At 50.6% G+C, this 339,759-nt stretch carries 304 protein-coding genes, 6 tRNA genes, 1 other RNA gene, 4 pseudogenes, 1 riboswitch and 2 other annotated features (1 of these 318 only partly in view); of the genes and pseudogenes, 248 read left to right on the forward strand and 67 right to left on the reverse strand.

The window, feature by feature from the left end:
- Positions 1–153: the end of a Uma2 family endonuclease gene (locus tag H8S44_RS03335; protein ID WP_186873257.1), read on the forward strand. 387 nt of this gene lie to the left of the window's left edge; 153 of the gene's 540 nt are visible here — the last part of the coding sequence; the start codon falls outside the window, past its left edge; the stop codon is at positions 151–153.
- A gap of 66 nt (positions 154–219) precedes the next feature.
- On the opposite strand, the gene H8S44_RS03340 is transcribed toward H8S44_RS03335, so the two are convergent.
- Positions 220–1,377 (reverse strand): CDP-glycerol glycerophosphotransferase family protein, encoded by a 1,158-nt coding sequence (locus H8S44_RS03340; protein WP_186873256.1) that lies wholly within the window; start codon positions 1,375–1,377, stop codon positions 220–222.
- 261 nt (positions 1,378–1,638) lie between these two features.
- Between H8S44_RS03340 and rho the strand changes: the two genes are divergently transcribed.
- The 6 genes from rho to H8S44_RS03370 all read left to right on the forward strand — a co-directional run bounded on the left by rho (position 1,639) and on the right by H8S44_RS03370 (position 9,830).
- Positions 1,639–3,126 carry a transcription termination factor Rho gene (gene rho, locus H8S44_RS03345; RefSeq protein ID WP_186873255.1) on the forward strand — a complete coding sequence of 496 codons (1,488 nt, stop codon included), beginning with the start codon at positions 1,639–1,641 and terminating at the stop codon, positions 3,124–3,126.
- Between the two features lie 94 nt (positions 3,127–3,220).
- Positions 3,221–3,514 (forward strand) — a binding site (T-box leader).
- A gap of 140 nt (positions 3,515–3,654) precedes the next feature.
- Positions 3,655–5,355: a carbon starvation CstA family protein gene (locus H8S44_RS03350; RefSeq protein ID WP_186873254.1), complete on the forward strand. Its 1,701-nt coding sequence runs from the start codon at positions 3,655–3,657 to the stop codon at positions 5,353–5,355.
- 223 nt (positions 5,356–5,578) lie between these two features.
- The gene (gene glnA / locus H8S44_RS03355) at positions 5,579–6,925 is read left to right on the forward strand and encodes a type I glutamate--ammonia ligase (protein WP_186873253.1); all 1,347 of its coding nucleotides are present in this window, start codon (positions 5,579–5,581) and stop codon (positions 6,923–6,925) included.
- A 41-nt stretch (positions 6,926–6,966) separates the two neighbouring features.
- Entirely contained in the window at positions 6,967–7,515 is a 549-nt protein-coding gene (locus H8S44_RS03360) for an ANTAR domain-containing response regulator (protein WP_186873252.1), read from the forward strand.
- 188 nt (positions 7,516–7,703) lie between these two features.
- On the forward strand, positions 7,704–8,567 hold the full coding sequence (gene dapF, locus H8S44_RS03365) for a diaminopimelate epimerase (RefSeq protein ID WP_186873251.1): 864 nt from the start codon (positions 7,704–7,706) through the stop codon (positions 8,565–8,567).
- 48 nt (positions 8,568–8,615) lie between these two features.
- On the forward strand, positions 8,616–9,830 hold the full coding sequence (locus H8S44_RS03370; RefSeq protein ID WP_186873250.1) for an LL-diaminopimelate aminotransferase: 1,215 nt from the start codon (positions 8,616–8,618) through the stop codon (positions 9,828–9,830).
- A gap of 118 nt (positions 9,831–9,948) precedes the next feature.
- On the opposite strand, the gene asnA is transcribed toward H8S44_RS03370, so the two are convergent.
- Positions 9,949–10,959 carry an aspartate--ammonia ligase gene (gene asnA, locus H8S44_RS03375; RefSeq protein WP_186873249.1) on the reverse strand — a complete coding sequence of 337 codons (1,011 nt, stop codon included), beginning with the start codon at positions 10,957–10,959 and terminating at the stop codon, positions 9,949–9,951.
- A gap of 734 nt (positions 10,960–11,693) precedes the next feature.
- Between asnA and aspS (H8S44_RS03380) the strand changes: the two genes are divergently transcribed.
- From aspS (H8S44_RS03380) to gatB, 4 genes are all read left to right on the forward strand, one after another.
- Positions 11,694–13,025 (forward strand): aspartate--tRNA(Asn) ligase, encoded by a 1,332-nt coding sequence (gene aspS / locus H8S44_RS03380; protein ID WP_186873406.1) that lies wholly within the window; start codon positions 11,694–11,696, stop codon positions 13,023–13,025.
- Between the two features lie 152 nt (positions 13,026–13,177).
- Positions 13,178–13,471 (forward strand): Asp-tRNA(Asn)/Glu-tRNA(Gln) amidotransferase subunit GatC, encoded by a 294-nt coding sequence (gatC, locus tag H8S44_RS03385; protein ID WP_186873248.1) that lies wholly within the window; start codon positions 13,178–13,180, stop codon positions 13,469–13,471.
- Between the two features lie 13 nt (positions 13,472–13,484).
- Positions 13,485–14,948, forward strand: coding sequence for an Asp-tRNA(Asn)/Glu-tRNA(Gln) amidotransferase subunit GatA (gatA, locus tag H8S44_RS03390; RefSeq protein ID WP_186873247.1), 1,464 nt, complete (start codon positions 13,485–13,487; stop codon positions 14,946–14,948).
- A gap of 15 nt (positions 14,949–14,963) precedes the next feature.
- Positions 14,964–16,397, forward strand: coding sequence for an Asp-tRNA(Asn)/Glu-tRNA(Gln) amidotransferase subunit GatB (gene gatB, locus H8S44_RS03395; protein WP_186873246.1), 1,434 nt, complete (start codon positions 14,964–14,966; stop codon positions 16,395–16,397).
- A 219-nt stretch (positions 16,398–16,616) separates the two neighbouring features.
- Here gatB and H8S44_RS03400 read toward each other — a convergent pair whose 3' ends face one another.
- Positions 16,617–16,817, reverse strand: coding sequence for a cold-shock protein (locus H8S44_RS03400; RefSeq protein WP_158364594.1), 201 nt, complete (start codon positions 16,815–16,817; stop codon positions 16,617–16,619).
- 222 nt (positions 16,818–17,039) lie between these two features.
- On the opposite strand from H8S44_RS03400, the gene H8S44_RS03405 reads away from it, so the two are divergent.
- Positions 17,040–17,918, forward strand: coding sequence for an amidohydrolase family protein (locus H8S44_RS03405; protein ID WP_186873245.1), 879 nt, complete (start codon positions 17,040–17,042; stop codon positions 17,916–17,918).
- Between the two features lie 76 nt (positions 17,919–17,994).
- Here the strand turns inward: H8S44_RS03405 and H8S44_RS03410 are convergent, their stop codons facing one another.
- A complete protein-coding gene (locus H8S44_RS03410; RefSeq protein ID WP_186873244.1) occupies positions 17,995–18,465 on the reverse strand; it encodes a hypothetical protein in 471 nt (156 codons plus the stop codon).
- Positions 18,466–18,614: 149 nt separating this feature from the next.
- On the opposite strand from H8S44_RS03410, the gene truA reads away from it, so the two are divergent.
- Complete coding sequence (gene truA / locus H8S44_RS03415) at positions 18,615–19,352, forward strand: tRNA pseudouridine(38-40) synthase TruA (RefSeq protein WP_186873243.1); 738 nt, start codon at positions 18,615–18,617, stop codon at positions 19,350–19,352.
- Between the two features lie 97 nt (positions 19,353–19,449).
- Positions 19,450–20,460 (forward strand): ABC transporter substrate-binding protein, encoded by a 1,011-nt coding sequence (locus H8S44_RS03420; protein WP_186873242.1) that lies wholly within the window; start codon positions 19,450–19,452, stop codon positions 20,458–20,460.
- Positions 20,461–20,564: 104 nt separating this feature from the next.
- Here the strand turns inward: H8S44_RS03420 and H8S44_RS03425 are convergent, their stop codons facing one another.
- Positions 20,565–22,049, reverse strand: a complete 1,485-nt coding sequence (locus H8S44_RS03425; RefSeq protein ID WP_186873241.1) for a purple acid phosphatase family protein — start codon at positions 22,047–22,049, stop codon at positions 20,565–20,567.
- A 118-nt stretch (positions 22,050–22,167) separates the two neighbouring features.
- Between H8S44_RS03425 and H8S44_RS03430 the strand changes: the two genes are divergently transcribed.
- The 3 genes from H8S44_RS03430 (at position 22,168) to H8S44_RS03440 (ending at position 23,720) form a co-directional block, all read left to right on the forward strand.
- A complete protein-coding gene (locus tag H8S44_RS03430) occupies positions 22,168–22,896 on the forward strand; it encodes a phosphatase (protein WP_207724140.1) in 729 nt (242 codons plus the stop codon).
- 75 nt (positions 22,897–22,971) lie between these two features.
- Complete coding sequence (locus H8S44_RS03435; RefSeq protein WP_186873240.1) at positions 22,972–23,268, forward strand: YerC/YecD family TrpR-related protein; 297 nt, start codon at positions 22,972–22,974, stop codon at positions 23,266–23,268.
- A gap of 14 nt (positions 23,269–23,282) precedes the next feature.
- Positions 23,283–23,720, forward strand: coding sequence for an RrF2 family transcriptional regulator (locus tag H8S44_RS03440; RefSeq protein WP_186873239.1), 438 nt, complete (start codon positions 23,283–23,285; stop codon positions 23,718–23,720).
- A gap of 57 nt (positions 23,721–23,777) precedes the next feature.
- On the opposite strand, the gene H8S44_RS03445 is transcribed toward H8S44_RS03440, so the two are convergent.
- The gene (locus H8S44_RS03445) at positions 23,778–24,653 is read right to left on the reverse strand and encodes a homocysteine S-methyltransferase family protein (protein WP_186873238.1); all 876 of its coding nucleotides are present in this window, start codon (positions 24,651–24,653) and stop codon (positions 23,778–23,780) included.
- A gap of 157 nt (positions 24,654–24,810) precedes the next feature.
- Here H8S44_RS03445 and rnpB point away from each other — a divergent pair.
- Positions 24,811–25,210: RNase P RNA component class A (gene rnpB / locus H8S44_RS03450), an RNA gene on the forward strand.
- A gap of 23 nt (positions 25,211–25,233) precedes the next feature.
- Here rnpB and H8S44_RS03455 read toward each other — a convergent pair.
- The gene (locus H8S44_RS03455) at positions 25,234–25,638 is read right to left on the reverse strand and encodes a PH domain-containing protein (protein ID WP_186873237.1); all 405 of its coding nucleotides are present in this window, start codon (positions 25,636–25,638) and stop codon (positions 25,234–25,236) included.
- 217 nt (positions 25,639–25,855) lie between these two features.
- Here H8S44_RS03455 and pyrB point away from each other — a divergent pair, with 217 nt between their 5' ends.
- Both pyrB and H8S44_RS03465 read left to right on the forward strand, forming a co-directional pair.
- Positions 25,856–26,773: an aspartate carbamoyltransferase gene (gene pyrB, locus H8S44_RS03460; RefSeq protein WP_186873236.1), complete on the forward strand. Its 918-nt coding sequence runs from the start codon at positions 25,856–25,858 to the stop codon at positions 26,771–26,773.
- The gene (locus H8S44_RS03465) at positions 26,773–27,204 is read left to right on the forward strand and encodes an aspartate carbamoyltransferase regulatory subunit (RefSeq protein ID WP_186873235.1); all 432 of its coding nucleotides are present in this window, start codon (positions 26,773–26,775) and stop codon (positions 27,202–27,204) included. The genes pyrB and H8S44_RS03465 overlap by 1 nt, the downstream gene beginning before the upstream one ends.
- Before the next feature lie 303 nt (positions 27,205–27,507).
- Here H8S44_RS03465 and H8S44_RS03470 read toward each other — a convergent pair whose 3' ends face one another.
- The 3 genes from H8S44_RS03470 to H8S44_RS03480 all read right to left on the reverse strand — a co-directional run bounded on the left by H8S44_RS03470 (position 27,508) and on the right by H8S44_RS03480 (position 29,889).
- Complete coding sequence (locus H8S44_RS03470) at positions 27,508–28,590, reverse strand: sensor histidine kinase (protein WP_186873404.1); 1,083 nt, start codon at positions 28,588–28,590, stop codon at positions 27,508–27,510.
- A 46-nt stretch (positions 28,591–28,636) separates the two neighbouring features.
- Entirely contained in the window at positions 28,637–29,335 is a 699-nt protein-coding gene (vanR, locus tag H8S44_RS03475) for a VanR-ABDEGLN family response regulator transcription factor (RefSeq protein WP_186873234.1), read from the reverse strand.
- 149 nt (positions 29,336–29,484) lie between these two features.
- Positions 29,485–29,889, reverse strand: coding sequence for a putative ABC transporter permease (locus H8S44_RS03480; RefSeq protein WP_330593539.1), 405 nt, complete (start codon positions 29,887–29,889; stop codon positions 29,485–29,487).
- Between the two features lie 124 nt (positions 29,890–30,013).
- Here H8S44_RS03480 and H8S44_RS03485 point away from each other — a divergent pair, with 124 nt between their 5' ends.
- The 3 genes from H8S44_RS03485 to H8S44_RS03495 are packed head-to-tail and all read left to right on the forward strand — an operon-like array spanning position 30,014 to position 33,357.
- Positions 30,014–31,321: a bifunctional folylpolyglutamate synthase/dihydrofolate synthase gene (locus H8S44_RS03485; protein ID WP_186873233.1), complete on the forward strand. Its 1,308-nt coding sequence runs from the start codon at positions 30,014–30,016 to the stop codon at positions 31,319–31,321.
- Position 31,322: 1 nt separating this feature from the next.
- Positions 31,323–32,450 carry a prephenate dehydratase gene (gene pheA / locus H8S44_RS03490; RefSeq protein ID WP_186873232.1) on the forward strand — a complete coding sequence of 376 codons (1,128 nt, stop codon included), beginning with the start codon at positions 31,323–31,325 and terminating at the stop codon, positions 32,448–32,450.
- A gap of 31 nt (positions 32,451–32,481) precedes the next feature.
- Positions 32,482–33,357, forward strand: a complete 876-nt coding sequence (locus tag H8S44_RS03495) for a DegV family protein (protein ID WP_186873231.1) — start codon at positions 32,482–32,484, stop codon at positions 33,355–33,357.
- A gap of 132 nt (positions 33,358–33,489) precedes the next feature.
- Here the strand turns inward: H8S44_RS03495 and H8S44_RS03500 are convergent, their stop codons facing one another.
- Positions 33,490–34,506 (reverse strand): alpha-hydroxy-acid oxidizing protein, encoded by a 1,017-nt coding sequence (locus H8S44_RS03500; protein ID WP_186873230.1) that lies wholly within the window; start codon positions 34,504–34,506, stop codon positions 33,490–33,492.
- Between the two features lie 5 nt (positions 34,507–34,511).
- Complete coding sequence (locus H8S44_RS03505) at positions 34,512–35,378, reverse strand: PHP domain-containing protein (RefSeq protein ID WP_186873229.1); 867 nt, start codon at positions 35,376–35,378, stop codon at positions 34,512–34,514.
- A 185-nt stretch (positions 35,379–35,563) separates the two neighbouring features.
- Here H8S44_RS03505 and H8S44_RS03510 point away from each other — a divergent pair, with 185 nt between their 5' ends.
- Genes H8S44_RS03510 through H8S44_RS03530 form a run of 6 tightly spaced genes read left to right on the forward strand, consistent with a single transcriptional unit; the run spans position 35,564 to position 42,906 of the window.
- Positions 35,564–35,947, forward strand: coding sequence for a BlaI/MecI/CopY family transcriptional regulator (locus tag H8S44_RS03510; protein WP_186873228.1), 384 nt, complete (start codon positions 35,564–35,566; stop codon positions 35,945–35,947).
- Between the two features lies 1 nt (position 35,948).
- Positions 35,949–38,111, forward strand: a complete 2,163-nt coding sequence (locus H8S44_RS03515; protein ID WP_186873227.1) for a M56 family metallopeptidase — start codon at positions 35,949–35,951, stop codon at positions 38,109–38,111.
- Positions 38,112–38,116: 5 nt separating this feature from the next.
- Complete coding sequence (locus H8S44_RS16300) at positions 38,117–39,325, forward strand: hypothetical protein (protein ID WP_243167466.1); 1,209 nt, start codon at positions 38,117–38,119, stop codon at positions 39,323–39,325.
- A 16-nt stretch (positions 39,326–39,341) separates the two neighbouring features.
- Positions 39,342–40,850, forward strand: coding sequence for a penicillin-binding transpeptidase domain-containing protein (locus H8S44_RS03520; RefSeq protein ID WP_243167477.1), 1,509 nt, complete (start codon positions 39,342–39,344; stop codon positions 40,848–40,850).
- Positions 40,847–42,145 carry an AI-2E family transporter gene (locus H8S44_RS03525; RefSeq protein WP_186873225.1) on the forward strand — a complete coding sequence of 433 codons (1,299 nt, stop codon included), beginning with the start codon at positions 40,847–40,849 and terminating at the stop codon, positions 42,143–42,145. Before H8S44_RS03520 ends, H8S44_RS03525 begins: the two co-directional genes overlap by 4 nt.
- On the forward strand, positions 42,142–42,906 hold the full coding sequence (locus H8S44_RS03530) for a type III pantothenate kinase (RefSeq protein WP_186873224.1): 765 nt from the start codon (positions 42,142–42,144) through the stop codon (positions 42,904–42,906). The genes H8S44_RS03525 and H8S44_RS03530 overlap by 4 nt, the downstream gene beginning before the upstream one ends.
- Here H8S44_RS03530 and H8S44_RS03535 read toward each other — a convergent pair.
- A complete protein-coding gene (locus H8S44_RS03535) occupies positions 42,884–44,173 on the reverse strand; it encodes a DNA polymerase Y family protein (protein WP_186873223.1) in 1,290 nt (429 codons plus the stop codon). The genes H8S44_RS03530 and H8S44_RS03535 overlap by 23 nt on opposite strands.
- Positions 44,174–44,383: 210 nt before the next feature.
- Here H8S44_RS03535 and H8S44_RS03540 point away from each other — a divergent pair, with 210 nt between their 5' ends.
- The gene (locus H8S44_RS03540) at positions 44,384–44,590 is read left to right on the forward strand and encodes a hypothetical protein (protein WP_186873222.1); all 207 of its coding nucleotides are present in this window, start codon (positions 44,384–44,386) and stop codon (positions 44,588–44,590) included.
- Between the two features lie 70 nt (positions 44,591–44,660).
- Complete coding sequence (arcC, locus tag H8S44_RS03545; protein WP_186873221.1) at positions 44,661–45,599, forward strand: carbamate kinase; 939 nt, start codon at positions 44,661–44,663, stop codon at positions 45,597–45,599.
- A gap of 75 nt (positions 45,600–45,674) precedes the next feature.
- Here the strand turns inward: arcC and H8S44_RS03550 are convergent.
- A tRNA-Gly gene (locus H8S44_RS03550) sits at positions 45,675–45,745 on the reverse strand.
- Between the two features lie 383 nt (positions 45,746–46,128).
- Here H8S44_RS03550 and H8S44_RS03555 point away from each other — a divergent pair.
- The 15 genes from H8S44_RS03555 (at position 46,129) to H8S44_RS03625 (ending at position 63,946) form a co-directional block, all read left to right on the forward strand.
- The gene (locus H8S44_RS03555) at positions 46,129–47,007 is read left to right on the forward strand and encodes an aldose 1-epimerase family protein (protein WP_186873220.1); all 879 of its coding nucleotides are present in this window, start codon (positions 46,129–46,131) and stop codon (positions 47,005–47,007) included.
- Positions 47,008–47,073: 66 nt separating this feature from the next.
- The gene (locus H8S44_RS03560; protein ID WP_186873219.1) at positions 47,074–48,543 is read left to right on the forward strand and encodes a UDP-N-acetylmuramoyl-L-alanyl-D-glutamate--2,6-diaminopimelate ligase; all 1,470 of its coding nucleotides are present in this window, start codon (positions 47,074–47,076) and stop codon (positions 48,541–48,543) included.
- Positions 48,540–50,795, forward strand: a complete 2,256-nt coding sequence (gene priA / locus H8S44_RS03565; protein WP_186873218.1) for a replication restart helicase PriA — start codon at positions 48,540–48,542, stop codon at positions 50,793–50,795. Before H8S44_RS03560 ends, priA begins: the two co-directional genes overlap by 4 nt.
- A gap of 68 nt (positions 50,796–50,863) precedes the next feature.
- Positions 50,864–51,343, forward strand: coding sequence for a peptide deformylase (gene def / locus H8S44_RS03570; protein WP_186873217.1), 480 nt, complete (start codon positions 50,864–50,866; stop codon positions 51,341–51,343).
- Between the two features lie 6 nt (positions 51,344–51,349).
- Positions 51,350–52,282 carry a methionyl-tRNA formyltransferase gene (gene fmt / locus H8S44_RS03575; protein WP_186873216.1) on the forward strand — a complete coding sequence of 311 codons (933 nt, stop codon included), beginning with the start codon at positions 51,350–51,352 and terminating at the stop codon, positions 52,280–52,282.
- 68 nt (positions 52,283–52,350) lie between these two features.
- On the forward strand, positions 52,351–53,061 hold the full coding sequence (locus tag H8S44_RS03580; protein WP_334297558.1) for a zinc metallopeptidase: 711 nt from the start codon (positions 52,351–52,353) through the stop codon (positions 53,059–53,061).
- Positions 53,054–54,406 carry a 16S rRNA (cytosine(967)-C(5))-methyltransferase RsmB gene (gene rsmB, locus H8S44_RS03585; protein ID WP_330593538.1) on the forward strand — a complete coding sequence of 451 codons (1,353 nt, stop codon included), beginning with the start codon at positions 53,054–53,056 and terminating at the stop codon, positions 54,404–54,406. Before H8S44_RS03580 ends, rsmB begins: the two co-directional genes overlap by 8 nt.
- A gap of 9 nt (positions 54,407–54,415) precedes the next feature.
- Positions 54,416–55,480 (forward strand): 23S rRNA (adenine(2503)-C(2))-methyltransferase RlmN, encoded by a 1,065-nt coding sequence (gene rlmN / locus H8S44_RS03590; RefSeq protein ID WP_186873215.1) that lies wholly within the window; start codon positions 54,416–54,418, stop codon positions 55,478–55,480.
- Positions 55,473–56,198 (forward strand): Stp1/IreP family PP2C-type Ser/Thr phosphatase, encoded by a 726-nt coding sequence (locus H8S44_RS03595; RefSeq protein ID WP_186873214.1) that lies wholly within the window; start codon positions 55,473–55,475, stop codon positions 56,196–56,198. The genes rlmN and H8S44_RS03595 overlap by 8 nt, the downstream gene beginning before the upstream one ends.
- A 13-nt stretch (positions 56,199–56,211) precedes the next feature.
- Complete coding sequence (gene pknB, locus H8S44_RS03600; RefSeq protein WP_186873213.1) at positions 56,212–58,665, forward strand: Stk1 family PASTA domain-containing Ser/Thr kinase; 2,454 nt, start codon at positions 56,212–56,214, stop codon at positions 58,663–58,665.
- Between the two features lie 20 nt (positions 58,666–58,685).
- Positions 58,686–59,564 carry a ribosome small subunit-dependent GTPase A gene (gene rsgA, locus H8S44_RS03605; protein ID WP_186873212.1) on the forward strand — a complete coding sequence of 293 codons (879 nt, stop codon included), beginning with the start codon at positions 58,686–58,688 and terminating at the stop codon, positions 59,562–59,564.
- A gap of 1 nt (position 59,565) precedes the next feature.
- Complete coding sequence (rpe, locus tag H8S44_RS03610) at positions 59,566–60,222, forward strand: ribulose-phosphate 3-epimerase (protein WP_186873211.1); 657 nt, start codon at positions 59,566–59,568, stop codon at positions 60,220–60,222.
- Positions 60,219–60,887, forward strand: a complete 669-nt coding sequence (locus H8S44_RS03615) for a thiamine diphosphokinase (RefSeq protein ID WP_186873210.1) — start codon at positions 60,219–60,221, stop codon at positions 60,885–60,887. Before rpe ends, H8S44_RS03615 begins: the two co-directional genes overlap by 4 nt.
- 274 nt (positions 60,888–61,161) lie before the next feature.
- Positions 61,162–61,389, forward strand: coding sequence for an HPr family phosphocarrier protein (locus H8S44_RS03620; RefSeq protein ID WP_186873209.1), 228 nt, complete (start codon positions 61,162–61,164; stop codon positions 61,387–61,389).
- A gap of 151 nt (positions 61,390–61,540) precedes the next feature.
- Positions 61,541–63,946 (forward strand): ATP-dependent DNA helicase, encoded by a 2,406-nt coding sequence (locus H8S44_RS03625; protein ID WP_186873208.1) that lies wholly within the window; start codon positions 61,541–61,543, stop codon positions 63,944–63,946.
- Here H8S44_RS03625 and H8S44_RS03630 read toward each other — a convergent pair.
- Complete coding sequence (locus H8S44_RS03630) at positions 63,906–64,784, reverse strand: LysR family transcriptional regulator (RefSeq protein ID WP_186873207.1); 879 nt, start codon at positions 64,782–64,784, stop codon at positions 63,906–63,908. The two genes, H8S44_RS03625 and H8S44_RS03630, sit on opposite strands and share 41 nt — an antisense overlap.
- Positions 64,784–67,063, reverse strand: coding sequence for a glycosyltransferase family protein (locus H8S44_RS03635; RefSeq protein WP_186873206.1), 2,280 nt, complete (start codon positions 67,061–67,063; stop codon positions 64,784–64,786). Before H8S44_RS03635 ends, H8S44_RS03630 begins: the two co-directional genes overlap by 1 nt.
- Before the next feature lie 320 nt (positions 67,064–67,383).
- On the opposite strand from H8S44_RS03635, the gene H8S44_RS03640 reads away from it, so the two are divergent.
- The 4 genes from H8S44_RS03640 (at position 67,384) to H8S44_RS03655 (ending at position 75,460) form a co-directional block, all read left to right on the forward strand.
- The gene (locus H8S44_RS03640) at positions 67,384–71,133 is read left to right on the forward strand and encodes a phosphoribosylformylglycinamidine synthase (RefSeq protein ID WP_186873205.1); all 3,750 of its coding nucleotides are present in this window, start codon (positions 67,384–67,386) and stop codon (positions 71,131–71,133) included.
- Positions 71,134–71,146: 13 nt separating this feature from the next.
- Positions 71,147–72,712: a glycosyltransferase family 39 protein gene (locus tag H8S44_RS03645; protein ID WP_186873204.1), complete on the forward strand. Its 1,566-nt coding sequence runs from the start codon at positions 71,147–71,149 to the stop codon at positions 72,710–72,712.
- A 3-nt stretch (positions 72,713–72,715) separates the two neighbouring features.
- Positions 72,716–75,019: a glycosyltransferase family protein gene (locus H8S44_RS03650; RefSeq protein ID WP_186873203.1), complete on the forward strand. Its 2,304-nt coding sequence runs from the start codon at positions 72,716–72,718 to the stop codon at positions 75,017–75,019.
- A 120-nt stretch (positions 75,020–75,139) separates the two neighbouring features.
- Complete coding sequence (locus tag H8S44_RS03655) at positions 75,140–75,460, forward strand: DUF1540 domain-containing protein (protein WP_186873202.1); 321 nt, start codon at positions 75,140–75,142, stop codon at positions 75,458–75,460.
- A 122-nt stretch (positions 75,461–75,582) separates the two neighbouring features.
- On the opposite strand, the gene H8S44_RS03660 is transcribed toward H8S44_RS03655, so the two are convergent.
- Positions 75,583–75,957: a TIGR04086 family membrane protein gene (locus H8S44_RS03660; RefSeq protein ID WP_186873201.1), complete on the reverse strand. Its 375-nt coding sequence runs from the start codon at positions 75,955–75,957 to the stop codon at positions 75,583–75,585.
- Between the two features lie 188 nt (positions 75,958–76,145).
- Between H8S44_RS03660 and scfA the strand changes: the two genes are divergently transcribed.
- The 22 genes from scfA (at position 76,146) to aspS (H8S44_RS03770) (ending at position 105,934) form a co-directional block, all read left to right on the forward strand.
- The gene (scfA, locus tag H8S44_RS03665) at positions 76,146–76,289 is read left to right on the forward strand and encodes a six-cysteine ranthipeptide SCIFF (protein ID WP_158362647.1); all 144 of its coding nucleotides are present in this window, start codon (positions 76,146–76,148) and stop codon (positions 76,287–76,289) included.
- 79 nt (positions 76,290–76,368) lie between these two features.
- A complete protein-coding gene (scfB, locus tag H8S44_RS03670; RefSeq protein ID WP_186873200.1) occupies positions 76,369–77,733 on the forward strand; it encodes a thioether cross-link-forming SCIFF peptide maturase in 1,365 nt (454 codons plus the stop codon).
- A gap of 4 nt (positions 77,734–77,737) precedes the next feature.
- Complete coding sequence (secD, locus tag H8S44_RS03675) at positions 77,738–79,879, forward strand: protein translocase subunit SecD (protein WP_186873199.1); 2,142 nt, start codon at positions 77,738–77,740, stop codon at positions 79,877–79,879.
- 349 nt (positions 79,880–80,228) lie between these two features.
- Entirely contained in the window at positions 80,229–80,465 is a 237-nt protein-coding gene (locus tag H8S44_RS03680) for a helix-turn-helix domain-containing protein (protein ID WP_186873198.1), read from the forward strand.
- Between the two features lie 32 nt (positions 80,466–80,497).
- Positions 80,498–83,728, forward strand: a complete 3,231-nt coding sequence (locus tag H8S44_RS03685) for a helicase-related protein (protein WP_186873197.1) — start codon at positions 80,498–80,500, stop codon at positions 83,726–83,728.
- A gap of 23 nt (positions 83,729–83,751) precedes the next feature.
- Positions 83,752–84,399, forward strand: coding sequence for a DUF4391 domain-containing protein (locus H8S44_RS03690; RefSeq protein ID WP_186873196.1), 648 nt, complete (start codon positions 83,752–83,754; stop codon positions 84,397–84,399).
- 6 nt (positions 84,400–84,405) lie between these two features.
- Positions 84,406–85,290 (forward strand): hypothetical protein, encoded by an 885-nt coding sequence (locus H8S44_RS03695; protein WP_186873195.1) that lies wholly within the window; start codon positions 84,406–84,408, stop codon positions 85,288–85,290.
- A 14-nt stretch (positions 85,291–85,304) separates the two neighbouring features.
- A complete protein-coding gene (locus H8S44_RS03700; protein ID WP_330593537.1) occupies positions 85,305–87,281 on the forward strand; it encodes a site-specific DNA-methyltransferase in 1,977 nt (658 codons plus the stop codon).
- 13 nt (positions 87,282–87,294) lie between these two features.
- Complete coding sequence (locus H8S44_RS03705) at positions 87,295–88,386, forward strand: PDDEXK nuclease domain-containing protein (RefSeq protein ID WP_186873193.1); 1,092 nt, start codon at positions 87,295–87,297, stop codon at positions 88,384–88,386.
- On the forward strand, positions 88,370–91,417 hold the full coding sequence (locus H8S44_RS03710) for a type III restriction-modification system endonuclease (RefSeq protein ID WP_186873192.1): 3,048 nt from the start codon (positions 88,370–88,372) through the stop codon (positions 91,415–91,417). The genes H8S44_RS03705 and H8S44_RS03710 overlap by 17 nt, the downstream gene beginning before the upstream one ends.
- 117 nt (positions 91,418–91,534) lie before the next feature.
- Complete coding sequence (locus H8S44_RS03715; protein WP_186873400.1) at positions 91,535–92,182, forward strand: IS607 family transposase; 648 nt, start codon at positions 91,535–91,537, stop codon at positions 92,180–92,182.
- Complete coding sequence (locus tag H8S44_RS03720; RefSeq protein ID WP_186873191.1) at positions 92,121–93,284, forward strand: RNA-guided endonuclease InsQ/TnpB family protein; 1,164 nt, start codon at positions 92,121–92,123, stop codon at positions 93,282–93,284. The genes H8S44_RS03715 and H8S44_RS03720 overlap by 62 nt, the downstream gene beginning before the upstream one ends.
- Positions 93,285–93,480: 196 nt before the next feature.
- Positions 93,481–95,199, forward strand: coding sequence for a single-stranded-DNA-specific exonuclease RecJ (recJ, locus tag H8S44_RS03725; protein WP_186873190.1), 1,719 nt, complete (start codon positions 93,481–93,483; stop codon positions 95,197–95,199).
- Positions 95,200–95,383: 184 nt separating this feature from the next.
- On the forward strand, positions 95,384–96,334 hold the full coding sequence (locus H8S44_RS03730; RefSeq protein ID WP_186873189.1) for a hypothetical protein: 951 nt from the start codon (positions 95,384–95,386) through the stop codon (positions 96,332–96,334).
- Positions 96,335–96,551: 217 nt separating this feature from the next.
- On the forward strand, positions 96,552–97,076 hold the full coding sequence (locus H8S44_RS03735) for an adenine phosphoribosyltransferase (RefSeq protein WP_186873188.1): 525 nt from the start codon (positions 96,552–96,554) through the stop codon (positions 97,074–97,076).
- Between the two features lie 24 nt (positions 97,077–97,100).
- Positions 97,101–97,526, forward strand: coding sequence for a large conductance mechanosensitive channel protein MscL (gene mscL / locus H8S44_RS03740; RefSeq protein WP_186873187.1), 426 nt, complete (start codon positions 97,101–97,103; stop codon positions 97,524–97,526).
- A gap of 63 nt (positions 97,527–97,589) precedes the next feature.
- Positions 97,590–99,896, forward strand: coding sequence for a RelA/SpoT family protein (locus H8S44_RS03745; RefSeq protein ID WP_186873186.1), 2,307 nt, complete (start codon positions 97,590–97,592; stop codon positions 99,894–99,896).
- 28 nt (positions 99,897–99,924) lie between these two features.
- Entirely contained in the window at positions 99,925–100,554 is a 630-nt protein-coding gene (locus H8S44_RS03750) for an MBL fold metallo-hydrolase (protein ID WP_186873185.1), read from the forward strand.
- Positions 100,555–100,599: 45 nt separating this feature from the next.
- On the forward strand, positions 100,600–102,063 hold the full coding sequence (gene hemZ / locus H8S44_RS03755) for a coproporphyrinogen dehydrogenase HemZ (RefSeq protein ID WP_186873184.1): 1,464 nt from the start codon (positions 100,600–100,602) through the stop codon (positions 102,061–102,063).
- Between the two features lie 162 nt (positions 102,064–102,225).
- On the forward strand, positions 102,226–102,834 hold the full coding sequence (locus tag H8S44_RS03760; protein WP_186873183.1) for an HD-GYP domain-containing protein: 609 nt from the start codon (positions 102,226–102,228) through the stop codon (positions 102,832–102,834).
- Positions 102,831–104,072, forward strand: coding sequence for a histidine--tRNA ligase (gene hisS / locus H8S44_RS03765; RefSeq protein ID WP_186873182.1), 1,242 nt, complete (start codon positions 102,831–102,833; stop codon positions 104,070–104,072). The genes H8S44_RS03760 and hisS overlap by 4 nt, the downstream gene beginning before the upstream one ends.
- An 83-nt stretch (positions 104,073–104,155) precedes the next feature.
- Positions 104,156–105,934: an aspartate--tRNA ligase gene (gene aspS / locus H8S44_RS03770; protein ID WP_186873181.1), complete on the forward strand. Its 1,779-nt coding sequence runs from the start codon at positions 104,156–104,158 to the stop codon at positions 105,932–105,934.
- A gap of 35 nt (positions 105,935–105,969) precedes the next feature.
- On the opposite strand, the gene H8S44_RS03775 is transcribed toward aspS (H8S44_RS03770), so the two are convergent.
- Positions 105,970–106,236: a DUF1294 domain-containing protein gene (locus tag H8S44_RS03775; RefSeq protein WP_186873180.1), complete on the reverse strand. Its 267-nt coding sequence runs from the start codon at positions 106,234–106,236 to the stop codon at positions 105,970–105,972.
- Positions 106,237–106,477: 241 nt separating this feature from the next.
- On the opposite strand from H8S44_RS03775, the gene glyA reads away from it, so the two are divergent.
- The 5 genes from glyA to H8S44_RS03800 all read left to right on the forward strand — a co-directional run bounded on the left by glyA (position 106,478) and on the right by H8S44_RS03800 (position 113,131).
- Positions 106,478–107,719, forward strand: coding sequence for a serine hydroxymethyltransferase (gene glyA / locus H8S44_RS03780; RefSeq protein WP_186873179.1), 1,242 nt, complete (start codon positions 106,478–106,480; stop codon positions 107,717–107,719).
- Positions 107,720–107,919: 200 nt separating this feature from the next.
- The gene (locus tag H8S44_RS03785; protein WP_186873178.1) at positions 107,920–108,648 is read left to right on the forward strand and encodes an ABC transporter ATP-binding protein; all 729 of its coding nucleotides are present in this window, start codon (positions 107,920–107,922) and stop codon (positions 108,646–108,648) included.
- Positions 108,649–108,653: 5 nt separating this feature from the next.
- Positions 108,654–110,423 (forward strand): COG1361 S-layer family protein, encoded by a 1,770-nt coding sequence (locus tag H8S44_RS03790; RefSeq protein WP_186873177.1) that lies wholly within the window; start codon positions 108,654–108,656, stop codon positions 110,421–110,423.
- Positions 110,424–110,426: 3 nt separating this feature from the next.
- A complete protein-coding gene (locus tag H8S44_RS03795) occupies positions 110,427–111,824 on the forward strand; it encodes an ABC transporter permease (RefSeq protein WP_186873176.1) in 1,398 nt (465 codons plus the stop codon).
- Between the two features lie 20 nt (positions 111,825–111,844).
- A complete protein-coding gene (locus tag H8S44_RS03800; RefSeq protein WP_186873175.1) occupies positions 111,845–113,131 on the forward strand; it encodes an N-acetylmuramoyl-L-alanine amidase family protein in 1,287 nt (428 codons plus the stop codon).
- A 36-nt stretch (positions 113,132–113,167) separates the two neighbouring features.
- Here the strand turns inward: H8S44_RS03800 and H8S44_RS03805 are convergent, their stop codons facing one another.
- Together H8S44_RS03805 and H8S44_RS03810 are read right to left on the reverse strand one after the other, a co-directional pair.
- The gene (locus tag H8S44_RS03805) at positions 113,168–114,004 is read right to left on the reverse strand and encodes an amidohydrolase family protein (RefSeq protein ID WP_186873174.1); all 837 of its coding nucleotides are present in this window, start codon (positions 114,002–114,004) and stop codon (positions 113,168–113,170) included.
- A gap of 233 nt (positions 114,005–114,237) precedes the next feature.
- A tRNA-Gly gene (locus H8S44_RS03810) sits at positions 114,238–114,310 on the reverse strand.
- Between the two features lie 179 nt (positions 114,311–114,489).
- On the opposite strand from H8S44_RS03810, the gene thyA reads away from it, so the two are divergent.
- From thyA to H8S44_RS03875, 13 genes are all read left to right on the forward strand, one after another.
- A complete protein-coding gene (gene thyA / locus H8S44_RS03815) occupies positions 114,490–115,338 on the forward strand; it encodes a thymidylate synthase (RefSeq protein ID WP_186873173.1) in 849 nt (282 codons plus the stop codon).
- A gap of 18 nt (positions 115,339–115,356) precedes the next feature.
- A complete protein-coding gene (locus tag H8S44_RS03820) occupies positions 115,357–115,848 on the forward strand; it encodes a dihydrofolate reductase (RefSeq protein ID WP_186873172.1) in 492 nt (163 codons plus the stop codon).
- A 186-nt stretch (positions 115,849–116,034) separates the two neighbouring features.
- Positions 116,035–117,060, forward strand: a complete 1,026-nt coding sequence (locus H8S44_RS03825; RefSeq protein WP_186873171.1) for a branched-chain amino acid aminotransferase — start codon at positions 116,035–116,037, stop codon at positions 117,058–117,060.
- A 179-nt stretch (positions 117,061–117,239) separates the two neighbouring features.
- A complete protein-coding gene (locus H8S44_RS03830; protein ID WP_186873170.1) occupies positions 117,240–118,457 on the forward strand; it encodes an FtsW/RodA/SpoVE family cell cycle protein in 1,218 nt (405 codons plus the stop codon).
- Positions 118,454–119,527, forward strand: a complete 1,074-nt coding sequence (gene ispG / locus H8S44_RS03835) for a flavodoxin-dependent (E)-4-hydroxy-3-methylbut-2-enyl-diphosphate synthase (protein WP_243167467.1) — start codon at positions 118,454–118,456, stop codon at positions 119,525–119,527. The genes H8S44_RS03830 and ispG overlap by 4 nt, the downstream gene beginning before the upstream one ends.
- Before the next feature lie 11 nt (positions 119,528–119,538).
- Complete coding sequence (locus tag H8S44_RS03840) at positions 119,539–124,065, forward strand: PolC-type DNA polymerase III (protein WP_186873169.1); 4,527 nt, start codon at positions 119,539–119,541, stop codon at positions 124,063–124,065.
- A gap of 223 nt (positions 124,066–124,288) precedes the next feature.
- Positions 124,289–125,500 carry an ABC transporter substrate-binding protein gene (locus H8S44_RS03845; protein WP_186873168.1) on the forward strand — a complete coding sequence of 404 codons (1,212 nt, stop codon included), beginning with the start codon at positions 124,289–124,291 and terminating at the stop codon, positions 125,498–125,500.
- A 95-nt stretch (positions 125,501–125,595) separates the two neighbouring features.
- Positions 125,596–126,480, forward strand: coding sequence for a branched-chain amino acid ABC transporter permease (locus H8S44_RS03850; protein ID WP_186873167.1), 885 nt, complete (start codon positions 125,596–125,598; stop codon positions 126,478–126,480).
- A gap of 15 nt (positions 126,481–126,495) precedes the next feature.
- Positions 126,496–127,581: a branched-chain amino acid ABC transporter permease gene (locus H8S44_RS03855; RefSeq protein ID WP_186873166.1), complete on the forward strand. Its 1,086-nt coding sequence runs from the start codon at positions 126,496–126,498 to the stop codon at positions 127,579–127,581.
- Positions 127,578–128,429 carry an ABC transporter ATP-binding protein gene (locus H8S44_RS03860; protein WP_186873165.1) on the forward strand — a complete coding sequence of 284 codons (852 nt, stop codon included), beginning with the start codon at positions 127,578–127,580 and terminating at the stop codon, positions 128,427–128,429. Before H8S44_RS03855 ends, H8S44_RS03860 begins: the two co-directional genes overlap by 4 nt.
- 1 nt (position 128,430) lies before the next feature.
- Entirely contained in the window at positions 128,431–129,138 is a 708-nt protein-coding gene (locus H8S44_RS03865; RefSeq protein ID WP_186873398.1) for an ABC transporter ATP-binding protein, read from the forward strand.
- Between the two features lie 160 nt (positions 129,139–129,298).
- Complete coding sequence (locus H8S44_RS03870) at positions 129,299–130,582, forward strand: adenylosuccinate synthase (protein WP_186873164.1); 1,284 nt, start codon at positions 129,299–129,301, stop codon at positions 130,580–130,582.
- Positions 130,583–130,591: 9 nt separating this feature from the next.
- Positions 130,592–131,188, forward strand: coding sequence for an HAD family hydrolase (locus H8S44_RS03875; RefSeq protein WP_186873163.1), 597 nt, complete (start codon positions 130,592–130,594; stop codon positions 131,186–131,188).
- A 49-nt stretch (positions 131,189–131,237) separates the two neighbouring features.
- Here H8S44_RS03875 and H8S44_RS03880 read toward each other — a convergent pair whose 3' ends face one another.
- Positions 131,238–131,438, reverse strand: coding sequence for a hypothetical protein (locus tag H8S44_RS03880; protein WP_186873162.1), 201 nt, complete (start codon positions 131,436–131,438; stop codon positions 131,238–131,240).
- A 355-nt stretch (positions 131,439–131,793) separates the two neighbouring features.
- Here H8S44_RS03880 and H8S44_RS03885 point away from each other — a divergent pair, with 355 nt between their 5' ends.
- The 19 genes from H8S44_RS03885 (at position 131,794) to H8S44_RS03975 (ending at position 148,082) form a co-directional block, all read left to right on the forward strand.
- Positions 131,794–132,300, forward strand: a complete 507-nt coding sequence (locus tag H8S44_RS03885; RefSeq protein WP_186873161.1) for an SEC-C metal-binding domain-containing protein — start codon at positions 131,794–131,796, stop codon at positions 132,298–132,300.
- A gap of 8 nt (positions 132,301–132,308) precedes the next feature.
- Positions 132,309–133,067, forward strand: coding sequence for a YdcF family protein (locus tag H8S44_RS03890; RefSeq protein ID WP_186873160.1), 759 nt, complete (start codon positions 132,309–132,311; stop codon positions 133,065–133,067).
- 506 nt (positions 133,068–133,573) lie between these two features.
- On the forward strand, positions 133,574–135,481 hold the full coding sequence (gene thrS, locus H8S44_RS03895; RefSeq protein ID WP_186873159.1) for a threonine--tRNA ligase: 1,908 nt from the start codon (positions 133,574–133,576) through the stop codon (positions 135,479–135,481).
- Between the two features lie 3 nt (positions 135,482–135,484).
- Positions 135,485–135,898, forward strand: a complete 414-nt coding sequence (locus tag H8S44_RS03900) for a VOC family protein (protein ID WP_186873158.1) — start codon at positions 135,485–135,487, stop codon at positions 135,896–135,898.
- 126 nt (positions 135,899–136,024) lie between these two features.
- Entirely contained in the window at positions 136,025–136,864 is an 840-nt protein-coding gene (gene nudC / locus H8S44_RS03905) for an NAD(+) diphosphatase (RefSeq protein ID WP_186873157.1), read from the forward strand.
- A 108-nt stretch (positions 136,865–136,972) separates the two neighbouring features.
- Positions 136,973–137,045, forward strand: a tRNA-Val gene (locus H8S44_RS03910).
- A gap of 5 nt (positions 137,046–137,050) precedes the next feature.
- Positions 137,051–137,124, forward strand: a tRNA-Met gene (locus tag H8S44_RS03915).
- A gap of 162 nt (positions 137,125–137,286) precedes the next feature.
- Positions 137,287–137,775 carry a DNA-deoxyinosine glycosylase gene (locus H8S44_RS03920; protein WP_186873156.1) on the forward strand — a complete coding sequence of 163 codons (489 nt, stop codon included), beginning with the start codon at positions 137,287–137,289 and terminating at the stop codon, positions 137,773–137,775.
- Between the two features lie 34 nt (positions 137,776–137,809).
- Positions 137,810–138,349 (forward strand): 2-C-methyl-D-erythritol 2,4-cyclodiphosphate synthase, encoded by a 540-nt coding sequence (gene ispF / locus H8S44_RS03925; protein ID WP_186873155.1) that lies wholly within the window; start codon positions 137,810–137,812, stop codon positions 138,347–138,349.
- A 51-nt stretch (positions 138,350–138,400) separates the two neighbouring features.
- Positions 138,401–139,255 carry a GNAT family N-acetyltransferase gene (locus H8S44_RS03930; protein WP_186873154.1) on the forward strand — a complete coding sequence of 285 codons (855 nt, stop codon included), beginning with the start codon at positions 138,401–138,403 and terminating at the stop codon, positions 139,253–139,255.
- A 97-nt stretch (positions 139,256–139,352) separates the two neighbouring features.
- Positions 139,353–139,597 (forward strand) — a binding site (T-box leader).
- A gap of 45 nt (positions 139,598–139,642) precedes the next feature.
- Entirely contained in the window at positions 139,643–140,368 is a 726-nt protein-coding gene (gene epsC / locus H8S44_RS03935) for a serine O-acetyltransferase EpsC (protein WP_186873153.1), read from the forward strand.
- Positions 140,355–141,761: a cysteine--tRNA ligase gene (cysS, locus tag H8S44_RS03940; RefSeq protein WP_186873152.1), complete on the forward strand. Its 1,407-nt coding sequence runs from the start codon at positions 140,355–140,357 to the stop codon at positions 141,759–141,761. The genes epsC and cysS overlap by 14 nt, the downstream gene beginning before the upstream one ends.
- Positions 141,746–142,177, forward strand: coding sequence for a Mini-ribonuclease 3 (locus H8S44_RS03945; RefSeq protein WP_186873151.1), 432 nt, complete (start codon positions 141,746–141,748; stop codon positions 142,175–142,177). Before cysS ends, H8S44_RS03945 begins: the two co-directional genes overlap by 16 nt.
- Before the next feature lie 10 nt (positions 142,178–142,187).
- Positions 142,188–142,931, forward strand: coding sequence for a 23S rRNA (guanosine(2251)-2'-O)-methyltransferase RlmB (rlmB, locus tag H8S44_RS03950; RefSeq protein WP_186873150.1), 744 nt, complete (start codon positions 142,188–142,190; stop codon positions 142,929–142,931).
- Between the two features lie 3 nt (positions 142,932–142,934).
- Positions 142,935–143,522, forward strand: a complete 588-nt coding sequence (locus H8S44_RS03955) for a sigma-70 family RNA polymerase sigma factor (RefSeq protein WP_186873149.1) — start codon at positions 142,935–142,937, stop codon at positions 143,520–143,522.
- A gap of 49 nt (positions 143,523–143,571) precedes the next feature.
- Positions 143,572–145,089 carry a serine hydrolase gene (locus H8S44_RS03960; RefSeq protein ID WP_186873148.1) on the forward strand — a complete coding sequence of 506 codons (1,518 nt, stop codon included), beginning with the start codon at positions 143,572–143,574 and terminating at the stop codon, positions 145,087–145,089.
- Positions 145,090–145,282: 193 nt separating this feature from the next.
- Positions 145,283–146,461, forward strand: a complete 1,179-nt coding sequence (locus H8S44_RS03965) for a S1C family serine protease (RefSeq protein WP_186873147.1) — start codon at positions 145,283–145,285, stop codon at positions 146,459–146,461.
- A gap of 147 nt (positions 146,462–146,608) precedes the next feature.
- Positions 146,609–146,681 (forward strand) — tRNA-Thr (locus H8S44_RS03970).
- Between the two features lie 315 nt (positions 146,682–146,996).
- Positions 146,997–148,082, forward strand: coding sequence for a PucR family transcriptional regulator (locus tag H8S44_RS03975; protein ID WP_186873146.1), 1,086 nt, complete (start codon positions 146,997–146,999; stop codon positions 148,080–148,082).
- Positions 148,083–148,285: 203 nt separating this feature from the next.
- Here H8S44_RS03975 and H8S44_RS03980 read toward each other — a convergent pair whose 3' ends face one another.
- Complete coding sequence (locus H8S44_RS03980; protein WP_186873145.1) at positions 148,286–148,918, reverse strand: DUF1836 domain-containing protein; 633 nt, start codon at positions 148,916–148,918, stop codon at positions 148,286–148,288.
- Between the two features lie 180 nt (positions 148,919–149,098).
- Here H8S44_RS03980 and H8S44_RS03985 point away from each other — a divergent pair, with 180 nt between their 5' ends.
- The 16 genes and pseudogenes from H8S44_RS03985 to H8S44_RS04060 all read left to right on the forward strand — a co-directional run bounded on the left by H8S44_RS03985 (position 149,099) and on the right by H8S44_RS04060 (position 162,551).
- Positions 149,099–149,779, forward strand: a complete 681-nt coding sequence (locus H8S44_RS03985; protein ID WP_186873144.1) for a PspA/IM30 family protein — start codon at positions 149,099–149,101, stop codon at positions 149,777–149,779.
- A gap of 37 nt (positions 149,780–149,816) precedes the next feature.
- Complete coding sequence (locus tag H8S44_RS03990) at positions 149,817–151,022, forward strand: hypothetical protein (protein ID WP_186873143.1); 1,206 nt, start codon at positions 149,817–149,819, stop codon at positions 151,020–151,022.
- The gene (locus tag H8S44_RS03995; protein ID WP_186873142.1) at positions 150,989–151,972 is read left to right on the forward strand and encodes an SPFH domain-containing protein; all 984 of its coding nucleotides are present in this window, start codon (positions 150,989–150,991) and stop codon (positions 151,970–151,972) included. The genes H8S44_RS03990 and H8S44_RS03995 overlap by 34 nt, the downstream gene beginning before the upstream one ends.
- 64 nt (positions 151,973–152,036) lie before the next feature.
- Positions 152,037–154,268, forward strand: coding sequence for a DNA helicase PcrA (pcrA, locus tag H8S44_RS04000; protein WP_186873141.1), 2,232 nt, complete (start codon positions 152,037–152,039; stop codon positions 154,266–154,268).
- A gap of 113 nt (positions 154,269–154,381) precedes the next feature.
- Positions 154,382–154,642 (forward strand): DUF4366 domain-containing protein, encoded by a 261-nt coding sequence (locus H8S44_RS04005; RefSeq protein WP_186873140.1) that lies wholly within the window; start codon positions 154,382–154,384, stop codon positions 154,640–154,642.
- 232 nt (positions 154,643–154,874) lie between these two features.
- Entirely contained in the window at positions 154,875–155,273 is a 399-nt protein-coding gene (locus H8S44_RS04010; protein ID WP_186873139.1) for a hypothetical protein, read from the forward strand.
- 36 nt (positions 155,274–155,309) lie between these two features.
- Positions 155,310–156,971, forward strand: a complete 1,662-nt coding sequence (gene rlmD / locus H8S44_RS04015; RefSeq protein WP_186873138.1) for a 23S rRNA (uracil(1939)-C(5))-methyltransferase RlmD — start codon at positions 155,310–155,312, stop codon at positions 156,969–156,971.
- Between the two features lie 31 nt (positions 156,972–157,002).
- Positions 157,003–157,374 (forward strand): TnpV protein, encoded by a 372-nt coding sequence (locus tag H8S44_RS04020; protein ID WP_117688326.1) that lies wholly within the window; start codon positions 157,003–157,005, stop codon positions 157,372–157,374.
- 301 nt (positions 157,375–157,675) lie between these two features.
- Positions 157,676–157,834, forward strand: a pseudogene (locus tag H8S44_RS04025) (helix-turn-helix domain-containing protein); the annotation flags it as partial.
- A 210-nt stretch (positions 157,835–158,044) separates the two neighbouring features.
- Complete coding sequence (locus H8S44_RS04030; protein WP_004611555.1) at positions 158,045–158,416, forward strand: GntR family transcriptional regulator; 372 nt, start codon at positions 158,045–158,047, stop codon at positions 158,414–158,416.
- Positions 158,417–158,419: 3 nt separating this feature from the next.
- Entirely contained in the window at positions 158,420–159,271 is an 852-nt protein-coding gene (locus H8S44_RS04035) for an ATP-binding cassette domain-containing protein (RefSeq protein ID WP_004611556.1), read from the forward strand.
- Positions 159,268–159,924, forward strand: coding sequence for an ABC-2 transporter permease (locus tag H8S44_RS04040; protein ID WP_186873136.1), 657 nt, complete (start codon positions 159,268–159,270; stop codon positions 159,922–159,924). The genes H8S44_RS04035 and H8S44_RS04040 overlap by 4 nt, the downstream gene beginning before the upstream one ends.
- A gap of 239 nt (positions 159,925–160,163) precedes the next feature.
- Positions 160,164–160,385: a hypothetical protein gene (locus H8S44_RS04045; protein WP_009320125.1), complete on the forward strand. Its 222-nt coding sequence runs from the start codon at positions 160,164–160,166 to the stop codon at positions 160,383–160,385.
- 22 nt (positions 160,386–160,407) lie between these two features.
- Positions 160,408–160,593, forward strand: coding sequence for a DUF4177 domain-containing protein (locus H8S44_RS04050; RefSeq protein ID WP_044929481.1), 186 nt, complete (start codon positions 160,408–160,410; stop codon positions 160,591–160,593).
- Between the two features lie 196 nt (positions 160,594–160,789).
- Entirely contained in the window at positions 160,790–161,059 is a 270-nt protein-coding gene (locus H8S44_RS16305) for a winged helix-turn-helix domain-containing protein (protein WP_330601882.1), read from the forward strand.
- A gap of 325 nt (positions 161,060–161,384) precedes the next feature.
- A complete protein-coding gene (locus H8S44_RS04060) occupies positions 161,385–162,551 on the forward strand; it encodes an XRE family transcriptional regulator (RefSeq protein ID WP_009320127.1) in 1,167 nt (388 codons plus the stop codon).
- 330 nt (positions 162,552–162,881) lie between these two features.
- Here H8S44_RS04060 and H8S44_RS04065 read toward each other — a convergent pair whose 3' ends face one another.
- Positions 162,882–163,082 (reverse strand): hypothetical protein, encoded by a 201-nt coding sequence (locus H8S44_RS04065; RefSeq protein ID WP_154266806.1) that lies wholly within the window; start codon positions 163,080–163,082, stop codon positions 162,882–162,884.
- A 123-nt stretch (positions 163,083–163,205) separates the two neighbouring features.
- On the opposite strand from H8S44_RS04065, the gene H8S44_RS04070 reads away from it, so the two are divergent.
- The 5 genes from H8S44_RS04070 (at position 163,206) to H8S44_RS04090 (ending at position 167,113) form a co-directional block, all read left to right on the forward strand.
- Entirely contained in the window at positions 163,206–163,427 is a 222-nt protein-coding gene (locus tag H8S44_RS04070) for a tRNA wybutosine-synthesizing protein 3-like protein (protein WP_432053349.1), read from the forward strand.
- Positions 163,428–163,538: 111 nt separating this feature from the next.
- Positions 163,539–165,152, forward strand: a complete 1,614-nt coding sequence (locus H8S44_RS04075) for a recombinase family protein (protein WP_117801670.1) — start codon at positions 163,539–163,541, stop codon at positions 165,150–165,152.
- Positions 165,153–165,195: 43 nt separating this feature from the next.
- Positions 165,196–165,819, forward strand: coding sequence for an XRE family transcriptional regulator (locus H8S44_RS16310; protein ID WP_227087311.1), 624 nt, complete (start codon positions 165,196–165,198; stop codon positions 165,817–165,819).
- Positions 165,820–166,254: 435 nt separating this feature from the next.
- A complete protein-coding gene (locus H8S44_RS04085) occupies positions 166,255–166,671 on the forward strand; it encodes a YjdF family protein (protein WP_005335528.1) in 417 nt (138 codons plus the stop codon).
- Between the two features lie 61 nt (positions 166,672–166,732).
- Positions 166,733–167,113 (forward strand): DUF4825 domain-containing protein, encoded by a 381-nt coding sequence (locus H8S44_RS04090; protein WP_117688327.1) that lies wholly within the window; start codon positions 166,733–166,735, stop codon positions 167,111–167,113.
- 141 nt (positions 167,114–167,254) lie between these two features.
- Here H8S44_RS04090 and mobQ read toward each other — a convergent pair whose 3' ends face one another.
- From mobQ to H8S44_RS04120, 6 genes are all read right to left on the reverse strand, one after another.
- Complete coding sequence (gene mobQ, locus H8S44_RS04095; protein ID WP_117688328.1) at positions 167,255–168,964, reverse strand: MobQ family relaxase; 1,710 nt, start codon at positions 168,962–168,964, stop codon at positions 167,255–167,257.
- Positions 168,965–169,100: 136 nt separating this feature from the next.
- Positions 169,101–169,322: a DUF3847 domain-containing protein gene (locus tag H8S44_RS04100; RefSeq protein ID WP_005348485.1), complete on the reverse strand. Its 222-nt coding sequence runs from the start codon at positions 169,320–169,322 to the stop codon at positions 169,101–169,103.
- Positions 169,323–169,492: 170 nt separating this feature from the next.
- On the reverse strand, positions 169,493–170,350 hold the full coding sequence (locus H8S44_RS04105; RefSeq protein ID WP_055214936.1) for an ATP-binding protein: 858 nt from the start codon (positions 170,348–170,350) through the stop codon (positions 169,493–169,495).
- A complete protein-coding gene (locus tag H8S44_RS04110; protein WP_005348487.1) occupies positions 170,347–171,063 on the reverse strand; it encodes a replication initiator protein A in 717 nt (238 codons plus the stop codon). Before H8S44_RS04110 ends, H8S44_RS04105 begins: the two co-directional genes overlap by 4 nt.
- A gap of 24 nt (positions 171,064–171,087) precedes the next feature.
- Positions 171,088–171,471: a hypothetical protein gene (locus H8S44_RS04115; protein WP_005348488.1), complete on the reverse strand. Its 384-nt coding sequence runs from the start codon at positions 171,469–171,471 to the stop codon at positions 171,088–171,090.
- A gap of 3 nt (positions 171,472–171,474) precedes the next feature.
- Entirely contained in the window at positions 171,475–172,392 is a 918-nt protein-coding gene (locus tag H8S44_RS04120) for a ParM/StbA family protein (RefSeq protein WP_117688329.1), read from the reverse strand.
- A gap of 220 nt (positions 172,393–172,612) precedes the next feature.
- Here H8S44_RS04120 and H8S44_RS04125 point away from each other — a divergent pair, with 220 nt between their 5' ends.
- From H8S44_RS04125 to H8S44_RS04145, 5 genes are all read left to right on the forward strand, one after another.
- Entirely contained in the window at positions 172,613–173,287 is a 675-nt protein-coding gene (locus H8S44_RS04125; protein ID WP_014080778.1) for a response regulator transcription factor, read from the forward strand.
- Entirely contained in the window at positions 173,275–174,453 is a 1,179-nt protein-coding gene (locus H8S44_RS04130) for a sensor histidine kinase (protein ID WP_186873135.1), read from the forward strand. Before H8S44_RS04125 ends, H8S44_RS04130 begins: the two co-directional genes overlap by 13 nt.
- A 116-nt stretch (positions 174,454–174,569) precedes the next feature.
- On the forward strand, positions 174,570–175,640 hold the full coding sequence (locus H8S44_RS04135; RefSeq protein ID WP_117688332.1) for an ABC transporter permease family protein: 1,071 nt from the start codon (positions 174,570–174,572) through the stop codon (positions 175,638–175,640).
- The gene (locus H8S44_RS04140) at positions 175,637–176,293 is read left to right on the forward strand and encodes a hypothetical protein (RefSeq protein WP_008705633.1); all 657 of its coding nucleotides are present in this window, start codon (positions 175,637–175,639) and stop codon (positions 176,291–176,293) included. The genes H8S44_RS04135 and H8S44_RS04140 overlap by 4 nt, the downstream gene beginning before the upstream one ends.
- A gap of 3 nt (positions 176,294–176,296) precedes the next feature.
- A complete protein-coding gene (locus tag H8S44_RS04145; protein WP_005348496.1) occupies positions 176,297–177,169 on the forward strand; it encodes an ATP-binding cassette domain-containing protein in 873 nt (290 codons plus the stop codon).
- Between the two features lie 37 nt (positions 177,170–177,206).
- On the opposite strand, the gene H8S44_RS04150 is transcribed toward H8S44_RS04145, so the two are convergent.
- Positions 177,207–179,453 carry a tetratricopeptide repeat protein gene (locus H8S44_RS04150; protein WP_005348498.1) on the reverse strand — a complete coding sequence of 749 codons (2,247 nt, stop codon included), beginning with the start codon at positions 179,451–179,453 and terminating at the stop codon, positions 177,207–177,209.
- A gap of 250 nt (positions 179,454–179,703) precedes the next feature.
- Between H8S44_RS04150 and H8S44_RS16575 the strand changes: the two genes are divergently transcribed.
- Positions 179,704–179,838, forward strand: a complete 135-nt coding sequence (locus H8S44_RS16575) for a hypothetical protein (RefSeq protein ID WP_005348500.1) — start codon at positions 179,704–179,706, stop codon at positions 179,836–179,838.
- Positions 179,839–179,885: 47 nt separating this feature from the next.
- Here the strand turns inward: H8S44_RS16575 and H8S44_RS04155 are convergent, their stop codons facing one another.
- Positions 179,886–180,494, reverse strand: coding sequence for a hypothetical protein (locus H8S44_RS04155; protein ID WP_005348504.1), 609 nt, complete (start codon positions 180,492–180,494; stop codon positions 179,886–179,888).
- Positions 180,487–180,672, reverse strand: a complete 186-nt coding sequence (locus H8S44_RS16315) for a hypothetical protein (RefSeq protein ID WP_014080774.1) — start codon at positions 180,670–180,672, stop codon at positions 180,487–180,489. Before H8S44_RS16315 ends, H8S44_RS04155 begins: the two co-directional genes overlap by 8 nt.
- Positions 180,673–181,009: 337 nt before the next feature.
- Here H8S44_RS16315 and H8S44_RS04165 point away from each other — a divergent pair, with 337 nt between their 5' ends.
- From H8S44_RS04165 to H8S44_RS04230, 14 genes and pseudogenes are all read left to right on the forward strand, one after another.
- Positions 181,010–183,004: a recombinase family protein gene (locus H8S44_RS04165; protein WP_186873134.1), complete on the forward strand. Its 1,995-nt coding sequence runs from the start codon at positions 181,010–181,012 to the stop codon at positions 183,002–183,004.
- A 57-nt stretch (positions 183,005–183,061) separates the two neighbouring features.
- Entirely contained in the window at positions 183,062–185,080 is a 2,019-nt protein-coding gene (locus H8S44_RS04170; RefSeq protein ID WP_049946826.1) for an ATP-binding protein, read from the forward strand.
- Between the two features lie 69 nt (positions 185,081–185,149).
- A complete protein-coding gene (locus H8S44_RS04175; protein ID WP_021739269.1) occupies positions 185,150–186,175 on the forward strand; it encodes a PDDEXK nuclease domain-containing protein in 1,026 nt (341 codons plus the stop codon).
- A gap of 135 nt (positions 186,176–186,310) precedes the next feature.
- Positions 186,311–186,661 (forward strand): annotated as a pseudogene (locus H8S44_RS16805) (hypothetical protein); the annotation flags it as partial.
- 98 nt (positions 186,662–186,759) lie between these two features.
- Positions 186,760–187,644: a DUF2971 domain-containing protein gene (locus H8S44_RS04185; protein WP_025580485.1), complete on the forward strand. Its 885-nt coding sequence runs from the start codon at positions 186,760–186,762 to the stop codon at positions 187,642–187,644.
- A gap of 65 nt (positions 187,645–187,709) precedes the next feature.
- Positions 187,710–189,389 (forward strand): ATP-dependent nuclease, encoded by a 1,680-nt coding sequence (locus tag H8S44_RS04190; protein WP_117687756.1) that lies wholly within the window; start codon positions 187,710–187,712, stop codon positions 189,387–189,389.
- Complete coding sequence (locus tag H8S44_RS04195) at positions 189,386–190,885, forward strand: UvrD-helicase domain-containing protein (protein ID WP_117628620.1); 1,500 nt, start codon at positions 189,386–189,388, stop codon at positions 190,883–190,885. Before H8S44_RS04190 ends, H8S44_RS04195 begins: the two co-directional genes overlap by 4 nt.
- Before the next feature lie 305 nt (positions 190,886–191,190).
- The gene (locus H8S44_RS04200) at positions 191,191–191,370 is read left to right on the forward strand and encodes a hypothetical protein (protein WP_186873133.1); all 180 of its coding nucleotides are present in this window, start codon (positions 191,191–191,193) and stop codon (positions 191,368–191,370) included.
- Positions 191,371–191,495: 125 nt separating this feature from the next.
- Positions 191,496–191,915 (forward strand): annotated as a pseudogene (locus H8S44_RS04205) (ParA family protein); the annotation flags it as partial.
- Between the two features lie 146 nt (positions 191,916–192,061).
- The gene (locus tag H8S44_RS04210) at positions 192,062–192,280 is read left to right on the forward strand and encodes a plasmid mobilization protein (RefSeq protein WP_243167469.1); all 219 of its coding nucleotides are present in this window, start codon (positions 192,062–192,064) and stop codon (positions 192,278–192,280) included.
- A 71-nt stretch (positions 192,281–192,351) separates the two neighbouring features.
- A complete protein-coding gene (locus H8S44_RS04215; RefSeq protein ID WP_186873131.1) occupies positions 192,352–192,717 on the forward strand; it encodes a helix-turn-helix domain-containing protein in 366 nt (121 codons plus the stop codon).
- Between the two features lie 2 nt (positions 192,718–192,719).
- Positions 192,720–193,322 (forward strand): annotated as a pseudogene (locus tag H8S44_RS04220) (KilA-N domain-containing protein); the annotation flags it as partial.
- 51 nt (positions 193,323–193,373) lie between these two features.
- Complete coding sequence (locus H8S44_RS04225) at positions 193,374–193,886, forward strand: nitroreductase family protein (RefSeq protein WP_186873129.1); 513 nt, start codon at positions 193,374–193,376, stop codon at positions 193,884–193,886.
- Between the two features lie 336 nt (positions 193,887–194,222).
- A complete protein-coding gene (locus H8S44_RS04230; RefSeq protein WP_207724137.1) occupies positions 194,223–195,161 on the forward strand; it encodes a toll/interleukin-1 receptor domain-containing protein in 939 nt (312 codons plus the stop codon).
- Positions 195,162–195,417: 256 nt separating this feature from the next.
- Here the strand turns inward: H8S44_RS04230 and H8S44_RS16325 are convergent, their stop codons facing one another.
- Both H8S44_RS16325 and H8S44_RS04240 read right to left on the reverse strand, forming a co-directional pair.
- Positions 195,418–196,047 carry a type II secretion system protein gene (locus H8S44_RS16325; protein ID WP_243167470.1) on the reverse strand — a complete coding sequence of 210 codons (630 nt, stop codon included), beginning with the start codon at positions 196,045–196,047 and terminating at the stop codon, positions 195,418–195,420.
- 56 nt (positions 196,048–196,103) lie between these two features.
- A complete protein-coding gene (locus H8S44_RS04240; protein ID WP_186873127.1) occupies positions 196,104–196,811 on the reverse strand; it encodes a FadR/GntR family transcriptional regulator in 708 nt (235 codons plus the stop codon).
- A 233-nt stretch (positions 196,812–197,044) separates the two neighbouring features.
- Here H8S44_RS04240 and hypB point away from each other — a divergent pair, with 233 nt between their 5' ends.
- From hypB to xerD, 20 genes are all read left to right on the forward strand, one after another.
- Positions 197,045–197,716, forward strand: coding sequence for a hydrogenase nickel incorporation protein HypB (gene hypB / locus H8S44_RS04245; protein ID WP_186873126.1), 672 nt, complete (start codon positions 197,045–197,047; stop codon positions 197,714–197,716).
- Positions 197,717–197,736: 20 nt separating this feature from the next.
- Positions 197,737–198,528: an ATP-binding protein gene (locus tag H8S44_RS04250; RefSeq protein ID WP_186873125.1), complete on the forward strand. Its 792-nt coding sequence runs from the start codon at positions 197,737–197,739 to the stop codon at positions 198,526–198,528.
- A gap of 64 nt (positions 198,529–198,592) precedes the next feature.
- Positions 198,593–199,780, forward strand: coding sequence for a 2-hydroxyacyl-CoA dehydratase family protein (locus H8S44_RS04255; RefSeq protein WP_186873124.1), 1,188 nt, complete (start codon positions 198,593–198,595; stop codon positions 199,778–199,780).
- The gene (locus H8S44_RS04260) at positions 199,780–201,330 is read left to right on the forward strand and encodes a 2-hydroxyacyl-CoA dehydratase family protein (RefSeq protein WP_186873123.1); all 1,551 of its coding nucleotides are present in this window, start codon (positions 199,780–199,782) and stop codon (positions 201,328–201,330) included. Before H8S44_RS04255 ends, H8S44_RS04260 begins: the two co-directional genes overlap by 1 nt.
- A gap of 38 nt (positions 201,331–201,368) precedes the next feature.
- Positions 201,369–202,169, forward strand: a complete 801-nt coding sequence (locus H8S44_RS04265) for an acyl-CoA dehydratase activase (protein WP_186873122.1) — start codon at positions 201,369–201,371, stop codon at positions 202,167–202,169.
- Between the two features lie 3 nt (positions 202,170–202,172).
- Positions 202,173–202,340: a hypothetical protein gene (locus H8S44_RS04270; protein ID WP_178038792.1), complete on the forward strand. Its 168-nt coding sequence runs from the start codon at positions 202,173–202,175 to the stop codon at positions 202,338–202,340.
- A complete protein-coding gene (locus H8S44_RS04275) occupies positions 202,340–203,065 on the forward strand; it encodes a carbon monoxide dehydrogenase (RefSeq protein ID WP_186873121.1) in 726 nt (241 codons plus the stop codon). Before H8S44_RS04270 ends, H8S44_RS04275 begins: the two co-directional genes overlap by 1 nt.
- Before the next feature lie 78 nt (positions 203,066–203,143).
- Positions 203,144–205,942 carry an FAD-dependent oxidoreductase gene (locus tag H8S44_RS04280; protein ID WP_186873395.1) on the forward strand — a complete coding sequence of 933 codons (2,799 nt, stop codon included), beginning with the start codon at positions 203,144–203,146 and terminating at the stop codon, positions 205,940–205,942.
- 24 nt (positions 205,943–205,966) lie between these two features.
- Complete coding sequence (locus H8S44_RS04285) at positions 205,967–206,317, forward strand: hydrogenase maturation nickel metallochaperone HypA (protein ID WP_186873120.1); 351 nt, start codon at positions 205,967–205,969, stop codon at positions 206,315–206,317.
- Between the two features lie 232 nt (positions 206,318–206,549).
- Entirely contained in the window at positions 206,550–207,797 is a 1,248-nt protein-coding gene (locus tag H8S44_RS04290) for a BMP family ABC transporter substrate-binding protein (protein WP_186873119.1), read from the forward strand.
- A gap of 141 nt (positions 207,798–207,938) precedes the next feature.
- Entirely contained in the window at positions 207,939–209,471 is a 1,533-nt protein-coding gene (locus tag H8S44_RS04295) for an ABC transporter ATP-binding protein (protein ID WP_186873118.1), read from the forward strand.
- The gene (locus H8S44_RS04300) at positions 209,464–210,561 is read left to right on the forward strand and encodes an ABC transporter permease (RefSeq protein ID WP_186873117.1); all 1,098 of its coding nucleotides are present in this window, start codon (positions 209,464–209,466) and stop codon (positions 210,559–210,561) included. Before H8S44_RS04295 ends, H8S44_RS04300 begins: the two co-directional genes overlap by 8 nt.
- 2 nt (positions 210,562–210,563) lie before the next feature.
- Positions 210,564–211,556 (forward strand): ABC transporter permease, encoded by a 993-nt coding sequence (locus H8S44_RS04305; RefSeq protein WP_186873116.1) that lies wholly within the window; start codon positions 210,564–210,566, stop codon positions 211,554–211,556.
- Positions 211,557–211,693: 137 nt separating this feature from the next.
- Positions 211,694–212,680, forward strand: a complete 987-nt coding sequence (locus H8S44_RS04310) for a nucleotidyltransferase family protein (RefSeq protein WP_186873115.1) — start codon at positions 211,694–211,696, stop codon at positions 212,678–212,680.
- A 263-nt stretch (positions 212,681–212,943) separates the two neighbouring features.
- The gene (gene recA, locus H8S44_RS04315) at positions 212,944–214,008 is read left to right on the forward strand and encodes a recombinase RecA (protein WP_186873114.1); all 1,065 of its coding nucleotides are present in this window, start codon (positions 212,944–212,946) and stop codon (positions 214,006–214,008) included.
- Positions 213,983–214,501, forward strand: coding sequence for a regulatory protein RecX (locus H8S44_RS04320; protein WP_186873113.1), 519 nt, complete (start codon positions 213,983–213,985; stop codon positions 214,499–214,501). Before recA ends, H8S44_RS04320 begins: the two co-directional genes overlap by 26 nt.
- A 125-nt stretch (positions 214,502–214,626) precedes the next feature.
- A complete protein-coding gene (gene rny / locus H8S44_RS04325) occupies positions 214,627–216,168 on the forward strand; it encodes a ribonuclease Y (RefSeq protein WP_186873112.1) in 1,542 nt (513 codons plus the stop codon).
- Between the two features lie 110 nt (positions 216,169–216,278).
- Positions 216,279–217,076, forward strand: coding sequence for a pyrroline-5-carboxylate reductase (gene proC / locus H8S44_RS04330; protein ID WP_186873111.1), 798 nt, complete (start codon positions 216,279–216,281; stop codon positions 217,074–217,076).
- A 61-nt stretch (positions 217,077–217,137) separates the two neighbouring features.
- Complete coding sequence (locus tag H8S44_RS04335) at positions 217,138–217,734, forward strand: stage II sporulation protein M (protein WP_186873110.1); 597 nt, start codon at positions 217,138–217,140, stop codon at positions 217,732–217,734.
- Between the two features lie 157 nt (positions 217,735–217,891).
- On the forward strand, positions 217,892–218,764 hold the full coding sequence (gene xerD, locus H8S44_RS04340; RefSeq protein WP_186873109.1) for a site-specific tyrosine recombinase XerD: 873 nt from the start codon (positions 217,892–217,894) through the stop codon (positions 218,762–218,764).
- Positions 218,765–218,850: 86 nt separating this feature from the next.
- Here the strand turns inward: xerD and H8S44_RS04345 are convergent, their stop codons facing one another.
- Positions 218,851–219,879, reverse strand: a complete 1,029-nt coding sequence (locus H8S44_RS04345) for a 3-deoxy-7-phosphoheptulonate synthase (RefSeq protein ID WP_186873108.1) — start codon at positions 219,877–219,879, stop codon at positions 218,851–218,853.
- A gap of 122 nt (positions 219,880–220,001) precedes the next feature.
- Positions 220,002–221,348, reverse strand: coding sequence for a polysaccharide biosynthesis protein (locus tag H8S44_RS04350; RefSeq protein WP_186873107.1), 1,347 nt, complete (start codon positions 221,346–221,348; stop codon positions 220,002–220,004).
- A gap of 142 nt (positions 221,349–221,490) precedes the next feature.
- Here H8S44_RS04350 and H8S44_RS04355 point away from each other — a divergent pair, with 142 nt between their 5' ends.
- The 4 genes from H8S44_RS04355 to mnmA are packed head-to-tail and all read left to right on the forward strand — an operon-like array spanning position 221,491 to position 224,772.
- On the forward strand, positions 221,491–221,952 hold the full coding sequence (locus tag H8S44_RS04355) for an RrF2 family transcriptional regulator (RefSeq protein ID WP_186873106.1): 462 nt from the start codon (positions 221,491–221,493) through the stop codon (positions 221,950–221,952).
- Positions 221,953–221,971: 19 nt separating this feature from the next.
- Positions 221,972–223,153 (forward strand): cysteine desulfurase NifS, encoded by a 1,182-nt coding sequence (gene nifS, locus H8S44_RS04360; RefSeq protein ID WP_186873105.1) that lies wholly within the window; start codon positions 221,972–221,974, stop codon positions 223,151–223,153.
- Positions 223,154–223,180: 27 nt separating this feature from the next.
- Entirely contained in the window at positions 223,181–223,624 is a 444-nt protein-coding gene (gene nifU / locus H8S44_RS04365) for a Fe-S cluster assembly scaffold protein NifU (protein ID WP_158363365.1), read from the forward strand.
- A gap of 26 nt (positions 223,625–223,650) precedes the next feature.
- Positions 223,651–224,772, forward strand: coding sequence for a tRNA 2-thiouridine(34) synthase MnmA (gene mnmA / locus H8S44_RS04370; RefSeq protein ID WP_186873104.1), 1,122 nt, complete (start codon positions 223,651–223,653; stop codon positions 224,770–224,772).
- A gap of 59 nt (positions 224,773–224,831) precedes the next feature.
- Here the strand turns inward: mnmA and H8S44_RS04375 are convergent, their stop codons facing one another.
- Positions 224,832–225,632 (reverse strand): histidinol-phosphatase HisJ family protein, encoded by an 801-nt coding sequence (locus tag H8S44_RS04375; RefSeq protein WP_186873103.1) that lies wholly within the window; start codon positions 225,630–225,632, stop codon positions 224,832–224,834.
- A 240-nt stretch (positions 225,633–225,872) separates the two neighbouring features.
- Between H8S44_RS04375 and gap the strand changes: the two genes are divergently transcribed.
- The 4 genes from gap (at position 225,873) to H8S44_RS04395 (ending at position 229,895) form a co-directional block, all read left to right on the forward strand.
- Positions 225,873–226,886 (forward strand): type I glyceraldehyde-3-phosphate dehydrogenase, encoded by a 1,014-nt coding sequence (gene gap, locus H8S44_RS04380; protein WP_186873102.1) that lies wholly within the window; start codon positions 225,873–225,875, stop codon positions 226,884–226,886.
- 356 nt (positions 226,887–227,242) lie between these two features.
- Entirely contained in the window at positions 227,243–228,448 is a 1,206-nt protein-coding gene (locus H8S44_RS04385; protein ID WP_186997528.1) for a phosphoglycerate kinase, read from the forward strand.
- A gap of 96 nt (positions 228,449–228,544) precedes the next feature.
- Entirely contained in the window at positions 228,545–229,294 is a 750-nt protein-coding gene (gene tpiA / locus H8S44_RS04390; protein ID WP_186997529.1) for a triose-phosphate isomerase, read from the forward strand.
- A 292-nt stretch (positions 229,295–229,586) separates the two neighbouring features.
- Positions 229,587–229,895, forward strand: coding sequence for a type II toxin-antitoxin system RelB/DinJ family antitoxin (locus H8S44_RS04395; RefSeq protein WP_178038033.1), 309 nt, complete (start codon positions 229,587–229,589; stop codon positions 229,893–229,895).
- 407 nt (positions 229,896–230,302) lie between these two features.
- Here H8S44_RS04395 and H8S44_RS04400 read toward each other — a convergent pair whose 3' ends face one another.
- The 10 genes from H8S44_RS04400 to H8S44_RS04445 all read right to left on the reverse strand — a co-directional run bounded on the left by H8S44_RS04400 (position 230,303) and on the right by H8S44_RS04445 (position 238,180).
- A complete protein-coding gene (locus tag H8S44_RS04400; protein WP_002594230.1) occupies positions 230,303–231,928 on the reverse strand; it encodes a recombinase family protein in 1,626 nt (541 codons plus the stop codon).
- Between the two features lie 127 nt (positions 231,929–232,055).
- Positions 232,056–232,250, reverse strand: coding sequence for a transposon-encoded TnpW family protein (locus H8S44_RS04405; protein ID WP_002594231.1), 195 nt, complete (start codon positions 232,248–232,250; stop codon positions 232,056–232,058).
- Entirely contained in the window at positions 232,247–233,101 is an 855-nt protein-coding gene (locus H8S44_RS04410) for an ATP-binding protein (protein WP_002594232.1), read from the reverse strand. Before H8S44_RS04410 ends, H8S44_RS04405 begins: the two co-directional genes overlap by 4 nt.
- On the reverse strand, positions 233,098–233,838 hold the full coding sequence (locus tag H8S44_RS04415) for a replication initiator protein A (RefSeq protein WP_002594233.1): 741 nt from the start codon (positions 233,836–233,838) through the stop codon (positions 233,098–233,100). Before H8S44_RS04415 ends, H8S44_RS04410 begins: the two co-directional genes overlap by 4 nt.
- Before the next feature lie 130 nt (positions 233,839–233,968).
- Entirely contained in the window at positions 233,969–234,355 is a 387-nt protein-coding gene (locus H8S44_RS04420) for a cysteine-rich VLP domain-containing protein (RefSeq protein WP_002594234.1), read from the reverse strand.
- The gene (locus H8S44_RS04425; protein ID WP_002594235.1) at positions 234,345–235,970 is read right to left on the reverse strand and encodes a relaxase/mobilization nuclease domain-containing protein; all 1,626 of its coding nucleotides are present in this window, start codon (positions 235,968–235,970) and stop codon (positions 234,345–234,347) included. Before H8S44_RS04425 ends, H8S44_RS04420 begins: the two co-directional genes overlap by 11 nt.
- Positions 235,942–236,337, reverse strand: coding sequence for a plasmid mobilization protein (locus tag H8S44_RS04430; RefSeq protein WP_002594236.1), 396 nt, complete (start codon positions 236,335–236,337; stop codon positions 235,942–235,944). The genes H8S44_RS04425 and H8S44_RS04430 overlap by 29 nt, the downstream gene beginning before the upstream one ends.
- Before the next feature lie 627 nt (positions 236,338–236,964).
- Positions 236,965–237,453: a hypothetical protein gene (locus tag H8S44_RS04435; protein WP_002569239.1), complete on the reverse strand. Its 489-nt coding sequence runs from the start codon at positions 237,451–237,453 to the stop codon at positions 236,965–236,967.
- 87 nt (positions 237,454–237,540) lie between these two features.
- Entirely contained in the window at positions 237,541–237,909 is a 369-nt protein-coding gene (locus H8S44_RS04440; protein WP_117659805.1) for a hypothetical protein, read from the reverse strand.
- Positions 237,910–237,979: 70 nt separating this feature from the next.
- Positions 237,980–238,180 (reverse strand): DUF6199 family natural product biosynthesis protein, encoded by a 201-nt coding sequence (locus H8S44_RS04445; RefSeq protein ID WP_117659859.1) that lies wholly within the window; start codon positions 238,178–238,180, stop codon positions 237,980–237,982.
- Positions 238,181–238,465: 285 nt separating this feature from the next.
- Between H8S44_RS04445 and H8S44_RS04450 the strand changes: the two genes are divergently transcribed.
- From H8S44_RS04450 to H8S44_RS04495, 10 genes are all read left to right on the forward strand, one after another.
- On the forward strand, positions 238,466–239,614 hold the full coding sequence (locus tag H8S44_RS04450; RefSeq protein WP_186873101.1) for a tyrosine-type recombinase/integrase: 1,149 nt from the start codon (positions 238,466–238,468) through the stop codon (positions 239,612–239,614).
- Positions 239,615–239,722: 108 nt separating this feature from the next.
- A riboswitch (cobalamin riboswitch) is annotated at positions 239,723–239,912 on the forward strand.
- 280 nt (positions 239,913–240,192) lie between these two features.
- Positions 240,193–241,143 (forward strand): hypothetical protein, encoded by a 951-nt coding sequence (locus H8S44_RS04455; RefSeq protein ID WP_186873100.1) that lies wholly within the window; start codon positions 240,193–240,195, stop codon positions 241,141–241,143.
- Positions 241,144–241,635: 492 nt separating this feature from the next.
- Complete coding sequence (locus tag H8S44_RS16670; protein WP_186873099.1) at positions 241,636–247,428, forward strand: DUF4430 domain-containing protein; 5,793 nt, start codon at positions 241,636–241,638, stop codon at positions 247,426–247,428.
- Positions 247,429–250,929: a prenyltransferase/squalene oxidase repeat-containing protein gene (locus tag H8S44_RS04465; protein ID WP_186873098.1), complete on the forward strand. Its 3,501-nt coding sequence runs from the start codon at positions 247,429–247,431 to the stop codon at positions 250,927–250,929.
- A complete protein-coding gene (locus tag H8S44_RS04470) occupies positions 250,926–251,765 on the forward strand; it encodes a DUF4430 domain-containing protein (protein WP_186873097.1) in 840 nt (279 codons plus the stop codon). Before H8S44_RS04465 ends, H8S44_RS04470 begins: the two co-directional genes overlap by 4 nt.
- Positions 251,766–251,837: 72 nt before the next feature.
- On the forward strand, positions 251,838–252,725 hold the full coding sequence (locus H8S44_RS04475; RefSeq protein ID WP_186873096.1) for an energy-coupling factor transporter transmembrane component T: 888 nt from the start codon (positions 251,838–251,840) through the stop codon (positions 252,723–252,725).
- Complete coding sequence (locus tag H8S44_RS04480) at positions 252,698–254,350, forward strand: ABC transporter ATP-binding protein (RefSeq protein WP_186873095.1); 1,653 nt, start codon at positions 252,698–252,700, stop codon at positions 254,348–254,350. Before H8S44_RS04475 ends, H8S44_RS04480 begins: the two co-directional genes overlap by 28 nt.
- A complete protein-coding gene (locus H8S44_RS04485; RefSeq protein ID WP_207724136.1) occupies positions 254,335–255,663 on the forward strand; it encodes an ECF transporter S component in 1,329 nt (442 codons plus the stop codon). Before H8S44_RS04480 ends, H8S44_RS04485 begins: the two co-directional genes overlap by 16 nt.
- Before the next feature lie 32 nt (positions 255,664–255,695).
- The gene (locus H8S44_RS04490; protein WP_186873094.1) at positions 255,696–256,559 is read left to right on the forward strand and encodes a leucine-rich repeat domain-containing protein; all 864 of its coding nucleotides are present in this window, start codon (positions 255,696–255,698) and stop codon (positions 256,557–256,559) included.
- Positions 256,546–257,409, forward strand: a complete 864-nt coding sequence (locus H8S44_RS04495) for a leucine-rich repeat domain-containing protein (RefSeq protein ID WP_186873093.1) — start codon at positions 256,546–256,548, stop codon at positions 257,407–257,409. The genes H8S44_RS04490 and H8S44_RS04495 overlap by 14 nt, the downstream gene beginning before the upstream one ends.
- A gap of 78 nt (positions 257,410–257,487) precedes the next feature.
- Here H8S44_RS04495 and H8S44_RS04500 read toward each other — a convergent pair whose 3' ends face one another.
- Positions 257,488–257,892: a putative toxin-antitoxin system toxin component, PIN family gene (locus H8S44_RS04500; RefSeq protein ID WP_158363393.1), complete on the reverse strand. Its 405-nt coding sequence runs from the start codon at positions 257,890–257,892 to the stop codon at positions 257,488–257,490.
- Complete coding sequence (locus tag H8S44_RS04505; protein WP_158363394.1) at positions 257,892–258,164, reverse strand: AbrB/MazE/SpoVT family DNA-binding domain-containing protein; 273 nt, start codon at positions 258,162–258,164, stop codon at positions 257,892–257,894. Before H8S44_RS04505 ends, H8S44_RS04500 begins: the two co-directional genes overlap by 1 nt.
- Positions 258,165–258,325: 161 nt before the next feature.
- On the opposite strand from H8S44_RS04505, the gene H8S44_RS04510 reads away from it, so the two are divergent.
- Positions 258,326–259,243: a TIM barrel protein gene (locus H8S44_RS04510; RefSeq protein WP_186873092.1), complete on the forward strand. Its 918-nt coding sequence runs from the start codon at positions 258,326–258,328 to the stop codon at positions 259,241–259,243.
- A 57-nt stretch (positions 259,244–259,300) separates the two neighbouring features.
- On the opposite strand, the gene H8S44_RS16810 is transcribed toward H8S44_RS04510, so the two are convergent.
- Together H8S44_RS16810 and H8S44_RS04520 are read right to left on the reverse strand one after the other, a co-directional pair.
- The gene (locus H8S44_RS16810; protein WP_334297559.1) at positions 259,301–259,651 is read right to left on the reverse strand and encodes a type II toxin-antitoxin system RelE/ParE family toxin; all 351 of its coding nucleotides are present in this window, start codon (positions 259,649–259,651) and stop codon (positions 259,301–259,303) included.
- Positions 259,605–259,865: a type II toxin-antitoxin system Phd/YefM family antitoxin gene (locus H8S44_RS04520; RefSeq protein WP_186873090.1), complete on the reverse strand. Its 261-nt coding sequence runs from the start codon at positions 259,863–259,865 to the stop codon at positions 259,605–259,607. The genes H8S44_RS16810 and H8S44_RS04520 overlap by 47 nt, the downstream gene beginning before the upstream one ends.
- Positions 259,866–260,199: 334 nt before the next feature.
- Between H8S44_RS04520 and H8S44_RS04525 the strand changes: the two genes are divergently transcribed.
- From H8S44_RS04525 to H8S44_RS04545, 5 genes are all read left to right on the forward strand, one after another.
- Complete coding sequence (locus H8S44_RS04525) at positions 260,200–260,394, forward strand: hypothetical protein (protein WP_186873089.1); 195 nt, start codon at positions 260,200–260,202, stop codon at positions 260,392–260,394.
- A gap of 5 nt (positions 260,395–260,399) precedes the next feature.
- Positions 260,400–260,924, forward strand: coding sequence for a helix-turn-helix domain-containing protein (locus H8S44_RS04530; protein ID WP_186997530.1), 525 nt, complete (start codon positions 260,400–260,402; stop codon positions 260,922–260,924).
- Between the two features lie 166 nt (positions 260,925–261,090).
- Entirely contained in the window at positions 261,091–261,324 is a 234-nt protein-coding gene (locus H8S44_RS04535) for a helix-turn-helix domain-containing protein (protein WP_186873087.1), read from the forward strand.
- Positions 261,314–261,739 carry a recombinase family protein gene (locus tag H8S44_RS04540; protein WP_186873086.1) on the forward strand — a complete coding sequence of 142 codons (426 nt, stop codon included), beginning with the start codon at positions 261,314–261,316 and terminating at the stop codon, positions 261,737–261,739. The genes H8S44_RS04535 and H8S44_RS04540 overlap by 11 nt, the downstream gene beginning before the upstream one ends.
- The gene (locus H8S44_RS04545; protein ID WP_186873085.1) at positions 261,740–262,105 is read left to right on the forward strand and encodes a type II toxin-antitoxin system PemK/MazF family toxin; all 366 of its coding nucleotides are present in this window, start codon (positions 261,740–261,742) and stop codon (positions 262,103–262,105) included.
- Positions 262,106–262,972: 867 nt separating this feature from the next.
- On the opposite strand, the gene H8S44_RS04550 is transcribed toward H8S44_RS04545, so the two are convergent.
- From H8S44_RS04550 to H8S44_RS16335, 3 genes are read right to left on the reverse strand one after another with little or no spacing between them, the layout of a single operon-like run.
- Complete coding sequence (locus H8S44_RS04550) at positions 262,973–263,908, reverse strand: TlpA disulfide reductase family protein (protein ID WP_186873084.1); 936 nt, start codon at positions 263,906–263,908, stop codon at positions 262,973–262,975.
- A gap of 42 nt (positions 263,909–263,950) precedes the next feature.
- Entirely contained in the window at positions 263,951–264,838 is an 888-nt protein-coding gene (locus H8S44_RS04555) for a 4Fe-4S binding protein (RefSeq protein WP_186873083.1), read from the reverse strand.
- Positions 264,831–264,971, reverse strand: coding sequence for a CD1871A family CXXC motif-containing protein (locus tag H8S44_RS16335; RefSeq protein ID WP_243167471.1), 141 nt, complete (start codon positions 264,969–264,971; stop codon positions 264,831–264,833). Before H8S44_RS16335 ends, H8S44_RS04555 begins: the two co-directional genes overlap by 8 nt.
- Positions 264,972–265,048: 77 nt before the next feature.
- Here H8S44_RS16335 and H8S44_RS04560 point away from each other — a divergent pair, with 77 nt between their 5' ends.
- Together H8S44_RS04560 and H8S44_RS04565 are read left to right on the forward strand one after the other, a co-directional pair.
- The gene (locus H8S44_RS04560; RefSeq protein ID WP_186873082.1) at positions 265,049–265,789 is read left to right on the forward strand and encodes a response regulator transcription factor; all 741 of its coding nucleotides are present in this window, start codon (positions 265,049–265,051) and stop codon (positions 265,787–265,789) included.
- A complete protein-coding gene (locus H8S44_RS04565) occupies positions 265,786–266,982 on the forward strand; it encodes a sensor histidine kinase (protein WP_186873081.1) in 1,197 nt (398 codons plus the stop codon). The genes H8S44_RS04560 and H8S44_RS04565 overlap by 4 nt, the downstream gene beginning before the upstream one ends.
- A gap of 30 nt (positions 266,983–267,012) precedes the next feature.
- Here the strand turns inward: H8S44_RS04565 and H8S44_RS04570 are convergent, their stop codons facing one another.
- Positions 267,013–267,288, reverse strand: coding sequence for a metal-sensing transcriptional repressor (locus H8S44_RS04570; RefSeq protein WP_186873080.1), 276 nt, complete (start codon positions 267,286–267,288; stop codon positions 267,013–267,015).
- 132 nt (positions 267,289–267,420) lie between these two features.
- Between H8S44_RS04570 and H8S44_RS04575 the strand changes: the two genes are divergently transcribed.
- Together H8S44_RS04575 and H8S44_RS04580 are read left to right on the forward strand one after the other, a co-directional pair.
- Entirely contained in the window at positions 267,421–268,731 is a 1,311-nt protein-coding gene (locus H8S44_RS04575) for an ATP-binding protein (RefSeq protein ID WP_186873079.1), read from the forward strand.
- A 223-nt stretch (positions 268,732–268,954) separates the two neighbouring features.
- On the forward strand, positions 268,955–273,172 hold the full coding sequence (locus H8S44_RS04580; RefSeq protein ID WP_186873078.1) for a SpaA isopeptide-forming pilin-related protein: 4,218 nt from the start codon (positions 268,955–268,957) through the stop codon (positions 273,170–273,172).
- On the opposite strand, the gene H8S44_RS04585 is transcribed toward H8S44_RS04580, so the two are convergent.
- The gene (locus H8S44_RS04585) at positions 273,127–273,939 is read right to left on the reverse strand and encodes an ABC transporter permease (protein ID WP_186873077.1); all 813 of its coding nucleotides are present in this window, start codon (positions 273,937–273,939) and stop codon (positions 273,127–273,129) included. The two genes, H8S44_RS04580 and H8S44_RS04585, sit on opposite strands and share 46 nt — an antisense overlap.
- Positions 273,929–274,696: an ABC transporter ATP-binding protein gene (locus tag H8S44_RS04590; RefSeq protein ID WP_186873076.1), complete on the reverse strand. Its 768-nt coding sequence runs from the start codon at positions 274,694–274,696 to the stop codon at positions 273,929–273,931. The genes H8S44_RS04585 and H8S44_RS04590 overlap by 11 nt, the downstream gene beginning before the upstream one ends.
- Positions 274,697–274,924: 228 nt before the next feature.
- Here H8S44_RS04590 and H8S44_RS04595 point away from each other — a divergent pair, with 228 nt between their 5' ends.
- From H8S44_RS04595 to H8S44_RS04685, 19 genes are all read left to right on the forward strand, one after another.
- Positions 274,925–275,587 carry a response regulator transcription factor gene (locus H8S44_RS04595; protein ID WP_186873075.1) on the forward strand — a complete coding sequence of 221 codons (663 nt, stop codon included), beginning with the start codon at positions 274,925–274,927 and terminating at the stop codon, positions 275,585–275,587.
- A complete protein-coding gene (locus tag H8S44_RS04600; protein WP_186873074.1) occupies positions 275,584–277,035 on the forward strand; it encodes a sensor histidine kinase in 1,452 nt (483 codons plus the stop codon). The genes H8S44_RS04595 and H8S44_RS04600 overlap by 4 nt, the downstream gene beginning before the upstream one ends.
- Positions 277,032–278,021: a hypothetical protein gene (locus tag H8S44_RS04605; RefSeq protein WP_186873073.1), complete on the forward strand. Its 990-nt coding sequence runs from the start codon at positions 277,032–277,034 to the stop codon at positions 278,019–278,021. Before H8S44_RS04600 ends, H8S44_RS04605 begins: the two co-directional genes overlap by 4 nt.
- Positions 278,022–278,117: 96 nt before the next feature.
- Positions 278,118–279,173, forward strand: a complete 1,056-nt coding sequence (gene selD / locus H8S44_RS04610) for a selenide, water dikinase SelD (RefSeq protein WP_186873072.1) — start codon at positions 278,118–278,120, stop codon at positions 279,171–279,173.
- A 61-nt stretch (positions 279,174–279,234) separates the two neighbouring features.
- Positions 279,235–279,867 carry a sulfurtransferase-like selenium metabolism protein YedF gene (gene yedF, locus H8S44_RS04615; protein ID WP_186873071.1) on the forward strand — a complete coding sequence of 211 codons (633 nt, stop codon included), beginning with the start codon at positions 279,235–279,237 and terminating at the stop codon, positions 279,865–279,867.
- Entirely contained in the window at positions 279,864–281,042 is a 1,179-nt protein-coding gene (locus H8S44_RS04620) for an aminotransferase class V-fold PLP-dependent enzyme (RefSeq protein ID WP_186873070.1), read from the forward strand. Before yedF ends, H8S44_RS04620 begins: the two co-directional genes overlap by 4 nt.
- Before the next feature lie 4 nt (positions 281,043–281,046).
- A complete protein-coding gene (locus H8S44_RS04625; RefSeq protein WP_186873069.1) occupies positions 281,047–281,283 on the forward strand; it encodes a DUF3343 domain-containing protein in 237 nt (78 codons plus the stop codon).
- Between the two features lie 44 nt (positions 281,284–281,327).
- Positions 281,328–282,719 carry a uracil-xanthine permease family protein gene (locus H8S44_RS04630; RefSeq protein ID WP_186873068.1) on the forward strand — a complete coding sequence of 464 codons (1,392 nt, stop codon included), beginning with the start codon at positions 281,328–281,330 and terminating at the stop codon, positions 282,717–282,719.
- A 1-nt stretch (position 282,720) separates the two neighbouring features.
- Positions 282,721–283,482 carry an FAD binding domain-containing protein gene (locus tag H8S44_RS04635; protein WP_186873067.1) on the forward strand — a complete coding sequence of 254 codons (762 nt, stop codon included), beginning with the start codon at positions 282,721–282,723 and terminating at the stop codon, positions 283,480–283,482.
- 7 nt (positions 283,483–283,489) lie between these two features.
- Complete coding sequence (locus H8S44_RS04640; RefSeq protein ID WP_186873066.1) at positions 283,490–283,966, forward strand: (2Fe-2S)-binding protein; 477 nt, start codon at positions 283,490–283,492, stop codon at positions 283,964–283,966.
- Positions 283,954–286,227, forward strand: coding sequence for a xanthine dehydrogenase family protein molybdopterin-binding subunit (locus tag H8S44_RS04645; RefSeq protein WP_186873065.1), 2,274 nt, complete (start codon positions 283,954–283,956; stop codon positions 286,225–286,227). The genes H8S44_RS04640 and H8S44_RS04645 overlap by 13 nt, the downstream gene beginning before the upstream one ends.
- A gap of 12 nt (positions 286,228–286,239) precedes the next feature.
- Positions 286,240–287,043, forward strand: coding sequence for a selenium cofactor biosynthesis protein YqeC (gene yqeC / locus H8S44_RS04650; RefSeq protein WP_186873064.1), 804 nt, complete (start codon positions 286,240–286,242; stop codon positions 287,041–287,043).
- The gene (gene yqeB, locus H8S44_RS04655; RefSeq protein WP_186873063.1) at positions 287,040–288,383 is read left to right on the forward strand and encodes a selenium-dependent molybdenum cofactor biosynthesis protein YqeB; all 1,344 of its coding nucleotides are present in this window, start codon (positions 287,040–287,042) and stop codon (positions 288,381–288,383) included. The genes yqeC and yqeB overlap by 4 nt, the downstream gene beginning before the upstream one ends.
- Positions 288,384–288,396: 13 nt before the next feature.
- Positions 288,397–289,431: an XdhC family protein gene (locus H8S44_RS04660; protein WP_408609365.1), complete on the forward strand. Its 1,035-nt coding sequence runs from the start codon at positions 288,397–288,399 to the stop codon at positions 289,429–289,431.
- A 67-nt stretch (positions 289,432–289,498) separates the two neighbouring features.
- Positions 289,499–290,329 carry a M15 family metallopeptidase gene (locus tag H8S44_RS04665; protein WP_186873061.1) on the forward strand — a complete coding sequence of 277 codons (831 nt, stop codon included), beginning with the start codon at positions 289,499–289,501 and terminating at the stop codon, positions 290,327–290,329.
- A 15-nt stretch (positions 290,330–290,344) separates the two neighbouring features.
- Positions 290,345–290,992, forward strand: coding sequence for an epoxyqueuosine reductase QueH (locus H8S44_RS04670; protein WP_186873060.1), 648 nt, complete (start codon positions 290,345–290,347; stop codon positions 290,990–290,992).
- Between the two features lie 132 nt (positions 290,993–291,124).
- Positions 291,125–291,197, forward strand: a tRNA-Gly gene (locus H8S44_RS04675).
- A 361-nt stretch (positions 291,198–291,558) separates the two neighbouring features.
- On the forward strand, positions 291,559–292,254 hold the full coding sequence (locus H8S44_RS04680) for a TetR/AcrR family transcriptional regulator (RefSeq protein WP_186873059.1): 696 nt from the start codon (positions 291,559–291,561) through the stop codon (positions 292,252–292,254).
- Positions 292,255–292,267: 13 nt separating this feature from the next.
- Positions 292,268–293,287 carry a zinc-dependent alcohol dehydrogenase gene (locus tag H8S44_RS04685; protein ID WP_186873058.1) on the forward strand — a complete coding sequence of 340 codons (1,020 nt, stop codon included), beginning with the start codon at positions 292,268–292,270 and terminating at the stop codon, positions 293,285–293,287.
- 94 nt (positions 293,288–293,381) lie between these two features.
- Here H8S44_RS04685 and H8S44_RS04690 read toward each other — a convergent pair whose 3' ends face one another.
- The 5 genes from H8S44_RS04690 to H8S44_RS04710 form a co-directional block, all read right to left on the reverse strand.
- Positions 293,382–294,464, reverse strand: a complete 1,083-nt coding sequence (locus H8S44_RS04690; protein WP_186873057.1) for a DUF917 domain-containing protein — start codon at positions 294,462–294,464, stop codon at positions 293,382–293,384.
- Positions 294,465–294,491: 27 nt separating this feature from the next.
- Positions 294,492–295,148 carry an aspartate/glutamate racemase family protein gene (locus tag H8S44_RS04695; RefSeq protein ID WP_186873056.1) on the reverse strand — a complete coding sequence of 219 codons (657 nt, stop codon included), beginning with the start codon at positions 295,146–295,148 and terminating at the stop codon, positions 294,492–294,494.
- 22 nt (positions 295,149–295,170) lie between these two features.
- Positions 295,171–296,112, reverse strand: a complete 942-nt coding sequence (locus H8S44_RS04700) for an aminopeptidase (protein ID WP_158363348.1) — start codon at positions 296,110–296,112, stop codon at positions 295,171–295,173.
- A gap of 59 nt (positions 296,113–296,171) precedes the next feature.
- Positions 296,172–296,846, reverse strand: coding sequence for an AroM family protein (locus tag H8S44_RS04705; protein WP_158363349.1), 675 nt, complete (start codon positions 296,844–296,846; stop codon positions 296,172–296,174).
- 266 nt (positions 296,847–297,112) lie between these two features.
- Positions 297,113–298,051, reverse strand: a complete 939-nt coding sequence (locus H8S44_RS04710) for a DUF1177 domain-containing protein (RefSeq protein ID WP_178039769.1) — start codon at positions 298,049–298,051, stop codon at positions 297,113–297,115.
- A gap of 251 nt (positions 298,052–298,302) precedes the next feature.
- On the opposite strand from H8S44_RS04710, the gene H8S44_RS04715 reads away from it, so the two are divergent.
- From H8S44_RS04715 to H8S44_RS04835, 25 genes are all read left to right on the forward strand, one after another.
- Positions 298,303–299,985, forward strand: coding sequence for an OPT/YSL family transporter (locus tag H8S44_RS04715; protein WP_186873055.1), 1,683 nt, complete (start codon positions 298,303–298,305; stop codon positions 299,983–299,985).
- A gap of 123 nt (positions 299,986–300,108) precedes the next feature.
- The gene (locus tag H8S44_RS04720) at positions 300,109–301,059 is read left to right on the forward strand and encodes an AEC family transporter (RefSeq protein WP_186873054.1); all 951 of its coding nucleotides are present in this window, start codon (positions 300,109–300,111) and stop codon (positions 301,057–301,059) included.
- Positions 301,060–301,093: 34 nt separating this feature from the next.
- Positions 301,094–302,023 carry a DUF6092 family protein gene (locus H8S44_RS04725; protein ID WP_186873053.1) on the forward strand — a complete coding sequence of 310 codons (930 nt, stop codon included), beginning with the start codon at positions 301,094–301,096 and terminating at the stop codon, positions 302,021–302,023.
- A gap of 140 nt (positions 302,024–302,163) precedes the next feature.
- On the forward strand, positions 302,164–302,352 hold the full coding sequence (locus H8S44_RS04730; RefSeq protein WP_186873052.1) for a hypothetical protein: 189 nt from the start codon (positions 302,164–302,166) through the stop codon (positions 302,350–302,352).
- Positions 302,353–302,427: 75 nt separating this feature from the next.
- The gene (gene asd / locus H8S44_RS04735; RefSeq protein WP_186873051.1) at positions 302,428–303,513 is read left to right on the forward strand and encodes an aspartate-semialdehyde dehydrogenase; all 1,086 of its coding nucleotides are present in this window, start codon (positions 302,428–302,430) and stop codon (positions 303,511–303,513) included.
- A gap of 3 nt (positions 303,514–303,516) precedes the next feature.
- Positions 303,517–305,130 carry a M15 family metallopeptidase gene (locus H8S44_RS16675; protein ID WP_330593531.1) on the forward strand — a complete coding sequence of 538 codons (1,614 nt, stop codon included), beginning with the start codon at positions 303,517–303,519 and terminating at the stop codon, positions 305,128–305,130.
- A 217-nt stretch (positions 305,131–305,347) separates the two neighbouring features.
- Positions 305,348–306,334: a beta-ketoacyl-ACP synthase III gene (locus tag H8S44_RS04745; RefSeq protein ID WP_243167472.1), complete on the forward strand. Its 987-nt coding sequence runs from the start codon at positions 305,348–305,350 to the stop codon at positions 306,332–306,334.
- A gap of 34 nt (positions 306,335–306,368) precedes the next feature.
- Complete coding sequence (acpP, locus tag H8S44_RS04750; protein ID WP_186873050.1) at positions 306,369–306,596, forward strand: acyl carrier protein; 228 nt, start codon at positions 306,369–306,371, stop codon at positions 306,594–306,596.
- A 25-nt stretch (positions 306,597–306,621) separates the two neighbouring features.
- The gene (gene fabK / locus H8S44_RS04755; RefSeq protein ID WP_186873049.1) at positions 306,622–307,560 is read left to right on the forward strand and encodes an enoyl-[acyl-carrier-protein] reductase FabK; all 939 of its coding nucleotides are present in this window, start codon (positions 306,622–306,624) and stop codon (positions 307,558–307,560) included.
- Positions 307,553–308,473: an ACP S-malonyltransferase gene (fabD, locus tag H8S44_RS04760; protein WP_186873048.1), complete on the forward strand. Its 921-nt coding sequence runs from the start codon at positions 307,553–307,555 to the stop codon at positions 308,471–308,473. The genes fabK and fabD overlap by 8 nt, the downstream gene beginning before the upstream one ends.
- A 124-nt stretch (positions 308,474–308,597) precedes the next feature.
- Complete coding sequence (gene fabG / locus H8S44_RS04765) at positions 308,598–309,281, forward strand: 3-oxoacyl-[acyl-carrier-protein] reductase (RefSeq protein WP_408609366.1); 684 nt, start codon at positions 308,598–308,600, stop codon at positions 309,279–309,281.
- A gap of 28 nt (positions 309,282–309,309) precedes the next feature.
- Positions 309,310–310,557, forward strand: coding sequence for a beta-ketoacyl-ACP synthase II (fabF, locus tag H8S44_RS04770; RefSeq protein WP_186873046.1), 1,248 nt, complete (start codon positions 309,310–309,312; stop codon positions 310,555–310,557).
- Between the two features lie 51 nt (positions 310,558–310,608).
- Positions 310,609–311,073, forward strand: coding sequence for an acetyl-CoA carboxylase biotin carboxyl carrier protein (accB, locus tag H8S44_RS04775; RefSeq protein WP_186873045.1), 465 nt, complete (start codon positions 310,609–310,611; stop codon positions 311,071–311,073).
- A 3-nt stretch (positions 311,074–311,076) separates the two neighbouring features.
- A complete protein-coding gene (gene fabZ / locus H8S44_RS04780) occupies positions 311,077–311,505 on the forward strand; it encodes a 3-hydroxyacyl-ACP dehydratase FabZ (protein WP_186873044.1) in 429 nt (142 codons plus the stop codon).
- A gap of 10 nt (positions 311,506–311,515) precedes the next feature.
- A complete protein-coding gene (locus tag H8S44_RS04785) occupies positions 311,516–312,880 on the forward strand; it encodes an acetyl-CoA carboxylase biotin carboxylase subunit (RefSeq protein ID WP_186873391.1) in 1,365 nt (454 codons plus the stop codon).
- Between the two features lie 22 nt (positions 312,881–312,902).
- Complete coding sequence (gene accD / locus H8S44_RS04790) at positions 312,903–314,609, forward strand: acetyl-CoA carboxylase, carboxyltransferase subunit beta (RefSeq protein WP_186873043.1); 1,707 nt, start codon at positions 312,903–312,905, stop codon at positions 314,607–314,609.
- Positions 314,606–315,664, forward strand: a complete 1,059-nt coding sequence (locus H8S44_RS04795) for an NAD(P)H-dependent flavin oxidoreductase (RefSeq protein WP_186873042.1) — start codon at positions 314,606–314,608, stop codon at positions 315,662–315,664. The genes accD and H8S44_RS04795 overlap by 4 nt, the downstream gene beginning before the upstream one ends.
- 105 nt (positions 315,665–315,769) lie before the next feature.
- The gene (locus H8S44_RS04800) at positions 315,770–316,294 is read left to right on the forward strand and encodes a TetR/AcrR family transcriptional regulator (RefSeq protein ID WP_186873041.1); all 525 of its coding nucleotides are present in this window, start codon (positions 315,770–315,772) and stop codon (positions 316,292–316,294) included.
- Positions 316,295–316,306: 12 nt separating this feature from the next.
- Entirely contained in the window at positions 316,307–317,671 is a 1,365-nt protein-coding gene (locus H8S44_RS04805) for a Wadjet anti-phage system protein JetA family protein (protein WP_186873040.1), read from the forward strand.
- Between the two features lie 20 nt (positions 317,672–317,691).
- Complete coding sequence (locus tag H8S44_RS04810) at positions 317,692–318,321, forward strand: DUF4194 domain-containing protein (protein ID WP_186873039.1); 630 nt, start codon at positions 317,692–317,694, stop codon at positions 318,319–318,321.
- Positions 318,296–321,655 carry an ATP-binding protein gene (locus H8S44_RS04815; RefSeq protein ID WP_186873038.1) on the forward strand — a complete coding sequence of 1,120 codons (3,360 nt, stop codon included), beginning with the start codon at positions 318,296–318,298 and terminating at the stop codon, positions 321,653–321,655. Before H8S44_RS04810 ends, H8S44_RS04815 begins: the two co-directional genes overlap by 26 nt.
- 12 nt (positions 321,656–321,667) lie before the next feature.
- Entirely contained in the window at positions 321,668–322,936 is a 1,269-nt protein-coding gene (locus H8S44_RS04820) for a Wadjet anti-phage system protein JetD domain-containing protein (RefSeq protein ID WP_186873037.1), read from the forward strand.
- Between the two features lie 12 nt (positions 322,937–322,948).
- The gene (locus H8S44_RS04825; protein WP_186873036.1) at positions 322,949–323,572 is read left to right on the forward strand and encodes a DUF4230 domain-containing protein; all 624 of its coding nucleotides are present in this window, start codon (positions 322,949–322,951) and stop codon (positions 323,570–323,572) included.
- Between the two features lie 122 nt (positions 323,573–323,694).
- Complete coding sequence (locus H8S44_RS04830) at positions 323,695–324,948, forward strand: HlyC/CorC family transporter (protein WP_186873035.1); 1,254 nt, start codon at positions 323,695–323,697, stop codon at positions 324,946–324,948.
- 12 nt (positions 324,949–324,960) lie between these two features.
- Positions 324,961–325,860, forward strand: coding sequence for a radical SAM protein (locus H8S44_RS04835; protein WP_186873034.1), 900 nt, complete (start codon positions 324,961–324,963; stop codon positions 325,858–325,860).
- 224 nt (positions 325,861–326,084) lie between these two features.
- Here H8S44_RS04835 and nrdG read toward each other — a convergent pair whose 3' ends face one another.
- Together nrdG and nrdD are read right to left on the reverse strand one after the other, a co-directional pair.
- Positions 326,085–326,648 carry an anaerobic ribonucleoside-triphosphate reductase activating protein gene (nrdG, locus tag H8S44_RS04840; protein ID WP_186873033.1) on the reverse strand — a complete coding sequence of 188 codons (564 nt, stop codon included), beginning with the start codon at positions 326,646–326,648 and terminating at the stop codon, positions 326,085–326,087.
- Between the two features lie 12 nt (positions 326,649–326,660).
- Positions 326,661–328,838 carry an anaerobic ribonucleoside-triphosphate reductase gene (gene nrdD / locus H8S44_RS04845; protein WP_186873032.1) on the reverse strand — a complete coding sequence of 726 codons (2,178 nt, stop codon included), beginning with the start codon at positions 328,836–328,838 and terminating at the stop codon, positions 326,661–326,663.
- Positions 328,839–329,080: 242 nt separating this feature from the next.
- Here nrdD and H8S44_RS04850 point away from each other — a divergent pair, with 242 nt between their 5' ends.
- The 3 genes from H8S44_RS04850 to H8S44_RS04860 are packed head-to-tail and all read left to right on the forward strand — an operon-like array spanning position 329,081 to position 332,955.
- Complete coding sequence (locus tag H8S44_RS04850; protein ID WP_186873031.1) at positions 329,081–330,076, forward strand: leucine-rich repeat protein; 996 nt, start codon at positions 329,081–329,083, stop codon at positions 330,074–330,076.
- Between the two features lie 9 nt (positions 330,077–330,085).
- Positions 330,086–331,432 (forward strand): vWA domain-containing protein, encoded by a 1,347-nt coding sequence (locus tag H8S44_RS04855; protein WP_186873030.1) that lies wholly within the window; start codon positions 330,086–330,088, stop codon positions 331,430–331,432.
- Positions 331,432–332,955: an ATP-binding protein gene (locus tag H8S44_RS04860; RefSeq protein ID WP_186873029.1), complete on the forward strand. Its 1,524-nt coding sequence runs from the start codon at positions 331,432–331,434 to the stop codon at positions 332,953–332,955. The genes H8S44_RS04855 and H8S44_RS04860 overlap by 1 nt, the downstream gene beginning before the upstream one ends.
- A gap of 110 nt (positions 332,956–333,065) precedes the next feature.
- Here H8S44_RS04860 and H8S44_RS04865 read toward each other — a convergent pair whose 3' ends face one another.
- Complete coding sequence (locus H8S44_RS04865; protein WP_186873028.1) at positions 333,066–333,707, reverse strand: hypothetical protein; 642 nt, start codon at positions 333,705–333,707, stop codon at positions 333,066–333,068.
- Positions 333,708–333,729: 22 nt separating this feature from the next.
- Positions 333,730–334,890, reverse strand: coding sequence for an alanyl-tRNA editing protein (locus tag H8S44_RS04870; protein ID WP_186873027.1), 1,161 nt, complete (start codon positions 334,888–334,890; stop codon positions 333,730–333,732).
- A 149-nt stretch (positions 334,891–335,039) separates the two neighbouring features.
- On the opposite strand from H8S44_RS04870, the gene H8S44_RS04875 reads away from it, so the two are divergent.
- Complete coding sequence (locus H8S44_RS04875) at positions 335,040–335,336, forward strand: GNAT family acetyltransferase (RefSeq protein WP_186873026.1); 297 nt, start codon at positions 335,040–335,042, stop codon at positions 335,334–335,336.
- A 211-nt stretch (positions 335,337–335,547) separates the two neighbouring features.
- Here the strand turns inward: H8S44_RS04875 and H8S44_RS04880 are convergent, their stop codons facing one another.
- Positions 335,548–337,188 (reverse strand): ABC-F family ATP-binding cassette domain-containing protein, encoded by a 1,641-nt coding sequence (locus tag H8S44_RS04880; RefSeq protein WP_186873025.1) that lies wholly within the window; start codon positions 337,186–337,188, stop codon positions 335,548–335,550.
- A gap of 286 nt (positions 337,189–337,474) precedes the next feature.
- Here H8S44_RS04880 and H8S44_RS04885 point away from each other — a divergent pair, with 286 nt between their 5' ends.
- Both H8S44_RS04885 and H8S44_RS04890 read left to right on the forward strand, forming a co-directional pair.
- Positions 337,475–338,212: a GntR family transcriptional regulator gene (locus H8S44_RS04885; protein ID WP_243167473.1), complete on the forward strand. Its 738-nt coding sequence runs from the start codon at positions 337,475–337,477 to the stop codon at positions 338,210–338,212.
- 75 nt (positions 338,213–338,287) lie between these two features.
- Positions 338,288–339,361 (forward strand): Ldh family oxidoreductase, encoded by a 1,074-nt coding sequence (locus tag H8S44_RS04890; protein ID WP_186873024.1) that lies wholly within the window; start codon positions 338,288–338,290, stop codon positions 339,359–339,361.
- Positions 339,362–339,759: the final 398 nt, after the last annotated feature.

Consider the following 339,759-nt stretch of genomic DNA (forward strand, 5'->3'; position numbering starts at 1 on the left):
ATGGCGGGAGTCCGGGAATATTGGATCGTGGATCCCATCCGGAAATCTGTCATTGTATACCGGCAGGATGATGACGGAGTGCCGGTACTTCATAAGTTCGGAGAAAGAATCCAGGTCGGGATTTACGAAGATCTGGATATGGTGATAGAATAAAACCAGGGGCTGGTGCCAGATGGCACAGCCCCTGATTTTGATATAACCTGCTTTTACCCAGGCAGGTTAAACATCCATTTTCTGCATAATCAGATCCACCACGGCCTCCGACGCGTGTCCGTTGTCATAAAAGCCCAGCATATGGCAGAATTCCTGACACTTTTTCTGATAATCATTTTCATCAAAATGTTTGATCTGCTCCATGAGCTGTTCATTGGTAAGGGCCAGTGTGAAAGGCAGGTCCTCCAGCCGGAAATAGTAGTCCTTGGTGCGCTTCATTTCCTCGTAATCCTCGGCGTAGAGGAAGCCGGGCTTTCCGATCATGGGAAAATCGAAGGCGCAGCCGGAGTAGTCGCTGATGATGATATCCGAGGCCACCAGGAGCTCCTGCATATTCTCGTAGGGACTGGCGTTCAGAATGCGGTCCGTGTAGGTCAGCGGGTAGTCCTTGTAGCTGACATTGGGGTGCATCCGTACCAGAACGGCCCAGCTTCCGCCAAAACGCTTTTCCAGCGTGGCAAGGAGCTGGCTGTAGTCCAGATTGTACATGTCAGTCTTACGGCTGTCCCGGTAGGTGGGAGCGTAGAGGGCCAGTTTCGTGCCTTCCGGCAGGCCGAAATGTTGATGTACCTTCCGGATATAAGGCGCAGGATCCTCAAAATAGATATCATTTTTGGGAATGCCCTTTTCCAGAATGGGGCCGTCATACCAGAAAGCTTCCCGGTAGGATTCACTTTCCCAGCGGCAGCAGGCCAGCAGAAGGTCCATATTCCGGGAATCGATTTTGGCGTAGGCCACATACTCTTTGGAAAGGGCTTCTTCGCAGTCCTTTTCCACTTTTTTCAGGCCCAGCCCCCCGTGCCAGGTCTGGATATAGTACTGTCCGGGCCGCTTTTTAAAGTAATAGAGCTTCCGGGTATCGTCCACCCAGGTTCCCGCCGTGGCCATGTGCCAGGCAAAGGCGATGGTATTGGGCCGGACCGGCGTAAGGCCTTCCGGCAGGTCATAATCCGAAGCGGATACCCAGTAGAGCTTCCAGCCGCAGTTCCGCCGCAGGAACTCCTGAGCGATGAACTTGGGATTGTCGCCGTAGCCGCCGCCGTTAAAATTACTGAAAACCACCTTGTGGCGGTCCAGGGGGAAATGAATGAATAGATTCCAGCAGACCTTCATCATCAGTCGATGGGCCCACAGATACAGAGGGAGAATCCATTTTTTTATCAAAGGTAACACCGTCCTGTCTGTAATTTTGTTCTGTAATATGTCCATTTTAGCATTAGTTCTGACAGAAGTGAAGCAAATTTACGTTTGCACATTGGAAAAAAATGAGTTATAATCTATCTGAAAAGATCATCCCGTCGAACCAATCTGGCGGAAATTCCCTAAAGAAAAAACGATACCTACCAAAATGGATCGGAATTTAATAAAAATACGGAGTTGCAATGTTGCGAACCATTGCGCACAAACAGAGCAGGAGGATAGGAAATGACAAAGGAACAGTATGAATCACTTCCGCTGGCAGAACTGAAAGCGATAGCAAAGGCCAGAGGCATGAAAGGTACTTCCGCCATGAAAAAAGGCGATCTGATTGCACTGATGCTGGAGAAAGACGAGGAGGCAGCGCAGCAGCCGGCGTATCCGGAACGTACCGAGCAGAAGCAAGAGCGCCCGGTGCGGCAGGAGCACTATGAGAAAGCAGAGCGCTCGGTGCGGCAGGAGCACTATGAGAAAACGGAACGTCCGGCACGGCAGGAACGTTACGAAAGAACAGAACGTTACGAAAGAGGCGGTCAGGCCTCCCAGCCTCAGACTGCCCAGACGCCTCAGGAGCAGCCTGTGAATCTGGACAGCGGCCAGGTAGCCAACGGTATCCTGGAGGTGCTGGCAGACGGTTACGGATTCATCCGAAGCGACAACTATCTGCCTGGAGAGAACGACATTTACATTAATCCGGCCATGATTCGCAGATACAACCTGAAGACCGGAGATATCCTCTGTGGCAATATCAAGGTGCGTACCCAGACGGAGAAGTTTGCGGCTCTGTTGTATCTGAAGACTGTGAACGGTATGCGCCCCGAGGAGGCAGCCAGAAGAAGAAATTTCGAAGATCTGACTCCCATTTTCCCAAATCAGAGAATTCATCTGGAGCGGCCGGGCGGAAGCACCGCCATGCGGATCGTGGATCTGATTTCCCCCATCGGAAAGGGGCAGCGAGGCATGATCGTGTCACCGCCAAAGGCAGGTAAGACCACCCTTTTGAAGGATGTGGCAAAGTCCGTGACCCGGAACCATCCTGATATGCGGCTGTTGATTCTGCTGATCGATGAGCGTCCCGAGGAGGTTACGGATATCAAGGAAGCCATCGAGGGACCCAATGTGGAAGTCATCCACTCCACCTTCGATGAACTGCCGGAGCATCATAAGCGGGTGGCGGAGATGGTGATCGAGCGCGCAAAGCGTCTGGTGGAGAGCGGCAAGGATGTAATTATTCTGCTGGACAGCATTACCCGTCTGGCCCGGGCTTATAATTTGACGGTTCCGCCCAGCGGACGTACTCTGTCCGGCGGTCTTGATCCGGCAGCTCTGCATATGCCCAAGCGATTTTTCGGCGCAGCCCGGAATATGCGGGAGGGAGGAAGCCTGACTATTTTGGCCACAGCCCTGGTAGATACCGGAAGCAAAATGGACGATGTCATTTACGAGGAGTTCAAGGGAACCGGCAATATGGAACTGGTATTGAACAGGAAGCTTCAGGAAAAGCGTGTATTCCCGGCTATCGACATCCCGAAATCCGGTACCAGACGGGAGGATCTGCTGCTGACTCCGGAAGAGCTGGAAGCCATCGAGATCATCCGAAAGGGACTGAACGGTCTGAAACCGGAGGATGCGGTGGAGAACGTGCTGAACATGTTTGATCGGACCCGGAACAACGCAGAATTTGTGCAGACAGTGAAAAAGACCAAGTTTATTTAAAAACTTTGTACCGAAAAAAATACATGGATTTTTCGGATCCTTCTCTTGACTTTTGAAAAAAGAGGACTATAATGCAAGCATACTGTTTCATACGTCAAATGCAGTGAACAGGACAAGGATTTTTTTTCAGTATGCTTTTCAGAGAGTTCCCGGTTGGTGTGAGGGGACAGGCAGGAAAAAGATTCATCCCCTGCAAGCAGTCCAGATGAAATACCACAGAAAGTAGTTTGGACCGGAAGCCCACCGTTATCGAGGCACATGTTCAATCGGGAAGCAGCCGGGATACAGAAGAGACCGGACAGAGCCGAGGATATGACTGAGAGGCTGACAGCGATCGAGTCAGCAAGAGAAGTGGTAACGCGGAGGATTTAAAGCCTTCGTCTTCTTCAGAGAAATCTGAGAAGACGAAGGCTTTTTGTATAACAGGAAATTCCGATAGAATTCCCTGCGATACAAAAAGATGATTTGATAATGAGGCAGGCGAAACCAAAGACGTAAAATCGAAAGACATCGAGGAGGAGTAACATTATGAATACGCTTGTTATCGTAGTAATCGCAGCAGTATGTCTGCTGGCCGGCTATACCTTGTATGGCCGCTGGCTGGCGAAGAAATGGGGCATCGACCCCAAGGCCAAGACACCGGCTGTAACCAAAGAGGACGGACAGGACTATGTCCCCACCAACGGCTGGGTGGTATTCGCCCATCAGTTTTCATCCATTGCGGGCGCAGGCCCTGTGACCGGAGCCATTCAGGCAGCGGCCTTCGGCTGGCTTCCGGTACTGCTCTGGATTCTCATCGGCGGCATTTTCTTCGGAGCTGTGACGGACTTCGGAGCTCTGTATGCCAGTGTTAAGAATGAAGGAAAGTCCATGGGACTGCTGATCGAGAAATATATCGGCAAGACCGGCCGGAAGCTGTTCCTGCTGTTCTGCTGGCTGTTCACCCTGATTGTTATCGCAGCCTTTGCCGATATGGTAGCGGGAACCTTCAATGCTTACACAGTCACCGAAGAGGGCGCTACGGTACTGGCTGAACTGGCAAATGTAAACGGCGCAGCCGGAAGCATTTCCCTGTTCTTCATGGGCTTTGCGGTCATCTTCGGAGTACTTCAGAAGAAGTTTAACCTGGACGGCTGGAAGGAAGTGGTGCTGGGCCTGCTTTTCACCTTGGCTTCCCTAGCTCTCGGCATGAACCTGCCGCTGGTAGCAGGCAAGAGCGCATGGTTGTATGTGACCTTTGCTTATATTTTCCTGGCGTCTGTATTACCCATGTGGCTGATGAAGCAGCCCCGTGACTATATGACCACCTTCATGTTCGTGGGCATGATTCTCGGCGCGGTAGCCGGACTTCTGGTAGCACATCCGAACATGAACCTTCCGGTTTATACCGGATTCCAGAATGAGAAGCTTGGCAACCTGTTCCCGATTCTGTTCGTCACCGTGGCCTGCGGCGCGGTATCCGGCTTCCACAGCCTGGTATCTTCGGGTACTTCATCTAAGACCATTGAAAATGAGAAGGATATGGTAAAGGTCGGCTACGGCGCCATGGTTCTGGAGAGCCTTCTGGCAGTCTTGGCTCTCTGTGTGGCAGGTGCTGCGGCATCCGCAGACGGAACTGCAGCAGTGGGAACTCCGTTCCAGATCTTCTCCAACGGCGTAGCAGGATTCCTGGAAATGTTCGGCCTGCCGGTCTATGTGGCCCAGTGCTTCATGACCATGTGCGTATCCGCCCTGGCTCTCACCAGCCTGGATGCCGTAGCCCGTATCGGACGTATGTCCTTCCAGGAACTGTTCAGTGTGGATGATATGGAACATGCGGAAGGCTGGAGAAAGCTGCTCTGCAATAAGTATTTTTCCACTGTTGTTACCCTGCTGATTGGTTATATCCTGACCCAGATCGGCTATGCTAATATCTGGCCGCTGTTTGGAAGCGCAAACCAGCTTTTAAGCGCTCTGGTTCTGATTACCCTCTGCGTATTCCTGAAGGTAACCGGCCGTGAAAACCGTACCCTGTTCCCGCCTCTGATTGTGATGCTCTGTGTCACCTTCACTGCACTGGTACAGAGAGCTATCGCCATGGTAAAGGCTTTCTCCGCCGGAACTGGCGTATTCATGGTAGAGGGCCTGCAGTTGGTGCTGGCCATCCTGCTGATGCTGCTTGGTGTGATTATTGTGTACACATCCGGTAAGGAGCTGTTCCGGAAGAAGAAAGGAACAGAGACAGCGTAAAGGCTGAAAAAGTTCATTATTGACAAACATACCGCAGACTGTTATATTTTGAATCAGAACAATGACGTTCTCCAAGGGGGAAGTCTGCGACAGGGGAGTCCCGGAAGGGGCTCCTCTGTTTTTGTTACAAAGTATCCGTAAGGATCTGCAGGGGCAGATCCTGCAGGTGAATATTTTTATCAGAAAAGCCATGGCGGGGAACCGCGGGAAGAGGAGAGAGAAAATGGGCCATTATACAAAAAGAGATATTATGCGTCTGGTGGAAGAGGAAGATGTGGAGTTTATCCGTCTGCAGTTTACGGATCTGTTTGGAAACCTGAAGAATGCGGCGGTGACGGCCAGCCAGCTGGAAAAGGCGCTGGATAACCGGTATGTGTTTGACGGTTCCTGCGTGGAGGGTTTCCTCCATGACAACGATATGGATATGTTTCTGTGTCCGGATTTGGATACACTGGCCATCTTTCCCTGGCGGCCACAGCAGGGAAAGGTGGCGAGACTCATCTGCGATATCCAGAAGCCGGATGGAACGCCTTATGAGGGGGATTCCAGGTATATTCTGAAAAAGGTGCTGAAGGAAGCGGAAGCTCTGGGCTACCGTTTTGATGTGGGACCCGAGTGCGAGTTCTTTCTGTTCCACACGGATGACGACGGCAATCCCACCGTGTTCAGTCATGAAAAGGCGGGCTATTTCGATGTGAGTCCCATTGACCAGGGAGAAAATGTCCGCAGGGATATTATTCTGACCCTGGAGGAAATGGGCTTCGAGGTGGAGTCTTCCTATCATGAGGTGGCTTCCGCCCAGCATGAGATTGATTTTCGTTATGACGAGGCCCTGCTTTCCGCAGATAATATCATGACCTTCAAGCTGGCGGTGAAGACCATTGCCAAGAGGTTCGGTATGCACGCCACCTTTATGCCGAAGCCCCAGGCGGGCGTAAACGGCTCCAGCATGCACACAAATATTTCCCTGATCCGGGACGGTAAAAATATCTTTGCGGATGAGAATGATCCTTATGGCCTGAGTAAGGAGGCTTACTGGTTTATTGGCGGACTTCTGAAGCACGCGAAGGGACTGTCTGCCATTACGAATCCATTGGTGAACTCTTATAAACGGATCTTCCCGGCTCAGACAGGAGCAGGATTTACGGCTCCGTCTTACATTTCCTGGTCCCCCGTGAACCGTAGCCAGATGATAAGAATTCCGGCTCAGAAAAGTGAGAGTACCCGTATCGAGCTTCGGAGTCCCGATCCCTCCTGCAATCCCTATCTGGCGCTGGCGGTCAGTCTGGCAGCGGGGCTGGACGGTATCCGGAATCAGATCGAGCCGCCCAAGCCGGTAAATCAGGATGTGCGGAAGATGACTGATGAGGAGCGCAAATGTCTGGGCATCGAGCCGCTGCCCCGGAATCTTGCGGAGGCTATCCTGGGACTGGAACAGGATAAGCTGGTGAAAGAGGTGCTGGGAGAAGAACTCTGCAAGGGATATATTGCGGCCAAAAAGAAGGAATGGGAGGATTATTGTTCCCAGGTTTCCCAGTGGGAGATCGCTCAGTATCTGTATCGTTTCTAACGGACACCTCAGGATAAAGAAATTTCCGGGAGGTGTAATGTGTGACGAATGTAATTGTATTATTTCCGAAAATAGAAGATGCGAAGAACATCCGGAATCTGCTGGTTCGTCATGGATTCCGGGTTTCTGCGGTCTGTACCACGGGCGCCCAGGCTCTGGCCAGCGCCAATGGCCTGGGCGACGGAATTCTGGTCTGCAGCTACAAATACCCCGATATGGTATATGCGGAGCTGGCAGCTTGTCTTCCTGCCCATTTTGAAATGCTGCTGCTGGCGTCCCAAAGGGTCTTGAGCGAGTGTGCGGGATCTGGTATCATGTGTGTAGCGATGCCGCTGAAGGTTCAGGATCTTTTGAATACGCTGGAAATGATGGTGGCGGGTGTGGAGCGCCGCAGAAAGAAGCGGAAGTCCATGCCGAAGGTGCGTTCCGAGGAAGAACGAAAGGTGTTGGACGAGGCCAAGACCCTTCTCATGGAGCGAAACGGCATGACCGAGGAGGAGGCCCACCGCTACATACAAAAGTGCAGCATGGACAGCGGAACAAACCTGATCGAGACAGCGGAGATGGTGCTCAGCATGATGCGTTACTAGTTCAGCCATGGTTCTGCATGGGCAGATTTTATGCTTGCATAAGAATCTGCCTGTGCAGAACCATGAGATGAGCGCCATGTCATGAGCAAAAATGAGCTGCGGAGCAGCGGGGAGCTCCGCAGGAGCGGTTTTGCGAATGGCGCGGCTGAACGTCCGCCGCATCAGAATGAAGGGAGGAAATAATAAAAATGAAATTTACGAAAATGCACGGAATCGGCAACGATTATGTATACATGGACTGCACGAAAGAGCGTCTGGAGAATCCGGGGGAGATCGCGCGTCTGGTCAGCGACCGTCACAAGGGTATCGGATCCGATGGCCTGATTTTGATCCAGTCTTCCGAGGAGGCAGACTTCGAGATGGCCATGTACAATGCGGACGGTTCCTACGGAAAAATGTGCGGTAACGGCATCCGCTGCGTGGCAAAATATGTCTATGATAACGGCCTGACGGATCAGACCGAGATCAGCGTCATTTCCGGAGGGGCAGTTAAGTACCTGAAACTGACGGTAGAGGACGGCAAGGTACAGAAGGTTCGCGTCAACATGGGCGAACCTATTCTGAAGCCGGATGAGATTCCGGTGGTGGGCGAAGGCGACAAGCTGGTGGCCGCACCCATCGTGGTGGACAATCAGGTCTACGAAATGACCTGCGTCTCCATGGGGAATCCCCACGCAGTGGTATTTATGAATGGCGTAGACGATCTGAAGATAGAAGAAATCGGCCCGAAGTTCGAGCGGCATGAGCGCTTCCCGGATCGGGTGAATACGGAGTTTGTGGAACGTATGGACCATAAAAATCTGAAAATGCGTGTCTGGGAGCGTGGTTCCGGCGAGACCATGGCCTGCGGAACGGGAGCCTGCGCCACTGCGGTGGCGGCCATTCTGAACGGCTATGCGGAGCGGGAAGTGACCGTGCATCTTTTGGGCGGCGACCTGGAGATTTGCTGGGATGAGACGGACAACTGTGTCTATATGACCGGCCCGGCGGCAACGGCATTTACCGGAGAGTTTGATCCGGAGGAATTGAGGAAGAGCGTCCAGGGACGCTAGAAGCGTGAAAAAATTCATGTGCCGGCGGCACAAAGAGGAGTGAATATTATGTATCAAGTAAATGAAAATTATCTGAAACTTCCGGGAAGTTATCTCTTTTCCACCATCGGAAAGAAGGTAGCCGCTTACTCTGCGGAACATCCGGAAAAGACTATCATTCGTCTGGGTATCGGCGATGTGACCCAGCCCCTGGCTCCGGCCATCATTGAGGCTATGCACAAGGCGGTGGATGAGATGGGTCATGCGGAGACCTTCCACGGCTATGCGCCGGATCTGGGCTATGAATTTCTGCGCAATGCCATTGCCAAAAATGATTATCAGGATAGGGGGGCGGACATTCAGCCGGATGAGATCTTCGTCAGTGATGGCGCGAAATGCGATTCCGGCAATATCCAGGAGATCTTCAGCCTGGACAATAAGATCGCAGTCTGCGACCCGGTATATCCGGTTTATGTGGATACCAATGTAATGGCGGGCCGTACCGGTACTTACGATCCGAAGACCGAGAGGTGGAGTGATGTGATCTATATGCCCTGCACCGCAGATAATGGTTTTGCGCCGGAGCTTCCCAAGGAGACACCGGATCTGATTTATCTGTGCTTTCCGAACAACCCGACCGGTTCCACGATCACAAAGGATCAGCTGCAGGTATGGGTGGATTATGCCAATAAGGTAGGAGCGGTCATCATCTACGATGCGGCTTACGAGGCTTATATTTCTGAAGAGAATGTGCCCCACACCATTTATGAGTGCGAGGGCGCGAAGACCTGCGCCATCGAACTGAAGAGTTTTTCCAAGAACGCAGGCTTTACAGGCGTACGTCTGGGCTACACGGTTATTCCCAAGGAACTGAAATGCGGCGATGTGTCCCTCCATGCCCTGTGGGCAAGACGTCACGGAACCAAGTATAACGGAGCGCCCTATATCGTACAGCGGGCAGGCGAAGCGGTTTATTCTGAGGCAGGCAAGGCTCAGCTGAAGGAACAGGTGGGCTATTATATGAACAATGCGAAGACCATCCTGACAGGTCTGAAGGATGCGGGCTATACCGTATCCGGCGGCGTAAACGCCCCGTACATCTGGCTGAAGACGCCGGATAAGATGAATTCCTGGGAGTTCTTCGATTACCTGCTGGAGAACGCAGGCGTGGTAGGAACACCGGGATCCGGATTCGGACCCAGCGGAGAAGGATACTTCCGGCTGACAGCCTTTGGATCCTATGAGAATACGGTGAAGGCGCTGGAGAGAATTAAAGCTTTATAAAGCGGATGAGGTAATTGACGGTTCAAACTGTATCAAAATGGAGCATTCCCCGGAAATCGTGAGTTTCCGGGGAATGCTCCATTTAATTATAAAAGCATCAGTTGTATCAGATAGGGCTTTACAGCAAATTAATTCCATACCGTGCGCATTTCTCCCGCACCTCGTCGGGCCAGATGGATACCTGGACCTCGCCGATGTGAGCCTTGCGGAGATAGAACATACAGATACGGGACTGTCCGATGCCGCCGCCGACGGTGTAGGGCAGTTTCTTTTCCAGAATGTTTTTCTGGAAGGGCAGCTTGGCCCGATCCTCGCAGCCGGACAGCTTCAGCTGGCGGGCAAGGGAGTTCTCGTCCACGCGGATACCCATGGAGGACAGCTCCAGAGAGTGACCCAGAACCGGATACCATACGAGGATATCACCGTTCAGGTGCCAGTCGTCGTAGTCCGGGGCACGGCCGTCGTGGGGCTCGCCGTTTGCCAGCTTGTCGCCGATCTCCATGAGGAAGACAGCGCCCTTTTCCTTGGTAATGGCGTCCTCCCGCTCCTTGGGAGTCTTATCCGGATACAGGTCGGCCAGTTCCTGGGTGGTGATGAAGAAAATCTCCTTGGGAAGAATCTCTTCGATGTAATCATAGCGGATGGCCATGTATTTTTCAGTCTTTTTCAGGGCCTTGTAGACCTTGCGGACAGTTTCTTTCAGATACTCCACATTGCGGTCCTCTTTCAGAATGATTTTCTCCCAGTCCCACTGATCCACGTAGATGGAGTGGATATTGTCGGTGTCCTCGTCCCGGCGGATGGCGCTCATGTCGGTGTAGAGCCCCTCGCCGATGTGGAAGCCGTACTGCTTCAGGGCGTTGCGTTTCCATTTGGCCAGAGAATGTACAATTTCGGCCGGGCGCTCATTCTGCTCTCTGATGCCGAAAGTGACAGGACGCTCCACGCCGTTCAGGTTGTCGTTTAGGCCGGATTCCGGGGTGACGAACAGGGGCGCGGACACGCGCAGCAGGTAAAGCTGCTCCGCCAGGGACTGCTGGAAGAAGTCTTTGACGGTCTTGATGGCCACCTGGGTGTCATAAAGACCCAGGGCAGAGGAATAATCAGGGGGTATGTACAGATGTTCCATAATCAGTTACTCCTTATTCTTAAGATTTTAATACGTTAATACGAAAAATATTTCGGAGAAAGAAACCTGACACGGAAAAAATTTGAAACCGCAAAGAAGTCTGAAAAAAAGACTTGCAATCGAAAATCAGGTGTGCTATATTTCTCGCATAAAAAGTTTGTAACAGCTACAAACGATTATACTATAACGAAATGCAAAGAACAAGACTCGGATTTTCAGAGGCCGACAGGAATATGGCGTCACCGACTGAGAGCGCTATTTGGATTAGGAAATCTTGATGTTACTTTTCACATTCATTATCCCGCGAGGTATTGTGAATGAAGTGAACAGTACCATCGTGGGAACACTTGGGAGCAGATCGGTCGAATTCCGAACACATTTATCAGATTCGGATGTAGGCCGGTACGGAACTGTCCACGTTAAGGGCATAAAAGAGGAAATGTGAGCCTGACGAAAGAGCGGACGCATTTCAATGCGGGTGGTACCGCGGGATTTCATTTGAATACGAAACCCCGTCCCGGAATAAGAATATTCCGGGACGGGGTTCTTTTTGTATAGCAGGAAATTCCGGCTATGCAAAAGCCCTCCGGGGGATCGCACTGCGGCGGAGTGGATGTTGTCGCTTAGGCGACCCACCGCAGGCGGAGAATCCTGCAAAGCAGGATTCTATCTGATACCTGCCCGGAAGAGCTTTAAGCCTGAAAAGGCAAATATTCGAAAGGTAGGTAAAAATGATGGAATTCATGACAGGAGTGAAAGAAAAGGAAACCGTAGATCTGGCGGCAGTGACCGCAGAGGGCATGGAAGGCAGGACCGTAAAAATCGAGGGAACCGTTCATACCATTCGCGACATGGGCGAGGTAGCCTTCGTGATTTTGAGACGGCGGGACGGACTCTTACAGTGTGTCTTTGAAGAAGGCGTGACAGCTTTCGACCTGAAGACACTGAAAGAGGCTTCCAGCATCGTGGCAGAGGGAACGATTCACAAAGAAGCGCGCGCGCCCCAAGGCGTGGAGCTTCGTCTGACCGGCATCACCGTATTATCCGAGCCGGCCGCGCCCATGCCCTTGCCCATAGCCAAATGGAAGCTGAACACCTCTCTGGACGCCAAGCTGAACCGCAGATCCATTTCCCTCCGGAATGTGAGAGAGCGTGCCAAGTTCCGGATTCAGGAGGGCGTGGTAAGAGCCTTCCGGGATTTTCTTTACAGCCAGGGCTTTACCGAGATTCACACCCCGAAGATCGGAGCCAAGGGAGCCGAGGGCGGCTCGAACCTGTTCCGTCTGGATTATTTCCATCGCCCGGCCGTGCTGGCACAGAGCCCCCAGTTCTATAAGCAGATGATGGTGGGCGTATTTGACCGGGTTTTTGAGACCGGTCCGGTATTCCGTGCGGAGAAGCACAACACCAAGCGCCATCTGAACGAGTACACCAGCCTGGATTTCGAGATGGGCTACATCGACAGCTTTGAGGATATCATGGCCATGGAGACCGGCTTTATCCAGTATATGCTGAAAATGCTGGAGACCGACTATGCGCCGGAGCTTCAGATTCTTGGCATTACCTTACCGAAGGCTGACAAGATTCCGGCGGTCCGCTTTGACGAGGCGAAGCAGCTGGCTTCCGAGAAATACGGCCATAAGATCCGCAACCCCTACGACCTGGAGCCGGAGGAAGAAGTGCTGATCGGACGTTATTTCAAAGAGGAGTATGGTTCCGATTTTGTATTTGTCACCCATTATCCGTCCAAGAAGCGTCCCTTCTACGCCATGGACGACCCGGCAGACCCGAAGTTTACGTTAAGCTTTGACCTGCTGTTCGACGGCCTGGAGATCACTACCGGCGGCCAGCGTATCCATGATTATCAGATGCTGCTGGACAAAATCGCGGCCAGAGGTATGACCGAGGAGGGCATGGAGCAGTACCTGGATACCTTCAAATACGGTATGCCGCCCCACGGCGGACTGGGTATCGGTCTGGAGCGCCTGACCATGAAGCTGGTAGGCGAAGACAATGTACGTGAAACAACATTATTCCCGCGCGACTTAAGTCGTCTGGAGCCTTAGCGTTGGCAATGAGCAGTGCAGCCTGCCGTAAAAAGGCAGTGCGCCTGCTTGCAGGAAGCAATGACTTTTTATGGCAGGCTATAGGGCGAAGCCCATAAAGCGAGGTTTTGCGAAGCAAAATCGAGCGTGCACTGCGGAGTAAAGGAGAAAACATGGCAAATATAATTTCTGATGAAACAATTGAATATGTAGGCATTCTGGCGAAGCTGGAGCTGTCCGACGAGGAGAAAGAGGCGGCCAAGAAGGATATGGGCCGGATGCTGGATTACATTGATAAACTGAACGAGCTGGACACCGCAGGCGTGGAACCCATGTCCCACGTATTTCCCGTGAGCAACGTATTCCGGGAGGACCAGGTGGAAAATGGCGACGACCGCGAGGAGATGCTGGCCAATGCGCCCAAGGTCAAAGACGGTATGTATATGGTACCGAAGACCGTAGAGTAGGAGGTGACAGAGAATGGAATTTCGTGAAATGACAGCGGCAGAGATCGGACAGAAGATCAAAGCCGGAGAAATGACAGCCGTGGACGCCGTGAAAGCAGCCCTGGCTGAGATCAAAAAACAGGATGAGGTTCTGAATAGCTTTGTCACCGTGGATGAGGAAGGAGCCCTGAAAAGAGCGGAAGAGGTGCAGAAGAGCATCGACAGCGGGGAGCTCACCGGTCCGCTGGCAGGCGTTCCCATTGCCATCAAGGACAATATGTGTACAAAAGGTCTTAAGACCACCTGTTCTTCCAAAATCCTTTACAACTTTGAGCCAACCTATTCCGCAGAGGCGGTTTTGAATCTGGAAAAAGCCGGAATGGTCGTGATTGGCAAGACCAACATGGACGAGTTCGCCATGGGAAGCACCACTGAGACTTCCGCCTTTGGAGTGACCCGAAATCCCTGGAACACTGAACATGTACCGGGCGGTTCCTCCGGCGGCTCCTGCGCAGCAGTGGCTTCCGGTGAAACGCCCTGCGCCCTGGGTTCCGATACAGGCGGATCCATTCGTCAGCCCAGCTCTTTCTGCGGCATCACCGGCATTAAGCCTACCTACGGAACTGTATCCCGTTACGGTCTGATTGCCTATGGCTCTTCTCTTGACCAGATTGGACCGGTGGCAAAGGATGTGACGGACTGCGCGCTGCTTTTGGAGGCCATCGCTTCCTATGATAAGAAAGACAGCACTTCCGTGAAGCGTGAATCCTATGATTTTACATCTGCTTTAAAAGATGATGTGAAAGGTCTGCGTATCGGTATTCCGCGGGACTATTTCGGCGAAGGCCTGAATCCGGAGGTGGCTGCGGCAGTGAAGACGGCCGCGAAGGTTCTGGAGGAGAAGGGCGCTGTGGTGGAAGAGTTTGATTTAAGCCTGGTGGATTACGCCATCCCCGCTTACTACGTCATCGCTTCCGCCGAGGCCAGCTCGAACCTGGCCCGTTTCGACGGCGTGAAATACGGCTACCGTACCGAGGAGTACGAAGGTCTTCACAACATGTACAAGAAGACCCGTTCCGAGGGCTTCGGCCCGGAGGTGAAGCGCCGGATTATGCTGGGATCCTTCGTGTTAAGCTCCGGTTACTACGATGCTTATTATCTGAAAGCCCTGCGCACCAAGGCTCTGATTCGTCAGGCCTTCGACCGTGCCTTTGAAAAATATGACGTGATTTTGGGACCGGCGGCTCCGACTACTGCGCCGAAGCTTGGCGAATCCCTGTCTGATCCGCTTCAGATGTATCTGGGCGATGTCTACACCATTTCCGCGAACCTGGCCGGACTTCCCGGTATCTGCCTGCCCTGCGGCATGGATACAAAAGGACTGCCCATCGGTCTGCAGCTTCTGGGCGACTGTTTTAAAGAGGAGCACATCATCCGGGCAGCTTATGCCTACGAGTGCAGCCGGGGCCGGGCGGCCTTTGAGGGTAAGAGAGATTAGGAAGGAGTGGAGAAAATGAGTAAACAGTATGAGACCGTCATCGGTCTGGAGGTTCATGTAGAGCTGGCCACCAAGACCAAGATTTTCTGCTCCTGCAGCACCGCATTTGGAGGAGCGCCCAACACTCACACCTGTCCGGTATGTACCGGTATGCCCGGTTCCCTGCCGGTGTTGAACAAGAAGGTGGTAGAGTACGCCATGGCTGTAGGTCTGGCCACCAACTGTACCATCACCCGTCACAGTAAATTCGACCGGAAGAACTATTTCTATCCGGATAACCCTCAGAACTATCAGATTTCTCAGCTGTATGCACCCATCTGCCGGGACGGCTATGTGGAAATCGAGACGGAGACCGGTTCCAAGAAAATCGGCATCCATGAGATTCACATGGAGGAGGACGCCGGCAAGCTCATTCATGACGAGTGGGAAGACTGTTCGTTAGTGGATTATAACCGAAGCGGCGTGCCGCTGATCGAGATTGTATCCGAGCCGGATATGCGAAGCGCGGAAGAAGTCATTGCCTATCTGGATAAGCTGCGTCTGATCATCCAGTATCTGGGCGCGTCCGACTGCAAGCTCCAGGAGGGCTCCATGCGTGCGGACGTGAACCTGTCTGTCCGTGAGGTAGGCGCGAAGGAATTCGGCACCCGTACCGAGATGAAGAACCTGAACTCCTTCAAGGCCATCGGCCGCGCTATTGAGGGCGAGCGCCAGCGCCAGATTGAGCTTCTGAAGGAAGGCAGGCAGGTGATCCAGGAGACCCGTCGCTGGGATGATAACAAGGAAAGCTCCCACGCCATGCGTTCCAAGGAGGACGCCCAGGACTACCGTTATTTCCCGGAGCCTGATCTGGTTCCCATCGACATCAGCGAGGAATGGCTGGAGGAAATCAAGGCCTGTCAGCCGGAGCTGCGGACCGAGAAGCTGAAGCGCTATAAAGAGGAGTTTGAGATCCCGGAATACGACGCGCAGATTCTGACCGGATCCAAGCAGATGGCGGATATGTTCGAGGCGGCCACAGCCATCTGTAAGAAGCCCAAGAAGGTGTCCAACTGGCTGATGGTGGAGACCATGCGTCTCTTAAAGGAGGCCGGACAGGAGCCGGAGGATATGAGATTCTCCCCGGAGCACCTGGCAAAGCTTATCGAGCTTGCGGACGCCGGAACCATCAACAGCAGTGTAGCCAAAGAGGTCTTTGAGCATATCTTCCATGAGGATGTGGATCCGGAGAAGTATGTGGAGGAGAAGGGGCTGAAGACAGTCAACGACGAGGGCGCCCTGCGTGAAACCATCGAGCGCATCGTGGCGGCCAATCCCCAGTCCGTAGCTGATTACAAGGGCGGCAAGGAGAAGGCTCTGGGCTTCCTGGTGGGCCAGACCATGAAAGAGATGAAAGGAAAGGCGAACCCGGGTAAAGTCAATGAGATTTTGAAGGAATTATTGAAATAATGTAACTGCTCAATACCTGACCAGTTACACTGAACTGACCAGTTGCGAAATAATTGCGAAAATTCAGATGAAGTTCTGCAAAGAAAAAAGGGGAGCTGCTTTGTGAGTTATCACAGAAGCGGCTCCTCTTTTCTAATCTGCTTTTAATTACGATGCTTTCTTTCTAGTCAGAAACTGTTCAGTCTGTATATTAGAAAAAGGCACATGATTTACGGCTGATTATAACTTGGTTACGTTGGTAGCCTGCGGTCCCTTTGCTCCGTCAACAACGTCAAACTCTACTGCCTGACCCTCTTCCAGAGACTTGAATCCATCAGAATTGATACCGGAGAAGTGTACGAAAATGTCATTTCCCTGCTCGTCAGAGATGAAACCGTAACCCTTCTGATTGTTGAACCACTTAACTGTACCCTTGTTCATTGTGATACCTCCAAAAATGATTAAAATAGATTGGAAACCCGTCCGCAGACGGTACTCTGCCGCTTTACTGCGGCTGGGTTTAGAGTATCACAAACGGGAATCGGTGTCAATCACAAACAGGGCGAAAGATTGACTTTTTTCGGGCATTTGGGTACACTTGACAGAGAAGAAAAAAGTGAAGAAATCCTACAGGGTAAATCAGAAAACGGAGGCGTATTTTCGATGTTTGGAGAGTGTCATGCCCATGTGATCATGGATGGAAAAAATTATAAGGCGGCGGTGGCGCTGCATAAGGAGAGGCCAAATGAGGCGGTTATCCGGGAGCATCTGTCGGCCTGGCAGCAGGCAGGTATTACCTTCGTGCGGGATGGTGGAGACGCTTACGGTGTGTCGGAGCGGGCCAGGGAGCTGGCCGGGGAATATGGCATTGATTATCGGTCGCCGATTTTCGCCATTCACAGGAGAGGGCATTACGGCGGGATCGTGGGCCTGCCCTTTGATGACAAAGCAGGCTATCGGGAGCTGGTGAAAAGAGCGAAGGAGCGGGGAGCGGATTTTATCAAGATTATGATCAGTGGGATTATGGAGTTTGACACTTTCGGAAAGCTGACGGAGAAAGGAATCGACGGTTCTGATATTTCTTATATGATCGGGACAGCCCACGATGCCGGGCTTCGGGTCATGGCCCACGGAAATGGAGATGCTGCCGTACGGGCTGCCCTGGATGCAGGTGTGGATACCCTGGAGCACGGAAATTATATGGAAAAGGATACGCTGTGTCAGCTTGCGGAATCACATACCATTTGGGTACCTACTTTTGCGCCTACTGGAAATTTGATTGGCTGCGGCCGTTTTCCGGATGAGCAGGTAAAAGCCATTCTGGGGCGGCAGAGGAGTGCAGTGCGGTTCGCCTTTGAACAGGGTGCGCATATGGGTCTTGGCAGTGATTCCGGGGCATATCTGGTTCCCCATGGACAGGGGTTGATGGATGAGTACGCATTTATGAAGGAGGCCGTGGGGCGGGAACATGCGGAGGAACTGGACCGGAGGCTGGCGGAGTCGGAAGAGTGGATTCAGAAGAATATGAAGCGCGTCTCATAAGACGGGGCCGATTCAGAAAGTGAAATAATATAAAAGAGATGAAGCAAGGCGGAACAGTTTGCTTCATCTCTCAAATTTACAGTTCTTCTCTGCAGAAATAGCAGGTATAATTTCCGGGATCCGCGCCTTTGGGAATCAAATTGTCCGCGGCGCAGTAGCCGCAGCGGCAGACTTTTTTCCCTTCCGGAACAGGCATCCATTCTTCATAGCGCTCACCTGCATTGTGGGGCGCGCGATAACGCTTGGTGGGCTCGATGAAGGTGCGGGCGGAAGCCTCAGCGGGTGACGCTTCTTTCGCCGGATTCGGCCGGTTCGGAACCACGGTTTTTGTCTTCTCGGGTTTGGGCGTCCAGCCGGTTTTCTGTTTTTTGGAAGCCGGTTTATTGGGCACCGGCGGCTTATAAGGCGTAGCCGCAGGCCGGTTTGCCACAGGGGGCGGAGTGGAACCCTGAGAATTCTGCTGTCTCCGCTGCCGGTTCTTTTTTGAATCCAGGACAGCCCTGATAATGACAATAAATACGATAAGTTCAAAAATCAGACCAAACATAACGATTCACCTCAGTATAAAATAAAGATAGCAAAGTTTTTCACGGAGCGGGATTCCATGATGCTTTTAAAGTATCTGTTCAGAAAACATGGAATCTACATTTCAGATATTATGATACACGAAAAAAACAGAAAGGGAAAGTATATTTTATGAGAAATATAAAAATCGTAGTGCAATATGACGGCACCCGTTACAGCGGCTGGCAGAGCCAGGAACACGATGAAAATACCATACAGGGCAAACTGACAGCCGTGCTGAGCCGATTGCTGGGCGAAAAAATTGAACTGGCCGGCTCCGGTCGCACAGACGCAGGCGTCCACGCCCTGGGGCAGGTGGCAAACTTTAAAACCCGGTCACAGATGCCATGCGGCGAACTGCTGGAAAAGCTGAATCATTACCTGCCCGAAGATATCGGCGTTATTTCTGCCGAAGAAGTGGACGGTCGCTTTCACAGCCGCCTGAACGCAGTGCGGAAGACCTACAGCTACCATATCTGGAACAGCCCCGTCCATAATGTATTCGACCGTCGTTACACCTGGGCTATCGATCAGCCCCTGGACGTGCCCGCCATGCGCCGTGCCGCTGCAGAACTCACCGGAATCCACGACTACAAGGCTTTCAGTTCCATTAAACGCGGCAAAAAGTCCACAGTCCGCACCATTGAAGCCATCGAGATCGAGCAGACTGGTGCGGATATTACCCTTTCTTTCACCGGTAACGGCTTCCTTTATCACATGGTCCGAATTCTCACCGGAACTTTGGTGGAAGTGGGACTGCACAGGAAAACCCCGGAAGACATGGCTATGATCCTGGAATCCCTGGACCGGGAGCAGGCCGGCGTGATGGCCCCGGGGCAGGGGCTGTTTTTGGTGAGAGTGGAGTACTAAGAAACCGATAGGAAATGTTTGTATGTAGATAGGCAGAATTCACCTTTTTCCAACGTCCGTATACTATATAGTATTCGGAAAAAGGAGGATTCCCATTATGAAAAAGAAATATTCCACCCTGCTGGCAGGTGTGCTTCTGATTGGCAGCCTGGCCGCCGCAGGCTGCGGCGGTTCGGACAGTACAGCGCCCGACGGCCTGACCAAGGTTACACTGAACGAGGTAGCCCATTCCATCTTCTACGCGCCCCAGTACGTAGCCATTGAGAAAGGCTACTTTGCGGAAGAGGGTATCGACCTCGATCTGGTAACCGGCTTTGGGGCCGATAAAGTCATGACCGCCGTCCTTTCCGGCGAAGCCGACATCGGCTTTATGGGCTCAGAAGCCTCCATCTATGTCTACAATCAGAATCCAGACGATTACATCGTGAACTTCGCCCAGCTCACCCAGCGGGCCGGAAACTTCCTGGTAGCCAGAGAGGCCATGCCGGATTTTGAGTGGGCAGATTTGAAGGGGAAGGATGTTCTGGGAGGACGGAAGGGTGGTATGCCACAAATGGTTTTCGAATATATTTTGAAAAAACACAATCTTGATCCAACCACCGACATGAATATCGACCAAAGCATCGACTTCGGCTCCACTGCCGCAGCCTTCTCCGGTGGACAGGGAGATTTTACCGTAGAATTCGAGCCGGGTGCTTCGACTTTGGAAAAAGAAGGAAAAGGCTATGTGGTGGCGTCGCTTGGGGTGGATTCCGGATATGTGCCCTATACGGCCTACAGCGCGAAGCAGAGTTATCTGAAAGCCCATCCGGAAGTCATTCAGGGCTTTACTAACGGACTTCAGAAAGGAATGGATTATGTGCGGAACCATACGCCGGAGGAGATCGCGAAGGTCATCGCGCCCCAGTTTGCGGAGACGGATCTCGCGGATATCACCACGATTGTGACCCGTTATTATGAGCAGGATACCTGGAAGGATAATCTGATTTTTGAGAAGAAGAGCTTTGAGCTTCTGCAGGATATCCTGGCGGAAGCGGGAGAACTGGAGACCAGAGTGCCCTATGAGGAGCTGGTGACCACAGAATTCGCGGAGCAGGCGAAGAAATAAAAGAATACAAAATACAGAACAGCGCGGAACCGGAAGCTATGAAAGAAACCGGTTCCGCGCTGCTTTTAATATGGGATTTTTTATCATAAAACTGGGACAGAGAATTAGTCCTTCTGAATGGTGTATTCGTCGTAAACCGTCCAGGTATCCATCAGGTAGGCACGCAGGTGCAACTCACTGTCAGTCACGTCGAAGCGGATAGCCATGGGCGTGTCAGGCTGGCCGCTGTAGACGATACGCATTTCCTCCTCAGGAAAATGGTACAGGCAGCCGCTGGAGGTACCGCAGGTCACATACATGGTGCCTTCGGGATTCGATACCACGGCGCCGGGCTCATAGTCGTAGTCATTGTAGGTCTCGCAGTCCCGGTTTACAAAGGCGGTTCGGGAGTAGACGTGGTCGTGAGCGCCCAGCACCAGGTCGATGTCATTGTCGATGGCGATGCGGGCCAGGTATTCCTTGGCACCGGTATGGGAGTCCTCGGCGGCCGGATAGGCCGGGTAATGCTGGGCCAGGATCCGCCATTTGACCTGGGGATGTTCAGCCACCACCTGAGCCACATACTGCTCCTGGACAGCTTCGCCCTGGCTGGTACTGCTGTTCAGTACGATGAAGAGTACATTGCTGCGGATAAAGTAATAGTTACCGTCCTTGTCGTACTGGCTCTGTCCCATGGAAGAGCGGTTGGGCACATTGAAGTGCTCGTAGAAATACAGGCCGCCCGGATGGCCGTTTTCCTCCATGCTGTAGGCATTGGGCACATCGTGGTTGCCCACGGCGGGAGCCAGGGCGATCCGGTAGAGGGGCAGGTGTTCCAGATACATTTCATAATGCTCTTCACTTCCGTAGTCTGCCACCTGGTCGCCCACATGGAACAGGAAGGAAGCCTCCGGCACGTAGTCGGTGAGACGGTTCAGGACACTGTCCCAGCGCTCGGTGGTTACAGAGGCGTCCTCCACCTCAGACTGGCCGATCTGGGCGTCCGCAGTGACCAGGAAGGTCAGGTTACTGTCGGAGACCTGGGGAGCATGGTAGGAATATTCCGGGGACCAACCGTCGTCGTTCCCTACCTGGTAGGTGTAATCGGTGTCCGCCGCAAAGCCGGTAACGGAGGCTTTATTGACATAGTAACCGGGTACTGTGGTGGAAGGGCTGCACTGGGCGTCGAAGGTCTGTGTTTCCCCGGAACTCTGATTCGTCCAGCGGACCTGTCCTTTTGAAGCACTGGGGGAAAGCCAGTTAAAGCGCAGTTCGTCCGCAGTGGCACCTACCTCCAGGGAAAGACAGCGGATGGGGGTGGTGTTAAGAAGCGGGGCGCTGGTATAGTCAGGGAGAAAAGAAGCCTGCTGCTCGGCGGCTGTAAGCTCCGTCGAGGTATCAGTTTCGGGTTTCTGTGTATGTTCAGAAGCAGAGGCGTCCTCCTCTGGCTTTGGAAGGGTTTCTTCAGCAGGGCCGGGATCTTCTTCCCGGGCTATGCGTCCGGCTGTAAGCTTCCATCCGGCAAGGGCCAGGAGTATCAGCAGAACAACAGCGGTGATTTTGATGCCGATTCGGTTGGATGAACGGCGGGATTTTTTTGTTTGTTTCATGATGGTTCCTCCTTTAGGCGTCCAGTATAACATAAAAAGGCCCAAGAGAAAACATGTTCTTGTATTTCTTTCGGGTAGAGCCTATAATAGCAGTATAAACGGAGAGGGAGAGCTTATCATGATTCATGACAGAATGGACACGCACACACATACGATAGCCAGCGGACACGCCTTCAGCACGATTCGGGAAAATGCGGCGGCCGCGGCGGCAAAGGGGCTGGAATTATTGGCGATTACCGAGCATGCGCCCTGCATGGCAGGTAGCTGCCAGGGGATCTATTTCCGGAATCTGAAAGTGGTAGACCGGCATGCCTATGATGTGGAGCTGATGATGGGAGTGGAGCTGAATATTCTGGACGAGCAGGGAAGAGTAGATCTGGATCCGGCTACATTGCGTCAGTTGGATATTCGCATTGCCAGCCTGCATATTCCCTGTATCAATCCGGGCAGCAGGGAGTTCAATACGGAGGCCTGTGTCAATGCCATGAAGAATCCTTATGTGAATATTCTGGGACATCCGGACGACCCCAGATATCCGGTGGATTTCACAGCTTTGGTGCAGGCGGCAAAAGAGTACCATGTAATGCTGGAGCTCAATGATAATTCCCTGCGGCCGGGCGGCTCCAGAAAAGGAACGAAGCCCCAGGACGTGGAAATGCTGAAGCTCTGCATGCAGTATCAGGTTCCGGTGGTCATGGGCAGCGACGCCCATGTGGATACGGATGTGGGACGGCATGATCTGGCCATTGGCCTGCTGGAGGAGCTGAATTTCCCGGAGGAACTGGTGGTAAACCATTCCGTCAAAATGCTGAAAGATCAGATATCACAGAAAGCTTCTGGACTTTAAAATTTTACTGTGTTAAAATAGAGATATTGTTTAATATCATACTTTTAATATAGTATCAGGATAAAGGAGAATGTTGTGAATAAGAAGATTAGAACGGAAGCTGTAGATTTCCTGTTTGACGCGATTCTGAGTCTGCAGAATAAAGAAGAATGTTATACCTTCTTTGAGGATGTGTGTACCATCAATGAGCTGCTTTCCCTGTCGCAGCGGTTTGAAGTAGCCAAGATGCTCCGGGAGCAGAAGACCTATCTGGAGATAGCCGAGAAGACGGGAGCTTCTACGGCGACCATCAGCCGGGTGAACCGTTCACTGAATTACGGAGAGGACGGATACGATATGGTATTCGAACGCCTGGAGAAAAATAAGCAGTAAATGAGGAAGTAAATATGAAGATTTCTACAAAAGGACGATATGCCCTCCGCTTTATGCTGGAGCTGGCTGCGCACGGAGATAGAAAGTATGTGCCGCTGAAGGAGATTTCGGCGAAACAGGAGGTATCTCTGAAGTATCTGGAGCAGATTGTATCCCAGTTTGGGAAGCTGGGACTGCTGGAGAGTGTGCGGGGGCCACAGGGAGGTTATCGTCTGGCGAAAGCGCCGAAGGATTACACCGTGGGAGAGATTCTGCGTTATGCGGAAGGTGACCTGGCGCCGGTGGCCTGCCTGGCACAGGATGTGAATACCTGTCCGCGTCAGGTGGAATGTGCGACGCTGCCTTTCTGGCAGGGACTCTATCAGGTGATTACGGATTATGTGGACAGTGTGACGCTGGAAGATCTGCTGGAGCAGCAGAGAGCGCGCAGCGGAAGTGAGTTTTATATTTAAGAGAGAAGCGAACGAAAGAAAACCCGGCATGTGCCGGGTTTTCCTTATAGGCTCCTGTTAAATAAGCGCCTTCTTCAGTTCACGGATAAATTCCGGTGTGGTTCCACAGCAGCCGCCCAGAATCGATGCGCCGGCAGCTCTAAGCTTCAGCATGCTTTTGGAAAAATCCTCCGGTGCCATGCTGTAAACAGCCTCACCGGTCTCGGGAGAGATGGAAGGCATACCTGCGTTTGGCTTGGCAATGACCGGGATGGATATCCGGTTCCGGATACCGGCAATCACAGACTCCAGCTGATCCGGGCCTGTGGAGCAGTTACAGCCCACGGCAAAGGCGCCCATGGCTTCCAGCTCTTCCACTGCGTCGAATATATTGCCGCCGAAGAACAGGCTTCCGTCGGCCTCCATGGTCAGCGTACAGAATACCGGCAGGTCGCAGACCGCCTGGGCCGCGTCCAGGATGACCAGCGTTTCATTGGAAGCCAGCATGGTCTCTGCCACCAGAAGATCCACGCCTGCTTCTGCCAGGCAGGAAATCTGTTTTTTATAGGATTCATACAGATCTTCATATTTCATGGGTCCCAGGGGTTCCATAAGCTTCCCGGTGGTAGTCAGGTCTCCGGCCACCAGAACCTGATTGCCCACTGCTTTTCGGGACAGACCTACCAGAGTGTGGTTCAGACGCTCGGTTTCAGCAGCCAGACCGTGGGTTCCCAGACTGATGGGATTTGCCATAAAAGTGGGGGCGTAGACAATGTCTGAGCCTGCCTCCGCATAAGCTTTCTGCAGCTGGATAATGGCATCCGGATGTTCGGCTACCCATTGCTCGGTGCAGATTCCTTTGGGCATACCGGCTTTCATCAGATTAGAGCCGGTGGCTCCGTCCAGAATCAGAGTTCCGTTTCCAAGGCGTTTCGTCAGTTCTTCTTTTGTCATAATGTGCCTCCTCTTATCCAGATACTGCCTGAAGCAGCATAATTAATTTCATGATAGTAGAAATCTCTTGGTCCGTCAAGAAACTTTGAAGAAAAATAGCGGAATGACGGAAATCTGTACTTGCATGGGAAAAATCCCCGTGCTATACTGAAACACGCAGGTAAAGCAGATGTTCGCGGCTGGCAGGCCGAAAGGTGCCAGGTGAGGAAAGTCCGGGCTCCACAGGGCAGGACGCCGGATAACGTCCGGCGGAGGCAACTCCAGGGACAGTGCAACAGAAAGATACCGCGTCAGCAATGAGCCGAGGATACCCGGCAGTGCGTAGCAATTTCAGGTATACTGGGCTCATTGCTGACGTAAGGGTGGAAAGGCAGTGTAAGAGACTACCGTCCGTCTGGTAACAGGCGGAGCCATGTAAACCCCGTCCGGAGCAAGACCGAAACGAGACATAACCCGGCCCGGGTGTCTCAGGTGGGTCGCTTGAGCCTGCCGGCGACGGCAGGACTAGATAGATGAACATCCAATGACATAACCCGGCTTACCGCTTTGCCTGAAAAGAGCCCCCGTACGGGGGCTCTTTTTAGTGCATATGCGGCATCCCACAATCATCGTGGATGTCATGTATGCTGTCCGGATCCGGCATAGCGCCGATATTCTGAGTGTTCAGGGTACGACGCTTCATCCGCTGATCTTCCGACTGCTGCAGAATGAAATCCTTGATGGCCCGGGCGTTCTTGATATGGGTAAGCTCGAGACGGGGATGGGTTACGTCGCCTGTATTGCAGATGATGGTGCCCAATCCCATGATACGTTCGAAGAGACTGGTGGTCAGGGTCACATCCTGAATCTTATACATATAACAGTCGTCCTCTTTCCGGTTCAGGAATCCCTGTTCGATGGTGACGATCTCCTCGGTAATGGTATAAGTGGTAAAGCTAAGGGGAAGTCCTAAGAAGACCCAGCGCTTTTTTTCTCTGAATTCCATAAGAGTGCCTCACTTTCCGGCAAACCGGGAAATGAATATCCGGATGCCTTGAATTGAAATACCTGCGTCTGTTTCACAGGTAAAGTTATAAAACTTACGTTACTTAAAAGTATACTTGAAAAAGTATGATTTTGCAAAAGATATTTGTTGAAATTCGGAAAAGTTTGATGTAATATATTACGAGATAAAAATTAACAAAGCCAAATGGGAGGTTATTATGAGACATCTTATGAGCCCGTTGGATTTTTCTGTGGAAGAAGTAGCGAAGGTCCTGGATCTGGCCAGTGACATCGAGAAGAATCCTGCAAAATACGCACACGCCTGTGACGGTAAGGTACTGGCGACATTATTTTATGAACCGAGTACAAGAACAAGACTTAGTTTTGAATCTGCAATGATCCACTTAGGTGGTCAGGTCTTAGGCTTTTCCAGCGCGGCATCCAGTTCCGCATCTAAAGGAGAAAGTGTTTCCGATACGATTCGTATGATTTCCTGTTATGCTGATATATGTGCAATGCGGCACCCGAAAGAGGGAGCTCCGATGGTTGCGTCCGCAGTTTCCGGGATCCCGGTCATTAACGCAGGCGATGGCGGCCATCAGCATCCCACCCAGACCCTGACAGATCTGATGACCATCCGTTCCCTGAAAGGTCGTCTCGACCATATTACCATCGGTCTCTGCGGCGATCTGAAGTTCGGCCGTACCGTGCATTCTCTGGTGAAGGCTCTGGTTCGTTACGAGAACGTGCGCTTTGTATTCATTTCCCCGGAGGAGCTGCGGATTCCCAGTTACATCCGTGAGGAAGTACTGGATGCCAATGGTCAGGAATATAAGGAAGTGGAGCGCCTGGAAGATGTCATCGGTGAGTTGGATCTGCTGTACATGACCCGCGTCCAGAAAGAGCGTTTTTTCAACGAAGAGGACTATGTACGTCTGAAAGACTTCTATATTTTAAATAAAGAAAAAATGGATCTGGCTAAGCCGGATATGTTGGTACTCCATCCGCTGCCCAGAGTCAATGAAATCTCTGTAGAGGTGGACAATGACCCGAGGGCTGTTTATTTCAAGCAGGTACAGTATGGCGTCTACGTTAGAATGGCGCTGATTCTCACACTTCTGGAGGTGAATGTATAATGTCAATGTTAAGCGTAGGACGGATCTCTGAGGGCTTCGTACTGGATCACATCCAGGCCGGCAAGAGCATGGAGATTTACAAATATTTGAACCTGGATAAGCTGGACTGCACCGTGGCTATCATCAAGAATGCCCGCAGTGACAAGATGGGAAAGAAGGACCTGATGAAGATCGAGTGTCCCATTGATTATATCGATATGGATGTACTGGGCTTCATCGACCATAATATTACAGTGAATATTGTAAAGGACGAGAAGGTAACGGAGAAAAAGACGCTGACTCTTCCAAAGGAGATTCGCAATATTGTAAAATGTAAGAACCCCCGCTGTATTACCTCCATTGAACAGGAGCTGGATCAGGTCTTTGTTCTGACGGATCCGCGCAAAGAGGTGTACCGCTGCAAGTACTGCGAGGAAAAGTACAAGAGATAATAAAGAAATTTTATACAGAGTCAGAAAAACTTGGTGTTGGGTGTTATGTCCAGCACCATTTTTCTTTTATAAAATGTTGAAGTGACATTTTAACGTGTGAGAATATAATGAAATTGTGTTGGATTATGAAAGAAAATATTAGATTGTGTTAACGATACAGAATTCATCGCGGAAGCCCCATTTCTGTCTCCTATCGGGCGCGTAAAGGAATCCTGGAGTATATAGTGATAGAATGTGAAAAATTGGATGGGGAGAAGGCTCACAGAGCAAACAGGGGACTGCCTACGGTGGTCTGTCTGCAGTTCAGACTGCAGGCAGAACCACGGAAAAGACAGTCCCCTGTTTGGTACTTTCCGCAAAGATAGTTCCGTGATGAGCCGTGACAATTTCTTTGGCGATAGCCAGTCCCAGTCCTGCACCGCCTTTTTCGGAAGAGCGGGCGTCATCCAGCCGATAGAACTTTTCAAAGATGGCTGATAGCTGCTCTGCGGGAATCTGCGGCCCCTGATTGGTGAAGGTAATATGAATGGTTTTTTCTTTTTCATCCTTCCGGGTACGGATTTCAATGGCTGTGTCCGGAAAACTATAGGCAGCCGCATTTTTCAGAATGTTGTTGAAAACCCGGGCCAGCTTGTCCGGGTCGCCCGGCAGGATCAGATCCTCCGGAACTTCCATATGAATGGACTTTCCGCCGGGGGCCAGAATGGGATAGAATTCTTCCGCAAGCTGCATCAGCAGAAAAGAAAGGGGAATATTTTCCCGGGTCAGTGTAATGTTGTGCAGGTTAAAACGGGTGATATCGAAAAACTCATTGATGAGCTGCTCCAGCCGGTAGGCCTTGTCCAGGGTAATAGACAGATATTTGGCCCGCTGCTCCGGGGGCAGATCCGGCGCTTCTTTCATCAGATCCAGATAGCCGATGACAGAGGTCAGGGGCGTGCGGATATCGTGGGCCAGGTAGACGACCAGGTCGTTTTTGCGTTCCTCAGCCTGCCGGGCGTCCCGTTCCCGCTTTTCCAGGATGGTCTTGCACTCATTCAGCTTCAGCTCCAGCGCCGCCATTTCCGGGGAAAGAGTAATGAGCTCCTCCTTTTCGTCCAGCAGGGCATCGCAGCCTGCCAGAATCTCGTCGAAGTACTCGGTCACCCAGCGGATGGAATAGCGGAATACAACAATGATGGCGATGATGATGGCGGCCGCAATGATGAAATCCAGATTGTTCCGGAAGGTGACTTCGTAGATATAGAGGGCGTCATCGTAGTCCAGGTGGAACAGTCCGGTGAGAAAGCCCACGACTGTGTTGCCGAAGCGGCCCCGGATCAACTCCCGAAGCAGGAAGACAGCTCCGATGGCAGCCAGCACCAGGGACAGGATCTTCCGCATCATTTTCCGCTCAAAGAGCACATAATGATTTTTGCTTTTTCTCGAATCCTTAGTCAATTTTGTACCCCACTCCCCATACGGTCTTGATATACCTGGGCTTCTCGCTGGAGTCGTTCATCTTTTCCCGGAGATGCCGGATATGCACCATGATGGTATTGTTATTGGTACTGTAGTACTTTTCGCCCCACACGTCGTAGAAGAGACGGTCGGAGCTGACCACTTCGCCCCGGTTTTTACAGAGACTCCAGAGGATGGAAAACTCGGTGGGAGTCAGAGCCAGCGGTTTTTCATTCAGAGTACAGGTATGGTCCCGCTTATTGATGGTCAGTCCCGAGACAGTGATGGAATCCGGATCCTCCTGGGCAGGGGCCGCATTGTACTGGGTAAAGCGGCGCAGCTGGGCTTTCACCCGGGCGATGAGCTCCAGTGGCCGGAAGGGTTTGGTCATATAATCATCCGCGCCCAGAGACAGTCCGGTGATTTTGTCGATCTCTTCATCCCGGGCGGTCAGCATGATGATGGGAAAGTTGTGGGACTCCCGGATTTTCTGACAGATGGTAAAGCCGCTGATATCCGGGAGCATCACATCCAGGATGGCCAGATCCGGAGTCTCCTGCTCCAGATAGGCCAGGACCTCCGTTCCATTGTAAAATTTGTGTACCTCGTAGGATTCATTTTTCAGATATAATTCAAGCAGGTCTGCGATTTCTCTCTCATCGTCTGCGACCAGAATTTTTGTCTCAGCCATTTCAGACACTCCATTTCTGTATTACACACGTTGTGCAGGATCCGGTATGGAATCTCTCATAGATAATCGATCACGGATCGGTTTCAGTATAGCAGAAATGGGACAAAAATGATCCTGTAGTTTGGAAAATTAAGATTCTTTTCACATTTTCATAAGGTTTTCCGGCGGTCAGTGCGGGTTAGAAACCTTTCGTATAAAAGTCCGGTCAGAAACCATACGGGGGCGTAGTCCAGACGAATGACCCCGTGGATGTTCAGTTTTGCATGGCTGTAGTCCCAGGGGCAGCAGTTCCGCTTTTTTAAGATGGTTCCGCTCACGTATTCCATCAAGAAAATCAGGCACATGTAGACGCTTCCCCGGAACCAGGCACTCCTTCTGCGTAGGAGCTTTGACAGGGGAGCGAAAAGAAAGGCCATACCGTAGATGGGGAACATCCAGATGGAGGACTGACCCATCAGTTTCATTTTCCGCTGCCGGAGGGACTTGAGGCCGGTCCAGAAGATCTCCAGACACCAGCCCAGAAGGCCGCATTGGATAAATTTATTTTTCATCATGGAAGAAGTATGTTCTGGAATCGGGAAAATTATGCGGACGGACGGAAGAGCGGCTTCGGTCTTGCAATCGACAGGTGGGTAAAGTATAATGGAAAAGAAATTCAGAGAAATCGAGGAAAACATAATGACATATGAAGAAGCGAGAGCTTTTATAGATGATACGGCGAAATACGGCTATGTGCTGGGGTTGGATACCATCACCGAGCTCATGAAGTGGCTTGGAAATCCCCAGGACGATCTGAAGTTTATTCACATCGCGGGCACCAATGGCAAGGGCTCCACCCTTGCTTATCTGTCCACCGTTTTAAAAGAAGCGGGCTACCGGACAGGACGTTATCTGTCCCCGGTAATTTTCGATTACCGGGAGCGGATCCAGGTGAATGGGGAATATATTACTGAGGAGGCAGTGGCACGGCTGGCAGAGCAGGTGCGGCAGGCGGGACAGGAGATGCTGCGGGATGGTTTCGCCCACCCCACCACGTTCGAGACGGAGACGGCTATGGCCTTTCTGTATTTCCGGGAAATGCAGTGCGACGTGGTGGTGCTGGAGTGTGGTATGGGCGGCATGACGGACGCCACCAATGTGATAAAGAGCACTCTGGCCTCCGTATTCGTGGAGATCGGCATGGATCACATGGGCTTCCTGGGCAATACGGTGGAGGAGATTGCAGCGGTGAAAGCCGGGATCATCAAGCCGGGCAGCCAGGTGGTCAGTGCGGCCCAGCGGCCGGAGGTGGAAGCAGTCCTGAAACGGGTGGCAGAGGAAAAACAGGCAGGATTCCATATGGTGGAACGGGACGCGATCCGGGATGTACGCTATGTTTTCGAGGATCAGACCTTTACTTATCGGGAGTATAAGGGGCTGCGGCCGGGACTCACCGGAAGCTGGCAGGTGGACAATGCCTCTCTGGCGGTGGAGACGGTGCTGGTGCTGCGGGAACTGGGATATGACATATCTGACGAAGCCCTGCGGAAAGGACTGACGGAGACCGTGTGGCCGGGAAGATTTACGGTTATTGACCGTGAGCCTCTGTTCCTGGTGGACGGAGCCCATAACCGGGACGCGGCGGACCGCCTCAGGGAGACCCTGGAGCTCTACTTTCCGGAGAAACGGAAGGTACTGATCGCAGGCGTACTGGCAGATAAGGAATACGATTACGTTATGAGTCAGCTGACGCCCCTGGCAGATCAGGTGATTACCGTCATGACACCGGACAATCCCCGGGCCCTGCCTGCGGAAAAGCTTATGGAGACTGTAAGAAAGTATAATTCAAAGGTGGAGGCTGCGGACAGCCTCGGAGACGCAGTAGAGCGTGCCTGGAGCTATGCGGGAAAGGGTGATATGATTCTGGCCTTCGGTTCTCTGTCCTATCTGGGGGAGCTGACCCGGACAGTACAGGCGAAGGCCCGGAAGAAAGAGCAGGAGAGTTAAGATGAGAGATTTGAAGGAACTGCGCGTAGAGATCGACCGGATTGACCGGCAGATGGTGGCGCTTTTTGAAGAACGGATGGGAATTTCCCGGGAAGTGGCGGAGTACAAAGTGGCCACCGGAAAGAAGATTCTGGATAAGGAGCGGGAGCAGCAGAAGCTGGAGGCTGTCAAGGCTCTGACTCATAATGATTTTAACAGCCATGGAGTGGAGGAGCTTTTTAAGCAGATCATGGCCATGAGCCGGAAGCTCCAGTACCGTATGATGGAGGAGAAAGCCCTGGGCCGCCTGCCCTTTGTAATGGTGGATAAGCTGGAGAAGGAAAAGGTCCGGGTGGTGTATCAGGGCGTGGAGGGTGCGTACACCCAGCAGGCCATGTTCGCCTTTTTCGGCGAGCAGGTGGATCATTTCCATGTGGAACGGTGGCGGGACGCCATGGACGCCATCGCGGAGGGCATGGCGGATTATGCGGTGCTTCCCATCGAGAATTCCACGGCGGGTATAGTCAATGATAATTATGACCTCCTGGGAGAATATGACAATTACATCGTAGGCGAGCAGATTCTTTCGATTCAGCATGCCCTGCTGGGCACGCCGGATGCGGAGATTTCTGATATCCGGACGGTATACTCCCATGTACAGGGGCTGATGCAGTGCGCCGCATATTTGGATGAACACAGAGACTGGACGAAGAAAGAGGCGCTGAACACGGCAGTGGCGGCCCGGAAGGTGGCGGAAGAGGGCGATAAGACCCAGGCGGCCATCGCAAGCCCCCTGGCGGCGAAGCAGTACGGGCTGAAGGTTCTGGAGGAGGGTATCAACCGCAGCGGCAATAACTCCACCCGGTTCCTGATTGTCACCAACCAGCCTATTTTCTCGAAGGATGCAAAAAAGGTCAGCATCTGCTTTGAGGTCACCCATGAAAGCGGCTGTCTGTACAATGTGCTCTCCCATTTTATCTACAATAATCTGAATCTGTGCCGGATTGAGTCCCGTCCCATACCGGATCGGAACTGGGAGTACCACTTTTTTGTGGACTTTGAAGGCAACTTAAATGACAGCGCGGTGAAAAATGCCCTGCGGGGTATCCGTGAGGAAGCGCTGAATCTGAAGATCCTTGGAAATTACTAGAAGAAGTTACATGATAAAAGGAGGAACGGAAATGAATCCCTATGTAATTATGACTGATACTACAGCTGATTTGCCGGAGAGTTATATCCGGGAGCATAAGCTCCAGATTCTTTCTCTGAGCTATATGATGGAGGGAACCACCTATGACCGGGAGCATCCCTTGGATGTAAAAGAGTTCTATAGAAAAATGCGGGATGGATCCATGCCCACCACATCCCAGGTGAATCCGGAACAGGCAAAGGAGGCCATGACAGCCTGCCTGGAACAGGGAAAAGACGTGTTGTACATCGCTTTTTCCTCAGGCCTGAGCGGTACCTATAACAGCAGCCGTATGGCGGCCGAGGAGATCCGTGAGGAAGGAAAATATCCGGACAGAACGGTGCGGGTGATCGATTCTCTGAGCGCTTCCTTAGGTGAGGGCCTGCTGGTGCATAGAGCGGTACAGCTTTGGGAAGCAGGAAAATCACTGGATGAGACGGCGGCATGGGTAGAAGCCCATAAACTGGAATTCTGCCATGATTTTACGGTAGATGATCTGTTCCATCTGCATCGGGGCGGCCGGGTGTCCAAAGCCACGGCTATTCTGGGAACGATGATCAATATTAAGCCCATTCTTCACGTGGATGATGAGGGGCATCTGACCGCCATCGGAAAGGTACGGGGACGAAAGAAGTCCATCGCGGCCCTGGTGGATCGGATGGCGGAGCAGATGAAAGGCTTCGAGGCGGAGAATGATGTGGTATTTATCAGCCACGGAGACTGTCAGGAGGATGCGGAATACCTGAAGAAGCTCATTGAAGAGCGATTTGGTATCCGGGAGTTTGTGATCAACTATGTGGGACCCACCATCGGAGCCCATTCGGGTCCCGGTACTCTGGCGCTGTTTTTTATGGGACGGCCGCGATAGGGAAAAAGAAAGTTTCGGAACGGAAAAGAGAATCAAAAAAGACAGCCCGGAAGAAAGGGGAGCCCTGGGGCCCGTCCTTTCTTCCGGGCTGTCTTATGATCATAGGCTGCGGTCAGGCTGCTGCCTGTCGGATTAGATTCTCACGCAGTCGCGGGTAATTTCGTCCAGAGAAGCTACGCCGCACATGGCCATGGTGTCCTTCAGCTCTCCGCCGATTTTATTCACATAGGACTCCACGCCTTCCCGGCCTCCGCCGTAAACGGCAGTCACAAAGGGTCTGGCGATGATGACCGCGTCTGCGCCCAGGGCCAGAGCCTTGAACACGTCCGCGCCGCTGCGGATGCCGCCGTCCACCAGAATCTTCATGGAGCCGTCCACAGCCTGGGCGATCTCCTCCAGCACCTCGGCGGTGGACGGGCACTGATCCAGTACACGGCCGCCGTGGTTGGAGACTACGATGGCTGCCGCGCCTGCTTCCTTTGCCTTCAGAGCGCCTTTGACAGTCATGATACCCTTTACAATGAAAGGAACGCCTGCTTCCTCCGCGATGGCCCGAAGCTCATCCACGGACTTGCTTCCGGCGGGAGGGGTCAGGTTCTGCAGGAAGGGAAGTCCTGCGGCATCAATGTCCATGGCTACGGCGAAGGGATTCGCATCGTGAACCAGAGCCATCTTCTCCCGGATGGTTTCCAGGTTCCAGGGCTTTACGGTGGGAATACCGAAGCCGCCTGCGTTTTTGATGGCCTTGGTGGCCGCCACCATCACGTTGGCGTCGGTGCCGTCTCCGGTGAAGGCCGCGATGCCGAACTCAGCGCAGGCGGACACCAGAATATCATTGTAGGAGACGTCGTTTAAAGAGTCTCCGTAATGAAGATTCACAGCGCCCACGGGGCCTGCGAAGAAGGGGTATTTGAAGGTCTTTCCGAAGAGGGAGAGAGAGGTGTCGATGGGGCGGTTCTCCACCAAAGTGTCCATCTGTACCCGGATCTCTTTCCATTTGTCATAGTTGCGGATAGCGGTGTCGCCGATGCCTTTGGAGCCGGGACCGGGCATCTGGTTGCGGCAGGCCTTTCCGTTGCACTCGGGACAGGCCTTGCAGTATGCGCCTACCTTTCCTTTTGCCAGTTCGATACATTCCTTATAATTCATTTGTATTACCTTCTTTCCAGAGTATTTTTTCGGAGCTGTTCCAGAATCTCATAGGGAATCTTCAGGTTCCCGCGGCCGCTGCCCAGATCGATGAAGGGCTTGTTCTTTCCGTGAAAGTCCGAACCGCCGGAGATCTGAAGGCCTGTCTGTCTGGCCAGACGGCGCATTTGGTTTTCATCCCGGGCGGTGTAGGTGGAATACAGGGCTTCCAGGGCTTTCAGTCCCGCGTTTTTCAGCTTCAGGGTCAGTTCTGTGAGCCGGTCGGCGCCCATACCGTACAGCAGGGGATGGGCCAGGACCGGGATGCCGCCTGCAGCGAGAATGAGGCCGACGGCCTCCTCGGGAGCCGTCTTTTTCCGGGGTACGAAGCAGGGGCAGCGATCGCCCAGATAGCGGTCGAAGGCTTCGCTGATGGAGGAGACATAGCCCTTTTCAAAGAGCATGCGTCCGAAATGGGCCCGGGTTAGTACCGTGTCCTGCCCGTAGGCGGCCCGCAGCTCTTCTTCCGTAAGGTCGAAGCCGCCGATGGTGCGGAGCCGTTCCAGCATTTCCGCATTCCGTTCATCCCGGCTTTTCTGAAAGTCCAGAAGCTTCCGGGAAAAATCTGCCTGTTCCGGGTGAATATCCAATCCTACGATATGGATGTCCCGACTCTGATATTCTGTAGAAAATTCGATACCCGGCACAAACTCCAGGCCGCAGGCTGAAGCAGCCATGGCAGCCTCAGAAAGTCCGTCCACCGTATCGTGATCGGTCAGGGCAAAGGCAGCCAGTCCCTTTTCAGCGGCATAGCGGGCCAGTTCCGTGGGAGTGAAAGTTCCGTCGGAACAGGAGGAATGGGTATGAAGATCGATGAAACCGGATTCGTTCATGAAAGTTCCGTCCTTTTTATACAATAGATTCCAGGGATTATTTTATAGAGTTTTGCCGGAAAATTCAACAAAATTCTTGACATAGATCTTTGGCAAATGTAGAATAAAAGAAAATGACTTCGGCAAATGCAGAAGATAAAACATGTCATACTATCTATATGAAATAAAAACAGGAGGAAATGAACATGGCAGGAAAACGACTTCCGGATTCTGAGCTGGAACTGATGATGATTATCTGGGACGCGGAAGGTTCCGTAACCCGGTCGGAGATCGAGGACCGGCTTCCGGCAGAGCGGAAGCTGTCGGCTACCACGGTGCTGTCCTTCCTTTCCCGGCTTCAGGAAAAGGGCTTTCTGGAAGTGGAACGGGACGGAAAGACGAATCGTTATCGCCCGCTGGTGGAGAAGGAGACCTATCTCCGGGAGGAGAGCCGCAGTATCTGGAAACGGCTCTACCAGAATTCCGTGGGGAACTTTATGACGGCTCTGGGCAGCGGAGAGGAGCTGTCCGATCGGGATCTGGACGAGCTGCAGGAGTTCCTGGACAGACAGAGAAGGGGGCGGAGCTGAGATGAGACAGGCAAAATATCGGAAGATTCTCTGGGTTCTTTTGCTGACGGAGCTGATACTTCTCCACGGACTGGTACTGCTGCGGCTCTATGTGCTTCGGTGGGATTATCCTTTCCTGTGGCGGCCGGGCCTGATAGCCGGGATCTGGCTGGGGGTCAGTTCCCTTCTGGGGCTGTGGCAGATCTTTTCTTATCAGAACTTCCGGCGGGAAGCGGTGAGGGCTATGGTTCCCCTGGAGGAATCCTGGATACGGAGCGCCTGCTCCCAGGCGGCCGCAGAGGTGGAGTGTGAAAAGATACCGCCTCTGTACCGGAGCAGCGCCGTCACCACGCCGCTGGTGCTGGGTTTTGCGGATCCGGTGATGCTGATTCCGGATCGGGAATACAGCTTTGCGGAGCTTCGGATGGTCTTCCTTCACGAATGTACCCATGTGAAGCAGCGGGATCTCTGGTATAAACTGCTTTTTACAGCTGGCCAGTGCCTGTTCTGGTTTCAGCCCGCAGTCTGGCTTTTAAAGAACGCGGCTTACCGGGACGTGGAGATCGCCTGTGATCAGCGGGTAACGGAGGGAAAAGGCGAGAGTGAGCGGGGCGCCTATGCCCAGTTTCTTATCGATTCCCTGCGAAGAGGCCGGGATCGGTCCCAAGCCTATTCCGCTTACTTTTATAACAGCAGCTCTATTATGAAGGCCAGACTTCAGGTGGTGACCCGGGAGAGGGAGCCGGGCTGGAGCGCAGGTGCGGCGGCATTCCTGCTTCTGACCGGAGAAGCGGTTCTCTGCGCGCTTCTCTCAGGCGGACAGATTCGCCGGGATGTGCAGGAGAACGCTTACCGGCAGGAGGCATCGGTGAATCTCTATCTGGGCTATGAGGCACCGGAGGGCTTCACGGAGACTGCAGTGGCGGCCATGGCCGATCTGGAGCCTGCAGGGGCAGATTCCTATTCCGACTGGGCGCAGCAGAAGAGCGACGCATACCCGGATACGGCCTATGAGGATATGACAGATACGGCGGAGGGCCCCTGGCAGCTGCGAATCACAAGCAAAGCCAGATATCTGGACAGCCGGGATTTCGCCTGGCGGTATCTGATGTATTTCGAGGACCAGGAGCAGGGAAGCACTTACGATCCGGAGACCGGAATGGGTTATAATGGCCTGGAGGTGACGGACGAGACCCTGCTGGCAGGAGATGCGGAGGAATATGTGTGCCGGGTGCTGTTCCGGGAGATCGCCGATGGAGGGGAGCAGGAGACATCGGGAGTGCTGCCGGAAGGAACGGTGATCCGAGTTAAGGGGACGGACTATCGATATTACGACTGGGCGCTTCATGTGAAAGCCCTGAGCGACCATGTTTATGAGCTGGTGGGCGTGGCAGACACAGGAGCGGCACTGGAGGCTCTTAAGACAGCGCATCCGGAAGAGGACTATTCCTTTGTGGTGCTGGCGGATTTGAAGAGCGAAGAAAGCGAACCTGCAGAACTGCCGCCGGTTCCCATGGAGGAGCTGACAGCCCGGGGAGATGAGATGGACGGAGCTCTGAGCGGTCCCCAGGAGAAAAGCTATGTGAGTTCCGATGAAATACAGGCATATGCCTACGGAGGATCCCTGACGGTCCCGGTGAAGGTGACCTGCAGTACGGATCAGGGAAAGCATTGGTATACTACCGTAGTTTCAGGAGATGATACGGCAGTGCGGCGGCTGTTCTTAAGCTTCCCGGACGGGCAGCAGGGCTTCTTGTTTGCCACAGGATGGAGAACCATGTGGCAGGAGGGCAGCCTTTTGTACCACACGGAGGACGGAGGGGCCAGCTGGACCCGGGTGGAGCCGGAGACCTGGTACGGAACGGATGGGGCCCATTCTCTGATGACGGGCGGAGCCTTTGTGACGGATCAGGTGGGTTTTGTGACCATCCGAAGCTCCCAGTGGCCGGAGCTGTATCGGACCGTGGATGGCGGCAGAAACTGGAGCCTGGTGGAACTGCCCATTCCGGATACGGAGGAGGCCTCCTGGTATACCATGGCCTACCCACCGGAGCAGCGGGACGGAAAGCTGTATCTCTATCTGGGTATGGAGGAATACTCGGAGCTGGGCGGAACGAAGCTTCGCTTTGAGTCTGAGGATCTGGGTGAGAGCTGGAGCTATACAGGGATGGTTTATCGGAGGTAGGAGCCATGGAGAAGGCTTTGAAAAAGGAACAGAAAAAATGGAAGCGGGAGCTGCGCCGGGATCTGCGGCAGAGACGGCTGTACCATCCGGTGCTGCTGGCAGTGTACGCCTTTGCCTGGCGGACTTTGTACCGGTTCTGCATGTACGGCGGGGTGCGAAGAAGAGTTCCGGTGCTGGGAGCCTGCGGGCTGCTGTTCCTGATATACTGGCTCTGGGTTCAGGCGGAACTTCTTTTCTATCAGAAACGGAGCAGAAAGCAGCTATATACGGAGCTGGAGATCGAGAAAAATGAGTTTCGTCTGCCGGACGGAGGCAGGTACAGCTTCGGGGAAGTGCAGTGGTACCGCCGGGAAAAGGAGCGGATTGCCCTCTTCCTGAAGGGACACAGGTTCCTGTGGCTGGATATGGAGAAGCTGACGGGGAAGAACCGGGAGCTCCTCATCATGAAGCTGACCCAGCGGGGACTGTTTGCCCGTCAGTTCTGGAAAGTACCCGTGGCTCTGGCTCTGGTCCTGGTGACAGTGGCCGGATGCGGAGGCGTGGCCTGGAGCGGTATGAAGTATAACGGTAAGCTGTCCTGGAAGATCGATGAATGGCGGAACAGCCGTCAGGTGATATTGACCCATAATAACCTGTACCGGGACGGCGTTCTGGGAATTTTCCTGGATTTGGCAGAAAAGACGAAGCTTCCGGAGCATCTGTGCCTGGTGAATGCGGTTCAGATCGATTTTCAGCCGGATGGGACCATTCAGGAACTCTATCTGTTTCTGGCCGGGTATGACAGCGAGTATCGGTATACGGGCAGTTACCTGGTGGACTACAGGGACTCCCGATCCGGGAAAATGACTCTGTGGCTGGACGGAGCCGTGTCGGATGAAACCTATCAGGAGGAGAGAGATATACAGACCCTTGTGGAAGGGCTGAACGGAGATCTGCTGCGGACAGAACTGGAGACGGAGCGGGCTATGACCTACAGACTGAGCTACCGGGGCGGAGGCAGCTTCACAGTGACCTGCCGGGAGAAGCAGGCGGAAGAAGGAGGAAGCTATGAAGAGGACAATACATGGAAACGGGAATACAGAATCGGGAAGAGCGGTATGGCGGAGCGTACTTCTGATGGGGATTTTACTTATGGGACTGCTGGTTTCCGGCTGTGGGAAAAAGCAGACACAGCCGGAGGAGCTTCTGACGGAGTATCTGCAGCTTTTAAATGAAAAGAACTATGAAGAAATGTATACCTACCTGTCTGAGGAAGCCCGGAGTACCACAGACAAAGAAACTTATGTAAACCGATATAAAAATATCTACGGAGGAATCCAGGCCTCGGATATCCGGGCGGAGATTCAGGAGCCGGAGGACAAAAAAGCGGGAAAAAAGGGAGAGACACGACGGGTGGCCTATACCCTGACCATGGATACAGTGGCTGGGGAGCTGTCCTTCGATACGGTGGCCCTGTTCACGGAGAATGAAGAGGGCGTCTACAAAATGAGCTGGGACAGTCAGGATATTTTCCCGAATCTGTACAATACGGATAAGGTGCGGGTGAAGGTCACCCGGGCAAAGAGAGGGGTCATCTATGACCGGAATCAGGTGGAACTGGCCAGGGAAGGCGTGGCTTCCTCCGTGGGGCTGGTGCCCGGCAAGCTGCCGGAGGATCGGGACAGCGCCGTCACTCAGCTTTCGGAGCTTCTGGAGATGAGCACGGAGAAGATTGAAAAGGCTTTAAGCGCGGGCTGGGTGCGGGAGGATACCTTTGTACCCCTGCGGACCGTGGCCAAGGATGCTTCGGAGCTGAAGAAGCAGCTTCTGGAGATTCCGGGGGTCATGATCACCGATACCATGGTGCGTTATTATCCCTATGGAGAGAAAACAGCACATCTTTTGGGGTATGTGCAGAATATTACGGCGGAAGAACTGGAAAAAAGGAGCGGACAGGGGTATAATCAGAATAGCATCATCGGAAAGGCGGGCGTGGAGCGTACCTATGAGGATCAGCTCCGTCCCCGAGACGGCTACAGTATCCAGATTCTGGATGAGAACGGGGATGTGAAGGACACCGTTCTGGAAAAGCCTGCGGAGGATGGACAGAATGTGAGACTGTCCATCGATATTACCTTGCAGCAGTATCTCTTCCAGGAACTGGAGGAGGACAGAGCCTGCGCGGTAGCCATGGATCCTACCACCGGAGAACTGCTGGCTCTGGTCAGTACACCGGCTTATGATTCCAACGATTTCGTCATGGGATATACCTCCAGCGCATGGAAGGCCCTGAACGAGGACGAGGCCCGTCCCCTGGAAAACCGGTATCAGTCCACCTGGGAGCAGGGAAAGACGCCTCTGGAGCTGTGTACCCGCTATACGGCTCTGTTGAACGGCGGCGACTGCCTGGAGCCCCAGCTGCTTCTGGGAGCGGAAAAGAAGGTTCAGAAGGAGCAGGTCTTTTCCCCGGAGGAAGCGGAACAGCTTCTGACGGAAATGTACCAGAATGTGGAGAAACCAGATGGTTCAGCCCATGAGGCCCAGCGGAAGGACTGGAGGATGGCCGGGCTCACGGGCAGCGCTTCCATGAGCGGAGGAAAGGATCTGGGCTGGTTTGTGGGACTGTCCGCGGAAGACAATGACCGGCCGCTTCTCCTTACGGTGATGATAGAAGACGTAAAGGAACGCGGCGGAAGCACCTATGTGATTTCCAGAGGAATGAAGGGCTTCGACGTGTACAGAAATGAGGATGGACAATGAAAGAAGACCAATTCAAAAAATACGTGTACATCAGTCTGGCGGGAGCACTGGGCGTGATTCTTTGTATTCTTTTCTTTTTTATGCTGTTTCGTTTTGACCAGATCCTGGCGGCCTGGGCGGTGATGAAGGGGATCCTGATGCCCTTTATCTATGGAGCGGTGATAGCCTATCTCCTGACGCCTGTGTGCAACTTTATCGAGCGGCATCTACAGCTGTTCCTGCGTGGAAAGTTGAAAAAAGAAAAAACCGTGAAAAGCATTTCGGGGGCGGCCGGAATCGCTTTGAGTATGCTGTTTGGAATACTGGTGATTTACCTGTTATTGGCCATGGTACTGCCCCAGGTATTTGAGAGTATCCGCAGTATCGTACTGGCATTTCCCTCCATCGTAGAGAGGGGAAGCGCCTGGATTCAACAGCTTCTGGAGGATAACGAACTGGTGAGTAATTATGTAAATCAGTTCATCAACACGGTATACAATAATGTGGAAACCTGGCTGGAGACCAAGCTTCTGCCCAATATGCAGACCATTGTCAGCGGCGTATCCGCAGGCCTCTGGAGCGCCATCGTGGTGGTAAAGAACCTGCTCATCGGTCTCATCGCGGCCATCTATATGATGGGAAACCGGCGGAAGTTTGCGGCCCAGGCAAAAAAGCTTATTTACAGCTTCTTTAAGGTGCCGATGGCCAATGCCATTCTGGATGAGTGCCGTCTCATTGACCGGATGTTCGGCGGATTTATCAGCGGAAAGCTCATCGATTCCCTGATCATCGGCTGTCTGTGCTTTTTCTTCATGAGCCTGTTGAAGCTGCCCTACACCATGCTGATCAGTGTGGTGGTGGGCGTGACCAATATCATTCCTTTCTTCGGCCCCTACATCGGCGCCATTCCCAGCGCCCTCCTGGTGCTGACTGTGAGCCCCATCCAGTGTCTGTGGTTCCTGATTCTGATTCTGGTGCTGCAGCAGTTTGACGGCAATTTCCTGGGGCCGAAGATCCTGGGTAATTCCACGGGACTTTCCAGCTTCTGGGTGCTGTTTGCCATTCTGGTATTCGGCGGCCTGCTGGGCTTTGTGGGCATGATCATCGGAGTGCCTGCTTTTGCGGTGATTTACGATCTGGTGAAAAAGTGCTCGAATCTGCTTCTGAAAAAGAGAAATCTCACTACCAGCACGGAGGTCTATCAGGAGCTGATGGCGGTGGAAGAGAAGGACGGCCGGGTGCGCTACGTGCAGAACTATGATCTGGAGCATCCGGAAAAAGAAAAAGACGGGGAACAGAAGGAGGAACAGGTATGATTCTGGCAGTGGATATCGGCAATACTTATATCGTCATCGGCTGTATCCGGGGAGACGAGATCATCTTCGTGGAACGGCTGCATACAGATCCAAAGAAGTCTGAGCTGGAGTACGCCATCAGCATGAAGACTGTACTGGAGATGTATGGAATCAACCGGAAGGAGCTGGATGGCGGCATTCTGTCCTCGGTGGTTCCGCCCCTGACCGGAGTCATGGAGCGGGCGGCGGCCAAGGTCATCGGAAGAGAGGTGCTGGTGGTGGGGCCGGGTGTAAAGACAGGACTGGATATCCGCATTGACAATCCGGCCCAACTGGGCCCGGATCTGGTGGTGGGCGCAGTGGCGGCCACGGAAGAATATCCATGTCCGCTGGTGGTGGTGGATCTGGGGACAGCTACCACATTTACGGTAGTCAACGGGAAAAAGCAGGTTATGGGGGGGATGATTATGCCCGGTGTGGGCGTGGCCCTGGATTCCCTTATCAGCCGGACCTCCCAGCTGCCGAAGATCAGTCTGGATCCGCCCCGGAAGTTTATCGGAAGCAACACAGTGGACTGCATGAAGAGCGGCGTGCTGTACGGAAACGCGGCCTGTGTGGACGGGATGATCGCCCGCATTGAAGAAGAACTGGGGGCTTCTGTGACGGTGGTAGCCACAGGAGGGATGGCCAGATATCTGGTTCCCTACTGCAGATGTAAGATTCAGATGGATGACGCCCTGCTTCTGAAGGGACTGAAGCTTATCTATCGGAGAAATCAGTGAGTTCGCCCTTGTGAATGGCATTTTGTCCATACTTTTTGCGGATGACGTCCATGGCGGCGTCCAGTTTCTTCAGTTTTTCCGGAGAAGGGGAATGAACGTGTTCCCCTTCTTTTTTTGCGCCCCCTGATCCGGAAAAAGCAGTTTCGGCGGCCATTGGCTTTGCAGGTGTGGCATGCAGGGGCAGATCAAAAATCGAGAGCTGTATCGGTTCTCCTTCAGCGGTGAGCCTTGAGGAGCGGATCCCCAGAAGTCGGATGGGTTCGCCGTTCCAGACCTGGTCGAAGAGGGAGCAGGACAGGCGGTAGATGGCGTCCGTGTCATTACAGGGGGAAAGGGTGGAAGACTGGTGGGAGGCTTTGGTGAAGTCGGCGTATTTCAGTTCCACAGCCACAGTTCCGGCCAGCTGCCCGGCCTTTCGCAGGCGGGCGGCCACGCTCTCCGCCAGGGACAGGAGTACCTTTTTTGCCGCCTCCGCCGTGGTCGCGTCCGAAGCCAGAGTGATGGAATTCCCCACGCCCTTGGCCTCCTGTCTGATGGACACTACGGGAGAGGGATCGATGCCGTTGGCAAACTCCCACATGAGCTTTCCATGGCTTTTGAAATGGGAGGTCAGAAAAGAAGGATCCGTGTGGGCCAGGTCACCGATGGTGCGAATGCCGTAGGTCTTCAGGCGCTCGGCGCTGCGGTGCCCCACCATGAAAAGGTCGGAGACCGGCAGGGGCCACATTTTCACAGGAATCTCCTCCGGATACAGGGTATGGACTTTCCCGGGCTTCTCGAAGTCGCTGGCCATCTTTGCCAGCACCTTCACATGGGAGATCCCCACATTGACCGTGAAGCCGAAGGTCTCAAAGATCTGGTCGCGGATCTGTGCCGCCGCCTTCTCCGGGGACGGATAGAGGTGGGCGATGGGCGTGAAGTCCAGATAACATTCATCGATGGACACCTGCTCCAGATCCGGCGTATACCCGGAAAGCAGCTCCATCATGGCCCGGCTGTAGCGGCGGTACATGGTGTGGTCGGGCTTCTCCACCACCAGGCCCGGGCACTTTCGCAGGGCGGAGGCCACCGGTTCCGCAGTCTGAATCCCGTACTTTTTCGCCGGAATGGACTTGGCCAGCACGATGCCGTGCCGGCTCTTCTCGTCACCGCCGATGATGGAGGGAATCTCCCGCAGATCTGTAGAGCTTCCTTCCTTCAGCCGTTCCAGGGCGGTCCAGCTTAAGTAGGCGGAATTTACATCAATATGAAAGATAACGGGCTTCATGCAGGGGAGTCCTCCTTTCAGCTTTGCCAGAACTTGGTCGGTTTTTCTGTCATTCGATACTATCAGTATAATGGAAAGAACGTATGTTTGCAACTGAAAACGAAAAAATGGCATGCAGTTTATATAGAGAAAATGGATTACAAATTGATTCATCCCAAAGAACGTGATACACTGGAACCCAGAGGGATTTGTCAGAAAAGGAGACCAGCTATGACAGAAAACAGAAAGGAACATGCCCGGGAAGAGGACCGGAGATATACGGAGAAGTTTGAGAGCATCTGCCCGACGGATTCATCCAAGGTGATTCATACGGTGACCTTTATCGCGGCCAGTTGCAGCCGAGTGGATGATCTGGTGGAGGATTTTCATTGCAGCCGGAACAGCAGCTGCGTGAAATGCCAGATGAATTATGTGTAGAGTTTATTGATTTTTGGGGATAAAGACATTATAATAGCCTTAATAGCTTTAGAACAGTGAGGATACGGATATGGAAAAGAAAAAAGTAGTAGTTGCTTTGGGACATAAAGCTCTGGGAACGACCCTTCCGGAGCAGATGACAGCTGTAAAGAACGCGGCGAAGGCCGTGGCTGATCTGGTAGAGGAAGGCTGTCAGGTGGCCATCTGCCACAGCAATGCGCCCCAGGTGGGTATGATTCATACGGCGCTGAATGAGTTCGGAAAGGTGCATGAGAACTATACTTTCGCGCCCATGTCAGTCTGCTCGGCCATGAGCCAGGGCTATATCGGATATGACCTTCAGAATGCCATCCGGGAGGAGCTTTTAAGCCGGGGTATCCTGAAGACCGTCAGCACCATCATTACCCAGGTGGTGGTGGATCCTTATGATGAAGCCTTTGCGGAGCCCATCAAGGTCATCGGACGTTATATGACAAAGGAAGAGGCAGAGGCTGAGGAAGAAAAGGGCAACTTTGTAATCGAAGAGGAAGGAAAAGGCTTCCGCCGTGTGATCGCGGCTCCGAAGCCCACGGATATTGTGGAAATCGACGCCATCCGCACTCTTCTGAACGCGGATCAGGTAGTCATCGCCTGCGGTGGCGGCGGAATCCCGGTTCTGAAGCAGCGGGGGCATTTAAAGGGAGCCAGCGCAGTCATCGAGAAGGACTATGCCAGCGGAAAGATGGCAGAGCTTCTGGACGCGGACATGCTGATGATTCTGACCGGTGAGAACAAGATCTGTATCAACTACGGAACCGATCGGGAGAAGCAGCTGGATCTGGTAAGCCCCGAAGAGGTGCAGGAGTATGCGGCAGCAGGCCAGTTCCCCAAGGGATCCGTTCTTCCGAAGATGGCGGCAGGAGCCTCCTTCGTATCCGGCCGTCCCGGCCGTGTGGCAGTCATTGCGGAGCTGTCTAAGGCAAAGGAAGCGCTGCATGAGCAGGCAGGTACGGTTATTAAAGAAAAATAAGAAAATAAAAAATGAGTTATAGGACAAAAGAGCCTGTCGAATGTGAAATCCGGCAGGCTCTTTTACTCGATTGGAAGCAGATAACGGGAATCGAACCCGCCTCCCCAGCTTGGGAAGCTGGTGTTCTACCGATGAACTATATCTGCATGGCTATTAAAATTCTATGTTTAATATAGCACTTTCATACCCGGAATGCAAACATTATTCTTCTGAAGGAAAAGAAAAACCGCCCAACTACCCGGACGGTTTCTCTTTTTCTTATGAGGGGGGAGATAGTGATGTCTTAATCAACTATCTGACGTTTATTATAAGGACAAAATGTGTTCAAAGTATGTCCAGTTTCTAAAAGAATGATAAAAAAAGGACGGATTTCCTTAACGAATGCTTAAGAGAAACGAAAATCGCGGTAAGGATTGGAAATGGAGGGGAGAATATGATATAATGTCGCCAGATATGATATCCTGCCGCAAAGCGAGGCGGTGGGTGAAAGAGAAGAAAACCGGCAGCAGGCCGGGCAGGAGGAAAAGAGATGGCAGAAATGCGGACACTGGAAAATGAATATCTTATAGTAGAAGTGAACGACGCGGGCGCGGAGCTCTCCAGAGTATATGATAAGAAGAAAGAGAGGGAGGTACTGTGGAACGCGGACGCGAAATACTGGGGCCGTCATGCGCCGATTCTGTTTCCTTTTGTGGGAAAGCTGAACGGAGGCGTTTATCGTTATGATGGAGCAGAATACGCCATGGGCGCCCATGGCTTTGCCCGGGACAGCGAGTTCGAGTGCGTGGAGCTAAGCGCTGCGGCCGTGACCCACCGGCTGGTGTCCACCGAGGCCACGAAGAAAAATTATCCCTTTGACTTCGAGCTTCTGGTAACCCACCGAATCGTGGAAAATCACATCAGCGTAGAGTGGACGGTCAGGAATACCGGCGTGAAGACCCTGTATTACTCCATCGGCGGCCACCCGGCCTTCAACGTGGATTCTGTCATGGGCTGCCGTCTGGTGTTCGAGGGCATGGACAGTCTGTCCTGTACCGGTATCGACCTGCCCACTGGAACCGCAGACGCGGAACATCCGGTGACGCTGGCGTTGCCGGATCAGGTATATACGGTAAATGAGCATACCTTTGATGCAGATACCATGGTTTTCGATGAGGGACAGGTAAAGAAAGTAAGTCTGGAAGAAGCGGACGGCACGAGGCGCGTCACCCTGATTTGTCCGGATGCCCGGCACGTAGGTATCTGGTCTCCGGTACAGAAACACGCTCCGTTTATCTGCCTGGAGCCCTGGCTGGGCCGCTGCGATAACAAGGGCTTTACCGGTGAACTGAAGGATAAATACGGCGAGCAGAGCCTGGAGGCAGGCGAGATCTTCCGGACGGCTTATAAAATCGTGGTAGAGGAATAAGGCAAGAAACAAAATCATTGGCACAGACGATTTGAAAAGCTTTTGAATAATATGAGGAGGCAGTATATGAGAGCAGCACGGGAATTACTAAAAGATTTGAGATACAAAGTGGTAAGCGGCAGCATTGATCTCAATGTGAGCGAGCTTGTATACAATACGAAGAAAATCAGGAAGGAGTGCATGTTCGTCTGCATCAAGGGAGCCACCTTCGACAGCCACGACGTGGCAGGGGAGGCGGCGGAAAATGGCGCGTCAGTCATCGTGGCCGAGCGCCCGGTGGACGTACCGGAGGGAACCACCGTGGTGCTGGTGGAGGACACCCGCTATGCCCTGGCACAGATTTCCGCAGCTTACTTTGGATATCCGGCGAAAAAGCTGAAGGTCATCGGCATCACCGGAACCAAGGGAAAGACCACCACGACCTTTATGATCCGCTCCATCCTGGAGCATGCGGGTATCCCTACCGGCCTCATCGGCACCATCGAGGTCATCATCGGCGACAAGCACATCCCGGCCCACAATACCACGCCGGAGTCCTATGAGGTGCAGGAGTATTTCGCCCAGATGGTGGAGGCAGGCTGTAAGGTGGCCGTGATGGAGGTTTCTTCCCAGGGACTGAAACTGCACCGCACCGCAGGTATCCAGTTTGACATCGGCATTTTCACGAACCTGGCCCCCGACCACATCGGGGAAAATGAGCACGCCAGCTTTGAGGAATATATGGAGTGTAAGAGCCGCCTGTTCCGCCAGTGCGATCTGGGCATCGTCAATGCGGACGATTCGCACTGCAGCGATATCCTGAAGGGCCACACCTGCCGGGTGGAGACCTACGGCTTCTCCGAGAAAGCTGATTTCCGGGCCACCGATCTGAAGCTGGTGAATCGTCCGGGCTTCCTGGGCGTAGATTATCACGTATCCGGTCTCATGGATTTCGATGTGGAAATCGATATGCCGGGCCGTTTCAGTGTATACAATTCCCTGGTAGCCATAGCGGTCTGCCATCAGTTCGATATCCCGAAAGAGGATATGCTGGCAGCTCTCGAGGTGGTACAGACTAAGGGTCGTATCGAGAAGGTTAAAGTCTCCGACGATTTCACTCTGATGATCGACTATGCCCACAATGCCATGAGCCTGGAAAGTCTGCTGACCACCTTAAAGGAATACAATCCCAAGCGTCTGGTCTGCCTCTTCGGCTGCGGCGGCAACCGTTCCAAGCTGCGCCGGTACGAGATGGGCGAGGTGTCCGGTAACCTGGCGGATCTGACCGTCATCACCTCCGATAATCCCCGCTTTGAGGAGCCCCAGGCCATCATCGACGATATCAGGACCGGTATTGCCAAGACGGATGGAAAATACGTGGAGATCATTGACCGGAAAGAAGCCATCCGCTACGTCATCGAGCATGGCCGGCCCGGCGACGTGATTGTACTGGCCGGAAAGGGCCACGAAGACTATCAGGAAATCTGCGGTGTCAAGCATCCCATGGATGAACGGGTACTCATCGCGGAGGTTCTGGAGGAGTTAGGTAGAAAGTGAAATTTGCCAATATCATCGTAGATATTTCCCTGGAGAAGCTGGATCGGACCTTTCAGTACCGGATTCCGGAAGAACTGCAGGGCGTCTTAAAAGAGGGTATGCAGGTCCGGGTTCCTTTCGGAAATGGGGGACGGACCCTGACAGGTTACGTGCTGGAGCTGACAGATACCTGCCAATGGGACGAGGGGAAACTGAAGCCCATCCTGGGACTGGCGGAAAAGGGCATCCGGCTGGAGGGTCAGCTGATCGCCCTGGCAGCCTGGATGCGCCGTACCTACGGTTCCACCATGAACCAGGCCCTGAAAACAGTGCTTCCGGTGAAAAAGAGTGTGCAGGAAAAAATCTCCAGAAAAGTGCGGCTGGCAGTGTCACGGGAAGAGGCCGAAGCAGCCCTCGCGGAGATGGAACGAAAGCATCAGACTGCCAGGGCCCGGATCTTAAAAGCTCTGCTGGATCAGGCCGGGCAGGACAGACAGAGCGGACAGGGAGAGCTGGATTACGGCACAGCCCAGAAAGAGCTGGGCCTGACCGCCGCCACAGCCCGGAAGCTCACAGAACTGGGCCTCATCCGTATGGAATCCGATACCATTTTCCGGAACCCCATTCGACCTTCGGAGGTACAGGCCCATCCTTTCACTCTCTATCCGGCCCAGCAGGCCATCGTGGATGATGTGGTGGCGCGCACGGCAGCAGGGGATTTGCGGCCGGCCCTGATTCATGGCGTCACTGGCAGCGGCAAGACCGAGGTTTATATGGAACTGATCGCGGCGGTGCTGGAGCAGGGAAAAGAAGCCATCGTACTGATTCCTGAAATTGCATTGACATTTCAGACCGTGCTGCGGTTTTACCGGCGGTTTGGCGATCAGGTATCAATTATTCATTCGAAGCTGTCTGCCGGGGAGCGTTACGACCAGTTCGAGCGGGCCAGGCGGGGCGAGGTGAAGGTCATGATAGGCCCCCGTTCTGCCTTGTTTACGCCATTTTCCCATCTGGGAATCATCGTCATCGACGAGGAACATGAGGGCAGCTATAAGAGTGAAAATGCCCCCCGTTACCATGCCAGGGAGGCAGCCATCGAGCGGGCGCGCATATGCGGCGCTTATGTGGTACTCGGTTCGGCTACGCCGTCGGTGGATTCCTATGAGCGATCCAGAGAAGGTATTTATCAACTCTATGAACTGCCGTTTCGTGTTGAGAACCGGGCCATGCCCGGGACCGAGGTGGTGGATCTGAGAGAAGAGCTCCGCATGGGAAACCGCTCCATCTTCAGCGCCCGGTTAAAAGAACTGATGGAAGACCGTCTGGGAAAGGGCCAGCAGATCATGCTCTTCCTGAATCGCAGAGGCTATGCGGGCTTTGTTTCTTGCAGAGCCTGCGGACATGTGATAAAATGTCCACATTGTGATGTGTCATTATCGCTGCATGGCGGCGGCCGGATGGTCTGTCACTATTGCGGTTACCAGACCCGGGCGGCGAAGAAATGCCCCTCCTGCGGTTCAGCCTATATCGGAGCTTTCCGGGCGGGCACCCAGCAGGTGGCGGAAGCGGCCGCGAAGGCATTTCCGGGAGCAAGAATCCTCCGAATGGATTTCGATACCACCCGGCAAAAGGGCGGCCATGAGCGGATCCTGGAAGCATTTTCAAAGAAGCAGGCCGATATTCTGGTGGGTACCCAGATGATTGTGAAGGGACACGACTTTCCGGGGGTAACTCTGGTGGGCGTGCTGGCGGCGGACCTGTCTCTCTATGCGGGAGATTACCGGTCGGCGGAGCGCACCTTTCAGCTGCTTGTGCAGGCGGCGGGCCGGGCAGGCAGAGGCACTACGCCGGGAACGGCGGTGATTCAGACCTACAGCCCCGATCACTACAGCATCGTGGCCGCGGCGGCCCAGGATTACAAAGCATTTTTTGAGCAGGAAATGAACTTTCGGCGGATGATGAATTATCCTCCGGCGGCCCATCTGATGGCGCTGTACCTGATGTCCGGGGATGAGGAAGCGCTGAACGAGGGTGCCGGGCGTCTGAAAGAGCTGGCCATGTCCCACACCCGGCCGGAGATTCAGCTGATTGGCCCGTCAGATCCGGGACTGTCCAAGCTGAAGGACATATACCGGAAGGTTCTGTATCTGAAATGTACGGAAATGGCATACTTAACAGAATGGAAGGAATGGATGGAGGCAGAGCTTCCTGGAGAGAAGCTGCTTTCCACCTTCAATATACAGTTTGATATGGATCCTGTGAATCCCTTTTAAGGAAAAACCACTGTTCACGGTTACTGTGAACGAAGGGGACGGTAACGGGAGAGAAAGGAAGGAAAAAATTGGCAATCAGAAATATCAGAGAGCTGGGAGACGACATTCTCCGGAAACACTGCCGGGAGGTCAAGGAGGTGACTCCGAAGATTCAGGAGCTCATCGACGACATGTACGATACCATGTACGAGGCCATGGGCGTGGGTCTGGCGGCTCCCCAGGTGGGTATCCTGAAGCGCATCGTGGTCATCGACACTGACGGACATCCCTACACCATGATCAACCCGCGGATTCTGGAGACCGCAGGGGAGCAGGAGGGCAGCGAGGGGTGCTTAAGCGTCCCGGGCAAGGCCGGCAATGTGAAGCGTCCAAACTATGTAAAGGCAGAAGCCTATGACGAGAATATGGAGCGCTACGAGGTGGAGGCGGAAGGCCTGCTGGCCCGGGCCATCTGTCATGAACTGGATCATCTGGACGGCAGGCTGTACGTGGATCTGGTGGACGGCGAGCTCTACGACGTAGAGACTGGCGATGATGACGAGGAGTAAAGACGTATGAAAATCATATTTATGGGAACCCCGGATTTTTCCGTGGGAACACTGGAAGCGCTGATTGCGGCAGGCCATGAGATTACTTTGGTGGTGTCCCAGCCGGATAAGCCAAAGGGCAGAGGTCATGAGCTTCAGCCCACCCCGGTGAAGGAGGCAGCCTTAAAACATGGCCTGACCGTGTACCAGCCGAAGAAGGTGCGGGATCCGGAAGTGCTGGAGAAGCTTCGGGAGACCGAGGCAGATGTGATCGTAGTCATCGCATTTGGTCAGATCATTCCGAAATCCATTCTGGAAATGAAGCAGTACGGCTGCATCAATGTCCATGCTTCCCTGCTCCCGAAGTATCGCGGCGCGGCCCCCATTCAGTGGGCGGTCATCGACGGCGAGAAAGAGAGCGGCGTGACCATCATGCAGATGGATGAGGGACTGGATACCGGCGATATGCTTCTGAAGGGAAGCCTGGAGCTGGCGGAGGACGAGACCGGCGGAAGCCTCTTTGACCGTCTGAGTACACTTGGCGCAAATCTCTGCGTGGAAGCGCTGAAGAAGCTGCAAAAGGGCGAATTAAAGCCCGAAAAACAGGGCGAAAGCCCAACGGAATACGCGCGGATGCTGACCAAGGATATGGGAGACCTGGACTGGAATGAGAGTGCAGTGAAGCTGGAACGGCTGATCCGGGGTCTGAATCCATGGCCCAGCGCCTACACAAAGCTTGGAGACAGGACTTTGAAAATCTGGTCTGCGCGGGTCTGTGAGAAGACGGATGAAACTGCCGTCTGTGGGGAGATTATAAGAGTGACGAAGGATACTATCTGTGTGGCCTGCGGCGAAGGAGCGCTGGAAATTACAGAGCTTCAGCTTCAGGGTAAGAAACGGATGGATACGGGAGCCTTTTTACGGGGGTATCATCTGGAACCGGGCACAAAGCTCGGCTAGGCGAAGCAGCCCCTCATTGGTATTCCGGTCTGCCCTGTGCGAGGACAGATAAATGAAAGGAGTGTTACATGATGCCTTATGGCTATGGTTATTATTTTGACCCCACTTATGTTTTAGTACTGATTGGCGTGATCATTTCCCTGTGGGCTTCGGCCAAGGTGAAAACCACCTATTCCAAATACAGCCGGGTGCGCAGCATGTCCGGTCTTACCGGAGCCCAGGTGGCAGATCAGATTCTGCGGGCCAATGGGATTTACGACGTGCGTATCGAGCATGTGAGCGGCGAGCTGACCGATCATTATGACCCGAAAAACCGGGTTTTACGTCTGTCGAACGTGGTCTATAATTCCACCTCCGTGGCAGCTCTCGGCGTGGCGGCCCATGAATGCGGCCATGCGGTGCAGGATGATAAGGATTATTTCCCTCTCCGCTTCCGCAATGCTCTGGTGCCGGTGGCGAACTTCGGAACCCAGGCGGCCTGGCCGATTATCATCCTCGGACTGATTTTCGGAAGTAGCAATTTCCTGATTAATCTGGGAATCCTGCTGTTCTCTCTGGGGGTGCTGTTCCAGCTGGTGACTCTGCCGGTGGAGTTTGATGCGTCCCACCGCGCGATCCGGATTCTGGGAAATATGGGGATCCTGTACGGAGATGAGATTCGGGGAACGAAGAAGGTCTTAAGCGCGGCGGCCATGACTTACGTGGCAGCGGCAGCGGCCTCCATTCTGTCTCTGTTACGTCTCCTGATACTCTTTGGAGGAAGAAGAAATCGTGACTAAAGGAATGGATATGCGTGAGCTGGCTTTGGGTGTCCTGTTGGAGGTCTCCGCAGGCGAAGAGTACAGCCACATCGCGCTTCGGAATGTGCTGGATAAATACCAGTATCTGGAAAAGCAGGAGCGCGCCTTTCTGACCCGTCTGGTGGAGGGCACCCTCGAGCGGCGGATCGAGCTGGACTACATCATCGATCAGTTTTCCAGCGTGAAAGTAAAAAAACAGAAGCCGGTCATCCGGGAAATCCTGCGGATGTCGGTCTATCAGCTGAAATACATGGACAGTGTGCCGGATTCCGCGGTCTGCAACGAGGCCGTGAAGCTGGCCCAGAAAAAGGGCTTCCGGCAGCTGAAGGGCTTTGTGAACGGCGTACTCCGGAACATTGCCCGGAATCTGGGAGAGATCAAGCTGCCGCCGGAGAAAGAGCCGGTGCGCTATCTGTCCGTGCGCTACTCCATGCCGGAGTGGATGGTGAGGGAGTGGCTCACGCTTTATGGACGGGAGCAGACGGAAACGATGCTCTCAGCCTTTTATGAGAAAGCGCCGCTGACCATCCGGGTAAATAAAAACCGGATCAGTCCGGCAGAGCTGAAAGCCAGACTGGAGGCGCAGGACATCCGCGTCCAGGCAGCACCCTATCTGGACGGAGCCTTGCAGATCGACGGCTTCGACTATCTGGGCGGCCTCAATGAATTCCGGGAAGGCCTGTTCCAGGTTCAGGATGTCAGCTCCATGCTGGCAGTAGAGATTGCGGGCGTGAAAGCGGGTGACCACTGCATTGACGTGTGCGCGGCCCCCGGTGGCAAAAGCCTGTATCTGGCGGAGAAGACAGGAGAGACAGGCAGTGTGGATGCGCGGGATCTGACCGAATACAAGGCAGGCCTGATTCGTGATAATGCGGAGCGTTTGGGAGTGACAAATGTAAGAGTATCCGTGAAGGACGCCGGCATTTATGATGAAGCATCAAAGGAAAAAGCAGACGTATTACTGGCAGATTTACCCTGTTCCGGCCTGGGTGTCCTGTCCAAAAAGACGGACATCAAGTACCGCATGAGTAAGGAACAGCAGCAGGAATTACAGGAGCTTCAGCGAAGAATCCTGAGTACCGTGGAGGCTTATGTGAAGCCTGGCGGAACCCTTGTATACAGCACCTGTACCATCAACCGGGGTGAGAATGAGGAAAACGTCCGCTGGTTTCTGTCCCATTTTCCATATCAGGCGGTGTCCCTGGACGACTGTCTGCCGGAGAAGCTTCGGAGCGAAACCACGAAGCAGGGATACTTACAGCTGCTTCCGGGCGTCCATCCGTGCGACGGCTTTTTCATTGCGAAATTCAGAAAGAAAAATTAGGAAACTGCTATGGAACAGACAGACATCAAATCCCTGACCCTGGAGGAACTTAAGAAGGAGCTTCAGGCCCATGGGGAAAAGGCTTTCCGGGCGGGCCAGCTCTACAGCTGGATGCACGTGAAGCTGGCTTCCGGCTTCGATGAGATGAGTAATCTCTCCAAAAGCTTACGGGAGCTTCTGAAAAACGAATACGAATATACGAATCTGGAGATCGTAGAGGTACAGCGGTCGAAGCTGGACGGAACCTGCAAATACCTGTTTCGTCTGGCGGACGGCAATGTGATTGAGAGCGTGCTGATGCGTTATCATCACGGTAACTCCGTGTGTATCTCTTCCCAGGTGGGCTGCCGTATGGGCTGTCGCTTCTGTGCTTCCACCATCGGCGGCGTGGTGCGTTCTTTAAAGCCCTCGGAGATGCTGGATCAGATTTACCGGATCCAGAAGGACAGCGGAGAGCGCGTCTCCAATGTGGTGGTCATGGGAACCGGCGAACCACTGGATAATTACGATAACCTGCTTCGGTTTATCCGGCTCTTGACGGATGAGAACGGGTTGAACATCAGCCAGCGGAATCTGACGGTGTCCACCTGTGGTATCGTGCCGCGGATCCGGCAGCTGGCGGATGAGAATCTGGCCATTACACTGGCTTTGTCCCTCCATGCAGTGACACAGGAAAAGCGTGCGGAACTGATGCCCATTGCCAATAAGTATCCCCTGTCGGAGGTGCTGGACGCCTGCGCGTATTATCATCAGAAAACCGGGCGGCGGATGACATTCGAGTACAGTCTGGTGGGCGGCGTGAACGATCATCCGGAGGACGCCAGGAGACTGGCGGCTCTGGCGAAACCCATTCACAGTCATATAAACCTGATTCCCGTAAATCCGGTAACCGAGCGGAGCTTCGTGCAGCCGAAAAAAGAGGTCATCGGCAATTTCAAAAAGGAACTTGAAAAATACGGGATAAATGTTACTATTAGAAGAGAAATGGGCCGTGATATCGACGGTGCCTGCGGACAGCTCCGTAGACGCTATCTGAAGAGCGGGGAACCCGGAGAGGAGGAATCAGATGCTTAAAGCCTGGGGCATGAAGGATATCGGGAAATGCCGCGAGATCAATCAGGATTACATCTTTGTATCGGAAGAGCCCATCGGAAATCTCCCGAACCTGTTTCTGGTGGCGGACGGCATGGGCGGCCACAAAGCGGGCGATCTGGCCTCTGAATATACGGTGGCGAAGGTACAGGAGGCCGTGTCCAAGAGTATGCAGACCATTCCCCATCAGATTTTGAAGGGCGCGTTCCAGTACGCCAACCAGAAGCTGATCGAGAAAGCGCGGGAGTCGGAAAGCTATACAGGAATGGGAACTACCCTGGTGGCGGCCACGGTGAAGCAGGATCTGGTCTACGTCGTCAATGTGGGAGACAGCCGTCTCTACAGGATCGGCGACCGGATCGAACAGATCACAGAGGATCATTCCCTGGTGGAGGAGATGGTCCGTATGGGAGAGATTTCAAAGGAACAGGCACGAAATCATCCCGAGAAGAATATTATTACGAAAGCAATCGGCGTGTCGGATACGGTGGAACCGGATTATTTCGACACGGAGCTCCGGAAAGGCGAATGCCTTCTGATGTGCTCGGATGGACTGAGTAATATGGTAACGGATCAGCAGATTCGGGAGATTGTGGAGATGCGTACGGATCTGGAATCCTGCGCAAAGGAGTTGATTCGTGCAGCCAATCACAACGGCGGAAGAGATAATATTGCTGTCGTATTAATAGAGCGTATCTAAACGAGGTGAAATTATGGTAAGAATCGGGATGTTTTTAGGAGACCGTTATGAGATTCTGGAGAAAATCGGATCCGGCGGTATGGCGGAAGTCTTCAAGGGAAAAGACCACAAGCTGAATCGCTTTGTGGCAGTAAAGGTGCTGAAGGATGAGTTTGTGGAAGATAAGAATTTCGTCCGCAAGTTCAAGGAGGAGGCCCAGGCCGCGGCGGCGCTGGCCCATCCGAATATTGTAAATGTGTATGACGTGGGAGATGAGCAGAATATCTTCTATATCGTCATGGAGCTGGTGGAGGGCATCACGCTCAAAACCTATATCGAGAAGAAAGGACGTCTGACGGTCAAGGAGGCGACCAGTATCGCCATTCAGGTGGCGTCCGGCCTGGAGATTGCCCATAACAATCAGATCGTACACCGGGATATTAAACCTCAGAATATCATCATTTCCCGGGAGGGTAAGGTGAAGGTGACTGATTTCGGTATCGCCAAGTCCGTATCATCGAATACGAATACGGCGGATGCCATGGGATCCGTACACTACACCTCCCCGGAGCAGGCCAGAGGCGGCTACAGTGACGCCAAGAGCGACATCTATTCCCTGGGTATTGTCATGTATGAGATGGTGACCGGACGGGTTCCCTTCGATGGCGAGACCACGGTGGTGGTGGCTGTGAAGCATCTTCAGGAGGATATTGTATCTCCGCGGGTATACGCGTCGGATGTACCGGTGAGTCTGGAACATATTATTCTGAAATGTACGGAAAAAAGCCCGGATCGCCGTTATGCCAATGTGGCGGAGCTTATCGCGGATCTGAAACAGTCCCTGCTGACTCCCGATGTGAATTTTGTCAAGGAGATCGTGCCGGACGGAGCCAAGACTGTAGCTATCACCCGGGATGAGATTTCAAAAATCAAACGGGAGACCGGACGGATTCCGACGGCCGCAGCCGATGAGGCAGAAGCAAAATACGCCTATCTGGATCACCTGAACGCCGGGGATGACGGCTTCGAGGATGATGAGGATTACGAAGACGACGAAGAGTACGATGACGATTACGAGGATGAAGAGTACGACGAGGACATTACCGAACGTCGGGGCCGCAAGGCAGAAAAGAAAGGCGGTATCTTCGGTTTTCTGAAGGGCAGCGATAAGAAAAAGCAGGATCCGGAGGGGGAAGAAGAGGACGACGATGAGGATGGAGGCATTCTTGATCCGAAGCTGGAAAAGATCATGACCATCGGCGGCATCGTAGCGGCTGTAATCATTGTAATCATTTTTATTGTGATTATCAGTAAGGTACTGGGCTTCGGCGGTTCCTCCAAGAAGGACAACAATGAGCCCCAGATTGAGGACGTCCTGGATGAAAACGTAGAAGTGCCGAATCTGCTTGGTATGAGCTACACCGAGGCCAAGGAAGAACTGAATAAGCTGGGGCTGGGCATCAAGCTGGGCGAGACCCGTTCCTCCGATGAGTACGAGGCAGGCCAGATCATCAGCCAGAGCGAGGAAAGCGGCACAGAAGTGGATAAGAATACCACCATCGTGGTAGATATCTGTGGAGATGGCGAGAAGGTAACCGTTCCGGATGTGACCGGTTATACCCAGGCAAAGGCAGAGAGCGCTCTGAAGGAGCTGGGTCTAACCGCAGATGTGTCCGAGGTCTACAGCGACGATGTGGCCGCAGGTAAGGTCATTTCCACTTCTCCGGCTTTCGGTAAGAAGATCGACAAGAGCAGCGTGGTGAAGGTTATCGTCAGCAAGGGCAAGGAAGAGGAGGATGAGAAAGAGATTGAGGTTCCGACTCTGACCGGTAAGACAGAAGCCAAGGCAAAAGAGCTTTTAAAGGCAGCAGGCTTAAGCGCCGGCGCTTCCCAGGATTACAGCGATACGGTGGAAGAGGGCAGCATCATTTCCCAGAGCCCTGAGGCAGGCAAAAAGGTGACCAAGGATACCGTGGTAAAATATGTGGTCAGCAAGGGTAAAAAGAATACGGATGTCTATATCGGCAACTACAGCGGCATGAGCGAGTCTGAGGCCACCAGCAAGGCACAGGGCAAGGGCCTGAAGGTGGTAGTAGACTATGAGTACAGCTCTTCCGTATCCAGCGGACTGGTGACCCGTACAGAACCGGGCAATGGAAGCACGGTATCTTCGGGCAGCACCCTGAAGATCTGGGTGAGCAAAGGAGTGGAGAAGGTCAATGTACCGGATCTGTCCGGCATGACGGCTTCCCAGGCACAGAGCGCCCTGTCCTCCGCGGGACTGACCCTGGGCGGAACCACCGTGGGAAATGCGGCCTCCAGCGCTGGAGATTCCAACCGGATCTATGACTGGAGTTCCAAGGGATCATCCGTAGCCAAGGGAACCGCCATCAATATTACCGTATACGGCGCCTATGTGGAGCCCACTCCCACTCCGACTCCGGATCCGGGAACCGGCGGAGAGGGCGGCAGTACCCAGGCAAACTAGGATGCAGGAAACAAAAGTACATGCAAGGTAAGATCATAAAAGGGATTGCCGGATTCTACTACGTTCACGTGGCAGAATCCGGCATCTATGAATGCAAAGCAAAAGGAAGCTTCCGGAACCAGAAGGTAAAGCCTCTGGTGGGAGACGATGTTCGGCTGGAAGTGCTGAACGAAGAAGAAAAAAAGGGGAATATCGAAGAGATTCTGCCCCGGAAAAACCAGCTGATCCGCCCGGCTGTGGCCAATGTGGATCAGGCGCTGATGATTTTTTCAGCGGCGAAGCCCAGACCAAACTTCAATCTGCTGGATCGGTTCCTGATACTGATGGAGTATCAGCAGGTTCCGGTGGTGGTCTGCTTTAACAAGCAGGATCTGGCGGCGGAGGAAGAACTGGCAGTTCTGGAGCAGACCTATCGGAGCGCCGGATACGAGGTGCGTTTTACCAGTGCGGCCAGAGAAGAGGGGCTCGGAGAGATTCGAGCTCTTCTGAAGGGAAAAACCAGCACGGTGGCAGGCCCCTCCGGCGTGGGAAAGTCTTCGTTGATTAACCTGCTGGTGCCCGAGGCAGAGATGGAGACCGGAAATATCAGCCGGAAGATCGAAAGAGGAAAGCATACCACCCGCCATTCGGAGCTCTTTGCCCTGGAGGAGGGCGGCTTTATCTTCGATACGCCGGGCTTCAGCTCCATCTATCTGCCGGATATGGAGAAGGAGGAGCTGGGAACCTATTTTCCGGAGTTTGCTCGATACGAGCCCAAATGCAGATTTCAGGGCTGCGCCCATATCCATGAGCCGGGCTGCGGCGTAAAGGAGGCTCTGGAGGCCGGGGAGATCAGCCCCATTCGTTACGAGAATTATAAATTATTATATGAAGAACTGAAAGAAAAGAGGAGGTATTGACATGAACAAGCTGGCACCGTCAATTCTTGCCGCAAATTTTGCGGCACTGGGAGAGGATATCAGAAAAGCGGAGGAGGCAGGCGCAGAGTATCTGCACATTGATGTGATGGATGGACATTTCGTTCCCAGTCTGTCCTTCGGCATGCCCATTATGGAGTCTATTCGTAAGAATTCTGTCATGGTATTCGACGTACATCTGATGATCGACAATCCGGATCAGTATATCAAAGCCTTTGCAGAGGCAGGCGCAGACATCATCACCGTTCACGCGGAGGCCTGCACCCATCTGAACCGTACCGTGGCGGCCATCAAGGAGGCCGGAGCAAAGGCCTGCGTGGCGCTGAATCCGGCCACACCGCTGACCGAGCTGGAGTATATCCTGGAGGATCTGGACATGGTACTTCTGATGACGGTCAATCCGGGATTCGGCGGACAGAAGTATATTGAGAGCTGTACCCGGAAGATTCAGGAGCTTCGGAAGATGATCACCGACCGGGGACTGGAGACTGATATCGAGGTAGACGGCGGAATTAAGCTGAATAACCTGCAGAAGGTTCTGGACGCGGGCGCCAATATCATCGTGGCAGGCTCCGCTGTATTCGCAGGCGACATATCCAAAAATGTCAGAGACTTCATGAAGGTGCTGACAGAGGCATGAAAACAGTCATTGTGAGCGGAGGCAGACTCGATCGTGAGTTTGTCCTCTCCCAGTTAAAAAAGGAAGTCTGGGATCAGCTGATTGCTGTGGATAATGGTCTTCGGTTTCTCTATGAGAATCAGATCCGCCCCACCTGGATCGTGGGAGATTTTGACACGGCGGCCCCGGAGTTGGTGGATTACTACCGAAAGCAGACCGATATTCCCATCCGCACCTATAATCCGGTAAAGGATTCCACGGACACCCAGATCGCCATTGAACTGGCTCTGGAGCTGAAAAGTACAGAGATTACGATTCTGGGCGGCACGGGGACCCGTCTCGACCATGTGCTGGGCAATATCCAGAGTCTGATGCTGGCGAAAAAGGCCGGTGTGGACTGCCGGATTCTGGATGCCTACAATCGGATCCGGATCATCGACGGGGAAACGATTCTGAAAAAGAAAGAGCAGTACGGAACCTATGTGTCCCTGATTCCCCTGACCACAGAGGTCGCCGGTGTGGAGCTGACAGGCTTCAAGTACCCCCTGACCAATTATACCTTTACCAGCACGGGCAGCGCAAGTCTTGGGGTCAGCAATGAAATAACCGAAAATATTGCGGAAATCTGCATGAAATCAGGGACTTTTGTACTGATCGAGTCCCGGGACGAACCACTGAAAGCATAGAAAATGTGTGGGGAATAAAAATACCTTCTGACGTTTTTTTGCGGGGATATGGAAAATTGTGGAAAGAGAGAACAAAAAGTGAGAGAAGAACTCTGCTTTTGCGTTCTCTTTTTTGTGTAAAAGTTCTAAAAAGCACAAAAATCCCAGTGAAAAGGACAGGAAAAAGCAGGGATTGACAAATAAAAAGGTTGCTGTCATAATACGTCCATCAAAACAACATCGCCTGTTCAAAACAAATAAGAATAGGTATTTAATCCCTGAGGAGTGTATGAAAATGCAGGAAACAAAGATTAAACTGAACGCTACGGAGGACGTCAAGGAGTTTGTACAGGAAGCAGGCAAATGCGATTTTGACGTGGACATTTATTATAATCGAATTCTGATTGACGCCAAATCCATTCTGGGAGTCTTGAGCATGGATCTGAACCAGGTACTGACTGTGAAATGTCACGGGGAGAACGGAGAGTTCAACCGGGTACTTTCGAAGTTTGCGACTGCGTAAAACAGAAATAGAAAAGTGAAAAAAGGTAATAAAAAGAACCTGGCCGGGAACGAACGCGTGATCGCACAACCCTGCCGGGGTCTTTTTATATAACCGTTTACAGGATTCTGTTTTGCTTGGCAGAAAGCGGGTTTGATGCTAAGATAGGAGCATGGACGAGAACAGAAATACGGTACGGATCTCTGTGCGGAATCTGGTGGAATTCATCCTTCGCTCCGGGGATCTGGATAATCGAACAGGCGGAAAAGCAGAACTGCAGGCCATGCAGGCAGGAAGCAGACTGCACAGAAAAATACAGAAACAAATGGGCGCAGGCTACCGGGCTGAGGTGGCCTTAAAGGAACAGGTTCCCATGGAGGGGTTCGACTGTATCCTGGAGGGCCGGGCCGACGGAATCTTCACAGAAGAGGACCTGACCTGGATCGATGAGATCAAGGGCGTCTACCGGGAGTTGGAGCGGATCGGGGAACCGGAGCAGGTACACCTGGCCCAGGCTCTCTGCTATGGCTGCATCTATGCCAGACAGCAGGAGTTACAGGAGATCGGCATCCAGATGACCTACGGCAATCTGGAAACAGAGGAACTGAAGTACTTTCGGTTCCGGTGGACCAGGGCGAATTTGGAGGACTGGTTCGGGAAGCTCATGAAAGAATATGAAAAATGGGCCCGGTTTCAGCTGGACTGGAAAGAAACCTGTCGGGACAGCATCCGATCCCTGGAGTTCCCTTTTCCCTACCGGGAGGGGCAGCGGGAGCTGGCAGCCGGAGTCTATCGGACGATCCTGCGGAAAAAGCGGCTGTTTATCCAGGCGCCCACCGGCGTGGGAAAGACCATTTCCACGGTATTTCCGGCAGTAAAGGCTGTGGGCGAAGGGCTGGGGGATCGGATCTTCTATCTGACGGCCAAGACCGTGGCACGGACAGTGGCGGAGGAAGCCTTTCGCATCCTGAGAAAAGATGGGCTTCGGATGAAGAATGTGACGTTGACGGCCAAAGAAAAGCTTTGTGTCTGTGAAGAGGTGGAGTGCAATCCCGACGCCTGCCCCTGTGCGGCAGGTCATTTTGACCGGATTAATGATGCGGTTTATGAGCTTCTGACAGAAGGGCCAGACGAGATCAGCCGGGATGTGATTCTGGAACAGGCGGGAAAGCATCAGGTCTGTCCCTTTGAGCTGAGCCTGGATACAGCTTCCTGGACTGACGTAATTATCTGCGATTATAACTATGTGTTTGATCCCAATGTGCGGTTGAAGCGGTTCTTTGGCGAGGGAGTAAGGGGGGATTATCTCTGCCTCATCGACGAGGCCCACAATCTGGTGGAGCGGAGCCGGGAGATGTTCAGCGCCGCTGTCTGCAAAGAGGATTTTCTGGAGCTGAAGCGGAAGCTGAAAGGAAGGGATAAAAAGACAGAACGGGCCCTGGAGCGCTGTAACCGTTATCTGCTGGGTTTGAAGCGGGAATGTGAGACATGGCAGCTTCATGAGAATGTGGATCCCTTTCTGCTTCAGCTGTTATCCCTGTCCTCGGAGCTGGAGCGCCTGCGGGAAGAGGAACTGGAGCCGGAGCTTCAGAAGGAGGTGCTGGAGTTTTGGTTTACCGTTCGGGACTTTCTGAATGTGGCGGATCGACTGAGCGACAATTATGTGATCTACAGCGAGCTGGACGGGGACGGTTCCTTCCGGCTGAAGCTGTACTGTGTGGAAACAGCGGAAAATCTGCGGGAATGTCTGGACAAGGGCCGGGCCGCCATCTTCTTTTCCGCCACCCTGCTTCCGGTAACTTATTATAAACATCTGTTAGGGGATGGGGAGGATTACGCCATCTATGTGCCGTCGCCCTTTAACCGGGAGAACCGGCTTCTTCTGCTGGGGCAGGATGTGAGCAGCCGCTATACCAGGCGAAATCGGACGGAGTATGAAAAAATCGCCGGCTATCTGAATGGAATGGTGAAGGGAAAACAGGGTAATTATCTGGCTTTTTTCCCTTCTTATCGGATGATGCAGGATGTATATGAAAGCTATCGGGAGCTTTACGGGGAAGAGACGGAGCTTCTGATACAGAAGACGGGAATGCAGGAGACGGAGCGGGAAGTCTTTCTGGACGCCTTTCGACAGGGAGGGGAAGCGGCCCGGGAGGAGAAAAAGAGCCTGCTGGGTTTCTGTGTGCTGGGAGGTATCTTTTCGGAGGGAATCGATCTGAAGGGAGAAGCCCTGATCGGGGCCGCGGTGATCGGAACGGGCCTGCCCCAGATCTGCAATGAACGGGAGATTCTGCGGCAGTATTATGAGAAAAAAGAGATGGACGGCTTTGCCTACGCCTATCGCTATCCGGGCATGAATAAAGTCCTGCAGGCTGCAGGACGTGTGATTCGGACCGACCGGGACGCCGGAGTGATTCTGCTTCTGGATGAGCGGTTCCGGGAGCCGGATTACAGGCGGATGTTTCCCGTGGAATGGGAGGATATCCGGTTCTGCAGGATCCCGGAGGCCGGGACTGTCCTGAAGGACTTCTGGAACACTAGGAAAAGTATTCCAGAAACTGCTTCGCAGCCGGACTGAGGGGAATCTGGTCGCTGTGTACCAGCATCAGCTGACGGCTGGGAAGCTCCTCAGCCAGAGTCAGCGGAAAGAGATCGGAAGGGTGTTGGGGCAGACAGTAGTCCGGCACAAAGGCGATCCCCAGACCGATGGAGGCCAGATCCAGCAGCAGGTCGTTGCTGGAAAGCTCGATCTCAGGAACCAGATCCAGCTGATGCTGCTGAAACAGGTTGTGCAGATATTCACTGGTGGTGCTTTTCCGATCCAGCATCAGGATGGGATAATTCAGCAGCTCCTGAAAGGTCAGCCGTTGATTTTCCAGATTAAAATAATTCCGGTTGGCGATGAAGATGTCCTGGAAGCTCCGCACCTTGGTGAGATGTCCGGCGTTTCCCAGCCGGGAATTGGGATAGTTGGTGAAAATCAGATCCACCTGGCCGCTCTCCAGCAGATCTACGCAGCCGATGGAGGTATTGTTGGTCACCTTGATATGGATGCCCGGGAATTCCTTGTGGAACCGGCTTAAGTAAGGAACCAGAAAGTAGCGGCAGATGGTGTCGCTGGCGCCGATGCGCAGCTGGCCGCCGCCCAGGGAGTTGGATTCCATGATCTGGTTCTCACCCCGCTGAATCAGGTGGATGGCCGGTTCGATATGGCGCAGGAGAATCTCGCCCTCCGGCGTCAGCTGCACCTTTTTCGTACTGCGGATAAAGAGGTTCTGGTTCAGCTTTTTTTCCAGTACCTTGATGGACTGGCTGACTGCGGACTGGGAGATAAACAGCTGCTTGGAGGCCTCCGAGAAGCTTAAGGTCACGGCCACATGGTAAAAGACTTTGTACAGTTCATAATTGATATCCATCAATGTCCGTTCTCCTCCTTTTTCTTGACATTCTTTCCATGGACATTCCGGACGAAGACAAATCCACCCATAAGAGATAACAATGTAAGCAGGGAAATGAGATCGCCCACCCGGTAGAAGGACGGCATTTCCATCCGAATGGTCACTGCGCCGTCGGAAGAGGCGGGCAGGGCCACCCGCAGCCGGAGCAGCTCTCCGTGGCTGGTGGTCAGCTGATTGCCGTTTTCATCGTAGGCATGCAGGTAGGGATAGAAGTTAAAGGGCACGTCCACATAGGAATCGCTGCTGCCCTCCGTCTTATGGTAGGTAAATCCGGCGTCGGTACCGTCCCGGTAGCAGCCGGACAGCTCCACATCCCCGGAGCTCTGAAAGTTCGTATCCTGAACCAGCATCCGGCGGACGCTCACGTATGCGTGGTTATCGCTGATAAGATACAGGGTGTCTGTATCCTGGGAGTGCTCCATCTGGGTATCCCAACCCACGAAGTTCTCGGCGCTGTTGCTGTAGTCGCTCATGTATTTTCCCGAGGTATAGACCAGGAAGATGCCGCAGATCAGGAACAGCAGCTGCTTCTGCTCTCTGGACCGGAAGAAGTAATAGATGGCCAGAGAAGAGGTGATGCCCAGAAACAGGGAAGCAAAGGGCAGAAACCGGGAGGCAAACTGGATCTTCTCGGCGAAGAGGTTCAGGATGGCCACCCGTTGGATGGCTTCCCAGGGGAAGTACACGGAAGAAGCGTACAGGGAGAGAATGCCCAGGCCCAGGCACCATTTTCCCAGATTCATGTGGAAACGATCCGGTTGTTCCTTACGGAAGCACAGCAGCAGGAACAGAAGGCTTCCCGCCAGCAGGATCAGTCCTACCGAGAAGGGCATGGAGTTTGCGAAGCTGGTGCGTCCCAGGGAATCCATGGCCGGATTGTTCAGGGACATGTCAAAGAACTGGGCCGGGTACACGGAGTAGGCGTAGAGATTCCGCTCATCGCCCAGGACGAACATGGCATAGCGCATATGATCCAGGAAGGGAAGGATGAACCACAGATTCAGAAGAATCGTGGACGCGCCTGCCATCAGAATCCGGGGCAGGCGTCCCTTTTCTTTCAGCTTTCTGATGTTCCAGAGGGCGAAAAGCACACAGAAGCCCAGGGCGATCTCTGTGGAAATCACATGGGACTGGAACATGCCGGTAAAGGCCAGGACAGCGATCCACCACTTTTTCGTATTACCCAGAAACAGGTGGTACATGCCGATGACCAGAAGGGGCAGGAAGATGGTGGCCAGCACCTCGCCCAGAGCTGCCCGGGTGTACAGATTGATAAGGCGGTACATGGACATGGTATACAGGAAGGACGCAATGAGGCCGATCCGCCGGGAACGGCACAGGTGGGAAAAGGCGTAGTAGGATACCGCGGCCGTGGCCAGATTCACCGTTAAAATCATCAGATGCCAGCAGCCGATGGGTGAGAGTCCCATGCGGCACAGCAGGGCGAAGGGGTACAGGAAAAACTCGGAATACAGCATGGGAGCCCCGTAGCCGAAGCCCCGGAACATCCGGGCATGGTAGCGGATGGGAAGCAGGGTTTCACCCAGGCCCTCGGACAGGTTAAAGAGCCGCCCGTAGTGGAAGTACATATCGTGTCCGGAGGGAAGCCAGGGGAAGCACATGGGAAGGGTGGTCCAGAGGGCTGCGAACAGAAGCAGAAGCAGCGGCTCGGGGCGTACCTTGTGTTTCCGGCGGTACACCAGAAACAGAACCGACGCCAGCAGAAGAAGACCGGCATAGATATAGGGATCCTTATAAAGTCCCCGCTGGGATAGCAGATAGATGCTGTCGAAGGTCAGGGGAGCCACAGAGTTTACCCGGAACTGGACGGCCTCCACATAGTCTTCCACAGTGAAGGTCACATGGATATTTTCTCCGTCAGTGGAGATAGGGGCGGAGGCCAGCACCTTTCCACAGGTATTGTCCTCATTCACATAGTAGGGATCGAAGACATCCACAGAGCTGCCTTCGGTGTCGGAGGTCACATTAAAGGTAACCTCGTAGGTTCCGTGCTTCAGATAGTGGCTGTCCGTGTTCAGGGTAAAGGTTCCCAGACCTGCGGGAATGTCCAGAACGCCGCCGTCCGCGTGGAAAGTGCCGGCCAGATCATCCGGGTATTCCAGGGTGTCGCTGAGAAAGGTCTGCTCCGTATAATCCTGAAAGGGCATAATGAGAAGAATCAGAACCAGAAGGGCGGTGATGAGACACTGTCCTTTTATTTTGCTGAAGTATTTCATAAGCGTTTCTCCTGATGATTTAGATTTCTGTTAAAATATCTTATAAAAAATATTATAGCATAGGTTTTTCGGAAAAGCTATTAGTTAAAGTTATAAATGATTTTAAATCTATTAATTATACTTATGGAGACATTTATGGTATCATGGAGACAGGAATTGTTACATGAGGGATAATATGGTATAATGTCGCCAGACATTATACCTTGCCGAATGGCATCCTTAGCGGAGCGTACATATCCGCAGGATATGGTATAATGTCGCCAGACATTATACGGAAACATTATACCGTGCTGAGAATACTATTTTTTAGGAGGTCGGTTATGAGCAACGTAAGAAGAATCTATGTGGAGAAGAAAGAAGCCTTTGCAGTCAAGGCGAAGGAACTTCAGGAGGAGATCCAGAGCTTTCTGGGAATCGAGGATGTGAAGGGCGTTCGGGTGCTGATCCGCTACGACGTGGAGAACATCTCGGATGAAGTCTTTGCCCGTGCCTGCAGGACGGTATTTTCCGAGCCGCCTGTAGATATCTTATATGAAGAGAAGTTTGAGACTGCGCCGGACGCCCATGTGTTCAGTGTGGAGTTTCTGCCGGGACAGTTCGATCAGAGAGCGGATTCCGCCGTACAGTGCGTCCGTTTCCTGAAGGAGGACGAGCAGCCGGTGATCCGTACCGCCACCACCTATGTCATCGAGGGCACTATCTCTGACGAGGAGCTGGCTTCCATCAAGAGCTACTGCATCAACCCGGTAGATTCCCGGGAGGCAGCCGTAGAAAAGCCGGATACCCTGGTGACCGTATTTTCCGAGCCGGCGGATGTGAAGATTTTCGACGGCTTCTGCGATATGGATGAGGCCCTTTTAAAAGAGCTTTACAGCTCCCTGAATCTGGCCATGACCTTCCGTGACTTCCAGCATATCCAGAATTATTTTAAGGACGAGGAGAAGCGGAATCCGTCCATGACTGAGATTCGCGTGCTGGACACCTACTGGTCCGACCACTGCCGCCATACCACCTTCTCCACAGAGCTGACAAATGTAAGCTTTGAAGAAGGTTATTATAAGAAACCCATTGAAGAGACCTATCGGCAGTATCTGGCTGACCGTGCCGAGATTTTTAAAGGAAGAAAGGACAAGTTTGTCTGCCTGATGGATCTGGCACTGATGGCCATGCGGAAGCTGAAGGCCGAGGGCAAGCTTCAGGATCAGGAAGAATCCGATGAAATCAATGCCTGCTCCATCGTAGTTCCCGTGGAAATCGACGGAACAGTAGAGGAGTGGCTGGTAAATTTTAAAAATGAGACCCATAACCATCCGACGGAGATCGAGCCCTTCGGCGGCGCTGCCACTTGTCTGGGCGGAGCCATCCGTGATCCGCTGTCAGGACGTACCTATGTATATCAGGCCATGCGTGTAACCGGAGCGGCAGATCCCACCGTATCGGTAAAGGAGACTCTGAAGGGTAAGCTGCCCCAGAAAAAGCTGGTGCGCGGCGCAGCCCACGGCTACAGCTCCTACGGCAACCAGATCGGTCTGGCTACCGGTTATGTAAAAGAGATTTATCATCCGAACTACGTGGCGAAGCGTATGGAAATCGGCGCTGTCATGGGCGCGGCTCCCAGAAAGGACGTCATTCGTGAGACCTCCGATCCGGGTGATCTGATCATCCTGCTGGGCGGCGAAACCGGACGCGATGGCTGTGGCGGAGCTACCGGATCCTCCAAGGTCCACACGGAGAAGTCCATCGAGACCTGCGGCGCTGAGGTGCAGAAGGGTAACGCTCCCACCGAGCGTAAGATTCAGAGACTATTCCGCCGTCCCGAGGTAACCCGTCTGATTAAGAAGTGTAACGATTTCGGCGCAGGCGGCGTATCCGTAGCCATCGGCGAGCTGGCAGACGGCCTGAAGGTGAATCTGGATCTGGTACCGAAAAAATACGCCGGCCTGGACGGCACCGAGATCGCCATTTCCGAGTCCCAGGAGCGTATGGCTGTGGTCGTGGACAAGAAGGACGAGGCAGAGTTCCTGAAATATGCCGCAGAGGAGAATCTGGAGGCCACCACCGTGGCGGTGGTCACTGAGGATCCGAGACTGGTTCTCTCCTGGAGAGGCAAGGAGATCGTGAATATCTCCAGAGCATTCCTGGATACCAACGGCGCCCATCAGGAGACGACTGTAGCGGTAGACCTGCCCGCCGAGCAGGATAAATATTTTGTAAGAAACGACGTCGAGGATGTCCGCGCCAAGTGGCTGGATACCCTGAAAGACTTAAACGTATGCTCCCAGAAGGGCCTGGTGGAGATGTTCGACAGCTCCATCGGCGCAGGCAGCGTCCTGATGCCTTACGGCGGCAAATATCAGCTGACCGAGACCCAGGCCATGGTGGCGAAGCTTCCGGTGCTGAAAGGCAAGACCGACGTGGTAACCATGATGAGTTACGGCTTTGACCCCTATCTGTCCAGTTGGAGCCCCTATCATGGCGCTGTTTACGCAGTCATTGAGTCCGTGGCGAGAATCGTGGCGGCAGGCGGCGATTACAGCAAAATCCGTTTCACCTTCCAGGAGTACTTCCGCAGAATGACCGAGGATCCTCATCGCTGGAGCCAGCCCTTTGCAGCGCTCCTTGGCGCGTACAGCGCGCAGCTGGGCTTCGGACTGCCCTCCATCGGAGGAAAGGACAGTATGTCCGGTACCTTCAATGAGATCGACGTACCGCCCACACTGGTATCCTTTGCAGTGGATGTGGCCAGTGATAAGACCATCATTACGCCGGAGCTGAAAAAAGCAGGCAATAAGCTGGTTCTGGTTCAGATTCACAGAGACGCTTACGATCTGCCGGATTATGAGGAGATCAAGAGCCTGTATGGCCGCTTCTTCGAGGACGTAAAGGCAGGACGGATTGTTTCCGCTTACGCTCTGGACGGTTCCGGTCTGGCAGCCGCTGTCAGCAAGATGTCCTTTGGTAATAAGCTGGGCGTTCAGATTGAGCACAGCGTAGATAAGAGAGACCTGTTTACCGCAGGCTTCGGCGATATCGTAGCGGAGGTTCCCGCAGACAAGGTGGCTGAGCTTGGCGTAACCTATACCGTAATCGGTGAGGTAACCGAAAGCGGCTTCGCTTACGGCGATATGAAGATCGATACAGAGGAAGCGCTGAAGACCTGGGAAGAGCCGCTGGAGAAGGTATTCCCAACCACCGCAGTGGCAGGAGCCGAGAAGGTGGAAAGTCCGCTTTACAAGGCAGACAGCGTCTATGTATGCAAGCATAAGGTGGCGCGTCCCACCGTATTTATTCCGGTATTCCCGGGAACCAACTGCGAGTATGACAGCGCAAAGGCCTTTGAGCGCGCAGGCGCGGACGTGATTACCAGAGTATTCCGCAACCTGTCCGCCAAAGATATCCGCGAGTCTGTAGAGGAGTTTGAAAAGGCCATCAGCCAGGCGCAGATTATCATGTTCCCCGGCGGCTTTTCCGCAGGCGACGAGCCGGACGGCTCCGCCAAGTTTTTCGCGACAGCTTTCCAGAATGCCCGGATGAAAGAGGCAGTTATGAAGCTGTTGAACGAGCGGGACGGTCTGGCACTGGGAATCTGCAACGGCTTCCAGGCCCTGATCAAGCTGGGACTGGTGCCCTACGGCGAGATTGTGGGGCAGACGGAGGATTCCCCGACCCTGACCTTCAACACCATCAACCGCCACGTATCCAAGATGGTCTACACGAAGGTGGTTACCAACAAGTCCCCGTGGCTTGCAGGCGCAGAACTGGGCAAGACTTATGTAAACCCGGCGTCCCACGGCGAAGGCCGCTTCGTGGCAGACAAAGAGTGGATTGACAAGCTCTTTGCCAATGGCCAGGTAGCAACCCAGTATGTAAATCCGGAGGGCGAGGCCAGCATGGACGAGTACTGGAATGTGAACGGTTCCTATGCAAGCATCGAGGGAATCACAAGCCCGGACGGACGTGTTCTGGGTAAGATGGCGCACTCCGAGCGCCGGGGCGACGCTGTTGCCATCAATATTTACGGGGAGCAGGACATGAAGATCTTCGAGTCCGGCGTGGCATATTTTAAGTAAAAGAGGACAAAGGATGAAACTGCAAAAAGCTGCAGATAGAGTAATTGCTGTTCTGGGTCTGGCACTCTTCGGAGTGCTGACCGGGTTCAGCCTGTTTTTTACATCATATTTTGCGTTGACCTATGAGGAGATCCCGTACCAGATGACGGATCTCCTCCCTCTGGTTCTGGCGCTTTCGGGAATCGCGGTGTGGATTCTGCATCTGATTACGGGCTGGATGCTGAATGGAGAAGAGAGAAGGCAGGAGCGCAGGATTCGGATTCTGCTGGGTCTGGTGTTGGTCTGTGCCCTGGCCTTCGGTGTCTGGTGGGTTCGGGCGGCCAAATGTATTCCACTGGGGGATCAGGCTTCCGTCTGCACGGCGGCGGAGCAGTTTCGAAACGGAGACTTTTCCATGTTGACGGACAAGTCCTATGAACGGTATCTGTATATTCATCCCCACCAGCTGGGGCTGACAGCCCTGACAGAACTGATTTTCCTGGTATTTGGAAATGGCAATTATATGGCCTTTGAGTACCTGAATTGTCTGGGGGTCTGTGTAATTCTGTATACAGGCTACCGGATTCTGGGACTTCTGACGGAGGACAGACGGGCCCGGGTCTTTTATCTGTTCCTGGGGGCAGCCTGCTTTCCGCTGCTGTTCTATGTGGCCTTCGTATATGGGGAGATTCCCTCCATGACCTTTTCCGGTCTGGCCCTCTGGTGCTTTCTGGAGTATCGGATGCAGCGGGAAGAAAAGGGAAAAAAGTGGATTTGGCTGCTGCTGTGCGCGGCGACCTGCGCCCTGGCCTGCCTGATTCGGAATAACTGTATGATTCTTCTGATGGCCATGGGGCTGATTCTGGCAGCCACGGCTCTGAGTGAAAGGAGGCTGCAGCCACTTCTGGCCGCGGTACTTCTGGTGGTGGTCTTTGCGGGAGCCCGCACGGGGCTTCGGATCTTTTATGAGCAGCGTTCCGGCGTGGAGATCAACGACGGCGCGCCCATGATTCTTTATGTGGCCATGGGAATGCAAAAAGGCGAGGGCGCGCCGGGCTGGTCCAACGGCTACATCCTTCATAACTACTGGGGGGCATCAGATTTCGACGCGGAGGCTTCCACAGCCATGGCGGTACAGGATATCCGCACTTCGGCAAAAGAATTTGTGGATAATCCCGGCTATGCGTTCCGATTCTATGTGGAAAAGTTCACCAGCCAGTGGAACGATCCCACCTACGAGTGCTTTGCCATGACCCACATCAACGGGGAAGCCAGAGGACCGGTGGCCAACAGTATGTTTGACGGCAAGCTCCACGCACTGATGTGCTGGTTTATGAATGTGTATCAGACCCTGATTTATGGCGGCGTGTTCCTGTGGGTTCTGCAGGGGTTCTGGAAAAAGAAGGATTTGTCCGTTTATATTCTTCTGGTGTCGGTATTCGGCGGCTTCCTGTTCCATATGCTGTGGGAGGCCAAGGGACGCTATATTCTGCCTTATTTTATCCTGATGCTGCCTATGGCCGCGGCGGGTCTTTCGGAAACGGCAAGGCGGGCGCAGGTCTGGATAGAGAGAAAAGGCGTATTACGGAAAAAGGAGTAGGGCATGGCAGAGAAGCAAAACTGGGTAAAAAAATACAAAGGACAGCTGATTCTGACGGTTCTGCTGGTGCTTTTGGTACTCGTCGCGCCCTTTGATACTTATTATCAGAGAGAGGTAGGCGCAGAGGAGCTGGAGGTTCCTTCGGAGGCCGAAGAAACGGCTGTAGTAACGGAGGATGAGGAACCGGCGCTGGTGATCGAGGGCGGCACAGGTTATACGGGCTCTGTGGCGCAGACGGAAGAGATTACCCTGCAGAAGGGAAGCTACCGCCTGCAGGTGGTGGGGCTTTCCGAGAGCGGAGAGAATCGGATCGAGGTCTGGAGTACCCGCTGTCTGAACGGGGATAATTCCGAGGGCAGGCTTCTGGCAGACGCGTCTCTGGAGCCCGGAGGCGAGATGACGGAGCTTGCGTTCCAGGCAGAGGCTTCTCTGGAGGAGGTACAGTTCCGCATCGTGTACGGCGGAACGGGCAGCATGAATGTGAGCAGCCTGTACCTGGTCAGTCAACAGAGGATGTATCGGGATCCGGTGATTCTGGCAGGATTGGTCGTGCTGGCTTCCTTGCTGATTTTCCTGTATCGGATCCGGAAAGGCGACCCGGATGGGACGGGAAAGACGGCTTTTCTGGTGCTGGGAGCGGCAGTGATCATAAGTTCTCTGCCACTGACTTTTCAGTATGTGCTGGACGGCAATGACCTCTACTATCAGTTTAACCGGATTCAGGGAATCCAGGAGGCGCTGAAGGCCGGACAGTTCCCAGTGAAGCTTCACAGCACCTTCCTCCATGGTTATGGCTATGGGTCCTCCATTTTTTATCCGGAGCTGTTTTTATATTTTCCGGCATTCCTGGGCTGCCTTGGCATGTCCCTGGTGGGCTGCTACCGGCTGCTGCTCCTGGGCGTGCACGCGGCGACAGCCTTTGTGAGCTACCGCTCTTTTTCGGCGGTTATGGAGTCCCGGGAGAAGGGCATGCTGGCGGCGGTATTCTATACCCTGTCGGTGTACCGGCTGCTCGATCTGTATACCCGGGCGGCTCTGGGCGAGGGTATGGCCATGATATTCCTGCCGCTGGTTCTGTGGGGCATGTACGAGCTGTTTCTGGGAAATGAGAAAAAGTGGTATCTGGCGGCCCTGGGCTTTACGGGCGTGATGCAGTGCCATATTTTGTCCACGGAACTGGCTCTGGGCTTTTCAGCCCTCTTTGGACTGATTTATATCCGGAGATTAAAGGAAAAGGGGAGGATTCCGGCGCTTGCTCTGGGGACAGTGAGTACGGCTCTGATGAATGTGGGGCTGGTACTGCCTATTCTTCAGCATACGGCCTACCCATTTAAGGTGTTCTCGGTGGAGAGTACTCTGAGCTGGTGGACGGTGACACTGCCAAAGCTTTTTGACCTTCTCATGTTCAATCCCACAGAGCGGATGTACGCGGGATTGGAGAACAGCGGGGAAATGCCCTGTACCATCGGTTTTGTGCTGTTTCTGGGGATTCTGGCCTTCCTGTATGTGTGGCTGACCCGGCCAGAAAAACGGAAGGCTGATCCGGGACTTCGGCGCTGCATGACGGCGCTGGTTCTGGCGGGCATCGGGCTCTATGTGTCCACCTGCTATTTCCCCTGGGACAGGGTGCAGAGCATCGGGCTCCTGAACCGGCTGGTGAGCACAGTCCAGTTCCCCTGGCGGTGTCTGGCCATTTCCACGGCACTCCTCTGCCCAGTCTGCGCCGAAGGTGTCTGGCATCTCAGTGAGAACCGGGAGCTTCGGAAAGGACTGTGCGTGGGCGCGGGTGTGCTGGCAGTGCTGTGTAGCCTGATTTATGTAAACCGGTACTGCGAGGAGGCCATGCCGCGGTATACGTCTCTGAATCAGTATCAGCGGGAGAAGGCCCAGGTGGATGTGATGTATTTTGTGGACGTGGAGCATTCCAACAGCTTCCGGATGTGGAACCGGGACGATACCTTTGTGGCATCTGACGGGGTGGAGCTGGCGGACTGCGCGCGGACGGAGAAGCCTGCAGCCGGATTTTCCTTTGAAAAGGCAGAGGGAGCAGGGGCTTATGTGGATGTGTCCCTGACCTGGTATCCGGATTATGGTGCGCGGCTGTCTGACGGCACAGAGCTTACGACGGGCATCGGGGACGGCGGCGTGCTCAGGGTGTATCTGCCGGAGGAGGCGAAAGGGAGCGTGAAGGTCTTTTACCGGGAGCCCGGGTATATTCATCTGGGAAGATGGATTTCGCTGGTAAGCTTTCTTGGAGTGTGCCTGGTTTGGGTTCGGAAAAGTGCTTCGAAAAAGAAAAAAGAATGAGAGATAGATTCCGTATAGAATCGGATGAACGGCGCATACTACTTTTACAGACAAGTACGCGGATGGCTGGAGGCTGTCTGCGTACTTTTATTTTAAAGTTTTATAAGGAGGTAAGATGCGATGACGAGACTGGACTGTACGGTGAACAGCTGCCTATATAACAAGGAGCGGTGCTGCTGCAAGGACAATATTGAGGTGGAAGGTCAGGACGCGAGACATTCCAGGGAGACCTGCTGTAAGAGCTTTCGGGAACGGGGCGAGGGACAGGCGCTGAGTGTGGTGGATATTCCGACGCGGAATACGGAGGTGGCCTGCGGAGCCTGTGACTGTACCTTCAATGAGAACTGTAGATGTACGGCGAAGCATATCGGGATCGCGGGCGGGGCGGCCTGCGAGTGTGGGGAGACGGAATGCGCTACGTTCCGGTGCCGGTGTGAGTAGAATGTAAGTGGTGCTCAGCCAGGACAATTGGGTGCCTGCTCTGGATTGTCCTGGCCGGGATTAAGTTCCACGCATGAAAAACGGACGCCGAGCGTGCCATCGGCTGGGGTGAAGCGTTTGTATTAAGACAGCATGCCGCCCAGGGTGCCTCCGGCGGTGCAGAGCAGCAGGGTGGTGACGAAGTGGGAGCTGGTGCCGGAGAAGCCCTGACCGGCGGCCAGGGAGATGAGGGTCAGCAGGGTAAAGTACAGGAGGCCGAAGACGGTGCCCCAGAGATACTTGCGGGTTTTCATCATTTTGCCTTCAAGGAAACCACCCAGGAAGCAGGACAGCAGATAGACGGCGGTAATTCCGATGTTCACGGCGGCCTCGGAGAGGCGGAGTCTGTAAAGGAGCAGGGCCAGCAGCAAGAGCGACAGGCCGGTAAGGATGTAGGAGGCCAGGAGGGCCTTCAGCATGGGGAGGGCAGCGCCCCGACAGGGTTTCGTTTTTTCCATGGTTTGTTCCTCCTTCAGGGGCGGTCCTGGAATGTCCGCCTTTTCTGATTCAGTATATGAGAAGAAAGTCGGTGAAATTACAGGAAAAAGTACTTTTAAAATCCGTGTGGATATGCTATACTATTCTGTAACTACAGGGCATTATATCTATAAGCCCTGGAAGATAGAGAGACAGGAGGGAAACCAAGATGAAGCATATTCAGACACTGAACACACAGATTCTGCAGAATACCGTGAAAAAAGGTGGCTGCGGAGAGTGCCAGACATCCTGCCAGTCAGCATGTAAGACATCCTGCACCGTAGGAAACCAGACATGCGAGCAGCATAAATAAGGCATTAAAAAAAGCGTTTAGAATACCCCGCCGCTGACGGCGGGGTATTTGATCGATCAAAGATATTTAAGGAGAAAACATGATACATCGTTACTATAATAATGGATATTACATTGTCCTGGACGTGAACAGCGGAGCGGTTCATGTGGTGGACGAGCTGGCATATGAGGTCATTGGTCTGGCGGACGAGGCATATCAGCCGGAGGAGATTGTCACAAAGTTAAAGGACCGCTGGCCCGAGAGCGACATCCGCGAGGTACTGGAAGATGTGGAGGAGCTGAAGAACCAGGGCGTCCTCTTTACGGAAGATACATATAAGGACAAGATCATTGATTTCAAAAAGCGTTCCACGGTAGTGAAGGCTCTGTGCCTGCACATCGCCCACGACTGTAACCTGGCCTGCCGCTACTGCTTTGCGGAGGAGGGCGAGTACCATGGCCGCAGAGCGCTGATGAGCTATGAGGTGGGCAAGCAGGCCCTGGACTTCCTGATTGCCAACTCCGGCAGCCGCCGGAATCTGGAGGTGGACTTCTTCGGAGGCGAGCCCCTGATGAACTGGCAGGTGGTCAAAGATCTGGTGGCCTATGGCCGGAAGCAGGAGAAGCTTCACGACAAGAAGTTCCGTTTCACTCTGACCACTAACGGCATCCTGCTGAACGACGAGGTTCAGGAGTTTGTCAATAAAGAGATGAGCAACGTGGTGTTAAGTATCGACGGCCGGAAGGAAGTCAACGACAAGATGCGTCCTTTCCGGAACGGACACGGAAGCTACGACATCATTGTCCCCAAGTTCCAGAAGCTGGCAGACAGCCGGAACCAGACCAACTACTATGTGCGCGGCACCTTCACCCGGAACAATCTGGACTTCTGCGAGGACGTACTGCACATGGCAGACCTGGGTTTCAAGCAGGTATCTGTGGAGCCTGTGGTGGCAGCGCCCGAGGAACCCTACGCCATCCGGGAAGAAGACATCCCCTTTATTTGCGAGCAGTATGACAAACTGGCAGCGGAGATGGTGAAGCGTCATGGCAAGGAGAACGACTTTAACTTCTTCCACTTTATGATCGACCTGACCGGAGGCCCCTGTGTATACAAGCGCCTGTCCGGCTGCGGTTCGGGAACCGAATATCTGGCTGTGACCCCCTGGGGAGATCTGTACCCCTGCCATCAGTTCGTGGGAAATGAGAAGTTCCTCATGGGAAATGTCTGGGACGGCGTGAAGAATGGAGAACTTCGGGACGAGTTCAAGTGCTGCAATGTCTACGCAAAGGAAAAATGCCAGAAGTGCTTCGCCAAGTTCTACTGCAGCGGCGGCTGCGCGGCCAACTCCTATAACTTCCACGGCAATATCAACGATGCCTATGACATAGGCTGCGAGCTTCAGAGAAAGCGCGTGGAATGTGCAATTATGATAAAAGCAGCTACGGCTGAGCAAGGAGAATAAAACCATGAAAAAAAGTACAGGAATCATCAGCCTGATCCTGACCGTGGCGGTGACGGCAGGTCTGCTGGCACTGGCTGCCGTAGGAGTGGGCGAAAACAAGACAGGAGCGGCAAAGAACATTCCGCTGGGTCTCGACCTGGCCGGCGGCGTGAGCATCACCTATCAGGCAAAGGGAGGCACCCCCAGCGCCGAGGAGATGAACGACACCATCTACAAGCTGCAGAAGCGTGTGGAGGGCTACAGTACCGAGGCACAGGTTTACCCGCAGGGCGACGACCGGATCAACATTGAGATTCCGGGTGTGACCGACGCCAACGCCATTCTGGAAGAGCTTGGAAAGCCCGGTTCTCTTTCCTTTCAGGATATGTCCGGCAATGAGCTTCTGTCCGGAACGGACATCAAGACCGCAGAGGCAAAGACCTACAAGGACAACCTGAACAACAATGATTATGAGGTGGCTCTGACTTTGACGGACGAGGGCACCGAGAAGTTTGCGGAGGCTACCGCGGCTAATATCGGTTCCCGCATTGCCATCGTATACGACGGCGAGACCATCAGCGCGCCCACCGTACAGACTGCTATCACCAACGGTAATGCAGCCATCACCAATATGGAGTCCTATGAGGCGGCTGAGCAGCTGGCTTCCACCATCCGGATCGGTTCCCTGAAGGTGGAGCTGGAGGAGATCCAGTCCAAGGTAGTAGGCGCGCAGCTTGGCGCTGACGCCATCCGTACCAGCCTGCTGGCCGGAATCATCGGCTTTGCGCTGGTTGTAATTTTTATGATTGTGATGTACCGTCTGCCGGGTGTGGCTGCCGGTATCGCGCTGACCTCTTATGTGGGCATTACCTTAGGCCTGCTGAACGCATTTGAAATCACTCTGACCCTGCCGGGTATCGCAGGTATTATCCTGGGTATCGGTATGGCCGTGGACGCCAACGTTATTATCTTTGCCCGTATCCGGGAGGAGATTGGTGCAGGCAAGTCAGTAAAGGGCTCCATTAAGACAGGCTTCCAGAAAGCGCTGTCCGCTATCCTGGACGGCAATATTACTACGCTGATTGCGGCGATTATCCTGAGCCTGAAGGGCTCCGGATCGGTCAAGGGCTTTGCCCATACGCTGGCTTTAAGTATCGTGGTTTCCATGTTTACGGCTCTGGTGATAACCAGACTGGTTATGAACGCGTTTTACGCATTGGGTCTTCAGGACGCAAAGCTTTACGGTATCCAGAAGGAGCGTAAGACCATAAACTTCCTCAGCAAGAAAAATATCTGCTTTGTGATTTCCGCAGTGCTGATTCTGGGCGGACTGGCAGTGATGGGCGTAAACGGATCCAAGGGTAAGGGCGCGCTGAATTACAGCCTGGAGTTCCAGGGCGGTACCAGCATTACCATTCCGATGAACGAGGCTCTGTCCATTCAGGAGATCGACGAGACTGTGAAGCCGGTGGTAAGCGATGTTATCGGAAGCAATGAGATTCAGGCCCAGAAGGTAGACGGCAGCAACGATGTCATCGTGAAGACTAGAGCCCTGGATCTGGAGACCCGCGAGGCCCTGTGCCAGGAGCTGGTGGAGAAGTTTGGCGTAGATGAGAATCAGATTGCTATTGAGAACATCGGCGCGGCTATCAGCAGCGAGATGCGTTCCGACGCCATCACCGCTGTATTGCTGGCAGCTCTGTTCATGCTACTGTATATCTGGTTCCGGTTCAAGGATATCCGGTTCGCGACCAGCGCCGTGGCGGCTCTGCTGCACGACGTGCTGGTGGTACTGGCCTTCTACGCAGTGGCAAGACTGTCTGTGGGCAGCAACTTCATTGCCTGCATGCTGACCATCGTAGGTTATTCCATCAATGCCACCATCGTCATCTTCGACCGGATCCGTGAGAATCTGGCGACCGCCGGAAGAAAGACCGACCTGCAGGAGCTGGTAAACCGCAGTATTACCCAGACCCTGTCCCGAAGTGTCAATACCTCTGTGACGACCTTTATCACCGTTGCAGTGCTGTATGTGCTGGGCGTGGCGTCTATCCGTGAGTTTGCCCTGCCCCTGATGGTAGGTATCGTCTGCGGCGCGTACTCCTCTGTATGTATTACAGGCGCGCTGTGGTATGTGATGAAGACGAAGCTGGGTAAGAAGAACTAAACCTGAAAGAAAAACTAAAAAGAATAGTAGAAAATGGAAAGCAGTGCAGGATAGAAAATCTTCCGGCACTGCTTTTTTATCAGATTGCACATCTATTTTTGGATATCAGCTGACCACAGAATCTGATTTAGATACCTGATTTCTTTTTGCGTAATTGTTGGCTCATTGCGCAGCATATCAAGGAGCATTTTCTGATTATCAGTTAAAGCTTCATTTATCGCTCCATTTAAAGCTTCATACTTGTGAGAAGTCACCAGGATTGGTTTACTTAACAAAGCAAACGTGCTATAATTTTACAATAAGATTTTATAGTTGTGAGCGTTGAAACGAATGAAGAAGGCGGTATGATATGGCAGTTTCCTATAACAGATTATTCAAAATTCTTATTGACCGGAAAATGATGAAAAAGGAATTATGCAAGTTAGCAGATGTGAGTCCAAGCACCATAAGCAAAATGGGAAGAGACGAGATAGTTTCCCTAGAAGTCATTGCAAAAATTTGTCTCACATTGAACTGTACAGTGGATGATATCCTGGAAATTATGCCTGATAGTCCAGGTAATGAGACGGATAAAAAGGCAAGATAGAACTGGAATGAGTGATTGGGTGAGTAGATGATATGAAAATTTTAGATAACATTACAAATACTGTCCGCGATGATTTGCGGGTGGAGATAAAAAGAGGAAGTAAGATATCTGTTGCAGCAGCTTGCTTCTCCATGTATGCATACCAGGAATTAAAGAAACAACTGGAATCTGTAGAAGAGTTTCGGTTTATTTTCACGTCACCAACCTTTGTAAAGGAAAAAGTAGAGAAGCAGAAGCGAGAATTTTATATTCCCCGTCTTTCCAGAGAAACAAGTCTGTATGGTACAGAATTTGAGATTAAGCTACGCAATGAGATGACCCAGCGTGCGATTGCCAGGGAATGTGCAGATTGGATCCGAAGAAAGGCCAAATTTAAGTCGAATACGACCGGAGAAAACATGACGGGCTTCATGACCGTCGATGCGAAAGATGCGCAGACAGCTTATATGCCAATGTCTGGATTCACCACGGTAGACATTGGATGCGAGCGCGGCAACAACACTTACAACATGGTCAACTGTATGGAAGCTCCATTTGCCCAGCAGTATATGCAGTTGTTTGAACAGTTGTGGAATAACCGTGAAAAAATACAGGATGTTACGAATGTGGTGATTGAAAATATCAGCACGGTTTACGCAGAGAATCCTCCGGAATTTATCTACTTTATGACCTTGTACCATGTTTTCAGTGAGTTCCTGGACGATATCTCTGAGGATGTGCTGCCCAATGAAGCAACTGGATTTAAGCAGAGTAAAATCTGGAGTATGCTCTATGATTTTCAGCGGGATGCTGTACTTGCGATTATTAATAAGCTTGAAAACTATAACGGCTGCATCCTTGCGGACAGTGTTGGTCTTGGTAAAACTTTTACCGCGCTGGCTGTCGTGAAATATTATGAAAATCGTAATAAATCTGTCCTTGTTCTTTGTCCAAAGAAGCTGGCCGAAAACTGGAATACCTATAAAGACAATTACGTTAATAACCCTATTGCTGCGGATCGTCTGAATTATGATGTTCTGTTTCATACCGACCTGTCTCGTAATGGTGGCATGTCCAACGGCCTGGACTTGAGCCGCCTTAACTGGGGAAACTATGATCTCATCGTCATTGATGAGTCGCATAATTTCCGCAATGGTATTGGAACACACAGCAACACGCAGGAAAACCGCTATCAAAAGCTGATGGAAAAGGTCATCCGTGCCGGTGTAAAGACGAAAGTTTTGATGCTCTCCGCAACGCCGGTCAACAATCGTTTTGTGGACTTGAAGAATCAGCTTGCCATAGCCTATGAGGGTAATTCTGAGAATCTGGATGAGCGTCTGAATACAACAAAGAGTCTTGAAGATATTTTCAAACAGGCACAGAAAGCTTTCAACGCGTGGAGTAAGCTGGAGCAGGAACAGCGTACAACGGACGCACTGCTGCGTACATTGGATTTTGATTTCTTTGAGCTCCTGGACAGTGTGACCATTGCCCGTTCGCGCAAGCATATTGAAAAATATTATGACACGAAAGAGATTGGAAAGTTCCCGGAGAGATTAAAACCAATCTCACTCCGTCCGAATCTTACAGATTTGGGAAATGCTATTAACTATAATGAGATCTATGAGCAGCTGATGCAGCTGTCGCTGTGCGTATATACGCCTTCGAACTATATCTTCCCAAGTAAGCTGCAAAAGTATAAAGACTTCACCCATAATAAGGGCGAGAATTTGACTCAGACCGGACGTGAACGTGGTATTCAGCGTCTTATGAGCATCAATCTTTTGAAACGACTGGAAAGCTCTGTCAACTCCTTTCAGCTGACTTTGACGCGCATCAAGGAACTGATAGGTGGAACGATCGAGGCTATCAATTGCTTTGAAAAATACGGTTCTGCTGACATTTCCATGTATGAAGCAGGCAGGGATGATTGGGATATCGATGACGAAAATACAGAGTTCTTTACAGTTGGTAAAAAGGTTAAAATCGAGCTTGCGGATATGGACTGGAAGAGCTGGCGCAAGGAATTACAGCAGGATGCAGAGGTATTGGAACTGCTGACTTTGATGGTAGCTGATATTACGCCGGAGCATGACACGAAGCTGCAAGAGCTTCTGCGCCTGTTGGATGAAAAGATTGCGCATCCCATCAACCTGAATAATAAAAAAGTGCTCATATTCTCTGCATTCTCAGATACGGCAGAGTATCTATATGACCATGTGAGTATGTACATGAAAGATAAATACGGACTCAACACGGCAGTTATTACCGGAACCATCGATGGGCGGACAACGATTAAGGATTTTCCGGCAACCCTGAACAATGTGTTGACCTGCTTCTCACCTGTTTCTAAAGACCGTGATGTGCTGATGCCGAACAGCAGAAATGAGATTGACATTCTGATTGCCACAGACTGTATCTCTGAAGGTCAAAACTTGCAGGATTGCGATTATCTCGTCAACTACGATATCCACTGGAATCCGGTTCGCATCATTCAGCGCTTCGGACGTATCGACCGTATTGGAAGCAGGAATAAGGTAATTCAGCTTGTGAATTTCTGGCCGGATCTTACGTTGGACGACTATATCAATCTAAAGTCTCGCGTAGAGACCCGTATGAAGATTACAGTTATGACTTCTACTGGTGACGATGATCTAATCAATCCAGAGGAGCAAGGAGACCTGGAATACCGTAAAGCACAGCTTAAGCGTCTCCAGGAAGAAGTCGTAGACATTGAGGATATGTCCGACGGTATCTCTATCATGGATTTGGGCTTGAATGAATTCCGGCTCGACTTGTTGGACTATATGAAGCACAACGGCGATATGGATAAGAAACCGCGCGGACTTCATGCGGTTGTTCCCGCCACGGAGGAGTTGCCGGAGGGTGTAATCTTTGTTCTGAAAAACATCAACAATAGCGTCAATGTGGACAACCGTAATCGAATCCATCCGTTTTATATGGTGTATATCGCCGCAGATGGAGAGATCATTTGCGACTATCTGAATCCGAAAAAGCTGTTGGATGATGTCCGCCTGCTTTGCCGCGGACAAAGCAAGCCTATAGCAGAAGTATATAAGCGCTTCAATCGTGAAACAGACGACGGACGCAACATGGCGGATATGTCGGAGCTCCTGAGCGAGGCAATCAAATCCATCATTGATGTAAAAGAAGAAAGTGACATTGACAGCTTATTCTCCGCAGGTGGCACATCTGCCCTGATGAGCACGGTGTCCGGATTGGATGATTTTGAGTTGATTTGTTTCTTAGTTGTGAAATGATCTTGTGTGAGGGGGTGTGAGCCGTGCTGGGTTTGCCAAAGTCAACGGAGTTCAACAAGAGGATTCCAAAGCAGAAGTTTTACGAAAATCTGTCAGTCACGCCTGCAATGAAAACGGCATTCACGGAGCAGATCAAAAGTATTTATTGGCGAAACAAGCTGGCAGCGACCACGTTGAACCTTGCACCCGGTAAGTTGGTCACAGAGATTGAGGTGTTTGAGATAAGGCTTACTTCACCTGATCTTGATGAAGATATCCTTCGCCTGATTGACCGGGAGATCCCTTATCACATCTTGTTCCTGCTGGAATATGACAGAAAATATCAGGCAGCTATGGGATATAAGGAGGCTTCCAGTTCCGGCAAGGCAGCGTTTAAGGTCGAACGCTATTACCGGACAGAGTGGCTTACAGAGGAAGAACTGTCATTGCATCTGGAAGGCCTGACGATCGATGCAGTATATGAGAATTTCATCCGGCAGATCGCAGGTGGCCAGCTTACCGGAAGCGAAAATACAACACTTAAGGAAAGTGTGGAACAGCAGAAACAGCGAGAGCAGATCGAAAAGCAGATTGCTGCGTTGGAAGCAAAGATGAAGAAAGAAAAACAGCTAAATCGGAAGATGGAATTGAAGGCGGAGATAAAGAAATTGAAAATGAATTTGGAGGGATAAAAGTAAATGCAGTTAAATAAAAGAACACTGGAAGAATTGCGTTGTATTATTAACGGTGACGGAACTTCAGACTATCGGTCTGGCGCGAAGCTAGTTGCATTTTTTAATGACCTTGGATTCAATGATGTTTATGGAAATGGGTTTCCTTCAAGGTGGTTTTATACGGATGATAGGCTCGATAAAATCAATGGGACACCGGAACTTGATAAGTGCATAAAAAATGTGTTTGCTGTTGTGAATTATATTGGTCGTATACAGGAGCTGGATGCTTTGATTGCCAATTTTAATCAGTATCTTGCATTTGACAAATGGGCGGTAGTTCGCGAAAATGATCAGATTACTTTCAAAAAATTGGATCGTGTTGTAGTTGATACAAAAGCACAAAACAAGACGGATATTGGTGAAGATGAGTTCTTAAAACTGACATTTGATGTAGATGTTGATTCACTGAAATTGGATAATCAGGTGAGTAATGTTATTAAGGCAAGATTAGAAGAAATTGATCGGTGCATTTGTAGTGATGCTTCTCTAGCAGCAATTTTGCTTGTGGGCAGTGTTATGGAGGGAGTTTTGCTTGGTACGGCAACCGCATATCCCAAAGTGTTTAATACTTCAACTTCTGCACCAAGGGATACTAATACAGGGAAAGTTAGAAAATTTCCTGACTGGACGCTCAATAATTTTATTGATGTAGCAGCTGAAAACGGCATTCTAAAGCAGGATGTCAAGAAGTTTAGTCATGTGGTGCGAGAATTTAGAAACTACATTCATCCGTATCAACAAATGGCTGAACAATTTAATCCAGACAAGCAAACAGCGTTGATTTGCCTTCAGGTTTTGAAAGCAGCTATCGTTCAAATTGGAGACTACAGAAACGGAGGAAACCACTAATGGACAAAATGCGTATGGAATCCATTGATATGACCGCACAGAATATAGAGAAAATCGGGGCTTTATTCCCGAACTGCATTACTGAGACTTTAGGAAAGGACGGCAAACCGAAGAAAGCCATTAACTTTGACCTGCTGCGGCAGATGCTGTCCGGCGATATGATCGAGGGTGATGAAGCTTATGAATTCACCTGGGTAGGAAAAAAGGCGGCTATCGTGGAAGCCAACAAGCCGATTCGCAAAACGTTACGGCCTGTTATGAAGGATGAGACAATTCCGACAGGTGCAAACAGTGATGGCAATCCATATTGTAGCACTGCGGGTGTTGATTGGGATAGTACAGAAAATCTTTATATTGAGGGTGACAACCTTGAAGTACTGAAGCTGTTGCAGGAAAGCTATCTTGGCAAGGTGAAGATGATCTATATCGATCCACCGTATAACACGGGAAATGACTTCATTTATCGAGACGATTTTAAGCAGTCTGCCGCAGAATATGACGAGGATAGTGGCTTGTACGATGAAGATGGTAACCGTATGTTCAAGAATACGGATACCAATGGGCGATTTCATTCCGATTGGTGTAGCATGATTTATTCTCGGTTGATGATGGCGAGAAATTTGCTGACAGATGATGGTGCTATTTTTGTTTCTGTTGATGAAAACGAAGTAACTAATGCAAAAAAGATATGTGAGGAAGTTTTTGGTTCAGCAAATTGCGTTGGTATTGTCTCAAATACAAACAATCCCAAAGGACGTTCTGACGACAAATTTGTTGCAACAGCCCATGAATATATTCTCATCTATGCAAATAATATTGGAGCGCTTACTTGGTATGGATTTGAGCCAACAGAGGAAATCGTAAAACGATACAATAAGGTTGATAATGCTGGCAGACGTTATAGGGAAATCGATTTGCGAAAAACAGGAGAAAACGATCTACGAGAAGATCGCCCTAATCTTTTCTATTACTTCTACTACAATGAAAAGACAGGTGATTTTTATCCATCCAGAGAAGAGTGCATACAGGAAGAGTATATTCAGATAAAACCTCAGCGCGAAGATGGAAAAGAGGGGAATTGGCGTTGGGGGTTAGAGACTTCTATCAAAGAAATTGGCGACTTGATTCCTAAATTCATGCCTACGCGAAAAGTGTGGGGCGTTATGAAGAAAGATTATTTAGAAGGACGTTCATTAGTAAAGCCTACAAGTTCTTGGACGTTCAAAGATGTAAACAGCGAACGTGGAACAGAAGATTTTATTAATCTTGGTTTTGACAAAAGAATATTTCCCAAGCCGAAGCCGATTGGAACACTTAGAAGGTGTATAAAGCTTTGCTCCGGGGACAAAACGGACATCGTGCTTGACTTCTTCTCTGGCTCCGCCACCACTGCCCATGCTGTCATGCAGCTCAATGCTGAGGACGGTGGACACCGCAAATTTATTATGATACAGTTGCCTGAACCTTGTGATGAAAAGAGCGAAGCCTACAAAGCCGGTTACTCCAACATCTGCGAAATCGGCAAGGAGCGTATCCGCCGCGCCGCAAAGAAGATTGCCGAAGAACATCCGGATGCGAAGTTTGACGGCGGATTCCGTGTCCTGAAGCTGGATGACACCAACATGAAGGACGTGTATTATGCATCTGCGGATTATCAGCAGAATTTACTGGATCAGTTGGAGAGCAACATTAAGGAAGACCGTACAGACCTTGATCTGCTTTTTGGCTGCCTGTTGGAGTGGGGCTTGCCGCTGTCGCTGCCGTACCAGTCTGAGGATATCGAAGGCTGTACCGTGCATAACTACAATGACGGTGATTTGATTGCCTGCTTTGACGAGAATATCCCTGACAGCGTGATGAAGACAATCGCGAAACGCCAGCCGCTGCGCGTCGTGTTCCGTGACAGCAGCTTTGCAGGCAGTCCGGCCAAAATCAATGTGACCCAGATTTTCAAAGAGTTGGCACCGGATACGTCTGTGAAAGTGCTGTAAGGAGGGGCAGAGTATGAGCAAAAACGAAATCACCCCGATTAACCAAAGCTTTCTTGAAAATGTTTCTGAGGTTCTGGCGCAGGCCAGAAAGAATGCCAAAACTGCCGTTAATCTCGCTATGGTCTATGCCTACTATGAAATCGGCAGAATGATCGTAGAAGAAGAGCAGCACGGTCAGAACAGAGCCGCCTATGGAAAGCAAATTTTGCAGGAATTGTCAAAATATCTTAGTGAAAAATACGGAAAAGGATTTTCAACGACAAATTTGAAGCAAATGCGGCAGTTTTACACGATTTATTCGCAAGATCAAATTAGTCAGACGCTGTCTGACCAATTCAAGAACCTTCCTGCAGTCAGTACCGGCAGAAAGTTTTATCTGAGCTGGTCTCATTATCTCAAGCTCATGCGGATAGACAACATAGACGAACGCCATTTTTATGAAATTGAATCTGTAAAAAATGACTGGAGCCTTGCGGAGTTGAAACGGCAATATGGAAGTTCACTCTATGAGCGCCTTGCCCTTAGTACAAATAAGGATAAGGTTTACCGTTTGGCGCTGGAAGGACAGAAGGTTGAGAAAGCGGAAGATGCGGTCAAAGACCCGTATGTATTGGAATTCCTAGGCCTGAAGGAACTACCGGAATATTCTGAGAGCGAGCTGGAGAGCCGTATCATCGACCATTTGCAGCAGTTCCTGCTGGAACTTGGCACCGGCTTTGCCTTCATCGGAAGGCAGGTACGGTTTACGTTCGACGAAGAGCATTTCATGGTGGATTTGGTTTTCTATAATCGTCTGTTGCGTTGTTTTGTTCTGTTTGATTTGAAAATCGGCGAATTGAAGCATCAAGATATTGGCCAGATGCAGATGTATGTTCATTACTATGACCGGAAGGTGAAACTGTCGGATGAGAATCCAACGATAGGAATCATACTGTGCAGTGACAAGAACAACGCCGTTGTAGAAATGACTCTGCCGGAGGATAATACGCAGATTTTTGCAAGCAAGTATGAGACAGTGCTGCCGAGTAAGGAAGCTTTGCAAAAGCTGTTGGAAGAACAGATGGCAGATGAGAATGGAGGCGAAGACGATGAGACTACGATTTAAGCATCAGAAATTTCAGGCTGATGCAGCAAAGGCCGTGGTGGATGTCTTTGCCGGACAGCCATATCTGACTCCTTCTTATATGATGGACAGAGGCAACGGCTTTTACCAGCAGACGTTGACTGATAAAGAGGATTTCACCGGATGGAGCAACCACAAGATATTGCCGGAGCTTTCCGACCGTATCATTCTGGAAAACCTGCAAAAGGTGCAACGGGCGAATCAGCTCAAGCCGTCTGCAAAGCTTGAGGGACACTTCAACCTGACCATTGAGATGGAAACCGGTGTCGGCAAGACCTATACCTATATCAAGACCATGTATGAGCTGAACAAGCATTATGGATGGAGTAAGTTTATTGTGGTCGTGCCGTCGATCGCCATCCGTGAGGGAGTATACAAATCTTTTCAGGTAACGCAGGAGCATTTTGCTGAGGAATATGGCAAGAAGGTACGCTTCTTCATCTATAACTCTGCTCAGCTGACAGAGATTGATCGTTTTGCGTCGGATAATTCTATCTGTGCCATGATTATCAACTCTCAGGCGTTCAATGCCAGAGGCAAGGATGCAAGACGTATCAGCATGAAGCTGGATGAGTTCCGGTCCCGTAGGCCAATTGACATCATTGCTAAGACGAATCCGATTTTGATTATTGATGAGCCTCAGTCCGTGGAGGGAAAGCAGACCAAGGAAAACCTAAAGCAGTTCAATCCTCTGTTGACCCTGCGCTATTCCGCGACCCATAAGAGCGACAGCATTTATAACATGGTTTACCGTCTGGATGCGATGGAGGCATATAACAAGCGGCTGGTAAAGAAGATTGCCGTAAAGGGTATCTCGGAATCCGGCAGTACTGCAACGGAAAGCTATGTATATCTGGAGAGTATCAACCTTTCCAAGGCTGCGCCTACGGCAACGATTCAGTTTGATTATAAGGGTGCAAATGGTATTCGCAAAATTACCCGTACCGTTTCGGAAGGATACAATCTATATGATAACTCCGGCAGTATGGAGGAGTATAAACAGAGTTTTGTGGTGTCCCGTATCGACGGACGCGATGATTCGGTGGAATTTCTGAACGGTATCAAAATCTATGCCGGGGATGTGATCGGAAAAGTCAGCGAGGATCAGTTACGCCGTATTCAAATCAGGGAGACGATTTTGTCCCATATACAGAGAGAACGGGAGCTGTTCTATAAAGGTATCAAGGTTCTCTCCTTGTTTTTCATTGATGAAGTGGCAAAATACCGTGTTTATGATGAAGCCGGACAGGCGGCTGACGGTATTTATGCTCAGATGTTTATGGAAGAGTATAATGATATCATTGGTAATTTGCAGATCGGCATCGGTGAGGATGACTACATGAAGTATTTGCAGGCGATTCCCGCTGAGAAGACTCACGCTGGATACTTTTCCATAGACAAAAAAGGCAAGATGATTGACTCTAAGGTAGGCCGCAAGGAAACCACGACAGATGATGTGGATGCCTATGAGTTGATTATGAAGAATAAGGAACTGCTGTTGGATCGAGATCCAAAGCGTTCTCCGGTTCGCTTTATCTTCTCCCATTCTGCCCTGAGAGAGGGCTGGGATAACCCGAATGTATTCCAAATCTGCACCTTGAAGCAGAGCAACAGTGAAGTACGCAAACGTCAGGAAGTTGGACGGGGACTGCGCCTCTGCGTCAATCAGGACGGCGAGCGCATGGACGCCAATGTACTGGGCGAAGACGTACAGAATGTCAATGTGCTGACCGTTATTGCCAGCGAAAGCTACGACAGCTTTGCAAAGGGCTTACAGACGGAAATTGCCGAAGCAGTGGCAGACCGTCCTCGCGCGGTTACGGCAGAATTGTTTGTTGGCAAGGTAATTCAGGATGATAAGGGTAATGAACAGGTCGTTGATCAGGATACGGCAAGAGCAATCCACTTTGACCTGATCGTCAACGGTTACATTGATAAGAAAGGCATCCTCACAGATAAATACTATGACGACAAGGCTAATCATGAAATCAAGGTTGCCGAGGAAGTGGCAGATTCCGCTGCTTCTGTGATTGAGATTATTGACACTATTTATGATGGCAAATCTATGATGCCCGAAAATGCCAGAAGCAACAATGTGGAGCTGCATGTAGATGAAAAGAAGCTCGCTATGCCTGAATTTAAGGCACTGTGGGCGAAAATCAATGCCAAATCTACCTATGTGGTTGACTTTGATACCGAAGAGCTGATCCGCAAGGCCGTTCAGTCCCTTGATCGTAAACTCAGAGTATCAAAAATCGTCTTCAAGGTGGAAACCGGAACCATGGAGGCAATTAAATCCAAGGAAGAACTGGTATCAGGAGCTTCTTTTGTGAAAGAGAAATCTGCAAGCTATGGTCATACCGTAACTGCCAGCACGAATGTGAAATACGATTTGATTGGAAAGCTTGTAGAGGAAACAGGGCTCACTCGCAAGGCCGTTATTCAGATTCTGAAGGGGATTCAACCGAGTGTGTTCCATCAGTTTAAGGATAATCCGGAGGAATTTATTATTAAGGCTGCGGCTCTTATCAATGATGAAAAGGCCACGGCGATTATTGAGCACATTACCTACGATGTGATGGATGACCATTACGGTACAGAAGTTTTCACGGATCCGACCATAAAAGGACGTCTTGGTGTGAATGCCATGAAGGCAAAGAAGCATCTGTACGACCATATTGTATATGACTCCAGTAATGAGCAGAAATTTGCTACAGAACTGGACATAAATACAAATGTTGCGGTCTATGTGAAACTTCCGGACGGATTCTACATTTCGACACCGGTAGGGCATTATAATCCCGACTGGGCGATTGCCTTTTATGAGGGAACGGTCAAGCATATTTATTTTGTGGCCGAAACGAAGGGCTCTATGAATTCGATGCAGCTGCGTTTGATTGAGGAATCCAAGATTCACTGCGCAAGAGAGCATTTTAAGGCAATCAGCAATGGTGAAGTGGTCTATGATGTAGTGGATAGCTATCAGAGCCTGATGGATTTGGTTACGAAGTAAAATACATACGAACTATGATTTACAGGAGAAAATGTTAAGAAATTAAAATAATTGATAAATGTGATCAAATGTGTTTAAATATACTCAAAGGAGTAAGCTATTATGAACACACCAAATATCACAAATTACAAGCCAAAAGATTTTGCTGAATTGTTAGGCGTGTCTGTTAAGACATTGCAACGCTGGGATAGGGAAGGAACTCTAAAAGCAAATCGAACTCCAACGGATAGGCGTTATTACACTTACGACCAGTATCTTCAATTTAAAGGCATAAATACCGAAAATGACCAACGCCAGGTAGTTATTTATGCGAGAGTGTCTACGAGAAACCAAAAAGATGATTTACAAAACCAGGTCGCATTTTTAAGACAGTTTTGTAATGCCAAAGGAATCATTGTAGACCAATGTATTGAAGATTATGGGAGTGGACTTAATTACAATCGTAAAAAGTGGAATGAGTTATTAGATGAAGTAATGGAGCAAAAAATCAAAACCATAATCGTAACCCATAAAGATAGATTTATTAGGTTTGGTTATGATTGGTTTGAAAAATTCTGTATGAAGTTTAACACAACCATTGTGGTGGTAAATAATGAAGCATTATCACCACAAGAAGAACTTGTGCAGGATATTGCTTCAATACTCCATGTGTTTTCTTGCAGGTTGTACGGGCTTCGTAAGTATAAAAACCAAATAGAAAAGGATGAGGACATTGCTAAAGAGCTTCAAGACGGAAATAAATCCGACAGAGGAACAGAAAGTTAAGATTCGTAAAACAATAGGAACCTGTAGATATATTTACAACTTCTATCTCGCTCATAATAAAGAACTTCATGACAATGGAGAAAAGTTTATGAGTGGTAAAAGTTTTAGTGTCTGGCTGAACAATGAGTATCTTCCCCAAAATCCAGATAAGTTATGGATTAAGGAAGTCAGTTCAAAATCTGTAAAGCGTTCAATCGAAAATGGTTGTGTCGCATTTACCAGATTTTTCAAACATCAAAGTGCTTTTCCCAATTTTAAAAAGAAAGGAAACTCTGATGTGAAGATGTATTTCGTAAAGAATAATCCAAAGGATTGCCGATGCGAAAGACACAGAATTAATATTCCATCACTTGGTTGGGTTCGTATGAAAGAAAAAGGATACTTTCCTACGACCAAAGACGGGTATGTGATTAAAAGCGGTCATGTTTCAATAAAAGCTGACAGATACTATGTTTCAGTTCTTATAGAAATTCCAAATAACAAAATAGCCAATCATTCAAAGGAAGGAATTGGCATTGACCTTGGATTAAAGGATTTTGCCATTGTTTCTAATGGTAAAATTTATAAGAACATTAACAAATCTGCAAAATTAAAGAAACTTGAAAAACAGCTTATTCGAGAACAGAGAAGTCTTTCTCGAAAGTATGAAAATTTAAAGAAAGGAGAGTCCACTCAAAGAGCGAATATACAGAAACAAAAACTCAAGGTACAGAAACTTCATCATAAAATAGACAATATCCGTACTGACTATATCAACAAAACAATCGCAGAGATAGTGAAAACCAAACCATCTTATATAACGATTGAAGATTTAAACGTATCAGGAATGATGAAGAACAAACATCTATCAAAGGCAGTTGCTTCGCAGAAGTTTTATGAATTTAGAACAAAACTTCAAGGTAAATGCAAAGAAAGCGGAATTGAATTTCGTGTGGTAGACAGATGGTATCCATCATCTAAAACTTGTCACTGTTGCGGAGCTATCAGGAAAGACTTAAAACTTTCAGACAGAATCTTCCGATGTGACTGTGGTTATATCGAAGACAGAGATTTCAATGCTGCACTTAATCTGAGAGATGCTACGACTTACGAAGTTGCATAAATAAACGCAAACGTAGGTATGTACCGTGGGCTTACGCGGGAATTAACGACTGTGGAGTGTACAAGAACTTGTGAGTAGATATGATTTTGGTCAATCCAAAGCATACACGATGAAACAGTAAGTAAAACTTGTGAGAGTTTACATTATCTCGATGTGAGTATATTTACACACATTTTGAGTGGCAGATTGTGCATATATGAAGGAACAGTGGATCGAAGCCCCCAGAATCGAAGGCAATCAGGAGCTGGCGGAGAAATTCGGGGTAAGTCCCATGGCCATGCGTCTGATCCGCAGCCGGGCGGGCTTAAGTGAAGCGGAAGTCCGGGCCTACCTTTACGGTACTCTGGACGATCTGGCGGACGCCCGACTGATGAAAGGCATGACGGAGGCCGTGGAGCTATTGTGTCAGAAGATTCAGGCGGGCGCGACCATCCGCATTATCGGCGATTATGATATCGACGGCGTGAACGCCACCCACATTCTGGTGACAGGCTTAAGAAGAGCCGGCGCAAGGGTAGATACGGTGATTCCCGACCGACTGAAGGACGGCTACGGCATCAATGAGCACCTGATAGAACAGGCGAAGGAGGCAGGTATCGACACCATTGTCACCTGCGACAACGGTATCGCCGCAGCCAAAGAAATCGCCTATGCAAAAGAACTTGGCATGACCGTTATCGTCACCGACCACCACGAGATCCCCTACCGGGAGGAGCCGGACGGCACCCGCACCATGATTCTGCCTCCGGCGGACGTGATCGTGAATCCGAAGCAGGCAGACTGTCCTTATCCCTATAAGAAGCTCTGCGGAGCGGCGGTGGCCTGGCGGCTGGTGGAGGTACTCTATCAGGAGGCGGGGGTTCCCCGGGAAGAATTTCTGAGACTGGCCCAGTTTGCGGCAGTGGCCACCATCGGCGACATCATGGATCTGACCGGGGAAAACCGGATTCTGGTAAAATATGGACTGCGGCAGCTGGAGCAGACAGACAACCCCGGTTACCGGGCTCTGTTGGCGGTCAACGGCCTGGAGGGGAAGAAGCTGACCGCCTACCATATCGGCTTTGTCATCGGCCCCTGTATCAACGCCAGCGGACGCCTGGACACGGCGAAGCGAGCCCTGGAGCTTCTGGGCGCCGGAACCGCCGCAGAAGCAGAAAAGCTAGCGGGCGATCTGAAAGCCCTGAACGATAGCCGGAAGGATCTGACGGCGAAGGGAACAGAAGAGGCTATCTGTCTGGTGGAGGAGACAGAGCTGGGAAAGGATCGGGTGCTGGTGATCTATCTACCCGATTGTCACGAAAGTCTGGCAGGGATTATCGCAGGACGGATCCGGGAGCGGTATTTCCGTCCCTGCTTTGTGCTGACCGACGGGGAGGAGGGTGTGAAGGGCTCAGGCCGTTCGATTCCGGGCTACCATATGTTTGAGGAAATGACGAAGGTGGCGGAATTATTTACCAAATTCGGCGGCCACCCCATGGCGGCGGGCCTGTCCATTCCCACCGAAAACGTGGAGATTTTGCGGAAACGCCTCAATGAAAACTGCCGTCTGACCGACGAGGATCTGGTTCCGAAGCTGCCCTACGACGCGGTCCTGCCCATTCAGTACGCAGGCGAGCAGATCATCCGGGAGCTGGAGCTTCTGGAGCCCTTCGGCAAGGAAAACGACAAGCCTCTGTTCGCGGCGGCGAACGTCCGGGTGAAAAGCGCCCGTATCATCGGCAAAAACCGCAATGTGTTGAAGACCGTTCTGGAGGATGCCAAGGGCAGCCGACTGGAGGGCATCAGCTTCGGCGACGTGGAAGCTGATTTGAACTACATAGAAAGCAAAGATACCGTCTGCCTGCTCTACTACCCGGAAATCAACGAATTCCAGGGGCGGAGAACCGTACAGGCAGTCATCGAGAGCTGGAGATAAAAAACGACGGATCTGGTTCGTGAACATATAAAATGTAAGAAAATAGAAAATTAACAGATTAAATTGTTAAGATTGCACAAAAACAGATAGAAATCACGAAAAAGGGTTGTATACGGAAAGACGATGTCCTATAATACCCCTTAGCTTCAAAAAACAAAAGAAAGACAATAAGAGGGAAAATGTTATGACAGCAAACAGGAAGGTAACAGCCCGTTATGCGGAGATTGCCCGGTTTCTGGGCCTGCATTTTAACGAGGAATTCTGTGTGGCTTATGGAGAAAAAGACGGATTTACACTGCGCGTCAGCGGTCTTGATACTGGCAGGGGTATCGAGTACGGTATGGTCTGCATATCAGTCGGTGTGGCTGAGAACGGCGTGAAGTTTAAACAGGATAAACAGTTCCGCAAGGAACACAAGGGTATCCAGGGCGTGGTGCAGGAGAAGCATACGGTCCGGATGAGCCTGAAGCGGTATACCAGGGTAGAGAAGATCAAAGGCATCCTGCAGGAGTCCCTTCCGGCATTTCTGGATATGCTGAGAATGGAAGGCTTCACCAATGGATGCGAGCTCTGCGGCGAAATGAAGGAGACCGGCGCAGCTTACGTGGCAGGCAATGCGATCTGTCTCTGTAGCGAGTGTTACGACAAGGTAACCCAGAATGCGGCGGCTTACACTGCCAACGAGAAGAATAAGAAGGAAAACCTGATGGGTGGCGTCGTAGGCGCTCTCATAGGCTCCCTGCTCGGCGTAGCCAGCATTGTATTGCTGAGCCAGCTGGGCTATGTGGCGGCTATTTCCGGCGTCATCATGGCAGTCTGCGCCCTGAAGGGCTATGAGCTGCTAGGCGGCAAGCTGACGAAAAAGGGCGTCATCATCAGCGCCGTGTTGATGATCGTCATGACCTACGTGGGCGACCGTGTGGACTGGGCCATCATGATTGCCAGAGAACTGGAGACCGATGTCTTCTACGGCTACCGCCTGGTACCGCTCCTGCTTTCCGAGGAGATTATCGACATGACCAGTTATGTGCTGAATCTGGTACTGGTATATGCCTTTTTGCTGGTGGGAGCTATCCCGACTATCCGGAACGCCATGCGCAAAGACAAGGTGGCAGGAACCATCTGTAAACTGTAAAAAGAAAGACAAGAACGGCCCGGGCTGCGAACCATGCAGCCGGGCCGTTTTGCAACAGCCGGAGTTAATGTCCGGAAACCCTGCCATCCTCGCCCCTCCCGTCTTGTCAAACCCCATGAATCATGCTATAATAGGCGGGTATGTAAATACCGTGCTTTATGGACGGTAGTTTTTTGTTCGTAGAATTTAATAAAAAAAGGAAAGAAGAGGAAGAAACATGAAGAAGATTGAAGAATACGTCAGAAGCATACCGGATTTCCCGGAGGAGGGAATTATTTTCCGCGATATCACATCCGTACTGCAGGATGCGGACGGCCTTCATCTGGCCATTGACTCCATGCAGGCGCTGCTGGACGGCGTGGATTTCGACGTGGTCGTAGGAGCAGAGTCCAGAGGCTTCGTGTTCGGTACTCCAATCGCCTATAATCTTCATAAGCCCTTCGTACTGGTTCGCAAGAAGGGCAAGCTCCCCTGCGAAACCATTTCCCGTTCCTATGATCTGGAGTATGGCACCGCGGAGATCGAAATGCACAAGGATTCCATCAAGCCGGGCCAGAGAGTGGTTCTGGTGGACGACCTGATTGCCACAGGCGGAACCATTGAGGCAGCCGCCAAGCTGGTGGAAGAGCTGGGCGGCAAGGTTGTAAAGATCATTTTCCTGATGGAGCTGGCAGGCTTAAAGGGCAGAGAACGCCTGAAGGATTACGATGTGGCGTCTGTCATCCGTTACGATGGAAAATAAATAAAGTACAGGGAGACGAGTGAGATGAAGAAGTTTTTCGAGGAATTTAAGAAGTTTATTTCCAGGGGCAACGTCATGGACATGGCAGTCGGTGTCATCATCGGCGGCGCGTTCACCGCGATTGTGAATTCTCTTGTAAATGATATTTTTATGCCGCTGCTCTCCCTGATTACCGGCGGCTTTGATATCGCCGGCATGTCCGTGTCCTTCGGCGTGGGCGACAATGCGGCGACATTGAATTATGGCGCGTTCCTTTCCGCAGTAATTAATTTCCTGCTGATTGCGCTGGTGATCTTCTGCATCATCAAGGCTATGAATACTGCCAAGGACAAGATGCTGAGTAAGCCGGAGGAGTCGAAAGCTCCCACTACTAAGAAATGTCCGTACTGTATGTCTGAGATTGACATCCAGGCCACCAGATGTCCCCACTGTACCTCAGAGCTTCCGTAAGCTTATGGACAGGAACAGACAGGGGCTTAAGAGACAAACTATAGGGTAAGGCAGGTGCAGATTATGGCAGATACGAAAATCGGTGTAAAAAACAGAGATATGGAAGTGAACCGCGACGACGAGAATGTGAAAGCCATGCAGGATTTCACCAGTCCCGAGGTGCTGTATAAGGAACTGATCGCCAGCGTCCTGAAGTACCATCCATCCACCGACATCTCGATGATTGAAAAGGCTTATAAGATCGCCTCCGAGGCGCATCAGGGCCAGATGAGAAAGTCGGGAGAGCCGTATATCATCCACCCCTTATGCGTGGCGATTATTCTGGCGGATCTGGAGCTGGATAAGGAGACTATCGTGGCAGGTCTGCTCCACGACGCGGTGGAGGATACGGTCATGACCACCGAGGAGATCGCGGAGAAGTTCGGAGACGATGTGGCCCTTCTGGTGGACGGCGTCACCAAGCTGGGACAGCTGTCCTACTCTGCGGATAAGATTGAGATTCAGGCGGAAAACCTGCGTAAGATGTTCCTGGCCATGGCCAAGGATATCCGTGTCATCCTGATTAAACTGGCTGACCGTCTGCACAATATGCGGACTCTTCAGTACATGAAGCCCGAGAAGCAGAAGGAAAAGGCCCGGGAGACCATGGACATCTACGCGCCCATCGCCCAGCGGCTTGGTATTTCCAAGGTCAAAAACGAGCTGGATGACCTGTCCCTGAAGTATCTGGAGCCGGAGGCCTATTATGATCTGAAGGAGCAGATTTCTGAGAAGAAGAGTGTCCGGGAAGCCTTTGTCCAGCGCATCGTGGCGGAAGTGAAGAACCATATGGATAACGCTGGCATTGAGGCCCACGTGGACGGCCGTGTGAAGCATTTCTTCAGTATTTATAAGAAAATGGTGAACCAGCATAAGACGCTGGATCAGATTTATGACTTATTTGCAGTCCGGATCATCGTGGAGACGGTGAAGGACTGCTACGCGGCCCTGGGTATCATTCATGAGATGTACAAACCTATTCCGGGACGGTTCAAGGATTACATCGCCATGCCAAAGGCAAATATGTACCAGTCCCTGCATACGACTCTGATTGGCCCCACCGGTCAGCCCTTTGAAATTCAGATCCGTACCTACGAGATGCACAAGACAGCCGAGTACGGCATCGCGGCCCACTGGAAGTACAAGGAGAGCAGCGACGGCAAGAAGCCGGTGGATCAGCAGGAGGCCGAGAAGATGACCTGGCTGCGCCAGATTCTGGAGTGGCAGCGGGACATGTCCGATAACCGGGAGTTTATGAACCTGCTGAAAAGTGACCTGGATCTGTTTTCCGAGAGCGTGTACTGCTTTACGCCCACGGGAGACGTGAAGACCCTGCCCAGCGGTTCCACCCCCATTGATTTTGCTTATAGTGTCCACAGCGCTGTGGGCAATAAGATGATTGGAGCCCGGGTCAATGGCAAACTGGTGACCATCGATTACAAGATCCAGAACGGCGACCGCATCGAGATCATCACATCCCAGAATTCCAGAGGCCCCAGCCGTGACTGGCTGAATGTGGTCAAGAGCACCCAGGCCAAGAATAAGATCAATCAGTGGTTTAAAAATCAGTTTAAAGAGGATAATATTTTAAAGGGCAAGGAGATGCTGACCCAGTACTGTAAGGCCAAAAGTATCAATCTGTCCAATATTATGAAGCCGGAGTTCCAGAACGTGGTTATGCGGAAGTACGGCTTCAAGGACTGGGATTCCGTGCTGGCAGCCATCGGCCACGGTGGCCTGAAAGAGGGCCAGGTGGTCAATAAGATGGCGGAGGAGTATGAGAAGCTTCACAAGAAGGAGATCACCGATGAGAAGGTCATGGAGGCGGTCACCGAGAACAGCGACAAGAAGCTGAAGCTGGCCAAGTCCAAGAGCGGTATTATTGTGAAGGGACTGACGGACGTATCCGTGCGTTTCTCCAAATGCTGCAGCCCGGTGCCCGGCGACGAGATCGTGGGTTATGTGACCAGAGGCCGTGGCGTGTCCATTCACCGGACCGATTGTGTAAATATCATGAATCTGCAGGAGTCCGAACGGGCCAGACTTATCGACGCTGAATGGCAGGATATGGGGGCTTCCGCCGCAGGAGAAAAGTACGCCACGGAGATCAAGATTTACGCCAATAACCGTACGGGACTTCTGGTGGATATTTCGAGGATTTTCACCGAGCGGAATATCGACATGACCCAGATGAACGTGCGTACCAGTAAGCAGGGAACAGCCACCATTTCCATTACCTTTGAGATCGGAGGCAAGGAGGAACTGCAGAAGATCGCGGAGAAGCTTTATCAGGTGGAGAGCGTTATGGATGTGGAGCGTGCCACCGGCTGATAGAGAGCTCCTGCATCAGGAGGTTTAGATGAAAGTAGAGAGTATGGTGCTTGGTCAGATACAGACCAACTGCTATTTTGCCATAAACGAAGCGACGAAGGAGACCATCGTTATCGATCCGGCGGATCGGCCGGAGGCCATCATTCGGAAGGCTGTGGACGAGGGGCTGGATCTGAAAGCCATCTTCCTGACCCACGGACATGCAGATCACATGCTGGGCGTGGGAGGGCTGAAAGAGAAGCTGGGACTTCCTGTGTACGCCTGCGAGGCAGAAAGGGAGCTGCTGGCGGATCCGGCGCAGAATCTGTCACCGGCGCTCTTTCGGAAAACTGTGTCATTGAATGCGGATGTCTGGGTGAAAGATGGTCAGGAACTGACCGTAGCGGGTATGACCTTTCGGGTCCTCTGGACACCGGGTCATACGCCTGGCGGCTGCTGTTATTACAGTGAGGAGGCGGGCGTGCTATTTTCGGGTGATACCCTGTTCGCAGGCTCCGTGGGACGAACCGATTTCCCGGGCGGAAGCATGAGCGATCTGGTGCGGGGTATCCGTGAGAAGCTTACGAAGCTGCCGGATGAGACAAAAGTGTATCCGGGCCATATGGAGACCAGTACCATCGGAGAGGAACGCCGCTACAACCCCTATCTGGGCGGCTGACCGGAGGCCCGCAGGGTGTTTACAGGATAAAAGGATAAAAGTTCAATGATTGAAGTTAAGATAAATGATGAAAGCTTTGCGTATGATATTCATTCGCTGATTCAGGCCTTTTACGGCGGTCAGGAGGTACAGGTCCGTGTCAAGGAAGCCTTTACGGAAGAGGCACCGGTTCAGATGGATGTGCAAATTACCGAACAGGAAATCAGTTTTTCTATCATTCAGAATGGGGCCTTTCAGGAGAAAGGCCATGTTTATGTGGAAAATCCGGACCGGAAAGCGGTAAAGAACCAGTTAAAGAAGCTCATGTACGACAAGCTCTGCGCCTTTACCGGCGAGACTCTGCCCTGGGGTACCCTGACGGGCATTCGACCCACGAAGATTCCCATGGCCATGCTGGAGGAGGGCAGGAGTAATCTGGAAATCGCCCGGTACATGTGGGAAACCTATGACTGCAGCAAGGAAAAGGCAGCTCTGGCCATCTCCATTGCCAACCGGGAAAAAGAGGTTCTGAAGAATCTGGACTATGAGAAAGGCTACAGCCTTTATGTGGGCATTCCCTTCTGTCCCAGTATCTGTCTGTACTGCTCCTTTTCTTCTTCTCCCATAAAGGTCTGGGAGAAGAAGGTGGAGGATTATCTGACGGCGCTGTTCAAGGAGATAGCTTTCCTTGGAAAAGCTTACGCGGGCCGGAAGCTGAACACGGTCTATGTGGGCGGCGGTACGCCTACGACCCTGACAGCGGAGCAGTTGGAACGACTTATGACCTGTATTGAGCAGAATTTTGATTTTACTTATTTACAGGAGCTGACCGTGGAGGCAGGACGTCCCGACAGCGTGACGCCCGAGAAGCTGAAGGTCTTAAAAGATCATAAGGTGACCCGGATCTCTGTGAATCCCCAGACTATGAACCAGAAGACCCTGGATCTCATCGGCCGCAGGCATACGGTGGAAGAGACGAAACAGGCTTTTTATATGGCCCGGGAAGCAGGCCATGATAATATTAATATGGATCTCATCGTGGGACTTCCCGGCGAGGATATCGAGGATGTGCGGCACACCATGGAGGAGCTGAAAAAGCTTGACCCGGACAGTATCACGGTTCATTCCCTGGCGGTGAAGCGGGCGGCCAGACTGAAACTGTTCCGGGATACCTATGAAGAGATGGGTCTGAAGAACAGCCGGGAGATCATGGATCTGACCTATCGCTGCTGCGTGGAGCAGGGCGTATATCCCTATTATCTGTACCGTCAGAAGAATATGGCGGGAAATTTTGAAAATGTGGGCTATGCAAAGGTTGACAAAGCCGGAATTTACAATATACTGATTATGGAAGAGAAACAGACTATTCTGGCGGCAGGCGCAGGCGCCTCCACCAAGTTCGTCTTCGCCTCCGACCATATTGAACGGGTGGAGAACGTGAAGGATGTGAAGCAGTACATTGAGCGTATCGACGAAATGATCGAGCGTAAGCGCAGCTTCATGGAGAAAAACAGTCTGCTTTCAGACTGAAACTGATATTTAATGTAATTATTGGGTGCAGGCCGAAGCACTTGCTGCTGAGGCCGTAAGAACATGATTCAGGTGTAAGCAGATTCCATTCGCGCAGCGAATTTTCATGAATCTGAGGAACCTCCGTAATTATGAAAGTACTGAATAATTACGGAGGTGGACATGAGCGAAACGACACCCCTCTCCTTTTTCGAGGAGGATGTTACAGAGGAGATTAATCACGGAATCCGGGTGAGTAATCTGGCTTATTACGTGGGAAAAGAGCTGGGGCTCTATGAGAACCAGTGCTATGAGCTGGCCGTGGCCGGCATGGTACACGATATCGGAAAGCTTTGCGTATCCGGCTATCTGTACGGACGCCACGAGGATACCCTGAAGATCGAGGAAATGAAGTATGTCCGGATGCACCCGCGTCTTGGCTACGATCTGCTGATGCGGTACGACTTTTCCGATGACGTGATCGAGACGATCCTGTATCATCATGAGAACTACGACGGGTCCGGCTATCCGGAGAACCTGTCCGGCGACCAGATTCCCCTGGGAGCCAGAATCTTACGGGTCTGCGACGTGTACGCGGCGCTGACCTCCGACCGGCCTTATCGCAGAGCCTTTGACGCGGATGCGGCCGTGGAACTGATGATAGATGAAGTAAAAAATTTTGATATAAAAGTATTTCTGGCCTTCCAGAGAGTCATCCATGAGGAGCAGCTGGCTGACAAATGGGCGATTCAGAGGCTGAAGGTACGGATCACAGAGGAGGATATGAAATGATTACACAGGCCCCAAGAGGAGTGGAAGACTGGTACGGCGAGCGGATGCACAAGCGCGCCTGGGTGGAGAAGCAGGCCAGAGAGCTTGCCCGCACCTACAATATGACTGAGATTATTACTCCGATTTTTGAGCACACCGTACTGTTCCAGCGCGGTGTGGGAGAGACTACGGACGTGGTACAGAAGGAGATGTATACCTTCGAGGATAAGGGTGGCAGAAGCATCACCCTGAAACCTGAAGGAACCGCAGGAGCCATGCGCGCTTACCTTGAGCGGAACATGTACGCCAATCCGGCGCCCACCAAGCTCTACTATGTGACTCAGGCTTTCCGTTATGAGAAGCCCCAGAGCGGCCGTCTCCGCCAGCATCATCAGTTTGGCGTGGAGTTCGTAGGTTCCAGGAGCCCTCTGGCAGAGGTGGAAGTCATTTCCCTGGCTGCGGCCCTGATCAAGAAGCTGGGTCTGAAGGACGTGAAACTTCATATTAACAGCATCGGCTGCCCGAACTGCAAGAAGGATTACAATGACGCCCTGCTTTCCTACCTGAGAAAGCATGAGGACGCCCTGTGTCCCACCTGCCGGGAGCGTATGCAGAAAAACCCCATGCGTGTCATCGACTGCAAGGTTCCGGAGTGTAAGGAGATTGTAAAAGACGCGCCCCGCACCATCGACTATCTGGACGAGGAGTGCAAGAATCATTTCGAGGAGCTGCAGCATCTGCTGACGGAGCTTGGCGTTCCTTTTGAGGTGGATACCGGTATCGTCCGCGGTCTGGACTACTATACCAAGACCGTATTCGAGTTCGTGAACTCCGACGGCTTCACCCTCTGCGGAGGCGGACGCTACGACGGCCTGATTCATGAGATCGACGAGAAGCAGGATATCCCGTCCGTAGGTTTCGGCATGGGTATTGAGCGTATCCTGTATTTCCTGGAGAAGGAGGGCGTGGAGGTTCCGGCCATGGAGACTCCCGATCTCTATGTGGGAATCCTGGGCGCCGAGGCAAAAGCAAAGGCCTATAAGCTGGTCAATGAGATCCGCAGCCACGGCCTGATCGTGGAGACCGACTATATGGACCGCAGCGTCAAGGCCCAGATGAAGTACGCCAATAAGATTGGCGCGAAGAAAGTCGTTATCATCGGCGCGGATGAACTTTCTAAGGGTGCGGCCAATGTAAAGGATATGGCCACCGGCGAGCAGACCGAGGTGGCGCTGACAGAGCTTCCGGGTCTGTTCTAAAAGCGATAAAACCCCGTCTGCCGCCATTTGGCCCGGGCGGGATCATTTCATATTAACAGCGATAGATAAGAGAGGAAAAAACTATGTTTCAGTCAAGAACACACACCTGTAACGAGCTGCGTCTCGCAAACGCAGGTGAGACCGTGACTTTGGTAGGCTGGTATGAGAACCTGCGTAAAGTCAGCAAAAATCTCGGCTTCCTGATTCTGAGAGACTTCTACGGAACCACTCAGGCCGTGATCGAGACCGAGGAAATGATGGCGAAGCTGTCCGGCGTCAACACGGAATCCACCCTGTCCATTACAGGCGTGGTACGGGAGCGTTCCAGCAAGAACGCGGCGCTGCCCACCGGCGAAATCGAAGTGGTTCCCACTGATATTCAGGTGCTGGGGCGCTGCCGCTACAACGAGCTGCCCTTCGAGATCAACCGTTCCAAGGAGGCAGATGAGAACACCCGTTTGAAATACCGCTATCTGGATCTCCGTAACCCGGCTGTCAAGGAGCGGATCGTGCTCCGCAGCAACGTGGTAGCAGAGCTCAGAAGAAGTATGACCGAGCATGGCTTCCTGGAGATTACCACGCCGATCCTGACCTGCTCTTCCCCCGAGGGCGCAAGAGACTATCTGGTACCTTCCAGAAACCATCCGGGCAAGTTTTATGCCCTGCCTCAGGCTCCCCAGCAGTTCAAGCAGCTGCTGATGACCTCCGGCTTCGACCGGTATTTCCAGATCGCTCCCTGCTTCCGGGACGAGGACGCCAGAGCAGACCGCTCCCCGGGAGAGTTCTATCAGCTGGATATGGAGATGGCCTTCGCCAGCCAGGAGGACGTATTCGCGGTGCTGGAGGACGTGCTTCCGCCGGTATTTGAGAAATATGGCACCTACAATACCGCATCCAAGGCCCCGTTCCGTCGGATCTCCTACCATGACGCCATGGAAGTATACGGATCTGATAAGCCGGACCTGCGTATCGATCTGGTGGTTCAGGACGCTACCGAGTGTCTGGCAGACTGCGGCTTCGGACCCTTCGAGGGCCAGACCGTGAAGGCTGTGGTATTCAGCGATTTCAAAGCTACCCGGAAAGTCATAGATAAGATCTGTGCCGATACCGAGGTACAGACAGGCAATAAGGCATACTGGTTCCGTCTGGATGAGAATGGAGAGCTGGTAGGCGGTATCTCCAAGTTTGTCACCGAGCGCAAGGAACAGGTGGTTCAGGCTCTTGGCCTGAAGCCCGGCGACTTCGTAGGCCTGACCGCGGGCAAGAGATTAGTGGCACAGAAGACCGCGGGCGCGTTGCGGAAGATCCTGGGCAATACCGTAGAGGGTCACATGACCAAGGAATGCTACGAGTTCTGTTGGATCGTGGACTTCCCCATGTACGAGATTGGCGAGGAGTCCGGCGAGCTGGAGTTCTGCCACAATCCGTTCTCCATGCCCCAGGGCGGCATGAAGGATCTGGAGGAGAAGGATCCCCTGGACATCTACGCATACCAGTACGATCTGGTCTGCAACGGCGTAGAGCTGTCCTCCGGCGCGGTGCGTAACCACGACCCGGAGATCATGGTGAAAGCTTTCGAGCTGGTAGGCCTGGGCGAGGACGATGTGAAAGCCAAGTTCCCGGCCATGTACAACGCTTTTTGTTACGGAGCTCCGCCCCACGCAGGTATCGCTCCCGGCGTAGACCGCATGGTCATGCTGCTGGCAGGCGAGGAGAGCATCCGTGAGATTATCCCCTTCCCCATGAACAAGACTGCCCAGGACGTGATGATGGGCGCTCCGGCCACCGTAGATCCCAAGCAGCTGGCAGACGTACACATTGCTATTGTGAAGGATGAGAAGGAAGAAAAAACAGAAGAATAAGAAATAAAAAAATGAGACGGCTGCCTCCGGTATCCCTACCGGAAGCAGAAAAACCATAAAAGGGCAGCCGTCTCCATGAGAAAAATGCAGGGCATACCGACCACAAAGGCGGTATGCTTTGTTTTATGCCGGAAAAGCTGCATGCCAAGAATCGCTCCGGCACCGCCTCCCAGAAGGGCAGACAGGAAAAGGGTGCGTTCCGGAATCCGCCAGGCGTGGCGGCGGGCGCGCCTTTTATCAATGCCCATCAGAGAAAAGGCGACGAGGTTTATGATACACAGATAAATTAGAAAATAGGTCATAAGCGCCTCCTTACGAGATATAATGTCTGACGATATTATATCATATCCTTCGGATATGCCGCTCCGCTATGGATGCCATTCGGCAGGATATAATGTCTGACGACATTATATCATAAAATACAAAGTATTGAAAAAAATACTTGCATTTTTCTGGCTCAGTGCATATAATAGACCCAACTTGAAAAAGACAAATGTACGCGTCACAAGGACATGCGCGCAGAAAGCCAAGGAGGAACTGAACATGTATTCATTGGATGAAGTGAAAGCAGTGGACAGCGAAGTAGCAGCTGCCATCCAGGCGGAGATGAGCCGCCAGAACAGCCACATCGAGTTAATCGCATCGGAAAACTGGGTATCCAAAGCCGTAATGGCTGCCATGGGAAGCCCGTTGACCAATAAATACGCGGAAGGATATCCCGGAAAACGTTATTACGGCGGCTGTGAATGCGTGGATGAGGTGGAAAAGCTGGCCATCGAGCGCGCGAAAAAAATCTTCGGCTGTGAATACGTGAATGTACAGCCCCATTCCGGCGCCCAGGCCAATATGGCCGTTCAGTTCGCTATGCTGAAGCCCGGTGATACCATCATGGGACAGAATCTGGCTCACGGCGGACACCTGACCCACGGAAGCCCTGCGAACTTCTCCGGAACCTATTTCAATGTGGTTCCCTACGGAGTCAACGACGATGGCGTCCTGGATTATGACGAGGTTCTCCGGATCGCGAAAGAGTGCCATCCGAAAATGATCATTGCCGGGGCCAGCGCCTATGCCAGAACCATTGATTTCAAGCGTTTCCGTGAAATCGCTGACGAAGTGGGCGCATACCTGATGGTGGACATGGCGCATATTGCCGGACTGGTGGCAGCAGGCCTGCATCCCAGCCCCATTCCCTACGCCCACGTGACCACCACGACCACTCATAAGACCCTCCGGGGTCCAAGAGGCGGTATGATTCTCTCGGACGCAGAGACCGCAAAGCAGTTTAACTTCAATAAAGCAGTATTTCCGGGCATCCAGGGCGGCCCCCTGATGCATGTGATTGCGGCCAAGGCTGTCTGCTTCCAGGAGGCACTGCAGCCCGAGTATAAAGAGTATCAGCAGCAGATTGTGAAGAACGCCAGAGCTCTCTGCAAAGGCCTGATGGATCGGGGCATCAAGATTGTATCCGGCGGCACGGACAATCATCTGATGTTGGTGGATCTCACTCCCTTCGACCTGACTGGAAAAGAAGTGGAGCATTTGCTGGACGCGGCCAATATCACAGCGAACAAAAATACCATTCCCAATGACCCCAAATCTGCTTTTGTCACCAGCGGCGTCCGTATCGGAACCCCTGCTGTCACGGCGAGGGGTTTGAAGGAGGAGGATATGGAAACCATCGCTGAAGCTGTAGCTCTGATGATCAAAGAAGGAGAAAGCGCCACAGAAAAAGCAAAGGCTCTGGTGAAGAGCCTGACGGATAAGTATCCACTGGACATGTAAATTTAAAAGATACTGGAAGGAATAAGAAAAGCAGGGAGAAATCTGGAAACGGCCGGATTTCTCCCTGTTTTTTATGGCGGAATTTTAAAGAATTCTTAAATAGTTTTTCCCACACCCGTATGCTATACTGATAGCATAGTATACTAGATATAGTAGCCTGGCGAAGCGAAGTGCCGGGCAGCAGGCACAGGAGAGTGAAGATGGCGGAGAAAAGAGAGCCTGTGATACAGGTAAAGAATCTCTATAAGATCTACCGGGTCGGCGAGAACAAGGTGCGGGCACTGAACGGCGTGGATCTGAAGATTTATAAGGGAGAGTTTTGTTCCATCGTGGGTACTTCCGGTTCCGGAAAATCCACGATGCTGAATATGCTGGCGGGTCTGGAAAAGCCCACCAAAGGCGAGATCATCGTGGCCGGAGAGCATCTGGAGAAGATGAGTGAGAACCAGCTTGTAAAGTTCCGGCGGGAGCATGTGGGCTTTATCTTCCAGTCTTTTAATTTGCTGGGAACCATGGACGCGGTGGAGAATGTGGCACTGCCCCTGGTCTTCCGGGGTGTATCGAAGAAGGAACGGATGGAGAAGGCGGATAAGATGCTGGATCTGGTGGGGCTGTCCAAACATAAGGATCACCGGCCAAATGAAATGTCCGGAGGACAGCAGCAGCGCGTGGGCGTTGCGAGAGCTCTGGTACTGGATCCGGAGATTATCTTTGCCGATGAGCCTACGGGAAATCTGGATTCCAATACCTCAGCGGAGGTCATGCGGCTGATGCAGAGGATCGTACGGGAGCGGAATCAGACACTGGTGATGGTAACCCATGACAACCATCTGGCCAGCTTCGCAGACCGGATTTTCCATATTATAGACGGTAAGATTGTGAAGATAGAAGACAACCGAAATAAATCAGAGCAGATAGAGGGGGAATAAGAAAAATGAAGAATAAGTGGATGAAAAAAGTACTAGTGCTGATGATGTGCGGCGCGCTGGCAGTTCCCGCAGTGGGAGCGGGATGGAAACCCATGGTGGCGCAGGCGGCGCTTGGTGGAAGCGGAGGCGGTACAGGAAGTTTAGCAGACGCAAAGAAAAACGCCCTGGATCAGCTGGCAGATTATTACGATGTCCTCAAGGACTCTATTCCGGAGGATAAGAAGGCAGAGTTTGATAAAGCAAAAAAGGATGCGGATACCGTTATTTCCAATATGCGTACCAGCGAGCAGGTGACGGCATACCTGGCAAAGGCGATGGCCAAGCTGGATTCCTTTGTACCCTCTGCCACTCCTGACGGCGACACCACCCCCACCACAACCAACGCCAACATCATGGTAGGCGGCAACTGGGTAACTCCCGTGGCCAATGCGGGCCAGCGCGTGAACGTGGTACTCCCGGTGGTAAATATGGGACGTACCCGTGTGAAGAACGCGGTGGTAACCCCGGTGATCAGCGAGGACGCAGCCAAGTGGCCCTTTGAGATCGAGACCTCCAACTACAGCCAGACTATTGACCGGCTGCCGGGTACCGATGACGGCGGTTCTGACATGGATCGGCGCCGGGAACTGACCTGGACTCTGAAGACCCGGAAGGACGCGCCCAGCGGCTATATGCCCATTTCCTTTAATGTGACCTATGAAAATGATGATAAGAGCCTGACCACAGTGACTCTTACTTCCTATGTAAATGTGGTGGGAACCACAGGTATTTCCGCGGATGGAAAGGCGTCCACGCCCCGTGTCATTGTCACCGGATTTTCTACGGACCCGGAGACCGTACACGCAGGCGATACCTTCACCCTGACGCTTCATATGCAGAATACTTCCAAGGCCACAGCTGTGAAAAATATGGTGTTTGATATCCAGGCGGCCAGCGAGAGTACCGATACCACTTATGTGGCGGCTTCTTTCCTGCCAACGGCCGGATCCAGTACCGTATTTGTGGATAAGATTGCGGCAGGCTCCAATAAAGACATCAGCATCGAGCTGGAAGCCAGATCAGATTTGGCCCAGAAGCCTTATGTGATCAATGTGAAGATGAACTACGAGGACGAGAGCGTCAATGCTTATGAGAATACGGCCAGCGTATCCATTCCGGTGCGTCAGGAAGCAAGGGTTGACACCAGCAGCATAGAGGTAACGCCCCAGTCCATCGAAGTGGGCGGGGAAGCCAATGTATCCTTCAGCCTCTATAATATCGGCAAGACGAAGCTTTATAATGCTTCCGTGAAATTTTCAGCAGATTCCGTGACCGGCGGTGACACCTACCTCGGAAACATCGATCCGGGAGCTACCGGAAGTGTGGACGCATATCTGACCGGCGCTGCAGCCACCATGGATGATGGTAAGGTCAAGATCCAGATCACCTTTGAAGATGAGTCCGGAGAAGCGACGACCGTGGAGAAGGAGATGGAACTTTATGTAACAGAGCCCATGAGCTACGATGACGGCATGACGGATGACGGTTCCTATGATGATGGAAGCAGTCAGGGCGGCGGCTTCCGGATCTGGTATGTACTGCTTCCTCTGGCGCTTGTGATTGCAGCTGTGGTAGCTTTCCTGATCATTCGGAAGAAGAAGGCCAAAAAAGCGGCAGAGTTTCTGGAGACAGACGACCTGGATGATTTGGAGGATACGGATCCGGAGGACGACGGGCAGGAAGAAGCGGAAGATGAGGAAACCGAGACATCCGGAGACGGGAAGGAAGAGGAGTAATCCATGAGTTTTAGCGATTTGCTCAAAATGAGTCTGAGCAGCCTGTGGCGGCGGAAGCTCAGGACAGTTCTGACGGTGCTGGGCGTAGTTGTGGGAACGGCTTCCATCATGGTTATGATTTCCCTGGGACTGGGACTCAGTAAATCCAATATGGAACAGATCGAACAGTACGGAGGCCTGACAACGATTACGGTCTATCCGAATGAAAATGGCGGCGGAATGCATTACGGCGGGGGCGGCACGGCCATGTCTGCGGAAAGTGGTATGTCGGGCTCTGCCGATAATGAGCCCATCCGGATCAATGACGCCATGATAAAGACGCTGTCCGAGATAGATCATGTGGAGATCGCCTCCCCAGTTCTCTCCACCTCAGCCATTGCCAAGTATGGGAAATGGGAAGCTTATCTGAATATTCAGGGCATGAGTAAGGAAGCCCTGCAGAAGCTGAACCTGGAGCTGACAGAGGGAAGCGAGCTGCCGCTGTCGGACTCGGAGTTGAAATTTCTATACGGCAATACGGTAATCACGGACTTCTATGACGCAAAGACGAACCAGTATTACTGGGATACGGGCCAGCTGGCAGACATTGATTATATGAAGGATCCACTGTTTATCATTTTCGATACGGACGCCTACTGGAACAGCAAGAACGGCGGAAAGGATGAGAACGGGACTCCGGTGGCGGCCCCGAAGAAGTATCTGATTCCGGCCTGCGGCGTGATGGCAGGTACGGAAAATGACTATACGGAGAATTCCAACAACGTGCTCTGCGATGTGGAAGCACTGAAAATGCAGCTAAAAAAGATCTACAAGGGAAAGGCCATTCCGGGTCAGCCTACCACCAAGTCCGGAAAGCCCTATAAAGAGATTTATTACGATTCTGCCTATATCCGTGTGGATGATATGAAAAATGTCAAAGAGGTGCAGACTGCCATTCAGAATCTGGGACTGCAGGCCAACAGCAATGCCGAGTGGATGGAGCAGGTGCAGCAGAGCTCCCGTTCTATTCAGGCTACGCTGGGCGGTATCGGCGCGGTGTCTCTTTTTGTGGCGGCCATCGGAATCGCCAATACCATGATGATGTCCATCTATGAACGGACCAAAGAAATCGGTGTCATGAAGGTGCTGGGCTGCGATATGGCGGCTATCCGGAATATGTTTCTGGCAGAGGCCGGCTTCATCGGTCTGATTGGCGGCGTAGTGGGAGTCATGCTCAGTTATATTATCTCGGCGGTTATTAATTTTGTGGTGAGGGAGAGCTACGCCAATATCTCCTATATTCCTCCATACCTGACCCTGCTGGCGTTGATATTTGCGGTGGTGATTGGTATGCTGGCCGGACTGTTTCCGGCGCTTCGGGCCATGCGGCTGAGTCCCCTGGCAGCTATCCGGAACGAGTAACCGGAGGATAGGGACGAATTATGAAAAAAAGCAGAAACAGAAGAAAACGAATACTTCTTCGGCTACAGCATATTCTGACAGGAGCGGCGGTGGTCTGTGTGGCAGTCATCGCCCTGCTCCTGGTAAATGCGCTCCGTGGCAACGAAATCAGCGGACCTGGCAGAACTGCCGGGTCTGCTCTTTTCGCTTCCGGGGGAGAGCGTTTTGTGGAAGCGGGAGAGGAAGCCCGTATAATGGCAGAGCAACAAGGCGAGAAAGCGGAAAATGTGGGAACAGAGAGCGCAGATTCTGAACAGGAAAAGACAGATAGAGAGAATACCACGGAAACGGGCCTAAGCCCGGAAAAACTGGCGGCACAGGAAGGCGTTCCCCGCATCCGTATCGTACTGGATCCGGGTCACGGCGGTCCGGGAACCACAGACGAACAGGAGCTGGGAGCCAGTTACCGGGATACTTATGAAAAGTATCTGACCCTGAAGATCGCCAAAGCGGCTGGAACAGAGCTTTCCAACTATGGAAATGTGGAAATCCTGTATACAAGGGAAAACGACAAAGCTCTGACACTGAAGGAACGGGCGGCCTATGCCAGGTCGGTGGGAGCTGATTATCTCATCAGTCTCCATCTGAACGCGTCAGCGGAGCATAACTTTTTTGGATCGGAGGTATTTACCTCTGCTTTTGGCAGCTATTATGCCAGGGGGAAGGGTATCGGCGATCAGGTGCTGGCACAGCTGATGGGGGATGGCTTTGTCTCCAAGGGGGTCAAGACCCGCCTGGGCAGCAAAGGCGCCGACTACTATGGAATCATCCGGGAGAGCCGTGCCCTGGGAATCCCGGCTATCATCATCGAACACGGCTACATGGATCAGGACGAGGACTGGGCCCGGATGGACACGGATGAAAAGCTGGCTGCCCTTGGCCGATGCGACGCCACGGGTATCGCCGCGTATTTTGGACTCAAAAAGGGAGAAAATCAGGCGGAACTGCCTGAAATAGACAGAAAAGAACCGGCCTCCTCTCCGGTGCGCCCGGACACCACGGAGCCGGTAAATGTCTACTATACTCTGACGCACAGAGATGCAGAGAATGTCCGGATCACCCTCCACGCGGAAGAGCCGGAGAGCCGTGTCATGTACTACGATTACAGCACAGACAGCGGAACCACTTATTCCAGACTATTCCTGTGGCCGGAAGGAAGCGGCAATGACATCACCTTCACCCTGCCTGCCACAGCCTCTCAGGAAGAGACCCTTGTGATACGGGCCTATAATAACTATGAGCTGCGGACAGAGGCGGAGCGGCGGTAGATAGGCCGGACGAAGGGAGGGGAAGGTCTGTTTTATTTATCGTTCTTTCAATCCCAGCAATCGAGCTCCATTCTTATAGAGGATTTTCTCCAGCTCCTCCTCCGTAAACCCGATGCGCTGAATATATTCCACATCCTCCTTCTGCCCGCTCCAGGGCGAATCCGTCGCGAAGAGGATCTTATCAATACCGTGATTCCGGCTCATGCGGAGAATCTGCTCCGGCAGGGCCAGCCGCAGGATGTAGGCCAGATCCATGTAGTAGTCCCCACCCACCAGCAGGTGTTCCGACTCATTTTCCATATCATGGCCTCCCAGATGGGCCAGAATCAGTTTCGAGGTATCTCCCCTGTCATTTGGAAACACATCCCGGATCATATGATGCAGTCTGGCCGGAGTGGCGTTCACCTGGCGGGGGAAGCCCAGATCCCGGCCGCAGTGGATGGAAACCAGAAGCCCCAGCTCTACGGCATACCCGATAATCCGCTCGTAACGAATATCGTCAATATAAGTATTCTGGTAAGTGGGATGCAGTTTGATTCCCTTTAGTCCCATATCCCGGATAACCTGCAGTTCGCCCTTATAATCGGGAGAATCCGGATGAATTCCGCCGAAGCTGATGATGGAAAGTCCATCCTCGTCCGGCTCCTCATGGGTGATGGAGCCGGCGAATTCATTGATATGGCGGAACTGCCCGGGTTTAGTCACGATAGGAAGTACCACCGAATGGGTGACGCCTGCCTCTTTCATGGAATGGCGCAGATCCTCCAGGGTGCCGTCCGTGTAGGCCACCACCCGGCCCACCTGCTCCAGATTGCAAACTGCCCGGTGAGCTACGGTATTGGGAAATATATGCGTGTGAAAATCAATGATCATTGTGAAGTATCCTCCTGTATGGCTATTAAATGTAACATTCATATTTATCGGATAAAATGAAAGCTGTCTATAACAAAGGGAGCATAAAACAGGGACTTTGTTATAACATGATGTATTTTAGTATAGGGGATTTCTATTTGTTTTTCAAGAGCAGAGCAAAGGTGACGTTTTGCGAAATTACGAAAATACAAAAAGAAAAGGAACTCTGATTTCTCAGAATTCCTTTTTAGAAGAGCGATAGACGGGGCTCGAACCCGCGGTCTCGACCTTGGCAAGGTCGCGCGTTACCAACTACGCCACTATCGCATCGGTGTGTCGGCTGTTGTTCATCAGCGACATGATGTATAATACAGGATTTAGATTCATTTGTCAACAGCTTTTTTGAAAAAAATGAAAAAACTTTTCAGAGAGGTGGATACACCTTGTAAAGAGCCCGATTATTTCCTATAATAGAAAGCAATGACGGACATGGGAGGAAGAACCGCATGAGCTATGCAGATCAGATATTCAAAGAAATGTGCCGGGATATCATCGAGAACGGCACTAGCACCGAAGGAGAGAAGGTGCGGCCCAAATGGGAGGACGGCACCTTTGCCTATACCATCAAGCGTTTCGGCGTGGTGAACCGTTATGATTTATCGAAGGAGTTTCCGGCACTGACCCTGAGACGGACAGGCCTCAAGAGCTGTATGGACGAGATTCTCTGGATCTATCAGAAGAAGTCCAATAACATTCACGACCTGAACAGCCACATCTGGGACGAGTGGGCCGACGAGGCCGGTTCCATCGGTAAGGCCTACGGCTACCAGATCGGTGTGAAAAGCCATTACAAAGAGGGGGATATGGATCAGATGGACCGAGTGTTGTTCGACCTGAAGCAGAATCCCTACAGCCGCCGGATTATGACGAACACCTATGTATTTTCAGATCTGAGCGAAATGCATCTGTATCCCTGCGCCTACGGCGCGACCTATAATGTGACCAAGAAGCCGGGACAGGAAAAGCTGGTGCTGAACATGGTACTGAACCAGCGTTCCCAGGACGTGTTGGCAGCCAATAACTGGAATGTGTGCCAGTATGCGATTCTGCTCATGATGGTGGCCCAGGTCTGCGATATGGTACCGGGCGAGCTGCTGCATGTGATCGCAGACGCGCACATCTATGATCGCCATGTGGATATTATCAAAGAGCTGATTGCCAGACCGGAACATCCGGCACCGAAGGTATGGCTGAACCCGGAAGTGAAGGACTTCTACGCCTTTACCACGGATGATCTGCATGTGGAAGACTACGAGACTGAACCGCAGATCAGGGATATTCCCATTGCAGTATAAGAAAGGAGAATTTGACCTATGAATTTAATTGTTGCTGTAGATAAAAACTGGGCTATTGGCTATCAGAATAAGCTGCTGGTGAGTATCCCGGAGGATATGAAATTCTTCCGTACGACTACCACCGGCAAGGTGGTAGTGATGGGCCGCAAGACATTGGAAACCTTTCCGAACGGATTGCCGTTAAAGAACCGTACCAATATTGTATTGACCCGTAATCCGGAATATCAGGTGAAAGGCGCGGAGGTGGTTCATTCCGTGGATGAGGCCATGGAACTCATCAGCGAATACCCGCCGGAGGATGTGTATGTCATCGGAGGGGATACTATCTATAAGCAGTTCCTGCCCTACTGCGACGTGGCCCATGTGACCCGGATCGATCACGAGTACATGGCCGACGCCTGGTTCCCGAACCTGGAGCAGGATCCGGACTGGGAGCTGACCGGGGAGAGCGATGAGAAGACTTATTTCGACCTGGAATTCACCTTCTGCAAATACGAACGAAAAAAATAGGAAATTTGACGCTTTTTCTCATTGCAGTATCAAAGAATCTGATCTATAATATAAAAAATTAAAGTTCAGTACGGGTAAGGCCGCGGCAGCCCAGTGTGAATACAGGCATACGGCTGGAGTGAATTTTCAGGAATCCCCAAAGGAAAATCAGAAAATTACTGAATGAGTGTAAGGAGGAGCTTTGACATGGAAAAGAAAAATTTAGACTGGTCAAATATCGGTTTCAGCTATGTACAGACCGACAAGCGTTATGTATCCAACTTTAAGAACGGCGCATGGGATGAGGGTACCCTCACCGACGATGCAAATGTAGTTCTGAACGAGTGCGCAGGTGTTCTGCAGTACGCTCAGACCGTATTCGAGGGTATGAAGGCATACACCACAGAGAAGGGACAGACGGTTATCTTCCGCCCGGACCTGAACGCAGAGCGTATGGTTCAGTCCGCAAAGCGTCTGGAGATGCCCGTATTCCCGGAAGAGCGTTTCGTTGACGCAGTCGTACAGACAGTAAAGGCAAATGAAGCTTATGTTCCGCCTTACGGAACAGGCGCTACCCTGTATATCCGTCCCTACATGTTCGGAACCAACCCGGTTATCGGCGTAAAGCCGGCTGACGAGTATCAGTTCCGTGTATTCGGTACTCCGGTAGGACCGTACTTCAAGGGCGGCGCAAAGCCGATCACCATCAAGGTATCTGATTTTGACCGTGCAGCACCCCACGGAACAGGCCACATCAAGGCTGGTCTGAACTACGCCATGAGTATGCACGCCATCGTAACCGCTCATGAGGAAGGTTTCGCTGAGAATATGTATCTGGACGCAGCCACCAGAACCAACGTGGAGGAGACAGGCGGAGCGAACTTCCTTTTTGTAACCAAGGATGGCAAGCTGGTAACGCCGAAGTCTAACAGTATCCTTCCTTCCATCACACGTCGTTCTCTGGTCTATGTGGCAAAAGAGTACCTGGGAATGGACGTAGAAGAGAGAGTCGTACCTTTCGAGGAAGTAAAGGAGTTCGCAGAGTGCGGACTTTGCGGAACAGCAGCAGTCGTATCTCCGGTAGGAAAGATCGTAGACCACGGCAAGGAGATCTGCTTCCCCAGCGGAATGGACGAGATGGGACCGGTTACCAAGAAGCTGTATGATACCCTGACCGGTATCCAGATGGGACGCATTGAGGCTCCCAAGGGCTGGATCAAGGTCGTAGAGTAAGATACAGAAGTATAGGACACATGATACATAAGAAGAGGCGGGATAAGGAAAAGACTTGTCCCGCCTCTTTTTCCATCACATTCCCGCATAGTACTTGCAAGCCGGGCCGGAAAAACGTATAATAAAAATTAACCCTGTTTGCAGGAAGCTTACCGGAAAGGAGCGTGAGAGAAAACTGCATGTCCGGTAAAAAGAAAAAAAGAAGATTTCTTTCTTCTTTACTCAGTTACGATATGAATCTGATCGTGGCCGTCATTTTCCTGATGGTATTCGGTCTGATTATGATATACAGCGCCAGCTACTATACAGCCAGCATGAGTGAAATCTTTCATCATGACCCTACATACTTTTTGAAAAGCCAGGTGCAGTGGAGCGTCATCGGTCTGGCGGTAATGCTGGTGGTGGCGAACATCGATTACCACAGATGGAGATATTTCGCAGGCATCGGTCTCGTCGGGTCGGTGGTATTGATTCTGCTTCTGAAGGTGCCGGGCCTGGGCGTTACGGTCAAGGGAGCGACCCGGTGGCTCCGTGTCCCGGGTCTGGGACAGTTCCAGGTGGCGGAGCCGGTGAAGGTGGCCATGATTCTCTTTTCAGCAGCGCTGATTTCGTCCAACGCATCGAAGATTAAAGATCTGAAGACCTTCATCAAGCTGATGATTCCCACGGCGGTGGTTTCCTTTTTGATTCTGAAGATCAGTAACAATATGAGTACGGCCACCATTGTATTCGGTATCTGTTTTCTGATGGCCTTTATGGTATATCCCAAGTACTACCCCTTTTTCATCGCGGGAGGCGCGGGAGCGGCGGGTATCGGGGCCCTGATCCTGTATCTGAAAAAATCCATTGCCGCGGGAACGGCAGGCGACGGAAGCGGCGGTTTCCGAAGCGCCCGGATTCTGGCCTGGCTGGATCCATACTCCTATGAGTCGGACAAGGCCTATCAGTCCCTGCAGGCGCTGTATGCTATCGGATCCGGCGGCCTCTTCGGTAAGGGACTGGGGAACAGTATTCAAAAACTGGGAAGCATCCCGGAGCCCTATAATGATATGATTTTCTCCATCATCTGCGAGGAGCTGGGGATTTTCGGCGCAGGACTGGTGATTCTGATGTTCGTGTATCTGTTGTACCGGCTGTACAGCGTGGCCCAGCAGGCGGAGGACGTCTTTGGACGGCTGCTGGTCATCGGCGTCTTTTCCCATGTGGCCCTGCAGGTGGTGCTGAATCTGATGGTGGTGACCAGTCTGTTTCCGACCACCGGCGTGACCCTGCCGTTCTTCAGTTACGGCGGTACGGCGTCCGTCTTTCTGCTGATAGAGATCGGCATGGTGCTGAATGTGGAAAAGAGAAGCCGCTTTAAGCGGGAAAAAGAGTTAAGGGAGGCTCGAATGGAATGAAAGAGCGTAGAATGAGAGAATATACAAGAACGGTACAGATCGGCGATCGGGTTATCGGAGGCGGAAATCCGATCCTGATCCAGTCCATGACCAATACAAAGACGGAGGATGTACAGGCCACCGTGGCCCAGATTCAGGCGCTGACGGCGGCTGGTTGCGATATCATCCGCTGCGCGGTTCCCACTATGGAGGCGGCAGAGGCCCTGACGGAGATTAAAAAACAGATCTCCATTCCGCTGGTGGCGGACATCCATTTTGATTATAAGCTGGCCCTGGCGGCCATTGAGCACGGGGCGGACAAGATCCGGATCAATCCCGGTAATATCGGAAGCACCGAACGGGTGCAGGCCGTGGTGGACGCAGCCAGGGAGCGCCACATTCCCATCCGGGTGGGCGTCAACAGCGGTTCTCTGGAAAAGGAGCTGGTGGAGAAGTATCACGGCGTTACCGCAGAGGGTATTGTGGAGAGCGCTCTGGATAAGGTTCATCTCATCGAGGATATGGGCTATGACAACCTGGTCGTCAGTATCAAGTCCTCGGATGTGATGATGTGCGCCCGGGCCCATGAGCTCATTGCGGAGAAGACGGATCATCCCCTGCATGTGGGCATCACCGAGGCGGGAACCCTGTACTCCGGAAATATCAAGTCCGCCGTGGGTCTGGGTATCATTCTCTATCAGGGTATCGGAGATACCATCCGCGTATCCCTGACCGGCGATCCCCTGGAGGAGATCCGCTCCGCAAAGCGTATTCTAAAGACACTGGGACTTAGAAAAGGCGGCATCGAGGTGGTATCCTGTCCCACCTGCGGAAGGACCCAGATCGACCTCATCGGCCTGGCAAATCAGGTAGAGCGCATGGTGGAGGATATTCCCCTGGACGACATCAAGGTGGCCGTCATGGGCTGCGTGGTCAACGGACCGGGCGAGGCCAAGGAAGCCGATATCGGAATCGCAGGAGGCAAGGGTACCGGTATGCTGATTAAGAAGGGCGAGATCGTACAGCGGATGCCGGAGGATGAGCTTCTGGGCGCGCTGCGCGAGGAGCTGCTGCACTGGAACGAAAACTAGGGAGAGAGCGCATGACAAAAATGTTCGCGGAGGTATTTCCACCCCTGCATGTGGAGCAGGGACTTCAGGATCTGCTGGAGCAGGTGCGTGTGGAAAAGGTCACCTCCAACCGGGCAAAAAATTTCATAAGAGTGTATCTCGTGAGCGGAAAGCTGATCCATAAGGAGCGGCTTTTTCAGCTTGAAAGGACCTTGAAGAAACAGCTCTTCGGCGGGGCGGATATCACCGTGAAGATCCTGGAGCGTTTTGAGCTGTCTGGCCAGTATAATCCGGAGAAGCTGATGGAGCTTTACAAGGACAGTATCCTCTTTGAGCTGCGGAACTACAGTATGCTGGAGTATAACCTGTTCCGGGGGGCGAAGATCTCATTTCCGGAAAGTAACCTTCTGAAAATGGAGCTGAAGAAGACCACTCTGGGAGAGGACGCGGCCGACGAACTTATCCGCATTCTGTATAAGATTTTCACCGATCGATGTGGACTGGACGTGAAAATCCAGGTGGAGTTTGTGGAAAAACAGGAGGAAAAGAAAAAACGCGGCGGCAGGGCGGATGTGGAGAAGCAGGCAGAAGCTTTGAACGCGGCCATGTGGGCGGCCAAGCAGGCGGCGGACGCGGGGGACAGTGCAGAGGGTGTGGAGAGCTCAGGCGGGAAAACCGTGGTAGCAGGCACAGAAAAGGGAAATTCAGGCAGTGTGAAGACAGAGAAGAAGCCTGCTGCCGCCGCTTCCGGCGGAAAGAAGAATTTCGGCAATTTCGGCAAGAGCGAGTACGCCTACGGCAAGACCCTGAGAAGCGGCGGAGGCTTCCGGAGCCGTGGCGCCAGCAACAATCCGGACGTGCTTTACGGCCGTGATTTCGATGACAGCGAGATCATCGATCTGGTACAGGTCATCGGGGAAATGGGCGAGGTGGTCATCCACGGACAGGTCACCGGCTGGGACGAGCGGGAGATCCGCGGGGAAAAGACCATCGTAACCATTACCGTGACGGATTATACAGATACAATCCGGATTAAGATTTTTGAGAAAAACGACGAGATGGAAGCCTTCCGGGAGAAAGTGAAGAAGGGATCCTTTATCAAACTGAAGGGCCTGACCTCCATGGACCGTTTCGACAATGAGCTGACCATCAGCTCCGTGGTGGGTATCAAGAAATCCTCGGACTTCCGGACGCCCCGGACAGACAACAGCGAGATCAAACGGGTGGAACTCCACTGCCATACGAAGATGAGCGATATGGACGGTGTCTCTGATGTGAAGGATATTATCAAGCGGGCCAAGTCCTGGGGACATACGGCCATCGCCGTGACCGACCACGGCGTGGTGCAGGCCTACCCGGATGCCAGCCACAGTCTGGAAAAGAGCGATAATTTCAAGGTTATCTACGGCGTGGAGGGATATCTGGTGGACGATCTGAAGGATATCGTCACCGATGCGGCCGGACAGAGCCTGGATGATATGTATGTGGTCTTCGATCTCGAGACCACCGGGTTTTCCGCGGAAAATGACCGGATCATCGAGATTGGAGCTGTCCGCGTAGAAAAGGGTGAGATCACCGACAAATTCAGCGTATTCGTGAATCCCCGGACCCCGATTCCCTTTGAGATCGAGAAGCTGACAGGCATCAACGACGAGATGGTCATGAATGAGCCCACCATCGAGGAGATTCTGCCGAAGTTTTTGGAATTCTGCAAGGGTGCAGTGATGGTGGGGCACAATGTGGATTTTGATATGAGCTTCATCCGCAAGAACAGCGAACGCCAGGGCCTGCCCTGCGAGTTTACGGTGGTGGATACGCTGAGTCTGGCACGTATTTTACTGCCCCAGCTGAACCGTTATAAGCTGGATCATGTGGCGAAGGCCCTGGATGTTTCGTTGGAAAATCATCACCGGGCTGTGGATGACGCAGGCTGTACCGCGGAGATCTTTGTGAAGTTCGTCCAGATGCTGAAGGAGCGTGATATCCATGATTTGAATGCCGTGAATCAGATGAGTGCGCTGGATGCGGACGCCATTAAAAAGCTGCGTCCCCACCATGTGATTATTCTGGCAAAAAATGAGATTGGCCGGGTGAACCTGTACCGCATGGTTTCCTGGTCCCATCTGGACTATTTTGCCCGGGTACCCAGGATTCCCAAAAGCGTGCTTCAGAAGCACAGGGAGGGGCTGATCGTGGGTTCCGCCTGCGAGGCCGGAGAGCTGTACCAGGCCCTGGTGCGTTCCGCTCCCGACGAGGAGATTGCCCGTCTGGTGGACTTCTACGACTACCTGGAGATCCAGCCTTTGGGAAATAATGAATTTATGCTGCGGGGAGAGCGTCCTACCTTTGAGTCCAGGGGCGATCTGATCCGCCTGAACAAAAAGATCGTGTCCCTGGGCGAGCAGTTCCACAAGCCTGTGGTGGCCACCTGCGACGTGCATTTCCTGAACCCGGAGGACGAGGTCTATCGGCGCATCATCATGGCCGGAAAGAAATTTAAAGACGCGGACAATCAAGCGCCTCTGTACCTGCGTACCACGGAGGAAATGCTGGCGGAATTTGAGTATCTGGGAAGCGATAAGGCGGAAGAGGTCGTGATCACGAACACCAATAAGATTGCGGATATGATCGAGAAGATTTCTCCGGTACGCCCCGATAAGTGTCCTCCGGTCATCGAAAATTCCGATCAGACCCTCCGTGATATCTGTTACGAGAAGGCCCATTCCATCTACGGCGAAGACCTGCCCCAGGTGGTAACGGAGCGGTTGGAGAAGGAGCTGCATTCCATCATTTCCAATGGTTTCGCGGTTATGTACATCATCGCCCAGAAGCTGGTGTGGAAGTCTAATGCGGACGGCTATCTGGTGGGCTCCCGGGGATCTGTAGGTTCTTCCTTTGTGGCTACCATGGCCGGAATCACGGAGGTCAACCCATTGCCGCCCCACTATTACTGTCCGGCCTGCCATTACAGTGATTTCGAGTCAGAAGAGGTAAGAAAGTACGCGGGCGCGGCCGGCTGCGACATGCCGGATAAGGCCTGCCCGGTCTGCGGCGGTCCGCTGAAAAAAGAGGGCTTTGATATTCCCTTTGAGACCTTCCTGGGATTCAAGGGAGATAAGGAGCCGGATATCGACCTGAATTTCTCCGGCGATTATCAGTCCAAGGCCCATAAATACACCGAGGTCATCTTCGGTACGGGACAGACTTTCCGTGCGGGAACCATTGCAACCCTGGCGGATAAGACGGCGTTCGGTTATGTAAAAAATTATTACGAAGAACATGGCCAGCACAAGCGAAACTGCGAGATCGATCGGATCGTCCAGGGCTGCGTGGGCGTGCGTCGTTCTACGGGCCAGCACCCGGGCGGTATCGTGGTACTGCCCCACGGGGAGGAGATTCACTCCTTTACGCCGATCCAGCACCCGGCCAATGATATGACCACGGACATCATTACTACCCATTTTGATTACCACTCCATCGACCACAACCTGTTGAAGCTGGACATTCTGGGACACGATGATCCGACCATGATTCGTATGCTGGAGGACCTGACCGGTCTGGACGCGAAGACCATTCCGTTGGACGATCAGGGGGTAATGTCCCTGTTCAAGAGCACGGAGGCGCTGGGCATCCGGCCGGAGGATATCGACGGCTGTCCCCTTGGCTGCCTTGGTATCCCGGAGTTCGGTACAGACTTTGTTATCCAGATGGTGTGCGACGCCAAGCCCCAGTCCTTCTCGGATCTGATCCGAATCTCCGGACTGTCCCATGGTACGGATGTATGGCTGAATAACGCCCAGCGCTTTATCAAAGAGGGTAAGGCCACCATTTCCACGGCCATCTGTACCCGAGACGATATCATGCTGTATCTGATCCATCAGGGTGTGGAGCCCAGTCTGTCCTTTACGATCATGGAGAGTGTGCGAAAGGGAAAGGGCCTGAAGCCCGAATGGATCGAGGCCATGAAGGCTGAGGGCGTGGAGGACTGGTATATCGAGTCCTGTAAAATGATCAAGTACATGTTCCCGAAGGCCCATGCGGCAGCCTATGTTATGATGGCCTGGCGTATCGCCTACTGTAAGATTAATTATCCGCTGGCTTACTACGCGGCTTACTTCAGTATCCGTGCGTCGGCATTCAGCTATGAGCTCATGTGCCAGGGCAAGGAGCGGCTGGCCTACTATATGGCCGACTACAAGCGCCGCAGCGATTCCCTGTCCAAGAAGGAGCAGGACAGTATGAAGGACATGCACATCGTCCAGGAGATGTATGCCAGAGGCTTTGAGTTCTGGCCCATCGATATTTATAAGGCGAAGGCCCACCATTTTCAGATTATCGACGGTAAGCTGATGCCGGCCCTGAGTACCATCGAGGGCCTGGGCGACAAGGCGGCGGACCAGCTGGAGGCGGCGGCCAAGGACGGTCCCTTCCTGTCCCGGGACGACCTGCGGACCCGCAGTAAGCTGTCCAAGACCGTTATTGATTTTATGGGAGATCTGGGGCTGCTGGGCGACCTGCCCGAGTCCAACCAGCTGTCGCTGTTCGATTTTGTGGGATAGACAGGATAGAGAAAAAGAAGACCGTCCGCGGCTGAAAAAAAGTAAGTGTCAGCCGTGGACGGTCTTTTGTTTGCAAAAAACACACAATTCCTTCTTGAAATTTCGAAATAAACATGTTATACTAAAGCCCATATTGAAAAAGGCGCACAAATGTCTTTGAGAGGCGAACATAAAACCAGTGTGATGTTCACGGGAGACGTGCGAAAGAGGAGGAAGAAAAGTTATGAAAAAGCGTGCATTATCAGTATTACTTGCAGCGGCCATGGTCAGCACCATGCTGACAGGATGCTCAGGCGGAAGCTCTGACAGCAGCTCTGCCAGCACAGACGCATCCGCTACAGACGGAAATGTGGTGAAAATCGGCGTATACGAGCCGGCGTCCGGAGATAACGGAGCAGGCGGAAAGCAGGAGACCCTGGGTATCCAGTATGCGAATCATGTGACTCCCACTGTAGAGATCGGTGGAACTGAGTACACAGTACAGCTTGATATCGTAGATAATGAGTCCTCCAATGACAAGGGACCCTCCGCAGCAGCTACTCTGGTGAGTGACAAGGTATCCGTAGTACTTGGTTCCTACGGCTCCGGCGTTTCCATCGCGGCTTCTGATGTATTCAAGGAGGCAGGCATCCCGGCCATCGGCGTTACCTGTACAAACCCGCAGGTTACCGAGGGAAATACCCATTACTTCCGTATCTGCTTCCTGGATCCCTTCCAGGGCACCGTACATGCGAACTTTGCCAGCGAGAAGTTTGGCGCAAAGAAAGCTTATGTCCTGACAAAGCTGGGAGACGATTACTCCACAGGACTGGGCTACTACTTCACACAGGCCTTCGAGGCACTGGGCGGAGAGGTCGTAGCAGAGACCTTCCAGGAAGGAAACAGTGATTTCACTTCTTATATTACTACTGCAAAGAAGTCTGGCGCAGAGGTGGTGTTCGCACCCTCATCCACCGAGGCGGCAGCCCTGATTATCGAGCAGGCAGCGGCACAGGGACTGGAGGTTCCGATTCTCTCCACTGATACCTGGGATTCTAACGTAATCCTGAACGCGGCAAAGGGTAAGAACCTGGACATCTATGTAACCACCTTCTATCAGGAGGGAGCAAATCCGGAGTTCGATGCAGGCATTAAGGACTGGATCAACAGCGATTCCACAGCAAAAGCAAATAACGGCGGCGACGATACCGTATCCGGTCTGACCGTTATGGGCTACGATGCTTACTACACCGCACTGGAGGCTTTGAAGGCAGCAGGATCCACCGACCCGGCAGCAGTAAACGAGGCTCTGTGGAATGTGGACTACACCGGCGTAACCGGACATATTACTTTCAATGAGACCGGCGACGCAAACCGTGATACTGCTTACATCAAGCAGGCGAACACCGAGACAGGTGCCTGGGAGTTCGTGGCAGAGCAGAGCGTAAGCAAATAATTTAAAAGAAAAGGCTGAAAGGCTGGATGGCGGGAGCATGAAAACGCGCTTCCGCCATTCCCCATGTTTTCAACCTGATTTTTGGAGGTTATTGTATGGAATGGATCAACCAGAACCTGCCCTACCTGATGGCAGGCATTTCCGTAGGCGGGCAGTACGCCCTGATTGCCATCGGCTACACCATGGTCTACGGAATCTTGAGACTGATTAACTTCGCCCACGGCGATATATTCATGGTGGCAGGTCTGATTATGGTGTATGCCATGACGGTGATGCCCATTTATGTGGCGATTCCGCTGATGATTATACTGACGGTGCTTCTGGGTTTCCTGGTGGAGCGTGTGGCATATAAGCCTCTGAGGAGCGCGCCCCGTATGTCTATCATGATTTCTGCCATCGGCGTGTCCTATCTGCTGCAGAACCTGGCGCTCTATGTGACTGGCGGCCTGTCCCAGCAGTATCCGCCCATTCCCTGGCTCAGCGACACCATCACCGTATTCGGCGCCACTACCAAGCGGGTGACGGTGATTACACCGGTGCTGACTATCATTCTGGTGCTGGCGCTGGTAGCCCTGATCAAGTACACCAAGATCGGTATGGCCATGCGCGCGGCCTCTCGTGACTTTGAGACCTCCCAGCTCATGGGTATCAAGATCAATTCCGTCATCAGTATGACATTTATCATCGGAAGCTTCCTGGCTGCCATTGGAAGCATGCTGTTCTTTACCAACTATACCGGTGTAACCCCCACTGCAGGAGCCATGCCTGGTCTGAAAGCTTTCGTAGCGGCCGTATTCGGCGGCATCGGATCTATTCCGGGCGCGGTCATCGGAGCGTTTATCATCGGTATCTGCGAGAACATCATCAAGGGTCTGGGCTGGACCACCTTCTCGGACGCGTTCACCTTTGCCCTGCTGATCGTAGTACTCATCGCGAAGCCCACGGGGCTCTTCGGTGAAAAAGTTATTGATAAGGTATAAAGGAGGCGTTCAAGCATGAAAAAGCAAACAAAAATCATCTGGAACGTCGGCCTGATTCTGGGCCTGCTTCTGGTTCTGTTTATCCTGGAACAGGTATTTCCGTCCGGTTCCATGTTATTTACGGTATTAAAAAAAGGCGCAATCTATGCGCTGGTGGCAGTGTCCATGAACCTGCTGAATGGCTTCACCGGCCTGTTTTCCCTGGGCCAGGCAGGGTTTATGCTTCTGGGCGCTTATACATACGGCATTCTGACCATTCCGGTGGAATCCCGCGCAAGCGTGTACCAGTATTTTGACGGAGGCATCGTACAGTTCGCCATTCCGGTTCCGCTGGCACTTATCGCAGGCGGTATCGTGGCAGCTATCTTCGCTTACCTCATCGGTCTGCCGGTACTGCGTCTGAAGAGCGACTATCTGGCCATCGCCACCTTAGGTTTTGCCGAGATCATCCGTGCGGTGTTCCAGTGGGATAAGCTGGGCCCGCTGACCAACGGTTCCAATCTGCTCCGGAATTTCCCGGCTTTTAAGTCGGTATTGTATCCCTTTATCGTGGCGGGAATCTGTATCGCCATCATCGTGATGCTGATCAATTCCACCTACGGCCGCGCCTTTAAGGCCATCCGCGACGATGAGATCGCGGCGGAGGCCATGGGTATCAATCTGGCCCATCACAAGCGGCTGGCCTTTGTCATCAGCTCTTTCTTTGCAGGTATCTCCGGAGGATTGCTGGCTATGTACCAGACTACCATTCAGGCGTCCATGTTCAAGTCGGCCATGACCTATGAGATTCTGCTGATTGTGGTAATCGGCGGTATCGGATCCGTGACAGGAAGCTGTATCAGTTCCTTCCTGTTCATCGCCTGCTCTGAGTGGTGGCTCCGTTTTCTGGACAATGACAATCTGTATATCGGAAGCTTCCACGTGCCTCTTCTGCGGGCCGGTTTCCGTAAGGTCGTATTCGCGGTCATCATCATGTGCGTGGTACTGTTCTACCGGAAGGGTATCATGGGAGAAAAGGAATTTTCCATAGAAGGAATCGCGAATTTCTTCCGAAGGAAGTTTAAGAAAGAAAAGGTGACGGAAGGAGGAGCTTCCAAATGAGTACGGAAAACGTTCTGAAAGTGGAAAATATTACCATGCAGTTTGGCGGCGTCATCGCCGTGGACAATATGAATCTGGAGATCAACAAGGGGGAGATCGTATCTCTCATCGGACCTAACGGAGCCGGTAAGACCACAGCCTTCAATGTGATCACAGGTGTGTACGCTCCCAGCAATGGAGCTATTTACTATAAGGGCAATAAGATCGTCCAGAACCATCCCCAGGGCAAGATGAAAAAGCTGTACCGGGGAGAAAACCCAGCCATGTATGAGAGCCATCGTGTGCTGGCACCCACACCGGATAAGATTACCTGCCTGGGCATCGCAAGAACCTTCCAGAATATCCGTTTGTTTAAGAGCCAGACCGTGTTTGATAATATCCTGATTGCCAAGCACATGCTGCGCACCAGCAATGTTTTTACGGCCACCTTCCACCTGAACGGCAAGGAGGAGGCCAGAATGCGGGAGGAGAGCGAGCGCCTGCTGGAGATCGTGGGTCTGACCGACGTGCGGAACGAGCTGGCCACATCCCTTCCTTATGGTAAGCAGCGCCGTCTGGAGATCGCCCGTGCCCTGGCCACGAAGCCGGAGCTTCTGCTTCTGGATGAGCCGGCAGCCGGCATGAACCCCCAGGAGACCCTGGAACTGACCGAATTCATCGATGAGATCCGAAAGAAATTTGATCTGACCGTGTTCATGATCGAGCATCATATGGATCTGGTTATGGAGATTTCCGACCGCATTTACGTGCTGGACTTCGGAAAACCCATTGCGGAGGGTACGCCGGAGGAAATTCGGAACAATCCGAAGGTAATCGAAGCTTATCTGGGAGGTGCGGACGATGAGTAATATTCTGGAAGTCAAAGATTTGAACGTATCCTACGGCGGAATCAAGGCAGTGAAGGACATCAGCTTCAATGTGCCAAAGGGCGAGGTAGTGACCCTCATCGGAGCCAACGGAGCCGGAAAGAGTTCCACCCTTCGTTCCATCGTGGGACTGGTGAAAGCCGAGAGCGGCAGCATTCTCCTGAAGGGAGAGGAACTGAGGGGCGTACCCACGGAACAGATCGTGACCAAAGGCATCACCCTGGTGCCCGAGGGACGACGGGTATTCCCGGACATGACTGTGGCAGAGAACCTGAAAATCGGCGCTTATATGCGTAAGGATTCCCTGGATGAGGATCTGAACTGGGTATACGATCTGTTCCCGCGGCTGAAGGAACGTTCCTGGCAGCTGGCCGGAACCCTGTCCGGAGGCGAGCAGCAGATGCTGGCCATCGGCCGGGCGCTCATGTCCAGGCCGGAGATCATCATGATGGATGAGCCTTCCCTGGGACTGGCGCCCATCGTTGTCCGGGGCGTCTTTGATATCATCCGTGAAATCAATAAGCAGGGCGTAACGATTCTTCTGGTAGAGCAGAACGCCAACATGGCCTTGAAAGCGGCGAATTTAGGATACGTTATGGAGACAGGCCGCATCACCCTGAGCGGAACCGGAGCGGAGCTTCTGGAAAATGAAGCAGTGAAGGCGGCGTATCTGGGAAAAGCAAAGAAATAAAAGATTTCATAAGCGCAAATTATAAATAATCATAATTTATAGGAAGAAATCCATTTACTTTTTGAGAAAAACAAGGTATACTAAACGTCGGTGCAGTGAGTCTTTCTGCACTGACGTTATTTGTTTTCAAGTATTTAAACCTAATGGAGGGATACAAGCTATGGTAAAAGCAATCGTAGGCGCCAACTGGGGTGACGAGGGAAAGGGTAAGATCACAGATATGCTTGCCCAGGAGTCTGATATCATCGTCCGCTTTCAGGGCGGAGCAAACGCAGGCCACACAATCGTAAACAATTACGGAAAGTTCGCGCTGCACAGTCTGCCGTCCGGTGTATTTTACAATCACACCACCAGCATCATCGGAAATGGAGTGGCACTGAATATTCCGGTTCTGTTTAACGAGATTCAGAGCATCGTGGAGAAGGGAGTACCCGCTCCGAAGATTCTCGTATCCGATCGCGCGCAGATTGTGATGTCTTATCATATCCTGTTTGATCAGTGTGAGGAGGAGCGTCTGGGAGGCAAGGCCTTCGGTTCCACCAAATCCGGTATCGCGCCCTTCTATTCTGATAAATACGCAAAGATCGGTTTCCAGGTCAGCGAGCTGTTCGCAGATGAGGATTATCTGCGTGACAAGATCGCCAATGTCTGCGTAAAGAAGAATGTACTTCTGGAGAACCTGTATCATAAGCCGGCTCTGGATGAGGACAAGCTCTATGAGGAGCTGATGGAGTATAAGGAGATGGTAGAGCCCTACGTGTGCGACGTGTCCAAGTATCTGTGGGACGCTATCCATGAGGGCAAGAATATTCTTCTGGAGGGTCAGCTTGGTTCCATGAAGGATCCGGATCACGGCATTTACCCGATGGTTACTTCTTCCTCCACACTGGCAGCTTACGGCGCCATCGGCGCAGGTATTCCGCCTTATGAGATCAAGGAGATCGTCGTAGTCAGCAAGGCATACTCCAGTGCGGTAGGCGCAGGCGCGTTCGTCAGCGAGATCTTCGGAGAAGAGGCAGACGAACTGAGACGCAGAGGCGGCGACGGCGGAGAGTTCGGTGCAACCACAGGCCGTCCCAGAAGAATGGGCTGGTATGACTGCGTAGCTTCCAAGTACGGCTGCCGTATCCAGGGTGCTACCGGCGTAGCCTTTACTGTACTGGACGTTCTGGGTTACCTGGATGAGATTCCGGTGTGCGTAGGTTATGAGATCGACGGAAAGGTAACCACAGATTTCCCGACTACCCATCTGCTGGAGAAGGCAAAGCCTGTATACGAGGTGCTGCCGGGCTGGAAGTGCGATATCCGCGGTATCAAGAAGTACGAGGATCTGCCGGAGAACTGCCGTAAGTATATTGAGTTTGTTGAGAAGCATATCGAGTGTCCGATCACCATGGTTTCCAACGGACCGGGACGCGACGATATCATTTTCCACAATAAATAGGGAAGTAGTATGATAGATACAGTGATTTTTGATCTGGGAAATGTGCTGGTGGATTTCCGCTGGAGAGCCTTTCTCAGGGAAGAAGTGCCCGAGGAGATTCCTTACCGGATCCTGGAGCAGGCTGTGTTTTTGAATCCCGCCTGGGAGGAGCATGACAAGGGTCTGATGACGGAGACGGAGGAGATCTGGGACTTTATCTCCGCTGCACCGGATTATGAGCCGGAGATCCGGAGACTTTATGAGAAACTGGACGGCTGCTTCGAGCCCTTTTCTTACAGTGTGGACTGGATCCGCAACTTAAAGAAGCGGGGGCTGAAGGTCTATGCCCTGTCTAACTGGCCGAAGCATGTGTATGAGCTGGGAAAGGATCGTCTGACCTTTCTGGAGGACATGGACGGCTATGTGCTTTCCTATCGGGAGCACTGCAGCAAGCCGGATCCGGAGATTTACCGGAGACTGCTGGAACGCTACGGTATCGTGCCGGAGCAGGCTGTTTTCCTGGATGACCGGAAGGAAAATGTGGAGGCGGCAAAGGCCCGGGGGATACACGGAATCGTCTTTACGTCCTATGAACAGGCACGGGAAGAACTAAATAGAATGCTATAAAACAAAGGCCCTGCACACTAATCGCGCAGGGCCTGTTATGTCCGGATACTTATTTTTTCAGATACCGGGCCAGCATGATACAGGCGTAGATAAAGACCGGAATAAAGATCGTACATACGATGGAGGCTTTCAGCCAGTTTTTGCCCTCGGTGGGGTCGGTAAAGGCGAAGATCAGGGTCAGAAGATACATGCCCACCAGCAGTACTACGCCCATGAGGGCCAGAATCCGTTTGAGTTTACCGTCTTTCATAGCAGTGTTTATAAAAAATCCTTTCTGTGTAAATTCCGGGTTTCCGACTTACAGAAGCCCTTTCTCTTTATTTATCACAAAAAAGAAAAAAGCGCAAATACTTTGTATAAAAGAGCGGGATGGGGATATACTAACATCAGACAAAAGAGAAACGAATTACTTATATCCTCCCCTTTAGCAAATCACTCCGGTGCGACGAGAACGCCCCGGGGTGATTTCGTCTGCGGACCGGAAAAGGAAGAATGGATTCGGGCCGGAACATAGCCTATATCACAAATTACAGCTTGATTTTTAATATCTGTCCTGTTATATTTAGAAGATAGAAATGTTTTAAGCAAAGGATGGAGATTAAATTATGGCATTACTGAAACAGTGGCGTGATATGGCCTACGATGAGAAGGCAAATAAGGGTGATATCCAGAGATTCTGGGCAAATTATTTCAATATCGAGAAGAATATCTATGAGCAGCTCCTGTCTGATCCGGATACCGAGGTAAAGGGTACGGTCAAGGAACTGGCTGACAAGTATGGTCAGAGCGTGATGACCATGACCGGTTTTCTGGATGGTATCAACGACAGCCTGGTAGAGCCGAACCCCATCGAGGAGATGGAGGAGGATACGGTGGTATCCCTGAAGTTCGACAAAGAGAAGCTGTATAAGAACATGGTAGACGCGAAGGCAGACTGGCTCTATGAGCTGCCCCAGTGGAAAGAGATCTTCTCTGAGGAGAAGCTGCATCAGCTGTATCTGGAGCAGAAGAAGTCCGGCACCATCGTAAAGGGACCGAAGATCGGCCGTAACGATCCCTGTCCCTGCGGAAGCGGAAAGAAGTACAAAAAGTGCTGCGGAAAGAACGCGTAAAAGGAAAGATGGCAGGTCAGATTTTTCTGATTCTGGGGATATTCTGTATCGCCTACGGGCTGGGTATCCTATGTTATGCCGGCATCCACGCCGCTTTCGTCTGGTTCTGGATGGGAGCGGGTCTGTGCAGTCTGACGATTACGGCCGTCTGCAGAGTTTCGTCTCTGCAGGCGGCTTTCTTTCGTATTCCGGCGGGGCTGCGAAGGGGAGGACTGCTCCTGGTGCTGTGCGGAATCCTCCTGTTTGCGGCGGCGGAGGGATGCGTCATCAGCGGAATGAGTGGACAGCCGGAATCGAAGTTACAATACGTGATTGTACTGGGAGCCCAGGTGCGGGGCACCAAGGTGAGCAGGGCCCTGAAGCAGCGGCTGGATCAGGCGGCGACTTATGCCCGGGAGAACCCGGAGACGATCCTGATTGTATCCGGTGGTCAGGGAGGCGGCGAAGATATTACTGAGGCTCAGGCCATGGAGACTTATCTTCTGGAAGAAGGGATTCCCGCGGACAGGATCCTGCAGGAGAACAGGTCGGAGAATACGGAGCAGAATATCCGCTACAGTATGGCGCTGATGGAAGAGGAGCCGGGGAAAGTGGGAATCGTGTCCAATGATTTTCATATCTTCCGGGCCGTTCATATCGCCAAGGCCCAGGGGCTTGCGGCGGAGGGAATTCCGGCTCCCACAGAATGGTTTATGCGGCTCAATTACATGACACGGGAGGCCTTCGCGGTGGTGAAGGATCTGCTGAAGGGAAATGCGGTTTTTTGAGAAAACCGGGTTGACAAAAAGTATCGGGATGCTATAATGAGCCTATGGTGCAGAGGTCGAATCAGGCCCCTGCCGGAACTGAAGATAGGAAAAAGCATGGAAGAGACCAGTAGTCTGTGAAATATGTGCAGAGAGGAATGGCTGTGTAGGGAAATTCCCGATACAGGCTGAGACCATTTCCCATAGAAAGCAGAATCGAAGACCAGCTCTGAGCGGCCCTAATCCGGCCCGGTGACTCCGTTATCGTCCAATGAGATTTTATCCGCAGGATGCCCGGCAGCAGTAAGAAGCTGCAGGAAGCCGCGCCCCAACGGAAAAAAGCAGGGTGGAACCGCGAAAAAGAGCGATCGTACCAGATCCAGTCGCCCCTGTCTGTCAGCGATGACGGACAGGGGCTTTTTTATACAACAGGAATTTCTTATGGAATTCCCTCTTTTATAAAAGCCCTTCGGGCAGGATCGCACTGCCTGTTTCCATGCAAAAGGTATTGAAAAAGGAGAGTAATGATGAAGATTACACTGAAAGACGGCTCCGTAAAGGAGTACGCAGAGAGCAAATCCGTATATGAGATCGCCCAGGACTTAAGCGAAGGACTGGCGCGCATGACCGTGGCAGGAGAAGTAGACGGAGAGATCGTAGATCTGAGAACCGTGATCGATCAGGACTGCCAGCTGAACATTCTGACCCTGAAGGACGAGAAGGCCCTGCCGGTTCTGCGTCACACCGCAAGCCATGTGATGGCCCAGGCAGTAAAGCGCCTGTACCCCACGGTAAAGCTGGCTATCGGACCCTCTGTGGCAGACGGTTTCTACTATGATATGGACTTTGAGACCCCGCTGACTTCCGATGACTTTGATAAGATCGAAGCTGAGATGAAGAAGATCATCAAGGACAATCTGGAGATCGTCCGCTTCACCAAGCCCCGGGAGGAGGCTATCGCATTCATGAAGGAGAAAGGCGAGCCCTACAAGGTAGAGCTCATCGAGGACCTTCCTGAGGATGCGGAAATCAGCTTCTACCAGCAGGGTGAGTTCGTGGACCTGTGCGCAGGACCGCACCTTAAGAGTACCAAAGACGTAGGTAAGGCTTTCAAGATCATGAGCCTGGCAGGCGCGTATTGGAGAGGCGACGAGCACAACAAGATGCTGACCCGTCTTTACGCTACCGCATTTCCGAAGAAGGAAGAGCTGGAAGCATACATCACCATGATGGAGGAAGCAAAGAAACGTGACCACAGAAAGCTGGGCAAGGAGCTGGGCCTCTTTATGATGCACGAAGCAGGACCGGGCTTCCCCTTCTTCCTGCCCAAGGGAATGACGCTTAAGAATACCCTGATTGATTACTGGAGAGAGATCCACAAGAAGGCAGGCTATGTAGAGGTATCTACCCCGATTATCCTGAACAGAAGCCTGTGGGAGACCTCCGGACACTGGGATCACTATAAGAATAACATGTATACCACCGTCATCGACGGCGAGGATTACGCGATCAAACCGATGAACTGCCCGGGCGGCGTTCTGGTTTACGCGGCAGAGCCCCGTTCCTACCGTGACCTGCCCCTGCGTGTGGGCGAGCTGGGTCTGGTTCACCGCCATGAGAAGTCCGGTCAGCTGCACGGTCTCATGCGTGTGCGCTGCTTCACCCAGGATGATGCCCATATCTTCATGACGCCGGAGCAGATCAAGGATGAGATTAAGGGCGTAGTGGCACTGATCAACGATACCTATTCCATGTTCGGATTCAAATATCACGTGGAGCTGTCTACCCGTCCCGAGGATTCCATGGGAAGCGACGAGGATTGGGAGATGGCTACCGCAGGCCTTCGGGACGCTCTGGACGAGCTGGGTATGCCCTATGTGGTAAACGAGGGCGACGGCGCGTTCTACGGGCCGAAGATCGACTTCCATCTGGTAGACTGCATTGGCCGTACCTGGCAGTGCGGAACCATCCAGCTGGACTTCCAGCTGCCCCAGCGATTCGAGCTGGAGTATGTGGGAGCAGACGGCGAGAAGCATCGGCCCATCATGATTCACCGCGTGGTATTCGGTTCCATTGAGCGTTTCATCGGTATCCTGATTGAGCATTTCGCAGGCGCGTTCCCCACCTGGCTGGCTCCGGTACAGGTACGTGTACTGCCGATTTCCGATAAATACATGGATTACGCAGAGAAGGTCCGGAAGACTCTGGATGACGCAGGAATCCGTACAGAGCTTGATAAGCGCGCGGAGAAGATCGGATACAAGATCCGTGAGGCACAGACCGCAAAGATTCCTTATATGCTGGTAGTTGGCCAGAAGGAAGAGGAAGAGGGCACCGTTTCCGTCAGAAGCCGTGAGGCAGGCGATCAGGGAGCGAAGACTCTGGATGCTTTCGTGGCTGATGTATTAAAGGAGATTTCAACGAAAGGAAGGTAAGCAATGACTATCAAAGAAAATGTAATGGGGTTGCAGCATCTGGGCATTCCGGCCGTAGATCTGCAGAAAAGTATCGACTGGTATCGGGAGCTTCTGGGGTTTGAGCTCATCGAGGAGAAGAACATGCCGGAAGCAAACTGCCACGCGGCCTTTGTGAAGAAGGGCGATCTGGTCATCGAGCTGTATCAGAACGATCCGGAGTCCGTAAAAGAGGTGGCAGGCAGAAAGGACGGCCATATCGATCATGTGGCCCTGAATGTGAAGGACGTACACGCAGCCTTTGAAGAACTGAAGGCGGCAGGCTGTACCATGCTGGACAGCGAAGTGCAGTCTCTGCCCTTCTTTGAGAACGGCGTGGCATGGTTTACCATTCTGGGACCGAATAACGAGAAGGTAGAGTTTAACCAGTTTTTATAAGGATTTGACAGGAAAACCAACTCCCCGCCCGGACGAAGTAACCCGGACGGGGAATTCCTGCGGCGGGGGAATACTCCCTGCAGCACAGACGGAAAAGCCGCAGAGAAACAGTAAGGAAGAGGACCTATGATACAGGATATCGCACCGCACATTTATCACAACGAATACAGTCCCATGGAGCCGGAGGAGGACAGCTATCTCTTATACTTTGAGCCGAACCGGACTCTGGCCGCCTGGGAGGGAGAGCAGTTTGATTTTCCAAGATTCCGGGATTTTCCGGAGGTGAAGCAGAAGCTTTCCGATACGGTTATCTATCTGTTTACCATCGACAGCTGCCGGTTCTATCTGGCGAAGGAGCTGGCGCTTCCGGAGCGGAAGGGTTTCCGCCTGGATAGCACCCGGAACTTCCGGGACGCGGCACCCCAGTGGCTGTCCTTTGCGGGCATCACAGCCTATCAGCTGTGGCACTGGTACGACTGCCATAAGTTCTGCGGACACTGCGGCTGCCCCATGGTTCACGACGGAAAAGAGCGGATGATGCGCTGCCCGGACTGCGGACAGACGGAGTATCCGAAGATTTCACCGGCGGTGATCGTGGGCGTGATCCATAAAGACAAGCTCCTTATGTCCAAATACGCGGGAAGAACCATCACCCATTACGCGCTGATCGCCGGATTTACGGAGATCGGTGAGACGGTGGAAGAGACTGTAAAACGTGAGGTCATGGAAGAGGTGGGTCTGAAGGTGAAGAATCTGCGCTATTACAAGAGCCAGCCCTGGTCCTTCTCCGAGACTCTGCTCATGGGCTTCTTTGCGGAGCTGGACGGGGATGATGAGGATATCACTCTGGATACGGAGGAGCTGTCCACCGCAGGCTGGTTTACCAGAGAGGAAGCGCCGGCTCAGCCTCTGAACATCAGTCTGACCAGCGAAATGATCTGGCAGTTCAAGAAGGGTTTGGTATAAAATAAAAAAAGTTTGAAAAAAAGTAAAAAAAGTGCTTGACTTTTTTCGACCTGTAAGGTTATAATAAGCAAGTCGGTTGGGACAGCAAGTCAAAACCGAGAACAAAATGGGATCTTAGCTCAGCTGGGAGAGCATCTGCCTTACAAGCAGAGGGTCATAGGTTCGAGCCCTATAGGTCCCATTTATGGCGAGGTAGCTCAGTTGGCTAGAGCATGCGGTTCATACCCGCAGTGTCGGGGGTTCAAATCCCTTCCTCGCTACTAAGATTCAGACCCAAGAACGAAATTGTTCTTGGGTCTTTTGTTTTTTATATCTGTTTTATATCCTTAGGAAAAGATTGTTTCGGGACGATGGATGTATTATAATATGGTCTGAGAAAGAAAACGTATCCTTTTAAAAAGAGAACAGGCAGGAGGACAGGAATGGAACAGGTACGGCATGAGATTCCACCCCTTTATGATGCACACGCGAAGATTCTGATTCTGGGCAGTTTTCCGTCGGTCAAATCCCGGGAAGGCCATTTCTTCTATAACCATCCCCAGAACCGTTTCTGGCGGGTGCTGGCGGCTGTGACGGGAGAGGAGACGCCGGGGAGTATTCCCGAGAAACGGGCTTTCCTGTTACGCAATGGTATCGCCCTCTGGGATGTGATAGCCAGCTGTGAGATCCAGGGTTCCAGCGACAGCAGTATTCGAAATGTGGTTCCCAATGACATCCGCCCCATTCTGGAGACGGCGGATATCCGGCAGATCTATGTGAATGGCGGCACGGCGGAGAAGCTTTATAAGAAATATATTTTCCCGGTGACCGGCCGGACAGCGGTGCGGCTGCCCTCCACCAGCCCGGCTAATGCGGCCTGTTCCCTGGAAAAGCTCATGGAACAGTGGAAAACAGTAAATACTTATTTATAAAAGCCGGAATGGTTTCCGGAGAAAGAGGTAGAACATGCGGGTAGGAATGGGATATGACGTACACAGACTGGTGGAGGAGCGGAAGCTGATCCTGGGCGGCGTGGAGATTCCCTATGAGAAGGGACTTTTAGGCCACTCGGACGCGGACGTGCTGCTCCATGCCATTATGGACGCCCTTTTAGGCGCGGCGGCTCTGGGTGATATCGGTAAGCATTTCCCGGATACAGATCCGGCCTATAAGGGCATCTCCAGCATAAAACTCCTGGAGCATGTGGGCAGGCTTCTGGAAGAAGAAAATTACGTGGTGGGAAATATCGATGCTACCATCATCGCCCAGCGCCCAAAGATGGCGCCTCATATTCCTCAGATGCGCGCCAACGTGGCAAAGGCCCTTCAGATCGAAGAGAGCCAGGTGAATATCAAGGCCACCACGGAAGAGGGACTCGGCTTTACCGGCACCGGCGAGGGTATTTCTTCCCAGGCCATCTGCGCGCTGATTCCGGTGGCAAATTACGCTTATGAGGACGTAATGCAGATGCCGAAGGGTTGTCCGGGATGCGGCTGCCAGAAGTAAGAGCGTGAAGGAAGAAAAAAGCAGTATTCGGAAACAGACGAGGTGAATGCTATGGAACAGCACAGGCTGGAGCAAATGATAATTCGATACCTGAAGGATGAGGAGCGGGTACGTTCCCGGGCTCTTTATGACGAAGTGTTTGTGGAGGATGCGGACGCATTTTCCGGGCTTTATTATGAAATCAAAGCGCAGGACAATCAGATCCTGGTGGCGGAGGAGGACGGCTCCATCGTCTCCATGCTGCACCTGAACCCCTACAGCTTCCGTTTCCGGGGCTCATCCATCCCGGCGGACTACATCGTGGCGGTGGCCACGAAGGTCACTTACCGCCATCAGGGTCTCATGCGGGCGCTGCTCACAAAGGCATTGGAGGACATGTGCGCAGAGGGACGTCCCTTTACCTTCCTGATGCCCGCTGACGAGGCCATCTATACACCCTTCGGTTTTCGTCTCATGGGAAATGACGACGAGGAGAGTCTGGCGGCCCTGACCACTGAGGAGCTTGCCCAGGACTATGATCTGTTTCCAGAAAAGGACGAATCATACCGGAAACGTCACATCGACTGGCCCGAGTGGGAGGCCACGCCCATGATGCTGCGCCTGGTGGACGCCGCGAAGTTTGTAGAGCGCATCGGCGCAGAGGAGCCCCAGAGCCTGGTGCTTCGCATTACAGACCCGATTCTGCCGGAAAATGACGGCGTATTCTGCTGGAGCTTCACGGAGGAGGACAGCAGTCTCAACCGAACCGACGGGGAGCCGGAGATCACGGTTTCCGTCGCCGATCTGGGCAGCTTCCTTTTTGGCATGTTGGGAGCGGAGGAGCTTTCCGGGATCACAAAGCCCGTTTTTCAGAAACTGGAGAGGGTGCGCGTGGTGGACGGCGTCTATATCAACGAGCTGGTGTAGAAACAGGTTGGATAAAAACAGGAACATTTCCTGAAATTATCCCCAAGCACTTGACAAACGGGGTATTTTTGCATATTCTATAGGAGAAGTAACTGAGAAAAAGGCTGAGAACGGAAAAGTAATCCGCATCCAAAGCGCCAGAGAGAGGCTGTCATCGGCTGTAAGCAGCTTTCGCGGGAGGAACGGACGAAGTGCATCCGGGAGCCGATTCGGTGAACAGGCGGAGCGTGTCTCAAAAGAACGTCTGCAGCCGGGTACGGAAGTCCGCACGTTACGCGGGAAAAGGGAAAGGGCCGGGTGCCCTTTAAAAAGAGTGGAACCGCGGATTCTTTCGTCTCTTCACAGGGGATGGAAGGATCCGTTTTAATTTTATTAAAGGGGAGCAGCATGGGAATTATAAAATATATCAATGAAGAAATCCAGGTGATCCGGGAGCGGGACCCGGCCATCAAGACCTCGGCCGAGGTACTTTTGTATCCCTGCTTCTGGGCGATTCTGAATTACCGGGTGGCCCATAAGCTATATAAAAACGGACATTATTTCTGGGCCCGTTGGATCTCCCAGAGATCCAGGAGAAAGACGGGGATCGAGATTCATCCCGGAGCCACCATCGGAAAAGGCCTGTTCATCGATCACGGTTCCGGTGTCATCATCGGCGAGACCACTATCATCGGCGACAATGTGACCCTTTACCAGGGCGTCACATTAGGCGGAACCGGAAAGGAAAAGGGCAAGCGTCACCCTACCTTGGAGGACAACGTGATGGTCAGCGCCGGAGCCAAGATCCTGGGTTCCTTTACCATTGGCGAGAATTCCAAGATTGGAGCCGGATCTGTGGTACTGAAGGAGGTGCCGCCCAACTGTACCGTGGTGGGCGTACCCGGACGCGTCGTCAAACAGGACAATGTGAAAGTACCTAGAAGCGACATGGATCAGGTGAATCTTCCCGATCCGGTCATGGAGGAGCTGGACGCGCTGCGTAAGGAAAACGCGGAGCTGAACCGTCAGGTCTATGAGCTTGAGGAAAAAGCGAGACAGAAAGCAGCCAGAAAGGCTGAAAAGAAACAAAATAAAGTAGAGAAAAAGAAGGAGAAAAAAGATGAAGCTGTATAATACGCTGACAAAGAGCAAGGAAGAGTTCGTCCCCCTGGAGGAGGGCAAGGTAAAAATGTATGTGTGCGGTCCCACGGTATATAACTTTATCCATATCGGCAACGCCCGTCCTATGATCGTATTCGATACCGTGCGTCGTTACCTGGAGTACAAGGGCTATGAGGTGAATTATGTATCCAATTTCACCGACGTGGATGACAAGATTATCAAAAAAGCAAACGAGGAGGGCGTACCCGCCAGCGAGGTATCCGAGCGCTATATCGCTGAATGCAAGAAGGATATGGCCGACATGAATGTAAAACCGGCCACCACCCATCCCATGGCCACCCAGGAGATTCCGGGCATGATCGATATGATTCAGACTCTGATTGACAAAGGATACGCTTACGCGGTCAACGGAACCGTATACTTCCGTACCAGGAAGTTCGGCCCCTACGGCAAGCTGTCCCACAAGAACCTGGACGATTTAAGAAGCGGCAACCGTTCCCTTCTGGTGTCCGGTGAAAATGAGAAAGAGGATCCGCTGGATTTTGTGCTCTGGAAGCCCAGGAAGGAGGGCGAGCCCGCCTGGGAGTCACCCTGGGGCGAGGGACGTCCGGGCTGGCATATCGAGTGCTCCGTCATGTCCAAGAAGTATCTGGGTGAGCAGATTGATATCCACGCAGGCGGCGAGGATCTGATTTTCCCGCACCACGAAAATGAGATCGCCCAGAGCGAGGCCTGCAACGGCAAAGAGTTCGCCCACTACTGGCTGCACAATGCCTTCCTGAACATCGATAATCGTAAGATGTCCAAGTCCCTGGGAAACTTCTTTACCGTAAGAGAGATTACTGAGAAATACGATCCGCAGGTGCTCCGTTTCTTCATGCTGAGCGCTCATTACAGAAGCCCGCTGAACTTCAGCGCAGACCTGATGCAGTCCGCCAAGACCAGTCTGGAGCGTATCGTGACCGCGGCAGAGAACCTGAAGCATCTGATCGACAATGCGAAGGACGAGGGCATGAACGAGAGCGAGACAGCCCATTTCGACGCTACCGAGGAGTATGTAAAGAAGTTTGAGGAAGCCATGGACGACGACTTCAACACCGCAGATGCCATTGCCGCCATTTTCGAGCTGGTAAAATACCTGAATACCCATACAAGTGCCGAGAACAGCAAGAGCTACCTGCAGAACTGTCTGAACCGCCTGAAGACCCTCTGCGACATCCTGGGCCTGGTGGTAGACAAGAAAGAGGAGCTTCTGGACGCGGATATCGAGACTCTCATCGCGGAGCGTCAGCAGGCGAGAAAAGAGAAGAATTTTGCCCGGGCCGACGAGATCCGTGCAGAGCTTCTGAATAAGGGTATCATTCTGGAGGATACCCGTGAGGGCGTAAAATGGAAAAGAGCATAATAGATCTGATGGCAGGCATCAAAGAAAACTGGGCGCTTCCCGACGTGGACGTGCGGACCTACTCTCCGCTGGTGCTGGCCTATATCGGCGACGCGGTCTATGAGGTGGTGATCCGCTCCCTTCTGGTGGGACGGGGCAATGCCCAGGCCAACCGGCTTCATAAGGAAGCCAGTACCCTGGTAAACGCAGGAGCCCAGTCCGCTTCTCTGGAGCGCATCAAGGAGGAGCTGACCGAGGAGGAAATGCAGGTCTTCAAGCGGGGCCGCAATGCCAACTCCGCCACCATGGCCAAGCATGCCACCATGTCCGATTACCGCCGGGCCACAGGCTTCGAGGCGCTGATGGGCTATCTGTATCTGACGGGACGCACGGAGCGGATTCTGGAGCTTGCGAAAAAGGGATTAGAAGAAGATTAGAGGAGAAAGCATGAATTACGAAGAATTGACCATAGAAGGAAGAAACGCGGTACTGGAGGCCTTTCGCTCCGGCAAGACCATCGACAAGCTGTTCGTACAGGACGGATGTCAGGACGGCAGCATCAATACCATTAAGCGGGAGGCCAGAAAGCACGATACCATTGTGAACTTCGTGACCAGGGAGCGTCTGGATCAGATGTCCTCCACCGGCCATCACCAGGGCGTCATTGCCCAGGCTGCGGCCTACGATTACAGTACGGTGGACGAAATGCTGGCGGCTGCCCGGGAGAAGGGGGAGGATCCCTTCCTGATTCTGCTGGATGATATCGAGGATCCCCATAACCTGGGAGCTATCATCCGTACGGCGAACCTGGCGGGGGCCCACGGGGTGATTATTCCCAAGCGCCGGGCAGCAGGCCTGACCGCAGTGGTGGCAAGAGCCTCAGCCGGAGCTATCAATTACACACCTGTGGCGAAGGTTACAAACCTGACCAACACCATCAAAGAGCTGAAGGAGCAGGGACTTTGGTTTGTCTGTGCCGATATGGGCGGCGAGACCATGTATGACCTGAATCTGACCGGCCCCATCGGTCTGGTTATCGGAAATGAGGGAGAGGGCGTCAGCCGTCTGGTACGGGAGTCCTGTGATTTCATCGCCTCTGTTCCCATGAAAGGAAATATCGATTCCCTGAACGCCTCCGTGGCGACAGGCGTGCTGGCTTACGAGATCGTACGGCAGAGGATGAAAAAATAACGGATGGAAAATCGGAAACAGGAAGCAAGGTCCGATGAGACCCTGATGGAAGAGATCCGGAAGGGAAATCGCGACTGTATGGATATTCTGATTGAACGCTACAAGGGTCAGGTGCGTAAGGAAGCCCGGACCCTCTATCTCATAGGCGGGGACAGCGACGACCTGATTCAGGAGGGCATGCTGGGGCTGTTTAAGGCCATCCGGGACTATCAGCCGGAAAAGGAAGTACCTTTCGGAACCTTCGCGAAGCTGTGTATCTCCCGTCAGCTGTATAAGGCCATTCAGGCTGCGGCCCGGCAGAAACATACGCCCCTGAACACCTATGTGGAGCTGAATGAGCAGCTGGACGCCCAGGAGGACAGTCCGCAGGGGAAGAGCCCCGAGGATCTGCTCATCGACCGGGAATCCGCGGAGGGGCTGCAGGAGCGGATGGAAGCGCTTTTGAGTCCCATGGAGAAAAGCATCCTTCAGGCTTATCTGAATGGGGATAACTACATCCGCATTGCAGAGCGCATGGGGAAAAGTCCCAAATCCGTGGATAATGCCCTGCAGCGGATCCGGCGGAAGCTGAAGAAGTTTCTGGCCCGGTAGGACCGGGGATAGGAGAACGGCCAGAACATACAAAGGAAAAGGAGGGGATATGGTGACGGAGTTTCTGAAAAACGCGGGAGCGGGGCTTCTTCCGGGATTGTTGGTCTATGTGATATTCCGGGGTGTGTTCCGGGTATTCTGCAAAAACAGCAGGGTTCGGGTTCCGGTGATTCATGAGCTGGGCGAACTGCTCCTGACACTCTGGATTCTGCTTCTGGGATCTGCGGAAGGATCCGCCCTGTGGGGGCTGGCCTATGCGATTCCCGGATTCCTGATGCCCTTCTTATTCCGGCAGGAGCGTAATCCGGTAAGAACGGTATTGCTGGGAGGCGCGACAGCTCTGTTCTGGGAACTGCTGCGGCTGATTCTGAGGAAGGAAGCCTTCCGGCCGGGTCTTGTGGCCCTGGCCCTTCCGGGAGCCTTTCTGGGCTTTGTACTCTACGCCTTGTTCTGCGCGCTGGTCCGGGGCGCAGAGCGGATGGGCGTCGTCCGGGCACGGAAAAAGCGTCGGCTGCCGGGGCTGATCCGGCAGGAGCTTCTGGTGCTGCTTCTTTTATTGGCGGTGACGGGCGCGGTGCAGGGCGGCGTACAGCATGTGATGCAGGTGAAAGAAGAAAAAGCCAGACAGGAGCAGGAGGCAGCAGAAAAGGCAGCGGCGGAGCAGGCAGCTGCTGAAGCCGCAAAGAAAGCAGAGGAAGAGCGTCTGGCGGAAGAGGCAGCCAGGCAGCTTCAGACAGCGGAGTCCATGCCGGAGCTGTCCCTGGAGGCAGGAGCAGCCATCCTGTTTTCGGTGGATGACGATCTGATTCTCTATGAAAAGGCGGGAACTGATGCGGAAAAGCCCGCCAGCACCACGAAGCTGATGACGGCCCTGACGGTGCTTCATTATTGCAGTATCGATGAAAAACTGACTGCGGGGGAAGAGATCAATCTGGTCAGCGGCCGGGCCTCTACGGCCAGCCTGAAGGTGGGAACCACCGGAACCGTGGAGACTTTCCTGGGAGCCATGCTGGTACCCTCCGGCAACGACGCGGCCTATGCCCTGGCCGTCCACACGGGGCGGAAGATTCTGGGCAATGAGGAGTCTCCCGTGGCGGACGCGGTGGAGGCCTTTGTGGGAGCTATGAAGGATCTGGGTACGGAGCTGAATCTGGAGAATTCCAACTTTACTACGCCGGACGGAGATCAGGCGGATAATCAGTACAGCTGTGCCCGGGATCTGATCCGGATCGCCAGGGCCTGTCTCCGGGATGAAACCATCATGAAGTTCTGCGGCGCCAAGTCCTATCGTGCCCTTTTCGACAATCTGGATTTGACTTATAAGAATACCAACGAGCTGATTCAAGCTTCAGGAGAGTATTATTACGAAGGAGCTGTCGGCATGAAGACAGGAAGCTTCAAGGACATGAAGTGCCTGGTGGCTGCGGTAGAAAAGGACGGAAAAACCTGGCTTGCCGTGCTGCTGGACGATAAGGAGCCTGGCCGGTATACGGACGCGAAGACGCTTTTTGACTATGCCACAGGAGTGTCCGGAGATGGCGGAGAGGATACGCCGACGGAAGAATAACGGAATAGAGACTGTGTGACGCAGCCCGGAGGCGTAGGAAACGCTTCCGGGCTGTTTCGGATCTGGGACACAGAAAAGACACAGGAACACCACATTTTTTACATAAAAGTACCACAATTGTATCACAGTTGTCTCCTATAATGATCTTGTCAGTAAGGAAAAGAACATTACCTGAAATAAGGAGGTCATAAATATGAGACAATTAAAGAAAGCAGCAAAATTCACAGCGGTGGCAGTGGCGTTCGGCGTCATCGCCAGCACCGCGTATCAGGGAAGTAATTACCTGTACAGTAAGACAGAGGCAGGCGCGGAAAGTACGGCGGCCCAGACCACATTAAATATGGCCAGCGCGGTCAGCAGTACGTCGGACAGCGAGAGCGCAGAGGACACCAGCGTAGCGGGAATCGCCCAGGCGGCCATGCCCTCCCTGGTGGCCATCACCAATAAGGGCGTCCAGGAGATGCAGAGCATGTTCGGCCAGACTCAGGCCTATGAGAGTGAGAGCAGCGGTTCCGGCATCATCATCGGCAAGACCGACACAGAGCTTCTGATGGTTACCAATAACCACGTGGTCAGCGGAGCCCGGGAACTGAGTGTGGGCTTTATTGACGAGAGCGTGGCAGAGGCCGCCATCAAAGGAACCGACGCGGATCACGACATTGCCGTCATCGCTGTAAAGCTCAGCGACCTGTCGGAGGACACCCTTTCTGCCATCAAGGTTATCGAACTCGGCAAGTCCTCGGATCTGCAGGTGGGCGAACAGGTGGTAGCCATCGGTAACGCCCTGGGCTACGGACAGTCCGTGACCACCGGTATTGTTAGCGCCCTGAACCGGGACGTGACCATCGAGGGCGTCACCAATACCCTGATTCAGACTGATGCAGCCATTAACCCGGGCAACAGCGGCGGAGCTCTTCTGAACATGTCCGGCCAGCTGGTGGGCATCAATTCCGCCAAGTATTCCGATACTACCGTGGAGGGAATGGGCTATGCCATTCCTGTGGACGACGTGGTGGAGATCATCGAGAACCTGATGAACCGTCAGGTACGGACCGATAAGGTGGCCGAGACGGAGCAGGGCTATCTGGGTATCACAGGCCAGGATGTAACCGCTGATGTGGCCAGTGCCTACGATATGCCGAAGGGCGTCTATATCACATCTGTGGAGAGCGGATCTGCAGCGGAGAAGGCAGGCCTGAAGAAGGGGGATATCATCACCCGGTTTGACGGAACCAGCGTATCCACTCTGTCGGAGCTGAAAGAGCAGCTGTCCTATTATAAGAATGGCGAGCAGGTGAGCGTCACCTACAGCACCTCCGAGAGCGGCCAGTATACGGAGCAGACGGCAGACGTGACACTAGGAACCAGATAAAGAGATAGACGAAATATTGGCCCGGGGCAGTTTAATGCCCCGGGTTTTGTATTACGGAAAAATTTTAAAAATTTTTTTGAAATATGCTTGACATTTCCCGAAACAGGTGATACTATAATCTAGCGCGTTGCGCAAGACATAAAAGTTGCTGCTGTGGCTCAGTCGGTAGAGCGTCGCATTGGTAGTGCGGAGGTCACGGGTCCGATTCCCGTCAGCAGCTCTGGTTGAAAAAAGTCTGTACCTTGTGTGCAGACTTTTTTGCTCTATAGGAAATACCGTGTTACATTAAAGCACGAAAGTCATGCTTCCTATAGAGCAAAAAATCCTCCGGGGGGATGCGCACTCGGCGCAGTGGCAGATGGTTGCCGAGGCAACCGCGCCTCGGCGCGAGAATGTGCCAACGGCACATTCTTTTTTATATAATCGGAAATATCCTGATGGAATTTCCAATTGCATAAAAAATTATGGAAAAGACTTTCAGAGGCCGGAAAGTCGTGTTATAATCAGAACCATGAATTGGCAGAGGAGGAAGAATATGATTTCCAATCAGGTAATACAGGCAGCCATCGAGGATCTGCGGGCTATCACAAGAATCGACTTGTGTGTAATGGAGACGGACGGAAGTGTGGCCGCATCCACCTTTGATGCCGGAAATATTTCCCGGGATGCCGTGATGGCATTCGTTCATTCTCCGGCGGAGGGACAGAATCTGCAGGACTGCCATTTTTTTAAGGTCCACGATGAGGAGCAGGTGGAATACGTGCTGCTGGCAAAGGGAAGCGGCGACGACGCTTACATGATCGGAAAGGTGGCTGTCAGCGAGCTACAGAACCTGATCGTGGCTTATAAGGAACGATTTGACCGGAGTAACTTTATCCAGAACCTGCTTCTGGATAACCTGCTTCTGGTGGATATTTATACGCAGGCGAAAAAGCTCCATATCGAGACGGAAGCGGAACGGGTGGTTTATCTGGTGGAGACCAGGGGAGAGAAGGATGTGATGGCCCTGGAGACCGTACGGAGCGTATTCGCGCCCCGCTCTCAGGATGTGATCACGGCAGTAGATCAGAAGAATATCGTGGTGGTAAAGACGCTGCAGAATCCGGCAGACGCGGAAAACCTGGAGACCATCGCCCGGATGCTGGCGGACATGCTGAACGCGGAAGAGAAAGACCGGGTACGGGTAGCCTACGGAACCACAGTGGGACAGTTAAAGGATGTATCCCGCTCCTACAAGGAGGCTAAGCTGGCCATGGAGGTGGGCCGGATCTTCTATCCGGATGAGATAGTGATTCCCTATCATACTCTGGGAATCGGCCGCCTGATTTATCAGCTGCCTCTGCCTTTGTGCGAGATGTTCATGCATGAGGTATTCGGGGAGAATTTGCCGGAGACCTTCGACGAGGAGACCCTGACCACTATCGAGAAGTTCTTTGAGAATAACCTGAACGTGTCGGAGACGGCCCGCCAGATGTTTGTACACCGGAATACCCTGGTTTACCGTCTTGAGAAGCTTCAGAAGACTACGGGACTGGATATCCGGGTCTTTGAGGACGCGCTGACTTTTAAGATCGCGCTGATGGTGGCCAGCTACATGAAGTATCTGGAGAAGAATCAGTAAATAGGTTTTTTGAAGAACATAACATACGCCGCGGAACCGATCGGGCTCCGCGGCGTATTTTTTATGCAATAGGAAATTCCTAAGGAATTCCCTATTGCATAAAAAATATTATCGCACTGCGGCGGAGAGGTAGTATGTCGCTTAGGCGACCCGCCGCAGGCGGAGAATCCTGCAAGGCAGGATTCTTTTTTATGGAAAAGAACTTAATTGTTTTCTTTTTTCTTTTTGTCATGCTTTTCCGGCTGAGGCAGCTGGTCGATGAGCTTTTCGATGACCATTTTTTTTACATAGACGTCGAAGCTCAACATGCAGATAAAGGAGAAGAGATGAAGAAACTCCTGCGCTTCCCCGTCCATCTGGGAAGCTTCAGAAAAGGTGGACTGGGATACCTGGTACTTCTGCATCAGATCCTTTTTCATGGCTTCGATCTGATCCTTCTCCAGGCTGAAAACCTCGTCGTAGACGGTCTCCAGACGGAAATCCCCATCTTTTCGGAAGTACCGGTCAGTCAGGGGCGTCAACAGGCTCTGGATATCACTGATGGACAGAATATTTTTAAAATAATAAATGAAAATCAGGAGCAGCATGTGCTCTCTGGAATACTTCTTTTTCTCGGGAGGTGGAAGCAGACGGTTCTTGGCGTAGTTGTTGATCATCGTCTTGGTCAGAATCTTATCATCCTCGTAACGCTTGGATGCTTTCAGCTGACTGTCCATAAAGGTGGTCACCTGATCCATATAAAGGTCAATGCCGGGCACGTCCTCCGGCCGGATATAATCGATTCGATTCAGGCTTTCCAGAATACTCTCCAGAAGATTTTGACTGTCGATTGTCATAAGAATCACCTCAAAAGCTATTATATAGTATTGAAAACTATATGACAAGAGGTAAATATTTAAAAATTTATGAAGAGAGGAAAAAACAAATGACAATCGGAAGAAAATGTAATATAATAAATAGGACACGGGCAGCACAGGATCTGCGCGGTACATGTGAAATCTAAGGAGGAAATGAAAATGGCAAACATATTAAAGAGATTTGGGGACATTATGTCGGCAAACATCAATGCACTGCTGGACAAGGCAGAGGATCCGGAGAAGATGATCGATCAGTATCTGCGGGATATCGAAAGCGATCTGGGCAAGGTAAAGGCTGAGACAGCCGCTGTGATGGCCACAGAGACCAAGGCCAAGAGAGAGCTGGACGAGTGCACCCAGGAGATCGATAAGATGCAGAGATACGCAGAGAAGGCTCTCCAGGCAGGCAATGAGGCCGACGCCCGCCAGTTCCTGGAGAAGAAGGCCACGCTGGTAAAGAACCAGGAGAGCCTGAAGCAGTCCTATGACGTGGCTGTAGCCAATGCTGCAAAGATGAAAGAGATGCACGACAAGCTGGTGAAGGATATGGAGAGCCTGCAGGCGAAGCGTGACGCCATCAAGGCCAAAGTGGCAGTGGCGAAGACCCAGGAGAAGCTGAACAAGATCGGTTCCAGCGTATCCGGCGCAGGAGACGCCATGGCAGCCTTTGACCGCATGGAGGAGAAGGCAAACAGAATGCTGGATGAGGCCAACGCCCTGTCCGAGCTGAACGCTTCCGGCGACAGCATCGACGACCTGACCAAGAAGTATGACAGCGACGACAGCGCTTCCTCCGTGGACGATGAGCTGGCGGCTCTGAAGGCTAAGATGGGCCTGTAAGAGGAGACGGATACATAACATACATCAGGGGATAGTTATGGATAAGAAAATATACTACTGTGAAAACTGCGGCGGTGTCATGGAGTTCGACGTGGCCAGCCAGAGCTTGAAGTGCCCGAACTGCGATACCGTAGTTCCTATTTTCAATGATAAGAAAAAGATTGTGGAGCACAGTCTGACCCGGCATGCCATGCAGACCATCCGGGCCGAGGAGAAGAAGACCCAGACCATGGTCTGCCAGGGCTGCGGCGCGAAGATCGAGGTGGCCCCGAATAGCACAGCCACGTCCTGTCCCTACTGTGGATCCAGCTATGTGCTGGCCAGCAAGCAGGAGGACGCCATCATTCCGGACGGCGTGCTGCCCTTCCAGATAGACCGGAAACGGGTGGGCGAGCTGTTCCATAAGTGGATGAAGGGCAGATGGCTGGCTCCCGGCGAGCTGAAGAATCTGTACCAGAAGGAAAAGCTTCAGGGCATTTACCTGCCCTACTGGACCTTTGATGCAAAGGCAGACGCCCGCTATACGGCCATGGGCGGACGCCGGAGAACAGTGACGAAAAAGGGCCCGGACGGAAAGACCGTCCAGGAGACGGTGGTGGACTGGTTCCCCACCTCCGGATCCTTTTCCCACGTTTTTGATGATGTACTGGTTTCGGCTTCCAGAAGTGTAAAGCGGAATCTTCTGGAGAATGTGGGAAGCTTCGGCCTGCATCAGGTGGCTTCTTACAGCGCGGAGTATTTTGCCGGCTACAATGCGGAGTGTTACACGGTGGATCTGGATGACGCCCACCGGGATGCCCGCTGCCACATGGAACAGAGTCTGGAGCAGATGGCCCGGGACGATGTGCTGCGGCGTTATGACGAAGTAAAGGATGTGCGGTTGCGTTCCGGCTACAGGGACGAGACCTACAAGCATATTATGCTTCCCATTTATGCCACGGCCTATACTTATAAAGGAAAGAAGTATCATGTACTGATCAACGGACAGAGCGGCAGGGTCGAGGGTGATTACCCCAAGAGCCCGGCCAAGATCATCGGTATTATTCTGGGTATTGTCCTGATCCTGGTGATCGTTTATCTGCTGAGCGGCGGCAGCAGGGCGGCATATCTGACCGCTGAGAGCCGGCTGCCGGAGATTACGGTGGCAGAAATGACGGTGCAGGAGGACAGTGCCGTCAGCATACAGGAAGAGAATAAGGAGGCAGTATCATGGGATTATTCGGCGGACAGTTTGCCAATGTAGTAGAGTGGCAGGAATTCCGGGATGACATGATTTTCTGGAAATGGAGCAATAAAGAGATTAAGAAAGGAAGCCGTCTGATTATCCATCCGGGTCAGGACGCCATCTTCCTTTACAATGGCAAGGTAGAGGGCATCTTCCGGGATGAGGGAAGCTATGATATCGAGTCTGCGATTATTCCCTTCCTGTCCACCCTGAAGGGCTTTAAGTTCGGATTCAACAGCGGACTGCGGGCAGAGGTCCTTTTCATCAATACCAAAGAGATACTGGTAAAATGGGGCACCAAGAGCCCGGTTCTGATTCCAGCTCCGGGGCTTCCGGGCGGTATGCCCATCCGGGCTTTCGGAACCTTCGCCTGCAAGGTGGCGGATTACGACAGACTGATTGAAAAGGTAGCCGGTATCAAGCTCCAGTTTACCGTAGAGGATGTGAAGGAGCGTATCACCTCCATGCTGGATCAGCTTCTGATGAAGTGGATCGCCAAAGAGGGCAAGGATATGTTCAACCTGCAGGTGAACGCGGACGCCATCGGACGGGGGATCCGGGAGGATCTGGATATGGAGATGCAGAAGATCGGTATCGGCATCGAAAGATTCGCCATTTCCAGCTTCAACTATCCGGAGCAGGTACAGAAGATGGCCGAGAAGGCAGCGGCACAGAGCATGATCGGCGATGTGGGACGATTCCAGCAGGTAGCTATGGGAGAGGCTATGGCCAATGGCAGGGGCGGCAGCAGCACGGCTTCCGATATGGCAGGCATGGCTATGGGTATGGCCATGGGACAGCAGATGGCGGCCCAGATGACTCAGGCCATGAACGGCGGAGCTCAGCAGCAGGCAGCAGCACAGCCTGCGGGAAATGCAGGCGGAGCGGCGCCGAACTTCTGCCCCAACTGCGGAACCAAGACAAACGGCGCGAACTTCTGCCCCAACTGCGGACAGAAGCTGGTATAGGAGCCGGACAGAAGTTATATCAGAAAAGTAGTGACAGAAAGAACAATGAGGGAGACAAAAGAGTATGGCCAGCTATGATCTTTTGAATCCGGAACAGAAAGAGGCGGTGCTTCATACCGAAGGACCGCTTCTGATTTTGGCGGGAGCCGGTTCTGGAAAGACCCGTGTACTGACGCACCGGGTAGCATATCTGATTGAGCAGGGAGTGAATCCATATCAGATCCTTGCGATTACATTTACGAATAAGGCAGCAGGAGAGATGCGGGAGCGTGTGGACAGACTGGTGGGGGACGGCGGAACCAGCGTATGGGTCAGCACTTTTCATTCCACCTGTGTGCGGATCCTGCGGCGCTTTATTGATCGGCTGGGTTACGATACTTCCTTTTCCATTTATGATACGGACGATCAGAAGTCCGTCATGAAAGAGGTCTGCAAACGTCTGCAGATCGATACGAAGATTTATAAAGAACGTATGCTGCTGTCAGCCATTTCCAAGGCCAAGGACGAACTGGTAAATCCGGTGGAGATGCAGCTTTCAGCGGAAGGAGATTATCACCGTCAGAAGATAGCGGCAGTCTATCAGGAGTATCAGACTCAGCTTCGGAAGAACAACGCTCTGGATTTTGATGATCTGATCATGAAGACGGTAGAACTGTTTCAGAACTGCCCGGAGGTCCTGGAGAATTATCAGGAGCGCTTCCGCTATATCATGGTGGACGAGTATCAGGACACAAATACAGCCCAGTTCAAGCTGGTGAGCCTGTTGGCATCCAAGTACCGGAATCTCTGCGTGGTGGGCGACGATGACCAGTCCATCTACCGGTTCCGGGGCGCGAATATCGGTAATATTCTGAACTTCGAGGACGTATTTCCCGATGCGAAAGTCATTAAGCTGGAGCAGAATTATCGTTCCACCTCGAATATCCTGAACGCGGCCAACGAGGTGATCCACCACAATAAGGGCCGGAAGGATAAGCGTCTGTGGACAGATAACGGAGAGGGCGCTCCGGTGCATTTCCGGCAGTTCCAGAATGCCTTCGAGGAGGCGGAGCATGTGGTGGGGAATATCACAAGCCACATCCAGAAGGGAGAGGCCGGTTACAAGGATCATGCTATCCTGTACCGCACCAACGCCCAGTCCCGCCTTTTCGAGGAAAAAATGATCTATGCCAACATTCCCTACAAGATCATCGGCGGTGTGAACTTCTATGCCCGTAAGGAGATCAAGGATCTGCTGGCTTATCTGAAGACCATTGACAATGGCCGAGACGAGATCGCCGTGCGCCGGATTATCAATGTGCCCAAGCGGGGCATCGGCGCCACCACCCTGACCCGGGTAAGCGACTATGCGGGAGCTTATGATATCAGCTTTTATGACGCTCTGCTCCGGGCGGAGGAGATTCCGGGACTGGGCCGGGGCAGCGCAAAGATTCTGCCATTTACGGTATTGATTCAGAGCCTGCGGGCCAAGCAGGAGCACGCCACGGTGACAGAGCTTTTGGAAACCATTCTGGAGGAAACCGGTTACCGAAAGGAACTGGAGCTGGAGGGTACGGAAGAGGCCGAGGCACGTCTGGAGAATATTGATGAGCTGATCAATAAAGTAAAGGATTACGACGAGAACGCAGAGGAGCCCTCTCTGGGAGGCTTTTTGGAGGAAGTGGCCCTGGTGGCCGACATCGATAATCTGGAGGAGGACAGCGACCATGTGGTGCTGATGACTCTTCACAGCGCCAAGGGCCTGGAATTCCCCTACGTGTATATGGTAGGCATGGAAGAGGGCCTGTTCCCAAGTTTCATGTCCATCGTGTCCGACGATGCGGCGGAGGAGATCGAGGAGGAGCGCCGACTCTGCTACGTGGGTATCACCCGGGCGAAGAAGGAACTGACCATGACCGCGGCCAGACAGCGGATGCTCCGGGGCGAAGTCCAATATAATACCGTCTCCCGGTTTATCAAGGAGATTCCGGATGAATATCTGGAGAATAAGAGCGAGAGTCCCGCCCAGCGGGCCAGGGAAGCCAAGGAGCAGCGAATCAACCAGCGGAAGGAAGCCCAGCTGGCGGCCCGCCGGAGTCTGCGGGCGAAGCCCTTTGAGACAAAACAGGTTACAGCGGTGAAAGCGGATAAGCTGGAGTATGGCGTGGGCGATCGGGTGAAGCACCTGCGTTTCGGGGAAGGAACGGTGCTGGAGATCATCGAAGGCAGCCGGGACTACGAGGTTAAGGTGAGCTTTGACAGTGCCGGAGTCAAGAAACTGTTCGCGTCCTTTGCGAAGCTGAAAAAGGTATATTGACGGCTCCTGAAATTTTGAAGGAAAGAATAGTAATTTTCCATACAGTGTGATATAATAAAAACACTTGAAAAGAGCGGAGGCGGACAGCAGACCGCGGAAAGGGTGTATGTGCGATGAATAATAAGATGGAAGATTTTCTGACAGCCACAAAGCTGAACGACAAACTGAACGAACTGCTTCATAAAAAAGAAGTAGAAGAGAAGAATAAGAATACCGTACTGTGGATTCTGGCCGTGATCGGAGCAGTAGCTGCAGTGGCGGGAATCGCTTATGCGGTATACCGTTTCTTTACGCCGGATTATCTGGATGAGTTCGAGGACGATTTCGATGATGATGAGTTTGACGACGATTTCTTTGATGATGAGGAAGAGTAGGATTTGAGCGAAGGACGCCTCAAAACGGAAAAGATGTTTTGAGGCGTCCTTTTTTATGGAATAGGAAATTCCGATAGAATTCCCTATTCCATAAAAGCAAGCAGAGCTTGCAAAGATGCGCACTCGGCGCAGTGGTAGATGGTTGCCAAGACAACCGCGCCTCGGCGCGAGAATGTGCCAACGGCACATTTATTTTTATGGAATAGGAAATTTGCAAAAGGAGAAAAAAGAAATGAAAAAACAACGCAATCCTCTGGGCCAGTTTGTGATCGGAATGGTGATGCTGGCGGCAGGACTTTATTGGTTTATGTCCAATGTAACGGTGATGACCCATTTCGGATTCCAGATCTGGAACTTCAGGATAGGAGCAGGCCTGATCGTGGTTCCCTTTATCGCGGGAATTATCTGGCTGTTTCTGAATGTGGATTCCTTTGGGGCCAAGCTTCTGACGGTGCTGGGGCTGGTGATTATCCTGGCATCCATCATTTCCAATATTCAGTTCATGTTCCGGGCCACCAGCATGTATGTGTATCTGATTATGCTGATATTGATTTTCGGCGGCGCGGCCCTGGTGGGCCAGGTGCTGTTCCGGTGGCCGAAGGATGAGGACAGGGACAAGAAGAAAAAGTAGAGAAGAAGGATAGGATAGATAAGATAGAGGAAGATTATGAAAAAAGGTGAAGTATACGAGGGCATCGTAGAGAAAACAGAATTTCCCAATAAGGGAATCGTGCAGATAGAGGAGCACCGGGTGGCGGTGAAGAATACCCTGCCGGGGCAAAAAGTATGTTTCCGGCTGAAAAAGGTACGAAAGGGCGTGGGCGAAGGCCAGCTTCTGGAGGTACTGGAGCCTGCGGCCAATGAGATTACGCCGGAATGTCCCCATTTCGCAGACTGTGGCGGCTGTACCTGGCAGAATTTGTCCTACGAAGAGCAGCGTCTGCTGAAGGAAGGACAGCTGAAGAAGCTTCTGGACGGCGCGGTAACCACTCCCTATGTGTTTGAGGGTGTGAAAGACAGCCCCCGGCAGATGGAGTACCGCAATAAGATGGAGTTCTCCTTTGGAGATGAGGAAAAGGACGGTCCTTTGGCCCTTGGCATGCACAAGAGAGGCAGCTTTTACGATATCGTGACAGCGGATCAGTGTCGGATCGTGGACGAAGATTTCCGGAAAATTCTGACCTGCGTGCTGAAGCATTTTGAAAAGAAGGGACTGCCTTTTTACCACAGACTGCGTCATATGGGGTATCTTCGTCATCTGCTGGTACGGAAAGCCGCGAACACCGGAGAGATTCTGGTGGACCTGATTACCACCACCCAGCACCTCAGAGAGGACGGCGGCGATTACAGTGCCTTGGCGGCGGACGAGTCCTGGGAGGAAGAGCTGCGTGCGCTTTCGTTGGAGGGCGAGATCGTGGGTATACTCCATACCTATAATGACAGTTTGGCAGATGTGGTGCAGAACGACCGGACCGAGCTTCTGTATGGACGGGATTATTTCTACGAGGAGCTTCTGGGGCTTCGGTTTAAGATTTCCCCCTTCTCCTTCTTCCAGACCAACTCCCTGGGTGCTGAGCTGCTTTACGAGACTGCTCGAAGCTACATCGGAGAGACAAAAGATCGCGTGATCTTCGACCTCTACAGCGGCACCGGCACCATCGCCCAGATGCTGGCCCCGGTGGCCAAAAAGGTAGTAGGTGTGGAGATTGTGGAAGAAGCAGTGGAGGCCGCAAAGGTCAATGCGGAACTGAACGGCCTTACCAACTGCTCCTTCATCGCAGGCGACGTGCTGAAGGTCATCGACGGGCTGACGGACAAGCCGGACCTCATCGTCCTGGATCCGCCCCGTGACGGCATCCACCCCAAGGCGCTGCAGAAGATCATTGATTTCGGCGTAAACCGGATTGTCTATATCAGCTGTAAGCCCACCAGTCTGACGCGTGATCTGGAGCTTCTGCAGGGCAGAGGCTACCGGGTGGAGAAGTGCGTGGGCGTGGATATGTTCCCGTTTACGGGGAATGTGGAGACGGTTGTTCTTTTGTCCCAACAAAAACCAGATGACACGATAGAGATCGACTTAGACTTAGATGAGCTGGATGCAACCAGTGCAGAGACGAAAGCGACCTATCAGGAAATCAAAGATTATGTGCTGAAAGAATTTGGCTTGAAGGTTTCAAATTTATATATTTCTCAAATCAAAAGGAAATGTGGAATTGAAGTAGGAGAGAACTATAATCTGCCAAAGACAGAAAATCCAAAAGTGCCACAGTGTCCGAAAGAGAAAGAAGATGCTATCAAGGCTGCCCTGAAATATTTTGCGATGATTTAAGGATATCGCTGATTTCAAGGAGGAATAACACATGAAAAGCACATTTGAAAAAATGGGTGGAACCTACACACTGGGAGCAGACGGAATTTACTATCCGAATCTTGTCAGTACAGATGAAGAACCGCATTATGGAAAATATGGAATAATGCGGAAAACGTATCTGAAAGAGCATTGTCCGGCAATGTATTCACTGTATATGTTGGAAGACAGACTGGTGGAACATCTGAATCTTGTGGATGATGAAGCGCAGGAGAGAATGGAAGTTCTGGTGCATCAGATGATGGAGAGGCAGGGCATTACGGAAGAAATGAAAGCTCGTGACCAGATGGAATGGGTTAGGGCGGTAAATGGTATTCGTAATATGGCAGAAGAGATTGTGTTAAAAGAATTGATTTACAGGTAAATAAAGAGCTGAACAGGTAGGAAGAAAACTCCTATTTGTTCAGCTTCTGCATTTGTAAGGGTTCAAAGAAGAATCAAATTACAATTCCATATCAGGTGACCATTTCTAAGTTCCGGAAGGTTGTTTTTTTCTGCCATGGTTATAAGTTACACAGATTTAATTACTTCATAGTATGGCTTAAAAAATATCCGAATATAACTTCACAGAAATAATTATAATGGGGAGATTATTTGATATATTTGTGCTAATATTCTGCAATTCTACTGCTAGTCGATTGATTTATGCGTACTCCCATTATAATATGTGTGCAGGAGGTGGATGTATGTATCAAATTAGTAATGAAAAATTCGGTTTATTTGTAACCGAATTAAGAAAGAAAAAGAATTTAACTCAAAAGGATTTGGCTGAAAAATTATATGTATCAGATAAAACGGTCAGCAAATGGGAACGTGGAGTTTCCCCAACAAAAGGATATTAGAAACAATCCATGAAACACCTGCTTGCGTTAAAGGAATTACAATAGAATACTATATTTTTTAACATGCATTTCTATATTGATTTGCATGTTTTTAATTTCAAAAGAAAATTTAAAACAAACACTATATAACACTTGACAACAGTTTGTAACTGTTATATACTGTTATCAAGAAAAGAAGGAAGGATATAAAGAATGAAAATTATAATCAATACTTCCCTAATGGTTCCCATATATGAACAGATTGTTGACCAGATTAAAATGCTCATACGCAACGGGGAACTAAAGGAAAACGACAATCTTCCATCTGTCCGTACACTTTCTAAGGAACTAAAAATAAGTGCTTTAACTGTAAAAAAAGCTTACGACAATTTGGAAAGTGAGGGTTTTACGGTTACAGTACATGGAAAAGGCACTTATGTAGCGGCTACAAATACAGAACTGCTTTTGGAAGAACAGAAAAAAGAATTGGAAGCGGATTTGGAGCAGGCTATCCAAAAAGGCAGACGATGTGGTATTAGTGATGAAGATATAAAAAGTTTATTTGAGTTGATATTGGAGGGCTGATGTATGTTAAAAATTGAACACTTGAAAAAGCATTATGATAATTTTTCTCTTGATTGTTCATTAGAGCTTATGTCTGGATGTGTAACAGGCTTGATTGGACAAAATGGTGCTGGAAAAAGCACAACATTTAAGGCGATATTAGGTTTGATTTCAACTGACGGCGGAAATATTACCATACTTGGAAAGGACAGAAAAGACTTCACAGCAAAAGATAAAGAGGAATTGGGTGTAGTGTTGTCGGATTCTGGTTTTAGTGGGTATCTGAAGATAAAAGATATTATCCCTATATTGCAGAATATGTACTCAAAATTCGACAAATCACTATTTATAGAACAGGTACAGAAATTTCAACTACCTATGAATAAACAGATAAAAGAATTTTCAACAGGAATGAAAGCAAAATTAAAAGTGCTGGTTGCAATTTCACACAATGCAAAACTGCTGATACTGGATGAACCGACAGCAGGTTTAGATGTAATCGCAAGAGACGAATTGCTTGAAATGTTAAGAGAATTTCTGGAAAAAGATGAAGAACGCTCCATTTTAATCAGCTCTCATATATCCAGTGATTTGGAGTCGCTATGTGATGACCTTTATATGATACATGACGGAAAAATTATTCTGCATGAAGATACGGACGTTCTTCTTAGTGACTATGCTTTATTAAAAGTAGACGCAGAACAATACAGCAAGCTGGATAAACAGTTTATATTGCGTTCCAAAAAAGAAACATATGGATATAGCTGTCTGACAAATCAGAAACAGTATTATATGGAGAATTATCCTAAAATTGCCATTGAAAAAGGTACAATAGATGAAGTCATTACCATGATGATAAGGGGGACAGAACAATGAAAGGTTTGTTCGTAAAAGATTTGAAATTGATGATGTTACAGAAAAATTTTCTGTTGCTCATTTTGGCGATTGTAATCGGAATGATGATATTTACTGATGATGTGATATTCCCATTAGGTTTTCTGAGTTTCATTGTATCACTTTTTACAGTAAGCACAATCAGTTATGATGATTTTGATAATGGAAATGCGTTTCTGTTTACATTACCTATTACACGTAATCATTATGTGAGTGAAAAATACTTTCTTGGTCTATTATTGGGGTGTATGGCTTGGGTTTTGGCAACTGTTTTAGGAATAATTACAACTGTATTGAAAGATACATTACCTATTACAGACTTAGTACAGAGTTCATTGATGATTTTACCTATTATGATTGTCGTTCAAGCAATCATGCTTCCTTTTCAGATAAAATTCGGTGGAGATAAAGGAAGAATTGCTATGATTGGTGCATTTGGCGGTCTGGCAGTAATCACTCTCGTTATCGTGAAAGGAGCAGAAGCCATTTTCAATATTGATTTAGTTAGTCTGTTAGATAATTTGCCAACTGTAAGCATGGGAGTTCTTATCGCTATTGCAATTATTATCGCTTTGTTGATGTTATTGGTTTCAATGAAAATCAGTTTGTCAATTATGAACAAAAAAGAATTTTAAAAAGGAGCAATCATATGGACTTTACAATATTGGCTGTTGTACTACTGCTGTGCGGTGGTATTCCTTTAAGGAATAAGATATATAAGGAACGCAAAAAGAAAAAAGAGGATAAAAAGAAAGGTATATAAAGTGGGTGATTTCATGGATAGTATTTTATGTGTTCTTGCCTTGATTGTATTTGCATATTGGTTTTTTATCAAACGTAACAAAAAATAATTGCTGTTGTGAGGAGAATATAAATGAAAAATACTAAATCATGTCCTAAATGTGGCTCAACCGATATTGTTCGTATTCCAGATAACCCTAACCGCCATGCCAGCGGAAATAATATTTACACAAGCACTTATACGCTATTTGGGAAAATCCCTGTAATACGTTATGTTTGTTGTTCATGTGGATATGCAGAAAATTGGGTTGAAAACGAAGAAGAATTAGAAGAAATTAGAAAAACATTTAGATAATTGAAAGGCGGTATTGATGATTATGAAAGAATATAAGTATGTAGAAGTGAAATTTGAGGCAAAAGGTGTGCTATTCCATTCTGCTTCTGAACCAAAAGAAATAATCAACAAATATGCTAAAGAGGGATATTCTTATGTTGGTTTTATTCCTACTTTAATAGATGCACATGGCGGTTTTAGAAGAATTGATTTGATATTTGAAAAATAATCTTTAAAAGCGCAGGTGATACTATGGGAAGATATTAGTAGCAGAATTTTGGGATAATGAAGAACATTATTTCCAGCAAACAGTTGAATGGCTATCGAAAAAGATATGTACCACTCCTGCTTATATACAACAAGACAGGACAGATTTTATAATCAATCCTTTTACTCGTACTGTATCAAACAAAACAGGCAATATCATACAGCTTACAGCAAAAGAGTTTGATTTACTTTATTTTCTCATTTCTCATAAGGAGCAGGTTTTTACCAAAGAACAGATTTATGAAAATGTATGGGGATATGACTATCCGGCAGACCCTAATAATCTGACTTCATTCATACGAAAATTAAGAAAGAAGATTGAGCCGGAGCCGGACAGACCACGCTATATCGTCACTGTCAGAGGTGTTGGATATAAGTACACGGAAAATGAGGAAATGGTAGGCAAGACAGCAACACCGCCGGAGTGATCCAGACGTGGTGGCGGTCGTAAGACATCAAGCCATGCCAGTTTTGCTGGCAAACGGCTGGTTCACTCTGACGGTGGGGCGAGCGTCAGCGAGCCATAAAGCCCCCGTTATCTAACAGGGGGGTACTATTACAAAAGACAAGAGAAAAAATAAATACAAAACTGCTGATATGCAACGATTTATAAGGTTATAAGAACTTATTTCACTTCACACCATATTCTTTTTACCCGACAGGTCTAAAATAGCATATCAATAGAAAATAAATATAAGATACAAGGTGTATGCTCCTATGAGTATATGCCTTTTTTGATTGGAGGAATGAAGCATGAATGATATAGAATTTATTGAAACATTAAAGCAAAAGAGAAATGCCTGTGATTATTCTCAATCACGACTGGCACAGGAATTGCAAATTAGCAGGCAGAACTTAAATGAAATTGAAAACGGAAAAACAAAAGCCAGTAAAGAAATGAAACATATACTTTTACATTATCTTGATTATTGTAATTGTACACAGCCTTTCACTTTAACGATTGACTATCTGCGTGTTCGTTTTCCTACCACAGACGCATTGGAAATTATAAAAAATGTACTGGCAATGAAAAGCGAATATTTTATACATGAAGATTACGGAATGTTTGGTTATGAAGAACAGTATATCTATGGGGATATTAGTGTAAATGCTTCTAAAGATAGTTCTATGGGTGTTTTATTGGAATTAAGAGGTATGGGGTGTCGAAACTTGGAATATGTTTTACAGGCAAGAGGGATAGACTGGTATTACTTTTTAAGCAGTTGTATAGATTATCAAGGTGTTTTTAAACGCATAGATTTGGCGGTCAATGATATGGGCGGATTGCTGGATATAGAAATTCTAAGAGAACGTTATTATGCCAACAAGGTATGGAAACGTTCAAGAACCCATGAAGCAGTAGACAGCGGAAAATTATCGGGTACACATGGAGATACTGCAAAAACTTTTTATATCGGTTCAAAGAATAGTTCTATTTACTTTTGCTTGTATGAAAAAGAAAAGGAACAAAAAAGCAAAGGTATAAAAACAGACATTAAGAACCGATTTGAAATTCGTTTAAAAAGTGGAAAAGCAGAACAAACGATAGAACAACTTGTTTTTTCAAGAAATCCCGAACAGACCATAGCAAGCCTTATCCTCACACAGATAGATTTTCCCGTTTATATTTTATGGGATATATTTTTAGATAATGTAACGACTTCACTTCCGTTTATTATGACGCCTGTTGCTGTCAATATGGATAAAACAAAACGTTGGTTAGAAAGACAGGTCATGCCCTCTTTATTGATGATAAAAGAGATTGAAAAGCAAACAGGAGCAAATTATCTGGAAGAAATCGACAGACATACAAGACTAACAGAAAAGCAGGAATTAAAAATTAAACAAATGACAACAGACATAGCAGATATGATTGAGAAAGATACCGCTGTTCCACAAGGGAATGACGGTATTTTTTAATTTCTTCAAAAAATCTGCAACAAAACGGCTACTTGCGTACAGATATGGTGCGAGGAAAGGAAATCTAACTTTTTTTCAAAACTACTCATTAAATCGAGGTTTCCATTCCCTATATGGAGTGAAAGAAGAAAATATTTTCATTCTCAACTTAACCTTTGGCAGTTGCCGTTCCCTATATGGAGCAAAGAAAATCTTTCATTCCATAGTTGGCAATAACGGTGTTGCATGGGTAGTTAGGGTATGAAAAGAAGTTTTTTCATCAGCAACTTAGCAGAATGACACTTTCTTTCCCTATATGGTACAGGAAAAGAAAAAAGTTTTGAATATTGGTTACGCTTTTGCTCTTTTCCAACGCGATATATAGGAAAGACGATTTTCTTCTTTTGTGTTCTTTGACAACTGAATAAAGCAATTCAATACCTTAGACAGACAGCGAGCCGTTGAAACAGATACGCCATGACCTTTCTCCAGCAAAAGCGAGCGATAACCTATTTGTGTTCCTGTAAAAGATTTGTCCTCTTTTATCGCCATGACCTGTCCTGTCTGATAATGATACTCCCGTACAGCCACAGCTTGAGCGTTCAGAGCGTCGCACGCAATGGGTACGGCTACATAAGAACTATGCAGAGGTGGAACTCCTGTGGGCTATGACAAATGCCATTGAATTGTTTAGAAAAGATTTTTACAGAAAGGGGGGTATGTGTTATTGCTGATATTGTAAAAACAAGGCAAGAAAAGACAAATAATAAGCGTGGCATTGGCAACAGAGGAAAAACAAAGATTGTTGTAAAAGAGCATTTTTCTGAAAATGGAAAGACAATGGAAGAACTTCTGACTGATGTTATGCTTGAAAAGGCAAAGCAGACAATCGCATAAATTCGGTGCAGTTGTAAGAAATAGATTGAATGTGAAAAATAACCCATGTTATACTTTACTTGCAAGCAGGTATTGTAAACATGGGTTAGTTATAAAGGAGGATAACTGACAATGAAACAACAGATTTACAATACTGCACTTTATCTTAGGTTAAGCCGAGATGATGAATTACAGGGCGAAAGTTCCAGCATTACCACACAAAGAAGTATGTTGCATCTATATGCAAAAGAACATCATTTGAATGTGATTGATGAGTATATTGATGACGGCTGGTCGGGAACAAATTTTGAAAGACCGAGTTTTCAAAGAATGATTGAAGATATAGAGGCAGGAAAAATCAACTGTGTTGTAACGAAAGACCTTTCCCGACTTGGCAGAAATTATATTATGACAGGACAATATACAGAATTGTATTTTCCCAGCCATAATGTCCGTTACATAGCGATTGACGACGGGGTAGACAGCGAAAAAGGCGAAAGTGAGATTGCACCATTTAAAAATATCATCAATGAATGGGTGGCAAGAGATACAAGCCGTAAAGTGAAATCGGCATTTAAGACAAAATTTGCAGAGGGTGCGTATTATGGGGCTTATGCTCCGTTAGGATATAAGAAACACCCCGACATTAAAGGAAAACTGCTGGTTGATGAGGAAACAAAATGGATTGTTGAAAAAATCTTCTCCCTAGCCTATCAAGGTTACGGTAGTGCAAAAATCACAAAGGTACTGCGAGAAGAAAAAGTTCCGACAGCGTCTTGGCTGAATTTCACAAGGTACGGTACTTTTGCACATATCTTTGAGGGAAAGCCCGAAAGCAAGCGTTATGAGTGGACGATTGCTCATGTCAAGGCAATTTTAAAAAGTGAAGTCTATATCGGAAACAGCGTTCATAATCGACAATCAACAGTTTCATTCAAGAGCAAGAAAAAAGTGCGTAAGCCCGAAAGTGAATGGTTTCGAGTAGAAAATACCCACGAACCGATTATTGACAAAGAAGTGTTCTATCGTGTGCAGGAACAGATAAAATCAAGGCGTAGACAGACAAAGGAAAAAGCAACGCCGATATTTGCAGGGCTTGTCAAGTGTGCGGATTGTGGCTGGTCTATGCGGTTTGCGACAAATAAGGCAAATAAAACGCCATACAGTTATTATGCTTGCAGTTACTACGGACAGTTTGGCAAAGGTACTTGTTCTATGCACTATATCCGTTATGATGTGTTGTATCAAGCCGTATTGGAACGATTGCAGTATTGGGCTAAGGCAGTACAGCAAGACGAAGAAAAGGTGTTGAATAAGATACAAAAGGCTGGGAATGCAGAGCGAATACGGGAAAAGAAGAAAAAGGCAAGTGCCTTGAAGAAAGCCGAGAACCGACAAAATGAGATTGACCGCTTGTTTACGAAAATGTATGAAGATAGAGCCTGTGAGAAGATAACGGAACGAAACTTCATCATGCTGTCGGGGAAATATCAAAAAGAACAGATAGAACTGGAACAGCAGATAACCAACCTAAGAGAAGAATTAAGTAAAATGGAACAGGATATGATAGGTGCTGAAAAGTGGATTGAGTTAATTAAGGAGTATTCCGTACCAAAGGAACTGACAGCACCGTTGTTAAATGCAATGATAGAAAAAATCCTTATTCACGAAGCAACAACGAATGAGGATAACGAAAGAATACAGGAAATAGAGATATACTACCGATTTATTGGAAAAGTAGACTGATAATGAGGGGTCATATCTTTAACTAAGGGAAACTGGTCTTAGTATGCCTAATGTCGTATTACTCATACCAATAGCTGATATATTAGATGTTACCGTTACAGAATTGTTACGTGGAGAAAAAATAGATACACAGAAAAATATTGATACAAAAGAAGTCGAGGAATTGGTAGTAGGCTCTCTCGATATGGCTGTTAGGAATTCTATTCATCAGCATAGAAAAAACTGGATATTAGCATATTTGCTATGCTTTTTAATATCTATTACAGAAATTATTATGTTAGTCGTATCTGGGAATTCAATAGCTGAGATGAAAGATGATATATTGCTGGTTACAGGGTTAATGCTTTTATTTGGTGCATGGTTTTGTTTCTTTGCTAAAGACATATTACCAACATATTATGATGCAAACAAGATAAATTATGTTTCACAAGGAATTTTTAGAATACATCTAGTTGGTTTATCCTTTAACAACGGAAATTGGATGTACATCTGTACAACTTTAAAAATTTGGACACTTGCAACGGTTGTTCTATATCCTCTTGCAGGTATTATAATAATCAATTGTCTCAATATAGCTTTATGGGATATTTTAAGTAAAATTTTCTTAATTATGATATTAGGTGGTATGGTAGTTTCGATTTACATTATCGGGAAAAAATACGAATAATTAAATTACCTGTTATCGTTGTGGATATTACTAATTTACAACATTCTTCATGGGAAATAAGGAATGATGCAGAAGAGATTGTGTTAAGCGAATTAGCATACATTTAGAACGTGGAAAGCTCCTTCGGGAGCTTTTTTCTGGTTTTTGCTGGGTATCAAGAAAGTATATAGAAAATGCATTAATCATATGGTATGATTTGAACAGAAGATAGAATCTTAGGAAGCAAGAAGATTTTTGAGGAATGCAACTTAGAAGTTATAGAATTAAGTTAATCGTGCCATATGGCTTGATTATAAACGCAAAGATAAAAACGCAACGTACATCTTTGATGTGCCAGAGCCGGTAGGTAGCCCGGCCGTCCTATATAAATAGGGTAAGTAACCTGCCCCTCCGGGTTGTCCATTCTTTGTTCAATCAATTTTAGGAGGGATTCTTATGGACAAAGTAAATGGAAAGCTGACAGTATTTTTTGAAGAGCCGTTTTGGGTGGGAATCTTTGAACGCATCGAAGATGGTAAACTATCTGTGGCAAAGGTAACATTTGGTGCAGAGCCAAAAGATTATGAAGTACAGGAATATATTCAAAAGTGCTATTTCAGTTTGAAATTCAGTTCGGTTGTTGAAACTGTTGTAAAGGATATCAAAAGAAATCCGAAACGGATGCAGCGGGAAGTAAAGAAGCAGATGCTGGAAATAGGCATTGGTACAAAATCGCAACAGGCGTTGAAATTACAGCAGGAACAGAACAAGCAGGAACGCAAAGAGAAAAGACGCAAGAAAAAAGAGGCAGAAGAGCAGCGAATGTTTGAACTGAAACAGCGAAAGAAAAGAGAAAAGCATAAGGGACATTAAAGTCCCTTGGCCTTTTACTCAAATCGAAAAGTGTTGAATAAAGCTTTCGGGAGGTGTTTCTATGAAGAAAAAAGTACTTGCAATTATGTTAGTCGCCATGTCAATCATGTTGATTTCAGCGTGCGGAAAAAAAGAAAAATTGTACGAAATTCCTGATTTATCGCAGTATAAGACAGATTATGTAGGAGATTCTTCAAATGTTATAAATATTGTAAGCGGTCAAGAGTATCCAGAGGGATACTCATATGACAGTATAGAGATACAGTCTGAAACAGAGCCTTATGGATTAACAGTTTTTCTAAAAGATGAGCCGTCGGCAGTCAAACTTGAAGATCAATTGCAGGTTAATGCAGATATGACATTTGACTTGATTGGTAATTTGGGAACAATTGATTATAAAACAGCAGATAGCAAAGAAATTATTGCATCATATGAACGGTGATATATTTTTAGTCAACTTTTAGACAATTTGAAGAACGGAATATAAAAAGGCGTATGGAAGTTTTAAATCCATACGCTTTTTTGAAAAAAACTCATTTTTGAACAAGAGATTTGTAAGAACATATTATCTATTCAAAGACGGTTACAATTCCATATCATGTGATTTTTTCTTAGATTGAGCAGGCTGATTTCGCCGTATTTCCCGTTTCCTCTGATATTTCAGTTCCCATGCACGATGGGAGAAGACATCAGGATCTTCCACATTGAGATAATCCACCTCATTGGCTGCAATATCACGACGGTGATAGTCATAATATTTACCGAAAGTACCTTTAAGCTGTTCGATCAGCTTATCCCGAAAATCAGGACGTATCTGGATTCTGGTGTCCAGCAATTCTGTGTATTGTTCTGGATCAGGACGAAATTTTTCTTCCCGGAAAGCAACGGCGTCTTTTTCAAGCTGTTTTTTAAGGGAGATGTCCTGAGAATCAAGAATATCAAGATTGTTATTCATCTGGTCATATTTCTTGGATAGATTCATCATATCTTTATCAGTAGAGCATTGTGCCTGGAAGATTAGCTGCTCTTTCCTTGATTTCAGTTCTTCAATTTCTTCGGTAACAGTTGTAAGCTGCTGATTCAATTTTATATGCTGGATGGGATTCAAAATACTGGTTTTCTCTTTTTCTACATTCAGCTCTTTCCGTTCTGTAACTTTAGCTTTGAGTTTCTTTTTAACGGTGTTGTATTTATTCAGTATTGGATTAAAATGATTCATCCAATCATGAATTACTTCTTTTTGCATCTCATTATGAAGTAAATGATATTGTGTAAAGATCATATGATTTCGGATAGTTTCCATTGTTTCTGCAATTACAGGAATAGAATTTTTGACAGCTTGAGCCAGTTTCTCTACCTGAGCTTTTAATTCCCGGAGCATTTGGTTATCTGCACGAATCTGGCGGTTGATTTCACAGCGGTCAGCTATCATTCCTTTCTTTTCCATGTTTTGAGCAATATAGCCTTCGTGGATGGTCGGCTGTTCGGTGATTCCCTGATCTGCAAAGCTGCGGTGATCAATGGATGCATTTATCTGATTGTGGGCAAGCATTTCATTTACAGTATCTGCCCAGTTTGCTCTCCAGATACAGAGTTGCTCATCACTGTTCCATTGTTCAGAAATGGGATTCTGTCTGCCATAGCGGCTGCTTTTTGGATGCTTGTCGATGCGGTCATAGCCTTTTTCCTGTGCGACAGATGCGGTCATATAAACTTTCTTTTTCCCAACTTTATATCTGTATTGCTTTTCCCAGCCATCTTTTTGAGCAGCTTTGAATTCAGTAGCTGTAAATCCTTTTTCTTCTCCATTTTTTATGCAGAGATATTCTTTTTCTGTTTTATACTGCCATGTTCCGTTTTCGTTCAGTGGACGGACGGTAAGCAGAATGTGTGCATGAGGATTGTGTCCATCCGTATCGTGAATAGCAAAGTCAGCGCACATGCCCATATCTACAAAGTTCTTTTGAATAAAATCTTTTAGAAGAGAAATATTACTGTCCTTATCTAATTCAACGGGAAGTGCGACAACAAATTCCCTTGCCAGTCGGCTGTCTTTTGTTTTTTCTGCAGCTTCCACAGCATTCCAGAGTTGTTCACGGTCTTTCCATTCTGGTGAAGCCATCGGTGGAAGCAATACTTCCTGATAAATGAGTCCATGCTTTCTGGTGTAATCATGCTGGATGCCATCGTAATCATTGTACATCCGGCTGCAGCTCATATAAGCAGAAGCTGCGACAGCGGAACGTCCGGAACCACGGCTGACAACTTTGGCTTGCATATGATAAATTGCCATATCTGGCACCTCCTTTCGATGTTGCCTGCAACAGCGGAAAAGCCCTCGGCAGAGCGCACGAGCCCCGTAGGGGATACCACCGCCCGATTTATCGGGTGGTGAGTAAGTGCGCCCTTCGGGAGTAGAACTTGTGCGTTTACATTCCTCGTAGCCGGATTATCAGCTCCCGTTTCAGGGAATCCAAATCCATTTCTTTAATATGGGGAACAATACTTTCCAAAATGGCTCCTTCCTGGACTAATCGGTGTGTTCTGGCATCACGTTCTTTTTTGCGATTTCTTGCTTCGGCTTCTTCTTGGCGGTGTCTTGCCTGTAAAAGTGCTTTTTCTTCCGGTGTCATGATTTTTTTATCTGCCATATCTGGCACCTCCTTTTTATGCCCGTATCCGGGCAGTATTGGTTTTAAAATCTTATGGTTTGGTACTATAGTTTCGGATAACTGACAGTGGCATGTTTCTGGTGATAAATAAGGAAAGAAAGTAGTACCACTGTCAGTGAAGAATAATTATCGTGTTATGCTTCTTTGCTTCAGTTCTGGTTCGGAGCATGATTGTTTAACAGAATTCTTTTTGCCTGTTTTAAATTAGCTGTTGCATTGTCCTGACGAATATTCCGGTTATTGATACGGACAGGAATACATCTCTCCAGAATACGGTCATAAATTCGTTTGTGTGCGATATCAGCGGCGTTATTCAGCTCTGATAAAGTGAGATTGGTCGTTATGATCAGGGGCTTTTTACTGCGGTAACGACTGTCGATCACATTGAATACCTGTTCCAGTGCAAAGTCAGAGTTCCGCTCAATTCCGAGATCATCAATAATCAGAAGACTGTAGCGGTTTAAGCTGTTGATGAACTGGTTTCTGTCTTCAAAATGCATTCCGGTAAGGGTATTTAGAATTCGGGAAAAGTTGGTCATCAGTACAGGAACGCCTTTTTCCAGAAGGGCATTGGCAATGCAGCCTGCAAAAAAAGATTTTCCAGTACCGACATCACCCCAGATGAGAAGTCCGGAAGCATTTGCTCTCATCTCTTCCCAGTTGCTTACATAATTGTGTGCCAGTTTTATTTCCGGATTGATGCCGTTATCCCTGGCAAAAGTGTAGTCATAGAGTGCTTTGTCCTGTAAGCCGCTGGTTTTAAGATGCTCTATTTCCATTTGTTTTTCATGAAGTTTTCTCTGGGCTTCTTCCTGCTCAAAGATTTCCTGCTGGCATTTACAGCGGATGGAAGGAATAAGAACCTTTCCCTGTAATTCATGCCTGCATTGCCTTGGCGTATTGCATTTGGAACAGTAGATCAGGTGGTCTGTTTCGTTAAAATATTCATCAGACTGAAGCTCTCTGTTTGGGGTTATAGCTGTTGGTTTTTCTATAAATTTTGTCATAATGTTTCGTATTCCTCACTTTCGTAATTTCGTTGTCGGGAAGCAGGATGATCCTGTCTTGCCCAACTGATGATGGTAGCTGCGTGGTTCTGATATTGCTTTCCGGTAGAAGCCATATAACCGGATAAGCGTTCAATATAATCCTTCCAGTCAGGGATTGTCTGCCGGATATCTTCAAGCTCTTTTTCTGACAGAAAAACATTTTGAAATTTTCCATAGGGTGAGAGTGGCTCCTTACTCCCTCTTATTGCTAAATTGTTCTTTTTTATCTCTTTCTTATTACCAGACAGTTTTCTGTCTGTATCAGGGAAAGAATCCTGTCTGTCAATAGGACAGTTTTTTGTCTGTCTTAGGGAAAGAAATCTGTCTGTATAGTGGATGGTTTCTTTTGGGAGTTTTACATAAATCCGATTGGGCTGTCCGGGACCCTGCCGTTTTCGGAAGATAAGCTCCTGTTTTTCCAGTACTGCCAGAGCAGTTTTAACCGTCATCTGGCTTTTGTGGAGAACTTCTGCCAGTGCTTCAATCGTAAAGTAAATGAACACATGACCGTCTGTATCTGACCACCCCTCATTTTTCTGGGAAAGCCTTGCCCGGTCGAGCAGGATAATATAAAGCATTTTGGCAGTTTCGTTTATTTCCATGTCCAGAAGGAAACGGGGAAACATCATATAAGATGGCAGGTTGGTGTCTGCTGTCAGAAAGTCAGTCATGTGTTCACCTCCAATCAAAAGGGTTTATTCCCCAAGAAAATCCCAGTCTACATCACTATCTGGCTGTGAATTTTCAGGTGCTGGAAAGGATGCCCTGATTTGGGGCTCCCTTTGCGCCATGCCTGCAGTCAGTCCGGAAAGAAAAAGTGGCAATGCCTGTTTCAGACTGTTTTCCACTGCATCTACAATCTGTTTCACAAAAAGTTCTTCCCGTTCTCTTGTTTCCAGATAAGGATCAGCCTGTGTGCGGTAGTAGCGGTCAAAATAATCTACCAGTGCAAGAGAGATTACCTGACTGTAAGATTTAAAATCCTGCCTGTCCATCGTCTGTAAATATTCCCAGGCTCTCCGTTGCTGTTCTTTGTCCAGATTAAAGCGCAGGTTTGTGTTGCGGATATTGTTCTGCATGGTTTATCCCCTCCTTTTCAGGCTCATATAAGCCAGAGATTCGTAACCTTTGGCGGTGGCGCAGATGTCATCAATGATGGTGACTCGTAATTTGTCATACGTTCCGAAGTTACGGATCAGACATCCACCGCCGCCAACTACATACAGGCGCATTAGGTCAGGATTGTATTCATATTTGCGGAGTGTGGAAAAAAGTTCTGCCACATACTGTCTGGCAATAGAACTGATACAATCCATATATGGTGCTGAAATGTCAGCTGTTCCAAACCGCAGAATCTGTTCTACTGTAGATTCTTCAATCTTCACTCCAAATTTGTCCAGAACAGCGTTCTTTGCAGCAATCATGCATTGGTTTACACCAAGTTTTTCTGTCCAGCATCGGCTTTCTTGTGCTTTCTTATTGTTGATATACAGAATGTTCATGGTTCCGTTTCCGATATCTGCAAGGAGATTAGTTCCCTTGAAATTTCCAAGGTGGTTTACAATAGCCGGATATCCCTGTGGGTAAAGGCTACATCCCACAAAGCGGAGATGATATTCTTTGCCGTTGAAACGGTAATGGACTTCTGGATTCTGGAGCAGATAGGAACGAAAAGCTTCTCTTTGATTTCTGATCCATGTCAGAGGAAGTCCGGCAGCCAGATGAACATCTGCTTCACGGATGGAAAAGACATTCAGTTCCCTTGCAATAGCCATTAGCGTCAGAAGATAATATTCTTCGTCCATAGCTTTATCCGGGATAAATTCTTTGTGTCCTTCGCCGATCCGGTAGTAAATGCCGTTGTATTCCAGAATATTCCCGGTGAAGATTGGTTCAGTTTCATAGGCTTTGATGCCAGTTGGGGTGACGGTGTTTGCTGTTTTCATATTGCCGTAGCCATGATCTACAGCAATGATTTTGGTGTTTCTGAGTTCTCGCATAAAAAATACCTCCGTTTTCGTATTGATTGATTCAGCAGGTCGTACCGGTGTGGTACTGCTCTGCTGTGGGATAAGCATACGAAAATCGGAGGAAAAAGGCATTGAGGGGAAATTGAGCAGGAATTGAGAAAAAAGATATATTGTGCTTACGTTCTTCATGTACTCTTGTTGTGATTTCATTGTTTTTTATCGTATAATATGGATACTGGAGGTGGTTTGGATGAAATACAAGATTTTAGTTGTCGATGATGATAAAGAATTGGTGAAAATGCTTTGTAGTTATTTTAATATGAAACAATATGAAACCATTACGGCTACAGATGGAATGGAAGCATTAAATAAAATAAAAATGAAACCGGATATTATTTTGTTGGATATCAATATGCCACGCATGGATGGGATTGAAGTATGTCGTCTGATACGCAGTAAAGTGTTATGTCCAATTTTATTTCTGACAGCAAGAGTTGACGAAGATGATAAAATTAATGGGTTGCTTTCAGGTGGGGATGATTATATTACGAAACCATTTAGTCTTCGGGAGTTGGAAGCAAGGATTGTCACAAACATAAAGAGAGAAGAAAGGCATCAACAAAAAACGGAATACCGTTTCATGGATGAAATGCTGATTGATTATTCTGAAAAAATAGTAGCTATAGCCGGACACAGGATGGAGTTCACAAAAATTGAATATCAGATTATTGAATTCTTATCCATGCATCCAGGGCAGGTGTTTGATAAAGAACGTATATATGCACAAGTCTGTGGATATGATGCGGAAGGGGACAGTAGAACGATAACGGAATTAGTACGGCGTATAAGGAAAAAAATAGCGGATTATTCAGAAAAAGAATACATAGAAACTGTATGGGGGATTGGATACCGATGGAAAAAATAAGAAACTTGTCACTGAAAAAAACAATTCTGCTTTATTTTGTGATCAGCTTAACGGCAGCATTTCTGTTATCTGGATTTACAGTTCATTTTGCAGGAAATATGCAGAATAAAATATGGGAAAAATATATTGATTATGCAGATTATACGGACGTGTTTCAGCAATATGGAAAGAAATACGAGATTGAGATATCAAGACCTAATCAATCGCAGATGAATCGTTTGGACTATCATCTTTCGGAAATGTGTGACTTTATGGAAACATATTCGGTACTGATTTTTTCGATTGTTGGGAGTGTTGTTGCGGTATTCTTTTTTTATAAAAATAAGTTAAAGACACCTCTACAGGAACTAAAAGATGCCTCACAAATGATTGCAGATAATGAACTGGATTTTCATGTGTCCTATGAAAATAAAGATGAGATGGGAACTTTGTGTAAAGAATTTGAAATGATGCGAAGTGCTTTAGCAGATAACAACAGAAAGATGTGGCGAATGATTGATGACGAGAAGGCTTTGCGGAATGCAATTGCACATGATATACGTTCTCCACTTTCCATATTGCGAGGGTATCAGGAAATGCTCTTAGAGTTTGTTTCTTCTGAGAGTATAAAAACAGAGGATGTTATTGATATCTTACAAACAGGCATGTATCAGATTGACCGTATAGAGCATTTCACGGAAAACATGAGAAAAATGTCCCATTTAGAACAGAGGGAACTGCAATGCTCAGAGATAGAATTATCGGAACTGGCAAAAAAGATTGAGGCAGAAGCTGCCATGCTGTCCAAGAAGGAAAGTAAATTATGTAAGGTAGAAAGAGTGCAGGAACAAAACATTGTGAAAGTGGATGAGGAACTTGTCATGGAAGTGACAGACAACTTACTGGAAAATGCGGTTCGATATGCACAAAAAAGTATTGCTTTGCAGATAAAGAAAAAGGATGGTTTTCTTATAATTTCTGTTGAAGATGATGGAATAGGGTTTGTGGATACTGAGGAAAAAGTAACAGAACCATTTTATCATAAGAATCCACAAGATGATTTAAAGCATTTTGGCCTTGGTATGTATATTTCTCGTATTTTCTGTGAAAAGCATGGAGGAAATTTGAAAATATATAATGCCAGACAAGGCGGTGCTCATGTAGAAACTCTTTTCAAAGCTGAATAAAAATACTTTATAAGGCTGAAATCACAAATAAAGTGGTTTTAGTCTTTTTTGTTGTGAATTTATTGAGAATTGATTTGTATGATGTTGTTAAAGAAATAAAGAAAGGAAGAGATACAATGAAAACAATCATAAAAAGAAGTATACTTGATTATTTAAAGAACCCTGTTTTGTGGATTGGCTTGATTATTATAGTTGCCAGTATGTATCAATGTCTGTCATCGTATTTGCAAATTCATTATATCAAACCGAATGAAAAGATCACACAAAATGACGTAGCATTGGAAGATGCTGATGTCATGGATGGGTACATTCCCACATCTGATGATAAAGAAAGAAGAAGGGAGTGGGAAGATACGATCAAAGAGACGTTAATGGACACCTCCAAAAATGGTTTTGGATTTAGCAGGCAGGAAGCAGATCATGTAATGAAAGAAATTCAGAATATGGATGTAAAGACTGCTTCTGAGTTTTTGGAATCCCAATATGGCTATTATAATGCAATATATGCTTATGATGACCTTGAAATTCATAAGGGGACAGCAGAAGAAATCAATCATTATATCGAGCGGAAATTATCTGAACATTCTTTTTCCTGGTACTTTGCCAAAAAATTTACGGATTTTGCAGGATTGCATATGGCTTTTTTTGCAACAGTCTTGCTATCATTTTTATTTATTCAGGATACACGAAAAAGTACCTATGAATTATTACATACAAAGCCTGTTACGGCAGTCCAATATATATGTGGGAAAGTAATAAGCGGATTCATTAGTATGCTGGGAGTATTAGTGATTTTGAATGTTATATTCTTTATGCTGTGTTTGAAAACGTCTTTAGAATCGGGCTTTCCAGTAACACCAATTGATTTTTGCGTGAATTCTCTGATCTATATTATTCCGAATCTTTTGATGATATGTTGTGTCTATACAATTACAGCAGTAATATTTAAAAATCCGCTTCCGGCAGCACCAATCTTGTTTTTACACATTATATATTCAAATATGCTGACCATGAAGAATGATATTTATTATATGAGACCGTTCTCTATTATGGTGCGATTCCCTGGCAGATTTTTTGAAACACATGTAGCCAAAATGTCAAACATAAATCAGATTATTCTTGTAATTTCATCAGTTATATTAGTATGTATTTCTGTTACAATCTGGAAAAGGAGGAGGGTTCATTGAAAACGGAACTAAAAAACTGCCTGTCGTTATATAAGATTTTTTATTCATGTGCATTTATACTGATATTGTGTGCTATTCATCCGATTATATACTATGAAGAAATCGGTTCAGCGATTCAGTCGCCAATAGCATTTTTAACAATTATTTTTTGTAGTGACACATATTTGATGGAAGTAAAAAGTAAGCGTGCCGATGTATTTCATTTGTATGATCAAAAAAAGCAGTTAAAAGTAATATCGCAGAGAGTGGGCGTTCAAATATTATATTTATTAATACTTTCCTGTGTTGGATATGTTTTGTTTTTCTGGCAAAAACCGGGCAGTGTAAACGAAGGCATTTCGGGTATTCAGATATTTCTTTTATATTTCATTGCAATGTTTGGAACTATCTGGCTTTGGAGTATATGCTCTGTGATTTTGTGTACATTGCTTCGAAATATGTGGGCAGGTATTGGATGTTTATTTGGAATTGTCATTGGACTTATATCAAAAGCGGGAAGTTCATTTTTCGGAAATCTGGGATTGTTTTCTTTCAGCTTTTGTGAACCTACTCAATTAATGTCCGAGAGTTGGATTTATGGAACGCTTGTGTCTTTTATAGCGGGGCTGTTTTTATTTGCAGTATTACCAATGACTTTAAAGAAAAGAGGATAGATTATGAGTATTAGAATAAATGATTTAACAGTTAGATTTAAAAATGGTGTAGTTGCAGTAAATAAGGCATCTCTTGAAATACCTAAGGGAATTTACGGACTTTTGGGTGAGAATGGTGCCGGAAAAACCACTTTGATGAGGGTTCTTACAACTGTTTTAAAACAAACGGAAGGAATGGTTTCCCTTGATGGAATTCTGTATAACGAGGGAAATTATGAGAAAATACAGAAAAAGATTGGTTATCTTCCACAGGAAATCGACTTATATCCGAATCTTACGGTGAAAGAATGTCTTGTATATATGGGGGGACTGTCAGGAGTAGCCAGAAATGACCTCGAACAAAGAATTACCTATTATCTGGAAAAGACTTCTCTTACAGAGCATCAGAATAAAAAAATGCGGCAATTATCTGGTGGTATGAAGAGACGTGTCGGACTCATACAGGCACTTCTTAATAATCCGGATTTTTTGATTATTGATGAACCTACCACCGGGTTAGATCCGGAAGAAAGAATCAGGATCCGCAATCTTTTGGTTGATTTTTCAAAGGATAGAACTGTGCTGTTTTCCACTCATGTAGTAGAAGATTTAGCAGCAACCTGTACACAGCTTGCCATTATGAAAAAGGGAAGTTTTTTATATTCTGGAAGCGTGAGTGGGTTGCTGGAAAATGCAAAGGGCTGTGTTTGGAATTGTACGGTACAAAATGCAGAAGAAGCCCGTTTGTTAGAAGCCAATTATTCTATATCATCTAAGCAGTATGTAGAAAATGGAATTCATATGAAAGTATTAAGCAAAGGAAAGCCAAATGAGAATTGTGTCCTGGATAATGATATCACTTTGGAAGATGCATATATTTATTTGACGAATAGTTGAATATAACGGCGGGCAAGTTGCCCGCCGTAAATTATGCTTATTTTGTTAAAAGACCGGATAGATTTTTTCCAATGCAAAATCCAATCTGTGGATATAACTCCTGAATTTCCTGATATTTTGCTTCAATCATTTCTGGTTCATCAGCCCAGATCTTTTCATATATTTTGAAAGCTCTTTTAAAATGTGTTTTGGCTTGCGGAAGATTGGCAGTCATCAGATAAATGGTTCCAAGGGTTTCCTGTACTTTGGCATAATCCAGACAGTCATCGGAATGGTATTCCTTGATGATGCCGGATAATTTTTGCAATTCAGAGATGCCTCTTTCGGGTTCCTGCTGTTCTGTCAGGAACATTGCATAATTGGCAATCTGAGGTATGCTGTCATTTATATGAAGCAGGTTAAATTGGTCAAGCAGTGAGATACTTTTTTCCATGTGTTCTCTTGCAAGATCGGGATGACCGTTCATGCGGTAAAGTCCACCGAGATTGGCATGAAGGTTGGAAACAAGGCGAGCATTGTCAGCAGTGATATTTTCTATCTGGGCAAGTGCATCCTTTTCCAGTTTTATTGCTTTTTCTGGCTTGATTTCAAGAGTAGCCTGAAAATCCAGTAACAATGCCCGGTCAGAATCGGTGCCAATGTCTTTAGGCTTCAAAAAATTTTTTAATTCCTGAATGATTTCTTTCATACCTTTCTGGTAATTATAATTATCCATATATGGAAAAACATTTTCCAGAAAAAGTAGATATTTTGGTATATCATCTTTTTCAATCAATTCTATGATGTTTCCTGCTGTCTGAAACAGCTTCTTGTAATAATCGACTTCAATTCCATGCATTAAACATATTTTCTGTAAAGAATCCAGTAATATGTGACAGCTACTTACAGATGGTTTTGTCTCTGAAAGGGCAATTTCCTTAATCATAGGATGCAGGGAGATTGTGTGACGTGTAGTTGTCTGCACAAAACCAGTTTCAATCAAGTCGTTAATTTCATTTAAGGTAGGCAGTTCCAGCCATTTGGCGAATATGCGGGCAGAAATACCAGTGTAAGGAAGAAAACACAAATTGCACATGATATCCTGCTGTTTTCGGGATAAAGCATATAGTGAAAATAGAGTATGGATATGACTATAATAAGTGGCTTTACTGCTTTGACCATCCTTGATTATCTTAATTTTATCTTCGTTATCGAGAGATGCTCTTTCTTCCTGAAGTTTTGCTAATAACTGACCTGGAGTTGAAATTCCATTTTCCAAAAGTTTTGCAGCCAGTTCTACAGCAAAAGTATGATAGTGTACGGTCTCTATGATTTTTTCGACGGTCGAACGATACTTGTCTGCTTCTGAATAAAATGCAGATGTCAGTTGGAAAAGAATGTTTATATCCTTTATTTCTTTTAATTGAAAAGTACAGTATTCATTCAGATTACTTCTGGTCGTAAATAAAATCTGACAGCGGTATTTTAATACTACTGACAGAAAACTGTCCTGTGTAGCTGTGACATTAAAATTATCTATGATAAGCAGAGTATCGGATTTCAGGGAACGCAGAAAACGGTTATGTCTTTGAAACCGTTCCTGTTCGCTGATTTCTGGTGGATCATCAATAAAATCCATGTCAGTAATGTCCTGATGAAGATCACCTGTATATTCTACATATAGAATGTTAGTGTAATGCTTTTTGTAATGTTTTGCGTAGGCTTTGGCAAGTTCGCTTTTACCAATACCGGCAATTCCGCAAAGAAAAACATGACGGTTTTCCTCAAGCATGGTATATAATTCTTCTAGTTCTTTATCTCTTCCGATAAAATGACGGCATGGTTTCGGAACCTCACTGTCCATAATATAATCCAGCACAATGGGTGACAGGGCACCTCCGGCAATTAATTTTTGATTTTTAGTATCACGTTTGATAAATTGTCGCTCCATGCCAAAAGAAATCAGCTTTGCAAGAAAAAGCAGACGTGAGCTGGCTGGTTTGTACAGAGAAGCCAGATTTTTCTTTTTGGCATCGGAGATGGTGTCATCTTGTATAAATAATGTGTATATATCCTGCATAGCCATATTGCAGTCAGACATCAATGGAAGCAGATTTTGGTGAATGGTTTCTGCCAGTTTTTTCTGATTACTGGGTTTGGAATAGTAGGCAGATATTTTGGGACTGATCTTTGCTTGACCGGTCAGCCAACGACAAACCAGACCATTATCCATAGAAAAATCCTGATTTGCCGGATCATCCATAAAATCTTCAAATAATTCGTATAAAAAATCAGGCTGACTCATTTGATTACTTTCGCTGATATGATTTTTTAAGCAAGTGCTAATAGAAGAAAAATCGCATCGATTCAATAGAAATTCCCCTTTCGTAGTTAAGATTAAGTATATCTATCATAACACGAACATATATTCGATTCAAGAAAATGCGGATATTTTTAAATTGATTGTGTCAATTTACAATCAATTTCTATTCAATGTGGTTTTCCGGCAGGTTCTGTAAAATAAGCTCAGATCAAAACAATAACGGGAGGAGCTTATGCAACAGAATATTGAATTTGAGCGGTGCATTGATTTTCTGGTACGGATGATTGATAAGTACGGCGCTGAAGTCCTCCGGGAGTTGGAGGAAGAAAAACAGAATAAGGAAGAAAAAGAAGCGGCAGTTTCCTGAAATACAAAATGTAAATCAGACTGTCGCTTTTTTCATGCATTTTTAAATCAAATAAATTTTAAAAGCTGATGCAGAGTGTGTGGCTCATTATTCTGAGAAGCGGTAATACGCGTATCAAATGGCTTGAAATGATTCTGCGTATAAAAGCTCAGAAGAAATTCATTATCTTCGCATTCAAGAAACTCCATAACGCCACCTACGGAATATTTGAGACTGGATATGGTTTCCAGTGCAAATCCCAGTAGAATATTTCCAGGAATTCGTTTTTCCTTTGGAAGAGAATAGTTCTTTCCCAACTGGGCGATCAAGTAAGCTGCGGTAGTATAGGATTGTGTTTCTTCATCCAAAATACTGACACGGGACAGTTTTTTTGCCATTGTCTTGCTGATATTTGAAGCACGGACAGAGATTGGTTTTATTGTAAGTGAAAAATAACCAACCAGTGAAGCATCTTCAGCATCAAATACCAGATAAGTGATAGATTGATCTTTTTTGGTAAACTCAATCGCATTATGTAATAAAAAGTATTCCACATCGGGATTTTTGGGACAAGAAAAATCGGAGAGTAAGTCGTAAAGACTTTCCTCTCCGATATATGTCGGTTCGTCTTTATCCAAATATGCCCGAATATTAACGGTAAAATATTTATCAGACATGTTTTTTCTTCCTTTTTGACATTAAAGCTAAGATTTCCTGTGGGTTCGTTAACTGACGTCCGGGAAGTGTCTGCTTTGGTGTGCGGTCACGGTCGGCTTCGTCAATTGCTGCGACAAAACGCTTTACGCTATTTGGATTGGATACGACAAAATTATGAGTAATACTTGAAGTAGCCATACTAACACCTCCTCTTTTTTGGCTTTTTTGTGTATTTATAGTATATGCAATGTGTGATAAAAACACAATATCAAAAACAGAAATTATTTCTAAATAATTTTCAAGCCGGACATTTATTAGACGCTTCCGGTAAGCGAACAATATTTTCGAGCCAATCATTTATAAGTCGCCAATGGTGGGCGGGCAATATTTTGATAACAGAAATGCTCTGTATCTAACTTAATTATACGATTGGCGAAGAAATGCGTCAATACGGAAAATAAGTATTGAAAATAGTTGGAACAAGTACTAAAATAAGGTTGGGACAATAAAACAGAGTTATACTGCGAGGAAGATTATGAAGAATAAAAAGATTAAATGCGATATATATACCAGAGTATCCACAACCATGCAGGTAGATGGCTACAGTCTGGATGCTCAGAAAGAAAAACTCAAGAGATATGCGGAATTTCAGAATATGGAAATCGTAAATGAGTATTCAGATGAAGGTAAGTCTGGAAAGAGCGTAGAGGGCAGACCGGAATTTCAGAGAATGTTGGATAATATTGAGAATGGAACAGATGAGGTACAGTTTGTACTGGTGTTCAAGCTTTCCAGATTCGGTCGTAATGCAGCAGATGTATTAAACTCTCTGCAGAGGATGCAGGATTTTGGAGTGAATCTGATCTGTGTAGAAGATGGAATTGACAGCTCAAAAGATAGTGGAAAGCTGATGATTTCTGTTCTGTCTGCGGTGGCAGAGATCGAACGAGAGAATATCCTTGTTCAGACAATGGAAGGACGTAAGCAGAAAGCCAGGGAAGGAAAATGGAATGGTGGATTTGCTCCGTATGGTTATGAATTAGTAAATGGAGAATTGCAGATTGCAGAGGACGAAGCAGAGATTATTCGTCTGATCTATGACAAATTTATTCATACCAATATGGGAATCTCTGCGATTGCCGCATGGCTGAACCAGCATGGATATAAAAAGAAAAAACGACAGAATAATACACTGGACGCATTTGCCGCATCATTTATAAAAGGCGTTCTGGATAATCCGGTATACTGTGGAAAGCTGGCTTATGGACGAAGGAAAAACGAGAAAGTTTCTGGTACAAGAAATGAATACCGCATTGTAAAGCAGGAAAATTATATGCTGCACGATGGTATCCATGAAGGGATTGTTTCAGAAACAGACTGGGAGCTGGCACATCAAAAACGGGAAAAAACAGGTGTGAAATATGAAAAGACACATAGTCTCGATCATGAGCATATTTTATCTGGAATATTGAGATGCCCGTTATGTGGAAGTGGTATGTATGGAAACGTGAACCGAAAGAAAAAGAAAGACGGAACTTTATATAAGGATTATTTCTATTATGCCTGCAAACATCGTCGCCTGGTAGATGGTCATAAATGTGGATATCGTAAACAATGGAGTGAGGAGAAGATTAACAATGCAGTGGAAGAAGTTATTCGGAAGCTGGTGAAGAATCCTAAATTTGAAGAAGCAATTCTGAATAAAATCGGTTCAAGAATTGATACAGAAGAAATAGAAAAAGAGATTGAAGGATTGGAAAAGCAGCACAGGCAGCTGACCGGAGCAAAAGCAAGACTTGGACAGCAGATGGACAATCTGGATATCATGGATAAATTTTATGAGAAGAAATATCAGGATATGGAGACAAGGTTATACCGTTTGTATGATGAGATTGAAGGCGTGGAGAACAGTATAGAAGAAGTCAAGAACCGCCTGCTGAATATCCGGCAACAGAAAATATCAGAAGAAAACGTCTATCAATTCCTTTTATATTTTGATAAACTATATGATAAGTTCACCGACCTGGAGAAGAAAGAATTTCTTAACAGCTTTGTAGAACAGGTGGATATTTATGAGCAGGAGCAGCCGGATGGCAGATTCCTGAAGCACATAAAGTTCCGTTTTCCGGTGTATTTTGGAGACAGGGAAACACAGGAACTTTGTTGGGACAACGAAAGTACCGTTGAGACGGTAGTACTGCTTTCCCACAAAAAGCCAGACGGACATATCAACGTAAAAGTTGAGTTTGGTGAGGGTGAGGGAAAAGTTCCGCTTGATAATATCGCTAAAAGAGCCGAAAGCTATAAGCCCAAAGAACGAGTGACCTACAAAATGATAAAGGAGTACATAGAAGCTAAATACGGCTTCAAAGTACATACCGCATATATCGCAGAGGTAAAAAGAGATTTGGGCTTGCCGATGTATGATGCTCCTAATGCAGTGGAGGAATTGAAGCAACCGAGGAAGCATCCGACGGTGGAGAAAGTGGAAGCAATTAAAGATGCCCTCAAGCATTTTGAGGTTATCTAAAATCATGAGCGTACCATTAGAAATAATGGTATACTTATGATATGGGAGGCGAATATTATGATTATACCTGTAAGCGTTAAAAATCAGAGTATTGATTCTTCTGGAATCACAAGTGATTACAAAGCTGCTATAAGTGAATATATTTGGAATGGTTTTGAAGCTAATGCTAAAAAAGTTAGTATAGAATATACACTTAACGAAGCGTTTGGAGTTAAGGAATTAATTATAAAGGATAATGGTGATGGAATAAATTACGATGAATTGGGGGAGACCTTTGGTGCTTTTCTGGCATCAAAGAAGAATTTACTGTCATTACAAATAAAATCCAAGGCAAATAAAGGGAAAGGACGATTCTCTTTTATTGCTTTTTCAAGTAATGCAGAGTGGCATACTGTCTATAAAGATAACAATGTTTATAAAGAATATGATATTAATATGTCCAGTGATAAAAAAGAGGTGATTGACTGTTCTGAACCACAGTTATCTGACAGACAAGAAACCGGAACAGAAGTGAAATTTACCAATATAAATACATTAACTGCGGAGAATATGGGCTTTGAAATAATAGAGCCAGCATTACTTAAAGATTTTGCTTGGTTTTTGTACCTATATAAAAATAAGAATGTAGAAATAGTAGTTAATGATGAAAAGATTGATTATGAAAAGTATATAAACACAGAGTTGAGCGAAAAATCTATGGTTACAATTGAAGGATATAGATTTGAGATTAACTTAGTTGTATGGCAGGAATCAATCTCTGAAAAATTCTGTTGTTATTATTTTGATGACAAAAACGTGTTGAAAGGAAATCGAACTACAACTTTTAATCGGAATACGGTTAACTTTAATCATAGTGTGTTTGTGAAGTCAGAATTTTTTGATGATAAGGAAAATGTTATAGGTGATCACAATGATACCCAAATTAATATGTTCGAATATCCAGATGAGAAAAAGATTCTGAAAAAATTGCATAAAGAGATTCAAATGCTTATTGAGAAAAAAATCAGTGTATATTTATCAGATAAAGCAGAAGAAGCAGTTGAAGCAATGATAACAGAAAGAAAAACGTTCCCGGAATTTCCAGATGATGTATATGGACAAATGCGTAAGAATGATTTGAAGAGGGTAACAAAAGAAATTTTTAAATTGGAGCCACTAATTTTTCATAAATTAAAACAAATTCAAGAAAAATCGTTATTAGGTTTTTTGAATTTGCTTTTGAGCTCTGAAGAGAGAGAAAATGTTTTAACTATAATAGAGCAGGTTGTGGAATTATCACCTCAGCAGAGAACTGATTTTTCAATGATATTAAAAAAGACATCCTTGGAGAATATCATTGATACTATCAAGTTTATTGAGGATAGGTATAAAGTAATAGAATTATTAAAAAGTATTGTGTATGATTTGACAAAGTTTGCAAATGAACGTGATCATGTGCAGAAGATTGTAGAACGACATTTTTGGCTTTTTGGTGAACAGTACAATTTGGCAAGCGCTGATCAGAGAATGCAAAAGGCATTGGAGCAGTATAGGAATATTTTGTATGGAGAAGAGGATGTTACAGCAAAATTAAATTCAGATGCGGAAAATGAACGACGTATGGACATTTTTTTGTGTAATACGCGAAATATCGAAACAACATTTGAAACAACGCTGGAAGAAAATATTGTTGTTGAATTGAAAGCACCGAGAGTTCTGTTAACGAAAAAAGTATTACGCCAAGTAGAAGATTATATGGATTACGTTAGAAGACAGCCTCAATTCAATAGTGAATTACGGAAATGGAAGTTTATTGCCGTATGTAAAGAAGTAGATGATTATGTTAAAAGCCAATATAAAGCATTTGAAGATAAAGGAAAAGTTGGGTTAGTATTCCAAGTTGATAATTGTGAAGTATATGCACTTACTTGGGATGATATATTTAAGAGTTTTGAAATAAAGCATAAGCCGATGTTAGAACGATTGAAGTATGATAGAGAGCGGGTGGCAAATGAATTAATGGCAGAAGTAAGTGATACTGAAGGGCGAGAAAAAGCGGATACTCTTACGAAAATTGCTGTTGCAAAAGTGTTGTAAAATATTAGTTGATAATTGAAAAAGGAGAGCTAATAAATAATCTGTAAATGAAAGGATGGAGTTGATAAGATGAATGCATCTTTTTATAACGAAATCAAAAAAATTTTAATCTCGGCGAGAAATAAAGTTTATCAAACAGCCAATTTTGCAATGGTTGAAGCCTACTGGAATATAGGAAAATCAATCATTGAAGAACAGGGTGGCAATGAAAAGGCGGAGTATGGTACAGGTTTGTTAAAAGAGTTGTCAAAGCAAATGACGCAGGATTTTGGCAAAGGATTTACCGTTGCCAATTTGAAAAATATGCGGCAGTTTTATTTGACATTTCCAAATGGCTACGCACTGCGTAGCGAATTAAGTTGGACGCATTATCGGCTCTTGATGCGAGTGGAGAATGAAAATGCACGAGAATTTTATATGCAGGAAGCTGTAAAATCCCAATGGAGTACCAGACAACTTGAGCGTCAGATAAATTCTTTCTTTTATGAAAGGCTATTGTCCAGTAAAAATAAAGAGCAAGTTGCAGAGGAAATACAGACATTAGAACCGGCGAAAAAACCAGAAGATGTCATCCGCGACCCATATGTGTTGGAGTTTCTTGGACTGAAATCTAATGATGATTTTTATGAAAGCGATTTAGAACAAGCGTTAATTACACATTTGCAGAAATTTCTTTTGGAACTTGGTAGAGGGTTTTCATTTGTCGCAAGGCAGAAAAGAATAACCTTTGATGGACGTCATTTTAGAATTGACCTTGTATTTTATAATTATATTTTAAAATGTTTTGTTCTGATAGATTTAAAAGTTGGGGACTTAACACATCAGGACTTAGGGCAAATGCAGATGTATGTTCATTATTATGAGCGGGAACTTATGAATGAAGGAGACAATCCGCCGATTGGTATCGTATTGTGTGCAGATAAAAGTGAGTCTGTAGTTAAGTATACGTTACCTGAAAATGAAACACAGATTTTTGCTTCAAAATACAAATTGTATTTACCAAGCGAGGAAGAATTGCTGCGTGAATTAAAACAGGAATATCAAGCATTGGAATCTATTAAGGCATTGGAGGAAAATAGTGGTAGTGAAGATTAGATTTTGCATCAAGGTGGTGCAAAATTTATATCAGTTATGTATTTGTGGGAAAGGGGATGCATGAACAGTATTCGTACTGTAGAAATATTGCTTATATTTCCGTGATTTTGTGGGGATATGTTTTAATTTGATACTCACGTCGAGACGGTAGTACTGCTTTCCCACAAAAAGCCAGACGGACATATCAACGTAAAAGTTGAGTTTGGTGATGGTGAGGGAAAAGTTCCGCTTGATAATATCGCAAAAAGAGCCGAAACATACAAGCCCAAAGAGCGAGTGACCTACAAAATGATAAAGGAGTACATAGAAGCTAAATACGGCTTCAAAGTACATACCGCATATATTGCAGAGGTAAAGAGAGATTTAGGCTTGCCGATGTACGATGCTCCTAATGCGGTAGAGGAATTGAAACAGCCGAGGAAGCATCCGACTCCAGAGAAGGTTGAAGCAATAAAGGATGCATTGAAACATTTTGAGGTGATTTAATGACAAAGCCGCTTGCTTATTGAATGGGTAAGCGGCTGCTTTATTATAATTAGTGTAATATAATAAAGCTTGTTCGAGAGTAAAGGGAGAGGATATGTATGAGAAGAACGTTATTCAGGTACAGGTCATTTAATACGGAAAAACTGAATGATTATAGCTATATTCATCAGAGGATAATTAACATTGAAAAATGGAAGTTTGAAGCTTTTGAAGGATTAGTATATCCATCATCACCACTTTATTTCAACGACCCCTATGATTGTGAATTTTGCTTTCAGTCAGATGCATTGGAAGGTGTACTTGATAGAGAAACATATATACATCTTTTGGAAAGAAGATTTTCACTTAAACAGGAAGAAAAAAATAGAATTCTTTATTCTGACAATATTGAAAGGGCGATGCAAATAGTTTTGCAGGCTCATGGAGGAAGGCTTTCTGACTCTTGGATGAATATTTTGCAAAATGGATTAAATGATTGTATGAGTACAATCAAGGATGCTGTAAGAGTTGTCTGTTTATCTGAGGTGTATGACTCTATGCTTATGTGGAGCCATTATGCTCAGAATCATACTGGATTTTGTATAGAGTATGATTTTAAAGAAAGTGATATGCTTTATAAACATTTATACCCAGTAATATATACAAAGGATAGATATGCTGTTTCTAAAGCAGATATGTTAAGTGAAAATACAGAATGGATTTATAAGACGACTTGTCGTAAATCCGATGTTTGGTCGTACGAGAAAGAATGGCGAATTGTGACGGCTAATTTCAATAAAGTAATGCCAGAAAAATTGAAATGTCCAAATGGAAAATATGTCTTGGATTTGAAAGAAAATATAAAAGCGTTTTATTTAGGAGCGAAAATCTCTGAGAATTTTAAAGAAGAGATAATTCAATTTGGAAAAAAGAATAGTATTGATATTTATCAGATGGTTTTATCACCTAGTACATATGAGCTAAACGCAAAGAAAATTATATGATTAATTATGGAGTAATGGTATAATTTTCTTATTATACAAACAAGATGGATGGTGAAAGAACATATATGAAATTTGAAAAAGTGGTTATTAAAAATTTTAGAAATTTTGATAATGTTGAACTTGACTTATCAAATAAAAACATATTTTTTGGTCTAAATGATGTGGGGAAAACAAATTTCTTGTACGCTCTACGATATGTATTTGATAAAGATATTCGTAAACAAAACCTTTTAGATTCGGATTTTCATAATAAGCAGCTTGATAAACCAATTGAGATTGTTGTTACTATAGATATTAGTGATGTTGCTGACAGCGATTGTCAAAAACTCCGTGCACAGCTAAAAGGTGCATTGCTAAGTAAGCATAATAAGGTATATATAAAGCTTTTTGCAGAATATAGCAAAACAGAAATGCTCGCTCTACCGATATTATCGTGGGGTGGCGATATTAATCATCTTTACGAAATGAAGCAAAGAGGATATCTATATGAAATAGACTATGTATTTAATGTCATTTATATTGACTCTTATGTTGATTTGTATTCCCTATTTAAAAAGAATGTGAGCCAGCTTGTCAGAAATGAAAAGGACGAAGATAAAGATATTCTGGCAAAAATTCAAAATACAGTTGATGATTTGAATGGTCATATTGCTTCTCTGTCTGGAATTAAAGAATTTGAGGATAAACTTACGCCAGAATATCAAAAATTCCATGATGAAGGGATATCTGTTTCAATAAAATCCGAAATCGCAGTAAAGGGATTGTACTCAAATATTATCCCATATATTAAACAAGATAATGATGATAATTTATATCCTACTGCTGGGGAAGGTAGGAAAAAGTTATTGGCATATTCAATATACGACATACTGTCAGATGAAAATGCGGAAAAGAAAATCAATTTGTTTTTAATTGAGGAGCCTGAAAACCATCTTCATAAGTCTATGCAGATTGCATTATCACAAATACTTTTTACCGATAGCAAATACACATACTTGTTTGTAACAACTCATTCGCCTTTTGTTCTTTATGAAATGGATAATGTAAATTTAGTTCGAATATATAGTGAGCGAAAAATCAATAGTATTAGCACATTTTATAAAGTGCCTGATGCTTATGAGAAAAACAGGAAAATGTTAAACCGTTGTTTGTCAGAAGCAATCTTTGCTAACAAAGTACTTTTGGTTGAAGGACCATCTGAATATATGCTATTTAGCAAAGTCCTTTCAGTAGTGCATCCTTTTTATGAAGTAGATGGAATATACATTTTACCAGTTGATGGTGTGGGATTTGAAACATATTTTTCTATCCTGGATGAACTTGAAATTTTTAATGTGGTAAAAACTGACAATGATTTGAGAGCGGTAACAGGAAAAGGTACATATAGCGTTTTAGGCTTTTCACGCTGTAATAATTATATTGGGGAAAAGCGTCTGCCTACTAAACAAATTCAAGAGAATTCTGTTTCTGCCAAGAGGAGTTTATATAATTCAAATATAAATACTTTGGATAAAATACGAAGTGACTTTCATATTTTCTTATCAAAAGTGGATTTAGAAAATGATTTAGACGAGTTTTTGCATGATAGATTATCAGCTTTATTGGATAATGATAATCCTGTTAAATATTTACAAGATGCAAAGCACTATCATATGGTGGAGTTGATTGAGAAACTTTCGGATACAGATTGCAGAACAATCTATAATCATTACAACTTTGCATGTTTGAAGGAGGTTGCCGAATGAAACTATCTCCAATTCAAGAGAAAATAGTAGAAACTCCCGGTAACTTAATAGTAAGGGCAAGTGCAGGAACAGGAAAAACCCATACAATGGTTAATAAAATTGCTAAGGAAATTGATGATAATCATACACATAAAGTTATTGCTGCAATTACTTTTACAATAAAAGCAGCACAAGAAATAAAGGATAGATTGTCTGTCGATGTAGTTCAACACTTCATTGGAACAAATAACAGTTTCGTTATTGAGGAAGTTATAAAGCCTTTTATGAAGGATGTCTATGGTGCTGATTTCGATTTGGACATGAGTACGGACTATTCAGCTAAAGTTGATACTTTTCAAGAAGCTATTGAAAAAATAAGGAATGAAGGTATCCTCTGCTCATATCGAGATAATAAAAGGAACTTTATTTTTGATTTGGCTCAAGAAATTGTAGAAAATTCTTCGGCTTGTAGGCTTTATCTTCAAGCAAAATATTTTAAAATATATATCGATGAATATCAAGATTGCGACAAATCAATGCATAAATTCTTTATGTATTTATGTGATGAATTGAATATCGAAACCTTTGTTGTGGGAGATGAAAAACAATCGATTTATATATGGAGGGGTGCTTATCCAGAGGCTTTTAAAAGCATCTGGAACAAACCCAATTTTAAAAAGATATTTATGGGAGATAATTTTCGCTCTTGTCAACAAATACAGAATTATTCTAATCTATTATGTGATGAGACAAGAAGTCTTTACAATCCTACGGAAAATATAGATAATATTGTGTGGCTTTCTCCTACAAAGGCAAATTGGGCAACAGAAGTATTGTCTAATATTGTTCCCGATAAAAAGTCAGCATTATTGCGGTTTTCTAATGATAACGCACGAATAGGAGCAAGCGAATTAACAACAAACGGTTTAGAGTATGTTTATATCCCACAGACTCCTATTGCTGATATTACAACAGATACAGCGTGGCTTTATACAGCAATTGCTAAATACCTTATAATTGAAAAGTATTCTGCATATGATGTAATTTCAGAAATACCTGTTGAAGGAAATGAAAGTCGCAAAACAGTATCCACCGTAAAAAGATTACTCAAAAGAATTGAAGAGACTATAGATGATGAGCAGTCTTTCGGCTCGTGTGTCACAGCATTGGCTGAATATCTTGGATATGATACTCGTCCTGATCACATAAACAAATTATTCAAAACAATTTCTGATACCAGTTTTCATGTGGCATTTGAAGCGGATAAATACAAACACATCGCAATTACATTCCACTCTTCAAAGGGATTGGAGTTTGAACAGGTAATTGTATTTGCAGAGGATTATCGATTGTCTGATATGTCGAGTATATACAACCATTATGTAGCGGTTACACGTGCAAAAAGCAAATTGATTATCGTTAAGTTAAACAATTACAATGCGAATTGTTTTCAGAATAATTTACAAAAGATATTTTCTGAAAGCGGTCATAATATAGAAGATGTCGTTTTATTTTGAACAGAATAGATTATTTATAAACCAATAATACAGGCAGCTATTACGAATAGGTAGGAGTTCTCTTTCCTTTGAATTGCCGCTTAGTTTCGAGCAGGCAGCAGCCTATCGAAAGGTTAACGGACAGTATGTAAGAAAAAATCAGTGGAAAGATACCAATGTAAGAGTATTCATAGACCTTGATTAGCAGTTAATACGATAAGCGTATCATTAGAAATAGTGGTACGCTTATTTTTTGCCCATTTTTGCAGATTTGTCCTTTCACCCGCTTTCAAATATAATGAAGCTAAAGAAATGGAGGTGTGCTTATGAGAGAGAAATTTAATCATATGTATTTGGATAGCCACGAAAGAAAACTTTTGGTACATAGCCTTGTAGAGTTAAAAAATCAGCTTATTCAGCAAGGCAGATATACGGACTGTATTGACGAGCTTATTTTTAAGGTCATAAATGCACCGACCAAGAGAATGAAAATTGAATATGTCTAAGGCAAATTACAAAGCTGCTTATTCTTATTGATTTTAAGAGTAGGCGGCTTTTTTGCGTTCTCTGGTACTGTTTACATAGCCACCTTGACAAAGTGGCTAAATCTATGCGAAAGGAGGACGCATCTATGTCAAATTGCAAAGTGATTGCCCTGACTAACCAGAAAGGCGGTGTTGGAAAAACAACCACAGCGGTCAATCTGGGCGTAAGTCTGGTGCAACAGGGTAAAAAAGTCCTGCTGATTGATGCCGATGCACAGGCAAATCTCACGATGGCTCTGGGTTATAACAGACCAGACGATATTCCCATAACGCTCTCTACTGTGATGCAGAACATCATAGACGATAAAACGCTTGATGTTTCACAGGGTATTATCCACCACAGAGAGGGCGTTGACCTGCTTCCGTCAAACATTGAGCTGTCGGGCTTTGAGGTAAGGCTAATCAATGCAATGAGCCGTGAGCGTGTGCTGAAAACCTATGTCAATGAGGTTAAAAAGAATTATGACTATGTGCTAATTGATTGTATGCCGAGCTTAGGTATGATAAAAGGAATAGTTTCGCAAGAGTAACAGAGTGGCAATCGAGTAATATCGGTTGCTTTTTTGTTGCCCAATTTTAGAAATTGTCGATTGCCCCCGGAAGAATGATTTCTAAAAATTACAAATTTGAAAAGAAATGGAGGAAAAGAAAAGTGAAAGAGTATTCAAAAGGAATTTATGTAAAATTCAAACCAGAAGAGGTGGAGATACTGCATAATCGAATGAAGGAAGCTGGAGTTCAAAACATGAGTGCATATATCAGAAAGATGGCATTGAACGGATATGTGATTATTCCTGAGTGGCCGGATTTGGATCAGGTAATATCCTTCAGAAATACAAAAATCTCTATTGAAAGAGAAGTTGTAGCATGATACTATAACCGTATAAACGGATATATGAATTTATAAATACGGATATATACGGAATGCTGATGGAGGAAAAGATGATTATCAGTGAAAGAATTTTTTATGTGATGGAGCAGAAAAACATAACGCAGTTGGAACTTTCAAAAAGGACCGGGATTGCAACAAGTAACATCAGTGACTGGAAGAAGAAAAAGACGAATCCCAAAGCGGACTGTCTGTTGTCTATATGTGATGCATTGGAGATTACTCCCGAACAGCTTTTGACTGGAAAAGGAATTGATCCGGAATATCAAGATACAGATATGGATTATGAAGTTACCAGGTCGGACATTAAGATATTAAAGCAGATTCACAGTCTTGGGGACGAACAGTATAAAAGATTGATGGCGTATATGAAAGCCTTGCAGAAGTTGGAACAGATGGAGAACATGGTGGAGGAATAGAGATGGCAAATAAAATAGTTAGGGAAATTATTCACGCAAAAGGAATTGATATTGGGATTTACACGAAAGATTTTGAAAATGAATATATTTCGTTGACAGATATTGCAAAATATAGAAATGATAATGATCCCAGATTTGTGATTCAGAACTGGATGCGAAACAGAAATACAGTTGAGTTTTTGGCTGTTTGGGAAGAACTTCATAATCCAGATTTTAACCGTGTGCAATTCGAGGCGGTTAGAAGTGAGGCAGGATTAAACAGGTTTGTTATGACGCCAACCAAATGGATTGAACAGACCAATGCTATTGGAATAGTGTCAAAAGCAGGCAGATATGGTGGAGGAACTTATGCACATAGCGATATTGCAATGGCATTTGCTACATGGATTTCTCCGGAATTTCAACTGTATATTATGAAAGATTACCGCAGGTTAAAACAAGATGAAAATAGTCGATTTTCATTGGACTGGAACTTGAACAGGGCTTTATCAAAGGTGAACTACCGTATTCACACAGATGCGGTGAAGGAAAATTTGATTCCACCAGAGCTAACACCAGAACAGATTGCTTATGCATATGCCAGTGAAGCAGATCTTTTAAATGTTGAAAAATGAATTTTAATGGTATAAACTGATACCGAAAAGGAGGTATCTGTTATGGAATTCACAGAAGTAATCAAAAACCGTTATTCCTGCAAGAATTATGAGGCAAAGCAGGTGGAGAAAGAGCAGCTTCAGGCGATTCTGGAGGCGGGACGGGTAGCGCCTACGGCGAAGAATCTGCAGGAGCAGAAGATTTATGTGGTGCAGTCCGAAGAGGGACTGGCGAAGATTGACAAGGCGACGCCCTGCCGCTATGGAGCGCCGACGGTGCTGGTGGTTGCTTTCAATAAAAACAATGTGTTCACCTACCCGGGCGGAAAGCGGGACTCCGGAATCGAGGACGCCAGCATCGTGGCGACCCATCTGGTGCTGGGAGCCTGCGATGCAGGCGCGGACAGTTGCTGGGTGAATAATTTTAACCCGGAGGAACTGAAAAAGGAGCTGGGACTTCTTGAGGACGAGGAAATCCTGATGCTTCTGGATCTGGGCTATGCTTCTGAAAAAGGAAAGCCGCTGCCGAATCATAGCTCCAGAAAAGAGCTGAGTGAGACGGTGGAGTGGATTTAAACAGGGATATTCAATAGAATAGAGTGTTTGGAAAAAAGGAAAGAGTCTATGAGAGATTCTTTCCCTTTTCCGACAAAAATCGAACAAATGTTTACTTTTCAAAAAGTGTATGGTATGATAGGGGTATAAAGGGGAAAAGGAATTCAGATAACAGAATGATTCCAAAGAGGTAAATCGACAATATTGAGACGTATAAAAATGTGTTTGAGGAGGGGAGACTTCCGAGAGAAAGCAATGTGCAAATTCGGACAGACCAGTGAAATTTCAAAGCGCTGGAACGAAAAGCAATGGGATAACTGTGATAAGATAAAATACAGGAAAGAGGTGTACAAAACGATGGATAACAAAGAACAGGTTTTCCAGCCATTTAGGGAAAAGGAAGAGAAGGAGTGGGATGTATTTATTTCCCATGCGTCGGAGGACAAGGAGGATTTTGTGCGGCCTTTGACGGAGGCGTTGCAGAGGCGGGGCGTGAGAGTCTGGTATGATGAGTTTGAACTGAAGCTGGGGAACAGCCTGACGGATTCGATCAATAAGGGGCTTCAAAAGTCAAGGTATGGAATAATCGTGTGCAGCCCGGCCTTTTTCAAAAAGGAGTGGGCGAATTATGAGCTGAAAAGTCTGCTGATGCGGCAGATGAGCAGCGAGCGGGTGATTCTGCCTATCTGGCATAAGATAGATAAGGAGTTTCTCAAGGAAAAGAGTCTATATCTTCTGGATATTAAGGCGTTGTCCTCGGAAGTGGGATGGGAGGAGCTGATAGATGGGATCATGGAAGCGGTCCGGCCGGATCTTTTGAATTCGCAGTTCCTGTTAAAGATGGGAAGAGAGCTGCACGAGCAGACAAAGGGACAGGAGCCGGTGAAAATTCCGCTGAAACAATTGCATGCTTCTCCAGTAAGACATCAAAGTATGCCGATGTATCTGGTTGTGGCAAGCCGGTTGATTTCGGAAGTCTTTTGGGACGCCATGCCCATGAATTTTGTGGATATCGTAATCGATTTCGCGCGGGACTTGGATTATGACAGAGAGTTTATTGTATGGTCAGCGATGGCGAATGCTTATGAGGCATTCAAGAGAGAGAGGTGGTGTGGCTGGGATGAAGTGAGTAAAAAGAGAGAGGCAATAGAATTGCTGCTGGATTATTCGCAGAGAGGACGGTTGATTGAAGTAGAAAAATTAAAGGAAATGAATTCGGATGAGTATTACTATTTGATAGAAGTGTTTGTGGATAATTATAGGCATATAACGGATATGGTGGGAAGATACCAGTAGTGTAGAAAAAAGCAGGGGCTTGTTTTGGGCAGAAGGTCTGGGTGAAAGATGCAGCAAATTTAAGGGATTATGTGTGCAACAAAGGTGAAAACGGGGAAAAATAAAAGGTGCCAAATGCAGGAACAGGTTTGACACCTTTTGGAACATCGTTATAGACTAATACATTCGAAGTGATTAAACAAATAGTTGCTATAGAATCTATATTCAGAAAACTAACTGTAATATTATGGAAAACTGTAAGAGGTGTTATAAGCAATTAAATAAGTTCATAATGTCCTAACCCTGCCAGGATATTGGCGCGGCTCCATACATATATTTCAGTTTCATATTTTCCGAGATTACTCACCATTACTTTGCAATTGTAGTTTTCAAAAAAATGATTAGTATCTGGTGAAGTGACAGCCAGATACTCTGGAGTTTCTGCAAAATATAAACCGGTGTATCCTCTTCCAGAGTCATAAATAATAAGGTGTACTTTTCCCTCCTGATTTACAATACAGGTGAAACGTCCTTTACCGTTGTCCTGTAAACTGGGAACTTCTGAAAGTGAGACGATATCATCATAGCGGGAAATAAGAGTTTCTTTTTGGGCAGAAAGGGAATTATGTTCGTCAGTTCCATCTTTTGAAGCAATAATAGCGCGAGAATCCAGGGAATTCCATTCATCGGTTGCATACATGGTCGCAACTTCCGTCTGTACCGCCGATAAGATCGACCGTGTCTCCGCAACCACCTGATCCTTTTTGGACTTTTCAATATATCCGGTCAGCGCCGGTACCAGCAGTGCCGCTAGGATAGCCAGAATCACCAGAACTACGATGAGTTCCACCAGCGTGAAGCCTTCTTTTTGCTCTCTTTGCTTTTTTATCCAGTGTAACAGTTTCATAAAAATCTCCCTTCCTGTTCCTGTTTTGCTGTTTTTACTTTCAGAAGCAGGTATATTTAATCTGCATCGTTCAGATGTGTTTTAAATTGTTCAATGCATCCGGTGAAAAGCGCTATAGCCCGGTCCGCGTCACCTAGTCGGATGCAGTCTGTGGTTTCTGACAAAATATGCAGAATACGTTCCCGTCCGATGTATTCACAGCAGGCAGTCCAGGCTGTAATGGAAGACTGGAAAAATGCATTCATGACCAGAGGTGAGATGCAGTTTCCGGTCAGCGTGACGATGGCCCGGCGATAGAGAAACAATGCCAACGCAAAATCCGCCATATCCTGCTCCATGGCTTTCCGGACAGCCTCCAGAAGTTCGGAGAGCTTTGCAATGTCAGCCGGATCCTGTCGTTCACAGAGGATCCGCAAGGCAGGACATTCCAGATAGAGACGGGTGTCCAGGAGACTGATGAGAAGCTTCCGGTCTGGCATGCCGCCGCGATAGCGGATCATGGCAAACAGCGTATCCAGGTTCCCGGTACGTGTATAGTCAGCCACATGGACCCCCTTTCTGGACATCACATCGAGGAAGCCCCGTCGTGACAGTTCCCGGATGCCGTCATGTACCACGGTTTTACTGATCCCCATAGTGTCTGCCAATTCCCGTTCTGAGGGCAGCCGATCCCCGGGTTTCAGCTCGCCGGAAAGAATCATTTCCTCCATCTGGGTCAGAAAAAGCTCCTTGATAGAAGGAGCATCGATTTTTTTAAATGTCAAAAGAATTCCTCATTTCCTATAAAATATCTGTAAATATCGCATAAGAGGAGTACAGTATACTGCCATAGCTGTAATTAATATAGCACAGGGCCGTGCAGTAAGTCAATAAAAATGTGGTCAGACCACGACCATAAAAGAGTTTGTGATTTTTTTAGCAAATATGTCTCTTTACAAGTGTGTACGAATGTCGGAAAATGATAATATAGGATCAAAGAGAATGGGAGCGTTACGGAATGGAAGATAAAATTCGAATTATAGAAGTGAAACGCAGCATCTTCGCGGACAACGATGCGGATGCAGAGAGACTCAGACAGGAGCTGAAGGAGAAGAAGGTATTCCTGCTGAATCTGATGTCTTCACCGGGATCAGGTAAGACCACCACATTGCTGGCCCTGGCGAAAGCGCTGAAAGGCCGTATTAAAATGGGCGTTATGGAGGCGGATATCGATTCCGCGGTAGATGCGGAAACCATGACAAAGGCAGGCGTAAAGTCCATCCAGATCCATACCGGCGGCATGTGCCATCTGGATGCGGATATGACCAGACAGGGACTCTACGAGTTCGGCCTCGATGACGCGGAGCTGGTAATTCTGGAAAATGTGGGAAATCTGGTGTGTCCGGCGGAGTTCGACACAGGAGCTGTGAAGAATATGACAATTCTGTCGGTGCCGGAGGGGGATGATAAGCCGCTGAAGTATCCGCTGATGTATGAAAAGTGCGATCTGTTGGTGGTGAATAAGACAGATGTGCTTCCGTATTTTGATTTTAATAAGGAGAAGCTGGAAGCGAATGCAAAGCTCAGAAACCCGAATATCACCATTCTCTACATTTCCGCAAAGACCGGCGAAGGAGTAGAGGCGCTGGCAGACTGGATAGTAAAAGAAGCGGAGAGCTGGCGAAATTAAGCAGAAGAGGAGAACATTCTATGCCATCAGACAAAGAAAAACGTAATACGAAAATCCTCGCTGTCGCCGGTAAAGGCGGTGTAGGCAAGACTTCCATTGCGGCCAACATCGTCCGCCTTCTGGCAGAAAACTATCCGGGCAAGCGTATCCTGGCCATTGACGCAGACCCGGCGGTTGGATTGTCTACAGCCCTCGGCATCGAAGTGGAGACCACCATAGATGATATCAGGAAAGCCGTGGTGGCGGCAGCCGAAAAGGGCGGCACCCGGGATGCGGTGGAACTGCTGGGGGAGGCGCGCTATCGGATCTTCGACGCTCTGGTGGAGGCCGACGGCTTCAGCTTCATCGCCGTGGGACGCCCGGAGGCGGCAGGCTGTTACTGTAAGGTGAATCTGTACCTGAAGGAAGTTATCAGCATCCTGGCCGATAATTTTGACTACGTGGTGATCGACGGGGAAGCGGGAATCGAGCAAATCAACCGTCGGGTCATGGAGAAGGTGACGCATCTTCTTCTCATTACCGATTCCAGCCGCAAGGGTACCCAGGTCATCCGGACCATCAAAAAAGTGGCGGATGAGCTGGTCATGTATGAGCAGGTGGGAGCCATCGCTAACCGGCTGCCTTCTATGGATGTGACACAGTATCTGGAGATGGGAGACATTCCGGTGCTGGCTTATATTCCATCGGACGCAGCCCTGGCGGAATTTGATTTAAAGGGAGAAAATGTATTTTTCCTGCCAAAGGACGCAGCCATCGTAAAGGGTACACGGGAAGCCCTGACGAAAATCGGGCTGCTGGACGGGGAAAATTAAAAGCGTTTGATATGGCCTGAAGCTAACAGTGAAGGACATAAGAAAAACTGAGGGGAGAGAGGGAATGAAAGATCTGAAGCATCTCTACGAACTGGAGCGGCTTTTAGAGGACGCCAACAACGATCTGGTGCGGAAGGCCCGGAGCGAGGGCCGCAAATGCGTCGCCACGGTCTGTGAAAACGTTCCGGAACCGCTTCTGAATCTTCCGGGGACATTCTCGGTGCGTCTTCGGGCGCCCCGGACCGGCTCCATGGAAATGGCTACCTATTATATGACCAGCTTCCTGTGTGAGTATACCCGGGCACTTCTGGAGCGTGCCATGGAGGGAGGCTACAACTTTACCGACTGTCTGATTACGCCGGACGGCTGCACCATGCTGAACCGTTGCATTGAGAATATGGAGCTTCTGCATACCATGGAGAAGCCGGATTTCTTCTATGAATATATGGAGATTCCCATGAAAAATGATGAAAACGGCCTGAACCTCTACACGCTGCAGTGCCGGAACCATGTGCTGACTCCGCTCCATGAGCGTTTTGGTATCGATGTCTCTGACGGCGCTATCCGGCAGGCCGTGGCAGAGCACAACCGCGTCTGTCAGTTGATCCGGGCCATTGGCGAATATCGGAAGGAAGATCATCCTTGCATTACCGGCTACGAATTCCATATCCTGACGATGGCTACCTATGTGGCGCCGAAGAACATGCTGATTCCGGTTCTGGAAGAGACCCTGGAGGAACTGAAAACCAGAGAACCAGACACAAAGAAATACCGTGCCCGGGTGGTGCTGGTGGGCTCCGAGGTGGACGACGTGGATGTGGTGAAGCTCATCGAGGACTGCGGTGCTTACGTGTGCGCTGATCGGTTCTGTTACGGATCCTTTCCGGGCAGGGATGAAATCATTCTGACGGAGGACGAGGACGCATTGACGCAGATTTGCCGTCAGTATATGAACCGGGCCCAGTGCGCCCGCTATATGAATCAGGAGAAGATTCAGGGACGGCGCGCATATGTGGCGAAACTGGCAGAGGATTATCATGCGGACGGTATTATCTATGAGCAGATGAAATTCTGCGATCCCTGGGCTTACGAGAGGACAGTGGGAACCCAGGTACTCCGGGACGAGTACCATTACCCGGTACTGTCGGTGGACCGCCCCTATGCGGTGGGGCATTCCGGCCAGCTTCGTACCCGTGTCCAGGCCTTCGTGGAGAGCATTGAAATCAAGAAAATCCAGGGAGGTGGGAAATAATGGGAAAAGAATGGGGAAGCGAGCCGCTGGGAAGCTTCTATACCACCGGCAAGGTCCGGAACCGCAGAGAATGGCGCGGATTTAAGGATACCTTTTATGATTACACCCGCTGGTTACATATCATGGGGATTCTGTCAAAATTCATTGTGAAGCCCCGGAACATCAAAGCCTTTTTCCGCTATCGATGGATGGCTAACTATCTGGCTGCGCCCATGATGGTGGATCGGCATACCCAGGGGTTACGGGGTCCGCAGCTTCGTATCGCCCACACCGAGTTCGACCTGGTTATGGCGGATGTGGCGAAGCTTCTGGACAATCTTTTTAAAGCAGATCGCCGCATCGGCAATGACAAGAAGCTGTCCGACAAGGTGGTTCTGATGGATGAAAATGAGATGACGGCCGTGATGATGGGCTTTCCGACCCTGAAGGGACTGAGCCGTGAGACGCCGGCAGTCTATGTATCGGTGCTTCTGAATCAGTACGCGGCCTGCCATTACATTGACGTGGCACAGGAATACGGTCTGCCCGGCGACGTATGTCCCATGCCGGAAGCAGAGGCAGGCGTATCCATCGACGATGATTTTCCGATACTGGGCGCCTGCGCGGTACAGTGCAACACCACCTGCGACGGCTCTCTCATGGGCAACAGTGTCATTTCCAAGAGGCTGGAACTGGAGGACGGCGTGCCCTGCTTCCAGCTGGCAGCGCCGCTCCGCCATCAGGAGGAGGACGTGCAGGAATACGCAGCCCAGGAAATCAGGAACTGTATCAAGTTCATTGAAGAGCAGACCGGGGAAAAATGGGACTGGGACGCTTATTTCACCTGTGCCGGGCGTGTGAATGAATCCACCCGTCACCGTCTGGAATGGCTGGAAATGAATAAGACTGATTACCCCCAGGTATTCGGATCCAACCTGGCCCTGTATACAGAGACCAATTATATGGCCATCTGCGGTAAGGATCCAGATTTCCTGGCGGCGGACCGGAAGATTACGGCACTGGCGGAGAAGGCTTATAAGGAGAAGCACAAAGTCCTGCCGGAGTACCGCCACCGGGCTATTATCTGGGGCGTGCAGTCCCATTTCTACTTTGATTTCCTGATCTGGCTGCAGAACTGCTGGGGTATCCTGCCGCTGACGGATATGCTTTCCATGGTGTCTACCAAGGTGCTGTCCGAGGATGATAAAGAGCAGGCCATCTACGATATGGCATGGCTGACCGAGAATATGATCATGCGAAATCGGACTCACGGAGGCTACCGGGTGCTTCTGGATGAGCTCTGGGAGTTCTGCGAGGAGTTCCGGGCCGATACGGTCATTCTCTGGGAGCATATGAGCTGCAAAGCCCTGACCGGCATGCACGGTCAGTTTGAGGAAAAGGCCAGAGAGAAGGGCATCCATCTGATCTGGGTAACCCACGACCTGTTTGATCCGAGAGTGATTTCACGTCAGGCCATCCGGGATCAGGTGAACCGCTACATGCGGACGGTCTTCCGGGAGGAGCCATTGGATCCCAGCCTGGAGATTCTGACGGATGAGCAGTCGTGGTAAGAATTCAGGTTTTGCATGGTAAGAAGGGGGAGAGAGACATGAAATATTTTGGCGGATGTGATTCCGGAAGTACCTATACAAAATGTGTCATTCTAGATGGAACTGGGAAAATGGTGTCCGATGTGACCCTGCGCAGCCGTATCAACGCAGTTTTAAGCGCCGAGGACGCCCTGAATCAGGCGGTAGCGAAGGTGCCGGAGCTGAAAACAGCCGAAGATCTGGCCTATCTGGTGGGAACCGGCTACGGCCGCAACAAGGTGCCCTTTGCGGATGAAAATATCTCCGAGATCAGCTGCCATGCCATGGGCGTCCATGTGGCGGATCCGGATGTGCGGGCCATCATCGACATTGGTGGACAGGATGTGAAGGGCATCGCTGTGGATACGGACGGTACGGTGCTGAACTTTGCCATGAACGACAAATGCGCGGCAGGAACAGGACGGTTTTTCGAGGCCATGGCCAGAGCCTTTGAAATGGATCTGACGGAGTTTTCCAGACTTTCCTTACAGGCAAAAAATGTAATTCCGATCACGTCCCAGTGTACGGTTTTTGCCGAATCCGAAGTGATTTCCCTGGTGGGAGAAGGCAAGCCCATGGATGAGATCGCGGCGGGAATTGAGCTTTCCGTGGCGAAGCGCTGCTTTGTCATGAGTAAAAAGGCAGGAGCCGCAGGCAGCGTGACCCTGACCGGCGGCTGTGCCAAGAACGATGGGCTAAAAGCGGCCATTGAAAAGGTGCTGAAGCTGAAGGTTACCGAGCTTCCCATCGATCCGCAGCTCATGGGAGCCCTGGGAGCGGCGGAGTTCGCGAGACAGAAGGGCATGGCGAAGGAGGCGTAAAGAATGACAGGAATTTTACATGCAATCGTGATAATCGCGATTATTGCGGCAGTTTTGTTCGTCCTGTCCTTCGCGGTCTATTTCTTCAATCTGGATATGAAGCTGACCGCAGCGCTGGCGCCGCTTTTTGAAAAGCATTACGATAAAATCGACAGGGATAAGCATTTATAATGAAGCTGTATGATGAAACCATAAGGAAAGTCCGGGCACTGCTGAGCAGTGAAAAGCAGCAGCTGCCCCACGACGACACAGCCTGGCCCTCCGTCTCCGACCGGAGCATGATTCTGAGAAGCGATATGGCCTACGAACTGGGCGGCGGCAGTCTGCCGGCCCTGGGCGTCACCTTGGTGACTGCTTCCGGGAAACTGGTCCCCGGCGACGGCGTGTACTTAACCGGTCCGGATTTGCCGGAGATTACAGGCGACGTTCCGTTTGCAAGGATTGCCCTGGTGCGGGTGGGCGAGGATACTCTGGGCGAGGGGAAAAAGCTCTACCGGGCCATAAGAAGCCTTGAATACACCCGCTACCATTTTTACCCGGAGGGCTTCATGCTGCGGGTATCGTCTTCCAAGCGGCGGGAGAGCGTCCGCATCGGAAAAGAAGCCCTGAAAAAGGGACTGGATTTCGCAAAGACCGGCAGCCAGATGCTCGCGGCCTTCCACGTCCACCCGGAGGTGGAAGCAGTGGAAATCCATTATGTGACTGCGGAGAAGTTTCCGTATCAGGAGTTGGAAGCGCTTGGCCGGGAAGGCGAGCGCATAACCGAAACACTCGATCATATGATGCAGAACCTGTCCATGGACTGCGGGGCCTGCGGATTGAAGCAGGTGTGTGATGAAGTGGAGGGATTAAGGGAAATCCACTTCCACGAAAGTAACGAGGCGGCGAAGCCGTGAGAATCAGCTTCGCAGAAGCTAAATCTCCCACGCCGGAGTAAATATAATATCAAAAAAGGAGATGACTCTATGTTTGACATGGAAAAATACAACCAGTGGCCTGCAAACCACAAAAACGACAAAGCCCCCAGTGAGAAAATCATTGCGCTGGGAAGAAAGATTACCGACGTGGCCGGACACATCATGGGCGGCGTTAAGGTGGAGGATCCGGAATACTGGGGTCTGGCGGAAATCATTACCGAGGAGATGGCAGAAGTCGGCTTATCCATGAAAAAACGCGTACCCTACACCTTTTCCGAGATGTGTCATCTGAACAAGATCCCCAAAGAGGGCGAAGAGAAATTCCAGAAGCTGCTGGATGAGATGAGCTACATCGGACTGCTGGAGTACGATTACGGCTACCACTACGACCACAATGGCCGCACCCGGGAACAGACGGAACGCAGATATATTCTGCCCATGTTCGTACCCGGTTCCGCAGAGCTGTTCAACATGGAAGAACTGCCGGACGGAAGTAATCCCCGTTTGAAGGATCATCCGGATGTGGCCGCGTTCTTTGAGCGTATGACCTTTATTCCCCTGGCAGGCATTACTCAGATGGTACCGCCCGGAGGTGCGGGCATCGGTATGCATGTCATCCCGGTAGAGAAAGCGATCTCCATGGAAAATCAGTCCATGGACATTGAGCATCTGTCCTACTGGCTGAAAAAATACGAAGGCCACATTGGCGTAGGCCGCTGCTCCTGTCGTGCTTCCCGCAAAGTCATCGGCGAGGGCGTGGCAGACGACGATTTCGGCTGGTGCATCGGCGTGGGCGACTTTGCGGACTACTGCCGTGAGACCGGCAAGGGTCACGACATTACTTACGAGGAGGCCATGGCTATCTTAAAACGTGCCGAGGACAATGGCTTCGTACATCAGATTACAAATATTGATGGTGAAAATAAGATTTTCGGTATCTGCAACTGTAATGTAAATATCTGTAACGCACTGCGGACCTCTCAGTTATTCAACACCCCGAACATGTCCCGTTCCGCTTACGTGGCTCATGTGGATAAGGATAAATGCGTGGCCTGCGGACGCTGCGTGGAGTACTGCCCGGCAGGCGCGACCCGCCTTGGACAGAAGCTCTGCCAGAAGGACGGCACCGAGGTGAAGTATCCGAAGCAGCAGCTTCCGGACGCAGTCAAATGGGGTAAGGACAAATGGGATCCCGACTACCGTGACAACAACCGCATCAACAGTCACAAGTCCGGTACAGCTCCCTGTAAGACGGCCTGTCCGGCACACATTGCCGTACAGGGCTATTTGAAGAAAGCTTCCCAGGGCAAATATCAGGAGGCTCTGGCTTTAATCAAGAAGCAGAACCCCTTCCCGGCAGTCTGCGGACGCATCTGCAACCGCCGCTGCGAGGACGCCTGCACCAGAGGCACCATTGATCAGGCGGTAGCCATCGACGCAGTGAAAAAATTTATCGCGGACCAGGATCTGAAGGCAGAGACCCGCTATATTCCGCCCGTGGTGATTCCGGCCAGCATCCATATGGAACATTTCCCAGAGAAGATCGCCATCATCGGCGGCGGCCCGGCAGGCATGAGCGCAGCTTTCTATCTGGCAGAGAAAGGTTATCGTCCGACAGTATTTGAGAAGAACGAGGAGCCCGGCGGTATGCTCCGCTACGGCATCCCCTCCTATAAGCTGGAAAAAGACGTCATTGCGGCGGAAATCGACGTGATGCGCGAGATGGGCGTAGAGATTAAGACCGGCGTGGAGGTCGGAAAAGATGTGACCCTGAAAGAACTCCGTGAGCAGGGCTATAAGGCCTTCTACATCGCCATCGGCTGCAGCGCGGGCCGCAGACCCGGTGTGCCCGGAGACGACGCGGAGGGCACCACCACAGCCATTGATTATCTGCGGGAGGCCAACACCGGCAAGACCTCTTATACCGGAAGAGTGGTCGTCGTAGGCGGTGGAAACGTGGCCATCGACGCGGCCAGAGTCAGCGCCAGAAGCGGAGCCGGCGAAGTTCACATGCTCTGTCTGGAGTCTGAGGCAGAGATGCCGGCAGCAGATGAGGAAGTACGCGAGGCAAATGAAGACGGTGTAAAGATTCAGAACGGCTGGGGACCGAAGGAGGTTCTGACCGAGAACGGCAAGGTAACCGGCATCATCTTTAAGAAGTGTACCTCCGTCAAGAACGCAGAGGGTCGCTTCGCGCCGACTTATGACGAAAATGAGACCATCCGGATCGAGTGTGACCGCGTCATTTTCGCGGTAGGCCAGAGAAGCGTCTGGGGCAATATGCTGGAGGGCGAGAACGTGACCTTCAACGGACCGGCCATCGTGGCGGACAAGCTGACCTATCAGACCGGACAGCCGGATATCTTTGTGGGCGGCGACGTGTATACCGGACCGAAATTCGCCATCGACGCCATTGCGGCAGGCCACTATGCGGCAGAGTCCCTGCACCGCTATGTACACAACGGCCATATGACCATCGGACGGAACCGCTGGGAGTTTAACGAGCTGGATAAGAACAATATCTCCGTGGAGAGCTATGATAATTCCTCCCGTCAGATCGAGGGTATGGACGAGACGGTACCGTCCAAATCCTTTAAGGACGCCCACCTGACCCTGACCGAGGAGCAGGTACGCAGGGAGACTGCCCGGTGCCTGGGCTGCGGCGCGACCATTGTGGATGAGAATAAATGTATCGGCTGCGGCGTCTGCACCACCAAGTGCGAGTTTGACGCCATTACCCTGCGCCGGGATCATCCGGAGTGCTCGAAGATGGTGAAGGCCGAGGATAAGTTCAAGCATATCCTGCCCTATCAGATGAAACGCGCGGTGAAGATCGTGACCCATAAAGAAAAATAAAGGCAATAGAAGGAATATAAAATTATGCATGAACTGGGAGTCGTATTTTACGTGGTGCGCGACGTAAAAAAGGTGGCGGAGGAGAATAACGTGAAAAAAGTCTCCGCGGTCACCCTGGAAATCGGCGAGGTCACCGGCATCATCCATGATTACCTCATCGACTGCTGGAACTGGGCGCGAAAAAAGGAACAGGTGATGGAGGAAGCAGAGCTTAAGATCGAGCAGATCGACGCCGTCACCTTCTGCGAAGACTGCGAACAGGAGTATCCCACCGTGACCTACGGAAAAACCTGTCCAAACTGTGGCAGCGAGCACACCTATCTCCGCCGGGGCAATGAATTTTTGATCAAAGAAATCGAAGTCAGCGACAGCTGAAACAACAAAGAAGGAAACAGCAGATGCCGGGGATGGCGCTGCTGTTTCCTTCTATTATGATGAATTATTATAATATATTAGAAATACTTATAAATAAACAAAAATATAAATAGAAATTAATAAATCTATTGACAAAATACGATACGGGTGCTTATACTTCTATTTGTTGAGAATTGACTGATAACGACAGACTCAACATCCAAATAATGGGAAAACACATAGGAGGAACATTATGAAAAAGAGAGTACTTAGTCTCATTACTGTACTGGCTATGACTGTCGGCATGCTGGCAGGCTGCGGCGGATCTTCTGACAAGGCTTCTGCGGATACCAAGACAGACGCAGAGTCCACCACAACAGAGGGAGAGGCTTCCCTGGCAGACGTCAAGGTAGGTTTCATCTTCCTGCATGATGAGAATTCCACATATGACCTGAACTTCATGAACGCTGCAAAAGAGGCTTGCGAGAAGCTGGGCGTCGAGTACATGACCAAGACCAATATTCCGGAGGGTCAGGAGTGCTACGAGGCAGCATGTGAGCTGGCAGACGCAGGCTGCAACTTCATCTTCGCAGACAGCTTCGGACATGAGGATTACATGATCGAGGCAGCCAAGGAGTATCCGGAGGTACAGTTCAGCCACGCAACCGGAACCAAGGCGCATACAGAGAATCTGGACAACTTCCACAACGCATTCGCTTCCATCTATGACGGACGTTACCTGGCAGGTATCGCCGCAGGCATGAAGCTGAATGAGATGATTGACAATGGCGATATTACCGCAGAGCAGGCTAAGATCGGTTATGTCGGAGCATTTACCTACGCAGAGGTTATCTCCGGTTACACCTCTTTCTTCCTGGGCGCGCGTTCCGTATGCCCGACTGCTACCATGGATGTAACCTTCACAGGATCCTGGTATGATGAGACAGCAGAGAAAGAGGGAGCAAACAAGCTGATTCAGGACGGTTGCGTTCTGATCAGCCAGCATGCAGACTCCATGGGAGCTCCCACCGCATGTGAGACCGCAGGCGTACCGAACGTATCCTACAACGGAAGCACTGAGAGCGCTTGCCCGAACACCTTCCTGGTATCCTCCAGAGTCAACTGGGAGCCGTACTTTGAGTATGCTATCAACTGCGTGGCAAACGGAGAAGCCATCGACGCTGACTGGACAGGAACCTTGGCAACCGGTTCTGTAGAGCTGAGCACCCTGGGAAGTGCAGTGGCAGAGGGAACCCAGGAAGCCATCGACGAGGCAAAGGCCAAGATCGAGTCCGGCGAGCTGCATGTATTTGACACCTCCACTTTCACGGTAGAGGGTCAGGAGCTGACCAGCTATCAGGCAGACGTAGATACCGATGCAGATTACACACCGGATCATGAGGTCGTAAGCGATGGATACTTCCATGAGTCCGAGTACCGTTCCGCTCCGTACTTTAATGTAAACATCGACGGCATCAATCTTCTGGATACCGCATTCTAATAAAAGCCTGAACGCTTACGCTTGAATGAAAAGCACAGGGCGGCGCAGCAGAACATGCCGCGCCGTCCTTTTGATCCGTTTTGCGGATACGCATCCGGATCGGTTTCATACAATCCATTTTACAAGGGAAGGAAACAAAAGATGGAAACCAAAGTAGCCGCAGTTTCAATGAAAAACGTTACAAAGACCTTTGGCTCTGTAGTTGCCAATGAAAAGGTGGATCTTGACATCTATAAGGGTGAGATCCTGGCGCTTCTGGGCGAGAACGGAAGCGGAAAAACCACATTGATGAATATGCTGGCCGGCATCTATTATCCGGATGAAGGACAGATCTTTATCAATGGAAAGGAAGAGGTCATCAAGACCCCGAAGGACGCCCTGAACTTAGGGATTGGCATGGTACACCAGCATTTTAAGCTGATCGACGTGCTCACTGCCACAGAGAATATCATCCTGGGTCTGGAAGGAAAACTGAATATCAAAGAAGCTTCGAAGAAGATAGAGGACATTTGTAATAAATATGGCTTCGAGGTAGACCCGAAGCAGAAAATCTACGATATGTCCGTTTCCCAGAAGCAGACCGTGGAGATCGTGAAGGTTCTGTATCGTGGCGCGGATATTTTGATTCTGGACGAGCCCACCGCCGTACTGACGCCCCAGGAGACCGAGAAGCTCTTCCGCGTCCTCCGTAAAATGCGGGACGACGGCAAGGCCATCATCATCATCACCCACAAGATGCACGAGGTAGAGTCCCTGTCTGATCGTGTGGCAGTTCTTCGGGACGGCAGATACATCGGCAGCATGACTACCAAAGACACGACCGTTACGGAGATGACTAACATGATGGTAGGCCATGCGGTAACCCTGAATATCGACCGCCCGGATCCGGTGAATCCGAAGCCCCGTATCGTGGTAAAAGATCTGTCGGTTCGCAGTGAGGACGGTATCCAGAAGCTGAAAAATGTGTCCTTTACCGCCCGGAGCGGCGAGATCCTGGGTATTGCAGGTATCTCCGGCTGTGGACAGAAGGAGCTTTTGGAGGCTATCGCGGGATTACAGCCCGTGGAGACCGGAACCATCGAGTATGTGGAGGACAACGGCCATGAGGAGCCGCTGCTCGGCAAGGATCCTCTGAAAATCGCCGAGATGGGCGTGTCCCTCTCCTTCGTGCCGGAGGATCGTCTGGGCATGGGCCTGGTGGCCAATATGGATCTGGCCGACAACATGATGCTCCGTTCCTTCCGAAAGGGCAGAACGCCCTTCACCAACCGCAGACCCTCCAAGAAGCTGGCAGAGTCCGTGGTAAAAGAGCTGGAGGTCGTGACTCCGGGTATTTCCACCCCGGTCCGCCGTCTGTCCGGCGGTAATGTGCAGAAGGTGCTGGTAGGCCGTGAGATCGCCTCCGCCCCCACCGTACTTCTGACAGCTTACGCGGTAAGGGGACTGGATATTAACTCCTCTTATACGATTTACGATTTGCTTAATGAACAGAAAAAGAAGGGCGTAGCCGTTATTTTCGTCGGCGAGGACCTGGACGTGATGGTAGAGCTCTGCGACAAGATCATGGTGCTCTGCGGCGGCGAGGTCAGCGGTATCGTGGACGCCCGGAAAACCGATAAAAATGAGGTCGGCCTGATGATGACCAGAGTAGGAGGGGACGAGATTCATGAATAAGAAAGAGCCGTTTTTCCATATTGTAAAAAGGGACGCCCTTCCCTGGTATCAGTCGGTGGGTGTCCGGGCCATCGCCATCGTTCTGGCACTGGTGCTCTGCGGTATCCTGACCACTATTACCACGGGTATCGACCCCATCGAGGTATATAAGTCCATCTTTGCAGGAGCTTTTGGCACCGAGCGGAAGACCTGGATTACCCTGCAGAATCTTTCCATTCTGCTTCTGATTGCCCTGGCTCTGACTCCGGCTTTCAAGATGAAGTTCTGGAATATCGGCGGCGAGGGTCAGGTGCTCATCGGCGGCCTGGCTGCAGGAGCCTGCATGATCTGCCTGGGCGATAAGTTGCCGAACCCAGTGCTGATTCCAGTCATGGTACTGGCCAGCATTGCGGCGGGCGCGTTCTGGGGCTTCATTCCGGCCTTTTTCAAAGCAAAATGGAATACCAATGAGACCCTGTCTACCCTGATGATGAACTACATCGCCACCCAGCTGGTGGCCTTCTACACCATCGTCTGGGAGGTTCCGAAGGGTTCCGGTAAGATCGGTATCATCAACCAGAACAGCAACGCCGGCTGGCTGCCCCAGATCTTTGGTTCCAAGTATCTGTTAAGCATCGTCGTGGCGGTGGTTGTGACCCTGCTGATGTATATTTATCTGAATTACAGCAAACACGGTTATGAGATCTCCGTTGTGGGAGAGAGTGAGAATACTGCCAAATACGTGGGTATCAAGGTAGAAAAGGTCATCGTCCGCACTATGATTCTATCCGGCGCCATATGCGGCCTGGCGGGCCTTCTGCTGGTGGGTGGCATCAATCATACCATCACCACCACACTGGCAGGCGGACAGGGCTTTACGGGCGTTCTGGTGTCCTGGATGGCCAAGTTCAATCCGCTGACCATGGTATTCTCCAGCTTCCTGATTATCTTTATGGACCGCGGCGCAGGTGAGATATCCACCGCCTTCGGCCTGAACCATTCCTATGCTGATATCCTGACCGGAATCATCCTGTTCTTCATCATCGGCTGCGAATTCTTCATCAGCTACAAGCTGCAGTTCCGTAAAAAAGCAGAAAAGGAGGTACAGTAATCATGTGGAATTTTTTACTTGCGTTTATTCCGAGAGCCATTGTACAGGGCGTGCCTCTTCTCTACGGAAGCACCGGTGAAATCATCACCCAGAAATCCGGTAACCTGAATCTGGGAATCCCCGGTGTCATGTACGTGGGCGCCATCAGCGGCGTTATCGGCTCTTTCCTTTACGAGAACTCCACGGCGAACCTGAATCCGATGCTGGCCATCCTGATTCCCATGCTGTGCTGTCTCTTAGGGTCTCTTCTGATGGGCCTTCTGTATTGCTTCCTGACCGTAACCTTACGGGCCAATCAGAACGTAACCGGTCTGGCCATGACCACCTTCGGCGTGGGCTTTGGTAACTTCTTCGGAGGCTCCTTAATCAAGCTGGTAGACAGCGACGTGCCCTCCATCGCCCTGAGCGCCACCAGCAGTTACTTCAGCAAATCCCTGCCCTTCGCATCGAAGCTGGGCTGGTTCGGCAAGCTGTTCTTATCCTACGGTTTCCTGGCCTACCTGGCTGTTGCCATTGCGCTGGCAGCGTCCTATTTCCTGAACCACACCCGGAAAGGCCTGCATCTGCGGGCAGTGGGCGAGAATCCGAACACCGCGGACGCCGTGGGTATCAATGTATCCAGGTATAAATACGTCGCCACCTGCGTGGGCTGTATGATCGCGGGTCTGGGCGGTCTCTACTACGTCATGGATTACGCCTGTGGCGTCTGGTCCAACGACGCCTTCGGTGACAGAGGCTGGCTGGCCATCGCCCTGGTAATCTTCACCATCTGGAGACCGAACCTGAGCATCCTGGCGTCCTTCCTCTTCGGCGGCCTGTACATCATTTACCTGTATATTCCCACCGGCATGGATCACATGGAGTATCAGGAGCTCTACAAGATGATTCCCTACGTGGTTACCCTGGTGGTGCTGGTGGTCACCAGCGTCCGAAGCAAGCGGGAAAATCAGCCGCCGGAAAGTCTTGGTGTACCGTATTTCCGGGAGGAACGGTAAAAGTAAAATATGGAAAATGTGTCTAAAACGCCGAATCTATAGGGAATACAGGGGATTGTCCTTGCTTTTATACACGAAATCCCGTATAATATCAATTTGGATTGTGTAAAAACAAAGCAGAAAAACAGGAGAATCACATGATTACACTGAACGACTATCTGTATTCCGGCGACACAGTCATGGGAATACTGAAAAAATACAAACGGGATCTGGCGGTGGACGCAGCGCGCACGGGCAATGAGATCGATGAGATTCACTGTGACTTTCTGCAGAACATCATCGACCTTCTGGAGCACAACGAGTTCCTGACGGCCCAGTCCCAGAAGATTCGGGAATTCTATATGTACCTGTCCAAGCAGTACCCCTGGCTGGCCTTTACCTTCAAGGGACGGATCAAATCCCTGATCCGGGCCGAAGAGAAATTCAATGGATATATTGTCAAAGATATTTACAAATATTATGTGGCGAACGGGGTTTATCCGCCGGTAGAAGAACTCAGAAAACGACTGGTGAAATTCCGGGATCTCATCGCCTACCGCATCGTTATCTCCATGCCCCGGTGTCATGTGGAGCCGGGAAAGGATAAGGCTCGGGAAGAAATGAAGTGCCTTTACGAGATCGCCAACACCCTGCCCGCTTTTCTGGAGGAGCGCGGCTTTACGGCCCAGATGACCGGCGGCGTCAAGCGGAGCGATTCGCCTCTTATGGAGGAAAAAAACAGAGATTACTACCGGGATTACATTTGGAATAAGAACCGTTCCGAGTATCAGTCCCTGCATATCACCTTCTTTGACAGCAGCGCTAACTGTTACATGGAGGTGCAGATCCGGACCAAGGAAATGGACGATACCGCCGAGATCGGTATCGCCAACCATGCAGCCTATGAGAAGCGTCAGGAGCGGGAGAGGGCCCGCCGTCACAGGATTCCTGAAGGGGAGTGCGTCTGGTTTGACGAGGCGTATGAGCGTGGAATGCTGCTTCAGCAGTTGGAGCTCTCAAAGGTAGACGTGAATATGTTCGGGGCCGCAGATAACAGCCTTATCAACGACGGCTGCGGCCTGTTCCGGGGACGGCTGATTCTTCCCTACGAGCATTTGTCCCGGTTCCAGAATGATCAGATATGATTCAGAAAGGATCAGATAAAAAAGACTTGACAAAAATTTCCAGATAAATTAGGATATACCTGTACAGCAGCGGAGGGCTCCGTGCCGATCCGTTACTGTACAGGTTTCTTTCACTGACAGCGGCCTGCTGTATCGCCGGTTCCGGCAAAAATCCCTTTTTGACTTGACAGAAGAGAAAAAGTATAATAATATTAGAACCAGAAATACGAACAGATATTCGTGAACGTGTGTTTGAGAAGAGTGAAAAGATAAAGGAGAAAAAAATGGTAAAAGAAGAAAAGCAGAAAGCACTGGACGCGGCCCTGGCCCAGATTGAAAAGCAGTTTGGAAAGGGATCTGTCATGAAGCTGGGAGATAAGGGCGCGAATATGCAGATCGAGACCACGCCTACCGGCTGTCTGAGTCTGGATCTGGCTTTGGGACTGGGCGGCATTCCCAAGGGAAGAATCGTGGAGGTATATGGACCGGAGTCCAGTGGTAAGACTACGGTGGCCCTGCACATGGTAGCGGAGGTACAGAAGCGGGGAGGCATAGCCGGCTTTATTGACGCGGAACATGCGCTGGATCCTGTATATGCGAAGAACATCGGCGTAGATATTGATAATCTTTACATATCCCAGCCGGATAACGGGGAGCAGGCCCTGGAGATTGCGGAGACCATGGTGCGTTCCGGCGCTGTGGATATCATCATCGTGGACTCGGTAGCAGCCCTGGTTCCCAAGGCTGAGATTGAGGGCGATATGGGAGATTCCCATGTGGGTCTGCAGGCCCGGCTCATGTCCCAGGCCCTGCGGAAGCTGACAGCCGTGATCAGTAAGTCTAACTGTAGCGTGATCTTTATCAACCAGCTCCGTGAAAAGGTGGGTGTCATGTTCGGCAGCCCGGAGGTCACCACCGGAGGCCGTGCCCTGAAGTTCTACTCCTCCATCCGTATGGATGTGCGCCGGATCGAGACCCTGAAGCAGGGCGGAGAGATGGTAGGTAACCGGACCAGAATCCGTGTGGTGAAGAACAAGATCGCGCCACCCTTTAAGGAAGCAGAGTTTGATATCATGTTCGGTGAAGGTATCTCCCGGGAGGGCGACATCCTGGATCTGGCGGCGAATACGGGCGTGGTGAACAAGAGTGGCGCCTGGTACGCGTACAATGGCGACAAGATCGGCCAGGGACGTGAGAATGCCAAGCAGTTCCTGAAGCAGAATCCGGAGATTTGTCAGGAGATCGAGGCCCGGGTACGGGAAGGCTTCGGACTGGATGGCGCAGAGACGGCAGAGGAGAAGACGGACGCGGCAGGAAAGAAGAATGAGAGCGAGACAGCAGAGAAGTAAGTCAGAGGACGGAACAGAGAAAAAGGAAAAGTCCGGAGACGCCAAGCGGGCCAAGCACCGGGCACTGTATATTCTGGAACGCAGCGACCGTACCGAGCGGGAGCTGAGGGAAAAGCTGGAAAAAAATTATGTGCCGGAGGCGGTGGAGGAAGCCATCGCCTACGTGAAGGAGTACCATTATATTGATGATCGGCGTTACGCGGTGAACTATCTGAATACCCGGGGACGGGTGAAGAGCAGCCGGCAGGTGGAGCAGGAGCTCCTTTATAAAAAGGGAATTTCCAAGGAAGTACTGGAGGAGGCCAGGAGGGAAGCGGAGCCCCAGGATGAGAGCGGGCAGATCCGCAGATGGATGGAGAAAAAAAAGATTCATCCGGAGACGGCAGACCGGGACGAGCTGCGCCGGTTCTATCTCTTCCTGATGCGGAGAGGCTTTCGCAGTGAAGATATTCTGCGGGAAATACGAAGCCGGGATATGGAGAACGAATATTAACTTTTTTGTACAAATCCAGGTGAAAAAAAGCAAGTTAGCTTGACATAATACGAAAATAAGTATAAAATTTAAATGTTGTATGTTATGTTCTTTGTACAATGAAAACTAAATAAGGAGGTGCTCCTGTGCCGTTTTATATTCCGATAATAGTTGCACTGGTGTGTATCGTGGTTACAGCTCTTGTTACCACCTATGTACGCAAAACGACCATCGAAAAGAAAGTCGGGAACGCGGAAGAGAAAGCAAGAGAGATCATCGACGACGCATTAAAGGTTGCAGAACGGTCCAAGCGCGAGGCTTTGCTGGAGGCGAAGGAAGAGTCGCTGAAGACAAAGAACGAGCTGGAAAAGGAAACAAAGGAACGCAGAGCGGAGCTGCAGCGTTATGAACGCAGAGTCCTTGCGAAAGAGGAAGCTCTTGACAAGAAATCTGATGCGCTGGAGAGACGTGAAGCAAGTTATGCGGCCAAAGAGGAGAAGCTTGCGAAACAAAGTGCAGAGCTGAACAAGCTTCAGGAAAAAAGAGTGCAGGAACTGGAAAGAATCTCTGGTCTAACCTCCGAACAAGCAAAAGATTATTTATTAAAGACTGTTGAAGACGAAGTAAAACATGAAACCGCCGTGCTGGTCAAAGAAATGGAAAGCAGGGCAAAGGAAGAAGCCGACAAGAAAGCGAAGGAGTATGTGGTAACAGCGATCCAGAAATGCGCTGCAGATCATGTGGCGGAGACGACGATCTCTGTGGTACAGCTTCCAAATGACGAGATGAAGGGCAGAATCATCGGTCGGGAAGGTCGAAATATCCGTACGTTGGAGACGATGACGGGTATCGATCTGATTATTGATGATACACCGGAAGCGGTTATTTTGTCAGGCTTTGATCCGATTCGCCGTGAAGTGGCGAGAATTGCGCTGGAAAAACTGATTGTGGACGGCCGTATCCATCCGGCCCGCATTGAGGAAATGGTAGAGAAAGCGCAGAAGGAAGTGGAGACCATGATTCGCGAGGAAGGCGAGGCAGCCGTTCTCGAGGTCGGTGTCCATGGAATTCACCCGGAGCTGGTAAAGCTTCTGGGAAGAATGAAGTTCCGTACCAGCTACGGTCAGAATGCTTTGAAGCATTCCATCGAGGTAGCCCATTTGGCAGGTCTGCTGGCAGGCGAGGTAGGCGTCGATGTCCGTATGGCGAAGAGAGCGGGTCTGCTTCATGACATTGGAAAGTCCATTGACCATGAAGTGGAAGGGTCTCATATCCAGATCGGTGCCGAGTTGTGCAGAAAGTACAAGGAATCACCCATCGTCATCAATGCAGTGGAGTCACACCACGGGGATACAGAACCTACGTCCCTTATCGCATGTCTTGTACAGGCTGCAGATACTATTTCCGCAGCTCGTCCGGGTGCGAGAAGAGAGACCCTGGAGACGTATACCAATCGGTTAAAACAGTTAGAAGATATCGCCAATGGTTTCAAGGGCGTAGACAAGTCTTTTGCTATTCAGGCAGGTAGAGAGATTCGTGTCATGGTAGTTCCAGATCAGGTAGATGATGCTGCCATGGTATTACTGGCAAGAGATATTTCCAAGCAGATTGAAGCTGAGTTGGAGTATCCGGGTCAGATCAAGGTAAATGTTATCCGCGAGAGCAGAGTAACAGATTACGCAAAATAAAAAGACGAAGGATGTCGCGGGGCGGCATCCTTTTTCGATCAAAGAACCATCAAAGATCAGGTACTTCTGGATTTTCGGAGTATCCTGCAAGGGAAAAAGGAGGAAAAGAGATGGCAGAAATCGGATTCATTGGAATGGGAAATATGGGCTATGCTCTGTTAAAAGGACTGTTAAAGGAGTTTCCGGCGGAATCTTTGGTGTTCACAGCGAAGACAGATGAGACCAGACGGCGGGTTTATTCTGAGACCCAGGTGGCCTACACCCAGTCCAACGCGGAATGCGCCAATGCCTGCAAATACGTGGTGCTGGCGGTAAAGCCACAGTACTATCCGGCTGTGCTGAAGCAGATCCGTTATGCGGTGACACCGGAGCATGTGGTGATTTCCCTGGCTCCCGGTATCACCATCGACAGCCTGAAGGATGTGCTGGGCTCCGACCGGCGGATCGTGCGCGCCATGCCCAATACCCCGGCTCTCATCGGAGAAGGCATGACAGGGCTGGCCTATCGCGCTGAGGAGTTCAGCGAGGACGAGCTCGGAATGGTACACAAGCTCTTTGGCAGCGTGGGCCGTTATGCGGACGTGGAAGAGCGGATGATGAGTGCCGTGGTCTGCGCCAGCGGAAGCTCCCCGGCCTATGTATATCAGTTCATCGAAGCCCTGGCGGATGGGGCCGTGCAGTTCGGCCTGCCCCGGGCTCAGGCCTATACCTTTGCGGCCCAGGCAGTGGCGGGAGCTGCAAAGATGGTACTGGAGACCGGAGAGCATCCGGCGGCCCTGAAGGATAAGGTGTGCTCCCCGGGCGGCACCACCATCGCCGGAGTGGCAGCCCTGGAGGACGCAGGAATGAGGGGGGCGATCCTGAAGGCCTGCAAAGCCTGCTGGGAAAAGTCAGAAGGAATGCAGTAATAAAACTGGAATGAAAAAGAAGGACCTCCCATACACTGAAAAGTGTATGGGAGGTTATTTTATGAAAAAACGGTACATGGACAGTCGAAACCGGTTTTTACCTTTGTTTCTGGCAGGCTTTGCCATGGGAATCCTGTACATTCTCATATTTGGAAAGAACGTGGCCCGGGAGACCAGCCTCATGAGCCGTTATTTCTTTTCCAAATATCAGCAGATCGAGTTTGCTTCAGACGAGCTGTTCTGGTATATCTGGAGATCCCGCTGGTCCGTGACGGCAGTTCTGTGGCTCACCGGTCTCACAGTCCTGGGTACGGCTGCAGTGTATATCTTTTTATTCTGGATCGGAATGGCCCTGGGTGTTACAGTGACCACAGCGGCGGTAAAGCTGGGGTTTATGGGGGTGCTGCTCTGCGTGGCCAGCGGTCTGCCCCAGTTTGTCCTTTATATACCTGCGGGCTGTTGGTTCCTGAAGAAGGTGCAGGAGATGTCGGTGGGTCAGGAGGGAGGCAGAGCCTGGCACAGCGGAAAGAACCAGACCCGGTTTTACGCCCTGGTGGGACTGGTGGCCTGTCTTCTGACTTTGCTGGGGGTATTCCTGGAGGCCTATGTGAATCCCATGTTTCTGAAGACCCTGTTGTCCTCGAAAGCTTTTTCCTGAAAAGGTTATCAACGAAGCTTTGGAAGAAAAAGATGGAAAAAACGAAAAAGATGATTGATTTTCTGCGGCTTTGTCACTATAATGAAATTCAGATTCCCTCTTTTCGGAGAAGAAGGGGGAAAGTGTGATACAGGCAGTTTGAGGGGCAGTCAGCGATATGGAACAGGAGATTAAGGGGTTTGTGTCCTATTTACACAATGTAAAGAGGACCTCCAGAAATACAGAGCTCTCATATCAGAGAGACTTGATGAAAATGATGCGTTTTCTTCACAGACAGCAGGTGGAAAAGGCGGAAGAAGTGACGGAGACGAACCTCCATTCCTACATTCTTGACTTGGAAAAAAATGGAATGTCAGCAGCCACCGTATCCCGGAATATCGCTTCCATGAAGGGTTTTTACCTATATCTGCGGGAGGAAGGAACCATCGCGGCGGATCCGGCGGAGCATCTGAAGGCTCCGAAAGTGGAAAAGAAGCTTCCGGATATTCTCACCGTGGAGGAGACGGAGCGTCTGTTGAACCAGCCGGAAGAACGCACGGCCAAGGGCATCCGGGACAAAGCCATGCTGGAGCTTCTGTATGCCACAGGCATGAGGGTCACGGAGTTAATCTCTCTTCGGATGACGGATGTGAACTGGGAGCAGCAGTATATTATCTGCCGTGACCGGAACAAGGAGCGGATGATTCCCTTTGGCAATACAGCCAGAAAGGCTCTGGAGCAGTATCGGGAGAAAGCCCGGCCGGAACTCATCGGCGAGCAGGACTGCGGGATGCTGTTTCCCAACTGTTCCGGGAAAAGCATGAGCCGTCAGGGATTCTGGAAGGTGCTGAAGCAGTACGCCAGACAGGCCGGTATTCAGATGGACATTACGCCTCACACCCTCAGGCACGCCTTTGCGGCCCACCTGGTGGAGAACGGCGCGGATCTTCACGCGGTACAGGAGATGCTGGGCCATTCGGATATCTCCACCACCATGATGTACACAGCCCGGACCCGGGAGATTTATGAGAAGGCGCATCCCAGGGGATAGACCTGGGCTAAAGTATAACAGATAAAAGCAGGAGAGACTTTCAGGCACATCCCTGGAAATCTCTCCTGTTTTTTGAGTTGAAATTGTCAGCACCGTTCCGCGATCTCATACAGCAGGCGCTCGGAATCCTCCCAGCCCAGGCAGGCGTCGGTGATGGACTTGCCGTAAATGTGGTCGTGGATCCCCTGGTTGCCCTCCTCGATGTAGCTTTCAATCATGACGCCCTTGACCATACGATGGATGTCGTCGGCACAGGAACGGCTGTGGAGTACCTCTTTGACGATACGGATCTGCTCCTTGAACTGCTTGTTGGAGTTGTTGTGGTTTGCGTCCACGATGCAGGCCGGATTTTTCAGCTCCCGCTCCGCGTAGAGATTGCAGAGGTTCCGCAGGTTCTCGTAGTGATAGTTGGGCAGGGAAACGCCGCGCTCATTGACAGCGCCGCGCAGAACCACATGGGCCAGATCATTTCCGCTGGTCTGTACGTCCCAGCCGCGGTAAATGAAGGAATGTCCGTGCTGCGCCGCGTAGACGGAGTTCAGCATGACAGAGAAGTCGCCGCTGGTGGGGTTCTTCATGCCGGTGGGCACATCGATACCGCTGGATACCAGACGATGCTGCTGGTTCTCCACGGAGCGGGCTCCAATGGCCACGTAGGAAAGGAAGTCCATAACGTAGCGCAGGTTCTCCGGGTACAGCATTTCGTCGGCTGCGGTGAGACCGGTCTCTTCGATGGCGCGGATGTGCATGTGGCGCAGGGCGATGATGCCTGCCAGCGGGTCCGGCTTCTTCTCCGGGTCCGGCTGGTGCATGATGCCCTTGTAGCCGTCGCCGGTGGTACGGGGCTTATTGGTGTAGATGCGGGGGATGATCAGAACCTTGTCCTTAATCTTCTCCTGGATGGGAACCAGACGGCGCACATAGTCGCAGACTGCTTCCTCGTTATCGGCGGAACAGGGGCCGATGATGGCCAGAAACTTGTCGGATTCGCCGGTAAAGACCTTACGGATCTCCTTGTCCCGTTCTTCTTTTATCTTTGCCACACGGGCAGGAACCGGATAGAGCTCGCGGGTTTCCTGGGGGGTGGGCAGCTTCTGGATGAAATCAAATCCCATTTTTCATAACTCCTCGTTTGTATATATTGATTGCGGACGTTCGAAGCGCAGGCCGCAGACCCGCCCGCCGAACTGTTTCTATCATAATACAACCTCCATCAAATGTCACGCAGAATTTTACATTAATTATGTAGGTAATCCCTCAGCGCTTTCAGATTCATCCCGCATACCGCCAGCTGCCCCGCCAGGAGTCCCCAGAGGCAGCCCTGAATTCCGAAGGAGGGGACGAAGGCCAGTACAAAGAAAATGCGGATCAGGATGCCAGTCAGATTGTTGAAGAATCCGGTGCCGGTACGGCCCAGGCCGTTCAGGATGCTGTGGAGAGTTCCGTTCAGATAGAGGAAGGGACAGATCCAGGCCAGGGTCATGATGAATTCTCCGGCCATCCGGCTGTGGAAGAAAAAGTCTCCCAGGAAACTTCCGGCCAGAAGGAAAAAGACTGTGAAGGCGATCCCCAGAGGCAGGCAGAAGGCCACGGTTCGGCGGACGGTGCGGGTCAGGTCCTGATGCTCTCCGGCGGCCTGGGATTCGGAGACCGAGGGCAGCAGCATGACGGAAACCGCATTAGTGAGGACGCTGGGAAAGAGGATAAAGGAAAGGGCCATGCCGGAAAGAGTTCCGTAGATACTGAGGGCCTCTTCGGAGGTATGGCCGTACTGCTGGAGACAGAGGGGCAGAAGGATGGATTCGGCGCTGGCCAGCAGATTGATGCAGAGCCGGTTGGCGGTGACAGGCAGGGCCAGCCGGAGCATGGGAAGAGCCAGGGAACCGCCGGAAGCCGCAGGGGAGAGACTCTGGGAAGCAGACGCAGCCCTCCCGGTGTATTCGCCGGAGACAAAAAAGAGACAGAAGAGCATGGAAGCGAACTCCCCCAGAACCAGGCCAACCACAGCGGTCAGAGGCGTCAGGCTGTCCCCGTGCTCCGTCACCACCCGGTAAATGAGAAACACAGCGCCCACTCGGGAAAACTGCTCAAAAAGCTGGGCTGCCGCAGGGATGGCCGGTCGTTTGGAGCCGTAGTAATAGCCGCAGATGCAGGAGTGGCAGGCGCCGAAGGGAATGGTGAAAGCCAGGATCTGTAAAAGCCTGACGGTGCGGATCTCCTGCAAAACCCTGAGAGCCAGAAAGGAAGCATTGGTATAGAGAAAATAGGCGGTGGGAAGGGCCAGCCCCAGGGCCAGTCCCAGGCCCACAGTCAGCACATGACGGGCGCGTTCCGGACGGCCGGAGCCATTTTCCCGGGAGACGAAGCGGGAGATGGCGATCTCGGATCCGGAGGTGGTCAACGCATAGCAGACACCGTAGATGGGAAAAATCATCTGATAGATACCGATGCCCTCGGCACCGATGGTACGGCTCAGGAATATTTTATAGAAGAAACCGATGAGACGGGTAACGAGGCCCGCGCCGGTCAGAAGCAGAGTGCCGGTAATCAGGGGATGGGAATGATGTTTCAAATGATATTTCATGGGCGCTCCCGGGTAACAAATTATAAGTAATATATGGTAAAATCCCGCTTGACAGAACTGTAGTTGAGTGATATTATCAAAACTGAAATCCGACAAAAACGCTCGGAATTCACCCAATATCCTTTGAGTGCGAGGTGGCAATATGAAATTGTCTACAAAAGGAAGATATGGACTTCGCGCACTGATCGATTTGGCCCTGTACAGTGAAAATGAGACGGTTTCCATCGCCAGTATTTCTGCCAGACAGAATATATCCGAAAGCTATCTGGAGCAGCTGATTGCGAAGCTTCGCAAGGCGGGACTGGTGACGAGCGTCAGAGGCGCGGGCGGCGGATACAAGCTTGCCAGACCGGCATCGGAGATCTCCGTGGGAGATATCTTACGGGCGCTGGAGGGAAGCTTGGACGCTGTGAACTGCCCGGGACTGGAAGAGGAAAGTTCCTGCGACGGTTCCGAGTTCTGCGTGACCAAGTACGTCTGGCAGAAGATTAATGACAGCATTAATCGGACGGTAGACGAGATTAAGCTGGAACAGCTGGTCGAAGAGAGCAGAAGCATGAAGGATGAAGCCGGGACGAAAGAAAGTACGTCTTGTTGCATCTAAAAGAGAAGGAGATATCACCATGAAGAAGTTAATTTATCTGGATAATGCGGCGACCACAAAGACGGCGCCGGAAGTCGTAGAGGCTATGCTGCCCTATTTCACAGAGCACTATGGAAATCCCTCTACCGTATACAGCCTTGGCGGCGAGAGCAAAAAGGCCATCACAGCAGCAAGAGAGACCATCGCAGGCGCCCTGGGCGCGCAGACCGAGGAGATCTATTTTACCGCAGGCGGCAGCGAGTCCGATAACTGGGCACTGAAGGCTACGGCAGAAGCATATAAGAGCAAGGGAAATCACATCATTACCACAAAGATTGAGCATCACGCCATCCTGCACTCCTGCGAGTGGCTGGAGAAGCACGGCTACGAGATCACCTACCTGCCGGTGGATGAAAATGGCGTGGTGAAGATCGACGAGCTGAAGAAAGCCATCCGTCCGGAGACCATCCTGATTTCTGTAATGTTCGCGAACAATGAGATCGGAACCATTCAGCCCATCAGGGAGATCGGCGAGATCGCCCATGAGCATGGCATTCTGTTCCACACCGACGCGGTACAGGCCTTCGGCCAGGTGCCGATTAATGTAGACGAGTACCATATCGACATGCTCAGCGCCAGCGGCCATAAGCTGAACGGCCCCAAGGGTATCGGTTTCCTGTACATCCGTAAGGGCGTGAAGATCCGTTCCTTCGTACACGGCGGAGCCCAGGAGCGCAAGCGTCGTGCAGGTACCGAGAACGTGCCGGGTATCGTAGGACTGGGCAAGGCCACCGAGCGTGCCATGGCTACCATGAAGGAGCGTACCGATAAGGAGATCGAGCTTCGTGATTACCTGATTGACCGTGTTCTGAAGGAGATTCCCTACACCAGACTGAACGGCCACAGAACCACCCGTCTTCCGAACAACGCGAACTTCAGTTTCCAGTTCGTCGAGGGCGAGTCCCTGCTTATCATGCTTGACATGGAAGGCATCTGCGGTTCTTCAGGTTCCGCCTGCACCTCTGGATCCCTGGATCCGTCCCACGTGCTGCTGGCCATCGGCCTGCCCCACGAAATCGCCCACGGTTCTCTGAGACTGACTCTGAATGAGGAGATTACCAAAGAGGATCTGGACTTCGTAGTGGAGAATCTGAAGCGGATCATTGACAGACTGAGAAGCATGTCTCCGTTGTACGAAGACTTCGTTAAGAAAAATAAATAATAGTTCAAAATAGAGGAGAAATCAATTATGTACAGTGAAAAGGTAATGGATCATTTTCAGCATCCCCGTAACGTGGGAGAGATAGAGAATGCCAGCGGCGTAGGAACCGTAGGAAACGCAAAGTGCGGCGACATCATGCGTATGTATCTGGATATCGACGACAACGGTGTCATTCAGGACTGTAAGTTCAAGACTTTCGGCTGCGGCGCAGCAGTAGCTACCAGCAGCATGGCTACCGAGCTGGTAAAGGGCAAGACCATCCAGCAGGCCCTGGAGGTTACCAACAAAGCTGTTATGGAGGCCCTGGACGGACTTCCCCCTGTGAAAGTTCATTGCTCCCTGCTGGCTGAGGAGGCTATCCATGCGGCACTCTGGGATTACGCAGAGAAGCATGGTATCAAGATCGAAGGTCTGAAGAAGCCGAAGTCCGATATCCATGAGGGCGAGGAAGAAGAGGGCGAGGACTACTAAAATCAGGTTCGCCGGAGATATAGAAAATGGCAAAGAAAAAAGTAGTAGTAGGAATGTCCGGCGGCGTGGATTCCTCCGTGGCGGCCTATCTCTTAAAGGAGCAGGGTTACGAGGTCATCGGGGCCACCATGCAAATCTGGCAGGACGAGGATGAGTTCACCCAGGAGGAAAATGGAGGCTGCTGCGGCCTGTCCGCCGTGGACGACGCAAGAAGGGTGGCGGCTCAGCTGGATATTCCCTATTATGTTATGAATTTTAAGACGGATTTCAAAAAGGCTGTCATGGATTATTTCGTGGCGGAATACCTGGCGGGCCGGACCCCAAACCCCTGCATCGCCTGTAACCGCTATGTGAAATGGGAGGCTCTCTTAAAACGAAGTTTGGAGATCGGTGCGGATTATATCGCCACGGGCCATTATGCCCGGGTGGAGCAGCTGCCAAACGGCCGTTACGCCATCTGCAATTCCGTTACCGCTGCCAAAGATCAGACGTACGCCCTTTATAATCTGACTCAGGAGCAGCTGTCCCATACCTTGATGCCGGTGGGTGCCTATACCAAGGATGAGATCCGGGAAATCGCAGAAAAGCTTGGTTTTCGTGTGGCAAAGAAGCCGGACAGTCAGGAGATCTGTTTCGTGCCGGATCAGGACTACGCGGGCTTCATCGAGCGAACCACCGGAGAGCCCTCCAAAGAGGGCAATTTCGTCACAGCAGACGGAACGGTGCTGGGCCGTCACAAGGGTATCATCCACTATACCATCGGCCAGAGGAAAGGCCTGGGTCTGGCTATGGGCCACCGTGTGGTGGTGACCGAAATTCGCCCGGAGACCAACGAGGTGGTCATCGGCGAGCAGGAGGATGTCTTTACCACGACCCTTTTCGCCAATCGGCTGAATTATATGTCGGAGCCCGTTTTCCCCGAAGGGAAAGAGGTTCTGGCCAAGATCCGCTATAACCACAGGGGTTCCCCCTGTGTGATTCACCGGGAGGGAGACGACCTGGTACGCGTGGAGTTCAAAGAACCCGTTCGGGCCGTGACCCCAGGCCAGGCCGTGGTGTTCTACGACGGCGATTATGTGCTGGGCGGCGGGACCATTATCCGGACGCCGGAGCCGTGCCAGAAAGCGAAGCAGGGCATGAAAAAATAAAGTATGAGCAGGGAGACGCAATCCCTGCTCATTTTTGGGTTTCTATAGATAGTAAGGTTTTAGAGCGGAACAAACTCCGGCTTCCGCTCCCGGAATACTGTAAAGTACCGGAATCCGCAGTGCCGCAGCACCTCTCTGGCGTCCTCAAAGCGATAAGCCACATATTCGGTGGTATGGGCGTCCGATCCCATGGTAATGATTTCACCGCCAAGCTCCTTGTAGCGGCGCAGTACATCGTGACAGGGATTTGGCTCGGAAAGCCCGGCTTTATAGCCGCCGGTGTTGAGCTCGATGCCCTTGCCTTTTTCGATAAGAAGCTTCAGAATCGCGTCCACCCGGTCAGCGTAGGTCCGGTAGGAGAAGCGGCGTTCACCCCGGGGAATATAGCGGATGATATAATCCAGGTGCCCGTATACATCAAAATCATCAAAACTGCGTATATTATCGAGTGTCACATCCAGATATCGGCGGATACCGGAGGACACGTCCAGGGCAGCCCAGAAATCAGGATAATAGGGATCCATCCGGTCTACCAGATGGGTGGAGCCAATGAGAAAATCAAAGGACTTGTCTGAAAGCCATTGCCGGCAGGATGCTCCCAGGTGGGGCTGAAGTCCCAGCTCCGCGCCGATGCGGATCTCAATGCGCTCCCGGTAAGTCTCCTGAAGCCGGTGCATTTCCCGGAAATAGGCCTCTGTATCCAGGTCAAAACTCACGTCGTCATAGGGGTAATCCAGGTCCAGATGCTCGGTCATGCACAGGAGATCAAGGCCCTTTTGAATCCCTGTTTTTACCGTGTCCTCGGTGGGCGTCTCGCTGTCACCGGAAAAGCAGGAATGTAAGTGGTAATCTGCGGTCATATTTTTTCCCTCCCGGGATCAATATACACCCATATTAATCGAAAAAATATACAATGACAAGAAAAAGATCGGCTGTAAATTCGCTGTTCTGACAAAAATCCCACAATCTATGTCAAAATAGAGAATTGGTACTTGCTTTTTTGTATTGAATTCGGTACAATAATGACAGGTTGGGCCTGTCCCTACAGCAGGATGAGGACCACAAAATAATCTAAATTCATATTTAGGAGGAAATTCAAAATGGCAGTAAAAGTAGCGATTAACGGTTTCGGACGTATCGGTAGACTTGCATTCAGACAGATGTTTGGCGCAGAGGGATATGAGGTTGTAGCAATCAACGACCTGACAAGCCCGAAGATGCTGGCTCACCTGTTAAAATATGATTCTTCTCAGGGTAAGTACGCTCTGGCAGATACCGTATCTGCAACAGAAGATTCCATCATCGTTGATGGCAAGGAGATCAAGATCTACGCAAAGGCTAACGCAGCTGAGCTTCCCTGGGGAGAGATCGGCGTAGACGTAGTTCTGGAGTGTACCGGATTCTACACCTCCAAGGAGAAGGCTTCTGCTCATATCGCAGCAGGCGCTAAGAAGGTAGTTATCTCCGCTCCGGCTGGAAACGACCTTCCGACCATCGTTTACAATGTAAACCATGAGACACTGACCAAAGAGGATACTGTAATTTCCGCAGCTTCCTGTACTACAAACTGCCTGGCTCCGATGGCAAAGGCTCTGAATGACTACATGCCCATCGAGTCCGGTATCATGTGCACCATCCACGCTTACACAGGCGACCAGATGATCCTTGACGGACCGCAGAGAAAGGGTGACCTGAGAAGAAGCCGTGCAGGCGCAGTAAATATCGTTCCGAACAGCACAGGAGCAGCTAAGGCAATCGGCCTTGTTATTCCGGAGCTGAACGGCAAGCTCATCGGCGCTGCACAGCGTGTACCGACCCCGACTGGTTCTACCACTATCCTGAACGCAGTTGTTAAGGGCGAGGCTACTGTTGAGGGTATCAACGCAGCTATGAAGGCTCAGACCACAGAGTCCTTCGGATACAACACAGATGAGATCGTATCTTCTGATATCGTTGGTATGAGATTTGGTTCTCTGTTCGACGCTACTCAGACCATGGTTGTAAACCTTGGCAACGGCACATCTCAGGTACAGGTTGTTTCCTGGTATGACAACGAGAACTCCTACGTATCTCAGATGGTTCGTACAATCAAGTACTTTGCGGAATTAGCATAAGCCATGCGAAAGCCGGAAAGGGCAGACGCATCGTGCTTGCACGTAAGCGGCTGGGCTTTCCGGGTTTCATAGGGCGCAGCCCGGCGACCGAGATGAAGCGAAGCGAAATCAAGGTGCGTGGCGAGAGCGGCCATTGAATTAAGACCTATTAAGAGGTCCGGTCTTTATGGACCGGACCTCTTTTTATGGAATAGGAAATTCCGATAGAATTCCCTATTCCATAAAAGCAAGCAGAGCTTGCAAAAATGCGCACTCGGCGCAGTGGTAGATGGTTGCCAAGGCAACCGCGCCTCGGCGCGAGAATGTGCCAATGGCACATTCTATTTCATCTATTAAATCGATAAGGAGAGATTGAGATGTTAAACAAGAAATCTGTAGATGACATCAATGTAAAAGGACAGCGCGTCCTGGTAAGATGCGATTTTAACGTACCGCTGAAGGATGGCAAGATCACAGACGAGAACCGTCTGGTAGCAGCACTGCCCACCATCAAGAAGCTGATCGCTGATGGCGGCAAGGTAATCCTTTGCTCCCATCTGGGCAAGCCCAAGGGAGAGCCGAAGCCGGAGCTGTCTCTGGCGCCGGTAGCAAAGAGACTTTCCGAGCTTCTGGGCCAGGAAGTAAAGTTCGCAGCTGATCCGGAGGTTGTAGGACCGAACGCAAAGGCAGCTGTAGCGGCTATGAAGGACGGCGAGGTAGTTCTCCTTGAGAACACCCGTTACCGCGCAGAGGAGACCAAGAACGGAGAGGCATTCTCCAAGGAGCTGGCTTCCCTGGCAGACGTATTTGTAAACGACGCATTCGGAACCGCGCACCGCGCGCACTGCTCCAACGTAGGCGTAACCCAGTATGTAAAGACTTCTGTAGTAGGATACCTGATGCAGAAGGAGATCAACTTCCTGGGCAACGCAGTCAACAACCCGGAGCGTCCCTTCGTAGCGATTCTGGGCGGCGCAAAGGTTGCAGACAAGCTGAATGTTATCGCAAACCTGCTTGAGAAGTGCGACACTCTGATCATCGGCGGCGGAATGGCTTACACCTTCCTGAAGGCAAAGGGCTACGAGGTAGGAACCTCTCTGGTAGACGACGAGAAGATCGACTACTGCAAGGAGATGATGGAGAAGGCTGAGAAGCTTGGCAAGAAGCTGCTTCTTCCGGTGGACACCACTATCGCAAAAGAGTTCCCGAACCCCATCGACGCTGAGATCGAGGTATCCGTAGTTCCCTCCAATGAGATTCCGGCTGACATGATGGGTCTGGATATTGGAACCAAGACAGCAGAGCTGTACGCAGAGGCTGTGAAGTCCGCGAAGACCGTTGTATGGAACGGACCCATGGGCGTATTTGAGAACCCGATCCTGGCAAAGGGTACCATCGCAGTAGCGAAGTCCCTGGCTGAGACAGACGCAACCACCATCATCGGCGGCGGCGACTCCGCAGCAGCAGTCAACACACTGGGCTTCGGCGACAAGATGACTCACATCTCCACAGGCGGCGGCGCATCTCTGGAATTCCTTGAGGGCAAGGAGCTTCCGGGCGTAGCAGCAGCTAACGACCTGTAAGATAAGGAATAGTTATGAGCAGTGCCGGAACAGGAAAATTGAAGATTTTCCGAATCTGCGCTGCGAAATAAATATATAATAGAGGAGAACAAAACAATGGCAAGAAAGAAAATTATCGCTGGTAACTGGAAAATGAACATGACTCCCAGCGAGGCAGTAGAACTGGTAAACACCTTAAAGCCGCTGGTAGCAAACGATGATGTAGACGTAGTATTCTGCGTACCGGCCATCGACATCATCCCGGTCGTAGAGGCTGTCAAGGGATCCAACATCCAGGTTGGTGCTGAGAACATGTACTTCGAGGAGAAGGGTGCTTACACAGGCGAGATTTCCCCGAACATGCTGACAGACGCTGGCGTTAAGTATGTTATCCTTGGACATTCCGAGAGACGTGAGTACTTCGCAGAGACCAGCGAGACTGTAAACAAGAAGATGCTGAAAGCATTCGAGCATGGTCTTACACCGATCATGTGCTGCGGCGAGACTCTGACTCAGAGAGAGCAGGGTGTGACCATGGACTTCATCCGTCAGCAGGTTAAGGTTGGTTTCCAGGGCGTAACAGCCGATCAGGCAAAGGAAGCTGTTATCGCTTATGAGCCGATCTGGGCTATCGGAACCGGCAAGACCGCTACCACCGAGCAGGCTCAGGAAGTTTGCGCTGGTATCCGCGCTTGCATCGCAGAGATCTACGATGAGGCAACTGCAGCAGCTATCCGTATCCAGTACGGCGGATCTGTAAACGCAGCTACCGCTCCGGAACTTTTCGCACAGGCAGACATCGACGGCGGCCTGGTAGGCGGCGCAGCTCTGAAGCCGGACTTCGGAAAGATTGTAAATTACAAGTAAGTCTGAAATTTTAGGCAAAATAGCCAAATATAACGCTATAAAACGTGATAAAAAGCCATTTGATTTAGCTGATATTGCTAATCAAATGGCTTTTTATTATGCTTTATAATCTTTTTAGTATCACCTTTTAGTATCACCCTAGTATCACCCTAATACAGCACCAAATGCCAATGTTGTAAAGACAGTGTTGATGGCGGAGATTTGTGAGGTTGAAAAATGACTTGCTATTGTGCGGACATTTGTGTATAATAAGGGTAGAAGAAAATGCAGCATAAGAAAGGAGACATTCTATATGGCAGCAAAATCGGCGAATTTATATGCGAGAATAGAACCGGATGTGAAAGAGCAGGCGGAAAGCATTTTATCTACCCTTGGAATTCCGGCTTCTAATGCAATCAATATGTTTTATAAACAAATTATTTTACAGAGAGGACTTCCGTTTGAAGTAAAAATTCCATCTGCAAGACCTGTTGATATCAGCGCATTATCGGAAGCAGAGTTCCATGAAGAATTGGAAAAGGGATATGCAGATGTGCAGGCGGGACGCACCAAAAATGCAAGAGAAGTATTTGATGCGATACGTAAGGATTATGGCTTATGATATAGGAAAACAGTTGAGATCCTGCGTGTGATGTATGGCGGACGCAACATTGATAAGCAATTAAATCTTTACACAAAGCAATAAAAACCAGTAAAGAGTGCATGGAAAAGAAAAATTTCTTCCCATACACTCTTTTTTTGACATTTTTTATACGAAATCAGCGTCCTGATTCGTATTACTTAATAGGAAAAAACGTCTTAGATTATCTTCATCCAAGACGCTTTTCTGAATCCTATATTACCCGTTGTTCACAGCTTTGTCAATCTTTTTCGGCATTTTTCCCAAAAAAGATGTGGAGTAATGTGAAATCCTGTAAGTTTGCTTATGTGTGATAAAGAAGTAATAGAAGTGTAAAAAATTTTGCCGTTCCTATCCGGCACATGAGGTATGTCGGATAGGTCGGGCGGTTAGGTGTCGGGCAGTTCTACCTTGCCGACAAAAGAATAATAGATTTCGATTTCCTGTCTGCGTAACTTGCCCCGGCGTTTCCCGTCAAGGGCAACGCTTTCATGGACAACGATTTTCTCCACAAACTCCCGCAGCAGAGTAGGGGTAAGTTCTTCAATGGTAGTGTGCCTGCGTACCACATTCATAAACTTTTCAGCGTTTGCGGTGGCTTCCTGCGCTTTGGAAAGTTCTTCCCGCAGTCTGGCGGCACGTTCTTTCAGTTCTTTCTGCTCGGCTTCATAGTCTGCCGACAGCTCTGTGAAACGCTCGTCCGATATGCGCCCGGTTACGCTGTCCTCATACAGCCGCTTGAAGATAGCAGATAACTCGGCTATGCGTTTCTCGGCGGCTTCCAGCTCCTTTTTCTTGGCGGCGTTCCTGCGTCTGTCCCCGTCCTCATTCTGCTCGATTAAAAGCTTCATAAACCGGGCTTCATGCTTTGCCGCATAGCTGGTAACTTTCCGCAGATTGGAGAGTACGCCAGCGGTCAAGAGGTCAGTGCGGATAAAGTGCGCTGTGCAGTCGGCGGTGCGTTTCTTGTAGCTTCCGCAGATATAACAGTCCTGCTTGCGCTTGTCCGTCTGGTATCGCTGCTGGTACATGACGCTGCCGCAGTCGGCACAAAAGAGTATGCCGGAGAACAAGCCCACTTCGTCATAACGGTTGGGGCGTTTGCGCTGCTTGCGTAACTCCTGCACCCGTTCCCACGTTTCCCGGTCAATGATAGGCTCATGGTGGTTCTCAAAAACCGCCTGCTTTTCCGGGGGATTTTCTATGCTGTGTTTCAGCTTGTAGGACGGCTTCTCGGTCTTAAAGTTTACCAGACAGCCCGTATATTCCCGGTTTTCCAGCAGATGAACCACGGTATTGGTCGCCCACTTGCACTCATAGCCGGGGTGGTAGCGGCGGGTGCTGCCCGTCCTGCGGTATTCCAGCGTCCCCGGCGTGGGGATTTGCTGCTCGGTCAGCATACGGGCTATCTTGGTCGGACCGTTCCCGGCAAGGCAAAGGCTGTAAATCTGCCGTACCACCGGGGCGGCTTCCTCGTCAATGATAAAGTTTTCGTCCTCGTCCATGAGGTAGCCATAGACGGGCTTGCTTGTGATGGGCTTTCCGCTCATGCCCTTAGAGCGTTTTACTGCCTTGATTTTCTTGCTCGTATCTCTCACCAGCCATTCGTTAAAAATGTTCCGCAGCGGGGCAAAATCATTTTCCCCCTGTGCGCTGTCCACTCCGTCATTGATAGCGATGAAGCGGACACCTTTCTGTGGGAAAATCATTTCTGTGTACATTCCCACCTGTAAGTAGTTTCGCCCTAACCTCGACATATCCTTGACGATAACTGTCCCGACTTTCCCTGCTTCAATGTCTGCAAGCATGGCTTGAAATCCGGGTCTTTGAAAGTTCGCACCGGAATAACCGTCGTCGGTGTACCAGCGCAGATTAGAAAATCCATTCTGTTTGGCATAGGTTTCCAAAATCCTCTTTTGGTTGGAAATGGAATTGCTCTCGCCTTGCAGCTCGTCCTCATGGGACAGTCTTGGGTAAAGGGCGGTAATGAGTTGCTGGGTGGTCTGTCTTAACATAAATTCCTCCGTTTCCGACAGCCAGCCCCACTATTCCGTACCTTGATTGTACCACATGGGGCGGCTGTCTGTATAGCGGCAAAAGCGTCAAATCTGCTTCTTTACGGTCGGTAAAAATGACGGTTTTTCAATCAGGCTTATCACAGGTCAAATATCCGGCGGCGGCTTCTGCTTCCAGCACTTTCATCATCTTGTCAGCGGCGGTGTCGGTCGCCCCCTCCTTGAAAAAGCCAGACACCACAAGGATTGTGTTGCCTATCCTCGTTTCGGTCACGCAGTCCGGGCGGCGGGCAGGGCGTTTGTTTCTCTGGGTGTCGGTCATAGGCAAATCTCCTTTCCGGCAAGCAGCCGTTTCAGCTGTTCCATTTTTCCCTGTGCGGCGGCTTTCCTCAAATTCTCCCCGGTAAAGCAGAGAGGGGAACACATTTCAAGCAGGCGGTCATAAATCCGGGCGTGGGCGGTGTCCTCCGGGTGCTGCAATTCCTCCAGCGTGAGGTTGGTCGTCACAATCAGCGGCTTCCTGCTCCGGTAGCGGCTGTCAATCACATTGTAGACCTGTTCCAGACCGTATTCTGTGCCACGCTCCATTCCAAAATCGTCAATGATGAGCAGGGGGAAGCTGCAAAGGCGGGAAATATATTCGTTCCTGCCCGCAAAGCTGGCGGCAAGGTCGTTTAATATTGCTGCAAAGTTTGTCATGCACACCGGGACTTCCTGCTCCATGAGGGCGTTTGCAATACACCCGGCAAAATAGCTTTTCCCAGTGCCTACCCTGCCCCACAAGAGCAGCCCGTAGTTCCCGTCCTTTATCTGTTCCCAGCGTGCCACATATCCGGCGGCGTTCTTCATCTGCGGGCAGCTGCCGTTATCGTTGGCAAATGTCCAGTCCTGCATGGTCTTGTCTGTAAAGCCCTGCCGTTTCAGCCGTTCCACCGTTTCAAGGTGGCTGCGCCGCTTCTCGGCGGCTTCCCGTTCCTTACGGGCTGCCCGCTGGCAGTCGCACTCTGACGGGTGGCGGTCACGCCCGAAAAAGGTCTTGCCCTCCGGGAAATAGGCTTCTTTGGGTTTCCGGCATTTGCCGCAGTATAAAAGCCCGTCCTCCCCGGTGTAATCCTCCGGCTCGGCTGTGGTGTCGGTCATAGGCAGTATGGTGTTGTGGATTGTATCGGTCATAGGCTTTCTCCCTCCTTGAATGAATAGTCCGGTATGCCTTTCTTTGGCTTCTCTTTGGCAGCGTCCTCCTGCGCCCACTTGTAAATGGTGGCTGCATGGCTCTGGTACTGCTTCCCGGTGGAAGCGATGTGGCAGGAAAGGCGGTCAAGGTAATACTCCCACTTGCCGGGGAAGTCCTGTTCCAGCTCCAAAAGTTCTGTGTCAGAAAGAAATACATTTTTATATCTGCCATAAGCGGCGGGGGGCTGCCCCTCACTCGCTCCTTTTGTTTGGCTCTCTATTAGGTTGTTTATATTAGTTTGGTTAGGGGACGGTTTTCCGACCGTCATAAGGTCAGTTTTCCGGCTGTCAGTTGGTCGGTTTCCCGCCCTTATGAGGGGCGGTTTTCCGTCCGTCAGTTGGTCGGAAAACTGTACCACTGGGATAGGCGGCACTTTCACATACAGACGGTTGGCGGCAGAAAAGCCCGTCCGTCTGCGTTCCAGCAGCCCGGCAGCGTCCAGTTCGTTCAGTGCGCCCTTTATGGTGGTGCAGCCTTTATCCAGCATTTCCGCTATCTCTGCTATGGGGTAGACAATGTATGTCCGTCCCTCGCTGTCCTGCCAGCCGTTCTTCTGCGAAAGGGTGGAACGGTCTAACAGCAGCGCATATAACTCTCTTGCGGTGTGGGATAGGTCTGTTTCCAGCAGGAAACGGGGGTAAGGCAGGTAAGCGGGCAGCTCCGTTCCTGCGGTCATATAATCAGCGATAGGGTTCACCTCCTTGTGGTGTCTGTCTGTGGGTTCTGTTACGCTTTTAGGGGGCGTTTTTAAGGGAAAAGGATAAATGTATCACGCACCCTTTGACACCCTCCAAAAAAGCCTTGATTTATGCGGGTTTGAAATGCCCTAAAGCGTGACATTTCTCCCTTTGTTTCCGCTTCCGTTTGGCGGCGTTTATCCGCTTCATGCGTCCGGCGCAGTCCGGGCAGTATTTCCCCCGGTTGGATTTTGGGAAGAAGAACGCCCCGCAGACAGCGCAGCGTTTCCGGCTTCCCCGGCGCAAGAGGGCGGCTTCCAGTGCTTCATCAAGGGGCAGGACAGCGGCGGTAAACCAGCGGCAGAGCAGCGAATAGCTGATACTCTGTACACACACGCAAGGCTCGCCGTCCTCCAACAGCAGGCAGTTCCCGCTGTCATAGTTGCAGCACTCATGCACAAGGCGGCGGGCTGCCCGGTACTGGCGGTAGTCCATGCGGGGGATATTACCGTTCATGGCTCTGCTCCTTTCTGCGCTGCGGCTCGCTCCGGCGTAAAATCTGGTCGATATTGCCCTTGACAGTCTGCAAGCGGCGGTACTCCTCCCGTTTTGCCCGGTAATCGTTGTAGCCGCTGTTTTTCTCTTTGATAAGGCTTTCAATCTCTGCTTGCAGGGATTTATAGCTCGGCAGCTTGGAAATGCCGTTCTCCCTGAAATAGCGGGCGGCTGCGTCTGCTATGATAAAGTCACTTTCATGCTTCTGACGGTAGGCTGCTTTTGCTTTGGCGTTTTTCTGCTGTTTCAGCCCGTCCCGGACAGGGCGGGTCTTGGAATAGGCAAGCACCTGCCGTTGCAGCTCCTTTTTCCCGTTCAGCGTCTTTTCCACCTGCTTCAACCACGCAAGGCTTTCCTGCATGGCGGCATAGGCGGCAGAACAGGCTTCGTCCAGTTCCTCCGGGGAGGAAAAGCCGTACTGCTGATAGGCGGTAACGGTAGCTGCCATTTGCTTTAGGTTGTGCTTTGCCGCCCAGCGGTCATAGCCCACGCCCTTGCCCTCGGCTCGCTTGGCTTCCCGGTCAACCATGCGCTGCAAGGTGTTGTCTGCCGGGGTGGTTTTTGCAGCTTTTTCCCCTTGTAACGGCTTTTTAACTGCGGCAGGGTATTCGGGTATGGCTTTGGTCTGTTCGGCAGCTCTGTGGGCGTTCTGCGTGAGCAGGGCAAGGACAGCAGCCTTGTCAAAATCGTCCCCCAGCTTTCGGGCTGTGATAGGCTTTGTCCTGTCCGGCGTGAGGTAGGAAAGCCGCCCCCGGCTCTCCTTGACGGTCACACCCTCCCGCAGCAAAAGGGAAGAAAACTCGTCAAAGCTGCCAGCTTGGGAAAGTGCCTGCCGTATCGTCCGGCGCAGCTTCGCCTTGTCCGTTTCAAACTTGGTGGGCTTGGTCGGCTGTCCGGCGGCTTCTCTGGCGGCGTTCTCTTTGTCAAGGGCAAGCTGCCCTTTCTTTGCCGCCCAGTATTCCCGTTCGGTTATCCGTTCCTTGCTGCCGTTCAAGAGGTCGATTTGGTAAAGCCCCTCCCGGTGGCACATTTCCATGACTTCGCTCTTGAAATATTCCATAGCGGCGTTGGTGCAGCGGTGCTTGCAGCCCTCCAGCGTGTCGGCTGGTCTGTCCATGTAGGGCAGAAGCGGGACTTCGTAAATCCGCAGGGAGTTGATGACGATATGCACATGGATATTCCCGCTGTGGTTATGCCCGTCCGGGTGGGTGCAGATTAGGGCTTGGTGTCCGGGGAAATGCTCCTTGCAGAACTGCTCGCCCAGCTCCTGCGCCCGGTCTACGGTCAAGCCGTTGTCTGTCCCGTCCCGTGGGTCAAAGCTGATGATATAGTGGTGGCTTTTCACATCTTCCCGTTTTTGGTTTTTCTCATAGCGGAGATTGGCTCGCATACAGGCAACAGCGAAATCCTCGCCCCCGCAGTTGAGGGAAGAAATGCGGTAATCCTCCCTCGGTATCAGCCGCCCGTTTTCATCAAGGGTGGCTTTCATGGTAAACTCGTCATGCTCAAATGTGAGATAGGCTTCCGCTGCGCCATAGTCGGCGTTTTTAGAGCTGATATGTTTGAATGTTGCCAACAGCGTCACCCACTTTCTGCAAGACTTCAAACTTTAGGGCAGCAAGGTCGGAAACCGCCGCCCGTACCTCCCCGGCAAGCTGCGGATAGGGACTGTGCCACTCGTTCAGCGTCCGGGCTATCTGGTTTAAGTTGCCGCCGATCCTCCCGTATTCGGCGGTCAGCTTCCCGACAGCGGCAAGCAGCTCGTCATTGATGGGGGAAACGGTTATGATGGGGCGTATGGCTGCCCCGGTTATGGCTTGCCGGATAAACTCGGCTTGGCTCATGTGGTAAGCAGAAAGCCGCTGGGCAAACTCGGCGTATTCTTCCTCGGTCATGCGTGTTTTGACTACCCGGCTGCGGTGCGGCGTGTTGTATCGTTTCATAGGTGGTTGACCTCCTTTCTGTGCGTGGTGTCCTCTCACTAATAGGAGAAAAACAGGGTGTGAAGCGGAACTGTTTTTGAAAAATCCGAAAAATATTTTGAGGGGTTTTTCAGCGGCGCAAGCCGCATAAGCAGGGTTTGGGGAAGGCACTCCCCAACAAGATTCCCGCAGGGGCAAAATGAGCGATAAGCGAATTTTGGCACCTCGGTAGAATCTTGCTCTAAGAAACTGCCGGCCTGCCGTTCACTTGCTACTGCCACTTTTTCAGAAAATCTATAACCAGCTTTTTTTATAAAAGGCTGCGGGCTGGCGTTTTTCCCTTACTCCCTACAAACCACAAAAGAGCAGAATGGACGGACTTTCCGGCAAGAACTTTTCCGGCGGCTCGGTCTTTCCCGACAATAAGGCGTTTCGGAAGCTGCGTTTTGCCCGCTGTCTGAAAAAAATGGCAGCCTTTTTTGGTTTCACTGTCTAATACGGAACTTTTGGAAATTTGCCAAAAATGGACGCAAAAAAAGCAGCAAATCTTTTTCGGATTTACTGCTTCATGTGCCGCTGCGGTGCGGCGGGATGGATATTCAGTTGAAATAAAAGAGGATGGTGGTACTTTAGTCTATCGACTCTTTACTAACTATTAGGTAATCTTGAAAGATTTTCCTTGAATTTATCTAAAGAATGTTCATTGTTTCCCGCAAAAATAAGTGGAATTGTATATTCATATGATATGCCATTTTCATAGTCCGATAATTGTATTTTTATAGTATCATCCCTCTCATCTTTAGGTGCTATATATATGAATGAATTTTTATTTATATCAGATATTTTCCCTTTTTCAGAAGAAACAGTATAACCCCAGTCTGTTAAATTTGTCTTTATTGTAACTTCTGTTTCTGTTTCTTTTCTAGTCTGCAATGCTGTTTTATCGATTTGGATATCAAAAGGAGTCGAACCTAACAATTCACTGTTTATATTTACAAGTTCTTCTCCATTTGTTTTAGAAATATTAGATTCATCTTCATAATTTTGTTGAGATTCATCTTTTGGTGTTTCTCTGTTACATCCTAATAAAAAGCATAAAATAATTAGTACTAATACAGAAAGTTGTTTTTTTTGCATTTATTTCTCCTTTCATATTATCAAAGAAAGCACTGAGAGTACTTTCAAGAAATTATGAAATATTCTCAATGCTTTCTATTTTTTCCATTAAATATCAACAAAAATCACTCGATGTCCATGCATACGCATTGAACCAACTGAATTATTTACTTCTGGTTTAAAGTATACTTCATTTCCCATCTCGCCAGTATTAAATTCAATACTCGGAGACACAAGATATGCCCAATTACTATCTTTTACGCTCTGTCCATCAAGATCGATAAGTTTTTCAAAATAGTCGGATAAAACTTTCCAACCAACTTGCCACCAATTTACTTTCCGCTCACTTTCATTAGTTTGTGTCGCTTCTGCCTTTGCTTCCGGCGATAACTCACTTGCAAAAGTCGTCGTACTTGCACCTATACATAGCGTTCCTATAAGTGCCAATGATATAACCTTTTTAAATATCTTATTCATACAGTTCACTCCTTTCTTGAAATTATTGAATTCGAATAATAGGATACAATTTAAGAACTATAAGGGTGTTTCATTTTATAATTAGATATATAATCATACCAACTGAACAAATAATAAAAAATACACCACCAATCCGCATTAATACTAAATATAGTTCGGTTGGTTCACCATTTTTTACTGTGAATAAATTTTCTATTTTCCATAATATTTTAGGATAACAGACCATACAAACTCCCAAAATCAATAATACCAACACCCATAAATAGTCCACCAAATTTCCCTCCTTTCAACTAAGTATCCTTGTATACATTTCTACACTATATCTTAGGATAATGTTACCATGAAAATGCCGATAAATCAAGCGTTATTCACGATATGATATGTAAAACCTCAAAAGATTTCGTCATTTTTAACAATGTTTGTTTGGAATAGTAGGGCTGCATATCAATTTTTATATGCTACTTTATGACACATAAGCATTTTTTGCTGGATTGTCACATTTCCCATTTTTTTAACCGTCAAAAAGATCGTCAAAGGAATCGTAGGAGGTGCTTATATGAGAACTGGACAAAATATCTATAAACGCAGGGATGGCCGCTGGGAGGCACGGGTTCCGCTGGGCATCCGGGCCAATGGCCGTCGCTACTTCAAATGCTTTTATGGCAAAACCTATCAGGAAGCTCGCAACCGTAAACAGGATTACGAGAAAAATATTCCCTTCATAAAAGAAATGGTTACCACTTCGCCGGATACCTTTTCTTCTGCTGCCTACGGCTGGCTGGCCTCTTCGGAGCAGGACTGGAAACCGGCCACCTATATCAGATACCGCAACTGTTTGGAGAAGTATATTCTGCCCCACTGGGGGCTGCTTCCTATACGGGAGATTGACCAGAAGGTTTATGACGCGCTGATTACTTTGCTTGAGAAAAAGCTTTCTGTCAGCTCCATGCAGACAGTCAACACCGTGATTTCCGGAATCCTGAAGCATACACTGAAGCATCTGCCTGTCACTTGCAAAAAATTTGTAGCCGAGCGCAGGATGACGCCAAAGGATATTCTTTCCAAAGCTGAAATTTTCAGACTCCGTTCCTATCTGGAAGCCGAGGAGGATTTAACTGCCATCGGTATCCATCTTGCTTTATATAGTGGGGTGCGTCTTGGTGAATTATGTGCCCTGACCTGGGCGGACATTGATTTAGAAACAAGGACGCTCTATGTGCGTCATACACTGCAGCGGATTCAGAATCGGAATCGGCTGGATGGGGAGCCAAAGACTATGTTACAGATAGGCTTGCCAAAGAATAAGAAAGAGCGGGTGATTCCTCTGCATGAGCAGATCCGGCCTGTCCTTGAACGGACGCGTAGACTGTATTTACCGTCAGATTATCTCCTGTCAGGCACGTCCACTCCCGTGGAGCCGCGAAGAATGAGCAGCCGCTTCAAGCAGATTTTAAAGGAATGTGGCCTCCGGAATATCCGTTTTCACGTTCTGCGTCATACCTTCGCCACCTACTCTCTGGAATCCGGTATGCGTACCAAGGTCTTAAGCGAACTGATGGGACACTCGTCTGTCAAGATTACGATGGACCGTTATGTTCATCTCTCCAACGAGTTCAAAGCAGCCCAGATAAACAACCTTCAATATACGGATTCCACAAGCATTGACCGTCAAAAAAATGGTCAGAATGACGCGGAAGCCTGTTAAAATGCGGCTGGAAGAGGGATATGTCTTGGATGAAGATAATCTAAGACACCCGTACAAATAATTTCATAGTTATTATGACAGGATTTTTATAATTCAATACAGGATGTTGGTGAACAGGCCCGCACTTATGGGTACGAAAGTACCCAGAACGGAATCCGGTTAGAATCCGGAACAGATCCTTCCCTGCTGTAAGGACAACGAAAGATACAGGATGCCACTGAGATAGCGATATCCCGGTAAGGCGCATCGAGTAGGTTAAGAGGTCCCGAGTCAGAAGACGGAGTGCAATGGAACCCGACATCAGAGAGGATTCGGAGGTCAGGAACGAGTCGGGCTTAGCAGAAGCACAGAGGATATCGATATCATCTGGCTGTATTTGGGGTATATAAATCCAGAGCTCGACAAAAAGCATTAGTTCGTATGACGACTTCCGTTGTACGGGCTTTTTTATTGTTGTGGTGAAAGAAGGAGCGGATAGCCACAATGATCCAATTGAATAGGCATCATAATGCTACCTCTCCCCGGCATTGTGGTGTCATAACTAATGGGGAGAAGAAAAATAATATGGAGGATATATTATGAAGAGTAAGAACATCAAGAACTTATTAAAGAGAGTTGCATCTGTGACTCTGGCCGGAGCATTGGTGCTGTCCACAGGAATTCCTGCAAAGGCATCCACATCCGACAACATGTATATGACAAAGGCTACCAATACAGATAGCGCCTGGACTGAGACAGTCGCACCGGGTGGAACTGCTACCTTTTATGTTGGTCCAGCAAAATTAAATGCGTATGGATATTATGATTACACAGGATTTGATAAGGACACGGATGCTGCTGCAGAAGTAACTTGGACGAAGGAATATAATACCTCTAAAATCAGCAGCACTACAGCAGGAACTGCTAAAATTGCGGAGGGCAACTACGCAAGCACCTATACAGTAAATGTTGCCGAGAATGCAACAGCAGGACCAATTCGTGTCCATGCACAGAGAAAGGGAAAGACAAACATTGAGAATGGCTGCGACTTTGTAGTGGTAGTAGAAGGTAGTACTAATACACAGGCTACAGGCATCAATGTGGAAGCCTATGATCTGTTCACAGGAAATGATTATACGGCTTTTGGAAATGACTATACGGTAGAATCTGCAAATGCCAATCTTAACGCACTGTTCCATAATAATGCAAATGCAGCACAGTCCTATGCGACAGCAGCGAATACCATTGACAATATGCTGGCTGACGGTACTATCGCAGATGCAACAGAGTCTTATGGCTATGTAGATGCGATTTCTCTGAATGATGGCAATGGAGGTGCAACAGGTCTACTTGCTGGCGGTAAAACAGAAGCAGGCTATTATGGATGGCAGTATGGTGTCATTCGAGATGAAAAGTATGTGGCATCCAGCGCAGTGATTTCAGCTTCTGCTTTTGATTTAAAAGATGGAGACACTGTAATTTGGGTATATGGTTTACAGAGCACAGCAACAGAGTTCTTTGGAGCATACGACGTATATCCGGAAAATTAATTAAATAACTGAACAAAAGCAATGGCGGGGCAGGGTGGTAACCAGCCCCGCTTTTTTTATGGAAAGGTGACGTTGATGAAAAAGAAGCTGCTGCGTTCATTGCCATTGATGCTTTTACTGGTTCTTTTTTTGCCGCTCTTTTCTTTAAAAGCGTGGGCCAAAGAAAGTGGAAAACATCAGATTGCTGTAACGCTTAATGAGGCGTCTTGGCAAAACTCGTCTGGTGCTAATCAGATGTTGCCAATGTTAAAACTTGCAGATGAAAAAGGGAATATTGTTAAGGCATTAAAAAGTGAACAGAACTCTAACGAGATTACATATATTTACGAAGTTGAGAAAGGCGTTTATCAATACACAGTATATGGTGATTCAAATTTAACATTTGGAGAAGGAAGCTTAAAAATTGAAGATGACACCACAAAGGTGTACTTACATTCTATAAATTTTAGGTCGATCATTTATGGCCCTCATCGTAGACAAATGAGTGTTTCCGTGACGCATCAGGATGGAACGGTTTACAGCCATGGAAATGTAAGTGAGTATTTTTTTTATGTTCCGGCCTATGATGGGGAGAGCTATTATCAATATTCTTTGATCCCGGATGATTTTGAGAAGTATGTGACCCAGAAGGGACATGTGTATGTCTATTCAGGCAGTGATTCCGTATTTAAGAGTATGAATTTGTCGGATGGCCATACCTATCGCCTGATGGAACGACATGAATTCGTTGCAAAAGTTCCGAAAGGTGCGGAAATATATCATGTGGATCAGGCGCGGTTTTATATGGCACGGGATTATGAGCCGTTGAAAAAAATAGAAAATCGATCTGCAGAGGATCCGGATTATGATTATTATCAGTCGGATTACGAAGGAAAACTGATGCTTCGCCAGACAGGGAAAGTTACCCGGTATTGCGATTTTGAGGAATATAATAGTAAAAATGGCGATTTTGGAAATTGGAATGAGGAAAAAACCGAATTCACGTTTCGGGCTTTGACAGAGAACGAAAAACAGATTACGCGGGAAAAAAACAGTTATTATGAAGCAAATGTGACAACCAGCAAGGATTCGTCACGGAGTATGGAGCTGGAACAGGGGACGTATTATGATTTGGTGGCAATGAGGGGCTGGCAGGCGATTTCCAGTTCAGGTGGAAATGCACATTTTGATCCGGAATTTCATTATACCGTACTGGGAAATGCGGTAACGGTAGAGCAGACGGAGGATGATTTGATATGGCAGTTTGGAAGAATCAGAGCTAAAAATCCGGGTGTCAGCGTTGTATTATACACGTATGATGCCATGGAATGGCTTGCAAATTCGGATAAAGCCTGGGATCAATATCGATATACCTGTTATAGCGCAATGTGGCCAGAGAATACGGGCGTTCAGATTGTACAGGTAGGACAGCCCGAAAGCGGAATTGAAGACAATATTGCCTTAGATGATTTTGATACGATATATTGGCTGGAAAGCCAGACCAATTCAGATGGAAAGACAGTACAGGTAGATGATCATGGAGAATACACCTTTACCCCGACTTCTTCCTATAAAGGCGATACCCTGGCTGTACGTGTGCATGATCCATACCAGATTAAGAATGGTATTTTAAATATTTCTGATGAAGAGAACTGGCAGGATGACAGCGAGTACTGGACGAATTATCAGGCAAACAGTGATGGAAGCTTTACCATAAAGTTAAAAGAGGGACGCAATATCGTTGAAATCAGCTCCGAGCATGGAAAAATGTATCGGGTAATTACAGCGAAGCCGGTCAAGCTGACAGTTACGAATCAGACCAGAGGAGGAAAGAAACTGGTAGCAGGAGATACAGCGCTGCTGCATTTTGACGGCTTCTGTTCGGTCGTATATAAGCTTGGTGCCATTTATAATCCGACAGAGGATTGGCCGACCTGGGAATTGGATGGGAATCCGTTTGTAATAAATACGGATCAGTGGGCAATTTCAAAAACCTCCGATAAGAAACTGTATTTTTCAGAAGAAGGCATTTATTCTTTTAAAAACGGTAAAATACAGGCTGCCGCTTATACAGCGGAACCTGAGGAGTTTGGAAAAGCTTATCGGCAAATGACCAGATGTGGAAAGCTGTCTTCTACTTATACAGGTCAGGACAGCGTGATTAAAAGCGCCACGCGATGTATATTGCCTGACTTCACCCTGGAGGTAGAGGATTCCAGCGAAGCGGAGGAGGCGAACAACCGGAAGGCGGGAGAACTGGAAAGTCTTAAGATTGGCTTATCCTCAACCAATTTTCTTAATGCAGCTATGAACATCAATAGTTGGAATGGAAAAATTACAGCGAAAGCAGTTGACCCGAATGCAGAACTGTTTGCACGGTATTGGAGAGAAGGGGAAGAAAAGCCGGACTTTATTAAAATAGAAAACGGAAAAGAATCCACACTTTCAGATACCGTGATCACATTGGGTAATACGGGAAATGTTACGTTGTATTTTGAGGTGCTGGTGCAGCCGCAAAGTGGATATCCGATGCTGTACAGCAGACAAATGACAGGAACGGGCTTTGCTTCGCAAATGAAAGCACATCTTATGGATGTGTCTGTAACATCAGCGATGGACAATGTTGAACTGGGACGTTTTGAAGGAATCTTAGAGTGTACAGATATAGAAAATAGCGGATATGGATTTGCCCTTGGGGAATCTCATTTTGAAACGTCCGTTCCCTATGAAGCAGAGCAGGTAAAGCTTAATTTATTTACCAATAATAGTAAACTCATTACGAAGAACGAATATAATGTCGGAAAAGCTCAAGGCTATCAAATTGAGACCAAAAAGATTGAGGCAGACGGTACAGAAGCAGAGTATAAGGTGGGCGATGTAGTCCGTCTACAGGAAGGCAGTAATGAATTTAAAATTCATGTGACGAAATATGGTTTGATGGGGAAAAAATCCGGAAGAAAGGAATATGAGTATTCTTTGACGGTTGTTCGGCGCCCTGCAGCCAGAGTAATTACCTTCCAAATCCCGGAGGGAGCGACGCTTCTTGTGACAAACGGAAAAGAAGCGGCTCAAAAATCTCAGGAGGACGGTACCTATAAGCTTGAAAACGGCACCTATCTCTGGCATGTATCTAAGGAAGGCTACCTGACCAAGAGCGGCAGTTTTACGATTACGGATGATTCCGAAAGCCAGACCATTACGGTAGACGAGCTGGAGCTGGTACCGGAGCAGAGTGGAGCGGTAAGTGTAAGGATTGCAGGACAGAATACCGTTTTGCGTCCGACAGCAGACGTGGAGATCCCGAAAGAGATCAAAGACTTAAAGTCCTATCGGTATGTGAAGTACAATTACGGCGGTTATACCGCACTCCATGCTTTGCTGGATGCCTGCGAGGAGACAGGAATATCCTTCCAGTGCGTCAAGGGCAAACTGACATTGCTGGATGATTCGGCTGTAGGAGCCACCGGAGTTAACGCCAGATGGATTTGCGAAATCAATGGAGCAGTATGCAAGGACCCGGCCAATACATTGGTCAATGATGGCGACAAGATCGAATTTTATTATAATTCGGATCTGACGGGTATGACCTATGCATGGCTGACACCGGAGAAGAAGGAAGTAGATCGGGGTACAGAGGTTACCCTGATGGTGTTAGGCAAGAGCCTGTCTGCGGAGAACGCAGGGTATAGTGCAGTCGCTGGAGCAGCGATCTATGATGGTAACAAGTGCCTGGGAACCACCAACGAATTTGGACAGTTTGTAATCGATACAAACAGCATGACACTGGGTACCCATTACCTGACAGCTACCCTGGAAAATGACGAGGGACAGAACCTGCTGACGGCAGTTATGAGTACCATTACTGTCAATAAGGTAGAAGATCCTTCGGCAGATCCCAATACAACGGTGGTAACCTTCCGCCTGATTGGCGACACCAAACACGGGGAGGATGAGAACAGCGGCACAGCGCATCAGTACACCACATGGCTGGCCACAGACACCTATACCTTTGAAGGGGACGAGGTAACAGTCGGCGATGTATTTAAGGCAGCGCTGGATGAAGCAGGCATTACCTATTATGGCCTGGAGAAGAATTATATCAGTGCCATCACAGCACCGAAGGCATGCGACGGATATATTTTGAGCGAGAAAGACAACGGCCAGAACTCTGGCTGGATGTATACCGTCAATGGCAAGCATCCGAGCCTTGGTCTGAATGACTGGTATGTAAGCACTGGTGACGAGATTATATGGCATTACATTGATGACTACAAGACCGAGCAGTCTGATATGAAGAATGACGATGGAAGCTATGGAACCACCGGTAACGCTTCCACCTGGAATAAATGGCTGGAGGCTCTGGACGAGACACCGGGAGCCCGGGAAAAGGCAAAGGCAGTAGATGACAAGATAACTGCCATCGGAGAAATTACACTGACCGATGAGTGCGAAGAAAAGATTACAGTAGCCCGTGAGGCTTACGATGCTCTGACCCGTGAAGAGAAGAGCTATGTGAAGAATTATGGAGTTTTGCAGGAGGCAGAGGAAGATCTGGCTGCATTGAAGAAAGCGCAGGCAGATAAGGAAGCAGCAGATGCAGTAATTACTATCATCAATGCGCTTCCGGATGCAAAAGATCTGACACTGGAGAATCAGGAAGCCGTGGCAAATGCCGGAAAGGCATACCGCGAACTGACGCCGGATCAGAAAGCCCTTGTGGACGCGGATGCAGATGGAGCTACCTATGAGAAGCTGTATGCGGCAGAAGGCGTTATGGCGGAGCTTCTGGGCGACGAAGCAGTTCGGCTGGTAGTAGAAGAGCTGACTGCACTGCCGGAGGCAGCAGAGGTGACATTAGAGCACGAAGCGGCACTTTCAGCAGCGTATGACCACTATATGATTTTAACAGAGGAACAGCAGGACATGGTAGACGAAGCTCTGGTAAAGAAGCTGAGTGACGCGATTGACCAGTTGAATCTGTTAAAGCAGGAAGCGGCAGAAAAAGAAGCTGTAGACAAAGTAAATGAACTGTTAAATAGCCTTCCGAGCGAAGATGAAGTACTTTTCGCAGATCAGACAGATATCGAAGCAGCCCGCGCAGCTTATGAGGCATTGGATACTCTGAAAGATCAGGTATCGCCGGATGCGCTTGCGAAGCTGACAACAGCGGAGAACCGTCTGAACGCATTACAGGAAGAAGTAAATCAGGTCGTAGATTTGATTGACGCGCTTCCGGCTGTGGATGAGCTGACACCTGCGCACGCAGATCAGGTCAAGGCGGCAAGAGACGCTTACAATGCACTGAACAACGACCAGAAGCGTCTGCTGACAGAGAATGGAGTCCTGAGCAAGCTGTTGGTAGCAGAAAATCAGATGAGCTGGCTGCAGAAGGATGTGGAGGCAGCGAAGAAGGTAACAGACCGGATCAACAGTCTTCCGGCAGTGAAGGATCTGAAGCTGGCGGATAAGACAGCGGTACAGGCAGCGAGAAATGCTTATGAGGGACTGAGCGACGCACAGAAAAAATATGTATCTGCGGAGACATTGAAGATTCTGACAGACTGTGAGGCTGAGATTGCGAGACTGGAGGCAATGAAGCCGACACCGAGCCCCGATCCGGATCCGAATCCTACACCTACACCGACGCCCGATCCGGAACCCAGCGACAAGACCATGACGCTGACCTATCAGAATTATCCGATTTCTGTAACGGGCAAGTTGTCCGGCTATGAGCTGCGGCTGGTGGGCCTGAAAGCAGCGGATGACAGCGTGAAGCGGATGCAGAACAAGATCAGTACCAAGGAAGCGTTGATTCGTCTCTATGATGTGAAATTGTACCTGAATGGTGAAGAGGTAGACTGGGATGAGCAGATTACGGTCAACTTCCAGGTGGGCGATAAGTATAACGGCAAGAAGCTGACGGTGCTCCATGATGTGGATGGAAGCATCGAGAAGCTAAAAGGAACCGTAAGCGACGGAATCCTGAGTGTAACTGCAGATTCCTTAAGTCCCTTCGGTGTAGTTGTTACCGCATCTACCGTGACTGGAAGCGGCGTAACGAACAGTAATTCTACGACTACGAACACCACTACGACGGTAACCAACGGTAATCTGAATGGAACAACGAATAATACATCGGCAGAAGGTGTGACAGGCAATGTAACCAGTGCGCAGACAGGAGATGATACAGATATTCTTCTGCCGGTAGCGGGACTGATTGCAGCATCTGGTGTACTTGCAGGCGTGGTTCTCTATTATAAGAAAAAGCGAAAGAACACAGGAGTACAGACGGAGGAAGAGAAGTAAATGAAAAATAGAATCGTAAGTCTTTTTCTGGCTGCAACCATGGTTCTCAGTCTTTGCCCGGTATCTATCCGGGCAGAGGCTGCCTCTGCTGATACAGTACAGGTACAGGAGATACCTGAGACAGAGTCGAAGCAGAGCAGCCCAGTGAATGAGGAGCCGGTGATTACAGGTACCGGTTCCGAAGGGGAACAGCCACCGGAGGCGCCTGTGATTATCGGCACCGGCGAAGAGCAGGGCGCGGCAAGTGAAGATGTAAAGCAGGAAGAGACAAAACAAGAGGAGACAAAGCAGGAGAAGTCTCAGGAATCCGAGGATTTCTGGAATGAAGACGAAGAGCTGATGCTGTACGGCCTTTCAGATCTGGACACGGAGGAAGATGGGAAGCTGCATTCCGCAGGGACCTATGATCTGGACACTGTGTTATCCCAGACGGTGGGCTGGAAACGTGGAACCGGTGACAAGATTCTGAATGAGGAATTTTTAAAGAATGTCAGCAGTACTGCCACAGACTGGACAGCGGTATGGTTGGGACGTCTGGGCGTCAAAGAGGAAGATTATACAGCATTCCTGAACCGGGCGAATACCTATGTGAAGGATATGTATGATAAGAATCCGTCTACAGGCCTGAGTACCAATACGCCCACAGAGTGGCACCGGCTGACCATGGCCGTGCTGGCGGCAGGCGGAGATCCCACCAATGTGGGCGGACATGATCTGATAGCGGACGGCACCTATAACTGTCTGGCAGGCGCACCCTGGGACCAGGGCATGAATGGAGCGTTATGGGCGCTTCTGGCACTGGACAGCAATGGCTATGAGGTACCGGAAAATGCGAAGTACACAAGAGAAGCTCTGATTCAGTATATCCTGGAGAAGGAGCTTTCCGGCGGCGGATGGTCATTGGATGACAAGAATTCCTCATTGGATTTGGATATTACATCTATGGTGATTTACGCGTTGGCTCCCCACTGTGCGGAAAATGCGAAGATAAGGGAAGCAGCGAACCGGGGACTGGAGGTGCTGCGGAATAAGCTTTCCGAGGATGGTGATTACAGCTACGGCGGCACCTATAACTGTGAATCCGCAGCGCAGGCGATTGTGGCATTTACGGCCATGGGGATCGACCCGACTACCGTAACGAATGCGGCCAGCGGGAAAAGCCTGATGGATGGCCTGATGAAATATTACAGTGCTGGCACCGGCGGTTTTCTGCACGCATATTATGATGATGAGAAGCAGAATCGTCCGAACGGTATGGCGACAGACCAGGCGATGTATTCCATAGCGGCTTACCTCTATTATAAAGAGGGCGTTGCACTTTTCGATTTCCGCGCTAAAGCCAACACCACCCAGTATGTGGCCCAGGCCGACAACGGCAGTGTCTTCACCGCCGAGGCCGGTTCAGCTGCAGACCTGTATGTGGGAGCGGGGGTAACGAAGCTTAGCTTCACGAACCTGCCTGTAGGCAACTATGACGCAGCGGAGGTAATCGTAGGGGAGCAGAGCTGGAAGACCGGTATCCGGGGAGCGGATGGTTATACGCCGGTGAACGGCGCTATCCCGGTGGCAGACGGAACCGTACTCCATATTGCGGTGACAAAGCAGGACGGCAACACCGAGAACTGGACATTGACCGTACATACCAGCGCGGATGCGGAGACGAAAGCGGTTATGGACCGGATCGACGCACTGCCGGATGTAGGCGTGCTGACCCTGGATGATAAGGATACCGTGCTGTCTGTACGGGAAGCCTACAATAAGCTGACAGACGCGGAAAAAGCACAGGTTACCAATGCGGATAAGCTGGCAGGGCTGGAAGCCCGGCTGACTGAACTGGAAGCAGCGGCGGAGAAAGAGCTGGCGGCGAAACGCGCGGCTCTGGAAAAGAATGTGGACGCCATTGCCACTCCGGTGAAGATCGGGGATAAGAGCCTGGTAAACCAGTATCTGTTGAAACTGGATACGCTGGGCGACTGGGACAGTAAGGCTGCCATCGCAAAGAAACTGAACGGGTATCTGACGGATATCGCGGCACGGCAGAAGCTGGTGGACGATCTGGACAGGGACATCTGGAATCAGGTGGATCCCCTGCGGGTGAACCAGTCTAAGACGTCTACGGTGAAGAAGCTGATGAGCCGCTATGCGGCGCTACGGCTGGATGAGCAGAAGCTTCTGGCGAACGTTCAGAGCCTGCAGGACGCAGCAGTCATCATCGACTCCCTGGAGGATGGTATCGTACCGAAGAAGGTATTTGAGAACCTGATGTCCACGAAGGAGACCTTTGTGTACTATGGCCTGACGCCGGACGGGGATGCTTATACATTGACCTGGGACGGTAAGACCGTGACCTCGGCCAAGGATGTGCAGGCAGGTGTGAAAATGACCACCGGAAGCGGCACAGCCAACGGAACGGCGGCGCAGATTGAGTTTTACCAGAGTGGCAGCATGAACGGTTCGGTGACTCTGAGCGCTGAAACCAGTGTTAAGAGCGGAAGCTGGAAGACCTACTGGATGAACCCGGATAAGCTGAAGATTCAGAGTGCGAAGACGGCGACCGTTTCATCCGGAAAGCTGAATATGACGGTAACCATTGGAGGCCGGTACTGGCTGTCTACGAAGGATCTGCGGCTGGAGGGAACGACGGCCAGCGGACGGACGACAGAAATCAGCTCCATTCTCTCAACGCAGGGTGTAAAGAGTCTGATTAACAATGGAAAGACCACGATTAGTTCCATTCAGAGTACAGGCAGTAAGGGCGGCAGTACCACACTGGGAACCCGGAAGGCTTTGGAGAATGGCATGGTGTCCTCTTCCGAGCTGAAAGGAATCCAGGGAAAGAACGTAAATCTGAAGGCCAATGGAGATATCTCCGATACGGTTTCCTATGCCTTTACTATCAACGGTGAGGACGTGAAGGTGACCAAGGACTGGAAGTATCATATTCAGACCGACTGCAAGTATGAGGACGATATCAAGGAACTGGCAGTGAAGCCGCTGATCCTCTGCATGGAGGGAACCGGTACATTCCCGGGCAAGATGCTCCTGACTCTGCATACAGAGCTGGAAGATGATGAATTACTGTTATTTAAATTTGATCCGATTAACCGCAAAGCGGAGTATGTCAAGAAGGTTAGTGTGGAAGACGGAGTAATGGAGTTTACGCTTCAGGAAAGCGGCCACTATTTCCTTGCAAAGCGGGCTCTGGCAGGTTCCTTAAATGACAGTACTGACGCAGAGCAGGCTGTGATCAAAAATGAGTTTGACGCAGCCGGAGATACGCCCTGGGATGAATCCCAGGAGGCAGTCGTGCTTGGCAATGGACAGGAAGCCCAGAGAAAGACCGAGACTATCCGTTGGGTGCTGATCGGGCTGATTGCCCTGATGTGTGGCGCTACGGTGGTATGGATTCTTCACAATAAGCGTCTGGAGGCGAGGGAAGCTGCTGACGAGGCGGCGGATAATGCTTCCGAGACGGACGACAGGAAGGATGGAGAGGAATGAGACAGAAGACGAAACGCTTAGGACTCTGTCTCCTGCTGGTTCTGACCCTGCTTTTAGGCGGGTGTCAGACCAGCGCAGTGAAACAGGAACAGGCTTCGACGGAGACGGCTGCGGCTGATACGGCGGAGCAGAAGCAGGAGACCACGGAAAGAGAGGACACGAAGGAGCCGGAGTATATCGACGGGGACTATGTGGATGAGCATTACGGGGATCAGGAAGAGGAGGATCTGAGCAAATATAAGACCGGCTCTTCCACAAAGACAGCCACAGGCAGTACGGGTACAAGCGGAACTACCGGAAGTAATGGAAACACGACAGGAACAGGCTCGTCCGGTGAGGCAGCCAGCGCGGATAACTACTATACAGACCCGATTCCGGAAGGAAAGCCGATCCCGGTAGAACCCCAGGATCAGGTAGTAGACAGCGGCAAGCAGCTCACATGTACCCTGTACGTGGAATGCTCCACCATCCTGAATAACATGGATGACCTGACAGAGGGCAAAGCAGACTGGGTTCCTTCCGACGGCGTGATTTACGGCCCGAAGACGGTGACCTTCTCGGCAGGGGAATCGGTCTATGACATTCTGCAGAGAGAGATGCGGAACAACCGTATCCATATGGAATCTCAGTTTACCGCCATGTATAACAGTGCCTATGTGCAGGGTATCAACAACCTGTATGAGAAGGACTGCGGCGAGTTATCCGGCTGGATGTACTGCGTGAATGGCTGGTATCCGAACTACGGATGCAGCCGCTATCAGGTACAGTCCGGCGATGTGATTGAATGGCATTACACCTGCGATCTGGGAAATGATCTGGGCGCGGGTATGTCTTAAAAAGTACAGAAATAAGCTTTTAGGCGTCCCATTTTCCGGGACGCCTAAAGCTGTCTATAACAGGAGACGAAAATGGACGCTTTTTCCGGATATCATCCGTTAATTAATTTTACTTATTTTACCATTGTCATCGGGCTTTCCATGTTTTATATGCACCCGGTATTCCTTGCGCTGTCGCTGGCCGGGTCCGTGAGCTATTCCGTTTACCTGAAGGGGCGGAAGACGGTGAAGGTATTTCTGATTGGAATGCTGCCGGTATGTCTTCTGACGATGGTGATGAATCCGCTGTTCAGCCATGCGGGGGCGACGATGCTCTTTTACATGCGAAACGGGAATCCGGTGACGTTGGAATCCATCATGTACGGGCTGGCTTCAGGGCTTATGCTGGCCGGGGTGATCTCCTGGTTTTCGGTGTTCCATGAGGTGATGACCTCGGACAAATTCATGTATCTTTTCGGAAAGGTGGTTCCGGCCTTTTCGCTGCTTCTGTCCATGACCCTGCGGTTTGTACCGCGGTTTACAGCCCAGATTAAAAGGGTAGCGGAATCCCAGCAGTGTATCGGCAGAAATGTGAATAACGGGAAGCTCTATGAGCGGGCGGCCCACGGCCTGAAGATTCTTTCGATTACGACCACGTGGGCGTTGGAAAACAGTGTGGAGACGGCGGACTCCATGAAGTCCCGGGCCTACGGCCTGCGGGGACGGACGAATTTCAGTATCTATCGGTTTGACCGAAGGGACGGCGCATTGCTGGCCTTTCTTCTGGGAACGACGGGCGTGCTTCTTACGTGCATGCACCTTCGGAAGCTGAAAATCTTGTATTTCCCGGTTTTTATTATGAATGAGACAACAACAGGAGCAGTGATTCTTTATATCCTGTACGGGATCCTCTGTATGCTGCCCCTGATTTTAAATATCTTGGAGGATATCAAATGGCGCTCTTTGAGATCAGAAATCTGACGTTTACCTATCCGGGCCAGGAGAAGCCCGCTCTTACGGATCTGAGCTTTTCACTGGAGCAGGGGGAATTTCTGGTGGTCTGCGGGAAATCGGGCTGCGGAAAGTCTACCTTGCTCCGACATTTTAAAACGGCCATGTCGCCCTACGGGGAGCGGAAAGGGCATATTTTACTGGAAGGCCGGGAGCTGGATACGGTTTCGGTGCGGGAGCAGGGGGCGCGTATCGGTTATGTGCTCCAGAGTCCCGACAATCAGCTTGTGACGGATAAGGTCTGGCATGAGCTGGCGTTTGGTCTGGAAAATCTGGGCTATGAGACCGGTACCATCCGACTGCGGGTAGCAGAGATGGCCAGCTTTTTCGGGATCCAGACCTGGTTTGAAAAAAATGTGGAGGAGCTGTCGGGCGGTCAGAAGCAGCTTTTAAATCTGGCGGCGGTGATGGCCATGCAGCCGGATCTGCTGGTGCTGGACGAGCCTACCTCCCAGCTGGATCCGCTGGCGGCGGGGGATTTTCTGGCAACCTTGCGAAAGATTAACGCGGAGCTTGGCACGACGATTCTCATCATCGAGCATCGGCTGGAGGAGGTGCTGGCTTACGCGGATCGGGTGATGGTCATGGAAAATGGCCGGATACTGGCATTGGACGAGCCAGCGAAGCTGCCTGCCCGGACTCGGGACAACGATATGTTCCGGGCCATGCCGGTTCCCATGCGGATCTTTGAGGCGCTTTCCGGGGAGGGGTTTAGCCCTGTGACGGTCCGGGAGGGCCGGGAGTGGCTGGAAGGATGGATGAAGAACCGGGAGGCTGCCGGGAGCAGCGGTGAGGAAACCCGGCAGGACGGCGGATACCGGGAGGCCGCCTCTGAGGTGGTCATTGAGGCCCGGGACGTGTGGTTCCGGTATGAGAAGAAGCTGCCGGACGTGGTGCGGGATTTGAACCTGACTGTCCGAAAAGGGGAACTGTACTGCCTGCTGGGTGGCAACGGAACCGGCAAGAGTACCACCTTAAGCCTTCTTGGACGGATCCGGAAGCCCTACCGGGGCAAGCTGTACCTGAAGGGAAAGGAGCTTGGAAAGTACCGGGAAAGTGAACTGTATGGCGCGGTGCTGGGAATCTTGCCCCAGAATCCTCAGTGCCTGTTTGTGAAGGATACAGTGGAAAAGGATCTGCGGGAAATGAGTAAGGACGAGGAGCGGCTGCGGGATGTGATTGCGAAGACGGAGATCGGCCATTTGATGAACAGCCACCCTTATGATTTGTCCGGCGGGGAACAGCAGCGGGCGGCGCTGGCTAAGGTATTGCTTTTAAATCCGGAGATCATTTTGTTGGACGAGCCTACCAAGGGACTGGATGGCTTCTATAAGCAGAAGCTGGCGGAGATCCTGAAGGGATTGACGAAAGAGGGCAGGACGATTCTGATGGTATCCCACGATATTGAGTTCTGTGCGGAATACGGGGATACCTGCGCGCTGTTTTTCCACGGGGGCGTAGTGACTAGCGCTCCGGCAAGACAGTTTTTTGCAGGCAACAGCTTTTATACGACAGCGGCCAACCGGATGGCCCGCAAGTGGTATCCGGACGCAGTGACGGCAAAGGATGTGATAGAACGATGCAGAGAAAGCTAGAACGGCTGGAAGCGGCCGATCAGGGACAGGCTCGGGGCATGGACACCCAGGCCAGAATACCGGCGATGGCGATGGCGGCGGAACTGATTTCCATGGTCTGCTTCCGCTGGGTGTCGGTGCCGGAACTGAAGTACAGCCTTTATGCCGGGGCAGGGAAGCTGTGGAAGCTGGAGGAGACGGCGGCAGGAATCGCATGGGCCTATGACGTGCCGGAGAGCATGACCCGGGCCGCGGATCAGGCGGCGGGCTTCCTCAGGCTTGGTATGGTAGTGAGCATCGTGCTGGGACTTTTGTTTATCTTTCTGTCCTTTCGAGTGAAGCTTCGTGCGGCAGGTCTGGGAAGAATGGCATTTCTATGGAACGCCGGGATGACCGGGGCTGTGCTGTGGTGGGCTACGGACACGAACAGCGCCTTGAATCTTCTGGAAGGCAGGGAGAATAATTTTCTGAATCTGAGCCTCTATAGCCATGTGCAGCTGACTGCGGTAGCCTATCTGCAGATTCTGATAGCGCTGCTTCTGCTTCCATTTTTAAAGAGGCTTCTGGATACCCGGAAGGAGTATGCGGCGGAGTTTTATCAGACCCGGACGGAGACAGAGGATAAGGGAATCGGGAAGCGGACGGTGCTGGCTTTTGTGCTGATTCTGACGGCTATCCCGGCGGTGATTTTGTTCGGGATCTTTTTCCTGAATGACCGAAGCTATTATTTCATTTCCCTGTGCCTGATTATCCTGTCCATGCTGCCCTTCTTTCTGGTTTTTGAGAACCGGCGTCCACAGGCCAGAGAGGTGGTTGTGATCGCAGTAATGGCGGCGCTGGCCGTGGCGGGGCGCGCGGCGTTCTTTATGCTGCCCCAGTTCAAGCCGGTGGCGGCCATCGTGATTATCGCAGGCGTGGGCATGGGCGCAGAGGCCGGATTTCTGACCGGAGCCCTGGCGGGCTTTGTGTCGAATTTTTTCTTCGGGCAGGGGCCGTGGACGCCCTGGCAGATGTTCGCTTTTGGAATCGTGGGATTCCTGGGCGGCCTGATTTTCCGGAGAAAACGGGGCAGATGGAAGCATTTCCGCCTGTGGCTCTGTATCTACGGAGGTCTGTCAGTGCTGATGATCTACGGATTTCTGCTGGATACAGCGTCCGTGTTCATGGGAATGGGCAGTATCAATAAGGCGGCGTTTCTGGCTATGTACGCAAGCGGCCTTCCTATGAATGTGATACATGGAGCAGCCACAGTGTTTTTTCTGGCTGTACTGGGTGAGCCCATGCTTTGCAAGCTTGAGCGTATCCGAAAAAAATATGGGATACTGGAGCCTTAGAGCGACCGTATTCTGGAGGGAGTCACTGATTGATGAGTGATTATGGAACTACAAAACAGGAACAGCAGTCGGTCTGGAAGGTACTGACCCGGAAAAGCGCGGCCAGCTACATGAAAGAGGAAACGGTGAAGGTTCCGGTACATTATAGAAAGATTGGCGTGGAGGCCTTTAAAAGCAATATCAAGATGGAAACACTGATGCTTCCAAACGGGATGTTGGAAATCGGTGCGGATGCTTTTCGCCATAGCAAGCTGTTGAGGGAAGCGGCGCTGCCACACAGTATCTGGCGGATTGGAAGCGGATGCTTTGCAGAATGTCCGGCTCTTAGGGTGGCGTATATCCCAAACAGTCTGGAGTGTATCTCGGAGGATTTATTTAAGGAAGACCGGCGGCTCCAGAAGGTATTATTTACAAAAGATAACCGGACGGAGCGGATCAAAAAGAATGCCTTTTACGAATGTATTTCATTGGAGCGGATTCTGCTGCCGTCCAAGCTTACCTATATCGACGACCGGGCGTTCTACCGCTGTAAGGCACTGAAGAAGGTGCGGTTTCCGGAAGGACTGAAGCGTATCGGGAAGGACGCTTTCTATTTCTGTGGTATCGAGGAACTGGAACTTCCGGAATCCCTGGAGGTATTGGAAGAACGGGCGTTTTTCAAGTGTATGTACCTGACAGAAGTGCGCCTGCCAACCCATATCCGGCGTATCGAGAAATGGGTATTTCACGGCTGCAGCCGCCTTCAGGTGTTGGAGATCCGGCATGACCCGGAATATATCGGGGAGTGGATCATCAATAAGGCGGCGCGGATACGGTGCTACCGGGGGTCAAAGGTAGACGCCTATTGCCAGGAATCAGGTTTTACAACGGAGTATATCGAAGATGGAGAAAAATGACAGAGAAAACATGGATGTGGAAAAGAGAGAGAACCGGGCTGTGACGGAAAGCCTGACAAGAATAAAAGGGGAAGCCTTTTGTGAACGCACGGTTCTTTGTATTCCGAGGCATTTTACAAGGATAGGTGAGGAGGCTTTCCGGGAAAATCAGAGGATCGAACGGTTAGAGGTACCGAAGATCGTGACCTGTATCGGGGAGCGTGCATTTTATGGCTGCAGTGCATTAAAACGGGTATCTCTGCCGGGAACCCTGGAAAAGCTGGGAAAGGGCTGCTTTGCAGAATGTCCAACGCTTCAGGAGGTCTATATCCCTTCCAGCCTCAGAAGACTGCCGGAAGCGGTGTTCCAAAGCGATGTGGAACTGAAAAACATTCATTTTATAAAGGAAAGCCAACTGATTTTTATAGATGCGAATGCGTTTCAGGGATGCAAGAAGCTGGAACACATAGAAATCCCTGATAGTATCCGGAAGATAGGAGACTGGGCTTTCTGCAAATGTAAGAAGCTTCAGGAGTTCCGCTTCCCGAAGGAACTGGTAACGATTGGGAAAAAAGCTTTTTCCGGATGCAATATCCGGAAACTCCATCTGCCGGATAAGCTCTGCTATATAGGAGAGGATGCTTTCAGCAAGAATCACTATCTCAGGGAAGTGGTACTGCCGGAAAGCGTGAAAAGCATTGAAAACGGGGCTTTCCGCAGCTGCATCCGCCTTCAGGCAGTAGAAATCCGGCATGATCCGGAAGTGCTCGGAGAGCGGATTGTAAATGGGAATACGGCAATCCGATGCTATCCGGGGTCAAAGGTAGAGGAATACTGTAAGGCAGCCGGGATCCGGGTGGAGTATCTGTAAGGAAAATGAGCCCCGTGTACGGCAGTGAAATGTACACGGGGCTTGAACAATGATGTAAGATATTACAGTGCTATTTTATTACAGCTCTGTAAGAAAATCAGATGCAGTCATAATTTTAGGAGTATGAAGCCCTGATTCAAGAAAATCTTTATCTCCGGTAAGAAGAACATCTGCGTTAGCGTGAATAGCAGCACGAAGAATAGGGCGATCCTTGACATCGCGAATTTTATTCTCTGCATGGTATTCCTCTATAGGAGTAGGAACAAGTTCCAAGGTCATTAAAGCGATGGAAAGAAATTGTTCTAACGCTGCTATACGATTTGGAAATTTACGATTAAAAATACGCCGTAATTCGTCGATATTCTGTTCACATATAAGACCATGGTTAGGAAAAGTAACTGCTTTTAAGTAAGCCTGGTAAGGTGTGCCATTGCTATTTAAAGCTGCTGATATGAGAATGTTACTGTCAATCAGAACTTTCATTATGCCTCACTTTCTGCACGGATTTCTTTCACTAAATCCATAACTGCATCATCTGATGTAAGGCCGGAAGCCTCAGCCTCACCGACCATCTTAGACTGGAGTATCTGCATGGCATATACAGCAGAGTTAATAAGTCGGACATTACCATTTTCTACAACAAAGGTAACGCGATCCCCATTGGAAATTCCAAGAATTTCACGGACGTCCTTTGGAATTGTGATTTGTCCCTTTGCCATAACTTTTGCATTGTCGATAAAAGTGTTTGAAGTCATAATGTCACCTCCTGAAAAACATGAAAAGTAGGGAAATTCCTACTTATAGTATATACATTTTTCAGAATAATATCAACATGTAAAAGAAAAAATGATTTATCAGATGTGCTATACTAGTACGAAATACTGGGTATCGAATATATATTGAGGAAAAATAGACGATGAAATTTCAGATGAATTTTACGACCTCCTATGATGATGTAATTCGTTTTACATCGGCGGAGGACTTGCATAGATTTTATACAGAACATGGTTGCGACGGGCTGGAGCTTATGCCGCTTCCTTATTCTACGGCGGAAGCTCCGGATATCTATCTGTCATCGAAAAAGTGTCCGCTGATCGTGCCGGGGATGGTGACGGGGATTCACTGCTGCTGTATCGGGGACTGGGTAAATCAGGACAGGAAAGAGCTGATTCGGCACTACCGGAAGGATCTGGATTATGCCATGCGTGTAGGTGCGGAGTATGTGGTCTTTCATGTGGCACAGGTGGATGACGAGGAAGGCTTTACTTATGAGAGAAAGCATACAGACCGGGAAGTGGTGGACGCAGCGGCTGCTTTTATCAATGAGCTTTTGGACGGTCAGGAGTATTCCTTCTGGTTCCTGATGGAAAATCTCTGGTGGCCGGGCCTGACCTTTTTGGAGCCGGAGGACACCCGGGCATTGATTAGCCAGGTGCATTATGGGAAAAAGGGCTTTATGCTGGATACCGGGCATTATCTACACACGGATCTGGAACTTAGAACCCAGGAGGAAGCGGTGGCGGCCCTGCATCGGATGTTGGCTCGGCAGAAGGATATGATTCCCTATATCAAGGGGTTACATCTCCAGCAGTCCCTGACAGGAGACTATGTGAAAGAGTGGCTTCAGACGCCTCATGAGCTTCCAGAGGATCCGACAGAGCGCTTCTGTAAGGTTTACGAGCACATTTTCCGGATCGATAAGCATGAGCCCTTTACGGCGGCAGGCGTAAAAGGGCTGGTAGAGCGGATTGCGCCGATGTATGTGACTTATGAGTATATCACAAGGAGCCGGGAGGAGCTGGCGGAGTATCTGGAGAGGGGAAGAATTGAATAGAAAAAATATAATCGGAAAGGATGGCATGGTGTATCCTTTCCGATTATAGATAGAAAATTATAAATATCGTTCTGTATCTCTTGGGCCATATAGGAATCTGCGGACTTCCATTACATTACCAATTACCACATAATATACGATATAGTTTCGCACGTAAATACGATAATATGGATAATTCCGTTTCTTTGTGGAGGGATACGGCTCATACGAGAGGGGATTATCCAGCCGCTTTAAAATGGCAGTTTCCACATCGTTAATCAAACGCAGAGCCGCATCTTCATTCTTTAAAACGTTGGTAATATAATTTACAACGCCGATTAGGTCCTGTTCAAATAGAGGAAGGTAGCGAAGCTGATAAGAGTTATTTTCCATATACTGCGCCCCTTGCATTACGGAAGACCGTTTCATGGGAAAGGCGTTCTTCTGTTATGGAAGCCTGATAATCTGCTTCATCGAGCTTTGCTTCAATGTTGTCAGTTAAACTGGCGTACTGTTCAAGACTTAGAACCACCATGGCACCGTAGCCGTTTTTGGTCAGGTAAACCGGGTTCCCGTCACTTACAAGGTTTTCAATTTCCGGGAACTTGTTTCGTAGGTCAGAGACAGGTCGAATCTGGATCATATAAAAGCACTCCTTTCATGACATATATTTTATCTTAATTTTATCAAAATATTATCAAAATAGCAATCTGAAATGCAAGCATTTTGAAAAATACTTAAAATAGGGCTTGTAATTACGGGTAGTAGGAAGTATAATAAGAAAAAAACGAACATACATTCGATTTTCGAAAGGAGCGCGAAGAGAAAGACGGGTACAGATCAGCTTAAATTTATCTGCCAGAGCATAGAGAAAACTATGCGTCGGAACTTCTGGCAGATACCACTTGCAAAGGTGATTTCCCTTTCCTTGGCAGGTACAAAATGGATGGATTTTGTATAGTCGGGAGTGAATAAGATTGACAGGAACAAAAGATAAAAGAAGCAGGATTGAGATTCGTTGTAGAAAATGCAATCAGCACATGTTTGACTATTTGGCAGGCAGTGTGGAACTGGAAATCAAGTGCTGTAGATGTAAGAGAGTCATGGCTTTGCGAGGTATGACAGAAGCGATGATTCGCAGTCAGGCAGTGGATGATGTCTGGAAGATTTAAAGTAAGTGAATAGGGCCCACCTGATAAGGGCTATTGTCGGATGGAAAGACAATGAAGCACCAGAGACGCAGGGGACAACCGGTAGGAAAGGACTGGGTGTTCTCTGCGTTTCATTTATTACAGAAAAAGATGAGTTTCTTCCAACCGGTTTTACCCGGAGAGGAGGAAGTATGTACGATTATAAAAAGAGCGGCCGGAGAATTGCGGAATTAAGGAAAATACGTGGATATACACAGGAGACATTTGCGGAAAAGATAGCTCTGTCCTGGAGGTCAGTAGCGGATATTGAGAGGGGATACAGAGGAACCAGTGTGGATATCCTGATGGATATGGCGGAAACACTGGGAACGTCGGTGGACTATCTATTATTTGGAGAGAGCAGGACGAGGGGAGAAAACGGGACGGAGCTTTCGGACATGGAGGAACGAATCGGAAGACTGCCTCAGATGAAGAAAATGCTGGTCAGAAGTATGCTTCAAGGGATGTTGGATAGTCTCGAAAAGGTGGAGATATTAGAAAAAGTAGGATGAGATATAGTAAGAAGACTCTTCAGATGCGGAGAGTCTGTTCCATTTCTTACAGTTGGCGAGACAGATGGGAGTGTCAATTCACTGTATGGAAATGGGAAGCGAGGTGCGTTGCGTAGGACTGGATGAGTTGCCTGGTGCGTGAAAAAATATGGAGAAAGAAACGGAAATGGATACTTTTCAGATAGGAAACCGATTACGGGAATTGCGCGAAAATATCCATGCGACGCAGCAGGAGCTGGCAGAAGCATTGGAGGTCAGCCATTCCTATTATAGCAGGCTTGAGGAGGGAAGACGTGGAATGATTCTGAAAACGTTATATAGATTGGTAGATTACTATGATACAGACGCCAACACGATTCTTAATATACCGAAAAAGGAGGAACGTAAACGTGGTCGATAGAAGAATGCAAAGAAAGACGAAAAAAAGAATTGTGAAAGAAGAGGTTCCGTGTGTTGTGTATCTGTCATCGAATGAAGAGAGTTCCTTCGAACTAGCTGAACGAAAGGAAAATAGTCAGCTCCGCTATATCAATGATTATGCAAATGTTCACGGACTGATTCCGATGAAGATAGTCAGGAGGGGCTGCTTTGGACCTGCGATACGCAACAAGCTGTTTCAGGAATGTCTCTATCTGATGAAACAGGGGAAGGCCAATGTGCTTCTGGTAGCTAATATGAATGCAATATCATCCGGGCTCACTGACGCGTACAGAAAGGTCGGCATGGTTCAGGAGCAGGGATTCCGTATCATATCAGTGGATGAAGGGGAGCCTCGACTTAATATGAAGAGCGTGTGTGAAAGGGTGAGTGCCTAAGTGGAGAAGGAAAAGAAACGGAAGGGCGATATTGTCTGGGTGGATTTGGGTGAACATCCGGGAACGAGGATACAGTTTGGAAGAAAGCTATGTTTAGTTGTCAGTACAGATAAAGGAAACGGTAGCGTGTATCAAGTGATTCCGGGAACCAGTAAAAAGGATAAGAAAGATTTTCCAGTGCATGTGACAGTAAAAGCAGAAGAGATTCAAGGCGTGCTGAAAAAAGAGACAATTTTCATGGCAGAACAGTTGACGATTGTGGATGAACGGCAGATTTTGATGATGGTTGGAAATTTGGAACCGGGGTCAAATGCAATGGTAAAAGTGGAAAGAGCGATGAAGCGGCAGTTGGAGTTGGAAGAATAGGGGGAGTTTTATAGATAGTTGGAAAAGGAAAAGATTATATATACAAAAAATGACATAATGGAACTGTTTCAGTGTGAAAGTGATAAGGCGTTAAGGTTTATGAGATTTTTGTATAGTATAAGGGTAGCTGTTAAAATAGGAAGAGAATACTATGTGACGAAAGAAAGTTTGCTGGAATTTCTGGAAGATATGCAGGGGAAAAGTATACCGATATAATATGGAATATGTAAAAAGTGGAGCAATGAGGGATGCTTCACTTTTTGCATGAAAACAAGAATTCCATGGCGAGATATGAAATACAGGAAGAGTGAGGATAGAGAAATGAATGGTGTTGAGTAATGATTGGGAATGTCGTGAGGTGTCTCAAGTATCACCTTTTAGTATCACTTTTAGGGTGATACTAGCCAAAAACCCAGTAAAATCAGGGATTCCAGCGAAACGGCAGATAGATTGTAAATTACAAGTAAGTCTGAAATTTTAGGCAAAATAACCAAATATAACGCTGTAAAACGTGATAAAAAGCCATTTGATTTAGCTGATATTGCTAATCAAATGGCTTTTTATGATGCCTTATAATCTTGCTGTTTTTACATCCGGATGACGCCTGGCATGTTAAATCAACATCGGCGTCCGTGCCATTATGGCGACTACGAAAAGTGCAAGCAAAAACGCTGTCACTCCAATGAGGGCGATAGCTGTCTTGCTGAGATTCCTCTGCGTTACCCTGCATAGCAGCAGGGTAACGGCTATAGAAATAACAGCAGCAGACAACGCTATGCCAATCATATTCCATAACCACAAAAGCTCATATATCCATATCATGAATTTACCCCGTCTTTATTAGTATTCACAGGATTCTCCCGCTATTCATAAGATATTCTGAATCTGTTCCATCAGCTGTTCGTAGTTTGACGGATCATCAATTCCGCCCATGAAAGGCTCGCCAACGATATTTCCGTCTTTATCCACGAGAACGGTTGTCGGAAATGCCATGATATCCCCTGCATATTTTCCAACTGTGGAATCAGAATCGAAGGTCAGGTTTTTGTAGGAAGCTCCCTGTGCCTTCAGGATTTCTTTCGCTTCTTTGATTCCGTCCTGATTGTCATCCAATGTATCCGTATTGATACCAACCACTTCGCCGCCCATTTCCTTCAGTTTATCATTTAATTCATTCAGCTTGGAAAGCTCTTCAACACAGGGCTTGCAGCCGCTGAACCAGAAGTTTACAACCGTAACTTTATTCTGAGCGAAAAGGCTGTCATCTACATCGTTCCCATCCAGGTCTTTTCCTTTGAAGCCGCGGAATACACCGGTGGATTCAGCTGAACCGGAGGAAGTGTTGCCGGAGGAATCAGATGCGGCAATTTCTTTCTCAAGCTTTGCAATTTCTTCTTCAATGCCGCGGATGGTTTCGATGTCTTTGCTCAGAGTATCATATTCCTCTTCAGAGAAAGAATCCTTGTTTGATTCTATTGTATTTGTAAGAAAGTCCGCATAGTTTTCATTCATGGCATTGTCGTTGGTGTTCTTACTCATAAGGGCAAAGACCTTGTCCCATACATTTTTGTGATCTGCAAAAATCCGGTTCTCCTGCTGGTACAGGTCGTCCAGCTTTTCGTCGGACGCAGCCGAGCCACCTGCATCTGTGGCGGAAGCGGCCTCCTGTTTCGTGTTTTCCGTTGTCGCGGAATCAGAGGAATTTCCACAGCCTGTGAATGCAAAAAGCAGGGAAATGGCGAGAGATGCCGCAATTACTTTTTTTGAGTTCATTGAGTTTACTATACCTGATTTGTTTTTCATGATTTTTATTCTCCTTTTGAATATGATTTGATTCATTTTAGCTTATTTATTGTCAGCCTGTTTTTTGTTTGAAAATCCGTAATGATAGCAGATTGCATTTGTTGGACAGACTTTCATACATGCTCCGCATCGGATACATTCCGGGTGATTTGGCGTGTCTGTTACGTTGACATCCATTTTGCAGGCATGACTACATTTCTGACAGCCGACACATTTTTCAGAATCTACCTGAAGCTTAAGAAAGGATACTCTGTTAAACAGCGAGTAGACAGCGCCAAGGGGGCAGATCCATTTACAGAATGGACGGTAAAACAGAATGCTTAAGAGGATAACCAGTACAAGGATTGCAAACTTAAACGTAAATAAGTGCCCGAGTGCCGCACGGATTCCGGAGTTAACAAGTGACAGTGGAATTGCGCCTTCAAGTACGCCTTGCGGACATATGTATTTGCAGAAGAATGGGTCTCCCATCCCCAGCGAATTCGTTACCAATGCCGGAAGCAGTATCACAAAGACGGCCAGGATCAGGTATTTCAGATACCGCAGGGGCTTTAGCTTTGCGGTAGACAGCTTCTTGCCCGGAATCTTATGCAGCAGATCCTGAAACCATCCAAACGGACAGAGAAAACCGCAGATAAATCGTCCTAACAGAACCCCCAGCAGGATAAAGAATCCGGTGATGTAGTAGGTGAACTTGAATTTTGATGAACCGACTACAGCCTGGAAGGCTCCAATCGGACAGGCGCCTGTGGCAGCCGGGCAAGAGTAACAGTTCAGTCCGGGGACACAGATGGTTTTTGCTTTTCCCTGATAAAGTTTCCCTTTAAACAGATTCGGAATATGAAGATTGGTCAGCAGCGTTGCAGCTGCCTGAATCCATCCGCGGAAGCGGACCAGGAAGTTCTTGTTTGATTTCATTTTCTTATCCAATTCCCACACACTCCATACATAATTTGATTGCCTTACTGAGTACGACTGCAGCCTCTCCACGGAGAATTCCAATAAAGAAAAATATCAGACCGGCTGCAAGTAAAAAAATCTGCGCTGCTTTTTCTGATTTCATTCAAATACCACTTGTTACTGCGAATAGTAACTGCTCCTTTCGATGTGATTGCTCAAAGTCGGCTTATTGACCGCTCTATGATAGCATTATATAATAGGGGATGTAAATTCCCTGTTAAGAAAATGGAGAAAAATGAGTTGAGATTATTAATTGTTGAAGATGAGAAGAAATTATGTGATATGATTGCGAAAAGTCTGCACCAGGCAGGTTATGAGGTGGATACGTGCAATGACGGAGAGCAGGCACTGGATATGATCTATGCAGAACAGTATGATCTGATTGTGCTTGATCTGAACCTGCCCGGGCTGGATGGGATGGAGATCCTCCGGGAGCTTCGCAAAGAAAATGAAGAGACAAAGGTATTAATCCTGTCTGCGAGAAGCCAGATCGCAGATAAGGTTGAGGGATTGGATTCAGGCGCAAACGATTATATGGAAAAACCATTCCATCTACAGGAGCTGGAGGCCCGTGTGAGAAGCCTGACAAGAAGAAAATTTGTACAAAAAAATATCTGCCTGGAATGTGGAAAACTTCGATTTGATACGAGAGAAAGGGTTGCATACGCAGAAGATAACCCGGTTGCGTTGACGAGAAAAGAAAATGGTATTTTAGAATATCTCCTTTTAAATCAGGGAAGACCGGTCAGCCAGGAAGAGCTGATAGAGCATGTCTGGGATTCTTCTGTGGACAGCTTCAGCGGTTCTATCCGGGTACATATGTCTTCGCTGAGAAAGAAACTGAAAGCAGGGCTCGGTTATGATCCAATCGTGAATAAAATCGGCGAGGGTTATAAGATAGGAGGAGAGAGCAAAGCATGAAAAAAGTATCACTCCAGTGGAAATTAACTTTTCTTACCACAGCGCTTATCACCATATTATGCGGATGTCTTACCTTTTTCTTATACAAAAACGGAATCTATTATTTCGATACGCTTCAGGAATCTGTCACGGATCAGGGCACAGCGCCGGAAGCGGTGTACATTGATATTCCGGATGATGAGTGGGATGACTTTGTGGCACAGTTTTCCATGAAGGTTTATAACTCCAAATCAGATTACAGGAGCAGAAGCCTTCTGATTACTGCGATTGTAGCGTTGTTTGGCGGCGCAGTGACGTATTTTGTCAGTGGACGGGCGCTAAAACCACTCAGGGAATTTTCAGCGACGGTGGAAAAAGTCCAGGCGCAGAATCTGGCGGATTATACCATCGAAGAGAATAAGATTGCAGAGCTGGACAGGCTTCGTACCTCTTATAATAAAATGCTTATGCGGCTTTCCGAATCATTTGAGACGCAGCGTCAGTTTACCGGAAATGCAGCACACGAGTTGCGGACTCCACTGGCATTGATCCAGGCGCAGCTGGATCTATACCATGCAACAGAGCATCCGGAGGGCTCGACAGCGGCGGAAGAGACCATTCAGATGGTAACGGAGCAGAACGAACGTCTTAGCAAGCTGGTCAGAACGCTTCTGGATATGAGTGAATTACAGACAGTAGCGCGAAATGACAGAATTGAGCTTCATAGTCTGATTGAGGAAGTATTGACAGATCTGGAACCGTTGGCGCAGGAAAAGAAGGTGGAACTGATACAGAAGCCGCAGGGTTCGTCAGAGGGAGCAGGAGAAAAGGCAGAGGACGAATTAATTCTGACAGGAAGTGATATTCTGATTTACAGAATGCTTTATAATCTTGTGGAAAATGCGATTAAATATAATCGGACAGATGGAACCGTTACGGTATCTGCAAGGAGGGAGAAGAACGAAGCTGTTCTGACAGTTTCAGATACGGGAAATGGAATTGATGAGGCGTTCAGGGAGCAGATCTTTGAACCATTCTTCCGGGTAGATAAGTCAAGAAGCCGGGAGCTTGGAGGCGTGGGCCTTGGACTTGCGATGGTGCGGGAAGTTGTGCGGGCACATGGTGGGAAGATTGAGGTTCACGAAAATAAGCATGGCGGGACGACATTTGAAGTAAAATTGAGTATAGGAGCAGAAAAAATATCGCCTTCATAATATCAGCGCTTAACAGAAACAAAGTATATGTTATTTCATATTGGCGAACCGCTCCACTGCCTTGGTGAAGCTCTCGATAGTCTTATCCGCATCGCCATGCTCGATGCCGTCCCGGACGCAGTGTTTGATGTGGCCTTCCAGAACCACCTGACCGGCTTTGTGCAGGGCAGATTTGGCGGCATTGATCTGAGATAGAATATCTTCGCAAGGGATATCCTCGTCGATCATGCGGTCGATGGCCTGCACCTGTCCGATGATCTTTTTCAGTCTGCGATGCAGATTATCTGAATCCATACATTGTTTCATAAGTGATACCTCCCGGAAAATTCATAGATGATCCCAATTATAAAAGGATTCGGAAAAACTGTCAAGCAGACTGTACAGACGTTGTTTCCTGCGCTATAATAATGGGAAATCGACAAACGAGGAGCGAAAAATATGTACAGAGAAGTCGCAAAATTAATTTTATACCGGGATCTGGGAGAGAACAGTATCTTACGGAAGCTGGCCGGTATTTTTGAGGATTATGAAAAGGACAACTGCAGCGCGGCGGAGCTGACCACGCGGATTTACGAACAGATGAAGGCACTTTTGGATCTGTCCACCGTATACGGATTTGATGAAAATCTATGGCACAATTATCTGACCTTTATTCTCCTGACCAATGAGAATTCCTTCAGTATGACCAGCGAGAAGGTGGGAGCCAACGACGGAACGGTGAACCACTTCGCAAAGGCGGATTTTAAGGTGTTCAAGAATCTGTTTGATTTTGATTTCAGCGCCATTGAGCGGGATTTGGAGATCGACTGCTTCAGCACCGTCTGCCACTATAAGGCCATCGGCAAAAAAGAGCGGATGTACAATAAAAACGTCAGCGAAAAGGTACAGGCGGTGAGCCGTCAGATCGAGCAGGCGAAGGATGAAAATGAAATCTTCACGATTATCACGGATTTTTACAAGGCCTATGGCGTGGGTATGTTTGGTCTGAACAAGGCTTTCCGTATCAAGAAAGCGGCGAATGGCGTAGAATTTATCCCGGTCAACAATACGGAGCAGGTACTTTTAAAAGATCTGGTGGGCTACGAGATCCAGAAGAAAAAGCTGGTGGACAATACGGAAGCTTTCGTGAAAGGCCTTCCCGCCAATAATGCGCTGCTCTTCGGCGACGCCGGCACCGGGAAATCCACCAGCATCAAGGCCATCCTGAACGAATATTATGATCAGGGTCTGCGTATGATTGAAATCTACAAGCATCAGTTCCAGGATCTGTCCAGCGTCATTGCCCAGATCAAGAATCGGAACTACCGGTTTATCATTTATATGGACGATCTTTCCTTCGAAGAGTTCGAGATCGAGTACAAGTTCCTGAAGGCTGTCATAGAGGGCGGAATGGAGACCAAGCCGGACAATGTGCTGATTTACGCCACCTCCAACCGGCGTCATCTGATCCGGGAGACCTGGGGAGACCGCAGCGACATGGAGCAGGACGAGGGCATGCACCGGTCCGATACCATGCAGGAGAAGCTGTCCCTGGTGGCCCGTTTTGGTGTGACTATCAACTTCTCCAAGCCTACCCAGAAGGAGTACTTCCAGATCGTTACAGAGCTGGCCAAGCGCTACCCGGAGATCACCCTGACCGACGAGCAGCTCTGCGCCGAGGCCAATAAATGGGAGCTGAGCCACGGCGGTATTTCCGGAAGAACCGCCCAGCAGTTCATCAATTATCTGGCGGGAAAGAACGAGGGATAAAGAAGATAAGAAAAAAAGGCGTCTTTGGAAAACTGCTCCGAAGACGCCATATTTTTACTTGACATCTGTAAAATAATGGAATACAATACAGACAGGACGATTCATGTCCAATCATTCTTATGCAGCCGGAGCAGATTCATTTCCGGATTCAGCCTGTATCAGGCACAGATTTCACACTTACAGAAGAGGATAATTAAAAAAGGAAGGAGTAGTTTGCAAAATTATGAACAAACACAGTCGAAAGGGCGAAACAGGGCGTCTGTGTGTCCGGCTTCTGGCGGGAATTCTGCTGAGTCTGCTGATATGGAGCGAAAACGGATATGCGGCCCGGGAGGAAACGACGTATTTTACATGGCAGACAGAGGAGGAGATTCTGAAGCTGGCCGGGGAAGGGATCGATCTGAAGGAATTTTTCCGCTATTCGGTCTGGGATTTTCTGAATCCGGAGCTTCTGGAGGGGCTGGTGCAGGCGGAGCATACCCTGGAGGACGCCTGGGAGGCCATCAAAGCATGCAGGGAGCAGGGAAATCCGGCTCTGGAGCAGCTGCCGTCGGATCTGCAGAGGATTGCGGAGGCCTTTGCACAGAACCCGGAGCCGCTGGATCTGGGAGACCGGAAAACAGCCGGATTCTCAGGGGCCATGTCCTCGGCCCTGGGAAGTATTCCGGCCCTGGGAAGCGGAAGCCACGGTCCCATTCTGAAGATTCACCTGAGCGGGGAGACAGCCTTTTGCGCCCGCTTCGGAGCGGCCTGCCGGACAGGTATGCTGTACACGTCGGTGCCTTTGTCGGACATTGGTCTCGACGAGGGAAAGGCCCGGACGGTCCGTGCCCTGCTGGCCCAGTACCGTGAGGCCCAGCAGATCTATAACGGCCCGGCCAATTATATCATGACCCAGGCGGGCATCTGGTTAGTACAGAACGGAAAATGGACCGGAGACGGGGAGGAAATGGCTGCGTCCATTGCTCCACTTTTTTCCAAAACGCCGGACTGCCCCAGTACCGCCTTTGCGGCCGATTATTTCCGGGCCATTGTGGAGTGGATGAACCATCCGGACAACCGGGAGAAGATCGAAAGCACCGGTCTGGAAGCCTGGGCCTACGGCCCCAATCAGTATTTGGTTACTGCCACCGGAGAGGGAGGAAGCCTGGAGGAGCTGGGAGCCTACGGACGGGTGGAACTGGTGAAGAAGGATCAGGAGACCGGAAATGTCATCGCGGATACAGCAGAATTTACCATTCTGGAGTGGAACGGAAGCGCCTATGAGAAGTCAGAGGTGTCCATGAGCCGGGAAGGAGACCGTTACGTGTCTGACGATCTGTTTCGCACAGAGAAGAATCAGGGAAAGTTCTGTCTGGAGGAGACGTCAGCGCCTCACAGCGGAACTCAGACCGGATATCAGGGAGACTACGAGGCAGGGAAAAAGAAGCAGCACCTCTTTCAGATAGAAGAGGGAATGAAAGGAGGGATCATCACCCTCGCCAATGAGGGAGGAGCCTTTGTGAACCGCCGTGTTACAGGCCGGATTGTGCTGAAAAAGCTGGATGTGGAGGCGGACGCCTATCTGCAGGGGGAGGCGTCCCACGGAAGCAGCAGCCTGGATGGAGCCGTCTACGATCTGTACGCGGCGGATCCGGTGATTCATCCGGACGGCGTAACGGGTGTGTTATACCGGGCAGGAGAACGGGTTGCCTCCGGAACGGTAAAGAATGGAAGCTGTGTGTTTGAAAATCTGTATCTGGGTTCCTATGAGATCCGGGAGCGGCAGAAGGGAGAGACTCAGGCCGACGGAAAGAAGCTGTCCTATGCAGAGGGTTATCTGCTGGACGAGACGGTTTATCCGGTGAATCTGCCCTATGAGGGCGAGCAGACGGCGGAGGTGCAGCGGCAGGTGGTAAGCCGGAAGGAACAGGTTATCAAGGCAAAGGCAGTATGGGAAAAGGTAGAAAGTGCCGCCGGACAGGGGAATATCAGCTATCTTAAGGGAGCAGGCTTTACGATATATCGGATCGACCGCCTGGGCCGGAAGGGGCAGTTTGAGAAAAAAAGCGATGGAACCTGGAAGGAGGAAAGTATCCGGGAGGCTTATCTGGTAAAGGGCTATACGGAGAGTCAGCCGAAGTACGATTTTTCCGGAGAAGAAGAGGCCATTGCCACCCTGTACCTGCGGGATACGGCTCTGCGTGAGGATACGGCCGGATACTGGGGTGATGCCCAGAGAGATATCCGGGAAGGAAAGCTGGTAGCCCTGGGCGGACATGCCTATCGGGTGGCGGAGCTTTTTTCCGATGAGGACGGCAGGGTGATCACGCCCTATCTGCCCTACGGCCAGTATTTGGTGGTGGAAACTACGGTACCGAAGGATCATTTTATGGCGCCGCCTTTTGTGCTGACCTTTTACCAGGGGCGGACGGAACGAATTCAGACGGTGGGTGTGACGGAGAATACGCCCTATGGACAGAATGTGCGAAAGTCTCAGGAAGATCCGGTCAGGCCCTGGGAGGCAGTATATTTTTCAGGAGTGCTGGATAATGAGGCCACGGAACAACTGCTGCGCCTGTACAAAAAGGATACGGATACGGGAAAAACCGTGCTTCTTTCGGACACCCGGTTCCGGATCGCCAGAATGAATGAGGAGACCGGGGAAAAGACCTATCTGACCCATACCTCCTATTATCCGGATACGGTGAACCGGGAGGAGTTTTTCACCAACAAAGAGGGCTATCTGCAGCTTCCGGAGCTTTTGCCGGTGGGACTTTATCAGATTGAGGAAACGGAGGGACCTGAGGGCTTTTATAATGATATTCCGGGCGGCTATGTGCAGTTCCGGATGACCACCGACCGGGAGTACCGCTCTTTGACCGGAACCGGGGAAGAGGGCTCGACCCTGGAAGGGGATCTGGGAAGCAGAGACGTGCTTCTGATTCTGGAGCATTACGGAAACCGGGAGACCCGGGGCATCCTGACCCTGCGAAAGGAGGGGGAGCAGCTGACAGGCTATGAGCCGGCCGGTCTCCGGCAGAGACTGCGGGGGCTTTTGGGGCTTTCGGAAAAGAAAGAATTTGTCTATGAGAAGCTTCCTCTGGCCGGAGCCGAATATACGGTGCGGGCTGCGGAGGATATCGTGACCCAGGATCGACAGACAGATGAAGCAGGAAAACGGATCCTGTGGTTCCGGAAGGGAGAGACCGTGGCGGTGCTGGTGACCGGGGAGGACGGACAGATTGACGAGGTGCGTCCGGTAGCAGCGGGATACCCGGATGGCCATCCCATCCTGAAGACAGAGCATGACGGGGCAGAAGGGACAGTAAAGGTGACCCTGCCCCTGGGAAGCTATGAAGTGGAGGAGACAAAAGCTCCCTGGGGTTATGTGAGAAACCCGGAGATCCGGACTGTGACCTTTACCTGGGAGCATCAGTTTCAGGAATTCGTCTATGAGGGATGGTCAGAGGAGAACCGGAGAGTAAAGGCGGTTCCGGAGGAAAACAGCGTAAGGCCGGGTGTGGGAATCTGGAAGACGGCCATGGAGAACGGACAGCCCCTGGAGGGCGTGACTTTCGGACTCTATACGCCGGACGCCATCTATGGACGGGATGGAGGTTTACTTGTGGAAGCAGGGGCCCTCCTGGGTACCTGTGTGACCGGAGAGGACGGAAAGGGCATCTTTGCGGTGGATGTGCCGCTGCGAGGCGGGCATTACGGAGAAAAGGAAGGACAGAATTCCGGCGTCTATGAGATCCGGGAGCTGGAGACACCGGAGGGCGTCCGGAAGGATGACACTCCGGTGCAGGTGGAGTTCCGATATCGGGATGACAGGACGGAGACGGTGATCGTCGGAGGGGAGAAGCAGAATGATACCAGCGAACTGAAGGTGTCCAAGCGGGATCTGACCGATGGGGAGGAGCTTCCGGGAGCTACTCTGACTATCCGGGAGGACTGGAGCGGCAGAGTCGTCCATGTGTGGACCTCCGACGGGACGGCCCGGGAGATCCGGGGACTGGCGGTGAACAGTCCGGGAGAAAAACCGGAGAAGACCTATACCCTGACAGAGCTTGCGGCGCCCCGGGGATATCAAAAGGCTGAAAGTATCCGGTTTGCCCTTCAGGAAGAGGAAGACGGAAGCTGGAACCGGGTGCTGGTCTATGACCGGAACACAGATACCTATGTTCCGGCCGCAGACCGTACTGTGATTCTCTATGACGCGCCGGGCGAAAGCCCGGAGCAGCCGGAGAGCCCGGATGCCCCGGATACGCCGAAATCATCCTCCGGCAGCCATGGAAGCAGCGGTAAGAGTCATCAGCCGGTGGAGGCTGCGCCCACCGGGGACACTGCGCCGGTGGCCTTTTATCTGGGGCTCCTGGCGGCAGGCAGCCTCCCTGTCCCGGCCGTGTGGCTTTATGCCCGTCTCCGGTACCGGCGTTCCAGAAAGCCCAGAAGCTGATAGAGCAGCATGGCCATGAGACAAAGCAGGACGATGGCCATCAGCACCAGATCCAGCTGAAAGACCTGGCTGCCATAGATGATGAGGTAGCCCAGGCCCCGGCGGCTGCCGATGAATTCCCCGATGATGACGCCCACCAGACAGAGGCCGATATTGACTTTCATGGTGTTCAGAAATACGGGCACAGAGCCGGGAAGGATGACCTTGGCAAGCATGTGATACCGGCCGCCGCCCAGGGTCCGGATGAGTTTCAGCTTCTCCGGATCTGCCTCGGAAAATCCGGTGTACAGAGTGAGAATACTGCCAAAGATGGCCACAGAAATTCCGGCCACGATGATAGTCCGCATGTTAGCTCCCAGCCACACAATAAGGAGGGGAGCCAGAGCGGATTTTGGCAGACTGTTCAGGACCACCAGATAAGGCTCCAGAATCCGGGAGAGACTGGGAGAGAGCCACAGAAGCACCGCAGTCAGGAGACTGAGGAGAGATACCAGAAGAAAGCTCAGCAGAGTCTCCAGCAGGGTGACGCCCGTATGAAGAAGGATGGAGCCGTCCCGGATCATGGAGAGAAAGGTCTGTAGCACCCGGGTGGGACTGCTAAAGATGAAGGCGTCGATCAGGTGAAGCCGGGTGCTGGTCTCCCAGAGAACCAGGAAAAGGATGAAAATCAGAATCCGGGCCAGACATATGCTGCGCCTCTGGAGGCGCAGCCTCTTTAAAAAGCTCTGCTGGGCCCGGGAGCAGGAGGAGAGAGGTTCAGACATCATCGTTCAGCTCCTTCCAGAGAAGATTAAAATAATCTTTGAATTCCGGGGCATTTCGGGAAGCCAGAGGAGTGCGGCATTCCATGGAAAAGGTGATGGGAAGGCACAGTTTGACCCGTCCGGGACGCCGGGACAGCACCAGCACCTGATCAGCCATGCTGACGGCTTCGGAAAGGTCATGGGTGACCAGAATGGCGGTTTTGTCCTGTTCCTTGATGATGCCGTAGATATCGTCGCAGACCGAAAGCCGGGTCTGATAGTCCAGGGCTGAAAAGGGTTCGTCGAGAAGCAGAAGATCCGGTTCCATGGCCAGGGTGCGGATGAGAGCAGCCCGCTGGCGCATGCCGCCGGAGAGCTGGGAGGGCCGGGACTCCCGGAAGGCGGACAGACCGTAGGAGGAGATCATGTGATCGACCTTCTCCAGCTTTTCAGGGGTCTTTTGGTTCCGGATCTCCAGTCCCAGAAGCACATTGCTGTAGATGGTGCGCCACTCAAAGAGGTGGTCCCGCTGGAGCATGTAGCCGATGTTGGCCCGGGCTTCCCGGACGGGAACGCCCTGGAGAAGGATTCGCCCCTCCTCCGGCATAAGGAGGCCGGAGATCAGGGACAGGAGTGTAGATTTTCCACAGCCGCTGGGGCCCACCACGGCCAGAAAATGGCCCGGTTCCAGGGAAAAGGATATATCGGAAAGAGCCGGAGTCTCTCCCTCTGCCTGATGGTAGGCATAGGAAACATGCTCCAGCGTAAGAAGCGGATTCATAGGCAAGCCTCCTGATATTATATAGTTAGTTTATGGAAAAATAAATGTGGGTGTGACTTAAATAATAATTGCAGCGGAAATCAGGCAGCGCATGATTTCTGTGCATAATACATCATGGTTGGTCTATGACCAACCATGATGCAAATGTGATGCAAATATGTTACACTCTGAAAGAGAGCTTCGGAAAAAATTTAAAATAAGACAGCTTTCTGAGAGGAAGGGGAACCGATGATTCGTATTTTAGTGGTGGAGGATGAGCACTCCATTTCCAATTTGATAAAGGTCAATCTGACCAGGGCCGGGTATGACTGCGACTGCGTCTATGACGGGCTGACGGCAGTGGACGCGCTGGATCAGAAGCCCTACGACCTGGTACTTCTGGACATTATGCTGCCGGGGGCCGACGGGTACGAGGTCATGGATTATATCACACCGCTGGAGATACCGGTGATTTTTCTCACCGCCAAAGCATCGGTAAAGGATCGGGTAAAGGGACTTCGGATGGGAGCGGACGATTATCTGACCAAACCCTTTGAGATTATCGAGCTGTTGGCCCGGGTAGAAACGGTACTGCGCCGGTATCATAAGACAGAGCAGGTGCTGACGGAAGGGGATCTGGTCATTGATACAGCCTCCCGGACAGTGATGAAGCAGGGCGAACCGGTGAGTCTGACCAAGAAGGAATTCGATCTGCTGCTGTTGTTTGTACGGAATAAGAATATCGCCCTGTACCGGGAGACCATTTACGAACGGATCTGGGGCGGAGAGTATCTGGGAGACAGCCGGACTGTGGATCTCCATGTGCAGCGGATGAGGAAGAAAGTGGGCTGGGAAGATCGGATCGTAACGGTCTATAAGGTGGGATACAGGCTGAAGGGAGACACGCCATGAAATTTTCCTGGAAAATCAGTATTTCCATGCTGGTAATCAGTATCCTGGTGATGGGCCTGGGCGGTTATGCCCTGCTTGAAGCGCTCTTTTCTTCCTCCTGGCAGAGAGAGGTGGAAAACGGGGCAGAGGAAAATCGTATGCTGGCCTATTCCTTTGTGGCTTACTGGAATACTACGGCCCAGGAATGGCAGAACTTTTCCGATGGGGATATCCGAAAGACGGCGGAGGTCATGGCTGACGGAATGGCCTGGGCCGGGACAGAGTTTTCCATCTACGAAGAGGATGGACAGCTCCTGTATGGGGGAAAAAAAGAAAGCCCGGAAACCGGGAAAGAAGCGGAAAAGCTGATTCAGGTTGTATCGGAAAGACAACGCGCCAGACTTCTGCGGGAGCAGGAGGGGCGGTATGAGCTGGCCACCATGAGCAGTGTGAGTCTGGGGGAAAAACGGCTGATCTATCTGGAAAGCGATCGGGATGTGACGGTGTTATATGAGGATCGGACAGCCCGGGAGACCATTTACCGGCGTTGGATGACGGTGATTCTGCTGCTGGAGCTTCCGGTCTGTTATCTGATGACCGTATGGCTCCTGCGGCCTCTTGGAAGGCTTTCCCGGGCAGCCCGGCGGATCGCCGGGGGAGAGCTGGAAGCCCGGGCCCGGATGGGATCCCGGGATGAAGTGGGGCTGCTGGCCAGGGATTTCAACCGGATGGCGGACCATCTGCAGCAGCAGTTTACAGAGCTTCAGGAGACAGCCAGGCGGCAGGAGGATTTTATCGGAAGTTTTGCCCATGAGCTGAAGACGCCCCTGACTTCCATGATTGGCTATGCGGACATGCTCAGGAGCCGTGAGATGACGGAAGAGGAACGTTTTGAGGCGGCTAATTATATCTTTAAAGAGGGAAAACGATTGGAAGCCCTGTCGTTGAAACTGCTGGATCTGCTGGTACTCCGTCATGAGGAGTTGAAGAAACGGCAGGTGTCCGCAGTGTGGCTGGCGGAAGAATTGCGGGGAATCCTGGAACCGGCATTGGCGGAATACGGGATCCGTCTGAAACTTTCCGTAAAAGAGGACCGGATTGAGCTTGAGCCGGATCTGATGAAAACGGTGCTGCTAAATCTCATGGATAACGGCAGGAAAGCCATGGAAAGTGTTCCGAATCAAGAGGAGAAGTGGCTCTGTCTGCTGGGGCGGCCGGAACAGGAAGGCTATGCCTTTTATGTGCGAGACACGGGAAAAGGTATCCCGGCGGAGGAACTGTCCCGGATCACTGAGGCTTTTTATATGGTAGATAAATCCCGGGCGCGAAAGCAGGGAGGCGCGGGTCTGGGGCTCTCCATCTGTGCGGAGATTGTGAAACGCCACGGAGGCACCCTGACGTTCCAAAGCCAGGAGGGAAGGGGCACCCTGGTCCGGGTCTGGCTTCCGGGAAAGGAGGAGAGCAGGTGAAAGAGAAGAATGCGAAGAAAACGTCTGAAACGCCCATCCGGATGGAATGGCTTCTGGCAGCGGGAGCGGTGTTCGTGGCAGCAGGAATCGGTTTTGCGGTACCTCGGGTTTTACAGCAGGGAGAGGACACCAAAAGGCTGACTCAGGTGGCGGTAGAAGAGACGGAGCCGGTGCGTGTAACGCCCCAGACGGAGCTTAGTATCCGGGAGAAAACAGAACTCTTCCAGAGCGCCGATGCCAGCGCCGTGGTGCTGAATAAGGGGAGAAGATACGATGAAGCCACTATTGCCGCCCGGGTGGAGGAGGAAATAGAGAAGCTTCAGAAACTGGGAGTTCTGGAAGGGGGGACGTACCAAAAGGCAGAGACAGACTATACCCCTCTTTTTTATGTGGATTCCAGCGGAGAGAAGTCCATGATTCTCTGGCAGGCACAACTGTATCTGAACAGAGAGGACGGTTCCTGTCTGAGCGATATGATGCTGGACGACGAGACCGGAAAGCTTCTGGGAATCTCCATGGAACGCTGGGACACAGACCGGGAGAATGGAGTTGTCTATAATGTGGCCGCAGACGGCATGGTGGAAAGCGGTGAAAGCGTGGAGAGCGGAGAAGACAGCTCTTTGGAGCTGGAAGAGGAACTGAAACAGAAGGCAGAGAGGTTTGCTTCTTATCTGGGGCTGGAGACGGAATCGGTCAGCATGAGCCCGGATATGACCAAGTACCTGGTTTCCGCAGAAGAACAGAGTACCTATAGAGAACAGGTGAAGCGCTATATGAAAAAAGGGTATTCCGAGGATGAGGCCCGGCGGCTGATGAATGAGGAATGGGGACTGACGGAGGCAGCCCCGGACGGATCCGTAAGCGCCCAGGTGATTTACCGGGAGGGTGAGGAACAGATTTTCTACGATATCCGGCTGGGAAAAACCAGTATTTCCATCAACCCGGAACTTACCCCCGGAAACGGAGATTCTGCTGACCAATATTGAAAAAACGGCAGAATTATGCTATTTTTATAACGTCGGAAAAGGAGACCTTCCGGCGCTGTAATTTTATTTTGGAATGATATTAAAGAGAGAATGAAAATGAACGGAAAAGAAGAAAAAATCGTATTCTGCAAAGGGGGCGGCTGCACGGCCAAGCTGGGAGCCGGACTTTTGAGCCATGTGCTGGAGAAGCTGCCAAAAGGGCCGGCAGATGAAAACCTGCTGGTGGGTTATGACAGCAAGGATGACGCGGCGGTCTATCGGATCAGTGAAGATGCAGCTGTGGTACAGACTTTGGACTTTTTTCCTCCCATGGTGGACGATCCCTATACCTTCGGAAAGATAGCGGCCACGAATGCTTTGAGTGATATCTACGCCATGGGCGGTCAGGTGAAGACGGCGCTGAATATCGTGTGTTTTCCTGAGTCCATGGATCTGAATATTCTGGGAGAAATACTGCGGGGCGGTTCCGAAAAGGTACTGGAAGCAGGCGGAACTCTGGCAGGGGGCCATTCCATCAATGATACGGATGTGAAATACGGCCTGTCAGTCATGGGGATGGTACACCCGGATCAGATCTGGAGCAACAACAGCGGCCAGCCCGGGGATCGGTTGATTCTCACCAAACGGCTGGGCGTGGGAATCCTCTGTACGGCCAACCGTGTGGGCGAGGCATCAAAAGAAGCCATGGAACAGGCGGTGGCGTCCATGACGACTCTGAACCGCAAAGCTTCGGAGATCGCAGCCCGGTACCGGGTTCATGCCTGCACGGATGTGACTGGTTTCGGCTTTCTGGGACATCTGCATGAGATGATGGACGGGCGGCTGTCCTGCCGCGTCGACGGAGCAGCTGTTCCCATTTTCCCGGAGGCGGTACACCATGCCAATGAGTTCCTGCTGACAGCGGCGGGGCAGAAGAACCGGAACCATGTGGGAGCTTACGTGACTTTTGAGGACAGTTCCTTTGCCACAGAAGAGCTTCTTTTCGATCCCCAGACCTCGGGCGGACTTTTGCTGGCTGTAGATGGAAAAGATGCAAAAGAGCTGGAGAAGGAATTGCAAAAGGCGGGACTACCTGCTAAAATAGTGGGCGAGGTTACAGAGAAAACCGATATGGAGATCCGTGTACGCGGGAAAGTAAACGGAATGACATAGCCGGAAAGCCAGAATCCGGGGACGTAGCTGCGCTGTCGCAGAGAAAGAGAGGAAATGTGAAATGATTCAGGTAAATGCACTGGGCGATGCCTGCCCGATTCCTGTGGTAAAGACCAAGAAAGCCATCGAACAGCTGGGTGGCAGCGGTGTAGTAGAGACATTGGTGGACAATGAAATCGCGGTCCAGAACCTGACTAAGATGGCCAATCAGAAGGGCTACAAGGTCAGCTCCAGAAAGCTGGCGGAGAAACAGTATCAGGTCGTGATGGAGATAGGCGAGGACGTGAAAGAAGAACTGAAGACGGAGCCGAAAGCGCCGGAAACAGTGGAATCAGAGACCTGCATTCCGGATGCCAGAGCTAATACGGTTGTGGCGATTTCTTCCGCCACCATGGGCGAGGGCGATCCGGAGCTTGGAAAAATCCTGATCAAAGGCTTTATCTACGCTCTGACCCAGCTTGATACCCTGCCGAAGACGATACTATTTTACAATGGCGGCGCCTATCTGACCTGCGAGGAGTCCGCGTCTCTGGAGGATTTGAAGTCACTGGAGGCTCAGGGCGTACAGATCCTGACCTGCGGTACCTGTCTGAATCATTATGGCCTCACGGATAAGCTTCAGGTGGGCGAGGTGACGAACATGTACGTCATCGCCGAGACCATGGCAGGCGCGTCCAAGATCATCAAGCCATGATTTATTTTGACAATGCGGCCACGACCCTGCATAAGCCTGACTGCGTAAAAGGAGCGGTCTTACAGGCCCTGGATGCCATGGGCAATTCGGGCCGGGGCGTCCACGACGCTTCCCTGTACGCAGGCCGGACCATTTATCGGGCCCGGGAGGCGCTGGCGAAGCTTTTGGGTGTGGGCGCGCCGGAAAACGTGGTTTTTACGGCTAATGCTACAGAAAGTCTGAATCTGGCCATAAGCGGTCTGTTTCAGCCGGGGGATCATGTGATCACCACGGTCTGCGAGCATAATTCAGTGCTGAGACCGCTGTATCGGCTGCAGGGCGTGGAGCTGTCTTTTCTCCCGATAAAAAGAAGAACAGAAGTAGAAGCTGTAGGAACTGGCGCAGACAGAGTAAAAGATACCGGAATTCTGGCTTACAATGAGTTGGAATCTCTGCTCCGTCCGAACACAAAAGCCCTGATCATCACCCATGCCTCCAATCTGACAGGCAATATCACCGATCTGGAACGTGCGGCAGCCTTCGCAAAAAAGCACAGTCTTTTGCTTATCGTAGACGCTGCCCAGACGGCGGGCGCAGTCCCCATAGATATGGAACGTATGGGGATCGACGTCCTGTGCTTTACGGGCCACAAGGGACTTTACGGCCCCCAGGGAACCGGCGGTGTCTGCGTCCGTCCCGGTCTTTCGATCCGGCCCCTGAAGGTGGGCGGAAGCGGAATTCACAGCTTCGACCGGGAACACCCGTCGGAGATGCCGGCGGCGCTGGAGGCGGGCACCCTGAACGGCCATGGGATCGCAGGCCTGGGCGCGGCGGCCTGTTGGCTTCTGGAGACCGGCGTGGAGCAGATTCGCGCCCGGGAGCAGACGCTTCTTCGGCGGTTTGTGGACGGCGTGAAGGAGGTGGAGGGCGTAACCCTCTACGGAAATCCGGATCTGGACCGGCGGACGGGAATCCAGTCCCTGAATATCCGGGATTATGATTCTGCAAGGGTAGCGGACTGGCTCTATGAGGATTACGGGATCGCCGTCCGGGGAGGAGCCCACTGCGCGCCGCTTATGCATGAGGCGTTGGGAACCCGGGAGCAGGGTGCGGTCCGGTTCAGCTTTTCTTATTTCAATACGGAGGCAGAGGCAGACGAGGCGGCGGCAGCCGTCCGGGAGCTGGCGGAGGAGTAAGGCAATGCGGAAAAAAACAGAAGCGCTGGTGATCTCCTTCGGAACCACCACCGAGGCCATGAAAATGGAACGGCACTGTGAAAAGGAGGGGCTTCCCGGCAGATTGATCCCCATTCCCCGGGAGATTACCGCAGGCTGCGGTATGGCCTGGAAGGCGAAGCCCGGAGAGAAGGAGTTGCTGCAGCAGGCAATGCTGGAGGCGGCGATCCGGTGGGAGGGTATGTATACCCTGGAGCTATGAAAAACAGGTAAAAATTTATCTATCGCAAATGAGGAGAAACATGTATGAATGAAGCAGAAAACAAGAAAGCAGCCTATGATTTTTATGGCAAAATGCCTTTTCGAAAGGCATTTCCCCTGGGACTCCAGCACGTGCTGGCCATGTTCGTGGGAAATCTGACCCCGATTCTGATTATCACAGGAGCCTGCGGAATCGGATCCGGTACAGAATTTGCGGAGGTGCAGGTAGCGCTTCTGCAGAATGCCATGCTGGTGGCGGGAATTGTAACCCTGATTCAGCTGTACGCCATCGGTCCGGTGGGCGGAAAGGTGCCGATTATCATGGGTACCAGCTCCGGCTTTATCGGCGTATTCAACAGCGTGGCAGGCGTCATGGGCGGCGGTATCCTGGCGTACGGCGCGATTCTGGGAGCTTCCCTGATTGGCGGCCTTTTTGAGACGGTTCTGGGCTTTATGCTGAAGCCCCTGCACCGCTTCTTCCCGGCAGTTGTGACCGGTACCGTGGTGCTTTCCATCGGTCTGTCCCTGATTTCCGTAGGCGTGGGATCCTTCGGCGGCGGAAGCTCTGCGAAGGATTACGGCTCCATGGAAAACCTGCTTCTGGGAACCCTGGTGCTGGTGGTCATCATTGCGCTGAAGCATGGCACCAAGGGAATGACCAGTGTTTCTTCGATTCTGATTGGAATTATTGTAGGCTATATTGTAGCGGCGATCATGGCGCTGGTTCTGCCCACCACCGGAGTAACCGCAGAGGGCGTGGAGTATACCAAGGCCTGGGTTCTGAACTGGGATAAGGTAGCCCAGGCAAAATGGTTCGCGGTTCCGGCCCTGATGCCGGTGAAGCTGGTCTTTGACCCCAGAGCCATTGTTCCGGTGCTGATTATGTTCGTGGTAACCGCGGTGGAGACCGTAGGAGATATCTCCGGCGTCATTGAGGGCGGTATGGATCGGGAGGCGACCGATTCCGAGCTGTCCGGCGGCGTAGTCTGCGACGGCGTGGGATCCTCCCTGGCTTCCCTGTTCGGCGTGCTTCCGAATACCTCCTTCAGCCAGAATGTAGGTCTGGTTACCATGACCAAGGTGGTAAACCGGTTTGCCCTGGCGACCGGGGCCGTGTTCCTGATTCTCTGCGGCCTGTTCCCCAAGCTGTCCGCACTGATTTCCATTATGCCCCAGAGTGTTCTGGGCGGCGCGGCAGTTATGATGTTCTCCTCCATCGTAGTCAGCGGTATCGGCCTGATTACCAAGGAGAAAATGACCGTCCGCAACACAACGATTGTATCTGTAGCGCTGGGTCTGGGCTATGGTCTGGGTGCCAACAGCGGCGTGCTGGCGGGACTGCCCCAGAGCGTACAGCTCATCTTCGGCGGATCCGGTATCGTACCGGCTGCCCTGGTAGCGATTATCCTGAATATTGTTCTTCCAAAGGAGGAATAGCATGATAAAAATAAGAGAATTGGTAAAAGTGGAGAGTCTGGAGGAGGCCTGGGAGCTGAACCAGAAGCGCACCAACAAGATCCTGGGCGGTATGCTGTGGCTCCGCCTGGGAAACCGGAACGTGCAGAAGGCCATCGATCTGTCAGACCTGGGGCTTGATCAGATCGAGGAGACGGAGGAAGCATTTTCCATCGGCTGTATGGCGACCTTACGTCAGATCGAGCTGCATGAGGGACTGAACGCCCTGTGCGAGGGACTGCTGCATGACGCGGTCTGCGATATCGTGGGCACCCAGTTCCGGAACCTGGCTACGGTAGGCGGCAGTATCTTCGGACGTTTCGGCTTTTCCGATGTGATGACGGCGTTTCTGGCTCTGGATTCCTATGTGGAGCTCTATAAGGGTGGCATTGTGCCAATGTCAGAATTTGTAAAAATGAAACGTGACAATGACATTCTGGTGCGGGTCATCGTAAAGAAATGTCCGGGTCATTTTGCGTATCTGTCCCACCGGAACACACGGACCGATTTTCCGGTGCTGACCGTGGCCGTATCCGACTGCGGCGGCGTAAAGAAGGCTGTGATCGGCGCAAGACCGGGTATCGCGAAGCTGTATGAGATCGAGCATATGGACGGGGAGACGGCAAAGCGTCTGGCAGAGGAAACCCCATTCCAGAGCAATATGCGCGCTTCCGACACCTTCCGCCGTCATCTGGCGGGCGTGCTGCTTGGGCGTGCCTTCGCAGAGATTCAGGGAAAGGAGTGAGGCTGACATGATCGTAACGATGATCTTAAACGGAAAAAAGATAACAGATGAGATTGCCGCGGATATGACACTCTTTGATTTTGTCCGGAAGCATGGCTGCTACAGTGTAAAATGCGGCTGTGAGACTACCAACTGCGGACTCTGTACCGTATTTCTGGACGATACCCCGGTGCTTTCCTGCGCCATGCTCGCGGCGCGGGCAGAGGGACGCCGGGTGGAGACCCTGGAGGGACTGCAGAAGGAAGCAGAGGAATTCGGCTCCTTTATCGCCGATCAGGGCGCGGAGCAGTGCGGCTTCTGCAATCCGGGCATGATTATGAACGCCATCGCCCTGTTCCGGGAGAACCCGGAGCCCACCGACGAGGAAATCAAGCAGTATCTGGCAGGCAACCTGTGCCGCTGCTCCGGCTATGAGGGACAGCTGCGTGGAATGCACGCCTTTATCGAGTATAAGAAGAACGGAGGTGCCGCATGCGGGAAGTAGGAAAACGGGAACGCAAGAAGGACGCCATAGCGCTGGTGACCGGACAGCCAGTCTATGTAGATGACCTCGCCCCGAAGGAATGTCTGGTGGTAAAGCTTCTTCGCAGCCCCCACGCCAATGCCATCGTGGAGGACGTAAACTATGCGGCGGCCCTGAAGATTCCGGGTATCGAGGCAGTGTATACCTGGAAGGACGTGCCGAAGAACCGGTTTGCCACAGCGGGACAGACCTATCCGGAGTGGAGCCCCTACGACCATCTGATTCTCGATCAGCATGTGCGCTTCGTGGGCGATCCGGTAGCGATTGTAGCAGGAGAGAATGAAGCATGTGTGGACAAGGCCCTGCGGGTGATCCGGGTGAAATATCAGGTGCTTCCGGCGCTGCTGGATTATCATGAGGCCATCGACAATGAAATCCTGGTGCATCCGGAGGACAACTGGGAATCCCGATTCCCGGTGGGAGCCGACAACAGGCGGAATCTCTGCGCCCATATGGAGGACGGCGACGGAGATGTGGAGGCGGTCCTTGAGGACTGTGAGGTAAAGCTTACCCGCACCTACCATGTCCCGGCGGTCAACCAGGCCATGATGGAGACCTTCCGGACCTATTGCTATATCGACACCTACGGAAGACTGGTGGTCGTAAGCTCGACCCAGATCGTATTCCATGTAAGACGAATTGTATCCACGGCCCTCGGGATTCCCAGGGCAAAGGTGCGGGCCATGAAGCCCCGGATTGGCGGCGGCTTCGGCGCCAAGCAGACGGTGGTGACGGAGATTTATCCGGCCTTTGTTACCTGGATGACAAAGAAGCCGTCCAAACTCATCTATACCAGAAAAGAAAGCCAGATTGCCGGATCTCCCCGCCATGAGATGGACGTCCGGGTCAGCATCGGCGCAGACCGGGACGGAACGATCCGGGCCATCGACCTTTACAACCTGTCCAATACAGGCGCTTACGGCGACCACGGCCCCACTACGGCGGGACTGACGGGACACAAGGCGATTCCCCTGTATACAGCCAACCTGGAGGCCTTCCGTCATGTATTTGACGTAGTCTACACGAATCAGCTTGCCACAGGCGCGTACCGGGGGTATGGAGCCACCCAGGGAATCTTTGCCCTGGAATCCATCGTAAATGAGCTGGCGACCGTTCTTCACATGGATCCGGTGGAGCTCCGCCTGAAAAATGTGGTGCGGGAAAAGATGCTTATGCCGGCTTATTTCGGCGAGGTGGCAGAGAGCTGCCGTCTGGACGAGTGTCTGGTCCGGGCCTGCGAAATGATTGGCTGGAAGGAAAAATACCCTGCCCGGGATATGGGAAATGGCAAGGTACGCGCCGTAGGCGTGGGCATGGCCATGCAGGGCTCCTGTATCTCCAACGTGGACGTGGGATCCGCGACAATCATGCTCAACGAGGACGGCACCTATAAGCTGGCCATCGCGGCGGCGGATATGGGAACCGGCTGTGATACCATTCTGGCCCAGATGGCGGCGGAATGTCTGCATGTGACCACCGACGAGATCTTCGTCTCCGGCGCGGACACAGACAGCTCCCCCTATGATTCCGGATCCTACGCCTCCAGTACCACCTATATTACCGGCCAGGCCGTGGTCAAGGCGGCCACAGAGCTGGAAAAACGGATCTGCCAGGTAGCGGCAGGCATGCTGGAATGCGACCCGGAGGACGTGGAGTTCGACGGCAGAAAAGCCACCGATGTGAAAACCGGAAAATCCGTTACCAGCGAGGAGATCGGCTACAAGGCTCAGGTCTGCAACAAAATCGCGTTACAGGTGACAGAAAGCCACAGCTCCCCGGTATCGCCGCCTCCCTATATGGCAGGCGCGGTGGAAATCGAGCTGGATAAGGAGACGGGCCATGTGGAGATCCTGGACTATGCGGCAGTGGTAGACTGCGGTACGGTTGTGAACCCGAACCTGGCGACCGTTCAGGTGGAGGGAGGCTTAGGTCAGGGAATCGGTATGACTCTCTACGAGAATATTCAGTACACGGAAAAGGGTAAGCTTCGCAACAGCTCCCTGATGCAGTACAAGATCCCGACCCGCCAGGATATGGGACATTTCCGGGTGGAATTTAAGCCGAGCTTCGAGCCCACCGGCCCCTTCGGCGTGAAATCCATCGGTGAGATCGTGATCAACACTCCGGCTCCGGCCCTGGCCCATGCCATCTATAACGCGACGGGCGTATGGCACCGGAACCTGCCGATTACCAGTGAGAAGATTGCGCTGGGGACAGACTGATTCGGATAAGACATGTTAAAAGAATGGATAGACGGAAAATGGGTGGAGCGGGAGTCACTGCTGGCTGCCCTGGGGCTGGTTGAAAGCAGCTTTGCTTCCGGCAGGAAGCCGGAAAAAAACTGCGTCGTTTCCATCGTGGGCGCGGGCGGAAAAACCACCTGCCTGCGCCGCTTACAGGTGGAGTGTAAAAAACTGGGAATCTCAGCGGCCGCAGGCACCACCACCCATATCCAATATGAAAAGAATACCGGATTTCTGGACCGTCCGGATCTGCAGGCGGCCCGGGAGATGTTAAAGAATACAGGCACTCTCTGGATGGGAGAGCCTGTTTCCGACTGGAAATGTAAAGCGCTGCCGGATCCGTTTTACAGGGAGCTTCTGGCGGAGGGGATCTGGCTTCTTCTGGAGGCAGACGGAGCCAGAGAGAAGCCGGTCAAAGCGCCCAGGGAGGGCGAACCGGTAATTTTGTCGGAGACCGGTCTTGTGCTCTGCGTGTATGGACTGGACGGAGTGGGGCAGCCTATCAAAGAGGTCTGCTGCCGTGTGGAAGAGGTCTGCGCCATTCTCGGAAAAGAAGAGAAGGAGGTCCTGACGGCGGCAGATTTGGCGAAGCTGGCGGCTAGCCCGGCAGGAGGAAGAAAGGGCGTAAGACCCGGTATGGACTACGCGGTGCTGTTTAACAAGGCGGATACCCGGGAGCGGGAGGCAGCGGCGCTGGAAGCCGCGAAAGCGCTTGCGGGTCCGGAAACGAGGATTCTCATGGCGGCGGATCTGATGCCGCCCTGGAACCTTCTGAGAGCAGGAGAGAAAAGATGAAGATCGTAATCAAGGGAGCCGGGGATCTGGCCACCGGCGTGGCCTGGGAGCTTTTCCGGGAGGGCCACCGGATTATCATGACAGAAATCGCCGTACCGCTGACGGTACGCCGCCAGGTAGCTTATTCCCGGGCGGTCTATGAGGGACGGGCGGAAGTAGAGGGCGTGACCGGCGTGCTGGCCGGATCGGCGGAGGAAGCCATAGCCCTCTCGGAACAGGGCGTCATCAGCGTGCTGGTGGATCCGGAAGCCCGGGTGCGAAAGATCTGGCAGCCGGAGGTGGTCATCGACGCCATCATGGCGAAGAAAAATATCGGAACAGCGCTTACGGACGCGCCGCTGGTGTTGGCCCTGGGGCCAGGCTTCCGGGCAAGGACAGACTGCCACGCGGTCATTGAGACCATGCGCGGCGAAAATCTGGGACGCCCGATCTATAAGGGCAGCGCCATTCCCAATACGGGTGTACCGGGCATGGTGGGAGGCTACGCCATGGAGCGCCTGATTAAGGCTCCCGGGGACGGCCGGATGGAGCCGGTGGCAGCCATCGGAGACATCGTAGAGAAGGGCAGCGTCCTGGCCTATACAGGCGGGGAGCCGGTGTACGCGCAGATTGACGGCGTTATCCGGGGCATGCTGCAGGCAGGCGTGCCGGTAAAGAAGGGCATGAAAATCGGGGACGTGGATCCGAGAAAGGACGAAAGCCTGGTTCACCTCATTTCCGATAAATCCCATAAGATAGGACGGGGCTGCGCAGAGGCCATCCGGACGCTGGTAGGGCGGCAGTACGGTATCGTGGCGCTGGCAGCGGGGCTGTCCAGCCGGTACGGCGGAAATAAGCTTCTGGAGGAGCAGGTGGACGGGCGCCCTCTGTACGAAGTAACTTTGGATAAGCTGGGCGCTTTTTCAGACTGTACCCGTGTAATTGTGACCCGGTTTCCGGAAATAGCTGGGGCGGCCGGGGAGCGCGGCGTAAGGGCTGTGATAAATCAGGAGCCGGAGCGGGGGATCAGCCATTCCCTGCAGCTTGGACTTACGGAATGTCTTCGGCAGAATCCGGATCTGCGGGGCGTATTGTGTATGGTCTGCGACCAGCCCTATCTGGAACCGGCGACCATGGAAAGACTTCTGGAGGAGGGCTTTTCTTATCCCGGGGCTATCGTCTGCGCCGGACACGGGGAGCGGCGGGGTAATCCGGTTCTCTGGGATCGAAGCTATTTCCCGGAGCTTCTGGAGCTGACCGGCGATACCGGAGGCCGTCAGGTGATAAAGCGGTATCCGGAAAGGGTGCGCCTGGTGGAATGTGGGGAAAAGGAACTCGCAGATGTGGATATCCGCGCGTAAAGAAAGAAGGATTGTGGAAAACTTGCGTCATTTATATAGCATCTTACAGGAACAAAAGGATAAAAAGGAAAAACGGATTCTGACCGTCTTAAAGGGACCCCATGCTGGGGAAAAAGCCTTTTTTGCCGGAGACGGGCTTCTCTGGGAGAAAACCGGACAGGGCTTTTTCACAGAACACCGGGAGGAGGCCGGGGCAATCCGGGCCGAAGGACAGCAGGAGCTGGCAGGGGAGACGGTATTCTGCGACTGTCTGGGAGAAGCGAAGAAGCTGGTGATCTGCGGCGCGGGCCATGTGGGCGTGGCGCTGCTTCGTATGGCTCTCCTGCTGGGCTTTGATGTGACGGTTCTGGAGGACCGCCCGTACTTTGCGGACGGAGCCAGACGGGCCGGAGCGAAGCGGGTGATCTGCGACAGCTTCGAACAGGGGCTGGACGCAGTGGACAGCGACGAGGATACGTATTTTGTCGTCATGACCCGGGGACACCGCTACGATCTCATTTGCCTGGAAAAGATTCTGGGGAAGAACTATGCCTATCTGGGTATGATGGGCAGCAGGGGCCGGTCGGCGCTTGTGAAAAAGAAGCTGCTGGAGCAGGGCTTTCCGGCAGGACAGGTGGAGGAACTTCACGCACCCATTGGACTGAGCATTCACGCGGAGACGCCGGAGGAAATCGCGGTCTCGATACTGGGAGAAATCATTTCCGTCAAAAACGGAGATAAGAAGAACAGCAGCTTCTCGGAGGAGCAGTTGGAGCTTCTCGGGGACGGGACGGACACACGGGCGAAGGTGCTGTGTACCATCGTAGCCCGCCGGGGCTCGGCGCCAAGAAGTGTCGGTACCAAAATGCTGGTGCTGGAGGACGGCACCGTATCCGGAACCATCGGCGGCGGCTGTGTGGAAGCGGGCGTGAAGGAAAAAGCCCGCTGGCTTATGCAGGATAAGGAAAAGCGGCAGGAGCTGATTCCTGTGAGCATGACAGCCTGCGACGCGGAGGAAGAGGGCATGGTCTGCGGCGGTGTCATAGAGGTGCTGCTGGAGAAATGCTGAAAGAATTTTAAAATGATACAAGCCGGATACATTCCTCACCTATACTGAGCTTCAAGAGGTGAGGAACATGCAGCGTGAGCATGTATATGAGAGACCGGGGCGTTCCGAATCCCGCCGTCGCCGCCGGCAGAGGCAGTTTTATCGGATTCTTGCAGCCATCTGGCTGATGGCCTTTGTGCTGGGATTGCTTTGCGGGAAGCTTGTATTTGAGAAAGAGACGGGTCTGCTGGCGAGAGCCGGAGCGGAACCGGCGGCAGAAGAATCCGAAAATGACAGGACGCAGACGGCTGAGTACGACAATGGGACAATCGATAACCCGGACGGGGAAGAAAGCGCCGGGGACTGGAAGCTGACCCTGGTCAACGCCACGCATCCCATGGCGGAGGGCTATCGTCCCCGGGTGTCGGAAATCGAGAATAATTACTATTTTGACAGCCGGGCGGTGGGAGAGCTGCAGCAGATGCTGGCAGACGGAAGGAAGCAGGGATTGGACTTCTGGATCTGCTCGGCCTACCGGACCATGGAGAAGCAGACGGACCTTTACAACAATAAGGTGAGCCGTCTGCAGGCCGAGGGCTTAAGCTATGAGGAAGCCTATCGTCAGGCGGGAACCGTTGTGGCCTACCCCGGAACCAGCGAGCATAACCTGGGACTGGCGGCAGATATTGTGGCAAAGGATTATCAGCTTCTGGACGATAAGCAGGCAGAGACGCCGGAGGCTAAATGGCTCGAGGAAAACTGCTGGCGCTACGGCTTTATCCTGCGCTATCCCACGGATAAGACCGGGGAAACAGGGATTATCTTCGAACCCTGGCATTACCGCTATGTGGGGAAAGAGGCCGCCAGGGAAATCATGGAGCAGGGAATCTGCCTGGAGGAGTATCTGGGCATGAAATAAGAGGGAGCAGAACACATGAACCGAATCAATTATCAGAAGGAACTGGATAAAGTTATCAATCGCCTGGAACAGCAGGGCCGGGTGCCCCGTCTTCTGCTCCACAGCTGCTGCGCGCCCTGCAGCAGCTACGTGCTGGAATACCTGTCCCGGTATTTTGAAATCACCGTCTTTTATTACAATCCGAACATCTATCCGCCGGAGGAATTCGGAATGCGTGTGGAGGAGCAGAAGCGCCTGATTGCCCAGCTTCCCGCAGAGCATCCCATCTCCTTCCTGGACGGGCCTTACGAGCCGGAGCGCTTCTATGAGATGGCCCGGGGACTGGAGCAGGTTCCCGAGGGAGGGGAGCGCTGCTTTAAGTGCTACCGTCTGCGTCTTACAGAAACTGCGGAGATGGCCCGCGCCGGAAAATACGATTACTTTACCACGACCCTGTCCATCAGCCCCTTAAAGAACGCGGAGAAGCTCAATGAGATCGGCGGTCAGCTGGCGAAAGACTATGGCGTGGACTATCTCTACAGCGATTTCAAAAAACGGAACGGTTACAAGCGCTCCACAGAGCTGTCCAGGGAATACGGTCTCTACCGGCAGGATTACTGCGGCTGTGTGTTCTCCATGCGGGAGCGCCGCACGCAGCAGAAGGCCGCCGTAAAAGAAATTTAAAACTATATGAAATGTGGAAAAAAACAGAATAGTTTTCAAAATATGAAAAAATATGAAAAAGAAGGTTGACAAATAGAGAAACATCCCGTATAATATGTTTTGTTGCTGCTTCAGTAAGAAGCAAACACAAATGCGATAGTGGCGTAGTTGGTAACGCGCGACCTTGCCAAGGTCGAGACCGCGGGTTCGAGCCCCGTCTATCGCTCGTCTGGAAAAGGAATTCTGAGAGATCAGAGTTCCTTTTTTATATAATAGGAAATTCCGATAGAATTCCCTATTATATAAAAGCAAGCAGAGCTTGCAAAGATGCGCACTCGGCGCAGTGGTAGATGGTTGCCAAGGCAACCGCGCCTCGGCGCGAGAATGTGCCAACGGCACATTCTTTTTTCCTCGTGTTTCTGATTCCCAAATAGAAATGCTTCCGTTGAAACCGGGGCACTCCAGGAAAATTCTGCCCCGTTTTGCTCCGGACCTCGGGCGGGATGTTGACATCAGTTCCGGTTTTCTGTAAAATGAAAAGACAATGATAGTCGGGAATAAAATTTGACTGAATAAAGGGATTGTATATGAGAAAGAAAGAGAACAGGGAGTACGCCCGGGATCGTAGAGAAGAGCGGAAGGACGAAAAAAGAGAAAAGATATTGAACACCGCCTTCCGGGTCTTTGTGGAGAGAAAGATCGAGGCGGTGAGCATGGGAGAGATCGCCGAAGCGGCAGGGATCGGCAGGGCCACTCTGTTCCGGTATTATCCCAATAAGCTGGAGCTGGTGATTGCGGTCTGTACCAAGATATGGAAGGATTATTTAGACCGGCTGGATCAGAGCAGACCCATCAGCAGCATAGGGGAGATCCCGGCGGTGGGACGACTGATTTTCACTTTGGACAGTTATATTGAGTTGTATCAGAATCATAAGGAGCTGCTTTGCTATAATGATAACTTCAACCATTATGTGAGCCATGTGAGCTGTGAGGAGGCTCAGCTGGAGAAATTCCACAAGGCTCTGTATTCTGTGGACACCAGACTGCACATGATGTATGAGAAAGCCAAACAGGACGGATCTTTCCGGACGGATATCCCGGAGGAAGAGTTCATGCGCTCCACGGTGCATGCCATGATGACCGTCTGCGCCTACTATGCGGGCGGATTTATCTGGGGCTCCGAGGCGAATCGGGACTACACGCCGGAGCTGCTGCGGATGAAGGAAATGATCCTGGATTATGTGAAAACTGAAAATGGGAGCGAAAAAAGAGAAAAGTCATAAAGGAGAGAATAACATGAAAGCTGCGTATCTGAAAGCGAAAAATCAATTTGAAATCCGTCAGGTGGAGGTACGGGAGCCGGAGGCCGGAGAAGTGCTTGTGGGGGTAAAGGCCTGCGGATTCTGTGGACACGACAAGATTCTGGCGGGCTATGCCGGAGAAGAATGGCAGCCCTTTGGGCATGAATTTGCCGGCGTGGTAGAAAAAGTCGGACATGGCGTAAAAAATGTAAAAGTAGGAGACCGGGTGGTAGTGGAAACTTCCATCTTTGATCCCATTTCTGATTACGCGCGGAACGGACGCCCGGAACTGGATACCAAGGGTCCCAACTATATGACCATGGAGCATACGGGAATGGGCTTCGCGGAGAAAACCATTGTTCCGGCGATTCTCTGCGTGCCTTTTACGGATTTGGAGGATCGGGAGGCCTGCTTCCTGGAGCCCATGGGCGTGGCGGCAGACCTGATTCTGACTGCGGATATCCATCTGGGACAGGACGTATTGCTGATGGGCTGCGGAGCCATCGGCCTGATGGCCCTGCAGATGGCGAAGGCATCCGGCGCAAGAAATATCTATGTGGCAGAGCATAAGGCAAATCAGAAAAAGATAGAGCTGGCAAAACAATTCGGAGCCACCGATGTAATTCTCACCGATGAGATGGAGTTGACGGATTATCCGTTCCCCCGGGGAAGTGTAGACCGGGTGCTGGTTACCACACCGCCCGTCACCATAGCCGAAGCGGTAAAGGTGGCAAACGTGGGAGGTATTGTGGCGTTCCTGGGCATCAGCTACGGCCCAGGCGCCATGGTGACCTTTGATTCCAATATTGTACATTTGAACAAGCTGCAGATCCGGGGCTCCAACGCGATTCCGGCTCTCTACTTCCCCCATTGCCTGGATTTGGTGAAGGCGGGAATCGTAGATGTAAAACCGCTCATTACCCATACCTTCCCGCTGGAAAAGGCGCCGGAGGGTATCATGGAATTTCTGACGGATAAAGCGCATGCGGTGAAAGCGGTTATGCTGAACGAATAAGAAAGTTGTTGAAAAAATAATACGGGCAGATTTCCATATTCTATCTGAATTTTGGAAATCTGCCCCTATTGATTTGGAAAATGGAAATTATTTACTATACAAACAAGCCATCATTGCATGCGACCATGTCCTTGTGAAGGAGATCCTCCACTTCCTGGAACAGCTCTCTCTGGTGCATGCCTGCGCCCAGAATCAGCTTCTCCTTGGGAATCACGATGGCGTAGGCGTCCATGCCGTCCTTTGCCTCGGCTGTGGAGATGGCCTCGCCGGTGGCTGCGTCCAGAGTGCAGATGAGATCCGGGAAAGTAGCGACCCGCTGGCCGTTCTGCTCTGCCAGCATGTACTCATTCCAGAAGGTGAAACTTACGCTGCCCTCTTCGCCGGTCACATCCAGATGGCCGATGTCATAGCCGCCGTCCATCTTCAGATCGTAGTTTGCGATTTTACCCTTAGCCAGAATCTTTGCGTCGTAGTTTTTCTCCAGGAAAGCTACGAACTCCGTGCCGTTCTTGCACTGGCTGAAGGCCTTTCCGATATCCAGAGCCTGGGAAATGGCGCCCACAGCCGCGTTCTTTGCCAGATACTCGGCGGTCACCGGGTTACGCAGCACGCCTACCATACCGCCGTCAGCCACCGCACTCTGGCGGATCACATGGGAGGTGGAGTTCAGGGCTCCCTTTGCTACGGTTTCCACGTAGCGGGCGCCCACGCCGCCGCAGCTGGACTGGGTGGTCTGGTAATCAGGCAGCAGATTCAGTCCGATGCTTCCCATGGTTCCGGTGGGATGAGCGCGGCCGTTACTGGGTGCGTCCACCAGGGGAATGCCGGTGAGAGCGGAGATGACCCAGCCGTTGGCAGTGGAAATGGCTCCGTTTTCGCAGGAGGTAAAGCCTGCGATCTTCTTGCCGTAGTTCAGTTCAAAGTTTTTCAGAGCAGTCATCCAGTGCTCTGCGGTCAGGTGTACGTCCTTTGCGGAGGGCGCGCCCAGGGTGGAGACATTCACTACCACATCGTCGGGCTTCAGTTCGCTGACGTCCAACATGGTAAGCTTATCGGTGTGCTTGAAGGTCTCTTCCAGAGCTTCTCTTCCGGCTGTAAGGGTACCGCCTCCGCCGCCTCCCAGAAGAAGGCCGCCCATCAGGGCCTGTTCACACAATTCTTTTGTCAGATAAATCATAGTTGTTCCCTTTCTGTGGATGTCGTTCTATTTGCGGATAGATTCGAAGAAGGCAAAGGTACCTTCCGCCAGTACCGGGTCGATGACCGGAAGTCCCACTTCCTGCTCCAGAAGCTTTGCGATGCCGATGGTGGTAAGACCGGTGCAGCCCAGGGCGATGACGTCCGCGCCCATATCCTTGATTTTCCGTGCGCAGGCTACGCAGTTCTTCCGGCCTTCGTCGGTCATCAGATCCAGCGTGCTGTTTACGCCCTCCGGTTTCTCCACAGCTACCAGACGGTCTTTGGGCAGTTTGCGGTAAGCTCTCGGCGCGTAGTCGGTAATACCCAGGAGACCGATTTTCTCACCGTATTTGCCTGCCAGGGCAACGGTGGTTTCGCCGCCGCCGGTTACGGACATATGAGGAAGAGCCTCGCGGATCTCTGCTACGCCCGGATCATCGGCGCAGCTCACAATAATCATATCCTTGTCCTGGAAGGTTTTTGCCAGCTCTACAATTTTCGGAACGGCAATCAGCTCCAGCTCATGGCTGTGGATGCCCTCCCACTGGTCCGGGATACAGCGGCTTTCTATCTGGATGCCCGGAAAATGGTCCATGATAATCTGGCCGTGCATATCTACGAAATGCGGATCGTCAGAGGTCAGCACACGGATCAGGCCGACCTGAAATGGTTTCTTTTCCATACGAATCACCTCATTGTCTTTCTCAGATCTGGAATTCTCCATCTTTAATGACCAGTGTATCGTCCAGATACAGGGTCGGCTTCAGAATGATGCCGTCCATATGGCAGTCGGCCTTGTTGACGCCGCCAAAGGAAGTATTGGTACCGAAGGCCACATGCACAGTGCCGTACACCTTCTCATCCTCCAGGATAATGCCGTTCAGGATAGCAGCCTCATTGGTGCCGATACCCAGCTCCGCTACGGTGCTGTTGTTCTCATTGGCCAGAAGGACATCTAACATCTCGCTCTTCTCGCCAGTGATGGACTGAAGCTTGCCGTCTTTGATCACGAACTTCAGGGGAGCGTCCAGCTTGCCGATGCCGACCATGGAGCCGTCCACGATCATTTCACCGTTGACGCCGTCCTCCAGGGGAGCAATGTAAGCCTCGCCGGAGGGCAGGTTGCCGCACTGGCCGGCTTCCCGGTATACGCCCGGGCTGGGCACGCCGTCACGGCCATCCAAGTTCAGGGTCAGGGTGCAGCCGTCCTTCTGGATGACAGCCTTCTTTGCTTTCGTGAGAAGTTCAGTTACCTTGCCGGTGAGCTTCAGGACCTCGTCGTAATCCGCAGTCATGGCGCCTGCGCCGAACATCTCCTCGGTGATGCCGGGCATGGTAGCCACGCGGGTGCCGGTCTTCTGAGCCTCGATCTTTGCGTTGGTGTGGGTCAGGGACTTGGCGGTGGGGCAGATCACCACGTCTGCGGCCTTCATGGCCTCCGCTACGGTACGGGGCGGCTCCTCGCCGGAGAGCTCGCGCTCCTTCATAACCATCAGCAGAGCCTCGCAGCCCAGCTCCTTGGCTCCCTCGTAGAGCGCGGTGCCGATGGTGAGGCGGCTGTCGTCGGTGATAATCAGTACATCCTCGGTGGGCTTTACAGCCAGGCAGGATACCATGACATTTTTTGCGATTTCTTTCAGTTCCATTTCAGATACTCCTTTGTGTAATTACCTATTATAAATGGTATGACATAGAAAATCATGTTTTAGACGTCGGTTACTTCGGAAATCACCCGGGCCAGCAGGGTACGGGGCAGAACCACGGTCTTGCCGGTCTTTTCGGCGAACATTTCCTTCATCTTCTGGGTGAAGCCGATGCAGTCCAGAACTACCAAGTCCACGTCGTCCATGTGGCTGATTTCCTCGGCTGCCTTTTCCAGATCCGACCACTCACCGTAGGGGGAAGCAGCCACACTGGTACACTCTTTCACATAGCCGCTCCATTTCTGGTTATTCTGCTCTAACTGGAGCGGAGACGGTGTGACAGCGGCAATATGGGAGGTGCGGGTCAGAAGAGGCACGACTTTATGCAGAATGTCACAGGGGAAGACCATGGGGACATGAGAGGTCAGACTTTCCGGAAAGCTTCCGGTACAGAATACCATGATAAGCTTCACGCCTGCGGCCTCCAGCGCATCGATGCCCTTCTGAAGATTGCCGAGAATGTACTTTTCGGCGAAGGTGACGGAAGAGCCGTCTGTAAGTCTGGATACCAGTACATAGTCGTCGCCCTCCGGTTTGAACTTCTCAATTTCTTCACGGGTCAGACCATCCAGGCCGCCCCGCTGCAGCAGCTCAATCTTGCCGCCGAAGATATCCATGATGTCACAGGTCACGTCCACTCTGGGGGCCTGTCCGATGGTGATTGCTCCGATTTTCATAAGATCATCCTTTCCAAATAAAATGTGATAAACGGTTCTGTAACAGGAGAACCCAGTGAAATTTTCTATTACATAAAAAAGAATGTGCCGTTGGCACATTCTCGCGCCGAGGCGCGGTTGCCTTGGCAACCATCTACCACTGCGCCGAGTGCGCATCTTTGCAAGCTTTGCTTGCTTTTCTGGAATAGGGAATTCTATCGGAATTTCCTATTCCAGAACAAAGGCAGCCGCAGAGTATGCGGCCGCCTCCTCGCGTGCAAAATAATCTATTCGTTTCCGAGAGTCTGAAGCTGATCCATTCTGCCGTACAGCTTCACCAGACGTTCGTATTCCTTTTCATCATAGAAGCTTGCCTCGCCGCGGCCGAAGGACTTGGCAACCTCCATCATGTAGCGTGCAGCCTCTTCCACGTCTGCAAAGTGACTGGAGCCTGTAGCACAGCCCGGAACCATGGTCTCGGTGGTGATAGCCACGCCTACGACCGGCGCCTTGGTAGCGGTGCAGGGCTGCAGAATGCTGTTCAGATGGTATACGTCATTGCCGTAAGGTGTGATATCCTGCATGCTCAGCGGGAATACATAGGGCAGCTGGCCGGTGGTACGCTGCATGATCTCCAGCAGATCCTCGGATACGCGAAGGATCCAGCCCTCTTTTACGGTGTTGGAGATAGCGAAGCCTCTGGTGTTGATGACACGGTTGCCCTTGGTGGTGTCTACGGTCAGGATAGCGTCCAGCTCGGGGCTGACCTCTTCCTTATTCACCTGAGACATCTCCACCGGGGAGCCCATGAAGGGAACCGGCTTATGGGGAGCGGTGGGAGCGTGGGGGCAGATCTGAGTGGAAACGAATACGTCGCCCTCCAGATAGTCACCCTTGGTCTGCATATCCAGAAGCTTGGCTGCCACAGCCAGAGCACAGAGAGCGCCGTCGCCGTCGGATACGAAGCCGATCATTTCAGGACGCGCGCCGATGCCGCCCAGACGTCCCAGAAGACCGATGGTGGGAGCGGAACCGCCCTTGGACTTACCGTTGGTACCCGGGATCCGGACCTTTACCATATCGGTGCTGCCCTTCGGGCCTTCCAGCGGATAAACCTCCACATTGGCCTCGGGATTTACGGACTGCAGATATTTTTTAACAGCCGCGCCGTCTACCGTACTGCTGTCAAGTACGTCAAATACTTCCATAACCTGTTTAATAAGCATGGTGTTTCCTCCTAAAGTAATTTATATTAAGATAAATCATACCTCATTTCCTATGGAAAAGCAACTGTTTTGGAAAGAAAGACAAATTTCCCGAAAATTTACGAAAAATTAAGAAAGTTTAAGAAATATTAACACTTTAACTTGACACAGCTGGAAAGTGAGAGTATGATAATAAATATCACGAGCTATGAACGGGCATAGGAACGGGATGCCTGTGTCATAGCTTTTGTATTAGAAAGGAAGCTGATAATATGACAAATGAAAATCCTGAACTGAAAAAGCAGCAGTCAATTTCAGCAGCCGAGCATCCGAAGGCATGGGATCCCCAGGTAATGATTCTGGGAATTCCTCTTGCAGTCGTAGGATGTATCATCGGTCTGGAGCTGATTGTCCGCACAGGAGTAACCCCGAACACCTCCATCATCGGAGCACTGTTTGCCATTCTTCTTTCCAGAATTCCGGTGGCTTTCTTAAGAAAGTACCGCAGCATTCACAGACAGAATCTTTTACAGACATCCATTTCCGCAGCTACATTCTCCGCTGCGAACTGCATGATCCTTCCCATCGGTATTCCGGTTATCATGGGACATTCCGAGCTGATGTTTCCCATGCTGATCGGCGTGATGCTGGCTACCTGCGTAGACGCGACCATCCTTTACAACTGCTTCGGATCTGAGATGTTCCCGGCAGAAGGCGCATGGCCGCCCGGAGTGGCAGCGGCAGATTCCATCCTGGCAGTTATCGAGAAAGGTAAGAAGGCAGTCCTTCTTCTGGTCGGTATCGGTCTTGGCTGGATAGGTAAGGTAGCAGGACTTCCCATGGACCTTCTGGGAGTATCCTGGTTTGGTGATTTCGGAGCCATGGCCGCTTTGGCAGCAGGTTCCCTGGTGATCGGCGTCCTGAAGGTAAACGGTTTCTCCTTCTCTATCTTCGGACACGCGTTTAATTTCGTAACCAATGCATTTGGCGAGGGCTTTGTATATACAGACCACCTTCCGCTGCAGTATATGGCGCACGGCGTTATGATCGGCGCGGGTATCATTTCCCTGGTACAGTGCGGTATCGCCCTGTTCAAGAAGAGCAAGGGTGCCAAGGCAGTGGATACCACCAATGTGGTAAGCAACGAGCATATGAAGAAGACCCTGGGCGTGGGCTTCGGCGCATACCTGGTCATCGCTCTGTTCCTGGCAGTCGTAGGCGGCATCATCACACAGATGAGCGTACCGCAGTTCATCCTCTGGTTGATCTTCGCGGCATTCGCTGCTGAGGCGTCCGAGCTGATCGTAGGTATCTCCGCCATGTATTCCGGATGGTTCCCGGGATTCGCTACTGCCCTGATTTTCCTGATTGTCGGCATGCTTCTTGGTTTCCCGGCACTGGCTCTCGGCCTGCTGGTAGGCTTTACCGCAGCTACCGGCCCCTGCTTCTCTGATATGGCGTACGACCTGAAGTGCGGCTACATCTTAAGAGGAAACGGAGCAAATCCGGAGCTGGAGAAAGAGGGACGTAAGCAGCAGTTCTTTGCAGAGCTCATGGGCTTTGCCGTAGCATTTGTAATGGTTGCCTTCTTCGCAAATAAGTACTTCGGACAGGGACTGTTTGTAGCAGTATCCAATACCTTCGTAGCTACCATTGACGCGGGAGCAAGCGGAGAAATCGCAAAATGGCTTCTTATCTGGGCTATCCCGGGCGCTATCATCCAGATTCTTGGCGGAAAACGTCAGCTGGGTATCCTGTTCGCTACCGGACTTCTGGTAGGTAATATCATCAACGGTCTGACCATCGCAGCCGGTCTGATTATCCGTCTGGTTGCTGTTCGCGCAAACAAAGAGAACGAGCAGACCCTCAACATCCTGGGCGCAGGCGCACTGGCAGGAGCTGCTATCTACAGCTTCTTCACCGCTACTCTGGGACTGGTAGGAAAGAAAGACTGATAGGCATTGCGATTACATAAGTAAGAAAGTAAAAGCCTGATAGAAAGAAAAAGGGAATCCAGTCCGTAGATCGGACGGGTTCCCTTTTCTGTAAACAGGGCTTTTCCCACGAGGAAAGAAAACATGGATTATTTTATTATCATTGCGCCCAAGCTCGTCAGCTTCTTTCTGCTGATTGTGCTGGGATTTACGATTTCAAAGCTGGGGATCTTTCCGAAGAACTGTCTGCCGTCCCTGTCCGCCTTTTTAATTAAGGTAGTACTTCCCTGTCTGACCGTGTCGCTATTGTGTCAGAGGGGGACCACTTGGGTGGATCTGGCGGGCTTCCACGGCATCGTACTCTGCCAGATGGCAGGTTATGTGCTGTTGGCGGCGGTGGGCCTTCTCTGCGTGAAGCTGGCCCGGATCCAGTCCCCCACCTCCAATGTACATGTGGGCTGCATGGTGGGCGGAAACTACGGATTCGTAGTGATTCCCATTCTGATGGCCCTGTACACACCGGAGAACGGACAGCAGTATATTCCCATTTGTTCCGCCATCGATACCATGATGGTGTGGACCCTGGGCCTTTACTTTTTCACAAGAGGGATCGAGAAGGACGGCGAGCCCTGGTATCGGATCCTGACGAAGCGGCTGTTTAATCCGATTCTGGTGTCCATCGTTCTGATTCTCACCCTGAATTCCCTTTCTGTGACCCTGCCGAATCCGGTGCTGGAGGTCTGCAACAATGTGGGAAATATCAGTTACAGCCTGGGGCTGATCTATGTGGGCTGCACCATTTGTTTTCTGAAGAAGGGAAGCCTCCACTGTCTGAAGACCCTGTGGATGCTGGTACTGACCAAGCTTTTCGCGGTGCCGCTGCTTATTTATATTCTGACCGGACCGTTCCTGCCGGAGACGGAGCGGGTGGTGCTGATGCTCATCGCAGGCGCGCCCTCCATGACCACCAGCTGTATGATCGCCAACCAGTACGGACTGGACGAGGATTACGCTTCCACGGCAGTTTTTGTAACCACCATCTGCTGTATGGTGACTATCCCGCTGCTGTTCCTGGCGTCGGCCCTGTTTCAGTAGAAACACACGCACATATATATAGGAGGAAAATCATATGGAACTGACAGAAGTAATCAAAAAGCGAAGAAGTATCCGGAAGTTTTCGGATAAACCGGTATCCCGGGAGCTCTTGACAGAACTGATAGAGGCGGCGGCCCTGGCTCCCACAGCCAGCAATCTGCAGGCCTGGCGGTTCTTCGTGGCGGACGATCCCACCCTGGTGCGGGAGATCGATTCCTTCAGCCCGGGTCTCTCGGGGCATCCTCCGGTGATCATTGCCATCGCCAGCGATCTGGCCGAGGTGGAGCGCCGGGGCAGTAAAAACAGTCTGGTCTACGGCCTGATGATGGACGCGTCCATGGCGGCGGAGAATCTGATGCTGAAGGCGGCAGATCTGGGCCTGGGCACCTGCGCCATCAAAAGCTACAACGATAAGGCAGTACATAAGCTTTTGAACCTGCCGGATACCATGCGGCTGGAGATACTGATTTCCTTGGGATGGCCCGAGGGAGAACCCCGGACGCCCAGACGGAAGCCCATGGAGGACGTGCTGTTCTGGAACGCCTGGGAGGAGCCGGAGAAGAGTACCGCGGATAGAACCCCGGAGGAAGAGCCTGCGAAAGCGCGGAAACCGGAAAACGATAAAAAAGCAGTCGGAAATCAGGCGGCTGCAGCCCGAACGGGAGGCGCGCAGGCGCAGCAGACAGAGACGCTGCGTTTTGATAAAAAAGAGCTGCAGGATCTTCTGATCTATATGATCACCAGCGCGGCAGGTCTGCCCGGGGAACCCCATATGTACGGTCCCCTGCGGCTCATCGAGTCCTCCCGGAGACTGGCCGGAATGCTGAGCGCCGCCTACGGCGGAGAAGTATTCGGGGAACTGACCGCTCTCATCGATGCAGGAAAGGGCAGGAACATGACGGATCCGGAGGGCTTCTGCGAGATGCTTCAGGAGGCGGCAGCCAAGGCTACGGAGCTTTTGTAGAAAAATGCTAAAACATGTAAGAAAAACGGAAAAAAAGCAATAAATGGCCCCAAAATATTTGACTGTACAGTAACGGTATTGTAAAATTTCCACAGGGGTTACAAATAAAGATACTTTGGAGAGATATTTATGAAGCGGGTGTGGAAAAGAATCCGCTTACGACCGACGCGGACGGAAAGCTTCGGATTTCTTTCAGTCTTCCGAAGGAGCTTCCGGCAGGCGCTGCGATAGAAGCAGACGGCATTTACCGGGTACTTCTGAACGAAGGCAGGGCGGTACTGAATACTCCGGTGAAGAAGCCGCAGGAAAAAAGTACTTGCAATTTCTGAAAAATTGCGGTAGTATTTTGAAAGACATACAAATGTCCGCAGAAAAAAGACATTCTACAGAGGAGAGTATGAAAAATGAGTGAAAAGCTTAAAGTCGGTATCCTGGGCGGTACCGGAATGGTAGGACAGAGATTTATTTCTTTGCTTGAGAATCATCCCTGGTTTGAGGTGGTGACCATCGCGGCAAGTCCCAGAAGCGCAGGAAAGAGATATGAGGACGCGGTGGGCGATCGCTGGAAGATGACGACTCCTATGCCGGAGGCTGTAAAGGATATCGTCGTGATGAACGTGAACGAGGTGGAGAAAGTAGCTGCCAGCGTGGATTTTGTATTCAGTGCCGTAGATATGACCAAGGATGAGATTCGTGCCATCGAGGAAGACTACGCGAAGACCGAGACACCGGTAGTGTCCAATAACAGCGCACACCGCTGGACCCCGGATGTTCCCATGATCATCCCGGAGATCAACTCCGATCATACAGACATTATCGCAAAGCAGAAGGAGCGTCTGGGTACCAAGCGCGGCTTCATCGCTGTAAAACCGAACTGTTCCATCCAGTCCTACACTCCGGCCCTGAAGGCGTGGGAGGAGTTTGAGCCCTACGAGGTAGTGGCTACCACCTATCAGGCGATTTCCGGCGCAGGAAAGACCTTTAAGGACTGGCCGGAGATGGTGGGAAATATTATTCCCTATATCGGCGGCGAGGAAGAGAAGAGTGAGAAGGAGCCCCTTCGCGTACTTGGTAAATATGAGGACGGCGAGATCAAGCTGGCCAAGGAGCCGGTGATCACCTGCCAGTGTATCCGTGTTCCGGTTCTGAACGGCCATACTGCAGCGGTATTCGTGAAGTTCCGCAGGAAACCCACCAAGGAGCAGCTCATCGAGAAGCTGGAGAGCTTCAGGGGCGCGCCCCAGGAGCTTGGACTTCCCAGCGCGCCGAAGCAGTTTATCCAGTATATGACCGAGGACAACCGTCCCCAGGTAGCTCTGGATGTGGACTATGAGAGAGGCATGGGCGTATCCATCGGAAGACTCCGTGAGGATACCGTATACGACTGGAAGTTCGTAGGTCTGTCCCATAATACCGTCCGCGGCGCAGCAGGCGGAGCCGTTCTCTGCGCAGAGCTTCTGAAGGCAAAGGGATTTATCGAGGCAAAATAACAGATGAAGAAAAAAAGGTTTCAAATGGTCATTTCTGCCGCAGGAATGGCCATTTGCCTGTTATGCGGCAGCTGTGGAAGAAAGACCCCGGTGGAGGAACCGGAGACGACCGCGGAAGAAATAGAAGAATCGGAAGAAACGGAAAGTACGGCAGAGCCCGCGGAAGAAGTCACGGAGGTGGATTATCTCACCTGTCCCTCCGGCACGATAGTGGAAAAAGAGCTGACGGAGGAGGACGTAGACGCCCTCTTTCTGTCGGAAGAGATCCCAGACGAGGTCTTTGTCCGGATGGACGGAGTTACCTATCAGGAAAATGATAATATCAGCCGGGAAGATCTCCGGTATCTTCGGATGCTCTACTACGGTTTCGACGGAAATACCCATGTGGGCGAGATGGTGGCAAACGCTCAGATCGCGGAGGAGCTTCTGGAAATCTTCCGGGAGCTCTATGAGAATAGGTATCCCATCGAAAAAATGTGTCTGATGGACGACTACGGCGGAGACGACGATCTGGCTGTGGCGGACAATAATACTTCCTGTTTTAATTATCGGGTGGTAGCAGGCAGCACAAAGCTGTCAAAGCATGCCCTTGGGCTGGCCATAGACATCAACCCCTTCTATAATCCTTATGTGACCTATCCGAATGGCGTGGAACATATTTCCCCGGCGGGCAGCGAGGCTTACGCCGATCGGAGTGCGGACTTCTCCTATAAGATCGGCGGCGAGGGCGACCTGTGCCTGCAGCTCTTTCAGCAGCGTGGCTACACCTGGGGCGGAAACTGGAAGACCCTGAAGGACTATCAGCATTTCCAGAAGGAGCCGAAAGAGACGGCCGCCGAAGCCGGAACGACCATTGCCCTGGAAAATGGAGCCCAGATCAGCCTGAACGAATCCTGGCAGTACGCGGATCATTCTGCCATCCACAGCGGCAGCGCCGTTCTGTACCGGGCGGAAGAGAACCGGAAGAATATCGTGGTGGGCGTCAACGCAGGCCATGGCACCTCCGGCGGAGCTTCCGTAAAAACCCTGTGCCACCCGGACGGTTCTCCTAAGACCACCGGCGGCAGCACCGCCCAGGGAGCCACCACAGCGGCGGCCGTCTCCGGCGGCATGACCTTCGCTGACGGTACCCGGGAGAGCGCCGTGACCCTGCAGATGGCCCGGATCCTCCGGGATAAGCTTCTGGCCGCAGGATACGACGTACTGATGCTCCGGGACGGCGACGACGTCCAGCTGGACAACGTGGCCCGCACTGTCATTTGTAACAACGTGGCCGACTGCCATATCGCCCTCCACTGGGACGGTGACGGCCTTTCCTATGACAAAGGCTGCTTCTACATCTCCGTCCCCGATGCCATCAAAGGCATGGAGCCGGTAGCCTCCCACTGGCAGCAGCACAACAGCCTGGGTGCCGCCCTCATAACCGGCCTTCAGACCCAGGGAGCCGCCATCTATAAAGGAGGCAGCATGAGCATCGACCTGACCCAGACTTCCTACAGCACTATCCCCTCCGTAGACATCGAACTGGGCAACGCCGCCTCCGATCACAGCGACACCAGGCTGAATCAGCTTGCGGAAGGCCTCCTGACCGGCCTGAACCAGTATTATAATCAATAACAGACAACTCGGGAGGGGCGCCTTTCATTCAAAAACGTATCAGAGGCTCAGGGTGGAAAAGTTTTTCACCCTGAGCCTTTTCCTTTTCTGAATCTCCGCACATCTTACAAAATCCTCAAATCTGTAAACCCCACCTCCACAAAATATCTGCTACAATCGTCCCTGTCATCAAAAATCCCATGACAAATACAAGAAAGAAAAGAAATCGAGGCACCCCATGACAGGAGCACCCAAACTGAACCCAGAAATGTATTCAACAAAGAAAGCCGTCATTCGGGGCACCGGCTCCAGCGTCCCCCGGCGGATCGTCACCAACGACGACATCGCCCGCCTGGTAGAAACAAGCGACGCATGGATCCGGGAACGCACCGGCATCCGGACACGCCATATCGCAGTGGAAGAGACCACAGTATCCCTGGCTGTCGCGGCTGCAAGACAGGCTCTGGAAAATGCGGATATGGAGGCAGAGGAGCTGGATCTGATCCTTGTATCCACCATCTCCCCCACCCGCGTCATGCCCTGCACCGCCTGCGAAGTACAGGCAGCCATTGGAGCCTCCAGGGCCTTTTGCTTTGACCTGAGCGCCGCCTGCAGCGGCTTCGTGGCAGCTTGGAATACCGTCAGCGCATACATGACAGCCGGACTTGTGGAAAAAGCCCTAATCATTGGAAGCGAATGCCTGTCAAACCTGACCGACTGGCAGGACCGGAGCACCTGCATCCTCTTCGGAGACGGGGCCGGAGCCGTGGCAGTGAGCGCGGAAGAAGGAAGAGCTTTTTTCCCGGCGGCCTATTCCGACGGCGGGGCAGGAGAGGCGCTGACCCTGCGAAGCTCCCAGGGGGAGAGGTGTTTCATGGAAATGGACGGTCAGGCCGTCTTCAAATTCGCAGTCCGCAGGGTTCCCCAGGTCATCGAAGAGGTGCTGGAGAAAAATGGGCTGAAAAGAGAAACCATTTCCCATTATGTACTGCACCAGGCCAATCAGCGGATCGTGGAGGCTGTGGCAAAGCGCCTGGGCGAGCCATTGGAAAAATTCCCCATGAACCTGCAGCGCTACGGCAACACCTCGTCGGCCTCCATTCCGATTCTGCTGGACGAGCTGAACCGGAGGGGCTCCCTGAAACAGGGAGAAAAGCTGGTGCTGGCCGGCTTCGGCGGCGGCCTCACCTGGGGCGCGGCCGTGACGGAGTGGAACAGAGATTAAAAAACAAATTTAAATTCAAAAGGAGAAAAAGAAGATGTTTGAGCAGATTAAGAAGATTGTAGCAGAGAACCTGAATGTGGAAGAGGAGAATATCACCCCGGAGTCTTCCTTCAAGGAAGATCTGAAAGCAGATTCCCTGGATCTCTTTGAGATGGTTATGGCGTTGGAGGAGGAGTTTGACCTGGAGATTCCCTCCGAGGATCTGGAGCAGCTGGAGACTGTAAAGGATGTTATGACCTATATCGAGAGCCATAAGGAATAAGAACAGAATTCAGGAGTGTAAACAGATGCAGACAAGAGTAACAACCTTACTGGGAACCAGATATCCGGTGATGCAGGGCGGTATGGCCTGGGTGGCAGAGTACCACTTGGCGGCGGCTGTCTCCGAGGCGGGAGGCTTAGGAATCATCGGCGCGGCCAACGCTCCGGCGGAGTGGGTGCGGGAGCAGATCCGCGAGACGAAAAAGCGGACGGACAAGCCCTTTGGTGTCAATGTGATGCTGATGAGTCCCTACGCGGATCAGGTGGCACAGGTCATCGCTGAGGAAGGAGTGGCCGTGGTTACCACCGGCGCAGGAAACCCGGAAAAGTACATGGAACTCTGGAAGGAAAAGGGCATTAAGGTCATCCCGGTGGTGGCTTCCGTGGCCCTGGCAAAACGGATGGAGCGCTGCGGCGCGGACGCTGTGGTGGCGGAAGGCTGTGAGTCCGGCGGTCATGTGGGTGAAAGTACCACCATGACCCTGGTGCCCCAGGTGGTGGACAATCTGGAGATTCCGGTCATCGCCGCAGGCGGTATCGCCGACGGCAGAGGCATGGCGGCGGCTCTGATGCTGGGGGCAGAGGGCGTACAGATGGGTACCCGCTTTGTGGCCACCACCGAGTGTCAGGTACATCCCAATTACAAAGAAAAGGTACTGAAGGCACGGGACATCGATACCCGGGTCACAGGAAGAACCACCGGTCATCCGGTCCGCGCCCTGAGAAATGAGATGACGAAAAAATATCTGGAGATGGAAGCGGCGGGAGCCACCGCGGAGGAACTGGAATACCTGACCCTGGGCGGCCTGCGGAAAGCAGTGGTGGAGGGCGACGTAAAAACCGGAAGCGTCATGTCCGGACAGATCGCCGGACTGGTGAAATCCGAGCTGCCATGTAAAGAGGTCATCGAACAGATGATGGCAGAGACGAGACAGATCTTAAAGGGAGCGGCGCAGTATGAGTAAGACCGTATGGATGTTTCCGGGCCAGGGAGCCCAGAAAGCGGGGATGGCAAAGGATTTCTATGAAAACAGCCCCCTTGCAAAGGAGCTTTTTGATCAGGCGGACGCAGCATTGGACTTTGATTTGAGAGCCACCTGTTTTGAAGAAAATGAACAGCTCCATCTGACCGAGTACACCCAGCCCTGTCTGGTGGCGGCTTGTCTAGCCATAGCCGGGGAGCTGCGGAAACGGGGACAGAAGCCGGACATGACGGCGGGCTTAAGCCTGGGCGAGTACGCGGCCATCGCGGCAGCGGGCGGAATGACAGCCCTTGACGCCATCCGCCTGGTGCGGAAACGGGGACTGTTGATGCAGAACACCGTACCGGCAGGGGAAGGCGCCATGTGCGCGGTGCTTGGCATGGAGACCGGGGCCATCGAAGCAGTACTGGAAAACCGGACGGGTGTGACTATCGCCAACTATAACTGTCCGGGACAGATTGTGATCACCGGAAAGACAGCCGAAGTGCAGGAAGCAGCGGAGGCTCTGAAGGCAGCCGGAGCGAGACGGGTGGTTCCCCTGAAGGTCAGCGGACCCTTTCATTCTCCACTCTTAAAGAGCGCGGGGGAGAAACTTTCGGAAGCGCTGGCAGCGGTGGAAATGCAGAATCCGGAAGTGCCCTATTATGCGAATGTGACCGCAGCGAAGGTCACAGAAAAAGCGGAAATCCGTCCGCTGCTGGCCAGGGGCGTATCCTCCCCGGTGCGCTGGCAGCAGAGCGTGGAAGCTATGATAGGGGACGGGGCGGATACCTTTGTGGAAATCGGGCCCGGAAAGACCCTGGCTGGATTTATGAAGAAAATCAATCCGGATGTGAAGGTATACAACATTGCCTCCTGGGAGGACATGGAGCAGTTCCTGAGGGAGCATTCTTAAAGAAGAATGCAGCCGGGGCGTTCCGTTCTGAGAGCAGGGAAGAAGATAAGAAAGAGAGAAAACTATGAATTTAGAAGGAAAAATCGCCCTGGTCACCGGCGCGTCACGGGGCATCGGCCGGGCCATCGCCACAGAGCTGGCGGCAAAGGGGGCCCAGGTTATCGTCAATTATAACGGTTCTGAGGCGGCTGCGGCAGAGACCGTAAATGCCATCCGGGCAGCAGGAGGAAAAGCGGAGGCCTGGCAGTGCAACGTGGCTGATTACGAGGCCTGCGGACAGCTGATAAGCGGCGTACTGGAAACTCATAAGCGCATCGACATTCTGGTCAACAACGCAGGCATCAACCGGGATAATCTGCTGATGAAGATGACGGAAGAGGAATTTGACGCAGTCATTGATACCAACCTGAAAGGAACCTTTCACACCATGCGCTTCGTGTCCCGCCAGATGCTGAAGCAGCGGAGCGGACGCATCATCAATCTGGCTTCGGTGGTTGGACTCACCGGAAACGCGGGCCAGACCAATTACGCGGCATCCAAGGCAGGCGTTATCGGCATGACGAAGACGGCAGCCAGAGAGCTGGCCGGCCGTGGGATTACCGTAAATGCCATCGCGCCGGGCTTTATCGAGACGGATATGACAGACCGGCTCAGCGGTAAAATCAAGGAGCAGATGAGCGCCCAGATTCCCCTGGGACATTTCGGAAAGCCGGAGCAGGTAGCGAAAGCGGCGGCCTTTCTGGCATCCGACGACGCGGCCTATATCACCGGCCAGGTGCTGAACGTGGACGGCGGTATGGTGATGTGACACAGAAGACAGAGGAGTACTATTTTATATGAAAAGACGAGTGGTAGTAACGGGGCTGGGTGCTGTGACCCCCATCGGAAATACGGTACCGGAGTTCTGGCAGAGCATCCGGGAGGGCCGGGTGGGAATCGGTGAGATTACCCGTTTTGATACAGAAAATTACAAGGTGAAGCTGGCTGCGGAAGTCAAAGACTTTGACGCGGCCGAACGCATGGATCCGAAAGGGGCCAAGCGCATGGAGCCCTTCGCCCAGTACGCGGTGGCTGCGGCAAAAGAAGCCTTTGCGGACGCGGGACTGGACATGACGAAGGAAGATCCTTTCCGGGCGGGCGTCATCGTGGGTTCCGGTATCGGTTCCCTGGAAACTGTGGAAAAGGAATATGAGAAAATTTTAAAAGGTAATGCGAAGCGGGTAGCGCCCTTAATGGTGCCGAAAATGATCTCCAATATGGCCGCAGGCAATATCTCCATCCAGCTGGGACTGCGGGGAAAATGCACGAATGTGGTGACAGCCTGCGCATCCGGTACCCACTGCATCGGCGACGCTTTCCGGGCCATCCAGTATGACGACGCGGATATCATGCTGGCAGGCGGCGCGGAAAGCTGTATCTGTCCCACCGGCGTGGCGGGCTTTCAGGCCCTGACGGCGCTGACCACGGAGACCGATCCGGCCCGTGCTTCCATTCCCTTTGACAAAGACCGCAGCGGTTTTGTACTGGGCGAGGGCGCAGGGGTAGTAGTTCTTGAGGAGCTCCAGCACGCGCTGGCAAGGGGCGCGCACATTTACGCGGAGCTTAAGGGCTACGGAGCCACCGGTGACGCCTTCCATATCACTTCTCCCTGCGAGGACGGAAGCGGCGCAGCCAAGGCCATGGAGCTGGCCATGAAGGAGGGCGGCATTGATCCCTCCCAGGTGGACTATATTAACGCCCACGGCACCGCCACCCACCATAATGATCTCTACGAGACCCGGGCAATCAAGGTGGCTCTGGGCGACGCGGCAAAGGACGTGGTGATCAATTCCACCAAGTCCATGATTGGCCATCTTCTGGGTGCGGCAGGCGGCGTAGAGTTTGTGGTCTGCGCGAAAGCAGTAGAAGAGAACTACATACATCAGACCGTGGGAACCCGGGAGACAGACGAAGAGTGTGATCTGAACTACGCCATCGGCGCTCCGGTGGAAAAAGAAATCCGTTATGCCCTGACCAATTCTCTGGGCTTCGGCGGACATAACGCCTGCCTGCTGATTCAGAAGTATGAAGAGAGTTCCAGGTAGCAGGACAGGTTTTGGAGTGAATGGCAGAGACAGGAGATACAGGAGTATAACATGGAATTTGAACAGATCTTGAAATTAATTGAAAGGGTTTCTGAGTCAAAGCTGGACAGTTTCAGCTATGAGCAGAACGGGACAAAGCTTCGGCTGGAAAAGAAGAAGCAGAAGATACAGATAAACGGGCTGCCGGACATGGCGGCGGAGCAGTCAGTTCAGGCGGACGGTTCCCGGGAAGGAAGCGCTGCAGCAGGTAGTTCTGATTCAGAGGCGCGGAAATCCGGTACGGAGATCAAGTCTCCCCTGGTGGGCGTCTTTTATGTTGCTCCTTCCGAGGACGCTGAACCCTTTGTGAGCGTGGGCGACCAGGTAAAGAAGGGCCAGGTAGTCGGTATCGTGGAGGCCATGAAGCTCATGAATGAAATTACCAGCGACTGCGACGGCGTCATCCGGGAGGTCTGCGCAGACAATGCCCAGGCTGTGGAATACGGCCAGCCCCTGTTCCGGGTAGAGGAGGATTAGGCCATGAACCATTTGGATATCAACCAGATCAAAGCAATCATTCCCCACCGGCATCCTTTTTTGCTGGTGGATTATATTGAAGATTACGAGCCCGGCGAGTTTGCCGTGGGCTATAAATGCGTCAGCTACCGGGAGGACTTCTTCGCGGGACATTTTCCCCAGGAGCCGGTGATGCCGGGGGTGCTGACCGTAGAGGCCCTGGCCCAGGTAGGCGCAGTGGCGATCCTGTCCCTGCCGGAGCATCGGGGCAAGACCGCTTACTTTGGTGGCATCGATAAATGCAGATTCAAGGGAAAGGTGGTTCCCGGCGACAAACTGCGCCTGGAGACCCGGATTATCAAGCGCAAGGGCCCCCTGGGGGTGGGTGAAGCCATCGCCAGTGTGGATGGTAACGTGGTGGTTCGGGCGGAGCTGACCTTTATGATAGGATAGGAGTTTTATGATGATAAGAAAAGTTCTTGTGGCCAACCGGGGAGAGATCGCGGTGCGTGTCATCCGGGCCTGCCGGGAAATGGGAATCGAGACCGTGGCGGTCTATTCCGAGGCCGACCGGGAGGCGCTTCACGCCAAATTGGCGGACGAGGCCGTCTGCATCGGGCCAGCGGCCCTGGCGGACAGCTACCTGTCCATGGAGAAAATCATCAGCGCCACCATTATTTCCGGAGCAGACGCCATTCATCCGGGCTTTGGACTTCTATCGGAAAACAGCAGATTTGCGGAGCTTTGTGAGAAATGCGGCATCATTTTCATCGGCCCCGGTTCCGGGGTTATCGCAAAGCTTGGCAATAAGCAGGAGGCCCGCAATACCATGGCAGCCGCAGGAGTTCCGGTGATCCCGGGCACAAAAGAAGCAGTATACGACCCCGGAAGGGGTGCAGAGGAAGCAGCCCGCATCGGCTATCCGGTCATGATCAAGGCGGCTCTGGGTGGCGGCGGAAAGGGTATGCGGGTGGCGGAGAGCCCGGAGGAGTTTGAGAAGAACTTTCTGCTGGCCCAGACGGAAGCGAAGCAGGCCTTTGGCGATGATTCCATGTATATCGAGCATTTTATTACCCATCCGAGACACATCGAGTTTCAGATTCTGGCGGACAGCTTCGGAAATGTGGTGCATCTGGGTGAGCGGGACTGCTCCATCCAGCGGAATCATCAGAAAATGATCGAGGAGGCCCCGAGCCCGGCTCTGTCCGAGGAGAAGCGGCGGGAAATGGGAGAGACGGCCGTGCGGGCTGCAAAGGCAGCAGGTTATGTGAACGCCGGAACCATTGAATTCCTACTGGAAAAGAATGGAAACTATTATTTTATGGAAATGAACACCCGGATCCAGGTGGAGCATCCTGTGACCGAGTGGATCACAGGCATCGACCTGATCAAAGAGCAGATCCGCATCGCGGCGGGGAAAAAGCTTGGCTTCACCCAGGATGAAGTGCGGGTAAACGGCCACGCTATCGAGGTCCGTATCAACGCGGAGAAGCCGGAGGAGAACTTCCGGCCCTGCCCGGGCACGGTGACGGGACTGCACCTGCCGGGCGGTAAGGGCATCCGTATCGACTCGGCCATTTACAGCGGTTATGCTATTCCGCCTTATTACGATTCCATGATCGCGAAAATCAGCGTCTGGGCCCGGACCCGGGGAGAGGCCATCCGAAAAATGGAGAGCGCCCTGGGAGAGGTCATCATCGAAGGCGTGGACACCAATGTGAATTATCAGTACGGGATCCTGGAGGACGCGGATTTCCAGAAGGGAAATGTGGATATCGAGTTTATCCGCACCCGGGAGGAAAAGGCTGCCCGGGCGGAGACAGAGTAAACAGAGGAGCAAAGTCAGACTTATGAATCTGGATCATGTATTTAAGAAAACGAAAAAACGAATCTTCAGCGGCAGCGTCCGGAAGCCCGAGGTTCCCGAAGGCCTTCTGGCCCGGTGCAACATGTGCGGCGGCGCTATCGTAGTGGAGGATGTGAAGAACCATTATTATATATGTCCCAGATGCAGGGGATATTTCCGGGTGCCTGCCTGGGAGCGGGTTGGCCAAGTGGCGGACGAGGGAAGCTTCGAGGAATGGGATCGGGAGCTGACAGGCAGTAATCCTCTGGACTATGAAGGGTATGAAGAAAAGCTGGCGGTCACCCGCCTGAAGACCCGTCTCAGGGAGGCAGTAGTCACCGGAACATGCCGGATCGGTGGCGAGAAGGCTGTGGTCGGAGTCATGGACGGACGTTTCCTGATGGCCAGCATGGGCGAGGCTGTGGGTGAAAAAATCACCCGGGCCGCAGAGCGGGCCACCAAAGAGGGGCTTCCTCTGATTCTTTTCACCTGCTCCGGCGGAGCCAGGATGCAGGAGGGTATTTTTTCCCTGATGCAGATGGCGAAAACCAGCGCGGCCATCCGACGCCATTCCGATGCAGGGCTTCTCTATATCACAGTTCTGACGGATCCCACCACCGGCGGCGTGACCGCCAGCTTTGCCATGGAGGGTGACATCATCCTGGCGGAGCCGGGAGCGCTCATCGGCTTTGCAGGCCCCCGGGTCATCGAGCAGACCACGGGGCAGAAGCTGCCGACGGGCTTCCAGCGGGCAGAATTTCTGCTGGAGCACGGCTTTGTGGACGGGATCGTGGAGCGAAGCGAGCTGAAGAGGACGTTGGGGGATCTGCTGCGGCTGCACCGGGCCCAGGGGGAAAAAGCAGAGGCAGGCAGCAGGGATGCAGGTCCCCGTCTGACAAAGCAGCGGGGAAGCTCAAAAACCGCATGGGAGCGGGTACAGCGGTCACGGGACAAAAAGCGTCCCCGGGGCCATGCCTATGTGGCCGCCCTTTTCGATGATTTCTACGAGTTCCACGGCGACCGCCTGTTTGCGGACGACCCGGCAGTTCTGGGCGGTATCGCCAGCTTCCGGGGGCGTCCGGTCACCGTCATTTCCCAGGAAAAGGATCAAAACTTCGGCATGTGCTCCCCGGACGGTTATCGGAAGTCCCTGCGTCTCATGCGCCAGGCGGAGAAGTTCCACCGTCCGGTCATCTGCTTTGTGGACACTCCGGGAGCGGCCTGCGGCATCGACGCGGAGGAACGGGGACAGGGCGAGGCCATCGCCCGGAATATCTATGAAATGTCGGCTCTGAAGGTGCCGGTTCTCACCGTCATCATCGGCGAGGGCGGCAGCGGAGGCGCTCTGGCCCTGGCTGTGGGAAACGAGGTCTGGATGCTGGAGAATTCTGTATACTCTATCCTGTCCCCGGAGGGTTTTGCCAGCATCCTCTGGAAGGACAGCAAACGGGCGAAGCATGCGGCGGAGTGTATGAGGCTGACGGCGGCAGATCTGAAGCAGGCAGGCATCGTGGAGCAGGTGTTCTCGGAGCCGGAGTCTTTTACCGAGGAGAACCTGTATCAGGTGACGGTGCCGCTGGAAGAAAAGCTGGAACAGTTTCTGGAGCAGTATGGGCAAATGAGTGGCCGGGAGCTGGCGGATCAACGTTATGACCGGTTCCGGCATCTGGGAACCATAAAGAGCGAAACAGACAGAAAGAGAAAACTATGAAACAAAAAGAATTACAAATCGGCAACCTGACTCTGCGCCGTCCCATCTTTCAGGGCGGTATGGGCGTAGGAGTAAGCCTGGGCGGCCTGGCGGGCGCTGTGGCGGCCGCAGGCGGGGCAGGAGCCATCTCCGCCGCCCAGATCGGTTTCCGGGAGCCGGATTTTGATACAAATACGGTGGAAGCGAATCTGCGCGCCATGGGAAAGGAACTGCAAAAGGCCCGGGGCAGGGCAGAAGGCGGCGTGGTAGGCTTTAATATCATGGTGGCCATGCAGCATTACGCCGATTATGTGAAGCAGGCTGTGAAGCTGGGAGCGGATTTTATCGTCTCCGGCGCGGGACTGCCTGTGGATCTGCCGGAGTACGCGGCGGGAAGCAATGTAAAGCTGGCGCCCATTGTGTCCACAGAAAAGTCCGCTGGGGTGATTTTAAAATATTGGGCGCGGAAGTTTGAACGGGTGCCGGATTTTCTGGTCATCGAGGGGCCGAAGGCCGGAGGACATCTGGGCTTCACCGGAGAACAGCTGACCTCTTTTGATGAGGCAGCCTACGGCGAAGAAGTGAAGCGGATCATCGCGAAAGTCCGGGAATACGAGGCGCGCTTTCAGAAGAAAATCCCGGTGGTCCTGGGCGGCGGTATCAGCGGCATGGAAAAGGCCGCTCGGGCCTTTGCACTGGGGGCTGACGCCATTCAGGCAGCCACCCGTTTTGTGACCACGGAGGAATGCGACGCGGATCCGCGCTACAAGCAGGCCTATCTGGACGCCCGGGAAGAGGATATTCTGCTCATCAAAAGCCCTGTGGGTCTGCCGGGCCGGGCCATCCGAAACGTTTTCGCGGATCGGGTCATGTCAGGAGAACGGATTGCGCCCGAACGCTGCCGGGGCTGCATCAAAGGCTGCAGGCCCACGGAGATCCCCTACTGCATCACCGAGGCACTGATCCGTGCCGTGAAGGGAGACAGGGAGAACGGCCTTCTGTTCTGCGGAGCGGATGCCTGGAAAGCGGAGCGGATAGAGACGGTGCAGCAGGTGGTGGATGATCTGCTGGGATAAAACTCACGCCTTTCCGAAACGGCAAAAGTATGCTATAATGACATCTGTATGTGTGGAGAACTTCCTGCATACAGATGTCATTTTTATGTAACAGGAGAACAGAATTTGAATCTATTTTCTCAGAATCACAATAAAAGAACCCGTTTCACCCGCATGTGTATCGGCGAGGCAGTCTTTTCCCTGATGGATAAGAAAGAATATGAAAAAATCAAGGTGTCGGACATCGTGAAGAGGGCCGGTGTGTCCCGTGTGACCTTCTATCATTACTATGAGACGAAAGAGGACGCGCTGACGGATTTCTTCCATGAGATCGTAGCCGGATATATCCGGGAATGCCGGGAGGAGAAGGTGGGCCGGTTCCATGATCGGAGCAGCATCATCCATGCGCTGAAGTATTTCGACCGATATGCGGTCTTTATCCTGAAGCTGGTGGACGCGAAGCTCCTCTACATCGTCCAGGACGCCATGAATGATTATATGATCAAACGAATCATGCCCCATTACAAGATACCGGCCTATGAGCTGTATTTTTACGGCGGGGCTCTGCTGAATGTGTTTATTCAGTGGGAGAAAAACGGAAAGCGGGAGCCGGCGGAAATGATTGCCGATCAAATTACCGCTCAGCTTTAAAAGGAGAACAACGTGCAGTTTTTATATGAGATCCCGGCAGAGTTCTGGAGCCTGTTCCGGTCGGGCAACCGGGACGTGTATATCGAGGCCCTGCTGGCTATCAATGATGAATACCAGTATAACAATTATTTTTTAAGCAAGGACGCCTGCGCCCAGATCCTGTCGGATAAGTGCCGGGAATCTGCCTGGAGCTTCCAGAGGGAAGAGGACGAGACCGACGAGGAGGAGCAGAGCGCGCTGCCGGGCCGTATCCTGAACTGGCTGCTGCGCCATAGGTGGCTTCGAAAGGTGGAGGACTATGGTGCCATGACGGTCAATATCGTCATTCCCGATTATGCGGCGATCCTGATTGACGCCTTTGACCGCCTGGTCAATGAACAGACGGAGGAAACGGAGGTTTATATTCAGAATGTGTATGCCACCCTCTTTTCCTTTAAGAATGACAGGCGTAAAAACCTGTCCATGCTGAAAACGGCCCTGATTAATACGAAAAAGCTGAACAAGGCCCTGCAGGATATGCTTCATAATATGGACAAGTTCTTCGGGCGTCTGCTGGAGCAGAAGAATTATAAAAATCTGCTGAAAGAGCATCTGGAAGGCTTTGTGGAGACGGCAGTACAGCAGAAGTACCATATTTTAAAGACCAGCGATAATTTTTATATTTATAAAATGGATATCAAGCGGTGCCTGAGAAGTCTCCGGGAGGAGCCGGAGGTGGCTCCGGATCAGGAGAACGAAATGCTGGATCTGGTGGATCAGATCGAGCGGGGCTTTGAAGATATCGAGCACCGCATCGCCAATATGGACCGGGAGCACAGCAAGTATGTCCGGGCTACCGTCAGCCGCCTGAACTATCTCTTAAGCGACGAGACAGAACGCCATGGCCTGCTGATTCAGCTTCTGAACGATCTGAGCGCCCAGGAAGACCCGGAGCGGCAGACAGCTATGCTGGGAGCCGTAGCCGGACGGATGCAGCTTACCGGCTTTTCGGTGCTGAACGAACAGCCTCTGTATCGGCAGCGCAGGAGAAAACGCTTTGAGGAAGAACTAACCGGAGAAGAAAAGAGCGCGGAGCTGTCCAGGGAAGATATTCTGAAGATGAATCAGATCCGCCACCGGTTTACGAAAAAGCAGATCGAAGAATTTATCGGCGATCATATGGAAGATGGCGTGCTGGAGACAGAACGTATGAACCTGCAGAGCGACGAGGATTTTGAAAAGCTGATCCTGGCCTACGATATCGCCATGCGCCGGAACAGCCGCTATCAGGTAGTGGTACAGGAGGAACAGGTGGAGTATGGCAGTTACAGCTATCCCCGGATGGCATTTTTCCGGAAAGGACCGAAGACGTCTGCGGATGGAGAACAGGGAGAATAAAAAAGGAAAGGGCATGAAAGATGCTGGAACAGTATAAAGAATTAAACACAGCGGATCAGGAAAGTATGCAGAGCGCCATCCGGAAGCTTCTGTCGCAGACCTTTCTGCTGGATCGAAAGTATGATAAAAAGAGCGGCCGGATGGCTTCTGACCGGGAATATGAATTCTGCAGCAGACACCGGGAGTTTTTGAAGGAATATTTCGGGGTGGCAGGCATTCTCCTGGAGCAGAACGAGGAGCTGGGTATCATTTATATCCAGGGCATCGAGGGCGCCGGAGAGCGGCTGACCAAGCTGACCACCATTTACCTTCTGCTTCTGAAGCTTCTCTATGATGAGAAAATGGCGGCGGTATCCACCAGCACCCAGGTCTTCGTGACCCTGGGAGAGCTGAACAGTAAGATGGGAGAGTTCCGCCTGGTGCGGGGGCTGCCATCGGTCACCGAGCAGAAAAAGGCCTTTGCGGCCCTGAAAAAGTATCAGATCGTGGAATTCCTGGACGCTTACGATGAGATGGGCGAGAACAGCCGGATCCTGATCTATCCCAGCGTGAACCTGATTCTCATGCGGGAGGACGCCCGGGAGCTGATACGGACATTTGAGGAAACGGAAGAGGAGTCGGAAGATGGAACAGCAGACACAGGCTTATAAAATATTTACCAGAATCGGACTGAATAACTGGCATTATATCGACCGGAAGGTGCTGCATTTGAACGAAAGCATCAACTTTTTCACGGGACATTCCGGAAGCGGAAAGTCCACGGTCATTGACGCCATGCAGATCGTCCTTTATGCCAACACAGACGGCCGGGGCTTCTTTAACAAGGCGGCGGCGGACGATTCGGATCGAAGCCTCATCGAGTATCTGCGGGGTATGATCAATATCGGCGAGAATAATCAGGTATCCTACCGGAGGAATAAGAATTTTTCCTCCACCATTGTGCTGGAGATGAAGCACAGTATCACAGGGGAAAAGGAGTGCATCGGCGTGGCCTTCGATGTGGAGACGGCCACCAATGAGATCGGCCGCCTGTTCTTCTGGCATAAGGGCAGCATGCTTCCCGGGGATTACCGGATGGAAGACAGAACCATGACCACCGGAGAGCTGCGGGATTACCTGCAGAAGCATTTTGAACGGGAGGAGTATTTCTATACCTCCAATAACGAGCGCTTCCGGCGGAATCTCTACGACGTGTACCTGGGCGGCCTGGATATGGAGAAGTTTCCGCGTCTGTTTAAGCGGGCCATTCCCTTCCGAATGAATATCAGGCTGGAAGATTTTGTGAAAGAATATATCTGCATGGAGCAGGATATTCAGATCGACGATATGCAGGAGAGCGTGCGGCTCTATGGTCAGATGTGCCGGAAAATCGAGGCGGCCATGGTGGAGATCGGAGAGTTGACCCGGATCGGGGAGCAGTACGGGGTCTTTATGGAGAAGAAGGATCAGCTGGCGGCCTGTGTTTATCGCCGGGAGAAACTGCGCATTTTGGAGCTCCGGGAGGAAATTGAAAAGCTCCAGGATCAGATGGGGCTCTGGAAAGGAGATCTGGAGGAGCAGCGCCGACGGGAAACGGAACAGAAAACCCTGGAAACGGATCTGGAAAATCAGTACCATGAGATCAATATACAGCTGACAGATACAGGCTATGCCCTTCTGGAGGAGAAGCTCCGGAATGCGGAGGATGCTTTGGAGCGACTGAAACGAAGCGAGGAAAAGTGGGATCAGCTGGCTGATAAGCTGGATGCCTGGGAACAGGTGGAGACAGTCTCCAATGACACATTGAACCGAATCGAAAAGCTTCAGGCCGGAAAGATCACTGGGGAAGAACTGGAGATTCTGAAAAAGGCCCTTGCAGAGGCCCATCAGGAGGCGGATCAGGAGCAGCGGGAGGCGGCTTCGGAGATCCGGGTGCTGGCCAAGGAGAGTAAAAGCATTCAGAACCAGCTGGAAGAACTGTATGCAGGCAAGACTTCCTATCCCAGGGAGCTGACCCAGGCCCGTTCCGAGATCGAAAAGGAACTGTACAGCCGTCTCGGAAAACGCGTTCCGGTGCGAATTTTAGCGGATCTTCTGGAGATCCGGGACGAGCGCTGGAGAAATGCCATCGAAGGCTATTTGGCATGGAATAAGCTGGCCCTGATCGTGGAGCCCCGGTATGTGAAGGAAGCCATGGAGATTTATGAGACCCTGGATCCGAAGAAGTTCTGGAGGGTATCCGTGGTGGATACGGAACGGGTCGTAAGCGAAGAGCAGCGTGTAAAGCCGGGAGCCCTGGCGGAGGAAGTAAAGGCTGGAGAGGATTACGTCCGGGCCTTTGTAAATTTCCTTCTGGGCAATGTGATTAAGTGCGAGAGCATCGATGAGCTGCGCCGCTGCCGCATCGGTGTGACCGAGGACTGCAGACTGTATCAGAACTATCAGCTGCGCCGTCTGAACCCGGATAACTATACGAAGTTCGCCTATATCGGAGAAAAGAGTAAGCAGCAGAGACAGAAAGAGCTGACAGCCCAGCTGGAAAAGCTGAACCGGCGGCTGGAGACCTTCCGCGGGACCGAGGAGGAGGCGCGTAAGATTCTGAATCTGGAATACCTGTCGGACACGGTAGAGGAATATCAGAATCTGTTGCGGGATAAGAAAGAAAAGCAGCAGAAGGAAAAAGAACGGCTGCGTCTCCAGGAGCAGATGGAGGAACTGAATTCCGGTATCGTGGAGACACTGAAGAAAAAGCGCAGTGAGATTCTGGAACATCAGAATGCCGTGAAGGAAGAACTGGAAAAGGTGCGTCGACAGATCTGGGAGAAGGAGCGGGCGCTGGAAAGCGGAAATAACAGTCTGGTGGAAAAGAACGGGGACCTGATTCAGATGGAACGGGAGCTTCGTGGTTCGGAGCAGGACGCGCAGCTTTTTGCGGAGTATCTGAAAGAGTATCGGAATCCCCGTTACGGTAAGCTTTTGGAGGAGACGGAAAAAACCATAGAAGAAACCGAAGAGGAATGTGAACGGCAGAAGAGCCGTCTGGTGGAGGTGCGTACCGATTATCTGAAAAATCATCCCCAGAGAGACTTTTCCGCTTCCACCGAGGAGAATGGCGATTACGAAAAGCTTCTGAAGGAGCTGCAGTGCGGTGAATTGGAGACTTACCGTGAAAAGGCCGGAGAGCAGGCAAGGGCAGCGGTGGAACACTTCAAGGAGGACTTTATCTACAAGATCCGGAGCGCCATCCGGGAGGCTTATGTGCGCCGGGATGAGCTGAACCGGATTATCCGGAACCTGGACTTCGGAAAAGACCGTTATCAGTTCCGCATCGGTCGGAACAAGGGACGGGACGGAGAGTTTTACGACATGTTTATGGATGAGGATCTGAACATCGATCCCTCCACCCTGTCCACCTCCATGAATCATCAGATGAACCTGTTTTCCATGAATCATGAGAGCAAATACGGCAGCCTTATGAACGATCTGATTCGACTGTTTATTCCGCCGGAGAACGCTACGGCGGCTGAACTGGAGGAATCCCGGAAGAATATGGAGAAGTATGCGGACTACCGGACCTATCTTTCTTTTGAGATGGAGCAGATCGTAGAGGGCGACGAGCAGCGCCTGGTCATCGGGCTCAGCAAAATGATCAAAAAGAACTCCGGCGGCGAGGGCCAGAATCCGCTGTACATCGCACTTCTGGCCAGCTTCGCCCAGGCCTACCGCATCAATCTGTCCGCCCGGGCGTCCAGACGTCCTGCCATCCGTCTGGTGGTGCTGGACGAGGCCTTTTCCAAGATGGATGCAGAGAAGGTAGCCAGCTGTATCGATCTGATAAGGAGTCTGGGCTTTCAGGCCATTATCAGCGCTACCAACGACAAGATCCAGAACTACATCGAAAATGTGGATAAGACCTTTGTATACGCGAATCCGAATAAGAAGAGCATTTCCATACAGGAGTTTGAAAAGAAAGAGTTTGGGGAGCTGGTAACAGAGGAAGAATAGCGGAGATTACTCATGGGGAAAAAGGCGGAGCAGAAGAGAAGAAATCATGTGATCCAGGTGATTCTGGATGCTTATGAGAGCGGCAATGCAGACTGGCGGACCTATCCGGATCCGAATGCAAGGGGCAACCGAACGATCTGGATTACCCAGGAACTGTATGACGAGATCGGAAAAAGAGAACTGAATCAGCAGGTACTGGATTTGCAGCAGGAAAAGCTGCTCCGGGACGGAACCGGACGGGATAGCAGCGGCTGGCTGGTACGGGGATCTGAGCTTGAAAAAATCACCTATCAGCTGGAAAGTATTCCGGTATTTTATGAACGGGATAGCCGGATTCCCAGGTATATCCGGCATTACGGGCCTCTGCGGGAGCTGACCGGAGAGCTGGAGGAACTGAAAGGAGCAGCGAAAAGCTGGAAACCCTGGCTGTTATGCTGTATCGAAGCCATGGAACAGGATGTGGACCGGGAAAAGATTCCGAAGATCTGTCAGGATGCAGAGAAGAAAAAGGTTTATTTTCAGACGCTGCGGGGATTGAACGAGCTGGAAGAGCCGGTATACCGCCGGGTATTCAGTAAGCATTATCTGGGAGATTCCAAACGGTTTGAGCAGATCATTCAGAAGCAGATTCTCCGGGACGCCCGCAGGTGGAACGAGCGGGTAGAAGCAGACGAAGAGGTCATGGATGACAGAACCGTCCTGGTGGAAATCGGGCTGGAGACCTATCATCAGGAGCTGGCGGTAAAAGGAAGCCTCCGTTTTCTTTTGAAGGGAACAGAGGTGGACACAGCAGCCTGGCGGTACGGAACCGTCCTGAATGCGGAGACCCTGAAGCATCTGGAGCTTTTGCCGGAACAGAAAATCTGTAAAATAATCAGTATTGAAAACAAGGCTAACTACATGTCTGTGCCCTTCGAGGAGGGGACGCTGTATCTGTATTCCCACGGCTTCTTTTCCCCGGCGGAACGGGAATTTTTACGAGAACTGCGGAAATGTCTGCACACAGCCGGGACTGGGACAGAGTACTATCACAGCAGCGATCTGGATTATGGCGGCATGCGGATTTTCATGCACATTCAAAAAGAAATTTTTCCGGATCTGAAGCCCTGGCGCATGGATCGGGAGACACTGGAACACTATCGGGAACTGGGAGAATCCAGGGGATCGGAGTATCTGAAGAAAATCGAGGAACTGGAAGTACCGCCGGAGCTTCAGAAACTGAAGACAGCGATTTTGGAAACCGGCATCACATTGGAACAGGAAGCCTTTTTATGGGAATAATGGGGGAAGCATATGAGAAGTGAAAAGAAAGAAAAAAGAGAAAGAACAGAGCGGCCCGGAAGGCGGGTGGGATTTAAGACCATTCTTCATTTTATCGAGATCCTGGTCATCGCGGCAGCAGTCATTTTCGTGACAAACAAGGTCACCCAGAAGGACGAGCCCCAGATCACCAGCAGTTTTATCAGCAATAAGCTGGAGATGGTCAGCGAGCTGACAACGGCCAAGCTCACCTACAACGGTCTGGTCTACTACTCCGACGGCAGCATCCCGCTGCTGACCCAGAAGTCCTTCACCATGACTTACCGTGCCGAGGTGCGGGCCGGAGTCGATCTGTCCAAGGCAGAGATTAAAATCACCGACAAAGAAGTACTTCTGACCCTTCCGGCTGTCCAGATCCTGGACACGGTAGTAGATTCTGATTCCATCCAGTTCTACGATGAAAAGGCCGCCCTTTTAAACTGGGGCAAGAAGACGGATGTGCTGGACGGCATGACCGCCGCCCAGAAGGATGTGGAAGAAAAAGCCGACTTCGACAGCCTGAAGCTGGAGGCAAAAACCCAGACCAAACAGCTCCTGACCGGTATCTTTTCCGGATCCATCGGGAACCGGGAGCTGGTGGTGAAGTTCGCGGAGTAGGGGTGCTTTCCGGTTGACAACAAACATCCTGTCCCATATAATAGTATCATTAACAATCTGGACGGGAGCCGGGAGGCGTTGAGCGTCCGTATTTTGAATTTAAAGGAGAAGTATAATTTATTATGGGTACATACCTTACCATTATGGTAGTCTGTCTGATACTGTCGAGCTTTTTTTCCGCTACGGAGACGGCGTTCTCGGCCATGAACACCACGAAGCTGAAGACCTTGGCTGAGAAGGGAAATAAGAACGCGGCGCTGGTCTGCAAGCTGGATGAGCAGTATGACAAGCTGATTTCCACGGTCCTGATAGGCAATAACATCGTAAACATCGCCATGGCCTCTGTGGGAACCGTGCTGTTTACCCTGAAGTTTGGCGATATGGGAGCGACCATGTCTACCATCGTGGTGACCATTGTGGTACTGATATTCGGAGAGATTTCCCCGAAAAGCATCGCGAATAACTGCCCGGAGCAGCTGGCCATGTTCGCCGCTCCGGTGGTACAGTTTCTGATCTGGCTTTTTCTGCCGCTGAATGTACTGTTCTCCGGCTGGCAGAAGCTGTTGACGAAGATCTTTCATCTGGAGCCCAGCTCCAAGATGTCCCAGGAGGAGCTGCTGACCCTGGTCAATGAGGTTCAGGAGGACGGAACCATCGACGAAGACGAAGGCGGACTTCTGAGAAATGCCATCGAGTTTTCCGATCAGGAAGCCCGGGATATCCTGATTCACCGGACGGATCTGGCGGCCCTGCCCATTACGGCCACCAAGGAAGAGATCGCCCAGATGTTCACAGAGACCAAGTTCTCCCGTCTGTTGATTTATCAGGATTCCATCGACGATATTCTGGGAACCATTCATCGGAAGGACTTCTACGTGGGCTGTGGTATCACGGAAAAGGAAGTAAAGGATATCATTTCCCCGGCCATCTTTGTGCTGGAGAGCGAGCCTATCCGGATGATTCTGAAGAAGCAGCAGAAGGCCAAGACCCATGTGGCCGTGGTGGTGGACGAGTATGGCGGAACCTGTGGTATCGTCACCATGGAGGACATTCTGGAGGAACTGGTGGGCGAGATCTGGGATGAGCATGAGGAGGCTGAGGTGTTGCTGCGCCGCATTGCCCCGGATACCTATCTTATCGACGCGTCCATGGATTTTGAGGAGTTCGCGGAGTACTTCCATCTGGATGAGGAGTCCGAGATGGTGTCTGTCAGCGGCTGGGTCATGGAGCAGTTCGGACGGGTGCCGGATCAGGGCGACCATCTGGAGTACAAGGGCCTGGAAATTGAGGTTACCCGGGTGGGCAATCATCATGTAGATGAGATTCGTGTCAAACAGAATAATGTGGAGGCGGAAGAAGCCTCTGAAGAGGAATAAAAGAGGGAGCCTATGTCAGAATGCAGACTGTGTCCCCGCGACTGCCGCGCCGATCGTGAAAATGGTCGGCGCGGTTTTTGCGGCGTGGCAGGAAACAATATCAAATGTGCCCGGGCGGCGCTTCATCTGTGGGAGGAGCCCTGTATTTCCGGAAATACCGGATCAGGAGCCGTGTTCTTCAGCGGCTGTCCTTTAAGGTGTGTCTACTGTCAGAACCGGGATATCGCCGGGGCTGACCGGGGATTGGAGATCACCGAAGCGCGGCTGGCGGAGATTTTTCTGGAGCTGGCACAACAGGGAGCAGCTAATATCAATCTGGTGACGCCTACCCATTATACGCGGGAGATCCTCCGGGCAGTCATCCGAGCCAGAGAACAGGGTCTGACGCTTCCCATGGTGTATAACTGCAGTGGATACGAGAAGGTCAGTACCTTAAAAATGCTGGAAGGCATCGTGGATATCTATCTGACAGATTTTAAATATATGGATACGGAGGCGGCGAAGGCCTATTCCCATGCGCCGGATTATCCGGAGGTGGCAAAGGCGGCCCTGGCGGAAATGGTGCGCCAGACCGGAGCCGCAGTCTTTGATGAGGCAGGTATGATGAAACGGGGCGTCATAGTCCGCCATCTGCTTTTGCCGAATCATCTGAAGAATGCGAAGGGTGTGGTAAAGTATGTTTATGAAACCTATGGAGACCGGGTATATCTGAGCCTCATGAACCAGTACACGCCCCTGCCCGGGATGGAAGCCTATCCGGAACTGAACCGGAGAGTAACAAAGAGGGAATATGATCGGCTTCTGGATTATGCCCTGTCTCTGGGCGTGGAAAATGCCTTCATCCAGGAAGGCGAGACGGCAAAAGAGAGCTTTATTCCGGCTTTCGACTGCCGGGGAGTATTGCCGGAGTAAGAAAATAAATCATAAAAAAGAATGTGCCGTTGGCACATTCTTGCGCCGAGGCGCGGTTGCCTTGGCAACCATCTACCACTGCGCCGAGTGCGCATCTTTGCAAGCTCTGCTTGCTTTTATGGAATAGGGAATTCTATCGGAATTTCCTATTCCATAAAAAGAGAGCAGGCGAACCGGGAAGCATACTGCATTCCGGTTCGCCTGTTCTCTTTTGAATGAAATATTTACATCTCATGAATATCCCCGCTGCCCATGGTACGCCGCCACACGCCCTCCAGAAGAACGGTATGCCCGGCTGCCAGGGAGGCAGGCAGATCGATGATGTTCTGATTGGCGGAGCCCCGGAAGAGAAGAGAGGCGTCCTTTTCCTCCTCCACAAACTTGCCGTCCACCAGTACGTCGATGAGAGAAAGCAGCTCCCGGAGAGTATCCGGGTTTCCCACAGAGCCGGTCAGCAGATCACGATCCAGCGTAAAGCCTGTATAGCACCAGAGTGTCTTTTTAGGAAAACGCTCTTTGAACTTCCGTGCAAGAGTCAGAAGCCCTTCCTGATTCTCCGGCTCCAGGGGCTCGCCGCCCAAAAAGGAAAGGCCGGCCACATAATCAGGGGCAAGAGCCTCCAGAATCTCGTCCATAACCGCTTCTGTAAAGGGATGACCGTAGGAAAAGTCCCAGGCCTCGTAATTGAAGCAGTTCCGGCAGTGGTGGCGGCAGCCGCTGACAAAGAGAGACACGCGGACGCCGGGGCCGTTGGCAATATCATTTTTTTTAATCACAGCATAGTTCATGCGAAAATCTCCTTACAGATGCAGAACACGCTCCTTGATCTCCTGGGTTCTTCCCTGATTCCAGAACTGGGTTCCGATGTAGCCGCAGGTACGGCGGGCCACGTTCAGCTTGTTCTGGTCCGTATTGCCGCAGTTGGGGCATTTCCAGATGAGCTTTCCGTGTTCATCCTCCTGAATCTCGATCTCTCCGTCATAGCCGCATACCTGACAGTAATCGCTCTTGGTATTCAGCTCCGCGTACATGATATTATTGTAGATAAACTTCATGACGGACAGAACCGCTTCCAGATTGCTCTGCATATTGGGAACCTCCACGTAAGAGATAGCTCCTCCCGGTGATAGAGCCTGGAATTTGGCCTCCAGAGCCAGCTTGTCAAAGGCGTCGATCTTTTCCGTTACGTGTACATGGTAGCTGTTGGTGATGTAGTTGCGGTCGGTAACGCCTTTTACGGTACCGAAACGCTTCTGCAGACACTTGGCGAACTTGTAAGTGGTGCTCTCCAGGGGAGTGCCATACAGGGAGTAATCAATATTTTCAGCTGCCTTCCATTTTGCGGTGTATTCATTCAGCTTTTTCATGATCTCCAGTCCCAGCGCTTCGCCCTCCGGCTCCGTGAGCTTCTTGCCGTTCAGGCTGTATACACATTCCCAGAGGCCTGCGTAGCCCAGGGACAAGGTGGAGTAACCGCCGTGGAGATACTTGTCGATGGTTTCGCCCTTCTCCAGACGAAGGAGCGCGCCGTGCTGCCACAGGATGGGAGCTGCGTCGGAAACGGTGCCGCTTAAGCGCTCATGACGGCACTGGAGAGCCCGGTGGCAGAGCTCCATACGTTCGTCGAAGATCTCCCAGAACTTTTCCATATCGCCCTCGGCGGAAAGTCCGATATCCACCAGGTTCACGGTAACCACGCCCTGATTGAAGCGGCCGTAGTATTTCGGCTTGCCGTTCTCATCCACGTAGGGAGTCAGGAAGCTTCTGCAGCCCATGCAGGTGTAGCAGTGGCCCTCGCCGTTCTTGTCCACCTTGTTCTGGAACATGATTTTCTCGGAAATATAATCCGGAACCATGCGCTTGGCAGTACATTTGGCAGCCAGCTTCGTCAGATAGTAGTAGGGGTCGTCGTCGTGGATATTGTCGGCCTCCAGCACGTAGATGAGCTTCGGGAAGGCCGGGGTGATCCAGACGCCCTTTTCATTCTTCACGCCCTGGTAGCGCTGGCGCAGGGTCTCTTCAATGATCAGAGCCAGATCCTTCTTTTCCTGCTCATTCTTCGCCTCGTTCAGATACATGAAGACGGTGACAAAGGGAGCCTGGCCGTTGGTAGTCATAAGGGTAACCACCTGATACTGGATCATCTGCACGCCGTTCTTGACCTCTTCCCGCAGACGCTTCTCGGTGATGAAATCGATCTCCTCCTGGGTCACAGCTTCCCGGATGGAATGAAGTTCGTCAGCTACCTGACAGCGGATCTTCTTCCGGCTGATGTCCACAAAGGGAGCCAGATGGGCCAGGGAAATACTCTGGCCGCCGTACTGGCAGGAGGCCACCTGGGCAATGATCTGAGTGGCGATATTGCAGGCAGTGGAGAAGCTGTGGGGCTTCTCGATGAGAGTACCGCTGATGACGGTGCCATTCTGAAGCATATCCTCCAGATTCACCAGATCACAGTTGTGCATATGCTGGGCAAAATAGTCCGCGTCGTGGAAATGGATGATACCCTCCTGATGGGCCTCCACGATATCCGGCGGAAGCAGAATCCGGCGGGTAATGTCCTTGCTGACCTCGCCGGCCATGTAGTCGCGCTGTACGCTGTTGACGGTGGGGTTCTTGTTGGAGTTTTCCTGCTTAACTTCCTCGTTATTGCACTCGATGAGGCTTAAGATCTGCTCGTCGGTGGTATTGGACTTCCGAACCAGGGCGCGGGTATAGCGATAGGTGATATACTGTCTCGCCACGTCAAAGGCCCGCTGATTCATGATCTGATCCTCCACCATATCCTGGATCTCCTCCACGCTTAAAGAACGCTTGATATTGAGCGCTGCGCTTTCCACGTCCTCGGCGATCCGCTTGATCTGAACCGGGGTCATGCGGGCGCTGGGAACAACGCTGTCATTGGCCTTGGAGACTGCGACCACGATCTTATGGGGGTCAAATTCTACCTCTGCTCCGCTTCGTTTGATGATTTTCATGTGCTACACTCCCTCTATTAAAAAATGATAATCAAAATTAGCGACATGTTTATTGTAACAAGATATAGTAGTAGTGTCAATGATCATTTACTATATATTGTTGTATACATGCGTGAAAATATACAGGGATTTCTTGTTATTTACACATTCTTTCTGGAAATAACAGAAAGTTTATGGTATGATGCAAGAGCATAAAGGCTGTGCGAAAAAAGAAAACTGACAAAAGGAGATAAAGGCAGAAAATGAGGTTTGCCTATGAAATAAAAAATGGCTGCGCGGTGGTGCGCCGCTGTTATGACTTTGGAAAGGAAGCAGAGATTCCGTCTGAGATCGACGGGTATCCGGTGACGGAGCTGGGGGCCTATGCCTTTTCCAATCATCTGGACCGGGAACGGTTCAGCCGGGAATTGAAAAACGGAACGATAAAAATATGGAATAGCGAGTCGGGAGAGAAGGAACCGGCAGAGCCGTCGCCGGACGCGGCTCCGGAACTTCAGGGTATGCAGGTGGAGGCGGTAAGTCTGCCCGGGGGCCTGCGGAAAATCGGAGCCTACGCCTTTTATAACTGCAATGCTCTGGCGAGGCTTCGCTTCCACAGCAGCCTACAGGATCTGGGCGCGGGACTTTTTACCGGCTGTCATCATCTGGGGCGGCTGACGGTGACCCTGGATGAGACGGAGACCTCCTGTTTAAAGGAGATTCTGATCGAGGTGCCGGAGAAAATGGCTGTTACCGTGGAGGGACGGATACAGGCGAAGCTTCTGTTCCCGGAATTTTTTGAAGAGAGTGTGGAGAATACTCCGGCCCGGATTCTTATGACCCACATGCACGGCAGCGGCATGAACTTCCGCAACAGCTTTTATATGAAAAAACTGGATTTCCGGGCCTACGACGCCTGCTACTATATGGCGAAGGCGGAGGAAAACTTTGATACAGTACTGGAAATGACTCTGGATCGGCTCCGGTACCCGGTGGGCCTCTCGGAGGAGCGCCGGGAGGATTACCGGAGCTGGCTGGTGGAGCATCTGGAGCAGGCCTTTGAGAGAGCGGTGGAACAGCGCGATCTGGACATGCTCACATGGCTTGCGGAAAACGGAACACCAGACAGCGGACTGCTTTCCCGGATGGCCCTTGTGTCGGCGGAGGGATTCCCGGAGGGAGTGGCTTATCTGCAGGATCGGCTGGGCGCTTCCGGACACACAAAAAAACAGTCGGCTTTGGATCGGTTTGAGCTGTAGGAGGGCGTCATGATAAAAAGTGCGATATTGGAAGAACAAAAGACGCAGCTCCGGAAGGAGGAGCTGGCGGCCCGGATTCTGAACCAGTCCAGAAACGAGCTGTACCTGAAGCTGCGTTATCTGGATCTGGCCCTGGGAAATCTGGCCCTGGCGCCGGGCGCGTCGTCTCCGGCCGGAACCGACGGCGGAGTGTTGTACTATTTTCCAGACGGGCTGCTGGGTCTCTATGAACAGCGGGGACGGGCAGCCTGCACCAGGCTTTATCTCCATGGGATCCTGCACTGCCTGTTCTGCCATCCCTTTGACCGAAAGGGCCGGGACGAACGGCTCTGGAATCTGGCCTGCGATGTGGCCGTGGAGGCGTTGATTGACAGTCTTTATCTGAAATGTGTCCACATTTCCTCAGGAGCTTTTCGGAAAAGCGTGTATGCCAGACTGCGGGAAAAGCTGTCGGTGTTGACGGCAGAGGGGATTTATCAGTGGATCGGCGAAGAACTGACGGAAGCGGAAATCAGCCGCTGGCAGACAGAATTTTACCTGGATGATCATAGCCTCTGGGAGCAGGACCGGAAAAACGGCCCGAAGAATCCGAACCCCAACCGGAAAAAATGGGACGACATCCGGGAACGGATGGAGACCGAGGTGATGCTTTTCTCCAATGAGGCTTCCGAAGGAGAGGGCGATCTGAAGGAACAGCTGCGGGTCAGCAATCGGTCCCGCTATGATTATAAGGAATTCTTACGGAAATTTACGGTGCTTCATGAGGAAATGCAGATCGATCCGGACAGCTTCGATTACATTTTCTATCATTATGGCATGGAATTGTACGGGAACATGCCGCTCATCGAGCCGTTGGAAACCAGCGAGGTACGGAAGATCGAGGAGTTTGTCATCGTCATCGACACTTCCATGTCCTGTAAAGAAGGATTGGTGAAGCGGTTTCTGGAGGAGACCTACGATGTGCTTTCCCAGACGGATAACTTTTTCAAACGCATGCGGATCCACGTCATCCAGTGTGACGAGCGGGTGCAGTCCGACGTGCTGATTGAGAACCAGGAGGCCCTGAAGGAGTATATGGAGCATTTCACCATTCTCGGCGGAGGCGGTACGGATTTCCGCCCGGCCTTTGCCTATGTGGAAGAGCAGCTGGCCGTGAAAAAGTTCTGGCGGCTTAGGGGCCTTCTGTATTTTACTGACGGATACGGCGTCTTTCCGGTGAAAATGCCGCCCTATGAGACCGCGTTTATCTTCGTGCAGAATCATTACCGGGACGTGGATGTGCCAGCCTGGGCGATCAAATTGATCCTGCAGGAGAGCGATTTGGAAAATAAAGAGTTTCAGAGAAGGAGAAAATAATGAACATCAAGAGAGCAAAACAGGAGATTAAAGACGCAATAGAAGCGTATCTTTTAAAAGACGAATACGGAGACTACGTCATCCCCACCCTGCGCCAGCGCCCCGTGCTGCTTCTGGGCGCGCCCGGCATCGGCAAGACCCAGATCATGGAACAGGTGGCCAGAGAGTGCGGCGTGGGCCTGGTGGCCTATACCATCACCCACCATACAAGACAAAGCGCCATCGGTCTTCCCTTTATCTCGGAAATGGAATTCGGCGGCCGGAAAAAAGCCGTCACCGAGTACACCATGAGCGAAATCGTGGCCTCCATCTACGGGAAAATGAAAAAAACGGGACTGAAAGAAGGCATTCTCTTCATCGACGAGATCAACTGCGTTTCCGAGACCTTGGCTCCGGCCATGCTCCAGTTCCTGCAGTGCAAGACCTTCGGCAATCATCCCATTCCAGAGGGCTGGATCATTGTAGCCGCAGGCAACCCGCCCGAGTACAACAAGTCCGTCCGGGAATTCGACGTGGTCACCCTGGATCGAGTGAAAAAGATCGAGGTGGAGCCGGACTACGGCGTCTGGCGGGAATATGCCGTCCGGACCCGTATTCACCCGGCGGTCATCTCTTACCTGGACGCCCGTCCGGCCCATTTCTACCAGATGGAAAGCACGGTGGACGGCCGCCGGTTCGCCACGCCCCGGGGCTGGGAGGATCTGTCCCGGCTTCTGGAGGTCTATGAGAAGCTGGGCAAAAAGGCCGATAAAGATGTGGTCCGTCAGTATCTCCAGCACGACAAAATCGCCGGAGAATTTGCCAACTACCTGGAGCTTTACCGCAAATACCAGAGCGACTATGGCATCGAAGAAATCCTGGGCGGAACGATCCGGGAGGTTACGCTGAAAAAGCTGACCCATGCCTCCTTCGACGAGCGCCTGAGCGTGGTAAATCTGCTCCTTTCCGGCTGCATCGAGCGTCTGCGGAAAGTACGGGAACAGGAACTCTTCACCGAGGCACTGTTTGCCCGGATGAAAGCAGCGGGAGCCACCTTGAACGATAGCAATTTCACAGCTGCTGAGGACGGGATCCCGCAGGTTCTGGAAGAGCTGCGCGGTGAGGTAGAAGAGCAGCGCTGCCGGAAAAAAGAAGCAGAGCTTCTGACCAAGGACGAGGAAAAGCATCTCCTCCGCCTTGCTGATACCCTGCTTTCCTACGAGAACACCCTGAAGTCCGAGCACCCCACGGACGGTCCGGCTGCCTTTGAGATCCTGCGTCGGCTCTTCGGGGAACAGCGCGCCCGCTACGCAGGGGAGCAGGAGGACGGAAGCGCGGCTCTCGAACACGCCTTCGACTTCCTGGAAGCTGCTTTCGGCGACAGCCAGGAAATGGTCATTTTCCTCACCGGCCTCAACATGTCCGAAGCCGCAGTAGCCTTTCTCCAGACCACCGACTGCGAGCGTTACGAACGCTACAATAAGAGACTGCTATTTTCCGAAAGCGACCGTGAGATTCGCGACGAGATCGCCAGACTGAAATAGAGACTGCTTAAGACGTACGGCATACAAAAAGAACTTTCCACATTCGGACCAGCCAGGTCCTCCTTGGGAAAGTTCTTTTTGCGTGCCTGTTTTACTCTTCAGCCCGGCACTTATGAAGTCCGCTTCTCCCGCACAGCCGCCTCGATCCGCACCTGTTCCTCCAGCATGGCGTCGATCCGCGCGTCCTCGGAGAAATCTGCAGCCAGCTTATCCAGAAGCTGACCATCCTCTTCGGGAAAATGCTTATGAAGTACCGTCTTGATAGCCTCATACTTCTTGCGATAAAGGGTTTCCAGCTCAGTGACCGGCACATGGACCGGAAGAGTGACGATCTCTTCCGAGGAGATCCCATCGGTCTCGAACCAGTTCTTGATAGTCCGGATCCGCGCATGCTCCGCCGGCCCCTCTGCCAGAATCTTCTTAGACTTCTGAATTAGAATCACAGCCACAGCGATAAACGCCAGAAACAGCACACTCATACTGTAAGGCGCGATTTTCGGTAAGGGAAGCTGAAGGGAGCCGGTGATGGCGAGTATCATGGCCGCCAGCCCCAGCACGCCCACCAGCAGCAGAGTCATGGCCGTACTCCTGGCATCGGCGCAGCGTTCCTCCACGGTCTTAAAAAGCTTGGACTCCTCCGGTCTCTTGATGGGGCCGTCCAGAATATTGGCCATGGTCACCTCCGCGGGTTCTTTTATCTCGACGCCCTGCTTGCGGGCTGTCGCTTTCTGTACATCCTTGTATAGGGACATAATAAAATTCTCCTTGTGTTATTTATTTGCGTAAAAACGTCTGGGCCGCGCCCAGAATCTCCTCCTGGATGCCGGACAGGGATCCCTGAACCATCTCAGGCTTTCCGCCGCCCTTTCCGTTGAATTGGCTGTTCAGTTTCTTACAGAGCGGTCTGGTATCCTCGGTCTTGCTGCCGAAAATATAGCGGTAGCCGGTCTCATCATTTCCCATGAAGACACAGGCGATGCCGGTGCAGCGGGCGGTCAGGAGATTCACGAACTCCCGGCCGGTGTCCGCGTCCAGGCTTTCTTCAAAGAAAACGGGATTCGCGGAACCTTCCGGTACGGCGGCCGCCTTGTCCCGGATGAGCGCCCGGTTCAGGGTCATCAGCTGTCCGGTCAGCCGGAAGTTCTCCTGCTTCAGCCGTTCCACCGCGTCAGCCACCAGGGCCTCCTTTGCAGAGAGCAGTACGGAAATAGCCTTTACACTGGCTTCTTTTTCCCGGTAATCCCCAAGGGCCCGGTCTCCGGCCAGCAGATTCACCCGGACGCCGCCCCGGTGGGCCTGCACATTGGTGAGCTTAATGAGGCCGATTTCCCCGGTGCGATCCACATGAGGCGCGCAGCAGGCACAGATGTCCACGTCGGGAATGGTCACGATGCGAACCTGCCCCTGGATCTCGATTTTACTCCGGTAATCCAGAATGGCCAGTTCCTCCTTGCCGGGATAGGAGATGAGAATCGGTACGTTATCGAAGACCACCTGATTGGCGGCCGCCTCGATTTCCGCCAGCTCCTCCCGGGTGATGGGACCGTTGAAGTCCATAGTGACTTCCTCCTCGCCCAGATGGAAGCCCACATTATCATAGCCGAAGCGGGCATGGATGAGACCGGAGACGATATGCTCGCCGGAATGCTGCTGCATCCGGGAAAAGCGTTTGTTCCAGTCGAGGATACCCTTCACTTCCGTACCGACTTCCAGCGGTTCCCGGGTGTAATGCCAGATTTCTCCGGCTTTCTCATGGGTGTCGAAGACCTCCACATCGTTCAGATACCCGGAATCCCCGGCCTGTCCGCCGCCCTCAGGGAAAAACGCGGTCTGGTCCAGACTCACCTTCCAGTAATCCTTCGTCTGTTCACAGGCAGTCACTACCGCCGGAAACTCCGTCAGATGGCTGTCTTCGTAATATAAACGGTTCGTCATGTCGAAAACCTCCTGTTGTCAAAAATAAATCTATTACCAAGTATAACATTTTATCGCAGCTTTGGACAGGTTTATTTTAAGCGGGAATTGGCAGTTTTCAGTGAACTGTGCTATAATGCGGGTAAGATTAGACAGAAAGGAAATCAGCTATGATTGATTTACACGGTCAGGCCGGCCTCCCCTATATCAACCGGGGCGTCTACACCGGAAGCTGTGAGGGCATGCGCTACCGGATGCGGAAAAAAGAGGAAGAGGACAAAAAGGTGCTGGAGGCAGTCATTTATCCGGAGCCCTTCTGCTTTGAAAAGACAGCGGAGGATCAGAAAGAGGCTCATGAGTTCCCTTTCACCGACGAGGGCTTCCGGCAGGCCATTGCCTGGATGAACGAACAGTACGAGACCCAGAAGGAGCGCTGGACAGCGGCGAAGAACGCCAGCTGGGTATAAAAAGAGACAGTTTGTAGTTTCAAGACGGAAACCACAAACTGTCTCTTTTCATGTAATAGGAAATTCCGTAGGAATCCCCTATTACATGAAAAGCCCTTCGGGCAGGAGCGCACTGCGGCGGAGTGGAATTATGTCGCTAAAGCGACCCGCCGCAGGCGGAGAATCCTGCAAAGCAGGATTCTATTTTGGTCATCCGGAAAGTCAGATGACCTTAGTTATCATTTTCATCGTCAGCGCTCTTGGTATATACCGTACGCTTTCTCGCCATCTCGTCGCTCTCCAGATACTCGTCGTAGGTGGTGATCTTATCGATCATAGCGCCGTTCGGCAGCAGCTCGATAATACGGTTGGCTGTGGTCTGGACGATCTGGTGGTCACGGGAGGAGAACAGCAGCACGCCCGGGAACTTGATAAGACCGTTGTTCAGGGCGGTGATGGACTCCATATCCAGATGGTCGGTGGGCTCATCGAGAATCAGCACGTTGGCGCCGGAAATCATCAGCTTGGACAGCATACAGCGGACCTTCTCGCCTCCGGACAGGACCTTGACCTTCTTCACGCCGTCCTCACCGGCGAAAAGCATACGGCCCAGGAAGCCGCGGACATAGGTGGCGTCCTTGATCTCGGAATACTGGGTCAGCCAGTCGACGATGGTGTCGTCATTGTCGAACTCCTTGGTATTATCCTTGGGGAAATAGGACTGGCTGGTGGTGATGCCCCATTTATAAGTCCCCTCGTCCGGCTCCATCTCGCCTGCCAGAATTTTGAAGAGGGTGGTCTTTGCAAACTCATTGCCGCCTACGAAAGCCACCTTGTCGTCGTGGCCCAGGATAAAGGAGATATTATCCAGAACCTTTACGCCGTCGATGGTCTTGGACAGACCCTCCACAGTCAGCACTTCATTTCCGATCTCGCGGTTGGGACGGAAATCAATATACGGATATTTACGGCTGGAGGGGCGGATCTCGTCCAGCTCGATCTTCTCCAGAGCTTTCTTACGGGAGGTTGCCTGCTTGGATTTGGAAGCGTTGGCAGAGAAACGGGAGATGAACTCCTGCAGCTCTTTGATCTTTTCTTCCTTCTTTTTATTAGCCTCCTTCATCTGACGAATCAGCAGCTGGCTGGACTCATACCAGAAGTCGTAGTTGCCGGCGTAGAGCTGAATCTTGCCGTAGTCGATGTCGGCGATGTGGGTGCAGACCTTATTCAGGAAATAACGGTCATGGGAAACCACGATGACGGTGTTCGGGAAGTTGATTAGGAACTCCTCCAGCCATGCGATGGCATCCAGATCCAGGTGGTTGGTCGGCTCATCCAGAAGCAGGATATCCGGGCTGCCAAACAGGGCCTGAGCCAGCAGCACCTTGACCTTCTGCGCGCCTAAAAGATCTTTCATCAAAGTATAATGAAGCTCCGGCTCGATGCCAAGGCCATTCAGCAGGGTAGCGGCGTCAGACTCGGCCTCCCAGCCGTTCATGTCCGCGAATTCCGCCTCCAGCTCGCTGGCGCGGATGCCGTCCTCGTCGGTGAAATCAGCCTTTGCATAGATGGCTTCCTTCTCCTTCATAATCTCATAGAGACGGGCGTTTCCCATGATAACTGTATCCAGAACCGGATATTCGTCATACTGAAAATGGTTCTGCTTCAGGAAAGAGAGACGCTGGCCCGGTGTGATAACAACCTCGCCATTGGTGGAATCCAGTTCACCGGAGAGGATTTTCAGAAAAGTAGACTTACCTGCGCCGTTGGCTCCGATGAGACCATAGCAGTTACCCTCTGTAAATTTGATATTTACATCCTCAAACAGGGCTTTTTTACCTATTCTAAGTGTTACGTTATTTGCACTAATCATATTTTACTCCTCATAGCTGTGTAAATGCTGTGTGACCGGTTTCAGCCGCCGTTCTCATCAATGGGGGATAAACGCCCTTATACTATAGAAGAAATTGGCACGAAACCTCTTCCTATTTTACAGAAAAAAAAGGATTTTGCAAGCCCTTTCTGGAAGTTTCGGAAAAGAAATCAGGGAATATCGAAAGAAAAGGGATTGACAATGGAAACAGTGTCTGCTATGATAAGTACAAACATACAAATGTACGGACGTTTGTACATTTAAAACGAAGAGTCAGGAGGTGAAAATGATGAAGCAGAAACTGGATTTCAGTGGAAGGGAACAGCTGTATTATCAGATTTACGATATTATGTTCCAGGAGATCGTGAATGGAAAGTATGCGGAGAAAGATTTGCTCCCTGCAGAGAGTGAGCTGATGGAGCGGTACGGCGTCAGCCGGGCCACGGTCCGGCGGGCCATGGATCTTTTGAAGGATGAAGGCCTGATAGAAAAGAAGCGTGGGTACGGAACCTACGTGAAGAGCCTGGTTCCCAAGAGCTACAACCGGAAGACCGTCGACTTTGTGTGGAAGCATCAGGGGGAAAAGCAGGAGCTGATAAAAAAAGTGGTGAGTCAGCAGGTCATCCCGGCGGACGAAGAGACAGCTGGCTGGCTGCACCTGGAGCCGGGCGTGCCGGTGATAGAGATTGTGCGTCTGTGGTATAAAAAAGAAGAACCAATGTATCTGGAAAAAAGCTATCTGGATTATCAGTGGATTCCGGAGGCTCTGGAGCGGGATTTTGCGAAAGAATCACTGCGCATGTATTATGTGAATCGTTGCCATGTGAAGATGGCAAAGGCAGAGGAAGAGATTTACGCGGTGAAAGCAGGAAAGGATGAGGCGGAGCTTCTGCGCATCCGGGAAGGCGACGCGATATTCTTTACGAAACGGATTCCTTCGGATGAGCAGGGAGTTCACCGTTCTTTTGTCAAAAGCTACTACAGGGGAGACTGTTGTTATCTCGGAGTGAAGCAGGAGTTGTAGAAAAACGAAAATCAGAAAGTACAGCGAAAAACGCTGTAAAAATAAAACAGAAGTAAAATAAAAGGAGGAGTTTTTATGAGTTACAGAAAAGTACCTTACGAGAACCTGAAGAAATTTTGCACCGATGTATTTAAGGGTTACGGCTACAGCCAGGAGGAGAGCGAGGACATCGTAGACGTTCTGCTTCAGGCCGATCTGTTCGGAATCGAGTCCCACGGAGTCCAGAGACTGATTCGTTATCATAGGTCCCTGATGCAGGGCAAGATTCATCCGGATGCAAGAGCGTCCGTGATTTCTGAGACTCCGGTTTCCGCAGTCCTGGATGCCCATGGCGGAGCAGGACAGCTGACAGCGATTTTTGCCATGCGGAAAGCCATCGAGAAAGCAAAGAATACGGGTATCGGCTTTGTGATCATGAAAAATACCAATCATTACGGAATCGCGGCATACTATTCCCTGATGGCGGCAAAGGAGGATCTGATCGGTCTGTCCTTTACCAATACCGAGGCTATGATGCCTCCCACCTTCGGACGTCAGGCCATGCTGGGAAGTAATCCCATCGCGGTGGCGATGCCTGCGGATCCCTATCCCTTCTCTTATGATGGATCCACAACCGTAGTTCCCAGAGGAAAGCTGGAAGTATATAATAAAAAAGAAGAGCCCCTGCCCAACGGATGGGGCGTGGACGAAAAGGGTCTGGACTGCAATGACGCGGCTGTGATTCTGGACAATATTATTAACTGTAAGGGTGGCGGAATCCTGCCGGTGGGCGGTTCCAGTCCTTTAAGCGGTTCCCATAAGGGCTATGGCTATGGTATGATGTGTGAACTGTTTACCTCCATCCTGACAGGAGGCCCAACCTCCAATCACTGGAGACGTGGAGAAACTTCCCAGAGCTTTATTGCCATTGATTATGGTATGTTCGGGGATAAGAAGGAGATTCGTCAGCACATGTCCACCTTCATGCAGGAACTGCGTGACTCCAATAAGGCTGAGGGACAGGATCGGATCTATACCCACGGCGAGAAAGAGTTCGAGAATGAAAAGGTACGAAAGACAGAGGGTATTCCTGTAAATGAAAAGACCGAAGCAGAAATGCGGGAGATCGCGGAGTATCTGCATCTGGATTACGAGGCATATCTTGGATAGGCTCTGAAACAGATACTACATATAGAAAGAAAAGGCGCTGGGGACTACAAGTTTTCAGCGCCTTTAAAATAAATTGAAAAAAATTCAAAAAAGCTGTTGACAACTGTCGAACCGCGTGGTAAAGTATAGAAGCTGTCGCGAGAGACAGTGCTTCACTTCTCAAGTGAGTCCGGAAACTTCAAAAACTTCTTCAAAAAAAGTTAAAAAAGTTCTTGACAAGCGAGAATGAATGTGGTAAGATAGTCAAGCCGCTTCGGTGAGGAACGACAAAGACGAACAAGCGAACCTTGATAACTGAACAGTGTAAAACCTTGAAAATTCTAAGAGAATGAATTCAAGAACAGTTCGATTCTTAGAAATAAGAACGAACACCTTTTAACAGTAATACGGGAAAGAAA

The organism is Anaerosacchariphilus hominis, assembly GCF_014290175.1.
Lineage (GTDB): Bacteria > Bacillota > Clostridia > Lachnospirales > Lachnospiraceae > Laedolimicola > Laedolimicola hominis.

Excerpts from the sequence above, each read along its gene's own strand:
- H8S44_RS03640 (WP_186873205.1), top strand. The coding sequence starts at position 67,384 with ATGAGCAACGTAAGAAGAATCTATGTGGAGAAGAAAGAAGCCTTTGCA.
- H8S44_RS04295 (WP_186873118.1), top strand. The coding sequence starts at position 207,939 with ATGGAAACCAAAGTAGCCGCAGTTTCAATGAAAAACGTTACAAAGACC.
- H8S44_RS03805 (WP_186873174.1), bottom strand. The coding sequence starts at position 114,004 with ATGATCATTGATTTTCACACGCATATATTTCCCAATACCGTAGCTCAC.
- H8S44_RS03540 (WP_186873222.1), top strand. The coding sequence starts at position 44,384 with ATGACAGAAAACAGAAAGGAACATGCCCGGGAAGAGGACCGGAGATAT.
- H8S44_RS04565 (WP_186873081.1), top strand. The coding sequence starts at position 265,786 with ATGAAAAAAGTATCACTCCAGTGGAAATTAACTTTTCTTACCACAGCG.
- H8S44_RS04320 (WP_186873113.1), top strand. The coding sequence starts at position 213,983 with ATGAGAGCGAGACAGCAGAGAAGTAAGTCAGAGGACGGAACAGAGAAA.
- H8S44_RS03500 (WP_186873230.1), bottom strand. The coding sequence starts at position 34,506 with ATGAATTATAAGGAATGTATCGAACTGGCAAAAGGAAAGGTAGGCGCA.
- H8S44_RS03735 (WP_186873188.1), top strand. The coding sequence starts at position 96,552 with ATGAAGAAGATTGAAGAATACGTCAGAAGCATACCGGATTTCCCGGAG.
- H8S44_RS04685 (WP_186873058.1), top strand. The coding sequence starts at position 292,268 with ATGAAAGCTGCGTATCTGAAAGCGAAAAATCAATTTGAAATCCGTCAG.
- H8S44_RS04125 (WP_014080778.1), top strand. The coding sequence starts at position 172,613 with ATGAAATACAAGATTTTAGTTGTCGATGATGATAAAGAATTGGTGAAA.
- hypB (WP_186873126.1), top strand. The coding sequence starts at position 197,045 with ATGGAAGATAAAATTCGAATTATAGAAGTGAAACGCAGCATCTTCGCG.
- H8S44_RS04835 (WP_186873034.1), top strand. The coding sequence starts at position 324,961 with ATGTCAGAATGCAGACTGTGTCCCCGCGACTGCCGCGCCGATCGTGAA.
- H8S44_RS03955 (WP_186873149.1), top strand. The coding sequence starts at position 142,935 with ATGGAAAATCGGAAACAGGAAGCAAGGTCCGATGAGACCCTGATGGAA.
- H8S44_RS03840 (WP_186873169.1), top strand. The coding sequence starts at position 119,539 with ATGACAAAAATGTTCGCGGAGGTATTTCCACCCCTGCATGTGGAGCAG.
- rpe (WP_186873211.1), top strand. The coding sequence starts at position 59,566 with ATGAACAAGCTGGCACCGTCAATTCTTGCCGCAAATTTTGCGGCACTG.
- yqeC (WP_186873064.1), top strand. The coding sequence starts at position 286,240 with ATGTTAAAAGAATGGATAGACGGAAAATGGGTGGAGCGGGAGTCACTG.
- ispF (WP_186873155.1), top strand. The coding sequence starts at position 137,810 with ATGCGGGTAGGAATGGGATATGACGTACACAGACTGGTGGAGGAGCGG.
- H8S44_RS03830 (WP_186873170.1), top strand. The coding sequence starts at position 117,240 with ATGTCCGGTAAAAAGAAAAAAAGAAGATTTCTTTCTTCTTTACTCAGT.
- H8S44_RS04175 (WP_021739269.1), top strand. The coding sequence starts at position 185,150 with ATGAATGCATCTTTTTATAACGAAATCAAAAAAATTTTAATCTCGGCG.
- nrdD (WP_186873032.1), bottom strand. The coding sequence starts at position 328,838 with ATGAAAATCATCAAACGAAGCGGAGCAGAGGTAGAATTTGACCCCCAT.
- H8S44_RS03505 (WP_186873229.1), bottom strand. The coding sequence starts at position 35,378 with ATGAACGAATCCGGTTTCATCGATCTTCATACCCATTCCTCCTGTTCC.
- H8S44_RS04195 (WP_117628620.1), top strand. The coding sequence starts at position 189,386 with ATGAAACTATCTCCAATTCAAGAGAAAATAGTAGAAACTCCCGGTAAC.
- H8S44_RS04470 (WP_186873097.1), top strand. The coding sequence starts at position 250,926 with ATGAGACAGAAGACGAAACGCTTAGGACTCTGTCTCCTGCTGGTTCTG.
- epsC (WP_186873153.1), top strand. The coding sequence starts at position 139,643 with ATGGGAATTATAAAATATATCAATGAAGAAATCCAGGTGATCCGGGAG.
- H8S44_RS03425 (WP_186873241.1), bottom strand. The coding sequence starts at position 22,049 with ATGAAACAAACAAAAAAATCCCGCCGTTCATCCAACCGAATCGGCATC.
- H8S44_RS03820 (WP_186873172.1), top strand. The coding sequence starts at position 115,357 with ATGAATTTAATTGTTGCTGTAGATAAAAACTGGGCTATTGGCTATCAG.
- H8S44_RS04270 (WP_178038792.1), top strand. The coding sequence starts at position 202,173 with ATGACAGGAATTTTACATGCAATCGTGATAATCGCGATTATTGCGGCA.
- H8S44_RS03855 (WP_186873166.1), top strand. The coding sequence starts at position 126,496 with ATGAAAAAGCAAACAAAAATCATCTGGAACGTCGGCCTGATTCTGGGC.
- H8S44_RS04020 (WP_117688326.1), top strand. The coding sequence starts at position 157,003 with ATGAAAAGCACATTTGAAAAAATGGGTGGAACCTACACACTGGGAGCA.
- H8S44_RS04890 (WP_186873024.1), top strand. The coding sequence starts at position 338,288 with ATGAGTTACAGAAAAGTACCTTACGAGAACCTGAAGAAATTTTGCACC.
- H8S44_RS03485 (WP_186873233.1), top strand. The coding sequence starts at position 30,014 with ATGACATATGAAGAAGCGAGAGCTTTTATAGATGATACGGCGAAATAC.
- H8S44_RS04550 (WP_186873084.1), bottom strand. The coding sequence starts at position 263,908 with ATGAAAAACAAATCAGGTATAGTAAACTCAATGAACTCAAAAAAAGTA.
- H8S44_RS04495 (WP_186873093.1), top strand. The coding sequence starts at position 256,546 with ATGGAGAAAAATGACAGAGAAAACATGGATGTGGAAAAGAGAGAGAAC.
- H8S44_RS16300 (WP_243167466.1), top strand. The coding sequence starts at position 38,117 with ATGGAGAAGGCTTTGAAAAAGGAACAGAAAAAATGGAAGCGGGAGCTG.
- rlmN (WP_186873215.1), top strand. The coding sequence starts at position 54,416 with ATGGAACAGACAGACATCAAATCCCTGACCCTGGAGGAACTTAAGAAG.
- H8S44_RS04155 (WP_005348504.1), bottom strand. The coding sequence starts at position 180,494 with ATGTCTGATAAATATTTTACCGTTAATATTCGGGCATATTTGGATAAA.
- H8S44_RS04500 (WP_158363393.1), bottom strand. The coding sequence starts at position 257,892 with ATGAAAGTTCTGATTGACAGTAACATTCTCATATCAGCAGCTTTAAAT.
- pheA (WP_186873232.1), top strand. The coding sequence starts at position 31,323 with ATGAGAGATTTGAAGGAACTGCGCGTAGAGATCGACCGGATTGACCGG.
- H8S44_RS04345 (WP_186873108.1), bottom strand. The coding sequence starts at position 219,879 with ATGGGATTTGATTTCATCCAGAAGCTGCCCACCCCCCAGGAAACCCGC.
- H8S44_RS04225 (WP_186873129.1), top strand. The coding sequence starts at position 193,374 with ATGGAATTCACAGAAGTAATCAAAAACCGTTATTCCTGCAAGAATTAT.
- H8S44_RS04085 (WP_005335528.1), top strand. The coding sequence starts at position 166,255 with ATGGACAAAGTAAATGGAAAGCTGACAGTATTTTTTGAAGAGCCGTTT.
- H8S44_RS03535 (WP_186873223.1), bottom strand. The coding sequence starts at position 44,173 with ATGAAGCCCGTTATCTTTCATATTGATGTAAATTCCGCCTACTTAAGC.
- cysS (WP_186873152.1), top strand. The coding sequence starts at position 140,355 with ATGAAGCTGTATAATACGCTGACAAAGAGCAAGGAAGAGTTCGTCCCC.
- H8S44_RS04375 (WP_186873103.1), bottom strand. The coding sequence starts at position 225,632 with ATGACCGCAGATTACCACTTACATTCCTGCTTTTCCGGTGACAGCGAG.
- H8S44_RS03885 (WP_186873161.1), top strand. The coding sequence starts at position 131,794 with ATGGCATTACTGAAACAGTGGCGTGATATGGCCTACGATGAGAAGGCA.
- H8S44_RS03695 (WP_186873195.1), top strand. The coding sequence starts at position 84,406 with ATGCAGTTAAATAAAAGAACACTGGAAGAATTGCGTTGTATTATTAAC.
- ispG (WP_243167467.1), top strand. The coding sequence starts at position 118,454 with ATGAAAGAGCGTAGAATGAGAGAATATACAAGAACGGTACAGATCGGC.
- H8S44_RS04820 (WP_186873037.1), top strand. The coding sequence starts at position 321,668 with ATGGGGAAAAAGGCGGAGCAGAAGAGAAGAAATCATGTGATCCAGGTG.
- H8S44_RS03745 (WP_186873186.1), top strand. The coding sequence starts at position 97,590 with ATGGCAGATACGAAAATCGGTGTAAAAAACAGAGATATGGAAGTGAAC.
- H8S44_RS04275 (WP_186873121.1), top strand. The coding sequence starts at position 202,340 with ATGAAGCTGTATGATGAAACCATAAGGAAAGTCCGGGCACTGCTGAGC.
- H8S44_RS04670 (WP_186873060.1), top strand. The coding sequence starts at position 290,345 with ATGAACCGAATCAATTATCAGAAGGAACTGGATAAAGTTATCAATCGC.
- H8S44_RS03455 (WP_186873237.1), bottom strand. The coding sequence starts at position 25,638 with ATGGAATTCAGAGAAAAAAAGCGCTGGGTCTTCTTAGGACTTCCCCTT.
- H8S44_RS04165 (WP_186873134.1), top strand. The coding sequence starts at position 181,010 with ATGAAGAATAAAAAGATTAAATGCGATATATATACCAGAGTATCCACA.
- H8S44_RS03470 (WP_186873404.1), bottom strand. The coding sequence starts at position 28,590 with ATGATGCGGAAGATCCTGTCCCTGGTGCTGGCTGCCATCGGAGCTGTC.
- H8S44_RS04170 (WP_049946826.1), top strand. The coding sequence starts at position 183,062 with ATGATTATACCTGTAAGCGTTAAAAATCAGAGTATTGATTCTTCTGGA.
- nifU (WP_158363365.1), top strand. The coding sequence starts at position 223,181 with ATGTACAGTGAAAAGGTAATGGATCATTTTCAGCATCCCCGTAACGTG.
- H8S44_RS04695 (WP_186873056.1), bottom strand. The coding sequence starts at position 295,148 with ATGGAAAAGAAACCATTTCAGGTCGGCCTGATCCGTGTGCTGACCTCT.
- H8S44_RS04100 (WP_005348485.1), bottom strand. The coding sequence starts at position 169,322 with ATGGCAGATAAAAAAATCATGACACCGGAAGAAAAAGCACTTTTACAG.
- H8S44_RS04230 (WP_207724137.1), top strand. The coding sequence starts at position 194,223 with ATGGATAACAAAGAACAGGTTTTCCAGCCATTTAGGGAAAAGGAAGAG.
- aspS (WP_186873181.1), top strand. The coding sequence starts at position 104,156 with ATGTTTCAGTCAAGAACACACACCTGTAACGAGCTGCGTCTCGCAAAC.
- H8S44_RS03890 (WP_186873160.1), top strand. The coding sequence starts at position 132,309 with ATGGCAGGTCAGATTTTTCTGATTCTGGGGATATTCTGTATCGCCTAC.
- H8S44_RS03730 (WP_186873189.1), top strand. The coding sequence starts at position 95,384 with ATGACAGCAAACAGGAAGGTAACAGCCCGTTATGCGGAGATTGCCCGG.
- H8S44_RS03795 (WP_186873176.1), top strand. The coding sequence starts at position 110,427 with ATGAGTTTTAGCGATTTGCTCAAAATGAGTCTGAGCAGCCTGTGGCGG.
- H8S44_RS03625 (WP_186873208.1), top strand. The coding sequence starts at position 61,541 with ATGGACGAGAACAGAAATACGGTACGGATCTCTGTGCGGAATCTGGTG.
- H8S44_RS04040 (WP_186873136.1), top strand. The coding sequence starts at position 159,268 with ATGAAAGGTTTGTTCGTAAAAGATTTGAAATTGATGATGTTACAGAAA.
- H8S44_RS03645 (WP_186873204.1), top strand. The coding sequence starts at position 71,147 with ATGAAACTGCAAAAAGCTGCAGATAGAGTAATTGCTGTTCTGGGTCTG.
- H8S44_RS03965 (WP_186873147.1), top strand. The coding sequence starts at position 145,283 with ATGAGACAATTAAAGAAAGCAGCAAAATTCACAGCGGTGGCAGTGGCG.
- H8S44_RS16810 (WP_334297559.1), bottom strand. The coding sequence starts at position 259,651 with ATGAAACGGTCTTCCGTAATGCAAGGGGCGCAGTATATGGAAAATAAC.
- H8S44_RS03560 (WP_186873219.1), top strand. The coding sequence starts at position 47,074 with ATGAGAGCAGCACGGGAATTACTAAAAGATTTGAGATACAAAGTGGTA.
- fabD (WP_186873048.1), top strand. The coding sequence starts at position 307,553 with ATGAGTAAGACCGTATGGATGTTTCCGGGCCAGGGAGCCCAGAAAGCG.
- H8S44_RS04010 (WP_186873139.1), top strand. The coding sequence starts at position 154,875 with ATGAAAAAACAACGCAATCCTCTGGGCCAGTTTGTGATCGGAATGGTG.
- accB (WP_186873045.1), top strand. The coding sequence starts at position 310,609 with ATGGAATTTGAACAGATCTTGAAATTAATTGAAAGGGTTTCTGAGTCA.
- H8S44_RS04005 (WP_186873140.1), top strand. The coding sequence starts at position 154,382 with ATGAATAATAAGATGGAAGATTTTCTGACAGCCACAAAGCTGAACGAC.
- H8S44_RS04035 (WP_004611556.1), top strand. The coding sequence starts at position 158,420 with ATGTTAAAAATTGAACACTTGAAAAAGCATTATGATAATTTTTCTCTT.
- acpP (WP_186873050.1), top strand. The coding sequence starts at position 306,369 with ATGTTTGAGCAGATTAAGAAGATTGTAGCAGAGAACCTGAATGTGGAA.
- H8S44_RS03685 (WP_186873197.1), top strand. The coding sequence starts at position 80,498 with ATGAAAATTTTAGATAACATTACAAATACTGTCCGCGATGATTTGCGG.
- H8S44_RS03405 (WP_186873245.1), top strand. The coding sequence starts at position 17,040 with ATGTTTGGAGAGTGTCATGCCCATGTGATCATGGATGGAAAAAATTAT.
- H8S44_RS03870 (WP_186873164.1), top strand. The coding sequence starts at position 129,299 with ATGGTAAAAGCAATCGTAGGCGCCAACTGGGGTGACGAGGGAAAGGGT.
- H8S44_RS03440 (WP_186873239.1), top strand. The coding sequence starts at position 23,283 with ATGAAGATTTCTACAAAAGGACGATATGCCCTCCGCTTTATGCTGGAG.
- H8S44_RS03985 (WP_186873144.1), top strand. The coding sequence starts at position 149,099 with ATGGCAAACATATTAAAGAGATTTGGGGACATTATGTCGGCAAACATC.
- nudC (WP_186873157.1), top strand. The coding sequence starts at position 136,025 with ATGATACAGGATATCGCACCGCACATTTATCACAACGAATACAGTCCC.
- H8S44_RS16675 (WP_330593531.1), top strand. The coding sequence starts at position 303,517 with ATGAAGAAAAAAAGGTTTCAAATGGTCATTTCTGCCGCAGGAATGGCC.
- H8S44_RS04415 (WP_002594233.1), bottom strand. The coding sequence starts at position 233,838 with ATGACCGCAGGAACGGAGCTGCCCGCTTACCTGCCTTACCCCCGTTTC.
- H8S44_RS04815 (WP_186873038.1), top strand. The coding sequence starts at position 318,296 with ATGGAACAGCAGACACAGGCTTATAAAATATTTACCAGAATCGGACTG.
- H8S44_RS04215 (WP_186873131.1), top strand. The coding sequence starts at position 192,352 with ATGATTATCAGTGAAAGAATTTTTTATGTGATGGAGCAGAAAAACATA.
- H8S44_RS03845 (WP_186873168.1), top strand. The coding sequence starts at position 124,289 with ATGAAAAAGCGTGCATTATCAGTATTACTTGCAGCGGCCATGGTCAGC.
- H8S44_RS04705 (WP_158363349.1), bottom strand. The coding sequence starts at position 296,846 with ATGAAAATCGGAGCAATCACCATCGGACAGGCCCCCAGAGTGGACGTG.
- H8S44_RS04265 (WP_186873122.1), top strand. The coding sequence starts at position 201,369 with ATGAAATATTTTGGCGGATGTGATTCCGGAAGTACCTATACAAAATGT.
- H8S44_RS04570 (WP_186873080.1), bottom strand. The coding sequence starts at position 267,288 with ATGAAACAATGTATGGATTCAGATAATCTGCATCGCAGACTGAAAAAG.
- H8S44_RS04520 (WP_186873090.1), bottom strand. The coding sequence starts at position 259,865 with ATGATCCAGATTCGACCTGTCTCTGACCTACGAAACAAGTTCCCGGAA.
- H8S44_RS04045 (WP_009320125.1), top strand. The coding sequence starts at position 160,164 with ATGAAAAATACTAAATCATGTCCTAAATGTGGCTCAACCGATATTGTT.
- H8S44_RS03785 (WP_186873178.1), top strand. The coding sequence starts at position 107,920 with ATGGCGGAGAAAAGAGAGCCTGTGATACAGGTAAAGAATCTCTATAAG.
- H8S44_RS04435 (WP_002569239.1), bottom strand. The coding sequence starts at position 237,453 with ATGCAAAAAAAACAACTTTCTGTATTAGTACTAATTATTTTATGCTTT.
- arcC (WP_186873221.1), top strand. The coding sequence starts at position 44,661 with ATGGAAAAGAAAAAAGTAGTAGTTGCTTTGGGACATAAAGCTCTGGGA.
- H8S44_RS04485 (WP_207724136.1), top strand. The coding sequence starts at position 254,335 with ATGCAGAGAAAGCTAGAACGGCTGGAAGCGGCCGATCAGGGACAGGCT.
- H8S44_RS04200 (WP_186873133.1), top strand. The coding sequence starts at position 191,191 with ATGAGAGAGAAATTTAATCATATGTATTTGGATAGCCACGAAAGAAAA.
- H8S44_RS04795 (WP_186873042.1), top strand. The coding sequence starts at position 314,606 with ATGAAACAAAAAGAATTACAAATCGGCAACCTGACTCTGCGCCGTCCC.
- H8S44_RS03790 (WP_186873177.1), top strand. The coding sequence starts at position 108,654 with ATGAAGAATAAGTGGATGAAAAAAGTACTAGTGCTGATGATGTGCGGC.
- H8S44_RS03880 (WP_186873162.1), bottom strand. The coding sequence starts at position 131,438 with ATGAAAGACGGTAAACTCAAACGGATTCTGGCCCTCATGGGCGTAGTA.
- gatA (WP_186873247.1), top strand. The coding sequence starts at position 13,485 with ATGGAATTTCGTGAAATGACAGCGGCAGAGATCGGACAGAAGATCAAA.
- H8S44_RS03635 (WP_186873206.1), bottom strand. The coding sequence starts at position 67,063 with ATGAAATACTTCAGCAAAATAAAAGGACAGTGTCTCATCACCGCCCTT.
- H8S44_RS03750 (WP_186873185.1), top strand. The coding sequence starts at position 99,925 with ATGAAAGTAGAGAGTATGGTGCTTGGTCAGATACAGACCAACTGCTAT.
- H8S44_RS03655 (WP_186873202.1), top strand. The coding sequence starts at position 75,140 with ATGACGAGACTGGACTGTACGGTGAACAGCTGCCTATATAACAAGGAG.
- H8S44_RS04260 (WP_186873123.1), top strand. The coding sequence starts at position 199,780 with ATGGGAAAAGAATGGGGAAGCGAGCCGCTGGGAAGCTTCTATACCACC.
- H8S44_RS04595 (WP_186873075.1), top strand. The coding sequence starts at position 274,925 with ATGATTCGTATTTTAGTGGTGGAGGATGAGCACTCCATTTCCAATTTG.
- H8S44_RS04065 (WP_154266806.1), bottom strand. The coding sequence starts at position 163,082 with ATGGCGATAAAAGAGGACAAATCTTTTACAGGAACACAAATAGGTTAT.
- H8S44_RS04135 (WP_117688332.1), top strand. The coding sequence starts at position 174,570 with ATGAAAACAATCATAAAAAGAAGTATACTTGATTATTTAAAGAACCCT.
- H8S44_RS04075 (WP_117801670.1), top strand. The coding sequence starts at position 163,539 with ATGAAACAACAGATTTACAATACTGCACTTTATCTTAGGTTAAGCCGA.
- H8S44_RS04600 (WP_186873074.1), top strand. The coding sequence starts at position 275,584 with ATGAAATTTTCCTGGAAAATCAGTATTTCCATGCTGGTAATCAGTATC.
- H8S44_RS03510 (WP_186873228.1), top strand. The coding sequence starts at position 35,564 with ATGGCAGGAAAACGACTTCCGGATTCTGAGCTGGAACTGATGATGATT.
- H8S44_RS04870 (WP_186873027.1), bottom strand. The coding sequence starts at position 334,890 with ATGACGAACCGTTTATATTACGAAGACAGCCATCTGACGGAGTTTCCG.
- H8S44_RS03400 (WP_158364594.1), bottom strand. The coding sequence starts at position 16,817 with ATGAACAAGGGTACAGTTAAGTGGTTCAACAATCAGAAGGGTTACGGT.
- H8S44_RS04810 (WP_186873039.1), top strand. The coding sequence starts at position 317,692 with ATGCTGGAACAGTATAAAGAATTAAACACAGCGGATCAGGAAAGTATG.
- gap (WP_186873102.1), top strand. The coding sequence starts at position 225,873 with ATGGCAGTAAAAGTAGCGATTAACGGTTTCGGACGTATCGGTAGACTT.
- H8S44_RS04400 (WP_002594230.1), bottom strand. The coding sequence starts at position 231,928 with ATGTTAAGACAGACCACCCAGCAACTCATTACCGCCCTTTACCCAAGA.
- H8S44_RS03720 (WP_186873191.1), top strand. The coding sequence starts at position 92,121 with ATGAGGACATTGCTAAAGAGCTTCAAGACGGAAATAAATCCGACAGAG.
- H8S44_RS04510 (WP_186873092.1), top strand. The coding sequence starts at position 258,326 with ATGAAATTTCAGATGAATTTTACGACCTCCTATGATGATGTAATTCGT.
- accD (WP_186873043.1), top strand. The coding sequence starts at position 312,903 with ATGAATCTGGATCATGTATTTAAGAAAACGAAAAAACGAATCTTCAGC.
- tpiA (WP_186997529.1), top strand. The coding sequence starts at position 228,545 with ATGGCAAGAAAGAAAATTATCGCTGGTAACTGGAAAATGAACATGACT.
- H8S44_RS04830 (WP_186873035.1), top strand. The coding sequence starts at position 323,695 with ATGGGTACATACCTTACCATTATGGTAGTCTGTCTGATACTGTCGAGC.
- H8S44_RS03800 (WP_186873175.1), top strand. The coding sequence starts at position 111,845 with ATGAAAAAAAGCAGAAACAGAAGAAAACGAATACTTCTTCGGCTACAG.
- aspS (WP_186873406.1), top strand. The coding sequence starts at position 11,694 with ATGGAATTCATGACAGGAGTGAAAGAAAAGGAAACCGTAGATCTGGCG.
- H8S44_RS03620 (WP_186873209.1), top strand. The coding sequence starts at position 61,162 with ATGCAGGAAACAAAGATTAAACTGAACGCTACGGAGGACGTCAAGGAG.
- H8S44_RS04665 (WP_186873061.1), top strand. The coding sequence starts at position 289,499 with ATGCAGCGTGAGCATGTATATGAGAGACCGGGGCGTTCCGAATCCCGC.
- mscL (WP_186873187.1), top strand. The coding sequence starts at position 97,101 with ATGAAGAAGTTTTTCGAGGAATTTAAGAAGTTTATTTCCAGGGGCAAC.
- H8S44_RS04700 (WP_158363348.1), bottom strand. The coding sequence starts at position 296,112 with ATGGAACTGAAAGAAATCGCAAAAAATGTCATGGTATCCTGCCTGGCT.
- thrS (WP_186873159.1), top strand. The coding sequence starts at position 133,574 with ATGAAGATTACACTGAAAGACGGCTCCGTAAAGGAGTACGCAGAGAGC.
- H8S44_RS04030 (WP_004611555.1), top strand. The coding sequence starts at position 158,045 with ATGAAAATTATAATCAATACTTCCCTAATGGTTCCCATATATGAACAG.
- H8S44_RS04450 (WP_186873101.1), top strand. The coding sequence starts at position 238,466 with ATGAGAACTGGACAAAATATCTATAAACGCAGGGATGGCCGCTGGGAG.
- H8S44_RS04105 (WP_055214936.1), bottom strand. The coding sequence starts at position 170,350 with ATGACAAAATTTATAGAAAAACCAACAGCTATAACCCCAAACAGAGAG.
- H8S44_RS04560 (WP_186873082.1), top strand. The coding sequence starts at position 265,049 with ATGATAGCATTATATAATAGGGGATGTAAATTCCCTGTTAAGAAAATG.
- yqeB (WP_186873063.1), top strand. The coding sequence starts at position 287,040 with ATGAAGATCGTAATCAAGGGAGCCGGGGATCTGGCCACCGGCGTGGCC.
- H8S44_RS04690 (WP_186873057.1), bottom strand. The coding sequence starts at position 294,464 with ATGATTTATCTGACAAAAGAATTGTGTGAACAGGCCCTGATGGGCGGC.
- H8S44_RS04720 (WP_186873054.1), top strand. The coding sequence starts at position 300,109 with ATGGATTATTTTATTATCATTGCGCCCAAGCTCGTCAGCTTCTTTCTG.
- H8S44_RS04635 (WP_186873067.1), top strand. The coding sequence starts at position 282,721 with ATGATAAAAATAAGAGAATTGGTAAAAGTGGAGAGTCTGGAGGAGGCC.
- pcrA (WP_186873141.1), top strand. The coding sequence starts at position 152,037 with ATGGCCAGCTATGATCTTTTGAATCCGGAACAGAAAGAGGCGGTGCTT.
- fabF (WP_186873046.1), top strand. The coding sequence starts at position 309,310 with ATGAAAAGACGAGTGGTAGTAACGGGGCTGGGTGCTGTGACCCCCATC.
- H8S44_RS04475 (WP_186873096.1), top strand. The coding sequence starts at position 251,838 with ATGGACGCTTTTTCCGGATATCATCCGTTAATTAATTTTACTTATTTT.
- H8S44_RS04465 (WP_186873098.1), top strand. The coding sequence starts at position 247,429 with ATGAAAAATAGAATCGTAAGTCTTTTTCTGGCTGCAACCATGGTTCTC.
- H8S44_RS03930 (WP_186873154.1), top strand. The coding sequence starts at position 138,401 with ATGGAACAGCACAGGCTGGAGCAAATGATAATTCGATACCTGAAGGAT.
- H8S44_RS04715 (WP_186873055.1), top strand. The coding sequence starts at position 298,303 with ATGACAAATGAAAATCCTGAACTGAAAAAGCAGCAGTCAATTTCAGCA.
- H8S44_RS04190 (WP_117687756.1), top strand. The coding sequence starts at position 187,710 with ATGAAATTTGAAAAAGTGGTTATTAAAAATTTTAGAAATTTTGATAAT.
- H8S44_RS03630 (WP_186873207.1), bottom strand. The coding sequence starts at position 64,784 with ATGGATATCAATTATGAACTGTACAAAGTCTTTTACCATGTGGCCGTG.
- mobQ (WP_117688328.1), bottom strand. The coding sequence starts at position 168,964 with ATGGCAATTTATCATATGCAAGCCAAAGTTGTCAGCCGTGGTTCCGGA.
- H8S44_RS03900 (WP_186873158.1), top strand. The coding sequence starts at position 135,485 with ATGACTATCAAAGAAAATGTAATGGGGTTGCAGCATCTGGGCATTCCG.
- H8S44_RS04385 (WP_186997528.1), top strand. The coding sequence starts at position 227,243 with ATGTTAAACAAGAAATCTGTAGATGACATCAATGTAAAAGGACAGCGC.
- H8S44_RS03760 (WP_186873183.1), top strand. The coding sequence starts at position 102,226 with ATGAGCGAAACGACACCCCTCTCCTTTTTCGAGGAGGATGTTACAGAG.
- H8S44_RS04310 (WP_186873115.1), top strand. The coding sequence starts at position 211,694 with ATGATTACACTGAACGACTATCTGTATTCCGGCGACACAGTCATGGGA.
- hemZ (WP_186873184.1), top strand. The coding sequence starts at position 100,600 with ATGATTGAAGTTAAGATAAATGATGAAAGCTTTGCGTATGATATTCAT.
- H8S44_RS04405 (WP_002594231.1), bottom strand. The coding sequence starts at position 232,250 with ATGACCGACACCCAGAGAAACAAACGCCCTGCCCGCCGCCCGGACTGC.
- H8S44_RS03580 (WP_334297558.1), top strand. The coding sequence starts at position 52,351 with ATGATGCCTTATGGCTATGGTTATTATTTTGACCCCACTTATGTTTTA.
- H8S44_RS16315 (WP_014080774.1), bottom strand. The coding sequence starts at position 180,672 with ATGGCTACTTCAAGTATTACTCATAATTTTGTCGTATCCAATCCAAAT.
- H8S44_RS04860 (WP_186873029.1), top strand. The coding sequence starts at position 331,432 with ATGAACATCAAGAGAGCAAAACAGGAGATTAAAGACGCAATAGAAGCG.
- H8S44_RS04640 (WP_186873066.1), top strand. The coding sequence starts at position 283,490 with ATGATCGTAACGATGATCTTAAACGGAAAAAAGATAACAGATGAGATT.
- H8S44_RS04490 (WP_186873094.1), top strand. The coding sequence starts at position 255,696 with ATGAGTGATTATGGAACTACAAAACAGGAACAGCAGTCGGTCTGGAAG.
- H8S44_RS04395 (WP_178038033.1), top strand. The coding sequence starts at position 229,587 with ATGGCAGCAAAATCGGCGAATTTATATGCGAGAATAGAACCGGATGTG.
- H8S44_RS04630 (WP_186873068.1), top strand. The coding sequence starts at position 281,328 with ATGAATGAAGCAGAAAACAAGAAAGCAGCCTATGATTTTTATGGCAAA.
- H8S44_RS04580 (WP_186873078.1), top strand. The coding sequence starts at position 268,955 with ATGAACAAACACAGTCGAAAGGGCGAAACAGGGCGTCTGTGTGTCCGG.
- H8S44_RS04130 (WP_186873135.1), top strand. The coding sequence starts at position 173,275 with ATGGAAAAAATAAGAAACTTGTCACTGAAAAAAACAATTCTGCTTTAT.
- H8S44_RS03975 (WP_186873146.1), top strand. The coding sequence starts at position 146,997 with ATGATTTCCAATCAGGTAATACAGGCAGCCATCGAGGATCTGCGGGCT.
- H8S44_RS04785 (WP_186873391.1), top strand. The coding sequence starts at position 311,516 with ATGATAAGAAAAGTTCTTGTGGCCAACCGGGGAGAGATCGCGGTGCGT.
- H8S44_RS03495 (WP_186873231.1), top strand. The coding sequence starts at position 32,482 with ATGAATCCCTATGTAATTATGACTGATACTACAGCTGATTTGCCGGAG.
- H8S44_RS04455 (WP_186873100.1), top strand. The coding sequence starts at position 240,193 with ATGAAGAGTAAGAACATCAAGAACTTATTAAAGAGAGTTGCATCTGTG.
- H8S44_RS16335 (WP_243167471.1), bottom strand. The coding sequence starts at position 264,971 with ATGAAATCAGAAAAAGCAGCGCAGATTTTTTTACTTGCAGCCGGTCTG.
- scfB (WP_186873200.1), top strand. The coding sequence starts at position 76,369 with ATGATACATCGTTACTATAATAATGGATATTACATTGTCCTGGACGTG.
- gatB (WP_186873246.1), top strand. The coding sequence starts at position 14,964 with ATGAGTAAACAGTATGAGACCGTCATCGGTCTGGAGGTTCATGTAGAG.
- asd (WP_186873051.1), top strand. The coding sequence starts at position 302,428 with ATGAGTGAAAAGCTTAAAGTCGGTATCCTGGGCGGTACCGGAATGGTA.
- H8S44_RS03350 (WP_186873254.1), top strand. The coding sequence starts at position 3,655 with ATGAATACGCTTGTTATCGTAGTAATCGCAGCAGTATGTCTGCTGGCC.
- scfA (WP_158362647.1), top strand. The coding sequence starts at position 76,146 with ATGAAGCATATTCAGACACTGAACACACAGATTCTGCAGAATACCGTG.
- H8S44_RS16310 (WP_227087311.1), top strand. The coding sequence starts at position 165,196 with ATGCCTAATGTCGTATTACTCATACCAATAGCTGATATATTAGATGTT.
- H8S44_RS03615 (WP_186873210.1), top strand. The coding sequence starts at position 60,219 with ATGAAAACAGTCATTGTGAGCGGAGGCAGACTCGATCGTGAGTTTGTC.
- nifS (WP_186873105.1), top strand. The coding sequence starts at position 221,972 with ATGAAGAAGTTAATTTATCTGGATAATGCGGCGACCACAAAGACGGCG.
- fabK (WP_186873049.1), top strand. The coding sequence starts at position 306,622 with ATGCAGACAAGAGTAACAACCTTACTGGGAACCAGATATCCGGTGATG.
- H8S44_RS04875 (WP_186873026.1), top strand. The coding sequence starts at position 335,040 with ATGATTGATTTACACGGTCAGGCCGGCCTCCCCTATATCAACCGGGGC.
- H8S44_RS04410 (WP_002594232.1), bottom strand. The coding sequence starts at position 233,101 with ATGACCGATACAATCCACAACACCATACTGCCTATGACCGACACCACA.
- H8S44_RS03945 (WP_186873151.1), top strand. The coding sequence starts at position 141,746 with ATGGAAAAGAGCATAATAGATCTGATGGCAGGCATCAAAGAAAACTGG.
- H8S44_RS03515 (WP_186873227.1), top strand. The coding sequence starts at position 35,949 with ATGAGACAGGCAAAATATCGGAAGATTCTCTGGGTTCTTTTGCTGACG.
- H8S44_RS04575 (WP_186873079.1), top strand. The coding sequence starts at position 267,421 with ATGTACAGAGAAGTCGCAAAATTAATTTTATACCGGGATCTGGGAGAG.
- H8S44_RS03530 (WP_186873224.1), top strand. The coding sequence starts at position 42,142 with ATGATTCTGGCAGTGGATATCGGCAATACTTATATCGTCATCGGCTGT.
- H8S44_RS04745 (WP_243167472.1), top strand. The coding sequence starts at position 305,348 with ATGACAGGAGCACCCAAACTGAACCCAGAAATGTATTCAACAAAGAAA.
- recA (WP_186873114.1), top strand. The coding sequence starts at position 212,944 with ATGGTAAAAGAAGAAAAGCAGAAAGCACTGGACGCGGCCCTGGCCCAG.
- H8S44_RS04710 (WP_178039769.1), bottom strand. The coding sequence starts at position 298,051 with ATGCTTATTAAACAGGTTATGGAAGTATTTGACGTACTTGACAGCAGT.
- H8S44_RS04290 (WP_186873119.1), top strand. The coding sequence starts at position 206,550 with ATGAAAAAGAGAGTACTTAGTCTCATTACTGTACTGGCTATGACTGTC.
- H8S44_RS03595 (WP_186873214.1), top strand. The coding sequence starts at position 55,473 with ATGCTTAAAGCCTGGGGCATGAAGGATATCGGGAAATGCCGCGAGATC.
- pknB (WP_186873213.1), top strand. The coding sequence starts at position 56,212 with ATGGTAAGAATCGGGATGTTTTTAGGAGACCGTTATGAGATTCTGGAG.
- H8S44_RS03520 (WP_243167477.1), top strand. The coding sequence starts at position 39,342 with ATGTATACCTACCTGTCTGAGGAAGCCCGGAGTACCACAGACAAAGAA.
- H8S44_RS04865 (WP_186873028.1), bottom strand. The coding sequence starts at position 333,707 with ATGTCCCTATACAAGGATGTACAGAAAGCGACAGCCCGCAAGCAGGGC.
- H8S44_RS03430 (WP_207724140.1), top strand. The coding sequence starts at position 22,168 with ATGATTCATGACAGAATGGACACGCACACACATACGATAGCCAGCGGA.
- H8S44_RS04885 (WP_243167473.1), top strand. The coding sequence starts at position 337,475 with ATGATGAAGCAGAAACTGGATTTCAGTGGAAGGGAACAGCTGTATTAT.
- H8S44_RS04430 (WP_002594236.1), bottom strand. The coding sequence starts at position 236,337 with ATGAAACGATACAACACGCCGCACCGCAGCCGGGTAGTCAAAACACGC.
- H8S44_RS04060 (WP_009320127.1), top strand. The coding sequence starts at position 161,385 with ATGAATGATATAGAATTTATTGAAACATTAAAGCAAAAGAGAAATGCC.
- hisS (WP_186873182.1), top strand. The coding sequence starts at position 102,831 with ATGATTACACAGGCCCCAAGAGGAGTGGAAGACTGGTACGGCGAGCGG.
- recJ (WP_186873190.1), top strand. The coding sequence starts at position 93,481 with ATGAAGGAACAGTGGATCGAAGCCCCCAGAATCGAAGGCAATCAGGAG.
- dapF (WP_186873251.1), top strand. The coding sequence starts at position 7,704 with ATGAAATTTACGAAAATGCACGGAATCGGCAACGATTATGTATACATG.
- H8S44_RS04505 (WP_158363394.1), bottom strand. The coding sequence starts at position 258,164 with ATGACTTCAAACACTTTTATCGACAATGCAAAAGTTATGGCAAAGGGA.
- H8S44_RS03445 (WP_186873238.1), bottom strand. The coding sequence starts at position 24,653 with ATGACAAAAGAAGAACTGACGAAACGCCTTGGAAACGGAACTCTGATT.
- asnA (WP_186873249.1), bottom strand. The coding sequence starts at position 10,959 with ATGGAACATCTGTACATACCCCCTGATTATTCCTCTGCCCTGGGTCTT.
- secD (WP_186873199.1), top strand. The coding sequence starts at position 77,738 with ATGAAAAAAAGTACAGGAATCATCAGCCTGATCCTGACCGTGGCGGTG.
- rsgA (WP_186873212.1), top strand. The coding sequence starts at position 58,686 with ATGCAAGGTAAGATCATAAAAGGGATTGCCGGATTCTACTACGTTCAC.
- H8S44_RS03850 (WP_186873167.1), top strand. The coding sequence starts at position 125,596 with ATGGAATGGATCAACCAGAACCTGCCCTACCTGATGGCAGGCATTTCC.
- H8S44_RS03420 (WP_186873242.1), top strand. The coding sequence starts at position 19,450 with ATGAAAAAGAAATATTCCACCCTGCTGGCAGGTGTGCTTCTGATTGGC.
- rho (WP_186873255.1), top strand. The coding sequence starts at position 1,639 with ATGACAAAGGAACAGTATGAATCACTTCCGCTGGCAGAACTGAAAGCG.
- H8S44_RS04420 (WP_002594234.1), bottom strand. The coding sequence starts at position 234,355 with ATGAACGGTAATATCCCCCGCATGGACTACCGCCAGTACCGGGCAGCC.
- H8S44_RS03995 (WP_186873142.1), top strand. The coding sequence starts at position 150,989 with ATGGGATTATTCGGCGGACAGTTTGCCAATGTAGTAGAGTGGCAGGAA.
- xerD (WP_186873109.1), top strand. The coding sequence starts at position 217,892 with ATGGAACAGGAGATTAAGGGGTTTGTGTCCTATTTACACAATGTAAAG.
- H8S44_RS04145 (WP_005348496.1), top strand. The coding sequence starts at position 176,297 with ATGAGTATTAGAATAAATGATTTAACAGTTAGATTTAAAAATGGTGTA.
- H8S44_RS03525 (WP_186873225.1), top strand. The coding sequence starts at position 40,847 with ATGAAAGAAGACCAATTCAAAAAATACGTGTACATCAGTCTGGCGGGA.
- rlmB (WP_186873150.1), top strand. The coding sequence starts at position 142,188 with ATGAATTACGAAGAATTGACCATAGAAGGAAGAAACGCGGTACTGGAG.
- gatC (WP_186873248.1), top strand. The coding sequence starts at position 13,178 with ATGGCAAATATAATTTCTGATGAAACAATTGAATATGTAGGCATTCTG.
- H8S44_RS04185 (WP_025580485.1), top strand. The coding sequence starts at position 186,760 with ATGAGAAGAACGTTATTCAGGTACAGGTCATTTAATACGGAAAAACTG.
- H8S44_RS04355 (WP_186873106.1), top strand. The coding sequence starts at position 221,491 with ATGAAATTGTCTACAAAAGGAAGATATGGACTTCGCGCACTGATCGAT.
- H8S44_RS04335 (WP_186873110.1), top strand. The coding sequence starts at position 217,138 with ATGAAAAAACGGTACATGGACAGTCGAAACCGGTTTTTACCTTTGTTT.
- H8S44_RS04590 (WP_186873076.1), bottom strand. The coding sequence starts at position 274,696 with ATGAATCCGCTTCTTACGCTGGAGCATGTTTCCTATGCCTACCATCAG.
- H8S44_RS04070 (WP_432053349.1), top strand. The coding sequence starts at position 163,206 with ATGCCATTGAATTGTTTAGAAAAGATTTTTACAGAAAGGGGGGTATGT.
- H8S44_RS03660 (WP_186873201.1), bottom strand. The coding sequence starts at position 75,957 with ATGGAAAAAACGAAACCCTGTCGGGGCGCTGCCCTCCCCATGCTGAAG.
- fabZ (WP_186873044.1), top strand. The coding sequence starts at position 311,077 with ATGAACCATTTGGATATCAACCAGATCAAAGCAATCATTCCCCACCGG.
- H8S44_RS16325 (WP_243167470.1), bottom strand. The coding sequence starts at position 196,047 with ATGAAACTGTTACACTGGATAAAAAAGCAAAGAGAGCAAAAAGAAGGC.
- nrdG (WP_186873033.1), bottom strand. The coding sequence starts at position 326,648 with ATGAACTATGCTGTGATTAAAAAAAATGATATTGCCAACGGCCCCGGC.
- H8S44_RS04305 (WP_186873116.1), top strand. The coding sequence starts at position 210,564 with ATGTGGAATTTTTTACTTGCGTTTATTCCGAGAGCCATTGTACAGGGC.
- H8S44_RS04350 (WP_186873107.1), bottom strand. The coding sequence starts at position 221,348 with ATGAAATATCATTTGAAACATCATTCCCATCCCCTGATTACCGGCACT.
- H8S44_RS03860 (WP_186873165.1), top strand. The coding sequence starts at position 127,578 with ATGAGTACGGAAAACGTTCTGAAAGTGGAAAATATTACCATGCAGTTT.
- H8S44_RS04725 (WP_186873053.1), top strand. The coding sequence starts at position 301,094 with ATGGAACTGACAGAAGTAATCAAAAAGCGAAGAAGTATCCGGAAGTTT.
- H8S44_RS03875 (WP_186873163.1), top strand. The coding sequence starts at position 130,592 with ATGATAGATACAGTGATTTTTGATCTGGGAAATGTGCTGGTGGATTTC.
- glyA (WP_186873179.1), top strand. The coding sequence starts at position 106,478 with ATGTATTCATTGGATGAAGTGAAAGCAGTGGACAGCGAAGTAGCAGCT.
- H8S44_RS03705 (WP_186873193.1), top strand. The coding sequence starts at position 87,295 with ATGAGCAAAAACGAAATCACCCCGATTAACCAAAGCTTTCTTGAAAAT.
- H8S44_RS04300 (WP_186873117.1), top strand. The coding sequence starts at position 209,464 with ATGAATAAGAAAGAGCCGTTTTTCCATATTGTAAAAAGGGACGCCCTT.
- H8S44_RS04680 (WP_186873059.1), top strand. The coding sequence starts at position 291,559 with ATGAGAAAGAAAGAGAACAGGGAGTACGCCCGGGATCGTAGAGAAGAG.
- H8S44_RS04535 (WP_186873087.1), top strand. The coding sequence starts at position 261,091 with ATGGATACTTTTCAGATAGGAAACCGATTACGGGAATTGCGCGAAAAT.
- H8S44_RS04850 (WP_186873031.1), top strand. The coding sequence starts at position 329,081 with ATGAGGTTTGCCTATGAAATAAAAAATGGCTGCGCGGTGGTGCGCCGC.
- H8S44_RS04090 (WP_117688327.1), top strand. The coding sequence starts at position 166,733 with ATGAAGAAAAAAGTACTTGCAATTATGTTAGTCGCCATGTCAATCATG.
- H8S44_RS03465 (WP_186873235.1), top strand. The coding sequence starts at position 26,773 with ATGTCAATGTTAAGCGTAGGACGGATCTCTGAGGGCTTCGTACTGGAT.
- H8S44_RS03410 (WP_186873244.1), bottom strand. The coding sequence starts at position 18,465 with ATGTTTGGTCTGATTTTTGAACTTATCGTATTTATTGTCATTATCAGG.
- H8S44_RS04250 (WP_186873125.1), top strand. The coding sequence starts at position 197,737 with ATGCCATCAGACAAAGAAAAACGTAATACGAAAATCCTCGCTGTCGCC.
- H8S44_RS03555 (WP_186873220.1), top strand. The coding sequence starts at position 46,129 with ATGGCAGAAATGCGGACACTGGAAAATGAATATCTTATAGTAGAAGTG.
- H8S44_RS03990 (WP_186873143.1), top strand. The coding sequence starts at position 149,817 with ATGGATAAGAAAATATACTACTGTGAAAACTGCGGCGGTGTCATGGAG.
- H8S44_RS03960 (WP_186873148.1), top strand. The coding sequence starts at position 143,572 with ATGGTGACGGAGTTTCTGAAAAACGCGGGAGCGGGGCTTCTTCCGGGA.
- H8S44_RS04855 (WP_186873030.1), top strand. The coding sequence starts at position 330,086 with ATGATAAAAAGTGCGATATTGGAAGAACAAAAGACGCAGCTCCGGAAG.
- H8S44_RS04255 (WP_186873124.1), top strand. The coding sequence starts at position 198,593 with ATGAAAGATCTGAAGCATCTCTACGAACTGGAGCGGCTTTTAGAGGAC.
- H8S44_RS04620 (WP_186873070.1), top strand. The coding sequence starts at position 279,864 with ATGATTTATTTTGACAATGCGGCCACGACCCTGCATAAGCCTGACTGC.
- H8S44_RS16575 (WP_005348500.1), top strand. The coding sequence starts at position 179,704 with ATGCAACAGAATATTGAATTTGAGCGGTGCATTGATTTTCTGGTACGG.
- rlmD (WP_186873138.1), top strand. The coding sequence starts at position 155,310 with ATGAAAAAAGGTGAAGTATACGAGGGCATCGTAGAGAAAACAGAATTT.
- H8S44_RS04110 (WP_005348487.1), bottom strand. The coding sequence starts at position 171,063 with ATGACTGACTTTCTGACAGCAGACACCAACCTGCCATCTTATATGATG.
- H8S44_RS03370 (WP_186873250.1), top strand. The coding sequence starts at position 8,616 with ATGTATCAAGTAAATGAAAATTATCTGAAACTTCCGGGAAGTTATCTC.
- pyrB (WP_186873236.1), top strand. The coding sequence starts at position 25,856 with ATGAGACATCTTATGAGCCCGTTGGATTTTTCTGTGGAAGAAGTAGCG.
- H8S44_RS03480 (WP_330593539.1), bottom strand. The coding sequence starts at position 29,889 with ATGATGAAAAATAAATTTATCCAATGCGGCCTTCTGGGCTGGTGTCTG.
- H8S44_RS04625 (WP_186873069.1), top strand. The coding sequence starts at position 281,047 with ATGCGGAAAAAAACAGAAGCGCTGGTGATCTCCTTCGGAACCACCACC.
- H8S44_RS03980 (WP_186873145.1), bottom strand. The coding sequence starts at position 148,918 with ATGACAATCGACAGTCAAAATCTTCTGGAGAGTATTCTGGAAAGCCTG.
- truA (WP_186873243.1), top strand. The coding sequence starts at position 18,615 with ATGAGAAATATAAAAATCGTAGTGCAATATGACGGCACCCGTTACAGC.
- H8S44_RS04285 (WP_186873120.1), top strand. The coding sequence starts at position 205,967 with ATGCATGAACTGGGAGTCGTATTTTACGTGGTGCGCGACGTAAAAAAG.
- H8S44_RS03710 (WP_186873192.1), top strand. The coding sequence starts at position 88,370 with ATGAGACTACGATTTAAGCATCAGAAATTTCAGGCTGATGCAGCAAAG.
- H8S44_RS04440 (WP_117659805.1), bottom strand. The coding sequence starts at position 237,909 with ATGAATAAGATATTTAAAAAGGTTATATCATTGGCACTTATAGGAACG.
- H8S44_RS04115 (WP_005348488.1), bottom strand. The coding sequence starts at position 171,471 with ATGCAGAACAATATCCGCAACACAAACCTGCGCTTTAATCTGGACAAA.
- H8S44_RS03680 (WP_186873198.1), top strand. The coding sequence starts at position 80,229 with ATGGCAGTTTCCTATAACAGATTATTCAAAATTCTTATTGACCGGAAA.
- H8S44_RS04880 (WP_186873025.1), bottom strand. The coding sequence starts at position 337,188 with ATGATTAGTGCAAATAACGTAACACTTAGAATAGGTAAAAAAGCCCTG.
- vanR (WP_186873234.1), bottom strand. The coding sequence starts at position 29,335 with ATGGCTGAGACAAAAATTCTGGTCGCAGACGATGAGAGAGAAATCGCA.
- H8S44_RS03650 (WP_186873203.1), top strand. The coding sequence starts at position 72,716 with ATGGCAGAGAAGCAAAACTGGGTAAAAAAATACAAAGGACAGCTGATT.
- thyA (WP_186873173.1), top strand. The coding sequence starts at position 114,490 with ATGAGCTATGCAGATCAGATATTCAAAGAAATGTGCCGGGATATCATC.
- H8S44_RS04825 (WP_186873036.1), top strand. The coding sequence starts at position 322,949 with ATGAGAAGTGAAAAGAAAGAAAAAAGAGAAAGAACAGAGCGGCCCGGA.
- selD (WP_186873072.1), top strand. The coding sequence starts at position 278,118 with ATGAACGGAAAAGAAGAAAAAATCGTATTCTGCAAAGGGGGCGGCTGC.
- H8S44_RS04645 (WP_186873065.1), top strand. The coding sequence starts at position 283,954 with ATGCGGGAAGTAGGAAAACGGGAACGCAAGAAGGACGCCATAGCGCTG.
- yedF (WP_186873071.1), top strand. The coding sequence starts at position 279,235 with ATGATTCAGGTAAATGCACTGGGCGATGCCTGCCCGATTCCTGTGGTA.
- H8S44_RS04120 (WP_117688329.1), bottom strand. The coding sequence starts at position 172,392 with ATGCGAGAACTCAGAAACACCAAAATCATTGCTGTAGATCATGGCTAC.
- glnA (WP_186873253.1), top strand. The coding sequence starts at position 5,579 with ATGGGCCATTATACAAAAAGAGATATTATGCGTCTGGTGGAAGAGGAA.
- H8S44_RS04050 (WP_044929481.1), top strand. The coding sequence starts at position 160,408 with ATGAAAGAATATAAGTATGTAGAAGTGAAATTTGAGGCAAAAGGTGTG.
- H8S44_RS03700 (WP_330593537.1), top strand. The coding sequence starts at position 85,305 with ATGGAATCCATTGATATGACCGCACAGAATATAGAGAAAATCGGGGCT.
- H8S44_RS03775 (WP_186873180.1), bottom strand. The coding sequence starts at position 106,236 with ATGACCTATTTTCTAATTTATCTGTGTATCATAAACCTCGTCGCCTTT.
- fmt (WP_186873216.1), top strand. The coding sequence starts at position 51,350 with ATGAAAATCATATTTATGGGAACCCCGGATTTTTCCGTGGGAACACTG.
- H8S44_RS03920 (WP_186873156.1), top strand. The coding sequence starts at position 137,287 with ATGGAACAGGTACGGCATGAGATTCCACCCCTTTATGATGCACACGCG.
- mnmA (WP_186873104.1), top strand. The coding sequence starts at position 223,651 with ATGGCAAAGAAAAAAGTAGTAGTAGGAATGTCCGGCGGCGTGGATTCC.
- H8S44_RS03825 (WP_186873171.1), top strand. The coding sequence starts at position 116,035 with ATGGAAAAGAAAAATTTAGACTGGTCAAATATCGGTTTCAGCTATGTA.
- proC (WP_186873111.1), top strand. The coding sequence starts at position 216,279 with ATGGCAGAAATCGGATTCATTGGAATGGGAAATATGGGCTATGCTCTG.
- H8S44_RS04280 (WP_186873395.1), top strand. The coding sequence starts at position 203,144 with ATGGAAAAATACAACCAGTGGCCTGCAAACCACAAAAACGACAAAGCC.
- H8S44_RS04585 (WP_186873077.1), bottom strand. The coding sequence starts at position 273,939 with ATGATGTCTGAACCTCTCTCCTCCTGCTCCCGGGCCCAGCAGAGCTTT.
- H8S44_RS04150 (WP_005348498.1), bottom strand. The coding sequence starts at position 179,453 with ATGAGTCAGCCTGATTTTTTATACGAATTATTTGAAGATTTTATGGAT.
- H8S44_RS04480 (WP_186873095.1), top strand. The coding sequence starts at position 252,698 with ATGGCGCTCTTTGAGATCAGAAATCTGACGTTTACCTATCCGGGCCAG.